At 41.1% G+C, this 461,373-nt stretch carries 435 protein-coding genes, 2 other RNA genes, 6 pseudogenes and 5 riboswitches (2 of these 448 only partly in view); of the genes and pseudogenes, 163 read left to right on the top strand and 280 right to left on the bottom strand.

Annotation, left to right across the window (positions count from 1 at the left end):
* From ACZ45G_RS12380 to ACZ45G_RS12335, 10 genes and pseudogenes are all read right to left on the bottom strand, one after another.
* Window positions 1–2,739, bottom strand: partial view of a C1 family peptidase gene (locus tag ACZ45G_RS12380; protein WP_464178521.1) — the 5' portion only. It extends 3 nt beyond the left edge of the window; 2,739 of the gene's 2,742 nt are visible here — the first part of the coding sequence; its start codon is at window positions 2,737–2,739; the stop codon falls past the left edge of the window.
* A gap of 864 nt (window positions 2,740–3,603) precedes the next feature.
* The gene (locus ACZ45G_RS12375) at window positions 3,604–3,912 is read right to left on the bottom strand and encodes a hypothetical protein (RefSeq protein WP_464178519.1); all 309 of its coding nucleotides are present in this window, start codon (window positions 3,910–3,912) and stop codon (window positions 3,604–3,606) included.
* A 1-nt stretch (window position 3,913) separates the two neighbouring features.
* Window positions 3,914–4,198 (bottom strand): HU family DNA-binding protein, encoded by a 285-nt coding sequence (locus ACZ45G_RS12370; RefSeq protein ID WP_464178517.1) that lies wholly within the window; start codon window positions 4,196–4,198, stop codon window positions 3,914–3,916.
* Window positions 4,199–4,452: 254 nt separating this feature from the next.
* Complete coding sequence (locus ACZ45G_RS12365) at window positions 4,453–5,700, bottom strand: transposase (RefSeq protein ID WP_464178515.1); 1,248 nt, start codon at window positions 5,698–5,700, stop codon at window positions 4,453–4,455.
* 199 nt (window positions 5,701–5,899) lie between these two features.
* On the bottom strand, window positions 5,900–6,199 hold the full coding sequence (locus ACZ45G_RS12360; RefSeq protein ID WP_464178513.1) for a hypothetical protein: 300 nt from the start codon (window positions 6,197–6,199) through the stop codon (window positions 5,900–5,902).
* 772 nt (window positions 6,200–6,971) lie between these two features.
* Window positions 6,972–7,121, bottom strand: coding sequence for a hypothetical protein (locus ACZ45G_RS12355; RefSeq protein ID WP_464178511.1), 150 nt, complete (start codon window positions 7,119–7,121; stop codon window positions 6,972–6,974).
* Window positions 7,122–7,161: 40 nt separating this feature from the next.
* Entirely contained in the window at window positions 7,162–7,371 is a 210-nt protein-coding gene (locus ACZ45G_RS12350) for a hypothetical protein (RefSeq protein ID WP_464178509.1), read from the bottom strand.
* A gap of 61 nt (window positions 7,372–7,432) precedes the next feature.
* A complete protein-coding gene (locus tag ACZ45G_RS12345) occupies window positions 7,433–8,842 on the bottom strand; it encodes a transposase (protein ID WP_464177820.1) in 1,410 nt (469 codons plus the stop codon).
* A 212-nt stretch (window positions 8,843–9,054) separates the two neighbouring features.
* Window positions 9,055–9,504 (bottom strand): DHHA1 domain-containing protein, encoded by a 450-nt coding sequence (locus ACZ45G_RS12340; RefSeq protein ID WP_464178507.1) that lies wholly within the window; start codon window positions 9,502–9,504, stop codon window positions 9,055–9,057.
* 104 nt (window positions 9,505–9,608) lie between these two features.
* A pseudogene (locus ACZ45G_RS12335) lies at window positions 9,609–9,899 on the bottom strand (DHH family phosphoesterase); the annotation flags it as partial.
* Between the two features lie 100 nt (window positions 9,900–9,999).
* On the opposite strand from ACZ45G_RS12335, the gene ACZ45G_RS12330 reads away from it, so the two are divergent.
* The 4 genes from ACZ45G_RS12330 (at window position 10,000) to ACZ45G_RS12315 (ending at window position 13,285) form a co-directional block, all read left to right on the top strand.
* Window positions 10,000–10,152 (top strand): DUF6538 domain-containing protein, encoded by a 153-nt coding sequence (locus ACZ45G_RS12330; protein ID WP_464178505.1) that lies wholly within the window; start codon window positions 10,000–10,002, stop codon window positions 10,150–10,152.
* Between the two features lie 151 nt (window positions 10,153–10,303).
* On the top strand, window positions 10,304–10,801 hold the full coding sequence (locus tag ACZ45G_RS12325; RefSeq protein WP_464178503.1) for a hypothetical protein: 498 nt from the start codon (window positions 10,304–10,306) through the stop codon (window positions 10,799–10,801).
* Between the two features lie 210 nt (window positions 10,802–11,011).
* Window positions 11,012–11,449 carry a tyrosine-type recombinase/integrase gene (locus ACZ45G_RS12320; RefSeq protein ID WP_464178501.1) on the top strand — a complete coding sequence of 146 codons (438 nt, stop codon included), beginning with the start codon at window positions 11,012–11,014 and terminating at the stop codon, window positions 11,447–11,449.
* Between the two features lie 1,392 nt (window positions 11,450–12,841).
* Complete coding sequence (locus ACZ45G_RS12315; protein WP_464179939.1) at window positions 12,842–13,285, top strand: GNAT family N-acetyltransferase; 444 nt, start codon at window positions 12,842–12,844, stop codon at window positions 13,283–13,285.
* 60 nt (window positions 13,286–13,345) lie between these two features.
* On the opposite strand, the gene ACZ45G_RS12310 is transcribed toward ACZ45G_RS12315, so the two are convergent.
* A complete protein-coding gene (locus ACZ45G_RS12310; RefSeq protein ID WP_464178499.1) occupies window positions 13,346–13,672 on the bottom strand; it encodes a hypothetical protein in 327 nt (108 codons plus the stop codon).
* Window positions 13,673–13,720: 48 nt separating this feature from the next.
* Between ACZ45G_RS12310 and ACZ45G_RS12305 the strand changes: the two genes are divergently transcribed.
* The gene (locus tag ACZ45G_RS12305; protein WP_464178497.1) at window positions 13,721–13,945 is read left to right on the top strand and encodes a hypothetical protein; all 225 of its coding nucleotides are present in this window, start codon (window positions 13,721–13,723) and stop codon (window positions 13,943–13,945) included.
* 287 nt (window positions 13,946–14,232) lie between these two features.
* Here ACZ45G_RS12305 and ACZ45G_RS12300 read toward each other — a convergent pair whose 3' ends face one another.
* Together ACZ45G_RS12300 and ACZ45G_RS12295 are read right to left on the bottom strand one after the other, a co-directional pair.
* Window positions 14,233–15,078 carry an EamA family transporter gene (locus ACZ45G_RS12300; protein ID WP_464178495.1) on the bottom strand — a complete coding sequence of 282 codons (846 nt, stop codon included), beginning with the start codon at window positions 15,076–15,078 and terminating at the stop codon, window positions 14,233–14,235.
* 332 nt (window positions 15,079–15,410) lie between these two features.
* A complete protein-coding gene (locus ACZ45G_RS12295) occupies window positions 15,411–16,862 on the bottom strand; it encodes an anion permease (RefSeq protein ID WP_464178493.1) in 1,452 nt (483 codons plus the stop codon).
* Between the two features lie 554 nt (window positions 16,863–17,416).
* On the opposite strand from ACZ45G_RS12295, the gene ACZ45G_RS12290 reads away from it, so the two are divergent.
* From ACZ45G_RS12290 to ACZ45G_RS12280, 3 genes are read left to right on the top strand one after another with little or no spacing between them, the layout of a single operon-like run.
* On the top strand, window positions 17,417–18,373 hold the full coding sequence (locus ACZ45G_RS12290) for a nitrilase-related carbon-nitrogen hydrolase (RefSeq protein WP_464178491.1): 957 nt from the start codon (window positions 17,417–17,419) through the stop codon (window positions 18,371–18,373).
* A gap of 33 nt (window positions 18,374–18,406) precedes the next feature.
* Entirely contained in the window at window positions 18,407–18,679 is a 273-nt protein-coding gene (locus ACZ45G_RS12285) for a hypothetical protein (RefSeq protein ID WP_464178489.1), read from the top strand.
* A gap of 28 nt (window positions 18,680–18,707) precedes the next feature.
* Window positions 18,708–18,914, top strand: a complete 207-nt coding sequence (locus ACZ45G_RS12280; protein WP_464178487.1) for a ketopantoate reductase family protein — start codon at window positions 18,708–18,710, stop codon at window positions 18,912–18,914.
* Window positions 18,915–19,106: 192 nt separating this feature from the next.
* Here ACZ45G_RS12280 and ACZ45G_RS12275 read toward each other — a convergent pair whose 3' ends face one another.
* Both ACZ45G_RS12275 and ACZ45G_RS12270 read right to left on the bottom strand, forming a co-directional pair.
* Window positions 19,107–19,490 carry a cache domain-containing protein gene (locus ACZ45G_RS12275; RefSeq protein WP_464178485.1) on the bottom strand — a complete coding sequence of 128 codons (384 nt, stop codon included), beginning with the start codon at window positions 19,488–19,490 and terminating at the stop codon, window positions 19,107–19,109.
* Between the two features lie 752 nt (window positions 19,491–20,242).
* On the bottom strand, window positions 20,243–20,536 hold the full coding sequence (locus tag ACZ45G_RS12270) for an integration host factor subunit alpha (protein ID WP_464179937.1): 294 nt from the start codon (window positions 20,534–20,536) through the stop codon (window positions 20,243–20,245).
* Between the two features lie 629 nt (window positions 20,537–21,165).
* On the opposite strand from ACZ45G_RS12270, the gene guaB reads away from it, so the two are divergent.
* Together guaB and dnaE are read left to right on the top strand one after the other, a co-directional pair.
* A complete protein-coding gene (gene guaB / locus ACZ45G_RS12265) occupies window positions 21,166–22,635 on the top strand; it encodes an IMP dehydrogenase (RefSeq protein ID WP_464178483.1) in 1,470 nt (489 codons plus the stop codon).
* Window positions 22,636–22,641: 6 nt separating this feature from the next.
* Window positions 22,642–26,175 (top strand): DNA polymerase III subunit alpha, encoded by a 3,534-nt coding sequence (gene dnaE, locus ACZ45G_RS12260; RefSeq protein ID WP_464178481.1) that lies wholly within the window; start codon window positions 22,642–22,644, stop codon window positions 26,173–26,175.
* 69 nt (window positions 26,176–26,244) lie between these two features.
* On the opposite strand, the gene ACZ45G_RS12255 is transcribed toward dnaE, so the two are convergent.
* Both ACZ45G_RS12255 and ACZ45G_RS12250 read right to left on the bottom strand, forming a co-directional pair.
* Window positions 26,245–26,616 (bottom strand): BON domain-containing protein, encoded by a 372-nt coding sequence (locus tag ACZ45G_RS12255; RefSeq protein WP_464178479.1) that lies wholly within the window; start codon window positions 26,614–26,616, stop codon window positions 26,245–26,247.
* A 46-nt stretch (window positions 26,617–26,662) separates the two neighbouring features.
* A complete protein-coding gene (locus tag ACZ45G_RS12250) occupies window positions 26,663–26,923 on the bottom strand; it encodes a hypothetical protein (protein ID WP_464178477.1) in 261 nt (86 codons plus the stop codon).
* Window positions 26,924–27,023: 100 nt separating this feature from the next.
* Here ACZ45G_RS12250 and ACZ45G_RS12245 point away from each other — a divergent pair, with 100 nt between their 5' ends.
* The gene (locus ACZ45G_RS12245; protein WP_464178475.1) at window positions 27,024–27,788 is read left to right on the top strand and encodes a TerB family tellurite resistance protein; all 765 of its coding nucleotides are present in this window, start codon (window positions 27,024–27,026) and stop codon (window positions 27,786–27,788) included.
* A 76-nt stretch (window positions 27,789–27,864) separates the two neighbouring features.
* On the opposite strand, the gene ACZ45G_RS12240 is transcribed toward ACZ45G_RS12245, so the two are convergent.
* Genes ACZ45G_RS12240 through ACZ45G_RS12225 form a run of 4 tightly spaced genes read right to left on the bottom strand, consistent with a single transcriptional unit; the run spans window position 27,865 to window position 31,849 of the window.
* Entirely contained in the window at window positions 27,865–28,926 is a 1,062-nt protein-coding gene (locus tag ACZ45G_RS12240; RefSeq protein WP_464178473.1) for an ATP-binding protein, read from the bottom strand.
* Window positions 28,927–28,953: 27 nt separating this feature from the next.
* Entirely contained in the window at window positions 28,954–30,372 is a 1,419-nt protein-coding gene (mtaB, locus tag ACZ45G_RS12235; RefSeq protein ID WP_464178471.1) for a tRNA (N(6)-L-threonylcarbamoyladenosine(37)-C(2))-methylthiotransferase MtaB, read from the bottom strand.
* Window positions 30,369–31,412: a tRNA 2-thiouridine(34) synthase MnmA gene (mnmA, locus tag ACZ45G_RS12230; RefSeq protein WP_464178469.1), complete on the bottom strand. Its 1,044-nt coding sequence runs from the start codon at window positions 31,410–31,412 to the stop codon at window positions 30,369–30,371. Before mnmA ends, mtaB begins: the two co-directional genes overlap by 4 nt.
* The gene (locus ACZ45G_RS12225; RefSeq protein ID WP_464178467.1) at window positions 31,412–31,849 is read right to left on the bottom strand and encodes an NIL domain-containing protein; all 438 of its coding nucleotides are present in this window, start codon (window positions 31,847–31,849) and stop codon (window positions 31,412–31,414) included. Before ACZ45G_RS12225 ends, mnmA begins: the two co-directional genes overlap by 1 nt.
* A 166-nt stretch (window positions 31,850–32,015) precedes the next feature.
* Here ACZ45G_RS12225 and ACZ45G_RS12220 point away from each other — a divergent pair, with 166 nt between their 5' ends.
* Window positions 32,016–34,178 carry an alpha/beta fold hydrolase gene (locus tag ACZ45G_RS12220; protein ID WP_464178465.1) on the top strand — a complete coding sequence of 721 codons (2,163 nt, stop codon included), beginning with the start codon at window positions 32,016–32,018 and terminating at the stop codon, window positions 34,176–34,178.
* Between the two features lie 110 nt (window positions 34,179–34,288).
* Here ACZ45G_RS12220 and ACZ45G_RS12215 read toward each other — a convergent pair whose 3' ends face one another.
* From ACZ45G_RS12215 to ACZ45G_RS12190, 6 genes are all read right to left on the bottom strand, one after another.
* Window positions 34,289–34,981 carry a hypothetical protein gene (locus ACZ45G_RS12215; RefSeq protein WP_464178463.1) on the bottom strand — a complete coding sequence of 231 codons (693 nt, stop codon included), beginning with the start codon at window positions 34,979–34,981 and terminating at the stop codon, window positions 34,289–34,291.
* Window positions 34,982–35,005: 24 nt separating this feature from the next.
* Window positions 35,006–37,093: an elongation factor G gene (gene fusA, locus ACZ45G_RS12210; RefSeq protein WP_464178461.1), complete on the bottom strand. Its 2,088-nt coding sequence runs from the start codon at window positions 37,091–37,093 to the stop codon at window positions 35,006–35,008.
* A 458-nt stretch (window positions 37,094–37,551) separates the two neighbouring features.
* The gene (locus tag ACZ45G_RS12205) at window positions 37,552–39,162 is read right to left on the bottom strand and encodes an acyl--CoA ligase family protein (protein ID WP_464178459.1); all 1,611 of its coding nucleotides are present in this window, start codon (window positions 39,160–39,162) and stop codon (window positions 37,552–37,554) included.
* 161 nt (window positions 39,163–39,323) lie between these two features.
* Window positions 39,324–39,989 carry a response regulator transcription factor gene (locus tag ACZ45G_RS12200; RefSeq protein WP_464178457.1) on the bottom strand — a complete coding sequence of 222 codons (666 nt, stop codon included), beginning with the start codon at window positions 39,987–39,989 and terminating at the stop codon, window positions 39,324–39,326.
* On the bottom strand, window positions 39,986–42,274 hold the full coding sequence (locus ACZ45G_RS12195) for a cache domain-containing protein (protein WP_464178455.1): 2,289 nt from the start codon (window positions 42,272–42,274) through the stop codon (window positions 39,986–39,988). The genes ACZ45G_RS12200 and ACZ45G_RS12195 overlap by 4 nt, the downstream gene beginning before the upstream one ends.
* A gap of 153 nt (window positions 42,275–42,427) precedes the next feature.
* The gene (locus tag ACZ45G_RS12190) at window positions 42,428–42,562 is read right to left on the bottom strand and encodes a hypothetical protein (protein ID WP_464178453.1); all 135 of its coding nucleotides are present in this window, start codon (window positions 42,560–42,562) and stop codon (window positions 42,428–42,430) included.
* A gap of 54 nt (window positions 42,563–42,616) precedes the next feature.
* Here ACZ45G_RS12190 and ACZ45G_RS12185 point away from each other — a divergent pair, with 54 nt between their 5' ends.
* From ACZ45G_RS12185 to rsmG, 3 genes are read left to right on the top strand one after another with little or no spacing between them, the layout of a single operon-like run.
* Window positions 42,617–43,540 carry an SPOR domain-containing protein gene (locus tag ACZ45G_RS12185; RefSeq protein WP_464178451.1) on the top strand — a complete coding sequence of 308 codons (924 nt, stop codon included), beginning with the start codon at window positions 42,617–42,619 and terminating at the stop codon, window positions 43,538–43,540.
* A gap of 57 nt (window positions 43,541–43,597) precedes the next feature.
* A complete protein-coding gene (locus tag ACZ45G_RS12180; RefSeq protein WP_464178449.1) occupies window positions 43,598–44,905 on the top strand; it encodes a NupC/NupG family nucleoside CNT transporter in 1,308 nt (435 codons plus the stop codon).
* A gap of 9 nt (window positions 44,906–44,914) precedes the next feature.
* Window positions 44,915–45,610, top strand: coding sequence for a 16S rRNA (guanine(527)-N(7))-methyltransferase RsmG (rsmG, locus tag ACZ45G_RS12175; protein ID WP_464178447.1), 696 nt, complete (start codon window positions 44,915–44,917; stop codon window positions 45,608–45,610).
* A gap of 94 nt (window positions 45,611–45,704) precedes the next feature.
* Here the strand turns inward: rsmG and fusA (ACZ45G_RS12170) are convergent, their stop codons facing one another.
* Genes fusA (ACZ45G_RS12170) through xseA form a run of 6 tightly spaced genes read right to left on the bottom strand, consistent with a single transcriptional unit; the run spans window position 45,705 to window position 53,065 of the window.
* Complete coding sequence (fusA, locus tag ACZ45G_RS12170) at window positions 45,705–47,774, bottom strand: elongation factor G (protein ID WP_464178445.1); 2,070 nt, start codon at window positions 47,772–47,774, stop codon at window positions 45,705–45,707.
* A gap of 60 nt (window positions 47,775–47,834) precedes the next feature.
* Window positions 47,835–48,596 (bottom strand): TlyA family RNA methyltransferase, encoded by a 762-nt coding sequence (locus ACZ45G_RS12165; protein WP_464178443.1) that lies wholly within the window; start codon window positions 48,594–48,596, stop codon window positions 47,835–47,837.
* Complete coding sequence (gene dxs / locus ACZ45G_RS12160) at window positions 48,574–50,505, bottom strand: 1-deoxy-D-xylulose-5-phosphate synthase (protein WP_464178441.1); 1,932 nt, start codon at window positions 50,503–50,505, stop codon at window positions 48,574–48,576. Before dxs ends, ACZ45G_RS12165 begins: the two co-directional genes overlap by 23 nt.
* A 30-nt stretch (window positions 50,506–50,535) precedes the next feature.
* Window positions 50,536–51,504 carry a polyprenyl synthetase family protein gene (locus ACZ45G_RS12155; RefSeq protein ID WP_464178439.1) on the bottom strand — a complete coding sequence of 323 codons (969 nt, stop codon included), beginning with the start codon at window positions 51,502–51,504 and terminating at the stop codon, window positions 50,536–50,538.
* Window positions 51,497–51,721 (bottom strand): exodeoxyribonuclease VII small subunit, encoded by a 225-nt coding sequence (gene xseB / locus ACZ45G_RS12150; protein ID WP_464178437.1) that lies wholly within the window; start codon window positions 51,719–51,721, stop codon window positions 51,497–51,499. Before xseB (ACZ45G_RS12150) ends, ACZ45G_RS12155 begins: the two co-directional genes overlap by 8 nt.
* The gene (xseA, locus tag ACZ45G_RS12145; protein WP_464178435.1) at window positions 51,722–53,065 is read right to left on the bottom strand and encodes an exodeoxyribonuclease VII large subunit; all 1,344 of its coding nucleotides are present in this window, start codon (window positions 53,063–53,065) and stop codon (window positions 51,722–51,724) included.
* A 290-nt stretch (window positions 53,066–53,355) separates the two neighbouring features.
* Here xseA and ACZ45G_RS12140 point away from each other — a divergent pair, with 290 nt between their 5' ends.
* Window positions 53,356–54,063, top strand: coding sequence for a Bax inhibitor-1/YccA family protein (locus ACZ45G_RS12140; RefSeq protein ID WP_464178433.1), 708 nt, complete (start codon window positions 53,356–53,358; stop codon window positions 54,061–54,063).
* Window positions 54,064–54,165: 102 nt separating this feature from the next.
* Here ACZ45G_RS12140 and glmM read toward each other — a convergent pair whose 3' ends face one another.
* On the bottom strand, window positions 54,166–55,545 hold the full coding sequence (gene glmM / locus ACZ45G_RS12135; protein WP_464178431.1) for a phosphoglucosamine mutase: 1,380 nt from the start codon (window positions 55,543–55,545) through the stop codon (window positions 54,166–54,168).
* 69 nt (window positions 55,546–55,614) lie between these two features.
* Entirely contained in the window at window positions 55,615–56,850 is a 1,236-nt protein-coding gene (locus ACZ45G_RS12130) for a protein GlmU (RefSeq protein ID WP_464178429.1), read from the bottom strand.
* Between the two features lie 285 nt (window positions 56,851–57,135).
* Between ACZ45G_RS12130 and ACZ45G_RS12125 the strand changes: the two genes are divergently transcribed.
* The gene (locus ACZ45G_RS12125) at window positions 57,136–57,603 is read left to right on the top strand and encodes a PilZ domain-containing protein (RefSeq protein ID WP_464178427.1); all 468 of its coding nucleotides are present in this window, start codon (window positions 57,136–57,138) and stop codon (window positions 57,601–57,603) included.
* A gap of 149 nt (window positions 57,604–57,752) precedes the next feature.
* Window positions 57,753–59,420 carry a glucose-6-phosphate isomerase gene (locus ACZ45G_RS12120; RefSeq protein WP_464178425.1) on the top strand — a complete coding sequence of 556 codons (1,668 nt, stop codon included), beginning with the start codon at window positions 57,753–57,755 and terminating at the stop codon, window positions 59,418–59,420.
* 74 nt (window positions 59,421–59,494) lie between these two features.
* On the opposite strand, the gene ACZ45G_RS12115 is transcribed toward ACZ45G_RS12120, so the two are convergent.
* Window positions 59,495–60,508 (bottom strand): 3-oxoacyl-ACP synthase III family protein, encoded by a 1,014-nt coding sequence (locus tag ACZ45G_RS12115; RefSeq protein ID WP_464178423.1) that lies wholly within the window; start codon window positions 60,506–60,508, stop codon window positions 59,495–59,497.
* A gap of 156 nt (window positions 60,509–60,664) precedes the next feature.
* On the opposite strand from ACZ45G_RS12115, the gene ACZ45G_RS12110 reads away from it, so the two are divergent.
* The 8 genes from ACZ45G_RS12110 (at window position 60,665) to ACZ45G_RS12075 (ending at window position 68,470) form a co-directional block, all read left to right on the top strand.
* Window positions 60,665–61,600 (top strand): calcium/sodium antiporter, encoded by a 936-nt coding sequence (locus tag ACZ45G_RS12110; RefSeq protein WP_464178421.1) that lies wholly within the window; start codon window positions 60,665–60,667, stop codon window positions 61,598–61,600.
* A gap of 104 nt (window positions 61,601–61,704) precedes the next feature.
* Entirely contained in the window at window positions 61,705–62,097 is a 393-nt protein-coding gene (locus ACZ45G_RS12105) for a response regulator (protein WP_464178420.1), read from the top strand.
* 9 nt (window positions 62,098–62,106) lie between these two features.
* Window positions 62,107–63,177, top strand: coding sequence for a sigma-54 interaction domain-containing protein (locus tag ACZ45G_RS12100; RefSeq protein ID WP_464178418.1), 1,071 nt, complete (start codon window positions 62,107–62,109; stop codon window positions 63,175–63,177).
* A 142-nt stretch (window positions 63,178–63,319) separates the two neighbouring features.
* Window positions 63,320–64,495, top strand: a complete 1,176-nt coding sequence (locus tag ACZ45G_RS12095) for an ABC transporter substrate-binding protein (RefSeq protein WP_464178416.1) — start codon at window positions 63,320–63,322, stop codon at window positions 64,493–64,495.
* 108 nt (window positions 64,496–64,603) lie between these two features.
* Window positions 64,604–65,539 (top strand): branched-chain amino acid ABC transporter permease, encoded by a 936-nt coding sequence (locus ACZ45G_RS12090; protein WP_464178414.1) that lies wholly within the window; start codon window positions 64,604–64,606, stop codon window positions 65,537–65,539.
* A 122-nt stretch (window positions 65,540–65,661) separates the two neighbouring features.
* Entirely contained in the window at window positions 65,662–66,981 is a 1,320-nt protein-coding gene (locus tag ACZ45G_RS12085; protein ID WP_464178412.1) for a branched-chain amino acid ABC transporter permease, read from the top strand.
* 2 nt (window positions 66,982–66,983) lie between these two features.
* Complete coding sequence (locus ACZ45G_RS12080) at window positions 66,984–67,757, top strand: ABC transporter ATP-binding protein (protein WP_464178410.1); 774 nt, start codon at window positions 66,984–66,986, stop codon at window positions 67,755–67,757.
* Window positions 67,757–68,470: an ABC transporter ATP-binding protein gene (locus tag ACZ45G_RS12075; protein WP_464178408.1), complete on the top strand. Its 714-nt coding sequence runs from the start codon at window positions 67,757–67,759 to the stop codon at window positions 68,468–68,470. Before ACZ45G_RS12080 ends, ACZ45G_RS12075 begins: the two co-directional genes overlap by 1 nt.
* Window positions 68,471–68,559: 89 nt before the next feature.
* Here the strand turns inward: ACZ45G_RS12075 and ACZ45G_RS12070 are convergent, their stop codons facing one another.
* On the bottom strand, window positions 68,560–69,771 hold the full coding sequence (locus ACZ45G_RS12070) for a MalY/PatB family protein (RefSeq protein WP_464178406.1): 1,212 nt from the start codon (window positions 69,769–69,771) through the stop codon (window positions 68,560–68,562).
* A 103-nt stretch (window positions 69,772–69,874) separates the two neighbouring features.
* Window positions 69,875–71,335 (bottom strand): dihydrolipoyl dehydrogenase, encoded by a 1,461-nt coding sequence (gene lpdA / locus ACZ45G_RS12065; RefSeq protein ID WP_464178404.1) that lies wholly within the window; start codon window positions 71,333–71,335, stop codon window positions 69,875–69,877.
* A 206-nt stretch (window positions 71,336–71,541) separates the two neighbouring features.
* On the opposite strand from lpdA, the gene ACZ45G_RS12060 reads away from it, so the two are divergent.
* The 8 genes from ACZ45G_RS12060 to tnpA (ACZ45G_RS12025) all read left to right on the top strand — a co-directional run bounded on the left by ACZ45G_RS12060 (window position 71,542) and on the right by tnpA (ACZ45G_RS12025) (window position 78,651).
* The gene (locus ACZ45G_RS12060; RefSeq protein ID WP_464178402.1) at window positions 71,542–71,985 is read left to right on the top strand and encodes an Lrp/AsnC family transcriptional regulator; all 444 of its coding nucleotides are present in this window, start codon (window positions 71,542–71,544) and stop codon (window positions 71,983–71,985) included.
* Between the two features lie 25 nt (window positions 71,986–72,010).
* Entirely contained in the window at window positions 72,011–73,258 is a 1,248-nt protein-coding gene (locus ACZ45G_RS12055; protein ID WP_464178400.1) for an aminomethyltransferase family protein, read from the top strand.
* Window positions 73,259–73,288: 30 nt separating this feature from the next.
* The gene (gene gcvH / locus ACZ45G_RS12050) at window positions 73,289–73,687 is read left to right on the top strand and encodes a glycine cleavage system protein GcvH (RefSeq protein ID WP_464178398.1); all 399 of its coding nucleotides are present in this window, start codon (window positions 73,289–73,291) and stop codon (window positions 73,685–73,687) included.
* Window positions 73,688–73,692: 5 nt separating this feature from the next.
* The gene (gene gcvPA, locus ACZ45G_RS12045) at window positions 73,693–75,027 is read left to right on the top strand and encodes an aminomethyl-transferring glycine dehydrogenase subunit GcvPA (RefSeq protein WP_464178396.1); all 1,335 of its coding nucleotides are present in this window, start codon (window positions 73,693–73,695) and stop codon (window positions 75,025–75,027) included.
* On the top strand, window positions 75,027–76,499 hold the full coding sequence (gene gcvPB / locus ACZ45G_RS12040) for an aminomethyl-transferring glycine dehydrogenase subunit GcvPB (RefSeq protein ID WP_464178394.1): 1,473 nt from the start codon (window positions 75,027–75,029) through the stop codon (window positions 76,497–76,499). Before gcvPA ends, gcvPB begins: the two co-directional genes overlap by 1 nt.
* Complete coding sequence (lipB, locus tag ACZ45G_RS12035; RefSeq protein ID WP_464178392.1) at window positions 76,484–77,200, top strand: lipoyl(octanoyl) transferase LipB; 717 nt, start codon at window positions 76,484–76,486, stop codon at window positions 77,198–77,200. The genes gcvPB and lipB overlap by 16 nt, the downstream gene beginning before the upstream one ends.
* A gap of 2 nt (window positions 77,201–77,202) precedes the next feature.
* Window positions 77,203–78,105 carry a lipoyl synthase gene (gene lipA / locus ACZ45G_RS12030; protein ID WP_464178390.1) on the top strand — a complete coding sequence of 301 codons (903 nt, stop codon included), beginning with the start codon at window positions 77,203–77,205 and terminating at the stop codon, window positions 78,103–78,105.
* Between the two features lie 111 nt (window positions 78,106–78,216).
* A complete protein-coding gene (gene tnpA / locus ACZ45G_RS12025; RefSeq protein ID WP_464177064.1) occupies window positions 78,217–78,651 on the top strand; it encodes an IS200/IS605 family transposase in 435 nt (144 codons plus the stop codon).
* A 129-nt stretch (window positions 78,652–78,780) separates the two neighbouring features.
* Here tnpA (ACZ45G_RS12025) and pyk read toward each other — a convergent pair whose 3' ends face one another.
* The 7 genes from pyk to ACZ45G_RS11990 all read right to left on the bottom strand — a co-directional run bounded on the left by pyk (window position 78,781) and on the right by ACZ45G_RS11990 (window position 86,459).
* A complete protein-coding gene (pyk, locus tag ACZ45G_RS12020) occupies window positions 78,781–80,196 on the bottom strand; it encodes a pyruvate kinase (RefSeq protein WP_464178388.1) in 1,416 nt (471 codons plus the stop codon).
* Window positions 80,159–81,457 (bottom strand): DNA polymerase III subunit delta, encoded by a 1,299-nt coding sequence (holA, locus tag ACZ45G_RS12015; protein ID WP_464178386.1) that lies wholly within the window; start codon window positions 81,455–81,457, stop codon window positions 80,159–80,161. Before holA ends, pyk begins: the two co-directional genes overlap by 38 nt.
* Window positions 81,444–82,214: a prolipoprotein diacylglyceryl transferase gene (lgt, locus tag ACZ45G_RS12010; protein WP_464178384.1), complete on the bottom strand. Its 771-nt coding sequence runs from the start codon at window positions 82,212–82,214 to the stop codon at window positions 81,444–81,446. Before lgt ends, holA begins: the two co-directional genes overlap by 14 nt.
* A gap of 27 nt (window positions 82,215–82,241) precedes the next feature.
* Window positions 82,242–82,742: a signal peptidase II gene (lspA, locus tag ACZ45G_RS12005; RefSeq protein ID WP_464178382.1), complete on the bottom strand. Its 501-nt coding sequence runs from the start codon at window positions 82,740–82,742 to the stop codon at window positions 82,242–82,244.
* A gap of 12 nt (window positions 82,743–82,754) precedes the next feature.
* Window positions 82,755–85,553, bottom strand: coding sequence for an isoleucine--tRNA ligase (ileS, locus tag ACZ45G_RS12000; RefSeq protein WP_464178380.1), 2,799 nt, complete (start codon window positions 85,551–85,553; stop codon window positions 82,755–82,757).
* 121 nt (window positions 85,554–85,674) lie between these two features.
* Entirely contained in the window at window positions 85,675–86,301 is a 627-nt protein-coding gene (locus tag ACZ45G_RS11995; protein WP_464178378.1) for a cyclodeaminase/cyclohydrolase family protein, read from the bottom strand.
* A gap of 20 nt (window positions 86,302–86,321) precedes the next feature.
* On the bottom strand, window positions 86,322–86,459 hold the full coding sequence (locus ACZ45G_RS11990; RefSeq protein WP_464178376.1) for a hypothetical protein: 138 nt from the start codon (window positions 86,457–86,459) through the stop codon (window positions 86,322–86,324).
* 101 nt (window positions 86,460–86,560) lie between these two features.
* Between ACZ45G_RS11990 and ACZ45G_RS11985 the strand changes: the two genes are divergently transcribed.
* The 7 genes from ACZ45G_RS11985 (at window position 86,561) to ACZ45G_RS11955 (ending at window position 91,083) form a co-directional block, all read left to right on the top strand.
* On the top strand, window positions 86,561–87,364 hold the full coding sequence (locus ACZ45G_RS11985) for a DUF3786 domain-containing protein (RefSeq protein ID WP_464178374.1): 804 nt from the start codon (window positions 86,561–86,563) through the stop codon (window positions 87,362–87,364).
* Window positions 87,365–87,715: 351 nt separating this feature from the next.
* Window positions 87,716–88,174, top strand: coding sequence for a hypothetical protein (locus ACZ45G_RS11980; protein ID WP_464178371.1), 459 nt, complete (start codon window positions 87,716–87,718; stop codon window positions 88,172–88,174).
* A 26-nt stretch (window positions 88,175–88,200) separates the two neighbouring features.
* Window positions 88,201–89,265: a DUF6765 family protein gene (locus ACZ45G_RS11975; RefSeq protein ID WP_464178369.1), complete on the top strand. Its 1,065-nt coding sequence runs from the start codon at window positions 88,201–88,203 to the stop codon at window positions 89,263–89,265.
* A gap of 86 nt (window positions 89,266–89,351) precedes the next feature.
* Window positions 89,352–90,149, top strand: a complete 798-nt coding sequence (locus tag ACZ45G_RS11970) for a peptidoglycan-binding domain-containing protein (RefSeq protein ID WP_464178367.1) — start codon at window positions 89,352–89,354, stop codon at window positions 90,147–90,149.
* Between the two features lie 138 nt (window positions 90,150–90,287).
* Window positions 90,288–90,491: an SEC-C metal-binding domain-containing protein gene (locus ACZ45G_RS11965; protein WP_464178365.1), complete on the top strand. Its 204-nt coding sequence runs from the start codon at window positions 90,288–90,290 to the stop codon at window positions 90,489–90,491.
* A 102-nt stretch (window positions 90,492–90,593) separates the two neighbouring features.
* A complete protein-coding gene (locus tag ACZ45G_RS11960) occupies window positions 90,594–90,926 on the top strand; it encodes an HU family DNA-binding protein (RefSeq protein WP_464178363.1) in 333 nt (110 codons plus the stop codon).
* A complete protein-coding gene (locus ACZ45G_RS11955; RefSeq protein ID WP_464178361.1) occupies window positions 90,856–91,083 on the top strand; it encodes a DUF3820 family protein in 228 nt (75 codons plus the stop codon). The genes ACZ45G_RS11960 and ACZ45G_RS11955 overlap by 71 nt, the downstream gene beginning before the upstream one ends.
* 154 nt (window positions 91,084–91,237) lie before the next feature.
* On the opposite strand, the gene ACZ45G_RS11950 is transcribed toward ACZ45G_RS11955, so the two are convergent.
* From ACZ45G_RS11950 to ACZ45G_RS11920, 7 genes are all read right to left on the bottom strand, one after another.
* On the bottom strand, window positions 91,238–91,534 hold the full coding sequence (locus ACZ45G_RS11950) for an addiction module antidote protein (RefSeq protein WP_464178359.1): 297 nt from the start codon (window positions 91,532–91,534) through the stop codon (window positions 91,238–91,240).
* Window positions 91,534–91,644, bottom strand: coding sequence for a hypothetical protein (locus ACZ45G_RS11945; RefSeq protein WP_464178357.1), 111 nt, complete (start codon window positions 91,642–91,644; stop codon window positions 91,534–91,536). Before ACZ45G_RS11945 ends, ACZ45G_RS11950 begins: the two co-directional genes overlap by 1 nt.
* A gap of 38 nt (window positions 91,645–91,682) precedes the next feature.
* Window positions 91,683–91,868, bottom strand: a complete 186-nt coding sequence (locus tag ACZ45G_RS11940; protein WP_464178355.1) for a type II toxin-antitoxin system RelE/ParE family toxin — start codon at window positions 91,866–91,868, stop codon at window positions 91,683–91,685.
* Window positions 91,869–92,633: 765 nt separating this feature from the next.
* A complete protein-coding gene (locus ACZ45G_RS11935; protein ID WP_464178353.1) occupies window positions 92,634–92,906 on the bottom strand; it encodes a hypothetical protein in 273 nt (90 codons plus the stop codon).
* Between the two features lie 442 nt (window positions 92,907–93,348).
* Window positions 93,349–93,831, bottom strand: coding sequence for a PEP-CTERM sorting domain-containing protein (locus tag ACZ45G_RS11930; RefSeq protein ID WP_464178351.1), 483 nt, complete (start codon window positions 93,829–93,831; stop codon window positions 93,349–93,351).
* Between the two features lie 833 nt (window positions 93,832–94,664).
* Window positions 94,665–94,844 carry a hypothetical protein gene (locus ACZ45G_RS11925; protein WP_464178349.1) on the bottom strand — a complete coding sequence of 60 codons (180 nt, stop codon included), beginning with the start codon at window positions 94,842–94,844 and terminating at the stop codon, window positions 94,665–94,667.
* 49 nt (window positions 94,845–94,893) lie between these two features.
* A complete protein-coding gene (locus ACZ45G_RS11920) occupies window positions 94,894–95,136 on the bottom strand; it encodes a KH domain-containing protein (RefSeq protein ID WP_464178346.1) in 243 nt (80 codons plus the stop codon).
* A 572-nt stretch (window positions 95,137–95,708) separates the two neighbouring features.
* On the opposite strand from ACZ45G_RS11920, the gene ACZ45G_RS11915 reads away from it, so the two are divergent.
* The gene (locus ACZ45G_RS11915) at window positions 95,709–96,578 is read left to right on the top strand and encodes a DUF72 domain-containing protein (RefSeq protein ID WP_464178343.1); all 870 of its coding nucleotides are present in this window, start codon (window positions 95,709–95,711) and stop codon (window positions 96,576–96,578) included.
* A gap of 551 nt (window positions 96,579–97,129) precedes the next feature.
* Here ACZ45G_RS11915 and ACZ45G_RS11910 read toward each other — a convergent pair.
* From ACZ45G_RS11910 to ACZ45G_RS11830, 17 genes and pseudogenes are all read right to left on the bottom strand, one after another.
* Window positions 97,130–98,434, bottom strand: a complete 1,305-nt coding sequence (locus ACZ45G_RS11910) for an adenylate/guanylate cyclase domain-containing protein (protein WP_464178341.1) — start codon at window positions 98,432–98,434, stop codon at window positions 97,130–97,132.
* Between the two features lie 249 nt (window positions 98,435–98,683).
* Complete coding sequence (locus ACZ45G_RS11905) at window positions 98,684–98,848, bottom strand: hypothetical protein (protein ID WP_464178339.1); 165 nt, start codon at window positions 98,846–98,848, stop codon at window positions 98,684–98,686.
* 167 nt (window positions 98,849–99,015) lie between these two features.
* Window positions 99,016–99,741, bottom strand: a complete 726-nt coding sequence (istB, locus tag ACZ45G_RS11900; RefSeq protein WP_464172781.1) for an IS21-like element helper ATPase IstB — start codon at window positions 99,739–99,741, stop codon at window positions 99,016–99,018.
* A pseudogene (locus ACZ45G_RS11895) lies at window positions 99,738–100,331 on the bottom strand (Mu transposase domain-containing protein); the annotation flags it as partial. The gene istB (ACZ45G_RS11900) and the pseudogene ACZ45G_RS11895, both read right to left, overlap by 4 nt.
* 42 nt (window positions 100,332–100,373) lie before the next feature.
* Complete coding sequence (locus ACZ45G_RS11890; protein ID WP_464179935.1) at window positions 100,374–101,690, bottom strand: ISKra4 family transposase; 1,317 nt, start codon at window positions 101,688–101,690, stop codon at window positions 100,374–100,376.
* Window positions 101,691–101,903: 213 nt separating this feature from the next.
* Window positions 101,904–102,842 (bottom strand): IS21 family transposase, encoded by a 939-nt coding sequence (gene istA / locus ACZ45G_RS11885; RefSeq protein WP_464178337.1) that lies wholly within the window; start codon window positions 102,840–102,842, stop codon window positions 101,904–101,906.
* 9 nt (window positions 102,843–102,851) lie between these two features.
* The gene (locus ACZ45G_RS11880) at window positions 102,852–103,172 is read right to left on the bottom strand and encodes a hypothetical protein (protein ID WP_464171865.1); all 321 of its coding nucleotides are present in this window, start codon (window positions 103,170–103,172) and stop codon (window positions 102,852–102,854) included.
* Window positions 103,173–103,250: 78 nt separating this feature from the next.
* Window positions 103,251–103,697, bottom strand: a complete 447-nt coding sequence (locus tag ACZ45G_RS11875) for a hypothetical protein (protein ID WP_464178335.1) — start codon at window positions 103,695–103,697, stop codon at window positions 103,251–103,253.
* 95 nt (window positions 103,698–103,792) lie between these two features.
* On the bottom strand, window positions 103,793–104,365 hold the full coding sequence (locus ACZ45G_RS11870) for a hypothetical protein (RefSeq protein ID WP_464178333.1): 573 nt from the start codon (window positions 104,363–104,365) through the stop codon (window positions 103,793–103,795).
* 759 nt (window positions 104,366–105,124) lie between these two features.
* Window positions 105,125–107,638, bottom strand: a complete 2,514-nt coding sequence (locus ACZ45G_RS11865; protein ID WP_464178331.1) for a penicillin acylase family protein — start codon at window positions 107,636–107,638, stop codon at window positions 105,125–105,127.
* A gap of 649 nt (window positions 107,639–108,287) precedes the next feature.
* On the bottom strand, window positions 108,288–109,529 hold the full coding sequence (ltrA, locus tag ACZ45G_RS11860) for a group II intron reverse transcriptase/maturase (protein WP_464172888.1): 1,242 nt from the start codon (window positions 109,527–109,529) through the stop codon (window positions 108,288–108,290).
* A 649-nt stretch (window positions 109,530–110,178) separates the two neighbouring features.
* Window positions 110,179–110,802 carry a reverse transcriptase domain-containing protein gene (locus ACZ45G_RS11855; protein WP_464178329.1) on the bottom strand — a complete coding sequence of 208 codons (624 nt, stop codon included), beginning with the start codon at window positions 110,800–110,802 and terminating at the stop codon, window positions 110,179–110,181.
* Window positions 110,780–112,456 carry a recombinase family protein gene (locus ACZ45G_RS11850; protein ID WP_464178327.1) on the bottom strand — a complete coding sequence of 559 codons (1,677 nt, stop codon included), beginning with the start codon at window positions 112,454–112,456 and terminating at the stop codon, window positions 110,780–110,782. The genes ACZ45G_RS11855 and ACZ45G_RS11850 overlap by 23 nt, the downstream gene beginning before the upstream one ends.
* Window positions 112,457–112,587: 131 nt before the next feature.
* A complete protein-coding gene (locus tag ACZ45G_RS11845; RefSeq protein ID WP_464178325.1) occupies window positions 112,588–112,941 on the bottom strand; it encodes a hypothetical protein in 354 nt (117 codons plus the stop codon).
* A 99-nt stretch (window positions 112,942–113,040) separates the two neighbouring features.
* Window positions 113,041–113,817, bottom strand: coding sequence for a reverse transcriptase domain-containing protein (locus tag ACZ45G_RS11840; protein WP_464178322.1), 777 nt, complete (start codon window positions 113,815–113,817; stop codon window positions 113,041–113,043).
* A gap of 899 nt (window positions 113,818–114,716) precedes the next feature.
* Window positions 114,717–114,884 (bottom strand): toll/interleukin-1 receptor domain-containing protein, encoded by a 168-nt coding sequence (locus tag ACZ45G_RS11835; protein WP_464178320.1) that lies wholly within the window; start codon window positions 114,882–114,884, stop codon window positions 114,717–114,719.
* A gap of 123 nt (window positions 114,885–115,007) precedes the next feature.
* On the bottom strand, window positions 115,008–116,831 hold the full coding sequence (locus ACZ45G_RS11830) for a PKD domain-containing protein (protein WP_464178318.1): 1,824 nt from the start codon (window positions 116,829–116,831) through the stop codon (window positions 115,008–115,010).
* Window positions 116,832–118,162: 1,331 nt separating this feature from the next.
* On the opposite strand from ACZ45G_RS11830, the gene ACZ45G_RS11825 reads away from it, so the two are divergent.
* Window positions 118,163–119,689, top strand: coding sequence for a hypothetical protein (locus ACZ45G_RS11825; protein WP_464178315.1), 1,527 nt, complete (start codon window positions 118,163–118,165; stop codon window positions 119,687–119,689).
* A gap of 673 nt (window positions 119,690–120,362) precedes the next feature.
* Here the strand turns inward: ACZ45G_RS11825 and ACZ45G_RS11820 are convergent.
* From ACZ45G_RS11820 to ACZ45G_RS11805, 4 genes are all read right to left on the bottom strand, one after another.
* Complete coding sequence (locus ACZ45G_RS11820; protein ID WP_464178312.1) at window positions 120,363–122,819, bottom strand: choice-of-anchor D domain-containing protein; 2,457 nt, start codon at window positions 122,817–122,819, stop codon at window positions 120,363–120,365.
* A gap of 440 nt (window positions 122,820–123,259) precedes the next feature.
* Window positions 123,260–123,706, bottom strand: coding sequence for a hypothetical protein (locus ACZ45G_RS11815; protein WP_464178309.1), 447 nt, complete (start codon window positions 123,704–123,706; stop codon window positions 123,260–123,262).
* Window positions 123,707–123,982: 276 nt separating this feature from the next.
* A complete protein-coding gene (locus ACZ45G_RS11810; RefSeq protein WP_464178307.1) occupies window positions 123,983–124,873 on the bottom strand; it encodes a tyrosine-type recombinase/integrase in 891 nt (296 codons plus the stop codon).
* Between the two features lie 329 nt (window positions 124,874–125,202).
* Window positions 125,203–125,796 (bottom strand): PEP-CTERM sorting domain-containing protein, encoded by a 594-nt coding sequence (locus tag ACZ45G_RS11805; protein WP_464178304.1) that lies wholly within the window; start codon window positions 125,794–125,796, stop codon window positions 125,203–125,205.
* A gap of 19 nt (window positions 125,797–125,815) precedes the next feature.
* A riboswitch (cyclic di-GMP riboswitch) is annotated at window positions 125,816–125,893 on the bottom strand.
* A 248-nt stretch (window positions 125,894–126,141) separates the two neighbouring features.
* On the opposite strand from ACZ45G_RS11805, the gene ACZ45G_RS11800 reads away from it, so the two are divergent.
* Window positions 126,142–126,615, top strand: coding sequence for a PilZ domain-containing protein (locus tag ACZ45G_RS11800; protein ID WP_464178302.1), 474 nt, complete (start codon window positions 126,142–126,144; stop codon window positions 126,613–126,615).
* 643 nt (window positions 126,616–127,258) lie between these two features.
* On the opposite strand, the gene ACZ45G_RS11795 is transcribed toward ACZ45G_RS11800, so the two are convergent.
* The gene (locus tag ACZ45G_RS11795; RefSeq protein ID WP_464178300.1) at window positions 127,259–127,498 is read right to left on the bottom strand and encodes a tyrosine-type recombinase/integrase; all 240 of its coding nucleotides are present in this window, start codon (window positions 127,496–127,498) and stop codon (window positions 127,259–127,261) included.
* A gap of 43 nt (window positions 127,499–127,541) precedes the next feature.
* Window positions 127,542–127,817, bottom strand: a complete 276-nt coding sequence (locus ACZ45G_RS11790; protein WP_464178298.1) for a tyrosine-type recombinase/integrase — start codon at window positions 127,815–127,817, stop codon at window positions 127,542–127,544.
* A gap of 384 nt (window positions 127,818–128,201) precedes the next feature.
* On the opposite strand from ACZ45G_RS11790, the gene ACZ45G_RS11785 reads away from it, so the two are divergent.
* Both ACZ45G_RS11785 and ltrA (ACZ45G_RS11780) read left to right on the top strand, forming a co-directional pair.
* Window positions 128,202–128,381, top strand: coding sequence for a hypothetical protein (locus ACZ45G_RS11785; protein WP_464178295.1), 180 nt, complete (start codon window positions 128,202–128,204; stop codon window positions 128,379–128,381).
* A 104-nt stretch (window positions 128,382–128,485) separates the two neighbouring features.
* Window positions 128,486–129,718 carry a group II intron reverse transcriptase/maturase gene (ltrA, locus tag ACZ45G_RS11780; protein WP_464178293.1) on the top strand — a complete coding sequence of 411 codons (1,233 nt, stop codon included), beginning with the start codon at window positions 128,486–128,488 and terminating at the stop codon, window positions 129,716–129,718.
* Window positions 129,719–129,797: 79 nt separating this feature from the next.
* On the opposite strand, the gene ACZ45G_RS11775 is transcribed toward ltrA (ACZ45G_RS11780), so the two are convergent.
* From ACZ45G_RS11775 to ACZ45G_RS11725, 11 genes are all read right to left on the bottom strand, one after another.
* A complete protein-coding gene (locus ACZ45G_RS11775; RefSeq protein ID WP_464178290.1) occupies window positions 129,798–130,052 on the bottom strand; it encodes a hypothetical protein in 255 nt (84 codons plus the stop codon).
* Between the two features lie 444 nt (window positions 130,053–130,496).
* Window positions 130,497–131,108 (bottom strand): PEP-CTERM sorting domain-containing protein, encoded by a 612-nt coding sequence (locus ACZ45G_RS11770; protein WP_464178288.1) that lies wholly within the window; start codon window positions 131,106–131,108, stop codon window positions 130,497–130,499.
* Window positions 131,109–131,205: 97 nt separating this feature from the next.
* Window positions 131,206–131,283: riboswitch (cyclic di-GMP riboswitch) on the bottom strand.
* A 798-nt stretch (window positions 131,284–132,081) separates the two neighbouring features.
* Window positions 132,082–133,248 (bottom strand): IS256 family transposase, encoded by a 1,167-nt coding sequence (locus tag ACZ45G_RS11765; RefSeq protein ID WP_464178285.1) that lies wholly within the window; start codon window positions 133,246–133,248, stop codon window positions 132,082–132,084.
* A gap of 670 nt (window positions 133,249–133,918) precedes the next feature.
* Complete coding sequence (locus ACZ45G_RS11760; protein WP_464178283.1) at window positions 133,919–135,001, bottom strand: IS110 family RNA-guided transposase; 1,083 nt, start codon at window positions 134,999–135,001, stop codon at window positions 133,919–133,921.
* Between the two features lie 225 nt (window positions 135,002–135,226).
* A complete protein-coding gene (locus tag ACZ45G_RS11755) occupies window positions 135,227–136,636 on the bottom strand; it encodes a PAS domain S-box protein (protein ID WP_464178280.1) in 1,410 nt (469 codons plus the stop codon).
* Window positions 136,637–136,776: 140 nt separating this feature from the next.
* Window positions 136,777–137,829, bottom strand: a complete 1,053-nt coding sequence (locus ACZ45G_RS11750; RefSeq protein ID WP_464178278.1) for a sigma-54 interaction domain-containing protein — start codon at window positions 137,827–137,829, stop codon at window positions 136,777–136,779.
* Window positions 137,830–138,314: 485 nt separating this feature from the next.
* Window positions 138,315–139,334 carry a tyrosine-type recombinase/integrase gene (locus ACZ45G_RS11745; protein ID WP_464178012.1) on the bottom strand — a complete coding sequence of 340 codons (1,020 nt, stop codon included), beginning with the start codon at window positions 139,332–139,334 and terminating at the stop codon, window positions 138,315–138,317.
* The gene (locus ACZ45G_RS11740; protein ID WP_464178010.1) at window positions 139,331–140,305 is read right to left on the bottom strand and encodes a tyrosine-type recombinase/integrase; all 975 of its coding nucleotides are present in this window, start codon (window positions 140,303–140,305) and stop codon (window positions 139,331–139,333) included. The genes ACZ45G_RS11745 and ACZ45G_RS11740 overlap by 4 nt, the downstream gene beginning before the upstream one ends.
* Window positions 140,292–141,206, bottom strand: coding sequence for a tyrosine-type recombinase/integrase (locus ACZ45G_RS11735; RefSeq protein ID WP_464178008.1), 915 nt, complete (start codon window positions 141,204–141,206; stop codon window positions 140,292–140,294). Before ACZ45G_RS11735 ends, ACZ45G_RS11740 begins: the two co-directional genes overlap by 14 nt.
* Window positions 141,199–141,609 (bottom strand): hypothetical protein, encoded by a 411-nt coding sequence (locus ACZ45G_RS11730; protein WP_464178006.1) that lies wholly within the window; start codon window positions 141,607–141,609, stop codon window positions 141,199–141,201. Before ACZ45G_RS11730 ends, ACZ45G_RS11735 begins: the two co-directional genes overlap by 8 nt.
* Before the next feature lie 133 nt (window positions 141,610–141,742).
* Window positions 141,743–141,946 carry a hypothetical protein gene (locus ACZ45G_RS11725; protein WP_464178004.1) on the bottom strand — a complete coding sequence of 68 codons (204 nt, stop codon included), beginning with the start codon at window positions 141,944–141,946 and terminating at the stop codon, window positions 141,743–141,745.
* Between the two features lie 676 nt (window positions 141,947–142,622).
* Between ACZ45G_RS11725 and ACZ45G_RS11720 the strand changes: the two genes are divergently transcribed.
* The 7 genes from ACZ45G_RS11720 to ACZ45G_RS11690 all read left to right on the top strand — a co-directional run bounded on the left by ACZ45G_RS11720 (window position 142,623) and on the right by ACZ45G_RS11690 (window position 147,415).
* Window positions 142,623–143,270 (top strand): lysoplasmalogenase, encoded by a 648-nt coding sequence (locus tag ACZ45G_RS11720; protein WP_464178275.1) that lies wholly within the window; start codon window positions 142,623–142,625, stop codon window positions 143,268–143,270.
* Between the two features lie 295 nt (window positions 143,271–143,565).
* A complete protein-coding gene (locus ACZ45G_RS11715) occupies window positions 143,566–143,658 on the top strand; it encodes an HU family DNA-binding protein (RefSeq protein WP_464178273.1) in 93 nt (30 codons plus the stop codon).
* Between the two features lie 275 nt (window positions 143,659–143,933).
* Window positions 143,934–144,140, top strand: a complete 207-nt coding sequence (locus ACZ45G_RS11710; RefSeq protein ID WP_464178270.1) for a dodecin family protein — start codon at window positions 143,934–143,936, stop codon at window positions 144,138–144,140.
* A 53-nt stretch (window positions 144,141–144,193) separates the two neighbouring features.
* Window positions 144,194–144,379, top strand: a non-coding RNA gene (gene ssrS / locus ACZ45G_RS11705) — 6S RNA.
* Window positions 144,380–144,540: 161 nt separating this feature from the next.
* Window positions 144,541–144,999, top strand: a complete 459-nt coding sequence (locus ACZ45G_RS11700; RefSeq protein WP_464178268.1) for a YbhB/YbcL family Raf kinase inhibitor-like protein — start codon at window positions 144,541–144,543, stop codon at window positions 144,997–144,999.
* A 516-nt stretch (window positions 145,000–145,515) separates the two neighbouring features.
* On the top strand, window positions 145,516–145,983 hold the full coding sequence (locus ACZ45G_RS11695) for a hypothetical protein (protein ID WP_464178266.1): 468 nt from the start codon (window positions 145,516–145,518) through the stop codon (window positions 145,981–145,983).
* Window positions 145,984–146,443: 460 nt separating this feature from the next.
* Entirely contained in the window at window positions 146,444–147,415 is a 972-nt protein-coding gene (locus ACZ45G_RS11690; protein ID WP_464178264.1) for a hypothetical protein, read from the top strand.
* 196 nt (window positions 147,416–147,611) lie between these two features.
* Here the strand turns inward: ACZ45G_RS11690 and ACZ45G_RS11685 are convergent, their stop codons facing one another.
* Together ACZ45G_RS11685 and ACZ45G_RS11680 are read right to left on the bottom strand one after the other, a co-directional pair.
* A complete protein-coding gene (locus ACZ45G_RS11685) occupies window positions 147,612–148,088 on the bottom strand; it encodes an ankyrin repeat domain-containing protein (protein ID WP_464178262.1) in 477 nt (158 codons plus the stop codon).
* 5 nt (window positions 148,089–148,093) lie between these two features.
* Window positions 148,094–150,436, bottom strand: a complete 2,343-nt coding sequence (locus tag ACZ45G_RS11680) for an HNH/ENDO VII family nuclease (protein ID WP_464178259.1) — start codon at window positions 150,434–150,436, stop codon at window positions 148,094–148,096.
* An 87-nt stretch (window positions 150,437–150,523) separates the two neighbouring features.
* On the opposite strand from ACZ45G_RS11680, the gene ACZ45G_RS11675 reads away from it, so the two are divergent.
* Complete coding sequence (locus ACZ45G_RS11675; RefSeq protein ID WP_464178257.1) at window positions 150,524–150,799, top strand: hypothetical protein; 276 nt, start codon at window positions 150,524–150,526, stop codon at window positions 150,797–150,799.
* Between the two features lie 140 nt (window positions 150,800–150,939).
* On the opposite strand, the gene ACZ45G_RS11670 is transcribed toward ACZ45G_RS11675, so the two are convergent.
* The 3 genes from ACZ45G_RS11670 to ACZ45G_RS11660 all read right to left on the bottom strand — a co-directional run bounded on the left by ACZ45G_RS11670 (window position 150,940) and on the right by ACZ45G_RS11660 (window position 154,661).
* Window positions 150,940–152,361, bottom strand: a complete 1,422-nt coding sequence (locus tag ACZ45G_RS11670; RefSeq protein ID WP_464178255.1) for a DUF697 domain-containing protein — start codon at window positions 152,359–152,361, stop codon at window positions 150,940–150,942.
* A gap of 19 nt (window positions 152,362–152,380) precedes the next feature.
* On the bottom strand, window positions 152,381–153,769 hold the full coding sequence (locus ACZ45G_RS11665) for a YcjX family protein (RefSeq protein ID WP_464178252.1): 1,389 nt from the start codon (window positions 153,767–153,769) through the stop codon (window positions 152,381–152,383).
* Between the two features lie 376 nt (window positions 153,770–154,145).
* Window positions 154,146–154,661, bottom strand: a complete 516-nt coding sequence (locus tag ACZ45G_RS11660; RefSeq protein ID WP_464178250.1) for a PAS domain-containing protein — start codon at window positions 154,659–154,661, stop codon at window positions 154,146–154,148.
* 136 nt (window positions 154,662–154,797) lie between these two features.
* Here ACZ45G_RS11660 and ACZ45G_RS11655 point away from each other — a divergent pair, with 136 nt between their 5' ends.
* Window positions 154,798–155,742, top strand: a complete 945-nt coding sequence (locus tag ACZ45G_RS11655; RefSeq protein ID WP_464178248.1) for a hypothetical protein — start codon at window positions 154,798–154,800, stop codon at window positions 155,740–155,742.
* Between the two features lie 72 nt (window positions 155,743–155,814).
* Here the strand turns inward: ACZ45G_RS11655 and ACZ45G_RS11650 are convergent, their stop codons facing one another.
* On the bottom strand, window positions 155,815–158,667 hold the full coding sequence (locus tag ACZ45G_RS11650) for a hypothetical protein (protein WP_464178245.1): 2,853 nt from the start codon (window positions 158,665–158,667) through the stop codon (window positions 155,815–155,817).
* A 591-nt stretch (window positions 158,668–159,258) separates the two neighbouring features.
* On the opposite strand from ACZ45G_RS11650, the gene ACZ45G_RS11645 reads away from it, so the two are divergent.
* The 5 genes from ACZ45G_RS11645 to ACZ45G_RS11625 all read left to right on the top strand — a co-directional run bounded on the left by ACZ45G_RS11645 (window position 159,259) and on the right by ACZ45G_RS11625 (window position 162,989).
* A complete protein-coding gene (locus ACZ45G_RS11645) occupies window positions 159,259–159,381 on the top strand; it encodes a hypothetical protein (RefSeq protein ID WP_464178244.1) in 123 nt (40 codons plus the stop codon).
* Window positions 159,378–159,608: a hypothetical protein gene (locus ACZ45G_RS11640; protein WP_464178243.1), complete on the top strand. Its 231-nt coding sequence runs from the start codon at window positions 159,378–159,380 to the stop codon at window positions 159,606–159,608. Before ACZ45G_RS11645 ends, ACZ45G_RS11640 begins: the two co-directional genes overlap by 4 nt.
* A gap of 137 nt (window positions 159,609–159,745) precedes the next feature.
* A complete protein-coding gene (locus ACZ45G_RS11635; RefSeq protein ID WP_464178242.1) occupies window positions 159,746–159,949 on the top strand; it encodes a hypothetical protein in 204 nt (67 codons plus the stop codon).
* A 678-nt stretch (window positions 159,950–160,627) separates the two neighbouring features.
* Window positions 160,628–162,445 (top strand): tetratricopeptide repeat protein, encoded by a 1,818-nt coding sequence (locus tag ACZ45G_RS11630; RefSeq protein WP_464178240.1) that lies wholly within the window; start codon window positions 160,628–160,630, stop codon window positions 162,443–162,445.
* The gene (locus tag ACZ45G_RS11625; protein ID WP_464178238.1) at window positions 162,435–162,989 is read left to right on the top strand and encodes a carbohydrate-binding protein; all 555 of its coding nucleotides are present in this window, start codon (window positions 162,435–162,437) and stop codon (window positions 162,987–162,989) included. Before ACZ45G_RS11630 ends, ACZ45G_RS11625 begins: the two co-directional genes overlap by 11 nt.
* 107 nt (window positions 162,990–163,096) lie before the next feature.
* Here the strand turns inward: ACZ45G_RS11625 and ACZ45G_RS11620 are convergent, their stop codons facing one another.
* The 3 genes from ACZ45G_RS11620 to ACZ45G_RS11610 form a co-directional block, all read right to left on the bottom strand.
* Window positions 163,097–163,921, bottom strand: a complete 825-nt coding sequence (locus tag ACZ45G_RS11620; RefSeq protein WP_464178236.1) for a DNA/RNA non-specific endonuclease — start codon at window positions 163,919–163,921, stop codon at window positions 163,097–163,099.
* A 42-nt stretch (window positions 163,922–163,963) separates the two neighbouring features.
* Complete coding sequence (locus tag ACZ45G_RS11615; RefSeq protein WP_464178234.1) at window positions 163,964–164,266, bottom strand: hypothetical protein; 303 nt, start codon at window positions 164,264–164,266, stop codon at window positions 163,964–163,966.
* A 385-nt stretch (window positions 164,267–164,651) separates the two neighbouring features.
* Window positions 164,652–164,930, bottom strand: a complete 279-nt coding sequence (locus tag ACZ45G_RS11610) for a hypothetical protein (RefSeq protein WP_464178232.1) — start codon at window positions 164,928–164,930, stop codon at window positions 164,652–164,654.
* Between the two features lie 162 nt (window positions 164,931–165,092).
* On the opposite strand from ACZ45G_RS11610, the gene ACZ45G_RS11605 reads away from it, so the two are divergent.
* The 4 genes from ACZ45G_RS11605 to ACZ45G_RS11590 are packed head-to-tail and all read left to right on the top strand — an operon-like array spanning window position 165,093 to window position 166,692.
* Entirely contained in the window at window positions 165,093–165,764 is a 672-nt protein-coding gene (locus ACZ45G_RS11605; RefSeq protein ID WP_464178229.1) for a thermonuclease family protein, read from the top strand.
* Window positions 165,765–165,781: 17 nt separating this feature from the next.
* The gene (locus tag ACZ45G_RS11600; RefSeq protein ID WP_464178227.1) at window positions 165,782–166,072 is read left to right on the top strand and encodes a DUF6812 domain-containing protein; all 291 of its coding nucleotides are present in this window, start codon (window positions 165,782–165,784) and stop codon (window positions 166,070–166,072) included.
* A 15-nt stretch (window positions 166,073–166,087) separates the two neighbouring features.
* Window positions 166,088–166,393 carry a hypothetical protein gene (locus ACZ45G_RS11595; protein ID WP_464178225.1) on the top strand — a complete coding sequence of 102 codons (306 nt, stop codon included), beginning with the start codon at window positions 166,088–166,090 and terminating at the stop codon, window positions 166,391–166,393.
* On the top strand, window positions 166,390–166,692 hold the full coding sequence (locus tag ACZ45G_RS11590; protein ID WP_464178222.1) for a hypothetical protein: 303 nt from the start codon (window positions 166,390–166,392) through the stop codon (window positions 166,690–166,692). Before ACZ45G_RS11595 ends, ACZ45G_RS11590 begins: the two co-directional genes overlap by 4 nt.
* Window positions 166,693–166,786: 94 nt before the next feature.
* Here ACZ45G_RS11590 and ACZ45G_RS11585 read toward each other — a convergent pair whose 3' ends face one another.
* The gene (locus ACZ45G_RS11585; protein WP_464178220.1) at window positions 166,787–167,281 is read right to left on the bottom strand and encodes a 3'-5' exonuclease; all 495 of its coding nucleotides are present in this window, start codon (window positions 167,279–167,281) and stop codon (window positions 166,787–166,789) included.
* 100 nt (window positions 167,282–167,381) lie between these two features.
* A complete protein-coding gene (locus ACZ45G_RS11580) occupies window positions 167,382–168,971 on the bottom strand; it encodes a sigma-54-dependent transcriptional regulator (RefSeq protein ID WP_464178218.1) in 1,590 nt (529 codons plus the stop codon).
* A gap of 245 nt (window positions 168,972–169,216) precedes the next feature.
* Here ACZ45G_RS11580 and ACZ45G_RS11575 point away from each other — a divergent pair, with 245 nt between their 5' ends.
* From ACZ45G_RS11575 to ACZ45G_RS11535, 9 genes are all read left to right on the top strand, one after another.
* Window positions 169,217–169,723: a hypothetical protein gene (locus tag ACZ45G_RS11575; RefSeq protein ID WP_464178216.1), complete on the top strand. Its 507-nt coding sequence runs from the start codon at window positions 169,217–169,219 to the stop codon at window positions 169,721–169,723.
* 102 nt (window positions 169,724–169,825) lie between these two features.
* Window positions 169,826–170,437 (top strand): metallophosphoesterase family protein, encoded by a 612-nt coding sequence (locus ACZ45G_RS11570; protein ID WP_464178214.1) that lies wholly within the window; start codon window positions 169,826–169,828, stop codon window positions 170,435–170,437.
* Window positions 170,438–170,472: 35 nt separating this feature from the next.
* Window positions 170,473–170,871 carry an ankyrin repeat domain-containing protein gene (locus ACZ45G_RS11565; RefSeq protein ID WP_464178211.1) on the top strand — a complete coding sequence of 133 codons (399 nt, stop codon included), beginning with the start codon at window positions 170,473–170,475 and terminating at the stop codon, window positions 170,869–170,871.
* Window positions 170,858–171,286 (top strand): phosphatase domain-containing protein, encoded by a 429-nt coding sequence (locus ACZ45G_RS11560; RefSeq protein WP_464178209.1) that lies wholly within the window; start codon window positions 170,858–170,860, stop codon window positions 171,284–171,286. The genes ACZ45G_RS11565 and ACZ45G_RS11560 overlap by 14 nt, the downstream gene beginning before the upstream one ends.
* A gap of 255 nt (window positions 171,287–171,541) precedes the next feature.
* Window positions 171,542–172,312, top strand: a complete 771-nt coding sequence (locus ACZ45G_RS11555) for a hypothetical protein (RefSeq protein WP_464178207.1) — start codon at window positions 171,542–171,544, stop codon at window positions 172,310–172,312.
* Between the two features lie 16 nt (window positions 172,313–172,328).
* The gene (locus ACZ45G_RS11550) at window positions 172,329–173,633 is read left to right on the top strand and encodes an MBL fold metallo-hydrolase (protein WP_464178204.1); all 1,305 of its coding nucleotides are present in this window, start codon (window positions 172,329–172,331) and stop codon (window positions 173,631–173,633) included.
* Between the two features lie 37 nt (window positions 173,634–173,670).
* The gene (locus ACZ45G_RS11545; protein WP_464178202.1) at window positions 173,671–173,871 is read left to right on the top strand and encodes a 3'-5' exonuclease; all 201 of its coding nucleotides are present in this window, start codon (window positions 173,671–173,673) and stop codon (window positions 173,869–173,871) included.
* Between the two features lie 10 nt (window positions 173,872–173,881).
* Complete coding sequence (locus ACZ45G_RS11540; RefSeq protein ID WP_464178200.1) at window positions 173,882–174,355, top strand: putative quorum-sensing-regulated virulence factor; 474 nt, start codon at window positions 173,882–173,884, stop codon at window positions 174,353–174,355.
* 208 nt (window positions 174,356–174,563) lie between these two features.
* Window positions 174,564–175,199, top strand: coding sequence for an HNH endonuclease (locus tag ACZ45G_RS11535; RefSeq protein WP_464178197.1), 636 nt, complete (start codon window positions 174,564–174,566; stop codon window positions 175,197–175,199).
* On the opposite strand, the gene ACZ45G_RS11530 is transcribed toward ACZ45G_RS11535, so the two are convergent.
* Window positions 175,196–175,510 (bottom strand): DUF6794 domain-containing protein, encoded by a 315-nt coding sequence (locus tag ACZ45G_RS11530; RefSeq protein ID WP_464178195.1) that lies wholly within the window; start codon window positions 175,508–175,510, stop codon window positions 175,196–175,198. The two genes, ACZ45G_RS11535 and ACZ45G_RS11530, sit on opposite strands and share 4 nt — an antisense overlap.
* A gap of 57 nt (window positions 175,511–175,567) precedes the next feature.
* On the opposite strand from ACZ45G_RS11530, the gene ACZ45G_RS11525 reads away from it, so the two are divergent.
* On the top strand, window positions 175,568–176,821 hold the full coding sequence (locus ACZ45G_RS11525; RefSeq protein ID WP_464178192.1) for a transposase: 1,254 nt from the start codon (window positions 175,568–175,570) through the stop codon (window positions 176,819–176,821).
* 82 nt (window positions 176,822–176,903) lie between these two features.
* On the opposite strand, the gene ACZ45G_RS11520 is transcribed toward ACZ45G_RS11525, so the two are convergent.
* From ACZ45G_RS11520 to ACZ45G_RS11480, 9 genes are all read right to left on the bottom strand, one after another.
* Complete coding sequence (locus ACZ45G_RS11520) at window positions 176,904–177,506, bottom strand: DUF7686 domain-containing protein (RefSeq protein ID WP_464178190.1); 603 nt, start codon at window positions 177,504–177,506, stop codon at window positions 176,904–176,906.
* Window positions 177,507–177,535: 29 nt separating this feature from the next.
* On the bottom strand, window positions 177,536–177,820 hold the full coding sequence (locus ACZ45G_RS11515; protein WP_464178188.1) for an integration host factor subunit alpha: 285 nt from the start codon (window positions 177,818–177,820) through the stop codon (window positions 177,536–177,538).
* A gap of 48 nt (window positions 177,821–177,868) precedes the next feature.
* Window positions 177,869–178,597, bottom strand: coding sequence for an L-2-amino-thiazoline-4-carboxylic acid hydrolase (locus tag ACZ45G_RS11510; RefSeq protein ID WP_464178186.1), 729 nt, complete (start codon window positions 178,595–178,597; stop codon window positions 177,869–177,871).
* A 399-nt stretch (window positions 178,598–178,996) separates the two neighbouring features.
* The gene (locus ACZ45G_RS11505; protein WP_464179933.1) at window positions 178,997–179,332 is read right to left on the bottom strand and encodes a CHAT domain-containing protein; all 336 of its coding nucleotides are present in this window, start codon (window positions 179,330–179,332) and stop codon (window positions 178,997–178,999) included.
* Window positions 179,277–180,353 carry a hypothetical protein gene (locus ACZ45G_RS11500; protein WP_464178184.1) on the bottom strand — a complete coding sequence of 359 codons (1,077 nt, stop codon included), beginning with the start codon at window positions 180,351–180,353 and terminating at the stop codon, window positions 179,277–179,279. Before ACZ45G_RS11500 ends, ACZ45G_RS11505 begins: the two co-directional genes overlap by 56 nt.
* Window positions 180,354–180,863: 510 nt before the next feature.
* Entirely contained in the window at window positions 180,864–181,937 is a 1,074-nt protein-coding gene (locus tag ACZ45G_RS11495; RefSeq protein WP_464178182.1) for an ADP-ribosylglycohydrolase family protein, read from the bottom strand.
* A 67-nt stretch (window positions 181,938–182,004) separates the two neighbouring features.
* Window positions 182,005–182,223: an exodeoxyribonuclease VII small subunit gene (gene xseB, locus ACZ45G_RS11490; protein ID WP_464178180.1), complete on the bottom strand. Its 219-nt coding sequence runs from the start codon at window positions 182,221–182,223 to the stop codon at window positions 182,005–182,007.
* Complete coding sequence (locus ACZ45G_RS11485; RefSeq protein WP_464179931.1) at window positions 182,210–182,896, bottom strand: exodeoxyribonuclease VII large subunit; 687 nt, start codon at window positions 182,894–182,896, stop codon at window positions 182,210–182,212. The genes xseB (ACZ45G_RS11490) and ACZ45G_RS11485 overlap by 14 nt, the downstream gene beginning before the upstream one ends.
* Entirely contained in the window at window positions 182,779–183,486 is a 708-nt protein-coding gene (locus ACZ45G_RS11480) for a hypothetical protein (RefSeq protein WP_464178178.1), read from the bottom strand. Before ACZ45G_RS11480 ends, ACZ45G_RS11485 begins: the two co-directional genes overlap by 118 nt.
* A gap of 24 nt (window positions 183,487–183,510) precedes the next feature.
* Between ACZ45G_RS11480 and ACZ45G_RS11475 the strand changes: the two genes are divergently transcribed.
* On the top strand, window positions 183,511–184,146 hold the full coding sequence (locus tag ACZ45G_RS11475) for a class II fructose-bisphosphate aldolase (protein ID WP_464178176.1): 636 nt from the start codon (window positions 183,511–183,513) through the stop codon (window positions 184,144–184,146).
* A 1,633-nt stretch (window positions 184,147–185,779) separates the two neighbouring features.
* Here ACZ45G_RS11475 and ACZ45G_RS11470 read toward each other — a convergent pair.
* The 12 genes from ACZ45G_RS11470 to ACZ45G_RS11415 form a co-directional block, all read right to left on the bottom strand.
* Window positions 185,780–186,286, bottom strand: a complete 507-nt coding sequence (locus tag ACZ45G_RS11470; protein ID WP_464178173.1) for a hypothetical protein — start codon at window positions 186,284–186,286, stop codon at window positions 185,780–185,782.
* Between the two features lie 57 nt (window positions 186,287–186,343).
* Window positions 186,344–186,523: a hypothetical protein gene (locus ACZ45G_RS11465; protein ID WP_464178171.1), complete on the bottom strand. Its 180-nt coding sequence runs from the start codon at window positions 186,521–186,523 to the stop codon at window positions 186,344–186,346.
* A gap of 12 nt (window positions 186,524–186,535) precedes the next feature.
* Complete coding sequence (locus tag ACZ45G_RS11460) at window positions 186,536–186,931, bottom strand: hypothetical protein (protein ID WP_464178168.1); 396 nt, start codon at window positions 186,929–186,931, stop codon at window positions 186,536–186,538.
* Window positions 186,928–187,098, bottom strand: a complete 171-nt coding sequence (locus tag ACZ45G_RS11455) for a hypothetical protein (protein WP_464178166.1) — start codon at window positions 187,096–187,098, stop codon at window positions 186,928–186,930. The genes ACZ45G_RS11460 and ACZ45G_RS11455 overlap by 4 nt, the downstream gene beginning before the upstream one ends.
* A 29-nt stretch (window positions 187,099–187,127) precedes the next feature.
* Complete coding sequence (locus ACZ45G_RS11450) at window positions 187,128–187,451, bottom strand: DUF6957 family protein (protein WP_464178164.1); 324 nt, start codon at window positions 187,449–187,451, stop codon at window positions 187,128–187,130.
* Between the two features lie 72 nt (window positions 187,452–187,523).
* Window positions 187,524–187,916: a hypothetical protein gene (locus ACZ45G_RS11445; RefSeq protein ID WP_464178162.1), complete on the bottom strand. Its 393-nt coding sequence runs from the start codon at window positions 187,914–187,916 to the stop codon at window positions 187,524–187,526.
* 18 nt (window positions 187,917–187,934) lie between these two features.
* On the bottom strand, window positions 187,935–188,288 hold the full coding sequence (locus ACZ45G_RS11440) for a hypothetical protein (protein WP_464178160.1): 354 nt from the start codon (window positions 188,286–188,288) through the stop codon (window positions 187,935–187,937).
* Complete coding sequence (locus ACZ45G_RS11435; RefSeq protein ID WP_464178158.1) at window positions 188,285–189,625, bottom strand: NIF family HAD-type phosphatase; 1,341 nt, start codon at window positions 189,623–189,625, stop codon at window positions 188,285–188,287. Before ACZ45G_RS11435 ends, ACZ45G_RS11440 begins: the two co-directional genes overlap by 4 nt.
* A 2-nt stretch (window positions 189,626–189,627) precedes the next feature.
* Window positions 189,628–190,065 (bottom strand): hypothetical protein, encoded by a 438-nt coding sequence (locus ACZ45G_RS11430; protein WP_464178156.1) that lies wholly within the window; start codon window positions 190,063–190,065, stop codon window positions 189,628–189,630.
* Window positions 190,066–190,133: 68 nt separating this feature from the next.
* Complete coding sequence (locus tag ACZ45G_RS11425) at window positions 190,134–190,541, bottom strand: hypothetical protein (RefSeq protein ID WP_464178154.1); 408 nt, start codon at window positions 190,539–190,541, stop codon at window positions 190,134–190,136.
* 312 nt (window positions 190,542–190,853) lie between these two features.
* On the bottom strand, window positions 190,854–191,468 hold the full coding sequence (locus ACZ45G_RS11420; protein WP_464178152.1) for a recombinase family protein: 615 nt from the start codon (window positions 191,466–191,468) through the stop codon (window positions 190,854–190,856).
* A 232-nt stretch (window positions 191,469–191,700) separates the two neighbouring features.
* Complete coding sequence (locus tag ACZ45G_RS11415; protein ID WP_464178149.1) at window positions 191,701–192,456, bottom strand: HNH endonuclease; 756 nt, start codon at window positions 192,454–192,456, stop codon at window positions 191,701–191,703.
* 380 nt (window positions 192,457–192,836) lie between these two features.
* On the opposite strand from ACZ45G_RS11415, the gene ACZ45G_RS11410 reads away from it, so the two are divergent.
* The 7 genes from ACZ45G_RS11410 (at window position 192,837) to ACZ45G_RS11380 (ending at window position 200,423) form a co-directional block, all read left to right on the top strand.
* Window positions 192,837–193,244, top strand: coding sequence for a hypothetical protein (locus ACZ45G_RS11410; RefSeq protein WP_464178147.1), 408 nt, complete (start codon window positions 192,837–192,839; stop codon window positions 193,242–193,244).
* A gap of 480 nt (window positions 193,245–193,724) precedes the next feature.
* Window positions 193,725–194,183, top strand: a complete 459-nt coding sequence (locus ACZ45G_RS11405) for a (deoxy)nucleoside triphosphate pyrophosphohydrolase (RefSeq protein ID WP_464178145.1) — start codon at window positions 193,725–193,727, stop codon at window positions 194,181–194,183.
* An 18-nt stretch (window positions 194,184–194,201) separates the two neighbouring features.
* Window positions 194,202–194,429 (top strand): hypothetical protein, encoded by a 228-nt coding sequence (locus ACZ45G_RS11400; RefSeq protein ID WP_464178143.1) that lies wholly within the window; start codon window positions 194,202–194,204, stop codon window positions 194,427–194,429.
* A 632-nt stretch (window positions 194,430–195,061) separates the two neighbouring features.
* On the top strand, window positions 195,062–198,655 hold the full coding sequence (locus ACZ45G_RS11395; protein WP_464178141.1) for an adenylate/guanylate cyclase domain-containing protein: 3,594 nt from the start codon (window positions 195,062–195,064) through the stop codon (window positions 198,653–198,655).
* Window positions 198,656–198,886: 231 nt separating this feature from the next.
* A complete protein-coding gene (locus ACZ45G_RS11390) occupies window positions 198,887–199,141 on the top strand; it encodes a hypothetical protein (RefSeq protein WP_464178138.1) in 255 nt (84 codons plus the stop codon).
* Window positions 199,142–199,156: 15 nt separating this feature from the next.
* Entirely contained in the window at window positions 199,157–199,357 is a 201-nt protein-coding gene (locus ACZ45G_RS11385) for a DUF6125 family protein (RefSeq protein ID WP_464178136.1), read from the top strand.
* Between the two features lie 94 nt (window positions 199,358–199,451).
* Window positions 199,452–200,423 carry an alpha/beta fold hydrolase gene (locus tag ACZ45G_RS11380; RefSeq protein WP_464178134.1) on the top strand — a complete coding sequence of 324 codons (972 nt, stop codon included), beginning with the start codon at window positions 199,452–199,454 and terminating at the stop codon, window positions 200,421–200,423.
* A 78-nt stretch (window positions 200,424–200,501) separates the two neighbouring features.
* Here ACZ45G_RS11380 and ACZ45G_RS11375 read toward each other — a convergent pair whose 3' ends face one another.
* Complete coding sequence (locus tag ACZ45G_RS11375) at window positions 200,502–200,888, bottom strand: hypothetical protein (RefSeq protein ID WP_464178131.1); 387 nt, start codon at window positions 200,886–200,888, stop codon at window positions 200,502–200,504.
* A gap of 670 nt (window positions 200,889–201,558) precedes the next feature.
* On the opposite strand from ACZ45G_RS11375, the gene ACZ45G_RS11370 reads away from it, so the two are divergent.
* From ACZ45G_RS11370 to ACZ45G_RS11355, 4 genes are all read left to right on the top strand, one after another.
* Complete coding sequence (locus ACZ45G_RS11370) at window positions 201,559–203,904, top strand: tetratricopeptide repeat protein (protein ID WP_464178129.1); 2,346 nt, start codon at window positions 201,559–201,561, stop codon at window positions 203,902–203,904.
* Between the two features lie 643 nt (window positions 203,905–204,547).
* Entirely contained in the window at window positions 204,548–204,874 is a 327-nt protein-coding gene (locus ACZ45G_RS11365; protein WP_464178127.1) for a zinc ribbon domain-containing protein, read from the top strand.
* 368 nt (window positions 204,875–205,242) lie between these two features.
* Window positions 205,243–205,782, top strand: a complete 540-nt coding sequence (locus tag ACZ45G_RS11360) for a LuxR C-terminal-related transcriptional regulator (RefSeq protein WP_464178125.1) — start codon at window positions 205,243–205,245, stop codon at window positions 205,780–205,782.
* A gap of 209 nt (window positions 205,783–205,991) precedes the next feature.
* Entirely contained in the window at window positions 205,992–206,534 is a 543-nt protein-coding gene (locus ACZ45G_RS11355) for a PEP-CTERM sorting domain-containing protein (protein ID WP_464178123.1), read from the top strand.
* Window positions 206,535–207,546: 1,012 nt separating this feature from the next.
* Here ACZ45G_RS11355 and ACZ45G_RS11350 read toward each other — a convergent pair.
* Entirely contained in the window at window positions 207,547–207,831 is a 285-nt protein-coding gene (locus tag ACZ45G_RS11350) for an HU family DNA-binding protein (RefSeq protein ID WP_464178121.1), read from the bottom strand.
* 445 nt (window positions 207,832–208,276) lie between these two features.
* Between ACZ45G_RS11350 and ACZ45G_RS11345 the strand changes: the two genes are divergently transcribed.
* A complete protein-coding gene (locus tag ACZ45G_RS11345) occupies window positions 208,277–208,891 on the top strand; it encodes a LysE family translocator (protein WP_464178119.1) in 615 nt (204 codons plus the stop codon).
* Between the two features lie 295 nt (window positions 208,892–209,186).
* On the opposite strand, the gene ACZ45G_RS11340 is transcribed toward ACZ45G_RS11345, so the two are convergent.
* Together ACZ45G_RS11340 and ACZ45G_RS11335 are read right to left on the bottom strand one after the other, a co-directional pair.
* The gene (locus tag ACZ45G_RS11340) at window positions 209,187–210,341 is read right to left on the bottom strand and encodes an MFS transporter (RefSeq protein WP_464178117.1); all 1,155 of its coding nucleotides are present in this window, start codon (window positions 210,339–210,341) and stop codon (window positions 209,187–209,189) included.
* A gap of 299 nt (window positions 210,342–210,640) precedes the next feature.
* A complete protein-coding gene (locus ACZ45G_RS11335) occupies window positions 210,641–210,949 on the bottom strand; it encodes a hypothetical protein (protein ID WP_464178115.1) in 309 nt (102 codons plus the stop codon).
* 1,470 nt (window positions 210,950–212,419) lie between these two features.
* On the opposite strand from ACZ45G_RS11335, the gene ACZ45G_RS11330 reads away from it, so the two are divergent.
* Both ACZ45G_RS11330 and ACZ45G_RS11325 read left to right on the top strand, forming a co-directional pair.
* Complete coding sequence (locus ACZ45G_RS11330) at window positions 212,420–212,773, top strand: hypothetical protein (RefSeq protein ID WP_464178113.1); 354 nt, start codon at window positions 212,420–212,422, stop codon at window positions 212,771–212,773.
* 411 nt (window positions 212,774–213,184) lie between these two features.
* Window positions 213,185–214,237 carry a PAS domain-containing protein gene (locus ACZ45G_RS11325; protein ID WP_464178111.1) on the top strand — a complete coding sequence of 351 codons (1,053 nt, stop codon included), beginning with the start codon at window positions 213,185–213,187 and terminating at the stop codon, window positions 214,235–214,237.
* Window positions 214,238–214,590: 353 nt separating this feature from the next.
* On the opposite strand, the gene ACZ45G_RS11320 is transcribed toward ACZ45G_RS11325, so the two are convergent.
* The 3 genes from ACZ45G_RS11320 to ACZ45G_RS11310 all read right to left on the bottom strand — a co-directional run bounded on the left by ACZ45G_RS11320 (window position 214,591) and on the right by ACZ45G_RS11310 (window position 215,891).
* Window positions 214,591–215,046 (bottom strand): GNAT family N-acetyltransferase, encoded by a 456-nt coding sequence (locus tag ACZ45G_RS11320; protein WP_464178108.1) that lies wholly within the window; start codon window positions 215,044–215,046, stop codon window positions 214,591–214,593.
* 193 nt (window positions 215,047–215,239) lie between these two features.
* On the bottom strand, window positions 215,240–215,404 hold the full coding sequence (locus ACZ45G_RS11315) for a hypothetical protein (RefSeq protein ID WP_464178105.1): 165 nt from the start codon (window positions 215,402–215,404) through the stop codon (window positions 215,240–215,242).
* A 211-nt stretch (window positions 215,405–215,615) separates the two neighbouring features.
* A complete protein-coding gene (locus tag ACZ45G_RS11310; protein WP_464178103.1) occupies window positions 215,616–215,891 on the bottom strand; it encodes a hypothetical protein in 276 nt (91 codons plus the stop codon).
* Between the two features lie 680 nt (window positions 215,892–216,571).
* Between ACZ45G_RS11310 and ACZ45G_RS11305 the strand changes: the two genes are divergently transcribed.
* Complete coding sequence (locus ACZ45G_RS11305) at window positions 216,572–216,754, top strand: hypothetical protein (RefSeq protein WP_464178101.1); 183 nt, start codon at window positions 216,572–216,574, stop codon at window positions 216,752–216,754.
* Window positions 216,755–217,235: 481 nt separating this feature from the next.
* Window positions 217,236–217,445 carry a rubredoxin gene (locus tag ACZ45G_RS11300; protein ID WP_464178099.1) on the top strand — a complete coding sequence of 70 codons (210 nt, stop codon included), beginning with the start codon at window positions 217,236–217,238 and terminating at the stop codon, window positions 217,443–217,445.
* Between the two features lie 463 nt (window positions 217,446–217,908).
* Here ACZ45G_RS11300 and ACZ45G_RS11295 read toward each other — a convergent pair whose 3' ends face one another.
* The 7 genes from ACZ45G_RS11295 to ACZ45G_RS11265 all read right to left on the bottom strand — a co-directional run bounded on the left by ACZ45G_RS11295 (window position 217,909) and on the right by ACZ45G_RS11265 (window position 220,058).
* Complete coding sequence (locus ACZ45G_RS11295; protein ID WP_464178096.1) at window positions 217,909–218,106, bottom strand: hypothetical protein; 198 nt, start codon at window positions 218,104–218,106, stop codon at window positions 217,909–217,911.
* Between the two features lie 236 nt (window positions 218,107–218,342).
* The gene (locus tag ACZ45G_RS11290) at window positions 218,343–218,675 is read right to left on the bottom strand and encodes an EF-hand domain-containing protein (RefSeq protein ID WP_464178094.1); all 333 of its coding nucleotides are present in this window, start codon (window positions 218,673–218,675) and stop codon (window positions 218,343–218,345) included.
* Between the two features lie 201 nt (window positions 218,676–218,876).
* Window positions 218,877–219,110, bottom strand: a complete 234-nt coding sequence (locus ACZ45G_RS11285; protein ID WP_464178092.1) for a hypothetical protein — start codon at window positions 219,108–219,110, stop codon at window positions 218,877–218,879.
* 145 nt (window positions 219,111–219,255) lie between these two features.
* Entirely contained in the window at window positions 219,256–219,438 is a 183-nt protein-coding gene (locus ACZ45G_RS11280) for a hypothetical protein (protein ID WP_464178090.1), read from the bottom strand.
* A gap of 98 nt (window positions 219,439–219,536) precedes the next feature.
* Window positions 219,537–219,701: a 4a-hydroxytetrahydrobiopterin dehydratase gene (locus ACZ45G_RS11275; RefSeq protein ID WP_464179929.1), complete on the bottom strand. Its 165-nt coding sequence runs from the start codon at window positions 219,699–219,701 to the stop codon at window positions 219,537–219,539.
* 6 nt (window positions 219,702–219,707) lie between these two features.
* Window positions 219,708–219,872: a hypothetical protein gene (locus tag ACZ45G_RS11270; protein WP_464178088.1), complete on the bottom strand. Its 165-nt coding sequence runs from the start codon at window positions 219,870–219,872 to the stop codon at window positions 219,708–219,710.
* Window positions 219,873–219,890: 18 nt separating this feature from the next.
* Window positions 219,891–220,058 (bottom strand): hypothetical protein, encoded by a 168-nt coding sequence (locus ACZ45G_RS11265; RefSeq protein WP_464178086.1) that lies wholly within the window; start codon window positions 220,056–220,058, stop codon window positions 219,891–219,893.
* 612 nt (window positions 220,059–220,670) lie between these two features.
* Between ACZ45G_RS11265 and ACZ45G_RS11260 the strand changes: the two genes are divergently transcribed.
* Complete coding sequence (locus tag ACZ45G_RS11260; RefSeq protein ID WP_464178084.1) at window positions 220,671–221,078, top strand: DUF3024 domain-containing protein; 408 nt, start codon at window positions 220,671–220,673, stop codon at window positions 221,076–221,078.
* 33 nt (window positions 221,079–221,111) lie between these two features.
* The gene (locus ACZ45G_RS11255) at window positions 221,112–221,507 is read left to right on the top strand and encodes a hypothetical protein (protein WP_464178083.1); all 396 of its coding nucleotides are present in this window, start codon (window positions 221,112–221,114) and stop codon (window positions 221,505–221,507) included.
* Window positions 221,508–222,173: 666 nt separating this feature from the next.
* Here ACZ45G_RS11255 and ACZ45G_RS11250 read toward each other — a convergent pair.
* From ACZ45G_RS11250 to ACZ45G_RS11240, 3 genes and pseudogenes are all read right to left on the bottom strand, one after another.
* A protein-coding gene (locus ACZ45G_RS11250) for an IS3 family transposase (RefSeq protein ID WP_464178081.1) occupies window positions 222,174–223,275 on the bottom strand; the annotation gives its coding sequence in 2 pieces (ribosomal slippage) (window positions 222,174–223,004 and window positions 223,006–223,275; 1,101 coding nt in all).
* Between the two features lie 81 nt (window positions 223,276–223,356).
* On the bottom strand, window positions 223,357–223,938 hold the full coding sequence (locus ACZ45G_RS11245) for a tyrosine-type recombinase/integrase (RefSeq protein WP_464179927.1): 582 nt from the start codon (window positions 223,936–223,938) through the stop codon (window positions 223,357–223,359).
* A 21-nt stretch (window positions 223,939–223,959) separates the two neighbouring features.
* Window positions 223,960–224,118: pseudogene (locus tag ACZ45G_RS11240) on the bottom strand (hypothetical protein); the annotation flags it as partial.
* Window positions 224,119–224,489: 371 nt separating this feature from the next.
* Between ACZ45G_RS11240 and dctP the strand changes: the two are divergent.
* The 4 genes from dctP (at window position 224,490) to ACZ45G_RS11220 (ending at window position 228,341) form a co-directional block, all read left to right on the top strand.
* The gene (gene dctP, locus ACZ45G_RS11235; protein ID WP_464178079.1) at window positions 224,490–225,458 is read left to right on the top strand and encodes a TRAP transporter substrate-binding protein DctP; all 969 of its coding nucleotides are present in this window, start codon (window positions 224,490–224,492) and stop codon (window positions 225,456–225,458) included.
* A 34-nt stretch (window positions 225,459–225,492) separates the two neighbouring features.
* Window positions 225,493–225,975, top strand: coding sequence for a TRAP transporter small permease (locus ACZ45G_RS11230; protein WP_464178077.1), 483 nt, complete (start codon window positions 225,493–225,495; stop codon window positions 225,973–225,975).
* 36 nt (window positions 225,976–226,011) lie between these two features.
* Window positions 226,012–227,322 carry a TRAP transporter large permease gene (locus ACZ45G_RS11225; RefSeq protein ID WP_464178075.1) on the top strand — a complete coding sequence of 437 codons (1,311 nt, stop codon included), beginning with the start codon at window positions 226,012–226,014 and terminating at the stop codon, window positions 227,320–227,322.
* A gap of 560 nt (window positions 227,323–227,882) precedes the next feature.
* A complete protein-coding gene (locus ACZ45G_RS11220; protein ID WP_464178073.1) occupies window positions 227,883–228,341 on the top strand; it encodes a GNAT family N-acetyltransferase in 459 nt (152 codons plus the stop codon).
* A 244-nt stretch (window positions 228,342–228,585) separates the two neighbouring features.
* Here the strand turns inward: ACZ45G_RS11220 and ACZ45G_RS11215 are convergent, their stop codons facing one another.
* Window positions 228,586–229,050, bottom strand: a complete 465-nt coding sequence (locus ACZ45G_RS11215) for a hypothetical protein (protein ID WP_464178071.1) — start codon at window positions 229,048–229,050, stop codon at window positions 228,586–228,588.
* Between the two features lie 114 nt (window positions 229,051–229,164).
* Here ACZ45G_RS11215 and ACZ45G_RS11210 point away from each other — a divergent pair, with 114 nt between their 5' ends.
* On the top strand, window positions 229,165–230,661 hold the full coding sequence (locus ACZ45G_RS11210; RefSeq protein ID WP_464178069.1) for a sensor histidine kinase: 1,497 nt from the start codon (window positions 229,165–229,167) through the stop codon (window positions 230,659–230,661).
* A 248-nt stretch (window positions 230,662–230,909) separates the two neighbouring features.
* On the opposite strand, the gene ACZ45G_RS11205 is transcribed toward ACZ45G_RS11210, so the two are convergent.
* Window positions 230,910–231,779 carry a hypothetical protein gene (locus ACZ45G_RS11205; RefSeq protein WP_464178067.1) on the bottom strand — a complete coding sequence of 290 codons (870 nt, stop codon included), beginning with the start codon at window positions 231,777–231,779 and terminating at the stop codon, window positions 230,910–230,912.
* Window positions 231,780–232,607: 828 nt separating this feature from the next.
* On the opposite strand from ACZ45G_RS11205, the gene ACZ45G_RS11200 reads away from it, so the two are divergent.
* The 3 genes from ACZ45G_RS11200 to ACZ45G_RS11190 are packed head-to-tail and all read left to right on the top strand — an operon-like array spanning window position 232,608 to window position 236,453.
* Window positions 232,608–233,114, top strand: a complete 507-nt coding sequence (locus ACZ45G_RS11200; protein ID WP_464178065.1) for a zinc ribbon domain-containing protein — start codon at window positions 232,608–232,610, stop codon at window positions 233,112–233,114.
* The gene (locus tag ACZ45G_RS11195; protein WP_464178063.1) at window positions 233,104–236,016 is read left to right on the top strand and encodes a tetratricopeptide repeat protein; all 2,913 of its coding nucleotides are present in this window, start codon (window positions 233,104–233,106) and stop codon (window positions 236,014–236,016) included. Before ACZ45G_RS11200 ends, ACZ45G_RS11195 begins: the two co-directional genes overlap by 11 nt.
* Window positions 236,017–236,018: 2 nt before the next feature.
* The gene (locus ACZ45G_RS11190; RefSeq protein WP_464178061.1) at window positions 236,019–236,453 is read left to right on the top strand and encodes a hypothetical protein; all 435 of its coding nucleotides are present in this window, start codon (window positions 236,019–236,021) and stop codon (window positions 236,451–236,453) included.
* A 65-nt stretch (window positions 236,454–236,518) separates the two neighbouring features.
* Here ACZ45G_RS11190 and ACZ45G_RS11185 read toward each other — a convergent pair whose 3' ends face one another.
* Window positions 236,519–236,824, bottom strand: a complete 306-nt coding sequence (locus ACZ45G_RS11185) for a PEP-CTERM sorting domain-containing protein (protein WP_464178059.1) — start codon at window positions 236,822–236,824, stop codon at window positions 236,519–236,521.
* A gap of 787 nt (window positions 236,825–237,611) precedes the next feature.
* On the opposite strand from ACZ45G_RS11185, the gene ACZ45G_RS11180 reads away from it, so the two are divergent.
* The 6 genes from ACZ45G_RS11180 to ACZ45G_RS11155 all read left to right on the top strand — a co-directional run bounded on the left by ACZ45G_RS11180 (window position 237,612) and on the right by ACZ45G_RS11155 (window position 247,428).
* Window positions 237,612–240,191: an ATP-binding protein gene (locus ACZ45G_RS11180; protein WP_464178057.1), complete on the top strand. Its 2,580-nt coding sequence runs from the start codon at window positions 237,612–237,614 to the stop codon at window positions 240,189–240,191.
* 570 nt (window positions 240,192–240,761) lie between these two features.
* On the top strand, window positions 240,762–241,505 hold the full coding sequence (locus ACZ45G_RS11175; protein WP_464178055.1) for a substrate-binding periplasmic protein: 744 nt from the start codon (window positions 240,762–240,764) through the stop codon (window positions 241,503–241,505).
* Between the two features lie 656 nt (window positions 241,506–242,161).
* Window positions 242,162–243,235, top strand: coding sequence for a cache domain-containing protein (locus ACZ45G_RS11170; RefSeq protein ID WP_464178052.1), 1,074 nt, complete (start codon window positions 242,162–242,164; stop codon window positions 243,233–243,235).
* A 416-nt stretch (window positions 243,236–243,651) separates the two neighbouring features.
* Complete coding sequence (locus ACZ45G_RS11165) at window positions 243,652–246,186, top strand: PocR ligand-binding domain-containing protein (protein WP_464178050.1); 2,535 nt, start codon at window positions 243,652–243,654, stop codon at window positions 246,184–246,186.
* A gap of 555 nt (window positions 246,187–246,741) precedes the next feature.
* Entirely contained in the window at window positions 246,742–246,945 is a 204-nt protein-coding gene (locus ACZ45G_RS11160) for a cold-shock protein (protein WP_464178047.1), read from the top strand.
* Window positions 246,946–247,071: 126 nt separating this feature from the next.
* The gene (locus tag ACZ45G_RS11155) at window positions 247,072–247,428 is read left to right on the top strand and encodes a YkgJ family cysteine cluster protein (RefSeq protein WP_464178045.1); all 357 of its coding nucleotides are present in this window, start codon (window positions 247,072–247,074) and stop codon (window positions 247,426–247,428) included.
* Window positions 247,429–247,917: 489 nt separating this feature from the next.
* Here the strand turns inward: ACZ45G_RS11155 and ACZ45G_RS11150 are convergent, their stop codons facing one another.
* Complete coding sequence (locus tag ACZ45G_RS11150) at window positions 247,918–248,058, bottom strand: hypothetical protein (RefSeq protein WP_464178043.1); 141 nt, start codon at window positions 248,056–248,058, stop codon at window positions 247,918–247,920.
* A 747-nt stretch (window positions 248,059–248,805) separates the two neighbouring features.
* On the opposite strand from ACZ45G_RS11150, the gene ACZ45G_RS11145 reads away from it, so the two are divergent.
* Window positions 248,806–249,672 carry a uracil-DNA glycosylase family protein gene (locus tag ACZ45G_RS11145; RefSeq protein WP_464178040.1) on the top strand — a complete coding sequence of 289 codons (867 nt, stop codon included), beginning with the start codon at window positions 248,806–248,808 and terminating at the stop codon, window positions 249,670–249,672.
* Window positions 249,673–250,468: 796 nt separating this feature from the next.
* Entirely contained in the window at window positions 250,469–251,800 is a 1,332-nt protein-coding gene (locus ACZ45G_RS11140) for a hypothetical protein (RefSeq protein ID WP_464178038.1), read from the top strand.
* A gap of 113 nt (window positions 251,801–251,913) precedes the next feature.
* Here ACZ45G_RS11140 and ACZ45G_RS11135 read toward each other — a convergent pair whose 3' ends face one another.
* The 4 genes from ACZ45G_RS11135 to ACZ45G_RS11120 all read right to left on the bottom strand — a co-directional run bounded on the left by ACZ45G_RS11135 (window position 251,914) and on the right by ACZ45G_RS11120 (window position 256,256).
* Complete coding sequence (locus ACZ45G_RS11135) at window positions 251,914–254,835, bottom strand: UvrD-helicase domain-containing protein (protein WP_464178036.1); 2,922 nt, start codon at window positions 254,833–254,835, stop codon at window positions 251,914–251,916.
* Window positions 254,836–254,945: 110 nt separating this feature from the next.
* Entirely contained in the window at window positions 254,946–255,245 is a 300-nt protein-coding gene (locus ACZ45G_RS11130; protein WP_464179925.1) for a DUF6794 domain-containing protein, read from the bottom strand.
* A 42-nt stretch (window positions 255,246–255,287) separates the two neighbouring features.
* A complete protein-coding gene (locus ACZ45G_RS11125) occupies window positions 255,288–255,530 on the bottom strand; it encodes a YheU family protein (RefSeq protein ID WP_464178034.1) in 243 nt (80 codons plus the stop codon).
* Window positions 255,531–255,545: 15 nt separating this feature from the next.
* Complete coding sequence (locus ACZ45G_RS11120; RefSeq protein WP_464178032.1) at window positions 255,546–256,256, bottom strand: TY-Chap2 family putative peptide chaperone; 711 nt, start codon at window positions 256,254–256,256, stop codon at window positions 255,546–255,548.
* 328 nt (window positions 256,257–256,584) lie between these two features.
* Between ACZ45G_RS11120 and ACZ45G_RS11115 the strand changes: the two are divergent.
* From ACZ45G_RS11115 to ACZ45G_RS11095, 5 genes and pseudogenes are all read left to right on the top strand, one after another.
* Window positions 256,585–256,857, top strand: a pseudogene (locus ACZ45G_RS11115) (class II fructose-bisphosphate aldolase); the annotation flags it as partial.
* A 679-nt stretch (window positions 256,858–257,536) separates the two neighbouring features.
* Window positions 257,537–258,970, top strand: a complete 1,434-nt coding sequence (gene istA / locus ACZ45G_RS11110) for an IS21 family transposase (protein ID WP_464179869.1) — start codon at window positions 257,537–257,539, stop codon at window positions 258,968–258,970.
* Window positions 258,970–259,713 carry an IS21-like element helper ATPase IstB gene (gene istB / locus ACZ45G_RS11105; protein WP_464175487.1) on the top strand — a complete coding sequence of 248 codons (744 nt, stop codon included), beginning with the start codon at window positions 258,970–258,972 and terminating at the stop codon, window positions 259,711–259,713. Before istA (ACZ45G_RS11110) ends, istB (ACZ45G_RS11105) begins: the two co-directional genes overlap by 1 nt.
* A 12-nt stretch (window positions 259,714–259,725) precedes the next feature.
* The gene (locus tag ACZ45G_RS11100; RefSeq protein WP_464175486.1) at window positions 259,726–259,956 is read left to right on the top strand and encodes a hypothetical protein; all 231 of its coding nucleotides are present in this window, start codon (window positions 259,726–259,728) and stop codon (window positions 259,954–259,956) included.
* 925 nt (window positions 259,957–260,881) lie between these two features.
* Window positions 260,882–261,286 (top strand): hypothetical protein, encoded by a 405-nt coding sequence (locus ACZ45G_RS11095; protein WP_464178030.1) that lies wholly within the window; start codon window positions 260,882–260,884, stop codon window positions 261,284–261,286.
* A 111-nt stretch (window positions 261,287–261,397) separates the two neighbouring features.
* Here ACZ45G_RS11095 and ACZ45G_RS11090 read toward each other — a convergent pair whose 3' ends face one another.
* From ACZ45G_RS11090 to ACZ45G_RS11060, 7 genes are all read right to left on the bottom strand, one after another.
* On the bottom strand, window positions 261,398–261,631 hold the full coding sequence (locus tag ACZ45G_RS11090) for a hypothetical protein (protein ID WP_464178028.1): 234 nt from the start codon (window positions 261,629–261,631) through the stop codon (window positions 261,398–261,400).
* Window positions 261,632–262,045 carry a hypothetical protein gene (locus ACZ45G_RS11085; RefSeq protein WP_464178026.1) on the bottom strand — a complete coding sequence of 138 codons (414 nt, stop codon included), beginning with the start codon at window positions 262,043–262,045 and terminating at the stop codon, window positions 261,632–261,634.
* Window positions 262,046–262,599: 554 nt separating this feature from the next.
* On the bottom strand, window positions 262,600–262,896 hold the full coding sequence (locus ACZ45G_RS11080) for a hypothetical protein (protein WP_464178024.1): 297 nt from the start codon (window positions 262,894–262,896) through the stop codon (window positions 262,600–262,602).
* A 34-nt stretch (window positions 262,897–262,930) separates the two neighbouring features.
* The gene (locus tag ACZ45G_RS11075) at window positions 262,931–264,007 is read right to left on the bottom strand and encodes a metallophosphoesterase family protein (RefSeq protein ID WP_464178022.1); all 1,077 of its coding nucleotides are present in this window, start codon (window positions 264,005–264,007) and stop codon (window positions 262,931–262,933) included.
* 2 nt (window positions 264,008–264,009) lie between these two features.
* Window positions 264,010–264,216 (bottom strand): hypothetical protein, encoded by a 207-nt coding sequence (locus tag ACZ45G_RS11070; protein ID WP_464178020.1) that lies wholly within the window; start codon window positions 264,214–264,216, stop codon window positions 264,010–264,012.
* Window positions 264,203–264,943: a hypothetical protein gene (locus ACZ45G_RS11065; protein WP_464178018.1), complete on the bottom strand. Its 741-nt coding sequence runs from the start codon at window positions 264,941–264,943 to the stop codon at window positions 264,203–264,205. Before ACZ45G_RS11065 ends, ACZ45G_RS11070 begins: the two co-directional genes overlap by 14 nt.
* 363 nt (window positions 264,944–265,306) lie before the next feature.
* A complete protein-coding gene (locus ACZ45G_RS11060; RefSeq protein WP_464178016.1) occupies window positions 265,307–265,576 on the bottom strand; it encodes an antitoxin Xre/MbcA/ParS toxin-binding domain-containing protein in 270 nt (89 codons plus the stop codon).
* Window positions 265,577–266,168: 592 nt separating this feature from the next.
* Between ACZ45G_RS11060 and ACZ45G_RS11055 the strand changes: the two genes are divergently transcribed.
* Complete coding sequence (locus tag ACZ45G_RS11055; protein ID WP_464178014.1) at window positions 266,169–266,450, top strand: PilZ domain-containing protein; 282 nt, start codon at window positions 266,169–266,171, stop codon at window positions 266,448–266,450.
* 504 nt (window positions 266,451–266,954) lie between these two features.
* Here ACZ45G_RS11055 and ACZ45G_RS11050 read toward each other — a convergent pair.
* From ACZ45G_RS11050 to ACZ45G_RS11030, 5 genes are all read right to left on the bottom strand, one after another.
* Window positions 266,955–267,974 (bottom strand): tyrosine-type recombinase/integrase, encoded by a 1,020-nt coding sequence (locus tag ACZ45G_RS11050; protein ID WP_464178012.1) that lies wholly within the window; start codon window positions 267,972–267,974, stop codon window positions 266,955–266,957.
* A complete protein-coding gene (locus tag ACZ45G_RS11045) occupies window positions 267,971–268,945 on the bottom strand; it encodes a tyrosine-type recombinase/integrase (RefSeq protein ID WP_464178010.1) in 975 nt (324 codons plus the stop codon). Before ACZ45G_RS11045 ends, ACZ45G_RS11050 begins: the two co-directional genes overlap by 4 nt.
* Window positions 268,932–269,846 carry a tyrosine-type recombinase/integrase gene (locus tag ACZ45G_RS11040; RefSeq protein WP_464178008.1) on the bottom strand — a complete coding sequence of 305 codons (915 nt, stop codon included), beginning with the start codon at window positions 269,844–269,846 and terminating at the stop codon, window positions 268,932–268,934. The genes ACZ45G_RS11045 and ACZ45G_RS11040 overlap by 14 nt, the downstream gene beginning before the upstream one ends.
* Window positions 269,839–270,249: a hypothetical protein gene (locus tag ACZ45G_RS11035; RefSeq protein WP_464178006.1), complete on the bottom strand. Its 411-nt coding sequence runs from the start codon at window positions 270,247–270,249 to the stop codon at window positions 269,839–269,841. The genes ACZ45G_RS11040 and ACZ45G_RS11035 overlap by 8 nt, the downstream gene beginning before the upstream one ends.
* Window positions 270,250–270,382: 133 nt before the next feature.
* The gene (locus ACZ45G_RS11030) at window positions 270,383–270,586 is read right to left on the bottom strand and encodes a hypothetical protein (RefSeq protein WP_464178004.1); all 204 of its coding nucleotides are present in this window, start codon (window positions 270,584–270,586) and stop codon (window positions 270,383–270,385) included.
* Between the two features lie 923 nt (window positions 270,587–271,509).
* On the opposite strand from ACZ45G_RS11030, the gene ACZ45G_RS11025 reads away from it, so the two are divergent.
* Complete coding sequence (locus ACZ45G_RS11025) at window positions 271,510–272,730, top strand: hypothetical protein (protein ID WP_464178002.1); 1,221 nt, start codon at window positions 271,510–271,512, stop codon at window positions 272,728–272,730.
* Window positions 272,731–272,750: 20 nt separating this feature from the next.
* On the opposite strand, the gene ssrA is transcribed toward ACZ45G_RS11025, so the two are convergent.
* The 4 genes from ssrA to ACZ45G_RS11005 all read right to left on the bottom strand — a co-directional run bounded on the left by ssrA (window position 272,751) and on the right by ACZ45G_RS11005 (window position 275,688).
* Window positions 272,751–273,106, bottom strand: a transfer-messenger RNA (tmRNA) gene (gene ssrA, locus ACZ45G_RS11020).
* A 64-nt stretch (window positions 273,107–273,170) separates the two neighbouring features.
* Complete coding sequence (smpB, locus tag ACZ45G_RS11015) at window positions 273,171–273,635, bottom strand: SsrA-binding protein SmpB (protein ID WP_464178000.1); 465 nt, start codon at window positions 273,633–273,635, stop codon at window positions 273,171–273,173.
* Window positions 273,636–273,638: 3 nt separating this feature from the next.
* Entirely contained in the window at window positions 273,639–275,405 is a 1,767-nt protein-coding gene (gene ptsP, locus ACZ45G_RS11010) for a phosphoenolpyruvate--protein phosphotransferase (RefSeq protein ID WP_464177998.1), read from the bottom strand.
* Window positions 275,398–275,688, bottom strand: coding sequence for an HPr family phosphocarrier protein (locus tag ACZ45G_RS11005; RefSeq protein ID WP_464177996.1), 291 nt, complete (start codon window positions 275,686–275,688; stop codon window positions 275,398–275,400). The genes ptsP and ACZ45G_RS11005 overlap by 8 nt, the downstream gene beginning before the upstream one ends.
* Window positions 275,689–275,895: 207 nt before the next feature.
* On the opposite strand from ACZ45G_RS11005, the gene ACZ45G_RS11000 reads away from it, so the two are divergent.
* The gene (locus ACZ45G_RS11000) at window positions 275,896–276,558 is read left to right on the top strand and encodes an LOG family protein (RefSeq protein WP_464177994.1); all 663 of its coding nucleotides are present in this window, start codon (window positions 275,896–275,898) and stop codon (window positions 276,556–276,558) included.
* A 23-nt stretch (window positions 276,559–276,581) separates the two neighbouring features.
* Here ACZ45G_RS11000 and ACZ45G_RS10995 read toward each other — a convergent pair whose 3' ends face one another.
* Window positions 276,582–280,448, bottom strand: coding sequence for a class I adenylate cyclase (locus ACZ45G_RS10995; protein ID WP_464177992.1), 3,867 nt, complete (start codon window positions 280,446–280,448; stop codon window positions 276,582–276,584).
* A 107-nt stretch (window positions 280,449–280,555) separates the two neighbouring features.
* Here ACZ45G_RS10995 and parE point away from each other — a divergent pair, with 107 nt between their 5' ends.
* The 11 genes from parE (at window position 280,556) to topA (ending at window position 295,973) form a co-directional block, all read left to right on the top strand.
* A complete protein-coding gene (parE, locus tag ACZ45G_RS10990; RefSeq protein WP_464177990.1) occupies window positions 280,556–282,499 on the top strand; it encodes a DNA topoisomerase IV subunit B in 1,944 nt (647 codons plus the stop codon).
* The gene (gene parC / locus ACZ45G_RS10985; RefSeq protein ID WP_464177988.1) at window positions 282,496–284,790 is read left to right on the top strand and encodes a DNA topoisomerase IV subunit A; all 2,295 of its coding nucleotides are present in this window, start codon (window positions 282,496–282,498) and stop codon (window positions 284,788–284,790) included. Before parE ends, parC begins: the two co-directional genes overlap by 4 nt.
* The gene (gene mltF, locus ACZ45G_RS10980; RefSeq protein ID WP_464177986.1) at window positions 284,787–286,196 is read left to right on the top strand and encodes a membrane-bound lytic murein transglycosylase MltF; all 1,410 of its coding nucleotides are present in this window, start codon (window positions 284,787–284,789) and stop codon (window positions 286,194–286,196) included. The genes parC and mltF overlap by 4 nt, the downstream gene beginning before the upstream one ends.
* Window positions 286,197–286,333: 137 nt before the next feature.
* A complete protein-coding gene (locus tag ACZ45G_RS10975) occupies window positions 286,334–287,797 on the top strand; it encodes an Rne/Rng family ribonuclease (protein WP_464177983.1) in 1,464 nt (487 codons plus the stop codon).
* Window positions 287,798–287,879: 82 nt separating this feature from the next.
* Window positions 287,880–288,734: a hypothetical protein gene (locus ACZ45G_RS10970; protein WP_464177981.1), complete on the top strand. Its 855-nt coding sequence runs from the start codon at window positions 287,880–287,882 to the stop codon at window positions 288,732–288,734.
* 32 nt (window positions 288,735–288,766) lie between these two features.
* Window positions 288,767–289,114 (top strand): preprotein translocase subunit YajC, encoded by a 348-nt coding sequence (gene yajC / locus ACZ45G_RS10965; RefSeq protein ID WP_464177978.1) that lies wholly within the window; start codon window positions 288,767–288,769, stop codon window positions 289,112–289,114.
* 20 nt (window positions 289,115–289,134) lie between these two features.
* A complete protein-coding gene (gene secD, locus ACZ45G_RS10960) occupies window positions 289,135–290,706 on the top strand; it encodes a protein translocase subunit SecD (protein WP_464177976.1) in 1,572 nt (523 codons plus the stop codon).
* Window positions 290,707–290,721: 15 nt separating this feature from the next.
* On the top strand, window positions 290,722–291,756 hold the full coding sequence (secF, locus tag ACZ45G_RS10955) for a protein translocase subunit SecF (protein WP_464177974.1): 1,035 nt from the start codon (window positions 290,722–290,724) through the stop codon (window positions 291,754–291,756).
* Window positions 291,757–291,769: 13 nt separating this feature from the next.
* Complete coding sequence (gene ybgF / locus ACZ45G_RS10950; RefSeq protein ID WP_464177971.1) at window positions 291,770–292,450, top strand: tol-pal system protein YbgF; 681 nt, start codon at window positions 291,770–291,772, stop codon at window positions 292,448–292,450.
* A gap of 11 nt (window positions 292,451–292,461) precedes the next feature.
* Entirely contained in the window at window positions 292,462–293,637 is a 1,176-nt protein-coding gene (gene dprA, locus ACZ45G_RS10945) for a DNA-processing protein DprA (protein WP_464177969.1), read from the top strand.
* Window positions 293,638–293,639: 2 nt separating this feature from the next.
* Entirely contained in the window at window positions 293,640–295,973 is a 2,334-nt protein-coding gene (gene topA / locus ACZ45G_RS10940) for a type I DNA topoisomerase (protein ID WP_464177967.1), read from the top strand.
* A 13-nt stretch (window positions 295,974–295,986) separates the two neighbouring features.
* Here the strand turns inward: topA and ACZ45G_RS10935 are convergent, their stop codons facing one another.
* Window positions 295,987–298,125, bottom strand: a complete 2,139-nt coding sequence (locus ACZ45G_RS10935; RefSeq protein WP_464177965.1) for a response regulator — start codon at window positions 298,123–298,125, stop codon at window positions 295,987–295,989.
* Entirely contained in the window at window positions 298,118–298,681 is a 564-nt protein-coding gene (gene efp / locus ACZ45G_RS10930; protein WP_464177963.1) for an elongation factor P, read from the bottom strand. Before efp ends, ACZ45G_RS10935 begins: the two co-directional genes overlap by 8 nt.
* A gap of 183 nt (window positions 298,682–298,864) precedes the next feature.
* On the opposite strand from efp, the gene guaA reads away from it, so the two are divergent.
* From guaA to ACZ45G_RS10915, 3 genes are all read left to right on the top strand, one after another.
* Entirely contained in the window at window positions 298,865–300,391 is a 1,527-nt protein-coding gene (gene guaA / locus ACZ45G_RS10925) for a glutamine-hydrolyzing GMP synthase (RefSeq protein WP_464177961.1), read from the top strand.
* 27 nt (window positions 300,392–300,418) lie between these two features.
* The gene (locus ACZ45G_RS10920) at window positions 300,419–301,351 is read left to right on the top strand and encodes a hypothetical protein (RefSeq protein WP_464177959.1); all 933 of its coding nucleotides are present in this window, start codon (window positions 300,419–300,421) and stop codon (window positions 301,349–301,351) included.
* 155 nt (window positions 301,352–301,506) lie between these two features.
* Window positions 301,507–301,695: a hypothetical protein gene (locus ACZ45G_RS10915; protein ID WP_464177957.1), complete on the top strand. Its 189-nt coding sequence runs from the start codon at window positions 301,507–301,509 to the stop codon at window positions 301,693–301,695.
* Here the strand turns inward: ACZ45G_RS10915 and ACZ45G_RS10910 are convergent.
* From ACZ45G_RS10910 to ACZ45G_RS10900, 3 genes are all read right to left on the bottom strand, one after another.
* Window positions 301,661–302,761 (bottom strand): lytic transglycosylase domain-containing protein, encoded by a 1,101-nt coding sequence (locus ACZ45G_RS10910; RefSeq protein ID WP_464177955.1) that lies wholly within the window; start codon window positions 302,759–302,761, stop codon window positions 301,661–301,663. The genes ACZ45G_RS10915 and ACZ45G_RS10910 overlap by 35 nt on opposite strands.
* Window positions 302,762–302,806: 45 nt before the next feature.
* Entirely contained in the window at window positions 302,807–303,286 is a 480-nt protein-coding gene (locus tag ACZ45G_RS10905) for a cyclic nucleotide-binding domain-containing protein (RefSeq protein ID WP_464177953.1), read from the bottom strand.
* Between the two features lie 86 nt (window positions 303,287–303,372).
* Entirely contained in the window at window positions 303,373–303,534 is a 162-nt protein-coding gene (locus tag ACZ45G_RS10900; protein ID WP_464177951.1) for a hypothetical protein, read from the bottom strand.
* A 197-nt stretch (window positions 303,535–303,731) separates the two neighbouring features.
* Here ACZ45G_RS10900 and ACZ45G_RS10895 point away from each other — a divergent pair, with 197 nt between their 5' ends.
* On the top strand, window positions 303,732–305,624 hold the full coding sequence (locus tag ACZ45G_RS10895) for a peptidylprolyl isomerase (RefSeq protein WP_464177949.1): 1,893 nt from the start codon (window positions 303,732–303,734) through the stop codon (window positions 305,622–305,624).
* Between the two features lie 13 nt (window positions 305,625–305,637).
* The gene (locus ACZ45G_RS10890; RefSeq protein WP_464177947.1) at window positions 305,638–308,487 is read left to right on the top strand and encodes a M16 family metallopeptidase; all 2,850 of its coding nucleotides are present in this window, start codon (window positions 305,638–305,640) and stop codon (window positions 308,485–308,487) included.
* Between the two features lie 78 nt (window positions 308,488–308,565).
* On the opposite strand, the gene ACZ45G_RS10885 is transcribed toward ACZ45G_RS10890, so the two are convergent.
* The 11 genes from ACZ45G_RS10885 to ACZ45G_RS10835 all read right to left on the bottom strand — a co-directional run bounded on the left by ACZ45G_RS10885 (window position 308,566) and on the right by ACZ45G_RS10835 (window position 321,331).
* The gene (locus tag ACZ45G_RS10885) at window positions 308,566–308,970 is read right to left on the bottom strand and encodes a PilZ domain-containing protein (protein WP_464177945.1); all 405 of its coding nucleotides are present in this window, start codon (window positions 308,968–308,970) and stop codon (window positions 308,566–308,568) included.
* Window positions 308,971–309,280: 310 nt separating this feature from the next.
* Window positions 309,281–309,673, bottom strand: a complete 393-nt coding sequence (locus ACZ45G_RS10880) for a regulatory protein RecX (RefSeq protein WP_464177943.1) — start codon at window positions 309,671–309,673, stop codon at window positions 309,281–309,283.
* A 76-nt stretch (window positions 309,674–309,749) separates the two neighbouring features.
* A complete protein-coding gene (locus ACZ45G_RS10875; protein ID WP_464177941.1) occupies window positions 309,750–310,505 on the bottom strand; it encodes an acyl-[acyl-carrier-protein] thioesterase in 756 nt (251 codons plus the stop codon).
* Window positions 310,506–310,512: 7 nt separating this feature from the next.
* Complete coding sequence (locus tag ACZ45G_RS10870; RefSeq protein WP_464177939.1) at window positions 310,513–313,734, bottom strand: hypothetical protein; 3,222 nt, start codon at window positions 313,732–313,734, stop codon at window positions 310,513–310,515.
* A 74-nt stretch (window positions 313,735–313,808) separates the two neighbouring features.
* Window positions 313,809–314,090: a peptidylprolyl isomerase gene (locus ACZ45G_RS10865; protein WP_464177937.1), complete on the bottom strand. Its 282-nt coding sequence runs from the start codon at window positions 314,088–314,090 to the stop codon at window positions 313,809–313,811.
* 93 nt (window positions 314,091–314,183) lie between these two features.
* Window positions 314,184–316,250 carry a carboxy terminal-processing peptidase gene (locus tag ACZ45G_RS10860; RefSeq protein WP_464177935.1) on the bottom strand — a complete coding sequence of 689 codons (2,067 nt, stop codon included), beginning with the start codon at window positions 316,248–316,250 and terminating at the stop codon, window positions 314,184–314,186.
* On the bottom strand, window positions 316,237–317,088 hold the full coding sequence (gene ylqF, locus ACZ45G_RS10855; protein ID WP_464177933.1) for a ribosome biogenesis GTPase YlqF: 852 nt from the start codon (window positions 317,086–317,088) through the stop codon (window positions 316,237–316,239). Before ylqF ends, ACZ45G_RS10860 begins: the two co-directional genes overlap by 14 nt.
* Entirely contained in the window at window positions 317,088–317,333 is a 246-nt protein-coding gene (locus ACZ45G_RS10850) for a hypothetical protein (RefSeq protein WP_464177931.1), read from the bottom strand. The genes ylqF and ACZ45G_RS10850 overlap by 1 nt, the downstream gene beginning before the upstream one ends.
* A gap of 394 nt (window positions 317,334–317,727) precedes the next feature.
* Complete coding sequence (locus tag ACZ45G_RS10845) at window positions 317,728–319,143, bottom strand: Do family serine endopeptidase (protein WP_464177929.1); 1,416 nt, start codon at window positions 319,141–319,143, stop codon at window positions 317,728–317,730.
* Between the two features lie 76 nt (window positions 319,144–319,219).
* Window positions 319,220–320,629: a sensor histidine kinase gene (locus ACZ45G_RS10840; protein WP_464177927.1), complete on the bottom strand. Its 1,410-nt coding sequence runs from the start codon at window positions 320,627–320,629 to the stop codon at window positions 319,220–319,222.
* Window positions 320,630–320,650: 21 nt separating this feature from the next.
* The gene (locus ACZ45G_RS10835; RefSeq protein ID WP_464177925.1) at window positions 320,651–321,331 is read right to left on the bottom strand and encodes a response regulator transcription factor; all 681 of its coding nucleotides are present in this window, start codon (window positions 321,329–321,331) and stop codon (window positions 320,651–320,653) included.
* A 271-nt stretch (window positions 321,332–321,602) separates the two neighbouring features.
* Here ACZ45G_RS10835 and ACZ45G_RS10830 point away from each other — a divergent pair, with 271 nt between their 5' ends.
* The 3 genes from ACZ45G_RS10830 (at window position 321,603) to ACZ45G_RS10820 (ending at window position 324,006) form a co-directional block, all read left to right on the top strand.
* A complete protein-coding gene (locus ACZ45G_RS10830; RefSeq protein ID WP_464177923.1) occupies window positions 321,603–321,830 on the top strand; it encodes a hypothetical protein in 228 nt (75 codons plus the stop codon).
* 38 nt (window positions 321,831–321,868) lie between these two features.
* Window positions 321,869–323,692 (top strand): ABC-F family ATP-binding cassette domain-containing protein, encoded by a 1,824-nt coding sequence (locus ACZ45G_RS10825; RefSeq protein ID WP_464177921.1) that lies wholly within the window; start codon window positions 321,869–321,871, stop codon window positions 323,690–323,692.
* Window positions 323,693–323,778: 86 nt separating this feature from the next.
* Window positions 323,779–324,006 (top strand): ParD-like family protein, encoded by a 228-nt coding sequence (locus tag ACZ45G_RS10820; RefSeq protein WP_464177919.1) that lies wholly within the window; start codon window positions 323,779–323,781, stop codon window positions 324,004–324,006.
* Here the strand turns inward: ACZ45G_RS10820 and ACZ45G_RS10815 are convergent.
* The 13 genes from ACZ45G_RS10815 to ACZ45G_RS10755 form a co-directional block, all read right to left on the bottom strand.
* On the bottom strand, window positions 323,989–324,699 hold the full coding sequence (locus tag ACZ45G_RS10815) for a 16S rRNA (uracil(1498)-N(3))-methyltransferase (protein WP_464177917.1): 711 nt from the start codon (window positions 324,697–324,699) through the stop codon (window positions 323,989–323,991). The two genes, ACZ45G_RS10820 and ACZ45G_RS10815, sit on opposite strands and share 18 nt — an antisense overlap.
* A 2-nt stretch (window positions 324,700–324,701) precedes the next feature.
* Window positions 324,702–328,358: a DUF3683 domain-containing protein gene (locus ACZ45G_RS10810; protein ID WP_464177915.1), complete on the bottom strand. Its 3,657-nt coding sequence runs from the start codon at window positions 328,356–328,358 to the stop codon at window positions 324,702–324,704.
* Between the two features lie 18 nt (window positions 328,359–328,376).
* Window positions 328,377–329,957, bottom strand: a complete 1,581-nt coding sequence (serA, locus tag ACZ45G_RS10805; protein ID WP_464177913.1) for a phosphoglycerate dehydrogenase — start codon at window positions 329,955–329,957, stop codon at window positions 328,377–328,379.
* On the bottom strand, window positions 329,954–331,045 hold the full coding sequence (gene serC, locus ACZ45G_RS10800) for a 3-phosphoserine/phosphohydroxythreonine transaminase (RefSeq protein WP_464177911.1): 1,092 nt from the start codon (window positions 331,043–331,045) through the stop codon (window positions 329,954–329,956). Before serC ends, serA begins: the two co-directional genes overlap by 4 nt.
* A gap of 30 nt (window positions 331,046–331,075) precedes the next feature.
* The gene (locus ACZ45G_RS10795) at window positions 331,076–332,695 is read right to left on the bottom strand and encodes a peptide chain release factor 3 (protein WP_464177909.1); all 1,620 of its coding nucleotides are present in this window, start codon (window positions 332,693–332,695) and stop codon (window positions 331,076–331,078) included.
* A gap of 182 nt (window positions 332,696–332,877) precedes the next feature.
* Complete coding sequence (locus ACZ45G_RS10790; protein WP_464177907.1) at window positions 332,878–333,117, bottom strand: hypothetical protein; 240 nt, start codon at window positions 333,115–333,117, stop codon at window positions 332,878–332,880.
* Window positions 333,118–333,241: 124 nt separating this feature from the next.
* Window positions 333,242–333,373, bottom strand: a complete 132-nt coding sequence (locus tag ACZ45G_RS10785; RefSeq protein WP_464177904.1) for a hypothetical protein — start codon at window positions 333,371–333,373, stop codon at window positions 333,242–333,244.
* A gap of 81 nt (window positions 333,374–333,454) precedes the next feature.
* Window positions 333,455–333,988: a GNAT family N-acetyltransferase gene (locus tag ACZ45G_RS10780; protein ID WP_464177902.1), complete on the bottom strand. Its 534-nt coding sequence runs from the start codon at window positions 333,986–333,988 to the stop codon at window positions 333,455–333,457.
* On the bottom strand, window positions 333,985–334,254 hold the full coding sequence (locus ACZ45G_RS10775) for a type II toxin-antitoxin system TacA family antitoxin (RefSeq protein ID WP_464177900.1): 270 nt from the start codon (window positions 334,252–334,254) through the stop codon (window positions 333,985–333,987). Before ACZ45G_RS10775 ends, ACZ45G_RS10780 begins: the two co-directional genes overlap by 4 nt.
* A gap of 183 nt (window positions 334,255–334,437) precedes the next feature.
* Window positions 334,438–334,776, bottom strand: coding sequence for a type II toxin-antitoxin system HicB family antitoxin (locus tag ACZ45G_RS10770; RefSeq protein ID WP_464177898.1), 339 nt, complete (start codon window positions 334,774–334,776; stop codon window positions 334,438–334,440).
* The gene (locus ACZ45G_RS10765) at window positions 334,773–334,967 is read right to left on the bottom strand and encodes a type II toxin-antitoxin system HicA family toxin (protein ID WP_464177896.1); all 195 of its coding nucleotides are present in this window, start codon (window positions 334,965–334,967) and stop codon (window positions 334,773–334,775) included. Before ACZ45G_RS10765 ends, ACZ45G_RS10770 begins: the two co-directional genes overlap by 4 nt.
* Window positions 334,968–335,211: 244 nt before the next feature.
* Entirely contained in the window at window positions 335,212–336,021 is an 810-nt protein-coding gene (locus tag ACZ45G_RS10760) for an SDR family oxidoreductase (RefSeq protein ID WP_464177894.1), read from the bottom strand.
* Window positions 336,014–336,187 carry an IS66 family transposase gene (locus ACZ45G_RS10755; RefSeq protein ID WP_464179923.1) on the bottom strand — a complete coding sequence of 58 codons (174 nt, stop codon included), beginning with the start codon at window positions 336,185–336,187 and terminating at the stop codon, window positions 336,014–336,016. The genes ACZ45G_RS10760 and ACZ45G_RS10755 overlap by 8 nt, the downstream gene beginning before the upstream one ends.
* Before the next feature lie 279 nt (window positions 336,188–336,466).
* On the opposite strand from ACZ45G_RS10755, the gene ACZ45G_RS10750 reads away from it, so the two are divergent.
* Window positions 336,467–336,610: a hypothetical protein gene (locus tag ACZ45G_RS10750; protein ID WP_464177892.1), complete on the top strand. Its 144-nt coding sequence runs from the start codon at window positions 336,467–336,469 to the stop codon at window positions 336,608–336,610.
* On the top strand, window positions 336,579–336,929 hold the full coding sequence (locus tag ACZ45G_RS10745; protein WP_464177889.1) for a helix-turn-helix domain-containing protein: 351 nt from the start codon (window positions 336,579–336,581) through the stop codon (window positions 336,927–336,929). The genes ACZ45G_RS10750 and ACZ45G_RS10745 overlap by 32 nt, the downstream gene beginning before the upstream one ends.
* 274 nt (window positions 336,930–337,203) lie before the next feature.
* Here the strand turns inward: ACZ45G_RS10745 and ACZ45G_RS10740 are convergent, their stop codons facing one another.
* The 6 genes from ACZ45G_RS10740 to ACZ45G_RS10715 all read right to left on the bottom strand — a co-directional run bounded on the left by ACZ45G_RS10740 (window position 337,204) and on the right by ACZ45G_RS10715 (window position 342,226).
* Entirely contained in the window at window positions 337,204–337,464 is a 261-nt protein-coding gene (locus ACZ45G_RS10740) for a Txe/YoeB family addiction module toxin (protein WP_464177887.1), read from the bottom strand.
* A complete protein-coding gene (locus tag ACZ45G_RS10735) occupies window positions 337,457–337,711 on the bottom strand; it encodes a type II toxin-antitoxin system Phd/YefM family antitoxin (RefSeq protein ID WP_464177885.1) in 255 nt (84 codons plus the stop codon). Before ACZ45G_RS10735 ends, ACZ45G_RS10740 begins: the two co-directional genes overlap by 8 nt.
* A gap of 292 nt (window positions 337,712–338,003) precedes the next feature.
* A complete protein-coding gene (locus tag ACZ45G_RS10730) occupies window positions 338,004–338,813 on the bottom strand; it encodes an SDR family oxidoreductase (protein WP_464177883.1) in 810 nt (269 codons plus the stop codon).
* On the bottom strand, window positions 338,806–339,732 hold the full coding sequence (locus tag ACZ45G_RS10725) for a bile acid:sodium symporter family protein (RefSeq protein WP_464177881.1): 927 nt from the start codon (window positions 339,730–339,732) through the stop codon (window positions 338,806–338,808). The genes ACZ45G_RS10730 and ACZ45G_RS10725 overlap by 8 nt, the downstream gene beginning before the upstream one ends.
* Window positions 339,733–339,778: 46 nt before the next feature.
* The gene (locus ACZ45G_RS10720; protein WP_464177879.1) at window positions 339,779–341,473 is read right to left on the bottom strand and encodes a thiamine pyrophosphate-binding protein; all 1,695 of its coding nucleotides are present in this window, start codon (window positions 341,471–341,473) and stop codon (window positions 339,779–339,781) included.
* Between the two features lie 129 nt (window positions 341,474–341,602).
* A complete protein-coding gene (locus ACZ45G_RS10715) occupies window positions 341,603–342,226 on the bottom strand; it encodes a TetR/AcrR family transcriptional regulator (protein ID WP_464177877.1) in 624 nt (207 codons plus the stop codon).
* 975 nt (window positions 342,227–343,201) lie between these two features.
* On the opposite strand from ACZ45G_RS10715, the gene ACZ45G_RS10710 reads away from it, so the two are divergent.
* The 3 genes from ACZ45G_RS10710 to ACZ45G_RS10700 all read left to right on the top strand — a co-directional run bounded on the left by ACZ45G_RS10710 (window position 343,202) and on the right by ACZ45G_RS10700 (window position 348,450).
* A complete protein-coding gene (locus ACZ45G_RS10710) occupies window positions 343,202–344,356 on the top strand; it encodes a hypothetical protein (protein ID WP_464177875.1) in 1,155 nt (384 codons plus the stop codon).
* 9 nt (window positions 344,357–344,365) lie between these two features.
* Window positions 344,366–346,045, top strand: a complete 1,680-nt coding sequence (locus tag ACZ45G_RS10705; protein WP_464177873.1) for an AAA family ATPase — start codon at window positions 344,366–344,368, stop codon at window positions 346,043–346,045.
* 125 nt (window positions 346,046–346,170) lie between these two features.
* Window positions 346,171–348,450 (top strand): tetratricopeptide repeat protein, encoded by a 2,280-nt coding sequence (locus ACZ45G_RS10700; protein WP_464177871.1) that lies wholly within the window; start codon window positions 346,171–346,173, stop codon window positions 348,448–348,450.
* On the opposite strand, the gene ACZ45G_RS10695 is transcribed toward ACZ45G_RS10700, so the two are convergent.
* The gene (locus tag ACZ45G_RS10695; protein WP_464177869.1) at window positions 348,437–349,927 is read right to left on the bottom strand and encodes a sigma-54 interaction domain-containing protein; all 1,491 of its coding nucleotides are present in this window, start codon (window positions 349,925–349,927) and stop codon (window positions 348,437–348,439) included. The genes ACZ45G_RS10700 and ACZ45G_RS10695 overlap by 14 nt on opposite strands.
* Window positions 349,928–350,221: 294 nt before the next feature.
* A riboswitch (cyclic di-GMP riboswitch) is annotated at window positions 350,222–350,298 on the top strand.
* Between the two features lie 22 nt (window positions 350,299–350,320).
* On the opposite strand from ACZ45G_RS10695, the gene ACZ45G_RS10690 reads away from it, so the two are divergent.
* The gene (locus ACZ45G_RS10690; protein ID WP_464177867.1) at window positions 350,321–350,956 is read left to right on the top strand and encodes a PEP-CTERM sorting domain-containing protein; all 636 of its coding nucleotides are present in this window, start codon (window positions 350,321–350,323) and stop codon (window positions 350,954–350,956) included.
* 252 nt (window positions 350,957–351,208) lie between these two features.
* Here ACZ45G_RS10690 and ACZ45G_RS10685 read toward each other — a convergent pair whose 3' ends face one another.
* The 12 genes from ACZ45G_RS10685 to ACZ45G_RS10630 all read right to left on the bottom strand — a co-directional run bounded on the left by ACZ45G_RS10685 (window position 351,209) and on the right by ACZ45G_RS10630 (window position 361,542).
* On the bottom strand, window positions 351,209–351,574 hold the full coding sequence (locus ACZ45G_RS10685) for a hypothetical protein (RefSeq protein ID WP_464177865.1): 366 nt from the start codon (window positions 351,572–351,574) through the stop codon (window positions 351,209–351,211).
* Complete coding sequence (locus ACZ45G_RS10680; protein ID WP_464177862.1) at window positions 351,571–352,056, bottom strand: type II secretion system protein; 486 nt, start codon at window positions 352,054–352,056, stop codon at window positions 351,571–351,573. Before ACZ45G_RS10680 ends, ACZ45G_RS10685 begins: the two co-directional genes overlap by 4 nt.
* Window positions 352,046–352,435: a type IV pilin protein gene (locus tag ACZ45G_RS10675; protein ID WP_464177860.1), complete on the bottom strand. Its 390-nt coding sequence runs from the start codon at window positions 352,433–352,435 to the stop codon at window positions 352,046–352,048. The genes ACZ45G_RS10680 and ACZ45G_RS10675 overlap by 11 nt, the downstream gene beginning before the upstream one ends.
* Before the next feature lie 2 nt (window positions 352,436–352,437).
* Complete coding sequence (locus ACZ45G_RS10670; protein ID WP_464177858.1) at window positions 352,438–352,896, bottom strand: prepilin-type N-terminal cleavage/methylation domain-containing protein; 459 nt, start codon at window positions 352,894–352,896, stop codon at window positions 352,438–352,440.
* Window positions 352,886–355,027, bottom strand: coding sequence for an SPOR domain-containing protein (locus ACZ45G_RS10665; RefSeq protein WP_464177856.1), 2,142 nt, complete (start codon window positions 355,025–355,027; stop codon window positions 352,886–352,888). Before ACZ45G_RS10665 ends, ACZ45G_RS10670 begins: the two co-directional genes overlap by 11 nt.
* A complete protein-coding gene (locus ACZ45G_RS10660; RefSeq protein WP_464177854.1) occupies window positions 355,017–355,586 on the bottom strand; it encodes a hypothetical protein in 570 nt (189 codons plus the stop codon). Before ACZ45G_RS10660 ends, ACZ45G_RS10665 begins: the two co-directional genes overlap by 11 nt.
* On the bottom strand, window positions 355,583–356,110 hold the full coding sequence (gene pilO / locus ACZ45G_RS10655) for a type 4a pilus biogenesis protein PilO (protein ID WP_464177852.1): 528 nt from the start codon (window positions 356,108–356,110) through the stop codon (window positions 355,583–355,585). The genes ACZ45G_RS10660 and pilO overlap by 4 nt, the downstream gene beginning before the upstream one ends.
* A complete protein-coding gene (locus ACZ45G_RS10650) occupies window positions 356,094–356,654 on the bottom strand; it encodes a PilN domain-containing protein (RefSeq protein WP_464177850.1) in 561 nt (186 codons plus the stop codon). The genes pilO and ACZ45G_RS10650 overlap by 17 nt, the downstream gene beginning before the upstream one ends.
* A 13-nt stretch (window positions 356,655–356,667) precedes the next feature.
* Window positions 356,668–357,600, bottom strand: a complete 933-nt coding sequence (pilM, locus tag ACZ45G_RS10645) for a type IV pilus biogenesis protein PilM (protein ID WP_464177848.1) — start codon at window positions 357,598–357,600, stop codon at window positions 356,668–356,670.
* A complete protein-coding gene (locus ACZ45G_RS10640; protein ID WP_464177846.1) occupies window positions 357,597–359,333 on the bottom strand; it encodes a GspE/PulE family protein in 1,737 nt (578 codons plus the stop codon). Before ACZ45G_RS10640 ends, pilM begins: the two co-directional genes overlap by 4 nt.
* Window positions 359,334–359,336: 3 nt before the next feature.
* A complete protein-coding gene (locus ACZ45G_RS10635; protein WP_464177844.1) occupies window positions 359,337–360,545 on the bottom strand; it encodes a type II secretion system F family protein in 1,209 nt (402 codons plus the stop codon).
* 265 nt (window positions 360,546–360,810) lie between these two features.
* Window positions 360,811–361,542, bottom strand: coding sequence for a PEP-CTERM sorting domain-containing protein (locus tag ACZ45G_RS10630; protein ID WP_464177842.1), 732 nt, complete (start codon window positions 361,540–361,542; stop codon window positions 360,811–360,813).
* Window positions 361,543–361,564: 22 nt separating this feature from the next.
* A riboswitch (cyclic di-GMP riboswitch) is annotated at window positions 361,565–361,642 on the bottom strand.
* 805 nt (window positions 361,643–362,447) lie between these two features.
* Window positions 362,448–362,523: riboswitch (cyclic di-GMP riboswitch) on the top strand.
* A gap of 22 nt (window positions 362,524–362,545) precedes the next feature.
* On the opposite strand from ACZ45G_RS10630, the gene ACZ45G_RS10625 reads away from it, so the two are divergent.
* On the top strand, window positions 362,546–363,124 hold the full coding sequence (locus tag ACZ45G_RS10625; RefSeq protein WP_464177840.1) for a C-type lectin domain-containing protein: 579 nt from the start codon (window positions 362,546–362,548) through the stop codon (window positions 363,122–363,124).
* An 89-nt stretch (window positions 363,125–363,213) separates the two neighbouring features.
* Here ACZ45G_RS10625 and ACZ45G_RS10620 read toward each other — a convergent pair whose 3' ends face one another.
* The 8 genes from ACZ45G_RS10620 to ACZ45G_RS10585 form a co-directional block, all read right to left on the bottom strand.
* A complete protein-coding gene (locus tag ACZ45G_RS10620) occupies window positions 363,214–363,705 on the bottom strand; it encodes a hypothetical protein (protein WP_464177838.1) in 492 nt (163 codons plus the stop codon).
* Window positions 363,706–363,776: 71 nt separating this feature from the next.
* Complete coding sequence (locus ACZ45G_RS10615) at window positions 363,777–364,550, bottom strand: metallophosphoesterase (RefSeq protein ID WP_464177836.1); 774 nt, start codon at window positions 364,548–364,550, stop codon at window positions 363,777–363,779.
* A gap of 139 nt (window positions 364,551–364,689) precedes the next feature.
* The gene (locus ACZ45G_RS10610) at window positions 364,690–371,244 is read right to left on the bottom strand and encodes an Ig-like domain-containing protein (protein WP_464177834.1); all 6,555 of its coding nucleotides are present in this window, start codon (window positions 371,242–371,244) and stop codon (window positions 364,690–364,692) included.
* A gap of 119 nt (window positions 371,245–371,363) precedes the next feature.
* Window positions 371,364–371,792, bottom strand: a complete 429-nt coding sequence (locus tag ACZ45G_RS10605; RefSeq protein ID WP_464177832.1) for a hypothetical protein — start codon at window positions 371,790–371,792, stop codon at window positions 371,364–371,366.
* Between the two features lie 75 nt (window positions 371,793–371,867).
* Window positions 371,868–372,998, bottom strand: a complete 1,131-nt coding sequence (locus ACZ45G_RS10600) for a glycosyltransferase family 2 protein (protein WP_464177830.1) — start codon at window positions 372,996–372,998, stop codon at window positions 371,868–371,870.
* 9 nt (window positions 372,999–373,007) lie between these two features.
* Window positions 373,008–374,906 (bottom strand): asparagine synthase (glutamine-hydrolyzing), encoded by a 1,899-nt coding sequence (gene asnB / locus ACZ45G_RS10595; RefSeq protein ID WP_464177828.1) that lies wholly within the window; start codon window positions 374,904–374,906, stop codon window positions 373,008–373,010.
* A gap of 33 nt (window positions 374,907–374,939) precedes the next feature.
* On the bottom strand, window positions 374,940–375,950 hold the full coding sequence (locus ACZ45G_RS10590; protein ID WP_464177826.1) for an NAD-dependent epimerase/dehydratase family protein: 1,011 nt from the start codon (window positions 375,948–375,950) through the stop codon (window positions 374,940–374,942).
* Window positions 375,940–377,328, bottom strand: a complete 1,389-nt coding sequence (locus ACZ45G_RS10585) for a GMC oxidoreductase (protein WP_464177824.1) — start codon at window positions 377,326–377,328, stop codon at window positions 375,940–375,942. The genes ACZ45G_RS10590 and ACZ45G_RS10585 overlap by 11 nt, the downstream gene beginning before the upstream one ends.
* Before the next feature lie 123 nt (window positions 377,329–377,451).
* Here ACZ45G_RS10585 and ACZ45G_RS10580 point away from each other — a divergent pair, with 123 nt between their 5' ends.
* Window positions 377,452–377,832: a hypothetical protein gene (locus ACZ45G_RS10580; protein ID WP_464177822.1), complete on the top strand. Its 381-nt coding sequence runs from the start codon at window positions 377,452–377,454 to the stop codon at window positions 377,830–377,832.
* Window positions 377,833–377,841: 9 nt separating this feature from the next.
* A complete protein-coding gene (locus ACZ45G_RS10575; protein WP_464179921.1) occupies window positions 377,842–378,249 on the top strand; it encodes a transposase in 408 nt (135 codons plus the stop codon).
* Between the two features lie 271 nt (window positions 378,250–378,520).
* On the opposite strand, the gene ACZ45G_RS10570 is transcribed toward ACZ45G_RS10575, so the two are convergent.
* Entirely contained in the window at window positions 378,521–379,930 is a 1,410-nt protein-coding gene (locus ACZ45G_RS10570; RefSeq protein WP_464177820.1) for a transposase, read from the bottom strand.
* 258 nt (window positions 379,931–380,188) lie between these two features.
* Between ACZ45G_RS10570 and ACZ45G_RS10565 the strand changes: the two genes are divergently transcribed.
* Window positions 380,189–381,241: a hypothetical protein gene (locus ACZ45G_RS10565; RefSeq protein ID WP_464177818.1), complete on the top strand. Its 1,053-nt coding sequence runs from the start codon at window positions 380,189–380,191 to the stop codon at window positions 381,239–381,241.
* Between the two features lie 146 nt (window positions 381,242–381,387).
* Here the strand turns inward: ACZ45G_RS10565 and ACZ45G_RS10560 are convergent, their stop codons facing one another.
* Window positions 381,388–382,317 carry a hypothetical protein gene (locus ACZ45G_RS10560; protein WP_464177816.1) on the bottom strand — a complete coding sequence of 310 codons (930 nt, stop codon included), beginning with the start codon at window positions 382,315–382,317 and terminating at the stop codon, window positions 381,388–381,390.
* A gap of 293 nt (window positions 382,318–382,610) precedes the next feature.
* On the opposite strand from ACZ45G_RS10560, the gene ACZ45G_RS10555 reads away from it, so the two are divergent.
* The gene (locus ACZ45G_RS10555; protein WP_464177814.1) at window positions 382,611–383,174 is read left to right on the top strand and encodes an IS91 family transposase; all 564 of its coding nucleotides are present in this window, start codon (window positions 382,611–382,613) and stop codon (window positions 383,172–383,174) included.
* Window positions 383,161–383,799 (top strand): transposase, encoded by a 639-nt coding sequence (locus tag ACZ45G_RS10550; RefSeq protein ID WP_464177812.1) that lies wholly within the window; start codon window positions 383,161–383,163, stop codon window positions 383,797–383,799. The genes ACZ45G_RS10555 and ACZ45G_RS10550 overlap by 14 nt, the downstream gene beginning before the upstream one ends.
* Window positions 383,800–384,468: 669 nt before the next feature.
* Here the strand turns inward: ACZ45G_RS10550 and ACZ45G_RS10545 are convergent.
* From ACZ45G_RS10545 to ACZ45G_RS10410, 28 genes are all read right to left on the bottom strand, one after another.
* Window positions 384,469–385,140 (bottom strand): FkbM family methyltransferase, encoded by a 672-nt coding sequence (locus ACZ45G_RS10545; RefSeq protein WP_464177810.1) that lies wholly within the window; start codon window positions 385,138–385,140, stop codon window positions 384,469–384,471.
* A gap of 145 nt (window positions 385,141–385,285) precedes the next feature.
* Window positions 385,286–386,512 carry a glycosyltransferase gene (locus tag ACZ45G_RS10540; protein ID WP_464177808.1) on the bottom strand — a complete coding sequence of 409 codons (1,227 nt, stop codon included), beginning with the start codon at window positions 386,510–386,512 and terminating at the stop codon, window positions 385,286–385,288.
* Between the two features lie 123 nt (window positions 386,513–386,635).
* Window positions 386,636–387,802 carry a glycosyltransferase family 4 protein gene (locus ACZ45G_RS10535; RefSeq protein ID WP_464177805.1) on the bottom strand — a complete coding sequence of 389 codons (1,167 nt, stop codon included), beginning with the start codon at window positions 387,800–387,802 and terminating at the stop codon, window positions 386,636–386,638.
* Between the two features lie 21 nt (window positions 387,803–387,823).
* Window positions 387,824–388,972: a glycosyltransferase family 4 protein gene (locus tag ACZ45G_RS10530; RefSeq protein ID WP_464177803.1), complete on the bottom strand. Its 1,149-nt coding sequence runs from the start codon at window positions 388,970–388,972 to the stop codon at window positions 387,824–387,826.
* Between the two features lie 3 nt (window positions 388,973–388,975).
* The gene (locus ACZ45G_RS10525; protein ID WP_464177800.1) at window positions 388,976–389,602 is read right to left on the bottom strand and encodes a GNAT family N-acetyltransferase; all 627 of its coding nucleotides are present in this window, start codon (window positions 389,600–389,602) and stop codon (window positions 388,976–388,978) included.
* A complete protein-coding gene (locus ACZ45G_RS10520; protein WP_464177798.1) occupies window positions 389,589–390,419 on the bottom strand; it encodes a hypothetical protein in 831 nt (276 codons plus the stop codon). Before ACZ45G_RS10520 ends, ACZ45G_RS10525 begins: the two co-directional genes overlap by 14 nt.
* Window positions 390,420–390,484: 65 nt before the next feature.
* The gene (locus ACZ45G_RS10515; protein WP_464177796.1) at window positions 390,485–391,726 is read right to left on the bottom strand and encodes an O-antigen ligase family protein; all 1,242 of its coding nucleotides are present in this window, start codon (window positions 391,724–391,726) and stop codon (window positions 390,485–390,487) included.
* Window positions 391,727–391,938: 212 nt separating this feature from the next.
* A complete protein-coding gene (locus tag ACZ45G_RS10510) occupies window positions 391,939–393,372 on the bottom strand; it encodes a lipopolysaccharide biosynthesis protein (protein WP_464177793.1) in 1,434 nt (477 codons plus the stop codon).
* Between the two features lie 167 nt (window positions 393,373–393,539).
* Window positions 393,540–394,571 carry a lipid II:glycine glycyltransferase FemX gene (locus tag ACZ45G_RS10505; protein WP_464177791.1) on the bottom strand — a complete coding sequence of 344 codons (1,032 nt, stop codon included), beginning with the start codon at window positions 394,569–394,571 and terminating at the stop codon, window positions 393,540–393,542.
* A gap of 9 nt (window positions 394,572–394,580) precedes the next feature.
* On the bottom strand, window positions 394,581–395,759 hold the full coding sequence (locus ACZ45G_RS10500) for a hypothetical protein (protein WP_464177789.1): 1,179 nt from the start codon (window positions 395,757–395,759) through the stop codon (window positions 394,581–394,583).
* 166 nt (window positions 395,760–395,925) lie between these two features.
* Window positions 395,926–396,588, bottom strand: coding sequence for a hypothetical protein (locus tag ACZ45G_RS10495; RefSeq protein WP_464177787.1), 663 nt, complete (start codon window positions 396,586–396,588; stop codon window positions 395,926–395,928).
* Window positions 396,589–396,631: 43 nt separating this feature from the next.
* Window positions 396,632–397,825, bottom strand: coding sequence for a DegT/DnrJ/EryC1/StrS family aminotransferase (locus ACZ45G_RS10490; RefSeq protein WP_464177785.1), 1,194 nt, complete (start codon window positions 397,823–397,825; stop codon window positions 396,632–396,634).
* Between the two features lie 137 nt (window positions 397,826–397,962).
* Complete coding sequence (gene wecB, locus ACZ45G_RS10485; RefSeq protein ID WP_464177783.1) at window positions 397,963–399,066, bottom strand: non-hydrolyzing UDP-N-acetylglucosamine 2-epimerase; 1,104 nt, start codon at window positions 399,064–399,066, stop codon at window positions 397,963–397,965.
* Window positions 399,067–399,128: 62 nt separating this feature from the next.
* On the bottom strand, window positions 399,129–400,397 hold the full coding sequence (locus ACZ45G_RS10480; protein WP_464177781.1) for a glycosyltransferase: 1,269 nt from the start codon (window positions 400,395–400,397) through the stop codon (window positions 399,129–399,131).
* A 97-nt stretch (window positions 400,398–400,494) separates the two neighbouring features.
* Window positions 400,495–401,517, bottom strand: coding sequence for an acyltransferase family protein (locus tag ACZ45G_RS10475; RefSeq protein ID WP_464177779.1), 1,023 nt, complete (start codon window positions 401,515–401,517; stop codon window positions 400,495–400,497).
* Between the two features lie 294 nt (window positions 401,518–401,811).
* Window positions 401,812–402,954, bottom strand: a complete 1,143-nt coding sequence (locus ACZ45G_RS10470; RefSeq protein WP_464177777.1) for a hypothetical protein — start codon at window positions 402,952–402,954, stop codon at window positions 401,812–401,814.
* A 288-nt stretch (window positions 402,955–403,242) separates the two neighbouring features.
* Window positions 403,243–403,836, bottom strand: a complete 594-nt coding sequence (locus ACZ45G_RS10465) for an acyltransferase (protein WP_464177775.1) — start codon at window positions 403,834–403,836, stop codon at window positions 403,243–403,245.
* An 8-nt stretch (window positions 403,837–403,844) separates the two neighbouring features.
* A complete protein-coding gene (locus tag ACZ45G_RS10460) occupies window positions 403,845–404,507 on the bottom strand; it encodes an exosortase C-terminal domain/associated protein EpsI (protein ID WP_464177773.1) in 663 nt (220 codons plus the stop codon).
* A 10-nt stretch (window positions 404,508–404,517) separates the two neighbouring features.
* Window positions 404,518–405,369: an exosortase A gene (gene xrtA, locus ACZ45G_RS10455; RefSeq protein ID WP_464177771.1), complete on the bottom strand. Its 852-nt coding sequence runs from the start codon at window positions 405,367–405,369 to the stop codon at window positions 404,518–404,520.
* Complete coding sequence (locus ACZ45G_RS10450; RefSeq protein WP_464177769.1) at window positions 405,366–406,589, bottom strand: DegT/DnrJ/EryC1/StrS family aminotransferase; 1,224 nt, start codon at window positions 406,587–406,589, stop codon at window positions 405,366–405,368. The genes xrtA and ACZ45G_RS10450 overlap by 4 nt, the downstream gene beginning before the upstream one ends.
* A 4-nt stretch (window positions 406,590–406,593) precedes the next feature.
* Window positions 406,594–407,658 (bottom strand): FemAB family XrtA/PEP-CTERM system-associated protein, encoded by a 1,065-nt coding sequence (locus tag ACZ45G_RS10445; protein ID WP_464177767.1) that lies wholly within the window; start codon window positions 407,656–407,658, stop codon window positions 406,594–406,596.
* Between the two features lie 3 nt (window positions 407,659–407,661).
* Window positions 407,662–408,522: an XrtA system polysaccharide deacetylase gene (locus ACZ45G_RS10440; RefSeq protein WP_464179919.1), complete on the bottom strand. Its 861-nt coding sequence runs from the start codon at window positions 408,520–408,522 to the stop codon at window positions 407,662–407,664.
* Window positions 408,482–409,837 (bottom strand): UDP-glucose dehydrogenase family protein, encoded by a 1,356-nt coding sequence (locus tag ACZ45G_RS10435; RefSeq protein WP_464177765.1) that lies wholly within the window; start codon window positions 409,835–409,837, stop codon window positions 408,482–408,484. Before ACZ45G_RS10435 ends, ACZ45G_RS10440 begins: the two co-directional genes overlap by 41 nt.
* Window positions 409,838–409,869: 32 nt before the next feature.
* Window positions 409,870–411,201 carry an outer membrane beta-barrel protein gene (locus tag ACZ45G_RS10430; RefSeq protein WP_464177763.1) on the bottom strand — a complete coding sequence of 444 codons (1,332 nt, stop codon included), beginning with the start codon at window positions 411,199–411,201 and terminating at the stop codon, window positions 409,870–409,872.
* Window positions 411,202–411,234: 33 nt separating this feature from the next.
* Entirely contained in the window at window positions 411,235–411,828 is a 594-nt protein-coding gene (locus tag ACZ45G_RS10425) for a polysaccharide biosynthesis/export family protein (RefSeq protein ID WP_464177760.1), read from the bottom strand.
* Window positions 411,829–411,913: 85 nt separating this feature from the next.
* A complete protein-coding gene (locus ACZ45G_RS10420; RefSeq protein ID WP_464177758.1) occupies window positions 411,914–413,308 on the bottom strand; it encodes a TIGR03013 family XrtA/PEP-CTERM system glycosyltransferase in 1,395 nt (464 codons plus the stop codon).
* Window positions 413,301–414,158 (bottom strand): polysaccharide biosynthesis tyrosine autokinase, encoded by an 858-nt coding sequence (locus tag ACZ45G_RS10415; protein WP_464177756.1) that lies wholly within the window; start codon window positions 414,156–414,158, stop codon window positions 413,301–413,303. The genes ACZ45G_RS10420 and ACZ45G_RS10415 overlap by 8 nt, the downstream gene beginning before the upstream one ends.
* A gap of 15 nt (window positions 414,159–414,173) precedes the next feature.
* The gene (locus ACZ45G_RS10410) at window positions 414,174–415,820 is read right to left on the bottom strand and encodes a GumC family protein (RefSeq protein WP_464177754.1); all 1,647 of its coding nucleotides are present in this window, start codon (window positions 415,818–415,820) and stop codon (window positions 414,174–414,176) included.
* A 484-nt stretch (window positions 415,821–416,304) separates the two neighbouring features.
* On the opposite strand from ACZ45G_RS10410, the gene ACZ45G_RS10405 reads away from it, so the two are divergent.
* The 3 genes from ACZ45G_RS10405 to ACZ45G_RS10395 all read left to right on the top strand — a co-directional run bounded on the left by ACZ45G_RS10405 (window position 416,305) and on the right by ACZ45G_RS10395 (window position 417,792).
* Window positions 416,305–416,991 carry a PEP-CTERM sorting domain-containing protein gene (locus ACZ45G_RS10405; protein ID WP_464177752.1) on the top strand — a complete coding sequence of 229 codons (687 nt, stop codon included), beginning with the start codon at window positions 416,305–416,307 and terminating at the stop codon, window positions 416,989–416,991.
* 289 nt (window positions 416,992–417,280) lie between these two features.
* Window positions 417,281–417,460, top strand: coding sequence for a type II toxin-antitoxin system HicA family toxin (locus ACZ45G_RS10400; RefSeq protein WP_464177750.1), 180 nt, complete (start codon window positions 417,281–417,283; stop codon window positions 417,458–417,460).
* Complete coding sequence (locus ACZ45G_RS10395) at window positions 417,457–417,792, top strand: type II toxin-antitoxin system HicB family antitoxin (protein ID WP_464177748.1); 336 nt, start codon at window positions 417,457–417,459, stop codon at window positions 417,790–417,792. Before ACZ45G_RS10400 ends, ACZ45G_RS10395 begins: the two co-directional genes overlap by 4 nt.
* Window positions 417,793–417,954: 162 nt before the next feature.
* On the opposite strand, the gene ACZ45G_RS10390 is transcribed toward ACZ45G_RS10395, so the two are convergent.
* Window positions 417,955–418,203, bottom strand: a complete 249-nt coding sequence (locus ACZ45G_RS10390; RefSeq protein WP_464177746.1) for a type II toxin-antitoxin system RelB/DinJ family antitoxin — start codon at window positions 418,201–418,203, stop codon at window positions 417,955–417,957.
* A 189-nt stretch (window positions 418,204–418,392) separates the two neighbouring features.
* Here ACZ45G_RS10390 and pepN point away from each other — a divergent pair, with 189 nt between their 5' ends.
* The gene (pepN, locus tag ACZ45G_RS10385) at window positions 418,393–421,005 is read left to right on the top strand and encodes an aminopeptidase N (RefSeq protein WP_464177744.1); all 2,613 of its coding nucleotides are present in this window, start codon (window positions 418,393–418,395) and stop codon (window positions 421,003–421,005) included.
* On the opposite strand, the gene ACZ45G_RS10380 is transcribed toward pepN, so the two are convergent.
* From ACZ45G_RS10380 to ACZ45G_RS10330, 11 genes are all read right to left on the bottom strand, one after another.
* The gene (locus tag ACZ45G_RS10380; protein ID WP_464177742.1) at window positions 420,988–421,239 is read right to left on the bottom strand and encodes a hypothetical protein; all 252 of its coding nucleotides are present in this window, start codon (window positions 421,237–421,239) and stop codon (window positions 420,988–420,990) included. The two genes, pepN and ACZ45G_RS10380, sit on opposite strands and share 18 nt — an antisense overlap.
* On the bottom strand, window positions 421,229–422,482 hold the full coding sequence (locus tag ACZ45G_RS10375) for an RNA-guided endonuclease TnpB family protein (protein WP_464177739.1): 1,254 nt from the start codon (window positions 422,480–422,482) through the stop codon (window positions 421,229–421,231). The genes ACZ45G_RS10380 and ACZ45G_RS10375 overlap by 11 nt, the downstream gene beginning before the upstream one ends.
* Window positions 422,479–422,892 (bottom strand): IS200/IS605 family transposase, encoded by a 414-nt coding sequence (tnpA, locus tag ACZ45G_RS10370; RefSeq protein ID WP_464177737.1) that lies wholly within the window; start codon window positions 422,890–422,892, stop codon window positions 422,479–422,481. The genes ACZ45G_RS10375 and tnpA (ACZ45G_RS10370) overlap by 4 nt, the downstream gene beginning before the upstream one ends.
* Window positions 422,893–423,732: 840 nt before the next feature.
* Window positions 423,733–424,458, bottom strand: coding sequence for an IS21-like element helper ATPase IstB (istB, locus tag ACZ45G_RS10365; RefSeq protein ID WP_464171863.1), 726 nt, complete (start codon window positions 424,456–424,458; stop codon window positions 423,733–423,735).
* Window positions 424,455–424,691 carry a hypothetical protein gene (locus ACZ45G_RS10360; RefSeq protein WP_464177735.1) on the bottom strand — a complete coding sequence of 79 codons (237 nt, stop codon included), beginning with the start codon at window positions 424,689–424,691 and terminating at the stop codon, window positions 424,455–424,457. The genes istB (ACZ45G_RS10365) and ACZ45G_RS10360 overlap by 4 nt, the downstream gene beginning before the upstream one ends.
* 50 nt (window positions 424,692–424,741) lie before the next feature.
* Window positions 424,742–425,932 (bottom strand): IS21 family transposase, encoded by a 1,191-nt coding sequence (gene istA, locus ACZ45G_RS10355; RefSeq protein WP_464177733.1) that lies wholly within the window; start codon window positions 425,930–425,932, stop codon window positions 424,742–424,744.
* A gap of 9 nt (window positions 425,933–425,941) precedes the next feature.
* Entirely contained in the window at window positions 425,942–426,262 is a 321-nt protein-coding gene (locus ACZ45G_RS10350) for a hypothetical protein (protein WP_464171865.1), read from the bottom strand.
* A 78-nt stretch (window positions 426,263–426,340) separates the two neighbouring features.
* Complete coding sequence (locus ACZ45G_RS10345; RefSeq protein ID WP_464177731.1) at window positions 426,341–426,787, bottom strand: hypothetical protein; 447 nt, start codon at window positions 426,785–426,787, stop codon at window positions 426,341–426,343.
* Window positions 426,788–427,153: 366 nt separating this feature from the next.
* Entirely contained in the window at window positions 427,154–427,477 is a 324-nt protein-coding gene (locus tag ACZ45G_RS10340; RefSeq protein WP_464177729.1) for a type II toxin-antitoxin system RelE/ParE family toxin, read from the bottom strand.
* Window positions 427,477–427,758, bottom strand: a complete 282-nt coding sequence (locus ACZ45G_RS10335) for a ribbon-helix-helix domain-containing protein (protein ID WP_464177727.1) — start codon at window positions 427,756–427,758, stop codon at window positions 427,477–427,479. The genes ACZ45G_RS10340 and ACZ45G_RS10335 overlap by 1 nt, the downstream gene beginning before the upstream one ends.
* 53 nt (window positions 427,759–427,811) lie before the next feature.
* Window positions 427,812–428,204, bottom strand: coding sequence for an ATP-binding domain-containing protein (locus ACZ45G_RS10330; protein WP_464177725.1), 393 nt, complete (start codon window positions 428,202–428,204; stop codon window positions 427,812–427,814).
* 689 nt (window positions 428,205–428,893) lie between these two features.
* On the opposite strand from ACZ45G_RS10330, the pseudogene ACZ45G_RS10325 reads away from it, so the two are divergent.
* Window positions 428,894–429,049: pseudogene (locus ACZ45G_RS10325) on the top strand (ATP-binding protein); the annotation flags it as partial.
* A gap of 614 nt (window positions 429,050–429,663) precedes the next feature.
* Here the strand turns inward: ACZ45G_RS10325 and ACZ45G_RS10320 are convergent.
* Complete coding sequence (locus ACZ45G_RS10320; RefSeq protein ID WP_464177722.1) at window positions 429,664–429,888, bottom strand: hypothetical protein; 225 nt, start codon at window positions 429,886–429,888, stop codon at window positions 429,664–429,666.
* Between the two features lie 98 nt (window positions 429,889–429,986).
* The gene (locus tag ACZ45G_RS10315; RefSeq protein WP_464177720.1) at window positions 429,987–430,208 is read right to left on the bottom strand and encodes a hypothetical protein; all 222 of its coding nucleotides are present in this window, start codon (window positions 430,206–430,208) and stop codon (window positions 429,987–429,989) included.
* A 308-nt stretch (window positions 430,209–430,516) separates the two neighbouring features.
* Between ACZ45G_RS10315 and ACZ45G_RS10310 the strand changes: the two genes are divergently transcribed.
* The 3 genes from ACZ45G_RS10310 (at window position 430,517) to vapC (ending at window position 431,405) form a co-directional block, all read left to right on the top strand.
* On the top strand, window positions 430,517–430,705 hold the full coding sequence (locus ACZ45G_RS10310) for a hypothetical protein (protein WP_464177718.1): 189 nt from the start codon (window positions 430,517–430,519) through the stop codon (window positions 430,703–430,705).
* A 70-nt stretch (window positions 430,706–430,775) separates the two neighbouring features.
* Window positions 430,776–431,009, top strand: a complete 234-nt coding sequence (locus ACZ45G_RS10305) for a hypothetical protein (protein ID WP_464177716.1) — start codon at window positions 430,776–430,778, stop codon at window positions 431,007–431,009.
* Window positions 431,010–431,405, top strand: a complete 396-nt coding sequence (vapC, locus tag ACZ45G_RS10300; protein ID WP_464177714.1) for a type II toxin-antitoxin system tRNA(fMet)-specific endonuclease VapC — start codon at window positions 431,010–431,012, stop codon at window positions 431,403–431,405. It abuts the gene before it with no gap.
* 281 nt (window positions 431,406–431,686) lie between these two features.
* On the opposite strand, the gene ACZ45G_RS10295 is transcribed toward vapC, so the two are convergent.
* On the bottom strand, window positions 431,687–431,899 hold the full coding sequence (locus ACZ45G_RS10295; RefSeq protein ID WP_464177712.1) for an ATP-binding domain-containing protein: 213 nt from the start codon (window positions 431,897–431,899) through the stop codon (window positions 431,687–431,689).
* 178 nt (window positions 431,900–432,077) lie between these two features.
* On the opposite strand from ACZ45G_RS10295, the gene ACZ45G_RS10290 reads away from it, so the two are divergent.
* The 3 genes from ACZ45G_RS10290 to ACZ45G_RS10280 are packed head-to-tail and all read left to right on the top strand — an operon-like array spanning window position 432,078 to window position 433,118.
* A complete protein-coding gene (locus ACZ45G_RS10290; protein WP_464177710.1) occupies window positions 432,078–432,452 on the top strand; it encodes a hypothetical protein in 375 nt (124 codons plus the stop codon).
* Window positions 432,449–432,835 (top strand): hypothetical protein, encoded by a 387-nt coding sequence (locus ACZ45G_RS10285; protein ID WP_464177708.1) that lies wholly within the window; start codon window positions 432,449–432,451, stop codon window positions 432,833–432,835. The genes ACZ45G_RS10290 and ACZ45G_RS10285 overlap by 4 nt, the downstream gene beginning before the upstream one ends.
* A 13-nt stretch (window positions 432,836–432,848) precedes the next feature.
* Window positions 432,849–433,118, top strand: a complete 270-nt coding sequence (locus tag ACZ45G_RS10280) for a hypothetical protein (protein ID WP_464177706.1) — start codon at window positions 432,849–432,851, stop codon at window positions 433,116–433,118.
* A 1,018-nt stretch (window positions 433,119–434,136) separates the two neighbouring features.
* Here the strand turns inward: ACZ45G_RS10280 and ACZ45G_RS10275 are convergent.
* Window positions 434,137–434,658 (bottom strand): cupin domain-containing protein, encoded by a 522-nt coding sequence (locus ACZ45G_RS10275; protein ID WP_464177704.1) that lies wholly within the window; start codon window positions 434,656–434,658, stop codon window positions 434,137–434,139.
* A 249-nt stretch (window positions 434,659–434,907) separates the two neighbouring features.
* Between ACZ45G_RS10275 and ACZ45G_RS10270 the strand changes: the two are divergent.
* Window positions 434,908–435,168 (top strand): annotated as a pseudogene (locus ACZ45G_RS10270) (type II toxin-antitoxin system RelE/ParE family toxin); the annotation flags it as partial.
* A 3-nt stretch (window positions 435,169–435,171) separates the two neighbouring features.
* Here the strand turns inward: ACZ45G_RS10270 and ACZ45G_RS10265 are convergent.
* The 7 genes from ACZ45G_RS10265 to ACZ45G_RS10235 form a co-directional block, all read right to left on the bottom strand.
* Window positions 435,172–435,897 carry a CPBP family glutamic-type intramembrane protease gene (locus ACZ45G_RS10265; protein WP_464177702.1) on the bottom strand — a complete coding sequence of 242 codons (726 nt, stop codon included), beginning with the start codon at window positions 435,895–435,897 and terminating at the stop codon, window positions 435,172–435,174.
* Window positions 435,897–436,901, bottom strand: a complete 1,005-nt coding sequence (locus ACZ45G_RS10260) for an NAD-dependent epimerase (RefSeq protein ID WP_464177700.1) — start codon at window positions 436,899–436,901, stop codon at window positions 435,897–435,899. The genes ACZ45G_RS10265 and ACZ45G_RS10260 overlap by 1 nt, the downstream gene beginning before the upstream one ends.
* Window positions 436,902–437,000: 99 nt before the next feature.
* Window positions 437,001–438,671, bottom strand: coding sequence for an HD domain-containing phosphohydrolase (locus ACZ45G_RS10255; RefSeq protein WP_464177698.1), 1,671 nt, complete (start codon window positions 438,669–438,671; stop codon window positions 437,001–437,003).
* A gap of 15 nt (window positions 438,672–438,686) precedes the next feature.
* Window positions 438,687–440,174 carry a cyclic nucleotide-binding domain-containing protein gene (locus tag ACZ45G_RS10250; protein ID WP_464177696.1) on the bottom strand — a complete coding sequence of 496 codons (1,488 nt, stop codon included), beginning with the start codon at window positions 440,172–440,174 and terminating at the stop codon, window positions 438,687–438,689.
* A gap of 86 nt (window positions 440,175–440,260) precedes the next feature.
* Window positions 440,261–440,518, bottom strand: a complete 258-nt coding sequence (locus tag ACZ45G_RS10245; protein WP_464177694.1) for a hypothetical protein — start codon at window positions 440,516–440,518, stop codon at window positions 440,261–440,263.
* 161 nt (window positions 440,519–440,679) lie between these two features.
* Complete coding sequence (locus ACZ45G_RS10240) at window positions 440,680–441,060, bottom strand: cereblon family protein (protein ID WP_464177692.1); 381 nt, start codon at window positions 441,058–441,060, stop codon at window positions 440,680–440,682.
* A gap of 12 nt (window positions 441,061–441,072) precedes the next feature.
* Window positions 441,073–441,786 carry an EI24 domain-containing protein gene (locus ACZ45G_RS10235; RefSeq protein WP_464177690.1) on the bottom strand — a complete coding sequence of 238 codons (714 nt, stop codon included), beginning with the start codon at window positions 441,784–441,786 and terminating at the stop codon, window positions 441,073–441,075.
* Between the two features lie 146 nt (window positions 441,787–441,932).
* On the opposite strand from ACZ45G_RS10235, the gene ACZ45G_RS10230 reads away from it, so the two are divergent.
* Window positions 441,933–442,799, top strand: a complete 867-nt coding sequence (locus ACZ45G_RS10230) for an aminotransferase class IV (protein ID WP_464177688.1) — start codon at window positions 441,933–441,935, stop codon at window positions 442,797–442,799.
* Between the two features lie 6 nt (window positions 442,800–442,805).
* On the opposite strand, the gene ACZ45G_RS10225 is transcribed toward ACZ45G_RS10230, so the two are convergent.
* The 8 genes from ACZ45G_RS10225 to ACZ45G_RS10190 all read right to left on the bottom strand — a co-directional run bounded on the left by ACZ45G_RS10225 (window position 442,806) and on the right by ACZ45G_RS10190 (window position 458,066).
* Window positions 442,806–444,485, bottom strand: coding sequence for an adenylate/guanylate cyclase domain-containing protein (locus tag ACZ45G_RS10225; protein WP_464177686.1), 1,680 nt, complete (start codon window positions 444,483–444,485; stop codon window positions 442,806–442,808).
* Window positions 444,451–445,782, bottom strand: coding sequence for a class I SAM-dependent methyltransferase (locus ACZ45G_RS10220; protein WP_464177684.1), 1,332 nt, complete (start codon window positions 445,780–445,782; stop codon window positions 444,451–444,453). Before ACZ45G_RS10220 ends, ACZ45G_RS10225 begins: the two co-directional genes overlap by 35 nt.
* Window positions 445,783–445,890: 108 nt before the next feature.
* Window positions 445,891–449,397, bottom strand: coding sequence for a transcription-repair coupling factor (gene mfd, locus ACZ45G_RS10215; RefSeq protein WP_464177682.1), 3,507 nt, complete (start codon window positions 449,395–449,397; stop codon window positions 445,891–445,893).
* Between the two features lie 40 nt (window positions 449,398–449,437).
* Window positions 449,438–450,604 (bottom strand): Fic family protein, encoded by a 1,167-nt coding sequence (locus ACZ45G_RS10210; protein WP_464177680.1) that lies wholly within the window; start codon window positions 450,602–450,604, stop codon window positions 449,438–449,440.
* Between the two features lie 105 nt (window positions 450,605–450,709).
* A complete protein-coding gene (locus ACZ45G_RS10205) occupies window positions 450,710–453,037 on the bottom strand; it encodes a serine protein kinase PrkA (protein ID WP_464177678.1) in 2,328 nt (775 codons plus the stop codon).
* 6 nt (window positions 453,038–453,043) lie between these two features.
* The gene (locus tag ACZ45G_RS10200; protein WP_464177676.1) at window positions 453,044–454,699 is read right to left on the bottom strand and encodes a SpoVR family protein; all 1,656 of its coding nucleotides are present in this window, start codon (window positions 454,697–454,699) and stop codon (window positions 453,044–453,046) included.
* Between the two features lie 119 nt (window positions 454,700–454,818).
* A complete protein-coding gene (locus tag ACZ45G_RS10195) occupies window positions 454,819–455,985 on the bottom strand; it encodes a DUF444 family protein (RefSeq protein ID WP_464177673.1) in 1,167 nt (388 codons plus the stop codon).
* 17 nt (window positions 455,986–456,002) lie between these two features.
* Window positions 456,003–458,066 (bottom strand): serine protein kinase PrkA, encoded by a 2,064-nt coding sequence (locus ACZ45G_RS10190; RefSeq protein WP_464177671.1) that lies wholly within the window; start codon window positions 458,064–458,066, stop codon window positions 456,003–456,005.
* Between the two features lie 403 nt (window positions 458,067–458,469).
* On the opposite strand from ACZ45G_RS10190, the gene ACZ45G_RS10185 reads away from it, so the two are divergent.
* Both ACZ45G_RS10185 and ACZ45G_RS10180 read left to right on the top strand, forming a co-directional pair.
* A complete protein-coding gene (locus ACZ45G_RS10185) occupies window positions 458,470–459,375 on the top strand; it encodes a nitroreductase family protein (protein ID WP_464177669.1) in 906 nt (301 codons plus the stop codon).
* A 7-nt stretch (window positions 459,376–459,382) separates the two neighbouring features.
* Entirely contained in the window at window positions 459,383–460,912 is a 1,530-nt protein-coding gene (locus tag ACZ45G_RS10180; RefSeq protein ID WP_464177667.1) for a hypothetical protein, read from the top strand.
* A gap of 38 nt (window positions 460,913–460,950) precedes the next feature.
* On the opposite strand, the gene ACZ45G_RS10175 is transcribed toward ACZ45G_RS10180, so the two are convergent.
* Together ACZ45G_RS10175 and ACZ45G_RS10170 are read right to left on the bottom strand one after the other, a co-directional pair.
* Window positions 460,951–461,250, bottom strand: coding sequence for a type II toxin-antitoxin system RelE/ParE family toxin (locus ACZ45G_RS10175; RefSeq protein WP_464177665.1), 300 nt, complete (start codon window positions 461,248–461,250; stop codon window positions 460,951–460,953).
* On the bottom strand, window positions 461,247–461,373 hold the 3' end of the coding sequence (locus ACZ45G_RS10170) for a YlcI/YnfO family protein (RefSeq protein ID WP_464177663.1). 137 nt of this gene lie beyond the right edge of the window; the window shows 127 of its 264 coding nt (coding positions 138–264); its start codon lies off the right edge, out of view — the gene reads right to left on this strand; its stop codon occupies window positions 461,247–461,249. Before ACZ45G_RS10170 ends, ACZ45G_RS10175 begins: the two co-directional genes overlap by 4 nt.

The raw sequence follows: 461,373 nt of genomic DNA, 5'->3' as shown, positions 1-461,373 counted from the left end.
CTCCGGACAGTCGGTTCGGCCGAAGTCCTCAGCAAACATGTCCAAATCAGAGTCATTTACAGTACAATCTTTGTTGAGATCTCCTTCACAGTATGCTGCACCGGGATTGCAGCAGTCATCCCTTTCAAAGTCTTGTTTAAGTATATACAGATCCCGTCCGTCCACGTCCAGATCACGATCCAGATCGCCTTCACAGGTGGCTTCATCGTATCTCCAGCCTTGATCCGATGCACTATATTGGCTGTCACCGAAAATATTTGCCGCTCGTACACTGTATTTGTATGTGGCCCAGAGCAGTGCAGTTGTGTCGTCAAATTCGGTGGCAGTGGTTTCAGCGATCAGTTCATAAAATGTAATCCAATTGCTCACCGGTACCCGGTAGACCTTGTAAGTGACTGCACCTGACGCTGCGTTCCAGCTGACATGGACTTTGTCCGGATATGTACCGTCACTGGCTGTTAAACCGGTGGGGGAGGGGGACAGAATTGAAATTGTCAGATAACCGTCGTCTCCCTGGCTGAAGTCACTTTCTCCAAAGAAATTTTTTGCCTTGATTTTGTATGTATAAACTTTTCCGGATTCAGCGGTAGTGTCGTCATATTCTGTATTAGGAGTATCTCCAATGGGCGTATAAAAAACGAACCCATCGGATTTTTCTACCCGATAGACCGTGTAGCTGGTAGCGGAGGCTGCAGACTCCCAACTGACGTGGATTTTATCGGCAAATTCACCATCACTGGCTGACACACCGGTTGGAACCCGTGGGTAAATCGGAATGGTCCGATAGCCCCGATCACTGTTACTGTTCCCGCTTTCACCAATAAAGTTCCGACCGCGTATACGATAATAGTAGGTCCTGCTAAGTTCGGCTGTATAATCGTCGTAAAACGTTGACACGGTTTGATCGATTTGGGTAAAAAATGTTATTCCTCCTGTGTCCAATGCCCGATAAATGTCATAGTATGTGGCCCCGTCTGATTGGTTCCAGTATATTCGTACTTTATCAGCATATGTTCCATTAGTGGCCGTTACATTGGCAGGGATGGCCGGCAGACTGATTACTATTTTAGCAAAGCCGGTATCGGTGTCACTGGAATCACTTGTCCCGAAACTGTTCAGGGCCAATACAAAATATTCATAAGTGGTGTTTTCATCGACTGTCATATCATCCAGGAACAGGTTGCCGGTTGCGCCGATCCGGGCATAGCTCCCACTGGTTTGGATCCTTCCCCAGACTTCATAATAATCTGCACCGTCGGACGGATACCAGGATATACGGACCTGGTCTGAGAAACTGCCATTGGTTGCCGTCACACCTTCAGGGCGGGTGGGGGCTTTACCGGCCTGCTGCACATAGTATGTCTGTCCAGCTACGGTTAATGTGGCGACCCGCATTTCATACGATGGGTTCGGGGCAACATAATAATAAAATATCGTATCCCCGGAACCACTGGTATCCTGGAACGGAAGGGTCACCCATGGTTCTGATGGCGTGATTTCCCAGGCACAGCCCAGAGGGTGTATGGAAGAGTTGTTGACAATCAGGCTTATGTCATGATTACCCCAGGAAGCATCCAGTAAGGAACTATGAAGCGGGTCTGAATCGCCGTCGGTAAGGACATAATCGCATGCAGCCTCAAAGTCCACGTCCAGGGTCATGAAAAGATATCTGGGTTTTGTCGTTCCGTTGGAATCCTGAAAATTACAGTCGTATTGCATATGCATTGGAATACGGAACAGGCCGTTGGGACGCCCATCATGGCTTCCCCAACTGTTCAAAACGAGCCAGTAGTGATTGGCCGGCAGCGGATCATCCTCATTGTATCCCACAATCAAGACGGCATGACCGCCGCCTTGACCGTTGACCCAGGACACAGGGTTGCAATGCGGATCCGGATTCCAAATGTCGGTTTCTGTAAAACCCCACCAATAATTATGAAAATCGTTCCATCGAGTCTGGTTCTCCAGGAACCAGCTGAACCATACCCCCCGTCTCTGATTGAGGACATTTTTGATGTTGTTGATGGCATCGATCTGGGCGATACCACGTGTTGGAATCGTTTCAGCCTGGATGTGCGTGATCGGATAATTAACCGCGGTGTTCATGGAATCGCAAGATACCAGGCTGCGGCCACTGCCGCATATCCGTCCATCCGCTGCATCCTGCCAGAATGCATTCAGGTTCGACCAGGGTATAATGTAATCAATGGATGGTGGAAATGGCCAGCTCGTGGGTGTTGCCCCGTACCACTGTGAAAACTCATCTAACCATCCGCCACAGCATGGATAGGAGTTGTCGTAACTGTCGTAACATGAGTTGAAATGTTGAACTGATAGGCGATTTTTGATACCGTTTTTTACATTTAAAGCAATTTCAAGGATTCCGGTGCCAGTCCATACCCAGCAATTCCCGCAGTCACCTTGACGTCTTTCATCTGCTTCATACCGGATGAAGTTAAGCAAGTTTATGGAGGTCGGCAAACCATCCAGATCTTTGGTCATCAGGCGCCGTTGGATATTTGGGTCAATGGTTACCTGCGGGGCAGTGCGATATGCATCCAGCCATTTAGACAAGGTTGCTTGATCGGGGCGCATGATAGACATATGATATGGCTCCCATTCTGCAGGCAACGGCTCAATCGCCTGTTCCTGAGCTTGGCAAATGGAGATCTCGAAAGCCGCTGTAAGCCAAATTCCAACAAGGAACAAAATCAACCCTATGGTCGTTTTTAGTTTCATTTTTCCTCCTCTCCTCGGTTTTTGGAATGTTATCATTATTATTGGTTTATGCTATGGCACAATCGTTTTGATATGATCAAAATATTGATCAACTTTGTAAATATAGTCTGCATACTTTCTTTCTCCAGTTCTTCATGTGAATAGAAACTAAAAAGATGCAAAGCTCGCATCATATTTAAAAGGGTTTAGAAAAAGGAAAATTGAGGGGGAATCAAAAGGGAAAAATGGAAATAAATTCAACTCAATAAATTTATTGGATTTCACAGTTAAAGTCAATAAAGAAAACCAGCCTGTTTCTTTTAAGCTTGAATGAGTCTAAAATCGAGCATTGTGTCTATATACAGTCGCTGTAAAGCTATATCCAAAGGGCGTTTAATTGGTTTTCCAGTACTTATGGGCACCCGAAATCATGCAGTGACAATTTGTATTCAAAGACTCAGCCCAGACAAAATTTGGGAACCACTATATCTGGTATCTTATGTTTTTCCAGAACAAAACGACCCATTCAAATATATGAGCCACAGGCATCATTTTATGTCATTCTTCCAGAGTGTTTTTTATAATATAAAAAACACAGCGCCATTTAACTTTTTCAAAAGAAAAACTATCCCATCAGCGACATTTAATCTGGATACCTTGTCAGGCCTTTCTGTAATGACCATTCCTGAATCAAGCAAAGATATGAACCAGATCTGAAATCGTTTTTGTATAGGCAGTTTTCTATTGAAGAGGTGGGGATACAGATTTCGTTTGCAATGAATCGGTTCTCGGGAATAGTGGTAATGATATTGGTTGGGGTAGAGATATCACAGTGCTCAGCCATCTACAGATATAAGTTCATCCACTAAATCTGACTGTGTAACATCAGATATTAATAAGGCCACTTGATATCATCCCTTTAAGTTTTTCCATCGTAAATTTAGTTCTGGATTCAGGATTTATTGTTACTTTCCTATGCTGGCACCATTCAATTAATTCTTCGATATCAACATCAATCTTCACTACTTTGAATCCTTTGTTTTCCATTTCCTTAAGTTTTGATTTTGCAGAGACCATCATTTCATCATATGAATTTGAAAAGGTTTCTTTATCAACGGAAATTTCTCGGTATCGATCATATTGATTCTTGCGGTAAGATGCTAAAGCACATATTTTTTTCGGTAATTTATTCATTTCAATTTGCCGGATAATCAACTCTTTCCTTCAATTCCTTCCCACACTTGAAAAAGGGCAGTCTCTTGGCGGGTATCTGGACCTTTTTCCCTGTTTTGGGATTTCTTCCGGTGTAGGGTGCGTAATCTTTGATAAAAAAGGAGCACAGCCCCCGGATTTCAACTCTTTCACCTTTGATAAAGGCTTTTACCATTTCCCCAAAAAATATCTCAACGACCTTGGAGGCTTCATCTCTGGTCAAGTGACCTTTTTCTTTAAGTTCCTGGATCAGTTCAAGTTTGTTCAATTTTTCTTCCCTCAATCACAATATGGTTTGGCAAAGAATTACACTTACCTGCTTGGGCAAGATATTTCAAGGTTAAAGGGATTAATCCAAAGATAGTCTCACAAAAGATGAAGGGTCCGAGTATGAAACGAACCCTTCAAATAAAGGAACTAATCGGTAAGAACAGCGGAGGTGCCCCAAAATGAAGATTAAAGGACTCTGTTTTCACATCATGCTATAGTTCATAGCGAATGAATTGATACCAATTTTTATATCTATGTAGCATCCATTTTTATAGCAGTTGTCCAAAAATCGTCCTCGATTGTTCTTACTTTTTCGATAATTTTTTCACATGTTTTTGCGGTAACTTTATTGAACCCACAATCAAGTTGTTTGATTAAATTTTTCACAGTGAAGTCGCAATTTCTTCCCACGTGGTTTTTTGTTACTCCCCAGCATGTTTCTATCGGCTGTAATTCTGGATGATATGGTGGTGTCCTTAGGACCGTATGCCCGAAAGATGCGGCGATTTCATCAATTGCATAGACCGGTTCAGGAGCCAATTTTCTTAAGATTTCAATCAGTTCCGGCTTTAAACAATCATTCTGGCAATAAATTTTATTTTGCTCCAGCCAGTCCTTTATCTTCTTCTTAGAACTCTGGTGTGTTGGTGGGGAATGTTCTGAAAGAAGATTGTGGTATGAGGCATTATCCATGATTATCAATGATTTTTCTGGGATATTTGGAAGGAGCATTTCTGTAAACCATTTTTTAAACAAATCCCAATTCATTTGGCCGTGATAATCTCCGGTCTTTCTAGTACTTTTGAATACGAGTTTAGCTCCGGGAACCCAACCGTTTTTAGTGATTGCATTCATTATTATGAGGCGCTCTCCTTTACCTGTGGGCTTTTGTACCCAAGGGCCATCCTCGCCATAATACCATATAAAGTCATTACTATGATTTTTATTAACATATGACTCATCCAAATAAACTTCAAGGCGTTTTGTTTCAGAGAAAACTTCAGAAGATCGGTTGTTTCTCATCTTGCGCAAGTAGCGCTGTCTTGCGGCAATTACATGATCCTTTTCTTTTAGGTGCTGAGATCGAGTTCCCTTTCCGAACTCAAACCCCCACCTATTGAGGGTTCTACCCAATGTTGTTTTGTGATATGTTTCGTCGGGGTATTCGTCTCCTAAGAATGATTGGATGTCAGCAAGCGTTATATATTCTCCATTACTATTAGCGGTTCTAATGTACGAGCGGACAAGTGCTTGATGTGATGCATCAAGAACATGAGCAGGCCGACCCCGCATCTTTATAGGGCTATCGAGTAAATTAGGATCTCGATTGTAATCCGCCATAACCCTTTTAACAGTAGCTGTCCCAATGCCCAATGCATCCGCAGTCCGTTTTGTACTCGGTTCTTTTGGTATCAGTTTATTGTTGTCAAAATATTGTTTCGTTGAAACAATAAGTTTCTTTGTTTCTGGAAGTAATGCTTTTCCACGAGATGATATCATACTCTATAATTTCCCCAAGTTGAGTGATTTGATTTAGGAATAGAATATCATTCATTTATGCTTTATTCAAGTATCAATTCATATGCTACGGACTATAATTTGGTACCGCATTCAGCAGCCAATGTAAATCGGGGAAACCCTTAATTTTGATAAAACCGGGAGAGCCAAATGAATGACCCTGCCTGCTATGGTTGAATGGCTATCCCATTCCAATCATTTTCAATGCTTCTTCTATCTCAAATAATGTTTTAATTTCATACTTAAAACCAGGCACACCGAAATATGTCGCCATATAATCTCCAAGGAACTCAGTGCCTTCGGCTACTTTGGATTTATCAAGTTCGTATACAGTCATGCCGGTAATCCCATCTTTTAGAGTTGGGTAAAAATAAGGGCCTCGTTTTGTCATGAAATCTGGAGCTTGAGGAGCCTCTAAAAATCTTTTTGCCATATCTGGTGAATTTTCTGCAGGGTAGCAAATATTTGTTACAATAACCATGAGTCACATCCTTTAATTTATTCATTCAAATTAATTTTATGAAAACGTGTTCAACAAAGTCATGAAATAAGCTCCAAAGGCAATATCAAATCACCTAAGGAGCTATGGCTTGAATAGTTTGAGGGGTGTTTCCATTGGGATAACTCCTAAATAAAAGTTAATACCAAGCGAGACGAAACGCTATTTTTCTGGTGTCTGCAAAGAAACAATAACAATGAGGGAATGTGGATAGGAACTCAGATGCTTTTTCTGGATTTAGATATTCGTATCAATTAAAAGCGGCTGGGTCAATCAGGCAAACCCTTAGTTTTGAATTATTTTCAAACCGTCCGTATGCGGACACTCCAAACTTTCCATATATGGAAACTGCATTTAGCCAGCATCCCCAATGCATACTTTTTTGGGGCGTTCACTGGTATCTTAATACTCAGCCCAGACAAAATTTGCGCCCCCCCCCTACATATGGTATGGAGGGCTTTTCCAGTCTTGAGTTTCTTATTCAATTATATGGGCCAATGGCGTCATGGCCGGGCATTTTTCCAAATTACAGTTGATATATAAAAATTATAGCAAGACCTCCGCTTGAATCATCATCGTCCTTCTGATATTCCTAAAAACAAATTAAACAAAAAGAAAGACATGTGGCTACAGAGTGTTCATATCTCTCGACACGGAAACAACTGGAACAGAAGAAAAAGACAGATTATGCCAACTCGCCGATAAATGAATTATTCAAACTACCATTGGGGAAAATTCCCGAATGTGACCATTGTCAAATCAAGCTTTGGTCAGGACACCCTAATAGAACAGATTTATTCACTTCAATCCGTTTAATCATCAACTGCAATTCCACATTTCCCCGGAATTCATTTGCATCCGTATTGTAAACGACATCTACAGTATCCCCAACCTTGACCGGCATAGGATCTTCTGGATGAGCAATAGCATAGAATTGGATAGCCTTAAAGATGAACAGGGTTCCCCCCAACCATCCGGGCTTCTGTAACTTTCATTGTATCGCTAAAAATGGGTGTGGAGAATCCCATACCAAATGGAGACAAACGACTAATATTATAATGAGTCTCCAAACATAGATTGCCATTCAAAGCACCGTCTGTCCGGATAAAGGGAGTGGTATCCTGATCTTTGAATTGTTGCTCAACAGCTTCCATAAAAATTTCTTTGAAAAGTAATACTCGATCTTCAAGTTTTTTTAGCCATTAACACCTCTACTCAAGCAACATTTTTGTATTTTAACGATTCTGTAGGTTTAAAATTGTTTATATCTTTTGTGATCATATGTTTTTTTGATTCCTCAAAATTAAGCAAATTGTCCTTCAGTATTGAATATTTATGGTCCCTTTCTTTATATGGATCTTCAGAATCAAGAATATCGGTAATAAACAAAAATAAGCTTTCAAGATTAGTTTGGCGTCGTAGGCAACCTACAGTCAGTGCGGGAAGATTGTTTTTAAACCGGGCTTTTTGTTCCGGATGAAAGAAAAGACAATGATCAACCAGAAGGCTCAGGATCAAGCCTCTGCGAGACCCCTTTTCACCTTGCAGCTTGGTCAATGTAGCCCATCCTTCATTGGCTTTCCAGTCCTGAATAAAAACCTCCACTAGCCATCTTTGTGAATATGCTTCCACAATATCAATGGTTCTCCAACTCAGGTCAGAGGCAATAATATAGCGGTATTGGTCTTCACCTTCATATTTAAGCGCAATAACAAAAAGTTTTCTGCCAAAACTACAAACATGTATTCTGGCACTTCCTATGGTAGCTGCTATAATCTTACCTCCACGGATTCGCATTTCTTGAGCAACGCCAGGATGTTTTGAAAAATACTCGTCCACAGTTTGTCTTCGATTCCGGATAAAAACATTCTGCGTTCTGCGTATCTGGCTAATTATTTGAGCATTGTTATACACTTTTGAAACACCTGTGAAAAACTGCCTTGTTCCATACAGAGCATCTGCAATGATGCAGTTTATCACAATGCTTGAAAAGCACTCGTTGAAATGTTTTACCATGTTAATAGCAATTTCAACTTTTGTTGGAAACTCAGCATTTTTTAAAGGCTTTGGAGGGCGTTGTTTTGCTGAAACTCCTCGTTTTTTAAGCTTATCGTTAGTTTTTTTCCATGCAGTATACTCAGGATCTGGCATGTAAAATTCAACGCCAACAGGGATGCTTATCTCTGGAGTGACCAATATCATAAAGACTATTCCTTGGCCCATAATATATCCACCACTGGCTTTATCTTTGAGTTTGTGAACATGCCAAATATTTTTTGTGTTCTTAGATCGGTTGTTATCAGTGTCATCTATAACAAGGGATCCCTGGCTGATGCCATAAAATTTAAAAATGGTTTCTACACTATATTGAAGTAATCTTGACCATGGAATTGGAGAATGGTAAAAAACCCAGGAAAGGGCAGCAGTACTATATCGACCAAAGCTGGCCCGCTCAAATTTTGCCCAGCACACTGACTTTGTAATAAGGATACCCATAAGGCAAAAAGCAAGCCAATATTTTTGTGTGTTCGATAGCCTTTTATCGGATTTTTGTTGCGAAATAACATCATCTAATGCATTTACAAATTCAGTGATAAAAGGGACTATTTTTTTTCCAATAACCATTTGAATCTCCTGACTATAGTATATGGAACCATTGTCAGGGTATTTGATATTGAAGTGATTGTCTACAGTTAATTGAAAATTATTCATGTTGATTATTAAATTATATTTGGTTATAGATTCAGAGGGTGCCAGCCAGCGAGAATGTTAAGGGATTGAGAAGAGTCGAGATTCCGAGTTCTGCTGGTTGACGCCCAATTTGTCTTATTGCTTGTCTATATAAAAACTTGAAGATCGAGTAATAGATTGTCTTTATGGAATTTCAGGCCGGCTGCAGCTTTATGGCCACCAAAAGATTTAAGGAGCCCAGGGCAATGGTCGTCGATAAACTGTAAAGCATCTCTGAGGTGCAAGAATTGCCCAGCTCGACCGGAACCAACAATGTAGTTCGAATCTTTTAAGTTGGATAGCATGATTGCCGGGACCCCGAATTCATCAACTAATTTACTGGCAACAATCCCTTGGATCCCGGGATCAAACGATTCATGATAGGCAATAATATAAGGATTTCCTTCGATATATTGTTGCCTGGCTGTATTTATCATGTCTTTCTCAATGTTTTTTCGCTGATCATTATAAAAGTCCATGGCATAATAGGACTGGCCAATCTCATCCGGATCTTCGCTTACCAAAAATTTGATGGCAGTATCAATCTTTCCGGTCATTCGGGAAGTAGCATTTATCCTGGGCCCAATCTAAAAACCTAACATGCCCACTTTGGCAGGTTTGCCACACAAAGCTAAACGCCAACACTCCCGATCCAACTGATTCATGAATTCCAGGCCTTTTTTGACAAAATATCGGTTAATAGGAGAATTGAGCTTAACCATATCCGCAACCGTGCCACAAAATCAAGAAGTTTGAGAAGCTTAATTCTGGCTTCCTGATCACAAACTAATTCTTGAGAAACAGCAGTCATTAAAAGCCAGGCCACACCGCATCCGGCAATTTCACTATCATACTGGCAATCTTCCCTTTGCGGATTGACAACGGCATAAGCGCCGCCCGGGACCCCTTCGAGCGGCAAAAGGTGATGGTCTGTCACAATTACATCTATGTCGGTCCGGGAAAGTTGGGTTAAGGTACCAGATAGAAAAGGTGGGGGATAAAATGGACATCACTTTTTAACCCACCTATCTTATCAGAAACCCATATTCTTATTGTTTCCCCGGATAACAGTTCCCAAAGACCTTTTAACCACCATATCCAGAAAAGAGTTGAGGTACTCCCTAAAAACTGGCAATCTTTCCAAGGCCAAAGCCATGGCCAGACTGCTTGCTGGACAGATCCAGCTATTATTTAGTCTGATGTAGAAACCTAACCAATGACCAGATTCTTCAAATAATCAAAAATTACAGGGACAAGTTATTCCAAGAGTATGATCAACCTGTAAAATATGACCAGTTTGTTGATGAACGGGATTACCATCAGTATGAAACCGACGAGGATGCCGTCAGGGGAACCTTGACTGTACTTGACTGGAAGAAGGCAGAGTATAATGCAAAGGTCCACTCAGGGGATTATTCGGAGGTTGAACCCGTAGCAGCCCAACTGTTAGCGGAAGAGGGCATTTCTGATGCAGACATTGATAAAGCTTCTCCTGTGTATGGTAAACTTTGCTCCGGTCTTTTAAGGGCAAAAATAAAGGGTCTTGAACACCAACAGGAGAAATTGGCTGGTAAATTTTCTGATGATATTGAAAGTGTCTTTAAGGAAGAGTTGCCAGGTTCTTTTGCTTTACCCCAACAAAATCCCAAAAAGGAACCTGTTAAACCTTCCAAGTCTTTAAGCCAGGTCATGAAGGATTTTTTTGAAAAAGGGGAACGAGAAGATACATGGTCAAAAAAAACTCAGGGGAAAATTGAATCAAATCTGAATCTCCTGATAGAATTTTTTGGGGATGTTACAATTAATACCATTAACCGGGCTATGATGCTGGAATATCAAAAAGCACTCTGGTAGTTGCCTCCGAATATAAACAAGTCAAAAGAATTCAAGGGGAAGAGTATCATGAGATTCTGGCAAAGAAGCATAAGGAAACGATTAAAGCCAACACCTACAACAATTACATGGGGAGAGCCATTACACTCCTTGATTTTGCGGTTAAGAATGAAGACATGGACAAGAACCTTGCCATTGGTCTGAAGATGAAAATTAACAGAAGGAATGCTGATGCCAGGGCAATCTTTGATAAAGCAGATCAAGAACCTTGCCAGTCATAGACTGGTTCCTTTGCACCCATTCCTGGTGGAGGACTTGGGCATCATCCAGAGGGTTAAATATCTTCAAAGCCAGAAGGAGACACGATTCTTCCATGACTTGCCTCTTGGCAGGGATGGCTATGGGAAAAATGTCAGCAGGTGGTTCAATGAACGATACAAACAATCTGTTGGGATTGTCAAAGAATCTGGCAAGGTCTTCCATAGTTTTCGTCATACTTTTGCCACAAACCTGGCACATAATGATATCAATGATCACAGTCTAAAAGCCCTAATGGGACATTCTGAGGGGTCTGTTACCTTTGATACTTATGCAAAAAGGGGTTTCCCCACCAAGCTATACAAGGATCTTGTGGTCACCTGGATTTTGGAATCAACCTGGATCACCTGAAAGGCAGCAAACATGTTATCAAATAATTAAACAGGCAAAATAAAAAAGAAGGCGGTGAAAACAGCCTCCCTTCTGCGTCTAAATACTTTCAGCAGTGAAAGCATCTATCCCCTGATGCAGGAAACCCAAATCTGATCATTTTTCCTGTATGACATGAGTCCAGTCTACCCAAACAACCCTTTCCCATCCGATCCATTATCATTGTTAAATCCTGGATCAAAAATAAGCCGTCTCCTGAAAAACCCAACCGTTTACCCATGATCATTAAAACTTTTCGCTCAGGGAGAGCATTTTGGACTGGGATTCCAATATAGACAACAGCAGGGATCATTACCATTTTCAACTGGTGTCATATGATCCCCAAGAGGATAAGAACTATTAGAAGTATGTTCAGTCCTAAAGATAGACACAACATTATCTTATATATTTTTATTTTTCCCTCTTTTTCCCTTTCGGTCTTCTCAAAGGCTTGAGTGATCGATTAATTCCCATTGCTTACACCTCCTGTCGCAGTTTGCACCCACCAGAGATTACACTTCGGGTTGTAAGACCTTCTACTCTTTCATGATTGACCAGAGATATCGGTTTTTACTCTGTAGATCATACGAACTCCAATCCGAGGATCTCACCCAGCTTTCCCGACGCTCCCCTGAAATCCGTCTTTCAAATTTTCGCCTTTCTGACGTTCCCTGATCAATATTCAGTTTTCTACGATTTATATTGCTTCTGGAGTCAATACCAGACCTTGGTATGCTCATATGGACCTCCGCCTTAATTGCATTTAAAAATAAAAAATATGTGCAATTTTTATTAGGACCGAAAAATAAGTTACAAAACAATAAGCAGTAAGAATGAGGCTGATCTACGATTTTTTTTATAAAGATATCTGCACATCTAAGCATTGTCAATCAGGGAAAACCTTAGTTTTGATAAAAGGCCCCACACGGCTTTCATTTCCCAATTCTGTCAGATAACAGGCATTGCATCAGACTTATCCCTCATGATCAGGGATTTATATCAGGGTAGACCGTTAGCTACAGCTGCCCGAAGGGCAGTGGATATGCCGGGATAGCAGGTGGCAGGTATTTATATTAATTACTTGACTGCCTTCGGTGTTTTTTTTAAACACACTTTATGAATCCAAAACTTGAACGACTAAAAAAGATGTATTCGGCCCTTACAGGTGTGTGCTCCGTTTTTTTTCTTGCGCTCCTTTCCTGTGCGGTCCATCATACGGTTCAATTTATGTATAAATTTGAAGGCAAGAAAACTTTACATGTGGATAAAAATGGTGTTATGACGTTCAAGTTTTTACCTGTTTCTTTTTCGCTAATAAAAAATTTCAGGATATACAAAACCACACATTTCAAGAAGGTAATTTGATTGGAAGCAATGAAAATAATTAGAGCAAACGAATCCTATATCCCTGAGATTTCAAGGCTATTTGATCTTTATCGACAATTCTACAAATGTGAACCTGATAAAAATTTGGCGATGAAGTTTATTACCGATCGTATTAACAACAAAGAATCAGTAATATTTGCCGCACAAGTGGGAAACCAGCTCAAAGGATTTGTTCAGTTATATCCTTCATTCTGTTCAGTTGTTGCAGCAAAAATACTTATTCTACATGATCTTTATGTTGACAAGTGTGATCGTAAAACAGGTATTGGCGAAGCACTGATGAACAAAGCTACAGAATATGCAAAAGAATCTGGTGCTTCACGTATAGATTTGCTAACGGACCTTGATAATAAAGCGGGTCAAAGTTTATACCAAAAACTTGGTTACAAAAATGAATTTGATGATTTTCGTTCATATTCACTTCATGTATAATCGGTTTATCCATAAAAACAGAAGGGCAATCAATACCCCCATATCAAATTGAAATAGCTTTTACCCAGTTGTACTGGACAATATTAATGGGTAGACTGTGGTGGTGACAATGTGCCTGTGCAAATGTGAAAGAAAATCCCAGGTAGTTTTAAGAATGGAATGGGGAGTCCCGGTACAGCCGGGTGGAACTGCCAATGCCAAAGGAAATACCATCCACCAAAGGAAAAGACATATTCCCACTGAAATAGATTTGCAGAAAAACACCACCAGATCAGCCAATACTTCTGTACTGGTGCTGGCATTGATCTCCAGTTCCTGGATTCCCAGATGGCAGAGCAAGTCCTGCTGCACTTTTCCAACATGGGATACCCAATACTTCCCATGCATGACAGCTTTATAATCCATAATGGTTTGGAACAAGAGCTGAAGGATACCATGAATAAAGTTTTTAAAGCTATGTTCGATGTTAATATCAAGGTAGACCTGAAATATAATTCCATCAAGGAAAGACAGAAACAGGATGGATCAGACAAACCCAATATCTGTAAGTTAACATTACCTGAGCTTTTAGATGATATATCAGAAGATGATGAATATGGGATTTATAATAAACTCCTTAACCCGTTTAGAAAGTACAAACAGAACAGGATACAATGCTAAAGCCAGTGATGGGTCAGGCAAGGTCATGGGAGGGATGTGGGGTGGGGTGTCCGATTAACCGCTGCCTCCCTTGTCATTGTAAAAATCCTTCCTGTTTCAGACAATATGGATTTCCATGGATAGCAGTGTACACCTGCTTTTCCCCCGGTGGTGATGTGGGCTTTCTGTTTTGTACACTACAGCCAATCTGATCATGAAAAAGGGAAGGGTTTCCCCGTGCCAAAGGGGGAGGAGCTTTAAATCAGAGCAGGAACAAAGAGCTGGCAGGGCCATACACTGTGAAAAAATTATAACGAAATCAGAATCAGGGCAACAAACGCACCGAAGACCCCTATCCACTGTTGCCGTTGGAGTCTTTCTTTAAGAATAAACCAAGCCAGAATAACGGTCGCGGCAGGATAAAGAGATCCCAAAACAGCTGAAACATCCAGTCGGCCCAATTGAGCTGCCATTGAAAACAAAGCATTTCCAGTAGCATCCAGAATACCCGTAATTCCAATTAGAATCCACTGTCCACTTGCTGGCTTTGATAATTTCCCACCCATTAAAAACATTACAACCATTACAAAAACAGAGGCAAATCTTGCTCCCACCAAAGGCCAAAAAATGGACAGATCATTTGCCTGATCAATAAAAATAAAAAAAAGTCCGAACCCCAAACCAGCAATAACAGAGAGGAAGAATTCATTAAAAGTCATCTTCAACCCAGCACCGGCAGAAGAAAGAAGCCAAACGGCTATCACAAAACAAACAAATCCGAGCAATTGTGTAATCGTAGGAAGCCCCTCATAAAAGGCAGAATATACAATAGGAACTAAAGCTGTCAGCACCGCAGATAATGGGGCAACAATGCCCATACGACCTTGTGCCAATCCTCTATAGAGAGCAATCAGTCCTAAACTGCCAAAAATGCCAGCAAAAGCTCCATAAAGAAGATATATTGATGGAGGAACCTTTTCGGAAAACAACAGGGCCATAGCTACCAGAAGTATCCCACCCAAAATTTGGGAAATAAGAATTACCCCCAAGAGATTACCTTTCCGAGAGGCGCACCCGCCACTAAAATCTCCTGCACCCCATGCTAAAGCACTTCCAAGGCCGAAGGCAATGGCTAATATTTCATTATTAATCACTTGTGTTATCACCTTAACATTATTGAGGCAATAACAGTGGCCTGTTAGCCTTTATTTGCCATTCTGTTTCAAGTTTTACCAATCAGATTGTCGTTGGCATCTTATGAAAGTGGATACCAATATGCAAGGGTGAACTCACATTCAGCTGCCGGTACAGTCCAAGCAATAACCATTACTCAAATAGGAACAGCCAGATTTGGATGTACAATACAAGTGGTGAAATTCAAGCCAGTGCAAGGGGTGAAAATAAGATTAGGCTGAGTATGATCATACCTTGGTTCAGCTGCAGTATCCCCTTCCTTTTATCTCCAATTTAAGGGGCAGGATCACCATTAGTAGAGTCCGATAACTTTCCACCAAATCCCGCCAATACCCATCCAGATGATGATGAACACAATACTCATGATAAATCCCAATATCCACCAGGTTTTAAGTTCAACATATCCTGATCCGAAAAGTATGGGGGCAGGCCCCATGCCATAGTGGGTGATGACGGCATACAGGTTGCTGACAAATCCCAGGGTCAGGGCCAGCAGCATCCCCGGAACACCAACGGCGACACCTACGGCAAGAAAGGCTGCATACATGGCAGACACATGGGCAGTTGAGCTTGCAAAAAGATAGTGGGAATAAAAATAGACACCAATAATAATGGGAAAGGCTATTGTCCAGGAAATGCCTGAAATGGATGCTTCCATTGTGCTTCCAAACCAGGCAATCATGCCCAGTTTATTCAGGTAGGAGGCCATCATGACAAGGGCTGAAAACCAGACAAGGGTGTCCCATGCCCCTTTTTCCTGAATGACATCCTCCCAGGTAAGGACATTGGTAATCAAAAGTATGCTCAATCCCAATATAGCCGCTGCCGTACTATGAACACTTATCTTACTCCCAAATACCCACAACCCAATGAGAAGAACAAAGGTTAGGAATGTAATCCATTCCGCTTTTTTCATTTTTCCCATTTCGGCCAGTTTCTTTTTGGCAAAATCAGGGGCATCGGGAGTGGATTTAATCTCGGGGGGATATAAGAGGTATATAAGGTAGGGGACAATTGCAAGGGATATCAGCCCGGGAACACTAGCGGCAAGGGCCCAGCTTCCCCATGTAATCGGAAACCCTGCATCCGTAGCCAGTTTTGCAGCAAGGGGATTGGCTGCCATGGCCGTCATGAACATGGCTGAGGTAATAATATTACCATGGTATGCCGTCATGGTCAGAAAAGCCCCCATTTTTCGTCGTGTTTCAGGCTTGTCAGGATCTGATCCAAACCCCATGGCCAGAGATCGCATGATGGGATAGATAATTCCACCGGCCCTTGCGGTATTGCTTGGGGTGGCCGGGGCCAGGATCAGGTCGGCGCCTAAAAGCCCATAACTTAGACCTAAAGTTTTCTTGCCTAAAAATTTAACAAATATAAATGCAATGCGGGAACCAAGACCTGTTTTGATAAATCCCCTTGTAATGAAAAAGGCAAGGACAATCAGCCAGATGGTTGTGTTTGCAAATCCACTCAGGGCATAAGCAACTGCATTTCCGGGGTTCGCCGGGTCAAGCACCCCCGTAAGCGCGGTCACGGCAATACCGATTATTGCAACCGCTCCCATGGGTTTTACCTTTAGAATGATGCCGGTGATGGTGGCCACAAATATTGCAAAAAGATGCCAGGCCTGTGGGTTGATGCCCGAGGGCCCAGGCGAAAACCAGATAAAAACACCTGCGAAAATTGTAATGACAAGGGGAACCCATTTAACGCCACTATAATTGGTATTGTTTTTTTTCATGATATGCCTATTTCTGTATAATTGATAGAAAAACGCAAGATAATCAAAAAGCATAATTTCCGAATAAGATTGTTTACAATAAAAATGGGATTATTGATAGAAAAAAAAGCCCAGCTTTGCCGTTAAAATATCATCTTTCTTTCTGATGTGAATAGAATGCACGCAATCTATTTTCAAACCCTTTTTCCCTGCCTTGTTTCAATGTGGACTGGTATTTTAAAGACTCAGCCCAGGCAAAATTTAAGCACCCTTATATATGGTATACAGGGCTTTTCCAGTCTTGATTTTTTTTATTCATTATATGAGCCAATGGCTTCATGGCCGAGCATTTTCCCATATTAAAATCAATAATATATAGATCAAATTTCGGCCGATTCCGACAAAGCTTTTCCCATGAGTTTGTCCTATAAAATTCCTGGAATACCAAAAGTAATCGTCAATGATTATTATTTTAATGATAATTTTTCTGAGGACACACTTATTTGTTTAATAAGTCAAAATATTTCATCACACACTTTACATATTGGTATAATATGCTAGGATGCATTCAGGTAATGGTTGATGGCCTTGACGTATCAATCAATTTAAAAAATATCAACTTTAAGCGTCAAAGATTGGAATTTGGGAATCCGCAGTCTCATAAATCAATTCAGGGATGGGAACCGGTTCAGGCATCGGTGGTGTATGATTGTGTATGCCCCATCCATGGAAGGAATAAAATGCGAATAGGATATTACCAATACTGCCCTGAATTTGGTGCTCCCGCACAAAATTTGGAAAGGGTTCAAGACACACTTGCAGGGGTTAATGCGGACATTATTGTACTTCCTGAACTGGCATTTACAGGATACTTTTTCGAGGATCGAAAAGAGCTTAAAAATTTGGCAGAAGACGTAACTGACTCTCAAACTGTAATCGGGTTGTCGAAATTTTGTCGAGACAATGATTTCCATTTGGTTGTGGGATTTGCCGAACGACAAAAAGACAAACTTTATAACAGTGCTCTTGTGATTGGGCCATTGGGACTTATACATACCTACCGAAAACTCCATCTTTTCAATACTGAAAAAGAGTACTTTGATCCCGGAGACACCCCGCTTGGAATTGTTAAAATTCGGGGGGCCAAAGTTGGCGTAATGATCTGTTTTGACTGGGCATTTCCAGAGGTGGCTCGCGTACTTGCTCTGCAAGGATCAGACTTGATTTGTCATCCCTCCAACTTAGTACTTACACATTGCCAGAAAGCCATGCGGACTCGTTCTCTTGAAAACTCGGTTTATTCAGTAACCGCAAACAGAACTGGAAAAGAGATTCGTCCCCGTGGAGAACTCTCGTTCACAGGCAATAGTCAAATTGTCGGGCCAAAGGGAAATATTATGGCACAGTCAAATTCCCATGAAGATAAAGTTGTTGTGCAGGAAATCGATTTGGCAATGGCCAGAGACAAATCGATCACTGAAAATAATGATTTGTTCGGCGATAGAAGGCCTGAGTTTTATAATTTCTTTTGAGGCAGATGCCTATTTTTTAAGAGAGGGATTAACATGGATGATATAATTCAAAAAAAAATAGATGGGGTTTTGGATCGTATCAAAGATCCTCAGTCCGGCATGACAATTGCGCAATTGGGTTTAGTGGGAAAAATCAGATATGTGGAAAAGTCTCGGAAACTCATCGTGTTTTTAAATCGTCTGGGAAAAGGCAAAACCTGCTGTGCAACTTTGAATATTGTTTTTCTGGCTGATTTTGAAACCGCGATTAAAGAGGGCTTAGAAACGGAATTTCCACAATTTTCAATAGAGTTTACAGATTTTTAAAATATTTGAATCCAAGAAGGAATAATCAATGCAAGAAATCCAAAAAGTAGCAATCCTTGGCGCAGGAGCAATGGGTTCTTATTTCGCCAGCAGATTCTTTAATACTGGTTTTTCAACGATATTGATTACTAAAGGTCCCCGTTTAGACAAGCTCAAAGCCAAGGGTTTATTGTCATCTTTACTCTGGGTAGACTGGGAGAGTGTTATGATTTGGGATCATCCTCCTGCCCAATGACAATAGAGTTTTTTTTTGTTTGGATATTTTATGGGAAGTATATACACCATTACTAAGGCACATAGCTTATTGAGCTGTGGAAGGGGCTAAACTGCTTAATAGCATGATTATTAATTCATGACCGCGCTGCCGCATTTTTTCAGGAACAGACACGGTCATTTTTTTTATATATATTGTCGCCTGAGCTGGTGGCTATTCTGAATATCCACTACCCACGATCAATCCGTTTTTGCTCGTTTTGACATAGGTATGTTTCTGTTTTCCTTTCCAGACATAATCCACCCAAACGCCTTCTGACGTTGATTTAATCAATGCATCATACACTGGAGGTGCTTTCTCTTTCAAACTGGAACCGACAAGAGAAGGGTGAACAAGCAATGCACCATCTTTTTCCATGATAAATGCATAGGGATCATAGTCACCTGCTTTAAACGAAACAGCCGTTTTTCCTTGGTTAATACCGTCCACAATACTATTGACATTTTCTTTGATCAGTCCTTTATCCCCGGCAAATGTATTTGTGGAGAACATCAGAACCATGCACATCGTACAAAGCATTACAGAAAATAATTTCATCGTACTTCCTCCTTTTTCGGATATAAATTTTATATGGCAAATATCATACTTTTTGTATTTTTTAGTATAAATTCACCAACATTTAAGCCGGACAATACCTAAAGTATGGACCCGGCACGAACTCATAATCTATTATCTGTGCGAATTACATGCCATAGCGGTAAAAATTGAAACCAGCTGATATAACACAATATTTTTTATGTACCCCTATATTTAGACCCAATGTCTGAATGGAATTTCCTACACCATTCTCTTTCACTCTGCGCTTCCCCCATGGTTCCAGGTGATATTGGGCATTAAAACAATGACTGGTTTTTCCTACGCTATTCTCTTTCACTCTGGTATCCCCAATGGTTCAGGTGACATTTGACATTAAAACAATGTCTGGTTTTTCCTACGCTGAATTTTTTAGGGAGTCAGATGTATCTAATCAGAACCCAGCATATGAGCCGGATCAAACATATGAAGTGAACTTTTGGCAGAGCTTGATTTTTCTGGGTGAAGCATGTCACCATATTTGCCCTTGCTCTGCTCCTACTTCCAAAATTTACCCAGGATAATCTATGGCTTTTGCCACAGCAGGGGCATAAATATTTTCTATTCCATGGGTTTCTGATGCAGGTGGTAAGAGGGGAAACAAGCATTTGAAATGCCACTGGGATGGGGCTTGATTTCTATGGGCAGGGTAGGGTGGACTGATGCTGTTGATATTTGGGGTGACAGTGGCAAAGGGCCTGGATCTTAATCCTGGTTCACTCTCTATCATCCCCATTAATCTTATCCCGCAACATTTCAGCACATTTAAATGTTACAACCCTTCTTTTCTTCAGCATCATGGGTTCACCCTTTGCAGGATTCCTCCCCTTACGAGGTGCTTTCTCATTGATCTGGAATTTACCAAAGCCTGATATCATAATATCTTCTCCAGATGCCAGGGTTTCTTTGATGATTTCAAGAAAATGTTCGACTGTGTCTTTTGCTTCTGAGGGAGACAGTTCAAGTTCTTCGTATATTTTTTCAATGATGGTTGTTTTGGTACAGGTCAATTTGGGTGACATTCCTATTCTGGTTGAAATTGCACAATTATAAAGGGGGGTATCTATTATTTTAAAGGGGTGTTGTCAAGGCATTGGTTGCAGCATATGAGATTGCCCCATGACTGGGGCTTGATTCTTCTGGGTAAAGCCGTGTATAAAAATCATTGTACGGGTACTGTCCAGCAGATACTTGTCCGTTGGGCTTGTCCACTTTCAAGTGGAACAAAGGCATCAAATATAAATTTCGTAGTTATTCTGGCTGGTTATGCGGAGTTTGAGTCGATCAGTTCGATCCTCCTCAGCTCCACCAACATATATTTAAGTCGCTGTGTTTGCAGCGGCTTTTTTTTATTTTAAGCCTCTCTTAAAATCAAATTACCTTCTGTTGTTCATTTTTATGCATTTAAGCTTTTATCTTTTGGTATCTGTTTCAATACGTTTTTTTAATATTGTCTCAAATTTGATTAAGATTAATCCAAGGGCTGTGGATATTGAACTTGCCAAAAACAAGAAATTTTGGTAGGAGTACGTGTTTATATACTGATTTTTGACTTATATTTGGCTGGCTGTTTAAAAACCTTTAGATAGCTGGCCATAATAGTATTAATAAACACATTTTTCCTTTCTGGAGGCTTTTTATGTCCAATATACTATCCGACGAAGGACTATCCTTTGATGATGTCCTTCTAGTTCCCGATTATTCAGCCATTTTGCCCGATGAAGTCACCACTCGAGCACGGCTTACCAAAAAACTGGAACTCAACGTTCCCATCGTCAGTGCTGCCATGGACACGGTTACAGAATCGCATACCGCCATCAGCATGGCAAGGAGCGGAGGACTTGGATTTATCCACCGGAACCTGAGTATTGAAGAACAGGCCATTGAGGTGGACCGGGTGAAAAAATCAGAAAGCGGTATGATTGTAGACCCGGTTACGATCCATCCGGATGCGTTAATTTCCGAGGTGCTTCACATCATGGCGAAATATCGAATTTCAGGAGTTCCCGTAACTGAAGGGGATAAATTGGTGGGGATTGTCACCAACCGGGATTTAAGATTTGAAACCCAGCTTGAAAAACCGGTCCGGTCTGTTATGACCACTGAAAATCTGGTCACGGTTCCTGAGAAATGCACCCTGGAAGAATCTAAAATAATGCTCCACAAGCACAGAATTGAAAAGCTGCTGGTGGTGGACAAGGAAGGCAAGCTCAAGGGACTGATCACAATCAAGGATATTGAGAAAATTAAAAAATATCCCAATGCCTGCAAGGATTCTTTGGGCAGGCTTCGGGCCGGTGCCGCCATCGGTGTTGGATCAGATATGATGGAGCGGGTTCAGGCCCTGATACGGGCCCATGTCGATGCCCTGGTAATTGACACCTCCCACGGCCATTCCAAAAATGTGATGGATGCCATTCAAAAGGTCAAAGCAGCCTTTCCTGACTGCCAGTTGGTGGCCGGAAACGTGGCCACAGAATCAGGTGCAAAGGCGTTGATTGATGCCGGTGTCGATGCCGTAAAAATCGGGATCGGGCCGGGGTCCATTTGTACTACCCGTATTGTTTCAGGGGTAGGGGTTCCCCAGCTTACGGCCATTCGAAACTGCAAGGAAATTTCAAAGAAAACCGGGGTGCCCATTATTGCAGACGGCGGAATTAAATTTTCCGGGGATATTGCCAAAGCATTGGGTGCAGGGGCTAATTTGGTCATGCTGGGCAGTCTTTTGGCCGGCACCAGGGAAAGTCCCGGGGAGCTTGTGATTTATCAAGGCCGTTCCTACAAGGCATACAGGGGCATGGGGTCTGTGGAAGCTATGAAACAGGGAAGTTCCGACCGGTATTACCAAAAAGACATGAATGCGGATGAGGAATTGGTACCCGAAGGAATTGTCGGCAGGATTCCCTATCGGGGAACGATCCGGGAAAACATTGTTCAGATGATCGGCGGACTCAAAGCCGGCATGGGATATCTGGGGGCCGCCACCATTGAGGAGCTCCATGAAAAAGCCAAATTTATCCGGATCAGTTCTGCCGGGCTAAAAGAGAGCCATGTCCATGATGTTGTGATCACAAAAGAAGCCCCCAACTACAGAGTGGGGAGTATTTAAACACCCATGACAGATACAGCCTCCCCGTTTTATCATCTGCACGTTCACACGGAATATTCCCTGCTGGATGGCGCCATACGTCTGGATTCTCTCTTTAAACGATGCCAGGAATATGGCATGGATGCCGTATCCATAACAGACCACGGTACCATGTTCGGTGTGGCGGAATTCTATGAAAAAGCAAACAAGGCGGGTATTAAACCGATCATCGGTTGTGAAGTGTATGTAGCGCCCAGAACCTTGAACGACAGGACCCAGGAAGATCACAAGGGATTGAACCACCTGGTGCTGCTGGCCAAGGACAGACAAGGATATGCCAACTTGTGCAAGCTGGTCTCCATTGCCCAGCTCAAGGGGTTTTATTATAAACCCAGAATTGACAGGGAACTGCTTGCGGCTCACGCCAAGGGCCTCATCGGTCTGTCTGCCTGCCTGAAGGGGGACATACCCCAGGCCATCTTGCACAATAATATAGAGGCCGCAGATACGGCGGCCCAATATTATCTGAACACCTTTGGGGAAGGAAATTTTTACCTGGAAGTCCAGGAAAACGGCATGGAAATCCAGCACAAGGTCAATGCCGGAATCAACGATTTAAGCCAGCGGATGTCCATTCCCATGGTGGCCACCAATGATTGTCACTATTTGTCCAAAGGGGATGCAAAGGCCCATGAAATTCTCCTGTGCATCCAGACAGGAAGTACAATTAACAGTGAGAAACGGTTTAAATTTGATTCAGACCAGCTGTATTTTAAATCTTCCCAGGAGATGGAAGACTCCCTTGGCAGTTTTCCCGGTGCCATTGAAAATACCCGGGAAGTGATGAAAAAGTGCAATGTGGAGTTTGAAAAAAAGAGTTATCATTTTCCCCGGTATGCCCAGACTGAAGAAGAGTCTGAGGATGACCTTTTCAAGGAAAAGGCCATGGCAGGATTTGAAGATCGGTTCCGTCTGATCAAGGCAAAAAACCCGGATGTGGATGAACCCCTTTACCGGAAGCGGCTCAAGTATGAGATCGATATTATCTTAAACATGGGTTTTCCCGGTTATTTTCTCATTGTGGCCGATTTTATCGAATATGCCAACAAGGTCGGGGTTCCGGTGGGGCCGGGCAGGGGATCTGCTGCAGGGTCCATGGTGGCCTATGCCATGGGAATTACAGCTCTCGACCCAATCGAACATGGACTGATCTTTGAACGATTTCTTAATCCCGCCCGAATTTCCATGCCGGATATTGATGTGGATTTTTGCATTGAAGGCCGGGACAAGGTGTATCAATATACCATTGAGCGGTATGGCGGACCTGAATATGTGTGTCAGATCATCACCTTTGGTCGGCTCAAGGCCAAGGCGGTTATCCGGGATGTGGGACGGGCCCTTGGGGTTCTGCTCTCTGAAGTGGATGAAATTGCCAAAATGATCCCGGACAATGCCAAGAACCTGACCATGGCCCTTGAAGAAGTTCCGGCCATCCGGGAAAAATGTGAAGAATCCGAAGAAAAGACCCAGATGCTCGAAATTGCCATGCTTCTGGAAGGATTGCCCCGGCATGCCTCCACCCATGCCGCAGGCGTTGTGGTGGCAGACAAGCCCCTGAACGAATACCTGCCTCTTTTTCGGGGTAAGGAAGGGGAAACAATTACCCAGTTTGACATGAACTATACGGAAAAACTGGGGTTGGTAAAGTTTGATTTTCTAGGATTGCGAAACCTGACGGTTATCAAAAACTGTATTGCCCTCATTGAAAAACAGGGAAAAATCGCCCCGGATCTTCTCCAGCTGGACTATGAAGATAAAAAGACCTTTGAGTTGCTGCAAAGTGCCGATACCACCGGCGTATTCCAACTTGAAAGCAGCGGCATGAAAGAGCTGATTACCCGACTCAAACCCGCCAGTTTTTCCGATATCGTGGCCCTGGTAGCCCTGTATCGCCCTGGCCCACTGGACAGCGGTATGGCCGATTCCTATGTGGAAAGAAAAAATGGCCGGGAAGAGGTGGTCTACCTCTTTGATGAACTCAAAGAGGTTCTTGGAGAAACCTATGGGGTTATTTTATACCAGGAACAGGTGATGAAAATCGGCGGTGTCCTGGCAAACTACACCATGGCAGATGCCGATGGCCTTAGAAAGGCCATGGGTAAAAAAATAGCCGCCATGATGGAAGAACACCGAGGCATGTTTGTAAAGGGTGCCACTGCTAATGGTCATGACCCGAAAAAGGCGGCAGAACTTTTTGATCTCATGGAAAAATTCGGCGGCTACGGGTTTAACAAATCCCATAGCGCGGCCTATGCCCTGATTGCCTACCAAACTGCCTATTTAAAGGCCAATTTTCCCCTGGAGTTTATTGCGGCGCTCATGACCTCTGAACGGAACAACTCCGATGCGGTCATAAAATACATGGACGAATGCCGGGGCCACAGCATAAAGGTGCTGCCGCCGGACGTCAATGAAAGTGATGCCCATTTTACCGTGTCTGATGGGTGTATCCGCTTTGGTATGGCAGCCGTAAAAGGAATAGGGGAAGCCGCCATTGAATCCATTGTGGTCATCCGGGAGAATGAGGATGGCCCCTATAAAAGCCTCTATGATTTTTGCGAGCGTGTGAACACAAGCAAGGCCAATAAAAAAGTATTGGAGGCATTGATCAAATGCGGCGCCTTCGATGCAAGCGGTGCAAAGCGAAGCCAGATGATGGCAGTTCTGGAAGATGCCCTGGACCATGGCAACCGGATCCAGCGTGAAAAAGCCGATTCCCAGTTGGACCTGTTTGCCGACTCCAACATGGGTGCGGTACTTCCCGTGAGTCTTCCCAAACTTCCGAATATTGAAGAGTGGGAGGACAATTATTTGTTGGAACTGGAAAAGGAAGCCCTTGGATTTTATATTACAGGGCACCCAATGGACAAGTATATGGACATCATTCAAAAATATGCAAATGTTACCACCACAAGTCTCCAGGATATGGCCAATGAGCGAATGATTCGCATGGGGGGCACCATCAGGGTTCTAAAGGTCCATAAGACCAAAAAAGGAGATATGATGGCCTTTTGCGCCATTGAAGACCAATCCGCCAGTGTGGAGGTGGTAATTTTCCCCAATCTTTACGCTAAGATCCACCCGCTTCTGGCAGAGGAACAGATTGTAATTTTGGAAGCTGAAGTTCAAAAAACAGAAAATATTGTCAAGCTTATTGCAGAAAAGATCGTACCCATTGACAGGGCCGGACAAGAATGGACCAGCGGTATTCTCATTGATGTGGATGCCGCAAATTTTGGCACAAAGGATCTGGAACAATTAAAACCCATTATCGAACGGTATCCAGGAGATTGTACTTCTTTTTTAAAAATAAAAATGGAGACTGACACCCCGCCAGTTCTGGTCAAATTGTCCGATGAATTTATGACCTGTTCTGATCCGATTTTTTTCAACCAAGTGGAAACACTTTTGGGGGAGGGGTGTATTGAGACCCGTTGCGCACCCGTAGCTGCAAAGGTAAAAAAGAAAAAACGGTGGCAAAAAAGAACCAATGGCAGTTAAACCCAAAGGTGCCGGTTTCAATTCAACAATTAATTTTTAGGGGTAATTTTCAAGGGTAATTTTTAAGGATCAATCTTTAAAAATTAGGTGATTTTTAACTTTGACAACCCCTTCAACTCCCCGGGCAAGATCAGCGGCCATGCGTTTTTGAGAATCTGTTTGTACCGTTCCCCTGAGATAGACAACTCCATTGTAAACATCCACATCAATGGGAGCGGCCTTGACAAAATCATCTGAAATCATCTTGGTTTTTATCCTGGCACAAATGATGGAATCATCCCAGGTGGTGAAAAAAGAGCGGGAGCCACCTGGATCTGAAGGAGCGACGTATACCGGGGATGCATTATTTTGGGAACCACAACCTGTTAATAGGAAGCCAAAAACCAATCCCAACAAAATGAGGGTTATCAAAAATCTGATTTGAAATAATGGGTTGTTCATATTACCATGCTCCGGCCATGCCCGGCACTGCAGAGCCCGGGGCCTGTTATTCAAAGTCATCAAGATTCAGGTTATCAAGATCCGATAGATCCATATCCTTTAGCAAATCATCTTCATCGGGGATAATACTGTCTTTAAGAACAAAAGGGGGGCTCTTTCCCTTCATGGCAGGGGCGGTTTCGACCTTTGCTTTTTTACTGGAAGAAATTTTTTCCAACACAGCCAGAGTGCCCAGGTAGAGCAAATAGCCAAGGCCAATGATATTAAAAAGAAGAACAAGAATTCCAAAAAAATTTTTTGCGAGCATAAGACCCTAATTTTTTTTAATTTGTTTGACGCTTAAAGCATTAGTGTTTATATATAATCTTTAAAAATGACACAAGGATTTTTATTAGAAAGGATCGACAATGAGCTGGCTTGGAAAAATGATTGGCGGAACCATTGGTTTTGCTCTGGGGGGACCTCTTGGTGCCGTGGCAGGCGCTGCCTTCGGACATACCTTTGTGGACAAGAAAGAAGAAACATACCTTAAGTCCATCCCTGGCGGTCAAGGGTATTTATCTTCCAATGAAGAAGCACAGCTGATATTTTTTACAGCTGCTTTTTCCATGCTGGCCAAGATTTGTAAAGCAGATGGACAAATTACGGAAAAAGAGATTCAGGCGGTTGAAACCTTTATGGCCAGGGATCTTCAGTTAGACCCGGAGGGCCAAGAAACTGCCAAGCGTATATTCAGGCAGGCCATTGACTCTCCCGAAGGATTTGAGGCATTTGCCCGCCAATTCTATATCGTTTTCAGGACCCAACCCAATATCATCGAATTGATGGTGGATGTTTTGTTGCGGGTATCCACGGCAGATGGGCATATCTCTTTAGAAGAAGAGTCCATGATTTTGGCCGCCATCGGTATTTTTAATGTTTCCGACACCGATTATACCCGAATGAAATCAAAGTATGTACGGGTTACCAACAAATACTATGCGGTTCTTAAGTGTGATGAAAGTGCATCCAATGAGGAGATCAAGAAACAGTACAGATCTCTGGTGACGGAATACCATCCCGATAAAATTGAAGCCAAAGGACTACCTGAAGAATTTATCAAATTTGCCAATGATAAATTCAGGGAAATCCAGGAAGCTTATGAACACATTAAAACAGAAAGAGGCCTGTAAGGTTTCTTACAGGCCTCTTTAAGTCGCCCCCCTAAATACACATTAGGGGGGGATCATTATTATTAAATACGCCGTCCTAAAAAAGTCCTTTTTCCTTGGCAATATTCATATAGGTATCAACGATGGTCTGGGGCGGTTCCCACCTTTCGGTCGCTACCTTGTCGTGAAGGGCAATGGCGTCAAATTCGCAGACCGTCACGCATAACCCGCAGCCGATACACCGGTCCATATTTACCGTTGCCACAAGGGTGTCATTCATTTCAATGGCATCCATGGGGCAGATATCCTCACACATCTGACACCCTGTACACTGGTCTTGATCCACCTTGGCCTGGTAATTGGAATTCACTATTTTGGCAGGGGCTTCGGTTTTTTTGATATTGCTTAAGATCTGGCAGCAGCAGTCGCAGCATAAACAAATATTAATCGGTTTTACAGAATTGGAGGGTTGGGGTACCAAGCCTTGCTTAACCCCTTTTCTTACAATCTCCAAGGCCTCGTCCTGGGTAATGGTCCTTCCGATACCCCGGCTTTCATAAATATAGGCCCCACTACCAAATATCAGACAGGCTTCTTCCATTTTGCCACACCCCTTGCCCACCATGGCATGTTCTCGTCTGCAGATACAGGGGGCAACCAGAATTTTGGACTGGGTTTTGATCAATTTTTCAAGGTGCTCATGGTCCATGATATTGAGTTGTGTGGTAATTGATTTTGTAACGGGGACCACCCGCAATTGCTGGGTTTTTGTTCGTTCAAGGGTTTTCATCAAATGGGGGACATATTCGTTGAAATCCTTGATTAATTCCGGGGTCAGGCGGTTGACCTGATATTCCCAGATTCCCACCACAAATTGGGCGAACATGAATACGTCTTGTCCGTTTCGATTGACATGGATGATCAGTCCTTTTTGCCCCATTTCAATGAGCAGGGGCAGGATATCTTCGGGCGCTTTGCTCGCCCTTTGGGCAATCACCTCAACCGATTCGGGCATCATGACCAAAGACAGGGTCAGTTCAGCTTCTTCCGGGGTAAATAATCGTTTTAAAATTCTAAGCTCAACCCCGGATTCTGTTTCAGGAAATCCGCCCGGTGTGTTATCAAGCTGAACAGCAAGTTTTTTGTACACATCTTCCATGTTTTCAACTCTCCGATATGCTAGATGTTAATCAATTACAGTCATAACTTTACCAATAGGGTTCATCTTACTATCACACTGTTCATATATAAGATCAACTAATTTTCCTTTGAGAGAATCATTTTTTTCCAACAAAACGGTTAGATAATTGGAGGTCACGGCCTTGAGGAAACCTGTCTGTCTGTCTTGTGTTTTCTGGACAATGGCCTGGAGCTTTCTGCCTCGATTGGCATGGATAAAAGCGGCCCGTTTTTCTTTGTCTAATGCTCGCATCCTTGCACATCTTTCTTTGATGACTCCTGAAGCAACCTTCCCTTTAAAATGATAGGCAGGGGTGCCTTTTCTCGCAGAAAAAGGAAATACGTGGAGATAGGAAACGGGCAATTTTTCAATAAACCTGAAGGTATTCTCAAATTGCGCGTCTGTCTCGGAAGGAAACCCGATAATGATATCCACACCAATACCGGCAAAAGGCAGTTTCCCATGGATCTTATGGATCAGCGTTTCAAACGAAGAAGTTAAATAGGGCCGTTTCATTTTTTTTAAAATCCCATCATCTCCGGATTGTAAAGGAATGTGGAAATGGTCACATACAATATGATCTGGAGAAGCCAGCTCAATCAAGCCGTCACATAATTCTGTAGGTTCAATGGAAGAGATCCGGACCCTGTCCACAGATTTTTCTTTATCCATGGTTTTAAGCAGGTTTATCAAGGCGGTGGGGGGATTCAAATCAAGACCATACATCCCGGTATGGATACCGGTAAGGATAACTTCCTTGAACCCGGATCGGACAAGCCCATCCAGATGTTTGAAAACCGTAGTTTCCGGCATACTCACAGAAGAGCCCCGGGCATAGGGTATAATGCAATAGGTGCAAAAGGCATTGCACCCATCCTGAATTTTCAGGTATGCCCGGGTCATATCTCCCTCCACCGGTTTATCAAATGAAAGGAAACGATTTCCTTTACTATAGTCTGGTGGCCGGAAGACAAAAGGGGAGGGGGCAACGGCATCGGGCTTACCCGTTATATGATTAGGTATCTGATTCGTTATCTGGCCCGGTATCTCGTTCGTTGCCTGAAGGTTGCCCAGCTCTTTAGACGGATCGACGATCAGGTCAGCTATCAGGGTTTTATCCTTGTGACAGACAATTTGGTCAATTCCTTCAATTTTATTTATAAGTTCATAATCTGTCTGGGCATGGCAGCCTGTGACAATGATTCTGGCGTTTGGGTTTTCACGAATCAGCCTTCTGATGGCCTGCCTGGACTGCATGCTTGCCTTTGATGTTACCGCACAGGTGTTGATGATGCACAGATCCGCAGATGAATGTTTGTCGCCCCGAACCAACCCTTTTTCTTCAAGACAGGAGGCAATACCGTCGGATTCGTATTTGTTGACCTTACATCCCAGTGTTTCAATATAAAATCTTTGTTTTTTCATTGAATAATACCCGCACCCAGCACCCGGTTGTCTCGATAAAAAACAGCTGCCTGTCCCGGGGTGATGGCCAGTTGCGGCGCATCAAAAATTACTTGTCCTGAAGCACCGTTGCGGTTTAGTTGAGAAGTTGCGCCTTTATGGGCGTATCGAATTTTGGTTGTCATGGTTAAAATCTCTTTGTTTTCTAAATAATTCCAGATAATGTCGTCCACCTGCATTTTTGTTGCTGCCAGATCATTTTTAAAACAGACCACCAGGGTATTGGTGGAAAGGTCAATTTGCTTTACATAATAGGGTTCCGATGCCGGGCAGTCAATTCCCCGTCTCTGGCCTATTGTAAAGGCATGAAGCCCTTTGTGGGTTCCGACTATTTTTCCATTGAAATCCTTTATATTCCCGGGTTTCGGCAAGATCCCTTTTTTATCAATGATAAACTGTGAAAAGCTGGTATCCTGTATAAAGCAGATATCCTGGCTTTCGCCGGAAGTTGTGGGGATCAGATTGTTTTTTTTTGCCACTGCCTTTACCTGGGGTTTGCTGTAACCTGCCAGGGGAAGAATAATCCGTTCCAATTGCTCAGAGCTGAGCATGGAAAGAAAATAGGACTGGTCCTTTAGAGGGTCAGCCCCTTTTTCAAGCCAGCTTTGTAAAATTTCTCTTTCTGGCGAGACCAAGGGATTGACAATGGTGGCATAGTGACCTGTTGCCAGTGCATCCGCTCCCAACTTACGGGCCTCGTCCAGCAGGACACCAAACTTGATCTTTTTGTTACAGATCACACAGGGGTTGGGGGTTTTGCCATCAAGGTAGGTGTCCATAAAATACTGAACCACCTCCTGTTCAAAAACCTGGGACAGATCTATTGTATGAACAGGAAAACCCAATTGTTGTTCAAGGGTTTTTACATTGGTAAGGCTTTTTTCATACCCTGTAGTAAAATGGATACCAAACACCTTTTTATAGTCTCGTTTGATGAGGAATCCTGCAACAAGGGAATCAACACCGCCGCTCAGGGCAACGGCCACGACAGGAAGGGTCATTAGAAAACTTCTTCTGTGTTTTTGCTGAAAAGCCCCATGGCCCGGGTCGGGCAAGTTAAAATACAAAGTTCACAGACACTGCATTTATCTTTGTTAAATATTACTTCCATTTCAGGGCGTTTGATATACAAGGCTTCAGTGGGGCAAACCGCTATGCAGGCACCGCAATGGGTACAGATCTCTTCATCCTTGTAAATCTGGTGTTCGGGATTAGACACCTCAACACCCTGGTCTTTTAAAAATGTTATCCCTTTGTTAAATCCGGATCGGGTGTCCGATGAAAGTTCCAAAACCATAAATCCGTCTTTTCTGTTGGAAATTCTGGCGTTTAAAATATTAAACATCAAATCGAACTTTTTTGTTAACTGGCAGACCAATGCCTTCTGGGCAACCTCGGGTGGAAAATGTAAAATAACTATTTTAGAATACAATGGCATTCCTCCGTTCTTAAAATAGCTTAAATTAAAATCCCTTTGACAAAAGGATTACTTTAAGTATTATAATTATCAGGTCAAGCTTATAATCAACAGCATCTTTATAGATACTGGTACCTTTATATAGTATTCCCAATGGATAAACAATCTTGTTTTAAAGGTCAGGCAGATGAATCGTTTTGCATTTGAATTGTCCGGTTATACCCTTAAAACTTTTTCAGGGTTTTCAAAGGCCAGCATAAAAATCAAAGGCCAGGAAAATATTCCCGATGGATCCGTTATTTTTTGCGCCAACCATTTTACAAGAATTGAAACCATTTTTTTGCCATACCATATCCATACCATTACCCAAAAACAGGTCTGGTCCCTTGCTGCCCGAGAGTTGTTTGAATTTCCAGTTCTGGAAGGGTTTTTAAATAAGTTAGGCGCCGTTTCCACCCATGATCCCAACCGGGACGAATTAATTTTACAAACCCTATTATCGGGTGATGTCCAATGGATTATTTTCCCCGAAGGCATGATGGTTAAAAATAAAAAACTGGTTAAAAATGAAACCTTTCTATTAACCGATGATACAGGGGTTTGCCGGCCGCATACCGGGGCTGCAGCCCTTGCCCTGCGGTGCGAATTTTTCCGGGAACGGCTGCGCAGACTCTCCGGTACGAGGAACCTTGAATTTAACAGACTGGTAAAAAGCCTCAAAATAACCGATTTAGATCGGGTACTGGCCCAAACAACTTCCATCATTCCTGTGAACATTACCTATTACCCCGGCAATGCCAGGGATAATATTTTAGGGTCAATCGCAAAAACAATTCTGAAAGAACCCTCAAAAAGAGTGATGGACGAACTTATAACCGAGGGGGGAATGCTTTTTTCAGGGGTGGATATTACCATCCGGTTTGGAGATCCCATCCAAATTAATCCCTACCTGAATGATGCGTATATTGAGAGCATGTTGACGGTCAAACGGCGGGTGCGCTTTGAAGATGACATCAGTTCCAAACAAATTTCCAAACAAATTTCCAATGGGATCATGGAACGGTATATGTCTGCTGTTTATGACATGACCACCCTGAATTATGATCATGTCATGGCCTGCATTCTAAAGCATTTTCCCTATAAGAAAAACGGCATAGATATATATGAATTCTCCTGCAAGGTCTACTATGCCATTACCTGCCTCGTGTTAAACAAAATTTGTTATGTGTCTGATATCTTCCAGAAAAACCAGATCCATCTGCTGATCAATGATCGATACAAGCGAATAGAAAATTTTTTGCTGCTTGCCGAAAAAACCCGGATGATTGAAATTAAAGGGGACCGATTTTTTAAGGATCAGCGCCGGTTTTTTATCCGTTCAGACTTCCATACCATCCGAATGGAAAATCCCATTGTCGTCATGGCCAATGAGGTGGAGCCGGTTATTGCGGCTGAAATTTGTCTCAAGAAAATTGCCCAGAAATCTCGAGGACAGATTCTGGAACTTGTGAAGGGACGTTTAATGGAAAAAATGAATGTGGATTTCAGTAACGCCTATAATACCCATTATATTGAAGGCGAATCAAAGAAAAAACGAATCGGTCGACCCTTATTTTTAAAACACGATAATGAGATTGCCGGTGTTCTGCTGATCCACGGATATCTGGCATCTCCCGAAGAGATGAAATCTTGTGCCCAATATCTCCAGGGAAAAGGATTTACGGTTTTTGTCCCCCGCCTTGCAGGCCATGGTACCGCCCCGGAAGACCTTGCCGGAACCTCCTATGAGCAATGGGTGGAATCCGTTGAGGAGGCGTATGTGGTTCTGCGGCATTCCTGTGATAAAATAATCATCGGAGGATTTTCAATGGGAGCAGGTCTTGCCCTTGAACTCGCCTGCCGGGTGAAAGATTATCAAGCCGTTTTTGCCGTGGCCCCTCCCATGCAGCTCAATGACCTGGGATCATATTTTGTACCGGCCATTGATGCCTGGAACTCCATGATCAAAAGAATTCGCTTGTCTTCCATAGCAAAGGAATTTCTTGAAAATGACCCGGAAAACCCCCATATCAATTATATTAGAAATCCTGTTGCGGGTATTCATCAGCTTGAAATGCTGATGGATCAGCTATCCCCCAAGTTAAAGACAATGGAGAAACCAGTGCTGGTAGTTCAGTCCAGAAAGGATCCGGTGGTCAGCCCCAAGGGAACCCAACGCTTATTCGAAAAGCTCGGATCCAAGGTAAAGGAATATTATCTTTTTGATTATGATCGACATGGTATTTTAACGGGCAGGGGGGTGGAACGGGTTTTTCAGTCCATTGAAAATTTTATCAGGCAGTGGGTATGATAAATTTAAAAAAAATGCCCCGGATCTTTGGATAAAAACCCGGGGCATCAAATAACGATTGGAAATGACGATTGGTTAAAAATAAAACTTATTCAGCCAACATCCTATTGTTATTCAGCCAACATCATGGTGGCAGGATTGATCTTGTGTTTTTGATCTATCCTGTCACCGTCTTTTAAAATTACAGCTTCAATCTTGTCATCAACCGGCTGGAGAAAAACGGCTTTGTCAAAGAGATGTTTTACCGCGTCCAACTGAACCGGAAAACCGTCTTCACTCAAGGCTTCTTCCCTGTGACTCTTCATGGAAAACCAGATAAAAACGCCAAATTCCTGATTCAAACCTTTTAGATCTTCCAGTATGTCACTGACATCTTTATCAAAATTGATGCCGTCAATCACAATGATAGAAGGAAGAGCCAGGTCAGATTTTTTGAAACTTTTCAAATAATCTTTAATCTTATCTGTATTAAAGGTAGATTCTGTATAGCTGATACCCACTTTATTGGGACAGATATCGTCCCACAGGCGAACCGCCTTCTGGGGATCCACATAGCCAATATTGTCCACCAGGTTTGTATAAGCTTCTTCATATCTCAGGTTGATCTTGTCCATGGGATCATCAAGGCTCACATGGAGTATTTTTTGATCGGCCAATAATTGTGTCAACGCAATCTGAACAAGGAAACTGGTTTTGCCAACGCCTGCCCGGGAAAGAACAGCTCCGAATTGGCCTTTTGCTATATTTTCAATGCCAATGGCTCGTTCAACCGGGCTTTTGAGAATGAGATCTTTTTTAAGCATAATTCCTCTCTTTAAGTAAGGGTCTTATTTATTTTTTGCAGCTTTTTCGTCTGCTTTCTTTTTAGATATTTCTTCAGCCACGGACTGGGGAACCTGTTTGTAGGCAGCAAATTCCATTGTAAACTGTGCTTTGCCCTGGGTGGCGGACCGAATGATAGTTGAAAAGCCGAACATTTCTGACAGAGGAACCTGGGATTCTACCACGGACATGACCCCTTCTTCCTGGGAGCCCTGGATAATTCCCCTTCTCTGGTTGATCAGTCCCATGCAAGACCCCTGGAATTCATTGGGGGTTTCAATAACCACCTTCATGATGGGTTCCATGATAACCGGTTTTGCCTTTGCATACCCTTCCAAAAACCCTCCCCTGGCAGCAGCCTGGAAAGCCATTTCAGAGGAGTCAACCGCATGAAATCCACCGTCTTCAAGTGTAATCTTGATACCGGTAACCGGAAATTCAAGGTTGGGACCCTTTGCCATACAGCCGCGAAATCCTTTTTCACACGAAGAAATATATTGGGTTGGAATCCTGCCGCCGGTGACCTTATTGACAAATTCAAACTCTTCTTCACAGGGTTCAAGGAACCCCATCACCTTGCCAAACTGTCCGGAACCACCGGTCTGTTTTTTATGGGTGTAGCTGAAGGGGGCTTTTCGGGTAATGGTCTCTCGATAGGCGACCCTGGGTTTTCCGGTTTCAACTTCTGCCTGGTATTCGCGTTTCATTCTTTCCACATAAACTTCCAGGTGAAGCTCACCCATACCCTGTATAATGGTATCTCCGGTTTCATTGTCCACATAGGTCTTAAATGTGGGGTCTTCTTTGGTGAACCGGTTCAGGGCCTTTGACATATTGATCTGGGCCTTGTTGTCCTTGGGGACAATGGAAAGGGAAATAACCGGTTCCATGATATGCATGGCGATAAGGGTATAATTAACGGATGGGGATACAAAGGTATCACCCGAAGCACAATCGACCCCGAACATGGCACCGATATGACCGGCCGGGATGGCATCCACTTCTTCCATCTGGGAGGAATGCATGCGGATAAGGCGACCGGCTTTGATCTTTCTGCCGTCCCTGGAGTTAACAAGGGTGTCTCCCTTGTTGATGCACCCCTGGTATACCCGGATATAGGTGAGCTGGCCGTATTGACCGTCTTCAAGCTTAAAGGCAAGGGCCACAGTGGGTTTGTCAAAAACGCTTTCCAGGGCAACCGTCTCTTCGTTGTTGTCCATATCAATGGCCACGTTTTCAATGTCCAGGGGAGAGGGAAGGTAGTTGAGAACCGCATTGAGCAGAGGCTGTACCGCCTTGTTCTTATAAGCAGATCCAAGGAAAACAGGGGTCATTTTTCTTGAGATGGTACCGATTCTCACGGCAGCCATGATCATTTCTGTGGTGATTTCACGTTCTTCCAAAAGGGCATCGGTCAGGTCATCAGAGAAGAGAGATGCTTCATCCAGCATCACTTCCCTTGCTGAATTTGCCTCTTCCAGCAAATCTGCAGGAATCTCCTTTTCAACCATGATCTCCCCATTGTCGCCTTCAAAATAATAGGCTTTCATGGTAACCAGGTCGACAATACCTTCATGTTTGTCTTCAAGGCCGATTGGCAGCTGCATCATGACCGAATTATGTCCCAGCTTGTCTCTTAACTGACCGCTAACCTTGATGGGATTGGCACCGGACCTGTCACACTTGTTGACAAAGGCAATGCAGGGGACTTCATAGCGTTTCATCTGCTGGTCCACGGTAATGGACTGAGACTGGACACCGGATACAGAGCAGAGGATAAGGACAACACCATCTAATACTCGCAAAGACCGCTCAACTTCAACTGTAAAATCCACATGGCCGGGTGTGTCGATAATGTTGATGGCATGGTGATCCCATTCACAATGGGTGGCGGCAGAGGCAATGGTGATGCCTCTTTCCCTTTCAAGCTCCATTGAATCCATGACAGCGCCGACACCGTCTTTACCCCTGACTTCATTGATTTGGTGAATCTTGTCCGTATAAAACAAAATTCTTTCAGTAAGTGTGGTTTTGCCGGAATCAATATGGGCACTGATTCCAATGTTTCTTACCCTTGCTAGATCTCTGATCATTTTTTAATCATCCTTATGAATAAAAATAAATTCCTTTAAACAATATAAAAAACGCAGATATTGCCAAAGGCATTGCTATATATTAAATTTACTAATCTTTTTATTATGCGATTTTATTAACTTGAATCCAGATTAAAATTAACGTATGAAAAGCGATTATGTATACTTTTTCCCCTTGTTTGTCAAGACCTTAATAGGCCTTTAAAATGGTTCTCAACGAATCCCTATGGCACTTTTACCTTATCTCTCGAACCAAACACCATCCTGATGACATCGGCTGAAAGATGTTTTAAAAAAAACAGGCCGGCTTCCTTTTCAGGGGCCGGCCTGTTTTACAAAGATTAATCACGTCATTAATTTTCAGCTGGTGGTTCCATATTCTTGGACATCTCTTTTTTCTTAAATTTTAAAGTAATTTGGTGTTAATGCCTGAATGCCTGGATACAACGTACGGCCATCTAATTCACCATGCGGTCATGGCCCTTCCACTCCTTTTCCCGCAGCTTGAACTTCTGGATTTTGCCTGTGGCGGTTTTGGGCAATGGACCGAACTCAATATACTTGGGGGCCTTGAATCGGGCCAGGTTTTCTTTGCAAAAAGCAATGAGATCGGCGGGATCAGGCTGGCTCCCGTTATGGGAAACGATAAAAGCCTTGGGCACCTCCCCCCATTTGGGGTCGGGCACGGGAATGACGGCTACTTCAAGCACATCAGGATGGGTATAGAGCACATTTTCAATTTCCACTGTGGAAATATTTTCCCCGCCGCTGATGATGATATCCTTTTTCCGGTCCATGATCTGGACATAGTTATCCGGATGGATGACGGCAAGATCCCCCGAGTGGAACCATCCACCATTAAAGGCCTCTGCCGTGGTTGCCTCATCCTTGTAATACCCCAGCATGACATTGTTGCCCCGCATCACGATCTCCCCCATGGTAACCCCGTCTCTTTTGACCGGTTCCATGGTCATGGGGTCCACCACGTCCATATGTTCGGCCACAATATAGGGAACCCCCTGGCGGGCCTTGATACCGGCCTTGGCCATGGGTTCCAGATCATTCCATTTATCCTGCCACTGGCAAATGCTATGGGGGCCGAACACCTCTGTCAGGCCGTAGGTCTGGGTGATGGTTGCGCCGATGTTTTCCATATTCTGGATCACGGTCGGAGCCGGCGGTGCACCGGCCGTCATAATTTGAAGACCATGGGAGAGTCGGATCTGATTTTCCTTGGCATAAACAGACATGCCAATAAGGATGGTGGGAGCGGCGCATAGATGGGTAATGCCTTTGTTTTCTACGATGCTGTAAATTTCTTTTGGCTCCACCTTTCTCAGACAGACATGGGTGCCCCCAATGGCTGTGATCCCCCAGGTAAAACACCAGCCGTTGCAGTGAAACATGGGCAAAGTCCAGAGATACCGAGTATCTGCAGAAGTTTTGAACTCCAGCTGCTCGCCGATGGCATTGAGATAGGCGCCGCGATGGTGGTACATGACGCCTTTGGGGCGGCCCGTCGTACCGGAAGTATAATTGATGCTCAAAATATCACGTTCATCCTGAATGGCCAATTGAACAGGATACGTTGGACTGTCCGCCAGAAAGGCCTCGTAGTCTGGCCCGTTCAGAGGGGTTGAATCATCGATATCGCAAATATTCACATAGAATTCAACAGCAGCTAACCCTGAGACAATAGGAGCAATCGCCGGACTGAACTCATTGTCTGCAAACACAGCTTTGGCATCACAGTGGTTAATGATATAGGCCAATTCCCCGGCAGATAACCTGATATTAATGCTGACCAGGGCTGCCCCCAGCAGGGGCACCGCATAATGGGCCTCCAGCATGGGCGGTGTATTGGGACAGATAAAGGCCACCTTGTCTCCGGGACCGATGCCCCTGGCCTTCAGTGCATTGGCCAGACGAAACACCCGTTCCTGGAACTGATGGTAGGTATAGGATGTATCCCCGTAGATCACGGCTGTTTTGTCCGCGAACACCTCCACACTGCGGGCAAGAAAATTGGTGGGACTGAGCAAATCGTAGTTTACAGGCTTGTCTGACATGGCTGGCTCCTCCTTGTGATTAGATTAACAATGAAAAAGTCCTTGTAATTATTAACAAAGAAGAGGCTCCAGGTTCAATCGGTAACAGACCCATAATCATATAGCCGACAGCCTGAGAGCATCTAGGTTCATCACCTAGAAAACCACTGAAATACCATCCTCTATTTCTTCATTTCATGGGCCCAGTGAACCGCCATTTTAACAAGCTCTGTATAATGTTTGAGGTTGAGTTTTCCCTTGATTTTTTCCCGGTGGGTACCGATAGTTTTCATGCTCAGGTTCAACCGTCTTGCGATTTCTTTGGAATCCAATCCGTCACCCATCAGTCTGAATACCTCAAGCTCCCGGTTGGTGAGTTCATCCAGACTGAAGGAAGGTTTGGAAGATTTACGGTTGATCATCCTGTGAATCATTTTTTCCTTGATCTGATCACTGGCATAGACATGACCTGCAAGGACCTCTCGGATAGCCGTGACCACCTGATTGATAGCCCGCTGTTTCATCACATATCCCATCGCACCTGCGCGCAGTGCCCGTTCCGCATACATGGAATCATCGTACATGGACAGCACCAGCACAGGAAGATCTGGATAGGCCCGGCTAATGTCCTCCACCAGATCAAGCCCGTTGCTCTCGGCAAGGGAAATATCCACAATCATCAGGTCGGGCAGATTTTGTTTAACGGCGTCCCAGGCCTTGTCAGCCGTATCTTTGCAATCCGCTACAAGAAGATCCGGTTCATTGTTGATCAGCTCGGTCATGCCCAGGCAGAAGATCGGATGATCATCCACAATCATGATCCGGCAGTTTTTTGGTTTCCCTGTCATGATCCAGCCTCCTTTTTTGTCATGGTTGCGGTCCGGCTGAGGCGGACGTGAATCCTTGTTCCGTTAGATCCGCTGTCAATATAAAACTGGGCGTCGATTATCTTTGCCCTGTATTCCATGATCTGAAGTCCGATCCCTCGGGTTGATCCATCATCGTTGATGCCCTGGCCGTTGTCATGGACGCACAGATGAATCAATTCGGACGGTTCACCTTTGTTTTCAAGGGTCAGGGATATCTCGACCAGACTGGCCTTTGAGTGCTTGACCGCATTGTTTATGGCTTCTCTTACAATGTGGTAAAAATGGGTGGCACGGCTGTTGTCCTGAAAATCAATCTCCTTGTCCCCGTGAAACTCAAACCGAATACCAGGAAGATGGGAAACACTTAAGACGATGTCCTCCAGTGCTGCCTGAAGACCATGGGCCACCAGATGAACCGGGCAGAGTCCCCTGGCAAGCTGCCGGGTCTTTTCCACCGCATCGCCCATGAGATCCCCGATCTTGTCCGCCAGTCTTGTTGACGGATCATTCCGTTCTTTCAAATTTTCTTTCAGCACCGCAGCAAGCCCTGCAATACCGATTAAGTGGGGGCAAAGATCATCATGGAGATCCTGTCCGATTTTCTGGCGTTCCCGGTCCCCTGCATGCATGACCTGCTTTTCCAGACCCTTTGACCGGGTAATATCTCTAAGAATGATGATACTGCCGACAGGATTCCCGTGGCTGCCCTGGATGGTGGCACCGGAAATGCTCACATCCACCAGATGCCCTGACTTTGAATACCGACGGGTTTCCACATCAAAGATCCCGTCACCGCAAATCACCTGTTGGATCATGATCTTTGTTTCCGCCCAATGGTTCTCCGGTACAAAATGATCCATTTTTTTATTGACACACGCCTCAAGGGTCCAGCCAAATACCCGGGTAAATGCCGGATTGATATAGATCACCTGCCCCTGCATATCGTAATTAACAATAGGATCAGGAGCCGCCTCCATGAGCAGAAAATACCTTTCCTGGCTCTCTTTTCTGGCCTCCTCGGCCATAATCCGCACCCGTATTTGGTCCTCAAGGCTATTGTGGGTGGTTTCCAACCGGTCCATAAACCGGTTGAAATGACCGGACAACTGCCCGACCTCATCGGTGGAACGGCTGTACATCCGGGCGGAATAATCTCCTGACGTCACCGTTTTGAATCTTGCCATCAGCTCCCTCAGGGGTGTGGTAATGGTCCGGCTGATCCCGAACGTGATGGCCAGCATGATTGTGAAAAAAAGGACGGATATGCCCAAAACCACATTCCTGATGGTGCCAAGGGGCTTATACAGCTCATCCAAATAGGAGGAACAGGCCACGATCCACTGATATTCCGGGATATAGTTGAACATTACAAGCTTCTGCCGGGCCCGGGATTCCCCAGGATTTTTCCAAAAGTAGACAGACTTTCCTTTTTTCCGCCTCATCATATCTTCCAGATAACGGTTGGGCAGTTCCTCGGTATCAAAGATATTCACCCCCTGGAGTTTGGGATGAATGATGGCATTGGCATCTTTATCAATGACAAATGCATAGCCGCTGTCACCAAAGTTAAGGGAAAGAACGCTGCTTCTAAAATCCTCCACATTGACCAGTTTAATGAACTCCGATCGATAGGCACTGGCGGCGATAATCCAGTCCCAGGGTTCAAAGTAGGACATGTAAAGGGCCTTGGGCCGGGCCACGGATTCCCCGGGGTTTTTCCACTCATATTCCAGATACCCCTGACGGAAGGCTGTCATACGTTCGACAAATTCAAAATCTGCCACATTGGTTCCGACTAAGGCCGGGCTGGGATGCACTAAAACCATACCGGAACTGTCAAGGCAATATAGATAACCTGAGCTGCCGATGGTCTGGCTCATCACCATGTCTGCTACCCGTATTTTTGCTTCACCCTCTGTGATAATACCCTTTTGCGCCTTTACATACAGGCTTTTGACAATCTCAAGATTTTTTTCCGCCACGGCCCGAAGATGATTTTTAATGGAGACATTCACCGACGTATTGACCATGTTGTATATCATCTGGGTGGTATTGGTCAGCTCACTTTCAATTCTGGCCTCGATATTATTGCGCACATAGACATAGATAAAAAGATTACAGAACAGCATGGACAGAAAAAAAATAAGGGCAAAGCTGATGAGAAATTTAAACCGGATCTGAAGAGAGTTAAAGAGAATCCGCAGCTGATTGAACATCGTCGACTGGGCAACGTGGGTCTGATCCTTTGATTCTGGTTTCCTCACGATATGGCTCCGTTGGGTTAAGATCATTCGCAATCGTATCTGACGTTGCAACTTACGGTTAGGACAAGATCCGCTGTCTTGTCAACTTAAAAAGTGCAAAACTGGAGAGTTTTTGGTATTGATCCGCCACAAAAAAATACCATGCGTAAATTTTCAATCAATTGCAAGAGAAACAATTTTAGCATAATCACCTATATTATCAGAGGTGGGCAATATTCCTTGATGCATTTCCGGTCTTATAGCAAAGCTCCAGGTTTTTATCTTTTTTATTGTGTTTACCCACTCCATTTATTAAACTTCCTTTCCTATTATATATGAATATTTAAATCTTGGAGATACTGCTTGAAAAAAATTTTATTTGTAATTGTTCTTGCCATCTGTTGTAGCTCAACTGCTTTTCCCGCTTCCGAAAGAGAATTGTTCGAAAACGGGGTCAATTTTTTAAAACAGGACAAAAACCAGGAAGCTGTTGATTCCTTTACGGCACTGATCAAAATGGCACCCCAGAATCCAAATGCGTATAAAAACCGCGGGGTGGCCCACATGAAATTGAATCAATACGATGCGGCCATAAATGATTTTGAGCAGGTAAAAGAAATTTTACCTGATTTAAAGGGATTGTACAGCAATCTGGGGGTGGCCTGGTATTATAAAAAAGATTATACCCAAGCCATTGAAAATTATGATAAAGAAATTTCCCTATCCCCTGACAATCATTTTGCCTATTTTAACAGGGCTATCTGCAGGGCTGAACTCAAAGCGTATGGGGCAAGTCTCAAAGATATCAATAAAACCCTTGAGCTTGTGCCAAAGTTTTATCTGGCACTTTGTTTAAAGGGGGATTTACACACAGATATGAATCAGCCCCAACGAGCGAAACAAGCTTATAAACAAGCAATCTTAATTGAACCCGATAAGCTCTATGCTAAGGAAAAGCTTGAAGGCCTGATGCAAAAACAGGGTCCAATGACCCAAACCCAAAAAGAATCTTCCCAGGCTTCAACAATTGCAGCGACCCTGTCTGAAGATTATGAACTCCAGACAGGTGCTTTTCAAGTTAAAGACAATGCCCTGCTGATGCGAAAAAAGCTTGAAAAAGATGGATATACGGCAAGAATTCTTGAGTTAAAAAGCCCCAAAAACACCACCTGGTATCTCGTGAGGACAGGTAGATATTCCCAAAAAAAAGCGGCTGAATCCTTTAAAACAAATTTAAAAAGTGATATGGGCATCGAATCCATTATCAGGCCATATGACCGATTTTAGCTGACCAATTTTAGCTTCAAGGACTGGACCGATTTTAGGGATATAGGAAGATACAAAATGGATATTTATAATTTGGTCAGTTTTGCTGGCATCTTCGGGCTGTTGGCCATTGCATGGTTGATATCACGCTTTATCTTTAAAAATACCCAGAAAATTAATTGGCACCTGCTTGGCTGGGCCCTCGGGCTCCAGTTTATTTTTGCCTTGTTCATTTTTGTGCTTCCTGCAGGGGTTACCCTGTTCCAGGCTATAAATGACCTGGCAGTAATAGTACTTGGAACCGCATCTGCGGGAGGGCAATTTGTCTTTGGGCCCCTGGCTTTTCCGCCCGGTGTCCAGGGGTCAATTGGATTCATCCTGGCCTTTCAGGCATTTCCTACGATTATTTTCTTTTCAGCCCTTGTGTCTGTGTTGTATTATTACAACATTTTACCCTTTATTATCCGACTATTTGCCAGGCTTTTTACTAAGGTGATGAGAATTTCCGGTGCCGAAAGCCTCTGCGCAGCCAGCAATATTTTTGTGGGAATCGAATCGGCCTTTACCATCAAACCCTATATAGACAAGATGACCCGGTCTGAACTGTGCACCATCCTCACGGCCGGCATGGCAACGGTGGCATCAAACGTCCTTGCATTTTATGTGTTTACATTACAGGCCCAGTTTCCTTCCATTGCAGGCCACCTGATATCAGCTTCATTTTTATCTGCTCCTGCAGCTCTTGTCATGTCAAAGCTTATCTTCCCTGAATCTGGCACCCCTCAAACCCTTGGCAAGATTGTAGATATTCACTATGAAAGGGAATCTTGTCTTTTTGAAGCCATTATCAATGGTGCCGCATCCGGGCTTAAAGTAGTTTTTAGTATTGTGGCACTCTTGATCGCTGTGATGGGGCTTGTGGCTTTAGCCAATCTTATTCTGGGAAGTGCCGGCAACATGGTCAGCCAGTGGATAGGGACCCCCATGGAGTGGTCGTTGAAATCTTTTCTGGGGGTTCTGTTTTATCCATTTACCCTGATCATCGGTATCCCCCCTGTGGATGCCGGTATAATTTCCCGAATCATCGGTGAGCGAATTATTTTAACCGAAGTGATTTCCTATCAGGATCTTGCACTGGCCCTGGCCCAAAAAAGCCTGATCCACCCCAGGTCTGCGGTTGTGGCAGCCTATGCCTTATGCGGATTCGCCCATTTAGCTTCCATGGCTATCTTTGTGGGGGGAATTACAGCCCTTGCCCCGAAACGGACATCAGACATTGCTGGGGTCGCCATCAAGGCATTAATCGCCGCTACATTTGCCTGTCTTTTGACAGCCTGTGTGGCCGGCACTTTTTACAATAATACCAGCCTGCTGCTGGGAAATTAAGGATACAAAATGGGTTTATCAGCCTCCCCCGATTCAATAAATTCTGGTTCAATACCTCCAGATATGCTTGGGTTTTCTGATCGTCTGAAACAAGGATGTGAGAAAATAGCCGTGGATATTACTCCAGAACAAATATCCCTGATGGCGGCCCATGGGGCACAATTAATCCTATGGAATAAAAAGATCAACCTGACGGCCATTGTTGAGCCAAAGGCCATGGCTGAAAAGCATTTTATCGATGCCCTTGCGGTTCAGCCCTTTCTCGGACAGGAAAAAAAAATTATGGATATGGGAACGGGCGGGGGATTCCCCTCCATACCCTTGAAAATTCTCAATCCCCGGCTTAATTTTGTTCTGGTGGATTCATCCAGAAAAAAAGTTAATTTTTTAAAACATGTGATCCGGACCCTGGGGCTGAAAGATATTAAAGCCGTGCATGCCAGGGTGGAGGATCTTGCCCGTGATGATTTCCATGTTAACGCCTATGATGCGGTTATTTCAAGGGCCTTTACCGGGCTTGAAAAATTTGTTGGTTTTTCCCTTCCATTGCTAAAACCTGGGGGGACAATATATGCACTCAAGGGAAAACACGCCCCGGATGAAATAACGCCTGATCTCAAATCTCAATTTGAAATCAGGACAGACCATTATCAGCTTCCCTTTGAACGCTCCGACCGGTATCTGATTCAGTTAAATAAACGATAGCGAGAACAAAGGGGCAAATCTCTTGCCTTGCTTTGTTTTCGCTATCGTTTGTCTGTACAATTATGCTTGCTTTTTCTTTCCTGTTTTTTATTGTTTAGGCGTCTTTCTCTGCATTTACCCGTTCGATTATTTTCTGGGCGAGATCACCCGGAACTTCGTCATAATGTTCAAATTCCATGGTAAAGGTTCCCCGTCCGCCGGTCATGGAACCCAGGTCAGGTGCATACCTGAGTATTTCCGACATGGGAACAAGGGCGTTGATGATCTGTTTGTCTCCCTCGGAATCCATACCTAGAACACGGCCACGCCTGGAATTCATGTCCCCCATGATGTCCCCAGTTGCATCTTCAGGCACTTTGACAGACACCTTCATGATGGGCTCCAATAATACAGCCCTGGCATCTTTGGCCGCATTTTTAAAGGCAATGGAGCCGGCTGTTTTAAAGGCCATCTCAGAAGAGTCAACCGAATGGTAGGAACCAAAATCCACGGTAACCCTGAAATCCACACAGGGAAACCCAGCCAGAATACCGGTGGCGGAACTTTCTCTTACACCCGCCTCAACCGCTGGAATATAATTTTTGGGGATGACGCCCCCCACAATTTTATCGACAAACTCAAACCCTCGGCCCTTGGGAAGCGGTTCAAGTACGATCCAGCAATCACCGAACTGACCATGGCCGCCCGATTGTTTTTTATGCTTTCCCTGGACCCGAATTTTTTTCTTAAAGGTTTCTCTGTAGGCCACTTTAGGAGTTGCGATCTCCATGCCCACATTGAATTTTCTTAGGATTTTATCCGCCGTGGTTTCAATGTGGACCAATCCCCGACCGGAAAGAATGGTCTGTTTGGTTTCTTTTTCCCGTCGAAGTTGAAGACCTGTATCCTCTTCTAAAATTTTGCGAATTGCTTCGTGGATTTTGTCTTCATCATTTTTGGAACTAGGAGAAATGGCAAAAGAAATAACCGGCGGCATGGCTGCCGGGGCAGGAATCTGGATCTCTTTGCCCCCTGTCAGGGTATCTCCTGTCAAGGTGTCTTTGAGTTTGGCAACCGCCACAATGGAGCCGGGAAGGGCACTGGTAATTGTTTTTTGTTCTTTGCCGGCAATTTCCAATAACTGGGAAAATCGTTCCTTGGAGTCCTTGGTCACATTGAAGATATTGCCTTCCTTGCCCAGGGTTCCGGAAATCACCCTGAAAAGGGAAAGTCGACCTGCATAGGGATCGACGATGGTGGCAAAAACAAATCCACAAAACTCGGCGCTTGGATCCGGTGACACAACGACTTGTTCACCATTGGCGTCTGTTGCTGTCCAGTCACCGCGATCCAGGGGAGAGGGCATGAAATCATTAATAAAGTTAAAAACCGTATCAATACCAATCATTTTTGTGGCTGAGGTGCAGAGGGCCGGATAGAATTGTGCATCCAGAACCCCTTTGCGGAAAGTGACCTTGAGTTCATCTTCGGTAAGTTCTTCGCCTTCCAGATATTTTTCAAGAAGATCATCATCGAGTTCTGCAATGTTCTCAATGAATTCTTCTTTGGCCAAGGCCATATCATCGGCCATGTCAGCAGGGATATCAACCCTTGTGGCTTTGCCATCATCATCATATTCATAGGCCTGACCGGAAATAATATTGACAATTCCTTTAAAATTGTCTTCCTGGCCAATGGGATAACAGATGGGAATTATTTTCTTCTTAAGACTCGTGTTACAGGCGGTAACACAGGTATCAAAATCGGATCTTTCCCGATCCAGTTTATTGACGACTACCAATCCGGGTAAATCGTATTCAAGAGCACAGGCGCTGGCTTCTTCTGTCATGGCCGAAGGACCGCCAACCCCGTCAATGACAAAGACCATGCCGTCGGCAACGGGAAAACAGGTTTTAGCAGCAGAAAAGAAATTTTGATCACCGGGAGTATCCATCAATGTAATGGTATGCTTGTTGTGGGTATATTTAATAAAAGATGTATTGATACTCTGCTGTTTTTTAATTTCTTCAGGTTGGAAATCCATAACCGTATTGCCATCTTCCACTTTTCCAAGGCGGTTGGTAACCCCGGCCTTAAAAAGCATAGCCTCAGCAAGAGTCGTCTTGCCTGCACCTCCATGGCCTGCCAGAGCCACATTTCTCATGGTTTTGATTTCTTCGCTCATTACTGCTCCTTTCAACAATTAAATTAATAATATTCAAATAATGAAATTCAAATAATAGTGTTATATTGCCTTTCCGTGAAACGTGAGGGATATGATATATTCCGCGTTTCCTTTGGGTCCCAGAATAGGGGAGGGCACCACATCATTAATCCCATATCCCCTGTCTCGAAAAAAAGATTGAATTTCATGAACCACCTTTTTTCTGATTTCCGGATCCTTTACAACACCACCCTTGCCGACATTTTCCTTTCCTGCTTCAAATTGGGGTTTGATCAACGCCAAAACCCCGGTTCCCGCCCGCATAAATTTTTCAGCTGCAGGAATAACTGTTTTAAGTGAAATAAAAGAGGTGTCTGCCACCACCATATCCACTTGTTCATTTATTGTTTCAAAGGCCAGATGCCGGATATTACTGCGTTCAATGACAACGACCCTGTCATCTTGCCTTAATTTCCAGGCCAGCTGCCCGTATCCCACATCCACGGCATACACTTTTTTTGCCCCAAACTGCAGGAGGCAGTCTGTAAATCCTCCGGTGGATGCACCGATGTCCAGACAAATAAGATTTTGCACACATATGGGAAAAGTTTTCAAGGCTTTTTCAAGTTTAAGTCCTCCCCGACTGACATAGGGGTTGTTATCTTGCTTAACAATTATACAAGCAAATGCATCCACCAGGGAACCTGGCTTATCAACCACAGTGTCGTTTACCAGGACCTTACCGGCCATGATCATGGCTTTTGCCCGGGGCCTTGAAGGAATCAACTCCTTTTCAACCAATAACAGGTCCAGCCTTTTTTTAAGCGTTTTTTTGGATACCATCTGCACCAGTCCTAGTTAAATCGGATCTTGTTAAATCGGGCCCTGCTAACTCTAAACCTGCTGCAACAATGGCGGAAGAATCCACCCCATACTCTTTTTTCAAAAGGTCCTGGGGACCATGCTCCACAAATTTATTATCAATACCGATTCGTTTGAATTCAAGATTCGTCATGCCGTTATCAGCATACATCTCCAAAATAGCAGATCCAAATCCACCGGCCAACATATGCTCTTCCACGGTAATAATTTTTTTAATTTTAGCGGCTTTTTCCAAAAAAAGTTGTGCATCAAGGGGTTTTACAAACCGGGCATTGATGACCATGGCAAAAATTCCCCTTTGGGCCAATTCTTTGGCTGCGGCAATTGCCTCATAAACAGACTGGCCAATGGCAATGATCATGAGATCATCCCCTTCTGAGACCACCTGGGCCTTGCCGATTTCAACGGGCTTAACATCTTCTAAGATTTCAACGCCCTGGCCCTTGCCCCGGGGATATCTCAAGGCAATGGGGCCGTCATGATTGATGGCGGTCAACAGCATCCTTGCCAATTCGTTTTCATCCATGGGCGACATGATGGTCATATTTGGCATACTTCTTAAATATGAGAAATCAAACAATCCGTGATGTGTGGGACCATCTTCTCCCACAATCCCCCCCCGATCAATGGCAAAAACCACCGGATGGGCATCAATACAGACATCGTGAAGGATCTGGTCATAGGCCCGCTGGAGAAAGGTGGAGTATATTGCCACCACGGGTTTTGCCCCCTTGGAAGCAAGGCCTGCAGAAAAGGTAACCGCATGCTGTTCGGCAATGCCCACATCAATAAACCGGTCTGCATATAATTTTGAAAATTCTGTTAACCCGGTTCCTTCGGGCATGGCAGCCGTCACCGCTACAATTTTCTCATTGGTTTTGGCAAATCGCACCATATGGGATCCAAACACCTGGGTGTAGGAGGGCAGGGGATTAGATTGTTTATTGCTTTTCCCCGTATCAACGGCAAAAGACCCCACGCCATGAAAATAGACGGGGTTTTTTTCCGCAGGCCCATACCCCTTTCCCTTGATGGTGGTCACATGGAGCAGCACCGGGGAATCCGGATTTTTAATATTGGTTAAAATATCAATCAAATGGTCCAGGTTATGGCCGTTAATCGGACCGAAATAATCAAAATTAAAGGCTTCAAACAGCATGCCGGGGGTGACAAAGGTTTTAAAGGATTCTTCCCACCGTTTGGCAATCTGGTACATGTCATCCCCGATTTTAGGGAGAGATTTTAAAAATACACCAAACTGGTTTCGCATGTTCTGGAGATACTTAGCAGATAAAGTCCGGCTCAAATAAGAAGACAGGGCCCCCACATTGGCAGAAATGGACATGTCGTTGTCATTGAGAATTACAATTTGGTTTCGTTTCAGATCGCCTGCCTGGTTCAGTCCCTCATAGGCAAGTCCTGCTGTCAAGGATCCATCCCCAATGACAGAAATCACATCGGACGGGTCATGGTTCAGGTACTTGGCATAACATATCCCAAGTCCTGCGGAAATAGAGGTGGATGAATGGCCCACGGTAAACCCGTCATAGGGGCTCTCCTTCATTTTTGTAAATCCGGATATCCCCTTGTATTGACGCAGGGTATCAAAACTCTTATTTCTTCCGGTAAGAAGTTTATGGGCATAGGCCTGGTGACCCACGTCCCAAATCAGGGTGTCTCGGGGAAGATCAAACACATAATGGATGGCAAGGGTCAGTTCAACAGCCCCCAGGCTCGAAGCCAGGTGGCCGCCGTTTTTGGAAACCACATCAATGATCCTGCTTCGGATCTCGGCTGCCAGCAAAGGCAGTTCATTGCGTGATAACTTTTTAATATCTTCAGACGTGTTTATTTGTTCAAGCAAACTCAATAGTTCTTACCTTAATTTAGTGATCTTGATTTAATGATCTCGGTTAATAATATAATTGGCAATGGCCCGCAAAGGGTCTGCTCGTTTATCAAATTTTGAAATAGCAGTAAGCGAGGTATCAACCAATTGCCTTGCATAGGCCCTGGATTGTTCAAGACCCAGAATACTGGGAAAGGTCATTTTATCATGCAAGGCATCAGACCCTATCGCTTTTCCCATAATGTCGGGATCTCCTTCCACATTTAAAATATCATCCATCACCTGAAAAGCAAGGCCGATATTATCAGCATAGACTCCAAGAGACGCAAGTGCCTGGGAATCGGCTTTTGCACTTAAAGCGCCTGCTTCTACACTGACACGTATCATCTGACCGGTTTTCAGGCCATGGATCTTTTTAAGATGATCTAGGAGATCTTGTTTATTCCCGATATTATTTCCGATATTATTTTGGGCAATGCTTGATTCAATGCTTGATTCAATAACCTGGGCCTGCATATCCAGCATCTGGCCTTCCACCATTCCGTTGACCCCGGCAGCAAGGCAAATCCGAGCCAAAATTTCCAGCAGGATTGATTTTTCCGGATAGAACTCAAACACAGTCGCAGGACGGGTCAACACATAAAAGGCGTGGGTTAAAAGGCCGTCCCCGGCCAGTATGGCCGTGGCCTCTGAAAATTTTTTATGACAGGTTAAAACCCCCCGTCTTAGATCATCATCATCCATGGCCGGCAAGTCATCATGTATAAGCGAATAGGTATGAATCATCTCTATGGCACAGCAGGCGGGCAGGGCAGTAAGGGGATTCCCCCCACAGGCCTGGGCGGCTGCCAACCCCAGCATGGGACGAAGGCGTTTTCCCCCGGCCATGAGCGAATGGGTCATGGCCTGAACCAATTCACGACTGGGGTCCAACTGGCCCAATATCTTTGCAAGGCAGTCCTCAACAAGGGTTTTATTGACCTTTAAATAGGCGGATAAATCAAATAAAAGCTCATTCATTGTCAAAGGGTTCTTCCTTCATGGACCCGTCATTGCCCCGGGTTAATTGGGTTATCTTTTTTTCTGTTTTATCCAGAATATCCAGACAATATTTGGAATGGGTTATGCCGGTTTCATATTTTTTTACGGCTTGTTCAAGGCTTAAATCTCCGGATTCCATTTCCCTAACGATTTCTTCGAGCTGCTTTAGGGCTATCTCAAATGTTTTTTTGGCCATTTAACGTTCCTCCACCCGGGTCACCAGGCGTCCTTTAGATAATACTAATTCAATTTTGTCGTCCAGGTCAACATCAGCGGCATCCATGAGTATTTTTTTCCCGGGTAAAATCCTTGCGATACTATACCCGCGATCCAAAACAGATATAGGGTTAAACGCACAAAGTTTTACCTCCATCTCCCTTACTTTTGTTTTCCAGGCAACGAGACGGCTGTCCATCCCTTGTCCCAGGGCAGCACTTAATCTGTCCACCTGTTTTTTGTGCTCCCTGATGGTTGCCAGAGGCGTTCTTGTCTCCAGGGTCTTTTGCAGCCAGGAGACCCGTTCCTTGTTATGTCGAACCCGGGTTTGAAGCGTTCGTTTCATCCGTTGGTCACATTCTTCAATTCGGTTTTTTAACTCATCTATTATGCGGTCGGGACTTTTGAGCCGGGAATTAAGGTCATCTAATTTTTGCTGAAAGAAATTTAGTCGTTGACCCATGCCATGGCTGAGAGATGCCGCAAGCTGGTTTATTCTTTGAAGCAATAGGTTTTTGTCGGGAAGGGCAAGTTCCGCTGCAGCAGAAGGGGTAGGGGCCCTGCAATCGGCCACAAAATCAGCAATGGTAAAATCGGTTTCATGACCCACCCCTGTAATAATGGGTATTTTTGATTCAAATATAGCCCTGGCAACCAATTCAGAATTAAAAGCGGCCAGATCTTCGATAGATCCGCCACCCCTGGCAAGGATAATAAGATCCGCCTTTTTTGAAGCAAGATTCACGGTTTCAATGGCCTTTGCAATCTCATCTTTTGCCGTGTCACCCTGAACTTTAACCGGCACAATTTGAAGATGACAGGAAGAAAACCGCCTGGAGGCCACATGGATGATATCCCGGACAGCCGCACCGGTCCCGGAAGTGATCACATTGATTTTAGACGGCAAAAAAGGTATCGGCTTTTTATGGGCCTCTTCAAAAAGCCCCTGGGATGCCAGTTTTTTTTTCAATTGTTCAAAGGCCACCTGCAGGGAACCAACCCCTTCAGGTTCCATGTGTTCAAAAATCAATTGATAGGATCCCCGGGGTTCATAGAGAGAAATTCTGGCAAGACCTACAATTTTCATGCCCGATTCCGGGGCAAACTTCAGGCCTCGTTTTTGATTTTTAAACATAACACAGGAGATGACGGCATTGGTATCTTTCAAGGAAAAATAGGAATGGCCCGAGGCAGGCGTGGCATAATTGGAGATTTCCCCAATAACCCATAAAAAAGGGAATCGTTCTTCAAGGAGAAATTTGATTTCCCTTGTCAGGGTCGAAACCGTATACATATGCCCATTATTTTTTGCTGCTGTTTTCATTTTGTTTAAACCCCAAGCAAATAGCAAAGTCATAATTTATAAAACAATGATATGTTTTTAACAATACTAATCTTGGGTTCTTTACAAAATTTAAGCGGTGGACATGGGCTTACAAAAAAAACCATATTTAAATTTTGTCTGATAATATATATTATGTTAACTTTCGTTTTTCTGTTAAGAACAGCAGACAAAATGAATGTTTAACCAAATTGTAATCTTGAATTATCCCCTTCCCGTGTTATATTACCTTTCAGCTAAGTGTTAAATTAAATTTTACCTCGGAGGAACCTATGAATCAAACATTTTCAAGCTCACAACCCAATGCACTGACAAAAGTCAATTCTTTTATCAGAAGCGTTTATAACTGGATGGCTGTCGGCCTTGGATTGACCGCCTTTGTTGCCTACTATGTTTCAAATAGCGAAGCTGCGATCCAGTTTGTTTTCGGCAATACAATGGTATTTTACGGGCTTATCATTGCAGAATTGGGATTTGTCTTTTACCTGAGTGCAAGGATACAAAAGATACAGGCGTCCACGGCAACCGCGCTCTTTGTCATCTATGCCGCATTGAACGGCGTTACCATGTCATTTATCTTCCTTGCATATACAAGCTCATCTATCGTCTCCACCTTTGTGGTATGTTCTATCACCTTTCTTGCCTGCAGTATCTACGGCATGATTACCAAACGGGATCTGACCTCCATGGGCGGATTTTTAACCATGGGACTTATTGGCATCATCATCGCCTCTGTGGTCAACATGTTCGTACAGAGCTCAGGAATGTCCATGCTCATCTCCTATGTGGGTGTCCTTGTTTTTGTCGGCCTGACAGCCTATGATACCCAGAAATTAAAAACAATGGCGGCCACCTTGCCCGACACAGCTTCCGGCGCCATGGTACGCAAAGGCGCTATCATGGGCGCCCTGTCATTATACCTTGATTTTATCAACCTGTTTCTCATGCTGCTGCGCATCATGGGTGGCAGCCGGGATTAAGACTTAAAAAAAATTATAACATTAAAAAAAGGGTGATCCGTTTGGGGTCACCCTTTTTTTGTCTTTGTTTGTCTTTTTTTTATATTTTTAGCGCATAAGCCCTTAAATATTTTCTCTTATCGCCTTGCAGATATCCGCACAAAAGCCTTGGGTCTGCTTCTCATCAGGGCCCTCCACCATCACCCTCAACAAGGGCTGGGTCCCTGAATACCGCACCAGAACTCGGCCCTTACCAAGAAGTTGATCTTCAACGTCTTGTATGGTTTTGGCAATGGGCACAATTTTGGTAAAGTCAGGCCGGGATGCATCCACCTCAACATTCATCAAAACCTGGGGATAAACAACCATAATTGAAGCCAAATCCGACAAACGCTTGCCGGTTTCCACCATAACCTCCAAAAGCTTCAGAGCGGACAACATCCCATCCCCCGTGGTGTGATCCTGCAAAAAGATCATATGCCCTGAATCTTCCCCCCCCATAACAGCGCCGGATCGGCCCATTTCTTCTAAAACCTTTCTATCCCCTACATCTGATTTTAAGTGTTTAATATCAAGTGTTTCAAGCGCTTTTGTCAAACCAATATTGCTCATAGTTGTGCTTACAACTATATTGTTTTTCAATTGATCCTTTTCTTTTGCAAACTTGGCACAGATGGCAAGTATCCCATCTCCTGTAATCTCATTGCCTCGCTCATCAATGGCAATGAGACGATCTGCATCCCCATCAAAGGCAAGGCCGATATTTGCCCCTTCCCTTAACACCCTGTCTTTAAGATCCCGGGTATGCTGGGATCCACAATTATCATTGATATTGATGCCATTGGGCCTGTCATGAATGAATTGCACATCAAACAACGGATCATTGAACACCAGGTGACTGACATTGGAAGCCGCCCCATTGGATGCGTCAATTACAATTTTAATCGGGACAATTTTGATCGAGCTATTTTTGACCCGATTTTTATCCTGGGAATCATGTTTCCTGAATGGAAACTTCTTGAGCAAAAAATCTGCATACGAGTCTAAACTATCTGAAATTATTGATATTTTTCCAACCCTGCCCCGTGGAACATTTTTTTCTTCCAGTATATGGGATTCGATTTGTGCCTCCTGGGCATCACTGAGCTTTACCCCGCCCTGGCCAAAAATTTTAATCCCGTTGTCATGATAGGGATTATGGGAAGCCGAGATGACAATCCCTGCACCCACCCCCTCTATACAGGTACTTAAATACGCCACCCCGGGCGTGGGTATCACACCTGCCAAAAGCACATCAACACCAACACAAGCAATGCCTGCGGCCAGGGCTGATTCGAGCATGTCGCCGCTTTCACGGGTATCTTTTCCAATGACAACCGCTCCCTGCCCAGTCTTTTGTGCCAGCAGGCCCACAGCCTGTCCTGTTTTCAATGCTATTTCACAGGTAATAGGATAAAGGTTTGCCCTGCCCCGGATACCATCTGTCCCAAAAAGTTTTCCCATTTAGAATTTGTTCCTGTTTTTTATAAAATGTGGTTCATATCTATCCCGGGTAATACCGCTACCTGGGATTTAGTCGTTTGACGTAAAGACCAACAAGGGGGTCGTGATTTTTTCTTCAATCTCATAAAGCCATTTGCTTCCTGCCACTGAAACCCTTGGATCAAGATCCTTTATAACAGGAAGATAGTGTTGTCCTTTGGCTGTAATCGCCAGCTCAATTGCCTTTACAAATGACTCCCCCTCCCTTGTCATCTGATCTGAAACCAGATTCTCATTGAAAAGATCCTCTGATTTGTTCAGCATTTCAACGGCAGTATCATGCAAACAAATGGCCTTGGTTTCTTTACCTTTACTGCCGGCCAATAAAATTTGCCTTGAAATCGTCAACTTTTCATTAAGGCCTTTTAATCTCTTTATTCGCTCTTCAATGCAATCGGATAAATTTTGCTGCATCCCCAAAAGGAGCTGTCCTGACAAATAATCATGGACAAAAAGGGGCCTGACATGATGGTACCAGGATTTTAGAGATATCAACCCAGCTATATACGCAATATTATTGTTAACAATATTCTCCACCCCGGAATATACCCCCACCCGGCGGGGAAGGGAAACTTCCTTGAATCCGCCGCCTAAAATCATCCGGTCATTTTTAAGTTCATTTTTCCGAATAATGGACCCGGCAGCGGTTATACAGCCGTATCCCATTCGAAGGGGTCCCACAACCCCCCCCTGCCCGCCCAGGAATATAGGCCTTTGTTTCAGCATAACCCCCTGGTGAACATTTCCCATCATGGAGGCGGTGGCCTTGTCCTGGTTGGGGGTATAATTAAAATGGATAAAGGAAGATCCCACCTCGGAATGATCTCGCCGACTGGTGCCGCCGGCCATGAAGCAATCACAAAAATTAATCAAACTACCCAGGGTAACAAAGGGAAATAAAATGGTCTGCTTTAATCCCACCGTATGGGCGGCACTGGCTTCCTCCTCCAGAATAGTTCCCTTTCTGACATGCCCCCCGGATCCAAATACATTAGCGCCGGCAAAAACAGCATCCTGGAAAAATCCGCCATCCAGCCGGGTGTTCGCCCCCACCTGGGTATTTTCCATGGTAACCGGTGCCTCATATCCAATCCGGGAATTGGGCAGAATCAAAGATCTGGCGCCGATTATTTTAGTGCCGGAATAGAGGGTAACCCCCTGCCCTGATATTTTGTCTATATTAACATCATCACCGATATAAACCGATTCGGGATTGGGAATACGTACCCCTTTTTGACGAAGCAGATCTACTTTTTTATTTTCCATAAATCCAGTATTAGTTATCTTAGGGTTTAGTTGTCAAGGGTTTTTCCATCGTACCGGCAGTTAGCCAGGTAAAGCTATTAATTCATTCCCATAAAACGGGTTGGTTTATTATTAGGAATAAGCAATATGCCTTGACAGCTTTAATATATTATCAGATAATTTTTTGAAAATTGATTAATTTTAATTGGAGAGCTAACTTCGGTCAAAACCCGAATTTTAAGTCTTTACGGAATACAGTTTTAAACCTTGACGGGGATCGTTCAATAACGCATCCGAGGTAAAATAATGGTCCAAAAAGTTTTTATGAATAAAAATAATATGGCCACGTTCTCCTGTCCTGAATGCGGGAAAACGAGGCAAATGGATGTTTCCAAATTTCGTCATATCGAAAAAAAAATAAAATTAAACTACACATGCATTTGTAAACATAAATTTTCTGTGATTCTTGAAAGACGGCAATCCGTCAGACACAAGATATCCCTGAAAGGACATATTATAAAGGGTTTGAAAAAATCTGCCATCCTAGTGGTTGATATTTCCAGATTCGGTTTAAAAATAAAATGTATCGAACAACTTGAACTAAAAGTGGGTGAAAAAATTTTTGTTGAATTTATACTTGATGATTTAAAATTATCGAAAATATACAAGGGTGTAATTGTGAGAACCATATCTTCCGTAGAAGTTAGTGCTCAATTTGAATCTTCGGATCATTACGACAAACTGGGACCGTATCTTCTTTTTCATTTTAGTTAGTGACAGGGGTGTGCAGTTTTTCCACAACCTTAAGTTGATATTTAAAAAAACAAATCGTGAAGCTACATGGGTAGCGGAAAAACAAGTACAAAATACCATTGCCATCAGAAGAAAGATTTTGTAACTTTTATATGAAACAGGAGGGTAAAATGCTGTCAAAGGGCCTGCTCCATCCAGATAGTTCCCATGACCAGGGTATATTTAAGGATTTGACTGAACACGCGATCTGTTTTGAAACCCAATCCTATCATTTAAAGCATCTCGTCGGGCAACCCGAAAGGTTTGCAAAATTTTCTCTTAAAATCAAAGATTTTTTTCTGGATTTTTCCCGCCAGCGACTGGATGAACATGTCTTCAATTCCTTGATTCAACTGGCAAAAGAGACAAAAGCCTGCCAGCACTTTTCAGACATGGCAGTGGGCAAACTTGTAAATACAACTGAACAAAGAGCAGCTCTTCATACCGGGGCACGGGAATTTTCAAAGCACGATCTGAAGGTGGGTAATATAGATGTTAGTTCCGAGATGGACAGGGTCAACCGTGAAATAAAAAACTTTTCTTTGGCTGTCCACCAGGGAACGCTAAAAGGCAGCACAGGCAAGTGTTTTACCCAGGCAGTTGTCATTGGTATCGGCGGATCCTATCTGGGGTGTGAGTTTGCATTTGAAGCCTTGAAACAATCCATTGATCCGAAAATAATCCTTCACTTTTTACCCAATGTGGATATTGATAATTTTAATAGCATTATAAAAAAAATTGACCCGGAAACCTGTTTGTGGATCGTGATCTCAAAATCCTATACCACCACGGAAACCATGGCCAACCTTGCCCAGGCACAATTGTTTTTAAAGACCCATGGCCTTTTCCCTGAAGATCACCTGGTGACGGTGACAGCCAAGGGAAGCCCGGGGGATGATCCTTTAAATCCGGTTCTGGCCGCCTTTCATATGTTTGATTTTATCGGGGGTCGCTTCTCTGTGACCTCGGCTGTGGGAGGGGTGCCCTTAAGCCTTGCCTTTGGGTTTGACAGTTTTGAAAGATTTTTAAAGGGCTGCCATGCCATGGACATCCATGCACTGACAGCACCTGAATCCCAAAATATCCCGCTGGTGGCTGCCCTGATCAGTATCTGGAACACCTTTTTTCTCCATTATCCTGCCCAGGCAATCATCCCCTATTCCAGCGGATTATCAAAATTACCGGCCCATATACAGCAGCTTTACATGGAAAGCATCGGCAAGCACGCGTCCCGGGACGGCCAATTTCTCATCCAACCTGCAGGCTCCATTATCTTCGGGGAACCCGGAACCAATGCCCAGCATTCTTTCTTCCAGCTAGCCCACCAGGGGCCAGCCTTTCCCATTGAATTTATCGGCGTTGTCAAACCTGCCTATACAGGAGCGTGTGCCGAATCAAAAGGCGTGAGCAATCACCAGGAACTGTGGGCCAATATGATTGCCCAGACCCTGGCCCTGGCCATTGGCAAAGAAGACACGGTTCCGGCAAAATCTTTTGACGGCAACAGGCCCTCGTCCCTGATCCTCATCAAAGACCTGTCCCCGGAAAGCCTGGGGAACTTATTGGCTTTTTATGAAGCCAAAACTGTGTTCGAAGGATTTATTCTGGGCCTTAATCCCTTTGACCAGTTTGGAGTGGAGTTGGGCAAAGTTCTGGCAACTGATATCAGGCGAGAAATCCAACTCAAAAACCAATCCCTGAAGAATAAATGGACCAATGAATTAAATTATAATTTTGAGCACTTGGAAGATGCAAAAAAATTTTATTTAGATACCTTATTCAAAGGTTCGCTGGAATAAGTCTTGGAATTTTCTTTCCATCACCAAAGGGCTCACGAAAAAATAACCAGAGCCCTTTGGTAAATTATGACCCGTTACAAAAACCGGTAGACACAAGCACCCCAGGTAAGCCCGGCCCCAAGTGCGGCAAAGAGCACGGTCTCTCCGGATTTGCCGATTCGTCCCTGTTCAATGGCTTCATTGAGGGCAATGGGAATACTGGCAGCAGTGGTATTACCGTATTTTTCAATATTATGAAAGATCTTGTCTTCGGGAAGTTTTAAGAACTGCCCAAAGGCCTGGTTGATTCTCTTGTTTGCCTGGTGGGGAATAACAAGGTCAATCTGGTCAAGGCCGATTCCAGCCTTTGCAAGGGCTTCATGGGATACCTTTGGCAGCAGGCGAACCGCTTTTTTGAAAATACTGGGTCCGTCCATGACGGGAAAATACCGGGGATCGTCAAGGGGAACACCCGGCGGATTACGCTGGGGAAGACGTGATGCCGGCAGTTCAGCCATCAAGGATTCTGCAAAATTTCCATCGGTATGAAGAGCCGAGGCCAAGAGACCTACGCTCTCTTGGGTATCAACCCCTTCGATGCAGACAGCACCGGCTCCGTCCCCGAAAATAACGGTAACATCCCTGCCCCGGGTAGATTTATCCAGCCCGGAAGAATGAACTTCTCCGCCCACCAAAAGCACCTTTTTGGCAAGACCGGTCTTGATGTAAGCATCTGCTGTAGCAAATCCATATAAAAAACCCGTGCACTGCTGACGGATGTCCAGGGTCGGGGTTGAATTCAATCCCAGCTTGGCCGCCAGAAGACATCCGCATCCCGGAAACATGATGTCCGGGCTCAGGGTGGCAAATAGGATAAAATCCAAATCCTCGGCAGTCCATCCGGCTTGGTCAAGTGCCTGTTTGGCTGCTTCAAATCCAAGATCAGATGCTCCGGTAACGCCTTCTTGCTCTATCCAATATCTTTGTTTAATACCGGTACGCTTCTGGATCCACTCATCAGAGGTCTCCATCATTTTTTCAAGATCTTTATTGGTCACCAGGTTTGGGGGAACAAATTTACCCGTACCTCTTATAATGCTTTTTATCATTTATACTCCCTCGTGTGTGCTATGCAAAAGTATCAATTGCTAAATATTAAATACTGCTATATTATTCACGCCTTATAATATTTATTTGTTATTTAGGCAAGAAACTTAACTAAAACCAATTATAATTATAAAAATCAATTATAATTTAAGGAAACCGTGTTTACACAATCATTCATGCTTTTAACCGGCCTTGTCCTGCTCTATTTTGGATCTTCCATTCTGGTAGAGGGTGCGGCATCCACGGCCGTCATGTTTGCGGTTCGCCCTGTCATAATTGGGCTTACCATCGTTTCCCTTGCCACATCGGCCCCGGAACTTCTGGTCAGTCTTGTGGCAGCCTATAAAGGGTCCGGCGGTATTTCAATCGGCAATATTTTGGGAAGCAATGTAATTAATATTGCCCTTGTACTCGGCGTTTCCGCTGTTATACGACCGGTTCCCATCAGCCGGCAGGTGGTTAGAATTGAAATCCCCTATATGATTTTTATCTCGGTAGTTTTTTGGGTGCTGTGTATGGATTCCAATATTAACAGGATTGACGGAATTGTTCTCATCTTTTTTTTGAGTGTTTTTCTGATCTACGGCTTCCTTACAGCCAAAGACAAATCCAATGGGCAAACCCCTCCTATGGACCGACCCCTTAAACAATTGCTCAAAAATCTTTTTTTTATTGTCCTGGGGATTATCATGCTCTCCCTGGGTGCCAATTTTGTTGTAAAAGAAGCCATTGTCATTGCCAGCCAAATGGGTCTTTCCCAAACATTTATTGGTATCTCCGTGGTCGCCCTTGGCACCTCCCTGCCGGAACTTGCCACCTCTGCCGTTGCAGCGGCCAGGGGGGAAAGTGATATTTCAGTGGGTAATGTGGTGGGATCCAACTTGTTTAATATCTGCCTGGTCATGGGAGTGGTCGGCCTTTTCAACCCCATGTCCATTGACCCCTCACTCCACGGATTTGAGTTTCCTTTCATGATCTTTATCTGTTTTGTCCTGGGAATTATGGCCTTTATAAAAAAAGGGGTTAACAAACCCGGCGGCATCCTGTTTATCCTCTTATTTTTTATTTATATCATAGTGTCCTATATAAAATAGTTAACAATTTCGTCGTTTTTTGATTTTTTCCTTGCAAGTCCCAACAAATCTATTATATGGACTGTTAATAATGCAAATATTCTTTCTAACCTAAGGGGTATAGAATGACCAACCCGAAACGACTTTTAATAGTCGACGATAATGAAGATATCCTGTCCACTTTTTACGAATTTTTCAATTCAATGGGATATGAAGTAAAAACTGCGGTGGATGGGTTTGTCGCTTTGAAATTATTAAGGGATGAAGCCCTGTTTTTTGATTGCCTGATCACAGACCTTGTTATGCCCAATATTAGTGGTGTGGGACTTATTACCATTGTAAAAAAAGAATTTACCCACCTGAAAATAATTGCCATAACCGGTTATGGCGATCAACCCGGGGCCCTGGCATCTGAAGCGAAAGCGGATATTGTGCTTTTCAAACCCATAGATTTATTCAAGATTGAAGACACGGTCGCAAGCCTTCTGAGCGATGATAACCACAACCTAAAAAAGTAAAGCAAACCTATGAGTACACCCCTGATCGGCGTCAGCAAATCAATGTTAAAGATTAAGGAACTGATTAACCATGTAGCCAACACCTGCCTTAATGTATTGATTACCGGTGAAACAGGGGTGGGAAAAGAAGTGGTGGCACAAAGCCTGTATACTGAATCCAATCGATCTACACAGCATTTTGTTAAAATAAATTGTGCGGCATTGCCGGAAACCCTTCTGGAAAGCGAACTCTACGGGTATGAAAAAGGCGCCTTTACAGGTGCCCATAAAAAACGCCCCGGCAAATTTCAGACTGCTGACAAGGGGGTGCTTTTTCTGGATGAAATTGGTGACATGCCCCTGGCGCTTCAATCAAAAATGCTCCATGTACTTCAAAGCGGTGAGTTTTCGCCCTTGGGATCTGATCAGGATTTTAAAACCGATGTGTGGGTGATTGCCGCAACAAACCATAACCTGGAAGAAGCCATCAGGGCAAAAACATTCAGGGAGGATCTTTTTTACCGGCTCAATATCATTAAGATTGAGATCCCTCCCCTGCGACAAAGAAAAGAAGATATTCCCTCGCTTATTGAATATTATTTTCGATTATACAAAACAGAATACCCCAATAATATGGGCAGCAAACCCGATGCCGAAACCCTGAATCGTTTGTGTAACTACCCCTGGCCCGGCAATGTAAGGCAGTTGCAAAACTGCATTAAAAAACAGATGGTCGTAAACTCATGGGATAAAATTTTTGAAGAACTGCCCAGTGAACATCCCCAGGACATTCCCCAGGACATTTCCAATCCTTTGGCCCATGAATCCAATCTTTTTCATCACAATAAAGAAACAAATGATCGGATGAGTATCATCTCTGAATTTGTCGATCTGTCCACCAGTTCCGAAAAATTATTTGAAGACATCTCCTTGAAAAAAATCAAAAAACTGGCCTCTGACCGGGTGGAGAAGGAAGTCATCACCTTTGTTCTTGGACGAGTGGGTTGGAACCGATCTAAAGCTGCTAAAATACTCAAGATCAGCTATAAAACGCTCCTGTACAAAATGAGTGAGTTTGAAGTTGACCCCCCCGTAAAATAGTTGTTCTGTTTTTTTTTATTCTTTACTTCATCTTTATTTTTAAATATAGACTAAATGTATGAATTATACAGGTGTTTGTTGCAAAAACTTGTCTGCATTTCATGCGGCATATCATGATTTTACATTCTTTAAAGGAGAAAGCATGCGGAAAATTATTGTATTCACTATTGTGGCCTTTACATTTGCCATGGCGTTTTCACCGCTGGCATTTTCTGCCAGAAAAACCATTATCAAAATCGGGATCAACGCCCCCTTAACCGGGGATATCCCCAAGGTGGGTGAAGGTTCCAAATATGCCGCCATGATGTGGCTTGAAGACATTGAAAAAGCCGGGGGCCTGGAAGTGGGCGGCAAAATGTATGAGGTAGAACTTGTCATTGAAGACAATGAATCCAAGGCAGAATCTGCGGTAAAAGCCAACACCAAAATGATCACCCAGGATGATGTACTGGCCATTATCGGTCCCCAGTCATCCAAACAGGCTATTCCGGCAGGCGAAGTGGCCAATAAATATAAAACCGTCATGATCAGCCCCTGGTCCACCAACCCCGCCACCACCATGGACCGGCCCTTTGTCTTCAGAGGATGTTTCCTGGATCCCTTCCAGGGACCAGTTGTGGCAAATTTCATCTCCGATGAATTTGGATTTACCAAGGCAGCCGTCCTTTACGATGTGGCATCTGATTACCCCAAGGGACTTGCCGAAGTGTTTAAAGCAGCATGGGAGAAAAAGCATGGCGAAGGTTCTGTGGTTGCCTATGAAAGCTTTACCACCAAGGACACTGATTTCTCATCCCAGCTGACCAAAATTGTTAGATCCGGTGCTCAAGTGCTTTTTGCCCCCCAGTATTACAATGAAGTGCCCTTGATTGTAAAACAAGCCAGCCAGCTTGGCTGGGAAGGCCCCATCGTTGGATCTGACTCCTGGGGATCTGCCGAGACAGTAGAGCTTTGCGGAAAGGCCTGCTATGGCCTGTTCTTTTCTACCCATTACGCAGCAGCCGGTGCCAAGGGTGCCACCAAAAACTTCATTGACAGATATGAAGCCGCCTATGGCTATACACCCGATGATGTGGCAGCCCTTACCTGGGATGCCCTGCAGCTTGCCCAGAAGGCCATCCAGGATGCCGGTAAAATCACCGGCAGGATGGAAAAAGACAGGGAAGCCGTCCGCAAGGCCCTGGCCCAGATCAAAGATTTTGCCGGGATCACCGGTAAGATGACTTTCACAGAAGAAGGGGATCCCATCAAGTGTGCTGTTATCGTTAAAATCAATGAACGAGGTGAATACGAATTTTATAAATCCGTTTGCCCCTGATACCATAATCGGAAACGGTAATTGGCACGAATAAATACCTTAAAAAATGACTGCTGTACATTTATGGTGCAGCAGTCATTCATATCTAAATGCAACAGGAGTTGGTGAATGGAATCTTCGATAGAATTATTCCAGTATATTCTTCAAAATGTTATTAACGCGGCACAAAGAGGCAGTTTTTATGCCGTTATATCCATCGGATATTCAATGGTTTATGGCGTTTTAATGCTCTTTAACTTTGCCCATGGCGATATTTTTATGGTGGGAACCTATATCGGTTTTGGTATTGCCACCCTTTTTCTGGCCATTTTTGCAGGCATTTTGCCAGCGCCATTGATTTTTTTGGCCACAGTGGTGACGACCATGTTCCTGGCATCCTGGATCGGTGTGTTCGTTGAAGTTGCCGGATACCGACCCCTTCGAGATGCCCCCCGGGCTTCTGCTGCCATCACGGGACTTATGATCGGTATTATTTTTGAAACCGGTATTTTGATCCTTTTAGGGGCCAAACGCCTCAGCTTTCCGCCCTTGATGGAATCGGTCACCTATCATGTCGGCGGGATCTATGTCACCAATGTTAAGATAATGATCATTATCATATCATTGCTGCTCATGCTGGCCCTGCACTATTTTATCCAGAAAACCAAGTGGGGAATGGCCATGCGGGCCATGTCCTATGATTTTCTGGCCGTCCCCCTCATGGGGGTTTCCATAAATGTCATCGCTCCTTTAACCTTTGCCGTGGGGGCAGGTTTGGCCTCGGTGGCCGGAATCCTTTACGGCCAGGCATATCCCATCCTGGATCCTTATATGGGGGTCATTATTGGCTGGAAGGCCTTTGTTGCTGCCATCCTCGGCGGACGAGGCTCCATAAAAGGCGCCGCCCTTGCAGGCTATCTTTTGGGGTTTATTGAAATTTTTGTGGCAACCATCTTCCCGTCCACCCTGAGGGATCTGATTGCCTATTCGATTATCCTTGTGATCCTCACCTTCAGGCCCAGGGGTTTTTTCGGAATGGAGCATAGTACAAAACTAAGATTATAAAAATCAGGACTATAAAAATCAGGACTATAAAAATCAGGACTATAAAAATCAGGACTATAAAAATCAGGACTATAAAAATTTGAATTATAATTTGGTTAACGAAAATCACACAGGAACATTAAATGGAATTTGCAAGAAAATTTAAACTCATGTTTTCAACCGTGCCCATGCTGGGCTGGCTTTTGGGAACTCTTGTGGCGGTGCTCATCGAGTATTACTGGGGATATGACTATATCTCCTATTACCTGGGACTTCCCAAGATACCGGTGCTGTTCGGGGCGCTTATCATGCTCAAGAAACCCATGATGATACCGGGCGCCATCGGGTATGATATGATCGTATATGTTATCCCCATTCTTTTGGTGGCAAAGGTGAGTTCCCGCTTCACCAATCCTTTGGCGGCTTCCTTTGAACGACTCCCCCTCTGGGTATCTGTCCTCATCCATTTGGTCTTTTTCTATGCCATCCTCCATCTATGGGCCGGCATCAATGATTATCGGGTTTTAATCGTCAAACTGACCCTGATTTCGATTATTCTCACCGTCAGTATAAATGTGATCAATGGATACCAGGGAGAATTTTCCTGTTCCCATCCAGGGTTTATGGCATTGGGGGCCTATACATCCTCCATCATCACCCTGGTCCTGTTTGTGAACGATAAAATTTTTGGAACGGCCCTTTTACCAGCAAGCTTTGGTCCCTGGCTCTTTCCCTTTGCTCTTTTAGCAGGCGGGGCTGCCGCGGCCCTGGGCTCTCTTTTGGTGGCCATTCCCTCCTTTAGAACAAGGGGGGATTATCTGGCCATTATCTCGTTGGCGTTCATGTTTATTGTCAAGTCTGCCGTAGAAAACCTCCATATTATCGGCGGTGCCAGGGGTATGGGTGGTCAGCCAGATTATGCCCCCCTGCCCATTATTTTTATCTGGACCATGCTGTGCATCTGGGTGGTTCACAATTTTGTCTCCTCCATCATGGGCAAGGCCCTGAACACGGTGCGCGACGATGAGGCAGCTTCTGAATCCATGACCATTAAAACCCGGAAAACCAAGATGACCGCCTTTATGTTCGGTGCCTTCTGGGCCGGAGTGGGGGGGGGACTTTTTGCCCATGTCCTGGCCTATATAAATCCGGGCATGTTCAGTATCAACCGTCTGGCAGAAATCCTGGCCATGGTCTATTTTGGGGGCCTCAATTCCATTGTGGGATCGATTGTGGGAGCCGTGAGCATCAATGTGCTGGGCGAAGCCCTTCGTCCCCTTGAGCTTTTCAAGTGGATTATCATTCCTTTGATTTTGATCCTTGTCATGATCTTTAAACCCTACGGACTGATATCCTTTAAGGAGATCAATGCCAAACGGCTTCTGCGGTCCAAAAACAACCCTGAAAATTTAGTTAAAAGCGACCCCATGAATACTATGGCTAAAGACAAATTAGGAGTGTAACTATGTCAGCATTGCTCAGTATAAAAAATATGACCCATTATTTCGGCGGGTTGCGTGCTGTTCACAATTACAACCTGAACATTGCGCCCCAACAGATCGTAGGGCTTATCGGACCCAATGGTGCCGGGAAAACCACTATTTTTAATTTGATCACAGGGGTCTATACCCCCACCGAAGGCACCATCACCCTGGAAAATGAAAATATCAAGGGGCTTGAAACCAATGAAATCGCTGCCAAGGGTCTGGGGAGGACCTTTCAAAACCTGGCGCTCTGGCGGCATATGAATGTGCTGGATCATATCAAGATGGCTCATTATTCACAACTTACCTATGGCTTGTTCGGATCTTTTTTCAATACCCCCACCTGCCGCAGAGAAGAGGCCCAGGTTGAAGAAAATTCCTATCGGCTTCTGGAATTGTTTGACATAAAACAACATGCAAAGCAAAACGTGACCAACCTGCCCTATGGGGCCCAGCGCCGGGTTGAAATGGCAAGGGCCATGGCCACCAACCCCAAGGTGCTGTTTTTAGATGAACCCACGGCCGGCATGACGCCGGATGAACTGGTCCAGATGATAAAAATTATCCGCCAGGTCCATGAAGATTTTAAGATTGCTATCTTTTTGATAGAACATCGGATGAAGTTTGTCATGGATTTATGCCAGTATATCCAAACCCTGGTATTTGGAGAAATAATTGCTGAAGGCCCGCCGGAGGAAATTCAGAATAACCCACAAGTCATTGAGGCCTATCTTGGCAAGGAGGATCTGACCTGATGCAGTTAAAAGTTGAAAATCTAAAGGTATCCTACGGAAACATCAAAGCCCTCCACGGCATCAGTTTTTCCGTTGAAGCAGGTGAGATTTTAACCATCATCGGTGCCAATGGTGCCGGTAAAAGCACCACGCTTCGGGCCATTTCACGGATGGTCCCTTCAAAGCCCGGCTCAATTCTGGAGTTTGAAGGGGAAAATATTTTAAAATACAGTGCGGATCGTGTGGTGTCACGCCTGGGTATCTCCCATGTACCCGAAGGCCGACGAATTTTTGGCAACCTAACGGTTACCGAAAACCTTATTCTTGCCTGCTTTGCCCGGAAAGACAAGGACCAGATTGTGAAGGATAAAAAATGGGTATTTGATCTGTTTAACCGGCTGGAGGAAAGAAAAGACCAACTGGCAGGAACCCTTTCCGGCGGCGAGCAGCAGATGCTGGCCGTGGGCCGGGCCTATATGTCCGGCCGAAAAATCATGCTCCTGGACGAGCCTTCCATGGGCTTAGCCCCCCTGCTCATGCTGGACATGTTCAAGGCGCTCAAAGAAATCAATAAGCATGGGACCACCATCCTTTTGGTGGAACAAAATGCCAGGCTTGCCCTTAAATTTGCCCAGCGGGGCTATGTGATTGAAAACGGATCCCTGGTCCTTGAGGGACCGGCAGATGAACTGCTCGTCAACCCCGAAGTTAAAAAGGCCTATCTGGGCGCATAAACAAAAAACCAGACAAATAAAAAGGCCCTGAAAAAAATTATAATTGGTGAAAATGATTTTTCCAGGGCCTTTTTATGAAAAGCTTGTTTTTATAAAAATTTTTTAAAACCAGCCACCACTGATTCAACAGCCTTTTTCAAAATTCCCCTTGGGCAGGCAATATTAAACCGTTCAAACCCTGCCCCATTCTTTCCAAACCAATTCCCATGATCCAGGGCAACCCCGGCCTCATCCTCGATTATCTGAACAATTTTTGTGGGGGGTAGCCCCAGGGATCTAAAATCTGCCCAGGCCAGATAGGTTCCCTCAAGGTCAAAAACCTTAACGCCTGGTAATTGTTCTTCCAGGCTTGTTTTCAAATAAACAAAATTTTCCTGAAGATATACGATCAGATCATCCAGCCAGGGTTCAGCCCCATTGTAAGCAGCCGTTGTGGCAATGGCGCCAAAAAGAGTACCGCTGCCCCGGCCCCCTACCCCCAGATTTTCAAAAAAATGAGAAACTTCATTTCGCAGTCTCGCATTGGGGATGATGAGGCTGGACTGCTGAAGGCCTGCCAGATTAAAAGTCTTGCTGGCCGAATTTGCGGTAATGGAATGCTGGGCAAATTCATCGCAAATATCCTGGAAACAGATGTGTTTAAATCCCGGCATGATCAGGTCGCAATGGATTTCATCGGCAAAAACCAAAACATTATTCTCGAGACAGATTTTCCCGAATTGTTCAAGCTCCTTTTGGGTCCACACCCTTCCAACCGGATTGTGGGGGCTGCAGAGGATGGCCAGCTTGACCCTGGGATCCGCCGCTTTTGTCGCCAGATCATCAAAATCCATTTGATAACGACCCTTGCTTATTTTCAACGGATTTTCCAAAACCTGGCGGCCATTGCTGACAATTCCCTGGGCAAAAGGATAATAGACCGGGGTCTGGATCAGAACCTTATCACCGGGACTGGTAAATCGCTGAACAAGATAGTTGGTTGCCGGAACGACTCCAGGACTGGTGAGGATCCAGTCCTTTTTTATCTCCCATTGGTGGCGTCTTTGATACCAGGATATCAGCGCCTCATTATATCCCTCATCCATCATGGTATATCCATAAATCTGATGGGCCAGACGTTCTTCCATGGCCTTTCTGACCACGGTCGGGCTTAAAAAGTCCATATCTGCCACCCACAGGGGCAGCAAATTTTCCCTGCCCTCACCAAACTTTACTTTCAATACGCCGGGTTCCCATTTCATTGATCCGGTATTGCTTCTGTCAATTATCTCGTCAAAGTTCCAGTCTCGTTCCAATCCCATTTGAATTTTCCTGTTTTCTATTAATTGTCATCATGATTTTTATGTGGTTTAAGCGGGCAAGTATAGACTATTTCACGAAATTTAGGAAGAGAGGGATTAATCCCTATCCGTGAAGGGGCATCCCCATGGCTTTTGACGCAACCTCTCCCATGATTTCCGCAAGCGTAGGATGGGCATGAATGGTATGGGCAATTTCTTTTGCGGTCAGCCCCTTTTCAATTGCCAGGGTGGCTTCGGCAATGAGGTCTGTGGCATGGGGCCCGATCATATGGACACCCAGCACTTTGCCGCTTTTCTTTTCAATAATCATCTTGGCTTCACCTGCTATTTCATCAATGGCCTGGGCCTTTCCCAGAACCCTGAAGTTGACACTTGCCGTCTCCACCTCAAGGCCCTTGGCAATGGCTTGTTTTTCGCTCAGGCCCACGGTGCCGATCTCAGGGCTGGTAAAAATGGCACCGGGCACTACGTCATAGGCCATGGTCAATTTGGGTGCAGACTCTGGCTTCATGACATTCTCGGCAGCCACAAGCCCTTCATGGGAGGCCACATGGGCCAGCATGATTTTTTCGGGTCCCAGAATATCTCCTATGGCATAAACATTTTCCACTAAAGTTTCCATATGTTCATTAACGCCAATCCACCCCGGGCCCATGGTGGACAGACCAATATTTTCAAGGCCAAGCCCGTCGGACAGAGGAGTTCTGCCAATACAGACCGCCATCACCTGGGATTGGATACCATCTGTTTTTAATTTCTGGGGGTTTGGATTATCGGTAAAGGGGCTGGGCGCAAGGGATATTGCCACCCCATCTCCTGTTGTATCTGCTGTGGTGACAATGGTATCGCACAAGACTTTTATTTTACATTTTTTCATCTCCCGCAACAACAATTTTGAACAGGCCTCGTCTACAGAGGGCAACGGTAAAAGCCGGGACATGGCCTCAACAATAGTCACATTACACCCCAAAGCAGAAAAGATGAATGCAAATTCGCACCCAATTACTCCGCCGCCAACAATGGTCAAGGAGACCGGAATTTCATCTAAAACAAGGATGTCATTGGAAGAGAGAATTTTTTTGTGATCAAAGGGAAAATCAGGCACATCCATGGGTTTGGTGCCCACGGCAATGATCAATTTATCAAAAGCCACCTCTATTTTCTGCCCGTCAGCTTTGGTCACTTCAACCAAATTTTTAGATAAGATTTTTCCAAGGCCTGTTTCAATGGCAACGCCACGGCTTTGCAACAATGAGGCAATTCCTTTTCTCTGGCTAGAAAGAATTTTTTCTTTCCGGTCCATAAGCGCTCGCATATCCGGTGTGATGCTTCCCTCAATTTTGATACCCAACGGACCTGCTTTTAAACATTTTAAAAACAGGTCCGCCGAATTTTTCATGATCTTGGAAGGAATACACCCCCAGTTAAGACAGGTACCGCCCAGATTTTCTTGTTCAATCAAGGTCACTTTTGCGCCAAGGGCAGCCCCACGCAATGCTGCAATATATCCCCCCGGACCTCCACCAATAATAGACAATTTTTCAGACATGGGTTCCTCAGACATGGGTTCCTCCTGTAATTGTTATCCATATTATAACTAAAAATACCCATTTTATTACGAAAATATTTTGTATTATATATGATTTTCATAAATTTTCATAAGTAAAATTTGTTTTTACATGAATTTTTTAAAATTTAATTGACATTATCATTATCGAAAGGTAATTATCAAGATAATTTAATTTAATTTTCAATTAAAAAAGAGGCCTAATGAAAATCGACAAAACTAATATCGATATTATTAGAGAGTTGAAAGAAGGAAAAAAATCCTTTAAAATTATTGCTGACAAATTGTCCATTACCGAGAATACTGTCAGATCAAGGGTCAACAAACTCCAGGAAGAAGGGGTATTGGAAATCTGTGGTTTGGTTGATCCGGCTACCCTGCCCGGACACCAATCGGTTGTTATCGGTATCAAGCTTACTGAAATGAACCTGGTCCAGAAAGGCGAGGAAATCAGTAAGCTCAAGGGGGTTATTTCAACCAGCGTTGTTACGGGTCGGTACGACCTGATTCTCCAGGTTCTATTCAAAGAAGGATTCGGCCTACTGGAATTTTACACCGATGAACTCTCCAAAATTGAAGGTGTCAACTCTGTTGAGGCATTTGTAGTATACAAGTCCTATAATTTGAAAGTTCCCTATATTTTTTAAATCTATATTTTATAAGGGCGTTGTGATGAATACCAGTTTGAAGACCACATCTTTACATCAATGGCACAAGGATGCCGGTGCGAACATGGCTGATTTCGGAGGATTTGACATGCCTTTATGGTATGACACCGGGGTCAAAAATGAACATCTGGCTGTTTTAAAATCAGCGGGTATATTTGACACCAGTCACATGGCCTGCATCAATGTTACCGGCAAGGATTCTTTTACCCTGCTTAACTATTGCTTTACCAGGGATATCAGCTCTCTTTTAACCGGCAGATGTGTATACGGTGCATTTCTGGACACCCGGGGGTATTGTATTGATGATGCCATTGTCTATAAATTTACCGACACCCGGTTCATGGTATGCGTGAATGCAGGCATGGGCGGTGTCATTGCCGAACATCTTGAGAGCCAAAAAAACAAAATGGATGTTCTGATTGAAGATCTGTCCGGCAAAATTGCCAAAATGGATATCCAGGGTAAAAACTCCGCCAAAATTTTGTCAAAATTGATCAAAAACCCTAAAAGTGTATTCGACAAAATGCCCTATTTTTCATTCAAAGGGCATTTTAAAAACGAGGCAGACCAATCCCCTGTCACCCTTTTGGACGGTACCCCCGTATTGCTGTCTCGATCCGGATATACCGGAGAATTTGGATTTGAAATCTTTTTAGATCTGTCTGCCATTGTAACTTTATGGAAAGATATTCTGATCGCGGGTGAAGAATATGGAATTGCCGCCTGCGGTCTGGGTGCCCGGGATTCTTTGAGAGCCGGGGCATGCCTGCCCCTGTCACACCAGGATATCGGTCACTGGAAATTTACCAACCACCCCTGGGACTTTGCCCTGCCCTATACCCGGGAAAAACAAAGATTTACCAAAGATTTTTTGGGTTCAAAAGCACTGGTTCCGGCAAAAAACGACCCATTCATACTCCCCTTTGTGGGTGAGAATCTAAGAAAAGTAAATGCCGGTGAGGCGACACAGGTCCTGGACCAAACTGATGAAAGCATCGGCCACGTCCTGACCTGTGCCACGGATATGGGCATCGACTTTCTTGACGGCAAAATCGTCAGCATTAACACCCCGGATCTTTCCGAAAATCTAAAAATAAAAGGCATTAGCTGCGGCTTTGTCATGGTTTCAAAACAAATTGACCCCGGCGTTAAATTGACCCTTAAAGAAGGCAAGCGCTCCATCAAGGTGACTATTGTAACCGACATACGACCAGACAGAACCGCAAGAAAGAAACTGGATAATTTTATTTAATTTATTTAATTTATTTAAAAGGAGGCTGTTATGAAAGAGATAAGCGATCTTAATTTTTCCGCAGATGTAAAATACACCAAGGACCACGAATGGGCTCAACTCAATGGAGACATTGTTACCATAGGCCTTAGCGACTACGCCCAGGATCAATTGGGTGAAATCGTTTTTGTTGAACTACCCGAAGTGGGGGATACTTTTTCTAAGGGAGACGAATTTGGCAGCGTCGAATCGGTCAAAGCGGTATCAGAAGTATATATTCCCATTTCAGGCGAAATCATTGAAACCAATGGAGCCCTTGAAGATGCACCGGAACTTGTCAATGAAGACTGTTATGAAGGCGGCTGGATCATCCGGATAAAACCCAGTGATCTTTCCCAGTTGGACGATTTAATGGACAAGGCAGCATACCTTGAAATGCTGAAAGGATAAATGCCATGCGTTATCTTCCCCATACCCAAGAGGATATCGACCAGATGCTGGCCAAAATTGGCATAGCCTCTCTGGATGATTTGTTTAAAACCATACCCGACGCCTTAAAGACAAAGGGTCCCTTAAATATTCCGGAAGCCTTAAGCGAATGGGATCTGGATGCCTATATGGAGGCTTTGGCATCTGCCAACATCGCCTGTAAAAATTATAAATGCTTTATCGGGGCAGGTTCCTATGACCATTTTATTCCTGCTATCGTTCCCTATCTGATATCACGGTCTGAATTTGCAACAGCCTATACCCCCTATCAGCCCGAGGTCAGCCAGGGAACCCTCCAGGGAATCTATGAATTCCAGACCATGATAACAGAACTTTTGGGAATGGATATTGCAACGGCCTCCCACTATGACTGCGGTACAGCCCTGGCCGAATGTGCTTTGATTGCCCTGAGAAAAAATAAAAACGCCAATAAGATCGCAGTCTCCTCCCTGGTCCATCCCAGCCATCGTCAGATTATTAACACCTATATCACTCCTTCGGGATATGAAATGGTTGAAATCCCCCGCACCCCTGCGGGACTTACGGATACCGCAGCACTTGCGGCCATGGACGGCATTGCCGGGGTGGCAATCCAATCCCCTAACTTTTTTGGAAATATTGAAGACCTTGCGGCTTTTAAGGCCATTGCCGAAGCCAAAGATATTCTATTTATAACCTCTTTTACGGAAAGCCTTGCCTACGGACTGCTTAAAAATCCAGGATCCTGTGGTGCTGATCTTGTGGCTGGCGAAGGTCAGAGCCTTGGCATTGCCAAGACATTCGGAGGTCCTGGCCTGGGACTTTTAGCCGGCAGCAAAAAATTGATGAGAAACCTGCCCGGCAGGCTCGTCGGCAGGACAAAGGATGCCAATGGAGATGACGGGTATGTATTGACCCTGGCCACCCGGGAACAACATATCAGAAGGGGGAAAGCCTCTTCCAATATCTGTTCCAACAACGGCCTCAATGCCATGATAGCAGCCATGTATCTGGCCACGGTGGGTAAAATCGGTATCCGTGAAATTGCCCAGCAAAACCATGACAATGCCGTCTACCTGAAAGATATTCTTAGAAAGGCCGGGTTTGAATCGGTGTTTGACACTCCCTTTTTCAATGAATTTGTGGTCAAAGTCCCCGAGGGATTCAGCCAAAAAAGAGCAGACCTGATCCGTAGCCAATGCATTTTTGCCGGCATTGATCTTGAACCCTATTATCCTGAATTAAAAGATCACTATCTCTTCTGCGCCACGGAAAAAGCGAGCAAAAATGATATGGATCAACTGGCAAAGGAGGTGCAATAATGAATAAGCAGCCGGGAACTAAAGGCCTTATTTTCAACGAACCCCAGCTTTGGGAAAAAAGCCGGGAAGGCAGATGTGCCGTCTCAATTCCGAAAACACAGGTAAAACGAACCCTGCTGGATCCAAGCCTTACGGCAGATGCGCCGGAACTGCCCCAGCTTTACGAGCTGGATGTGGTGAGACACTATACACGGCTTTCCCAGTGGAATTTTGGGGTGGATTCTGGCATGTATCCTTTGGGATCATGTACCATGAAATACAATCCCAAAACCAATGAAGTCCAGGCAGCCAGAGCGGGCTTTGCCAGCGCCCACCCATTGGCGGGAGAAGAATTCTCCCAGGGAGCCTTAAAGCTCATGTATGACCTGGAACAGGCTTTGGGAGAAATCACGGGATTTCCCGCCGTTACCCTCCAGCCTGCAGCAGGTGCCCACGGAGAACTGGCTGGTATTCTCATGTTCCATGCCTATCACGAGAAAAAAGGAAAACAGCGCTCCAAGATCATCATCCCGGATACGGCCCATGGCACCAACCCCGCTTCGGCCGCCCTTTGCGGGTATGCTTCGGTCAGTGTCAAATCCGGTGAAAAGGGAATTTTGGAACCTGCGGCTGTGGCCGCAATCATGGACGAAGACACCGCAGGGATCATGATCACCAACCCCAACACCCTGGGGCTGTTTGAAGAAAATATTCGAGAGATATGTGAGATTGTCCATGCCAAAGGCGGACTTGTATACGGAGACGGCGCCAACATGAATGCCATCATGGGAATCGTCAAACCCGGGGATCTGGGCATTGATGCCCTCCACCTGAACCTGCATAAAACCTTTTCCACCCCCCACGGAGGCGGAGGCCCCGGCTGCGGAACCGTGTCCGTTGTCAAGGAACTCATTCCCTTTTTACCGGTTCCAAGAATAGAAAAAAATAGAACAGGAAAGGAACTCGACACCTATAAATTCGTAACAGATTGCCCGGATACCATCGGCAGAATGCATACCTTTTACGGTCATTTCGGCGTCATGGTAAGGGCATTGGCCTATATTCTTTCCATGGGTCCCAAGGGATTAAAGGATGCCTCAACCCTGGCCGTTCTCAATGCCAACTATATCAAGGAAAGTCTCAAAGGCACCCTGAACCTGCCCTATGATCTGCCCTGCATGCATGAATGTGTATTTAACGACAAATTTCAGCAAGAAAATCACATCACCACCATGGATATGGCCAAGCGCCTCCTGGACTACGGATTTCATCCACCAACGGTGTATTTCCCCCTGGTGGTGGACGCAGCCTTTATGGTGGAACCCACGGAAACCGAATCTAAGGAAAATATCGACCAGTTCATTGATGCGGTCAAAGCCATTGCAGCAGAAGCCAGGGAAAACCCGGAACTGCTCAAAAAAGCCCCGCTTCTGACCAAGGTGACCCGTCTGGATGAAGTCGCTGCCGCAAGAAAACCATGCCTGAGAGGGTAACCATCAAACCTATAATCCAGCGTTCCTGCGTGTTCTCTCATTTAAACACCCTGGAATACACGAGAGCGCTGGCCCTTCAGATCAATACCCGGAACGCTAAGATAAACAACCCGTTAGAACCGGACCGGCTCTTTTTTGTTGAGCATCCCAGGGTCTTTACCCTGGGGCGCCGGGGGGGCCGGGAAAATCTTACGGTATCAGAGGATTTTTTGACGTCCAGGGGAATTGAAATCCTGGAAACAGACCGGGGGGGAAATATCACCTTTCACGGACCTGGACAAGCCGTTCTCTATCCGATTATCGACCTTGAACGAGCGAAAATCGGAGTGGCTGATTTTGTTTATGGAATGGAAGAGATCATGAAACAAACGGTTGGAGAATTTGGCATCCAGGCAGACAGGGATGTTAAAAATCATGGGCTGTGGGTGGGTCATAGAAAAATCGGAAGCGTGGGTCTTTCCATTAAACGAGGGATCTCCATCCACGGACTGGCCTTGAATGTCTGCCCGGATCTTACCCCCTTTTCCTGGATCAACCCCTGTGGCCTTGAAAATGTGGCCATGACCTCTGTTGTCATGGAAGCTAAATTAGACAACACCAAAAACAAGAATAATAAAAATAAAGAGATGATGGATCGGGTCTGCCAATTGTTTTGTCATCATTTTTCCACCATATTTGATATCACCATCACCAAGGAGTGATCATGTGTAAAACCACCATAAAAAAAGGTAAACCCGCCTGGCTCAAAAAACCCCTGCCCCAGGGAGGCGATTACCAGCGGGTAAGACGACTTCTTTCAGCTGCCAAGCTCACCACGGTCTGCCAGGAAGCCAACTGCCCCAATATGTTTGAATGTTTTTCCAAAAATACCGCCACCTTTATGATCCTGGGATCTGAGTGCACCCGGCATTGCCAATTTTGTAATATCACTGCCAACCCTCCCCTGCCCGTGGATCCAGATGAGCCCCAGCGGGTAGCCAAGGCCGCACAAAAACTTGGCCTGAAATATGTGGTGGTGACCTCGGTGACAAGGGATGATATGCCCGACGGCGGTGCCGCCCATTTTGCTGCTGTTATAAAGGAAATAAAGGGTTGCAAACAGGATCAGCCTACAGGGAAAGACACGGACTCCCAGAGAATGAAAGTGGAGGTGTTGATACCTGATTTCCAGGGTGATATCAAGGCCTTGGGAACGGTTGTATATGCAAAGCCGGATGTGGTCAACCACAATATTGAAACGGTTGCCTCCCTCTACGAAACCGCCAGACCCGAAGCCAGATACCAACGATCCCTTGACCTTTTAAGGAATGTCAAAGCCATGGATCCTTTAATGCCCGTCAAATCGGGTATCATGGTGGGACTTGGAGAGACCAAGGAAGAACTGGCACAAACCATGCGAGATCTTTTTGAGCATGGGTGTGATATTTTGACCATTGGCCAGTATCTTCAACCCTCACGCCAGCACTTGGAAATCAAACGTTACTATTCACCGGAAGAATTCAAAGAACTTGAGCGAACCGCCCGTAAGATTGGATTTAACAGGGTGGCAGCCGGCCCCTTTGTCCGCAGTTCCTATAATGCCAAGGATCTTTTTAGTCTGATGTAGAAACCCTGGCCCTCTGGGCCAGGTCAGAGTGCAGTGGCTTTGCCATCTGTACGACTCAATGTTACTCAATATTCGAAGTTGTCCCCACAACAAACGAGTAAGGAGTAACAAATGAGCCGATTCCAAAAGTTATCACAGACATTATGGTGTTGCCAATACCATATTGTCTGGGTTCCCAAATACCGCTTCAGGATTTTGAACGGTGACGTGGCGAGAGAGGTTGCCAGCTGTATCAGGGCATTTTCAGAGCAAAAAAAGTGCAAAATTGTTGAACTGAATGTTCAAATTGATCATGTCCACTTGCTTGTTAAGGTGCCCCCAAAGATTTCAATCTCAGATTTTATGGGGATTATAAAAGGGCGTACCGCAATCAGAGTGTTCAACAAGTTCAAACATTTAAAATGCAAACCCTATTGGGGTAACAAGTTTTGGGCCCGCGGATACTGTGTTGATACGGTTGGTTTGGACTCTGAGATGATACGAAAGTATGTGAAGTATCAAGAACAAAAAGAAAAACGGGCAGAGCAACGAGACCTGTTCAGCTGAAATTAATTCGGGATAGCTTCCCTTGCCCCCTCAGGGGGCAAGGCATACTAAACCCCTTTTAGGGGTAGCCCAAGGCCTGGCCCTCTGGGCCAGGATATTTACCTCTTGACACTTTTTATTACGGGGAAGTTAACTGCATTTTTCCTTCAAAATAGAAGCCGTGCTGATTTCGATATAAGATGCTCCATGTTTGGCGCCAAAGCTGCCGGCTAAAACAATAATCAGGTCGTCATCCTTAAAGTGTTTTTCATCAATGAGTCGGCAGATGGAGCGTTTAAGGGGTTCTGTGGAGGTGATATCCACGAGGATAAAATCCGCCACGACCCCGAAAGAAAGGGAAAGCATCCGCATCACACGAGGGTCATAGACCTGGGCATAAATGGGATTGTCCCCCCGATAGGCTGCCAATGCGAGAATTGAGGCGCCGGTGAGAGAATCTGCCACAATTCCCTTGGTGTTCAGGCGCAGGGCTGCCTTGACCGCTGATTTGGCAAGATAGGCCGTGACCTTGTTGTCCAGGGAGTAGGGAACATCCACAAAACTGCTTCGCTTGGTCTCCACCTCTTCGGCAATCTTGGCCATGGTTCTTACGGCGACTTCGGGATACTTGCCATTGGCGGTTTCCCCGGACAGCATCAGGGCATCGGAATGATCCAGACAGGCATTGGCCACATCCGAAACTTCCGCTCTGGTGGGTCTTGGGGATTCAATCATGGAATGGAGCATCTGGGTGGCCACAATCACAGGACTTCTTCGTTCAATGCAGGTCTTGACAATCTGTTTCTGGATCAAGGGAATTTGTTCAGTGGGAATTTCCACGGCAAGATCGCCCCGGGCAATCATTATCCCATAGGCATGGTCTAAAATTTCATCCAGGTTTTGAACGCCCTTGGCATTTTCAATCTTAGCAATGATTTTAATGGGAGATTTCTCTTTGTCCAGAATCTCCTGGACTGCAATGACATCTTGTTTATTCCTGACGAAAGAATGGGCAATAAAATCAAGGTCATTGTCTGCGGCAAATTTAATAAACCCCTTGTCCTTTTCGCTTAGGGCAGGCAGGCGTACATGGACCGAAGGAATATTGATACTCTTTCGAGGATGGATAGTTCCATCATTTTCCACAAAGCAAGTGAGATATTCCTCATCTTTTTCCATGACTGCCAGGGCAATAAATCCGTCATCAATGAGAATGGAGCTGCCCACGGGAACATCCTTGACAAAATGTTCATAGGAAACGCAGATCACATCATCGTGGGAAATTTCATTGGGAGCCCCTTTGATGCGGATATAATCCCCATGTTTGACTTTAAGGGGGGTCTTTGCATCACAGGTTCTGATTTCAGGTCCCTTGGTGTCCAGAAGAATGCCTATTTTATCGGACACCTTGCGGGTATTGGAAATCACCTCAAGGGCATCTTCATGACTCATGTGGGCAGTGTTCAGGCGAACCACATTCATCCCGGCTTTGTATAGTCCGCTGATAAACTCAACAGAACAATTTAAGCTAGAGATAGTGGCGACTATTTTGGTTTTCCGCTGCATGGAAATCCCCTCCTTTTCTACAAATACTGATGATGAAATTTTCAATGCCGACATTGGCATCAATGGGTGCTGATTTCAATTGATAATCCAGGTCACCCAAGGCAATTATAGCATCCTTTAGTTCGTTCAGGGAAAAATTTTCAGATTTTTGAAAGGTCAGGAACACAGGATATGGGCTTTTGGGATTCGGGGCAAGCAAGAGATCGGTTGGGATAGCCTTTTTTTTCTCTTTCTTTGATGGGTTTACTGGAGATAAAAACGCATCCCGTTCTGCCATCGTCTTTTTAATCTTTTCATCATAGGCCAGAATTATCGGCATCATGTTTTGTGTAAACCCATTAAAATTCATTCTTTTAAAATTTTGGGACCCTTTGTTTTTTGAAAAGGATAAAATAAAACTTTTTATCATCATCAGCTTTCGGACCTGATTCTCAAGGGATTTTAGAATCTGGAGGGGATGGAAGCCCTCTTTAAACAATGAGGACAAAAAACCCAATGCCTTGGCTGCATCCTTTTCCAGAAGGGCATTGGTCAAACTGAAGATGGGATCTTTTTTATCGCGTATCACCACCGCTCGTATATCGTTAAGGCAGATGGCAGGGTTGGCACCGGTATAAGCAATGAGTTTTTCAATATTTCCGGCAAAAAGATCGGGATTAAAACCGGTTTGGTCCAAAAGGGCATTAAACGCAGCAGCATCCATTCGTTTCTTGGATACTGCCAGCAAATTTTTGGCAATCTCCTGGAGCACGCCACGCTGCTCGTCAAGATCTGATTTTCTGATACCCTTGGACACGGTGCAGTCAATGACGACCCCATGGGTCTGAATGGTTTTGAATACCTTTTTGCGCTTGTCCAGGGAGGAACAGGTCATCACCAGGGTATGCTTTTCAGGGATGCCCTTTTCAATCAAGGTGCTCAAAAGATCCATGTCTCGTGTGGAATAGGAAATGTCAGAGGATGCACCCCCAGAAAACAAGGGGGCATTTTTAACGGCAATCACTCGTTTGGACAATAAAAAAGAAAAGGTGGTGGTCTGTTCAATGATATCCCCCATGGAGGTGGTGCTGCCCTCGACAAGGTCAAGGCCAAACTCACGGTTCACATCCTGGAGCAAAAAGTCAGAGAGCTCGTTAAATGACCGTCGTACGAGAAACGCCTCTCCGCAAATCAAAAAAAATCGAGGAGTTGGGGATGCAACGGGCAATTGCGCAAGGGACCCCAGATATTCATCAAGACAATTATATTTAATGATTGGCATTGGCAGATCTTGATAGTTTTATGAGCATCACCAGGGCGATAAAGGAGACCACCAGGCCAATCCCCTGGGACATGGACAAGCATTCAAAGAAAAAATCCCCCCTAAAATCCCCCCGGAAGAATTCAATCCCGGACCTGAAAGCAGAATAGAGCATAATATAGACTAAAAAAACCATGCCATGAAATTTTTTTCTTTTCTGCAGCCACATTAAAACAAGAAAAAGTAAAAAATTTGAAATGATCATATAAATTTGTGTGGGGTGCAAATAAACATTCAAGGGGGCCAGGCCATCCGGGTTGGTAAATTTTATGGCAAAGGGCAGATCACATTCTCGTCCATAGCAGCAGCCGGCAAACAAACAGCCAAACCGCCCGATGGAATGCCCCAGGGCAATGCCAGGCGCTATGATATCAGCTGTTTTGGCAATGGGAAGTTTTTTAAGTTTCAGCAGGATAAGGCAGGCCCCGACCGCCGCAATAAATCCACCGAAAAAAACCAGTCCGCCATTCCAGATTTTAAATATTTCCAAAGGATTGTTGCGGAAAAAATCAAAATTAATCAGTACGTAGAGAAATCTGGCGCCGACAATGGCGGACAAAAGAATCACAAGGAACAGGTCTGAAATCACCTGGTCAGTTGTATTGTAAAATTTTGCATTCCGCTTGGAAAACCAAACGGCTGCCATAAACCCCAGGGCCAGGAAAAGGCCATAGGTATATAATTTTATACTGCCGAGGTCCAAAAGGATGGGATGCATATAAACCTTCTCTTTAAAATCCGGCTCTTAAAAGTCCGGAATTTTATTAAATACCACATGGTAAATCAGGATGGCCATGCCGATACTGATGGCGCTATCAGCAACATTAAAGGCTGGCCAATGGGCAGTGCCCACATAAAAATCTAAGAAATCCACCACCTTGCCAAATCTGAACCGATCCATCAGATTACCGATGGCGCCGCCAAAAATCAGGGCCAGTCCAAAGGAAAGAAAAACAAGATTCCTGGCCGTTCGCCTGTAAAGCCAAAGAATAAACAGGGCCACCAGGGAGGAAAGAAAGAGAAAAATAAATTTTCTTACCCAGGGGGCTCCATTGGCAAAAAAGCCAAAGGCCCCGCCGGGATTGAGCACATGATTGATATTAAAAAAATTTTCTATCACGACGATGGTGTCGTGGAGTGCCAAATTAAGGGTGATCACATATTTTGTCACCTGGTCAACAAGGACAACTCCCCCGCTGACCAGGATCAATCGTATCAGTTCTTTTGTTCCCATCTTTAGGTCCAAAGAAATTTTCCTTTAAAGGATGGATTCCAAGGCTTTTGCGCATCGCGGGCAGGCCGTGGGATATTTAGCATCTTCTCCAATACCCACATCAAACCGCCAGCAGCGCTCGCATTTTTCTCCAGCCGCACGGGTAACTCGAATGGCAAGGCCCTCAATTTCCTTTCCCTGGTAAACATCACCCTCCAGACTATCCACAAGGGATGCAGCAGACACAATAAAAATATCGCTCAGGTTTTCTGTCAGGTTTTCCAGCTGATCCTTGAGTTCAGAATCAGACACTTTAATTTCAAGGGCTGCATCCAGGGGATGGCCAATGAGTTTTTTTATCCTTGCCTCTTCCAGCGCCTTGGTAACTTCTGCCCTCAGCCCTCGGATATTTTCCCATTTAAGGGCCAGGGCCTCATTTTTCCACCCTGGGTTTAAGACCACCATATTCTCTAAGTGAATACTCTCTCGTTTGTCATCTCCTGTGGGCATATGTTTATAGATTTCATCTGCCGTAAAGGGCAGAATGGGTGCCATGAGCTTCACAAGGGCGTCTAAAATCGTTGCCATGACCGTCTGGGCGTCCCGTCTGATCGGATCAGTCGAAGGAGAGGTATACAATCTGTCCTTGATGATATCCAGGTAAAAATTAGACAGATCCTTTACACAAAAATTGTGCAGGGTATGGTAAATGGTATGGAACTCGTAATTTTCATAGGCCTCCAGGGATTTTTCCACCACCACATGGAGGCGATGGAGAATAAACCGGTCCAGTTCAGACATGGTGGCCACGGGCCGCAAATCGCAGGTGATGTCAAAATCAGAAAAATTGCCCAGCATAAACCGACAGGTATTTCGAATCCTGCGGTAGGCATCGGACAATTGTTTGATAATATTATTGGACATGCTCACATCCCCCCGGTAATCAGCAGAGGCTGCCCACAGGCGCAATACATCGGCACCATATTGTTTGATAACCGTGTCAGGGGCCACCACGTTGCCAACCGACTTGGACATTTTCCGTCCGTTTTCATCCACCACAAATCCGTGGGTCAAAACTGCTTTATAGGGCGCACTTCCAGTCCTGCCGACGCCTGTGAGCAAAGAGGAATGAAACCATCCCCTGTGCTGGTCACTGCCTTCAAGGTATAAGTCAGCGGGACGGCTAAGCCCTTCCCTTTCATCCAGAACCGCCGCATGGCTGATGCCCGAATCAAACCAGACATCCAGAATATTGTGATCCTTGGTAAATTCCTTGGATCCGCAATCTTCACAAACAGATCCTTCGGGCATGAGAAAATCAGCCTCTCGTTCAAACCAGATATCAGAAGAAAACTCTGTAAAAAGGGCATGGATTTTGTCCACGGATTCCCGGGTTACATGAATTTTTTTACAGGCTTTACAATGGAAAACCGGAATGGGGACTCCCCAGGACCGCTGGCGGGACAAACACCAATCCGGACGGTTTTCAATCATGGAATAAATTCTTTCCTTGCCCCAGGAGGGGATCCAATGCACATTATTGATCTCATCAAGGGCTTTTTGCCTAAGATTCATCTTGTCCATGGAAATAAACCATTGGGGGGTGGCCCGGTAGATAACCGGTTTCTTGCACCGCCAGCAATGGGGATAGGAATGGGACAGGCTTTCATTTTTTAACAATGCATTCTTTTGTTCAAGGACCTCATTGATGCTCTTGTTGGCCTTGAAGATAAATTGTCCCCCAAACAGTTCAACATCCTTGGAAAATGTCCCGTTGTCTTCCACGGGGGAATAGCAGTCCAGACCATATCGCTTGCCCGCAATATGATCGTCTGCGCCGTGCCCGGGAGCGGTGTGCACACACCCGGTACCGGCTTCCAGGGTAACATGATCCCCAAGGATGATCAAAGAATCCCGATCATAAATGGGATGGGTGCAGCGTTTGTTCTCAAGGTCTCGGGCGGCAATTTCACCAAGAATGGTATAATTTTCAAACCCAAGGGTCTGCATTACCTGTTCAACCAATTCTTTGGCCATGATAATCACATCGTGACCCTCAACTTTTACGGCGGCATATACAAAATCAGGATGCAGGCAAACCCCGAGGTTTGCCGGGATGGTCCATGGGGTTGTGGTCCAGATAACCATGGAAACCTTCGTGTCACCAAGGCCTGGAATCAGAGATGAAATGTCATCTTTTAAGGGGAATTTCACATAAATAGAGGGCGAGGTGTGGTCATGGTATTCAATCTCAGCTTCGGCCAAAGCCGTCTGACAATTACAGCACCAATAAATGGGTTTCTTGCCCAGGAACATGTCTCCTGACAAGGCAAACTCTCCACACTCCTTGGCAATTCTTGCCTCGTAGGGATAGTTCATTGTCAGATAAGGGGTATCCCATTCGCCTGCCACGCCGAACCGCTTGAATTCATCCCGCTGAATCCCCACAAATTTGGCAGCATAGGCCCGGCATTCTTGTCTCACCTGAACCGCTGTCATCTCCCTTTTCTTTTTGCCCAGTTTTTTGTCCACATTGTGTTCAATGGGCAGCCCGTGGCAGTCCCAACCGGGAACATAGGGGGCATTAAACCCTGACATCTGGCGGGACCGGATAATGATATCTTTTAACACTTTATTGAGGGCATGGCCCATGTGAAGGTGACCATTGGCATAGGGAGGGCCATCATGGAGAATAAAGGTGGGCTTGTCTTTGGATTGTTCCCTTAGTTTTTCATATATTTTATTTTCTTCCCACTCCTTGAGCATTTCAGGCTCGCGCTGGGGAAGGTTCGCCTTCATGGCAAATTTTGTTGAAGGCAAATTCAGTGTTTTTTTATAATCCATTATTCCTCCGATATGCGGATAAATTTATATTTAATATTAAACTCTCCTTTCTAAAGGGAATGTCTGAAAAAGTCAAGGAATATAAGGTTTTTGACGGGGTTGTGCACCTTACAATAAACGATTAACCAATGAGTTTATTTATCTCTTGTAAAACCTGGCCTTGAACATTTTTTGCACTCTTGAGAAACGCCAATGCCTTTGTCTTTTTCTCCTCTGAAAATTGCAGATCCTTGATGGAAGGAAGATTTATCTTCACATTCATTACCGCCCCTTGCACGCCTGCATAGGCCATTTGTGCGGCAACGCCCAGATCAGAGGCGGCATTTTGATTTGCCTTACCTGCAATGGACAGGGCCAGTTCCAGAACACCAAGACAGAGCTCAGCAACCCTGAGGGGCGTCAAAATTGCATTCTGAAATGCCGCTTGTATGGCATCTGAACGTAAACTCTTTTCCGCTTGTGTTTCTTTGGGCATTTTGAATGCCGCCATGACCCGGTTAAACGCCTGGGTATCCTTGTCCACCAGAAGGGTCAGTTCGGCCCGGATTTTTTCTGAAGCTACCAGGGTTTGCTCGATCAAATCCTCGACATCCTCATATCCTTTTTTGCCAATGGTAAGCCGTGCCACCATGGAGACAAGGCCGGCACCCATTGCGCCGGAAAGGGCTGCAACACTGCCGCCGCCGGGCGCCGGAGAATCAGAGGCCAGCTCTTCTATAAAATCATCTACCTGCATTTTTATCAGCATATATTTTTACTCCTTTTTCACTAAAGGTCGGGGACAATTTCCCGGGCCACTTGACAGGACCAGATGGTGGAAAACCCACCGCTGTGTTCTCTTACTATTTTGGCAATGCTTTTGGCAATGGAAAGATCCTGGGTCCCAAGGACAAGGTTCACTGCCACAAGGTAAATACTTTAGAAATGTGCCTGTTGTAATGGTGCTTGAAAATTGTTACTGAACCTTAGGTGATTCAATCTGAAATAAAAAAAAGGAATAGTCTTGAATGTCACATATAAATAACCCCATGGAAATATTTAAGTTATTAAACGGTTCTAATTGTAAAAAATGTAATGAAAAAACCTGTCTGGCATTTGCAGTGGCCGTGTTTAAGGGAAGAAAACAGATACATGCGTGTCCTTATTTGGAAAAAGAAGTGATTGACCAATATGGGGGGACAATTGACAAACCCAATACCATTGATGAATATAAAGCAGAAGCAATTGAGGAACTAAAACAAAAAATCTCCTTAATTAATCTTTCCGAAGCAGCGAAACGGCTGGGAGCCCGATTTTCCGATAATAAACTGGCCATAAAGATTTTTGGTAAAAATTTCAGTGTTGATACCAAGGGCAACCTATCATCTGAAGTTCATATCAATGCATATATGGTCGTGCCGGCATTAACCTATATCTTGAATGGTTCGGGTAAATCTCCCCAGGGAGATTGGATCACATTTCGGGAGTTAACTGGCGGGCCTTCCCGATATGCTCACTTTCAACAACGGTGTGAAAAACCGCTAAAACGGATTGCCGATACCTACACCGATTTGTTTAAAGATATGCTGGAAATTTTCGATGGAAAGCAAATTGTCAGTAATATTGATTCAGATATTTCGATTATTTTGTATCCCTTGCCTCTTTTTCCCATAATGGTTTGCTACTGGAAACCAGAAGAGGGTCTCGAATCTAGCCTTCACATCTATTTTGATTCTACATCCGATGATAATCTTGACATTGAATCCATCTATACGCTTAATGAAGGGGTTGCTTTGATGTTTGAGAAGCTCTCCTTGCGGCATGGTGCTTAAATTCCCTTTGGCTTAAATATGCAGCTTGAACTTTTAAAAAAATCAAGCTGCATATTTTGGGTGACTCGATTATTCTCGGTTACCTAAATAAAAAAAATATGCATTTTCTTGCAAAAATCAGGGTTTCCCTGATTGACACTAAATTTTATATTCTGATATCCTGTAGTGGATAATTGCTATGTTGTGACAAGCCTCAAAAATCTCTAATTCTGATTCTCTATCAATTTTGTATAGTGGATAACTTTTGTATATTGGATAACTGGAAACACCTTCCCTGACAAATTGCTTAAAGCCTTAAGCGTTTTAGTGCTGTTTTCCAAAAATCCATATCACCAAAATAGGAGAGATATAATGACTTTTAAATCTACCCGCGAAATACTTAAATCCATCAAAGGACGGACCAAAGAAGATCTTTGGGAAAGAATTACGGATATCCCCGAGTTCGATCCCAAAAAACACTCAGATGGTTGCAGTGGAGGAATGTCCGTTTTCTATGCCAATTTTCGGAAAAAATATCCCAAACTTCGCCTCAAAGATGAGTTGCCTTGGAGAAAGTGCTGTGAAATCCATGACCGTGCCTATTATTACGGCGGTACCCGTGATGAAAAAAAAGCTGCTGACCATGCCTTGAAACAATGCGTGGCCCAAACACTCGACCAAGACATCACAGGGCTCTTGCTTGGATCAGCGATGGAAATCGCTGTAACGATTGGTGGATTACCCTATTTTAATACGTCCTATCGCTGGGGATACGGTGAAGACTTTCGAAACACAGAAGCTCTTCCAGCCCAAGCCAATGATGAAGGATAATACAAAATAAAAAAAAGGAGCAAATTATGCAAATCGATTTTCATCATGCAGTTACTTATGTGGTTGCAAGGTTGTCAGGGTTTAAACAAGAAAAAGCTGAAATAATCGCCCATGCTGCTCAATATGTTGATGATGCAACTTCGAGTGGTACGGTTCATTTTTCCAATAATGCCATGTATAATAGGATCTCTTCTGCCCACGCCATGACAGATCCCAATAATTTTAAAAAATCAATAAAAAATCACATGGTTTGGTTACCTTTTCATTTTTTACCAGGCAATAACGACCTTGAGGCTGGAGAGAACCCCAATGGAGGATTTATTAATAAAATAGTTTGCAGTAAAAATAGCCCTATTGCAAAAGAGATGGTTCGCCAGGCAATCATTGAGAATGATAAACCATATGGCCTCCATCGTTTGGGTATCACCATGCATGTATACGCTGACACTTGGGCTCACCAGAAATTTGCAGGCGTTTTGCATGACATCAACGAAGTTGAAGATGCTGTAGAAGTCAGTGACACAGGTGTTTTTAAGAGTGGTTTAGGTTTATGGTGGCGGGATTTTTTGGATGATACCATCCCTCCCCTTGGCCATGGCCGCGCAAATGTATTCCCTGATATGCCATTTTTAACCTGGAAATATAAAAATATTGCGGGCAAAACCATAACCCGCATGAATACAGATGACTTTTGCGAGGCTGCAGATCATATGTGTATGGCGATGAAGCGTTATCGTCTGGGGAACCCTGACGACACAGATGTTACTGGGATTAAAAAATCGGATATGAAAAAAATCAGACTTCTCTTTGAGGGAATTAAAGAAAAAGATGGGGGAAAACGTCATGAAGAATGGCTTAATAAAATCAAAAAAGGCCATTTTAGTTTTGGCGCAGAAACAATTTCCTATTCTGGGAAAGGCAGTAATTCTTGGAAAAAAGAAGCAATAGGCACCAATTTTGATGAATCGGTTTGCAAATACTCAGAATCATTTCTGACCAGTAACTGGAAATTATTTCATGATGCGGCCCAAGCGCATCATTTCCATGTGCTCCATGGCCTGTTGCCCAAATATGGCATTTGTGCGGCCTAGAAAAAAATTCCCGGTTCTGCGCTTATGCAAATACCCAAAAAAGTTCATTGAGACCATTATAAAATTTTGTTCAAAAGGAGGGATTTATGGCGACTCTCGCCCCAAGCTCAGAAATTAAGTACAAGTGGCTTCAAAAAGAAATTATTCTCCCCAGAGTAATCTCCAGAGGAAGCAAGCACAAGATCGTTAAGCCTATTCAAGAGTGGCTTTGTTACCATGGATTTAAAACTGGAGTTGACCAGGACTTTGGTCCCGCGACTCAAAAACTGGTAAAAAAATTCCAGGAGGCCATCCAATTGCCTGTTACAGGTAATGTTGATGAAGCTACATTTCAAGCTTTGATAACACCTCTATTAGAAGTTCTCACACCTATTGATGGTGAATTTCAATCATTTGGTGAGGCAGTAGAGGCCTATGCAATGAAACATTTGGATTTGCACCCTGTTGAAATAGGTGGCCAGAATATGGGGCCATGGGTAAGACTTTACATGCAGGGCTATGAAGGGAAAGATTTTCCATGGTGTGCTGGCTTTGTCAGTTTTATGATGAGACAGGTGGCCGATTTCACTGATTTTGCCAAACCCCTGAAAGGTTCTTGGTCCTGTGATAGTCTTGCAGCCCAAGGAAGAGAAGCCGGTATCTTTGTCAGTGGACAGGATATTCTAAATGAAAAAATTTCAAGAAATGATCTTGATCCCGTGAGTATTTTTCTTTGTCGCCGAAGCTCAACGGACTGGACCCATACAGGTTTTGCCATAAATTTTGATCAGGAAGTATTTGATACAATAGAAGGGAATACCAATGATGAGGGACATAGAGAAGGATATGAAGCCTGCCAAAGGGTGCGTGCCTATAAAAAGAAAGATTTTTTAAAACTCGTATAACTTAAACACAAAAAAATCTGGGTGAAAATCCCTAAAAACAATTTTGTAATTTGATCATTAATTCTTTACAAAATCAATGCCCCGCATATAATATAACATATTAAACTTTTGCAAAAATAAAAAACAGGAGCATCTTCTATGGGTTGGTTCAGTCAGCTTTTTAATAATAATGGACAAGTACCCCCTGCAATATTACCGGGAAAGAATGATCCCTGCTGGTGTGGTAGCGGATCAAAATACAAAAAATGTCATCTTTCAAAGGACAAGCTTTACTTCAAGGAACATCCTATCCTTAAAAAAAAGGTGACTGCTAAGAAAACATGTGGTCCGGTTTTCGGTTGAGGGAAATAATGAAAAAACCCTGTGCGGGTTTAAAACTATCATAACAATAGTCGCAAAATAGAAGCATGGCACCCAAATTGGCACTGACCAAACAAACAACCATTGAAAAAATTTCAGAAGAATTTGAGCAGTCACCCCAGAAGCAAAAACACAATAGAACAGCTTCTTGAAATCGTTAAAACCACTTTGGCATCTGGAGAAGATGTCATGATTTCAGGATTTAGAAAATTCCAGGTCAATGAAAAGGCACCACGGAAGGGAAGGAATCCAGCCACTAGGGGTGAGATGATGTTGGACGGGAGGAGAACTGTTACTTTCAAATGTGCTGGGGTGTTGCGGGATCGGATTAATGAGGAAGAATACAATGCCCAAACTAATTCAACCAGACAAAGAAGCATTCATTTCCCTGGCAACCACAAAAATGCCCTTCGGTAAATATAAGGGTTTGCGTTTGGTTGATCTTCCAGAACGCTATTTGGTTTGGTTTTCACAAAAAGGATTCCCAGAAGGAAAACTTGGAGAAATGCTTCAGGCTGTTTATGAAATAAAGCTCAATGGTCTTGAGTATCTTTTTAGGAAATATCGATACTGAGCATGGGTATTCATTATCAATAGTCACATCACATATTAATAACCCCAGGAAATTTTTAAGTTGTTGAATGGTTCCAACTATAAATTTACTTTGCAAACCATTCCCAGACAAGCTTTCCAAAACAATTTTTCAATGGCTTACAAATTTTCCTGTCTTAAGCGACACTTTCTTTCATTTCAATAGTCAAAGTAAGTCCAAGGGTATTTAATAATTTATTCAAACTTGAAAGGTTGGGGTTCCCTTTTTCTGAAAGCATCCGATACATGGTTTCCCTGTTAAGATTCGTTTCTTTAGCGATATGAGAGATCCCTTTTGCCTTTGCCACATCCCTCAGCGCTAACATGAATATTTCCTGGGAACCTTCTTTTAGTGCTTCATTTAAATACTCGGTGGCGTATCCGGGTTCCTGTAATCGTTTTAACAGACCGTCTTGATAATTTGCAATCCCCATTATTTTTCTCCTATAAATTCTTGCCAAAAAATATGTGCTTTTTTGATATCCTTTTTTTGGCTATTCTTATCACCAGCGCAAAGCAAGAGAACAATTTCGTTTCCTTCCAAACCATAATATATCCGGTATCCAGAGCCAAATTTAAGCCTCAGCTCATATAGACGCCCTTCCCTACGCTTTTAGCATCGCCAAAGTTACCAAGCCTTATTCTGCCAATCCTTACATCGATTTTTACTTGGGCTCGAACATCTTTTAAAGAATCAAACCATTCTCTAAAAGGGTTATTGCCTTCTTCTGTGACGTATTCTTGTATGATCCTCTCAGTAGTTTCCATTTGCTATCAACGTAGCTTTTAAGCTACTAAATGTCAAGATTAAAATAGTTCTATCAGGCCTGTGAAGTTATCTCGGGTGGCAATGGAAGCACTAAAATTACAGAAGAAACATACCTTTGGTAAATCCGAGTTTGTCTTCTTGAATAAGTTTGGTCGAAATATACAATCACATCCCAGCCCCAGATGATGGCAAAGGACTTGAAAAAGCATTTGCAGATACAATTGCGGTGGATAATTTAATACCGGAGGCCACAGAATAGTGCTGTGTAATGGATTCTTGGAATTTGAGCCCAAAAAACACAAAAGACCCTTGTCAACATTGGGTCTTAATGTTTTTTCAACAAGTTTTAAACAATTTGGGATTCTACCAGTATTCTACCAGAGCAGTCAGTGTTCTTTTTATAAGTTACTTATTTTATTGATAAAAATTGGTGGAGGCGGCGTCCACAGACTTAAGAGAAATTAGTACATAGAAACAGTGACTTAAAAAAAGCATTTGATAAAGGTACCAACACAAGTACCAACTAATATTTTTACTTAAAATTACAATTCCCCTTCCCTATTTAATCATCCACATCCCCAATAAAAAATACCAACCAAAGATACAATCGGCCCATTTTGCCCCTGAGATTGCACAAAACTATTTTTACAAGGTGGATATGTCGGCAATGGATCTACATTGAACAAAACACAGCCAGTTCCCAGTTAAAAATCAGGATCACCTTCAACCCATCCCCAGAAAAACCGAATCCCCAAAACACTTCTTCAATTTATACCGATTGCCCCAGCATCAAAGGCATCCAAGGCCCCATTGCAGCCGTTTGTGTGATTCCCAGGACAAACCTTCATGCCAGACCCCCATGGAAGGATAAGACCCCAATTCCCCATCATGCCGAATGATTCCAAGCCCTCTGCCATCTGGACCTGGCCACAAACAAGCTCAATGTGTTTTTGTCCCAGATTCAAACACAAAATGTTCATGTCTTCATCTTCCGGCACATCTCCGGTATCAATGTTGCCGATGCTTTTGTGTGACATAGCCAACACTTTGGCCCTTACGGACCTCAATTTATGGTAAATGAATTTTACAGGGGGATGGGTTGCCCTGGTTTGGATCGCTTTTGCCCAGGGGGATACTTAACTTTTAAGGTTTTTTAATGGGGCATGGTGGCAGGAACCGGCCGCAGAGGTACCTTTTTCCGCGTAAACACCTAAACCCCTACCTTATTTGCTCCTGACATCGCACAGTTCTATTTTATCAAGGGTATTGCCCACGACTATTCAAGCAGGGGAGCAGATAAAGGACTGCAGGTATGATGTATATATATTATTTTGTTGAATATGGAAACATGGCCGAGGATGCAACCCTTGGTTCATATAGTGGAATTGAAACTCAGAAAATAATGGGGAGATATAACAGAAAAAGGCAGAGCCCTTTCTGACCCTGCCTTTCTCAAAGATGTACTATTTTGTGAATCGACTATTTCTTTCTTCTGGCTGCTCCTGCGAGACCTAAAAGGCCAATGCCGAAGAGCATCATTGTTGCAGGTTCTGGAACAGGGTTAACATCCAAAGTTATTCCACCGCTATTATCAAGATAATATGAATCCCTTATAGAAAAGCTTACGTTTCCAGCTGATGCCAGGGTAAAAGAGCTACCTAAAGCATTATCGAAAGCCAAAGTGGCTGTATCCCATAGGCCATTTGATACTGTGAAAGAAAACTCATCAGAGCTTATACTATAACTATTAAGCCATAGATGTTGATCGTTCCAAGCACTCCAAGAAGTATAATCAGCAGCAATTGGGGTAACATTATAAGTACCCGCCTCAAAAGCAAATACAACCGGATTATCTGTTGTATTGGTAAAAGAGTCAATATTTATCGTTAAAGCGTTTCCAACTCCTACAGTTCCAATTAAGATCAATCCTGCTGTCAAAACCAATAAAAACTTTTTTCTCATAAAACTTTCCTTTTTTATTACCGATATAAAACCGATTTATCTCCCGATGAGACCCTCTGGTTTTATTGGGTAACACTAATAATTAACGGAAATGGTCATGCGATATCCGTACCTATTCAGAATATTCATCAGCAGAAAAAACTTAAGTCTTTGGAATCAAGATAGATTTAATTAAATAAAAAATAGGAATAATTTTTCATAATAAGTCCAGAAATGAATATAGGAAAAAAATGTAATATAATATGTAAAAAATGTAACTTTTTTGAGTCAATACTTCCCCAATTTTATTTGTGGAGGTTGTCATAATCGGTTTTTGACAGTAAACAGCAACAAAGGAATTCAATTATATTTGGCCAAATTCAATCAATCGTGCCAATATTCCATTCAATTTTATTGGAGATATCGTGGAATTTTGATCAGAGCAGGGTTGGTGTTTTCTCAGAATCAAGAAATTATATATTATGAGAATTTTTTAAAATGAGCGAAGCTAAAAAAACAACAAGTCTACTTCGTGGAATTTTGTTTGGTTGGTGGGCGAGGGCCACAAGGATCACAAACAATTCTTACAGTGCTTCCATCCCTTGGGACGGGTTCTCCGTACCTCCGATAATATTCATCTAAAACCTGATGTATTTGTTTTTGCTCCATTGTAAAATAATTCATAACTTCGAACGTAATGTTTCTAATCGAGTCTTTATAGGTGTTTTTGATGGTTGGATCTTTCACAGCTTAATCCTTTCATTCTATGAAGAATTACATAAATTTCACAAAAAATAAAATAGATATAGAAAAGAGTGATTAAAGCTGTATGGGGATATTGCTTTTGCTATATCTTATGATATGTTATTACGTGCCTTTTGAATCATTTTTTCTGCTTCAAATTTTTCTGTTTCTGGCATTGATCGTAAAGCTGCCTTCATTTCTCCTTGAGCCTTTTTATTTTTATCACAATAGTAATTTTTAGAAAACTTATCATGATTTACTTTGTTGAATTTTTCTATAAACTCTTCCAAACTTTCCTCTCCTAATTATATGGTTCGGGCCCCCGCTCTTTTTTATTCACTATAAAACTATGGGCTCAACTATTTCCAGGATGGCCCTTTTTTTTTCTTTTGCAGATGCACATGATAAAATAGTTCGCATGGCCTGGGCAGTCCTGCCTTTTTTACCAATGACTTTTCCAATATCTTCTTTTGCGACCCTTAATTCCAGCACAAGGGTCTGCTGAGTCGTGATTTCCTCAACAACAACCTGATCTGGATTATCAACCAGAGCTTTAGCAATATACTGAATCAACTCTTTCATAACCTGTTCTCCTTTTTATCTGTACGATGGCAGAAGAAAATACAATATGGAAAATAATTAAAATTCAAAAATTCAATATTCCAAAACATAATTGGAGATCTCGTTGATGCTACTGAGCATAACACTCTTTGGATAAATACTACAACACTATTTATACTACCGTATTTACCCTGTTTATGCCTGATTCAGATTATTCAAATGCTTTGGTCGTGGTAAATTCTATGGCGCTTAAACACGATATTTTGGCCGTTAATCAGCATGTTCATAGCCGCCGGATCTGACTGGATCAAGCTGTGAAAATGGCAAGCACCGGTAGGAAAAGTTCAAGGCTGTGCCCAGGTGCTTTCGCCCCGAGAACCAACTATCCAAGCATTGGTCCAGCAGCATCATCCTGTGTCAGGTTAAAATGTCTTTATAAAACATTTATCATCGTTGCATTGACCATGTTCCTTGTGGCATATATCTTTAGACAGCTTGAATGGACTTTCTGAAATGATATCTACGACCTATGGCAAAAACAAACTCAGGGGAAAAAATAAAGGTCTTTTTACTGGGAGAGAAAAAGAGCGGCCATGAAAAATCTACCGGACAACATAAAGATCGGCACCTGTAGCTGGAAATATGATTCATGGAAAGGTCTTGTCTATTCTGATCATGTTGGCAATGATTACCTCAGAGAATACGCACAGCATTACAAACTCGTTGAAGTAGATCAATGGTTCTGGTCGTTGTTTGGGGATAAAGTTGTCATGCCAAAGCCTGATGTCATTGCTGAGTATGTTGCATCGGTACCCAAAGATTTCCGGTTCAGTATCAAAGTTCCAAATGCAATCACGTTGACCCATTATTATAGCAAGAGATTATTGGAATCTAATCCCCATTTCCTGTCAAATGAGTTGATGGAAGATTTTCTTCACCTGTTGTCGCCAATGTCCAAGCAAATCAACTCACTCATCTTTCAATTTGAGTACCTCAATAAGCAAAAAATGCCAAACCAGATGGTCTTTCAAGAGCAGCTTCAGGAGTTCTGTCAGAAATTACCTCCAAAATTTCACTACTGCATTGAAATCAGAAACCAAAACTATCTGAACAATCGGTACTTTGAGTTCCTTGAGGCCACAAAACTTTCTCATGTCTTCCTACAGGGGTATTGGATGCCTTCAATTTTTCAAGTCTATGGGCATTTCAAAAAATACATTAAGAATCATACTGTGATCAGATTACATGGGCCTGATAGAAAGGGCATTGAGCAGCAGACCCAAAACAAATGGAATGCCATAGTTGATCCGAAAAACGGTGAACTTCATAATCTAAGAAACATGGTCAACGACCTGCTTGCAAGGGAAGTAAAGGTAACGCTGAGTATTAACAACCATTACGAAGGGTCTGCACCGATGACGATTGACCGGTTTTTAAAATTGTTTCTGGGTAATGTATTTTAAAATAGGACATAAGAAAAGTTGACAAAGAAATAAAATTTTGTCGCATTAACTGCTAAATCCGTGTCTGTCTCTCTATCTTCATTAATACTGGAAAAGTGCTTGTTAATGTAGGGCGATCAATACTATTCCCTTTATCTTCTATGATATTACCACTATTCCCGAGAACTGAATCTTTGCAAACAAGTCCTGTGCTGACGAGTTCAATGTTATATTTTTTTTTGATTAATCCTGTTAGATCTACTTCATTGAAACTGTATTGGGTGCTGTGTTGAATGAATACTGGTATAGGACTGATTGGATAAACACTATTATATTCTATTATACTACTGAATTCATTCTATTTTAGGCCGATTCACACTTTTGAAATAGCTTTCGTGTCATCAAATCCCATGGCTCTTAAATGCAAGATTTAGCCTCTTAAATGGCATGCTTTATATGGCGCTCATACGCATGGAATTAAATCTATGAAAGCCTTTAAGTTCTGGTTGGGAAGGGTTAGGTGCGGCTGTGTGTTTTTATATTGGTACTATTCTTTGGGAGGGTTACAACCTTTAATTCGCTTGAGCTGGATCAACTTCATATACCTTTAGGGGGCGGTGATATCCTTTTATTTCAATTTGGCCCTGCGCAGTACATGGAATATCTTCCTTTACTAATGCCCATGTTGAATGGCTAATCAGAATAAGTCCTGGGTTACAAGCACTCTCAAGTCGAGCAGCAATATTCACTTGCATTCCCATGGCTGTATACTCTTTTCTTTCAGAAGATCCATATCCACCTACAGTAGCCATCCCAGTGTTAATACCGCACCTGATTTGCAACTCCTCTTCAATTCCAGCATCAAACCATTTTTTGCTTAATTCTTTCATTTTTGATTGCATATCAATTGCCATTTTTAAACATCTGATAGCGTGGTCCTTGTCATTTGTTTCGCTTGGAGCCCCAAAAAACACATACAACCCATCACCGATTACCTGGGCGAGAGTGCCTTGATATTTATTAATAATTTTATTCATTTCTGTAAGATATTCATTCAACAAAGTTGCCATATCCTCTGGCTCTAAAGCATCTGTTATCATAGTAAAATCTTTTATATCGGAAAAAAATAAGGTCAATTTTTTTCTATTATGTTCCCAAATTGAATCTATCTGTCCATCTAATATTGTTTCTGTTAATTGAGGTGGAACATATATTGAGAGAAGGCTGTAGGCTTTTTGGACCTTAATTTTTTCGTTTTGCATTAACTTTTCGGCTTTTACAACAAAAACTCCAAATGTCAATGCAAGTAAACTGATCCCTGAACTAAACATTATTAGATTAGAGCCCTGAATAAAAGTCATGACTTCGATAGATTGGACATAAACTGGCACAGCTGAATGCAAATAGACCCAGCCTAAAAACAATGATGAGATAGATATTACAGTCCCTGATAATTTGATGAAGATATCGAGGAAATTTCTGTTCAAGGGGTTAAGGAACAAACCTAATAGAACCACAAAAATATAATAACTATATCCAGAATCCCAGCCCACATAATAACTTGCGAAAATTGCATGGGTAACAATTTCAGCCATAGCTAAAGACAAAAATGTATAAAAAAAACCACTTCGCAATAGAAAAATACCAATGAGAAAAATTAACATACTAATTATGTTAAAGTATACCATTTCATGCACATTGATGAAGTAAAAGATTACGAGAAAAATGGCATGGATCCAAAAACTCAATAATGATCCGTAACGCCAAGCAAGACTCACCTTCGCATAGCCATCAGGATTTTCTTTAAAAGCAAAATGAATTTTTTCAGGGCGTTTATTGAAGAGATCCTGAAGTTTGAGAAGAATCTTTGTTTTCATTATCACTCCCCTTTGAATGGTTACCACCAATATGATAGATATTAGCTCATCATATGGCCATATGGACAACAATGAATTATAAATTTTCTTTTGTTTGTCATTAAAACAGAATCGATACAATACTGCTCAACACCTATCAGAAAAATATGTGAGTAGCAAAAATAATTTAAAAAAAATGTGATCCAAAAAAAACCAACCGTCACAGCAACACACATACCGACGAACATCATTTTTAATTATCGCTGGCCATCAACTCGCTATTTTCAACTTTGGGCTAAAATTCATCTCTTCTTCATAAACCTGGACCATAATTTCCTTTAGCAGGCCCGCATGTTGTTCTTCCACAATGGCGCTATCATGTATGCATAAGCCCACAATTCCTTGTTCATGGAGTTTCATCAAAATAGATTCCATGATCCTGCTTGTGATCAGGAATTTGTTTTTGCCCCAAAACCAGGATTCTAAAATGCCCCACACCTGAGTTAGGACGTACCTATCCATTTTGATACTAAAAAAAACGATCAAGAGGTCTTATATGCCGGTTAAAAAATTACCAGTTTTTCAGTTTTTATTTTTTTCGATTAATTCCTCTTTCTATAGCTTGGGCCCTCCAATACAAGGATATCAGAGTTGTACACAAGACGGTCGGCAATCGCTGTGGCAACAGTAGTGCTGTCAAAAATGTTTCCCCATTGAGCAAATGGTAAGTTGGTTGTAATCATAGTAGATTTTTTCTCATGCCTTGCACTGATTACCTGGAAAATCAGATTTGATCCCTGTTGGCCAAGCGGAAGGTACCCAATTTCATCTACGACTAAAGTATCCGGTGATTGATAATATTTAAGTTTTTTGAGCAGATTATGATCCGCTTCCGCTGCTATCAAATGATTGATCATATCCATGGCAGTAGTGAAAAGCGTTTTTATTCCAGCCTGGGTCGCAGCAAAGGCGATACATTTAGCCAAATAACTTTTTCCTGTGCCAGGATTGCCAATCATGATGATATCTTTTTTCTTCTCAATAAACTCAAGATCCATAAGGTTTAAGATTATACTTTTTTGAGCCTGTCGGGACTTGTGATAATTAAAATCAAATTGATCAATGGTGACCTTTGTATCAAGCCCGGACTGCTTGAACCTTAATACCATCCTGGCTTTATCTCGTTCTTCTATTTCAATGTCGATTAACCGTTCAATGGCTTGAAGGGGAGACAGGTTTTTATGGTTCGCCTGTTCAATGATGCTTTCTATGTTTTTGGCACAATTTCTCAGCCTTAATGTTTTGAACTTTTCTATAATGGTATTCATGTCTTTTTCCTTTTTTTGAGTACCAGAGCATCATATTCTGCAAGGTTTGGGGAGCAAAGTCTTATCTCGTTGAGAGTATCACTTTTCAGTTTCACAGGTGGATGACAGGTTTTGGGTGTCATCTCCTGGTAAAGAATATTCTGGATATAACCCGCACCATATAATTTTAGATCCAATGCTTTGTTCAGGGCGATAATTATTGAACTGTCTCCATATTTGTCTTTCAGGGTCATTATCTGGATGATGTCCTTTTTTAATGGAGACCTTGTTTTTTCAAGTTCATTCAAATAATCCAGCGCCGTTTGACCCAAAGACAAAAAGGCAAGAACGTTTTTGTCAGCAAGCCTTCTTTTTCTAAGCTTATGAAGTTGTGATTTATGGGATTCGAGTTCGATCCTTTGTTTTTTTTCCCAGGACCGAGCATGGACGGCAATACATCGGGTTTTGTAATACATCCATACTTTTTCCTGATTTGCTTTCAAAACAACAGTTTTACCAATCGTCCAAACCGGAACACTATACGTATTGGAGTCAAATCTCACGGAAAAATCTTTATGGACATATAAGGAGTGTATTTCCCTGTAATCCGGGGCAGGATACGGAAACTTTTTAAGGGGAGCATTACCTGTTTCTCACGAATTGTCTACAATGAGACGAAGTTTAGGTAGTTGTTTATGAATGCGACCCTGTTCAATCTGTCTTGTTCTGTTTTCCATAATTCGATCGAAGGTTTTATTGTATTTTGCACATCGTAGCTTCAAAATATTATTTGCATTTGTTGGATACCACCAAGCACCTGAACGTTTGAGGCGGACATTGGAGATAAACTTATTTGAACTTTCTATACCACCACTGCCAATGTGGTAACCTCCACGCTTCAATGAGCCATAATTGATCATCTCTATACGCTCGGTGAGGTATCGAACGGTTTTTTTAATTTGATCTTTGGCTGCATCTGATTTTGGTTTCATTCGTTTGATTCCGGAAATAATTCGATCTGCCTTGTTCAGGAAAAGACGAGTAAGCGTGGCCTCTACCCACTCCCGTGCTTTCTGGTTGCTTTTGCCGTATTGAGCATTGGCCAAGTCATTTAAGTATTCGCTGCAATGATAATAATCCAATACTTTTTTAGCATCAGGATAAATTTCCTTTGCTCGATTCCAAATCCAAGGTGCACCGTCTCCAATAAAACATATGCGGACTTTGTCTTCAGGAATCAACCCGGCCTGCTTGATTTCTAAAAGATCGTTCGCAAGTTCTTTATCACTTTTAATTTGATGCCAACTGATTAAATGGACCATATCTTTATTATCAAGCAGATATATGCGAAAACCTTTAACTTCTTTCCATTCGCCCTTACCTCTTTTTCCCTTTCTTGGACTTGGTTCACGACGGGTTGGTGCATGGGCACCGTCTATACCGATCATTAAAACAGGACGACGAAATCTACCTTCTGAAAGTACGTCAATTTTATGCTGAATCTCGACTTTATCAGGGCAAATATCCAGCAAATGTATATCATCGGCAATTTCATTGACAACATCGTGGGCATGGTGGTTACTCACTTTAATACCCGCACATCGTTCAAGGGCTTCAACGGATGTTTCATAAGGCATTTCGGCTGCTAACCACGCCTCTAATTCTTGGATATCTGACTGTATTTTCCTATTAGAAAGCCCCAATACATTATCCAAGGGATAAAATCCAAAGCCGCAGGGCTTACAGTAAAAATAAGGCCGATATAAAGTCACCGGTCCAACAAGCGTATCAATGTCACGTTTGACTTTTTCGGACTTAGCTTTAGTTTGCTGATGGCACTTCGGACATTGACAATATTGTTGCTCAAGCAGATGTCCATATTTTTTCTCGATGATTGCTAAAGCCGCTTGCCCCATTATTTCTGAACGGTTTGTAAAAAGGCTTTTCGATATATCTGTTATGGATTCCATTGAGTCATCCTTTTCGATCTGATCCAAACGATTACTGACGAATGATAAAAAGTTTAATTTCCAGCTTTCTGAATCTATAGGTGTGGCTTGAATTTCTGCTAACATGGGATTTCCTCCCTTTAAAAAATCAAGGTCTATTACCCATGGTACAATATTACAGATCGCAGTTGTTGTCTAATCGATCTACTCTTCGTGAAGAAGCTTTATCAGCAGTTATTGCCAATATTTATAAAATTTCCTCCTATTTTCATAGATTTCTGGGGAGAAACAGGTAATGCTCCCCTTTTTAAGTCGGTATCTCTGAAGTCTTTTTACCGGGATTTCTCCTGTCGTACTATGTGTCCTGGTGTTGGCAATATTGTTTAACCATTCCATAGCCTGGGACTGGAGTTCTGGCAGGTTGTTAATTTCTCTTAATGGCAAAAAATTGTGCCGGATATAATGAATGCTTCTTTCAATTTTTCCTTTTTCATGGGGAGATCTGATATTGCAGGCCACAGGCTTGATACCAAGGGGGAGTAAAAAATGAAGAAAATTGCCATTAAAACGTATCAGAGCGCCCGTCCGTTCAGTCACCGCTGTGATCATGTTATCCACCACAAGTTCTTCCGGAGGGCCGCCAAAATACTTAAAGGCATCAAACAAAGCCTGATGAAGGGCTTCTTGTTTCTGGCTATGGGTAAAAGAAACATAAAGCATCCTGCTGTGGGATTCGATGACGGCAAGCCCATACAGCTTTCTTTTGGTTTTTCCATAGGAGATGGTCCCAAAATGCCCCCAGTCAACCTGCATTTGTTGCCCGGGTTCTGATTCAAATCGGCTATACGCCTGCTTTTTTAAGGACTGTCCCCGGATTTTACGCAGAAAATCCCTCAAAATGCTTATTTCGCCATCAAAACCCTTTTTTTGTATCTGACGTAAAACAACGGGTGCTTTGAGCTTTGGATATCTGTTTATTATTTCCCGGATATAGTCGTGGTATGGTGACAGTTTCAGCGTCCGGGCTTTCCTTTTAGATGGTTTCGACTCTGGGTTGGAGATATACTTTGATACCGTTTTCCTGCTGCAGCCAATTGCTTTTGAGATTTCTCGATTGGACATTCCCATATCTTTTAACCGGTGGATTTCAAAAATCATTCTCATGTCAATCATTGCTCCTCCTTATATTTTATGGGCACTTTTCGGCAGGGAAAGCACCTGGAACAGGGTGCCGTCATAAACGATAAGGTCTTTGTGGATCAAGCAACTGCGGGCAAAAAGATAGTCTTGTTCTTTAAGGCCCAGTTTAGAGCAGATGCTTTTGTCTCCGTAATATGAAAGGCCATGTTTGTCTGAGGCCAACACAAGGAACAGGTATAATGCCAACTCATGCCGGGTCAATGATTGTAAAAATCCGTCTGTAAGGAAACGGTGAGGGATAAAACAAAAACTCTTGCCGGTACGGCGTATCCGGTCTTGAATAAGCACTTTTTTTCTTATCATGATGCCCTCCTGGCCTGATGGGGTTCATGATCTCTGTAACACAAAATTTTTCTCCAGTCCTCGAGTCCATCTTTGCAATTATGGCGAACAGACTGGGGCTGTAGCGATAAAAATTTTTACCGGGTCCATCTTTGCAACGACGGGAACAAGCCAATATTGGCCTAAAAGCCCTTGGTTCCTGGACTTGCTCGAGTCCATCTTTGCAATACCGATAGTTCTTGATGCCTTGGAATGGACCTTGTTTTTTTGAATTTTACAGTTTCTGATTTTCTGTAAAGAGCGGTTCCTGTCGGCTTTTTTCGGATTTATTTGACGATATTTTGTCCAGTAATCGGGGTTATTCTGAAGCCATTTCTGATTAGCCAATTTTTGATCTTTTTTGTATTCCGGGTCACATACCAATTTTTGTTTTTGCCATAGGGCTTTTCTGGTCCTTTGGCAATCCGGATCGGTACAAAAAATCTGTAGTTTATTTCTTGGCACAAAAAACGAATCGCAACCGGGACAAGGTATCGGATCCATCATTCCCTCCATGTAAACATCGTTGGGTACGAAATGGAATTATATGGAAGAAATTAAATTTTGAAAAATTTATTTTTAAGGGAATTAGATGGATTGAATTAAATCGGGCCGGGGAAGTACATTCCCGGATTTTGGGGCGGAATTAAAATCTTGATCACAATCCTGCTATCCTTATTTTGCAGGTCGATGCCAACACCCGAGAACAAGAACTCCTTTATAGGGGCATGGCGGGCCTTAAAATCATCCATCATCTGCCGAATAGGTGTAATTCCCTTTCCTGTGTCATACCCAGTATCTTTGAGGGCATCACGGACGGCAATATGGGAACCTCGTTTAGCGGCATTGATGCTGATCAGAGATACCAGTTTATATTCATCCCTCTGGGAACCATCGCCTATGGCATAAGGGTCCTCGTTGAATTCTAATCCCAGCTCATGATAGAGCATCCGAATGTGCAGACCGGAATAATCCAACTCAACAGTTTTTTTACCATCAATGAGAATGGACTTTCTGAACTTGCTGGGCATCCCCTGGTAATATGGCCCATAGAACCTGCCACCTTTATCAAACTTTTTGGAAGCACGATTGAATACACGGTGCATGTCTTTGATTTTAATTTCAAACTCCAGCTTTTTTATCCCAAAGTCTGCCAAGGGTCTATCCTCTTTCATGAACACATCCTTCTTGGCTCTGGCATTCATAAGACTCAACAATTTCTTTATCCAAAGTAGATGTAAAAAAAGTACCGATTTAGGCTGTACCCCTTGGTACTGAGGGCTGTGTAGGCTATGAGTTATGGTATACAAGAGAGAGGTCTTACTAAGTGTTAAATCTATCAGAGACTTATAGAGTGCTACAGGATAGGAGAACCCTTTATATGAAAGAACTTCTATATCCATCTCATCTATCATGGAACTGTCAGTAGTGCTCACCTCCCTATCATTATCAATACTGGATGTTTCTATTCTGTTATCCTTGGTTGATGTTGGTGTGTTGACACTGGAAGCACTGTTGTTGGTACATGATGATTCAATACTGGTATCCTTATCATTATCAATACCACTATTCCCGAGAACCGATTCATTGCAAACGAAATCTGTATCCCCACCTCTTCAATAGAAAACTGCTTATACAAAAGCGATTTTAGATCTGGTTCATATCTTTGTTTGATTCAGGAATGGTCATTACAGAAAGGCCTGACAAGGTATCCAGATTAAGTGTGCCTGATGGGACTGTCTTTCTTTTTGAAAAAGTTAAATGGCGCTGTGTTTTTTATATATTATACACTTGAATCTGGAAAAATGACTTCTGATGGTACTTCTGACTCATATAATTTAACCTGAATTCAAAAACCAAAGGGGTGGATATAAATAAAAAAAGCAGAGCCATTTCTGACTCTGCTTTAAGATTGAATTCATCAAATTTTGTTTTTAGTCAAACAATGGGAACCCCCTATAAACAAAATTGTCAAAAACCGGAGTCATACTGAATACATGTTCATTAAAATTCAGGCTTCCATCTGAATTAAACAGAATATTTCCAGACTGACCCAGAGGGAACATACTTTCAATCCGAACAGGACCTGCTTCTCCATATTCTACACAATGTGCATAGGTTGATCTGGATGAAAATGGATGGCTGTGAATAGTACCGAACATTGAATGCTTATATTCAATTTCGCCTCTTGTGCCAATACCCCATGGTTGATCGCCTAACCGGGTTAAAACAGTATCAAGAGCTTCGACAATGATCTCTTCTGCCGTTTGTGTGGCGTTCGGATCTGAATTAGTAAACCAGTCATAATTATTGACGATACCTGAGTCAGCTCCTGCCAGACCATGCACAAGAACATTGAAAAGAACCCGTTTGGACTGTGTGAGCTCACCATATTGATCAACACCTATCTCATCTTTAAAGGTCAATATCAAAACTTCATCAATCCATTCATTCATCAGGACCCAGGCATCAGACCTGTCCTCTCCTTCCGCCCACTCAGAGAGTCCGCCTGCCACAAAATGCCCATCCCATTTTGAAAGCAGCTTCAGCGCTTTCTTCCTGGCTTTTACAGATTTTTTATCATTGGTATCTTCAACTGCTGCCACAAAATGCCCATCCCGTTTTGAATGCAGCTTCCTCGCTTTCTTCCTGGCTTTTACAGGTTTTTTTTCATTGGCATCTTCAACTGCTGCCGTAAAATACCCATCAACAAATTTCCATGGATTTCCCCCTCCGCCAAAGGAGTCGGTCGTCGCAATATTCAAGGCAAGATCCCTGACATCCCCAAAAGAAAGACGTCGGCCTTTTTTGAAAGCTTTATCAAAATAATCATAGATTACATGGGATCTGTGAAACGGGCCATATATGTCTGAAACGCTGTTGTAGGCATTGTCATAGTCTGGATGGGTCTTGTTGTTCCATCCGCCAAAATATCCCCTTTTCGGGTTCCTGGCCGTAGACCGTTTGACAAGGACATCGCTGTCCCATTCAAGGGGTAGTATGCCAAATGAACTTAACGCTCCCTGGGGCAGACGCCATTCACCGGCAGGCCTTACCGGGTTTCGCCCCGACATCCAGTATGCAATATTACCGTCCCTGTCAGCATAACAGAAATGTTGACTTACACCTATTTTTTCTATACCCTCTCCAAACTCATCCATACTTTGAGCATCTCCCAGCTCAAGAAAAGCACCGATGGTATCAAACTCATGCCCCCATTGGGAGTATTTCCATGATACGATGGGCCCCTTAGTCGAGTCATATGTATCAGGAATGTAAGGCATCGGAGAAACAACAGGGCCGTTAACAGTTCTATATATCGGGATAGTAACATCGCCAGAACCTGCTACTTTGATGGTTTCAAAACGATTTAACTCAACACTTTCTGGCGTTTCAAAATAATAATCGGTTGTATGGGCATGGCCGACCTGCATCGACCAGGCATGGTGTGGTGTCCTGCCGATAATGATTCCCGGGATGCCCGGAACGGTCATCCCTGAAACTTCCAAATCACCGGCCCTGATTGACCCTTCGGTAACGATTGAAGGAACTGAAAAACCCATTTGAGGGCCTGAATAGATTATGGGATTGCCGGTTTTCGTTTTATCCCCTGACACAACCCATGCATAGCTTCCCATTTTGACAAAGGCATTGATCTCTTTTAATTTATCTTTAACCTTTTTCCGAGTCTTTTTTAATTTGTCTGCCGTATCAGTAATCGTTTCAGCATCATATGGTGGAGCTGAAACGATTCTTTTTGCCTTTGGCGAGGTCGGTTTTGATTTGTTTTTATCCACGATATAAGTCTGGGCTTCCGGGTCGTTTGTCCATCTCAGGTCATTGAACATCCCCGCCCCCTCCTGAAGATCATAAGTTCCGATCAGAAACTGATACAAGGCGGCATTTTCCACCTGGGCCGTATCCAGTGCTTCTGGATCAAAGTTCTTCTGAAGCATTGAAATCCAGGCAAGGACATCTTCACATCGCCAACTTTCAATCGGATACACCTTCAAAGCCAGGAATTCAGCCGGTACCAGGTCCGGATTCCCATTTAACTCAGAGATTCTTCTATTGATACCGGCGACATACCCCTCAACAACTTCTTTCGTTTCACCAAGGTTTTTTACCCCTTCGGTGAGTTCATCTTCAGAATAACCGATGGTGCGAAGATACATATCAGTTCCAAGCTGACTTTCTCCGAAAATTTCAGACAGCCTGCCCAGAGATTGGCGCTTATAAAGCTCCATTTGCCAGAGTCTGTCCTCTGCGACAACATATCCCATTGCTTCAAATATTTCATACCTGCTGGCCTCCTCAGGTCCGGTAATAAACCAGACTCCTTTGTCATCCCTTGTGACTTGAACAGAATTGTCAGCAAAGGCCACTGTGGAGGTGATAAGAAAAATAAGTGTAAATACGATAGACTTTAGTAGCTGTCTTCCAATCATCTTTCGCTCCTTTTCATTTTCAGATCATTTAATGAAACCCTCCCCGCCGCAAGCGGACGGGGTATCAGGCTTAAATACTGCGCCCCAAGGGGCGGGGTATTAACCCAAGCTACGCAATAAATATTCGCAAAACAATTCATTTCACAATAAAAAAGAATGCTTACATTTCTTGCAAAATTTATACCATTTAGATATACCGGGAAAGAGCACTACTATAGCATTTAAGCTTTATTTGGGTAATTTTTTGCTGAGAAATAAATATAATAAAATGAGTAAAAATGTAATAATTGTAGGTAAACTTTTTCTTAATTGGTAAAGTTGATGGAATCTTGCCAAATTTCCAAGCCACCAGATTAATTTTTATACATACTTAAGTAGAATTAAAACCTTGACCTGATATTCAACTTGATTGGAGAGTAACCGGATTTTCATCCAGGCCCCGGAAATTGTTTTCCAAGGATCTGCCAAAATGTTTTTTATATATAAAAAACACTCTGGAAGAATGTCCAGAAATGATACCTGTGGTTCTCCGGGTAGAAGCACCGGTTACCCGGCGCCCCCCCCCCCAGTTGAGTAGCCCAAGGGAACTTCCCCCTCAGGCTCTCTCAGATCCGTACGTGAATCTCTCGACTCATACGGCTCCTATCGCTCAGCCGTTTTTATACAAGACACTCCAATGGACAAAAATATTCGGCTGATGTTCAGCAATTTTCCTCAACCATCTGGTTGCCTTCCGTTGACGCCCCCTGAGTTTCTTATATTTACAGGTTGCCCAACGCACCAAGCGCCAGTTTATATGATCGAGAATCCCAAGCATTGCAGAAGGATTGAATCGCCCGTAGTAATTAATCCAGCCTCGAATTATCGAATTACATTCTCGAGCCAAATCTTCAAGCGTGTCCCCTGGCCGTAACTGCCAGTTCCAACTACGTACTTTCTGCCTGATTGCTTTTGCCGCCTTGTTGCTTATCGCTGGCGTGAAGCTTACAAAGAATTTTCCCCTGCGAGTCCTTGATAATCTGGAACGAAATGTATATCCCAAAAAATCAAATTTCATAACAGGATATTCTCCTTTACGATCCCCATCTTTGCAATAAACTATTTTTGTCTTTTCAGGGTGAAGCTCCAATCCACAATTACCAAACCGTTCCTCCAAATCAGCCTTCAATTGGTTGGCTTGAGATTCAGTTCGGCAGTGACAAACAGCATCATCGGCATAACGCTCAAAGGGAACATGAGAGTACTTCCGCTGCATCCAATTATCGAACACATAATGCAAAAATAAGTTTGCCAACAAAGGACTAGCCACTCCTCCTTGCGGAGTTCCTTTTTCAGGGTAAACAAGTGATCCGTCCAACATTGCAACTGGGGCTTTAAGCCACCGTTCAACATACAGAAGTATCCAGCGACAGTCGGTATGCTTTACTAATGCTCTCATCAGGAGTTCATGACTAATATTGTCGAAAAATCCTTTGACATCGAGATCTAATACCCAATTATATCGCCAGCATCTTTTGCGTGCTTGCCCCACTGCATCCAATGCAGACTTGTTCGGCCTATAACCATACGAGTCTGGGTGAAAGTGAGGTTCCAGTAGCGGTTCAAGATACTGTTTCACAACCATTTGGGCAACACGATCTGCCACAGTCGGTATACCAAGGGGCCTCATTCGACCATCCCCTTTTGGTATCTCTACACGCTTAACTGGTGGAGGAAAATAACTGCCGGAAGACATCCGATTCCATATTTTGAAGAGGTTATTGGAAATATCTTCTTCAAAATTACCTATGGATTGATTATCTATCCCAGCACCTCCACGGTTCGCTTTTACGCATTTGTACGCTTCCCAAACTTGACGTTTTGAGATATTAAACGACTTTACTTTTTCCAACAGAATCCTTCCCTTTTCGGGTTGTTCTTATGTTAAAAGTTGAACGACGCAACCCCTTTGCTCCAGCCCCATTACAGTGCCTTCATCACTACTACGAGTTGCTCCGCCCCTGTGCTCCGCATTGGTACTCTCATCCTTGTGGGGCTTCCACTTGGATTTCTCCCTTAACATCGGAACGACAGGTTCCCACGTTCCATAAGAAAGCCTAAGATAAGTTCATGCCGCCTTTATGCCGGATATCACCCAAGCAGTAACCAGATTCCCCTTGGACTCCTCATGGAACAGATCTGCAACCCCATTTTTGATATCACCATACACGCTTTCGACACGTCTTCAGCGGTTCGCTTGCGCTCATCTCCATATCTCATACCTGACAGGATCTTGTCCTGCCTTTTCCGTGACGCTCACCACCTTGACTCTTTATCAACGCAGCTCACGGCGGTTTGGCGACTACTTCTGGAAGTCGTCGCCGGAGGGCCTACCTCCATCTTTCTTACAGTTGCGAACAAAACCTACTTGCTCTCGTGGCACACCAGTCCCGTACGAGCGGAATTCCCGCATACGGTTCCTCAGTTCCAGTTCTTTTGACCAAACTGAAAGCCAAACAAGTACCCCTGTTTGGTGCATAACTTTGCTGCCCGTCAGACTATTAGATTTTATGTGCTACTTTTGGCCTTAACAAAGGGTACTGTTTCGCTAAAGCTTCAAACTTTACTTTCCCTTTCTGGCTCCTTCTGCACAACCAATATCTCCAAGCTCTTACAGTATGATAATATGCTTTTGCTATGGCTTCGTAATTCCCTATCAAACCGAAGTACTGGTAATGACCTCTCAACTTGCTACAGAGAGTAAAATACTGCTCTTTCAGTAGTTGGTGCCGATTTTTCTTGCACCAATTCCACACCTTTTTATTGAAACGGGCCAGCCGCTTCCTGGCAGTTTTCGTCTTTACCACCCAAAAGCCTCGACGAGAGAGCCCCTTGTAGATAGTGAACCCCAGGTATTCAAAACTCCCGGGTTTGTTGTGTTTGCCGCCTAAGGCTGTTGGCTTTCCAAAAGGTATCAGTTTAGTTTTCTCTGGGTGTAATTCCAGCCCAAAACGGTTGAAACGCTTTCTCTTTGCCTCCATAGCCCTTCTGGCATCCGATTCCAACTCAAAGCCTGCTGCATAATCATCTGCGAATCTGATTAGAAAACTCCTTCCTTTCATTCTTGGCTGAACTTCCTTTACAAACCAGTCATCCAGAACATTATGAAGAAAAATGTTGCTCAACAAAGGGGATATGACTCCTCGAACGTAAAAGGCAACTTGGTATTTCTGTACCTCCACCGGGGTCAATTGGGACTGGTGAGTTAACCCTGGTAGACGGTATAGAATGTCGAACCCTGATCGTGTCATCATCAATAAGAATATCTTTCACAAGAAGGCGAAGTATCTTTTGTCTTTCTGTAACGGTTATCATATCAGATGCCTTGCGCAATTTTAATAAAAAATTTTCTGTGTTTTCAGTTAGTTTGAAGATAGCCTGCTGATCAGTATATAAACTATCAACACTTATAAACTCTGATTTTAATGATTTTTCTCTTTTCCTTAAATCCGGCATTCGGCTACGCAGTTCATCAAGTTGCAAAAGATCTTCCTGGTATGCGTCCAAAAGTTTTTCAATAGTTTGTTCAGTTTTTTTAATTTTTTTGGACAACACTTCTTTCCTCTGTTTGGTGGGGTTAGAGTCTTGAATCGTTTGAATCCTTCGTTTGATTTCGGATCGAATTAAACCAGGATTTTTGAGCAAATCAATAATCTGCTTCCAAATAATTTCATCAAGGTAATCCTGACGAATTGGCTTAGTTTGACAGACTCGACCATTGGTATATCGATAATCATCGGAACCTAAACATCGGTAATAGTATATCTTCCTTTTAGAAGTTGTGGTGGAAGTCCTATAATATGCGTATCCACATTGATTGCAAACTAAAATACCCTGCAGCAAAGACGGTACTATTGTCCTCTTCCTGGCATAACGTTTATTTTCTTCTAATTTTTCTTCTGCTCTAAAAAACACCTGATCTTCTATAATTGCTGGCACTGGTATTTCGATCCAGTCACTTTTAGAGCGTGGTTGGGAGGCACTACAACGAGATGAAAAACCGCCTTTTTGCCTCAAAGGGCGTGTGATTTTCTTTCTTTCGGATTTTTTGGTTTTACCAAAGCATGCCGTGCCTTTATAAGCAGGATTACGCAATATTCCCCAAACTGTTGAACGTTCCCATTGGGAGACCCTTTTTCGGGTAGGAATGCCATGATCGTTTAGCCATCTGGCTATGGCTGCGATACTAAGGCCATCTTCAACATACAGCTTATATGTTTTTTTGACAATTTCTGCCTCTTTTTCGACGATTTCGTAATATGCCGAAGCATACTCACTCTTTTTGATATATCTATATCCATAGGGGGCGCCTGAAAGGACATTGATTGATCCCATTTTAGCTCGATGCCTTTTGCCACGCCTTGTTCGCTCAATGATTTGTGCCCGTTCATATTCAGCGATCATACCCTGGAATTGTAATAGCAGTTGCTCTTCCGGGGTGGTGGCTTTTGGAGATTTAATAAAAATGATATCTGTTCCATATCGTGAAAATTCTTCGGTCAACAAAACCTGGTAAGCATATTTTCGACTTAACCGATCTGGGGAATATATCAATACAGTTTCAATTTGGCCTTCAGAATCCAAATCCCGAAGACGTTCCAGCCCTGGTCGTTCCAATATTGAACCACTATAGCCTTCATCCTGGAAAATCCAATCGTCTGGAACCACATACTTTTCATGCTGAGCATACTCAACCAGTGATGCAACCTGGCTGTCAATAGTGTGTTCTTCTTTTTGTCTATCCGAAGAGACTCTTGCGTATATCCCTGCAACTTGCATATTTTGGAGTTTCTCCTTTTATTTTTGACGTATAATCTTCTGAATTATGACCCCAAAATTTATCAGGAACTAAAAGTTGATAGACTTGAATAACTTTCATGCCCATTAACCTATCATGGCTATATTCAAGCTTAATATCTCGACCTTTTTTGTTTCTTCCGACCTGGCTCCTGTCCATTTTGGAGAAAGTCCTCCAAAGATTGAGTTACTATTGTGCTTAATTTTTTTTCGGTATGTTTTGCATGCTCCCGTAATCTTTGAATTAATTTTTGAGATAGTTTTACAGTAAATGCAATCTTGGGGTCTGGAACAGCGACTTGTTCCCCAATTTTGTTTGCCTGCTCTACATAACGATAGGCCTGGCGTTTTGATATACTGTATTGCTCCACCATCATGTTTGTCGCTTCGGAGGTAGATTTGTATTTTCTTATTAGCGACAGGGCTGCGTTTATTCGCTGAGTCAATTCTGATTTTGTAGATTTCATATTGTGTCATATAATTACAACCCTATATGTCAATTGTCAACTATTTTCTTTTCCTGTAATGTTTTATTGTTCGATCAAACTCGAAGTTACCTTTTGTGTTCATGGCGTCATAACCCCACCTTGTGGAGTCCCGGAATCGGTAGAATAATATTTCCCTTCTTCCATTACTCCTGCATTGAGCCATTTTCCTATCAGACGGATAATTCCCCCATCATTGACTCTTTGTTTGATGAACTTTCGTAAGTGCTCGTGGTCGATATTGTCGAATAGTCCCGTGATGTCTGCACTCAACATCCAATGGGTGTTATTCCTGATGCAATTATCTCTCAGTTCTTTTATTGCCATGTGCTGACTGTGTCCGGAACGAAAGCCATGAGAAAAATCATAGAAGTCTGTTTCAAAGATTTTACTCAGTATCATCTCTACAGCCTTTTGGACTACCTTGTCCTCAAAGGCCGGAATACCGATTGGTCTTTGTTTCCCATTCTCTTTCTCCAGCCAAATTCGCTTTACAGGTATTGCAGTGTATTGACCTCTTCTCAGTCTCTGATATAGCTGATAGAGATTTTGATCAAGGTTCTTTGCATACTTTTCTGCGGTTATCCCATCCACTCCAGATGCTTTACCCTTTCTGATTTTCCTAAATCCTTCCTTCAGTAAAGATAGGTTGATTCGGTGTACCAGTGAGGTAAAGACCATTTCTGGATTCTTCTGCGCTAACATGGCAATATTATTCAAAGAAACTTCTCCCACCAGTAGCGGTGGATTACAATCAAATTTCTGCTCAGTTTTCACACCAATGATTTTGTGAGCCATCTGTTCCACAATTTTACGGTTTTGTGTTGATATAGTTTGTGATCTCTGTGTATCTCCCATAATTCCTTCCGTAAAAACGTTATGCCAAGCATCACCTTCCCTACAGTGGGTCGCTTGGGCGCCACTTCCCCACCTTCCCGATCCAATATTGCTGATCATCGGTACTATGTTCCGCTAAGACTGCCCAGAGTCCGTCACGGGATTGTTCGCTGTTCGCTATCCACTCCCGTTACCTTGTTGTCCATCTTGGTTTGTGTTTCCATCATCTCATATCAAGATGTGAATAGGACTTATCCAGAAAGCGTGAACTTACTTTCTGAACACCGGGAATTTTGGGATCCGGTAATTCCTCTGACCGCCTTTTTTTTTCCAAGGAGACTGTGGGCTCTCTCAAGTTCCCGAGTTACCCCTTTGGATATATGCCCTGGTCTAGGACCACGGTGGTGCCCCCTTTGCTTGTCATAGCGCTCAGAGGACTGCTGCCTTCCGTCTTATATAGGACGTCGGCTTTCCCTCTTCATTTTTGTCTGAAAAATCAGAGTTTATCCATTGACCACATCTACATTCTTTTCGGAGCTCAATACAGGGCCTGTATTCTTGATCCAGTCCGGCTCAGGACTCCCGTTACCGGGCTTACCCTCGGACCTTCCTATTGATCTGCTGACTAAGCTTTAATCAAGTGGGATTCACACCCACTGGGTAACAATAACAAATTTTAAAGAGTTTATTTCCTCCTTTCCCAATGTTCCGGGCTTATCTTGACGCAAATATATTTGAATGGGTAGTTTTATTCTGGAAAAGAACAAAACAACAGATATAGTGGTTCCAAAATATTGTCAGGACTGAGGCCTATGAATACGAAGTCGTGACTGACTGTCTTTAGATACCAGACAACATTGCCAAAAGAAATTATAAATTTTGCAGGTCGAATATCTTTATATTTCCCTTTTCCAAAGTTGTTAGAGCAAATATTTCCAAACTGGAACAGTGACCTGGTAGAAGTTTGTGCCAAGGACAAAAGTCCAGGGTTGATATGTCATAGAGTAGCCTTTATGGTACAGGTGCCAAGCGATCCAATCAGCCCAAGCTTTGTCTGACGAAGTAAAACTTAAAAAAAATTCTGGCATGTGCGAAGTACCCCTGTTTGAAATTCGTCTATCTTGTGAATGGGTTTGTGACAAAGTTTCAAATACCATTTGTGAGTACTACAGGTTAACTTTTTTAAATAATAATAATCGTATACGTCTTTATCACAATCCCCCAAACCCAAAAATTTCTGCAAATTCAGAGAGATCTAAGCCATCCACATCTCCATCTAAATTGAGGTCGCCTTTGATTCCAATTGCCGAAATCGACATCTCGTCTACACTAATTGCATCACCATCATCTGTGACCGACAGAATAACGTTGTAAAAACCCGGAGCCAGATTCGAAATCGTTGGAGAAACTCCTTCCGCAGTTTTATTCTTGTCAGAATTGCTTTCATTTAAAAGTTGCCAACTGTAATCAACAATTATCCCATCTGGATCGTAGGACGAAGATGCATTGAGTGTGATCTCATCAAAAACTCTTCTACTTGGCTCTACGCCAACTTTGGCAATGGGTGGTTGGTTGATATTTTCACATGCAAGAGAACTACAGTCTGTCCCGATACCTTGAAAATATCCCCTTGCACTTATGCAGTCAAATTCAATGGCATGAATACAACTCCCATTTTCACGGCAACAAGCACCTTCAAGTTCTTTCAAACCTTCCCAAAGATAAGCTTTTGGTCCCCCTAAAAAACCCATGTCATTCCGGGATAATCCCAATCCGTGGGGGATAGCGTCCTCGTATTCAATGTCTGGATGTCCTGCATCAATAGCAGGAGACCCGAGTACTACTTTATATTCAAGATCAAGTATTGGGTTAACATCTATGTTGCCGTCACCAGAAAACCATCCTCCTTGAATATCAGAATAAGATACAGACGCTGCCCCCGAAATTTGTGTACCGCTGGCGTTATTAAAATAGACTATAGTATTACGTATCTGTAGGGTTCCTCCATGATTATAGATGGCAGATGTAGTTATATTTTCTGTGACTGTAGAGTTTACTAACGAACAATTCCCTGCATTCACGTAGATTGCACTGCCTTTATACGCTGTCCTTCTTTGCGCTGAGAGGTAGCTCTCAGCGAAGAGACTATTTTCAAATAAAATCGACCCAGAATAAAGAAAAACTGCACCTCCATAAGGGTAACTCCAGTCTGGGGTCTGGGAATGTGCGGTCATTTTACACCTATTTTTCAGAAATCTACAGGCAGTTACAGTGCTTTGACCATCCTGAAGCCACAGAGCCCCACCACGTGTGTAGCGGCCTGAAGATGTATAAATCGTATAGGAATTTGCTTCATTCTTTGAAAAATCACAATTTAGAAATGAACCGTCTCCTTTCAAAAAGACAGCCCCACCCGATGCATTCCGTCTGTCATAGCCTGGGTTCGCCTTATTGGCCCTAAACGAGGATGTGTCTACCATCAGTTTACCATTATCGAGATCAGCCCATATGGCCCCACCTGCAACTTCGGCACCATTATTAAAAAATCGAGATTTCTCGACGATCAAATCTCCATTTTTTATAGTAGCTCGGATGGCTCCTCCATAATCCCCCCGGTTTCCAATAAAACTACAGTTCCGGATTTCAGGAACACTGTTGATTAGATGAAGAGCACTGCTACGGGCTTCTTTAAATTCACACCACTCAAGAATGCTACCCAGAACAGAATTATCAAACTTTAAGCCCTGCCACCCAGATGTATTATTTTTCGCATTTGTAAACACAATACGTTCGGCTTGGCTACCCTCCGCATTGATCAATCCAGCAACCTCAAAACGATAGTCACCCAAAAACTCAATTTGGACACCCGGTTTTACAGTCAAATTTGAAGCTATTATGTTTCCCTCTACATAATAAGGAGATCCGGTCAAAGTCCAAGTTTCATTAACAATTGTCCCCGATACATACGTGTCTGCTAAAAGCTTAGGTGTCCATAAAAAAACAATTAAAATAGACAGAAGTAATCCCTTTCTCATTGATAGGCCTCCTTTTTAAAGTTCCATTTTGCATAAATCTGATATATGATTTCTCACTCGAATTGTAGAATCTGAAAATCAGTAGTTTTAGCGTACGAACTTTTCTTGACCTTTAAAAAGGTTGAAAAGAATTATCTATCGGGACAATTATTCGAGTTCTGAACTGCTACTTTTTATAAGATAGGAGTTGTATATTGTCAATAAAAATGCAAATTGAAACTTTGCAAAAAATATTGGATAAATGCACATGGCATTTCTGCACAACCGGAGCTGCTCCTCAATCCATTGCCACTGACGCTCACAGGCGGATCTTGCATGAAATAGAATGGGCCTGAACCCACTGAAATGGCCCGTGGCCGGGATATAAAAGAGTTTCAAAAGAATATGGAAGCTAAGAAAATTTACGCAACGGAGCGCAAAAAGCACCTTTAAGAATTACATTTTGTAAATGTCTTCTGCCTGAACCCCTTACAGACCAGAAATGTAGAAAAACTGAACTGAGCATAAAGGTATTAGCTGTCAGGAATCAAATTTAACAAATTGTCGAACGCTTCATCCACCAGTCTGGGCTTTTTTAAATATTTCCAGAAGACCATATCTGGTATGGACAAGTTTTTCATTTTTTGATGTGAAATTCATCTATATGGGAAACCTCATGACCATATGAATCAAGATCCCATTACGTTTTAATTGAGGAGTAACCGGATTTTGGTCCAGGCCCCGGAAATTATTTTCCAAGAATCTGCAAAAATGTTTTTGATATATTAGTAAGTGTAATCTGAAAGAATGCTTGGAGATGATTTTCTTGGCTTATATAATGGAATCGAAATTTCGATTCTGAAAAACTTGGCATACAATATATAGGTGTGCTCAAATTTAGTCTGGACTGAGCTCTATGAATACAAATAGGATGAATTTGAGGCTTGGGCTTGCAACAATCGATAAAACGCTCTTCTACAAGTCGTTGCCAGTGAAGTCTTCGAATAATTACTGAAAAAAATAGAAAATTCCACCATTCTGAAAAACAACAAATAGTTCTGGTATTCTAAACAAGGGAAGGTCCAGTGAAAGTTTAGAATAAGATCATTAGCCATGAGTCCAATCAAGTCATTAATTTGATATAACAAATTAAATCTTGGTCGAAAAAAAATCGGCATTGGATTTGGGTATTGACAATAGTTTTTTATTTATTTAATACAAAGTATGTCTGGCAGTTATACTTAATATCCACTTCGATCCATCTAACTTCTGAATCCATACTGAATGGTCTAAACTTATTTTTAAAGGAATTGGATTATCCTTTAATCGAATAAATATTTAAGGAGGATACAATGAAGATTTTATTCTATGCAGTCTTTATTTGCATGATCGTTGTTTTACCTGGCTCGAGTAAGGGGGCAGACATCCTTTATGACGATTTTTCAGGGACCTACCTTGACGGGAACCGATGGTGGCCCAGGGAATATGTCCGGGAAGTTGCAGACGATAAACTGGTGTTCAAGCTGGGCAACTCTATAGGTATGGGGGCGGAAGTCAGGCCGGGCCGCTTCCGCAATCGCCTTCCTATTTTCGATCCGGGTTCCGTCCATACCATTGAGGCCCAAGTCACCATGATTGAGGCCCAGCGTGACAGCGCACCGGATTCTCTTAGTTTTGTCCGGATTATAGGCTATTTTTATAACGCCAGCGAAATCGGGTCCGCAGGGGATATCTATGCCAGTGTCATGATTGGGGACCGGGGCAACGGAGGTCTGGAGGCCTTCTGGGTGGTCAAGGAAGTCGTGGCGAATGATCCCTGGACTACAAAGGTTTTAGATTACGAGACCCTTATCGGGCCGGGGACCCTGGAGTACGACGAGCCCTATGATCTGAAACTTTCCTTTTATCTTACAACCGAAAAGAAGGGCCAATTTTCCTTTGAAGCCCATGGCCATACACAATCCTCTATAGGGCCGGTAAAAAAACGTGATGTTATCTATGACGAGAAGCGGTTGGCCGTTGCCATCAATGCAGAGAATGGGTTCAACAACGGGTTTGTCCATGCACAAGTCGATAATGTCCATATCAACAATGATCCCCTGGTTTATGATGATTTTTCCTCTCCCCTGGATCTTTCAAAATGGAAATGGCAGGAATGGGTCAGAAGGCCTGTGCAAGGGGAATTAAAGGCTGCTATACAAAGAACGGATGCAACTGGGGGGGCCAATACTTATACAAACTGCCCAGACACCAGTTTCATTGAAACCAGAGCACGGATCAGCAGTGACTCCGTCTTGTCGCCAGGGGCCTGGGGTGTTGCGAGGGTGTGGGGATATTATTACAATGCCACCCATGGACCGGGTTCCGGCCTCGATTACAACCGATTCGAAGGTGATATCTTTGCCGAGGCAGATATTCAAGTGGACAGCCAGGGCAATTTGAAATCCCGGGCCTATATCAGCCGGGCAGATGATGAAGACTTTTCGAGCGATACGGTACTCTTAAATGAGGATTTCCCAACCCCCATCCGCTTGGATACCGATTATGTATTGTCCATCCGGTTTGAAGATAACCAACTAATTTTTAAATGTGATAACGACACACTCATCTTTCCTATCACCGGTCCCAGATACCATCCCTACGGCAAATACCGCCGGGCTGTTCAAACAAAGTCCTTCTTGGATTCAGGGGAATATGCCTACATGAAGGCATTTTTCGATGATGTCCGGGTCTCGGATAACGATATTGAGTTCTGCCTTCAGGATTATGACTTTGATAATGATATGGACGGCCATGATATCCTGGCCTTTATCAATGATGCCAAAGGGGTTGTTTTGGATGATTTTTCGTCCCATTACGGCAGAACAGATTGTCCTTAATTTGAGAAATTGACCCGGTGCCGGTATGTACTAACCCTTTTATAAACTTATCCTCAGACAATGCCAGGCAGGAAAAGTGTAGCAGAAAATTCCAGAGTGCTGTTCGATACAGCACCCCGGGGGAGTTAATTACTCATACAGGAATATCAATTCAGGCCAAAAGTGGCAGCCAGGTTTTCCAGGGTTACACCGGTAGTTTCATCTGCAGACTTCCGAATACAGCCTTGGCTTTTCAGAATTCAAAAATTTCCCAGGAATATTCCTGTAAGTCTCACTTTTTATAAACTTCTCCGAATACCGCATATGGTATGGGTTGTTTTTTAGGCACTGGTGGGGAAATTTAAATATATGGGAAAAGCCATCATCAAAACAATCATAATGCCATTACCTTATAATTGGAGAGTAACCGGATTTTGGTCCAGGCCCCGGAAATTATTTTCCAAGGATCTGCCAAAATGTGATCTATATATTATTAACTGGAATATGAAAGGATGGCTTTTGATAACGTTCTTGGTTCATATAGTATAATCTGAATTTATTATTTCAGGGAACCGGCTACCACGATATATAGCATTTTAATAGTAAGGAAATTATTTAGCAGGGTCATTTGAAGACCCTGCTCATACTTTTTATCAAATTATCAGATAATATTTACAATATCTATCCGCTTTTGCTACCCTCCGAATTCCGCAGCAAATGCAGCTATTCCACCTGCATCGAAGTTGGCTGCAAATTCAGCCAGATCAGAACCGTCAACATCTCCATCCCTGTTAAAATCTGTTTTAAAATCCAGAGCATTACTATCTAATATGACAACAAGGATCGGTGTGTCAGGATCATTGGATGGGATTTCAAGATTTGCGGTTTTTTCACCACTTGATGCAGGAGAGAAAATAACATCAACCGTGCATTTCCCTGGCAATCCAATTGTCTGTCCTGAACACAAATCGTTATCAATGGTAAAATCTAAAGCATCTGCGCCTGTTATCCCGAGGGTGCCAATCTCAAGATCAGTGTCTCCTGCATTGGTAATAGTAAAAGAGCGACTTTTTGACGAACCGACTTCTGCAGGTCCAGGCTCATTGCACAATTTACTTATAATATCATCCGTTTTATCCGTACACCATAAATTTGTGCCGTCAAATGTTAAACCATCCGGCCATGGTCCTGGCGAATCAAAGGAATCGAGTATGTTTCCCGAAAAATCTAATTTGTACACCTTGTCATCAGTGTCGTCGACATTCCACAGATATGTACCGTCAAAGGATAGACCGACGGGGCTTGGTCCTGGTGAATCAAAGGAATCGATTATATTCCCTGAAATATCCAATTTATAAATCATGTCCTCTGTGTGATCAGCATGCCACAGGTAGGTACCGTCGAATGTCAGACCCTTTGGGATTGGTCCGGGAGAATTAAAGGAATCGATGATATTCCCTGAGGTATCCAATTTGTATATTTTGCGATTTTGTGGGTCAGAATTCCAAATATATGTGCCGTCAAATGTCAATCCTGAAGGACCCGGTCCAGGGGAATCAAAGGAATAAATTATATTTCCTGCGGCATCTAATCTGTAAATCTTGTCATCTGAGTAATCCGCATTCCATAGGTTGGTTCCGTCAAATGCCAATCCCGAAGGATATGGTCCGGGAGAGTAAAGATAATCGACTGGATGTCCAGCGATATCTAATTTGTAAATTTTGTCATCTAAGGAATCGGCATACCACAGATATGTACCATCAAATGTCAATCCTGAAGGACTCGGCCCAGGGGAATCAAAGGAATCGATTATATTTCCTGAAGTGTCCATTTTATAGATCCTGTCATCTGTATAATCTGTATTCCACAGGTACATCCCGTCAAATGTCAAACCCTTGGGGATTGGTCCAGGAGAGTTAAACGAATGGATTACATTTCCAGATATATCTATTTTATAGATCTTATCTTCGCCGTTATCAGCATTCCACAGATACGTCCCATCAAATGCCAGCCCTATAGGATTTGATCCTGGGGAATCGAAAGAGTCAATTATATTACCTGAAGTATCTATTTTGTAGATCTTATTAAGTAAGTAGTCCGAATGCCACAAATATGTACCATCAAATGTTAAACCTGAGGGACCTGTGCCGGGAGAATCAAACGAATCAATTATATTCCCTAAGGTATCTAATTTGTAAATTTTATCATCTGTGGGATCCGCATTCCACAAATATGTACCGTCAAATGCCAAGCCTAAAGGATTTAACCCAGGAGAATCAAAGGGACCGCTGAAATTAAAGATCTGAAAAGATGATGGTGAAATTAAAATATCAGGAGATGTTGCTGTCACCATCAGAGCCACGGGAATTGCCTGTGGTGAGCTACTCGCTGTGGAGTCACTAATTGTAATAATGGCTGCGTAGTTGCCTGGTAAGAGTGAAGAGGTTGTATACGTCACAGTAATGGTGTCCTGCTCTCCAGTAGATGTGCCGTTGATTGGAGAACAGGAGAGCCATGCGGCATTATCTGAAATGGAATAACCGAGGGTCCCCTCCCCGGAGTTCCATACATTAAAGTTTTGATTCGGGGCGTTGGACCCTTCAAAACAAGTGTTAGACAGGGAAACAGGATCCCGTGATATGCTTGGCTGAGTGCCCCCCCCATTGACTATCAGTCTGGACGATGTAAGGTCAAATTGTGCCGGGAACCCGTACATTCCATATGGCTGGCCGATCAGCGCAACATAGAGGATACCGTTGTCATTGAGCCAACTGCGCTGGGTTGAATCCAGACTGAACTTAAGGGTATAGAATCGACTGGAGTTAGGGCAAGTGCTTCTTGTAATACGACTGATAAAACCGGGTTTGTTTGGAGCTGTTGTCACGCTGCCGTAATCAAAGCTGTTTGTATTGCTGCAGATAAGATCCAGGGTTCCGTAATCATTAAAGGTCCAAACTTTTATGACAAGTTCAATTTCCGCTGAATATGCAGTACACCCTGTCGGCATATTATGCATCCAGGTATAACTGCCAACCGCATAGTAATCTATTGACTTGTAATCATCACAATCATCAGCACCACAGGTCTCGGTAAAAAATAACAGGAAAGCACCTAAAAATATAATCATTACAAGTTTACAATGATGTATCATTAAAATTCACCCCTCATAGTTATTATAAATTACAATAAAATGGGTCCCCCTTAATAGATGCTGTGGCTATCATTATGGCCAGTGGCTTTCCATCCCAGCTTCTCATTAGGTTTGGCTTTATCCTAATGAGAAGATGCAAGAAATATACCCATATTTTCCAGTATCAAGGGTCGTATTTAATAGTATTTACGGTAATTTAGGATCGTTTTTTACTGAGAAAAAAATGTGCTAAAATGGAGAAAAAAAGTAACAATTGTTGGGTAAAATTTTTTTATTGCTGAAGTGCATGAAATTCTGGCTAAAGTTTGAAAAAATCAACTCTATGGAAAATGGAACAATTAAATTTTTCAAAACTCCATTACTGTATATTGGAGATAAAACAATATTTTGATAATTTCAATCATTTTTTTCATCAGAGAACTTAATGTCTTAAGACATCATTACAACCTTCTGCACTTAAACTCATTAATAGCAGCATCTAAGATATTACGCTCAAGCTGCATATCTGGCTTCCACCAAACAGCATGATCACGTTGTCTTTTAGCAAATTCTTGTTGTGCATTTATTATATTACCTTGCACTTTTTCCATAAAAATAGAAGAAATTCCAGCAATAGACACAATAGTTCCATCACTGCTTAATCTGTCTTTATCAAGAATACCTTTTTCATTGAAATGAAAATAATGATAGATAGCACGTATAGCTTCAATGGGTTTTCGATTCTCAAGCTTCACAGTTATTTCTGCAGCACGCACACGTTTTCCAGCAAATTTTTCGATTTTTTCCTCATCAGTGCTTTGTAATAAACGATCAAGCTTATTGAATGACACTTTCAAAATTTCAGAATCATCTGTAATTATAAAAAATCTTACTGATATTGAGCTCATATAGTTACCCCATTCGGTGTTTAATCGCCTCGGATCAGTCGCTTAGCATTTTATTGGCTTCCTGGTAAAAGGATCGATATCCAGCCTCAAATAGAATTATCTTTTACAACCATGATTAGCAATATCCAAAATGGCTGTAAAGAAATAATCAAAAAATTCTGTTCAAATGATCAAACTTGCCAAGAGCATAAACTATTTATTGGAGCAGATTGTGCTCAAATCCTTTATACCGAAAAGTAATCCCCAAGTTAATCCTTGGGGATGTCAAAAATATTTTTACCAACCAGATGCTCTATTAATTAAATTGTGCAACATTTCAGCGGTTGGATGAAGGTATCTGGAACTTATTGTTTTCTGTGTATCTCCTAACAAACGGGCGACATGATCCAGATCCATCCTAAAATTATAACGCAAGTTTGTTGCCACATAATGCCGGAAGGTGTGCGGACCTCTTCCATCACCCTTTGTTTTAAGGCCAAGGTCTTTATGCATACTGTCGATAATTTTGTAAATCATATTTTTTCCTGGGAATATTTTTTTGAATGAATCTTTTTCAAGATCAGGGAAAGATGATTCAAGATGCTTCTCTAAATAAATTGCGGTTTCTGGAGTGAAAAAAACTGGCCTTGGTGTAGTTTTTGACCAAGATAAAAGAATGGCCTTTTCTTTGAGTTTTATATCACAAACACAGATGTTGGCAATTTCATTGATTCTTGCCCCGGTTTCACACATTAATCGAACAAGCAGATGATTCCGGATATGATTTATCTTAAACATGAAAGTTTTACATTTTGCAATATCTTCTCCAGAGAACCATCTTTTTTCATGTTTCAGATCAAAGGCCTGTTTATCCTGCCGAGGGATCTTGTATGTGTGTTTAATATGATGCCCATGGAAAGTGAATAATAGTTTTGTGATGGTCAAATAAGATTGAATCGTGTGCGCTGATACTTTTTTATCCCGGAGGAACTCACCAAAACTGTCCATACGGTCCGTGAATTTTTCATTGAGATTGTCAATTCTCTGTTCTTTGCAAAAAGGTAACAGCTTTTTCCTAATAACAGCATTATACAAAGCTTTTGTGCTGTCTGCTAAAGCCATGGTGTTTTGAGATTTGAAATACTGGTCCATTTGATTTTCAACTTCCGGTAATTGTAAAATAGACATTTCGTGCCTCCTTTAAAGGATCTTGTTGTTTAGCCTCTGCCAGATATGTAAATATCTTTCAGGGTTCGTCTATTTATATTCGTAAAATTAATGGCTTTTGATTAGAAAAAAAGATGAGGGGGGTCTGGTATTTCCAATTTAACTGGTTTGAAATGTATACAGTGATTTCTTAGAATATGATGAATATATTATTGAGTTGAATATGGAGAAATGTTTACTGCTGCTGTGTTTGGCTCATATAGTTTAATCTGGTTTGAGAACAAAAAGTGCATAAAAAAGGCAAGACCAATTCAATGACCCTGCCCTTTGATTCTTATATTTAAGTGAACTTATTTTTTTCTTCTGCTTACTCCTGCAAGGCCGAGCAGGCCGATGCCGAAAAGCATCATTGTAGCAGGTTCGGGTACCGGGGACGTTTCAGCGGAGATAGAATATTCTCTTGAAGTATCGCCCACAAATGTCACAACATTTCCGACACCAATAACTTTGTTGTTATTTGATCCATAGCTGATATCATTTCCACCACTATCATAACCAAAAACTGCGAAGTCATCAAAAGCCCACCCTATATAATCGCCAACTTCGTATTGAATTTTATCAGCGGAATTCACATTGAAAGTTGTTGATGTATTTGATACTGATACAGTAAATAAATTTTCACCGATAATTTCATATGAACTTCCTGTTGTATGCCTGAGCACCTGAAGATATACATCACCTGTATTCTCTTGAGCATAGATACTCCAAGAATTAATGATTCCACTATCCGTAAACTGAAGGGATAAGTCGATTTCAGAAAAACTCCTGTAGCTGTCAACATGATCTCTTGGTTCAAGCGCATTCCCAATCGTCAAAGCGCTGGAGCTACTCACTATCAATAATGACAGGAAAAGGCCCAATAAAAATCCAATAAACTTATTCATTACAATCTCCTTATTTTTTAATGGCAACCAGGCTATCTCCCCATGAGACCCTTTGGCTTTCCGTCCCTGCTTCTCAACAGGTTTGGCTTTTTACTGCTTTCGTTTATATGCATAAATCATTCCCGTTTTACGAAATATAATTCGCCGTATCGTTCATAAAACCAACTGATAAGGGCATTCGAGATATAATTTTTCTGAGTAGTATTTATACAAAAAATATAATGCCCAAGTTTACAAAAAAATGTTATTAATTTAAGAACTTATTTTCATATTTTTAAGAGTTTTTTTCCCTAAGTATTTTTACCTATTTTAAATAAAAAATATGATTAAAACTTACCTACTCACATGCTGGGATCCGGCGATAAAAAAAAAGATATCAAGTTTGCCTTGATTTTTACAATATATTTTGTAATTGAATATATACGGTTTTATGTGATTTGTGTTCAAGCTGCTATTCAATCCCACGAAAAAGGATCTGCAATGGAACCAAATAAAGAGAACAGGTGCTATCAAAGATATGAACTTAAAAGTCCTATGAATCTGCATCGGATGGATTACCAGGACCAATGCTATTATGCAGAGACGAACGATTATTCTCAAGGTGGGTTGTCCATGATGACCAATGAAAATCTTGTAATAGGTCAACTTGTTTATCTTGAGATGCAGAAACATGATGAACGCACAACACCCCCTGACAAAAACAAAAACAACATTGGTATTGTCAAATGGTCAAAACCTTATCCTTCAACCAATGGCGGAACTAATGGCCTCTACAAATACGGAATTGAATATTCAGGGGCTTCCAGCTACCACTGTTAAATTCTATCGCAGAAATCGCTACCCTTCTTTGCAGATTCAAAATTCCATTATATGGGATGCCACACAATCAAATGAACAAATCTTCCATTAAATTTTATTGGAGATACACTTTCCAGCAATGCAAATCTTAAAAAATGAATTTTATGCAATGGCAAGAGCAAATAGGCGCTCTATATCAAATGGGTCTTTCTGAAAGATTCTTTTCTATCTTGCTGAGAAGAATATCGACTACACTATAATCTTAAAAGTGGATTGGGGCCTTTTGGGGAGCCTTTCTCGGGCAGAATTTTTACCATCCCCACCTTCCCGGACTATCGGACCGAGTTTGAAATCGGTATGGAATTCATGCCCACAGCTCGGGCAACGCATGAGCATTCCACCAATATCTGTAGGGATACGAAGCTGCTGATGACATCGTTTGCAATTTTTGATGACGTAATTTTCCATAGGTATTGTATCGGCAGGGAAGTCGTAACTATTAAACAAAGAGTCGCCACCATATAAAGACTTGCATTACTTTACTGAAAATATAATTTCTTAAGAAAGAATTTACCAGAATGTTCTTTATTGGAGATATCATAACCAGTGTTCAAAAAATAATCCCCAAGAGAATCCCCCTTGGGGTGTTTTAAATTGTTATCTTTTACCAACCGGATGCTCTATTAATTAAATTGTGCAACATTTCAGCGGTTGGATGAAGGTATCTGGAACTTATTGTTTTCTGTGTGTCTCCTAACAAACGGGCGACATGATCCAGATCCATCCTAAAGTTATAACGCAAGTTTGTTGCCACATAATGCCGGAAGGTGTGCGGGCCTCTTCCATCTCCCTTTGTTTTAAGGCCAAGATCTTTAAGCATACTGTCGATAATTTTATAAATCATATTTTTCCCTGGGAAAATTTTTTGGAATGAATCTTTTTCAGGATCAGGAAATGATGCATTCCAAATGCTTGTTTAAATAAATTGCAGTTTCTGGAGTGAAAAAAACTGGCCGTGGTGTAGTTTTTGACCAAGACAAAAGGATAGCCTTTTCTTTGAGTTTTATATCACAAACACAGATGTTGGCAATTTCATTGATTCTTGCCCCGGTTTCACACATTAATCGAACAAGCAGATGATTCCGGATATGATTGACCTTAAACATAAAAGTTTTGCATTTTGCAATATCTTCGCCAGAAAACCATCTTTTTTCATGTTTCAAATCAAAGGCTTGTTTGGCCTGTCGAGGGATTTTGTATGTATGCTTGATATGATGCCCGTGGAAAGTGAATAAAAGTTTTGTAATGGTTGTGTGCCGGGTACGGCACACGTTCTTATGGGTGAAAGTCCCAAGTCCAGCCAGATGGAGGCGAAGGACATAGTGTTATCACAACGGGGTATCCGGTGACGGTGCCTCGGAAGACAGTGGCTCTGCTTAGGCAGAGTAGCACAAAAGCACGGGGCGACGTACAGAAATCGAGTTAGGCGTGCATTTGCGGGACCAGCCTGCAACACAAGGTTAAGTCCTCTATCCATTATAGGCAGTGCCCGTATACTCGGCGCTTACGTGCTGAAAGACGTGTGTTTACCCCGGGAGGTCTTCCATGTGCCCCGGGATGCCGCGAGCGGCAGAAAATGGCTGAGGGCAGGGCAACCTGCTCTGACCGCATGGAAGAAGTCAGCAGAGGGCATAGTAGCCGTAGGAGAAACGAGCCGTGGAAACCACGGAGGACTCACCCCGGTAAAGGCCCGAACGGTGCCCGGACTGAATAGTACGGGTAAATGAGAACGATTATTAGGAGCATATCACTTATGGTTATAATGCAGCAGCCGCCTGAAATGACTGTAGCGTATTTGTTTACCGAACATCTGGCAGGAGGTCCCCGGCTCATGGAAATGATCCTCGAACGGGGGAATATGTTTATGGCACTAAAACGAGTTCGTGGTAATAAAGGAGCTCCTGGTATTGACAACATGACTGTTGATCAGTTGCCGGGGTATCTTAGACGTCACTGGACTAAAATCAGGGAAGAGCTGTTAAACGGTACTTACAAACCATTCCCGGTTAAGCGGAAAGAGATCCCAAAACCGGATGGTGGTGTAAGACTGCTCGGAATTCCCACAGTTTTGGATCGTTTGATTCAGCAAGCAATAGCCCAGGTTCTGCAACAGATCTGGGACCTTACCTTTTCTAATTCCAGTTTTGGATTCAGGCCGGAAAGGTCTCAACGTCAGGCTATCCGCAGGGCTAAGAGCTATCTGCTTTCAGGGTACAAGCACATTGTAGATATGGATCTGTCAAAATTTTTCGACAGGGTTAATCACGACCGTCTACTAAGCCGTCTGGCTACAAAGATAGAGGATAAACGAGTTCTCAAGTTAATCCGAAGATATTTGACAGCTGGTATAATGATCGATGGTCTGGTTTCTCCATCCCTTGAGGGCACCCCACAGGGTGGTCCACTTTCCCCATTGCTTTCCAATATAGTCCTCGACGAGTTGGATAAGGAGCTGGAGTTACGAGGGCTTAATTTTGTCAGATACGCTGATGACTTTGTTATTTATCTTAAAAGTAGAAAAGCTGCTGAACGAGTTATGGACAGCATTACCAAGTTCATAACAAATAAGCTTAAGCTCAAGGTTAATGAAGAGAAAAGTGCTGTCAGCCGTCCATGGCTGCGCAAATTTCTCGGGTTTACTTTTATCAGTATGTGTGGTCAGACAAAGATCCGGATTCACAAGAAGACAATTAAGCGCTTCAAGGAAAGAATCCGGGAACTGACGGACCGCAACTGTGGTAAAAGTATGGGACAGATTATTTTCAAGCTCAATCAGTACCTGAGAGGATGGTGGAATTACTACCGCCTTTCAGAAACCCGAAATATCTTTAAATCCTTGAATGGATGGATAATTAGACGATTACGCTGTGTTCTCTGGAAACAGTGGAAGAATCCCAGAACTAAAATCCGTAACCTGCTCAAACGTGGGATATCCCGCAAATATGCGGTGTCCTGCGGGTGCGCCCGCAAGAAGCACTGGCGTATGAGCAGAGTTAAATGGGTGATTGTAGCTTTGCCGAATAAATATTTCCTTGATCTGGGTTTATACCTACCCGGAAATTAACCTGCCTGATCAGCCGAACCGCCGAGGTACCGATCGGTATGCCAGGTGGTGTGGGAGGGCTCCTCAGTGATGGGGAGTCCTATCCCGATAAATACGACTGAGTCGTATGAGCTGACACTTTTTTGTGCTGAAGGAACTCTCCAAAACTGTCCATATGGTCTGTGAATTTTTCATTGAGTTTGGTAATTTCATTTTCCTCGCAAAAAGGTAACAGTTTTTTTCTTAAGACAGCATTATACAAGGCTTTTGTGCTGTCTGCCAAAGCCATAGTGTTTTGAGATTTGAAATACTGGTTTACCTGCGACTCAAGTTCTGACGAACAATAAATAGACATTTCATGCCTCCTTGATAAGGATGTTGTTGTTTGGCCCCTGCCAGATATGTAAATATCCTTCGGGACTGGTCTATTTTTATTCGTACTTTTCATGACTTTTAATTAGAAAAAAATGAAGGGGATGGTATTCCCAATTGAACCGGTTTTAAATGTATGCGGTAATTTTTCAGAATATGATGAATATATTATTAACTGGAATATGAAAGAATGGCTTTTGACTATGTGTTTGGCTCATATAATTGAATGGAAACTTCTAATTTAAAAAGATACATTATATAATAGAACGTATGGCCCAGCTTTATGAGCAAGAGCCGCCTGATGGAAGACATAGACGGCTTGGGCAATCTGCTTTGAGGTGGATTCGCTGGGTATTTTCGGGCCTATGTGGGGTTTTAGACAACAAAGGCAGAACTAAATCAAAGTTCTACCTTTGTTAATATAAGTCTATTTCTTAAGTTTTTTCCTGAACCCTACAAGTCCGATTAAGCCAGAGCCGAGAAGAAGCATTGTGGTAGGTACTGGGACTGGGGCGGTGTTATCGACCATTGTCCATGTGCCCGTTACCGCATGCCCCCAAGGAGCCGTCCCGTCCATCCGATATATATCACCTGTCGCCCCCCCTGACACGAAGGTTGTCGAAGTGGCGGCTCCAGTTAATAACATATCGACATATCCGCCGTTCATTACATCGCCACCTGAAAAATAATAATTTCCGCCGCCTAATGGCCCCATGTATATTCCATTACTGACTCCTGGGAAACTATAGTCTGGGCCGGCTAACCTTGCGAAGTCGACCGACATTCCACCGATTTCCATATTTGACGATGTAAGAACGTCGACGTTATCCCAAGGTGTATAGATGCTTGCGAACAGGTCGTCGAACCATAATGGATAGTACACACCAGATGGATCGCCGGTCACTGTCCCCGTACCGGTCATCCTCACCTCAGTGTCGCTCAACCTATCAAACGTTACCGTAAGTGAGGCATTCGCCCCCATTACTATACCAAACATCAACCACCCAGTTACCAACCCTACTAAAAGTTTCTTTCCCATATTCCTCTCCATTTAATATCGTGATTAAAGGTAGTTACACTATCAAATAAATAATACTTTTTTTCATCATTCCTACCTCTCCTCAAATTATTTAATTTTTAGCAACCAGGCCACCGCCCTATGAGACCCTTTGGCTTTCCATCTCTGCTTCACAACAGGTTTGGCTCTATAAATATATAAAAAAAGAAAGCAATAATCATGCCTATTTTTTAGGCTTTCAAAACACTTAATCTATAGTATTTACAGTATTTTTGGGTGTTTTTTTTCTCAGAATAAAATGTCTTAAATTAAGAAATATTATTCCTACGTATTTATACCTATTTCAATGTATAACAATATGATTTTATAGAGTATTTTGTGAGCGAGATAAAAAAAGGTTTATGAACAAAAATTCACACACATAAATGATTAAAATAAATAATCTAAACCATGCTGTGAAATTGAACTTCAATTATATGGAAAAATTCATAATAAAATTCGTGAAGATCCCATGAAACTTTATTGGAGAGTGATAATGCAAATTTTTTTCTGTAAAATTGCCGGGTCGGATTCCTTTTATGTCAAACAGCTTTTGTTAAAGGGTTTCGGTCCTTTTCAAGGGACTTGTCGTTTAAATCATTTTTAAAATGGACATAAAAATATAGTGTCATCAATCTCCCGCCCTACGGTTGGGTTGCGAGTTCCAGGAAGGATAATTTTTTTTGAATAACGCCTCAAAAAGAATTATCCTTCCTTCCATCGCTTTGGCGGAGTTAAAAGCAGGAATATAAATTCCTTTTTAAAAGCAACAGCGTTTACAAAACGGGTTGTACTCCTTGCACAATGACGTTCCCGGCCTTATTTGATTACGAAGCTGCGTTCTCAATAACATTATCTTTTGAATGCTCAGGGTTAAGGGTTACCTCTTCTATTAAATCACAATTCCTGATCTTAATTTACCAACGTTCCGTGGTTCTCTCTCGGGTTGCTTTGGTTAAATTTCCTTTGCGGGAAGATACCTTTTCCCGGTTTCCCACTCTTCACTTGTTTCTGATAATATGGCACTCACAAGCCTTAATAGAGATGCTTCATTTGGGAAAAGCGTGGCAACCCGGGTTCTGCGTTTAATTTCCCTATTCAGCCTTTCAACCATATTTGTGGAACGTAATTTCTTCCTCTGATTTTCCGGCAAAGAAAATACAGCAAAACCTTCGGGAATATTGGTTTCCATCCATTCTGATAGCTTTGAAGCTGATTTCTTGTATTTCTCGATACTAAAATCCAGCAGCCTCTGAGCTTCTGCCTGATCGGGAGCATTAAAAATATTCCTGATATCACTTGCAACTCCTTTCCGCATATCCATCTTTGGCACATATGGAACCGCATTCCTTTGTAAATGTACCTGACAACGCTGCCAGGGAACACTCGGAAATACTGACCTTAATGCAGCCTTTAACCCGCTATGATCATCACTTGTAATCATTTTTACGCCATGAAGACCTCTTTTTTTTAGGTCCAATAAAAAATTACGCCAGTGGATCTCTGCCTCACTCAATGAAACACTGGTCCCAAGTATAGTTCTCTTACCATCTTCCATCACACCGGTAGCAACCAAAACCGCACAGGATAGGACCATCCCGTCCTGACGAACTTTTTCATATCTGGCATCAATCTGGAGGTATTGAATCCTTCCTATTGGTCGGTTACGCCATTTTTCAAGCTCTTCATCCAAAAGTTTGGAAGCATTGCTGACCTGGGTGCTGCTGATTTCAAGCCCACATAGTTTTTTTAGGACTGAGGTTACTTTACGAGTTGATACTCCCTGGACATACATTTCTGCCATGGCAAGTTTCAGTGCCTTCTCACTACGGATACCTTTCTCCAAGGCCGAGGGATAAAATTCAACATCTCCCCGAACCTGTGGAACGTTCAGAAGAAGCTTACCAAGCTTTGTCATCACTGTTTTATCCTTGAATCCATTGGCATAACCCGTTCTACTATCCGTACGTTCCCAGGGCTGGGCATTTAAAACCGATGATCTCTCTACCTTCATAGCTTCATTGATGAGGATTGAGATAGCTTCTCCTAAATTTTCCATTCCACCGGCATTTATTATTTCAAAAACTGTACGAATTGTTGTATCCTCTTGTTGCTGGGTCATTTCTTTTTCCTTTTTAGTTTAATGTGGTGTTGAGCAAAAAAGGAATACTAAGTTTTGACCCAGCATTTTCAACCCCCAGGATTCAATAATCCTGGGTTCCTATTGAAAAATGAATTTACAGAAAGACTTTTACACTGATATGGTTGACACTTGTCAATAGGAAATAACATCCCCTGGCCTCTTTTTTTTAATGTCAAATTCAAGAAGATCGTACTCCTTTTTAAAATTTTATTGTCGGGGGCGGTGTCATCAATTAACGACGGTTGATCAGTCTGATATACGCGGGTTGGTTACCGCATGAATTGGCTTCGTCGTGGAGCTGCCCTTATCTATTTTCGGGAGTTTTAGTGATAGTTACCTATTCCCATAGTGTAAACTGGGTTTCTCCAACCGTGACAGCCCCCCCGCAATAAAATCTAAAAATTATGTGGTTATTTTTCCGTTAATTTCCTTGGTCCCCATGCGCTTTAATGTTAAGAATAAAGTATCCGATGAAACGGAGGTAGGCTCTGCTGGGGAGCAACCTGCCAAGGGATAATCGGATGCAGGTAGCATTAAATAATGCTTAAGGAAAAGCTGGCATAATTGCTGGCTTTTCCGGTTATTATTTAAGCTTTCCTGCCCATGCCTTTTAAAACCCACTATGGAAGAGCGAAGCAATTCCTTTATTTTATGTGGTTTTAGGGATTGCATGAGCAATAGCCCACATAAAACCTGCCAATTCTCTGGCTACAGCTGTTTTTACAAGATTTGAATTTTTACCCCTAAATACCATCCGTTTATATCGGCCACATAGTCTTACCTGGGCTTGCCATGAAATTTTACAAATTTCATGGGGTAAACCTTCATTGCGTTTTGCAATGGCGCGGCTTTTCCTGGCAGGTAGCCTATATGCTTGAGCTGCCTCAATAAGTGCACGACGTACGTGTCCATTTCCAGTTTTAGTTATTTTCCCCGGTCTTTTTTTGTCTCCACTATTATGCTGGGAGGGTACAAGACCCAGGTATGCCATAAATTTTGAAGGAGAGTCAAAACGGGTAAGGTCTCCTATCTCTGAGACTACAACAGCGGAGACGATTTGTGATACCCCACGCAATGATTGCAGTGACATATTAAGAGTATTTAACCGGCTTTGCCCTGATAAGTTATTGATTTGTTCTGAAATACGTTCCACGCGTTTCTTGCCGTCCTGGACCATATCAATATATTCTTGTAACGTTATTTGTTGCGCTGGGTGTGGCATTGATATGTCAGCAATCCAATTGAAATATGCCTTACTCCATTTCGATTTTCCTGAGTAACAAACATGATGTCTCAATAAGAAAACACCCAATTGCTGTTTGGCTCTTTTGAGTGTATTGACACAATCATCACGAGCACGGACCAGATCCCGGAGTGCTTCATCTTCCATAGAGGGTACATAAACTGCAGTCAGCTCTCCTGCTCTATGCAGTTTTGCGAGACTTTCCGCATCTCTTCGATCAGTTTTGATTCTGTCACCACTTTTCTTTGGTATTAGAGAAGGAGCGATCACAACACAATCGATGCCTTTATCTTTCAGGCTACGGTAGATATTATACCCGCAAGGACCTGCTTCATATACGCACCTTGGCTCTATTCCTTGTGAAATCTGTTTTCGTAAGAATTTGTGTAATTGATCCATATCGTTTTTGATTACACCGTAAAAGTTAACATCCCTTTTTTGCCCATCTTCTGCAATTGCAATAGCTATAGAATTTTTGTGGACATCCAATCCAATATATTTTACAATTTAATCCACGATTACAAAAAAGGCAGGTCATTTTCTATGTGTCAACCATAATATCTATTTGGAGAGTAACAGGATTTTGGTCCAGGCAACGGAAAATAATTGTTCAGAAACGGCAAAATGTTTTTTATATATAAATATTAATGCAGAAAAATGGCTTATGATGCTGTTTCTGGTTCATATCATTTAATACCAAGAGACAATATATTATTATTCTTTCTTTTTCTTCATTTTAATATACCAGTCTTCATCACCGTATAATTCATCGGAACATTCAGGACAAATTCCGTGACTGAATTTTGCATAAGAATGTTTTTGAATATGGGCTTCAAGCTGGTTCCAATACCCCTTATCATCACGGATTTTTTTGCACTGGGAGCAGATCGGAAGTAAGCCGCTTAATGTTTTTACATTATCAAGTGCTTCCTGTAATTTTTTTAGAATTCTTTCTCGTCCTTCTTCGGCTTGTTTGCTATCGGTAATGTCAAACACAATACCGTCTATCCCTAAAAAATCACCTTTTTCAGAGAAAACCGATGTCTTACGGTCTTCAACCCAACGAATATCACCTTCCTTTGTATGAATTCGATATCTTTGAACAAGATTTTTCTGAATACGGGTAAGTTCCGAACCATTTTCAAATACGCTTTCTATATCATCGTGGTGTATAATACTTAACCAATTTTTATTTTTTGTATTAAGTTCCTTTTCAGTGTAACCACAAAGGACCTCGCTGTCACTAATAACCTCTGCAGACCAGTCAGGATATGCTCTGTAAACCATTCCGGGGATATTTTTTACCAGCGCCTTATGTTTTAACTCGCTGTTTCGAAGCTCCTCCTCTATCTGTTTACGGTCGGTAATATTACGATCAATTCCTCGATAACCGAACAACTCACCTTCATTATTGAAGATTGGGACACCACTGGTTTCCATAACAACATGGGAGCCGTTTTTATGAATGTTCACATTTTCGATAGAATCAAATGGTGATTGCGATGAAAGAGCAGTATTAAAAAGATCAAAAACCTGTTTAGCTTCGTCGACCTGCATTAAGTCAAATGGTGTTTTACCTATTAGTTCTTCAGGTTCGTATCCCAAGAACTCTTTAACCTTGGGGCTTGAATAAATATACACACCTTTCAGGTCTACCTCCCATACCCAATCACTTGTACTTTCAGTCAAATCCCGAAAAAGTTGTGCACTTTCATTGAGTTTTCTTGTCATCAACTCATTTTCTTTTTTCAGCTTCCTCAGGTTCAGAGTGTTTTTTACTGATGAGAATAGTTCTTTCGATTCAAATGGTTTTTTTAAATAATCATTAGCTCCCATCCTAAGCGCTTTCACAGCAAATTCTATCGAAGCATTACCGGTGATAATGATAAAAGGGATATCAATTTTTTGGTTCACGATATTTTCAATGACTTGAAAACCATCCATCCCCTCCATGAATATATCCAGGAGAACCAGATCAAACTTATTACTGGCTAAAAATGGTAACGCCTCATTACCGCTGTTACATGTTTTTACGTCATAGTTTTGGGCGCATAACAGTGTTTTTAGACTATCACATAGACGGGGTTCATCATCTACTATGAGAATTTTTGAATTTTTAATCATTGTCAACCCTCGAATAATTTTTGAACAATTTCCTATAATCAAACAGAGGCCAAGTGAGTGCAGGATGTTTTAAAACAGTGCAATATACCCCGTCACATGCAGATCAGCTTTTTCATTCCGAATGGTTCGGCTGTTTATCTTTATGTAAGAGGGTGAACTTCAAATTCTTTTATTTTGTAAAGTAACGCCTTGTAACTAATCTCCAGAATTTTTGCAGCACGGGATTTGTTCCAACCAACTTTCTCCAGAACAAAAGCAATAACTTCTTTTTCCACTCTACCAGAAGCAAGTTTTTTAATCTTTTTTAATGAAATATCTTCAAATAGTTTGTCAGAACTTGTAGAAATATCTATAAATTGCGATATGATTCTTGTAGAATCGTCTGCAACAGGATTTGCGCCTTTGCTTTGCCCTTCTTTTTGGATAGTAAGGTTTGTTTCCGGGCACTCCCTTGGCAGTTCTTCAAGAATTTTTCCCCATGAATTGTAAACCAACTGCATTTTTATACAATTTTTAAGCTGGCGAACATTCCCAGGCCACGGGTAATCGCAAAGCAGGGTAAGGGTCTCTGAATCAGGCATACTGCATTGACTTTGAGGGTAATTCAATTGATTTGATCTGTAGAAATATTCAATTAGAGACGGGATATCCTCTTTCCTCTTCCGCAGAGGAAGAATGTGAATATTGATAATATTCAACCGATAAAAAAGGTCTTCCCGAAAGGTTTTATTTTTGATTTTCTCTTCGAGATTCTGGTTTGTCGCTGCAATCACCCAAACATCTGATTTATGCTCCTGATCCGATCCAAGGGGGGAAAATTCACCGCTTTGAAGCACATGGAGTATTTTTGATTGCAATAGTATTGGCATATCACCGATTTCATCAAGAAAAAGAACCCCTTTGTCGGCCGTTTTAAATCTACCAAGCCGGTTTTTATCCGCTCCAGTGAAAGCGCCTTTCTCATATCCAAATAGTTCGCTTTCAAGCAGGGTTTCAGGCAGTGCAGCACAATTCATGGTTACAAATTTTTTTGCAGCCCTGTTGGAATTTGCATAAAGATTTTGCGCAATGACTTCCTTACCGACACCCGTTTCACCAGTTATTAATACATTCAGACCTGTATTAGCTACATTATTAATCAATTCAGTTATTTTTATTATTGATTTGCTGACTCCGATTAAGGGCGTCGTCATAATCTTATTGCCTTCCAATATCTTGGTGAATGAATGGTTTCACAGCACCTTGTATAGTAAATAGGCTCGTGATTTTCCGATCCTGCATCGTCACAGGTTTGTTTTTTACGTAAATTCTATTTTTTTAGTAAGCCTGAAGTGACTTGTCAATCAGGGAAACCCTTAGTTTTGATAAAAATACAGGATAAAGGTAAATTGATTTTGATTCCATTATATGGGACTGGACAAAATTAAATTTTTCAAAAGTCCATTACGTTTTATTGGAGTAAAGCACCCTGGATGAAACTCAAGGATACTTGCATTATGTTGCGAGTTGCCCTATCTCATTGATAGCAGGACATTTGCAGTGTTTTCGAATGGAGACTGTAAAAGTCTTTAAATTCAGTATGTTGCCAGGTATAACACAAATTTGTAATAAAAGACGTAACATAAGAATCTGCTCCAATCCGCTATTTGGCGATGTCTTTGACGATCCTTACAGGTATTCAAAGACTGTCCAGCCACTCAAGAATATTTTGTTTGTTCTCCCATTGAACCAGTTCATCGATTTTCGGATCTGATGCAAGGTGCTGCCGGGTGAACTTGATAAAATCATCCTGTAATTGCCGTTTTTTATTCAAATCCAATTGCAGGTAAACCATTGTAGATTGAACGTTCGAATGGCCCAGACGATTTTTGATTTCAGATATGGCCTTTTCCTCAGAGACCATCCGGATAGCACAAGAATGTCTAAAGCTATGAACAGGATGTATGAGAGTTAACCGCTTTGAGTTTAACACCCGATCAAGATACTTCTTACAAAGGCGATTGATACCATGCCGTGTAAGTGCTGCTCCCCTTTGATTGATAAACAAATTATCTATATAAAGCAGATTGGGAGAACGACGGTATTTGATAATATATTGGTGGACAAGCTCTGCTGTTTTCGACAAGATCTCAATTTGTCGATATCGATTTCCCTTGCCGAGGATAGCCAGAGTCTTATTTTTATAATCAAAATAATCTAACTGAAGCGTTGCGATTTCTGTTGCCCTGGCACCGGTGTCATATAAAAGGTGTAAAAGAGTATAATCCCGGAAGCCATCTTTTTGAGTAAGATTCACTGCTTTAAAGATCTTGATAATTTCCTGGGGATATAAAAATCCTATCAACTTTTTTTGACTGCGTTTTTGAGGAATGGCAATGATAGTATCCGTTAATTTTTGCTTGTCCGGATACATAAAACGAATCATTTTGGCAAAGGATTTTAACACAGCCAAGCGATGATTACGAGTTTTAGCTATGTTATGACGGTGAGATTCGAGCTGATTAAGAAAATTTAATATCAAGTCTGTTGAAAGATGTTCCAATTTTAGGGAATCAATTTTAACTGAGTGATGCTCGGCAGCAAAAGGTAAAAAAAGGGCAATGGTATCCCGGTAACTTTTTATGGTATTGGGACTGCAACCTTTTATGTGGGGCAGGTATTGATCAAAAAACATAATAACACAACTGGTCAGCCTCATGGATACTCCCTTTGTGTGCCTGCAAAATCAAATAAACTCATTCTGCTTTTGGCATCAACTACTTTCAAGTATTTCATTGTATGACGGTATTCAACATGGCCCAGATAAGTCGCAAGCACGGGCAAGACATTTTGTGGCGATTGTTTTCGGGCAATGGCTAATCTCAAGGTGTTGATGGCAAAAGAATGCCTCAAACAATGTGGCGTAGCTTTTCCAAAGACAGTGTCTCCAATGATTTGCCGGGTTGTGTTAATACCGATATCACTTACTGTCTCATGAAAGATCCTACGAATACGATATTGGGTTAGTCTTTTTTGTTTTCGACCAATAAATAGGAATGGATTGATACTTTTATCATTTATAGTTGCCCTGGCTGATAAATAATTATCAATTGCCTCTGCAACGGATTTAGGTATGGGGATAAGTCTGTCCTTTTTGAATTTTGTTTTTTCAATATAAATGGTTCTTTCATAAGGCCGATAATCCCTCATCTTTAAACGCAGAGGTTCGTTGATCCTCAACCCACAACGTGCCAGAAGCAGGATCACTGTATATTCGCTGAGATCTTTGATAAAAAATTGATGTTTTTGACGGATTCGACGGCATGTGGCATTCAATAACTGCTCAACCTGTTCCGATGAAAATACAAAAGGAATAAATGCACGCTGGGGCAGGCAGGGCAAATCTTTTAAAGGGTTTTTCAAGTGGCTATGGTTTCGTCTCAAGTATTCAAAAAAGCATCGAACAGCATATAGGATGGTGTTTATCGAAGATGGCTCAAGTTTAATCTCATTTCTGAATTTCAAATAAAAATGCGTCTCCCAGACAATTGAAGAATTCGGTTGCCGTCTGATATATCGGTCAAAAGTCCGAAGGGGACTCCTGATTCGCTCACCGCTGTAACCAAGCCCTTGTCGATAAGAAATGAAAGCTTCCAGTTCTTGGCTTAAAAAACTTTTAAACGGTTTCATCAAATAAGACCTTTCGCATTAGAGACGTGTGTATGCTCAGATATTGTCTCGTGGATTCAATACTATCATGACCAAGCATTTCTTTGATTTCAAAGATGCTGGCACCTGATTCCAACATGTTCTGGGCAAAAGTATGCCGTAACCAATAGGCTGTACCAGGAAGCTCTGCATCCCGTAGAGCCTTTGTCAAATATTGAGCGACAAGTCCTGCACTCATGGGAGTGGGGTTGGGCCAAAAAATCAAAAAAAGAGTTCTGCCCAGATTTTTGGGCCTTCCTCCGACAAGATAAGCTGCAATGGCTTTTAGTGTATCTTCCGGGATCGGCAATTGAAGGGGACAATTGTTTTTTCTGTTCTTCACATTCAACAACCCTTTGGAGAAAAAAATATCATCCAGGGTGATTCGACTGATTTCAATGGGTCTCAATCCTAAAAAATAAGCCAGATGGACTTGGGCATAGGTTCGAAGTTCACAGGCAGTAAAATGAGGTAAATGTTTAAATAATTTCTGTACTTCATGGGGGCGCAAGAACTGCGGTGGTTTGGATTTAGCAAACATTGGCGGTCCAATCAAAAGGTCGGCCAGATTTTGTTTAATTAAATTTCTTTCATTATAGAGATAACGCAGGAAACATCTCAAATAGGACCTGTACAGACGCCGGGTCGTTTTTGCATACGATGCATTGAACACCACTAAAAAGCCATCCACATGTTCAATGTTGAGACTGGTCAGTTTTACCTTGGATTCTTGCAAATAAATGCCGAATGCCTTAACGACTCTTGTTATAGCACCAATCTGTGTTGGACCGCTTTGCTGAACTCTTTGAAAATAGTCGAGATATTCACGACAAACCTGATTCATATCATAATAAAGCGGCTGTTTTTGTTGCCGCTTATCCACGGTTTGACTCCATGAATACTTTAGTCAGAATATTACCAACCGATTCGGGTTGACGGGTTTTACAAGGAGAGGGGGCCGCTTTCGATATCTTCACAGAAGTTTTCGGCAGGGAAAGCACCTGGTAAATTGTACCGTCAAAGGCAATCAGATCATTTCCCAACAATCCGTCCCGGGCTTGGATGTACTGATCCAACCGTATTTGAAGCAGAGTGCATATTTTATCATAACTGTAAAAACTCAGCCCGTTACGATCCCCGACCATGACCAGGAAAAAGTACAATAAAAGTTCATACTGGGTCAATAAGCTCCAAAAGCCATCCGTAAGAAAACGATGGGGAATAAAACTAAACCCTCGTTCGACGCAACGTATTCTCCCGGAGTTTAAAATTGTCTTCTTTATCATGAATCACCTCCCGGTTTTGTTGACTATCCATATCCCCGTCTGGGAAATTCCGGTACAAGTTGACCCAAAACGCAACAGAATCTGCAGCATGGTTTAATTTGAAGGCTAAAAATATGATGTTGAGTCCATATGATTATTGTCGTACACCAGACTGGCAGCACTGTGGAAGGTGTATCATCCATGTTTTTTCTTTTTTTGATAGCCTGACGGTATCGACGACGATTTTCTGCTTCCCGATGATTCTTTTTTCCCTTTTCGGTCTGGCGGTATCTTCTCTGTGCCTCTCTTTTGTTTTTAAGGTTCCCAGCCGTACGACAAGCATCACAACAATATACATGGCCTCTCCAGCACACACGGCAGAGGAAAAAAGGAAAATCACACCATCGGCATGTAATCGAAATTAGTAACAAGACAAAGCAGTCCTCCGGTCTTGCAGCCAGCCGGAAGATGATGTAAAATAATATAATTGTTTGGGCTTCCGGCTAAATGCAGTAGCTCGAATTTAAAGCCCGGAGTTGCAGCTTCGGGCTTTTCTCATTCTGTCCCCAGATTATCGACTTGAATTATACGAATAAAAAGAAAGATTAAAAAATCTTTTTTGAATAAAATTGAATAATAAAAGGAATAAAATACTCACAACATAATCAAACTCGCTGCATAACTTGCATGATTGGCATCAATCTTAATCCAGATTTCCGGTGAAGTATTCTTTTGGTATACATGACAAATTTGACCGCTGAATACTCAAGACAGGGATACTAATTGTTGAGAATAAGGCTTTCGCAGCTCATGGGACCATAAAACAGTATATCGTAACCAGGCGGGGGAAGGCATTGCCGGTATTGATGTAATGTTGCTTGTCTGTGTGATAAATGAACTCCCGGGTGGTTTGCCTGTCGTCTTTGTGCGCTATGGAATTTACCGAGGTTGGAAATATTTTCATAAAAATTTCTACGCAGGTCAAGGAACAATATGGTAAAGTCTCTCAAACCAGAGGATAAAAAGGAGGTGCTGTGGAAAAAGAAAAAAATTGGCTCAATCGGTTTCTGATCACCGGGTTCATAGTCTTTTCCACTGTCTTTTTAGCCTTCTCAAATTCCGAGTTTTACACCTTAAGCTGGCTTGTCAAAACCGTTCCCATTGCCTGCCTGGCCCTTTTTGCCTTCCTCAATATGCCGGGTAAACGACTGCTGGGGGCGGGGCTCGTGTTTTCTGGAATCGGGGATATTTTACTTGAGTTGCCGGTGGAGGGGCTGTTTGAGGCCGGGATGGGGGCTTTTATCCTGGCTCATCTCTGCTATATCTTTTTGTTTTTACGAAAGCCTCGCCTTACTCTGATGCGAGCCCTGGTCATGGGGGGCATGGCCCTGTTTACTCTGGAATTTGCCGCTAAGCTTTACCCGGCACTCGGGCCCATGAAAGTCCCGATTTTTGTATATCTCGGCGTCATTCTGGCCATGGGTGTATCCGCCTGCCTGGGGCTCTACACTAACGGTATCATCATCGCAGGGGCCGTGCTGTTTATTGTTTCCGACGCCTTGATCGCCTATCCCATGTTTGTTGCACCCATTGCCCATTCAAGTTTCTGGGTAATGTTTACCTATTATGCTGCCCAGGCCCTGCTGACCTACGGAACCTTGAAAATGAAACCGCAGCGATAGGATCTTAACCTTACCGCCCAATACATTGCCATCCTTTTTTGGTCCGTGATGGTCTCACGCAGATAACCACGGAGGGCATCCGGTTTGGCATGGTTGCCAACAACCGTTGCGTAAATCCTCAGACAGACTGGGCAACACTGACAAAATCGATTTTAAAATCATTGGGTGTCATTACCAGGAAGATCAGAAGGGACTTTTGATGTTGAGGGGAAAATAACCGTCCAAAGAATTCACAATTGGATTGGTATCCTAAACTATTTCAGGTTCCGAATACTCCACCTTTGGATACTTATCCTTGACTGCCGGTTTTATTCTTATCGGGTTTGGTAAATCCCAGGTCAATGAAAAAGCACCACGTAAGGGAAGGAATCCAGCCACTGAGGAATAAATGATGCTGGAAAGAAGGCGGGTTGTTATTTTTAATATGTGCTGGAGTTTTGCGGAATAAGGTTAATGAATAACGAATTAATTTGCATCCAAATAACTTATTGATTTTTTAAGTATTATCCCACCAAAGATATCAAAAATAAAAATATTAAACAAGTATACAAAAAAATTTAATATCTATATCATTAATCATCTGGCTCAATAATTCTCTACTCTCATTTAAAATTGTAGCAAGCTCATCTTTAAGCTCATTTTAACCTTTGAAAGGAGATTACCATGGAATCAAGCGTTTACAAAATTGTTGAAATTGTAGGTTTTTCTGAAATTTCTTGGGAAGATGCTGCTAAATCTGCCGTTGCTGCTGTTGACAAATCTGTTCGGGACATGCGTATAGCTGAAGTTGTCAAGATGGATATGCGTTTGGAGGATAACAGAATTGTTGGTTACCGTATCAAATTAAAAGTCTCCTTTAAGCTGGAATAAACAATCAATTTAGAAGTGCTATTCAAGATAACGATTTCAATTTCGAATTAATTTTGCCCCTGGAATGTGCGTGATTGCCTGATTGTCTTTGTCCTAATGCATAATAAATGGGAGTCCACTCTTTTACCGGTGCGCAGGTTCCAGATGGTATGGAAAAGCCAGAAGGTAATATTGGACACCCGCCTTTTGAACTAAAGGTTCAAAGCCTAAACAAGCAACACGGCATTTTTGGGGGTAATTATATAACATCTGTACGAGAGATGCTGTGAAATAGGAAATTCGCTTAAGAAAAGTGTCCATTTTTACTTGGTCACATTAGGAAGCTGAATTCTGCTATTAAATTTGAGAGATTCACACATCTTTAAATAAGGAGGCAAGTTATGGTTTTGCACCATCTGTAATGCAGTTAAAAAGCGATGCATTTGAGCAAGGCGACTTAATTCCGTCTCAATTCACCGGCGAAGGAACAGACGTTTCACCCTCATTATTATGGACCGATCCACCTCAGGATACAATGACTTTTGCCATTATCTGTCATGATCCGGATGCTCCTCTTGTGACCGGTGACGGCACCTATGGATTTGTGCATTGGGTATTATATAATATCCCGGGTAATGTCACCCATCTGGATGAAGATACTAAACAGTATAACAACGGCCTGAACGATTTTGGCCAAATCGGATACAATGGCCCCATGCCCCCCAATGGACATGGGCTTCACAGCTATTACTTCTGGGTGCTGGCACTTAAAGAGCCGGTTGAGCTGGAAGCAGGGCTAACAATGTGGCAGTTTCTGAAAAAAATCGAACCCCAGTTCATTGGAATGAATCGACTGGTCGGTCGTTATATGAGAGATTAGGAGGAGTTAAGGGATTTTCAGGAAAAAATCCGTTGATGTATATTTTTGGTATCCTTAATAATTTAGGCTTCTGGATACTCCACCTTCGGATACTTATCCTTGACCTCAAAAATATTTCCAAATGATATAAAAAGGCTTAACTGAGTGTCCAAAATATCGGGGGAGGATCAGACATAACGCTCTTTTTTTCATCTCCAAAAAATTATCCAAAAATAGGTTGCCCTTGTTTCGGGTGTCAATCTTATGTCGGGAATATCAGGTAGTTCAATTATTGACAAAAAAGAATAACTACCTTATCTTACATGTTATATCATCTCTATACAGATTGTTTTCCTCATGTCGGTTCATACAACCCCAAGCACATTACTTTATGGTGTCGCTATCGATCTATTTTGATTACCGTCGAATTTCCCAGCGAATCGAAAACCAGAGGGCCTCATTTTATTTGATCAGTTTTTCTTTAATTAATTGAAAAAGGCTTGAACTTTCAACCTTGTAAGAAAAAGGAGCGTAATAATGGATAAAAAAATGCCATGGAGTATTAAAGCGTCATTCACTTGCTACACAATAGCCTTATTGCTTTCTTTCACATTCTCTTTAATTTACTTATCACGGTCGGAATTTATGCCATATCATTCTGTAGCTGTTGAGAAAGATTGGTCTGAAGTGAGCCCTGCGTTTCAAATCTTACTAATAGCTCTAATGAAAGCGGCTGGGGGAGGATGGCTGTCAACCTCCATTGCGGCTACCATTATACTCTTGAAACCTTTTAGACAGGGATTAGTCTGGGCGTATTGGGCACTCCCTGCGATTTGCCTTCCTGCTATGTTTGTAAATCTTTACGTTACTATTTGGGTTACCATGAAAACTGCTGCTGCACCACCTTGGGGACTATCTTTGGCTGGGGTATTCGTTTTGATGGCGGGTTTCGTATTGTCGCTAATCTCTAAAAAAATATCATCTACACACCAGATTCAGGCTTAAGATAGGTAGGGGACCTAATTGTAAATTGGATAAATAAGTATAATAGCGAGCGCCCCCATGAATTGCTATGCAACTTCACGCCTGCCGGTAACAAGGCCGTGCTTGAAAACAGCGTTCAAGAACAAAAGTAATGTCATGGGTTTCCATGATTGTAAAACTCAAAGATCCTTCCATGATTGGCATCAACATTAATCCAGATTTCCGGTGATGTATTCTTTTGGTATTCATGACAATTCAGGTGGCTGGATACTCCAACTTTGGATACTAATACTTAACTGGGGAAATATTTCCATATGATATAAAAAGTGGCTTAACTGGGTGTCCAAATTATATGGGGAGGATCAATGTTTAAATGTGATCCAGAATATATACCATGCGAGCAATTATTTGTGATAACCTGCCCAAAAAAATGGATATGATAATTTCATCATTTACTCTTTAAAAAGGCTTTTAAAAAATTATGGTTCACCTGTTGTTCTGTATCTTGAGTTCGACATCCATCTTAATGATTTTCAGAAGCCTTGAACGATTTAAAATCGAACTATTCCATGTAATCATTTTAAATTATATCACGGCTTCCTTTATAGGCATGTTCCTTTACGACAAGGGATTGGTGGAATATTACATCAAGATGTCAAGGCAGGACTGGTTTTTTCTATCTGCCGTTATCGGAATATTGCTGATTATCATGTTTTTCATGATGGGCATCTCCGCCCAAAAAGCAGGATTGGCTGTAACTACTGTGTCCACAAAAATGTCGGTTGCTATCCCCATGGTGTATTCCATTTTTCACTACCTTGAACCTGTCAGCGTCATGAAATTAACAGGCATTAGCCTGGCTGTGACAGCCCTTGCCCTGACAGCCGTCAAAAAGAAATCTTCCAAAATCCATATGCGGTATGTTTACTTTCCCATCATTTTGTTTATTGGTATGGGATCATTGGATGTCATCTTGAAATATGCCCAGCAGGAACATATTACCCCGGGTCATTCTGCCCTGTTTACTGGGGCATCGTTTACCTGGGCCTTTATTGCAGGATTCATTGCCTGTTTCTTAAAAAAACTGCCCTTGAAACCTTTTATGAGGCCCCGGGTACTTTTTGCCGGAATTCTTCTGGGTCTTTGTAATTTCGGATCCATCTTCTTTATGATCAATGCCCTGAACAGCCAAGTTTTTGAAAGTTCCATCATTTTTGGTATGAACAGCATCGGCATTGTGGGTCTGTCTGTTTTTCTTGCCATTACGGTGTTTAAGGAAAAACTGCTGTGGATCAACTGGATCGGGGTCGGGCTGGCAGGTCTGGCAGGTCTGGCCACCATTGCATGGTTAACCGGACACGTCCTTTCAATGATTGTGTTTTGGAATGTTTTTCAATTATATCATCTGCATGTTTTTTCAGAAGCGTTTTTAGGTATGGATCAGAAGAGGTAATGGGAAACATCATATCTTCTTTTTTCACTATCATCATATTTTCTTCTTTGCCGAAAAAAACCGGACAACGGAATGTTTTTTTATATTCCTCGGGATAACCCATACATGATTTGCTCTGTATATTATTGTAAAGCGGTTTTTTGGAATTCCTCAAAGACAATGTATCAAGCATCAAGTGCCTTCTTTGTAATAATTTTTAATTATAGTTTTCAAGAAGTTCAATCAATTCGGGATCTTTAATTTGTATAGCAAAATCAAAAGGAGAACGGTCGCTATTGTTTTTATGATTAGGATTAGCACCATTTTTTAAATAAAGCTTAACTATATCATATTTCCCCCTTGCATTAAAAACTGCAGTCCATAGAGGTTCATTTCCATAACTATCGGCTATAGATAAATTTCCACCGTATTCGATAATCTTTTCTGCAAGCTCATACGAGTTATGTAAAGCTGCATGATGTAGAGAAGTCTGACCAGAAACATCTTTTTGATCAAGGTTTATTCCTTTTTTAATTAATAATGTCCCTATTCGTATTCTATCATTTGCAACAGATTCATGAAGAAGATTTTGGTTGTATTCATTTACTTGATCAATATCCGCTTTTGCAATTTGATTAATAAATGAATCAATTTCTCCTAACCGTACAATTTGAAATAAATCAATGATATCCATACTCATTATCCCTCATATTTATGACTTCGATTTCCGCTTACGCTTTCTACTTGATATTTGTCAGGATTTTGGTATTCTTTTACAAATTCTTCTTTAGTAATTTTCCCATCCATATAATCTTTATGTAATTTAGAGTATTCGTGTCCCTTTTTATGTCCCATATCCCACTGTCCATTTCTTGGTTTAGACCTGTCCCAAAATATTTCTTCTCCTGTATTGGGGTCATAATGTTTGCCATTTGGTTGTTCGCTGTTCTTCCATACGTTTTCAACTTGCCTCTGAGAATAAGGTGGTCTCGCATTCACATATGGTTTTTCTAAAGAAGAGGACCTTTTACTTTTGACTCTCTTGCGGAATTTTTGTGAATATTTTGCTCCTTTCCTTACGCTCGGCAAAACACCAGTTATTGTCTGAGCATACCGTGCAAGCCTTGAAGCAACAATAACATTAAGAGATTCGTCCACAATGACTCCAGCATTTTTTACAAATTTGAGGTGTCTAAGTTTTTCTACTGTAACATAATATGCAGCAATAAAAGTAATTATTTCAGTTGTAATCTCTCCAGATTTCCTAGCTAAACATTCAGTTTTTAAAATATCTTCTGTAACAACTGGAAACACAATTTTTGAATATTCAAACCCAAACGCTTTTGCCTGTTCCGTCTTATAATTATTCCAGTAGTCATCAATTTTCAATAAAATAGTTTGCTTTATTTCAAAGGCACTGACTTCTCCGGTCGTAATTTTGTAAGATAATTTTACTATACTCTTTCCTGATTCGAATAACTGTTGAAGCATATCAATTGGGTGAAGAATTATATCCATAATTCCTTTTACGATATTTTCAGCACCTGCTACCATACCGCCACCAAATGAAACAAGCCCGAGACTGTTAGCGTACTCCACGTCAAATAAAATTTCCATTATTAGACTATTAAAATCTTCCGGAGACCCTTTTAGTACAATCGGATCATTACCAAATAATTCTGCATTTCCTGGTGTAACTAAAAATTCATATTGGTCTGATGATGGATAATACAATACATTATCATCTACTACATAGTGCATTCTTTGGTATTGGAAAAATTTTTCTGTAATATTAGGTACCTGTCGCATCTCTACCAACTCAAAATTAGTGGAATTAGAATCCGCAAAATAAATACCAGAAAAAAGAACTAAGCCGACAGTAATAAGTATGCGCTTAGTGGCTTTGGTTGATATGAATGAAGGTGTTCTATCTTTTGATGTTACATTGTGGATGACACGAACCAAAGCAATTGCACAATAAAATACTGAAGACATAACAAACAACAAAAGGCCGATTTTCGGGTAAATGAAGAATGAAAATATTGATATACAAAGAGAAATTACTATGACTGGAATAGTTTTTTTTATTTTTTTTTCTAAATTACTTAATGATGGTTCTTTCGTGTTTTGTGTTTCACTATCCTTTGTTTTTATATTGGCTTTAGCGGAAGGTATTCTTTTATTGAATTTGTTTATGAAGAAATAATAGATTTCCGCGGCAATTGCTGCAGTAGAGCTAAAAAGAAGAGCAAAAAGAGAAAATTTAAATAGCAATTTTATTTCCTCCCCTTGGAAAAAAATGGCAAATAAAAAAGCACATAGTAATATTAAAAATATCACGCTGTTTATCTTTCTCATTAAATTTTTATATTTAAATACTTTTATTTCACCCCCACTTATTGTTTTATCTTTTAGAGAACTGTTTTGTTTACCTTTCTGCATGAAATAATTTTTTATTTTTTTTAAAATCATAAAACATATGGACAATAAAGATATTGAAACAAATGATAGAAGGGACCACACAAACAATGTAGAAAAAGTATCTTCATTATCTGGAAACACACACACAAGAAAAAATGAAAAAATCGTTAAGGATGCTGTAAAGACAATTGCTTTCTTAAAAGAGATATTCTTTTTGTTAATTTTAGATACCTTTTCTCTAAATCCGCCTGCAACTTGACCTGCTTTAGCCATTGTTTGCTTAAATACTTTTATTTCACCCCCACTTATTGTTTTATCTTTTAGAGAACTGTTTTGTTTACCTTTCTGCATGAAATAATTTTTTATTTTTTTTAAAATCATAAAACATATGGACAATAAAGATATTGAAACAAATGATAGAAGGGACCACACAAACAATGTAGAAAAAGTATCTTCATTATCTGGAAACACACACACAAGAAAAAATGAAAAAATCGTTAAGGATGCTGTAAAGACAATTGCTTTCTTAAAAGAGATATTCTTTTTGTTAATTTTAGATACCTTTTCTCTAAATCCGCCTGCAACTTGACCTGCTTTAGCCATTGTTTGCTTAACATCCATAATATTCTCTCTAATAGTATCGTAAATATCCGGGCCCAGAGGACCAGTCCTTGTTTATTCCCAAAAAAGGGAAAAGGGGATTGATCAATGCCTAAAGACCCCACTCTATCATTCATATTCTCTGATGACGGAACTTTCCAGAACAACCCGTTGCCACTGCTGCTATTGAAACAAGCTTTCGAAGCAGACCCCAGTGTCAATTCGGCTGTTATCGAAAAAGCCTTTCATAATAACGACTGGGTGAACTCCTGGCGCAATGGCTTGTATTCGTACCATCATTACCACAGCGCGGCTCATGAGGTGCTTGGCATCTACTCCGGTTGGGTTAAAGCCCAACTTGGTGGCCGGATGGCAGGATTGTAACGGCACGGGCTGGTGATGTGGTTGTTATCCCTGCCGGGGTTCCCCAAAAAGCTAAGGAGTTTGAATAAGTGCATAAGAATGAAAAAAACAAAAGCATGACCATGATTAGTTTCGATTTGTTATTTTTCATTTATTGTTCCTTAATTATCCAATTTGTTAATTGGCTGCAAAAAATCTTTTGTTTTATTTCCAATTCTTCTGGAAAAATAATAATTAATAGTCCCTTCTGCTATCTTCGGTCCAAGTTTGCCTAATAGGTCTACTCCAAAGGTAGCAATTGTTGTTTCGTTAATTCCCAAATTAGCTTCCTCCATAATTGTGGCCATTGATTGTTCTGTAAGTTCTTCTGCACTTCCAGCAATGATATAGGTGCTAATAAATATATAGAAAAAAAGAAGTATTGCTGAGGCATTTGACATACGTAATTTATAAATTCTCATTAAATCTTTAGTGGTTTTAATATTCATATAAAAAACAACAAGGCTGTCAAATAATTTTCCTGGAAGAAGCGCAGTTTTTAAAGCGATAAGTAATGAGTTGTTTTTGATGATTTTATCAGCATGTTTGTCAATAACTTTTTGAAATTCTAAATAATAATCATCAAACCAGTCTTCTTCAGTTCTACGATATCTAATGTCAGATAATTTTTGTTTGGCAACAATCAAATTATGTTTGTCGGTATCATTAAAACCTATCTTCAACAAATCTGTTCTTTCAGTGTAGTCTTTCATGTACTGTTTAAGTAGAATTTTAGACTCTTCTTTTTTCTCTTTCTCCCAATCGACTATAGCCTGAATCGAGGGTATATTTATTTGAGGTGATTCTTTTAATTTCAGATAAAGCGAGAAAACCTTGTAAAGGTAATATCCAGAAATCGAAATAATTAATAACATTAGAAAAAGATAGAGTGTTTTTATGGCAAGAGGAAGCTCGATAATATTGAAGTATGTTTCAACGCCCTGGTTAATTATAAAAAGGAAGCCTATTAAAAAAAGAACAACTAATGCCATGAAAAAATGACGAAAAAAACCGATAGTTTGCTGAATCCTTTTTAAGCTTTGATTTGCAAAGGTATTTTCTTCCAATTCCTTTGCTTTTCCACTTTTTTGATTTTGTTTTGCCTCGTCCGTTTGATTTGCTGGGGGAACTTTTTGTTCAATCCATTTTGCATATCTATCTGGTTTAGAAAATGTAGTATCACCTTTTCTAATGCTACTTTTATATTTATCTTCATCATGAGACTCTTCCACTTTTGCTGGAATAACAGGTTCTTTCGGGTCTCTTTGTTGCTGGATATTATATTCGAGTTCCTCATCTTCTTCTGGTTGTTCCTCAATAATAACTGCATATTTATTGGGTTTCCCTAAATCGGTCATCTTTTTTTCTTTTAAAACCTCATCATGAGACTCTTCCACTTTTGCTGGAATAACAGGTTCTTTCGGGTCTCTTTGTTGCTGGATATTATATTCGAGTTCCTCATCTTCTTCTGGTTGTTCCTCAATAATAACTGCATATTTATTGGGTTTCCCTAAATCGGTCATCTTTTTTTCTTTTTGGCTCATCTCAGTGCTCCTATTCTAATTATTTCTCTAAGAAAAGCTCAAAAACCTTATCAATGTTTATATGGTTTAATGGGGCATCCTCTCTTCTGGAAATAAAAGGAAACAATTCTGGATATACATAATTTTCTACTGCCCAGTTGTCTTCAGGCCATTGATTATCTATTTGGGGTACTTCAAACCCTATATTTTTATCATTTTTATCACGAGTGATTGGTTCCCCATCTTTCATCGCCTTTGTGGGGTTCCCCACTAAAATATTTGGGTTATTTTCAACTGGCATCGTTGCAGTGGCTGAACTAACAACGAAATAATGCTGTTTTACATTTTGAATCACAGACATTTTATTTTTAATGCATTTTTTCAATAATTCTTTTAGATTTCCTATATCTCCAATTCTGACGAGATCAGCCTTCACTGCTATGAATGCAATTGTAGAGATTCTACTTGAAATTTTACTTGAAAATATTCTAAGTGCTCTGTACATAGGGCTTTGAGGGTTGAGGCACTTTACAAGATGTTGCACATAGCGTTGGATATCATTATATTTGTGATATCCACTGCTTAAAATATCTGGAATATCAACAAGAACAACTATAGTATCACAATGAGCAATATCTTTGAAAGTTGGTATTACGATTTTGTCTCGATATAATTCATATCTTTTTCTAAATAATTTCAATAATTGGTAATCGGCACATGTTTTCTTTTCTTTTCTCGATTTCTTTTTATGTTTTTCATTTATTTTTGTGATAACGCTTTTAGGGATAGGTGCAAATTGATTTTCTGCATCAATCCCAACATACCTTCGATTCAACAATGAATTTATATCTTTACACCTTTTAATTGGTTTTCCTTCTTGATCTAAATTAAATGTAGATGGTGATATGCTGCTGGTAATATAATTGTCTGCAAAATGATACAACAATTCTTTATAATTCATAATTATGGTGGATTCATTAACTTTACCATTTGAGCAATAATTTATATATTTTGAATAATGTTCTCTAACTTTTCGAGGTATACTAAGATCGCTTAATATGGCATCGGACCAATCATCAAAGTTTGTGTTAGCTAACATTAAATAGTCGGAAATTCGTTCTCCTGGAAGATCAATGAGTTCTAAATTGACATCCTTATATTTCCATTTTTTATATTCAAATGAACACTTGAAACTTGTTTTTTCTTTCGTTTTCTCTGGCCACTCTTGGTGAGAAAAAGCATCACGATATTGTTTATATTCAAATGTGTTATTATCCCAAGGGACATAAGCAGTGATATCTTTAAAAACTCTTCCTTCAGCCTCTATACTATTTTCAATTTGTGAAATTAAGGAAGTTATAAATACTGTTTTCCCAGCTTCTCTAAGACCAAGCACACCAATTTTCTTTTTATGGGTTTTGAATTTCATAACTCTTTTCCTACTATTATTTATATTTTAGCTAAATGTTTTATCTCCAAAACACCTAATATAACTTTTTGAAGAGGAATCTTGTCTAAGAATAGCAAATAATATACCAAACCAAATAAATCAGGGTTTCTATACTTCTGCCACCCTCAAAAAGAATATTTTGACAATAATTGTTAATTTCTTAACAAATTATGACTAAAATTAACTCGATATATAATTGTCAAAATGTATTCAGTTCCGATCTTGTCTGAGGCTCAAAACACCATGCCATAGCTGGAACTGATACCAAAAACTCAATAGAAAACTATTTGATCAAAGAGAATAGATTAATCTGCCTTTTCAATTAATATTAGATTTAGTATTTTTTTAGATAAAATCACAAAAAAAAAGATCGTTTTTGCTTTATGGTCATTGAACAGTATATTAGTACGGATGGATGGGTAACCCGGTATTCATATTCATATCTTTTATCATGCTCCAGGGCATCTAAAGTCGCTTGTTCAGCATACTGTAGATCATCCGGATGAACACGTTCTTTCCAAGCATCAAACGTGCCGCCAAAGGTTCCAGGTTCGATTCCAAAAATACTTTGCATCTGATCGTCCCAAATAACCTCACCAGTCAGAACATCCCATGTCCATGTACCCGCTTTTGCTGCATCCAGAGATAAACGAAGCGCTTTCTCTTTCTCCTGTATTTGCATCTGCATATTTTTCCGAAAGTTAACTTCCTTTTTTAGACGTCTGTTCCGCATTAAAAAAAACAAAACAAAAAGAGCAGCTATTCCTGTAATACTTACAACCCATTTTACTACATCGGCTTTATTTATCCCGTATTCGTATCGGATTGAAAGCCACCTGTTAAGAATAGTTGCATGTTCATCTGGTGTCATTCCAACAAGTGATACTGAATTTGCTCATGTTGTCCGCTGTCTGCTCTCTGACGGGTCTGTCACCTATCAATACACCTCGTATGATGGGGATGGTAATAAATTTACAAAGCAACAGACTGTTTATGGTCCCACACCATTGATCACAACGTCAATATATACATCTCTTGAAAAGCAGCTTGATGACAGGATGTTCAGCATTCAACCGAATATAACTTCAAAACAGACAAGTGACGTTCTTTCCATTGAAGCTCAACAGGCATCAGGGGTTCTTGATACAATAGATGAAAAAGAAATTCAGGTTTGGCGTGTTTTTCATGATTCCCTTGAGGTTATGGATATTGTGATTCCCTTTGCACCTGAAATTCATGCATTCCTTGTCCAGGGCGGTGACCTTCCCATATCAGCAAGACGGGCGTTTAAAAGGGTTTTGATATCGATCAAGACCATTAGCTTAATCCATCAGAAACAACGTCAAAAAGATGACCAGGGACGTCTTATAGCAGAGATCCAGGATTATGCTCTGGCGTATCAATTGGTGGATAGTGCCTTCAGAGAAAGTCTGGGTGGTGGGAAATATACAGATAGAAGAATTCAGGTTGTTGATAGAAAGGGTCCTATTCTTCCAAAAAATCTTGAAAAAGTTGAGGATGTCTCTGGCTCCGCAATTACATCCTGGTCAAAAAACTGGCTGGAAAAAGGCGTTTTGATTTGGTGTGATGACCAGGGTGTGGGGATAAAGAATGAGAAGGATCTGAAAAAGATGAAGCATTCTGGAAAAGCTTATCTGAAAGTTGTCGGCGTTAATCGTTTACCAACACCGTTTGAATTGACTGGAGATCCAAGTTGGGTTGTAGGCGGTGAGTTATATCAATTTTATAATCTGGAGCTGGATTCGGGTGATGAGCTGTTAAGTGCTGGTGCTGAAGATGATGCTGACCTTAACACCTTTGATGACAGTGAAATGGTTGAAAATAGTGAGGATGAGGATGAGCTTGATGGAGGTGTTAAGGTGCTAACTATAAATAACAGGAATAATGGAGAAAAATTTAATCTACCATCTCTATTGAATGTAAATTTTTAGTAGATTATATTTTTTAGATCAAAAGACCGGTTCATGTTTGGAGTCGGTCATTACATTTAAATTAAATTAAAATCAATTAGCTGACTGAGATTTATCGATATTTGTAGAAACGAAATCGTGATAATATAAAACCAAATCTAAAATATCAACTTTTGATTTATTTACACCTTTTAGGATTGATTGGTAAATTGCAAAATCGTTTAAATTTTTAAAATAATAATTATTTTTAATAATCCAGTCATGAGATGTATTAAAGTCTTCTGAAATGGTATTTAGTTCAATATACCTTTTATTTATATTATTAGTTTTAGATACAACACTAAACGTGAATTGAGGTGAAATGATTAATTTATCATTTTCTAATGTGGAATAATAATTATTATCATATACTCGTGATAAGTCTACAGTTCTTTTAGGTTTTTGAGGTGACTTACTATAATTTGAAATTGATTTTTTAAATCTTTTTTCTTCATTAGGAGTAATATTATTGCTTTTAAGTATTCTAAAAATAAACTCGTCTGCATTTTTTAAGTCCTGCATAAACTCTTCATCTGATAGAAAAACCTTGTTAAACGCATATTGTTTATTTTTTTTTGAATCAAAAAATGCTGCAATTAATACAAGATTTTTTTCATGTGCAAAAACAAATTTTAGGGCTGATAAGTATAATTTGGGATTTATATTTTCTATAAAGAGATTTTTTTGGTTTTTTGAAGATATCATTGCATTGAAATTTCCAGGACTATTATAAATGGTTTCTATTTGATCAATATCAAAATTATTTATTTTGAGTTGTTTACCTACAAAAATCCCTCCAGGACTAAACTTATTTTTTAAGAAATGATGGCTATTTAATAGATTCGGGCTGTCCAATACCATATTGGTCAAACGAATTTCTATTAATTCCTTTTCAATTATTTTTTCAATTTTTTCAATTCCTTTTTTAATTTTATCAATATTGCTAAATGCAAACTTTCTTATTCCCTTAAATATCTGAGAAGTGTTATTGCTATGTTCTATGTATTTTCTTTTTTTTAATTCTATCAGTATATTTTGAAGTGATTTAAAAAAATCTCTTTCTGTTGGATCCAAAGTTGAAGAATATTCGCTGAGTATTTTTGAGTTGCTACTTTCGGTTTCAAATATTGCTAAAAGAATGTCTTTTGTAAATATTTTATTAAATTGCTTTAGATATTCAGGGCTGTTTTCAATGTCAAGGAGCTTTTCCGAATAGTCGAGAAGATTTTCAGCAGAGTCGAGTCGCTTTTCCATATCTTTTTTATAATTTCTACATTCATCAATCAATTTCTCATTCTTTGCTATTTTTTGTTTTAAACTTCCTAAGTACCTTGATTTGTGATTTGATTTTGGGATTTGATTTAAAATATTTTCCGATAGATTTGTGTTCAGTTCCTGATAATAATAATTAAATATATCTCTATTCTTTTTAATCAATTTATTAGCCATAGCGTAACTTTCGCTATTATTTTTAATGAAATTTCTTTTGATTGAATATAAATTTTTTCTATTTAAATTGTCATTACCCATCAAGAGCATAAACCCTTTAGCGATTTCTTGCCCAATATTATCTTTTATATATTCAATAGAATATGTGCTAACTATTATGTGAAGTGGTAAATAGTTGCTCAAATCTCCAATCGGAATGTACTGTAGAATCATTCCCTTAATAATATCTTTTAATATTTCAATCTTCTCCCCTTTCTCATTGATAGATGTGGTTCTAATGCTTCTCTCTTCAGTCATTATATTTATAAAATTTTCCCAAAAACTCTTTGGTTGTTTGCTCAATTTCTCAGAAAGAGTGCTGTTTTCACAATTAATAGGAGGACTGTAAGTTTCAATCGATTCTCTATTTTTATCATCAAATTTTTTCTTCGTTTGTGAAAAATACTCATCTTGATCGGAGCTTGATTTTTTACCCTTTTTTGTCCCTTTATAAATTTCTTGAACTTCAAATCCCACTCCAGTAAATTTTTTTCTTGATTCTGAAAAATACTCATTTGTATCGTTGCTAAACCTTACGTTATTTCGTATATCTTCATATACTTGAAGTTCGATCTTTCCAAAATATTCTGGGATACGTTTTAATCGATTTAAAACTCTATTAATTTTATTAAAATCAACAAAGCAATTTGTTATTGCTTTAGTTTCATCCTCTTCTACATGAGTTTTTTCTAAATCATCCAGAATATAATCAACATATAGGTCGATCGCTTTGTTTATTAATATTTTATTTTCTTCTTGGTTAATTAGTGTCGGTTTTATTTTTTGTGCATCCACTTTTAAAATCTTGATAATTTCATTATTGATTTTATAGTATATAGTTTGGTCTCGAATTCCTTGATCAATATGAATAAAAAAAACCATAATCGCTATAATTTTTAAGGGTAAAAAAAAAATATCCAAATATCTTTTTATATTTTTAAATTGTTCGTATTTGATAAAATCATAAATACTTAAAAGGCATACGATCAAAATTGGAAAAAATATAATTAATTTTGTGGCATTATTTTTGTTAATGGTTTGATATGACTCATAAATTAGGTTTGCAAATAAGCCAATGTGTTCGACAGGTAAATGTTTATAAATCAATAGTATAAAAAGAGCAATGGAAACATTCTGGGATAATGGACGAATTATTTTAGAACTTATGTTTACAATCAAATTATCATAACAAAATCGCTTTTCTGAATAATTGTAACCATTATCATAGTATTTTGTGAGTATCTTACCAGATATGTATCGTGAAAAAAGAAAGGAAAAAGAACTTAATAATAAGAGAGATTCTACATAACTGTTTACCGAAAAAAAACTATGTAATTTAATTAAAGACCATAATGAAATAATCATAAACAAAAAATGAATGCTAACAAAAATCAAAACAATTTGTTTGTTATTTTTCATGATTTTTATTCCACTTGAAAATAATTATATTGACACCTTCTATACCTATAGTTCTCTATATGCTTTTTGTTTAGGTCATGTTCGATAGGTTTTATATTTATTTGACATATATATTACAGGATATATCAACAATAGGAGAATTTGGTGATATTTAGCAAAGGAATATTAACCTTTATAATTCAAATATATACCCACAAAAAGAACTATATGAAATGATAGCGGATATCAAGACCTTTTAGAAAATTATATTCTAAAATATCATCCAATAATCCTTGAATTCCTCACCCCCAAGTGCAATATACCCTTAGCAAACTCAGTTCCATATTCGCCATAATCTGAAACGGGGGCACCTCATGTATCTATCTGAAGAGAAACGGGCTGAAATCAGGAAATGTATAGGAAAGGATCAATCTAATCCAAGGCTCGATTCAGATCTCAATCCAGGTGAAAACAAAATAGTCCATACTCAAGGATTTCATGATACAGCTGGGGGACGGAAAGTTTCCCAGATTTTATTTGATGCCAGGGATGGGAGAGAGGTTTTTACACCGTTTTAGTTGAAACTAATGTAATGAGAGGTTAATAAAATAGATGGATGATATTAAATCAAAATATACCTGGGTATCTGAAGGTGGATTGAAAAAATACCATTTCAATGCGGTTGCTGATCAATTCGATTTGATCATTGGATATATGAAAGAGAGGGAATCATGACAGATCTTTCGATATTCAAAAAAAATGACAGACAGGTTCTAAAGGAATTGTCCGGGAACGAAGGTGGACGTCCTGTTAAAAAAGGATCTGAAAAGCTTTCCCAAAAAATAACAATTAATTTTACGATATCGGAAAAGATGGCGTTGGTTAACCGGTCAAAAGCCATGGGCGGTATGCCTATTACAAGAATGATCCGGAACCTGTTGTTCGAAAATGGTTACATCTAAATCTTAGCGGACATTAACTGTTATTAACTGGCTGGAGGTTATTAACTTCTGATGGAGTTTTTAACTTTCAGACCGGTTATTAACCTTTAAAATCTTTCCTGTAACAAACAATAAATCATAAAAAATCTGGAGATAAAATGATGACAGAACCAGAAATCAAACCAACTGTGAAACTCATTGATACCAGCGGTGATGCTTTCGCCATAATTGGTCGTGTAAAAGATGCTTTGCTAAAAGCTGGTGCCGACAAGGATTATATTTTCAAATATCAGGATGAAGCCATGGCTGGAGATTATGATAATTTGCTTTGTGTGACGATGGAGTATGTGCATGTGACCTGATCTTGAACTGTTGGTGCTGGTGGTAATGAAATAACCCCTCTTTGTGGATAGGAGGGGTTGTTTTTTTGGATTTTTTATAGTTTGAACAATTCTAAGATTCATGGATTATTAACGGACGGCTGATTTGTTTGGGTTTGCTTTTTCTCAATTGAATGTTTATTTACCTTTTCCCTATCGTTTCCTATGAACACCAAAAAAAAATATTAAAAATCAGGTTTTCCCTGATTGACAATGAATATTATTTTTGTTACCCAAATTAGTTAGAGAAAATTACTATTCTATTTATCATACATTCTCAATTCTATTCTACCGAAATTCTACAGAACACAGTTCAAAAACGATTTTAAATCCTGTACAGACTCATATCAAACGGAAATAAAGCATCCCGAATATTTCGACATTGAACAGGTGAAGCAAATAATATGCATCATCAAAGAACATGGAGAAAAAATTATGAAGACTCAATCAGTTCGCAAACCATTGTCAAATCCAAAACCAAAGAAACAATTACCGGGTGACCCAACGCCAGGAGCACTTCCTAATCCTATGCCAAATCCCTTATTGCCAGGTGATCCAAAACCAATTCCGAAAAGGCCAGGTGCACTTCCCGATCCAATGCCAAAACCAATGAGGCGGTAATGGTAACAAATTAGATTTCTGTGGTTACGGAAAATATTTATGAGCCGAGATGATTCCAATAAAAATTTATTTAGTATTTCTAACCGCATCATACTCTGGATGACAAACTTTCTGGGGCTCATGGCCCTCATAGGTTCGTCCATCAAATGGTTTCAAGACTCTACGCTTTCCTCTGTGGTCATAATATTTATGGTTTTAGGAAGTATTTTATTATTTTTGGGTTCTGGTTATATTTATTTCAGCAAAGTTATTATTGGCAAAGATATGGGCATCCCCGAAAAATATCCAGCATACTCTCAAAGAGTTCGCCGTCGTGCCCTTGCTGTTTTTATTGTTTTTCCTGTTCTTTTCTTTTTTGGAATCGGCTATTGGATATATGATATAAACCGTCCTCCTGATAAAATTCTTACCCTTATTGCAAAGTTTGGAGGTGAAAATCATGTGGCGGAGAATATTTTAAATGAATTGAATAATACCATAATAGAAAAATATGATGACGTAAAAGTTGAAATTTTAGAAGAGGATATTAAAACACAAGAGAACGCACGCCATATTGTTGATAAGCATAAAGCATCTATTCTCCTATATGGTTGGTGTGATAGTGGGAATATGAGTGCAATAACTGCTTTCTTTGAATTAAAGCGGAAGGAAATAAATAAGTTTGTAGAATCTTCTTTTGAAACTTTAAAAATTTCATTACATCCTTCTGATAATGTAAGGGTTAATTTTATACAACTTAGAGATCAAGCCTCTCGAAATTTAAGTTTTCTTACGGTATTTGCGATTGGCCTAATCCGCTATGAAGCTAAAGACTATGAAGATGCCATTCTTATGTTCACTGATGCATTAAGCAGGTATAGTGTTTTGAAAGAGATGGATAATCCAGAAATGATACACCAATATCGCGGAGCTGCATACTTTCATAATGGAAAGATTGACCAAGCGATTAATGACTGCTCTATTGCTATTGGTTTCAATCCTAATTTTGAGGCTTATAATATTCGAGGTAATTTATACTTAAATAATGGTAATTTTAATGAGGCTATAGCCGATTATACCCAGGCAATCGAACTCAAACCAGACTCAGAGATGGCTTATAATAATCGAGCTGTTTGTTATGAAAGAATCAATAAGATTGACAAAGCAATCAATGACTATAACGAAGCAATCAGTTTAAATGATAAGAGCCCAGTTCCCTATTTGAACCGAGGGAATGCTTACAATGAAAAAAATAAATTTACCCAAGCCATCGTAGATTATACCGAAGCCATCAAACGTAATTCTAAATATTCTAAGGCTTATAATTATAGAGGGCGTTCCTATCTAAAGCTACACGAATTTGATAAAGCTATTGATGACTTCAATAAAGCAATCAAATTAAAAGATGATTACTTTGAGGCTTATTTAAACCGTGGAATAGCCCACAATAGTTTAAGCCAATTTAAGGAAGCTAAAAAGGATTATGAAACTGCTCTTAGATTAGACAAGGATTCCTTTTTTGGTCAAAGTAATTTAGCATGGACGTTATTTGATCTTGGTGATTATGAGGAGGCCTTAAAACACTGGGAAAAGATAAACCTAAAAGAAGTTAACACATTTACAAAAAGACAAAAAAAAATATTAAATACGGACAAGTTAGTGGGTATGGCGATAGCTTTATATAGAACTGACAAACCAGAAGATGCGGAAAAATATATTGAATCAGCACTTAACTTGTATGGTAGTTCTTTAAGCTGCAAAGTATTGCAGAGTGAGTTTTTCTGGAAAGAGTCAAGATGTAATGAATTAGAACCAACACTAAGGAATTTATTAAATAAACAGGATCTAAAAAAGAAGAACACAAATCATGAATATTAAAAATTTTATTCCACTAATCGGGTCATGCTTTAGGGTTATTAGCTTAATAGTTATACTCATTTTATTATCTTCTATAGCTGCATTCGGGGATGATATAAAGATAGATCCTGGCAAGGCAGAAATGTCTCCTTGGCCAGAATCAGAGATTATCAGGGATCTTAAGATTCCAGCAGGAAATGTTTTGGAATTATATAAAGCAAATGACTATATTAAAAGTGGGTCCAAAAAGCGGGCTCGTTTGGGTTGGATAGAAAATGGAGGGTGGGCTAAATATGGCCCTGTCGATTTTGGACAAGGAGGCATAAGAACATTTAAAGCAAGGGTTTCAAGCAATACAAAAGGAGGATATATACGAATCAACACATCAGATGAAGGATTTGTTGGCAAGTGTGTAGTTAGAAGTACAGGCGATTGGGAAAAATGGAAAATTGTATCCTGTAATTTGACACGTAATGTTACCGGGATACAATATGTTACATTAAAATTTTCTGGCAGGGGGTCTGGATGGTTGTTTAATATAGACTGGATAGAATTTAGTCCTTAGCGTTCCTCAAGAGCACTCATGGTATTTATCAATCAGGGGAATGGTTTTGGGAAAAAGCGATTATTTAGTTTTGAAGTCTGTTCCTACATGAAGTAAAATCAAATCATCTATTGCACTTCCTCCAATCCCAGTCCCCGCTTCTTGCTCTCCAAATTTCTCTGCTTCCTAACACTCAACTCCGGAAAAAATTCCAATCCAGTCAGTTTTTCAATTTCATCAATCGTTGTTACATAATCCATAAAATCATTAGTCTCAGGCGCCTGAGGGAAAATAAACGAGACAGCTTTTAAAGTACCTCGATAACCTTTTTTGAAAGCAATAATTTTATAAAATTCATCAGGGATAGCAACACCAGATTCTAATCTGTCAGGTGGATTCTTTCTGAATATGGGACCGGTTATTACATAAACACTATGAACCTGTCTATTCGTTGTATCATCTTGAGAAATTTCATCCCTTATTTTTGTTTCGAGATGTTTCCAAATACCTTGGTTTAATGAAGGTGATTGTGGACAAATATTGGACATTAAATAAGTTTCAACCTGTGCCATTTGTCCATACTGTTCCATCATCGCAAAATTTGGGATCATATGCCCTCGATCATATCCGGAACTGGTATAATCATCATGGGTTACTTTAGAATCCGTCCTGGCATCAACAGAAAAGGTCCAAGGGCGTTCCCATTCCTGGATTGATTCAGTTTTTTTGTTCCCCAATCGATATACCGCCCATAAGGGATTTTTTAGTTCTTCAGAATAACCAACAGCATATCCTGTGTTGACAAGGATTGTGAAATCAGACCTTACATTTTGGGCAACTGGAAGACCGCCATATGTGAATAGTTTGGTGCGGTGGATATTGGGGGTATCGTTAGCGAAGGAAGGTACATATGGTATAAAGAATAAAAGCAAAATGATTGCGTATTTTTTCATTGTTATCCAATTATGAAATTGAGAATTGATTTCTACAGAGAATTATTCATTGAATTTTATAATTCCATTTTCATTCAACACATCAAATTTTTTTTCTTTTAAAAATTGTATATGACTGTAGACCTTATTCGTTTTAGTGCTTGCCAAGTATGCAATTTCCTTTACTGTATATTCCCCACAATCAATTGCTTTTTCTATAGCATCACCAATTGAACCAATTTTTGCAGTCCACTGATTCCTTGGGGCATCAGTTGGTAAGTCGTTTCTATTCTGAACATACTTACCCTGAGCATCATAGTATCCTGGCGTAACCGAGAGCTTATAAGGTTTTAATGACTTGTCCATCGTTCCCCCTAATTCAATGATAATATTTTGAAATGGCAGATATCAGTGGCGTTTCCCAATTTAAGACAGAAACTGATATAATTGAATATATGTTCAGCTATATTCTGTCAATCAATAGAGAATTTTGTTTTAGAAGAAAAGGAATTGGATTGTTATATTTTGGTTTGCGTTGGATTGATTAGATCATTACCATCAGCACTTATCATTTTCTGACAATGATGACACACCATATTCAGCTTTTTGACGTTTCCTTTGAATAGAAATTTCCCGCAATGGGGACACCGGTACGACTTCAGATTTGGATCGCTATGCATCGGCGGGATTATCGGTTCTGTAATATTGGAATTGTCCATATTTTCTCACTTATAACGGTTTTAAGTTGTCGTCAGGTATTTTTTAAAACAACATCAACGCCATTCTCTTCCAAAAATTTAATTGATTTACTGCAAACAGGGGCGTTTGTTTGTAAAACTACCGAAGCGCCTTGAATTTTTTCTTTTATTTTTTCTTTTATTTTTTCAATCTTTTTTATAATGGTAAGGGCATCCTTCATGATAATCCTACTTTTCCGATTCATGACCAAGGTAAACTTTCCTGAATCTCTTTTCATTAAAACGGTTCGTGATGGAAGGCCATAAATTTTTGGATCTACTTGTTCTGTCATTTTTATCCTGATTTTATTTGTTCAATAGGCCAATCCAATACCAGGAATATGGAAGCTATGCAACAGAGGAATCATTCTTATAACCGTATTGACAAGTCCTTCTATGCTTAGTAAACTTTTTAAAATCTAAGTTCACAACCAATTCAACCATGGAATTTCATCATGCTTGATCAACGATTAAAAATATTCCATCACACCCTATTGTATCTTATGGTTTGCTTATTGTTTGCCGGCCTTTCTCATGCACAATCCACCATCCAGGGAAAAGTTGTGGGTATTGCTGATGGAGATACCATAACAGTCCTTCAAAATTTCAAACAATATAAAATCAGACTATACGGCGTTGATACTCCCGAGAAAAAACAGGACTTTGGCCAGAAAGCAAAAAAATTCACTTCAGACATGGCCTTTAATCAGCAGGTTAAGGTCGTTGCTTATGATACAGACAGATATGGAAGGACAGTTGGCGTAGTGTATGTCGACCACAAATGTTTGAATCAAGAGCTGATTAAAAATGGGTTTGCTTGGGTATACAAAAGATATTGCAAAGGACCTTTTTGTAATGATTGGTTACAACTTGAGCACGAAGCCCGGGAAAATAAACTTGGGTTATGGATTGATAAAAATCCTACACCACCCTGGGACTATCGAAAAGGCAAATCAAGTACCACTACTTATAATATTTTAAGTGCTTATCATGGGAATATAAATTCTCATGTATTTCATAGACCAGATTGCAAACATTTCAATTGTAAAAACTGCACAGAAATATTCCCTGACAGAGAATCAGCGATTAAAGCGGAATATAGACCCTGTGGTATTTGTAAACCCTGACAAGAAAGGATCATATTATGACAGAAGACATAGCAACATATGAAATATCACCAAACAAAGAGACTAAAGACCGTATAATCAGGATTCAACTCATTAATGGATCGCAGGTCAACGGACAGATCAATCTCAATAGAGATCCACCATATGACAGATTGAGTGACCTTGTTGCGAGTGGTAGAGAGCCATTTTTGGTTTTATCAAATGCAACCATTCATCAATCTGATTTGGATAATCCTGTTAAACATAAAACTCTTTTTGTGAATACAAGTCATATCATTTGGGCGTCGCCTGAGGAGGACCAGAAATAAATATAAGGGGGGGGTATGAAAAAAATAATCTTAATTTTTCTTTTCATTATTTTAAGCGCACCTATTTTTGCCCAGGATCAGGAGAAAAATTACTGTCACGATAAAGAATCCTGGAAAGAATGGGATGAGCTTGTCCAAAAATATCCTCACGACATGGATATTCAGATGCTTCATGCGGTAAGAATAGGTTTTTGTAAAAAGATTGAAGCTGGCACCATAACCTTTGAAACCGCAAGGGATGTATTTAACCACCTTCATGAATCAGTTTATAAAAAAGCAAAAAACGAACAAACCCAATGGTTAAAAAATAACCAGTTATGAAAAAATTAATTATAATTTCAATGATATTGCTGGTGTCTTCTCTGACTTTATACGCAGATGATGATTCAACTTTCTGCAATAACCCTCAAGCTTGGGACCATATTAATTCAATGGTGGATAAAAATCCGGAAGATATTCCCCTTCAGATCCTTCATGCTTTAAAAATTGGGTTGTGCGTAAAGATTGATCAGAACAGCATAAGTTCGCCGGAAGCAATTCATCTGTTTAATGATATGGTTGATACTATGGCTGAGAAAAGGGACGAAGAAGAGGCGCGGGAAGGGAAAGAGGAGCTGTGATATTGAAACTCTTCTTTCAGGTGCACAATTTTTAATCACAACCACAATGAGATTATCGGTTCTGTAATCTTTGAATTGCCTTATATGCTCTGCTTTAAATATTATGTTTAAGAAAAAGCATTGCACAACCCCTCGCATCTGATAGGGCTTCATGATGATTGAGCTTTATTCCCTGTCTCTTACAACAAACATCTAATGATGCTGGATTATAACCTTTTTCTCTGTATATTTTTAGGGTACATTCCCATTGATTTGATATATTCAATTCTGAATAATCCAAATCATAATATTCCATCGTTTTTTGTAAAACACTTCTATCAAATGCTTCATTGTGGGCTACTATGGTTTTCCCAGCAAGGCGTTTTCTAATTTCAGGGTAAACACCAGGAAAAAATAGAGCATTCGCGGTGTCATCTTCGGTTATTCCATGAACGTTGGTATTATACCAAGAATATTCGTTATTCGGTGGTTGTATGAGAGCATCATACTTATCTATGATTTTGCCGTTTTCTACAGTTATCATTCCTACAGCACATGCACTATGGCGTTTCCCAGTAGCTGTCTCAAAGTCTATGGCAGTGAAATTCATTGAAGTCATCCTATATTTTTATTGTTACAAACCGTTAATTTATTCTTGAATCAGACATATCACTAATTTCAAGGGAATTGTATCCTCAAATTAAAAGCGTTTATTTATTCTGCGTTATTCTTTGAGAATATTGCTTGTACTGTTTTGTTCTGGTTGCCTCTTTTATTTTTAGTTTATCAGCAACCTGTTTTTGGGTTTTTTCAGGAGTAAGTTCTTCAGATACATAATAGGTATAACTCAATTTCACATCCTCAGAAGTGGGCAAACCATCTCTATGTTTTTTTATCAGAGATTCAAAATCTTTCATAAAATTTCGAAGAGTTTTTTTATTTTTTCTATCATTTATTTCTTTTCGAAGTTCATCTTTTTTTAAAAGTTTAAGTTCTTTTTCAATTATGCTTTCTTCGGTTTCTCCAATCTCAAAACGTCTTTTTACAAAAGCAAGAAATTGTCTAATATTTCCTGGCCAACTATATTCTTGGAATAACGATAATTTTCTAATAAAAAAATCTTGAACTTCATACCGCTTTTCCGATGTTGCCATTTTTTTATAAAGGTAATGATCCACAAGAGCCATCAGGTCCTCTTTTATTTTTCTTAAGGGTGGGACATCGATCTTTACCTCTGCAATTCGATACCACAAATCTTCTCTGAGTTTCTCTTTTAACAGTTCAGGTTGACCGGCAGAAATTATTCTGACATCATATTTTTTGTTGTTATAATTATCAGCACCGAACGGTTTGATTTTTCCATCCTGCAAAAACCGCAAAAGCATAGCTTGACCTTGCAATGACATTTCAGGCAATTCATCAAGAAATAATGTCCCTTTATCAAGTCCTTCAATTAAACCAGACCTACCCTTTTGTGAAGCACCAGTAAAAGCTCCTGGGACATGTCCAAATAATTCAGAAACAAGATGGTTTTCAGTGAAAAGTGCGCAGTTGATTACCTCAAATTTATGGTTTTTTCTTTTGCTCAAATCGTGGATAAAAAAAGCTACCCCTTCTTTTCCTGCCCCTGTCTCGCCATCTATTAAAACATTAAGCTCAGTATCGGCAATTGAATGTATCCTTTTTTTTAACTCGTTCATCGGATTAGAAAAACCTTCGATGCCAGGCATATTTTCCTTGAAATACTCAGAAACTTTGATATCCGATTCTTTCTCATCGACGTAAACTTTGATGGCATTTTTTAATTCATCGATATCAAATTTGATTTCAACTTCATTTTTTTCAGATTTTTTAACTTTTCCGAGAAATGCCCTGGTTAGGCAATAGCGAGCCTCTATATCTCTACTATTAACATCTTTGATATCTTTCATTTCTAATTCATAAAAATGCAGTTTTTCAAAACCTTGATGGAAAAGATTTCTCACTTTTTTTGTGTCAGGGTCATCTTTCAAAAGGAACCATGAAACTTTAAGATTATTAAATTTTTCAAACAAATTGATAATTACTGCCCTTATCTGCACATGTTCTTTTTCATAGATATGGGGTACAAATATTCTTAATTTTGTTAATGTCCTTTGTTTTAATCTTTCCTGGAGATTACATAGAAGTCGACTTCTTCCCGATTCAATAATGCGACAATTCTTTTGAATTAATTTTCCAGCTATCGATTTTTTCGTTAGAGGATCTTTTGTTATCGATTTAATAAAGGCAAGTTCGGGCCATATAAGGTTTATTTCCATATCCATTCCCTTTCATTCTGTAGATTGTCAAAAATATTTTTAAAACACATGGCACTATGTTGATTTATGCTATTGAATGTCAATAATTAATATTATTTCAATATTTTCAACTCAAACTCATGAAATCGAATAAGATGATAAAATATATGATTATAGAGAGTTAGAATATTTTTATTGAATTATTTTCAACTTGGCTCCGTTCTTGAAATGGATATCCATAACTCATAAAAATTTTGGAGGTAAAAATGATTATTCAATATCTTCCTGTTAAACCTGAAGAACTTCAATACGCAATGCAAATAAGTAATGTAGAGATGATATATAAAATGGTTCTTGATAGCTTTGAAAATAAAAATCAGACTATACTGGTTGGGGAGTCCGGTAAAAATATAAATTTTAGTTTGAATGATGCTCCCATGAACGAATCCGGCGGAGCTGTTCTAAAAGGAGCTGACAAGGACGAATGTGAATTTAAATTCCATTCTATAATTAATAGAATAAGTGCCCTCGTTCAACTAATAAACTCTGATGATAGGGCTAAACCGTATTTAAAATTAGACCCATCAGGTAATACGCAGATAATGATCGATACAATTTTAATCGAGACGATAGCAACGTTTCCGATTTATGAAAATGTTGGAATAGATAAAGATACCTTTTTTAAGGAGGTTAAAAAATTTATTAACCTCAATGAAATATTTGCAGATGAGTTGAAAGAAACCTCCAGATGGGAAGCCGATGACGAGAAGTGAATGATCCGTTGAAGCGTCTATGAAATTTTTAACCATTTGTTTTAAGAATGGCAATCCATGTTAGCCTATTACTAAACCATTCAAAAATCACAAAGGGGTATAATGAAAGTTCTTGTAGCAGGGGATTTACATTTTATGAAGTCACAATTCCAGTGGATCGAATCTCAGAAACATACATATGACTGTCTTTGTTTAACCGGAGACCTCTTAGATCTTCGTTTAAATGGATTTGAGGAACAAACGAAATGGGTAACCAACTGGATAAAAACGTTTGATAAACAAATATTTATTTGCAGTGGTAATCATGACCTGGACGATTTTGGGGAATGTGAGTGGTTAAATAGCATAAAGAATTCGAAACTATCAACTGACAATCAAATTCGGGTTTTTAAAGGAATTAAATTTGGCTGTATACCTTATCTTGGTGGCAATCTATCTGATTTTTATGATTGTGATATTTTATTAACTCATGTTCCTCCCTATAAAACAGCGACTTCAATAGTTATAGAAGGTAAGGACCATAGAGATCTGGGCGATCAAGAAATTTATGATGCTCTGTCTGAAGGAATTATCAAACCACGTTATATTTTTTGTGGTCATGTTGAAAATCCAGTTGCCAAAAAAGATCACATCTTCGGTGTGGATGTTGTAAATCCGGGTTCGGAACGTAATGATCCAATTCCTAACCACGAGATTATCACCATTCATCCATAACAGAATAATAAAACCAATTGGAGGGTGCTTTCCTAATGTTATGCAACGAAATCGAAAATGAAAATATAGAAGGTGTTAAAAATTTGCTTGATCAAGGAGTCGATATAAATGCAAAGGATGATTTCGGACAAACGCCTTTACATTTGGCGGTTAACCATGAAAATGTTAAAATTATTGAGCTGTTAATCAACCAAGGCGCAGATGTCAATGGAGTAGATGCGAATGGAAATACTCCAATTTTCATGGTTAGCTCCCTTGATAAAAAAATCATTAAATTGCTGCTGGAGTATGGCACTGATCCAAATATTAAAAATAATGATGGAAGGACAATTCTTGATATGGCATACGAAGAGAACTCGACAGATATAGTTGAATTATTGCATTTGTATGGTGCAAAAGACATTATTCGGGCAGGTGATTATGGTCGTATTTGATTTAGATGGAACATTATCAATAGTGGGAGATAGAAAGCAATTTTTAAAACAATTGCCAAAAGATTGGGATTCTTTTTTTGAGGCTTGTGATGAGGATGCTGTCAACAAACCAATAGCGGATATATTCAGATTGTTAAAAAAATCTTCATGTGAAATAAAAATTGTGACTGGGAGGTTTGAAAAAACACGGGGTAAGACAATGAATTGGCTCATCAAAAATGATTTGTCTGTCCACCATCATGATTTGCATATGCGTCCAGATGGCGATACCAGACATGATACTTTGGTAAAGCCAGAACTTATTGCTAATTTTATAAATGATGTCGAAATGGTTTTCGAAGATAGGAACAGTATGGTCAATAAATGGCGTGAAATGGGAATAATCTGTTTGCAAGTTGCGGAGGGTGATTTTTGAGAAAACTGCACCGTCAATCAACCAAACAGATTATTATAATTGACAAAAAGGCATGAGTCCTGTGTGAAAAAATATAGCAGTCAAAAAAGATAATTATGGGTTTCCCGATGGAAAATATTATTGATTAATATTGCTTTGTGTTATGACTGTCTTTGGAATTTAACAATTATATTTTGATCGACGTCATTTAAAATACGTATGGGAAAATACTTGCCGTTGATCATTTTCTGTTACTCTTTAAGAAAAGGAATGAGAATGAATAAAAGTAAATCACGTGATGAAATTATAGTCTACCGTCTTGGATTAATGGCTAAAAAAGCAGAAGAACGTTATAAATTTTTAAAAAAAGAAAAACTTAATGAGAATTGCTATATTCGTATAAGAGGTGAAGATTTGAGAGCAGTTTCTTTAAATGATAAAACACCTTTGATCGGTTTCTCTGATAAAGGTTCTAATGAATTATCAACCATTGCGATCCATTTTAGGAAAATTCCAACTCCATTAAGTGAAGATGTTTGGAAACAAAAAAAGGAACGTAGAATACAAAGCCTGATTATTAAACAAGCTCTTTTGAATAATGGTGATCTAAATTCTATATTAAACCTTAACAATAAATATGATGAACTAATTTTTTCTTTAGATGAAGTCTCTTTAGGTGATAATAATCATAAACCAACATATCGTTGCGATATATTAGCGCTCGGGATAAAAGATGGCGAAGCCACTCCGGTCCTAATTGAACTCAAATCCGATAGATCTCAAGGAAGATTGATAGAGCAACTTGAATTATTTTGTGACGAAATTTTAAAATTCAAAAATGAGTTTGGTAAATTATTAACAAATTGCACTGGTCGAAAAGTAAAAATATCCAACCATATTGAAAAAATGTTGATTTGGCCATCAAATAAAAGGGAAAAAAAAGATACAATTTCGAAATATCATGAAAAGAAAATTGATGTTGTAGAATATGAATGGGATTATAATGATCCGAAGTCTATTAAATTTAGCTTTCGTCCTTATGAATAATTAACAAGGTCAAATTATGCCACAGATAATAATCCATAGGGGTACTCACACCATAGGCGGCAGTTGTGTTGAGATAAAATCCAACTCTCATAGAATCTTAATCGATCTCGGTACCCCTCTTATGGAGAAAGGCGGTGGAGAATTAAATCAAAATGCTTTGGAAAAACCATCAGTAGAAAATGGAATTTTGCCTGATGTTAAAGGTTTATATAAGGATACCAATCCGGATATCTTCGCTGTCTTTATTTCACATTCCCATATAGATCATTGTGGTTTGTTGAATCATATCCATCCAGAAATTCCTGTGTTTGTAAGTAAAGGGACTCATTCGTTGATTGAAATAGGAAGAGTTTTTTATCCACCTCAAAGCAAGATTTTTTTTGAAAACTATAAAATATTCAAACATTGGCGTCCTGTAGAATTAGGTCCTTTCAAAATAACGTCATATCTCATGGATCATTCTGGATACGATGCCTCCTCTTTTTTAGTAGAAGTTGATGACAAGAAGATTTTTTATTCAGGTGACTTCAGAGGACATGGTCGAAAATCAAAACTTTTGGAAAGGATCGTTGAAAAACCCATATCAAATATAGACTGTTTATTAATGGAAGGAACAACGCTCGGTGGACAGCATAAAGTTGGATTTGAAAATGAGGAGGAAGTCGAGCAAGAATTCTTTAATATATTTTCAAAACAGAAAGATGTGTCTTTAATAATGGCTGCTGGTAGCAATGTCGATAGACTTGTATCCTTATATAAAGCTACGAGAAAAAGTAAAAAAACTCTGGTTTTAGATCTTTATACCTATTATTTACTTGATCAATTGAAACAGATAACCCCTGGATTACCACCATTTGATGGTGACAATATTAGGGTTTTTTATATCAGAGGGCATGCACAGAATATTGTAGATCATCTTGATAAGAGCATTTTGTATAAATATAAAACCCGTAAAATCGAAATTGATGAAATTGTAGATCAAAGGGAACAGATGGTTTTAAAGTTACCTGTTAGTGCCCTGAAAAAAATATCAAAAATTCTAATTAAAAAAACTCCCTTTGAAAATGTTAAATATATTTTTTCAATGTGGAAAGGATATTTGGATAAAGATAGTTATCACCAGGATTTCTGCAATGAATATAATGCTGAGCTTGTTCATGTCCATGTGAGCGGGCATGCTTATCTAAATGATTTGAAAAAACTTGCTAAAGCGTTGAAACCAAAAAAATTAGTCCCAATTCATACTCTTTCAGGAGAAAATTTTAGTTCTCATTTTGAAAATGTTGTTATATATGATGACCATGCGCCATTTGAAATTTAAAGCCAAAGCCTGAAACCAATAATTGATCGGAGCCACAGTGTTCATATTTCTCGATACAGAAACAACCGGAACTGAAAAAGAAGACAGATTATGCCAACTCGCCTATAAACTCGACACTGGTGAAATTGTAAACGAATTATTCAAACCACCTTTACCAATTGCCATTGAACCAATGAGTATCCATCATATTACGAATGAAATGGTGGCAGACAAACCAGCGTTTAAGGACTCCCCCTGAATATCAAAAATTGGTCGATTTATTAAATGATGATACCAATATACTTGTCGCCCACAATGCTAAATTTGATGTTGATATGCTCGTCAAGGAAGGTATCCACCCCCAAAAGGTGATCTGCACATTGAAGTTGGCCAGGCACCTGGATCCGAATGGTGTTATTCCCAAATACAAGCTTCAATATCTAAGATACTATCTAGGCATTCAAATTGAAGCAACCGCCCATGATGCCCTGGGGGATATTCTGGTCCTTGAAAAATTGTTTGAGAGATTATTTATAAAGATGAGCAAGGATATCGTTCCCGCTGCTGTTGATAACAAAATGATGGATATTTCAAGTAAACCGGTTTTGTTGAGTCGAATGTATTTTGGGAAACATAAAGGACAGCTATTCAGGGATATTCCCAAAGATTATTTAAAGTGGTTGTCAGGTACAGATGATCTGGACGAGGATATGAGGTTTACGGTTGGGCATTATTTGGGATAAAGGAAAAATGTCTTTTGTGAAATTGCTCAAATGAGCCCTATTTCAGAAGGTTAACCATGTTTCTATTTTTTTGTCGGAAGGTTTAAAAGGATGTTGATAGAGATAAGCATTTTTTGATATCCATTAAGTGTTATTCGATCAGATATCTTTGGGTTAGCAAAACTAAAAAAACAGTAGAACTTAATTGTTAAGGAAAGAAACAAAACAAATGCGTAACAGTTTTTTATATCCAATTCCAGAGATTTACAGAGCGGTAAACTTATTAGATCTTGCTGCAAATGCCTTGTTAAAAAATGATCAAGAATTAGCTGCAAGCTTGCTTGTTAAAGCTGACATGCCAGAGATCAAACAATTTTACAGACTCATCGCTGGTCATACAAACCCAGTGATACATTGGCAGTCTTCACAACCGAAGGACGTTATTCCTAAGGATCAAAGAGTTGAGAAAAGAATGCCGACAAATCGAACAGAACAAAAAATCTTCGATAGAGATGGATGGAGATGCAGATATTGTGGCACCAAAGTTATTTCCAGAGTAGCACGAAAAATTTTCATTGAGCGTTTTCCAATCGAAACTCATTGGGTATCAAGCGAATATGAAAGACATAGCGCACTTCACTCTCAAGCTGCCTCTCTTGATCATGTTCTTCCACATAGTAGAGGAGGCACAAATAATACCACCAATTTGGTGACTGCATGTGGACCATGTCAATTTGGAAGAAATCAATGGACTCTCGAAGAGGTTGGATTCAAAGACCCAAGAGAAAGAAGTCCTATCTTAGATGATTGGGATGGGCTGAGTAGGCTCGAAGGTTTGCAGACTAAAAAAAATTTCGATGGTTAATAAGTTCCATCCCTAACTAATTTTGGCGGTGGAAATTTCTGTAACCTGTCCCAGAGAGCTTTGATTATCATTTCAGAGGCGGTGTCAATATCGAGATTCGGATCGCCTGAAGACTCTTTGCAATTCTCATAAAGTTTGGAATCTTTCTCCCACAGCCCGAATTCATTTCTTATACCCATCCCAAGACCAAAATGAAAATTGATTAATCCGTCTTCACCTGAATTCTTAATTTGATGCTTTGTTTCAATGGAGAGATCAGATAGAAGGGTATTATAGTCCGTAGCAGATGAATTGATACTTGAATAAAGCATAAATGAATGATATTCTATTCCTAAATCAAACCACTCAACTTGGGGAAATTATAGAGAATGATATCATCTCGTGGGAAAGCATTACTTCCAGAAACAAAGAAACTTATTGTTTCAACGAAACAATATTTTGACAACAATAAACTGATACCAAAAAAACCGAGTACAAAACGGACTGCGGATGCATTGGGCATTGGCACAGCTACTGTTAAAAGGGTTATGGCGGATTACAATCGAGATCCTAATCTACTCGATAATCCTATAAAGATGCGGGGTCGGCCTGCTCATGTTTTTGATGTATCACATCAAGCACTTGTCCGCTCGTACATTAGAACCGCTAATAGTAATGGAGAATATATAACGCTTGCTGACATCCAATCATTCTTAGGAGACGAATACCCTGACGAATCATATCACAAAACAACATTGGGTAGAACCCTCAATAGGTGGGGGTTTGAGTTCGGAAAGGGAACTCGATCTCAGCACCTAAAAGAAAAGGATCATGTGATTGCCGCAAGACAGCGCTACTTGCGCAAGATGAGAAACAACCGATCTTCTGAAGTTTCCTCTGAAACAAAACGCCCTGAAGTTTATTTGGATGAGTCGTATGTTAATAAAAATCATAGTAATGACTTTATATGGTATTATGGCGAGGATGGCCCTTGGGTACAAAAGCCCACAGGTAAAGGAGAGCGCCTCATAATAATGAATGCAATCACTAAAAACGGTTGGGTTCCCGGAGCTAAACTCGTATTCAAAAGCACTAGAAAGACCGGAGATTATCACGGCCAAATGAATTGGGATTTGTTTAAAAAATGGTTTACAGAAATGCTCCTTCCAAATATCCCAGAAAAATCATTGATAATCATGGATAATGCCTCATACCACAATCTTCTTTCAGAACATTCCCCACCAACACACCAGAGTTCTAAAAAGAAGATAAAGGACTGGCTGGAGCAAAATAAAATTTATTGCCAGAATGATTGTTTAAAGCCGGAACTGATTGAAATCTTAAGAAAGTTGGCTCCTGAACCGGTCTATGCAATTGATGAAATCGCCGCATTTTTCGGGCATACGGTCCTAAGGACACCACCATATCATCCAGAATTACAGCCGATAGAAACATGCTGGGGAGTAACAAAAAACCACGTGGGAAGAAATTGCGACTTCACTGTGAAAAATTTAATCAAACAACTTGATTGTGGGTTCAATAAAGTTACCGCAAAAACATGTGAAAAAATTATCGAAAAAGTAAGAACAATCGAAGACGATTTTTGGACAACTGCTATAAAAATGGATGCTACATATATATGAAAATTGGTATCAATTCATTCGCTATGAACTATAACTGCATCTGCTATGGTCGTGGATTTATGTTTGTCATTCATTTAGCAGTTCAATCCATTTCATCGCTGCGATCAAATATCTGGAACTTAAAATTAAACCCTTCATAAGTCATGAGCGTCTGACCGAAATCTTTCCAGGAAATTTCTTTTCCATCAATTATTACCATTGGGATTCTGTCAAAATCTGAAGAATCATGCTCACAGGAAATCTGACCGTGAACAATATCTTTATCGGTTATTTGCCATGACCGAGTTCCTTCATCCCGATAGATGTGTTTTTTATTCAAGGCTCTTTTCATTCGTTCATATAATTTTGTAAACAATTCAAACAAATCTTCTTCTGGATCACCAATAACGTTGAATTCATAACCGCCAGGAGAACCTTCAACGAGCTCAAAGGATTCTATTGTTTGTATATGGCCCAACAATCTATGGAGAAAATGGAATTTATGTTCTATCTCATCGGAGTCTTTTATGATTATCGGTTCAAAATCCATGTGTTGATAATCTTCACCTAAGGCGCCTGCAATAGTTTTGTTGTAACATTTCAGACAAATGGTTTGTAAGTTGTCCTCTGAGGATAAACAGACAGTGTTATATGAAGGAGTCGGATTACCACAGTTCTCACATTTTATTTTTTTGTCAGTTGTCATGCTTAAATTGTCCTTGCCCTTTCAATTCGTTATTCATTCAACCTATCCCGCAAAATCCCAGCACATTTAAAAGTAACAACCCGCCTCTTATCCAGTATCATCTCTCGACCAGTTGCCGGGTTCCTTCCCTTCCTCGGTGCCTTTTCATTAACCTGGAATTTTCCAAATCCTGATATCATAACATCTTCTCCAGATGCCAATGTGGATTTCATGATTTCAAGGAGGTGTTCAATTATATCTTTTGCCTGGGGAGGCGACTGGTTGATCTCTTCTGATATTTTTTCAATGATTGTTATTTTGGTGAGTGCTGACAAGGGGTAGTGCTCCTATATGGGCTTGCTTGGTATATGGTTGTTATGACTCTATTGTGGCAATTTATCAAAATCAGTGTCCAAATATCTTTTAATGATTTCAATATGGTCCTTTGAAGAGAATTTAACAAAATCAGTCAGGGCATTTTCCATTATTTCATCTGCCGCAGCCCCCAATTCATGTTTGATGACTTCTCCAACAGTTTTAAACAGATGACTAACATGATATTCCCAAGGCATAATTGCAGAAGCACCTGGCTTAACTTTTTTTTTATAAACCAAATCGAGAAGTTTAAAAAAAGTGATCTCTGCATCCTTGAAAACGAAATCACAAAGGTCTTCCCCATTGGTTTGAGTTGAATTGACTTTTATTTCAAGATCTGGGTTAAAGCCTTTAACAAGAGCAGTATCAACTTCTTTACAAAAATATTTTCCATATTCTAAAAGGTTATTTTCCTTCCAGACAGCGTGCCATGGACATTTGAAAATATTTAAACGGGCGTCAGGTTTTTTTTCGATCAGTTTAAAATCCATCTCACCTTTTGGTACTTCCCATTCCCCATAGGCAAAATAATTAGCAACGGTTAAATCATGGCCATTTTTCTTGGCTCGAAGTGCCATTCTTTTTCCACGTTGTTGACCATATTTTCTAACAGCTTGACGTATTAATTTTTCACCATTTTCTTCACCGATTTTGTTAATGATCTCCTTTGAAATACTTGTAAAAAGTAAAGCATGATGTTGTGCTGTAAATATGTTATCCCCATAAGTTTTTGGCATTTTTCATCCTATTTCAACACTTTATTATGCGCTTGTTATTATTAACGGATCTTTCTGTTATTAAAGATGTTGTTTAAGATTTTTGATGGGGTATTGTCAAGGAATTGGTTCGGGCGTGGAGACTTTGGAAATTGGGGTGGTTAAAATGGAGCGGATCTTAATGGGGAAGTGACTTGATTTGTTTTGGGATGGGGTGCTGGAGAAACCATTTTTGCATTATATACAACAGCAATTCAGGAAAGTATCCATGTCTCAGGCGATTTTTCCAATTTTTGAAAAGGGGCAGTTACTCTTATAAAATCGGTGTCAAAAAAATAAAATTCCAAAATTTTCAAATTGGACCGAAAAAATTGTGTAAGGATATACGATGTTACTTTTTTTTGATATAACGGGAGGGGATCAGGATTCACCTAAAAATAAAAATGCTCCCCAATAGGATGGCTTATCTTTCTTATACCGTTTTATAATTATTTTTTTTTCATGTAAAGCCGCTTGCCTCAGGGCCTGACAGCGGTTCATTCCGGATTTGATATTTTTGTAAAATTGAACCATCAACTCCATGGTCTCAGTATCAGGTACCTTCCACATACTCATGACCAAACTCTTTGCCCCAGCTTGGACAAACGCTCGTCTTAGGCCATAAACCCCCTCCCCTGTTTGGACTTCTCCCAATCCAGTGTCACAAGCAGACAACACTACAAGTTCTGTGTCGGTAAGCCCAGCGATTCCATTCATCATTTTCTGAGTGCCCAAATTGCTGTTTCGAAAACCCTGATAGAACAAAGTCATCAAAAGCTCTATGAAACCAATACGCATGAAGATGTTTAAGTTTTTTTCCATTTTGAACCCATTGGCTTCGTTCCGGTTTTTCATCAGGAAAATTATATCCCTCATTAAAACAGAACCAATCCACAACAGTTAAATTATAATTATTCAGCTTAATATGGGCAGATACGAGTTGTTCGAATGCTTTTAATATAAATTCATCTCGTAACTTCTGAGAAGTGGATGTTTTGTCAGGAAACAGGAATGGGGCCATGTGTTTCTTAAGCGATTCTGCAATTTTTTGTTCTGTCAAATTGAAAGATTCATCGTCACTATTTTTAAGTTTCCATAACAAAATTTGCTCAATCGCTTCTTTGTTCTCCTCCAATTCTTCTGCATCAACACCACCCAACGGCTGAGTCTGCCCTCTTAAAGGAATAATTAAATTTTTAAAAGCATAAAGGCTTGCATACACAAGTATATCAAGGGGAGATAATTGTTCGAGTTTATCCTCAAACATTTTCATGCCACAACGGAATCTATTCTGTTCTTGCTGTATGCTTTCACAGTCTTTAAGCAACAAAGTAAACTCATTGTCGCTGGCCATGTTTAGATTACAAATTTCTTGCCATCGTTTTTGATCTGGGGAAAGAAATACTTGGGAATATTTTACTGCCTGACAAAGTGTGCTGGGAGAACGATCTAAAACAGATTGCAATAGATTGTTTTGTATAACTTCATTCTGCTGAAGGTAGCGTGTCAGGGCAAAACAGAATACTTCTGTTGCAAAAAATTCATCAGAAATATCAGCCCAAAAGGGACTCATCCAAAATGCAGCATTTCGGTCTCTTTTGTTTAGCTTTTTTTTTCCTTTTTTTGCAGGCTGACCATCGAGATACCTGTGAGTAAGTGTAATTAGAGCCTCTGATACAGAGAAACCTGATTTATATAATTTCGAAAATATTTCTTGATAGATTGTTAAATAAGTCATTTACTGTCCATTCATCTTATAATCTTTTCACACCTTTTGACATGCCCTACAAATAGCGCAGTACAAGATGCTGTCATATATGGAAGGATGGCAGGGGGCTTTTAATGGTGAAAAGAACGGTTCCTCGTGCATGGGTAGCAACGCTATGGTGTAGTATGTATCCCATGGCCATCATCAGGCGAACATTTTTTTCGTTGGGTAGTATTTTTTTGCCCCCTGTCCTTCTTCTTCACTTTTAGTGATTAAACCCTTGATTCAATAAATTCTTCAAGGACAAAAAAAAAGGTTCTGGAAACTCATTCCAATTAAACCAATCCCACTTTTCACATTTATCCGGTTCTGATCCTTCTCCGAAAAAGTGGAAGCAAGGTTAAGCCTCTCTATTATTTTCTCGAACTGATTACACAAGTCCCAAGATTACCAAAGCCCATCTTTGACGTTCACACTGACTTGTTTTTCGAAAGTCTTGAAAGTTGGACGCTGATTGACATCTCTTTGTTCAATTTTTCTTTATGTTAAACTTGTCTGTCCGAACTGATCAAACAGATCACCAGCAGTCTCTTCAATTAGCTCTTTTAGTTCAAGGTTTATCACCCAAGAATTAGGGAGAATATCGCCCCCATACAGCGCACCCAAAATATTCCCTGTAATAGAACCAGTCGAATCACTATCGCCTGAATGATTAACTGAAAGCAAAACCCCTTTTTTAAAATCATCGCCGGCAACTAATGCACAATAAATACTGATAGCCAAAGCTTCTTCTGCCACCCATCCTGCCCCAATATCTTCTATGACACCAGGTCCAGGAGTTGTTTTACCCATCATCCCCATTGCTTTATCAATTGTCTCTAATGTCTCTCTATTATTTTTCTCATTTTTCAAAATCCTAATAGATTCATCAATTGCATATACAAGTGAGTCTCCTGAAAGAATCATGGAAATTAGAGCAGCCAAAATTCCGGAGCTCAAATAACCAGTAGGATGACCGTGTGTAATCGCCGCACATTCACAACCAATTTGAAATGCTTTTTCAGCATCATTGTAGGCGAGTCCGACTGGTGCAATCCTCATTACGCCACCGCAACCTTTGCTTTCATTAATGGGGCTCTCAATAGTCCCCATTCTCCCAGAATGCAAAGCTGACAAACAGCTATTCCCTGGCGCTCTTAATGAAAAAAGTTCTTTATAGCCTGTTAATACTCCATCCACAATTGAACAGGTACCATGATTTTGAAGAAAAGTATCTTGACGATTTGTTTCTTGGGTATATAACCATCTTAAAAGAGCATGGTAAACAGCAGTTATTACCCCTTTATCCCCCTGATATTCCTGTCTGACTTTTGATAAAATCAAACCTTCGGCTGAGAATAAAGTCATTTGAGTATCATCGGTAATGGAACCTCTTCGACCATATGCTTCTGAATAATCAGTCAGTCCAGGATGCCCGAAGTTAGATCGGATTTGATCAATCGACATGAATTCAATTGGTGCACCCAACGCATCTCCAATTGCTCCACCAATTATACAACCTTTGAAATGTTCAATTGTTCGTTTATTTTTGGAAGACATAATCCTTATTTCCATTTAAAGGTCCCTATCAAACCGAGTCTGGTAGTCTATATCTTTTGTGTCAGACTTCTATTTATTGCATTCAGGTTTCTTGATCCTCTAATTCTTTAAAAGCATCCCTAACTTCAGTTTCAACGGCCTTCAATTTTTTATCAAGCTCCTTGATTAACCTGGCACCTAATTTTACATCCTCGGCCAGTTCATCAATAGGCGTTTCTGATCTATCAAGCCGGTTTAATATTTCATCCAGTTTTTCAGATTTTTGTTCGTAGGTCATCTTTGAGATATCAATTTCGTTCATTTGTCTTCACCTCTATTGTTTCTATGACACTTGTCAGTCGTCCGTCACCCAATTCAGTTATTATCGTTTCATTCCGGGAAATATCCGAAACAGATTTAAGGAGTTTGCCGGCCTTATTGTAAATAAGAGAGAATCCCCTATCTAAACTTGTCTTTGGGTCGTATGCTTTCAGTGTTGATTTTTTAATTCGGAGGGCAGCTCGTTCATTTTTAAGCTGGACCAGAATTTTATCTTTGTTGAACCGATGCTTGAAATATCCGATATCCCGTTTATATTCTTTGATCCTGTTTTCCGGTAAGGATATTATTCTGCTTTTCGAAACAGATACCATGCCCTTTTCAGTTGCCAGCCGAGTATTTACCTTGACCGCCAATTGATTAGCACTGCTTTTCAAATCACTTTTTAGAATATCAATCAGCTTTCGAGTTCCTTCCCGAATACCTGTCTTTGCTTCAGAGACCCAAGCCCTTTCCCCTTCAAACCGATAATCCCAGGTTGATTTGAGCCTGTTTCTGGATTCATTGAGATGTCGATCCATTTCGATGAACCTGGCCACTAATTCTTCAGAAACAGCGGTTGGTGTTTTGAAAGACCGGTTTCCAACGTAATCCAGTACACTGGTATCAATTTCATGACCAATACCAATCCAGACAGGCAATTTACAATTTGCAATGTTCCGAGCAATCTTTTCATTATCAAGGGAAAACAAATCAGTTTTGCTTCCTCCTCCCCCAAGCCGAACCGTTCTCTAAACGCCGGTACTTCCAAAAGATCCATGAGATCGCTGACAGCCATGCGGGAGTCGGGTAGATGTAAAAGCTTCTCAAGGGCCTTGAGCATGGGCACGCTTTCCCTATTGGGCTTGTCCGCAATAGTAAAGGGAATAAACCTTGGGTCCATGGGCGACAAATTACCGAACACGGCCTCGATGTGGGGGGCATAGGCCTCAATGTCCGGTGTCATCACGATGATATCCCTGGGATTCAGGTCTTCAATCGTTTCAAAGCTATGGAGGAGCTGATCCTGAAGGATCTCCACCTCCCGCTGGCGGCTGTGGGCAATCTGAAAACTGATGGACCGGTCGTTACCCTCAACCCATTGTCTCTTTTCCTTGTCATTGGGAAGGGGCTCAAGGTCGAGGATCGCCTGCTGAACCTGTTGGAGCAATGTCCCTCCTGTTCCTGATGTTATAAAATCATCAAACAGATCGATTTGGGCAAAATCTTTTTCATAGGTTTCCGGCTCGTCATAGCCGTAGAGCAACCCGATGTAGTCCCTGCCCTGCTTATGCCCGACGACCAGACCCCCCTGGCAAACATTGAACTCAATCCATTTGTTCCCGATTGGGCCGGCCTCGAAACAGAGGTAGGTGAAATCAATGGAACCCTCGGGCTTTCCACGGATGAAGAAGCTTTGTTTTTCATCCAGGTGTTCAATGCCCACAATATCTTTCCGGACTGGATTGCACTGAACAACGGCACCACCCACGGAATTGAACAAAGCGGCACCGGAATAGATGTCCAGCTCACCGCCCAGATTCATGAAGCCCTTTCGCCCTACAGGATATCCGGTGGACAGCACGGCACCTCGGGCAACAATTCCGACAAACTGCAGACCATTGCATCAAACACCAGCACCACAAAAGCCAATGTTGCCAAAGCTCTTCAGATGGTTTCCTGGGATATTAAAGTCAATGATTACGGAAATGCCCTCCTGGACGACAACGGGAATTTCATCAAAAAAAAGGAGGATGGGGTTACAGAAGAAATATGGTCTAAAATGGTGGCCTATGCAACCGCAAATGGACTAAAGGGCTGGGGCGTTAAAAAACTAAACCTTCCCTTTGAGAACTATTTGATAGCCTTGCCCGGAGAGAGAAGGCAGAAAATGAAAAAAACTGTGGAGGAATTTAGCCATGAATGAGATAAAAAAATTTCTAACGGGAAAAATTTTTCTGTTCCTTCGGTTCGTGGTAACCATAGCATTGGACTTTGCTTTTCTTATTTTCTGGGGTTACTTGCAACACCAGTACCAATTGTTCCTTCTAAAATATCCGCTTAACAACCTAAATGCAATATTTTCTATTTCGCTTCATATCGTTTTTTTGGTTGGGACATTGATACCGGTATTAATTTATATTATTGCCGACGTCATTTTGATTGGGAAAGAGTTACTATTGAGAATCAATAAACATTAAAATAGTCGAGTGAGATAGATAAACTGATCCTCTCCATAAAAATGGAAGCACAGTTAAGCTTTTCAATAAATTTTTTTGGTAATCCAAAAATTCTCATATTTTCACAAATTCTTATTTGAATAGCAAAAAAATATAATGATGCCCTATAATTTTATTTTTGAAATCCGAATTTTTCTTTGTGTTTTTTGATAAGTTGTTTTTCTAAAAAGTATTTTTTTGATGACCGGAAATTTACAAGTGTACTTGGTTTTAGAGTACGGATGTAAAGGTGTTACTGTAACCCCTGATTTTTTTGATGCTCCCTATGTTACTGTAACCCTTTTTCAATACGGATTTTATTTGTTACTGTAGCCTTTTTGCACCTGTTACTGTAACCCCGTGATCTAAATATTAAAGATATCTTTAAGATAGCTTGGAGATATCATAAAGATAGCTTGAGGATAGCATAAAGATAGCTTGAGGATAGCATAAAGATAGCTTGAGGATAGCATAAAGATAGCTTGAGGATAGCATAAAGATAGCTTGAGGATAGCATAAAGATAGCTTGAGGATAGCATAAAGATAGCTTGAGGATAGCATAAAGATAGCTTGAGGATAGCATAAAGATAGCTTGAGGATAGCATAAAGATAGCTTGAGGATAGCATAAAGATAGCTTGAAGGCAGCAGTGAGATGCCTACTGGCTACCTGAAAATCTAAAAAAACTCTGACCACAGATGCAACAATGTATCAAATATGATTCTTGACATTCGAAAACACTCAACACATAGGGATCTGCAAAAAGAGACCTATCTTCGATACCCGCAAGACAGTTTTGGGGGGCTTATTTTTGTTTTTTTTAAACAGATAACCCACTGAAAAAATAAGATTTATATATGACATATGACACATCTTATGTCATATTAGCTGATGCCCTTTTAACTCTGTCCCCAGTGTCAGGATATTAAATGGTATGCATATCGACCCTGCTGTTGTGAAAGATAAAATAAGCGTGGTAATAGAGGATTAGAATCAAATCTATCAGGGAGACCGGCCTTTATTATCATCAGATCTTAAAGTTGTTGGAAATTTTTGTTGTGCAGCTCATCGTAAGAGAAAACATGATCGACTGAAAAAATAATAATTGTTTACCCATGGGGGATCTTTTCTTGAGATCCCCTTATCTATAAAGGATATGATAATGATTTATATTGAAATCATACAAACCGTTTTATTAATTTGGATCCTTTTTAGTTTGGGCAAGATTGGCCAGCTCGTCCAAATCTGTTTTACCGGACACGAAGAAATTAAGGCTTTGAAAATCGAAAACAAAAAATTGAAGCAAACGCTCTATGAAAATAAAATCAAATTTTGAATTGGTTTATCCGTGATCGACCACGCCCTCTCCGGCGATCTCAACAATCTTTTTTAGTGACCCAAAAACGCCAGTATCACACGGTTGCCAAGAAATATCGGCTTTCATGCAACCTTCCAAGAAATGATATTCACCCAAAATTATTTCTGCATAAGAAGGGCCCTTTTCCCAGGGATAGATTTCAAAGGCCCGGATATTTAGGATATCAATTCCAAATTGTTGACAAGCCTTCAGGATAATCCACCGAGCTGAGTTGCTAATCGATGTTCCAGAATCGCCCCCAGGATCAACAAGGACAATCCAAAACACCTCTGTTGAAAGTTCTTGAGCAATAATTGCCTGGCAAAAAGAGCCATGAACTGTCTTGTCTTTTTGATCCTTTGGGTTTCCATTGCCACGCCATGTAAAAATAGTATTATGTTGGATATCAAACAAATTTAATTCGTTCATCAATCTTGTTTGAGCTTCAATGAGGACTGTTAAACAACGAATTCTTTTAGGTTTTGCTGACATACACGCCCCTTTTTTAATATTACACATTGTGTGTTAATCTGGTTTGCGTAATATATTTTACACATTATGTGTAATTTCTTTATTTTCGGTTTTTTTTGCCAATTCCTGGCAAGCTGGAAGCAATGAGTCGTAAACTTTTAGCCTGTCTTCGTAAGACAATAATGATGGTGGTTGCTGTTTGTCTAATTCCAATTGGTCGATATAATGTGGAAATTTTTTAACGTCAGAACAAACCATAAAATTAATTCCTTATTTTAAAATTTTTCGAATTTCATCTTGCATTGCTTTGGGCATTCCATCAAATTTTTCTTTGGCAAAAAGGATGGAAAAAGGATGGTTTTGGACAACATTTTCCCACCAGGCCATCTCCTCTTTAGGTAACCCAAAGAAATCATCAATGGTGAACACTTCTTTGACCCGATCTGGCTCTTTGCCCGTTAAGATCCGAACCCACACTTCACCACCAATTCGATCTTTCTTTTGACAAGATTTAATGCAAGCCTGTAAATCCTTTTTGTTTTTCAAACATCTCTGCAGGCCTCTCCGGATATTTTGCCAACACCTTTGAGTTAAGCCTTTATGGCCTTTTGGCGTGGGATTTTCGGCTAACCAGTCTTTGATTTTTGGGTCATCATAATTTATCATTTGAGCCCCATATCTTTTTTAATTTCTTCTACTATTTCATCAGCAGAAAGACCTTTGAGATACCATTGTCTCAACTGTTCTTTTTCTCTTTCTGGGGTGATATAGCCTTCGATTGCGCTTGAAGCGACAGCGTCTTCAATGATTATGTCGATCTCATCTAATTTCATTTTTAGTCTGTTTATTACTCATTTGGGCTTTAATAAAAAATTTTTAGAATACCATTCCCTAAGTCCGGATAGATATCACCACCCTCGTTGATAACCTTATAAATCGTATTTTGGGTCTCGATCACCCCTTTGTCCCGGTCAATAGCAACGATATATGATGATCTCATATGATCTCCCGGTTGCCATCTTTGCGCTGCATCGTGGACGATCGTGCCGGTAAAAACTAAAGGCCCAGGATCGTAAAGAATGTCTGGATACATATCCGTCAGCCACTTATAGTCTCTAATCATATCTGGCGGGATCGTTAAATGATGAATTTGCCAATTCCTGACCAAACCGCCGTCTTTTTTCATGATTTCTTATCCGTTAATCAAATCGTTTGTTAAATCGACATCAATTTCTTCCCACGCCCAAGAATCAATCTTTCAACTGTCATCTGACAGATTCACCGGCTTCCAACCATCATCACCAGCAAGATCGATTTCAGGCCTATCTCGGTCGATACAAGACTTCTCCCCAATCATTTTTTGGACATGCCACCACCTTCTGAGAGCCCCGATCCTTCCGGCTTTTCTGTCGATACGAGTGATGTAAGATGACATAAAACTTTCCAATAGGCCAAATCTTCTCTCCACCGACCTGGTCTCAAGTGCAGAAAAATAAAAAACATAAAAACCAACAATCAGAATATCCGGGAACTCTATTTTTAATTCAGCCAAATCACCACCAGGAAGCCTCTCACGGTATAAAGTGATATAATTTATTTTCCCCTGATATTTCTTAGTTCTCCAAAAATTAATCTCGGTATTCTTTCCCATCAAAAATCCTCCAGATATTTAGTTTATCGTGTTGTATAAATTTCCGACAATTTCTTGGCAATCTGGACAGATAAGGTCATCTTTCGGCTTGTGCAGCAGCTCCCTTTTTCCGGGTGGGCCTGATTCATGATCACGTAGATCTGCTAAGCAGTGAGGACAACAGTGTGGCTCACTATAGATGTGCCACCATGCGCCCCAATACTGCACCATATTCTGATGGGTATATCCGTATTTTTCCATGGTGGGCGTGGTTTTGGGATAAATCCCGGCCTCAAGAAGGGCTTCGATTATCTTCAACATCTTTTCTTGATCTGCTTTAGAAAATTTTATCCGTTCTTCCTGTAATTCTTTTAATAAATTTTCAGTCGTCATATGAAAATTCCTTCCTCGATCCGGATTAAAAGTTGCTGGACTTCCACCAGGCCACTTGGAGTTCGTGAAAATTCGATGGGAATTTTGTCGCCAAGTCCAGGGGCTTTTGATATGAGCCACTTCTCAGCGGTTTTTCGATCTTCAAAAACTTTTATTGCGAGTTCCAGAAGTTCTTTTTCATTGTTCTTTTTCCATGGTAGTTGCACCCAAATTTCTTGGATCATCGATTCAGGATGTTGCTTTCTTAAATTTTCTTCTGACAATTGTTCCCTTGGCAAGTCGTTTGCTGTGGCGGTTTTCAGCCATTCCTCTAAAGCCTGCTGGGCAGGCTCATGAGCTTGTAATGTGAAACTTTTAAAGTGATCGGTGCCATCGTCGGGGCAATATCCATGGCATCCAAGGATATCTGGAAATTGAATATCAATACCGTCCGGTTCCCTGGTAAAAACAACATTAAAAGGCTCCCAAGAATTGATAATTTGAATTCCATTATCAATCTCTTCTTTGAGATTAATGTCAGACACAGGATAAGCAATTAACTCCATTTTACCCCAATAATACCGCTCAAACTCACCTTGCGCCCGGTCCATAACACCCCGGCCAAAAGGCTGTTCAGTCCGTTTCTTGTCTACCTTATCATCAATCTCTATGGCAATCTTGATAATGCTTTCTGCATCTGCCTTGCCCTGGGCCACTGACCCGTATAGCCATGCCCGCTTTATCCCGGAACCCGGATTATCAACGTATGGCTCAAGATATTCTAAAACCGATTCTTTGCTAATGGTGTTGTGCTTAATCATTCTCAAAATACCAAGAACCCTGGGCAGCTCACGATCAAAATGAAAATTAATATCTTCATATGCATCGACTTTGATCCACTGAAAAAGTTGCTCATAATGAATATAGCCAGCATAATCATCAACGAGTATCGCTTCATGAGGCTCAATGCCAGAGATGTATTGCAAATCTTTTTTCCCGGTCCTGGGCCACTGAATATATTCAAATTCTGCAAATCCGGCAGGTACCTTCTTCTTTTTTTCCAGGCTTTTCGCTACGATCCTAAAAACATCTTCACGGACAGCCGTGAAAATCACGATCCGCTCGAACAGATCCTTCACAGACTCCAAAAAATTGAAGAGATGGGGCCTGGCCCAAAAATCATAAGTCTCTGGATCAACGCTGGTTGTTATGGTTCTTTCCAAGTCCAATGCTAATACCCTAATGTTACTATGATGTCGCCTTGCTTGCTCTCGGCATAAGATGACCGGCTGGCTCCGGACACAGTACTTATAATACTCTTTTTTTAACAACATTTTGCGCTCAAGAGAAATTTCCATTTTCAACCTTCTTTTGTCTTCAGATCTTTTGATGAGCTTGTCCCATATACATCTTCAAGGATCTCACACAATGAGGGGTGGGTGCGATCCTGCTTGCCCCGGACAAGCTCTGCGGTCGGCCAAAACCATTTTTGAAATGGTCGCCAGCTCCAGTGTTTAGGCACTTCGGTTACTCGGAGGCCAGTGACTTCGGTAAAGTATGCATCAAGGTCTGAAATGATGTGCTGCTCAGCAATCTTTTGGGCTTCCGGACCAAATTTTTTGACGACCTGGCGAACTCCTTGTTCGTGGTAAAAGACAACTCGGTGGCTATGCAAAAACACCGATTCATACTGGTCCAGGTAAGCAATAATTTCTTTTTCCAGTTGGTGTTGGATAAGTATCGTTAGACACCTCACCCGCCCGGGTTTCCGGGGGTTTAAAAGTTCTTCTTTTTTCATATTTTTCCTTCAACCTCTTTAATAGTGGAGTTTGCCAATATCTTTAAGATCTGGGATTAGATGGCTTCTTAAACGCACCAAATCATGGTTTCAATCATCCGACCGCTATCACCTGTATCCACAGCATCCCATCCAGCTCCACCAAGGTCAATTTCCGGCCGATCACGATCTATCCTTTTATCATTCGCTGTTTTTTGAATGTGCCACCACCGCCTGAGAGCCGCAACCCGACCCGCTTTCTGATCAATACGGGTGATATATGAGGACTGAAATCGTTCAAAAAAGCCAAACCGCCGTTCGACGGGCCAGGTTTCATGTCCCGAAAACCAAAAAACACAATTTCCAACAATAAGGATATCCGAAAACTCAGATCTCAGTTTTTCTAAATCGGTGTCAGAAAGCCGTTCTCGATACAGATTGACTCCAAGGATCTTGCCCTGGTATTTCTTGGTTTTAAAAAATTCTTTTGAATCCATTTTTTCCTTCATCCATCAATCAATTCGCCCGTCAAATCGCTTTCAATTTCTTCCCATGCTCGATCATCGAAATCTAAATTTTCTAAAAAGTTCATCAAATCAGACATTTCTTTTCCCATAAACTCCCTGTTTCTTTTAATATAAGTCTACAAATTTGTAGACTATAATTATTTCTCGATCCCCGCCAGGGGAGGCTTTCAGCAGTTTATCAGGTATTAATTGGCAGTTCAAGGATGATCTTAAAAGGCGTACTTTTTTTATGCCCAGGGGAACTCTTTTTTCTATTCGACTCATTATCCGGATAAGTGATCACTAAGCACTCACACTAACGGGGAGAGATAACTGAGTTTCAACGGGTCCAGAGATTTCACCCATCTTAAAGTCTTTGAGAATTTTATAAATAGTAACTCTGCTAACCTTAAATCTTTCTGCAAGGTCCTTCTTGTTCTCACCGGCATCAACCAGGGCAATAACTTCCTTTTGTTGGTTTAAAGATAGTTTAGGTTTGCGTCCCAGGTGCTTACCCTGCTCCTTGGCTTTTTTGATCCCTTCTCTCTGCCTCTCCCTGATCAATGAACGCTCGAACTCACCAAAAGCACCCATGATTTGTAACATGAGCATCGACATGGCGTTATCACCGCCACTGAAGGTCAGATTTTCTTTGTGAAAATGAATTTTAATCCCCTGAGCTGTCAAATCCTCGACAAGCTCCTGGAGGTTTTTTAAGTTCCTGGCCAAACGATCCATAGAATGACAATGGAGTGTATCTGATTTCCGAAGATACCTCAAACATTCCTGAAGTTGAGGCCTATCAATATTTTTCCCGGAGATTTTATCAACAAAAGTTTCTTCCAGGGCTATTCCATCCAATTGTCGATCCGTGTTTTGATCAACAGAGCTTACTCTTATGTATCCGACATCAGCCATTTGTTAATTTTCTCCTATAACCTTTCTTTATTTTCTTTGATCTATGTAAAGGAATAGATTTTCTAAATATTCTTTACACGAAGGACCGGGGCTTTCCGGAGTTTAAAAAAAGTGTACCTTTCTTTACTCAGTCTTGGGGTGTAAAAACACAATTTCTGACACGCCAAGAACCGTTCTATGATTTTATACTTTTTCTAACAATATTTTATTAACGAAAATAGCTATTTACGTTTCACAGTTTAGAAACATTCTCTAACAAGTTCTGAATTTCAGTTTTGACCTTTTTTTTAAATTTTGAAGTGTTCATTTTATTTTCAGTTTTAATTTTCATACTCTCTTTTGATATTCTGTCTTCAATACAGTCATTTGCCAGTTTTATTATTTTATCGATCTCGGGCATAGCAACATGAGACCAACTTTTACGGTTTTTTATATTATAAACTTGTGTACTTGAAATTTCTAAAAACGAATGAATTCTTGAATCTACAAGCTTTAAATTAGCAAGCACATATATCGCTACTGCAAAAAAATCATTAATCTTTGCACTAGATTGATTCTCGCCCTTAAAAACACCTTTTCTGACTGCATCTAGTACGTTTTCTTTATGTGTCCCCCAGCCTAAGTTACTTAAATCATTATTAATTGCATTGCCATCAATATGTCGACAGACTTCACCTTTTTCAGGCTCTCTTACATGCGCAGTTAATCTTACACGATGTAAGAATAAATTTTTGGGAGTCTTTTTCCTTTTTTCATAAAAATAAACACTACGATATTTTAAATGTTTGTGCCTTTGTGAAACGGCAATAATTCTATAACATTGTTTTTTCTCTATAAATTTAACAACATCAATAGTTTTTAAGCCGATTTCAATCGTTTTATCTGATATTAAATAATCTTTGTATTTCATAATGTATTTCCAACTTATTTTTTTTCTTTTTGTTATAGTATCAAATTCTATTTTACTGATATATATTCCCGGTTCCATTTTTTTTACCTTTATTATAATCTGATCATTCCTCTTCTTTGTAACGACAAACTTCATTCACACTGACAAACAAATATTGAAAAATCAAGAAAAAAAATAAATTTAATATTATAACATATTGACATATATTTCAATATGTTATAATATTAAATCAAGGCAGAAGAACTGCTATTTTTCATAAATTCGCCAAACGATAACTCGCTTTGTTGTGTATAATATATATTTTACACCAATTGCCAAAAATAGAACTAATCTCCTCATAAGCTTCCATTGCTACAAGTAATTGATTTTCAGATAGAATTTTGCATTCAGGATATTGGACTAAAATGTCCTAAGCAGTTTCATTTGAGGACTCCCAGAATGTCAAACAGCTTCCAAGTTTGACCCCCTTTAGAGGAACCAAACTGCTATGGAACATTCATGGTGAAATCGACCATCCTAAATCAATTATGTTAGGTCTGGATCACTATTGTGGCTCCATTAGCAAAATTGGTTCTTATGTTAAAGGTAGCTACAAGTATTCTGCCAAAGGTAAGAAGCAAGAAGTTCTCCCAATGATAGATAAGCTAAAAGCAGGGGAATTCTGTCACACTTCATGGATAGATTTATTCTTTTCGAGCAACGTCCACATCATTGGTTTCTCGCTAGATTATAGTGAAACTGACATTTGGTGGCTGCTAAATAAACGTGCTCGTCTTGCAGCGGATGGTTTAGTTAACAATAAAATTATTTTTTACACAGAAAACATTACTGAAGAAATGTATGGGTTACTTAAAGGCCATCAGTGAGTTGATTGACCCGCTTCCACTATATGAATAAAAAACATTGTCAGGAGCTATGCTTTCAAATTCAACTCTTTAATATATTTCGTTGAAAATAAAATTGATCACCATGGCCCCCATGCCCTAATAGCTCCTGCCAGGCCCTGATGGATCCAATGGCAAATACCGTGGTCGAGCTCCCCGGAATTGATTAGCCGCCAGTGCCACAACTTCCTTCGTTCGGGTGCCAATCCTTTCCCGTTTTGCAGGCCTGAAAATATCATCGGCTTATAGGTGTTCACGTAAAGAACCCTTTAAACAAGGGCCTTCACGGCTTGATAGGCGGCGTTTTTATTGCTACGTTATTGATGGTATGAGATTCAGGTTAAAATCAGGGGTATCGGGTCTAAATGGAGGCCATTATCCGGATATTCTGTTTTATACTTCAAAAAGCCCGTATTGATACTGGATCATCCCCCTACAGGGGGGTTAAAGAAAGCTGATCAAATGAATGATAATTCCCGGCTTTACAATCTTCGTGTATGTTGCTACAGATCTGACACAATGAATCCAAAATATACATTACAGGATGTCGTAGGAGGCATAATTTATAGTGGTGGTCTCGTATTGATGGCTCAACGGTCGTGTGAGGCTTTGGATGGCAAATGGGAGTTCCCGGGTGGTAAGGTTGAAAACGGAGAATCCCATCAAGAAGCCCTGAGAAGAGAACTGATGGAGGAGCTTGATGTGGATACTAATGTCCTCGGATTGATCTCTTCCAACAAATTTAAGGTCAAAGGCAAACCATATGAACTGTATTGTTATCAAGTTGAGATTATCAATGGTAAACCATTCGCCAAAGAACATCATCGTGTATTATGGGTGCCGATTAGTAAACTCTTGGAATTGGACTTAGCACCAGTAGATATACCAATAGCAGAGGAGGTCTGTAGGCATGATTGGTGAAATAGAAGGTGAGGGGTTATGACAAGGACCAGACGGTCAGGCGGCTTAGTATATAAGCTTACAGACACATTGACAAAAGACAAGGCCAAGGGCATAAATCTCGCCCAGGTGGTTCAACGGCTATACCAAATCGAGACTGCCAGGATTGTGGGGCCGATTGTATCCGGGGGAACCCACTCGGTTGTAATTACTGGGGACCGAAAGATCGGGACGGTTGCGATCCTGACCCGTGGGGCGGTACAATGAGCTATGAGTTCTACGAACGCATGACCCAGGCGGAGAAACACCAGGAATCACCCAGATAAAAATTGAATAACTTCATAACATCCGATTTTTTATCAAGCTCCCGGCAACCACTGCCCCGTATCCCCTTAATAGATTATGCCAGGGCTCGATAAACCTCATGGTCAGTGTCGGGGTCGGGTTGCGGCCCTATACTACTAACGGTATAGGGTCCGGCTTAACATCAATAATATGGGGCCGCACAGGCTGGGGGGATCAATATTGCCAGGTCTCCCCCTATCGTTTGCCAGAAGGCATCTTGGGTCTCAACTTATTCTCCAATAAAATATAGTGAAGCCTTGATTAATTTGGTTTTGGTTTCACCCATATAGTGTATTCTTATATCTGAGGATGAAAAGATTGCGGACACTACATATTGTATTCTGAGAAATGATAAAAAAAAAGAGCTCTACACGCAGCAGTGCTCAACCTTTTATAAATTCTAACTATGAATTTGAATTTGAATTTGAATTTCATCTTATATTTTGTTAAATAGATTTAAGAGCTTTTTTATTATCCCATTCTATTGCTGAGCACGATTTTAAGCAGCCCCATCTTATTGATTATAAAACTTGTAACTATGGGAGAATCATCCTATGGAATGCCTCGTGTGTAAGCATGAAAACCCTGAAGATGCTAAATTTTGTAACCAATGCGGTCAAAATTTTTCGATAATTCCTTCATCCATAAACAAAAATTCCCCCCATGATAAACACATAGAGATGATCCAGCGATTTCTTCCAAAAGGGCTTATAGAAAAAATCATGTCGCAAAAAGGAAAAATAGAAGGTGAGAAACGAAAAGTTACCGTCATGTTTTGTGATATGGAAGGCTTTACATCAATGGTTGAGACGCTTGGTCCTGAAAAAGCATATGCCATGATGGACGAAATCTATGAGATTCTTATTCATAAAGTTCATGAATTTGAAGGAACTATTAATGAGATGACCGGCGATGGAATTATGGCCCTTTTTGGTGCACCTGTTGCTTTAGAGGATGCCCCCATTCAAGCACTTAGAGCAGCATTATCTATTCATGATAGAATTTCAAATTTCAATAACCTAAAAAATAGTTCTCCTCCAATTAAGATGAGGATCGGAATCCATACGGGGCCGGTGGTTGTCGGTGCGCTGGGGAATGATCTTCGAGTAGAGTTCAAAGCAGTTGGGGATACGGTTAATCTGGCTTCCAGGATGGAAGGATTGGCAGAACCAGAGTCAACATATGTTACCAAGGCAACTTATCAATTGGCCAAGGAACTTTTCCAGTTTGAAAAATTAGGGAAGAAGGAAATTAAAGGAAAAAAAGAACCTGTGCTTGTGTATAAACTCATATCTGGGAAAAAAGATGTTTATCGTCCCCGCATTGGATTAGAGCGGATGATTTATTCAGAAATGGTCGGTAGAGATAAAGAGCTTGATAAAATTGAACTCCAGGTTATGAAAGCCATTAATGGAGAGGGTTCTATTATAAATATTATTGGAGAAGCTGGCATTGGTAAATCAAGGTTGATTGCTGAGCTAAAAAAAAGGGAGGTGATAAAAAGGGGACTTCTCCTTGAAGGCCGAGCCATTTCTATTGGCAAAAATTTGAGCTTTCACCCGATTATCGATTTGCTCAAGCAGTGGGCTAAAATAGTTGAGGATGATTCCCAGGCTAAAGCGTTTCATAAACTGGAAATGGTTATCAGGGATATTCATCCTGAAGAGACAGATGAGATTTTACCCTTTGTCGCCATTCTCATGGGCTTGAAATTGACAAGCCGTTATAAGGACCGTATTAAACAGATAGATGGAGACAAATTAGAAAAACTCATTATCAAAAGCATGAGAGAACTTCTGATTAAAGGAAGTGAAAAAAGACCGATTGTCATCATTATCGAAGATCTTCACTGGGCTGATAAAAGTTCAATTGACCTTTTGGAAATGCTGTATACCTTAGCAAGAAATCATATGCTGGTGTTTATAAATGTTTTCCGACCGGGTTATATTAAGGCTGAGACGAATAAAATAGCAACCCTTGACAAAAAATATCCCGACCATTGCGTGCAGATCACCATCCAACCCCTTATGAACAATGATACCCGGCGTTTAATCATCAATATGCTGATGATTAGAGGCTTACCTTATCGCATCCAGGAACAAATCATTGACAGGGTTGGCGGCAATCCTTTCTTTACAGAAGAAGTTATCCGCTCACTTATTGACAGAGGCGCCATCATTAAACATGGGGATCATTTCAAAGCGACTGACAAAATAGAACATGTGGTCATCCCCACATCTATCAATGATGTCCTCATATCAAGAATAGACCGGCTTGAAGAAGGCACCAGGGAACTTGTCAAAATCGCCTCTGTGATAGGACGACATTTTTTTTATCGATTGATAAAAGATGTATCAACACCGATGCAAGACATTGATACCAAGTTAACCTATCTTAAGGATGTTCAGCTCATCAGAGAAAGAATCCATATGGAAGAGTTAGAATATCTTTTCAAACATGCACTTGTCCAGGAAGCGGCTTATGAATCCATCTTGTTAAAACAGAGAAAAACACTTCATCTTAAAGTCGCTCAGTCCATTGAGAGAATATTTCAGGACAGATTAAACCAGTTTTACGGTATGCTGGCATACCACTTTGGTAAAGCAGATGAGCCAGAAAAGACCGAAGAATATATGATTAAAGCTGGACAGGAAGCGCTTCAATCGTCAGCCTCATGTGAGGCTTTGAACTATTTCCAGGATGCTTTGACTCTGTATATGAAGCGATATGGGGATGATGCCGAACCGGAAAAACTCATCTCTTTTGAAAAAAACCTGGCCCTGGCACATTTCAACCAAGGCAGTTTTTCAGAGGCGATTATTAATTTTGACAGTATTTTGGAGAAAAAGGGCCACAGGCTGCCCCAAAGTAAATTGATTCAATTTATAAAATGCGGTGTTGACCTATTCTATATCACTGTTGTCTTATTCTCCCCGTTCAAATTTAAAGGCAGGGTTCCAACACCACAGGAGCTTGAGATCGGTGAGCTGCAGTCTAAAAAATGCGTAAGCCTGGTAGCCATAGACAGCAAACGGTTTTTTTTTGAAAGTTCATCTTTGCTCAGAATGTATCTTGGCTTGAATCTGAGCGGCCTGCCCCAGGGTAAGGAGTGGGTACCTTTATCTGCATCTGCTTTTTTAGTACAGGGCCTGACGTTTCTGGGATCAAGGCTGCTGGATCATGCAGGTGGGTTCTCAGAGGATCAAAATGGAAAAACCGCCTATGGATTTGCCCTTCCAAGAGTGCTGCTTGCCATTCATACTGGCTTGAACAAGTTTCCCTATGATCTGGATCTCTCCCTGGTAGATAGGGGAATCAGGAACGGCGATCTTTATGTTATGACGCCTTACCTTCTTCACTTGGGCTCTCTTAAACTTGAACTCGGGCTGTTTGATGAGGCCCGGCTTTGTGCGCAAAAACTGTATTTCATCTATGAAAGCTATGGGTATGATTTTGCAAAAGTTCACTGCCATTTTGTTAATGCCAATTTTTTGATTAAAAAACGATCTCTGCACCAGGCATTAAAAGAAGTTGAAAAAGGAGGCCTGGTGGCGGAACAGAAAGGTTTGAATGTGGTAAGCCTAAGATTTATCGGAATTAAAATTCTTGTTCAGATTTTGCTGGGCCAGGTTGATGCGGCAGCAGCTTCCATGAATAAAGGGGATGCTCTGTTTGCAAGCCTGAGGACGGTCGGCCCGTTGTATCTTGCCCCATTTCTACTGGGGAGGCTGTTGACAAACTTTGAACTGTTGAAACAATCTGTTCGAAACAAAAGTCCAGACATCGGGTATCAGAAAAAACAAACCCACCAGAGCCTGAAACAGGCGGTAAAAATTTCAAAAAAGCACGTACTTTACAGGGTATGGATTTATAGAACCGCAGGGGAGTATTTCTGGTTTGCAGGAAAACATAAAATCGCCTTGAAATGGCAGAAAAAGGCGATTAAAGAAGGCGAAAATCTTGGTGCACGACCTGACCTTGCCCGGACATATTTTGAAGTGGGGAAATGCCTCATGGAGCCTCAGAGCAAATGCAGGGAACTAAACGACATGGATTCCCAGAATTATTTGAACAAAGCTGGAGCGATGTTTGAAGAAATGGATCTTCAATATGATCTTGATGAATTGGATAGGCTAATCTACGTTTAATCCCTCTGGAGAGCGAATACTTGCATACCCTTGATTGCCTCAATAAATCAACTCTGGAAGGTACAATAATGCATATTTACAAACTCAAGTATTAGTATCCCAGTCTTGAGTATTCAGTCACCGAGATTGTCATGGATACCAAAAGAATACATCACCGGAAATCTGAATTAAAATTGATGCCAATCATGCAAGAATACTCAACCCTGATAAACCAAAAACGCCTAAGGAATAATGATGTCAGAAAAACCGACCTATGAAGAACTTGAGCGGAAAGTTCAGGAATTAGAGAACACCATTTTCAAGAGCAAGCAGGTGGAAGAGGCGTTGCAGGTTTGCGAGAGGCGATTGAAATTATCCGTTGAATCCGGTGAAATAGGATTGTGGGAATTGGATCTGATTAATCATACAGCGTGGAGGTCTTTCCTCCACGATAGGATATTCGGTTACGAAACGTCGTTGCCGGAGTGGACTTTCATTTATTTTTAGAAAAGAGGGGTAAGAGTGAATTTATCCACTGAACAGCTTTTAGAAATCGCACAGTATTCGTTTGTACGGATGGATGGTGCCTGGTTTATGGCCTTAGCCAAAAAGCTTGGAAAAGAAACTGCATGGGAGATTGATGTTGAGGCGTGGAAACAATTCTCATATGTATTCGGGAAAAAAATCATTAGTTTTGAAGACCATAAAAAACAGGTTATGTAAACAGGTTAAAAATCTCATTTTAACATCTTCTTTAATAATATTCTCAGTCAAAGATAATTTTCCTATTTGACAGCAATACTTGATGTGTGCATGAATGATAAAAAATGGTTATATAGCCATCGCAAAAAGGAGACAAAAAAAGCCCCTTATGAAAAAAACACTAATTGCCCTTAGTATTTTTATTGTTGCATTGGTCATTTTCTATTTATGGCCTGTGCCCCAGAATTCTTTTGATGAATTATATAAAAAAGTTGATTTGCAAAAGAGTCAGCCTCTTTTAGATTTCCGTACGCAATATCCTCCTAAATATGCTCATGTTGGTAAGCATGACTGGGAATATGTGGTGTTTGGGAAGGGGAAAAAAACCATTTTATTTCTGCATGGAATGACAGGAGCGTATGACATCTGGTGGCAGCAGATGAAGACGCTTTCAAATACTTATAAAGTAATCAGTGTAACCTATCCTCCGGTGGATACGCTGGAAAACATGAGCAAAGGAGTTTTGTCTGTCCTTGATGCTGAAAAGATTCAAAGCGTAAATGTTGCAGGGTCATCTTTTGGAGGATACCTTGTACAGTACCTGATGAAAAATCATCCGGAGCGTATTGAGAAAGCTGTTTTAGGAAATACCTTTCCACCCAATGATATTTTGCGTCAAAAGAATGAATCGCTTATCAAAATATTACCTTTTTTACCTGACTGGCTTGTCATGAAAGTATTGAGTAAAAGTTTTAATGAAAACATTTACCCTGCTGCTGGGCATTCTGAGCTTGTACTGGCTTATATGATGGAGCAGATATCCGGGCGTATGGTAAAATCGCAGGTTTTATCACGTGCAAAAGCTGTGATAGAGTCATTCAGCCCTCCTGATCCAAAATTATCAGGTATTCCTGTGATGATTATCGAAGCTGATAATGATCCGCTTGTGGAAGAGAGTCTGCAAAAACAATTAAAAGATCTTTACCCTACAGCACAGGTACATACTTTTCATGCAGCAGGACATTTCCCTTATCTTAATGAATCAGATGTGTATACTGGATTACTGGTGTCTTTTTTTGGACAATAATAGTCCGGGTAGTATTATATTAACACCTCATCTCAAAGGTTTGATCCTTCTGAATATTCCCCGAAAATCCAAAAAAGACTAAAGGGCTACAAACAAACCTTCTTTTGTTTTCTCTACTTTTTTCTCTTTCTTCAAATGAAACATATTATTTGAAATCTGTTTGCCGGTAAAACCAGTTTGTTCCTGCAAGTCTTTGGTTTTAATGCCATCTTTGTTTTTTTTGATAGTCTTGAGAATAGTAGCTTTAACTGATCTCTGAGGTTTAGATTTCTTTTTGGGTTTTTGGGGAGCTGAATTCTTTGCTGGCTCTGGTTTTGGTTCAATATCCGGTGCCTCTTCAACTGTAAAGTCAACCTTTTCAAACATCCCAATCAGATCATTGATTTGTTTTGAAAGTTTCTTGAACGGGACCTGGAACAACTCAGTTGATTTTTCATCTAATTCTATGGTAATCGCAATTTTCATTTCATTTCCTCATATCAGTTGGTAAAAATTGAGAATGCAAATATCAAGCAATAAATTAAGATAAGGCTTTCAGAATAAAAAACAATACCCCGATCACTAACAGGGAGAGTCTGAGGTGCTCGCTATGCTAAAAAATGAGCTTGTATTGGAGGCAGTCCTCTCTATAAAAAATATTTCAGTTTAGCAAATAATTTTTTAAATCCGAAATTTGAAATTTAATATCGTGCCTGATAATTTTAAAATTGAAGCTACCAGATCTTGTAGTTTCATTTTCAGGGGAAAAATCATGATCTCCCGCTATAATTGATGCGGCCACACAACCACAGGGCTATGAGCCTTTCTTTTGAAAGTTGTCGCCATATCAGAAATTTTACTCGTGACAGATTATACCATCATTAAACACCATGGCATTACTGATTTAGCTCAAGGATATCATTCGAATTATAGAATTATTTTGATCATCAACCTTGATGCAGGTCCTGCTGGAGAGTGCAGGACCATTTTATAATGTGAGTATAATGTGTGTTTTTTTTAGAGAAATATTTATATATTGCTTTTAACATTATCGCAATATAAAAATCATCTCATTAATTGTAACTGTTATGAGGAAAAGGTTAAAGTCATATCCAGATATGAATATTACCTTCAAATCTCTGAAAAGGAACGTCCTATGAAAAAGATTTTGTGTGTTTTGATGTTGCTGTGCTCTACGAATTTGTTTGCTAGTGAAAATAAATTCTCTGATGAGGCTTATAAAATGGGGTCTTGGTATGAAAGAAGAGGAATGGAAGGCGATTATGAAGAAGCTTTATCTTATTATAAACTTGGGGTTCAGGGAGGAAGTACAAAAGCCAAGGATGCGTTGATAAGATATAATAGACAGAATGATGACGGTTATGAAAAAGCGTTAAAAGTTTATCAAACAAATGATAACAGCACCGCTTTTCCAATGTTTGTAAACCTGGCTGAAAGAGGACATAAAGGGGCCCAATTTTATCTTGGAGTGATGTATTATCAAGGGAAAGGGGTTAAAAAGGATTATTTTAAAGCTAAAAGTTGGTTTAGAAAAGCGGCTGCTCAGGGAGATGAAAATGCTCGCCTTTATTTTGACTATATCCATTATCTAAGGGTGTCAGCGGATGACAAAGAATTCCTTGATTGGCTCATCAAAGCTGCTAATCAAGGATTTGCACCCGCTCAAAATAAGCTTGGAGAGATATATGACGATGAAGGAGTAAATGAGAATAGAAATGAAGCTGTAAAATGGTTTAGAAAAGCTGCAAGCCAAGGATATTCTGATGCGTATTATAATTTGGGCATCATGTATAAAAGTGGACATGGTGTTGAGAAGAATTATCCGAAAGCATTAGAGCTGTTAAAAAAAGCGATCCGTCAGGGGAATACGGATGCAATGCTGCAGTTAGGATTTATGTATGAGGATGGGAAAGGTGTAAAAGAAGATATTGATGAAGCCATCAGGTGGAAGGAAAAAGCCGCTAACTTGGGAAATTCCTACGCTATGTTTCAACTTGCAAATAAGTACGAAATAATGGCTTCATCATACGCTAAAATGGGTGATAAAAAAAATATTGCGAAGAGTGCAAGGTACACTGCTGAATCTGCAAAATGGTATAGAAAAATCATGACGGACAGCATTGATATGACCGACATAGAACTAACGATGATAATGCTTGGTTGGAATGATTCTGATTCTGCAGAGACACAATACACTGTAGGTCTTTTTAATACTCGATTTCTAAACTATAAGGAGGCCAAGAAATATTATGACAATGCGATAAAGCAAGGACATGCTGGCGCTATGTTTGCACTTGGAGAAATGTACAAGCATGGAAATGGGGTGACAAAAGATAGTAAAGAAGCTTTGAAATTGTATAAGAAGGCTGCAAGCAATGGGAATTCAGATGCTCAGTGTCTTTTAGGGAAGATATATGAGAATGGTGATGGCATAACAAAAAATCATACAGAAGCTGTAAAGTGGTATGACAAAGCTGCAAACAATGGCAACTCTGACGCTCAATATTTTATAGGAAATATGTATATAAACAGCGAGAACGTAAAAAAAGATTATCCAAAAGCGATAAACTGGTATAGCAAAGCTGCAAATCAGGGAAATATAGATGCCCAAGTTGAATTAGCTGACATGTATTCAGAAGGAAATGGTGTGGATATTGATTATCCAAAAGCCATGAAATGGTATAAATTGGCAGCAGAGCAAGGTAATGTATGGGCTCAAATAAGCCTTGGTGAGCTGCACGTGAATGGAGGTGGGATCGAGATTAATTATCAAAAGGCAAAAAAATGGTATAGATTGGCGGCTAAAGAGGATGAAAAATACAAGCAATATATAGAAAATTTAATGGATAAACTTCTGGAAAAGGAAGAGCGTGCCATAGAGCGTGGCATAGAGCGTAAGAGAAAAGAAGCAGAAGAAAAAATACGAATTGATGCGCTTATCAAAGATGCGAATATTAATGCACTTGTGAAAGAGGCAATTAAAGGGAATACAGATGTTCGATATACCCTTGGATGCATGTATAAGAATGGCGACGGCGTCGCTCAAGATGTTCAAGAGGCTTTAAAGTGGCTTACAAAGGCTGCCTATAAAGGCCAAACTGAGGCACAATGGGTACTTGGAAGTATGTTTGCAAATGGTGATGGTGTCGCTCAAAATCCTATCAAAGCAGAAATATGGATAAGAAGAGCAGCCGATCACGGGCATCCTGATGCACAGTTTTATTTAGGGAAGACCTATGGTAACGGTGCAGATAAGAATTATCAAGAAGCTGAAAAATGGCTTATGAAAGCTGCTGGGAGTGATCATACAGAAGCGCAATTTTATTTAGGCATTATGTATGCAAAAGGTAAAGGAGTAAAAAAAGATATTCAAAAAGCATATAAATTCTTTACGATAGCGGCTAAAAAAGGAAATAAAGGTGCTCAATCCTATATAAAGAAATTGTGCAAGAAAGATGCTGACTTATGCCGAAAGCAATAAAATCACAGATCCTACCAGCCTCCAAAGGGGCTCCCAAGCAGATTCACCCAGGTAGGCAGGACGTCCGGCGGGATCAGGTGATACCCTTTGAAGTGAAATTCATCTATATGGGAAACCTCATGACCACATGAATCAAGATCCCGTTACATTTTATTTGGAGTAAAAATTAACAGACATTCACTCTCTGCTGTGGTGTGGACTATGTCGATCTATCTGCTGGATTGATCCATGTTTTCGGGGTGTGGACTATTATTAATAGTTATAACCATCTTGAGCCCTGAAAAAATAAAAACTGGTACTCAACATTAAGTATCCGATTGTGGAGTATTTTAAACCCCGAATTCTTAAGGATACCGATACAATTCAAAACTTTATTTGATCGATATTCTGGTGAATGCTGATGCAAGTATGGTTGAGTTTCCGGCTTGAAAAAAAAATGAAAATACCTGTCAAATGTATCTCCAATTATGTTGATTGGGAAATTTATTTTTCGGATTTTATGTTCGCCCATATAATTTAATATCAAAAATATTATTTGCTAATCAATGGCACTTTTGTTAGCAATCCAGTAGTATTTGATCAGTTGTTTTTTTATAACATAAAATAATAGTAGGATTGGTAGTTCTACCCAAGAGAGTCAATAATGAAAAAGTGCCCTTTCTGCGCTGAAGAAATTCAAGATGAAGCGATAAAATGTAAACACTGTGGTGAATTTCTTGATGTCTCCAACGATCCACGCTTTATTGGGGAAAAAATCCAATGGTATTTCCGAAAATCCTTTATTATCTTCGCAGTCTTTTGTTTAGGACCACTGGCATTGCCATTAATTTGGTGGCATCCACAAATGATGCGGGTATGGAAAATAGGACTAACAATAGGAATTCTTGTTCTCAGTTGGATCTTGTTCCAAACTACAATGGAATCCATTCATATTCTCAAGGAGTATTACAAGCTACTTGAAGGGTTGTGAAATGATAAATAGATATGTGTATGATGTATCAAGCGGGATCTCTTGGGGTAATATGTATCTCCAATATAAGGTAATGGACTCTTGATGAATTTGATTCTTTCCGTTCCCATATAATTGATTTTTAAAGCTGAGAGTGAAAAGTTTGCTTATACCAGATGTGGTGTTCTGATTTGTATAAAAAGCAGCTTAGGAAAAGTGTCCGTTTTTACTTGACCGCATTACCAAGTAAGGGATGGTTTAAAATTATCATTATATATTTTTTGATTATTTGAGAATAATAAAATAGAAACAGGTTTAAAAAATCAAATAAAGACCATATAGTCAAAATACGGGTTAATATAAATGAACCTTTTAAAAATTAATTAACGATGAAAAATATAGCTGATAAAAGACAAAATGAACGGTTCAACCTTGAAGTGCCATTAAATCTGAAGATTAATGACGGTTCTGCAAATAAAAAAAATATCAAACTTAAAACAAAGGATATTTCATCTTCCGGTGCTTTTGTCTCTACAGATCTACCTCTCGATGAGGGTGCAACACTGGAAATTGAAATTGACATTCCCCTTGATATCTTGAAAGATATTAAAGGAAACAGTGCAAAGATTGCCATCAAAGGACAAGTGATACGGATCTCAGAACAGGGAATAGCTCTCTCTTTTAACTTGGGTTGTGAATTCAAATATATGTCTGCTGAAAAAAAACATACGGATGATCCATCTGACCTGACCCAAAGAGAGATTGAAATACTTGACCTGATTAGCAAAGGGGCTTCAAATAAAAAAATCGCTGATGTACTATTTATCAGCCCGCATACGGTTAAAACGCACCTCCACAATATTTTCAAAAAAATTAATGTGACAAGACGTCTTCAAGCTGCTTTATGGGCCGCAAAAAACCTGCAATAAAAAATACTTAGATATCTATAGCCCTTTCTTTTTAATTACTGCTCATTTTGAACAAAAAATCAAAAATTGGTACCTTTGGCGTATGTACTTGTCTTTTATTAATGGGTATATTGTTATTAAATAAGTGTAATGAAAATAAGTAATAAAATATACATTGCACACATTAGCAAGCGAAATTGAATCCACATGATGCAGAAATGGAAAAACATATGATAAAACGATTTATATTTACAACTTTTTTAATGATTTTATGTTCTTTTGGGGTTGCATCGGCGACCACGATCGCCGATGATTACAATGGCTATAATAATTTTTTTTATGGCGACTGGCTTATCACCGGAACTTATAACCAGGCAGGTCACCATAATGAATTTAGAAGTTCCGAATTTACACTGCAAAATAGAGTCCCGCTTGGAGATACTACTTACAATGCATGGAACAGCTCTGTAAATATTACCTCAAATCTTTTGGAATCCAGTTTTTTTGATTTAGATGGAACGTCTGGAGTATCTGAAGCATTTCTGAAAAACAGTACAAATTCAAAAGACCCCACAGGTATAGGAATCTGGTATGAAACGTCAGGTAATGATAATTTTACATTTTATTTTAATGACGTAGTTACGGATCATAATTATAAAGATTTTACAGTAACGGCAACACGACAAAGTCCCGTTCCCGAACCAGCCACAATGATGCTCTTTGGTATTGGCCTTTTAGGTCTTGCAGGAGTCGGCAGAAGAAAACAGAAATAAGTTCATTAAAATAGCACAATCAATAGGCAGGGTCATTTAGTTGGCCCTGCCTTTTTTGTTTATATCGGCCCCTTTCTCTATAAATTCAGATTAATCTATATGAGCCAAAACGGCTTTCACAAAATATTCTTCCGCATTAAATGATATAATATAAAAAATTGAGTTTTCCGATTTTTCCGACTCAACAATTAGTATCCGAAGGTGGAGTATTCAGAATACTGAAATATCAAGGATACCGATACAATCCTTGATTGGCCTTTGAAATAACCGGGCTGAATCCATAACGGATTTGCCCAGCCATTTGATGAAGTATCCATGAAGATTGCCTCTGCGTAACTGATTTTACCCAAAGACCTTTGCGTGGTGGTTTTTAGAAATCTTGTTTAACCCCATATACATATGAAGTTTTTTTAACTTTGGAATTTCACTTCCAGTATATAAGCCGGAGACTTCACTACAGGCCATTTCCACCTGGTCCTACACAAAAAGATATCAATGTATAAAAATGCTTATTGGATATTTTCCAGATAAACGGTTACCTCTGAAAAGGGAAGGATTTCAAAAACAAGCGCTTCGCCTGAAATTGTAGTAACCCCTTTCAAGACGGTTTTTAAAGAAACCAGTTTGCAAAATCCTTTATCATCGTTGTTAATACAGCAAACATTGATTTGCCGAGGAAGGTTTGATGGCCGTGACGATCTCCCAAATATCTGTGATGCCCCATTGGGAACTGGTGAAATTGATCCCATTCTAACACAGCCGGTGTCACGATTTCTGTTCTCGCTCAAGGAGACCTCTTTCAGATATTCATTGGAGTTGTTGCGGATAATAATGATTGTTGGTTCACTCTTTTGGGATATAGGAATGCTTTCACAGCCAAGTGTGCATATAATAAGACAAAAACAAATGATTAAAAATACTGGTAACAAATTTCTGATTCTGGCACCTCATGTTCTGTCATTGGACGAATATAGCTGTTTTTTATTGGTGTTTAGCATTCCCCCCACTAATTTCAATTTGCCGGATAATCAACCCTTTCCTTCAATTCCTTCCCACACTTAAAAAAGGGCAATTTCTTGGCAGTGATCTGAACCTTTTCCCCTGTTTTGGGGTTCCTGCCTGTGTAGGGTGCGTAATCTTTGACAAAAAAGGAACACAGGCCCCTAATTTCAACTCTTTCACCATTAATAAAGGCTTTGGCTATTTCCCCAAAAAATATTTCAACGATCTTGGAGGCTTCATCTCTGGTCAAGCGGCCTTTTTCTTTAAGTTCCTGAATCAGTTCAAGTTTGTTCAATGTTTCTTCCCTCAATCACAATATGGTTTGCTAAAGAATAACATTTATCTGCTTGGGCAAAATATTTCAAGGTTAAAGGGCTTAATCCAAGGATAAACCAGACTCAAGTATTAGTATCCTAAGATGAAGTCTTTGAACGCTGGAATACTCAAGGATACCAAAACAATACTTTACTGATCACCGGGTGAAAATCTGAGGGCTTACATTATAGTTCCCACCCATGGACGGATGCCGGTCAGTCACCAATACTTTCTATTTGCGTGTTATTCTATTAGAAAATAATATTTTTCAAGAAACTTTATTGTAATCCCCACGACTCTCTGATAGCAATTGAGATGTTATCCGATTTTGTTATTTTTGTATGTTCAACAGAAAAAAAACTGATAAAACGCTTTTAGAAATGCCCGAGCATCAAAAATCACATAATGCTTAAGGAGAAAATAAAATGTTTAGTACGGAATTTCTGATAACGTCACTGGTAGTTGTTCTGATACCAGGTACGGGGGTGATTTATACGATTTCGAATGGTCTTTTTCTTGGTTGGCAAGCAAGTATTGCAGCCGCTTTTGGCTGCACAGCAGGAATTATCCCGCACTTATCTGCAAGCATACTTGGATTATCCGCTATTCTCCATATGAGTGCTCTCGCATTTCAAGTTGTCAAATTTACAGGTGCTGCTTATTTGCTGTATTTAGCGTGGGCAATGTGGCGAGAAACAGGGGCATTAAAATTCGACTCACCTTCCTCAAAAATTGGATTATGGCAAATAGTCAGAAGAGGATTCTTGATCAACATTCTCAACCCAAAACTTTCCATATTTTTCTTGGCTTTCTTTCCTCTTTTTGTCAATCCCAATGCTTCATCGCCAACTTTAAATATGGTTCTTCTCAGTTTGATGTTCATGGCCATGACTTTAGTTGTTTTCATACTCTATGGTATTTCGGCAAATGGTGTTCGCAGATACGTAGTTAACTCACCCCGGGTTATTATTTGGTTACAACGTACATTTGCTGTCACCTTTGCAGCACTTGGAGTAAAATTAGCTATGACAGATCAATAAAGACAAATCGAAAAAACCAATGGCATAACCAAAACAATCACCAGACGGCAAGAATTGCTGTCCCTCTCAAAAATCCGTAAAAGAGACCGCTTTCTCTGGGTCATTCTTTCAAATTCCACTTTGTAACATATAAAAATTATACCGCTGTTTGCACTCAAGGATTAGTATCCCTGTTTTGACTATTTGGGTGCCGGAAATATCAAGGATACCAAATCAATACTTTAACCCTACCTAAAATCTCAGGATTACATGTTATAGGGCTCACTGACGATCAGTTCCATACTTCCGAGGAGTATTATTTTTCAATTTTTAAAAAAAACGGTAGCAGAGCTGCTGCTGAAATGGCAATGCCGGCGCCGACAAATCCCATGGCAAAGAATCCATTATCTGCGAGAAATCCTATCAGAGTCGGGGCAGCTCCGCCGCCCATGAGAAATGCCGCCGGGATGGTGAGCGAAACCATAACATTGCGGGTTTCTTTGGCGCCAATATTGGACAGGGCTGAAAATGCTGGAGGGAAAAAGCAGACGGATAAAAGGGGCTGAAAAAAGACAGCGATCTGAAGCCCGGTGTCCGAAAGTAATCCAAGGCCCAAGGTAAAAATCCCAGTTAAGATGAGTACGCCGGTTAGGGTTTTTTTCATGCCATATCGGTCAGACACCCATCCCACGGCAAAGGGCATGGGCAACGTCAGAATCCGAGACAAGGTAATCAGTGTATTGGCTTGAGTCTGTAACATGCCGTGCTCATTTACAAGATACAGGGGAAGCATGGCATAAATTCCCATTGTACCGGTTACCCCTGCCGTGAACAGCAGAATCATGATCCAGAAAGAGCGGGAAGACAGCAGCGGTAAAAGAACATTAAACTTGGGAGACTGCCCCGGGAAATCCTTTACTTTGCTGAATTTTAAAAAAATAATGCCAAGTATCATGGACATAAGGCCGGTCACCATCAAGACGCTTCGCCATGATATCCACAGGAGCATGGCTTCACAGACAATGGGAGCAAGCAAAAAACTTAAATTGGGTGCCAGCTCATGAACCCCGATTGCCTTGCCCCAGTTCTGTTTGCTGATTGAAGCCGTGAGCATGGCAATTCCACTGGGTAGATACAGGCCTGCAGCCATGCCGGTAATAAATATGCCGATCCGCATCATGGCAAGGCTGTTGCAGAAGCCGGTGATGATAAAAAAAATACCGGTCATGACGGCAGACAGACCGATGGTTTTTTTATGCAGCAGTTTTTCTGAGACAAATCCCGAGCATATAAGGGTGATAAAATATCCCAAGGCCGACACCAAAAAAAGGGAACCGGCTTGGTCACCTGTCAGGGACATGTCATGCAAAATCGTCGGCAAAAGGGGGGATATAATAATTCGGATGGTAAAGTTTAAAAGAAAAATAGATGTCAAAAAAAACAGGGGGCGCAATTGCGATTGAAATATCATGATGTTGTTCATACAGGGTCCGATCTGCTGTTCATCCCGTTAGAGACAAAGATTAATCAAGCAATTCTGAAAGCGGTAACCGTTTGATACTTTCGGAGTGATAGGCAAAATTATGCTTTTCGTTTTACACTCATCCCATATATTTTGAATCTGAAACAAAACTGCTGCTATAACCGTTATAATAAAAAAAATTAGATATTTCATCACGAGCCCCGTTAAACGAATAGGTTGGATATTATTAATTTTGAACAGGTTATCTTTAATTGATTATTCCCCATTTTGAATACTTGGCACCGGACCTATCGCTGTCCAATAATTGTGAAATATCTATTTTCGTCAATATAATCTATTTCAAAACTAAGTTTATATTTCATTTGTACATTATTAATATCAAAATAATTTATCTCAATATATTCAAACTCTTTTTTAGTGTATTTGTTGTGGTAATCAAAACAAGAGATATCCTTGATTTTTTCGACACCTTTTAACTGGTTATGAGGCTCTTTTCTATAAATAGTTTCCGTACTGTCATATATAAAATCAGTTCCGTCCATATATTCATCTGGCAGTGCTTTATTATCTATTTTAAAATAGTGAATTTCATCCATTTCTCCCACTCACTGCATGGAATCAAAGTAAGATATTTTATGGCATCTTTTTTTTATATACAAACTCTATCTGACCCCTTAAATTATTAATTTCCAGAATATTACAGCCATTCATATCCTGCAGGATTTTATTGTGTATTTTGTTCTCAATCATTCATCAGTCACATTCAGTTTATTGATTATTTTTGTGCAAATTTATAACAGTTCCGCACTGATCTTACCATGGCAAAAAGACACATTGTTTCCCGGATGTATTATTTGATAAACATTTATATAATCACAAGATGAACCTGATTTTATCGGTTATTTTAAATGTTAAACTATGAACCTGAGATAGCATCAAGAGGCAGTCTACTATATTAAACTCTATAATATATAGATCACATTTTAGGCCGTTCTGAATCTAAGTATGTTGGATGGATAAAAAAGAAGATGGATAGTTAATTTTGAAATTTGATGTGGAAAAATACTTAGAAATGGTGGAAAATTAAAAGATTGGTTGTAGCGTTCTTCTATCAGGTCCTTTGCGCCTGTTGGATCTAAAAGACAGGTTTACTATTACACCATCCCTTACACTTTTTCTCCGATCTCTCTTATGTTTTCTTTTGTTACGTTTAAATTTCCGAAAGAATGTATTTCTTCTTTCTTGAAAATCCATTATTCTTGTTTGTAGCGTTCTTCTATTAGTGTCTTTGCGCCTGTTGACTCTAAAAGACAGGTTTACTATTACACCATCCCTTACACTTTTTCTCCGATCTCTCTTAGGTTTTCTTCTGTCACGTTTGAATTTCCGAAAGAATGTATTTCTTCTCTCTTGAAAATCCATTATTTTACTAAGAGGATCCATCAGATCATTTTTAATAGGTGTTATTTTTTGATCCAATGTCATAATAATAAGCACCTCATAAGGATGTTTTTATAGACTCCACTTTTTTTTCTAATCGTCAAAAGTTGTGATAATCTTTAAATTTTAAATTCCATATGAGCCAATACGATCGACCCCAGGCATTATTCCACATTATTTTTTATATATACACGTTAATGGTCGGTTGATCCAGCTCAAGAATAAGTATCCAATTGTGGAGTATTCAGAAGCCCCCATTGTTTAGTATACCGATACAATCCTTGATTGATTTTGAAAATAACCAGGCAGAATCCATGGCGGATTTGCCCGGCCACTTGGTAAATTATCCATGAAGATTGTCGATCCATCGGATTGCCACCCGGTGCTTCCATAGGCGATGGATTTAGGTTTTTCTTGACAAATTGTAATGATACTAATATGAATTTTTTATAAATTTCGCTTTTTATAGATTACTGTTAATATCTCATGATAAATTTCCTGAAAGCTATGGAATATTGGTGACTCAGGATTTTTGTTTTGGGGAGATTCCTTAGTCCCGAATAAACGAGGCTAAAGCCATCGGTTCCAAATTATGCAAGAATTCTAATAAAAACATAGGACTAAAAATGCCACATATTGTATTGGAAAAAGCAAAGAGCGTAGAGAGTTGTTATGATGTTGTTGAGCGAGATGTGTTTAAAATAGAGGGTGGGATACTCAAAATAACAGATAAATATATCAATGCCACAGGAACCTCGGCACTCTTAGAGAGTGTGGCTGTAGAAGGTGGGAAGGCTCAGACATTTTTTATCCAGCTCTCTATCAAAGGCGAAGCTGTAACAGTGAGACTACTCCCACTCACAGACCCCGAGAAGAGCAAAGGGGTCAAAACACTTATGGGACTGGTAGCCAAAAAGATCAAAGATTCCAGTGCAGATATAAGCTACGGCAAAACAAACTTGGATGATTTTCTCCTCTAAACGATTAGACAAGCCCTCTGGTTGATTCTCCCCCGATATTTTGGACACTCAGTTAAACAACTTTTTTTTATCATATGGAAGTATTTTAAAGGTCAAGGATTAGTATCCTAAGGTGGACTATTCAACCGCCGAAATTGTCATGGATACCAAAATAATACATCACCGGAAATCTGGATTAATGTTGATGCCAATCAAGTGTGAATCTTTGAGTTTTTAAATCGTGAAAACCTACGACCTTACTTTTGTTATTGAACGCTGTTTTCAAGCACGGCCTTGTTATTGATAATACCACTATTGAACGCTTTTAATTTACTGGATATCCTTTCCATTTATTGCTTTTTCACACTAATTTGTGTACGGTCAATAAAATCCAAAGCAAAAAAACAGTAACCGTAGCGACAGGTGTTTCTTATGTCTAAAAAACCATCTTATGAAGCGTTGGAAAAAAAAGTTGCTGAACTCGAGGAATCCCAATTGTTTTTTGAGAACCTTTTAGACATGCTTCCAGAATTGGTTTCATATATCGACAGGAATCATTTATTTAAATTTGGAAATAAATCATATCAGCAATTTTTCAATATTAACCCTGAATCTATTACTGGTTTACATCCCAGAGAGATCTTAGGCGATGAGGCATTTCAAAAAGTCGAGCCTCATCACATTGCTGCACTTTCAGGCCAAGAACAAGAATATGAATCAACCATTAATTTACCTAATGGAATGCCCCTTTATTTCCATGCGCATTACCTCCCGCATAAGGTGAATGGGCAAGTCAACGGTTTTTTAGCGGTAATCATTGACATCACCAGACTCAAGCAAAATGAGGAAAAATTGCGTAATAACGAGAAAAGATTTAATTTGTCTGCTGAATCTGGTGAGATAGGATTGTGGGAATTGGATTTAATAGGTCACACAGCTTGGAGATCTTTAAAACATGATCAGATATTTGGCTACGAAGCCCTCCTCTCTGAGTGGACATATGAAATGTTCCTCGAGCATGTAATAACAGAAGATCGTCCAATGGTTGATCAAAAACTCGGTAAAGCCTTGGGCGAGAGATGCACCTGGGATTTTGAGTGTAGAATTAAAAGAAAAGATGGTGCTATTAGGTGGATATGGGCACGAGGAAATTCTGAAAAGGATGAAAAACAACAACCAATAAAAATGCTCGGTACTATTCAGGATATCACCGAACGTAGGCAAATTGAAATGGAGCGTGAAAATATTCTAAATTCATTACAGAAAGCTTTTGAGGAAATCAAAACACTGAAAGGAATCATTCCAATTTGTGCAGAATGTAAAAAGATTAGGGATGATAAAGGATATTGGAATCAGCTTGAATCCTACATCCAAAAACATTCTGGAGCTTCATTTAGTCATGGAATGTGCCCGGAGTGTTCGGATAAACTATATGGAGACCACGACTGGTATAAAGATATGAAGAAAAAAAAAGGATGTGAGTAAGTATTTTGTCTATTTATGTTGCTACAAGCTTCAACCCAAAGGAGTTGACTCCTTTGGGCAATGTTGCCTGGTATCAATATACAGCCAGTCACGACTTGTATTCATTGTCGTGACCGTCCCAAACCCCAAAAGAATAAAACTGGTACTCAAGGATAAGTATCCGAAGCTTGAGTGTTCAGCGGTCGGAATTGTCATGGATACCAAAAGAATACATCACCGGAAATCTGGATTAATGGTGATGCCAATCATGTGTTTGGAACTTTTGGGTTTGGAAAAATTATGAACTGATTGATCAGCTATGTAGAAAATTGAATACCCGTCTTCGATTTTTCTAAAGAATACAAATTTATAAATTAAATTTTGCGTTCTAAATTAATAATATTTTTTGAGGATTCGAACTGATTGGCATTAAAATAGCGCATCATTTGATCATTATTCTTATCCACTAAAGTATTGATTTTTTTTACTTCAAGTTCCCGCAAATGATCAACAAACTCACTCATCAATTGTTCACCGATGCCTTGTTTTTGACAATCAGGATCAACACCAACAGTATCCAATGATACACCTTCAGATGTGATTCCAAATTCACCAATATAAAGCTTACCCATGATAAATCCAACAACATTGCCATTGTCATCTTCAGCCACAAGCGAAGTGGGTATATACTCCCCGGATTTAAACAACATTTCAAATCGTTGTTCATAGTATTCACGGCGTGATATTCCAAGTACCTTTCTATCAATTTTTAAAACAGAATTGAAATCCTCATTTTCCATTAAGCGAATTTTTATTTGAGGTATGTTCATGTGGGTCTCCTTTCTCTTCACTGGGGGATGTTGTCGATAAGAAGTCCTTGTGCTTATAAAATATAATAAAAATACATACACATGTAAATGAATAATATTGATTTGATCTCTATAAGATTCAGTAATGTCCGATTACCTGCCACTATCTACAAAAAATTGAAGCAGGGGTAACAAAAACATGTTTTCCATTGAGCTACTCAATAATGCTCCGGGCATATTCCGGATCTTTAACCAGGGGAAAATCACCCCCATGGACTGTGGTATCAGTCTCTCCAACAACTTCATTATCTCTGTCAATCATTGCCTGAATCGAGAAACGGCTGATTGATCTTCCATCGTTGGCGGTGGCTTCTGGCACAAAAATTAGCACCAAGGGAAAGAATACGACTGAAAAGCAAGTATGCCGGATATATGTATTCATAGTTCTAACCAATCCAATTCCAAAAAGGTCAAAATCGGCAGTTAAGGATTATTATCCAAAGGTGGAGTATTCAGAATACCAAAATTCTCAAGGATACAGATACAAATCAAAACTGTTTTCCATTAAAATTTTGAGTCCGAAATGTTAATTAGCTCAATTTATCAATACCCGTCTCAGAGTATCTGGCTTTATTCAGTACAAAACCATTAATTTTAGAGGGTTTTAAACCCATATTTTTCTGCTTTAATTCCCCAATCAACAGTTCTTTTTTATCTTCAAGGAAAGAAAGCATTTTTTCGGCATCATCCGCAATATCTGAAAGAATTTTAAACGTTGAATCTTTAAGATAGAGTCTACCTCGATAGAAATTGATTAGCTGATCAATTTTCTTCTCGTGGATATCATCAGGATAAGAAGCAACCATATATTTTCCTTTGTTTGGAAATTTTGCTTTTTCATAGCATCGAATTGAAGTGTAATTGAATTTTAAATGTTTCGAGAGTATTGGTCAACTAAATTAGAATCAAACTGACACTGGTTGCCTGAAGTTATGATTATCCTATCCTTAATAAGTATCCAAAGGTGGAGTATTCAAAGCCTGGAATAGTTTAGGATACCAGTTCAATTGTGAATTCTTTGGATGAAGGGATAAAGAACTGCCCGAATCAAGCCAAGGCTGTAAGGTTGTTTATGTAATAACCGCCCTCTGGACAAATCCCAACCGGGAGTGTTATTCTCCAATTAAAGATGAATGGCATCTTGACTAATTTGCTGATTCTCCTTTTCATATAATTGAATATTTCTTTACACAAATTTGAAACACTGATACCGATTTATGGATCAGATTTTTTAATCGTTACATGTCGGATAACATTCCAAATTACATAATATCCAGATCTACATAATAAATGATTGGCCTTCAGGCAGTTGCTTAAGACAGACCAAAACAGGGAAATTGGCCTGCCTCCAATGGTCTTTTCAGGCATTTTCTAATATCATTACGGCAGTAATCATACCCCTGTCCCAGGTATCCCATGGCATGGTTCTTGAATTATTCTCTGAGTGTCCATTGGCGTAAACCCATTTAAAAGTGAGGAAAAAACCATGAAGATCAACATCGAAAAGAATCTTGTCGAGTTCACCCCGGAGACGGACCAGGAAAAGACAGACCTTGAAGCCCTGTGGCGCACGGTTGTGGATTGCGCCAAGTTTAACAAGAAACTCGTTGCCGTGGGCCAGTATGTCCCGTCCCAGGATGCCCTTGCACGGTTTGCCATCGAGGATTAGAAGGATATTTCGGGACTTGAGGGCTGTCCCAGGGACAAGAAGTGTCTGACACGGTTTTGTCTCAGATTGTTCATTTGAGAGATGACCCTGCCAGAGGAGGAAACATGGTTGATTGGATTTGTGGTCAACAACCCCTGATCTAAAGACTCATGGGCTTGCAAGGTAACTTGTAAGCCGGTTGATTCGCTTAAGCCACAGAAAGATTGGCGGCTACGTTACATTGAAATAGTAACACCCTAAAAAATAGTTGAGATCCTCATGCTTTTAATAGGATACGATCAAATTTGGAAACAGTTCCCTTGACCAGATTTGAGAATCTGTCTATGAATGATTTCATGAATCGCCTCTTTTTTCGTGACGGTTGTGTTTCATTCTCTCAGCTATAGCAAATGGGACGGTTCATCTATGAGGGGGGGGGGATTACATACCCCGCTTTGATCGTTTAACATTGAATTAATTTACTTAGGAAAGGAGAATTAAAATGGCAGATCCAAAAGACATGTATCAATGTCAAGTACACAATTGCGGTTATGTTTATGACCCAGACAAAGGCGAACCAAAGACAAATATCCCTCCAGGGACAGCTTTTAAAGATCTTCCGGATGATTGGGAATGTCCCTTCTGTAAATCATCAAAAAAATCATTTAAACCTTTAGCCGGACCGGGGTCAACATTAGCTGAGGGCACATAACAATTAAAATACGGGGAGATAATTTTGTCAAAAGTCATTTCCCTATTTCTTTATCCAAAGGATAAGGCGTAAAGTATGCTATTAACAGTAGCTGTTAATAGGTCGAATGAAGCAGATATGCCAAGCCGCTTTGGCGGGTTTTTGTAAAATCGAAAAGTTATCATTATATTGAAGTCAGTGGAAGCCCTGGCTTCCACTGACTTCTGCGTTAAACTATATGGAACTGAGATAGCATCAAGCTGCATTCTTTCAAATTCTACTCTATCAATATAAAGAATTGAGTTCTTCCATTTTTTCAACTCAATGATTATTATCCATATCCAGAGAATTCAAGGCCCAAAATCTTAAAAAACACCAACAGTAACCGAAACGGAAATCCTCAAAAAATCGGTTCTGTTCAATTCAAGGAACGACCTCTAAGGGGGCAGAGATGCAGCATCCATGAAACACGATAGAAGACGATTTAAAGGTCCACCCATGCTTCAGCCTCGTTACCGCAGTTGGTGCATGTACCTGTACCCTTGACTTTTTGGGGGGCTTTTGAGGCTTTCTTTTTTTCCTCGGCTTTTTCCACTTCAATCCACTGACAGGTAATTTCCATTTCTGCTTCGTTTCCGCAATTTTTGCAATTACAGACTTGTTGGTATTTTTTTTCGGTCATTTACATTCTCCTTTTAGTATTGTTTTGGCAGCATTATTTTTACATTAATACTGAAATCTTGATTTGACCAGTATAAATATACTTTGCTTGAAAAAGCAATATTGGGCCGATTTCCAGAGTTACGAATCATTAATCTCTGACTTGAGTATTCAGCGGCCAGTATAGATAACAAAGTTCCGGTGCTCACAGTACCGGACCTTTGTTTTTGTGCCCCAAGAATCTGACCCGAAAAAAAATCAGGTAGTTTCAGGGGCTGTTTTATAATTTCCCATACCTTTGTGGGCATCTTTAAACACCTCCCACTCATCCCTGTTCAACTGGCCGTCCTCATCCTTGTCCAGCATGTTAAAACCGGACTGCTGGGTTTTTGGGAAAACAGCCTTGAACTCTTCAAAACTCACGAAACCACTTTTATCCTTGTCCAGATCTTCAAAATTCGTGGTGGATATTTTGCCCATTTTATGAGGATTGGTATTGGAAGTACCATGCTCACTGCCGCAGTCGGCATATGCCAGACTTGTTCCCAACAGAAATATCGCAGTAACCGCCAGATTTTTAAATACGTTCATTGAAATGCTCCATTCTTATTTTTGGTTAATGTGCTACACGCATCATATCAGTATGACTTCTGCAAACCAGATGCCAAATGGATTCGATATATGGTTATATCTATAAAATCAGTCGATTAGATGATTGTGCAGATATATCAGACCTGTATCAATGGCGTGGTGTGAGACAATGGGTATGTATCACACCTGTCTCATAAATGTTCAAGAGGGCCAAAAAAAGCCGGGAAGCAGTTCGTAAAAACACTCCCCCTCTATTTTGACATAATTTTTCACAATAAAAATGGTGGCGACACCAACGATCATACCGGCCAGAGCACCGTATTTGATAATGTCCTTCTGTGGATCATCAAAAACCTTTAGGCCTTTAGCCGGACCGGGGTCAACATTAGCTGAGGGTAAATTATAGTTAATTAATGGCTCTTGAAGAGAAGGCACTGGTCGATCTTTGGAGCAGGAATAGAACCAAGGATCGTCTCACCGTTGCCATTGATAAAGGCATGATTTTAGAAGGGAATTATTCAGGATTAATAAGCATTCCGGGATTCTTTTTATCACAAATTATTCCACTTTATAAATTGGCTCAAGAGTTCTTTTTAAGTGCATCCAGCGTTTCAAGATTACACACATCAAAACTTTGTCCGCACCCACCGCAAACCATCTCGCATTTATCCGGCACTCGTGATTTCCTCGCCTTTAATTGCGCTTGACATTCCGGGCATCTGAGTTCAATGGCATCATTTTTATTATCAGCGTCATTTTTCATAATATCTTCCTTTTATGATCAAAATTGATACTGTTTGGCTCAATTTATTTTGGTAACCTTGTCAAATTCAGCCGGTAATTTTTCAACTGTCAGATACGCTATATAAGCCTGTCCGTCCTGGAGGCAATTATAAAATCATTGATATGAAGCCCCTGTACCGTATGGGTCCACCAAGTCACACAAACCCTGCCCCACTCGGTTAAGATGGATGGATGATGATCCTCTTTCTCTGCAATCTCTCCCAGTCTGTTGGTAAAGGTCAGGGCCTGTTAAAAGTTTTTAAACTTAAATTCCCTGTGTAATTTTTTCACACCACTGACGTCAACGATTTTCCAATATGGAATGTTGATTCTCTGGACCTTAATCTCTTCAGGCGTCATCAAGGGATCCCCCATCCGGCAGGGTTCAAAAGGTTTACGATGGAGATCCTCCATGGGGCTGCTCCTTATTTATTAGAACTTTTGCGGTTTACACACATTTTCGGCCTTTGCTGCGCTGCGTCCACAGCCTTCGCAGTAATGGGTGGCCGGTTTGATAAGTGCAATATAGGCCTTTGGGTCTTTGACCTGCAACTCTTCTTCTATATGGGCACATAATGTTTTCTGTTTATCATCACTCATTTTTGAATACCTCCATTTAGTTATAAAGAATTCATCTGTGTTTGTGCCGTCTGAATAATTGTGGCGGCAGTTTTTAAATTATGCGATAGAACTGATCTGCGGGCAGGTCCCGGTAGCGCTTATTATAGGCTCAAAGAGCTCCGAATAGTCTGGCTTTTTTAATCAGCTCAGCTCTGCACAACAACCATAAGATATACCACGATGTGGCATAGGTCAAGATACAAAGAAAGCAGGAGGGACTGACTTCCAATATCTTTGCGGGGTACTCAAGGATTATTATCCCTGTTTTGACTATTTGGATGCCGGATTTCTTAAGGATACCAAAACAATTGGAAACTTTTTTCAACCGGAAAGTTAGAGCAGGATCATGCAAAGTATTTGTAACTTTTGGCTTGCCAGGAAAACAATAGGCGCCAGTCAAGAAAGTCCAATATAACGTAATTGAAAATTTGTTCATTTCATTTTGTTTGTGTTAATATAATCGAAGATCTCTTTACACAAATTTTAAATATTGATACGGATTTAATGATCAAAATTTTGATTCGTAGCAGGTAAGATATCATTCAAATTCACATAAGATACAGTATTTATTGTTAAGCTTTGGAGTAAAACATGGCACTTAGAAAAAAAACATGGACATATGGCCTATCGAAATCAAAAAAAATAAAACCCAAAGCACCAGAAGAATTGATACAATATTTGCAAAAAAAAGGTAACGAAATTGTCGAAAAAATATTCAAGCCAAAATATCTGTTGAGTGTTTCTGAAGAAGAAACACTCAATCAGATTGTTGACATTTATACAAAGTGGCACAGAAATTATTTTTATTTTTGTGCCAAATATAAATGCCCCCCAGATGCCCATAGGCAATCTTTTGAAAATAAATTCGTCCGGCTTGAATATCTGGGAAATGACGAGTTTCAATACAGCCAGATGAGGCACAATGGAAAATGGAATCCAACATTTAAAATGACCACAGATAAGTGTTTGAAACATGTTACTTCGGAAGTCCCTTTTTGATGGAAAAATTAATGTAGAGATCACAATTAAAAAATGGTAGAATTTGTTTTTAACCGTACCAAAAGAAGAAAGAATATGAGCACAAACTTATATAAAGCCGTGGAAGAAATAATTTTACTGATGTCAAAAGATACCAACTCTTCTTTTACAGATTCCAATGCTTGGGATGAATTAGTGTATAATATTGATCCTAATAGCACGGTACCACATAAGTTCACACTCCCTGTCGAAAAGGCGGTTAAGAAACATTTATCAAATATGACCGATGAAGACAAAAGGTCAATTTGGAAGGAAACAGAAATTGGACAAGGCCCCGGAAGTGACGAAGGGTTCTTCCTAATCTCATCGATAGAGATGGATCTTCAGGAAGAGCTTTTTGAACAAGTTATAGAAATTGCTTTTGAAGGATTAGAGAATCAAAAGCATTAAGTGCACAGAATGAAGCAATCAAATTCTAAATATTCAAGCTACATTATATGAACCAGCCCCGCCATCATAAACCATTCTTCCAAATTAAAGTGTATATCAACTTGATAGCCGGTTGGCCGGGTCAAGTATTAGTATCCGATTGTGGAGTATTCAGAATACTGAATTGTTTAGGATACCGATACAATCCTTGATTGGTTTTTAAAATAACCGGGCAGAATCCATAGCGGATTTACCCGGCCATTTGATAAATTATCCATGAAGATTATAGTGGACCCCATGTCAAGACCGATTTTGTATTTTTTTAAGCTACATTTAAAATTTTATTTACCAGCTACAATATCCCGATTTTATCAAATGTTAATTACTTTGTTCGGCCAATTTAAATCTTTAAAATTACACAATTCCTTTTGTTAAGCTCAGCCTCCTTTGCCCTTTCTGTCAAGAAGCTCTTGAGTTTTTATTTTCCCCTGGTATTATGCCATGCCAGTTCGGAGGATAGGGTAATGCTGGGAAGCAACCTGAGCGCCGCAACTGGAGACTGAAGCATGGGGGCAGTGTGTTACGCATATGCACTGCCCTTTTCATGCTTTGGTTCTTTAAGCGTTAAATCCCGGGGGCTTGGGGGCTGGCCCCCAATATAATCAGTTAAACTTCCTTATTTTTCCTTTAATTGGCCATATGATAGATTGATTCAGGGGTCTTATATTTTAAAGACTGATGAAGCCTCTCCTTGTTATAAAAATTCAAATAGTCTTTTAATGAGCGTTGAGCGTCCTTCATGCTCTGGTAGTCCTTTAAATAGACCTCTTCGTATTTAACTGACCGCCATAAGCGCTCCACAAAGATATTATCGAGTGCCCGTCCCTTTGAATCCATGCTGATTTTGACATTGCTGTCTGTCAAAATCTTTAAAAAATTTGCAGCTGTATACTGGCTGCCTTGATCTGTGTTAAAAATTTCAGGTTTTGAAATGCTTAATGCTTCTTCCAAGACTTCTACACAGAAAGTGTTCTCAAGGCTGTTACTGAGCCGCCATGATAATACATACCTGCTGTACCAGTCTATCACGGCCGTTAAATATACGAACCCATTGCCAATTCTGATATAGGTTATATCGGTGCTCCACACATGGTCGTTTTTTTCAATGTTTACTCCCCGCAACAAGTATGGATAGACTTTATGCTCTGCATTCCTTTTGGTTAGTTTGGGCTTTGGATAGATGGCTTCTATCCTCATCAGTCTCATCAGGCGTTGAACCCGCTTGCGATTTATTTGATGGCTTTGTTGGTTCAACCAGGCCGTCAGCCTTCGACTCCCATAAAAAGGTGTTTTTGTATGCTGGATGTCAATTAAATCCATTAACGACAGCGTGTAGGGATCTATTGGCATTGGTTGGTAATAAAGAGCTCCTTTTGAAACTTGCAACAACTCGCATTGCCTGTTTATGCTGATATCTTGGTGATTTGCGTCTATCAGAAATCTTCTATCAGGAACTAATTGCCTCAACCTTTTTTTTTAGCCAGTCATTCTCAACTTCGAGTTGCCCGATCTTCATGTATAATCCTTCTATTAAATTTTTATCATCATTTTTATTCTTCTTTGTTGACGAAAGAATTTCTGGCAACCCTTCAATTGCCTCCTTTTTCCATTTGGTGAGAAGTGAACGATGAACTTCATATTTGGAAGATAATTCTGCCACGGTTGCTTGTTCACGAATCATATCGATTGCCACTTTTGCCTTAAGCTTGCCACTGTAACTCTTTCTCATGGACCTCCTTTTTGGGTGAATTTGAACCTGGCTTTAACACTTATTATGTCTCTTAACAACTGGTTCAGATTATGGGGTCCATTATAGATTGTCGATCCACCGGATTGCCTCTACATCACTAATTTTTCCTAAATACCTTTGTGTGGTGGACAGGTTGGAATGACGTAAAAGTACCTTGCTAACAATTTCCAATGGTGTGCCGGAACGAGATGCATATGTGGCAGCGTGTCTTCTAAGGTCATGCGGCCTGACCTGAATATCGACCAACTCCCCTGCCTTTTTTACGACCAACCTTGCAGCAGCATAGGTTATTGGAAAAATTCTCACATCAGATTTGATTCCATTGTTGCGAATATATTTCTTCATCCGATCTGCAACTTTTTGAGGTAGGAATACCGCTTCAGATTCTCTGCCACTTTTTGGTTCCCATATAATAACTTTTCGATCTTCAATATCCTTGGGAGTGATTTGCAGGACTTCACCGACTCTCATGCAAGCACGGGCCATAAGTTCGAGCATGATCCGATTCCTTGGGTTTTGAGTTCTGAAAATGATTTCATCCACTACATCCTTTTCTATTATTTTGAATTGGGTGGATTTCCCTGCTCGGAAAAGTTTCCGAAGTGCTGGATTGTCACAAGGGCTCTGGAAATCTGGACTCACAGAGTTTTTGATGAAATTGAAAAAAGCAGTTAGAAGCGTGAATCTTAATTTTTTGGTGGACTGTTTTGTTCCTTCAGATATTTTGGACATGAAATCCAGGATGTCATCGGAGGTCAGGGATGATAGATCTACATCCCCGAAATGGCTTTGGAAACTATTGAGGACGAACTCATAATTCCGTAGGGTATTTTTTTTTAACGTTCATCCTCTGATAATTGAAAAAATGGGTAACGCTTTGAAAAAGTTTCATGGCGGTTCTCCTTTGCTCTTGGAAATAATTAAAGGCTTAACTCCCTGCCTGGCAATCATTGTAATGTTACGAATATCAAAAGTAAACATACCTTAAATCACATCAATGTCCAAAGGCTTGAGTTCATAGATACCTATTGTTCACAAAAAATCAGTTTCATTTTGTCAACTTTATTTGTTGACTAACATGACACATCATGCGTTATATAATAGCCGTAATGTATCGATAAGTTAGCTACATAACTTTTAAACAATAAGGAGATTTTATGTTAAAACCTGTCAGATTGAAAAAACTGGTAGCTTTGTTTGCCGCTATTTTGATTATTTTTATATTTACAGGCGCTGGCGAAGCGGCTTCTAAAACAATTAAACTCAAGGCAGTTACTGCATGGCCCAAAACTGTATTTGAAGTTCAAAATTTTATGAAATTTCTGGATATGGTTAAAGAAAATGTTGCAAAACAATATCCCGGTCAACTTGAAATCAAGTACACTGGCGGACCCGAAGTTATTCCAAACAGAGAACAGGTGGAAGCATTAAGAAACGGTATTATTGATATAGTTTTTACAACTGATGGATATTATACCTCGGCTTTACCTGAAGTAAATGCTTTGAGCCTCACCAAAATTAAACCTTGGGAAGAAAGAGCCACTGGCGTTAACAAATTTCTAAATAAGAGTCATGAAGAAAAATTAAACACCTATTACCTGGGACGGATGGGATCTGGTATCCCTTTTACATTATATTTAAATAAGCCAATTGACAGTGCCGATCTTTCAGGGCTTAAAATCAGATGCTCTCCCACACATATAAATTTTCTTAAAAAACTGGGAGCCCAACCTCTTGTTATTCCGCCTCCTGACGTTTATACAGCCTTGGAACGTGGTCTGGCTGACGGTTTTATCTGGCCTGCCGGCCTGATCCGTGACTGGGGATGGCATGAAGTAACAAAATATATTGTAACTACAAATTTTTACATGGCAGTCAATGTTGTTCTTGTGAATAAAGACAAATGGGAAAAAATCCCAACCCATCTTCAAAAACTTTTGATCCAGACCCAGGAACAGGCTGAACATTATGCTGTTGAAAGAGGTCAGGCCCATGTTGAAAAAGAGTTTGCGGCCTTTAAAAAACAGGGGATCAAGTTTATTGATCTACCTGCAAAGGAAGCTGAGAAACTTAAAACGACTGCCTATGATGAATTGTGGAAAATTGTTATTAAAAAGGCTCCTGAAAACGGACCGAAGTTAAAAAAGATGGTTGCAAAATAATCAGAAGGAATCTTTAAAGAAAAGGAGGAATCTTTTGGATAATTTTTTTGACAAATTGCTGAATTCCATGGCATTCATTGCAGGGTTCCTTCTTCTCTTTGTAACTTTTTCTATCAGCTACACAATCTTTTCAAGAATGGTAGGAATTAACTCTCCTGTGTGGATTGTCCAGTTCAATGAATATTCCCTGCTGTGGATCACTTTTCTTGGCACTGCCTGGTTATTGGCAAGAGGCAAACATGTCTCTATCGACCTTTTAACAAGTCGGTTTTCGCAACAAAAAAAACTATATTTTAAATTATTCCATGGAATATTAGGAACGATTCTATGCCTTATATTTTCCTGGTATGGATACTGGGTGACCCTGGGACAATTCAAAAGGGGGATTATCGATGTACAGGCCGTTGATGTTCCAAAATACCTGATACTCATAATCATACCCATCGGGTTTATCCTTCTTGTTATGCAGTTTGTAAGACAGCTTATCAAAACCTTAAAGGAATTAACCCACAGATAAACATGGTGCGTAAATAGAACAGGGATTTCAATAGATATGGAATGGTATTTTGTTTTAGCTTTTTTTATTTTTGGCCTTATTTTCCTTTTACTCATGGGATTTCCCATTGCTTTCTCATTTTTAGCCATAGATCTTTTAGGTATCCTTGTTTTTATGGGTACAGGAGGACTTAAACAGGTCACACTTCAGATTTTTTCCTCTCTGTCCACATTTACCCTGGCCCCTATACCCATGTTTATTTTAATGGGCGAGATAATGTTCCAGTCAAAACTTGCCAACAATACAATAGATGTAATTGATAAATGGCTGGGTCGCTTACCCGGGCGTTTGAGTCTTCTTGCAGCAGCCGGAGGAACTATCTTTTCAGCTCTGAGCGGATCAAGTATCGCAAACACTGCAATGTTAGGCACTGCACTTCTTCCTGAAATGAAAAAAAGAGGCTATGAGACATCCATGGCCGTGGGCCCCATCATTGGTGTCGGTGGACTTGCCATGCTTATCCCGCCCTCTTCACTGATAGTTGTCATGGCAAGTATTGCACATATTTCTGTGGGAAAACTTCTGGTGGGTGGGGCTATCCCCGGACTTCTAATGGGGGCCCTTTATACCACCTATATTATCGTCCGGTGTTGGTTGAACCCAACCCTGGCACCACGATATGATGTATCCGACGTAAGTTTTAAAAGCAAAATTATCGGTACGATAAAATATGCATGTCCCCTTTTATTTATTATTTTTATGGTTTTAGGTCTGATGCTTTTAGGCCTTGCAACCCCCACCGAGGCTGCGGCCTCCGGAGCGATGGCAACATTATTGGTAACTTTACTCTACGGCCGTTTAAATTGGAAGATGTTAAAAGATTCTTTGACCGGAACTCTGGAAATAACCATCATGGTGTTCATGATCATTGCAGCATCTAAAACTTTCAGCAGTATCCTTGCATATACAGGGGCCACACAGGGACTTCTTGAAGTTATAGAAGGCCTTAAGGTTCATCCGCTTCTAATCCTCATGGGTATGCAGTTGTCTGTTTTTATTCTGGGTATGTTTATGGAAACCATTTCCATCATGATGATCAGCCTTCCCATATTTATGCCCATCGTCCACATGCTTGGATTTGATCCAATTTGGTTTGGTATTATTATGTTGATAAATTTTGAGATGGGAATGACAACCCCACCATTCGGGATGATGCTTTTTGTAATGAAAGGTGTGGCAAGTGATAATATCAGTATAAAAGATATCTGCTATGCAGCCCTGCCATTCATCGGATGCGATATGTTGGCTATGGCCATGATTATCATTTGGCCGGAACTGGCATTATGGTTGCCAGGTTTAATGGGATAATCATAGTACAGGATATGTTTTCAAGTAGCTCCGGCCATGGCATTATTCAGTTGTCTGGCTAATAAGCGAACAACTGATACCACCCCGATATGGTACACCCTCTATACAAGTAGGCTCTATGTCTTATAACAACTCAGGATGACGCCTTTTTTTCGGGCGTTCACTGGCATTCTTAGGGCTCAGACCACATAAAATATTTAACCCTACATATGGTATATGAAGCTTATTCAACATTGAATTTTAATTCAACTTTATGATCCACGACCGCTGTCGCAAGTCATTCTTCCGCATTCAAGTTGATACATAGACGTTAATGGGCCGGTTTATCCGGCTCAAGGATAAGTATCCAAAAGTGGAGTATCCAATCGCCAGAATTGTCATGGATACCAAAAGAATACATCACCGGGAATCTGGATTAATGTTAATGCCAATCATGCGAGTAAGTTTGACTCCAGTATGGTCAATTTCCAGGTATTAACTTATCTTCTTAAATCGGCTTTACTCGATTTGTCAATCCTGATATGCGTTGTTCATAAAACTTATTACGTTAAGGATACAGAATGAAAATTAGACCTGCAAACGAGCAAGATTTGCTGGAACTCTCTGGTTGGTTTTTAACCGAATCTCAGGCAAAAAATTGGGGAGGGCCATCAATTCACTTTCCACTAAGCCTGGAACAGCTAAAAATTGATATCGAATGGAATCTCGCTCTCTCTTATACTCTTGTTGACAAAGGCGGTGATTTGCTTGGTTTTGCTCAAGTTTTTAATAAGTTTGGCTGCAAACATCTTGGGAGGATAGTAGTATCTCCCAAGATGCGTGGTAGAAAACTGGGCTACAAATTGATGGCAGTTCTTTTAGATTCCGCTGGTACAGATGGTGTGAATTTTTCATTATTTGTTTATAAAGACAATATACCTGCTAAAAGTTTGTACGAAAGCATGGGGTTTAAAATTCGAGCTTATCCAGAGGGCCGTCCAGAAATTGAAGGTTGCATATTCATGGTTAAGGAAACATAACAAAGCAAATTAACACGGCTTGCCAAAAGTTGCATCGCTCAACTCTGCAATCTTTGGCATCCGGTTATTTTCGGTTAAATTGAATCAAGACTAAGTATCCGAAGCTTGAGTGTTCAGGGGCCTGAATTGTTATGGATACCAAAAGAATACATCACCGGAAACCTGGATTAAATTTGATGCCAATCATGCAAGAAGCTATAACTTTTGAGTTCGACATGAAATGGATACCATACACAACGTCGTTTTACCTAACCGTTGCGTGCCGTTCTGTAGAAAGATGGCGATGGTATTCCCGGCGTTCCATAAATCCCACCAGCAGATCCCCGTTTTTTTGCATATTCAATAGAGAATGCGCCAGCGTGTTAAACTCTACAACGGAGAATCTTGGTTCATTAACGATCCCGTTTATTTCAGACCCAAGCAGGATCAGTAAATGATTAATGAGCCAGTCCGAAGCCGCCAAATAGGCGAAGGTATCAATATCTACCGGTTTTGTCAGACTCTGGGCAAACTCCCTGCCCCGCTGAGGAGTGAAGGTAAATGTGGGTCGGTCTGAAAATGTCAAATCCGGAACCACCAGGTTGGTTGTAACTCCAAGGTTCGTAACGAACCTGCCACCCAAAGAGACGCTGACAGATGTCTGGGCAGAAATTGAGTTAATGGCCAAACATTCAATGGTATCCAGATACCGTAATCGGCCAATATTCATCCTGTGATATTCTTACCAGGCACCCTATAAATAAAATTCTTGAGTTTCCCATTTACGAGCTATAGGGTGAAACCATAAGAATTGGCTTAACGATAATTAAATTGGTAAAAACTAATGAATCTTAATCGCAAATATGAAGCAATGCCAAAACAAGTTTCTGCAATGAACACAGTTTTTATCGGTCAATATATCAATAAAAAATATCCTGAAATTTCAATGCAAGATATTGTTAATGAAGCTAACAGAATCAATACATATTTTGTGGAAAATTTAAAAACTGGAAAAGTTGAACCTGTATCAACACATCACTTATCAAACGTTCAATATTGGTTCTCCAATTTATTTATGATGGATCTATATGCTGCATTGGAAAAAGCAATACCCGATTCTGAGCTTGCTCTTAAAATTGGTAGAACCTCCTATAAGTCACAACGTTTTTTTAGAACAGCTATTGGTATTCCCTTAATAGGCACATATCGCTTATTAGAAAGGATATCCAAAGAAAATAGAAAATATAATCGTACAAAAGAAATTGAAATTTTAAAATGCACCAAAGAGTTTGTGATTATTAAAATTGTTCATAAAGAAAATATCATCATTAATGATTTTGCCATGAATTGGCATGTCGGTGTTTTTGAATCATATGCGCTGCTTTCAGGAGCAACCAATATTAAGATAAACGTTAAATGTCTTGATAAAGGACCCCAGAAATATGGAGATCCCGGACAAGGCATATGGGAATTTAAAATAAGATTTATCGACCATAGTCTATTAAAAAGGTTTTTCAACTCCTTCCTTTATAGAATTCCAGCGGTTCGAGACATCATCGAGGATGCTAATACAATTCAAGAAGAACATAATGAACAAATCCTTTTTCGAGAAAAGATCATTAAAGAGCGAACTGATGAATTAAAAAAAATTCAAAATAAACTATTTGAACAAGAGCGTAAAAACATAGAGGGAAGGCTAAAAAAGATTTCAAACGAATTGATCGTAACGGAGGAAAGAGAAAGACATCTTCTTGCAGAAGATCTTCATGATACTGCCAGTCAATCACTTGCGATCAGTCTATTAAAAATTAAAACTGTACTGGAGTCAAAAAAATACAAGGATAATCCTTTTGAAGAATTAATTGATATCAAAGAATTAGTTGAACAAGCGATTAGCGATATGAGATCTGTTATCTTTCAAATATGTCCTCCCATTTTATATAATTTGGGACTCGAAGTTGCTTTAAAATGGCTTATAGAGGACATTAATCTGCAGAATGATATGAAGATTAATTTTATCAATAAGATTACCCCCCCTGCAAACATTGTTGAAACCATTAAAATATTTATGTACCGGTCAGTTAGAGAGTTGGTGATAAATATTATTAAACACGCACAAACGAAACATGCAGAAGTTAAACTTATAATTGATAAAAATCAATTAATCGTCAGCGTCCAAGACAATGGTGCTGGTTTTGATATTAATAAGATTGAAATTAATAATTCACTGAGTTTTGGATTGTTCAGTATTTCAGAACGGTTTAAGGCAATAGGAGGGAATATTGAAATAAATTCTAACCCCCAAGAGGGGACCAAAATCATATTAATCGCACCTCTATAAAGATTAATTTTAAGGGATCCTCCCCCGATATTTTGGACACTCAGTTAAGCCACTTTTTTCATCATATCGAAGTGTTTCTGTGGTCAATGATAAGTATCTGAAGGTGAAGTATTTGAATGCCGGAATACTCAAGGATACCAAAACAATACTTTACTGATCATCTTGGAGAAAATCTGAGGGCTACACGTTACTGTGGTGCGCCCCAGATTGCAGACTTTTCGTTGTGCAACCCTTTTGCCCGGAATGCTTCAGGCAAATAACCATGCAATGGTGGCCAGACCTGCCAGCCCGACCCCGATCCAGTTGATCCACAGCAGTTTTTCCTTAAACACCGTAATGGCAAGAAAAACAGACAGACCCACAATGCCGATGCTGTTCATACCAAAAATGATGGAACTTTCAAAAACTTGGCTGTTCAGGGCATTGATCATAAAGAAGATGGATCCGAAATTACAAAGACCCAGAAGAATTCCGGCAAAAAGTACCCGGGGCCTCATAAAAGGTTTCAAGGGCAGTTTTTTTAAGAAACAGGCAATGAATCCTGCAATAAAGGCCCAGGTAAACGATGCCCCAGTAAACAGGGCAGAATGACCCGGGGTAATATGTTCCTGCTGGGCATATTTCAAGATGACATCCAATGATCCCATACCAATAAACAAAATGATGGGAAAGTAAACATACCGCATATGGATTTTGGAAGATTTCTTTTTGACGGCTGTCAGGGCAAGGGCTGTCACAGCCAGGCTAATGCCTGTTAATTTCATGACGCTGACAGGTTCAAGGTAGTGAAAAATGGAATACACCATGGGGATAGCAACCGACATTTTTGTGGACACAGTAGTTACAGCCAATCCTGCTTTTTGGGCGGAGATGCCCATCATGAAAAACATGATAATCAGCAATATTCCGATAACGGCAGATAGAAAAAACCAGTCCTGCCTTGACATCTTGATGTAATATTCCACCAATCCCTTGTCGTAAAGGAACATGCCTATAAAGGAAGCCGTGATATAATTTAAAATGATTACATGGAATAGTTCGATTTTAAATCGTTCAAGGCTTCTGAAAATCATTAAGATGGATGTCGAACTCAAGATACAGAACAACAGGTGAACCATAATTTTTTAAAAGCCTTTTTAAAGAGTAAATGATGAAATTATCATATCCATTTTTTTGGGCAGGTTATCACAAATAATTGTTCGCATGGTATATATTCTGGATCACATTTAAACATTGATCCTCCCCATATAATTTGGACACCCAGTTAAGCCACTTTTTATATCATATGGAAATATTTCCCCAGTTAAGTATTAGTATCCAAAGGTGGACTATTCAGCCGCCGAAATTGTTATGGATACCAAAATAATACATCACCGGAAACCTGGATTAAAGTTGGTGCCAATCATGCAAGTAAGTATAACTGTTAGACTTGCCTAAAAGCGGTTATTAAAAAAAAAATCATGTGGGCTGAAATCGACCATCCAACCCTGCATTACCTGGTAGGGTAATTCTGAATACTTTCCTTTTAGAGAGATGTGTAAACCAAAGAGTTTGAAACATCGTTGATTCTTTGCCCGGCTATTTTTAACGCAGCCGTAATGGCATATCTTGACACAGGGGGATAGATAGTTTTTAGGATAAGGCTTTCCCATTCTCCGATTAGCTTTCATTATTTGCACAGGAGGGCCAGATTGTGACCTTCCCTTGGAATAATCATGCCATTAATGGTTCCGGAGCATGGCCCAAAGTTGGGCTGTGCCGTGTGGCTCTGGTCAATTGTTAATCTTTGTTTACCTGTTTCATTTTTAATTCATTTGAATTTCAGTTCTCCTTTTGATAAGTTGGGTTAGAAAACTGATCTACCTTCTCTATTCTTCTACTGAACAGAAATTACTCAGAACCTTGTCGTAACTGATTTATTACCTTTGAACCACGGGAGTAATAAAATGGAATGCGCAAAGTGTGAGTTTATAAATCCGGACGAAACAAAATTCTGCGTAGAATGCGTTGGCATACTGGAGAAAAAATGTCCCGGATGTGGCCATCTAAACCAGCTCCAGTTTAAATTCTGCGGAGAATGTGGACATTCCTTTGAAGGAAACGATCCTCCTATAGACCTTTCTGAGCCCCAGTCCTATTCTACTGATGAAGCAGAGATCGCATTGTCTATGAGACCTTTCCCGGAGGCTGTTTCAACTATAGCAGAAAGAATGAACCGGGATGAAAATGATCTTGGAGATACCCTGTATCAGATGTCAAAAAAGGGACTGATCCTTCGTTTTAAAGAATCGGAAGAGATTGCTTATTATTTTTTAGCCCCCTGGATGGTTGGTATCTGGGAGTTTCAAGTCAACCGGTTAACGCCAGATAATATAAAATTGTATGAAAAGTATTATCAAGAAGGCATGGTGCCGATGAACAAAAAAGCACGAGAGGTTCTTTATGAAAACTGACACCATTAAAATAGACGTGGATAAAAACATTGTGGTGCAAAAGGCCAACCAGGAAGGTTTTGTCATAAATACCGCCAAGGCCGATGATATCCATCAAAAGCTGCAGCAACTGGACGACCGGCATATTGCCGTATTGCTCCAGGTGATTAATGAACAGGGCGACAATCTGTCCGATATTTTCAAAACATTGCTCAATGGTGTGGCATCCCAGAAAAACGTGGTCCATGGAAATATTGAGGCAAAAAGTGTGAAAATGGGCGATGAAATTCACTATCATTTTTACCCGAAAGAAAAAACGCATCTCCCCAAAAAACTCACCTTAAGTATTCCAACGCTTTCACCGGGGGTAATGGTTGGTAGAACAAAAGACATGGATGAACTGCGGGACCTTCTGGTCAACAACCGGCAGGCCCTGGTCCTCAACGGTTTGGGCGGGATAGGAAAAACCACTCTTGCCCAGGGTTATGCTGATAAGTATTGGGAAGAATATAACCATATTGCCTGGGTTACCCAGATTCCGGACAACTCTTTTCTACTGAACTTTATCAATGTCGATGGTTTGCGGAAAAATCTTGGTATTCGTCACGAATTCACTGACCCTTTGGATATATTCAATGAGATGGTGCGAAAATTAAATGCCCTAGAGCGCTTTCCCAACCTGTTGATACTGGACAATGTAAACGATAGCATTGAAAAATATAGAGATAGGTTACCCAGCGCACCGGAATGGCACCTCTTGCTGACCTCAAGGCTTGAACTCTCAGGCTTTTCCCTGAAACGGCTGGATTTTTTAAACCCGGATGATGCCTTTCTGCTGTTTAAAAAACATTACCCCCTTACCGAACTGAACGATACACAGATACAATCCCTGGTAAAAAGTCTTGACTACCATACCTTGTGTATTGAAATACTGGCCAAAATGGCTGTACATCAACGGTATGATTTTGAAATACTGGAAAACGCCCTTAATGCCAATGCGGCGGCAAACGTAAAAATCAATCGCCCTGGAAGCGCTAAAATCGAAAGGATCACCTCTTTTTTAACCACTGTTTTTTCATTGAGCCAACTCAATAAAGATGAAATATGGCTGATGCAGCAGATCGCCTGCCTGCCTTCCGAATATCATTCTTATAACCTGCTGCTCCAGCTTATCGAACCTGAGACAGGCAATAGAAAGGAAATTTTTGCCCAAACCCTGAATGAATTGTGCCAAAAAGGCTGGCTCCTTAAAAATGAAGCCATTGACAGCGTCAAAATGCACCTTGTGATTGTAGAGGTTATAAAGGAGGAACAACCGCCAAACCTTTCCCTAATTAAAACTCTCATGGAAAACATCATCACACGGTTGGATATTGACCAGACCAAGGATAATCCAATAGATAAGTTTCCTTGGATACCCTTTGGAAGATCCGTTTTATCGGCTATAGAAAAACAAACATCCCTTTCCCGGGAAGAAGAAAATAAGGCCGCTGAACTTCAAAATAATCTGGCACTGGTGCTTCAAAACCTTGGGGAGTATGAAGAGGCCAAAACCCTCCTGGAAAAGGCCGTGAAGTCTTCTGAGAAGAACTTTGGCAAAGACCACCCTTCAACGGCAATCAGCTATTCAAATCTGGCACTGGTGCTTCAAGACCTTGGGGAGTATGAAGAGGCCAAACCCCTCCTGGAAAAGGCCGTGGAATCTGATGAGAAGAACTTTGGCAAAGATCACCCTTCAACGGCAAATAGCTATTCAAATCTGGCAACCGTGCTTCAAGACCTTGGGGAGTATGAAGAGGCCAAAACCCTCCTGGAAAAGGCCGTGGAATCTGATGAGAAGAACTTTGGCAAAGACCACCCTTCAACGGCAAGGAGCTATTCAAATCTGGCAACCGTGCTTCAAAACCTTGGGGAGTATGAAGAGGCCAAAACCCTCCTGGAAAAGGCCATGAAATCTGATGAGAAGAACTTTGGCAAAGACCACCCTTCAACGGCAATCAGCTATTCAAACCTGGCACTGGTGCTTCAAGACCTTGGGGAGTATGAAGAGGCCAAAACCCTCCTGGAAAAGGCCGTGAAGTCTTCTGAGAAGAACTTTGGCAAAGACCACCCTTCAACGGCAAGGAGCTATTCAAATCTGGCACTGGTGCTTCAAGGCCTTGGGGAGTATGAAGAGGCCAAAACCCTCCTGGAAAAGGCCGTAAAGTCTTCTGAGAAGAACTTTGGCAAAGACCACCCTTCAACGGCAATCAGCTATTCAAATCTGGCACTGGTGCTTCAAGACCTTGGGGAGTATGAAGAGGCCAAAACCCTCCTGGAAAAGGCCGTGAAATCTGATAAGAAAAACTTTGGCAAAGACCACCCTTCAACGGCAAGGAGCTATTCAAATCTGGCACTGGTGCTTAAAGACCTTGGGGAGTATGAAGAGGCCAAAACCCTCCTGGAAAAGGCCGTGGAATCTGATGAGAAGAACTTTGGCAAAGACCACCCTTCAACGGCAAGGAGCTATTCAAATCTGGCACTGGTGCTTCAAGGCCTTGGGGAGTATGAAGAGGCCAAAACCCTCCTGGAAAAGGCCATGAAATCTGATGAGAAGAACTTTGGCAAAGACCACCCTTCAACGGCAATCAGCTATTCAAATCTGGCACTGGTGCTTCAAGACCTTGGGGAGTATGAAGGGGCCAAAACCCTCCTGGAAAAGGCCGTGGAATCTGATGAGAAGAACTTTGGCAAAGATCACCCTTCAACGGCAAATAGCTATTCAAATCTGGCAACCGTGCTTCAAGACCTTGGGGAGTATGAAGAGGCATTGAAACTCTCCGGTAAGGCCGTGGCTGTTTTTGAAAACATCCTGCCACCCGGTCATCCAAATATTTCAAAGGTTAAAAATAATTATAATTATATCAAACAACAAATGGGGTAATCATGGAACCGATCAGTACATTTTTAACAGTAGCCTTGGGTTATATAATAAAGGGAGCCGCCCAGAGCAGCGCTGCAAAATCTGCAAAAGAGGAACTGTTAGGCAGTTTCTGGCAATGGATTCGCCCCCGCTTTATAAAGGATGTCCCCGATATTGAAACAAATCCTGATACTGCAGGGACTCAAGGTGGTATCGAAGAAAAACTGATGGGTTTAATTCAGGATGAAAACTTTTTCAATGAACTTGTGAACCGGGTAAATGAACTGCAGCAGGAGGGTATCCGGGAGAAAAATATTGTCTTTAAAGACATTAAACGGGTCAGGAAAATTAGAATCGGAGACAGGGAATATCATCCAAATAAGCCCTTTGACCGTATGAACATTGTTGAGGGAAACATCGAGGATGCAGATGAATTTATCCTTGGCGACGGGCATTAGAACAGACTGCAAAAAAAACAGGGCCATTTTTGACCCTGTTTCAAACCTGATGATAGACTGAGATGTCAGGCTGATCTGTTGCTATTTTTTCTGCTGATACCTGCAACCCCCTGGATACCAAGGCCAAGGAGGAGCACAGTCGCCGGTTCTGGAACAGGCTCACCAATTGCTGCCGCAGCTTCTCTAAAAATGATGTCGTGCCCAACTGCCGACGGGTGAAAAAAATCCTCTTCCCAAAACAGATCGATCCACTCTTGTGTTTCCACTTGATATAGATTAATAAGTGAAAAAACATCCATCTCAAAGAGGTTGATATCATCGTGGTTTTCACCAAACGCTGCAAGGATAGCAGCAAGTTCATCATTAAACACATTTGTCCATGCAGAAGCTGACGTTGAATCCAGCAGTGGGTTGAAAAAAAACGGGAGCCAGTCCAATATTCGGCAAATTTGGAACAAGAAAGTCCCGGGCACTGACTGAGAACAAAGACTCTAGGGCGATACCGATATTTGCCGCTGCGGTAGTTGTGCCATGTGATTGTTCTCATAATTAAGATTATAATATTTTATATCAAATAATCAAATAAAAAAGTTATAATACTGCATGAAAAATGGATCTATATAATTATATATCATATTGAAAAACAATTGGAGTGGAGTTAAGATTAAGTATCCAAAAGTGGAGTATCCAATCGCCAAAATTGTCATGGATACCAAAAGAATACATGACCGGTTCTCTGAATCAAAATTGATGCCTATCATGCAATCAACTTCATCTCCAATAAAATTTACAGCAAGCTTTTTTAATTTGACTTCAGGCTATCCCATATAATTTAATTTTAAATCTGAGGATGAAAGATTTGCCCATACCAGATATGGTATTCTGGAAATATCTAAAAAGCCCGGACTGGTGAAAGAAACGCTCGGTAAATAGGGGGATTTGACTCCTGACAGCTAATACCATATATACTCGGTAATATTTTTTTTGCCATGGATAGCTTTTTCCTGTATTCTAAATTGAATCTTGCTACCCCTCTTTTTTTAAATTATCTTCAAGTACCATTAAAATCTTCAATATTGAGAAAGAGATAATGAGGTTATGTATTTTTAATATGGAAGATTAATAAATACGAAAAGGAGAAGTAATCCGGAAAAACATATGAAATTAAAAAAAGAAATTCAGACATGTTCTCGATTGATATTGCTTATGTTTTGCTTTCTCTTTTCTCTGGGTATGTTTGCAGGATTGCCAAGTGTGTCTGGGAAGGAAGCGACACATCAAATTAATTTGACCGATAATGAGAAAGCATGGCTTAAAGAACACCCAATCATAAAACTCGCACCAGATCCCGAGTTCAAACCTATTGAGTTCTTTGATCAGAAAGGTTTTTACACAGGTATTGCGGCTGATTTTGCTCAACTCCTTGAACAAAAACTCGGCATAAAGTTTGAGGTCATCCGATGCGCAAACTGGGATGATGTCACCCAACGAATTAAAAACCGTGAGGTCGATGTTTTAAATGCAGTGGTCAAAACACCTCAACGTGAAGTATATCTAATATTTCCTACACCGTACTTGAAAATCCCTTCTGTTATCATTACAAGAAACAATGTAAATGCCCACCTCTCATTAGATATGCTCGAAGGTATGAAAGTTGTCATGGTCTCAGGTTATGGCTATGTTGACCTAATCCGTATCAAATATCCCAAATTGAATATAGAGTTAGTACCGGAGCTAAAAACGGCTTTACGAAAAGTCTCTTTTGGTATGGTTGATGCCTTTGTTGGCGATCTGGCAACAACGAGCTTCTATATTGAATCAGAAGGGATCACAAATTTAAAACTTGCCGGAGAAACAGATCCACCCAATATCTCTGGATTTGCTGTTCGTTCTGACTGGCCTGAATTAAGCAATATTTTGGAAAAGGGAATGGCCCTAATTACCGAGGATGAGAAAAAATCCATTTTTAAAAAATGGATTCATCTGACGGTAGAACCCGGAATGGCCATGCAAGAGATTAAAAGATATTCACTCATAATTGCATGTATAATTTTAATTCTAATTATATGCTTTTTGCTTTGGAATCGACAATTGAAGCGTGTGGTAAATCTTAGAACTGAAGATCTCAGAAAAGAGATTGAAGAACGTAGGCGTACAGAAAAAGCTCTGGGGCAAAGTGAATCCTACCTTCGGACATTGATCCATACGATCCCGGAACTGGTCTGGTTAAAAGATAAGGATGGAATTTATCTTTTTTGTAATTCCAGATTCGAAAGGTTCTTTGGCGCCAAAGAAGAAAAAATAATCGGAAAGACAGATTATGATTTTGTTGACAAATCGTTGGCTGATTTGTTCCGGGAGAATGATAAACTGGCAATGTTCAAAGACGGCTCCAGCATTAATGAAGAGGAAGTCACTTATGCCGATGATGGACATCATGAAATTCTTGAAACTATAAAGACACCAATGTATGACAGCGATGGCCAGCTTTTTGGCGTGTTGGGCATTGCTCGAGATATTACGGAGCGTATGCAAGCAGAGAAAGAAAGAAAAAAATTAGAAGGGCAGCTCCGCCAATCTCACAAGATGGAAGCAATTGGTACGCTTGCTGGGGGTATTGCCCATGATTTTAACAATATTTTATCCTCTGTGTTGGGATTTACAGAACTCGCAAAATTGGGTGTCAGCGGCAACAAAGATGTAATAAAGCATCTCGACCATGTACTGACTGCTGGTATAAGAGCCAGGGATTTGGTCAAGCATATATTAACATTCAGCCGCAGGGCAGACGTGCAAAAAGGCCTGGTAGAGATCACACCCTTGATTAAAGAGTGTTTAAAATTTTTAAAGGCTTCGGTTCCGAGTAATGTAGAAATCAAACAATCGTTTGATGCGGAAGACAGCGTTATACTGGCAGATCCGACTCAGATTCATCAGGTTCTCATGAATTTCTTTACTAATTCAGCTTATGCAATGAAAAATAAAGGTGGTGTGCTTGATATTCGACTAAAATCGATTGAGATCCAGGTTAGTGAAATCTTTCAAATAAACGAATTAAAACCGGGCCGGTATATTCAATTGACGATCACAGACACCGGCTGCGGTATCCCAAAAATGGCTATTAAAAGAATTTTTGAACCCTTTTTCACTACCAAAGAACGTGGTGAGGGAACTGGCATGGGCTTGTCGATAGCTTATGGAATTATCAAGGATATGAATGGCGCTATTACAGTTCATAGTGAACCCGGTCTGGGAACAACCTTTCAGGTGATAATTCCAGAACATATGGGTGAGCCTGTCACAGGTAAAGTTACTGTTGACAAACCTCTCGCAACAGGAGAAGGCAGAATCCTTTTAGTAGATGATGAAGCATCAATTGTTGACTGGATATCCCAGATACTTTTAAAACTCGGATATAAAGTCACTGGATTGAGAAGTAGTCTGGAGACATTTAAATTATTTAAACAAAATCCTAATGATTTTGATCTGGTGTTAACAGATATGACAATGCCCCACATGAACGGTATTGAATTATCAAGGCAGATTATAGCACTAAGGCCGGATATCCCGATCATTCTCTGTACGGGTTTCAGTGAAGGGTTAACATCCCAAATTCTTAAAAATAATGGTATTGTTGATATGATCATGAAACCTATGATCGCCAGCGAGCTCGCCCAGACCGTTAGCAGGGCTTTAGACAAGGGACTGAAACACGACTATGCAAGAAAGCAATCTTAGATGATAGATTATCAGGCCCTGACTAAAGGGTATATTGTAAGCTGAAACCTTCGTGTGATTCTCCCCCTCCCCCAAAAAAAATACAAGGTTAAGCCGTTTTTGAGTGAGTTTTTGTGATAGTAGAAAAGTGATAATAGTGTATAATGGCTCAGGATGAATCCCTATTTATGGGCGTTCAGTGGTATTTTAAAGACTCAGTCCAGACAAAATTTGGGAACCCCAATATGTGGTATATGACACTTTTTCAATTTTGAATTTTTGATTCAATTATATAAGCCACGAGAATCATCGCCGGGCATTTTCTCATATTACACTTACTAATATATAGATCACATTTTGGCAGATTCTTGGAAAATAATTTCCGGGGCCTGAACCAAAATCCGCTTACTCTCCAATTAAGTTTACAGAAGAGTTTGTCTCTTTGAGTCTGCTTCTTTCCCATATAATTGAATAGCGCTTTACACAAAGTTGAAACGCTGATACTGATTTATAGATTACAAGTCTTTAATCGTCGCATGTTGGATACCCGTCAACGTCAGGAGATGATTTAAACAAGGAGGACATCGTATAATGAAACATGCAAGAATGGTGATTGTTGTGGTGCTGTTTCTGTGGTGCGGCATGTCTGATGCTCAGGAGATTATAGTGGTGACAGAGATTTGGGAACCCTATAATTTTGTCAAAGATGGCAATGTAATCGGTATTTCGACGGAAATTGTCGAGCATACCCTTCAACAGGCGGGAATGACTATCAAGGATGGAAAAATAGGGGTTTATCCATGGGCGAGAGCGTATGCGATGGCATTAGAAGATGAGAATGTGTTAATCTATACGATCTTGCGCACCGAGGATCGGGAGAAACTGTTCAAATGGGTTGGCATGTTACTTCCGTCAGAGAAATTTTATTTCTATAAACATCGCACCCGGTCGGATGTCGTCGTCAAGACGCTTGATGATGCCAAACAGTATCAAATAGGGGTCTTGAGAGACAGCATTCATGGACAATTTCTCACCGCTAACGGCTTTCCCAAGGAATCGTTGGATGGTGTCTCCGATCAGGTGCTTAACTTGAGGAAACTGCTTTATGATCGCATTGATCTGATTCTTGATGTTGAGGCCACGCTCAAAATTCGGACACAGGAACAAAATTTGCCATTGCCAGAATTCGAACAAGTGCTGTTTTTGTTCGAGCATGGCTATTACATGGCCTTTAGTCAGAAGACTTCCGATACCATTGTTGAACGAGCGCAGTCAGCATTTCAGGAAGTTCAGACGAGTGGCATCATCCAGGAGATTCTGGAAAAATACAAATAACAGATGGGTGTGAAGAGAGAAAAAGCGGCTAACAATGAAGGGCTCAAGTGGATGTGATCTTGGCAAAACCTTCGTTAATCAACTACTGGTGCATCGGCTGGCAAAACTGATGTTACTCTATATAAACCGAAACCAAGAGCTTATGATATCGCACATTCCAATTAATATATCAACTTCATTTCAAGAGATTTTGAAAAAATATTTCTCGGGTTTTGAGCACTGTCTACTGTATCCGCAATAAAATTTAATGCGGGTTTTGGTTTTTTTGACTTTGCTTCCGGCTATATATTGTAATTTGTAATTTCTAATCTGAAACTGAAAAATCTATTCATACCATATCTTGTATCATGACAACTCTTAAAAACCCCGAACTGGTGGATGAAGCGCTCGGTAATTTATTGGATTTGATTCCTGACAGATAATACCATTAAACACCACAGAAAATTCAATTTATTAGGAATTATAAACGGTCCGCCACACGTTATAAAACTCACCCACCCCTTGACGCAAAACACCCATCACTATTTCTTCTTATCGCTGCCTGTTTTGAAATTACAACCGGTAACCAAACTACCATAAGCCCTCTCTTTAATTTTTTGCAATAATAGAGATTTCCATGTATTATGATTCATTTTTGAGCTTAAAGGGAGAACCTCTTGAAAATCGGAAATATATCTATAGAAAAAAACAAAATTCGTTTTTACTATTACATTGGTTCTATTTCATCAATACTTATTCTTGTGATACTGCTTTCTATGATCTATTCACGAAGCCTAAATAATGAATATCTTAAGAAGATAGATCAGCTTTCTTCAGGCATTATTAGAGAGAAAAAACAATTTTTACGAAATGCTGTTGAACGGACCATTTTTTCAATCAAAACCGAACGTGAACTCGTTCAAAAGATATCTGTTCCTAAAAATCTTACCCCAAAACTGATAGAGGAACTTAGTATTAAAAGAGTTAGCTCACGCATTCGCAATCTAAGATTAATTGATGATGGCTATGTGTGGGTAAACCGTATTGTTGATTATAAAGGGGGGGATAAATATGCAATCAGGCAGATTCACCCTAACCTGCCAAATACGGAAGGGGATTGGCTTTCTACAGAAACAACAGATATAATGGGTTACAAACCATATGAAATCGAACTGAACGGTATCAAAAAAGATGGTGAAATTTTTTTTGAATATTATTTTAAAAAGTTAGGCTCTGAAAAAATTGCACACAAGATGTCATTTGCCAAGCTTTATGAGCCCTGGAATTGGATTGTTGCTACTGGTGTTTATTTGGATGATGTAGATCAATTAATCCAATCAGAAACCGTAGATATGAAAAAGACGTTAAAGATTCAAAGAATGTATTCATTTTTTATTGCTGCTGTTATCATGCTCTTTTCCTCCTTAATCTTAATTCGATTTGAAAAACAGATTAGTCATCTAATTTCTTCTTACGAAAAAGATATCGACAAATACACAAGCAACCTTCTAAGAGAAAAAGAAAAAACAGAGATCGCCCTGGCAGAAATTAAGCAACTTAAAGGATTGCTTCCCATCTGCTCTTATTGCAAGAAAATACGAGATGATAAAGGATACTGGAATCAGATCGAGGGTTATATCCAGGAACATTCGGATGCAAAATTCAGCCACGGCATTTGTACTGAATGTTCAGATAAGCTTTATGGCAATGAAGACTGGTATATTGAAATGAAAAAAAAGAAGAACAAATGACAATTCTCGGACAGTCTAAAAGCGAGTCTTTTGTATATATTTAAACCGTTTTGACCGTTTTTTTAGGGCGACTATTTGAAAAAAGATATATCCAGTGAATTTGTCAACGACATAGAATACTTTTATATCATCATAATTCAGAAGGAAAGCGGATGAATAATTTTAAATTTTTGCAATTCCCAATTGTCTAATATAATATATTCTCTAAAATTGCCTACAGATATGATTTAAAAGATTGATTACAGAGACAATAAATTTTTCTGACAGAATGTGAAACTTGGGAGTTTCCATTGGTGCGTTAGGAAATTATGTCTTAAAAGATTCTGATGGAAAACTTAAATACTGATTTTTAAAACGAAAAAAAATTAGGCAAGCGTAAGAATGCTGAATAAATGTCTTTGGGGAAGAGGGGAACAGTGGATACTTGGAAAAAAGAATGCGGTCTTTCTGATGACCCGTACGCATTTAAAGATTTGGTTGATATCGAACGATTGAGGGAAACTTTCGAGCATTTTTCTCAACTGACAGGGTTTACGACTGGCCTTGTTTCCTATCCGGAACAGGAACTGCTAATAGGAACAGGATGGCGTGATATCTGTATGAAATTCCACCGTGCCTGCCCGAGTTCGGAAGTGCATTGCAAACAGAGTAATCTGGACCTGACGTCGAAATTAGAGCGGTTGGAAGAATTGAGCATCAGGCCCTGCAAAAACGGTCTTGTGGATGGTGCCACACCAATCATCGTTGAAGGTATGCATTTGGCAAATCTGTTTACCGGACAGATTCTCTTGAAAAAACCAAATATCGACCGGTTCAGAAAACAGGCAGAAGATTACGGTTACGACTTAAAATCCTACCTTAAAGCACTCAACGAAGTGCCTGTCGTTAACGAAGATAAGTTCCGAAATGTGATGTTATTCCTTTGCGATATGGCTGTTATGTTGGCCGAAACCGGATTGCGTGAGCTACGATTGCAACAAATGGAACGTAAGCGTAAACAGGCTGAAAAAGCCTTAAAGGAAAGTGAACTCAAGTATCGATTGATGGCTGACAACGTGACTGATGTTATCTGGGTATTGGATAAGGACTTAAAGTATACCTATATTAGTCCATCGGTTCGAAAGTTGCGTGGATACGAGCCTGATGAGGCTATCCAAATTCCGTTCGATCAGGTATTCACCCCTACATCGTATCAAAAAGCAATCAAAATTTTTTCTGAGGTGATAGGCTGGGATAGCAAGCAGGAAGTTGTCTCGGATAAGTCAATGGTTTTGGAACTCGATGTAATCCGGAAAGACGGTGTCGTCATCCCGGTTGAGGTTAACACGTCTTTGCTGAGGGATGAAAATGGATTGTCTGCTGGTATCATCGGTATAACCCGTGATATCACCGATCGGAAGCGGACGGAGAAAGAACTACAAAAAAGTGAAGAAAAATTCAGAAGTATATTTGAGAATAAAGGGACAGCAACAGTTCTTTATGGTGAAGATAGAATCATTCGAGAGTGTAATGCAATGTTTGAAGAGTTGACTGGATATTCTAAATTCGAAATAATTGAGAAAAAGAAATGGTCAGATTTTGTTGTTAATGAAGATATGGAAAGAATGAAGACTTATCATAATCAACGTTTAACCAAGGGAGAAAGCCCTCCCTCTCAATATGAGTGCGGGATTATTAATAGGAATGGCGATGTTAGAACTGTTATTATTAATCTTAACTTAATTGGCGATAATCGGATAGTTACACTCACTGACATCTCACCTCGCAAGAAGGCCGAGAAAGAGCAGAAAAAACTGCAAGAACAACTAATACAGGCCCAAAAAATGGAAGCGGTTGGTACGCTGGCCGGGGGGATTGCCCATGATTTTAATAATATTCTTTCTGGTATTTTCGGTTATTCGCAATTAGCAGAAATGCATATTGATAATCGTGAAAAAGCAAAGATAGATATTAGAAATATAGTGAAAATTGCTTCACGGGCGACCCAGTTAGTTCAACAGATACTGACTTTCAGCAGGAAAACGGATTATGAAAAACAATATTTCAATTTATTTGTCGTTGTTAAGGAAGTTCTTACGCTGATTAGATCAACCATTCCGACAACAATAGAAATAAAAGAGAAAATTAATTCCAAAGCTTCAATTTTTGCTGATCCGATTCAAATGCATCAGATTTTAATGAATTTGTGTACAAATGCCTATCATGCCATGAGTGACTCCGGCGGAGAGTTGACAGTTAAATTAGATGAAACATATATACCTGATCCAAACAAAGTATCTATTTTAAATAAGGGTCAAAAATATATTGAACTTGAAATCAGTGATACCGGGCACGGCATGGATAAACATACTGTTGAGAAAATATTTGATCCTTACTTTACAACAAAAACCAGGGAGAAAGGAACAGGATTAGGGTTGGCAATGGTCCGTGCAATAGTTATGGATCATGGAGGAAGCATCAGCGTCAACAGTACCGTTGGCAGGGGTTCTACTTTTTTAATTTATTTGCCGATTATCGAACAAAAAAGTAACACAAGCATTAAAAGGATTCTTGATAAAAAAACTCCAACAGGTACAGAATCCATACTTTTTGTTGAGGATGAAGAGAATATCCGCTTTTCCATTCAGGAGTTTTTAGAAGGTCATGGCTATAAGTTGACGGTATCTGAAAATGGTAAAAAGGCTTACGAAGAATTTAAACGAGCACCCCAAGACTTTGATATTGTCATAACTGATATGGCAATGCCAAAAATGAATGGTGATGAACTTGCATTAAAAATTTTAAAGATACGGAATGATATTCCTGTTATCCTTTGTACCGGCTACAGTGAAAAACTCAATGAAGAACAATCAAAAGAGATAGGGATCGCCAGATATATCCATAAACCTATTGCTGGGAAAGAGTTATGCTTTTTGATCCGAGAGGTGCTGGATGAAAAAAAAAGTAATTGAAAAAATGCGTGATTCTAAGTATCAGTGTTAACCCTCAGACTATCTATCATCAAATGCTGGAATCTATTGTTCAAAAGGCGGTTATATTTTTTAGCAGTAGTGGGGGAAATCAGATTCCAGTGAAACCTATTTGTATTCATAGGGCTCAGTAGTGGGGGAAATCAGATTCCAGTGAAACCTATTTGTATTCATAGGGCTCAGTCCAGCCAGGTTTTGTGAAACCCAATATATGGTATATGGTCTTTTTCCAGATTTGAAATTTCAGTTAAACTATATGAGCCGCAGGCATCATCCCCGGCAATTTTCTCAGAATGTTTTTTATAATATATATAAAACACAGCAGCATTAACATTCCCAATGGATGACAATTTGATTATCAAAAAAATATTTAATGCTTGACTTCTAATCGGCATTCGTTTATTTTGTATGGATTGTGCCATATTGTATTGGCACATAGGTTTCCCTCCCAAGGTGTATATTCCCGACAATAAAAGCGGTGTTTCCCCCAAAGTTAGAAACTTGTATTTTTTTATTTTTTTTTAGGAGATTGCCAACATGGCGAACGGTATCGTAAAATGGTTTAACGACTCAAAAGGTTTTGGATTTATTGAACAACAAGACGGTGGAAAAGATGTGTTTGTACATCATTCAGGCATTAATACCACCGGTTTCAAATCCCTCAATGAAGGTGACAGTGTTACATTCGACATTGAAGAAGGCCAGAAAGGTCCTGCAGCAACAAATGTAACCGTGGTTTAGTAAACCGTTTTATTTGTTTTAAAATAAAGTCATCTTGATGACTTGAAAAATAAAAGACCCTGAACAGGATATCGTTCGGGGTCTTTTTATTTCTACGAAAGGCACTCATCATTTTCGCAGAGATCGATGTGGATAAAAAACACTAAAAGCCAAATAGAGAATTTTATATCTATGAAAATGTGTAAAGAATGCGCTGAATGTTGTAAAAATTATCCTTTAATAAGATTATCTAAAAATGAAATCAATTCATTAGAACTATTTACAGGATTGCATTTTGGTATACCCATAAACTCAAAAGGTATAGCATATGAAGGATATCTTTTGCAGTTTAAAGAAAATGGAGATTGTTTTTTCTTAAATGAGAATAATGGCAATTATTCTTGTGATGTGTATGAAGTGCGGCCAGAAATTTGTAAAAAGTATCCATCAAACCTCAGACAACAAGAAGCCTGCGTCTTAAATAGGGAAAAATTATTTTCCTGAATTTAAACAAAAATTATTAATAGATATTAAGGGTCTGTTCAATAGTATTTGCAGTTAACCGTTAGGTTAAAGGTCAAAATCGGCAGTTAAAGATTATTATCCAATCCTATATTTTCCCGGGTCTGAAATTGTACAAGATACCATTTGCTTTCTTAACGATTTTAAATAGAAAATATCATTGTTGGGAATGGCATTTCAAAGACTCAGTCAATACAAATCGAAGGCACCCCCACATATAGTATATGCCGGTTTTTCAACTTTGAAATTTCAATTCCATTATATGGGCCGTGGGCTTCAACCCAGGCTATGTTTCCATATTAAATTCAATAATATAAAAAATTGAGTTTTCCGATTTTTCCGACTCAACAATTAGTATCCTAAGGTGGAGTATTCAATAGCTGAAATAATTAAGGATACCGATACAAATCAAAACAATTTCACATTAAAAGCTTAAGCCATAACGCAAGAATGTTTGAGTCTTCATACTTTTTATATGATAGCATTTTTTAGAAATTTACGCATACGATAGTTCACATATTTTTGCCGATTTTCTCCAGTATTTAAAAGGCCTTTATCCTTTAACCAGTTTTCAAGCTCCTCCATTTCAATGGTCACTTTGAAAATAATCATTCTTTCTCCTTCGTATGTATGGATAAATTTATTCGCTCTTGTTTTCCACAAATCATATGTTGGCACGATTTCATCTAATGGATCATTCGAAGATTGTATAATCTTAGGGTATTCTTTCTTTGAGTACCAAGCATACCCTACTATATTCGGCCTCGAAGTGCCGTAAATAATGTTGTTGAGAATTTTAACTGGATAAAATACAACCTGTAGCATGAGAAGGATAAAGCGGATGCATATTTTTAGAAAGTTTTTCATGCCTTTTATAGCTAACAGGATAATCCTTCATTTTCAAATCAAAAATTTAATAACATTTTTTTAGAAACTGTCAATATGTCTTTTAAATAATCAGTACAGGAAATATAGCTCGCCCAAAATTTGATCTAAAAACGTTTTTCTGTATGCATCCAAGGCCATTTGATTTCACTCAATGATTAGTATCCGATTGAAGAGTATTCAATAGCTGGAATAATTAAGGATACTGATACAATTCAAAACAATTTTACATTAAAAGGTTGAGCCATAATCATGTATAGTTGATTATTGGCCTTTCCACAGTAATATCTATATTAACTGAATGGAATTTTCTTTACAATTGCTCATAAATGTTGCTATGGCATCATTTATTAAACGCAATCTTAAATTTGGATCCTATATCATGCAGATTCTCATGATATACATTTTATATCAAAACCTTGAAAGATATGCGGACAACCGGATAATTACCTGTTAAGCATCAAGGATGTGAGCGTGAATTCAACAAATTTCTGCAATATGGCTTGTATCAATGGAGATAATGTTCAAATTCCTGAATCTGGGAAGGCAAAAGAGTCAGACTTTAAGTTTTTAGAAGATGGTGACAGAGCTCTGTACATTGCCATGATTGGTAATACACAGGGAAAATGCCAAACCACCAAACATCATAAAGTAGCTATTGTTGGGCTATCTCCAGCGGATACCCAACTCAGGCAATTTACTAAAAAATATAACTATTCAGGATCATATGAAGAAGCGGCATTAGAAGCTGCATTTGAAGGACTGGAAAAAGACTTGGCGAGAATGATGAATGGTTTAGGAGTTACCAAAAAGCTTGGATTAGATGCTTTGCCAGATAATATAGACCTGAATAAGTGCGGTCACTTTTTAACAACCTCATTAATAAAATGTGCAAGTCTGACACTCAACGGGAGTTCGTCAGATTTTGACCCATGGAAATATGAATCAAATATCTCATGCATTACAAACAGATTTGTACCCGATATTTTATCAAATGACAGCATTTCATATCTGTTAGTGCTTGGAAATAAAGCCAAGAAAGCCCTGACCAAAAAGGTGTATATTCATGGAGTTACTGTACACAGATATCTTGAAGAACGAGGTAAGGAAATTGCGTACTTACCACACCCAAGTGGCGCTAATAGAGAATCAGTGGGCCTTGCTTCTTTAGATTTAAAGGAGTTTCCAAGCATGGAAGACCATCAGGAAAAAATGTGGGCCAAATACAAGGAAAAGCAACTCGCCAAAGGAAAGAAAGTTGCAGATGAAACATCATATAAACAGACTCGTGGTTCCCGATGGAAAGCCATAAATGAAATTCGTCAGATATTCGATGCTTAATAAAGCATTCCATCGGACAAACCACTGAATGCGGCGTTTCTATTAAGCATAGTGTCAGTCGAAGATTTATTACGCTCGACTCAAGGATAAGTATCCCTGTCTTGAGTGTTCAGCAGTCGGAATTGTCACGGATACCAAAACAATACATCACCGAAAATCTGTATTAATGTTGATGCCAATCATGCGAGAATCTTTGAGTTTTACAATCATGGAAACCCACGACATTACTTTTGTTATTGAACGCTGTTTTCAAGCACGGCCTTGTGACCGATAATACCATGATTGAACTCTTTTCACTCTTTGATTTTTCACCTCATTTTTATTCAAAGATTATCCTACTTTGCTCCTTGGGGCGTTTTCTTTAGCGCCGCAGACCATAGTTTTGCCAGGCTTTTTTTTAAGCGGTTGTGAATACCCCGTCTGCTTGCGGGGGGAGGCCTTATTCCAAATTGCCCGTGACGGATTCACCCTAAATGTCTAATGAAACCTAAGGTTGTACAGATCCAAGTCCTATTTCCTCGGCATGGATTTCAGATCCAATTTTTTTTTGGTGAACAAAACCGCTTCATTTTTTGGTATCTCTTTTCCCATGATTTACATATGGTAAATCGAAGATATTAATCTAATTTAAGGAGATCAAAATGGGTGGAGTTCCAAATGGACCAAGTACAACAGGCAACCCTTCTGGTGGAGGACGGGGGAACAATCCCCCTAGAGGCAAATAACGAAGTTTTAATTTAATTCATAGGCCTATGGTTTTCCATAGGCCTAACCTTGCAGAAAGGCATAGTCAATAATGAAATTTCAAACAGCATATCCGACTTTAGGCGAAGTCCTGCGTGTAATCGCTGCAGTTCTTGATTCAAAACCTAATGAAACAAATGATAGCTCTCACCCTCTCTATAGAATGGCAAAGAACTTAGATCGACTATCTAATGAAGGTGATTTTGATTATACGATAATAGACCCTCTGAGAGAGATTGTTTTTACGGCTCCCTTTAAGCCACATCCGGCATTTGAAGAATACCTTAAGTGGTTTGGCAAGACAGTACAAAACCGCTACATAGAATTGATCAAAAATGTGTCTCTGGCTGGTTTTAGCCGTAAGCAGAGTCTACCTTGGCTTATTGACTATTATTCTACGCTCTTTGTTTTTCAGTTTGTTGTTCAAAGACAAGAAACTTATCTTTCAGAACTTGATGCTTATAATATCTTTGTAGGTGATAAGCCTGTCGCCTCGACATTAAAATGGATGGAGCAAAAATATCCCGATTATAATAAATTCATAAAAGACTTTGGTATTCCAAAAACGAAATTAAACAAAATCAAAACTGCAAAAGATAATTATCGAGATTGGACCTCGGGCAAGGTAACCCCAAATTCTTCAAGTGTTTGGGGAAAAGACGGTTTGCTGACAAAGTTCTTTTCAGACTATTCGGTTGATGATGGTGATCAGGATATTATTAATGAGTCCCTCTATTTTTCGAAAGCTCTTCAAAATTTTTATGAAATGACTGTGAATTACGAATCAAGAGTGAATCTTATACTTATTTGTATGCAAAAGTTTCAACCTCTACAGGATTATGAGTATCTGAGGCAATTTCTTCCTTTTCCAGTAGAGAAAGTAACAGCAGAGATGCAGCCTTTACTTGAGTGTTCTCTGGGCCTCCTTGATTCACTTGTAAATAGAGAAAGCGCTATGACCGATCCGCAGGAGATGTTGAAATTAATAAAAAAAGCGGAGTCTGAGATTGAAAAAAAGAAAGAGTATAATCCAAACTGGTGGGAATTTTCACGTTTTCGAGGAATGTGGTATGTTTGCAACAGGCAAAACGAAAAGGCGATCCCCTATTACATAGATGCTGTCAATGGGGCATTATACTCTGGGTCCGAAAACGCCAGAAGAACACTTCGAGAGGCAGTTGCTCTTTGTTGCTATGCATATGAAGAAGGGTTAAGAAAAGTAAAGTCTAAAAATTTAAAATCTTTGATCAAGCGCCTTAAGAGTCAAGGTAATGCCCTGGGATTGCATCACCCTTGGCAATTGGATGCTAAAGGGGTTCCTGAAAAGGAGATTCAAATAGGAGTTTCATATTTTGGGCAATATTTTTCAAATAAAATGTTCTAACTAATTTTATCTAAAAGTTAGCAAAATTTTGAAGTGCTATAGTGCGACACATGTGTCTATAATTGAAGGGAGGCCCCTTTTATTCATAGAGTGTTCGATATTTTTGGTAAAGCTCAGTATAACTTTTCCGTATATTGGCATTCTGTCTTGCCATAATTGGAACACCCAAGGAATCGTCCATATTTACCGTGGCGCTCAACCATTATTCCATCGGAACAAGCTTTACATGCTTTGGCCGTATGATCACATTTCGGATTTCTACAATGATAATATGAACCATCTTTGATCATGGGAGCTTTGTTACAGACGGTACAGGTTCGGGTAGTATAAGTGCAAAAAGGATAATTCCCGCAGCCAAAAAAGAACTGGCCATCAGGCATAACCCGCATGTTGATTTTACCCGCTTTACAGACAGGACATTTTCCATAGTCTGGTGGAGCCGACTCCACCCCTTGTGTTAAAAGTTCATCAAAGTGATATCTGGTCTTATTTTCGGCAATTTCTTTTATGAAAGCCGATTGTTCTTCGACATCATAAAGAACGAAAGTATGATTTTTGGTCCTGGTAAGTGCCACATAGAAAAGCCTCCGCTCTTCAGCATATTTAAAGGGCTCTTCAGGTGGAAGGACGAGGTCAAGCAAGGGATCATCATTTAGCTTTGCCGGGAACCCATATTTAGCGTCATTAACATCCAAAATAATGACAAAATCGGCTTCCTTGCCCTTACTCCCATGGACCGTATCAAATTCGATTGTATATTCTATATACTGAGTTTTAAGGGTTTCAAGATGATCTGGTTTTGTAAATCCATACCGGCCAAGGATATACACGGTTGCCGGATTGGGATGCATCCTCCGTATCTGCTCCAGGCATTGTTGTACGGCTTTGCTTTTATCCTGGTAATACCCCACCAGCGTAATTCCATTTCCGGAAATATTTTTATGGGCAGTTATGGCTTTTTTGAGCTGTACCGGGTTTTCTGTGATAAACGTTTTTGAAAAGGCATTGATTTTATCATTGAACCGGAACGTTTTATCCAACAGAACCTTTTCCGTATGGCCAAAATACTTTTCGAACTTTCCGGTGTAATTGAGATCAGATCCGCTGAACCTGTATATACTCTGCCAGTCATCACCTACACATGTCAAAACCTTATCATTTCCATGATCGACAAGGGATTTTACCAAATCTGCTCGGATGGCGGATATATCCTGAAACTCATCTACAAGGATGTATTTAAAGCGTGGCTTATATTGCCCGGATCGAACAGAATCTGTTGCTTTCCGGATCATGTCACTGAAATCCACACTATTTGTGCGATTAAGTTCCGTAGTATATTCAAGCAGGATAGGTTCAAAGATATCTAAGAAAGCGTGACAACGGATTTTATCTTGGTGTTGGTTGGCTTTTTCTCTTACCATTTCAAGTGTGTACCCGGACTGCTTGTAAAGATCCAAGAAATTGACAATGAGCTTGGTGAGCTGAGTAGCTTTCTTCTCTTCTCCTATCTTATGCAATAATGCCAGAAGATCTTCAAATGACATAGGGGAGAACTGAACCCCTTTATTCTCAAGTTTTGTGTGTAGCAGGTCCGTGAGCGTACCTTCCTGCATTTCATAGCTGTAGGTTTCAACAAGAGAGGTCCCTTTTTCTTGGTGAAGGTTCCTTTTCCAGTCCATGCTCTGTTGATAAACCAATTCATCAACAAATGGGGCTGTTTTTCCGTTTCTGTTAATCCCAAAATGTTCAATATAAATGTCATATTCCAGCAGATAGAAATCAGGCTGGTATTGGGTCTTATCGGCAGAAGCAGTATCGTATTGATATTGTGTTTCGTATTGGTATTCGATACCGTTAACAAACAAAAAATCAGCGATAACAACTTCTTCAAAGCTTTTAAGCTGTTCCTGCTTTAAGGAGATCCTTCCAGTTCTCTTTTCTTCCCATTGGAATCTTGATTTAAGGGATCGGACATCCCCCTCCTTTAGAGCTGCGAAATATTCCCCCTGTTCCGTGTAATCAAATTCACTTTTATGGGGAATCAAGTGGGTTACAAAATAATCTATAACCCGCTGGTTGTATGCTGGATCTTTCTGGGTCAGTTCAGTGATTATACGGTTAATCAGCGCATCGAATTCAGAGGCATCTTCCTGAAGTTTGCTGACCCGAGGTTTTTTACCGGTTGCATTACCGATGATGTCCAGCCCTAATTTATGAAATGTACTGGTTTTAACGCCTTCAATGTTTGGCAGCTTTGCCTTGATCCTCTCATTGGTTTCCTTGCTTGCCTTTCTACCATATGCCAGGATCAGGATTTCATGGGGTTGGGCCAGGCCAGATTGAATAAGATAGCCTGTCTTTGCGATTATTACTGAAGTCTTCCCAGAACCGGCTCCTGCCAATACAAGGTTGTTATCCTCATTGACAACACATGCCATCCGCTGGTTTTCTGTCAGCGGGTTGTTTTCTACTGTATCAAAATAGTTTCTATACTTTTGGAGTTCTTGAGTAATGAACTTCTGATTTTGACCCTCCCGAAGGGAGTGGGCTTCGGAGACCAGATAAAGGTATTTTTTAACTTTTTTGCTCTCGTCATCTGGGAGACTCTGCAACGCAAATTCATTATTAAGCTTTTGATAGATCTCTGCACTTTTTCGTTTCCAGCATTCAATTGTGCTGTGTTTGACGTATTTCCCATTAAAACTGGTCTTAAAGGCATGATAGCTTTCAGGGATTAGTCTGCAATATGGTAAAAGTTCCTGTCGATGGAAATCTTGAATGCCGTTAATGATTGAATCAAAGGTCGTTTGGGCATCTCTATTCTTGATACCCGAAATTTTGAATTTATCATTTGTAGAAGAGGAAAAAACAATGTCAGTCCAGAAAAAGCTTTTATTCAGCTTTGGCCTGGCCGTAACACTAGCGTAATCAACGGTATCTGATCCAGATTGAACCGAGTATTCAGCAATTTTAGCTTTATGATCCCATCGGAATGTAAAGAGACGGTAGAACCAGCTAATAGGGATATCAATCATATTTTACCTTAGAATCTGAGAATATAATAAAAATGAAAGAACGAATGAAAAAGGAAGTGTATCCCGCTATCATGGATATTGCCAGCACAATCTTGAGTTTCAGGTTCGAATCAATATCCGTATTGATCTTTATCCCTGACCAATTTTGGTGGAGGAAATTTCTGTAACCTGTCCCAGAGAGCTTTGATTATAATTTCAGAAGCAGTGTCAATATCGAGATTCGGATTGCCTGAAGACTCTTTGCAATTCTCAAGCAATTTGGAATCCTTTTCCCACAGCCCGAATTCATTTCTTATACCCATACCAAGACCAAAATGAAAATTGATGAGACCCTCTTCTCTGGAGTTTTTTATCCGATTCTTGTCCTCAATGCCGAGATCAGAAAGGAGTTTGTTTACAGCTTCAGCTATGGTTGTGGGTTAATTTTTATTGTCATTCATATAGCGCCTCAATCAATTTTCAATACCCATCAGAGCAGGGTTATCGCTCTTCAAAATAGTACAGGTTTCAGATTTTTGGTCAAAAACAATAACAGCTTTTCCGGATTTAAGCTGATTAAGCACCTGGGCAATTTTTGTTTCCAGGGGTATTTCAACTTCTCCATAGTCAGTGCCATCACGGGTTACAAATTCTTCGATAACACCCTGAAGTGCTTCTGGACTTAATTGATCATGTGGGACTTTAATAGCGGTCATTTTCAATCAAATGCGTTAAGGTAATAAATTATTAGTGATTTTATATACAACTTCCGATATTTTTCTATTTTTTTTGTACAATTGAGACAGATCATATTCCTGTCCATTTTTATCCCATACGGTACCATTGGTCTCAAGACATAGTTTGGGATCATCATTTTGTTTGATAAACCAGAATCTATATGCTGGATTGTTTAAGATATCACTTTTTTCATTTATTCGAGCTCTTTCCTTTGCTTTTGGAAATTTATCAAAATCAATTAATATTCCATGGCTATATCCAGAAGAATCAAGATATCCATTTCTACATTCCCATTTATCTAAACTAAAAATTGTTTGATTCAAGATAGTGGATATAAATCTATACGTTAAAATTTCTGGTGAACTTGATGGAAGATGAACATTACAATCCAATCCAGCCATTCTACAAACTTTATCAAGAACTTTTTTAGGGTTGCTCTTTGAAATGAAATCTTCCCATATTTCAGGATATGAATCAATTGGACCGGAGTTTGATTTTTTCTTGTCATTTGCTTTGGACCATATGTGTAAGCTTCCACCCCGGTTGAAATCCATTATATGTCTTTCAGAATAATCGTATACAGACAAACAGTCATATTGACCGCTACAAGGATGGGTTTCAATTATTTTGAAATTTCCTGAGTATCTACGCATAAATTCAGAAACAATTTTCCAAGAAGCAATCTCAATGGTATGCCTATTCATTTTTCCCCGATCAAAAAAATTATTTGTCACCAATTTTTATAAGAAGTGAGTTGATTTCTGTCCAGGCATCTGTTTTTTTGGCAACTGGAGAGATTTCTTGCTTTAAAGCGAGTAACGCATCCCTAAGAATTTTTTCTTCATCAGTGAGAAGGGTGCTATATTTTTTGTCAAGAATATGTGAAGTATTACTTGATGTGTTAAATGCTAAATGATCAAGGAAAATTTCCTGAAGTCTTGCTGTTTCTGCTAAGGTGGAACCTTTGGAATTTCTACCCTCAAAACAAACCCAATCTAAATCATCTGACCAGAGTTCTTCAAACAGGGGGTTATGCCCGACGACCAGACCCCCCTGGCAAACATTGAACTCAATCCATTTGTTCCCGATTGGGCCGGCCTTGAAACAGAGGTAGGTGAAATCAATGGAACCCTCGGGCTTTCCACGGATGAAGAAGCTTTGTTTTTCATCCAGGTGTTCAATGCCCACAATATCTTTCCGGACTGGATTGCACTGAACAACGGCACCACCCACGGAATTGAACAAAGCGGCACCGGAATAGATGTCCAGCTCACCGCCCAGATTCATGAAGCCCTGTCGCCCTACTTGCAACACCAGTACCAATTGTTCCTTCTAAAATATCCGCTTAACAACCTAAATGCAATATTTTCTATTTCGCTTCATATCGTTTTTTTGGTTGGGACATTGATACCGGTATTAATTTATATTATTGCCGACGTCATTTTGATTGGGAAAGAGTTACTATTGAGAATCAATAAACATTAAAATAGTCGAGTGAGATAGATAAACTGATCCTCTCCATAAAAATGGAAGCACAGTTAAGCTTTTCAATAAATTTTTTTGGTAATCCAAAAATACTCATATTTTCACAAATTCTTATTTGAATAGCAAAAAAATATAATGATGCCCTATGATTTAGTTTTTGAAATCCAAATTTTTCTTTATGTTTTTTGAAAGAGTGTTATTCAAGAATGTGCTTTGATACCAGAAGATTTACAAATGAACTTGGCTTTGGAATACAAAATGGGAAGTGTTACTGTAACCTTTGATTTTTTTGATGCTCCCTATGTTACTGTAACCCTTTTTCATTACACTTTTCTTGAATTACTGTAACCTGATCAGCGTCAGTTATAATTCCCGCCTAACGACAATTAAAATTCCCGAAAGGTAAAACCTTAAAAAAATGGTACGACTATCCAAATCACACTCAAAAGGAGAAATTTGGATGGTAACGGACCAACAAGTGAGGAGGTTATTCAAATTGATTCAAACAGAAAAGAATTTCGGGATGGCGGCAATGAAGGCGGGGGTGGATGAAAAAACCGCTCGCAAGTATCGTAATCAAGGCAAATTACCCAGTGAACTCACGGGGGAGCACACATGGAGAACACGCAAAGATTCATTTGAAGAAGTCTGGGATGGCATTAAATCAATGATAGAGATTAATCCGGGACTGGAAGCTAAGACCCTGTTTGAAGATCTTCAGAGAAGGCTTCCAGGTATGTTTGCCGATGGCCAACTGAGGACCCTACAACGCCGCATAAAACACTGGAAAGCCGTAGAAGGCCCACCTAAAGAAATATTCTTCAGTCAAATACATAAACCCGGAGAGTTATGCCAGTCGGACTTTACCCATATGGACAAACTGGGGGTAACCATAAACGGGATTCCCTTTAACCATATGATTTATCATTTTGTTTTGACCTATTCCAATTGGGAAACCGGGACTGTTTGTTTTTCAGAAAGCTTTGAGAGTTTGAGTCAGGGAGTTCAAAATGCTTTATGGGAGCTGGGAGGTGTGCCCGGAAACCATCGCACAGATCGTTTAACTACAGCAGTAAATAAGGCGGATAACCCTGAAGAATTTACCCGAAGATACCAAGATCTTGTCGATCACTATGGAATAATCCCCTGCAAAACAAACCCGAATAGCCCACATGAAAATGGAGATGTGGAACAACGCAATTATCGTTTTAAAAAGGCGGTTGATCAAACCCTGCTTTTAAGGGGTAGCCGGGACTTTGAAGATCGAGGCGCATATGAATGTCTTTTACACAAATTGTTTGCACAGTTAAATGCCGGTCGCATAAAACGTTTTATAGATGATCAGGCTGTTTTGCGCAGATTACCCAAACGCCGGATTGACTCATGTAAAAAAAAGGATATGAAAGTCGGTCCCAGCAGCACTATCCGGGTAAACAATAATGTGTATTCTGTAAACAGCAGACTTATTGGTGAGGGTGTGCAGGCTCGTCTGTACATGGAACGGTTAGAAATATGGTACGGCCAAAAAAAAGTTGATACCTTGCCAAGGCAACGTGGTGAAGGAAAACACATCATCAATTATCGACATATCATTGACAGCCTGATCCGAAAGCCGGGGGCATTCGAGAATTATCGTTATCGGGATGAACTGTTTCCCACCAGCAGATTCAGAATTGCGTATGACAATCTGGAAAAGCGTTATACAGCCAGGAGTGCTTCTAAACGATATCTGGCTATTTTATACCTGGCTGCTAAAGAAAGCGAAACTGCGGTAGACAATGCACTGAGAATTTTAATTGATACAAATGCGGATATTAGCAAGGCGCAGGTTCAAGCCCTTATGCTGTCCAACGTACCAGTTTTTAAGACTGATATCCACATCCAGGAAGTTGATTTAACATGCTATGACCAACTGCTTGAGGGGGTGATCTGATGCTAAGTGATCAGGATCAGATCGTTGAAAACCTCAAACAACTTCATATGCCAACCATACGCCGGAGTTATGAGGAGGTTGCAGGGCAGGCACGGGCAGAAACATGGAGCTACGAACAGTATCTTTTAGAACTGTTGAACCTCGAATGTGAAACAAGGCGGCAGAACCGGATATCCCGCAATCTCCATCTGTCCAAACTTCCACCATCAAAAACTTTTGAAAACTTTGATAAAAAACGCCTTCCCCCAAAGGTGGCCAACCATTTGAATGTTCTGATCAACGGCTCTTTTTTAAATCGATCCGAGAACATATTGGCCTTTGGTAATCCGGGCAGCGGCAAGACACACCTGTTATGTGCCATTGGCCATGCTCTTATTGAAAGAGGGAAACAGGTTCTTTTCATTTCATGCAGTCAGCTTGTTCAGGATTTATTGATCGCCAAAAAAGAGCTTGAAATGACCAAAAAACTAAAAAAACTGTCCAGATTTGATGCGGTCATCATTGATGATATCGGATATGTCCAACAAAGCCGGGAAGAGATGGAAGTGTTGTTTACCTTCCTGGCAGATCGTTATGAAAACAGCAGTCTGATGATTACCAGCAATCTGCCATTCTCCAAATGGGAAAAAATATTTAAAGATCCCATGACTACGGCAGCCGCTATTGACAGGCTTGTTCATCACAGTGTCATTCTGGAATTGAACATAGACAGTTATCGAATGGAACAAGCAAAAAATAAATAAAAGGAATGTCTAATGATATCAAATGAACAGAATTTGATTGCAGAATATACAAAATGTGAAATTGAAGAGATTATCAAAATGGTACGTTTAGAATTATATAATCAGGGGATTGGATGTGGTTCCAGGGCAATCAAAAAAAGACTGGAAAAATTTTACCAGATTGAGCCGTTGCCATCTGAAAGCACCATTGGGCGTGTCTTATCAAATCATGGTTTAACACATGGCAGAACCGGTTTTTATTAACGAAAGGACTTTTTACCAATTTTAAAGGGGGCCAGCCCCCAAACCCCCGGAGTTTATCGCATTGAGGACCAAAGTATGAGAGAAGACAAAAACCAAGAGATTAAAAAAGATGAGGCCGCACAATATCGTGCGGCCCTCATACTTCGGTCACCTTCTCGGCGCTCGGGTTGCTCTCCAGCATTACCCTATCCTCCGGAAGGATAAACATAAAAAACATAATCAGAGGGTGTTTGCAAGTATTTTTTAGTTAAATTAGTTGGTTATATAGAGGAGAAAACGGGAATTCTAATTGTCGTCGCAGGGAAAAAATAATTGTCGTTGATCAGTAACCTTTTTGCCCCCTGTTACTGTAACCCCCTCGGGCTCTTTTTTAAAGACACCCTTCTGGTAGCAGTTAGGCAGCTTTAAGATGCCTTTAAGATATCTTTAAGCTGCCTTTAAGACATCTTTAAGCTGCCTTTAAGATATCTTTAAGCTGCCTTTAAGATATCTTTAAACTGCCTTTAAGACATCTTTAAGCTACCTTTAAGACATCTTTAAGCTACCTTTAAGACATCTTTAAGCTGCTAAATTGACATCAGAAAGTTCCTTGTGTTATATTTTCTTTAAGGTAGCAGATAGGCATCTTTAAGCTGCCTTTAAGATACCTTAAAGCTGCCTAACGGTCACGAAAAAACACTGTGAAAACTCAAAGAAAAATATCCATAACATATTGTTATTTATTAATTTTCGATTGATATATGTCACATCTTATGCCATAATTATCCCTATGAAAAATCGGTATACACAAAAACAAATTACAGATGTTCTTAAAATTAAAAGAACTCGTCTTCGGCAATGGATAGAACATGGATACGTTGCACCCAGTGTGACAAAATCGACTATCCAGGGAGAACGAAATATTTGGTCTTTCTCGGATATGGTTATGCTTGCTTCTTTTAACCAAGTTTTAAAGAATGGCCTCTCTCGAACTTCGGCGGCAAAAATGCTGAAAGCTGAACATATTTACATGACAGTTGGTGGTGTTCAAAAGAAGCGCACCAGTCCCTGGGCGTTTCTCGGCTCAAAAGATTGCCCTCTGAACTCTCACCCGACGTTCATAACTCTACAGAACGGTAATAATGCAAGATATTTCTGTGCTTACTTTGAAGAAAGAGGGCCTAAAGACCACCTCCAAACAATGCTGGAATCTCTTGGGTTCCAATGGGAATGGATGGTATTTTTTGATATTGGTGAGATCCGGGATCGCCTGGCGGTCGAATTAGAATGGGTTCATCGGAAAACTGATGAAGCAGGTTCGGAAAGCCGTGCGCCCTACCCGGCTCCATAGTCAAACAATTAAGATTTTATTTCTTGATCAGCCTGGGTTTATATTTTTTTTGATAGACATGATATTTCTCTCCTGTTGAACCGGAATATATAAGAAGGTGAACTTCCCTAGTTAAGAAAACCGATGAGTGCCGGTCAAGCTGCCGTCCAAGATTGCTACCCAAATTTTTCTATCTGCTTTTTTTGCCCAGGCAATGCAAATTTCAAGATCCTTTTTATTCTTTTGGCATCGTTCAAGGCCTCTCGTGATATTCTCCCAACATCGCTGAGTTAAGGCTATATGCCCCTTGGGAACGGGATTCTCCGCTAACCATTTCAACATTTCTGGATCTTCAAAATCAATCATTTAGAAAAAACCTTCGTTTTGATCAGTTCCCCGGGCAAAATCCCTGTAATCGTTCGGCCAGGCGGTATTCCCAGCGATTTCAGCAGGGGGCAATGGTGCATTCCGGCCTCTTAAAAATTTTCTTAAATCCCCTTGATCATCAGGATGGAGATCAGAGATCCGGACAAACTTGTAAATCCCTTTTTTATGGATCACAATTTCATGAGTCACTCTATAAATGCTATTCGTCGTCTCAATTATACCTTTCACCCTGTCAATCGAAACAATATATGATGATCGCATCCGATCCCCTGGTTCAAACCGGCCAGCAGGGTCTTCAACCACTGTACCAGTAAGCACCGATGATGATCCTGAATCTTGGGCTTGCCAATTTTTGATTAGCCCACCATTTTTTTTATGATCAACGTTTTTCATTCTTTTATTTCCATGGCAATCGCACCGATGTTTCGTGCAAACGAGATTCGGGGTACCGCCTCTTTAGCTCTTCCTTTGACAATCTTTTTTTAGGCACATCTTTTTGATCTGCATTCTTCATCCATGAGTCCAAAATGTCGAATGCAGGCCCAATTGCTTGAATAGTGGTTCTGCCAAAATGCTCGCTGCCATCGTCCAAACAAGTCCCTTGGCATCCGGGTAAATCAGGAAAGTGGATGTCAATACCAGTGGCAATACGGGTAAGGGTAACTGTGCGGGTTATCCATAGGCCTTATTCTACATCGGTCCCACAAAGATTCCCTTGTTTTGATCAATGCCACCATCACCGGCAAGCCTTAGAATCTTCTCAAGCGAAGCCAGGACCCTTTCGTTGCAAGGCTTCCAATCAGCATTAATCTTTGGGATTTCGTCATGAAAAAAATACCTTTTACATCGATTTCGGAGTATGAGGGGCTTTCTTTATGAAGATATATTTCAAAAACCCGGAGATTGAAGATGTCCAGGGTAAATTTTTTGCAAACCCTTGATACAAGCTACTGTAAGCTGTTTGTGATGGAAGTTCCTGTGTCCTGGCCCTGGTCAACAAAGATGATCCAGGGCCAGCCGGTAGCAAGCTCGTTTGCAATAATGACCTGGCAAAAGGAAGTCCAGATATTCGGGTTTCGGGAGTCTTTAGGGCTTCCGTTGCCTTTCCATCGAAAAAGGCCATTATACTCAATGTCAAAAAGATTAAGCTCGCTCATCATGCGCTCCTGGGTTTCTTGTGCAATCAATGATGGGGTCAGGCTCCGGTACTGGCCAGGCTTATAGGCATCATACTTTTTTGTCATCTCTTTTATCTTTTTTATTTATTTGACTCAAACATTAATCTACGCTCGCTTTGATCAGCTTAATTTTGATTCCTTTTGATAAACAAAAATTATCGAAATCACAGGCAGAGGGGGTATCGAAGGATTTCTCCCCTGGATAATCCCTCATCCCCTGGCCCATCATGGATTCCAAGAAAGGCCCCTGTAAGTACCCTGGTAACTCAGAAATTCGGATATAGGGATTACTTCCGTCAGTCGGGATGTATGCTTTGACCATCATCGTCGTTGTGTCATGACCGTATCTTTTCATTTTCATAGTATCTGTATCAATCACAACAAAAACAGGGTTCATACCGCCTTGTCCGGGTTGTACTGCAATCGTTTTGCCGATGCGAGCTTGCCAAATCCCGCTCATTATATATGATTCGTGGATATGCCCTGAAAAGCAGAGTAAGGGCTGCATTCCTTTTAAGAAGCTATAAGTGGCAAGGGATTCTGGCCTATCCCCATTTGCACATACATCAAGCCCAAGACCTGCGGGGGGCATATGAATAACATAGATGGCTTTCCGTGGGTCCCGGGGTTTCGGCAGCGCTGCCAGTTCATCTTCAAGGGTGGGCAGGGTCCGGGCATGGGCAAGCCATTTTTCTTTTGTCATTTCTTCCCAGCCGTAACCGTTCCCTTTCTTAACAGAAAAGCAAGGGGTTCCCCGCTGTTCCGGAAATTTAAAACCTTCTTTGTCCCGGGCACAGCGATCCTTGAGTCCGTATGGATAATCGCAAATTTTTTGCATCCCGATAAACTCGAACCCGTTGATAGAAAGCTTTCGTTGGGCAATGTTATGAACAAATTCAAACTGGTCGCAGACCCGATCAAATTCATCATCATAGATCTTTAGATCATCATTGCCAAAAGCGCATAAATAAAAAGTTTTCGATCTTTCAAACCTTGGAAAATAATGCTCTTCCAGGTTTTTAATAAACTTAGCTTGGCGTTTAAAGACCGGTTCATTTTTCGGTAACATGTCACCGCCGTTGATTACCATATCCACCTTGTGTAGTAATGCTTTTTTGGCAATTTGGTTATAATAGTGTTGGCTTCCGTGGAGGTCTGTCGTGTAAAGTATTTTCATAGCTATAAAAACCCTTCCCCTGGATCAGCGTTTCGAGCAAAATCCTGGTAATCATGAGGCCAAGCGGTGTTTCCAGGAGTTTCCCCTGGTTGAAACCGACCGGCAGTGTCTTCAACCAGGGTGCCGATAAGAACCGATGATCCAGGGGGCTCTGATTCTTGGGCTTGCCAGTTTTTGATCAATCCACCATCTTTTTTATGATCGTCCATTTTTTATTCTCACATCATTAAATCGAAAATCAAAATTCGGATCAATATCTTTACACGATTGCAGGTCGTAATCGTCCATAGATAAGATGTTAAACTCGCACAAAACATGTTCTTTCAAAAATGCTTTAAACCTTCCCAAGTCAACATCAACGCCTCTTTTGAAACGCACATACAAATCCAGGATTTTATAGTCGTCAATATCAAAATGTTTAATTCCAACCTTTTCCCAAGTTTTATTTAGGAAGAGAGCATCGGCAACTTTTCCCCGGAGTTGATTGCGTGCATCAATAATCCTTTGATCATCTTCATAATCCCGTTCTGGAGGCTCAGACATCAATTCGTGATATCTGATCACCATTTGTTCTTTTACAAAATTCAAAAAATCGTCTCTGTAAATGCACTTTTCCCCAGGTTCAGGATCAATTTTAGTGATCCCATATCTCCATTCCCATATCTTAAACTTCTCCTGGTTTTCTTTGTTTAGCAACCGAAAAAGGATATATTTTAAATAAGCGGTCCTGTCGCCCTCGGGGATCTCTAAAACTCCCCGGAAAGCAAAATACCAACTCTGCCAATCCCGGGCCTCATTCAAAAACTTCAGTTGATTATCATAGGGTTCATAGACTCTGATCTTCCAATCATCCCATCTTAGATAAGCAGGCGGGATCAGGTGTAGGCCCCACCAAAAGCTTTGCCCCCATCCATTTTTTTCACTTCCCATTTCCATATCCACAGCTCCCGTATTAATAATTACAAATCATCAATGTCCACACTGATCTCCAGACTTTTTATCTTATTCGTCCCCTATCTTATTTATTGTGACCTTTATTTGCGGATAAAAACAAATAGTCATTACCCATGTCCCCGTAATGATCGCTACCTTCGGCGATTACCTTGTATCATGAGAAAATCCCTTCATCGATCCGAATAAGAAGATTTTTAACTTCCTGGAGGCCTTCGGGTGTCTCCGCAATATATTCAACGGGAATCGCTTCACCAAGACCCGGGGCCGCTGAAGTAGGTCATTTCTCTGCCACAACTGGATCTTCAAAAGTTTTAATGGCGAGATCTAATAATTCTTTTTCATCCATCATGAATAGACTCCATATTCAATACGCCCAAGGAGATTTCGAACATCTTCAAGGCCTTTAGGTGTTGTGGCATGTTCAATGGGGATTGCCCCGCCAAGGCTTTTGGCAGGCGATGCAAGCCACTTCTCGGCCCGTTTTTTGTCCTTTAAAACAGCGATAGCAAGTTCCATCAGCTCGTTTTTTTGATGTTCAATGAGTGCGGTCATACATCTTACTCTTCGTGGCTTCTTTAGAAAATTTTTGGGATCCGGGATTTCTTTTTTTGACATACCTTTCCTTTTTTAAGGGATAATATTCGCTTTAGTTATCCTTTAAAAAAGGATAATCACCTTCGGCAATCAGATCTTTTGTATGATAACTGCTTTTTTAAGTACAACGGATTAAAGCCGATAGCAAATCATTTTTTATTTATAACTATTTGTAATTATAGAGCAATTTGTATTACGTTACAAACTTTTATGCTTATTGTTTGTATTGCATTACTAAACCCTTAGGCACTGTCTTAAATTCAAATCGTCCAAAGTGGAATTGAGTCACAATAGCAGCAGTTAACAAGAGCAAGAGTCATGAAATCTGGTTGGGCGTGGCTTTAAGGCCACTATTGATAAAGGATTTACTCTGTACACTGCCTATATTGTACAGGGTTTGCACAGGTGTACTGTAGATTGTTAAACAGCGTGCAATAATGACCCCTTTTTTAGGAAAAATAGCATCGAAGATTGACCCCACTTGATAAAAAATAATTTCTTCTGAAAAGCCAAAAGCAATATCAATAAGTGTTCTCGATGGAAATGATTTCTAATTGTTTGATTTGTAAAGAGGAGCAATTCCACGCTGAACAGGGTCAAAGCTCGACGCTGTTTGACACTCTATGAGCCCAGGGAATACGCCAGATCCGCACAAAGGCTTGAGATCGACTCAGTAATCGGGGATAGGGTTATTCAGTCGGATACCCGGGATATCAGTGCCGGTGGAGTGTTTGTTAATACCAAAGCCGCTCTTGCACCCGGCAGTGAAGCCATGGTTGTTTTTTCCATCCCTGGGCACGACAGACCGTTCAAACTACATTGTAAGGTTGTCCGGACCGAGAAGGAAGGAGTGGCAATTAAGTTTGATAAGATGACGGTCTATTCTTGCCGCTAAGAAGTGGAATAATTGCTTTTTACCATAAACAAAAAAGCCTAACCCGATTGATCCAAATATCACTCCCCACATTAAAGTCACTGCATTCATTTTTTGATTTCTTATTTGAGTAAGTGTACCTATTTGGACATCACAATAAAACAACATGGTATCCGACCCGAAACTATTAACGATTTTGATATATGAATCAGTATCAATGATTAGAATTTCTGTAAAGAAACATTCCAATATATGAGGGAAAGTAACAACGAACATACCGATTCCCCGTTACTTTTTAATTGGAGACAAAGCTCCTCAGATGAAACTCAAGAATACTTGCATTATGTTGCGAGTTGCCCTATCTCATTGATAGCAGGACATTTGCAGTGTTTTCGAATGGAGACTGTAAAAGTCTTTAAATTCAGTATGTTGCCAGGTATAACACAAATTTGTAATAAAAGACGTAACATAAGAATCTGCTCCAATCCGCTATTTGGCGATGTCTTTGACGATCCTTACAGGTATTCAAAGACTGTCCAGCCACTCAAGAATATTTTGTTTGTTCTCCCATTGAACCAGTTCATCGATTTTCGGATCTGATGCAAGGTGCTGCCGGGTGAACTTGATAAAATCATCCTGTAATTGCCGTTTTTTATTCAAATCCAATTGCAGGTAAACCATTGTAGATTGAACGTTCGAATGGCCCAGACGATTTTTGATTTCAGATATGGCCTTTTCCTCAGAGACCATCCGGATAGCACAAGAATGTCTAAAGCTATGAACAGGATGTATGAGAGTTAACCGCTTTGAGTTTAACACCCGATCAAGATACTTCTTACAAAGGCGATTGATACCATGCCGTGTAAGTGCTGCTCCCCTTTGATTGATAAACAAATTATCTATATAAAGCAGATTGGGAGAACGACGGTATTTGATAATATATTGGTGGACAAGCTCTGCTGTTTTCGACAAGATCTCAATTTGTCGATATCGATTTCCCTTGCCGAGGATAGCCAGAGTCTTATTTTTATAATCAAAATAATCTAACTGAAGCGTTGCGATTTCTGTTGCCCTGGCACCGGTGTCATATAAAAGGTGTAAAAGAGTATAATCCCGGAAGCCATCTTTTTGAGTAAGATTCACTGCTTTAAAGATCTTGATAATTTCCTGGGGATATAAAAATCCTATCAACTTTTTTTGACTGCGTTTTTGAGGAATGGCAATGATAGTATCCGTTAATTTTTGCTTGTCCGGATACATAAAACGAATCATTTTGGCAAAGGATTTTAACACAGCCAAGCGATGATTACGAGTTTTAGCTATGTTATGACGGTGAGATTCGAGCTGATTAAGAAAATTTAATATCAAGTCTGTTGAAAGATGTTCCAATTTTAGGGAATCAATTTTAACTGAGTGATGCTCGGCAGCAAAAGGTAAAAAAAGGGCAATGGTATCCCGGTAACTTTTTATGGTATTGGGACTGCAACCTTTTATGTGGGGCAGGTATTGATCAAAAAACATAATAACACAACTGGTCAGCCTCATGGATACTCCCTTTGTGTGCCTGCAAAATCAAATAAACTCATTCTGCTTTTGGCATCAACTACTTTCAAGTATTTCATTGTATGACGGTATTCAACATGGCCCAGATAAGTCGCAAGCACGGGCAAGACATTTTGTGGCGATTGTTTTCGGGCAATGGCTAATCTCAAGGTGTTGATGGCAAAAGAATGCCTCAAACAATGTGGCGTAGCTTTTCCAAAGACAGTGTCTCCAATGATTTGCCGGGTTGTGTTAATACCGATATCACTTACTGTCTCATGAAAGATCCTACGAATACGATATTGGGTTAGTCTTTTTTGTTTTCGACCAATAAATAGGAATGGATTGATACTTTTATCATTTATAGTTGCCCTGGCTGATAAATAATTATCAATTGCCTCTGCAACGGATTTAGGTATGGGGATAAGTCTGTCCTTTTTGAATTTTGTTTTTTCAATATAAATGGTTCTTTCATAAGGCCGATAATCCCTCATCTTTAAACGCAGAGGTTCGTTGATCCTCAACCCACAACGTGCCAGAAGCAGGATCACTGTATATTCGCTGAGATCTTTGATAAAAAATTGATGTTTTTGACGGATTCGACGGCATGTGGCATTCAATAACTGCTCAACCTGTTCCGATGAAAATACAAAAGGAATAAATGCACGCTGGGGCAGGCAGGGCAAATCTTTTAAAGGGTTTTTCAAGTGGCTATGGTTTCGTCTCAAGTATTCAAAAAAGCATCGAACAGCATATAGGATGGTGTTTATCGAAGATGGCTCAAGTTTAATCTCATTTCTGAATTTCAAATAAAAATGCGTCTCCCAGACAATTGAAGAATTCGGTTGCCGTCTGATATATCGGTCAAAAGTCCGAAGGGGACTCCTGATTCGCTCACCGCTGTAACCAAGCCCTTGTCGATAAGAAATGAAAGCTTCCAGTTCTTGGCTTAAAAAACTTTTAAACGGTTTCATCAAATAAGACCTTTCGCATTAGAGACGTGTGTATGCTCAGATATTGTCTCGTGGATTCAATACTATCATGACCAAGCATTTCTTTGATTTCAAAGATGCTGGCACCTGATTCCAACATGTTCTGGGCAAAAGTATGCCGTAACCAATAGGCTGTACCAGGAAGCTCTGCATCCCGTAGAGCCTTTGTCAAATATTGAGCGACAAGTCCTGCACTCATGGGAGTGGGGTTGGGCCAAAAAATCAAAAAAAGAGTTCTGCCCAGATTTTTGGGCCTTCCTCCGACAAGATAAGCTGCAATGGCTTTTAGTGTATCTTCCGGGATCGGCAATTGAAGGGGACAATTGTTTTTTCTGTTCTTCACATTCAACAACCCTTTGGAGAAAAAAATATCATCCAGGGTGATTCGACTGATTTCAATGGGTCTCAATCCTAAAAAATAAGCCAGATGGACTTGGGCATAGGTTCGAAGTTCACAGGCAGTAAAATGAGGTAAATGTTTAAATAATTTCTGTACTTCATGGGGGCGCAAGAACTGCGGTGGTTTGGATTTAGCAAACATTGGCGGTCCAATCAAAAGGTCGGCCAGATTTTGTTTAATTAAATTTCTTTCATTATAGAGATAACGCAGGAAACATCTCAAATAGGACCTGTACAGACGCCGGGTCGTTTTTGCATACGATGCATTGAACACCACTAAAAAGCCATCCACATGTTCAATGTTGAGACTGGTCAGTTTTACCTTGGATTCTTGCAAATAAATGCCGAATGCCTTAACGACTCTTGTTATAGCACCAATCTGTGTTGGACCGCTTTGCTGAACTCTTTGAAAATAGTCGAGATATTCACGACAAACCTGATTCATATCATAATAAAGCGGCTGTTTTTGTTGCCGCTTATCCACGGTTTGACTCCATGAATACTTTAGTCAGAATATTACCAACCGATTCGGGTTGACGGGTTTTACAAGGAGAGGGGGCCGCTTTCGATATCTTCACAGAAGTTTTCGGCAGGGAAAGCACCTGGTAAATTGTACCGTCAAAGGCAATCAGATCATTTCCCAACAATCCGTCCCGGGCTTGGATGTACTGATCCAACCGTATTTGAAGCAGAGTGCATATTTTATCATAACTGTAAAAACTCAGCCCGTTACGATCCCCGACCATGACCAGGAAAAAGTACAATAAAAGTTCATACTGGGTCAATAAGCTCCAAAAGCCATCCGTAAGAAAACGATGGGGAATAAAACTAAACCCTCGTTCGACGCAACGTATTCTCCCGGAGTTTAAAATTGTCTTCTTTATCATGAATCACCTCCCGGTTTTGTTGACTATCCATATCCCCGTCTGGGAAATTCCGGTACAAGTTGACCCAAAACGCAACAGAATCTGCAGCATGGTTTAATTTGAAGGCTAAAAATATGATGTTGAGTCCATATGATTATTGTCGTACACCAGACTGGCAGCACTGTGGAAGGTGTATCATCCATGTTTTTTCTTTTTTTGATAGCCTGACGGTATCGACGACGATTTTCTGCTTCCCGATGATTCTTTTTTCCCTTTTCGGTCTGGCGGTATCTTCTCTGTGCCTCTCTTTTGTTTTTAAGGTTCCCAGCCGTACGACAAGCATCACAACAATATACATGGCCTCTCCAGCACACACGGCAGAGGAAAAAAGGAAAATCACACCATCGGCATGTAATCGAAATTAGTAACAAGACAAAGCAGTCCTCCGGTCTTGCAGCCAGCCGGAAGATGATGTAAAATAATATAATTGTTTGGGCTTCCGGCTAAATGCAGTAGCTCGAATTTAAAGCCCGGAGTTGCAGCTTCGGGCTTTTCTCATTCTGTCCCCAGATTATCGACTTGAATTATACGAATAAAAAGAAAGATTAAAAAATCTTTTTTGAATAAAATTGAATAATAAAAGGAATAAAATACTCACAACATAATCAAACTCGCTGCATAACTTGCATGAATCTTGATTCTACCAATGTTCAACAATCCAAATGGTATCTTTAAGATTTGGGAAGAATATTTTTGAACTCAATCTATATTAACAATAGAATGTGAAATCTTCGCTTTCTGAAAAAACTCCCGGTATCAAACAGAATATTAGAAACTGACCTGTTTTAAAAAACTTTCCCACATGTTTGACACCCCCCCGGGGGAAGGTATATAATGTGTATAAGAAATTGAGAAATACGAAATTATTACTCAACGAGATACAGCCCGCCCGGGGCTTAACTGGGACAAATAATCCATAGGTTAGACTGTACAAATGTGCTGAGAAATATTCTCAGCGGCAGAAAGGTTCTCATTGTGCTTATGCACTATGTGAATCGACTAACTAACGTTGAAAAGGATTATTTGGTATGAAGACAATTACAACTATTACAATTCCATCCGCTGTCCCCCGACCGAAAACCACAAAAATCAAAAAAGACAAATTGTATTATTTTTTTTCTTCTGAGCTAATTGAGTTCAAAAAGAAATAAGAACAATCAATTGACACTCTTGGGGCAAAATAATACATTCCTCCCAGAATTAACAAATGGGGGATTATGTATGCAAGGACGCATATACACAAAGCAAAAGTGTTTTGAGTGTCAAAAGTCTTTAGAGCCTGGAATCTTGAAGTACATCGAAAACAAAGGCTTTCTACAATGCCCAGAACACCCCGATATAACATGGGCTGGACCTTGTGAGGTCCGGTTCGGTCGGAAGCATCATAAACGTTTCAAGTCCGTAAAGGAAGCCGAAAGACACTTAAATCATATCCGGTATCAAGCCGACAACAATAAAGGTGGCTTTGATCAAAGAGAATGGGCTAAGAATCAACCTCTTTCCTTTTTGTCTTTACGTGAAAAATTTGTAACTCTAAAAGAAACACAATCGATTTCATCTAAACAGGTCCAGCACATAAAAAGGGTTCTTGACGAAGCTGGCAAGTCTTGGGATTACATGCAAATCAAAGAGATAACCGAAGGAGAAATTGATGATTTTTTTCTAATTGACCATGGAGTCGGCAATAAAACCCTGGCCAACTGGAAAACCGTACTACACGACTTCTGGACCTGGATTGTAAGGAGAGAGAAACGCCGTTCAAAGATTGAAATGCCTGAATTCCCAGAAATTAAATATGAACTGGAAATGAAAAAAATAGTCAACATGGAAGATCAACAGTATATAATTGAAGAAGTAAAACGAATTTCTTGGGAAGATAATCCTCGCATCTGGCTGGGTATTCGGCTAATGGCTTGGTATCCAAAGGTACGGCCCGGGGAAATGCTCGACCTCAGGGAAGGACATGTTAATTACAAAGATAACTGGATTGTTTTCCCTGATCCAAAAGAAAAGAATAAGCCCAAATTTATTCATCTTTTACCAGAGCACTCAGAACTTATTCAAAAAATTCAAAGCATGGTACCATCGGCATTGCCAGAAATGTACTTCTTTAGACACCTTAAAACAAAGTCAGGGGTAAAGGCTGGCGTAAAATTTGGCCCGAAGGTATTTAATAAATGGTGGAAAAAAGCTTGTAAAAATATGGGGATTGATGGCGTGTCCGTTTATCCTGGAGTAAAACATTCGACTGTTACAGCATTGGGAAAAATTATGTCCCCGGAAGAAATTCAACACGATGTAACAGGTCATGTGTCTGATGCTTTTAAACGATATTTCTTGCCAGATGTCAAAAGAGCTATTATCGCAAGCCGCAAATTAACTGAGATGCAGGCTGGTCAACATCTGGTCAACATATCTGACCACATAAAATCAGCTAAGTAGTTGATTTTACTATACAATGTTGGTGGAGGCGGCGGGAGTTGAACCCGCGTCCGAAAACAATCTATCTAGGCTTCTACATACTTATCCTGAGTTTTAAATTGGTCGGCGGGTCTCCTTCAGGATGGATACCTACCGGTATAGCCTGAAAAGTTTAACCGTTAAGGATCAGGCACCCTTAAAAGCTGTCTTGCATAAATGACGCCCTGACCTGAATCTGCAAGAAGGATTTCAGGAGGGCGGAAGCGGCCTTTATGCCGCTACAGCGTAGTTATAATCGTCTGCGATTATTTTAATATTCTGCCAATTTTACGAGCTGACAAAAGACTCGGTATGCTACCTTAGACTTCAAAATCTCCGTCGAAGCCATTTCGCCCCCAAATTGTAAAAGAACATTTTATACTTTCTAATATAAGGATTTAAGGTAAAAAAGTCAATACAGATTACTTACAAGAATATTTTTTTCTATCCCTGTCCATGTCCCGATCTGCATCTTTTTGCTTTAGGGTTTCTCTTTTGTCATATAGCTTTTTGCCTTTACCAAGCCCGAGCAATACCTTGATCTTATCATTTTTAAAATAAATTTTCAAAGGGACCAGGGAATATCCTTTTTCCTTCATCCGGGAAAATAATTTTTTAATTTCAGATCGATGGAGCAGAAGCTTGCGGGTTCTCAACTCTTCATGGTTGGCATTAACGGCATATTTGTATGGGGTAATATGCAATTGCCGCAAAAAAAGTTCACCGTTTCTAATGTCTGCATAGGAATCTTGAAAACTGACCCGGCCCTCCCTCATGGATTTGACTTCCGACCCCACAAGGACAATACCGGCCTCATATTCAGCATCAATCTTATAATTAAATCTTGCTTTTTTATTGGTGGCGATTAGCTTGATATATTCTGTCATGCCTTAATCTTCCATTTCTCTATAGGGAAGAATATCTTTATATTCTTCCTGGATAAAAGTGGATATCTCTTCTGTTGTCTGGAGCTCGAACAGTTTTTTTACATTTTTACCGGCCAGGCCAAACTCCATATTTCTAACCATTTTTTTGATAACAGGGATGGAGGCCGAGTTCATGGACAGATTGGTCAGACCCAAACCGAGCAAAACGGGTATATTGATAGGATCTCCGGCCATTTCTCCACACATAACCACCTCAATGCCCTTTTTTTGGGCAGCATCATAGGTCATTTTAATCATTTTCAAGACCGCCGGGTTCAGGGCCTGGTATAAATGGGCCACCCGCCGGTTACTCCGGTCAATGGCCAGGGAATACTGAATCAGGTCATTGGTGCCGATACTGAAAAAATCCACATGACCCGCCAGTTCTTCCGCCATGATCACAGCGGAGGGGACCTCTATCATGACCCCAAGGGGAATATCTTTGTTAAAGATTTTATCCTCGTTCTCAAGTTCAAGGATGGCTTTGTTCAGTACCACTTTTACCTGAATAATTTCCTCAACGCAGGAGATCATGGGAATCAACAACTTGATATTCCCAAAGGCCGCAACCCTTAAAATTGCCTTGAGCTGGGTAATAAAGATGTCTTCATTTCTAAGGCAGAACCGGACCCCTCGAAGCCCCAACGCCGGATTGGCTTCCTCGACCGGATCAATATAGGGATTAACCTTATCCCCGTTAATATCCAGCGTCCTGATGGTCACAGGTTCAGGATTCATAAGTTCCACCAACTCCTTGTAGCGTTGGAGCAACTCATCTTCCGTGGGAAATCGCTTCAAATCAAGGTATAAAAATTCTGTCCTGAAAAGTCCAACACCAGTTGCCCCATTGTCCTTGGCAGAAACCACCTCTTCTACCAACTCAATATTGGCCATAAGGTTTAAAGGAACCCCATCCCGGGTGACAGCAGGCAGGTGGCTCTCCCGCTCAATATCTGCCCGGTATGCTTCAAACCGGGTCAGGCGCTCTTCATATTTGAACAGGGTGTCTTCTTCCGGGTTAACAATAATGATCCCCAAAGATCCGTCAACAATGAGGATATCATCATTGTTGACACTGACCATTGCCCTGCCCAGCCCAAGAACCGAGGGTATCTTCAAGGATTTGGCCACAATACTGGTATGGGAGTTTTTCCCACCCCTGTCCGTTACAAAGCCTTTTATCCTTTCCAGTTGAATCTGGCTGGCATCAGCAGGTGACAGGTCGTGGGCAACAAGGATCACCCGTTTATTAATGTCCTTGATTTTAATATCCTGGGCACCGACAAGATGGGACATGATCTTGTCAGATACCTGGACAATATCGTTTACCCGGTCTTTCAGGTATTGATCATCTATCTGCTGGAACATGGATTTAACCTTCCTGGAAACCTTGCGCAATGCCCACTCTGCATTAATCTTGTCCCGGGAAATAGTCTCAATGGTCTTGCCGTATAGCATCTTGTCCTTGAACAGGACCATGTGGGTTTCTAAAATATTTAAATTTTCACCCAAATCATGATCAAGGGACTCAATGACCTTTGCATGATCATTTTTTGCTCGTGTGACGGCATTTTTAAACCGATCGATTTCCGACGGCACCATGGTCTCATTGACAGGATACCGTTTGATAAGATTGACCCCTTCCCTATCAACAATATAGGCCTTGCCAATACAGATTCCTGGAGATCCGCTGATTCCTCTTATGGTCATCTGGGGCCGGGTCTTATTCATTCTCTAATTCTCCAAAACCGATGTCAAAAAATGCCTTGATTTCGCCCACAATTCCCCTGTCTTCATAAGATTCCGCCTGAATCAAGATTTTAGATCCTTGTTCAGCACCCAGGGTTAAGATATCAATGATACTTGAGGCATCTACCCCTGAAGATCCAGTTGAAAGCCAGATATTGCCCAATCCTTCCATGGCCAGTTGCGCTATCTTTGCAGCGGGCCTTGCATGCATTCCCAGTTCATTTATCACAATTGTCTGTTGGGAAAATAATATTTTTTTATTCAATCGTATTTCTTTCTATGAAAATTTTTCTTTTTTTATATCTTTCAGTTTGAAAAGTCAATCTGCTGCACCGGTGTTAATCCACGCACCAGCAAATTGACGCACCAAGCTAGTTGAAAGGCTAATTTAATTGTACCTTTTAGCATATTTTTGTTATTTCTACCAGATTGATTTCTTTAAACCATTAACCGAACTGGAACCATAACCACCATGGAAAACCATACCACTATCTCAAAATATCCCATCAATGATTTTAAAAGCGGTGAATCCTGGCGATTGTTCAAAATCATGGGAGAATTTGTCGAAGGCATTGATTCTCTGCATTCACTAGGGCCAGCCGTCTCCATATTCGGATCCGCCAGAACAGATCGCCAATCGCCAGACTATCAAAAAGCCCAGGAAGTGGCAACCTTGTTCGCAAAATCAGGATATGCCATTATTACGGGAGGCGGCCCCGGGATGATGGAGGCTGCAAACAAAGGTGCCATTGGTGAAGGGGTTGAGTCTGTGGGCCTGAATATTAAGTTGCCCTTTGAGGAAAAAATAAATCCCTATACCACCCAGCAGATACAATTTAATTATTTTTTTGTACGCAAGGTTATGTTTATCAAATATGCCCAGGCCTATATTATAATGCCCGGCGGTTTTGGTACCCTGGATGAATTGTTTGAAACCATGACCCTGATACAGACAAAAAGAATTCTGCAGATGCCGATCATTCTGATGGGATCTAAGTTCTGGGGCGGCCTGGTTGAATGGATAAAAAACAAAATGGTCGGTGATGGAATGATTTCACCAAAAGATCTTGATCTCTTCCATGTCCTGGATGATCCCCAACGAGCAGTAAAAATTGTACAAGACTTTCACCGATAAAACAAAGGGGGCAATTTTATATCTTATTGCCTGGCCATTCCCTTTGAAAAATAAAAAACTGTTTTCAAGGGGAATCTTTTGATGGCAAGGGTATTTAAGATATGTTTTTTAGCCATCTCCATGGAGGAGAATGTCCTGTTCGAGGAGAATCTCAAATACATTTCCCCCCATGAATTGATATAAATGGCACTATAGTCTGTTATACTTGCCTGCAGCTTGCCGGCATAAAAATTTATGGAGATAAAAAGGCAAGCCATCTTTGGTTTTTCCCTGCGCAATTCATTAAACTGGACCGGTTCTTGTACATAGGGATTAAAGAACTCGTACATGGCTTTAAAAAGTTTTTCAATGTCTTCATGGGTAACCTGTGTGGGATTTGGTATCAGGTTGACAATGCAATGATGGCCATAAAGGCTGTTATTGATCAGCCATGCCCCGATCTGCTCAATGGAATTTGCTTTGACCAGGGATTCTTCATGATCTTGCCGGATCTTTGTATTTTTATGGTATAGTTCCCATGTCCCCGGGGTTTCGGGCAGGGGAACGTATTTTAAATGGAATCGTTCAAAATGTCTATTGTCCTTGGAAACCAAAAGGATTCTCTTGATTTTATGGGGTTTTTCCGACAAAACAATGTCAACTTTTCGTTCCAGCACCCGCCGGTCTTCCTTTGAAATCATCAATCCGCCCCTGGATTGATTTTCAAACTGTGTTTTGACCTGGATAAATTTTGTTTGCATATAATTTTCAATGGTGGTGGAAAGCCTCTGAATATTTGCATAGGGCCAGCGTCTGAACTTGCCGATTTCAAAAAGCCGGTTTTTGTCCCATCCCCAGTTTTCAAGACATTTTTCCAACAAAATTTTTCTCAAACCAAAAATAGTATCGTCTATTTCCCTCTGTTTTGAAATCTCAAGTTTTAGGAAAAAACAAGTCAACACCAGGTTAACCGATGGGATGTCGTCGGTTTGCCGGTAATAATCAATCAGATGTTTTAAAAGACTGATATAAGAATCATTCTGGGCCAGTTTTAGATGGGAACTTGAATTCATCCATTCGTTTTTGTATTGATTGCACAGCAGGGGTTCTTTTCCATAGGCATGGATATATTTTTCAAGCAAGGCCATTTTGATGACGGATTTAAAAGGGCTTTTCAACCATTTAAACATTTGCCATATGGAGGCGCCAAAGTATTCATTCACAGGAATGGCGTGGATATCCCCCAGGTCCAGATACCGATGATATTTTGAAAAACCGGCAACCCGTTCCAAAATTATATTGTAGTAATTGAGACTTATGGGGGTGGGCAGAACAGCCCACAAGGGCAGTTTGCCCGCCACATGGATCATGGTCCGGTAAAATTCTTCTTTAAGAAGCCTGGACTGAGCAGATCCTGAGCTTTCCTGAGTGGACCCGCCAAAATCATTGTGCTTGGCCTTTAAAATATCCACAATAAAAAAGGTAACCCGGGTCTTAAATTTATCCCAGGCCATGGCTTCAAGGAGATCAAGTTTTATTCTTAAACGCTCAAGACCGATGCTGTCAAAGAGATCCTCATTGATGCAGACCCAGTAATCAATATCAGATTCAAATGTCTGGGCAAGAGATCCTACGCTTCCCATGGTAAAGAGCCCTTCAATAAGAGGTGTCAGGCTTCTTTTAACCTTGAATTTATTTTTATCCAAGCGTTCAAAAATTTGCACTGCCTGTTTTGCGGGCAGATAATCGGCAATGCCGCAGGGGGTTTTGCTGTGGACGTTAATCTCAAGAAATTGATAATTTTCATGAATGAGCAGGGGAACAATCTGAAAAAGATCCGCCTGGGAGGGCTTGAAAATATCAAAGGCCGTTAAAAGACTCAGTTTGTTCTGATCTAAAAATTTTGTTTCCCCGTAATGAATAAATTCACAAAAAATCAACATGTTGATTTCCGATACAATGGCAGGGTCAATGTGGGGAAGGTCATTAAAACCCAGTTGATAGTGCCGGTCATTGTAATCTATGTCCTGGGCCCGGATGATGGATTGGGAATAGGGAGGAAATCGGCAGAATCGTGCCCTTACCCATGAAAAATCCGTAAAATTAATGTCGGCCGTGGCAAAGGAAACGCCGGACATTCTTGAATGGGCAAAGGTTGCACCGGCCAATTGGGTATTCCCAAAGGAAACTTTGGAAAGCGTGGCATTGATAAAGATCGCATCTGTGAATTGGGCCAGGTTAAAATTACAATTAAAGAAAAAAGCGCCCTGGAAGCTACAACTTTTAAAGACGGTTTTTTCCGCGCTTACATTCATAAACACGGCATTGTCAAAATTAATATTGTCAAAGATACACCCAGCCATATTGACCGCAGAAAACAAAGTATTTTTAAAAAATGCCTTTGTAAAATATGCGTTTGAAAGATCTGTATTTTCAAAACAGGCATGGTGAAAAAACAGAGTTGAAGCGGAAAATCTTAGCCCAGACAAGTTTTGATCTTTAAAATTATGGTCTTTAAAATCAATGGATTTTGAAGAGATATTTTTTATAAAGGCTTCCATCTTTTTTTTGATCGGATCCTTTAAGATCGAAACGAAGGGCCGTTTTAGTTTTTCAGATTTTCTTTTAAATTGCGCCACAAGAGTTTCAAAGGGCGCTTGAATATGTTCTTTCTCTCGTTTCAGCAATTCTTTTGTTTTTTTTACAAAATCGATAACATCAAGCGTTATTCCTTTTTCCGAGTGTGCAGCATAACGATTGAGTATTCTTACAACCCGTTCGGGTCTTTTTTGGATCATACCCAGAATGCAGGCAAGGTTTATATCAAAGTTTTCTTGCTGATAGCGTGTCTTGTTTAAGGCAATATCCTGGATAACAAAAAAAGAAATTCTGGACAATGAAGCGATTTCGATATGGATCAATGGCATGATTTCAGGATAGGTTTTTCTCACCAAACTGAAAAGATCATGAACCGGAATTTTTCCTGTAACAATAAGGGCTCTAAATGCATGGATGGCTTCATTTTGCCCCTGTTGATAAAAATGTTTAAGAATGGGATCAAACAGCTCGGGATAAAGCCCCATGGAAGATTCTTCAATAATAGTGTAGACAACCTGTCTCACCTTTTTCACTTGTTCATCCTCAATGGTTTCCACGAGCAAATGAACAGGAATTTTGGTCTCGATCAGGGACAGGGCTTTTAACCCCATTATTTTTACAGCAGGTGACAAGGATGCAATTTCTTTTTGGATAATGGTTTCAGGATTTCTTAAATCAAAGCTGATATTATTTAAGAATGGGTCTGCATCCCGCTTACGGTCGAACAAACCGGCATAAAATTCGATAACCGGTTCTCTGTCGGTGATGGTATTTAATATTTTTTTAAACAGCTTACCGAATCTTAACCGGTCTGCAGAAGGTGTCTGGATATATTGGTCAACGAACAAAAGGCGTTCTGTCTGGCCAAGTGTCTGAAGCACTTTATTGAGGGAATCTAAGCTTATATGCTCCTGATAAACAGCCTTGAACGCAAAATAAGCCCCATTATCCCCAAGGCCAAGCAAAATGTTTAAAAAAAAGTTCATGTCATTGAAGGGTATATCCGGCGTGATCTGCTGATAAACTTTAGCCGCTACCATTGCAGAGGCCTGCAGGCCGGCGAGATATTCTTTTGAATCGTCTGCGTTTTTTAATTGTTGTTGGATTGTTTTTCCAAAATTTTCAAGGTTTTTTTTTGCTTTAGAGCGGATATTAAAATGAGCGGACCTGATTCCCTCAAGAATTGGAAGGATTCCAAGCAAGGGGGATAGCCCCCCCGCTTCCTCTACTAATTGGGCTTTGGATGCTTTATCAAGCGTATCCCAATGGGCTTCAAAATCGTTATAACCAAAACTTTGGGTTGAAGATGTCATAATGATATGTTTTTTTCCCGTTTGTACATTTACAAATAAAAGTGCTATAGGGTGTTGTTTAAAATCGAATATAAAGTTTTAACCTGTATAGCGCAATAGAATTATTTATGAAGTTATTTGATCCAGACATAGACAAAGAGGGGCATGCCAATACGTATAAGGCCGATTCCATTGAGATACTCAAGGGATTGGATCCGGTTAAGCGCAGACCCGGTATGTATACGGACACCACAAGTCCTGACCACCTGGTCTTTGAAGTAATCGACAACAGCGTGGATGAGGCCATTGCCGGTTTTGCAGACCTAATAGAGGTGGTGCTGACACGAGACAATGCCATTATTGTGACGGACAATGGCAGGGGCATGCCCGTTGATATCCATCCGGGAGAAGGTATTTCCGGTGTTGAACTCATCATGACAAAACTCCATGCCGGGGCCAAGTTTTCCAACAAGGACTATGCTTTTTCAGGGGGGCTCCACGGTGTCGGGGTCTCGGTTGTGAACGCCTTGTCCGCCCATTTGGAGATCATTATTAGACGGGATGGCCAAACTTTTGAGATCCACTTTGAAGATGGGTTTAAAACAAAAGAGCTTGAAATCACGGGCAGTGTTGGGAAAAACAATACGGGAACCGCCTTGAAATTTTATCCCAATGTATCTTTCTTTGATACCCCAACATTTTCAAAAACAGCTATTCAAAAGGCGCTCAAATCCAAGGCTGTTTTGTGTAAAGGGTTGAAAACAAGTTTTTTTGATGAGGCCAGCAATGAACGAATGAACTGGCACTATGACCGCGGACTGGATGATTATCTTGCCGAACACCTCAAGGATAGACCCTGTATCTTTCCCGCCCCCTTTTCCGGACAAACTGCCAATGAAGACTTTGAAGCGGTCTGGACCATCAATTGGGGGAAGGAATCGGGCGCTGCCATTGAAGAAAGCTATGTTAACCTGATTCCCACAAGTCTTGGGGGGACCCATGTGAATGGGTTTAGATCCGGATTGCTGGAATCTGTGAGGGAATTTTGCAAATTCAGGAATCTTTTGCCCAAGGGGTTGTTCCTGGCGCCTGAAGATATCTGGCACAATGTGGGGTATGTGTTGTCTGTAAAGCTTTCCGAAGCACAGTTTTCAAGCCAGACAAAAGAGAGGCTGTCTTCCCGTCATGCCGCAAGCCTGGTAAACCTGCAGGTCAGGGATGCCTTCAGCCTCTGGCTGAACCAGAACGTCACCTTTGGAGAAGCCCTGGCAGAAATGGCCATTGAGCATGCAAAAACCCGGGTGAAAAAAGCCAAAAAGGTGACCAAGAAACGGGCATCCAACGGGACCACCCTTCCGGCCAAGCTGTCCGACTGCAGTAGTGACGACCAGGAACGACGAGAGCTGTTTTTTGTGGAAGGGGATTCTGCAGGTGGCTCTGCTAAACAGGCGAGGGACAGACGGTTTCAGGCCATTATGCCATTGCGGGGTAAAATACTCAACACCTGGGATATTGCGCCTTCCATCATCCTTGAGTCAAGGGAAATCCGGGATATTACCCAGGTCCTGGGCGTCAAGCCCGGGGAGAATGATATATCCAAACTTCGATACAATAAAATTTGTATCCTTGCCGATGCGGATTCAGACGGCCTTCACATTGCCACCCTGATCTGTGCCTTGTTTTTAAGACATTTTCCCCAACTTGTGAAACAAGGCCATGTATACATTGCCATGCCGCCTCTGTACCGAATTGATGTGGGCAAAGAGGTCTTTTATGCCCTGGATGATTCGGAACGAAACACGATTGTAAAAAAGGTGGAGCGAAGGAAAAGACATGGAAAAATTAATATCCAGCGGTTCAAGGGCTTAGGAGAAATGAATCCGGCCCAGCTCAAAGAGACCACCATTGCCCCGGATTCAAGAAGGCTGGTTCAATTGTCCATCAATGACGGATCAGTGGAAACCGAAGAAGAAGTCTATGAAGTCATGGATATGCTCCTGGGAAAAAAAAGGGCCAAGGACAGAAAAAAGTGGATTGAAACCGAAGGAAATATCAAAGAGATAGAACTATGAAGCAAACCCATCCTTCCGCCATAGAAGATTATGAAAAAATTCCTTTCCAGGAGTTTACCCGGAAAGCCTATTTAAACTATTCCATGTATGTCATACTGGACCGTGCCCTTCCCCACATCGGAGACGGATTAAAGCCGGTACAGCGCCGAATAGTTTATTCCATGAGTCAGCTGGGTCTGTCTTCAACCGCCAAATTCACAAAATCAGCCAGAACTGTGGGGGATGTTCTGGGCAAATTTCATCCCCATGGAGACTCTGCCTGCTACGAGGCCATGGTATTGATGGCCCAGCCCTTTTCTTTGCGGTACCCCCTGGTGCACGGCCAGGGAAACTGGGGGGATCCCAATGATCCCAAATCCTTTGCTGCCATGCGGTATACCGAATCAAAACTTTCAAAGTATGCGGACACTCTCCTGGATGAGCTCAACCAGGGAACCGTTGACTGGCGGCCCAATTTTGACGGTACATTAAATGAACCCACCCTGTTGCCGGCCCGTTTACCCAACCTGCTGCTCAACGGCACCACGGGTATTGCCGTGGGCATGGCCACCAGCATGCTCCCCCACAACTTAAGGGAAGTGGCCAAGGCATTGGTTCATCTTATTGAGAACGAAGATGCCGATGTCAGCGCTGTTTGTAAATATATCAAAGGACCGGATTTTCCAACCGATGCGGAGATCATCACCCCTGTCACTGAAATCCATCAAATGTATGAAACCGGCATGGGACGGATAAAGATGCGGGCAACCTATCAGGTTGAAGATGGGGAAATTGTATTTTGCGCCCTGCCCTTCCACGCATCAACAGAAAAGATCTATGAACAGATTGCCGCCCAGATGGAAGCCAAAAAACTGCCTATGGTCAGTGATATACGGGATGAATCCGACCATGAAGAACCCACCCGGCTGGTGATAATCCCCAGATCAAACAGAATTGATGTTCAGGCACTTGTGGACCATCTTTTTGCCTCCACAGATCTTGAACGCTCCTATTCCGTCAATATGAACATGATCGGTATCAACGGCCGTCCCGAGGTGAAAAATTTATTGACCTTCCTTCGGGAATGGCTTTCCTTCAGGGCCGATACCGTTGAAAGAAAACTGCGGTTCCGGCTGGATAAAATTTTGACCCGCCTCCATCTCCTTGAAGGATTCCAGATTGCCTATCTGAACATTGACGAGGTCATCCGGATCATCAGAAATTGTGACCACCCAAAAAAAGAGTTGATAAAAGCCTTTGATTTATCTGAGTTACAGGCCACTGCCATCCTTGAAATCCGTTTGCGTCAATTGGCCAGGCTTGAGGAAATCAAAATCCTTTCTGAAATCAAGGAACTGGAAGAACAGAGAACGACACTTGAACGACGGTTGAACAGTAAAAAGGCATTTAAAGCCTATATGATTGATCAAATCAATTCAGATGCCAAACGCTATGGAGACAAGCGCAGGTCTCCCATCAAGGAAAGGCAGGAGGCAGAAGCATTTTCAGCAACCGACATCCTGGACATAGAACCTGTGACCATTATCTTGTCCCAGAACGGCTGGATCCGTTCTGCCAAGGGACATGATATCGATCCCGCCAAGGTCAAGTTCAAATCCGGTGATGATCTCATGAGCTCTCTTCGGACCAAGAACGATAAACCCGTTGTGTTTCTGGATAATGCCGGTCGAAGCTATATGATGCTCGCCCATACCCTGCCATCGGCCAGGGGAAATGGGGAGCCTTTAACCGGTCATTTGTCCCTGCAGCCAAACACCACAATAGACTTCATGCTGTCCCAGGACGCTGAGGATCTCTTTCTTGTAGCTTCTGATAACGGTTGCGGGTTCATCATTAAATACCTTGATTTTCTGACCACCTATAAAAACGGCAAAGCTGTTATCTCCGTAAAACAAGGGTTTAATCTTTTGGCCCCACAACAGGTATCTGACCTCAAAACAGATCTTATTGTTGCCATTACCAGCCAGGGGCGGCTGTTGATTTTTCCGGTTAACCAGCTGCCACAGTTAAAAAAAGGTCAAGGCAATAAAATTATCACCATCCCTAAAAAACAATTAAATTCAAAGGACCCTGAAAAACTTAAGCACTTAAAAATTTTACCCTTAAATTCAAATCTTGTGATATATTCAGGTAAACATTTTCTTAGATTAAACCCAGGCAATCAAACCGATTATATGGGAATGCGCGGATACAGAGGAAAAAAACTTCCCCGGGGATATCAAAGTGTGGACAAAATAGAAGTGACCCCCATAAAATTTCAGGCTGAAACAACAGATGATACAATTGTATGATACAATATTTTAAAAAATATTTTATTCTGCTGCTTCTATTAATGTTAACCGTTTTCTTTGTTTCTATTTTAATACATAATCAAAATTTGGGGACCGCCACGGGTACGCTTGATCGGATACGATCGACAGGAAAGCTTCGTCTGATAACTGCCAATGCACTCAACACCTATTCCTATTATGAAGGAAAACCAACAGGATTTGAATATGATCTGGCCTTGGAATTTGCCAAGTATCTGAATGTTGAATTAGATATTGTGACCCCGGGTTGGAACAATCTGTTTACCTATCTTAACCAGGACAAGGGCGATTTCATTGCAGCGGGGATTTCCATTACCGCCCAGCGGCTTGAAGATGCCGCCTTTTCAATTCCCTATATGACCATTCAGCAACGTGTCGTTCATCATAATTTGATATTTGGTCCCAAAAATATTGAGGACTTAAGGTTTAGGACCTTTCACGTCAGGAGAGACACCTCCTATCATTACCGCCTGGAACAAATAGAAGCTTCGGGAATTGCGTTAAATTATATTCTCCATGATAATATTCCCACAGAAGAACTTATTGCCATGGTCAACCGGCGGGAAATCCGCTTTACCATTGCAGATTCCAACATCGCCCTGCTCACTCAACGATACTACCCTGATATCAAAATTGGGATCCCTATCCAGGAACGAGAGTCTCTGGCTTGGGCTGTTCGCAAGAATGATACGGACATGATCGTTGAGATAAACCGATTTTTCCTCCATGCCAATGAAACCGGAATTTTAAGAAAAATTACCAATAAATATTATGAAAACACCCAGGATTTTGACGTTTATGAAATAAAAAAATTTCACAAACGAATTAAAACCCGGTTGCCCAAATACAAACAAGTGATCATGGAAGAATCGAAAAAATATGGATTTGACTGGCGGCTGGTTGCGGCGGTTGTCTACCAGGAGTCTCATTTTAATCCCGAGGCTAAAAGTGTTACCAATGTCAGGGGATTGATGCAGGTGACCCACGCGACTGCCCGGGAAATGGGAATAACAAATCGACGGAACCCTTCCCAAAGCATCCGGGCAGGTATAAAATACCTGGGTAAGATGTACCAGCGATTCAGTCATATTGAAGATAAGTATCAGCGGATGCTGTTTTCCCTTGCCAGCTATAATATCGGGTATGGACATGTACAGGATGCCCAAAAAATTGCCAAGGGAAAAGGGCTTGACCCAAATACCTGGCAAGCCCTTAAAACATGTCTGCCCCTGTTGTCAAAAACCCAATATGTAAAAACAACCAAACACGGATATGCAAGGGGGTGGGAACCGGTTCAATATGTTGAACGGATTCTGACCTATTTTGATATCCTCAAGCAAAAGACAAAGTCCTTGGAATTAACCGATTCCCAGGGCAACGGAAAATAAAAAAAAATTGACTTGCCCGTTTCAATTTATTAGTTATCCTATTATTTAGTTATGCTAATTATTAGCTATCATGGGAATAACACGGTTTGAAATGGTCCATGTATCAACCCAACTTTAGAAAAATAAAGAGTAAATTTATGAACAGAAAAATTTTAATCAACGCACTTGACCCTGATGAAAACAGAATTGCGACCATTGTTGACAACAAATTGGATCAATTTCACATTGAGACTGCAGCAAGGCAGGTGACCCAAGGTAACATTTACAAAGGGATTGTTACCCGGGTTGAACCGAGCCTCCAGGCTGTTTTTGTGGACTATGGTGCCCAAAAAAATGGATTCCTTCAAAAAAACGAAATCCATAGCGATTATTTTCAGGATGTGGAAACAAAGGACAAGGCCCTTTTTAATCTCATTAAAAAAGGCCAGGAAATGATTGTCCAGGTGACCAAGAATCCCATCAACCAAAAAGGGGCCATGCTGACCACCTTTATTTCCCTTCCCGGTCGGTTTGGTGTTCTCATGCCCGGCAACACCACCAAAGGGGTCTCAAGAAAAATCGATGAGGAAGATGAGAGAAAACGGTTGGTTGGCATTCTAAAAAGTATAAAAATCCCCGAAGGATTTGGGATGATTGTCCGGACAGCAGGAAAAAATGCCACCAAAACCATGATGACCTCTGATTTGAAATATTTAATGCGGGTGTGGAAAAATATTGATAAACTGGCCATGGAAGATAAGGCCCCTTCCCTTCTTTACAGGGAACAGACCCTGGCCGTTCGATCTTTGCGAGATTACTTTACAACTGATATTACCGAGATTCTCATTGACTGTCCCGAAACCTTCAAGGAGGTTCAGGATTTTATCGGCCTGATTGCCCCCAAGCAAAAAAAGATTGTAAAGCTGTTTAAAGGTGAAAAACCCATCTTCAGCAAATATCAGCTGGAAGAACAAATTTCCTCCATATACAAAAGAGAAGTGCAGCTCAAATCCGGTGGATGTATCGTTATTGAACAGACCGAGGCCATGGTCACCATTGATGTGAACTCAGGCAAATCCACCAAAAAGAAAAATATAGAGGAAACCGCTTTTTACACCAACCTGGAAGCAGGCGAAGAAGTTGCAAGACAACTGCGGCTGCGGGATATGGGCGGACTGATCGTGGTGGATTTCATTGATATGAAAGAACGAAAACACAAGGCTGAGATTACCAAAACCTTAAAAAAATATTTAAAAGATGACAAGGCCAAGACAAAGGTGGGTGGTATCACTACCTTTGGTCTGCTTGAAATGTCCCGGCAAAGGATTCGGCATTCCATAACCTATGGCAGCTATGAACCCTGTATACACTGTAATGGTCGTGGGATGACTCCGTCTGTGGAAACCCAGGGTATGGCATTTTTAAGACAATTGAATCTCAAGACGATAAAACCCGAAGTCGATCAGGTGAACTGCCTGGTTCCCAGAGAAGTTGCCTACTATCTCTTAAATAAAAAGCGTGAAGAACTCATTGAAATTGAAAACAAACGAGAGGTTTCCATCACCATTGAAATCGATCCTGAAATGGTCTCTGGACAAAGCCGGATTGTTTGCAACATATAGGTCTATTTTACAGCTTCCTTGACATATGCAGCTCTTTTGTGTATCTGAAACAATTTCAACCAAACTGGCATGAGGAGAAGAAATGTTCCTAAGGGTAAAAGATAAACGAAAGACAATCGCTATACTATCAACACTCATTATAGCGATTATTTTGGTCTGGTTAATGTTTATGCCCAAAGACATGGTGGTCGACGGTTCAGGAGAAAAAAACAAGGAGGGGGTGCCTGGGTCGGGCATTGCTTCGAATACAACAGATACAACGTCAAAGGCGCTTACCGGTACTGATAAACGCATTGTCAAAGGAACGATAAATGTTACACCGACCATTGATTATAAAGAGTTGGAAAAGGATGAATCCCTTAAAACCTTGATGGAAAACAGAAAAAAAGACCTGGGTATCCAAAAGAGCCTTGACATGATAGTCAAATCAGACGAATCCTTTATTGTCGGCGCTTCAAAGGTATCCATGCGGGAAATTCTTGAAAAAGCGTTTACGCGAAGTGGCGAGGTATACCAGGAAGAGATTTCTTCCTCGGGAGAATCTGTGCCGAAAAAAATCAAGGAATATGGTATCCATGTGGTAAAATCCGGTGACAATATCTGGAATATCCATTTCAATATTTTAAAGGAATACTATTCCCATAAAAATATTCTGGTTTCTTCAAAGGCAGACGAACCCATGGATATGGGAATGAGCTCGGGTGTGGGGAAAATTTTAAAATTCTCAGAAACCATGGTGATTATCTATAACCTGATTGACCGGCAGGTGACCGAAGATATCAACCTGTTAGAGCCTTTGAGCAAAATAGTGGTGTATAATATGGACGAGGTATTTTCCCTGCTTGAAGAAATTAATTATGACACGGTTGACAAAATTCAGTTTGATGGAAAAAACATCTGGATTCCGGCAAAAAAACTAAATAATACTAAAAACTAAATAATATTTATTAACATGAAGGAGGCGTAACTTTGATTAGCACAGCATATGCAATGGGAGCAACGGGCGGAGCGGGCGGACAGGCAGGTGGAATTGCCGGGTTTTTACCCATCATTATTTTGTTTGCCATTTTTTATTTTCTCTTGATAAGGCCCCAGCAAAAAAAGGCAAAAGAGCATAAAGGAATGATTGCTAACCTTAAAAAGGGAACCCGGATCGTCACCTCCGGTGGTATCTACGGCACCATTGTGTCCATTGATGACACGACCATCGGTCTTGAAATTGCCGAAAAGGTAAAAATAAAAATTTCCCGTGGAAATGTTGCAGCTCAGATTACGGACAATGATTCTGCCCAGAAATCAGATACAAAGAAAAAATAAATCCATTAGGAGTCATTAGATTGAAACATTTTACCTTTAGACGGTTGTTTATCCTGGGAATTATTGTTGCGGCAATTATTTGTCTTATCCCAACCTTTTTCAACACCTGGCCCCATAAAAAGATCAATTTGGGTCTTGACCTCCAGGGAGGCATGCATCTGGTGTTGGAAGTCCAAAATGAGAAAGCAGTTGAAGCGGAGATTGAAAGGACCGTCCATGAACTAAAAAAAGAACTGAGGACCGAAGGCATTAAACACCTTGGCATCTCCCGGCAGAAAGATAATACCATTGAAGCCAAACTCCAGGGAGAGGAATCAAAAAAGGGATTTGAAAAAATCATTTCCGAACAATTTGCAAATCTTATAATCCCTTCACCCAAAACCGTTTCCGATGGGTTCAGTTTCATCTTAAGCCTGCCCGATGAAGAGAAGGACAGGATCAAGAAGATGGCAACCGAACAAGCCCTTGAAACCATTCGGAACAGAATTGATGAATTTGGTGTCAGTGAACCTGATATCCGGATGCAGGGCGACAATAGAATCCTTCTTCAATTGCCGGGTATCACTGACCCGAAAAGAGCCAAGGACCTTATTGGTAAAACCGCTCAGTTGACCTTCCAGATCGTTAATGACGACGCCGACGTGGCCAATGCCCTGAAGGGCAACCCTCCGGTTGGAAGCGAAGTCCTTTTTCAGAACAAACGGGACCCTTCCACAGGCGCTGTGACAAAGATACCGTTTTTAATCAAACAGCAGGTCCTTTTAGATGGCAGCCTTTTAATTGACGCCAGGATTGAGTTTGATCAATTCCAGCAACCCCAGATCGGTATCGAATTCAACCGGAAAGGGGCCAGAATATTTGATAGAATCACCGGAGAAAATGTTCAGAAACGATTGGCCATCGTTCTGGATAAAACCGTTTATTCAGCGCCCGTGATCCAGGATCGGATTGCAGGGGGCAAGGCCAGAATCACCGGCAGGTTTACCACAGAAGAAGCCAAGGACCTTGCCATTGCATTAAGGGCAGGTTCCCTTCCGGCTCCTGTTAAAATCATCGAAGAGAGGACCGTTGGACCAACGTTAGGGGCTGATTCCGTTCGAATGGGACTTTTGTCCATGGTGGCAGGTGGAGCGCTGATCATCTTGTTCATGATGGTTTACTACAAAGGCGCCGGCCTTATTGCCGATCTTGCCCTGGTTGTGAATATTGTTCTCATTGGGGGGGGGCTTGCAGCTTTCGGTGCCACCCTCACCCTTCCGGGAATCGCTGGTATTATTCTCACCATTGGCATGGCTGTTGATGCAAATGTCATTATTTATGAACGGATCAGAGAGGAACTTCGCTCCGGAAAAACTGCCCTTGCGGCCGTACATGCCGGATTTGAAAGGGCCACCTTGACCATCTTAGATGCCAATGTGACCACATTGATTGCCGCCATTGTTCTGTTTCAATTTGGTACCGGCCCCATCAGAGGGTTTGCCTTAACATTGGGCTTTGGTATTGTTGCCAGTCTCTTCACAGCCCTGATGCTGTCTAAAAGCATTTTTGATTTGCTATTGCGCAATAAAAAGACATCAACACTCAGTATATAAAGGAATTTAAAAATAATGCAGCTTATCAAGTCTGATATAAACATAGACTTTCTGGGGAAACAAAAGATCGCATATGCGTTCTCCTTGATACTCATCATTGTCTGTATCGGGTCTCTTATTATTCATAAGGGACCCAATTACGGAATTGATTTTGTGGGGGGAACCCTTGTCCAGATCAAATTTTCACAAAAGGTGGCCGTTTCCGATATCCGGAACGGATTGTCCGGTATAGGCCTCAAGGATACCTCTGTCCAGGGATTCGGTCAAATTGAGGATAATGAATACCTTATCCGAACCAGCAGCTCTGAAGCAATGGCCGATAACCTTTCAGAAATTATTGCCAAGGGTATTGAAGCTACCACCGGTACTTTACCGGAAATACGCCGGGTAGAGATGGTGGGCCCCCAGGTGGGCAAGGATCTTAAGAATAAAGCCCTTCTGGCAATTTTTTATTCTTTGCTTTTTATCACCATCTATATTTCCGGTCGGTTTGAACTTAAATGGATGCTTTCCGGTGTTACAGCTGGTGCATTGATGGCAGCGGTTTATTTTTTGTCCATCTTTAATGTGAGCATGCCCTTTTTAATTGGTGCGGCTTTGGTGGTAACCCTGGGAGTATTCTGGACCCTAAAGCTTAAATATGCCATGGGTGCCATTGTGGCCCTGATCCATGATGTTTTAATAACCGTGGGAATTTTTTCCATTTTAAATCTGGATTTTTCCCTTCCGATTATTGCCGCTCTTTTGACCATTATCGGTTATTCCCTGAATGATACGATCATTGTATTTGACAGAATCAGGGAAAATGTAAAGGGAGCTGAAGCCAAAGAAGCCTTGCCCCAATTGTTTAACAAAAGTATCAATGAAACCTTGTCACGGACAATTTTGACCTCGCTTACAACCCTTATTGTTCTTTTGGCACTCTTTTTCCTTGGAGGAGAGATTATCCATAACTTTGCATTTGCCATGATTATCGGTGTGGTTATCGGTACCTATTCATCTGTTTTCGTTGCAAGTCCCGTTGTTCTTGCAGCCCATACAAAAGGATAAGACAAGAGGTTGCATGATGGTGTCCATAAAAAATTTTATCTTTAAAAGTTGTCTTTTTTTCTTGTGCTGTTTTACCTTGTTCGCCTGCAGCTCCTTTGATTTTTTTAAAAAAGGGCCGGATCTCGGGGAACAGGGGGAATCGCTTCACGTGAATACAGAGGAAAAGAAAGACACGCCTGACGCGTTGAAACAAGAAGTAGAACATACGGATCAGAGGGTTTCAGCCCTTGAAGATGAAATTTTAGTGTTGGGAAAAAAAGTGGCCGGCCTTGAACATCAGCTGTCCGCTCAAAAACCGGTTGTTTACCAGGTCGCCTATACCGCGCCTGCACAATTATACCAAAAGGCCCGAAATCTTCTGCTGGAAGGTGATTCGGCCCATGCAGCACAATTATTTGAAACCTTTGTGGCCCAGCATCCAGACCACAGTCTGGCCGATAACGCCATGTATTGGCTGGGAGAGTGCCACTATTCTTCCGGCCAGTACACCAAGGCTGTAACCGTATTTAAAAAACTGGTTAAAGCCTATCCAAAGGCAGAAAAGGTACCGGATGCCCTGTTGAAAACAGGGTATTCCTATCTGTCCATGGATGATACAAACAGGGCCCATCGCTATCTAAAATTGGTTCTGACCCAATACCCTTTTTCACCCGCTGCTGAAAAGGCCCAGGAAAAATTAAAAGAATTTGAGTGATTTAATCAAAAATGGATCTTTTTTCAGACAAAAATCTGCCATGGTTTATTTTAAAGGAGATTCCCGATCTTGGGAACCGAATTTATAAACGCCTGATCCATCGGTTTTTAGCGCCTGAAAATGTTTTGACGGCACCCAAATGTGAATTAGAAAAGGTCAGTGGTATATCTATTCGGGCGATCAAAGGAATCCAGGGATATCAAAAGTATCTGTCCTTGGCCCAGGCAGAACTGGATCAGATTTATTCCAACAAAATCAAGATTGTAACCCTGACGGATCCTTCCTACCCACCCCTGCTCAAGAAAATTATCGATCCGCCTCCCTATTTAACCTATGTGGGGTCCCTGGATACAAGTGCTCCCTGTATTTCGATTGTCGGGTCAAGGAATGCCACCGCTTACGGATTGAACACGGCAGAACACCTGGCCGCTTGCCTGGCGTCCACTGGTTTTCAGGTGGTGAGCGGATTGGCCCTGGGGATCGATACGGCTGCCCATCGTGGCGCCCTGAAGGTAAAGGGTAAAACCGTTGCGATTCTGGGTTCCGGTCTGAATCGAATCTACCCCAAAGAAAACAGGTCACTTTTCTCCATCATCAAAGACTCTGGCACCATCATGTCTGAATTTAAAATTAATACACGTCCATTTCCCTATAATTTCCCCATCAGAAACCGCGTCATAGCAGGTCTTTCCACAGGCACCCTTGTGGTTGAAGCGGAACAAAGAAGTGGTTCTCTTATCACTGCCCGGCTGGCAGGAGAATATAACAGGGAAGTTTTTGCCGTCCCGGGAAGTATTCGCTCAACCAAAAGCCGTGGTACCCATTCTTTGTTGAAACAAGGCGCTAAGCTTGTTGAAAACGAAATGGATATGATAGATGAGCTTTACCAGTTTATCCATGTACATCCTAAGTCCCAGTACCGTCCTCAATCACACCCTCGGCACCGGGTGCCGCCCGGGACAAAGACAGCGGCACCTGAAAAAAACACAGAAAAAAAATCTCCTTTCATGGACAAAGAACAGGGATTGGTATATAAACATCTCGATCCATATCCCAAACATATTGATAAGATTATCGAATCAGCCCGGATGGACAGCGGTCTTGTCACCGCCAACCTGCTTGATCTTGAACTTAAGGGTCTGGTACAGCGACATCCTGGTAATTATTATTCACTTTCGGAGGAATAAAATTGGCAAAACCGCTCATTATTGTTGAGTCCCCAACCAAAATTAAAACCCTTACAAAATATATCGGTAAAGACTATAATGTAGCTGCCAGTGCCGGCCATATCCGAGATCTTCCCGTTAAAAATCTTGGCATCGATGTTGAGGATAATTTTAAAGCAGAATATGTTAATATCACCAACAAAGCCAAGGTGATTGCCACCCTTAAGAAAATTGCCAAGGGAGCTGATGAAGTTTATCTTGCACCTGACCCTGACCGTGAAGGAGAAGCTATTGCCTTTCATATCATGGACATCCTCAAGAAAAAGGGCCGGGTCTTTCATCGGGTACTCATCCATGAGCTGACCAAAAAAGGAATCACCGAAGCCCTTGAAAACCAATTGATTCCCGATGCAGATAAATATGATGCCCAGCAGGCAAGAAGAAAACTGGACCGACTGGTGGGGTATCAGATTTCTCCGCTTTTGTGGCAAAAAGTACAACGGGGCTTAAGTGCCGGGCGGGTTCAATCGGTTACGGTTAAAATTATCTGTGACCGGGAACGGGAAATTAGAATATTTGACCCCGAAGAATATTGGACCATTACAGCAGATCTTCTGGCCCAGGACCCGCCGGCCTTTAATGCAGCCCTGGTTAAAATTAACGACAAAAAAGCCAAGGTAACCAATGAAAAACAGGCCAAAGATATCCTGGCAGATCTCGAGAACGCCAGTTTTGTTGTTGACCAGATAAAAAAGAAAACCATTAAGCGCAATCCCCAGCCCCCATTTATTACCAGTAAACTTCAGCAGGATGCCATTAACCGGCTAAGGTTTTCGGCTAAAAAAACCATGGTGGTGGCCCAGCAACTCTATGAAGGGGTAAACATCGGTACGGACGGACCTGAAGGATTGATTACCTATATGCGTACCGACTCCATCCGTATTGCACCAGAGGCTGCAAATGAAGCCCTGGAACTCATTGCCAGGGATTATGGCAAAGAGTATGCACTTGACCAGCCCCGGGTTTTCAAAAACAAGAACAAGGTCCAGGATGCCCATGAGGCAATCCGGCCCACCTCGGTATTCAATACGCCTCAAAAGATAGCCTCTTTTTTAAACGAGGACCAGTTTAAGCTCTACGATCTTATATGGAAACGATTTGTTGCCTCCCAGATGACCCAGTCCCAAATTGATCAAAAATCCATTATGATCAAAGCCGCTGATGCCTATATTTTTTCTGTGAGCGGTTCCACGGTTCGATTTCCCGGATTCATGGCATTGTATACCACCGATGAAAAAACAACGGACAAAGATATCCAGGCACTGCCCATGGTCGAAGAAGGGACACAGCTTGAAACAAAAAAAATAACCCCCCTGCAGCATTTTACAAAACCCCCTCCAAGGTTTTCAGAAGCATCCCTTGTCAAGGAGCTTGAAAAAAATGGTATCGGAAGGCCCAGTACCTATGCCTCCATTTTAAGTGTCATCCGAGACAAAGGGTACGTGGACCTGGAAAAACGGTATTTTATTCCCAGTGAATTGGGATTTATTGTAAATGATCTTTTGGTGGCCTCTTTTCCCACCCTTCTGGATATATCATTCACCGCCCAGATGGAAAACAATCTGGACGATGTGGAGAGCGGAAAGCTCAATGAGGTTGAACTTTTAACCGCATTTTATGATGGGTTTAAAAAAACCCTGGATGATGCCAGTGAAAATATGATCAGCGTCAAAGGGGTTGGGGTTCCGACGGGTATCCAATGCCCTTTGTGCGGCAAAGACGTCAATATTAAAATTGGCAAAAATGGCCATTTTCTCGCCTGCACCGGATATCCGGAGTGTTCTTTCACCAGCAATTATACCCGGGATGAACGAGGCGTTATTTCCATCGTTGAAAAATTTGAAGACGATACCCCGGTGAAGGATTGCCCGAAATGCAAAAAACCCATGATTCAAAAGGAAGGGCGTTTTGGATTGTTTCTTGCCTGTACCGGCTACCCGGAATGCAAGCACACAGAGTCGGTGGGCGGAGAAAATTCCGGCAAGGATACCGGGGTCAAGTGCTTTGAACCCGGGTGTGAAGGAACCATAGTTGAGAAAAAATCCAAAAGAGGAAAAGTTTTTTACGGTTGCTCCAAATACCCTGACTGTGGCTTTGCCTCCTGGGACAAACCCGTGGATAAACGCTGTCCTGAGTGTGGTTCTGTTTTCCTGGTTGAAAAAGAAAATAAACGAGAGGGCAAATTTTTAAAATGTCCCAACAAAGAATGCAAACATAAAGAAAAAATGATCCAGGATACTAAACCTGAGGATACCAAATCTGAGGATACCAAATCTGAGGATACTACGTCTGAATAGGGGCTAAAAAAACTTATTCCTTCGGACGGGACCAGGTTTGCAGCGCTTCAAATACCAGGTCCCGTTTAATGGGTTTGGTCAGAAAATCGTCCATTCCGGCCCCAAGGCATTTTTGTTTAAAGTCATCGAATACATTTGCGGTGAGCGCCAGGATAGGCACCCTTGTTCCGGGCGCAGACTGCATCTCGTGGGACCGTATTTGCCGGGTGGCTTCAATTCCATCCATTACCGGCATGTTGATGTCCATGAGTATGAGATCAATCCCTTCCCGGGTGTTCTTGAACACTTCAAGGGCCTCTTTACCATTCCCCGCAATTATAACCGTATATCCCGCCTTTGACAGCATGAGTTGTGTCATTTTCTGGTTGACCGGATTATCTTCAACCAGGAGGATGGACACGGCATGTTTTTGATTTTCAGCCAGGGAATGAATGGTGAGTAATTCACTTGATTCCTGGTTATTTTTTTTGCCGGGAAGACAGATCATTCCCATGACATAGGCTGCCATTTCCAATAGGGTTTGTTTTCGGAACGGTTTTGATAAAAAACCTTTAAATCCTGCTGATTTGAACCCCTTTACAATCCCTGGAAAGGGAACGGAGCAGGCAATCCATCCAAAAGGAAAATCTTGGGGCGATAGGGTTCCCATGATGGCCCCAAAATCTGGAGAGTTTGGTTTTATTGACTTTCCAAAATCGATAATTCCTAGATCAAAACGTTGACCGGCCGGAGTGGCTAAAAACAAGGGAAGCCTGTCCCAGGATTCTTGATGCACCGACATGCCCGCTCGCAACAACTCATGGTTCAAAAGGTCAAAGGTTTCCTGGGTGGTAGTGGTGACAAGCACCTTTTTTCCTTTCAATCCTACCGGCCTAACCCGATCCCGTTTTCTGATTTTCCCCTTGGCCAGGCTGGCCGTAAAATAAAAAGTCGACCCCTTGGATTTTTGGGATTCCACCCATAAATCACCCCCCATGCGGCGGGCTATATTTTTACTGATGGCAAGTCCGAGACCTGTTCCCCCATACCGGTTGGTAATATCCTCTTCCGACTGGATAAAAGGTTTAAAAATAACGTCCAATTCATCTGAAGAGATACCGATGCCTGTATCGGTAACACTGGTTAAAAGCATAACCGTTTTTGAATCTGTTTTTGAATCTGTTTTTGAATCTGTTTGTGCGACTGTTTCTTTTGCGACTATTTCTTTTGCATCTAGGGCCAGGGTAATCGCTCCTTTGTGGGTAAATTTGACGGCATTTCCCAAAAGGTTCAACAATACCTGGCGAAACCTGTGGGGATCTCCTTTGACCATTGCCGGAACCCGATGGGAAATGGAACAGCCCAACTCAACCATTGATTCATCCACCTGGGGTCTGACCACATCAATGGTTTCAAAACACAGGACTTCGGGATCAAATTCAATGGTTTCCAGGGAAAGATTGCCCGATTCCACCTTGGAAAAATCCAGGATATCATTGACAACCGACAGGAGGGTATCGCAGGAAAGCCTGGCATTTTTTAAAAAGGAGGTTTGTTCCGCATTTAAAGGGGTATCTTGCAGCATATCCGTATACCCCACGATCCCGTTCAAGGGGGTTCTGATCTCATGGCTCATGGCGGCTAAAAAAAATGTTTTGGCCCGGGAGGCTTCTTTAGCCTCCCCGGCCAGATGATTTGCCCTTTCAATGGCAGTGCACAATTGCTGGTTGGTCTGTTTCAGATTGAACAGGGTGGTTTTTTCCCTGGCAATCCGAGAAATTTTTGCAAGGGTGGAACTGATATTAAAGGGTTTGGTCATATAATCAGAGGCCCCGGCATCCATAATATCCGCATAGGAATAATCCGCTGCATACCCGGTCATGATAATAAAATCAATATCAGGAAATAAGGATGTAACCGTTTTGAGCAAAGCGATTCCATCCATCCCCGGCATGGAAATATCAGAGATAACCAGATCATAAAACGACGTTTCCCGGGCCGTGATCATCTCCAAAGCCGTGGTTGCATCCAGGGCTTGATCACAGATATACCCGGCCCGGGTAAGGGCCTTGGTCAAAAGTAATCTGAGACTGCTTTCATCATCAACCACCAGAATTCTTTGTATGGAAGAATCGGGTTGTATGGAAGAAACGGGTTCTATCGGCTTATTCATTCACCCTTTCAACATATTCCCGGGTTCTTGTATCAATTTTCACCATCTGTCCCTGGTCAACAAAAGGGGGAACCTGAACTTCAAATCCTGTTTCAAGGGTGGCGGGTTTTGTACTTCCAGTTGCCGTATCTCCTTTTGCCCAGGGCTCTGCAATGGTCACCACAAGATTGACAAAGATGGGAAGGGTTACCCCAATGGGCTGACTATTATGCAGCAGAACCGTACAAACGGTGTTGTCTTTTAATAGATCAACGGCATCCCCGAGCTGCTCTTTGCTTAAAAAAATCTGTTCATAATTGGAGGTGTGCATAAAACAATAGGCATCCTTGTCTGAATACAGGTATTCCATTTCCTGTTCTTCAAGGTCTGCTTTCTCAAACTTGTCACCGGACCTGTAGGTACGTTCAAAAAGGTTGCCCGTGATCATATTTTTGAGTTTACACTTATATAGGGATTGACCCTTACCTGGTTTTTTGAACTCAAACCCGACAACGACGTAGGGATCTCCGTCAATTTCAAATTTCAGGCCTTTTCTTAAATCACTGGCTAGATACATCAATCACTCCTGGTTTAATATAAATTATTCAAACATACTCAGGTTACAATTTTCTTTACGAATTCTCCCTAATAGATCACAATAACGGTTTCTTGGCAAGATCCAGATAAAAACAACTTGCTTTTTTATCCATATTATAGGAAATATTAGGATTTAAATATAAAAGCCATTTAGGATATACTTATGATAATCGTTATTGATTTTGGGTCACAATTCAATCAGCTGATTGCCCGGCGCGTCAGGGAAAACGGGGTTTATTGCCAGGTTGAGCCTGCCGGTATTTCCATTGAAAGAATAAAGGAAATGAATCCTGTGGGAATTATCCTTTCAGGGGGACCCTCTTCCATCTATGAAGCGGACAGCCCCTCCATTGACGCTGCTATTTTTGCCTTAGGCGTCCCTGTATTGGGTATCTGTTACGGAATGCACTTAATGGTCCATGCCCTGGGCGGTACCATTAAGCGGGCTGAAAAAAGAGAATACGGATTTGCGGAGTTAATTGTGCGAGAGGAAAAACCGCTTTTCTCAGACATGGAACCAAGATTCCAATGCTGGATGAGCCATGGGGATTCCGCCAAGGAACTGCCCGAAGGATTTGTGGTAACAGCCTCCACAGAAAATACCGATATTGCGGCCATTGCAAACCATGACAAAAAGTTTTACGGACTTCAACTTCATCCGGAAGTTGAGCATTCGGTCAATGGATCTTTGATGATCCGCCACTTTTTATTTGATGTCTGCGGGTGTGAAAAAAATTGGACAATGAAATCATTTTCCGATGGGGCCATTGCCCAGATAAAGAGTGCTGTTGGAGATAAAAAGGTAATCATGGGTCTTTCCGGCGGTGTGGATTCATCGGTTGCCGCGACCCTGATTCACAAGGCAATTGGGAAAAACCTTTATTGCATATTTGTGGATAACGGGCTGTTGCGGCACAATGAACGAGAAACGCTTGAACAAAGCCTGACCGTCCTGGATATGAACATCAAATTTGTGGATGCAAGACAGATGTTTTTGACCGCCTTAAAAGATGTTACCGACCCTGAAACAAAACGTAAAATCATTGGGAATCTCTTTATTGAGGTCTTTGATGCAGAGTCTAAAAAAATTGACGGGGCCGAATTTCTCGGCCAGGGAACCTTGTATCCGGATATCATTGAGTCCAAATCCGCTTTTGGGGGTCCCACTTCCATTATTAAATCCCACCATAATGTGGGGGGGCTTCCCGAAAAAATGAAACTAAAACTCATTGAGCCCTTGCAGCTTCTCTTTAAGGATGAGGTAAGAAAACTTGGGTTGGAACTGGGTATCAATGAGGAGTTGATCTGGCGGCAACCCTTTCCCGGGCCCGGACTTGCCATTCGGATCATGGGCGCTATTACAGAAGAGCGGCTGGATATCCTTAGAAAAGCCGATACAATCCTTTTGGAAGAAATCCGGGCAGCCGGTTTCTACAGAAAACTCTGGCAGTCCTTTGCCGTGCTGTTGCCCATTAAAAGCGTTGGGGTCATGGGAGATAAAAGAACCTTTGGCAATTGTATTGCCATTCGTGCGGTCACCAGCAACGATGCCATGACAGCGGACTGGGCAAAGTTACCCCATGATCTATTGGGGAAGATATCCAATAGAATCAGCAATGAGGTTGATAATATTAACCGGGTTGTCCTTGATATTACGTCCAAACCACCGGGTACCATTGAATGGGAATAGAAAGCTATAAACAGGATAAAATTTGCAATGGATAACCTTAAAGACTTTAAAATTGACCCTTTAAATATTTCCGACACAGATGATGAAAAAAGCTTACAATCTTCAGAATACCACCAGGAAATCAATACCCTGAAGATTGAAAAATTATCCAACAGGGTCACCATCATTTCGATAATTATTCCCTGTCTGATCTGCGCCATTCTCGCATTTATTTACCTGGATATGAAAGAGCGGGTTGTGGATGTGGATGAAACCAAAAAGATCCAGGTTGAAAAGCTGGCCCGGCAGATAGAAGAAAAATTAAATTCCTTTGATCTACGGATTGCTAAAAACAAGTTTGATTTTGATCAGCAATTGCCCCTGCTGGCCAAAAAGGAAGAGGCCCTGGAAAATCAGGTGGCCAAAATGTCTGTTTCAAAAGCAAATGCTAAAACCATAAAAGCTGATATGGCTGCCCTGGATAAAAAAATTAAAAAAAATGCCGGGCAAAACAAGAAAACCCTTGCTGTCACGGAAGCCATCAATCTGAAGATGCTGGCTGCCATTAAGGACAACAATACCCGATTTGAAGAGAAAACCAGCCAAATCAAGCAAGACATCACCCTTTTTACGGAAGAATTTGATGCAAGACTATTGGAACTTTCCGCCTATGAAGAACAAATCGGGCAGCTAAGAAAAACCACCAGCCTTATTGATAAACGCCTAAAAGGGATGGAACTGGACGGGCTTTCAAAAAACGAGCTGGATAAACGGTTCAGCAAGGTTCAACAGGAATTTAAAACGCTGATTCAGGATTTGGATAAAAAACTGGAACAAAATAGATCCGCTGCCCCGCCGACTGTTAAACGAGTGAAAAATCCTCTGGAAAAAAAGAAGGTTTCGGATAGTAAACCGGTTCCCCAGCTTGATACAGGCAACCTCAATTCAGGGACTATATCAGAAGAAACCTTAACCGAATAGGAGATGATTAACGGGGTCAGGCTTGCGTTGTTGCGCTTTTAACAAAAGCGCAACAACGCAAGCCTGACCCCGTCCCATGGAAAACGCCTTGAAAACCCAAGGGAATTAAGATATATTGTTTTTTCCCATGGGTAGCCAATTAAAAAGGAATAAACATGTCCAAACAACATCCTGAATGCCCGCTATATAATCACGCCACCTGCAAAGAACTGCACAATCCCAAATTATGTGCCATTATCCGGGAAGACAAAATCTGCTTAAAAAAGCAACAAAAGACAAAAAAAGAGATAGACGAACCCAGTCAGGTGATCAGCGAATCAACAGTCTGTCACCCGGATGAATAACCTTTTTAAATGAAAAATTATTTAACCGCAACAGGGAAGCCAGGGTCATCTCGTATTGTTGCGCAATACGGATAAGGCTTTCACCAGGTTGGACCACATGAAATTTTCTTGTATATTTTTGGGAACTTTCTGATAAGAGTTTAACAAACCTTTCCTTAAACCCCTTCTCTTTACCCTCTGGAATCAAGAGGGTAATTTTTCCGGAATCAAGATGGTATCCTCTGATTTCAGGATTCATGTCTTTGATGGTTTTAAAGGGGATACGGGCTGCCTGGGCAATCATTATAATGGGAATTTCAGTGTTTAAATTAAAATTTATCTTTGAAAAACGAAACTCTGGATACAGATCAGATGCTTTCAAGAAGAATCCATATTTTTCAGGCTGTTCCAAGATCATTTTAACAGCAATAATTTTAAATACATACTGCTGGGTTTCCAAGGGAAGGTAAAGGGAAAAAAAATCCCTGGTTTCCTGAATATCAATTTGGGTATTTAATCCAAATTCTCCCATATTATAGGCAGCCAGGGCCAGCAGATATGAGCCGAATTCTGTCTTCAATTTTTTAAGGTAAAAACTTGCAGCCTGGGTTGATTTAAAAATATTCCTTCGTTCATCAATGGTGTCATCAATTTTTAATCCATATCGTTTGCCCGTATCTTTTAAAAACTGCCAATACCCAATGGCCCCTTTTGAAGATCCGCTGTGGGGCCTCAGGGCACTTTCGACAACAGGAACATATTTTAAATCCAGGGGCAAATTTTCCTGTTTCAAAATTTTTTCAATTATGGGGAAATACCGGGCAGAGCGCTTCATCCACAGGATTACCTGGGGGCGGTTATGAACGGCTAAAAGGATTTCTTTTTCAAGGCGCTGCCGGATTCCCAAAATTTCATGGGGAATATTGATTTCGCAAAACTTTATCTCTTGGGTAAATTGAATGCTGTCCATCAAAGAGGGCATCGTATTTGATAGGCGCTCACCCTGCCTCCCCTCTTGGCAACTTCCGGGAAGAGCTTCGGCAACACATAAAAGTACAATAACAATTATTAAACCGGGCCGTATCATACAGACTCCTGATTTCTCAAATAACCAACGGAGCATTGTGTTTGCCTATCCCATATAATCCATCAGCTGACCCGTTGTCCGGCGAAGTCTCTGGCTCATAAGCTTGGAAATTTTCCACAACAATTGAACACCGAGCTTAGGGTCCTCTTCGGTCAATTTGATCAAGGCTTTTTCTTCAATGAAAAAAATAATGGTCTCTTCTGCGGCAATACCGGTTGCAGATCTTGGCTCACCATCAATGAGGGCCATTTCTCCAAAGGTCTGGGAACTTTTCATCGTACCGATCCTGCTGTTTCCCTTGATAATCTCTATGGAACCTTTGACAATGATACCAAGGCTTCGTTCATTCGCCCCTTCTTTAAAAACAATTGCACCTTGCTTGGCCCTGATCGGTTCAATATACTGACAAATTTTACATATATGTTTCCAGGAAAATTCACTGGCCCATCTGGTCTTTTCAAGCACCTGGGCATATTTTGCATACCGTTCAAGATCAAGTTTTCGATTTGTTTTTTCCGGCATCATTTTCCTTTGAATCAAGGTGTATGCCTGTAATTTTAAGGATTTCGCCCAGGATTGTCAATGATGATGTCAGATAAAAAAGATCTATTTTATTCTCTGATGATGAATTCATCTAATTTTTGAAAAAGTTCATCCGGCCATTGGTCAGCGGTTAAAAAAAGTTGTTTTTCTTCCGGAGAAAGGCAGTCCCGAATTGCGGGAGGCAAGCTGTCAAACGCCTTTTGTCTTTCCTTTTGTGCTTTTTTGTCCATAATTGTTTTTTATCCTATTTGTGTAAACGAACCCGTTTTATAAAGCAATATATATAGGAAAAATCAAAGAAGGTAAACTGATTTGGATTATGCGTTAATAAAAAAGAAATAATAATACATTGACACACCTATTTATGAAACCATATTATGAAATATTTTTTTATAGATTTTATTATCGGAGAACTAAGGAGAAAGCAATGCTGGGTTACCTGCGTGAGAATACCGGAAATTGGATTATTAAGATTTTTCTTTTTATCATTGTCATTGTGTTTGTTTTTCTAGGGGTGGGATCAATGAGTTCCAAGAGAGACAACAGCGTTGCCACTGTCGATGACGAGCCTATCACCATCAATGAATTTCAGGATGCCTATAAATTAATGGTTGATCGGATGAGAGAAAGATTCGGAGAGAGCCTGAATGATGATCTTTTAAAAGCATTGAATGTCAAGCAACAGGCACTCAACACCCTCATCGAACAAAAACTTGTGGCAAATGAGGCCGAGCGACTCAAGATTATTGTTTCCGATAAAGAGCTGACCCAAGCGCTGATGACCATAAAAGCATTTCAAAAAGATGGCGCCTTTAACCTTGAACAATACAAAAAGGTATTGGGTTTTAATTCCTTAAATCCAGAAATCTTTGAAGTTCGCCAACGTGCTGCCATGAAAGAACGCAAGGTCAGGGACATGATTTTGAGCGGAATTACCGTTTCAGATGCGGAAGCGAAAAGCTGGTATATTTTCCAAAATACAGCCATGGCGATTAATTATATTAAAGTTGATCCAGCATCATTTACAGATGTCACCCCCACCGAGACACAAATAAAACAACAATATGAAGCGAACCCAGACCTGTATAAATCAAACCCCAAAAAAAAGGCCGCCTATTTAAAATTTTCTCCCGAAGATCACACGGCCGAAGTGGCGGTATCCGAGGATCAGGTCAAAGAGTTTTATGAAAAAAACATTGATCGGTTCAAGGTTCCCCAAAAAGTTGAAGCCAGCCACATTCTGATCAAAGTGGATGAGGATGCAGATGAGGCTGCCGTGGAAACTGCCAGAAAAGAGGCGGATAAAATTTATGAACTGGCTGTCAAAGATAAAGATTTTGCAGGATTAGCCAAAAAGTTTTCCCAGGGTCCTTCAAAAAGCAGTGGTGGATATCTTGGCGTATTTGAAAAACAGAATATGGTAAAACCATTTGGGGATAAGGCTTTTTCCATGAAGACAGGAGAAGTCAGTGAACCTGTTCGCACCATATTTGGGTGGCATATCATAAAATTGATGGCAAAATTTGATGCTTCCGTCAAACCCATTGACCAGGTCAAGGATACAATAAGTTCTGAATTAATGGCCCAGGAACTGCAAAATTTGGCCTATTATCAGGCCGGGGAAGCCCTTGATTCCATTATTGATGGAGACGACTTTGAACAGGTTGCCATGATTACCAAAAGAAAAGTGATGACCACACCCTTTTTTACACAAAATGGTGACGGCCTTAACTTTGAAGATAGTGCCGGGTTTGCCCAGGCCGCGTTTAGTCAGACCAATGATGACATCAGCGAGGTCAAACAACTGGGCGCCAGTTATTATCTCATTAAAGTCGTTGAAACAATTGAACCTGAAGTCCAGCCCCTGGAAATAGTAAAAAAAAGCATCGTTCTGACCCTGACTTCAAAACTCCAGAAAGAAGCCGCTAAAAAAGCAGCCCAGGCCCTGGCCGAAAAAGCCAAAGCCGCAGGTTCCATTGAGCAACTGGCAAAGGAAAACAAACTGACCGCTTTATCCACAGACCTGTTCACGCGCAACCAGCCGGTAGAAGGGATTGGAAGTGCACCGGAATTGGTTAAAACAGCCTTTGCCCTGGATAGTAAAAATCCCATTCACCCAGGGGTATTGGAGGTGGATCAAAACTTTTATATTATCGGGTTTAAGGAAAAACAGGTACCCGAAGATGCCAAGATTATGGAAACCCTGGACAAAACAAAAGAACAGGTCGCCTATATGAAACAGGGACAAAACTTTTTGTCCTGGATTGAAGAACTTAAAACCAAGACCGACATCCATATTAATTCTAAATATTTAAATTAAGGACAGCTCTCGTATGAAACGCAATGCCATTGGTAGCCATATGGGTATCATCACTGTTATGTTAATTGGGACGCTCATGTTTTCATGCGCACCCAAACACCCGGAATTTTTTGCCACCAATGGCGTTGAAAAGGATCCTGCCCTGGTACATGGGGTTTTGCCCAATGGATTCCAGTATGTACTCATGAAAAACACTAGTCCAAAAGACCGGGTCAGTGTTCACTTAAATGTATTTGCCGGATCCGTCAATGAAACCGATGAAGAACAGGGAGTTGCCCACTTTCTTGAGCACATGCTCTTTAACGGTTCAGACCATTTCAAACCAGGAGAGCTCATAGAATATTTCCAATCCATTGGCATGGACTTTGGGGCAGACGCCAATGCCAGTACCTCTTTTTTTCACACCACCTACGATTTGACCCTTCCAAAGGGAGACACGAAAACCCTTGAAGATGCCTTTTTGGTTATACGAGACTATGCCAGTGGAGCCCTGCTGTTGGAAGAGGAAATCGACAGGGAGCGAGGGATCATACTGGCCGAAAAAAGAGAACGGGACTCTGTCTCCTATCGGACCTTTAAACGAGAATTGGCATTTGAACTGCCTGGATCCCTTGTAAATCAACGATTACCCATTGGACTGACCTCTGTCATCAAGGCAGCCGACAAAAAGCTTTTAAAAGGGTTTTATGACCATTGGTACCGGCCGGATAACATGGCCCTGGTCATTGTCGGAGATATGGACATTAACGAGACAGAAGAGCTGATTAACGAGAGGTTTTCAAGCTTACGGCCCCGGGGAAAAAGTGCGGGTGAACCCGGGGATATCTCCTGGCAAGCCCAAAAAGGAGTTTTGGCTTTTCACCATTATGAATCAGAAGCCGGAAATACAGAAGTTACCATTGAAAGGATTTGCCATACCCCCTTTGAATCTGAAACCCTGGAAGAATTAAAGGAAAAGGTTCTGGAAAAATTGGGCAACGCCATTTTGCAAAATCGTTTATCAAGCATGATCAGAAAAGAATCTGCGAGCTTTTCATCTGCTTCAATCTATTCAGCTACCTTTTTACAAAACATTTCCATGGCTGCCCTTAAGGCCTCGTGTGAGCCTGACAAATGGGAACGCTGCCTTGGCCAGCTTGAACGATCCCTCAGACAAGCTTTAGAAAACGGTTTTCTTCCCCTGGAGCTTGCCAGGGTCAAGTCAGATTTTATTGCAAGCCTTGACACCGATGTTCTCCAGGCGGATACCCGAAAAAGTTCCCAACTGGCCCGCTCTGTTTTAGGGGCCATGAACCAGAAACGCTTATTTTTGTCCCCCCTGCAAAAACAGGCGTTTCTAAAACCCTATATCCAGAGATTGACCCTTATACAAGTGAATCAGGCATTCAAAAAATTATGGGTCAACGACCAGAGACTGATCCTGGTCTCGGGCAATGCAAAGATCACTGAAAACAAGGATTTATCCGCAACGGATCAGATCCTGAATCTCTACGAAAAATCGGCTGCCCAGCCCATCGACTCATTTAAACGGTTTGAGACAAAATCCTTTCCATACCTTGACTTCCCCGCACCCACGGCAACACTCCTGAAAAAACGAGAGGATGTAAAGGGATCGGGTATCACCCAGATTGACTTATCAAACAATATCCGTTTAAATCTCAAACGAACTGAATTCAAAAGTGGGGAATTTTTATTCAAGGTAATTTTCGGCAAGGGCGCTTCATCAGAACCTGCTGACATGCCTGGATTATCCTCCCTTGCAGAATCCACCGTTCGGCTGAGCGGATTTGAGTCCATGGATCCGGACCAACTCGAAGATGCCCTGGCAGGAAAAGATGTGAACATTGGGTTCAGCATCAAGGACCCTTATTTTGCAGTGGCCGGGTCGGCAGATCCCAAACAAGCAGAACTTATTTTCCAGCTCATTTATACCTACCTGAAAGATCCGGGATTCAGGCCCCAGGCGCTTGCCCTTTCTAAAACCCGATACAAGCAAATGTATGATGCGTTGAAAAGCACCCCGGACGGTATCATGCAGATACAGGGCAACCGTTTTCTGGCCAAAGGGGATCCAAGATTCGGGCTTTTGCCCCCGGAAAGAATCGACCAAATCACCTTGGAAGATATTCAAACCTGGCTCAAACCCAGTTTTGAAAAATCTCCCATTGAAGTCTCTATTATCGGAGATTTTGACCCGGCGATAATGACCCAATATGCAACCACCTATCTGGGTGCCTTAGAGACACGGATAAGCCCCACAGAATCCAACAAGACACCCCAGACTATTTCATTTCCAAAGGGTGAGACCCTTACCCTTAACCTTGATACAAAAATCAACAAGGGCATGGTCCAAATCGCTTTTTTAACCGATGACTTTTGGGATATCACAAAAACACGAAAATTATCCCTGCTGGCAAAAGTTTTTAGTGAACGCCTCAGAAAAACAATCCGAGAAGAACTCGGGGCATCCTATTCCCCTTACGTATATAACAACCCATCCCTTGTTTACGATGGCTATGGGGTTATGCATGTGGTGGTCAATGTACTGCCAGACACCGCTGATATTATTTCTAAGAAAGTGGATAAAATTGCCAGGGAATTGGGCGTGGGAATTACAAAAAAAGAAGTCGCGTTGGTTAAAAAACCGCTTTTAAACCAGCTTGCCGTACTCAGGCAGACCAACGGTTATTGGCTGAATTCGGTATTGACCAATTCATGGAATCACCCGGAAAGACTGGACTGGGCCAACACAATAATATCGGGATATTCAGCCATCACCCATGAAGATTTGACAACTTTGGCCCAACAATACTTAAACGTCAATGAAGATGCGCTGATTATTATTGCACCAGGAATGGAATAAATGGGATAGGCAAATAAGGCCCAAAACAAAAGGAATAATCCTTTTTCACACAGGAAGTGTGAGGGTCTCTATATTTTATTATTTCGTTAGTTTTTCTACCTGTTCAGACACATTATTTCTCAGGTAATAGTCCAGGTCAAACAGCTGTTTAAAACTTAAATCCGTAAATTGAACATGTCGCTTTCTAACCTTCATGGAACTAAAAGAGGGGGTATTTGTAATCTCGTAATCTGAAACAGTCTTAAAGGGCAGATCTCCTACATAGTAGCCCATACTGCTCAGGAAGACCGCCTCCTCCGGGGTACCCTCGGATTCTTTACCATCATCGGTTGTATCAATATATTTAAATGAAAGACCGCCCATACTGATATCAATGATTTGACCAAGTTTGTGGGAATTAGGACTGATTGCCGCATAGGCTCCATCAACGGCCTTATATCGTTTGTTTCTTCGTCTTTCAATTGTGCGTTTTCTGCCAACCATAAGAACAATTCCTTTGAATCCTGGTTATATCAATAATATCACAAAATAGCCTTGCATGTTTTATGCCATTTTCTGCTTTCCTAAAAGAGCGGGGCAATTTTTGCTCATTTAAAGAGCCCGAAGAGACAATGCATCCGTATTTTTATGCAACGGAATGGAATATGTCAATTGAAAAACTTGGCTTTATAACTCTGGACGCGGAACTGCCTTAAAAACCTTGACTTTATGGAAAAAAATATCATATTTTAAGAAAGTTTCTTCCCAAAGATAGAACATTTTTTTCTTAGGCATTTTTTATCTTATACGCCTGTCAGTCTTTTGACGGACCAGAATTGGCTATCTCAAAAATTTGTTCCCAGGCAGATTGGATTATAGAAAAACCAAATCCCCTGTATCGCAAGTAGCCAAACACTTTTTTTTTCAAAGGAGCTTGATCAAGATGACGCCACAATCTAACCTTTTGCTTAAGGGCAAGAAGGGCTAATTCAAGGTCGTCATAGCGGGTGAGTGCTTGATCTATAATGGCGGGATCAATCCCTTTCTTTTCAAGCTCATATCGGAAGGCAAACAGGGACTTTGGTTTATTCCTCCTCCGGTTTTCAAGATAATTTTCAGCAAATATCTTGTCATCAAGGTAATTCTCACGGCAAAGTTGTTGGATAACCTTAGAAATAAGTAAGGGGGGTAAAATCTTTTTTGACAAATAATTCTTCATTTCCAGGATACTTCTAGACCGTATGGAAAGATACCCCAAGGCCATACCCGTGGCTTTTTTCAGATCACTGTCCATTAATTTTTTTCCAGGTCATGGTTAAATTGGCCAATTTTACCCTGTTCTTCTTGAGAAAAATTGAGTGCCGGCTAAGAACCGTGTCTCTTTGATGATCAATTTTTACACTGGAGATAATTTTACCCGGGTAAAAAGATTCTTTTATAAAGGAAACATTACAATCGATGGGCATAAATTCAATAAGAATATTTGCAGGCAAGGCTTCCATGGCCCATTGGGTATAAACGGTATTGTTAACATGCTGGTTCAAGTCCAGGTCATGGGCCCGGATTTTAAATTCAGATTCATGGTCAAATTCATCAAGGTCATGGTCATTTTTTACTAGTTCAGGGCAGCTTGTTGCCGGTGTCATGAGCGCTTCTGGCAAATGGGGGCTGAGTCGAACCGGTTTGGAATTATTGGCTTTGACCAATATCCAGATTCCCAGAGCAGAAATCAGTTCTTCCCCTGCCGGGTTTACAATTGAAAAATGTCTGAGTTCATATAAATTTTTCCAGGGGGATCTCCAGGTATTAAGCTCAAGGGGCGCAAGCCATTCAGGGTTTTTATGTGTCTGGACCTGATATCGGGAAACCACCCATTTGAGTTGTTGTTTGGCCATATCAAATCCGGAGATACCAAACTTGTCGCACTGCATGGCAGCTGCGTCCTGGAACATATTGAGCAGCCGGTCCATACGAACCTGTCCGTTTGCACCGATGGCTGAATAGGGAAGATTTAATTTCTGAGTAAATATTTTGTCCATGGCTATTCTATTCTATTTTCTCCAATAATCTAACAGGGGTTTTTATAATGTCTTGGAGCATATTCATCAATCCCTTTCCCACATCAGATGGATGAAGAGCTGTGACCACAGGATCGGTTATACTGCCGGTAGCCTTGGCTGGAAAGGCAGCCAGTCGACCGCTGAGCATGGTATTGACAACCGGAATATATTTAATAATGGTATCAATGGTTTTAAAGGGCGCCACCAGGCAGGTTAAATCCATGTTGTCATTTAAGGGATCTATCCAGCCGCTGAAAATCAGGGCCATGTTGTCCGCATCAATAATTGCCTTTTTCAAATGAACAATACTATCCTTGATGTCTGCTTCAATCGCTATGGTCCGGTAACCGATTCCTCGTTTAGAGATATCTACAACTTGTAAAATGTTCAAGGCAGAAATCAGGCGGGATAAAAAGGTCCATTTATAGATTCTGCCATTGCTGGCATTCAGTGTCAGACTTCCGTTCTGCTTACGGGCAATCATATCAGCATTCGCCTGGCCAGAAAAATTGCAAGCAAAGGAATATGCCCCATCGATAATATTCTTATTTTTAAACAGGCAGGACATTACATCTGAAAGGTCTTGATTCCCCAGGGGCAGAATCTCAAAATCAGTGGTTACCTGTTTATCCTTGTATACGTCAGCACTACCGGTGATTTTGAGATTACACAGGGTGGCATTGCGAATCAGAACTTGCGTTTTATCTTTGTCAAAATTAATCTGGCTGTCTATGTTTAAAAAATCATTTTTTTTATAGGTCAGCTGTCGGGTGGTAAAGTATAAAGTTTTGCGATCAAAGAGGGGTTGGTTTTTTGATTCACTCGTCTGGTTTTCAGTTGCCAGAAAAGAATCCAGATCAAATGTTTCCATATCTATATGAATTTTGGAATCAACGTCCGTAAATATTTTTATGGGATTCCCTGCTGTAAATGAGGTAACAAAGTTATATAAAAATGAATCTTTGATAACTATTTTTTCCAGGGTTTTGGAATTTAGATTCCCTTCAAACCGCAACAAGGGGTGGGAAGGATCCTTGTCGAGCATAAACATGGCATCTGATGTCTCTTGGTCCTTGAGGATTAATAGCCTGGGAAACAAGGATTCAATATTCTCCCCCGTCAGGTCAAAGGAAAGCCTGGGCCCCGATGGAAAAGATAATTGGCCTTGTAATTGGGCCTTGTCTCGTTCCATTTTAAAACCTGCTTCCAAAATTTCCAGGGGGAGTTCTATGCTGGTTAAATTTGGCTTGTCCATGGCATAGGATAGCCAGGATAAATCCTCTACCAGCGCCTTAACTCCCTGGATATCGACCATCTTGTGGGTAAGATGAAAACTGCCTGAAACCGATTTGATCTCTTGTTTGACTGCTTGTTTGTTTTGGGAAAATCCAATATTGATACCCTTGCCCGAGCCATTCATATCAAACTGCCATTTGCCTGGCTCAAAAAGGGGGCCGTCTAATTTTATTTTGTCAATAACAAGTTCACCCCTGACATTTTTAACGGGTGACATCAACGCCATTACCGGATCATAGGATTTGAGCCAGCCCATGATTTGTGCCAGATCAATCCTGGCTGGACCCGAGCGGATATCAAAAAAAGGAGTTTGGCCCAAATCCACCACTGCATTCAGATTTTGAACAAAACTCCCTTTAAGGGAGCCGGACAAATCTTTTAGAACCACCTTTTCTGGCGTATAGAAAAAAGACCCATTGGTGATGGTAATTGGCAGGGGTATAAGGTCATAGTTCCCTTTCAATGATAAATTTGGGGCACTAACCTCAACAAAAAGATCTTTTTGCATACTTTCCATACCCAGTTTAAGAAAGGCATCGGTCTGGCCGACAACCCCTCCAACCCGGGCAAGTTCTTTGGCCAGAACGGTTTCCGGCAGCAGGGAAATCAATAGTTGGGGCAGTGTGGAAAGATCGGAATGAAGGTTAAATTCTCCCTTAAAGGGGATATCTTCATAATTCAATAAATCGATATCAAGCCAACCCTCCTTGATGAGGGTATTACTGACCTGCCCTTTGCGGGCCTTGATATGAAGCACCCCTTTTTCAAGGATGGCATCCCCATGGACGCGTTGGGCAATCAAAGGCGTTTGAGGTATTTTCACCAGACCGTTTTCGGCAGACCCTGTTAAAAAAAGATTTTCTCCGTCAAAAAGAGTGGCCAGTGTTTTACTCGTAAATCCCACCGTGACATCCCTTGCAGTCCCACCCCTTAAAATATCAAACAAATGATACACCACCTCATTTGAACCCATAAGATTCAAACAAACTTTTCTGGCCTGGGCAATATTAATATCGTCCCCGGTAAAGGTAATGGTAGCTTTACCCCCTCGTTTGTTTGTAAAATTGACGCCCACCCTCCCCTGGGGATAGGAAAATACAACCGGTTCTAGCGCAACCGATAAGGTTTCTTTTGAAAATAAAAAATCAAAATCCAGAACATCACCGACCAAGGGACTTTCCGGGAGCTGACTTACCAAAATTTTAGGGGAAATTACCTGTATATTCCCGGTCAAGGTCCCTGCCCCATCCAGCTTCACGGCCAGGTCGATTTCATCAGATTCAATGGCGTCAATCTCCATTTGTGTCAAAAAAGAATTTTCGGAAAATTGCTTTTTCCCAAGATTCAACCCACGAATAGCAACAGTACCCGTTAAGGTTTGATTTGAGTTGGACACGAAAAAAGAGCCGTCCATGGTGTCAAAATAATCTGATTTGATGTCACTAACTTTTAATTCAAGGGTGTCCTGGCTGTCTGGAAAGAGTGCAAACAATTGCGCGATATCTTCTTTTGGAAGCCTGAGATCAAAGGGTTGGGAAGACACCTGAATAGTTTTAGAAGGCGTATACTGGATGTGAGGGGTTTGAATTAAAATTTTTGAAACGGCAAACTGCCCCTTGATAAGCTTTAAGACATTGATATCAACATGAATAGCCCCAACTTCCAGTTGAACCATCTGACCAAAGGAAAGATCTATTTTCTTAAGCCGAACGCCTGGTTGAGGAAAGAATATAAAATCAATTTTATCCTGATCAATTTCAACTCCTGTTTTTTGCTCAATAAAGGAAGAAATTTTATGTTTAACACGGGGTAAATTAACGATCTGTTCAAGAATATAGGGAGACAGCAGCAATAAAAAAACAATCAATGCCGTTGAATAGAACGCGGCTCTTTTAATTGTTTGTCTGGACACAGGTAAACTCTTTTTATCAACCGAGTGGGACCCGCCGGTAAAAAACATCGTTTACCGGCGGAGAAAGGAGTGAATTATTCAGTACGACTGGTGATTTCAACAATATGAAACCCAAAGTTGGTTTTCACGGGGCCATGGGGAATGCCAACCGCTTCATTAAAAACAACCGTATCAAACTCGGGAACCATCTGTCCCGGCCCAAACTCCCCCAGATCGCCTCCCCGACTTCCTGAAGGACATTTGGAATGTTGTTTTGCAAGTTCCGAAAAATCTTCACCATTGGTGATTTTCTCAATCAATTCCTTACATAGGTCTTCATTCTCCACAAGTATATGTCGCGCGCTGGCTTTTGTCATAATAAGTTTCCTCTTTATTTTATCGTTTTATTTTATCGTTTTGTTTTGTCGTTTTGTTTTCTTGTGATCCTTAGTATAATAATCCGATCTTTTTTACCAGACATATCCTAATTTTACCGCAGCCGTAATAAAATCGGCCATGACAGACTGGGTTTGTTCCATCATAATTTCCTTAGACGCCTTGAGTTCAATCCCCTCATCATCCAGGGATTCAAGCGGTTTTTCCCCAAGCGCCACCCGATATTCATTTTCGTTTTCAAGTTCCTGGCGGTTATATAAATCAATTTTTCCCCTGCGCTGGATCAAATTTAATGACAAGGTTTTCTGGGCATTCACCTGCTCGGTCAGTTCAATTCGTTTCTTCAAATAAATCATACCCGGATCCTTTTGGATTCTTTTTTGATATTCCTCCCCAAGGATTTTATAAACGGGTGCCAGGGAGCGATAGGCGTTATACCGTGTTTTTCGTATGGTATCCCAGGGCAAGGCACCCTCCAGGGAATTTTCTCCGGTATCCTCTACTTTATAAATCTGGGGATATTTTAAATCAGGCACAACCCCCATATGCTGAGTACTTTCCCCGGAAACCCGATAAAACTTGGCAGTGGTCAGCTTTAATTTACCATCCCCCAGGGGCTTAAGCTCCTGTACAGTTCCCTTGCCAAAACTATTTGTCCCCACAATAATTCCCCGATGATAATCCTTGATGGCGCCTGCAAAGATCTCGGATGCCGAAGCACTCATCCGATTAATCAAAACAACCAGGGGGCCTGTATATTCAATGGACGGGTCTTCATCGTAGAGGCGGGTAATTCGGTGTTTTGTCTTAATTTGAACAGTGGGGCCGGATTTAAGGAACAAACCGGTCAGATCATTGGATTCCTTCAGTGATCCGCCACCATTGTCCCTTAAATCTACAATTACACCGTCAATATTTTCTTGCTCAAGTTCAAACAAAAGTTTTTGAACATCTTTTGTGGTGCTCTTATACGTTTTATCTCCCCTGTGATAGGCAGCAAAATCTATATAGAAATTGGGAATTTCAATAATACCTATTTTAAACTCCCGGTTGCCCTGGGTAAGGGTGACGATCTTTTTCTTAGCAGATTGTTCTTCCAGCTTAACCTTGTCACGTTTAATACGGATGGTGGTGGTGGAATCAGCCTGTTTTGCCGGAATAATTTTTAACCTGACATAGGTATTTTTAGGACCCCTGATGAGCTTAACCACATCATCGATGCGTTCACCAATGGTATCCTTTAGCTCCCCCTCTTCTCCCTGTCCTACCCCGATGATTTTATCGCCAGGCATGAGCAGATTTGATTTATCAGCCGGCCCCTTTGGAATCAGTCTGACAACCTTGGTATATTCATATTCAGTTTGAAGCACGGCACCAATGCCTTCCAAGGAAAGGCTCATGTGAATGTCAAAATCTTCAGACACCCGGGGGGCAAAATATTGGGTATGGGGGTCAAAACTGGTTGTGACACTGTTCATAAATATTTGAAATACATCATTGGTATTGGTCTGGGCCAGTCGTTTTAAACGGTTGGCATAAATTTTTTCCAGGGACTCGGATATTTTATCATTCTCCTGATGATCCAGCTTCAAGGTGATGATGTGATTTTTTAATTCATTCTTCCACAAGGGATACAGATCTGCCACTGTTTTTTGAATGGGTCGTGTTTCATTGTCAATAAGGATGACATCATCCGTGGTAAAATCCATTTTTGTCGCCCAGGATTTGCTCAGATCCAGAATGTATTCCAGTCGCAGAACCGATCTTGACAGGTAAAGATTAAATATCTCATAGGCCGGGTCCAGATTTCCCTGTTTAAGATCTCTGTCAAATCGATATTTATAGCGCCCCATCTCGTCCATATCTTTCTGGGTGAACAATTGTTTTGTCGGGTCCAGACTTTTGAGATAATGGTCAAAAATCTGGGCGGATATAACCTTGTCCAATTTTTTCCCAAGGTAGTGGTATTGTTCAAGAGCCGCGACAATTTTAACACATTGTTCCGAATTGCTATCCAAGGGCATTATCCGGCTTATTTGTGCAAAGACAGCTCCACTGCTGCAAAGGCTGCCCATTAAAAAGATAAAAACAGACAGGAAAATAGAAAAAATAATTTTGCGGGTTTGTCTAGATGATTTCATTGGTTGGCTCAATGTCCTTTGGGGTTTCAAAGCTGATATTACCAATTTTTCCGGAACGCAGATCCCGGATCAGTATTTCAGCGGCTTTTTGATAATTAATATTCCCCCCTTTTTTTAAACACCCCCTGGCCGACCCAATCTTTTCGATGAGATCTGACGCATCTTTTGGGAGTTCATTGAGAAAGGAATACCTTGCCAAAAGCAGATTCGGATATTTTTTAAGCACAAGACCTGCTGCAAACAAACCGATCTCGTGGTAATCCAAGGCTGTATCTGAAATAGCGCCGGAAGCAGCAAGGACAAATGCCCTCTCCTTTGGTTCAATCACCGGCCAGAGGATACCCGGGGTGTCATAGATATCTATATTGTTTTTAAGACTGGTACGCTGTTTGTGCCGGGTGATGGCGGGTACATTTCCTGTTTTTGCAATTTTTTTCCCGGCAAGGGTATTTAAAATGGTTGATTTACCGGTGTTGGGAATGCCCACCACCATAATTTTGACTTTTCTGGCGCGATTCCTTGTTATGCGGGAGATACAATAACTCAATGTCTTTTCAACCTGATTTTTTTCACTCCCACACACCGCAAAGGCAGGCAACTTTCGCTGGTGTTCAAAATAGGACAGCCACATATCTGTTACGCGAGGATCAGCCAAGTCACTCTTGTTTAATATTTTAATTCTTGCTGTATCCTTGCACAAATCGTCCACCAGTGGATTTTCACTGGCATTGGGAAGCCTTGCATCCAAAATTTCCAATACCGCATCCACCTTTGAGATGGAGTCTTTCAATAATTTTTTTGTTTCCAGCATGTGGCCGGGATACCATTGAATATTCATTATTCTATTCTTTTTATCTCTTTTATTTGGTTGATTTCCTGCACAAGCCGCTTGATTTTATCTGTGTCTGTTTCCTTTTGAAAAAAATACAGGTAAGAAAAAATCAAGGCAATGAGACTGCTGCCGAGAAACCCGGCAACGCCGACACAGACAAAAGTGTCAAACAAGGGCATCTGGTTGATGTACCCAACGGCCCAACCGGCAGCAAGACTGAGAATAAAGATAACACCAAAAATTATAGCCATATGTTTTTTACCGTTTGTTTACCTTTATTGGGTGGGTGATTTCACAGTCTAAGCGGTGTCTTTTGTCAGCAGTTTAATCAGCACCTGATGTCCCGAAGCTGCGGGACTATTTTACAGATATCACATGCCTGGGTGATCATTTTTTTTAAAAAGGATATCAAGTCAGCACCAAACTCATTGTTATTTGTTTTACTTTTATTAAATTTGTTTATTAAATTTATTCAGAAGATTATGGCATATCAGAAGCCATTTGGAAAGCCAAAGCTTTTTAAGGGCCGGCTGATATTAAGGACCGGGGTCAGGCTTGCGTTATTGTGCTTTTAACAAAAACACAATAACGCAAGCCTGACCCCATTATGACCCCACGCAAGCCTGACCCCATTATCGTTATTTATTAATCTTTTCCAAACTGAACCACAAACACATGGCTGTTGCCCCTGCGAAACAGAAGCTGAACAATCTCTCGTTTCTTGAATTTTCTGACATAGGCCTGGTATTGACCGACCGTCTCCACTGGTTGATGATTGACTTCAAGGAGCAGATCTCCGGCACGGACACCAGATTTTGCGCCGGGGCTATCCGGCTTTATCTGGGTCACGATGAGCCCCTTAATTCCTTCCGGATACCCCAATTTTTGGGCAATGGCAGTGTCCATCTTCTTGAGTTGAAACCCAAAGGTATCAAATCCATCAATGGTGGCGGCTATTTCAGGATTTTCATCCGGTCGTTTCCCCAATTTTACCGCAACAATTTTTTCTTTCCCCTGCCGGATCAACCGAACCTTTACGGTTTCATCCACCTTCAGGTTGGCAATGGTAACCGTCAGGTCCCTTGAAGTGTCAATTTTTCTGCCGTTAATCATGGTAATGACATCACCTGGCTTTATGCCGGCTTTAGCAGCGGGATTTTCTTCATAAACCTTGGCAACGTAAACCCCGGTTTTTTCGTTGATGTCATAGTATTCTGCCAGTTCCTTGGTCACATCCTGAATGGCGACCCCCATCCACCCTCGGGAAACCTGTTTGGACACGGTTAGCTGATCAATGATACCCGTGGCAAGATCCGAGGGGATGGCAAATCCAATTCCCTGTCCTGATCTTACAATGGCGGTATTGATGCCGATGACATCTCCTGCAAGGTTCAGCAAAGGCCCGCCGCTGTTCCCCGGATTAATGGAGGCGTCTGTCTGGATAAAATCATCATAGGGTCCGGATCCTATAATTCGTCCCTTTGCACTGATGATCCCTGCGGTCACGGTTTGTTCAAGGCCAAAGGGACTGCCGATGGCAACCACCCAGGTTCCCACCTTGGCACTTGAGGAATTGCCAAATTTTAAGGGAGACAGGTTTTTGGCGTCAATTTTTAACAGGGCCAGGTCCGTCATGGGGTCGGTTCCAATAATCTGGGCATCATATTCCTTGTCATCATGGAGTATCACCTTGATCTGGTCTGCATCCTCAATCACATGGTTGTTGGTGACAATATACCCATCAGCGCTGATGATAAATCCCGACCCCAGACTTCTTTCCTTCCGGGACTGGGGTTGCTGGTTTTGAAAAGGGGCAAAAAACTTTTCCAGTCCCTCCTGGTTTCCGCCATAGGGGGATCCAAAAAAGTGCTGAAAAACCCGTCCCCCTCCCTGAATCGTTTTCTCAGTCTGGATATTGACCACCCCTGTCTTTGCATGCTCTGCCAGCTGGGAAAAACTAGCCGGCACCATTTGTGTTGAATCGTTTTGGACTGCCATGGCTGGCAGGGCCATCAAACCTGTGATGGCAATTGCCAGTATGATGTGTCGTATATATCTCATGATATATCTCCTTTATGTTATATGAATTGATATGGATATTTACACCTGGAACTATAATAATACACAAAGATGATTTTTAAATGATCTGAGTATTACGATATGGTAATCTCATGGTAAAGACAGTCCCGCGACCCAATTGACTTGCGACCAGAAGATCTCCCTTGTGCTGCCTGGCAACGGTACGGGCAAAGCTCAGGCCAAGTCCTGTTCCGGGACTGGTTCTGGAGGACTCTGCCCGGTAAAATCGTTCAAATATTTTTTCAAAATATTTTGGGTCTATACCCGGCCCCGTATCGGTCACCAAAATTTGTGCAGTTTCGTTGGATTCCCTTTCAAGACGCACATGAACCCTTCCCTTTTCCTGGGTATATTTCAATGCATTGTCCAACAGATTGGAAAAAGCCCTTTGCAGCATTTTCGCATCGGCCTCAATTTCAATCGGGTCGGCCACCTCACAGGTAAATTGAATCTGTTTGTCTTCTGCCACCGGCACAAACAGGTCACAGGCCTCCTGAACCATGGCGGACAGATCTACTGGTGTATACTCAAACTGCCCCTCCCCTGATTCTGCCCGGGAAATCACCAACATGGTATTGATCATGTCCAGAAGGCGATCGGATTCTTCAATGGTATTGGCTGCCATCCCCCTATAAGTGTCAATCTCATCCATATTTACCAAGGCTATTTCTGCAAACCCTCTTATCCTTGTAAGCGGGCTTTTAAGATCATGGGCAATATTGTCGCTCATTTCCCGGATACTTTTTATCAACGCTTCTATCCTGTCCAGCATCCGGTTAAAGGTGACGGCCAGAAGATCCAGCTCATCTTGATTTCCCGTCTGCGGGACCCGCTCCTCAAGGTTGGCACCGGTAATACTATTGGCCGTCCTGGTAATGGCCTTTACACCGGACAAGGCCTTTTTTGACAAAAAGAGCCCGGAAACAGCGGAAAAGATGATAATAAATCCCATGGACACGATAAAAACCGTTTTAAAGGCCGAGATAAATTTTGACTGGAAGTCCATGGCAACCCCGGTCTGTAAAATCACATTATCCGCCACAAAACTGTATAGAACCCTGGCTTTCTGGTCATTGGGCGCTATTAACCAGGTCATGAACAAATGCCCTTTTGTCCGGACCAGGGTGTTGATAACCCCCTGGTCGATGCGGATATCTTTCCAATAGGACATGTGGGAAGAGGCAAAGACTTCACCGTTTGGGTAGAGAAGCCGAAAAAAAATCCGTTTCTCCCCAGCTGCCTGGGCTTCAATTACGGCAAGCTTACTGGCCCCCATAATTCCGTTGCGCTGGATAACTGTGGAAAAATACCTTGCTTTTTCAAGCAGATCCCGGTCTGTTTGCTCCTGGAGGGTCTGGGTGGCCAGAAAATAAAATAGGGCAAAGGCCACGCAGGAAGATACAGAAAAGATTCCCGCATACCAGAGGGTCAGCCGGAAGGCAATGGTCTTAAACAGATCAGGCATCATATCTTTTCAGGCATCATTTTTTCAAGCACCATTTGTTTTAAGAACATATCCAGCTCCTCGTACCGTGTGAATCAATTTGGTTCCATGGTCCTTGTCTATTTTATCCCTGAGTCTGCAAATCCTGGCTTCCACCACATTGGTCATGGGATCAAAATTATAGTTCCAGACATGCTCCATGATCATGGTTTTTGAAACCACCCGTTCCTTGTTCCGCAATAAATATTCCAGCAGGGAAAACTCAAGGGGTTGAAGGTCTATTGTTTTTTCCCCCCTTTTTACCTGCCGCTTGACAAGGTCCACGGATAAATCCCCATGGGACAGGGAAATGGGCTCGGTTAGATTACCGGCCCTTCGGATCAGTGCCTGGATCCTTGCCAGAAGTTCTGAAAAGGAAAAGGGTTTGGTCAGATAATCATCTGCCCCGGCCTCAAGTCCTTTAATCCGGTCATCCACCCTCCCCCGGGCACTCAATACAATGATGGGGGTATTGATTTTGTGGGCCCGTAATTTTTGAATCAGGGAAAATCCATCCAGTTCCGGCAACATGATATCGATAATCAGGGTATCGTAGGGGGCATCACAGGCCATGTCAAAACCCTTAGTTCCCGTATTGGCTATATCCACGGCAAACCCAGAGGATTTTAAGCCGGTTTCAACAAACCTTGCAATTTTTTCGTCATCTTCAACCAGCAAAAGTCTCATAATCGTTTTTATTCTCCAAAAATTGTACCAGCACCTAAATTGTACCAGCATATAGGGTTAACTTCTGCCCGATTAAACCCATGCTTCCATGATCCATGATTCCAGAATCCATCATTTCCGTGGTCGATTCTATCCGTGGGCAACCCTATTAGTATAGGAATTAACGGCCATTAATCAATATAGATTTGATTTGATTTGATTTTTTTTACCGAACCCTATAGACTTACCGGGATTATAACCCCAATATTCATGGCAGGAAACCTATACATAAATGAAATATACCTGGTGGATCTTTCAGATCCTGATGATGCTGACCTCATTTTTTTTTCTGGTCTTTGGCGTTGACCTTATGAGGGCGGCCTATACCCTTGAGAACCCCTATCATTTTATCATGACCTTTTTTTCTGCCAGTTTCATCATACTCATCAGCCTCGCCCTGGCCATTAGTTTTTTAATAAAAATGATACGGGTGTTCAAAAAAATCCGAAACACTCCCTAACCCTATAAACCTAATCTTATAAAAGAGATAATTATTTTATGTCAGTTTTGTTTAGTTTAAATCAAGTGTCAAAGTCCTATGGGGATGACACCCTTTTTACCGATCTCACCCTTGACTTTAAGGCAAAAGAACAATTGGGCCTCATCGGCATGAACGGCAGCGGTAAATCAACCCTGTTAAAGCTCATCAAAGGTCAAATAGCACCCGACGAAGGGGAATTAATCGTCCAGCAAAAGAATCATTTTGTTTATCTTGCCCAGCAAGACACCTTTGATCCTGAAAAATCAATTGAGACCATTTTATACGATAGCCTGGAAGCTGAACCCATTGACGACAAGGAACGACACAAACGGATAAACCAGGCTCTGGGCAAGGGTAAATTTGAAGATCCAACTCTCCTGGCAAAAAATCTGTCCGGTGGTTGGACAAAAAGACTGGCCATAACAAGAGCCCTTTGCATGAAGCCGGATTTACTCCTGCTGGATGAACCCACAAATCACCTGGACATTACCGGAATCCTCTGGCTGGAAAAAATACTCCAAACCGCTTCATTTTCCTTTATTGTGATCAGTCATGACAGGACCTTCCTTGAAAATGTCTGTGCCAATATCATGGAAATTGGCCCCTATTACGCCCAGGGATATTTTAAAATCCAGGGCCAATATATTAAATTTGAGCGAGAACGGGAAAAGTTCCTGGCGGCCCAGCAAAAAAAACAAGCCTCCATGGCCAGCAAAATGAGAAGAGAAGATGAATGGCTTCACCAGGGTGCCAAAGCCAGAAGTACCAAGGCAAAATACCGAATCGAACAAGCGGAAAAACTTCGCATGGAGCTCTACTCACTCAAAAACAGGAATCGACAGACCGCCAAGGTGGGTATTGATTTTTCTGCAACCGGCAGACAAACCCGAAAATTGCTCCAGGTCCACAACCTGAAAAAAAGCTTTCCCGGCCAGGATACCCCCTTATTTTCAAATCTCACCTTTGAGTTAGGACCTGGTTTTTGCCTTGGCGTGGTTGGTGAAAACGGCAGCGGCAAATCAACCCTGCTGTCCATCCTCAAAAAAAATATGGAGCCGGATGAGGGAACCGTTAAATGGGCTGAAAACCTGAGAATTTCCATTTTTGACCAGAACAGGACCCAATTAAATCCTGAAATCCCTTTGCGTGAAGCATTGAATCCTGCCGGTGGAGACTCGGTAAACTATAAAGGCAGGACCATCCATGTGGTCTCCTGGGCAAAACGGTTTTTATTTATGCCCGACCAATTGGACATGCCCATAAAAAGACTTTCCGGCGGGGAAAAAGCCAGGATTATCCTTGCCAATCTTATGCTGGAACCCTGTGATATCCTCCTTTTAGATGAACCCACCAACGATTTGGATATCCTTTCCCTTGAAGTGTTGGAACAGAGCATCCAGGAGTTTCCCGGTGCCGTTATCATTGTCTCCCATGACCGGTATCTCATGGACAGGGTCTGCCATAAAATCCTTTACCTGGACCCCGCTGCCGGCGCCCAGTTTTACAAGGATTTTAACCAGATCCTGACCAGCCGTGAGGCACTTCAGAAACCCACTAAAAAATCCCTGCAAAAAAATATTCCTAAAAAAAACCTTCCAAAGGGAAAATCCAGCTTTTCATATAAAGACAAATACGAGCTTGAACATATTGAAGAAAAAATCCTTGAAGGAGAAGCCCGGGTCGAAACGCTCACCGAAAAAATTCAGGCACCCGAGGTAATACGCGACACAGCGCTGATGACAGATATCTGTTCCCAACTGGAACGATCGGAATCAAAGGTTCAAAAACTCTATGCAAGGTGGGAAAGGTTAGAGGACAAAAAGGCCGATGCGGAAAAATAACACCCCAATAGATCAACCCGCGAAAACACTTGCATAAAACAACCCCAGTCGCTAAATTAAAACCATGATTCAGGAAAGGAGGAGTTATGGCAACAGAAATTAAAATTTCTGATGACCTTTTCAAAAAAGCAAAAATCCAATCAAAGGTATTTAAAAGATCAATTGCCGGGCAAATTGAATACTGGGCAAAAATAGGGCAAATGATTGAAGAAAATCCAGACCTTCCACTGCCGCTTATTCAAGATATCCTGGTGGGAAGAGAACAGATAAAAGACGGTCAGGGAACTCCATATGTTTCAGGTAAACAACCGTGAAATCAAATAGGTGGTTACGGTTTCTACTTTTAGAATTCGGTCGCCAATGCTCACGGTTTCAAATCCGGCCTCTTCCAGCGTCTTCACTTCAAGATCAATAAACCCGCCCTCGGGTCCGATCACAAGGGTTGTCCGTTTATTGACACCGGCCGGACACATATTAGATGTCTTTGGATGGGCAGTGAGACAAAGACTGTCTTGCCCAATGACGGGCAGTTCTTCCTTTACAAACCTGGAAAAAAATCGTTTCTGATAAAAAGTCGGCATCATGGTGTCTTTTGCCTGTTCCAACCCCAAACGAAAATAACGATCAAGACTCTCTTTTTCCAAAACCGGGCTTTTCCAAAAACTTTTTTCAACCCGCCATGAATTAACCAGATAGATTTCTTTTACGCCCAGACTGGTGACACTTTCCATGATTCGTTTGAACATCTTGGGCCGGGGCATTGCCAATACAAGGGTCAAGGGAAGCGGCATTGGCGGCGCCGCATCCAGAGTTACTTCCATCTCAATGCGATCCGCTTTAAAACAAGTAATACAGGCGGTTCCCATCTTGCCGTTGACCACTCCGCAGGACAGGCATGTGCCTGTTTTCGCCTTGAGTACTCGTTTAATATGATCAAACCTGCGCCCGGATACAACGGCCTTGTCAGGCCCGATAAAATCTTTTTCTTCTAACAGTAAAAGGTTCATGTTTAAAAGGGTATCACTTCGCAGGATTTTACCATCTCTTTAAAGGCCTCGGGCCAGTTTTCCCCTCCCGTCAGAAGGGCAAGCTCTTCTGCCAGGTGAACCGGAACCAGTTTGGGCTGCCTGCCAAGCCCCTGGATACATGACGGGCAGTTGGTCAGGATTTTTCTCGTTCCTTCCAGTACTGTGGTATCGATATTTTTTTGTTTCCTCAGGAACATGGAATGACTGATATCCGGCCGGGAGAGGGACAGGGTTCCTGCCTCGGAGCAACACCCCGGAACGCTTTGAACCCTTAGTCCCTGACGGGCAAGCAAGGATACAGCCGACTCTTTTAAAGAATCATGGCAGGGGACATGGTAAAGATAGGCCTCGTCGGATGAAACAGCGAGTCCATTTTCCAGAAGAAACCCTGAGATATCTCGTATATCACAGTCAAATACTGATGGTAACCCAAGCTCCTCCAATGATTCCATGCAGGTACCGCAAGAAACAATGCAGGCATCAAAGTCAAGGTCATGGAACATATCCCGGATCTGGGTAAAAATAATGATATTTTCAAGAAATATTCTGTCAAATCCCTTTTTTTCGGCATTGACCTTCATGGGATACCCACAGCATAAATAGGGAGGTGGCAAAACAACCCGATGGTTGTTTGACAGCAGCAAAAAAACAGAGGCCATGGATATCTTTGAAAACATACGTTCACTTCCGCATCCGGGAAAATAAAAGACCGTTGATACTGCCTGGCCCTCAGGTTCCAGGAGAATCGCCTGATTTTTAAGGGCCTTGGGCAAAAAAGACCGCAGGGTATGGGACCCGGTTTTGGACACAGGTGTCTGCAGCAATTGGAAAGGCCTTGTTTCCCCCAGGGGCTTGATAAGTGAAAAAGGCGCTGCCAACTTCACCCCGGTCCTTTGTAAAAAACCGCCGGCCCCTAAAAGGGTTGTTCTTAACACCTTGTTCACGGGCTCATTTTTACTGGCCAGGTATTTGAGGGTTATGCGTGTGGACAGGGGGGTATGTTTGAATTTCATATGTTTCAGTATTGCCCGCGCTTCAATGGCAATCTTTCCTGAATCAATATTCACAGGACATTTTGTCATACAGCGGTGACAGATGGTGCAATGGTCGGCTATTTCCTCCAGATTTTTTAGGATCTGAAATCCTGTGGACTGGGTGCGCTGGGTAATATAGAGCAACGCTTCGATAAGCGCCCCTATGGCCAGATTTTTATTTCTCGGGTGGAAAAACATATTTTGTGCTGGATAAAACACAGGACAGGTTGATTTACACTTGCCGCACCGGACACAATTGGCAATGTTCAAGGCAAGAGCGGACAAGGATCCATGTTTTAAAATCCGGGCTTCAAGTTCCAGCAGGTTAAAAGAAGGGGTAAATACCTTGTTGATAATATCCGGTTCAACGAGCTTCCCCGGATTCATGAGGCCCGTGGGGTCGATGGACCTTCGATACTCATTAAACTCATCAATAATCCGCTGGTCCAGGTACTTGAACTTGGTAACGCCGATGCCGTGTTCTCCTGAAACAACTCCCTCCAGGACAACCGCCCTTTCCATAACCTTATCCGCTGCCTGGTTAGCCCGTTTCATCATTTCCCGATCATTGGATAAAACAGGGATATTCACATGGACATTGCCATCCCCGGCATGCATGTGGGTGGCAATCACAATCAGCCGGGAACCGCTTGTCTTGTGTATTGTTTCGATATTTTCCAATAAAAGGGAATACCCCCGGAGCTCTTCAACCACCTGGCTGTAAAAATTTTTAGAATGGATGGCCGCTTCCAGAGCATCCCGGGAAGCAATTTCAAGTTTTTTTCGGGTTCGATAGGCCAGATCCTTTAGCCGACCCACTTTTTGACCGAGCCATTCTGGGTCTGACAAGGGAATGGCCGTGTCCAGATAGGCGACAATATCCTGGATGATACAGGCCTGGTTGTATTTTTTTTCTTCCAGGTTGGCCTCGTCAATGAACCGCACAAACGCGGCCAGGGAATCAATGGGCAGGACAATGTCTTCGTTGAGTTTAAAAGCATTGGTATGGGCAGCAATGGCCCCAAGCCGCTTCCGATCTTCCCAGAAACGATTTGCTTCTGTTTTATCCTTGGCAATGGTCAGACCTGTTTTGTCATAAGGGGCTAAAATTTTTTCCAGGGTTTCCATGCCCCTGTCAAGGGCACCTAGGTCATTTGCAACCATATCGATGAGCAATACCGCCTTGAGCCGATCCCCCACCGATTGTTTGGTTTTGTAGCCAATGGCCTTGATATATTCCTCATCAAAATGTTCCAGTGCCATAAGAGAAGGGGCAATAAGAGAAGGGGCCGTGGGGGATAACGATTCAGGGATTGAGGATTCATGGGTTGAGGTTCCGTTGGTAATGTTCCCCTTGGTAAAGGTATTGGAGATAGCGGCAATCACCTGCCCGGCCTCGGTCATGTCATTGCCGAAAAACTCAATACATCCGGTTTTCTTAAACTTAAATTCCGGATAAAGAATAAAGGTGGCCGATGTGATGATCCCGTCACACCCTTCTTTTTGGATCCCCGGCAACCCGTTCAGGGTCTTGTTGGTAACATCCTTACCCAGCCCTTTTTTTCGAATTTGATCCCCGGTAAGGTGAATGGACTCTATTTGCTGGCCCGTCTCATCTAAAATATTGAAAACAAGGGTATCAGTGGGAAGAATTTTTCTTAAGGGGTGATCCTGACGTTCAACAATATGACAAATCCCGCTGGGCATGGTAATTTTATAGGCGAGCACATTGTCAATGGCCGTACCAAACAGCACAGCGGTTTTACCTCCGGCATTTTCAGCCAGGTTCCCCCCAATGGTACTGGCCCAGGAAGAGGTGGGATCAGTGGCAAAGATAAGGCCCTTGGCTTTTGCGGCATCCATTGCATCCTGGGTGATGACCCCGGCTTGAACTTCCATGCTGGCATAGGGCTGTCCCAGGGAATTTGTTGTATGTACAATTTTTGATATCCGGTTAAGCTTTTCCGTGTTAATCATCACACAGGTGGGGGTCAGGGGAGTGGCCCCTCCGGTCAATCCGGTGCCGGCTCCCCTGGGGATGATGTGAACCCCCAGATCTTTGACCTTTTTGAGCAATCCGGGCACCTGGTCTTCTTCATCGGGTCTCAGGATGGCAAGGGGCGAAAAACGTCGCCAGTCAGTGGCATCTGTGGTATGGGCTGTGATGGTAAAGGGGTCAAAAAAAATATTTTTTTGACCGATCACAGGGGCTAAGAATTGCTGAATCCTTTGCTGATCAGAAACAACCGATTTGATTTGTTTGCAAAGATCTTTAAGGGCGGTTTTACAGGTTTTAAGAACCGAAAAAACAGCTTCGTGGTCGGCATTCTCTTCAATGGTGTTAAAATCGTTTTCAAATTCTGCGAACAACCGTTTCCGCTGGAAAGGATGCGCCACCAATTCCTGGAATAAAAACGGATTTCTCTGGATAATAAACAGATCTCCCATGAATCTGTGGAGCAGCCGGGAGGATCTCCCTGTTCCTTTCTGGGTTTCCAGGGAACGTATCTCTTCCAGGAAGGTAGATCCAAAAAGATGATCTATGATCTGGTCGTCGTCTGCTGAGGTGTAGTTATAAGGGATCTTTCTTTTTGGATCTATCATACCGATATTTATAAAATCCTACAATTCAAAGGTTGTCATATGAATAACAAGGCCAAGGTCTATAATTTCCTTTACCACAGCCGGCGGTACAGGGGTGTCTGTCATCAAAAAAATGATATTTCTCTGGCCGTCTTCCTCCCGACCCACCATCATCCGGGAGATGTTGATATTGTGTTTGCCAAGGCAGACGCCAATGGAACCAATGGAACCGGGTTTGTCCACATTGTGGATCAGTCCCAGATGCCCTTCCGGAATAACTTCCAGCCGGAATTTATTGATCCGGACAATTCTGGCGTCATCCTTTCCGAAAATGGTCCCTTCCACAATATTGGTATCTTCATCGGTCACCACCGTCATCCGGATCAGGTGCAAAAAATTACCAGCTTCTATGGAGGTGGATTCCGTGATTTTTATTCCCATTTCATTGGCAAAGGAGATGGCATTGACCGAATTGACTTCATAGCGGGCAAATTCAGACAAAATGCCCCGGATGGCATTGATGGTGACGGGTTTTAAATCCAGGTCTGGAAATTTTCCGATATATTCAATGTCCACCTGCTTGATACCCCCCTTGGTGATCTGGGCCTGGAGCTTGCCCATTTTATCCGCCAGATAGAGAAAGGGGCGCAATTGTTTGAGAATTTCACCGGTAACAGAGGGCACGTTCACGGCATTGATCACGGTATCTTCCAGAAGATAGGCAATAATCTGGTTAGCAGCGGCAACGGCCACATTGCTCTGGGCCTCCTGGGTAGAGGCACCCAGATGGGGCGTGGCAATCACCTCATCAAGTGTCAGCAATGGATTCTCTCCCGGAGGTTCCGTGGAAAAAACATCCAGGGCAGCGCCGGCAACCTTTCCTGCCTTAATGGCATCATAGAGAGCGGCTTCATTGAGAATACCCCCCCGGGCACAATTGATCACCATCACCCCGTCCTTCATTTTCTCAAAGGCTTCGGCATCCAGCAAATCAATGGTGGCGTCTACTTTCGGCACATGGATGGTGATATAGTCGGCACGGGCGTATAACGCATCCAAGGTGACATATTCAAAGCCTGCCTTTTCAATATGGTCAGAAGAGATATTGGGATCATAGACAATCACCTTCATTTTAAGCCCCTTGCCAAGGGTTGCGACAATGGAACCGACATTGCCGAATCCGATCACCCCAAGGGTCTTATTGGAAATTTCACGTCCCTGGAGCATCTTTTTATCCCAGCGGCCCGCCTTTAGGGAGGCTGTTCCCCGGGGAATATTCCGGGTTAAGGCCATCATCATGGCAATGGCATGCTCGGCTGTGGTGACGGTGTTGCCCCCGGGGGTATTCATGACGGCCACCCCTTGCCTGGTGGCTTCGTCAATATCCACATTGTCCAGGCCGATACCCGCCCTTGCAATCACCTTCAGATTAACACCGGCTTCAAGGAGTTCCTTTGTCACTTTTGTAGAACTTCGGACGGCCAGGGCATCATAGTTACCGATGATGGCCAGCAGTTCTTCAGGGGACAATCCCGTGTTAACATCCACCTCAATCTGTTCATTAGCCCTGAAAATATCAATGCCGGCCTCGTCCATTTTGTCGCTGACAAGCACCTTCATGATTTATTTTCCTTTTCAAAGGACTCCATGAATTCAACCAGGGCATACATACTTTCCATGGTGGCGGCATTGTAGATGGAAGCCCGGCAGCCGCCAACCGACCGGTGGCCCTTAAGTCCCCCAAGTCCGTGCTGGGTAGCCCTTTCAACAAAGGTTTTTTCCAGGTCTTCGCTGGGCAGGCGAAAGGTGACATTCATCAGGGATCTTGAATATTTTTCAGCCGTGGTTTGATAAAAATCGCTGGCATCAATAAAGTCATAGAGGACATCGGCCTTTTTAATATTGTGTTCTTCCATTTTTTCAATCCCGCCTATTTCCTCTTCAATCCATTTGAGGACAAGGTCTATGGTGTAAATACCAAAACAGGGAGGGGTATTGTACATGGAATTTTTACTAGAATAGGTTGAGTACTTGAGCATGGTCGGCAAATCCGCCTGGGCAGACTCCACAAGATCCTTGCGGATGATGACCATACAGGTCCCCGACGGCCCCATATTTTTCTGGGCACCGGCATAGATCATCCCAAATTTTTCCATGGGAAGCGGTCTTGAAAAAATATCTGATGACATGTCCGCAATAATGGGAATTTCCTTTGTATCGGGAAATTCATAGAACTGGGTGCCCTTGATGGTATTGTTGGAGGTCAGGTGAACAAATTTGGATCCCGGATTAAAGGTGATGTCCTTTGGAATATAGGAAAAACTCTTGTCCTCGGAAGAGGCCACCACATGGACATTTTTCCCCAGGTTCCGGGCTTCGGCAATGGCCTTTGTGGACCAGGTGCCGGTATTGATATAATCAGCAGACTCATCACGGGCCAACAAATTCATGGGAATCATGGCAAACTGCAGAGACGCCCCTCCCTGGACAAACAAAACATGATAGCGATCGTCCAGCTTTAAGAGTCTTTTTGCCCGCGCAACTGCATTATTTATAACCTCATCAAAATAGGCGGATCTGTGACTGATTTCGGTAATTGACATGCCGGATTTTTTAAAATTCAAGAAAGATGCCTGGATCTCTTCGAGAACAGAAAGCGGCAAGGCAGCAGGACCGGCATTGAAATTGTAAATTCTTTGATCTGTCATTGGTTATTTCCCCTTTTTAATAATTAAAGGTTATAAATTGTGCTCTCTGGTTTTATGAAACTCAATTTTGGGCCATTCTTCCATGGCAAACCCAAGCTGGTACTCGCTTGTGGTTAAAAAGGTAAGACGGCCTTCTGCATCCCTTGCAAGGCTTGACTCATTTCTTCGTGTAAACTCTTTTAAAATTTGTTCATCGCAGCTTGTCACCCACCTGGCAACAGATAGATCAATACTTTCACAGCCGGCATTGACACTGTACTCAGCCTTGAGTCTGGCCATGGTGACGTCAAACTGAAGTACCCCCACAGCGCCTATGACATGCATGTTCCCCATCAAGGGCCGAAATACCTGAATGGTGCCCTCTTCGGCCAATTGAGTCAAGCCCTTGGTCAGGGCCTTGGCCTTCAAGGGATCCTTTAACAGGACCCGCCTGAAATGTTCCGGTGCAAAATTGGGAATTCCCAAAAACTTCAAGGGTTCTTTGGTGGTAAAGGTATCCCCTATTTTAATGGTGCCGTGGTTGTGAATGCCGATAATGTCTCCTGGATAGGCTTCTTCAACATTGCTTCTCTCCTGGGCCAGAAAAATGGTGGCATTGGATATTTTGATATCTTTACCGATTCTATGGTGCCTCACCTTCATGCCCTTGGTAAATTTGCCGGAACAGATCCTGAAAAAAGCGATCCTGTCCCTGTGATCGGGATCCATGTTGGCCTGGATTTTAAAGGTAAAGCCGGAAAAATCTCGTTCTTCCGGATGCACATCCCTTGTGGCAGAAGGCCGCACCCCGGGTGGCGGTGCTATTTTCACAAAGGCGTCCAGCATTTCTCTGACCCCGAAGTTGTTGATGGCAGATCCGAAAAAAACAGGGGTCTGGGTGCCGTTCAGGTAAAGATCCAGATCAAAGGGCTCTGAAGCTCCTGCTATCAGATCCACGTCTTCCCTGAGTGCGTCTGCCTGGGACTGGGAAATCAATTCATCCAACCGAACATCTTCCAGGTCATTTATGCGGATACCGTCATCGTCCCTGGGGCTGTATCCCGGGGAAAATATTCCCAATTCCTTTTTTTCCAGGTTGTATACCCCTTTAAACCGTTTTCCCATGCCAATGGGCCAGGTCAAAGGGACACATTCAATCTGGAGTTTATTTTCAATATCTTCAAAAATATCCAGGGGTTCCATCCCCTCCCGGTCCAATTTGTTGATAAAGGTGATAATGGGAGTATTGCGCATGCGGCAGACTTCCATGAGTTTTTGGGTCTGGGGCTCAACTCCTTTTGCATTGTCAATGATCATGATGGCACAATCCACCGCCGTAAGCACCCGGTAGGTATCTTCGGAAAAGTCCTTATGCCCGGGGGTATCCAGCAGGTTGATTTCATAATTTTTGTAGTTGAACTTCATCACCGAGGAGCTGACCGAGATGCCCCTTTCCTGTTCAATGGACAAAAAATCAGAGGTAGCTGCCCGGGCAATTTTTCTGGATTTTACGGCGCCGGCCTGTTGAATGGCCCCGCCAAAGAGCAGCAGTTTTTCCGTCAATGTGGTCTTGCCTGCATCCGGATGGCTGATGATGGCAAAGGTTCTGCGTTTATTGATTTCTTTTAGCAGGCTTTTATCAAGGGTCTTGTCTATTGTTTCTGATCCCATTTAAATGAAATCCTTGTATTTTAAAATTAAGGGTGGAAATTTAGCAGTATTTGCAAATAGAATCAAATAAAAAATATTAAATAATAACAATATTAAATAAATTCAAGTTGATATATGGAGTTTTATTATTTAGGTTTTCCGCAATATTTATGACAGAAGAAACTGGATTCAAGGGAACATGATTATTTTTCCTTGTTTTTCCCAGTTTTATAGCGTTTTTTGACTTTGAAAAAATCCCAAATAGCCCAGAGAATCAATATACCGCTCAACACCTGATTAAACAGCGCATGGTCTGCCATGTCCGGATCACTTGTCAGCCATCCGTCCCAAAAACACCAGAGACCAAATCCCATTAAAAGAAAGGTAAACACATAGGGGCTCATCTGGGGGGGCTTGGGCAGGGACGCTTTCTTTTCTTCCATGACAGATCCTTATTTGCAGATAGTATTAATCATAAGCTTTATTTCTTACCATATTCGTTTTGATTTTAGAAGGCCTGAAGAAATTTGAAAACCGTATGAAAGCGGAATTTAAAATTATTCTAATCTATTGGGTCCAGTTTAAAGATAGTTTTCTGTTGGATTGAACACAGTCTCGTAAATAAAGATTGATCAAATTTTTAGCATAAGGATTTTTACGGCCTTTCATATTTTCAAAATCATATTCTTTTCTCATCATGGCCTCCTGATATATACTTTTTGTTCTTTCGTGGTTGCTCTCCTTGCAGAAATAAATCGAATGTCTGGTATGATATGAATGTTATTGTTGAAATAATTGCCCTACAATTTTCATTGGCATGAACATTCGTACCCTGTTCTTATGGCAGCACAATACTTCAAAACCGTATTTTGAATAAAAATTCTCAGCAGTTTCATTTAAGCAATCGACAATAATGGCAAAGGCCCTCATGTGAGAATTTATTTCCCATAAGTATTCAAGCGCTTTTATTAGGGTGATTTTCCCCAAACCTTGATCATGATATTCTGAATGAACAGCTAACTGAGCAAGTAAAAATACTGGCACAGGATAACGTGGTAATTTTTTTATAAGTTTTTTTGGCAAAGTTTCTCTGCTAATAGAGCTAGGTGCAATTGAATAAAAAGCACAAATGGGGTATTTGCCGTCAGGAAGTGGAACGGAAGCGGGTAATAGCATTGTTCTGCTTATGCCGGCAGCCATATGCCTTGCAGCCTTAGTTCGAATGAATTCATTTAATTCAGCTTCACCGCAATCAAATGAAGCCCGGTCATGGATAACCTTGTTAAGCTCTATGAATTCTTTAGCCCAACTCATTTTATACCTTGTTCTTTGGCAAAAGCTTTCGCATCCAGCAGCGCTTTATTGGGTTTTTGAGTTTTCTCACAAGCGCTAATGAAAAGATCAAAGATATCATTCTCAACGATGATACTTTCATGTTGAGCAATCACCTGGGTTGCGTTGTCATCAATTAGTTTGACAATATACTCAGTGAGACTTTTTAATCCAAGCAAGGCCGACGCTTTTTCAGCTTTTGCTTTAATTTCTTGATCTAATCTCATATCAAAGCGAGTGGTAGGCATTGTTGTTCTCCTCTTTTCTTTTTGTACGGAGCAGTTCCGTACTTAATCAAGAGTATAGTGTTTACGAAACGCCTTGTCAATAAATACGGAATGATTCCGTACAAATATTTCATTTTAACCAAACATCTAAAACCGTTTAGTTGAGCAGCTACCGCACAACTCAAAAAATGCCATTACCGGGCATCAACCATGGGCTTCAACAACTTGTGTCAAGGTATCTGCCACCCATTTATTAAGACTTTTCCCTGCGTGGGCTGCGGCTGCAGCAACCTGACCGTGAAGCGCTGAGTCAACCCGAACTACAAAATTCCCTGAAAATGGTTTATTCGGTTCGCGCCCGGCCTTTTTGCAGCTTTCAAGGTAAAATTCAACAGCTTCATGAAAGGCGTTCTTTACTTCAGACACAGATTCACCGTGGAACCCCACAGTATCCTGTATGCCAATAATGTTACCGAATAAAATATTATCATCTGGATCAAATTCAATTTTGGCGGTATAGCCTTTGTAATTAAGTGTATTCATGGTTTAACTCCTGCTTTGTCTAAAAAATCTTTGGCGTTTCTCACCTGGTACTGTTTTGCCTCTTTGCCCGGATGCGGCCGGTGAAAATCGGCTTTTTCATCGTTTAGAATGAAAGAAACTCTTGAGCCGCTTCCTTCAATTATGTCCGCACCTAAAGCTATAAAAAGAGATTCAATTTTACGCCATTCCAAGACTCCTGGAATCGGTTTTGAAAAGATGACGGACAATGTTCTTTTGTGTTTACTGTTCACGGATAATTGATACTACTTATTGATATCATAGTCAAGGGTAATATAAATATCTATCCCCAAACTTTTTTGAAAAGTTAATTTTGTACAGCCATCATTACACCTAACTTTTCTACGGGTATTTAATTGAACTGACGAAATGAGAGTTTGCTGGACCGAGAACACCATTGATCATCTTACCAACATCTTATTCCAATTCTTGCCTGAACTGTTGTGTCATCAACCGTTCGTACAGGGAGGGGGCAAGCCTGGAGACAAGGTAACCTATTTTCCCCATGAGGGTAAAAACCATCATGGATTTTTCTTTCTGGGCACCCAGAAGAATTTTTCCGGCGACAAATTCAGGGGTCTGCTGTTGGCCCACCCGGGTCTGTTCCCGGGTGGCAATCTCACCGTCACAGCCAAGGGCTCTTGCCTGTAAATTGGTTTTTATAAATCCGGGGCAAATAATCATCACATGGACGCCCTTGTGCTTCATTTCACATCTCAAGGAGGTGAACAACCCGTGGAGGGCATGTTTGCTGGCACAATAACCACATCTTCCCAAAAGCGGTGCAACCCCTGCCACAGACTCATTGACAATGATCATCCCTCGTTGCGCAATCAGGCTGGGAAGAGTTGCCTTTGTCATATACAAGGACCCGTAAAAATTAACGGCCATAACCCGTTCAATGGCCGCAACCTTTGTTCTTTCAAACAATCCCCTTTGGGTAATACCGGCATTGTTAAACAACAAATCAATGGCACCATAGTGGCTGATTACCTTTTCAACGGCATTTTCACAGGCCAAGGCGTCTGTCACATCACAAACCAAGGTCAGAATCTCAACCCCCAACTCTTTAAACTCCGTTTTTCGGAGATCCAGCATGGGCTCATCCATGTCGAGCATGGCAATTTTTGCGCCAATCTTGGCAAATTCCCGGCAGGTGGCAAGCCCGATTCCAGAAGCACCACCTGTCACCAGGACCACTTTGTTTTCAAAGGATCTTTTAGTCATGGACCACCTCTGTTTCAGGTGGGCGGGAAAGATTTTGTTTACGCACTGTCACAGGGTTTCGGATGAATTTTTCTCCTGGGTTATTATCCATAGGCACTTCCGGGTGTTCGACAAATACGCTCAGGCCCTTCCAATGAGTCTTAAGACTTTGAGATCCTTGGTGTATCCCCTGGAACAGTTCATCGCTGGCTTTTAGATGGTTTTATTGCTGGAGAACAAATCCACTGTATGATCAAAAAAGTTGCCCACACGTATACGTGGGGAGGGGGGAAAGTTGACTTTATACTAAAAAATAGTATATTAAGAACCATGAACTGGACAGTAGATATAACAAAAAAGGTTTCTAAAGCGATACCTAAATTACCGAAGTCAGTGCGACGATCTTTATTCGTATTACTTAGAGAAATTGAACTGTCCGGCCCTGCTCGTGGTAATTGGAGAAACTATGGCAAGCTTAGCAATAACCTTTATCACTGCCATATTAAAAATAGGTAATCCAACTTATGTCGTTGTATGGGAAATAAGCGACAAAAAAATTAAAATAGTGGAGGTGACTTATGTTGGAACACACGAAAAATCCCCATACTAAGGTCAGCCTTCTTTTTGAAGGTCCGGCAGAGAAAAGAGAGGAGGCTATCGCAGCCTTAGAAAAACTGGGTTTTAGAACGTCGAAAAACGATTCGATCCCCTGGCGGGAAGCTTTCGTAGAATTTGAAGGAAACGAAGCCGGAACCAGCTTGGCAGGTGGTCGTCACAAGGAGGGAATGACGCAAGTCGAGCTTTCTAAATTAACCGGGATACCTCAAAGGCATATTTCAGAAATGGAAAGAGGCAACCGTCCTATTGGGAAAAAGAATGCCAAATTATTTGCAGCCGTATTAAAGGTCGATTACAGAACCTTTCTTTAATTAACCATTCAACCTGGTCATGTCTCAACCGGGTTGAATATGGTACTTTGGTGTTTTCTGCCGGGTGCCTGCCTGCCCCTTCTCTTTTTCCGCCTTTGGTCATTTGCGGGCGTGGTATGACAGAAATCGCCCGAGCCAGCGGTATTAAGGGTCGATCTTGATACGGAGCGAGAAACGGGTGGCGGTAGAAAACCGACTAAAAAAAATCCCAGAAGTAATAGATATTTGCGTAAGCAAGACTACTGTTGAAAAGTACAATTTATTTCTTTATAGTTTAGTAATGGTATCTACATGAAATGATGGTAATAAAATCATCATCAACAGCATAAACCAATCGATTAGTGTCATCAATTCTTCGTGACCAAAAACCAGATAGATTTTCTCTCAAAGGTTCAGGCTTTCCTATGCCCTCAAATGGTTGCCTCATTGTATCATTAATGAGCCTGTTGATTCGTTTGAGTGTCTTCTTGTCTTGTGCCTTCCAATATATGTAATCCTTCCATGCTTCATCAGTCCAAGCTAATTTCCTACTCATCTATTAGCTCTCTTTCTTGGACTTTTTCATTTTTAAATTGTTCAATTGATTTTGTTAAATGGGCAGCATTGGCAGGTGACCTGAGAAGATAAAATGTTTCCATAAGACTATTAAAGGTTTCTAATGACATAACAACAGCATTTTCAGAGTCACGACGGGTAATTACTGTGTAATCAGCATCATCAATAACTTGATCCAATACTGACTTTAGATTGTTTCTTGCTTCGCTGAAATTTATAATTCTCATAATATTTTCCTGATTTGTCTAATTTATTGTACTTGTTCATTATTTTGTACAAGTATAATAGATAGTTTTATACCTGTCCAGTATTTTGTACAAGTAAGAGGGATTTTTTTCCCGGCACAATCATGTACTTTAATTTATGAATGAGAAAAAGAAAAAAGAAAAAGTGTCGTCATTGCAGATGTTTATTTGTACCCAATCGTCGGAATCGGAAAAAACAAAATTATTGTCATAAAGGTCCTTGCCAATAATTAAGTAAGGTGTCCCCACAATACAATAGGTCCCCACAATAGGATTATTCCAATTCTTCCCGGAACTGTTGTGTCATCAGCCGTTCATACAGGGAGGGTGCCAATCTGGAAATAAGATAACCAATTTTCCCTATCATGGTAAAGACCATCATGGACTTTTCTTTTTGGGCACCCAGATGAATTTTTTGAGCCACAAATTCAGGCGTCTGCTGTTTGCCCACCCGGGTCTGTTCACGGGTGGCAATCTCACCGTCACAGCCAAGGGCTCTTGCCTGTAAGTTGGTTTTTATAAATCCGGGACAAATAATCATCACATGGACGCCCTTGTGCTTCATTTCACATCTCAAGGAGGTAAACAACCCGTGGAGGGCATGTTTACTGGCACAATAACCGCATCTCCCCAGAAGCGGTGCAACCCCTGCCACAGACTCATTGACAATGATCATCCCTCGTTGCGCAATCAGGCTGGGAAGCGCTGCCTTGGTCATATACAAGGACCCGTAAAAATTAACGGCCATAACCCGTTCAATGGCCGCAACCTTTGTTCGTTCAAACAATCCCCTCTGGGTAATACCGGCATTGTTAAACAACAAATCAATGGCACCATAATGGCTGATTACCTTTTCAACGGCATTTTCACAGGCCAAAACGTCTGTCACATCACAAACCAGGGTCAGGATCTCAACCCCCAACTCTTTAAACTCTGTTTTTCGGAGATCCAGCATGGGCTCATCCATGTCGAGCATGGCAATTTTTGCGCCAATCTTGGCAAATTCCCGGCAGGTGGCAAGTCCAATTCCAGAAGCACCACCTGTCACCAGGACTACTTTATTTTCAAAGGATCTTTTAATCATGGACCACCTCTGTTTTAGGTAATTTCTTTCGGGTAAAAATAAAGGCCGTCACAAGCCCTGCAATAATATGCCAGATTCCCCACCAGGCAACCAAAATAGCCATTCCCCCAAGACCATCGAAAAAATTAAACACCAGCACCAACCCCAGGGCGGAATTTTGGATTCCCACCTCAACACAGACCGCCCGGCAATCCCTTTCCGGAAGCCCGACAATTCTGGCGGACCAATAGCCGATATTCAATGCCAGGGCATTGTGGATCAGAACGGCAAAGACCACAAGCCCGATATAGGTAAGAAAATTTTGCCAATTGGCAGCCAGGGCACCACAAATAATGATAATAAAAAAAACCAGGGAAAATATCTTAAAGGGTTTTTTAACCTTGTCTGCAAGCCCAGGGAAATAATGGCCCAGACTCATTCCCACAATCAAGGGAATCCCAAGGATCAGAAAAACCGTGACAAACACATCGGCAGGGTTGAGACTGACCTGTTTCATAATAGCAGCAGTGGCAGGATTCATACTCCCCCAAAAAGAAATATTCAAGGGGGTCATCACAATGGCGGCAACTGTTGAAATAGCCGTCATGCTGATGGAAACAGCCGTGTTTCCCTGGGACAGATAGGTGACAATGTTGGATAGATTCCCCCCGGGACAGGCAGCCACCAGCATCATACCAAGGGCGATGGAGGGATAGGGTTTGATAACGAGGACTAGAAGAAAGGTAAAGGCCGGCAGCAGCAAAAATTGGGCAACAAGCCCTATGGCAGGCGCCTTAGGGCTTCTTATTATTCGCTTAAAATCTTCTATTCTCAATTCCAGGGCAACACCCAGCATCATGAGTCCAATGGCCGCATTAATGATGGCAATACCAGTCGGGTTGAAATTCAATCGCACCTGATCAAGTGTAACAGGATCCATACGCGTGTCCCCCTCATCTTTGGAAAATATTTAAGAAAATTTTAGTCTATGCTTTGTATGCTCCTACATTGGCCAATGCCATACTGGCGGGGCTTACGGTGGTCGGATCCGTCATCACATTGATGCAGCAGACTTTGCCCGAGGCAAAGGCATCTTCAAGGGCCGGCCTGATATCCTTGGGATCTTCCACAAAATACCCTTTCCCCCCGATGGCCTCGACCATTTTATGATAGTCAACCTTACCAATAAAGGTACCCCCCTCTATGGCATGGCCGATTCTGATTTCCTGGCTGTGCCGGATCATCCCCCACCCCAGATCATTGGAAATCACCACGACGATGGGCCGATTCTTTCTAATGGCTGTTTCAAACTCCATGAAATTAAACCCCACGGACCCGTCTCCGGTCATGAGGATCACCCGGCTGTCCGGGTACAACAATTTGGCGGCATTGGTATAGGGCAGCCCAACCGCAAGGGACCCGAAAATTCCGTAATCCAGATAGGTGCCGGGAACTTTTAAGGTCCGTGTCATGCCAAGCCAGGTGGTGGTATCCCCGCCGTCTGCCACCACAACGTCATCTTCTCTGTCCATGAATTCATTAATTTCCCTTGCAAGACGCATGGGGTGAATGGGAATATTATCCGAAACCCAGTCATTTTGGGCAAAGGATTTTCCCTGCTCATGGGCCGTGTTCAGTGTGTCTATCCAGGGAGAAAATTTCTCTGTCAACACTGAGCTTGCATTATCCTTTTCAATCAAGGCATTGCAGTGGGTTAAAAACCCTTTTATATCACTGGCAATGGCCAGATCAACACTCCTGTTCCTGCCGATCTCTTCGGGCACAATGTCCACCTGGACAATTTTTGCGGCCGGGTTAAAGACATCCCCAAACATATAATAAAGGGATATTCTAGTCCCTAAAATAATGACAAGATCGGTTTCGATATAGGCTGCAAATCCGCCGCCGGGACGGATGGCAAGTGCACCTTCAAAGCATAGGGGATGGGTATCCGATAAAACACCCCGGCCGGAAAGTGAGGTAAAAAGTGGAATTCCCGTGGCTTCAATAAAAGTTTTAAGCTCTGCTTCTGCATGGGACTGCCAGGCACCGGTTCCGGCAATCACCAAAGGTTTCTCAGCCGCCTGAATCATCTCCATCAAATCCTTGGCCTTGGCAGGATCTGACGGATGGGAGGAGACACAGGTATTGGTGCGGCGCACAGCCGCTTTATCCACCGGGGCATTAAGCACATCGATGGGAAATTCCAGATAAACGGGCCCAGGTCTTCCGCTTTCTGCAATTCTAAAGGCCATGTCCACATATTCGATGACCCGTTCCGCCTTCATACAGACAAGGGCTTTTTTGACCATGGGTTTGATGACCGCCTCCTGGGGCATGTCCTGGAGATCTAATTTTTCCTTATTGTCCAGTCCCACGCACCCTGCGATCAACACCAAGGGCGTATTGGAAAAATGAGCGCTGGCAACCCCGGTCAATGCATTGGTAAATCCAGGACCTGCTGTCACCATTGCCACCCCTGCCCTTCTGGTCATTTTTCCCCAGGCTTCGGCCATAAAAACCGCAGACTGCTCATGGCGGGTATCATAAATTTTTACATCTGATCCCTCAAGGTGTTGGTAAATAGGGGTAATATGCCCGCCGCTCAATGAAAATATATGTTTTATTTTTTTGTCAATTAATGCCTGTGCTACCAGTTCTGCACCTGTAATTGTTTCCATGTTTACTCCTTTTGGGCCATGGCAAACCCGATACCGGATTTCTTACCAGCTCCTGTTATCAATGCAGTTTTGTTTTTTAATTCCTGCACATTGTCCCCCTCTTGCCTAAATGGATTAAATTTACATGTATTATGGCACTATTATACTTTGAATCAGCTTATTCACACTGTACTGGAAAACAAGCAGGTGATTTTCGTTTTGAAGGGTGGTATGTTCCAATTTTTTAAAATGAATCAACCCGTGAATCATCCCCCAGAACAGAATTGAAAATTTCCTGGGATCTTCTTCAAGAAAAAAACCATCTTCAACCCCTTTCAGTATAATCGTCTCAATCACCATCAAAATTTTATTGCCCGACATATCGATCATTTTTTTTTGTTCTTCCTGGAAAAAAATCCGGGGAGATGACAAAAAATAATTGATGATATTAAAATACTCCTGTTGATTCTGACTGAAGTTATAGTAGGCAGCTGCAACCTCTTTAAGTTTTTCCCTGGGATTCAGCTGTTTCCCCTGGATCTGCTGGATAGCCGAGAATAGAAATCCCAGTCCCTCTTCCTGGAGGGCGATGAAAATTTCTTCTTTATTTTTATAATAAAAATAGATGGTGCCAACCCCCAGCTGGGCTTCCTTGGAAATTTTACTGATGGAAATATTCTCAAGCCCCTGGGAGATTAATAATTTTCGTGCCGCATCCAGAATCTGATTGCGTCTCATCTGCTTTTCAAGCGCTCGTCTTTCTTTTACACCCATGGTTTTCCTCTTCCAGTTTCCAAGCAATTTAAATAAAATAGAGAGTTGATCATTTATCGAACGTCGTTCTATAAATGATATATCTTCACAATAACTATAATGTCAATTGAATTCTTAAAAAATTCCCGCTCTTTTGAGGGGATTGAGCTGGAAAACCCGATTCCGCCGCTGACAAAAGAAAAATTCGTCAGGTTTAAATATAATACCAATAACTTTACGGAAGCTGGTTTTGAAACGCTGAAAACCTTTGCAGAAATTTTGGCAAGGATTTCATTGATTTCACGATGTCTTGGAATGGGTTGGTATTAATCATCCAGATTTTAATAATATAAGAATTGGTAAACCACTGCCGTTACAGTTCGATACGAAATTCAAAAAATAATTTTTTATTTTTTGAAAGGAGGCCCCCGGAATAATTTTACCTGTCGGTCAACAAAATTGTTCCAGGGCTGGTGACGTTAAGACCAATCCCGATTTTTTTATATTTAGTAATGATATCTACATGAAATGATGGTAATAAAATCATCATCAATAACTTGATCCAATACTGACTTTAGATTGTTTCTTGCTTCGCTGAAATTTATAATTCTCATAATATCTTCCTGATTTATCTAATTTATTATACTTGTTCAATATTTTGTACAAGTATAATAGATATACTTATACCTGTCCAGTCTTTTGTACAAGTAAGAGGGATTTTTTCCCCGGCACAATCATGTACTTTAATTATTGATCCTATCTGGAGACATGTTGTGAATGAGAAAAATAAAAAAAAGTGTCGTCATTGCAGATGTTTATTTGTACCGGATCGTCGGAATCGGAAAAAACAAAATTATTGTCATAAAGGTCCTTGTCAATAATTAAGTAAGGTGTCCCCATAATAAACCACAATACTTAAATTCTTGAAAATTAGTATTTTCTGATATATGGTCAGGCATCGTCTCTTTGATTGACCATATGAAGCTTGGTGAGTTTATGAAGTTTTTTCCATTAAAAATTGCCGTTGTATGCCTCATACTAACCCCGCTTCTATATATTGTTACCATAAGCGTTTCCCAAAAATACCTGGACAGATATTATCTGCAAGCAGTTCAAAATATAATGGTGGGAGATTCCAGGCCCTTGTTAAACGGAACGATTCAACTGGAAGAGCAAATCGCCAAAAATATTGAGGCCTATCAGAAACGTGACTTCCTGATACACTATACCGGCCTTGAAATCACCATCCAGGTTACCACCGCACAGGGGAAAATCATCTACCCCCTCTATCGCAATACAGATTCTTTGACCAATAACATACACCAGGACTATAATTCACAAATCATTGCCAATAAAAATTTTGAACTGCTGAACAATGACCTGACAGTGACAACGCACATTAATCTGAATCACGGATCAAAAATAGCCAACATTATTCTGTTTTTGTATTCGGTCCTCTCTTTAACAATTTTTTTCATCTTCTATAAAATCGGCAGTTCCAAAGCTGCCCGGGATCGTCAGTCCAAACATGACCTCATCCAGAATCTCAAGGAAAAGGACCAGTTTCATCAACAAATTCTCGAAGGGTTAACGGAAGAACGGCAAGGATTGTTTGAAAATATTAAGGTACTCAATACAAAATACCAGACAGATAAAGAAAAAACAAAAATCAACGAAGAAGAGATGTTTGAGGAAATACTATCCCTTGAAGAACAGCTTAACACATTTATCGAACTGAAAAAAAGCAGGGAAAACGAAATTGATGAACTTAAATCCACCCTTCAAAAATATGAGAGAAGGAAAGGATCGAAAATAAGGCGAAATGAATTTGATTTTCTGGCAAAGCTGTTTTCAGTGCTGTATAAAAATATTGAAATCAACAGAAAAGCCCTGACCGGATTACTCGGTCTGAACGAAGACCAGCAGATCAAGGCGGAAGAAATGATCCACCAATTGGACCAGAACCCTGAAAATGTCATTATTAAACGCAAGGTTTTTTCAGGTAAAAAGCATAAAACAACTTGTCTTGAAGTATTATTCGCATATAATGGACGTCTTTATTTTAGAAAATTAGAAAACAGGATTGAAGTGGTTGTCATCGGCACTAAAAACACCCAACTAAAAGATATGGAGTTTCTTCACAGCTTATAGGCTAAATTCATGTATACCTCTTTTTACAATCTGCATTCAAAACCCTTCCAGATTAGTTCCGATCCCGCATTTATGTGGTTTGGCGAGAAACACAAGGAGGCCTTGGCCACCCTGAAATACGGCATCCTGGATAATAAAGGGTTTCTTCTCTTAACCGGAGACGTGGGAACCGGAAAAACCTCTTTGATCAATTCATTAATTGAAAGTTTGAGTGAGGACATAATCTTTGCTTCGGTTCCGGACCCAAGCCTTGAGAAAATGGATTTTCTCAATTTTATTGCCCTGTCATTCGGCATGGACAGGGAGTTTACCGCCAAAGGAACTTTTCTGGTCCATTTTAAACGTTTTTTAATGGACGCCCATGCGAACAAAAAAAAAGTATTGCTCATCATCGATGAATCCCAACTCTTAACCCAGGAAATGCTGGAAGAGATCCGGCTTTTATCCAATATCGAGAAAACCAATGCAAAGCTGATAAATATTTTTTTTGTCGGGCAAAATGAGTTCAATGAATTCCTTAATCAACAGCAGAACAGGGCGGTAAGGCAGCGATTGACATTAAATTACAACATTGACCCCCTGACCCCGGACGAAACTTCTGAATATATAAAACACCGGCTAAAGGTGGCAGGAACCACCCAAACCATTTTTGATAGCGCTGCTGTACAGGAAATATTCATGTACTCAGGCGGATTTCCCCGCCGGATCAATATTATCTGTGATCACTCCCTTTTGTCAGGCTATGTAAAAGAAAAAAAAGAAATTGATCGTCATATTGTCAGAGAATGTGCAAAGGAATTGAAAATCCCTGCCCACGTCAGAAACCGGGATATAAACGGTTTCACCCCAGAATATTCCAGGCCGGTTCCGGTGATAAAACCCCGGGCAGATATACCGATTCCCAAAGAACCGGCAAATTTACAAAAAAAAGGCAGATCCTCCATGGTCTGGGGAATAGCCTTTGTATTAATTGTTATCGGTTCATGGTATTTTATTTTTCCTGATCATTTTAAACATTCGCTATCAGCGACAAATGGCCGCCTCATTGTTTTAAAAAATCAAATGATGCCGCTGATACCCGATTCCTTAAAAATCTATTTTGAGCCCTCATCAAAACAAAACCAGGCAATAAAAAAGCCCACGCCCATTGAAAAAGAGAATAGGGACGAAACCGTTAATTTCCAAAAACAGGAAATCAAAAAAATTATTTCAAAACCAGTCCCCACTGAAATAATAGAACCCGCTAAAACAGCGAAATCAGCTGAAACGTTATCGGTACAACCCATCCAGGTGGTTGGAAATGACCCAATTAAGTTTGAAATAGACAAAATAATTCCACCCCTGCCAAAAGAAAAAGTAATCGTCAGGTTCAAATATAATACCAATGATTTTACCGAATCTGGTTTTGACAGTCTGGAAACCTTTGCAGATATTCTGGCAATGAGTCCTGAAGCAAAGGTATTGATTACCGGCTATACAGATTCCGAGGGGTATAAGAAATATAATCAAAAATTATCTGAATTCAGGGCAAATATTGTGAAGAGCTTTCTTCTTGGCAAAGGTGCAATGACGGATCAGATGGAAATCAAAGGATTGGGCAGCGAAAATCCCATCGAAAGTAATAATACAGCCTGGGGCAGAATGATGAACCGGCGGGTTGAGATTGAAGTGCTGAATCCCAGTCTTTAAATTTTTTTTATTATAGGTTTTAATTGACAAATATCAATCTCCCGTAATATGAGTAAACGCATTGAATGGTATTCTCAAAAAAATAACGATCTGCCCACTATTTTAAATATATCCGGAGGCAATTCATGAAAATTCGTATAAGACTCATTTCAGTTACCTTAGCCCTGTTAATTTTTGCCATGGGGTGTGCAAGTGACCAGGAAAAAAAGATAGGTCACTTTAACAAAGGAAACGAATATTTTGAGGCAAAGGAGTATAAGAAAGCTGAAATAGAATTTAAAAATGCCATCCAGATAGACAACCGGTATGTGGACGCCCTGATGAAACTTGGGGACACCTCAATGATGCTCGGCCAGGGAAGGCAGGCATTCAGTGCCTATTCAAAAGTGGAAGAGATCGCTCCTGACAATATCCCGGCCCTGGTTAACCTCTCAAAATTTTATTTCCTAAACAAAAAGATAGATGAAGCAAAATCCCGGATAGAAAAAATTCTGGAACAGGATAAAAACAATATCGAGGCCTTGTATTTACAGGCCAATATCCTATCCGTTCAAAAAGAGCTGGACGCATCGGTAAAGGTCTATGAAAAAATCCTCGGTATTCAAGGAGATCATATCCCCTCCCTCCAGGGACTGGCCAGACTCAAAAGTTTTCAGAAAAAATTTGACCAGGCAGAGTCTCTCCTGCAAAAAGCTGCGGCTGCAGCTCCAAATGCAGTCCAGCCAAGACAGATGCTGTTCAGCTTTTACATCAGCCAGAAAGATCTCTTAAAAGCCGAAGAACAGCTGAAACTGATTGCCCTGGAAAATCCCGACACTGCCGACCACCAGATGGTTTTGGGAAATTTTTATTTAAAGGTGCAGAAAAAAAACCAGGCAGAAACAGCTTACAAAAAAGCCGTTGACCTCTCCCCGGATACGGTCATGCCCTATCTGACCCTTGCAAAATTTTACGCTGCCACCGGCCAGGATGAAAAAGCCCTGACCCTGTACGAAGAAGCCATCACCATTGATCCCGAAGACATCACCCCCAAACTGGCCCTGGCACGATTCCAGTATCAAAAGAAAAATATGGAACCCGCAGAAAAACGAGTGGCTGAAATCCTGGAGCAAAGACCCAATTTCACCCCTGCACGCATGCTTCACTGCGAGATCCTTGTTTTTAAAAAAGAATTTAAAGAAGCCAACCGGATCCTGGAAGAACTTGAAAAGGAAGAACCCGATTCCTTTGGAGTTCATTATTTTAAAGGGCTGAGCTATATGGGGCTTGGCAATATCAACAAGGCAGCCGCCTCGGTATCAAAGGCCGTTAAACTCAAACCCGATGACATCAGGGCCCGGATACTCCTTGCAGAGGTCTATTTTCGCCAGCGCTCCTTTGACCTTGCCGTGAAAGCCACCTCTGACGTATTGAAAAAGAACGACTCAATTTACCAGGCCCGGATGATCCGGGCCAATTCCCAATTGAACATGAAAAAGTTTAAGGAAGCCGAGCAGGACTACAAAAAACTGATGGAACAAAATCCTGAAAACCCTTCGGCATACTACCGCCTGGCCACTTTATATTCCATCCAGAAACAATATGACAAATCGGAAGTCTTGCTTGCAAAAGCCCATGACATCGACAATAACCTCATCGACGTCTTCAGTTTAAGAGTAAGAAACCATGGCCTCCAAAAAAACTTTAAAAAGGCCCATGCTCTCTGCGAGCAGCAGCTGATCATCGCCAAAGACAATAAAAGAGTCATGGCATTTGTTTACAATATCCAGGCCTCGATTTACATGGCACAAAAAGATCTCGACAATGCCAGCGCCTCCTATGAAAAAGCCATTGAAATCGATCCTGATTATCTGAAATCCTATGGTTCCCTTGCACAGATTTTAATCTCTCAAAAAGACCTGAAACGAGCAAAACACCAATACACGGAGATCCTGAATAAAAATCCGGACATAGCCGCCCCCCACATGATGCTGGGAACCATATACGAGATGGAGGAAGACTTTAGCAAGGCGGAAACCCATTACAGGCGAGCCCTGGAGATAAACCCTGATTTTGCCCCTGCGGCAAACAATCTGGCCTATCTGCTGGCTGACCGCACGGAAAACTACGACGATGCCCTGAAATATGCAAAGATTGCCAAGGAAAAGTTTCCCAATGACCCTTCTGTAATGGATACCCTTGGGCTGGCATACTATAAAAAAGAACTCTACGGCAATGCCGTGGGTGAATTTATTGACAGTTTAAAAAAACTTCCGGACAACCCAATCGTCCATTACCACCTGGGCCTTGCCTACCACAAAAAAGGGGATATCCTTTTAGCCAAGAAAGAACTTGAAAAATCCCTGGCATTGAGCCAGGAATTTCCCGGGGCCAAAGACGCAAATGAGATTCTTAAATCCCTTTGATCTCAAGTTCTAAAATCAGACGGGAAAGATAGGTTCTCTGAATATTAAGAATTTTTGCCGCCTTTGTCCTATTGCCCTGGACTGATTCTAGGGTGTGGATGATAAAATTTTTTTTAAATTTTTTGATGGCCGGTTTTAATTGTTGTTTATCAAAAGAAACCTGTTCTTTTTGGGCAACGATAAAGGGCAGGTCTTCGGGTGATATCAAAGGACCTTCGCACATAATCACGGCCCGTTCAACCGCATTTTTAAGCTCCCGTATGTTGCCCGGCCAGGAATGGGTTCTGATGACTTCCAGGGTTCGGGCAGAAAATTCAAGGTCCAACCGCGCCTGCTTCTTTTTAAAGTAGTCAAGAAAATAATGGGCCAGCAACAGGATATCTGATTTACGCTCCCTTAAGGGCGGATTTTTTATCTGGACCACATTCAATCGATAATACAGATCTTCTCTGAATCTTTTTTTTTGAACCTCTTGTTCAATATCCCTGTTGGTCGCTGAAATCACCCTTACGTCTACACAAATAGGTTTGCTGCCCCCCACCCGGTAATAAATCCCCTCCTGGAGCACCCTCAACAGCCTTGTCTGCATGTTCAGACTCATTTCCCCTATTTCGTCCAGAAAAATAGTACCCTTGTCTGCCAGTTCAAACTTTCCCATCTTCAAGACCGAGGCACCGGTGAAAGCACCTTTTTCATGGCCAAACAGTTCATCTTCCAGCAGGGATTCTGTGAGGGCACCGCAATTTAAAATCACGAGGGGAAACTCCTTTCTGGCACTTTCCAGGTGTATCAGCCGGGCCATCAGCTCTTTTCCGGTACCGCTTTCCCCCAGGACCATCACACTGGCCTTTGTATTGGCCACTTTAAGACCGTCTGCAATAGCCTTTTTAACTTCCCGGCTGTTACCAATGATCTGATTTTGCTCTGCCACCTGTTCCGTCAGTTCAATATTTTTACGATTGACGATTTCCACCTGACGGCAATTGTAAATAGCCTTGGCACAAACATTGGCAAACACATTCAAGGTATCCAGATCGTCCCCATCGAAAAACCGGCCGTCCCTCCGGTCCACAATCTGAAGAACCCCAATGATGTCTGGACCAATCTTCAAAGGAGAGCAGGCAATGGAGGTTGTTTTAAAATCAATGTTTTTGCTTATGAGGCTGTTCCACCTTGGATCTTTGGAAACATCTTCCACAAGCAAAGGAATGCCTGTCTCGGCCACATAACCGGCAATCCCCTGCCCCAGTTTGACCTGGAATTTTTTAATTTCTTTTTTCCTGGAACCGGTGGTGATTTCAAACCGGAGGGTCTGCCCGTCTTCATCCAGAAGCATAAGGGAGCTTGCCTTTGCCTGCATCATTCTGGCCGCCGTATTCACAATCAGCCGGGGCAGCTGCTCCTGCTCCTGGACACACGAGACCCATGCAGAGATATCGTTTAAATATTGTATGGGTGATTTTACATTTGAGTGCATAGATCATATTACCCCAAAAACCCACTAAAAATCAATGGGAAGAAAACCGAATCCAAGAATTATCGTCTTGTACACTTTGTTTTTAAAATGATTGCAGCCGTTGGTAAAAATTTTTCACAACTATGAAAATAAAGTAACACTATGATGAAAAAAAGTACCAACACGACGGAATCCTCCTCCCTCCCAAAAAAAATCATTGTTTTAAAACCCGCTGTACTAAAGAGGGGAGAGGTATTCCTATAAAAAATTTTACTTTGGTACAAACATTGCTGTTATAAAGTCCACATTAAACCATAAAGAAAAAGCCAAACCGGCTGGAGGCCGGGGAGGAAAGCCTAAGGGTCTCAAAAAGAGATAGCCAGGTTGCCTTTATAAAATGAGGAGAAAAGTATTATGATGTTTTTAAAAAAGTTAGCATTTGTGGTAATTGCTATGACTCTAACGCTGGGCGTAGCTCAAGCAACGACACTCACAGGCACTTTCAATATCGATGTGTATTATGGCCAAGGTGGTGGCAATAGTGGAGCAGCCGGGGTTCAGGCAAACTTGGCTAACCCATTGCTCACTACTACCGCACTTTATAGTGGAGGATACACTGGAGATATCGATTTTGCTGACGGTGGCATTAACGAGATTCTGTTTTTTTTAGAATCAGCGGGTGGCACTCTATTGGCAGATACAACCGGGATCGCCGGACACCTCATGTCTTCCGGTAGCTTTACTGATACCACGGTTCTGGATATCACTTGGAGTGGTCCAGCCTCGTTCGGAGAAATTACACATGACGATGGTGTGAGTCTGTATTTAAACGGGTCGACGACGCTCGTCAATTCTGCTGCCCCGACCTCAGTTGACACATCAAGCTTTTATACAGCTGTTGGTGGTGATTATCAGTTAATCTACGTCGCATGCAACGGTCTTCCTGAGGTACTGAAGGTTGACAGTAATCCTGTTCCCGAGCCTGCCACAATGATGCTCCTTGGTCTCGGCCTTCTTGGTCTTGCAGGAGTCTCCAGAAAAAAAAGCTAACAATAACAGCTTATAATTCAAAAACGAGCAGGGTCAGCGTTAAGTTGATCCTGTTTTTTTTATTTAGCAGTGTCCAAAAGTTTCAACCACAAACTTCTGCAGGGGTATGACACGTGTTGCCGATTCAATCCCCCCATGCCCGACCTTTCGGCTCTATTCTCAGGTTAATTATCTCATTCATGTGGTTGATTAGCCCCAATCAATTTGCATCTGTTGGCCCTGACCTAAACCCAAACCGGATAAAGGCTTTTTTCATGGGTCATTCCCCTGGCGTTTTTGTTTTTCCAGCAGCTCAATTATTTTCTGATTCTGATCGATTAGAATGTCAAACTTTTCAATTATTTCATCCACCTTATCGTCCAGGGAAAGATTTTGTTCATTCATCTGATCCAGCAATCTTACTGTATACTCGCTGCCAAGGGCAATCTGTTCAAAGAGATAGTCGGAATTTACAGAACTGTTTTTAGAGGGATATAAAGAATTATATTTTTCCGAGAAGGTATCTGAAATACTGGATGCATGGGCAGCATGCGTATAAAAGCCAGTGGCTACAAAACCGGGTACAGTAAAAATCGAGGTACAACAGATGATACCCGCAACTAGTATTTTCTTTTTCATGAAGTCGTCTCCTTTACCGGGTCATGGACAAATTTCCATTGTTTGTATTTTTTTTTCTTTTCAAAAGATTTGAAACGTTCGGGGAACCCGCCTTGTTTTAAAGGTTTATCGGAACTTGTGCTGTAAACCCCTTTTATTCTGCCCTTGCCGTCATATATGATTCCCCAACGACCATCCGATGTCATGGGATCTGTATAGTGTTTTCTTAAATGCCGCTTTAAATTGGGGAACCGATTGTCTTTTAACAGGACCTTAAAACTTTGGGGATAGCTCTTAGATCCGCCGGGAGAATTCTGGTAAAAAGATTCAATGGCCGCTAAAATTTGTTCTCCCCGGTAAAGAAGTTCTATCTCATGCTCCCGCTGCATAATGGTGCTCCATTGTTTTTGGGCGACCATCAGGGAAACTGAAGTCACACAAATGAGTACCAGGGCAAAAATATAGGTAAACCCTCGCTCACCATTCCCCTTGTCACCATTCATTGTAGGGACCGCTGTATAAACTGATTTTATCACTCCCGCTGTGGACATCATAAATCCCTGTGACCTCTTCTCCTTCCGGGGCAATGAGGATCCAGGTATCAACAGACCCTGTAATGGGGTCCATGGGAACTTCCCTGATATATCTTTTTTCAACCAGGATTTCCAATGATTCCGGATATTCACCAAAATCCCCATAATATTGATCAATCACATCCCTTAGGACAAACAGGGAGTTTCGCAGGGAGGCTTCCCTGGACCGGACAATGGACCTTTGAAAACTGGGAACGGCGATGGACGCCAGAATTCCCATGATGGCAATAACGGTGAGCATTTCAATGAGGGTATAGCCTTTGTTATTGTTCATGTTATTATTGTCCATGGCTACCACTCCCTGTAATAGGAACCGTCTATGGCCTGTTTGTCACTCAAAGAATAAACATCATACACATCCTGCCCGCCCCAGATGCTGCTTTGCGAATCATCGGCATAGGATCTAAGCCCCCATTCCCCGTCTTCAACCATGGGATCCTTTGGAACCCTTCTTAAAAATTTGCGTCGTTCCCCGGTGGCTGTTTTTAAATCAACGCCTTCCACCAGAATCTCAAGGGTTTCCGGATACCCGGAAGCCCCAGGGCCGACTGGGATTACCTTCTCATCCACAAGGGTCTTGTGGGCATCCAGAGCCCGTCGAATAATTCTGAGATTATTTTTCAATTCCATCTCTTTGGTTCTTTTGTACACCACCTGGGAAAGGGGTAAAATGCCCGTGGCAAGAATGGAAATAATGGCAAGGGTGGCCATCATCTCAATAAATGTCACACCGGTCTGATTATTCACCATATACATATGCCCTGTCCACTATATGGATGTCTCGGGGAAAACTTCCCTGGTTTAACATCTCAGCGCGGGCGGTCTCCGCCGTTTGATAAGAAGGATATTGGTCAACAAAAACCCTGAAGTAAGTCCCCTTATCTTTAATTTCAGCAGGCCTGACCCAGGTTTTATATCCCATGCCCTCAAGTTCAGAGGATCGGTTTTCCGCATCTGTCTGGTCCTTGCTGGAGTATACCTGGACACTGAAATAGGCGTCGCTGGGAAGAAACGCCTCATCCCCAACCACCAGGATAAAATTTTCATCCGGGACTTTTTTTAAGCTGGTTGCTCGTTCAATTGTTTGCTCAACCGACTCCTCAAGTGCCACCTCATTTTCATTTCCTGACCAGAATTCGCTGATGTTTGAATCCGGGATATCCTGGTTTCGAATAACAAAGGGGGTGATGGACATGAGGACATCGGTCTTTTCAATGTCACTGGCCACAGACGAGAAAAGCCTGCCCAGTCTCGGTATATCTCCGAGAAAGGGTATCTTTGTGATGGTTTCTCTTTCGGTATCAGATATCAATCCGCCGATTATCACAGAATCCCCATCATTGATGGTCAAGACCGTTTCCGTTGTCCTAGTAGTGATGGAATATTGGGGATCTGTCACCGTCCCCACATTGCTGCCCAGGGCAGATATTTCAATATACATTTTAAGGGTTATTTGATCATACATATTGATGACAGGTTCCACGGTAAGCTTTACACCGACATCCTGGTATAAATAATCATAGGTGGTTGATCCGTCTGTCTGGGTACTCCGGTTGGACCGCAGGGGCACTTTTTCGCCGATGAGAATGGTCGCTTTTTCCGAACTGCTGACCCGCACCTGGGGTTTGGCAAGAATCCGTGTGTCTCCATCCTTTTTCAGCAGTTTTAAGGTGGCCGTGGGCAGGGACATGTACAATTCCTTGCTGGTGATCTTGCTGATATCGCTAAAGGATGCCATGCCGGCAAAACCAAAATCACTGTCATATGTAATCCCGGCACTTTCTTCACTCACCCCAAAGGTAATGGTATCAGAAATAGACAGGCCCAACTCTTGTTCATTACTTTTCGTAACTTCCATGATTTCAACATTTAAAACCACTTCAGAAGGAATTCGGTCATTTGCCTCAATGAGCCTGGCAGCCATTTCAACACTGCCTTTCTCGCCCCTGATGGTAATGGCATTGAGTTTTTCATTGGCAATAATATTTTTGCTTTTCAAAATTTTTGTTAAAATCGCTATGGCGTTTTTGGCTTTTAAATGGGACAGATAAAAGGTTTTAACATAGAGTTCATCATATTCCTTTGCCTTGGCCGGGGTATCCGGATAAATCAGCAGGGTCTTCTGGTTGATCATCTTTGCTCGAAGTGAATTTGTTTTGAGCAGCACATCCAGAAACCTGTCAAAAGTGACATCCGTTGTAAACAGGGTCACTTTGGTTTCTTTTACATCCTTGTCAAAAATAAAATTAATGCCCTCAAGTTTGGATAAAATCTCAAAGACATTTGTGACAGGGGTTTTTTTAAATTTCAGGGACAAGAGGGCATTTGTTTTTAAGTCAAGGCGGTACTCGGGTAAATCCTTTGGCATTTTTTTAAATTTGGCAAAGGCAGATTTAGCGTCCTCATTTCCCGCGTCCAGCTCAATGGCCTTTTGAAATGACTTTTTGGCGTTGTCAAAGCTACCCGTTTTTATCTGCTGACTTCCCTTTTGGGTATAATAAAAAGATTCTTTCATCTTTTTAACTTTATCCACCAGCTCAATGGCCCTGTGATTGGAGGAATAAAAGGCAATACTGATTTGAAGCTCTTCAATGGCTTCCCTGTAGTACTTCTTTGATATTAGTTCCTCACCTTTGCGCATATGCGCCATGGAGGCCTTTTGTTTTGCTGCCGTGAGCTTGAGTTTCAATTCAAGATCATTGGGGGATTCTTCATGGGCTTTGGTATAATACTGAACCACTCCATCAAAATCCTTTTCCAATGCCAATTTCTGGGGATTGATGTTTTCTGCAGTGTTGGCAACACATCCCTGAAACAAAACCAACCCTGCAAAAAAGGCAATTAAAACCATCATTGGAAACAAGGCCTTCCTAATCATCATTAAACTCCCCTATGTGAATATCTATTGTTTCGTTTAATTCCAATGCTTTAATCCTGATAAAATCATCCTGGATGTCATCGATCAAATATTTTCCATCCAGGCGATCCCCTGTTCTGGCAACAAGTACCAATTTATTTTTGGATAGAAAAACGGCCTTTTTACCCCCACTATGATAACTTCCGTAATATCTGTAGGAGGCAATATAGTCTTTAACCTGGCCCATGGAATCCTTTTCAACGGCAGCTGCAGGTTCTGCCGGGGTTACAACCGCCTTTTCTTTTTGGAGCGTTTCGGGTGATTTATACAAAGCGAACAAATCCCGATACACCCTTGGGGAGGTTTTTACTCGTTTTAAAATTCCAAGCTGCCCCTTCGCACCATTTGATTTAGACTTCTTTGCAGGGGAATCTTTCATTACTGCCGAAGATTGAACACTGCCCGTATAGGTCAGCCTGGTCACCCGGGGCTGCACATAGGGATTGAGCAGCCTGTATACAATGGACAGAATCAAGAGTCCGGCAGCCAGAAAAAAAATCATATTTTTTCTGCTGGTCGTCATGAATTGCCTCGCTTAAAAAATAGGGTTATCCCCAGGCTGAGCTTGAGCCCTGCCTCATTTTCCTCTGACCTGGCTATTTTGACCGAATCCAGATATAAAAGGCCCGGCACATTCTGGAGGTCCGATATAAATCCTTTAATTTTTTTATAACTCCCATTCACTGAAAATTGAGTATGATACTTTACCAGGGCAGCCATTTCTGCTTTTTCAGGTCTGAAGACCAGAGAATCCTTCACGGAAAGCTGGTGCCTGTCAATAAGAAATCTCACTCTTGCGGCCAATTCGGTAAAGGAAAGCGCCCGGGGAATTTGCCGGATAATTTTTTCCATATCTGATGTCATTTTTTCAGCCGGGGTTAATTTTTTTTCCATATTGACCCGGTTTTGGCTTCTGGAAGAAGACATTACCGTTTGAAATACGGCTATTTTATAAGTCTGTTCGTCAAGGACAGCAAATTTTGCATAAATGTTGCCAAGGATGACGACTATACAGACAGCTATGATGATTTTATATTTTTTTTCCATCCGGCCCGTCCAACCATTCCAACATTAATTCAAAAGCGATCTGCCCCTGCCCGTGAATCTCTTCCTTTGATAATTCAACCCGAAATCGAGGGGATTTGTCCAGGGCATTTAAAAAAGAGGAAACTGCCGTTACAAAATCTGACCGCCCCTTAAGGGTAACCACCTTTGGATTCTCACCAAATCCCACTTCATTGATATTCACCCGTTCAGGCTTGAGCTTTTCAAGCTCACTCAAAAACCGTGGCAAAGAATACATATTTTTATTTATAATACCCTTTATATAAGAAAAATCCTTTTTGAGATTTTCAAACTCCTTTGTATCGGGACTCGCTTTTTCGGCAAAAAGTTTATTTTGGGCCTGCTTCTTGTTATTTTCTTTAATCCAATTTTCAGACACCCTCAAAACAGTATTATTGGCCTTATATTCTTGTAGGGTGACCGTTGTCAGGGTTGCAGTGGCAAAAATTAATACAGCCATAAAGCCAAAAAGCATTTCCCTTGGAAATTTTTTGACTGCCGCAAGATTTATGTTTAAAGGGGTCATTTTTTGTTATCCTTTAGGAACTCATTGCGGCGCCAAAAGCCCCTGAATAAAACGGCAGCGGCATTGGACCTGCATTTGCAGTTGAGCTTGTTTCAAAATCAATGAACTGCTCTTCATCCATCAGGGTAAATTCAGCCTGCCCCATGTCCTGCAGGATTAGCTGAACCTGGACCACGGATTTCATATGGGATGCGATGTAGAACCGTTCAATTTCAAAGTCTGGATTTTCCGTAAAAAAATACTGAATCAATAAATCAATATCCTCAATGGCACTGGAATGTTTTTTGTTCAAAAAACCTTTTTTAATCAATTTGTAAAATATCGGTATACCCCCATCAAACACAAAGATATTCAAGAAGTCATTAAAGAGGCCTAAATAGGCAATTCTTCCCTTTTGGGGAAGAATTGCCGAATAAAAATCAAATTGATTCAAACCGGCAGGTGCCAGCACCTCAGCTGTGATGCCGGCTCTTTTGAATGCTTTTTCATATTGGGCCAAAACATCATCCATCCCCAGGGCAATGAGAAAGACATGTTTGTTTTCCAGGTTTCTGCCCATGCTTTTCCAGGAAACCCGTATTTGGTCAACATCCAGGTGTAAAGAGCTTGAAACGGTCCATAAAATTAGCTCATTGATTTCCCGGGCTCCTTTGGGCAGGTCATTAAACTCTTTGATGAGAACTTTAATGGAAGCATCGGGCAGTGCAACACCGGCTTTTTTAAATTCAATCTCTTTACGGCATTTTTTCAGGCAGGAATGAAATGCCTTTTCATCAATAATATTTTCCATCTTAAAAGAGGGTTTAAGGGTCTCCTCCGGGATATTGACAAGGGATAAGGTTCTAATAAAAATCCCCTCCTTTTTTTTTAGGAGCAGGGCAGATTTAATATTTCCCTGGGAAATTTCAATGCCTGTTTTTAAACTGTTACTGGGAAAAAATTTCATCTTGTATCTTTCTGATGAATAAAGGTCACCCTGTTGGCTTCTTCCAGGGAGGTAACCCCTTTCATCACTTCATTAATGGCAGCATCCCTTAAAAATACAACACCTTTGCCCCGGGCATATTTTGTCAGAACAGAGCTTGAAACCTGTTTGATAAGCATTTCTCTAAGGTCTCCGTCCAGCTCAACATGCTCAATAATTGCCTTCCGGCCCTTATACCCTGTCCCTTTGCAATTTTCACACCCATAAGCATCGAAAAGCGTAATATTTTTAAATTTTTCCGGATCAAGCCCGGATTCAACAAGGGTTTCCAATGAAATTTTTTGCTTAATCTTACAGTCGCAAAGCACCCGGACCAATCGCTGGGCAACGATGCAATTGAGCGCTGAGACAAGGTTATAGGGTTCTATCCCCATGTGGATAAACCGGTTGATCACCTCAAAAGAAGAGTTGGCATGAACGGTGGAAAAAACCAGGTGACCGGTTAAAGCAGATTGAAGCGCAATTTGTGCCGTTTCCCGATCCCTGATCTCCCCGACCAAAATTTTGTCAGGATCATGACGCAAAACGGAGCGCAATCCACTGGAAAATGTCAGTCCTTTTTTTTCATTCACCGGTATCTGGGTAATTCCTTCCAATTGATACTCAACCGGGTCTTCAATGGTGATAATTTTTGTGTCTTTGGTTTTTACTTCGGATAATGCCCGGTACAGGGTAGTGGTTTTTCCGCTGCCCGTTGGCCCGGTCATTAAAAACATGCCGTAGGGGGCTTTAATCTGCCGGCGTAATCTGTATAATTCATTTTTAGCAAGACCCATCCCGGTAAGATTCAGCTCACCCTTTGCCGGTGCCATCCGTTTTTGGTCCAAAATCCGCACCACGGCATCTTCACCATAAATGGTCGGTAAAACAGAGATTCGAAAATCAATAAACCTGTCCTTGATCTTTAACTTGAACCTGCCGTCCTGGGGCACCCTCTTTTCCGAAATATCCAGCTCCGACATCACCTTTAACCGGGATATCACAGGATTCATCTTCCCCATATCCATGGGATCGGTAATCTGGTGGAGCATGCCGTCAATCCGATATCGGATAACAAGTCCCTGCACCGTGCCCTCAAAGTGAATATCACTGGCCGCTTTGTTAATGGCATCCAAAATGGTTGAATCCACCAGCTTCACCACAGGACTCTCTTCTGAATCCACTTTTTCAAAGGAGATTTCATAATCGCCATTGTCAGCTTTTTTTACCACAGACAGCCGCATCTCTTCGGAGACACTGCTAAGATCCCTGGAGGTGTCAAGTTTCCTAAGAAATTTATTTAATTTTTTTTGACTGACAATCACAAAAGAAAAATCATACTCCAATAAAATTTCAACTTCTTCAATCACCCTGAAATAGTCAATGGGGTCTGCCACGGCAAAAACAAGATGATTTTCAGCAAAGCTGAAGGGAACGACCCGGTTCTTTACAATAAAATCAAGGTTCAAAAGTTTTAACAGCTCAGGTTCATTCATGCTGTCTATCCTGGCATATTTGCAGGAAAACTGTTCTGCGATCAATTGGGCAAGCTGCTCATCATTGATCAGTCCTTCTTCAATAAAAAGCTGTCCCAGCATCCGCCCGGAAATATTTTTCCGGGCAAGAAGCGTTGTCTTTTGCTCCTCGGTCATAAACCCGTGCTCCACCGCCAATTGACCAATTTTCTTTTTTTTCTTTAAATTAAAATATTTCATTTTTTACCCAAGGGCTCCTGCCATCTGGAAAATAGGCATATACATGGCCAGCATGATAAACCCGATGATAAACCCCATTAAAACCATGAGAACAGGCTCAATGGTGGAGGTCAATATTGAAAGCTTACCCTCCACCTCTCTATCGAAGAACCGGGCAATATCCTTTAATACTTTTTCAAGTCCCCCGCCCTCTTCTCCTGCCGCCATCATTCTCAATGCCATGTCCGGAAAAGTACTATACTCACCAAATGCCTGGGCAAAGCCCCTGCCCTGTTCAATGGAGCGTATGGCCTTTTCTATGCCCGCCAGCATAAACCTGTTTTTAATGACGCCCTTTGAAATATGCAATGCCTGGTTCAGGGGAAGCCCCCCCATGAGAACCGTTGAAAGAGAAGAGGTAAAAAGAGAGGTGGAATAGAGAACGGACAGATTACCAAGAAACGGCAGTTTCAGATAAAGGGTATCAAAATTCAATCTGCCCTGGTCCGATCTTAGATAATAGGAAATCCCCAAAATCAGTAAAATAATGCCGCCACCCCCCAGCAGAAAATAGTTCCGGATCAAATCACTGAAATCGAGTAATATCCGGGTAAAAAGCGGCAATTTTGACCCGGATGAGACAAAGGTGCCGGTGATGGTGGGCACCACAAAAATCATTAAAAACATTACCACAAAAATAGAACAGCAAACCAGGATAATAGGATATACGGAAGCCGTTTTTATTTTTTGCTTGATCTGAATGGATCGTTCAAAGTAGACAAGGAATTCCTCCACGGCATCGGGTATGTTCCCGCTTGCCTCCCCGGACCTCAGAGTGGCGATATAAAGAGGTGAAAAAATAGTTTCATGTTTTTCAAAGGCAGTGGAAATCGATTCTCCGCCGGAAATATCATCCCGGATAGTTTTTAAAGTCCTGGAAAAAAACTTTTCCGTCTGTTTTTCAATAATGCCGTCCAGGGCGATAACAACCGGAAGCCCTGCCCGCAGCAAAGTCAAAAACTCCTGATTAAATGAGTAAAAATCCTTGGGATTTATCGTTTGCCTGGTGAAAAATGAAATCAGCAAGGGGCCTTGATCGGCCTTTTCAGCCTTCACAAGAAATCCCCCGTCTAAAGCCACCTGTTTTTTTAAGGAGGAGACAGAACCGGATTGTATTATCTTTTCAACCATTTCCCCATTCAGAGAAGCGATCTTGCATTTGTAGGTCGGCATAAACGAGTCACCTTGCTTTGTGGTCTTAAGACCAATAAACCATATGATTTGACCATATCATTATCATTAATTAGAAAAAGATTCCAGCAATACCGGCATAGATCAATTCATGCAATCTCAAACTTATTATCGAAATTTTTCTCAAAATGGTGCTGCCATGCGCTATGCGCCATACCAGGGTTTCCCCCCAAAAAAGCAAAACCGGACTTTTTTATAAAAAGTCCGGTTTTGTTCTATTTTAACTAATCTTTGACTATTTCAAATATTAGCTAACTTTTCTGCGGGTAATACCAGCAAGGCCTAAAAGGCCAAAGCCTAAAAGTACCAGCGTGGCAGGTTCTGGAACGGCAGGTCTTAAGTCATCGCCAGTGATAGTCATATCAGTAAAGTCACGATCAGGACTAGGGTCTCTTGTAGATCCTTGGTCATCTAAATACACTGTCACATGACTGTCGTTAACCCACGTGGTACCTATATGTTCAATATCAGTATCATAAGACGTACCATCTGCTAATTTGTTAAACAGTGTATCTGTATAAAAGAAAAAGTCAATTGTACCGGATTCAACATCAGTCTCATCATTGGCATAATGGCTATCAGTACCGGTGTCTACACCATAGTAAAAACCAAAAACATTTGTAAATTCATACCAGTCTTTTTCTACTGAATTTGTTGTATAATTGAAAAGTTGCACGCTCCACAAACCTGAAGTCAGTTTAAAGTTGAGGCCTTTTGATGTCCCTACCTCGTTACCTAGGGAAAAAACCTCATACTCGTCAAGAATCGTATCGCCTGCTTCATTTACTGAATAAAGTCCAAATGTAGACTCATAGCCAGCTTGTTCTACAGTTATGTTAAACGTTGCCTCACCATTAGCACCAGTAGTCGAATCTGTATTCGTCCAATAATCTTGTGTAAAACTCATTGCCATTGCGCTTCCAGCCAGTAAAAAACATCCTACGATTGAGATCAAAAAAACCTTTATCAATTTCAACATGTGATCACCTCTTGTTTTTGCCTCTTGCAACCCGGCCATCTTCCCATAAGATCCGTTGGCTTTCCGCCCCTGACTCACATCAGGTTTGGCCTCTAAGGTATTTAATTTTTTCTTAATTAGACATACTGCAACACATGTGCCATAGTGCAGAACGGTCATATTGTTATGTTGCGTTTTGGCCCTAAAATTCAGCAAATAAATAATTAACAGACTGATATAATAGAAATTAAAAAATCTAAAAATTTTAAATAAGAGTTATTTTTTTCCTGTTTTATCAATCAATTAAATTCTACTTAAGAAATAACTATGAAAATAAGTTCCTAATTTTAAGAGGTTAATACCATAAATTATTATGCAATTAACTTCTTATTTATTCAGTTCATTAAAAACTATCGTTTCTGATACCTTCGAACCGGACAAAAAAAATCGCTCCTTTTATTAATCAGAATCACACTGATTAGTCGATTCTGAAGAACCTATTTCCTGGGTTTGGGTAGCCCCGCCTGCACCCAACACATGTGAAGCATAGCTACTACCTATAATAAAAGCCCAAAAAACACCCAGAGTAAAAAGACTTCATCAGAGCCTGACAATTTCTGTAAAGCTTCCTATATTTACGGCCATCATTTTGGAGTCTTGGACATTCTTTTTGGCTGGGTAAAAAAAGATTTTTTGCATCCCTCTCATCAACGACAATTATTTTTTCCCTGCGGTAATTATAACTGACGCTGATCATTTAAGTAAAACTCGCTAACACCATGCCAACCCACTGTAATCAAACTAGAAATTTTATTACTTCCCTTATCATCAACTTTAATATAAATATTGCTTTAAATTTGATTACAAGCACATAAATGGAAACTTAGGAATTATAATGTCTATAGTTCCGGGACAACTACTAAACGCCAAGACAAAGCCAAACCAGTCGGAAGGCTGGCACGGAAAGCCAAAGGGTTCTAAAAAGAACAGCCGGTTACCTTGATGCACCAAAAAAGGATATCTTATGAAGATGAAGAAACGCTCAGGATTTTTATTGGTCTTAACAGTATTTTTAATGTTTGCAGGAACTGCCAGTGCAATCACATGGGATTGGAATGGCCACACCTATATTACAATCGAAAATAGCGCTGACTGGAGCCCTTACACATGGGATGATGCCCGACAGGACATATTGAACAATGACTCCACTGGTCTGTTTCACCTGGCTACCATTACCAGCGTAGAAGAACAAACCGCTATGTCCACTGCCATGGCCAGTTTGTCTGGTGAATGGTGGCTTGGCGGTATTCAAGCGACAGGTGCTAAGAATGCATCGGACGGGTGGAGTTGGGTTACCGGAGAGGAGTGGGATTACGTTGCTTGGGAAACCGAGATCAGTGATGAACCCAACGACTGGAATTCCAGAAATGAATATCACCTGGGTGCCTGGTCGAGATATGGATGGAATTGGAATGACGAACACGGCAGTTCCAACATCGCCGGCTATATCATGGAAATGTCTCCTGTGCCGGAACCTGCCACAATGGTTCTTCTGGGCCTTGGCCTTATAGGACTTGCAGGTGTCAGTAGAAAGAAAATGTAAAAACAAAGTTTCATAAACTTTAAGCTAAAAAGGGCGGAATTTATCAAAAAAATTCCGCCCTTGCTTATTTTCACTTCTTTAAAAAAAACTTAATTTGACCGGATGGGTATCAACCGGAAATAATCCAGGAACAACACATGATTCTCATCCGGATGTGACATGAAGATCAGAAATTTGTAAATATTTTTAAGCTCCAGGGGCCTGTTGGTTCCAGATGTAATCAAACTGTCCAAAGGTATTTTCAAAGAATTGGCTCCTGGCAGTATCACAAAGCTCTTATTATATCTGTCCTTGTATTCTAAGGATTCTTTTTTATCGTCAATTCTCAAAATCAGTTTGATCTTTTCAGGCGCCGGATTATACACTTCAAAACCAAAGAACTGATAATTTCTCCAGTCATTATGCTTCAAGGCAGGAGAAAGACCCGGATAGGATGAGGGAAACAGTTCAAGCCTCAATGATTTTTCACCATGAACCGCATACTTGTCTGAAAAGGAAAAAAGGGTGTGACATTGCCAATGAAACTCATCAAGAGCAGATTCTGATTCAAAATCATGGAGCACAAGTGTTTTATGTTCCATCTTTTCACAGGCACCAAGAAAAGATAAACAAAAAAACAGAATAAAAATGAGTCTAAACATTCGTTTCATGGCTACAACCGGATCACCGCAATTTCCGGCGGGCAAAAAAGCCGGAACTTAAAATGACTTGTACCGATTCCCCTTGTTACATACATGGTTTTATTTCCTTGATTGTATAACCCGTAATTGTATTTTACATTTTTCTCATATCCCAAAAGCTTAAACAGCCACAGGGGGAGCTTAACCTGCCCGCCATGGGTATCACCGGAAAGCATGATGACCTTATCTTTGGGAGAAAATTTGTCAAAATTCAGAGGACTGTGGCTTAATACCACCAGAAGAGAATCCTTAGCGGCAGAACTGTCAATTTCCTTAAAAGCATCATACCCGTTGTCCATGCCGGCAATTCTGATCTTTTTACCGCCGATATCGAGTTCATATAAAGAATCCCTCAGCATAATGACATTATGCTCCCTTGTGGGCTTGCCGCTTCCTTTTTCATGGCAGAAAAGACAACTGTTTTTTGAGTCGGAATAGTCATAGTCTCCCATCACGGCAAAAACCCCGTGTTTAGCCTTTAACCGGGACAGAAACTTTAGGGCGGACCTATTGCTGCCTTTCCACTTTATATAATCGCCAGTCAGAAATATCAAATCAGGATTAATATGATCAATCCTGTCCAATAATTTAATTTCTGTCTTTCCAAACCCGGACAGATGCAGGTCTGAAAGAAGAATAATTTTTTTGCCTTTGAGGGCATCATTTACATACTCCCTGTCTATCCTTACCTGCCTGATCTTAATCCAATTGGGCTCAATGCAGCTGCCATATACAAATAACCCCACAAAAAAACTCATAATTATGTATCGCAGTTTAAACACTCAGAAATATTCACCCAGATCAAATCTTTCGGTTTAATAAAATAAAGAAAGCCGGAACTCCCTTGGAAGCTCCGGCTTTCTGACAAATTATTTTATTTTAATGTTATCGCCATGAGAAAATTCTGAAGGTGTAATCAGTTTTATTTCCGGCTTCATCTTCAGCAGTTATGGTTACATTATTCCAATACCTCGCCAATGGAACACTTGCAGCTTCCCAGTTAGAGGTTCCACTTGCTACACCATTTCCAGCCTGTCTAATAGCCCATTTAACCGATTTTACTCTTATATTATCCGAAGCGGTTCCGGCAAATTTAACAGTGGCTTGCCTTGTAAAAAAGAACCCTCCTGTTGTCGGTTCATTCACTTGTAATGCAGGCGCTTGAATATCCGTAAACACAGGTATTGTAAACTCTACGGCCAGGATATCGGTGGAAGTGTTACCCGCCTCATCACTAACCGTAACGGTGATAACATTCTCACCCTCGGCCAGGGTTATACCGGCAACGCTCCAGGAAGTTGTGCCTGTTGCTATGCCAGACCCGCCCCTTGAGTTGGTCCAGGCCACCTGGGTAACGCCTATGGCATCCGATGCAGTTCCGCCTAAGTTCAGGCTGTTGGATCCTGTTGCATAGGTGGTCCCGGTGGTCGGGGACGTGATCGTAACAGCAGGTGCGGTCGTGTCTGGCATTGTGTACACCACTGTCAGGGTCTCGGCGGACGTGTTACCCGCCTCGTCCCTTACGTTCACGGTGATCACGTTCTCACCCTCACCCAAAGCTACCTCGGCAACGCTCCAGGAGGTTGTTCCTGTGGCCGTGCCGGACCCGCCCCTTGAGTTGGACCAAGCTACCTGGGTGACACCGAATGCATCCGACGCTGTTCCGCCGATGTTCAGGGTGTTGGACCCGGTTGCATAGGTGGTCCCGGTGGTCGGGGACGTGATCGAAACAGCTGGTGCGGTCGTGTCTGGTATTGTGTACGTCACTGTCAGGGTCTCAACGGAAGTATTACCCACCTCGTCCCTAACGTTCACAGTAATGATGTTCTCACCCTCGGCCAAAGCTATACCAGCTACGCTCCAGCTGGTTGTTCCAGTAGCTGTACCTGATCCGCCCCTTGAGTTGGTCCAGGCCACCTGGGTGACGCCAAATGCATCCGACGCGGTTCCGCCTAAGTTCAGGCTATTTGACCCGGTTGCATAGGTGGTCCCGGTGGTCGGGGACGTGATCGTAACAGCAGGTGCGGTCGTGTCTGGCATTGTGTACGTCACTGTCAGGGTCTCAACGGAAGTATTACCCACCTCGTCCCTAACGTTCACAGTAATGATGTTCTCACCCTCGGCCAAAGCTATACCAGCTACGCTCCAGCTGGTTGTTCCAGTAGCTGTACCTGATCCGCCCCTTGAGTTGGTCCAGGCCACCTGGGTGACGCCAAATGCATCCGACGCGGTTCCGCCTAAGTTCAGGCTATTTGACCCGGTTGCATAGGTGGTCCCGGTAGTCGGGGATGTGATCGTAACAGCTGGTGCGGTCCTGTCTGGTATTGTGTACGTCACTGTCAGGGTCTCAACGGAAGTATTACCCACCTCGTCCCTAACGTTCACAGTAATGATGTTCTCACCCTCGGCCAAAGCTATACCAGCTACGCTCCAGCTGGTTGTTCCAGTAGCTGTACCTGATCCGCCCCTTGAGTTGGTCCAGGCCACCTGGGTGACGCCAAATGCATCCGACGCGGTTCCGCCTAAGTTCAGGCTATTTGACCCGGTCGCATAGGTGGTCCCGGTAGTCGGGGATGTGATCGTAACAGCTGGTGCGGTCCTGTCTGGTATTGTGTACGTCACTGTCAGGGTCTCAACGGAAGTATTACCCACCTCGTCCCTAACGTTCACAGTAATGATGTTCTCACCCTCGGCCAAAGCTATACCAGCTACGCTCCAGCTGGTTGTTCCAGTAGCTGTACCTGATCCGCCCCTTGAGTTGGTCCAGGCCACCTGGGTAACACCAATGGCATCCGACGCTGTTCCGCCTAAGTTCAGGCTGTTGGATCCTGTTGCATAGGTGGTCCCGGTGGTCGGGGACGTGATCGTAACTGCCGGTGCTGTCGTGTCAGGTATTGTATACACCACTGTCAGCGTACCGGTGGAAGCATTACCAGCCTCGTCCCTGACGTTCACGGTAATCACGTTCTCACCCACAGCCAGGGCTATACCGGCAACGCTCCAGGAAGTTGTGCCTGTTGCAGTGCCGGATCCGCCCCTTGAGTTGGACCAAGCCACCTGGGTGACGCCCAGAGCATCCGACGCGGTACCGCCGATATTCAGGGTGTTCGAGCCGGTTGTAAAGGTGGTCCCGGTGGTCGGGGACGTGATCGTAACAGCAGGTGCGGTCGTGTCTGGCATTGTGTACACCACTGTCAGGGTCTCGACGGACGTGTTACCCGCCTCGTCCCTGACGTTCACGGTGATGACATTCTCACCCACGGCCAGGGCTATACCGGTAGCACTCCAGCTGGTTGTTCCTGTAGCATTTCCGGATCCGCCCCTTGAGTTGGACCAGGCTACCTGGGTGACACCAATGGCATCCGACGCTGTACCGCCTATGTTCAGGGTGTTGGACCCGGTTGCAAAGGTGGCGTCGGTAGTCGGGGATGTGATCGTAACCGCAGGTGCGGTCGTGTCAGGTATTGTATACACCACGGTCAGGATACCGGTGGAAGTGTTACCCGCCTCGTCACTGACGTTCACGGTGATCACGTTCTCACCCTCACCCAAAGCTATCTCGGCAACGCTCCAGGAGGTTGTTCCTGTGGCCGTGCCAGATCCGCCCCTTGAGTTGGACCAGGCCACCTGGGTAACGCCTATGGCATCCGAGGCTGTGCCGCCGATGTTCAGGGTGTTGCTCTCTGTCCCATATGATGCGCCGGAAGTTGGTAACGTAATAGTTACATCAGGAGCTATTATATCAATTGGTTCATACCACACGGTTAAGGTTCCGGTCGATGTATTGCCTGTTGAATCACTGGCTGTAACAGTAACTAAATTAGCACCTCTAACAAGAGATATGCCTGCTATACTCCAGCTCTCTGTACCATTCGCTATTCCGGATCCACCCGTGGCATTTGACCAAATAATTTTATTTAACCCCACGTCATCTGATGCCACGCCACCTATATTTATTTTATCTGAATCTATGCCATAATTAGCTCCCCAGGTTGGTGAAGTAATCCTTACTATAGGTGCTGTCGTGTCAGGTATTGTGTACATTACTGTCAGGGTCTCGACGGAAGTATTGCCCGCCTCGTCACTGACGGTCACGGTGATGACATTCTCACCTTCGGCCAAAGTTATACCAGCTACGCTCCAGCTGGTTGTTCCAGTAGCATTTCCTGATCCGCCCCTTGAGTTGGACCAGGCCACCCGGGTAACACCAATGGCATCCGATGCGGTTCCGCCGAGGTTCAGGCTATTGGACCCGGTTGCATAGGTGGTCCCGGTGGTCGGGGACGTGATCGTAACTGCCGGTGCTGTCGTGTCAGGTATTGTATACACCACTGTAAGCGTACCGGTGGAAGCATTACCCACCTCGTCCCTAACGTTCACGGTGATGACATTCTCACCCTCGGCCAGGGCTATACCGGTAGCACTCCAGCTGGTTGTTCCAGTAGCATTTCCTGATCCGCCCCTTGAGTTGGTCCAGGCCACCTGGGTAACACCAATGGCATCCGACGCTGTTCCGCCTAAGTTCAGGCTGTTGGATCCTGTTGCATAGGTGGTCCCGGTGGTCGGGGACGTGATCGTAACTGCCGGTGCTGTCGTGTCAGGTATTGTATACTCCACTGTCAGCGTACCGGTGGAAGCATTACCAGCCTCGTCCCTGACGTTCACGGTGATGACGTTCTCGCCCTCTCCCAAAGCTATACCGGCTGCGCTCCAGGAAGTTGTGCCTGTTGCTATACCTGATCCGCCCCTTGAGTTGGTCCAGGCCACCTGGGTGACGCCGATGGCATCTGACGCTGTTCCGCCTAAGTTCAGGCTGTTGGATCCGGTTGCATAGGTGATCCCGGTGGTCGGGGACATGATCGTAACAGCCGGTGCGGTCGTGTCAGGTATTGTGTACGTCACTGTCAGGGTCTCGGCGGACGTGTTACCCGCCTCGTCCCTGACGTTCACGGTAATGACATTCTCACCCACGGCCAGGGCTATACCAGCTACGCTCCAGCTGGTTGTGCCTGTGGCTGTACCTGATCCACCCCTTGAGTTGGACCAGGCCACCTGGGTGACACCAAATGCATCCAATGCGGTTCCGCCTATGTTCAGGCTGTTGGATCCGGTTGCATAGGTGATCCCGGTGGTCGGGGACATGATCGTAACAGCCGGTGCGGTCGTGTCAGGTATTGTGTACGTCACTGTCAGGGTCTCGGCGGACGTGTTACCCGCCTCATCACTAACGTTCACGGTGATGACGTTCTCACCCACGGCCAGGGCTATACCAGCTACGCTCCAGCTGGTTGTACCAGTTGCCGTGCCGGATCCGCCCCTTGAGTTGGTCCAGGCCACCTGGGTAACACTAATGGCATCCGATGCAGCTCCGCCGATGTTCAGGGTGTTGGACCCGGTCGCATAGGTGGTCCCGGTGGTCGGGGATGTGATCGTAACAGCCGGTGCTGTCGTGTCTGGTATTGTGTACGTCACTGTCAGGGTCTCGACGGAGGTGTTTCCCGCCTCGTCCCTAACGTTCACGGTGATGATGTTCTCACCCACGGCCAAAGCTATACCAGCTACGCTCCAGCTGGTTGTTCCTGTAGCATTTCCCGATCCGCCCCTTGAGTTGGTCCAGGCTACCTGGGAAACACCTATGGCATCCGACGCAGTTCCGCCGATGTTCAGGGTGTTGCTCTCTGTCCCATATGATGCACCGGAAGTTGGTAACGTAATAGTTACATCAGGAGCTATTATATCAATTGATTCATACCACACTGTTAAGGTTCCGGTCGATGTATTGCCTGCTAAATCACTGGCTGTAACAGTAACTAAATTAGCACCTCTAACAAGAGATATACCTTCTATACTCCAGCTCTCTGTACCATTCGCTATTCCGGATCCACCCGTGGCATTTGACCAAATAATTTTATTTAACCCCACGTCATCTGATGCCACGCCACCTATATTTATTTTATCTGAATCTATGCCATAATTAGCTCCCCAGGTTGGTGAAGTAATCCTTACTACAGGTGCTGTCGTGTCTGGTATTGTATACACCACGGTAAGCGTATCTATTGATTCATTCCCTGCCTCATCTCTGGCGGTAATGGTTATCACATTTTCGCCTTCAATGAGATAGATCGTATCAACAATCCAATTCACAGTACCTGCGGCAACCCCTCCAGCACCAGCAGAACTCCACCAATCAACCTGTGTTACACCAACATTATCTGATGCAGTTCCTGAAATTTCAATTGTTGGTTGGTTGGTCGTAAAAGTTGTTTCTGTTGTCGGTAAAGTAATGCTCACCGCCGGGGCTGTCGTGTCTGGTATTGTAGACACCACTGTCAGGATATCTGTTGACGTGTTTCCCGCCTCATCACTGACGGTTACGGTAATCACGTTCTCACCCTCTGCCAGGGTTATACCAGCCGTACTCCAGCTGGTTGTTCCGGTGGCAATGCCTGACCCACCCATTGAGTTGGTCCAAGCCACCTGGGTGACCCCTACAGCATCCGAGGCTGTACCGCTTATATTAAGACTGTCTGATTTTGTTCCATAGGTTGGATCTGTAGTTGGGGATTCAATAGAAACCGATGGTGCTACTAAATCTTCCAATTCTCCAATTGTATATGTTGCAGCATTGGAATTTCCACTTTCCCCGTAGGCATTATATGCTTTAATAGTAAAATAATAAGGTGTACCAGGAGTTAATTGGAAATTAACCAATGAATACTGGGTAACATCTCCAACATCGATGTTTTCAGTATAATTTCCTGCTGTGGTACCATAATAAATTTTATACCCCGACACATCCCCTGTTACAGCATCCCATTCTAGCAGGGGCCTCGGGAGACTTTCGCCAGCCACAGTTATTGCTTTTATAATTTCAGGCGAAGAATAACCACTCGCATTTCCGGAACTGTCAACAGCGGTTATAGCAAGGTAATATGTTGTATCTGTATTCAATCCGGAGAGTGAATACTCCGTCCCCACCACCGGTATTGGAAGCCCGTAATTTCTGCTTGAAGTACCATAATACACTCTGTATAAAGAAATATCCGGTTCACTGTTGGGTGTCCACGTCAATAAAATATTTCCATTTTCAATTACACCCGAAGCACCGACAGGGGATAATGGAGGCGTTGTATCGCCATCACCTGATACGGTATAGGTTGTCACATTTGAGTTGCCGCTCTCTCCCGCAGCATTATATGCCCGTACCACAAAATAATAGAGTGTACCCTCGCTTAGGGAAAAATTATTCAAAGAATATTGTGTCACATTCCCAACATCCTCACTGAAAGAGTAACTTCCCTGGGAAATACCATAATAAATTTTATACCCTGTAACCTCTCCTGTTGAAGCATTCCACTTTAAGTCAGAGGCATGCAGATAATTACTGCATATTGCAATTATAAAAAATGTAATTAAGAAACATTTAAGATTTTTCTTCATACCAAGCCTCCTCGGCTCCTAAAACAAAATGCATGATTTAAACTATGTAGTAACCATATTCGATATTTCATAGTCATAGCTAATTTCTCCCATTCAGCCATTTCTGAAGATAGAATATGTTACTCAATAACAATCAAATTAGTAGGAGATCCAGGGACCTCTCCAGCAATAGGAGATCCGGAGACTACTTCAGTAGGGGTTACAGCAACCTCAATTGAATAGCCGCTTTCAACATCATCATTGTTATAAGATACGCCTGCGAAATAGTATTGCTGGCCGCAGGTAAGCCCTGTAACGATAACCCTGATACGCCCGTCTGTGTCAGGTTCAGGTTTGCCTGCATCAAAAGACCCAGTATAGGTTCCAGCGGTCTGACCATAATAAAGTTTATACCCTTTAACAGTAGAACTATTGCTGTCAAGCCAGGAAAAGGTTGCAGTGCAGTCGTCTGCTGCAATACTCTGCTGCAAAGGGAAAAAACAAAAAACGACTACGATCAAAACGAACCCCAACTTTCTGATATTCCAACCTGTAAAAAAACGATTCATACTATTCTCCTAAATTGCATACTGCTAATTTTTGTTAATAACCCAATAAGCAAAATTGATGCCATTCAAGACGATTCATCTTTTCGGGGTCCAAACAATATCTTCAAGGCCAATGGTCATTCGAAGGCAGCCAACAAATTGGGCGGCAAAGGTAACGAGAAAATATTTACAGATCGAAACTAAACTGCCGCTGCCAAAGCCCAAAAGCGCCAGCAGTCCTGTAAGCCCAAAAAGGAACTGCCCTGCCAGGGTGACAACATAAAAAGGAGACTTTAGCAGTATAAACATATTCAGAACAAACGCACTCAGCAAAAAAAACGGAGTTAACAGTCGAAGAACCTTATGGGAAAGCAGAAGGAACGAAAAGCTCCCATATTTAAAAACATTTAACAAATCAATATTGCGTCGGATGGCCCAGGCAGTTCGTGTGGTAATACGAACTTGTCTGCTGTAAATATTTTTTATTCCCCTGGTGGTCTCCTCAATACAGAAAATATTCTCATCAAGGATCACTCGTTTCCTTTGTTTTACGACATTCAGCGGAATGATAAAGTCATTAATATCATTGGGCCCCAGCGGGATATAGAGTTCTTTTCGAATGGCAAAAATTGCGCCGTCAGCGCCCACACAAGACGAGACCATACTCTCGTCCAGCTTTGTTTTCTTCTCTAATTTTGCATAGAGGCCGGTGGTCTCTTCTCCGGAATCTGGATTACAATATTTCGTCCACCCGCTGACAGCCCCGATATCTGGATCATAAAAATTTCTCACCAAATGCGTGAGCATATCAGGGGCAAACATGGAATTTGCATCCGTAAAAACAACGATTTCGCCTTTAGCATCGGGAATCACCTTGTTTAAACAGGCGGTCTTGCCAAGTCTGCCAGTAAATTCCCTGAGAATTAACCGTTGGTCCTTGATACGGGTAACGATTTCATTTGTCCTATCATCAGACCCGTCGGAACTGACAATAATCTCTAATTTGTCTTGAGGATAATCCAGCAGAAAAGAATTCTTCACTTTTTCTTCAATATCCTTTTCTTCATTATAGGCAGAAATGATAATCGTCACCGCTGGAGAGCAATCGCCTTTGTTCCATTGACGACGAAACAATTTTGCAAGAACACCCAAAAATAAGGGATAAACAACATAGGAATAAACAGACAAGAAAAGCACAGCAATGAAAATGAACTCAATAGCGGTCATAAAAATATTTCACTCCCCATCTTCCATATAAATATCAAACCATTTTTGAAAAATCAGCAAAGACCAGATCAGCGTATCATGAATCTCCTTACCGGAAAAATGCTCTTCAATAATCTTATTTACGGTATTAAAATTGAGCAGGCCATGTTTCCCCAAGTTTTTCTCTGTTAAGGTGTCTAAAACATAGGGCTTAAGATCATGCTTCAGCCACTGGGTCATTGGGCCGATAAAGCCCTGTTTTCTATGATCAAGCACCTCTTTGGGCAAAAGTGGGCGGCTCGCTTTTTTCAACAAATATTTTTTTTGAAACCCTTTCATTCTCATCTCAATTGGAATCGTGGCACAAAATTCCAAAAACTTATGATCGATAAACGGCACCCTTACTTCCAGGCTGTTCTGCATACTCATGCGATCGGTAACGGCCAGGATATCTTCCGGCAGATACGTTTTCAAATCGCAGTAAAGCGCACGATCCACTGAATTTTTATCCCCTTCAACATTGTCACTGTTAAAATGCTGCAAAAAAATATCATCACAGGACTTGTGATACTTGATGAACCGCTTTCGATCAGCAAACAAATCCCGACGCAGGTCATCTTTAAGGATCGACAGATAACTTAAGTAGCATCGGTCAGAACTCAGTTCACTGGATCTGACAAACCGTTTCATGTGATTAATAGTATAATGACCATCCGCCCGTTCAGGAAGTCTTGCGACGATCCGGGCAATGATCTTGCTTCTTATAAACGACGGCACCTTATTATATACGCCGCGAAGCTTAAACCCCAGATACCGCTCATAACCAGCAAAGATTTCATCTCCTCCCAGTCCAGAAAGAGCAACTGTAACATTTTCCCTGGCAACCTTGCAAACAAAATAGGATGGGATCGTAGAATCATCGGCAAAGGGCTCATCAAAGGCCCGGACAATTTTTTCAATCAAACCGTCCGGGTTCATCATCACTTCATAGTCTTTATGGTTGGTGTTATATCTTTCTGCCACCTGCCTTGCGTAACCCCGTTCATCCAGATATCCGCCGGTGTTACCACCAAAGCCGATACAAAACGTATTAACAGGACTCGTGCTTGCCTTGCTCATCAGCGCCACAATCGCACTGGAGTCGATGCCGCCGCTCAAGAATGCCCCCAAAGGCACGTCACTGATCATCCGCAGATCAACAGCTTCCTGAAGCAGCCCCATGAAGGTATCCGTATAATACGTCTCGCTTCTTTTCCGCTCCGGGGCAAACTGCAGATCCCAAAATTTTTCCATTTTAAAATTGCCTCTCGCCCAGGTGATCGTGTGACCTGGCTCCAATTTTCGGATATCGGCAAAAATGGTTAACGGAGCTGGGATATAGGAATAGGAAAAATAGGAGGTAAGGGCCAGTTCATCTATCTTTCTCGGAAAGGACGGATCGGCAAGGATCGCCTTCATCTCCGAGGCAAAATAGAATCTGCCCTGGTGATGGGCATAGAAAAGAGGTTTGATCCCCAACCGGTCACGGGCAATGAAAAGCTTTTTTTTATTCAAATCCCAGATGGCAAAAGCAAACATTCCCCGCAGGCGGTCAACACATTTGCTGCCCCATTGTTCGTAGGCATGCAAAATGGTTTCCGTATCCCCGTTTGTGGTAAATTGATGTCCCTTTGCGATTAAAGTTTTCCGCAATTCCTGAAAATTATAGATTTCTCCGTTGAAAATAATGCATTTTGTCCGGTCTTCATTGTAGATGGGCTGTTTACTGCCTTCAAGGTCTATAATACTGAGACGCCTGTGCCCCAGCCCTGCATACTCATCCCTGTGAATCCCGAAATCATCCGGTCCCCGATGGGATAATTTATGAGTATGCTTTTCTATATCAATTTCCAAAGGTTTTGTGGAAACAACTCCAAAAATCCCACACACGTTAAGCACCCCCCATATCAGATATTTGCTTCATTAATTTTTCCTTTCCAGCTCATATTCAACCATTCGGCTCAGCGCACCTTCAAGAGATACCGGTGGAATCCAGTCCAATTCGGTACAAATTTTTTCCCCGCTGTAAACAATTTCCTTTTGTGAAGACTCTAAACGATATCTTGTTAAAAAAGGGGGTGTATGAATAATATTAAACAAGACTTCCTGTGCGTATACAAAAAGATACAAAATTCGATACGGCAGGGTTAAAAAAAGTGCCCCGGGATAAATCTTTTTCAGCAAAAGACGAATGTATTGTTTTTTTGTCAACTGATACGGATCTATTAAATTAAAAACCTTCCCATGACTCGCTGTATTTTCCATGGCAGCTCTGACAGCATCAGCCACATTATCCACATAAACAAGCGGCAGAATAAACTTACCCTTGCCAATGGTTAGAAATAGTTTATTCTTAAAGGAAAAGCCCATCATCGGGGTATAAATCTCACCCCCCGGTCCATATATCGTACCAGGTCTCAGACAGATGATCGGACACTCCTTTTGGCGCATTGCTTCCAGAACAATCTGTTCAGCCTGAAACTTGGCACTGGAATAGGCGCCGCGCTTTTCCGGAAACCGTTCAAGAGGAGATTCCTCGTTAACCCGATCCCCGTTTTTATACGCTGCCACCCCATATACACTGGCAGAGCTTATGTATACCAGTTTTTTAATCCCGAACGTTTTACACAAGTCTATTATCGTTTGGGTTCCTTTAATGGTAATTGTTTTGCCGCCTTCCACAGTACCAGATGTATCTGCCGCAGCATGAACAACACAATCAACCCCATCAAAAGCATGCCGCAACGACTCAAGATCACCCATGTCGCCCACGGCAATATCAACATTATATTTTTCAAATATTTCAAGCCGTGACGTTTTGCGGACAAGAACCCTAATCCTGAAACCACTTGCAGACAGAGCCGCAACTATCCTGCGGCCAAGAAAACCGGTTGCCCCGGTCACCAGAACAAAAATTTTTTCATTATTTTTCATTATTAATTTTATCCGCCAGACCCATGGCCAATGCCCCTATCGTTAACCCGGTATTGGCATATGAGTGTTCCTGTACAATTGAGCCATCACATACAAATACATTATCCGAAGCTTTTAATTTCAGTTCCATGTCAACCAGTTCCCCGCTGCCCTGCCCCATTGAAATAGTTCCTGAATGATGCGCTGCAGACCATAGCCAGTCATCTGTAATATCTTTTTCTATGTTTATATCATCGGCAATACCGTACAACATCACCTCTAATTTATCGACCATACCTTTGTATATCTCAAGTTCCTTCGGGGTAATACTCCAATCAATTTCAAACCCTGAATCATTCTGATTCACATGACTGTCTCCTCTTTTTTGTTCAAAAAGAAAAAGGATATTATAAAGCCGTCCGGGAATTGTTATCCCAAACAGATGCGACACAATCTCAGCCAGAATATCAGGATGAAACAATTTCCAGGAAAATATATTTTTCAATCGTTCAACACCGCTGCTTGCCCCGAGCAATGATTTATATTTATAAATCGAAAGCGTGTTTTCCATTGTCAAGGCAGGTCTCAAAAAGGCGCAGCCTGTATACTTTCCACAATTGCTCTTCACCCGAATACCGGTCCGGCATTCAAAATTACCAAAATCCTTAACCGACAATTGCTTCATCTCTTTATTGAAAGTTTTTTTCACCTTTACTTTTCCAACAAACCCCAAAGGGTGATCTGCCAGTCCAACCCCGGCAGATTTCGAAGGTTGACCCATACCAGCCAATATTTTTTTAATAATCAAGGGGGTGCCGAAACTTCCGGCGCATACAATAACGCAGTCGGTTTCAATAAAATATGTTTTCTTGCCAACATGATAATCAATGCCGACAACCTTGTTCCCTTCCATCTTAAATTCAATGCCGCTCACCGAATAAATACCATTAACTTCCGGCACAACCTTCAGAGGACTGTATTTTTTCGGGTATAAAAGACAATCAACACCATCCGAAAAACACCCTATTTTCTGAACAAATGAAGAGATTTCCGAAAACACCTTCCGATAAGTGCTCATATATGGATTATCCAGCCAGAATAAATTTTTTGCAGCCTTGTCACGGTATTGTTCTGTTTGTTCAAGCACTGACCTGAAATCCTTGGACGTAACATCCTGTTGTTGAATGGGGATCAATCCATTATGCCATAGATTTGTGGTGCCTCCCCCTCCGAAACAAAAGGTTTTTACCCCTGCAAGCTGCTTTTTTAAAAAAGAAAGTTTGGGATATTCTACACCCTCTTTTGGCCCTGTTTCAAGCAAAGTTACCGAATGCTTTTTCACCAGTTCATTACAGACTAATGTTCCAGCCAACCCGGACCCGATTACTATAACGTTCATTGTCTACCCTCTCATTGCACAAATAAAGTAGGAAATTAGTAAAGAAAAGACTTGGAGAAGCCTATGAATAAAAGTCATAATAAGTTTACGAGACAAAAAACCATATTCAGGAGGCCACCTCAAGTGAAGTCCAGTAAAGCACAAATTTATGCTAAATACCACAAAATCTCTACGATTAGATTTGAAGATCAACAGCTCACTTCTTTTTCAGGTCTCTTGATTTTTCAGTTGTTGTTTAAGCAGATTGATTTAAAAAATAAACTTAAAAATTGCTTTTCCCATGTAACAAAATTCCCAAGTTTCAAACATCATTTGATCGTGATGCTGCTTATTATTCATTTGATTCTGGGTTTTCGGAGATTGAGAGAAGTAAATTATTACCGTGATGATTCTCTTGTACTCCGTTTAATGGGATTGAAAAAGCTTCCAGATGTTTCAACTATTTCAAGAAGCCTGGCCCAGATGGATGTTCAGAGTATTGATAATCTTCGTAGGTTGTCATGATCATTTGTTATCCATGGGCTTCAACTGGAAAATTTTGTACGCCTTACCCTTGATTTTTATGGTTCGGTTTTATCCACAAAAGGACATGCAGAAGGATCTGCAGTTGGTTTCAGCAAAGTTAAAAAAGGAGCCAAAAGTTATTACCCGCTTTTTTGTAGTGTAGCCCAGACAGGCCAGTTTTTTGATATCCACCACCGTCCCGGTAATGTCCATGATTCAAATGGTGCAGGAGATTTCATGCTTCGGTGTTTTAATAATATCAAATCCGAATTACCCGGGGCTATCATTGAGTCTCGTATGGATAGCGCATTTTTTAATGAAGAGATTATTTCCATAATGGCGCAAAACAATATGAAATTTACTGATTATAACGGATTTGGGGGAACGATTTTTGTAGACAAACAAAGAGATTCATGAGAATGTTAAATCGGATATTAACATAATAACTCTGGTTGCTACTCATATGAATCATCTGAATGCTCGAATTCGACAAAACCGTTCAATCTGTGTTCCCTTCATCGACTGTACTCATTACTGTGACATAGTGGGGTCTCCAAATGGATTCCGAACTTCTATTGATTCCATTGTGGAGCAATGGCCGGAGTTGTTTCCTCCAGACATCGTTCTTGGATACTTAATGAAAGATATCACTCGATCTTCAAGTTTTTTTAGCCATTAACACCTCTACTCAAGCAACATTTTTGTATTTTAACGATTCTGTAGGTTTAAAATTGTTTATATCTTTTGTGATCATATGTTTTTTTGATTCCTCAAAATTAAGCAAATTGTCCTTCAGTATTGAATATTTATGGTCCCTTTCTTTATATGGATCTTCAGAATCAAGAATATCGGTAATAAACAAAAATAAGCTTTCAAGATTAGTTTGGCGTCGTAGGCAACCTACAGTCAGTGCGGGAAGATTGTTTTTAAACCGGGCTTTTTGTTCCGGATGAAAGAAAAGACAATGATCAACCAGAAGGCTCAGGATCAAGCCTCTGCGAGACCCCTTTTCACCTTGCAGCTTGGTCAATGTAGCCCATCCTTCATTGGCTTTCCAGTCCTGAATAAAAACCTCCACTAGCCATCTTTGTGAATATGCTTCCACAATATCAATGGTTCTCCAACTCAGGTCAGAGGCAATAATATAGCGGTATTGGTCTTCACCTTCATATTTAAGCGCAATAACAAAAAGTTTTCTGCCAAAACTACAAACATGTATTCTGGCACTTCCTATGGTAGCTGCTATAATCTTACCTCCACGGATTCGCATTTCTTGAGCAACGCCAGGATGTTTTGAAAAATACTCGTCCACAGTTTGTCTTCGATTCCGGATAAAAACATTCTGCGTTCTGCGTATCTGGCTAATTATTTGAGCATTGTTATACACTTTTGAAACACCTGTGAAAAACTGCCTTGTTCCATACAGAGCATCTGCAATGATGCAGTTTATCACAATGCTTGAAAAGCACTCGTTGAAATGTTTTACCATGTTAATAGCAATTTCAACTTTTGTTGGAAACTCAGCATTTTTTAAAGGCTTTGGAGGGCGTTGTTTTGCTGAAACTCCTCGTTTTTTAAGCTTATCGTTAGTTTTTTTCCATGCAGTATACTCAGGATCTGGCATGTAAAATTCAACGCCAACAGGGATGCTTATCTCTGGAGTGACCAATATCATAAAGACTATTCCTTGGCCCATAATATATCCACCACTGGCTTTATCTTTGAGTTTGTGAACATGCCAAATATTTTTTGTGTTCTTAGATCGGTTGTTATCAGTGTCATCTATAACAAGGGATCCCTGGCTGATGCCATAAAATTTAAAAATGGTTTCTACACTATATTGAAGTAATCTTGACCATGGAATTGGAGAATGGTAAAAAACCCAGGAAAGGGCAGCAGTACTATATCGACCAAAGCTGGCCCGCTCAAATTTTGCCCAGCACACTGACTTTGTAATAAGGATACCCATAAGGCAAAAAGCAAGCCAATATTTTTGTGTGTTCGATAGCCTTTTATCGGATTTTTGTTGCGAAATAACATCATCTAATGCATTTACAAATTCAGTGATAAAAGGGACTATTTTTTTTCCAATAACCATTTGAATCTCCTGACTATAGTATATGGAACCATTGTCAGGGTATTTGATATTGAAGTGATTGTCTACAGTTAATTGAAAATTATTCATGTTGATTATTAAATTATATTTGGTTATAGATTCAGAGGGTGCCAGCCAGCGAGAATGTTAAGGGATTGAGAAGAGTCGAGATTCCGAGTTCTGCTGGTTGACGCCCAATTTGTCTTATTGCTTGTCTATATAAAAACTTGAAGATCGAGTATCAGGCTATCTAAAAAGCTTTTGATTCCTGTACGACGTATTGAAATTTTAGGAATCAGTTATACTATCCGTCCCTCTTTTGTCATGCCATATATGACAGGCTTTGTGGATGATGTGGAAAAAGGGTTGTTTTTACGTAAATTCGATGTCCCTTTTTGGGCATTGCCACATGTTTGTGGCAAAAATCCCATGTATTGGTTTCGTATGGAACAATCCCTTGGCAGAAACAGTATCGTTGGTACAACCGTCAAAAAACCCGAATCTTTACCGAAACATGTGGCAGCTGATGAAAAACATTCACGAATTTTGGGAAATAAAGTATACGTGGCAACCACTGCGGGAAGCGGATGTATTCTTGGTGCATCTATCGCCGAACATGCTGATGAGGCAGACTTAACGAAGGCCTACGGCACTTTCAAGGAAGAAGCCCAATGCGTTCATCCAGAGTATAAACCCGAGACTGTTAATACCGATGGTTGGAAGGCTACCCAAAATGCCTGGAAAACGATCTTTTCCAGCATCATTATCATTAATTGCTTTCTTCATATATTCATCAAAATTCGAGATCGAGCAAAAAATAAGTACAAAAATCAATTTTTGCAAGCGGCTAATAAATTATGGAATTGTTACCAGTCTCAAACCAAAACATCTTTCGCTCAACGTGTAAGGAGACTTCACGAGTGGGCAATCAAAGAAACGGGTATTCCCGAAGTTATAATTGGTCCTATCTCGAAACTACGTCAAAACCTTTCAGCCTTTTCAACTGCATATGATTTTCCAGGAGCCCACAGAACAAGCAACTTGATAGACCGCCTGATGCAGAGAATGCACCGACACCTTTTCTCAACACAATATTTTCACGGCTCTTTATCGGCAGCAGAACTTAGTATTCGAGGTTGGGTATTAATCAATAATTTTGCCCCGTCAAATCCGTGGACTATCAAAAAACATGATGGGTTGCAATGTCCTGCTGAGCGTATCAACGAATTTCGTTATCATGATGACTGGCTTCAGAATCTATTGATTAGCGCCTCATTGCAAGGGGCACAAAGGCTTCCCCCAAATCCGTTATAATCAGATTTTACCAATGATATCATATAAAAAGTCCGATTCTCGAAAACACACAAGAATCGGACTTTTAAATTTATAATTGCTTTAATCTATAAATTAATTTTTTAAACAAAATAACCTACCAAAGAAAAACAGGTAATACACACAGTTTACTTATCCTCTTGAAAACCTGGTAGAATAATAGGTCCGATATACGGATTCCCCTGAGAATCCTTGTTTGGCGGGGTTGTGTTGTATATTACTATATCATCAAAATCTACATATTTAACACCATCCCCAGGGAACAAAGGCAACCCATGCCAGTTACTATGTATTTGCATATATTTAATCGGTACGTTGTCTGAAAACATATGTGAATTATAATTAGTATCATTAAAAATAATGTCACCATCACACCACATTTGCACGACACCGTCCCAGGGAGTTCCAGCTGTATTCTCTGCATTAGTAATGGTTTCGGCTTTAATATGAAACTCTATCCAATGCCAAGAACCGTTTGACGTACTTCCAAAATAATCGTCCCAACTTATATCACCAGAATCGTTCCCCCCCGTTCTGAACCCGTATACGAATTGATGCCTAGAAAATGCTCCAGTAATAAAAGTATTATTTGTCAATCCCGATGCGTCTTTGAAATATATTAACTTTTCCCCTCCTTTATCCGTAGAAAGAAAAGAAAAACCAGCGTCATATCTTAAATAAAACCTCACCCATAGTTCTGTTTGAGTATTGGCAAATTTTATATACGAAACACCTGTTTTTTCAGGAGGTAAGACGGCATCACCAGTTCCTAATACATACTGACGTATACCATTTCCATCCCCAAGTGGGTTGTTTGAATCTACTGTTGATTCCATAGAATATGTGGTGCCAGTTGTACCATCAAATTCCTCAACACCGGCAACAAACACATCACCACAAATCGTATCACCATTCGATCCTGGCCCTGTCCACTCGGCACAATCAAATGTAGTTTCCCATTTACCATCTACAAATGTGATATCTGCATGACAAATATTAAAACTTTGAAAAACAATAAAAAAACAAAACAAAATTCTTTTTGTTAATGTTCGCATCATCAAAACCTCCTATTAATATTTCACTTTAAACCCTTGCTTTCTTTCATACAACAGTACCAGAACAAGCTTAGAACCGAACGAATTTATTGCAATTTTTATACCACCTGAATTTATAATTTCTATTCTTTTGTACGTTGTTTTCCGTTTCCAATAATACGGAACTCTGCGAAAAACTTCAACAAGACCATAATGCCCTTCGGGCAAAAAGCAAAACCCAAAGCTATGTTCAACTCTTGATATGATCTAAATATTCTTTTCTTATCCCATATATTTGATTATAGTCAATTCTCACTATGGAAGCGATTCAATCAAAACAATTTACCTTAAAACAGGTATTAAAAGACAACTGGTGCTCGTTCCTTGACGCCCATCATTCATTAGTTCCGCGGTATGCAGCATATAATGTTTGGAAAGTTATAAACTGTCGGGAACCTGATGGCCTCGGTTACGCTACCTTTGCCTGCCCAATTCATCCTTCTGAATTCCAACGTGTCCCACATTCCTGTAAAAGTCGTTTCTGCTCGATTTGTGCTAAGGTACAAATCGATAAGTGGGTGACAAACAGGAATCAACTTTTTCCGAACTGTTCCTATTTCCATATCACCTTTACAGTACCATCACAATTCCGAACACTGCTTTTTGAAAAACGTGCTTTGCTGAATGCTGTCTTTACTGCCTGTACGGAAACACTCATTTCATTTTGCAAAGAACGAGGGTTTCTCCCTGCAATTACTGCAGTTTTGCATACTTTTGGCAACGATTTAAAACGTCACGTCCATATCCACTGTATTGTCAGCGCTGGTGGGTTAAAACTTACAGGAAAAAAAAGAACGATTCACCCGGATGACCAAACGTAAAAAGAAAAAAGTCTCCGTAATTAAAGATCACCCTGTTTGGGTGAAATGTCATTTTTTCCCTTATAAAATGCTTCAGAAGCGTTATCAGACTCTTCTGATCCAACATCTAAAAAGGGCAGTTGAAAACAATCTCAAATCCTCTGCCCCTGATCGGGATTTACTGGCCTTTTCTATTCCATCGTTTAAGAAATCATTTTTTGATGACCTCAAACAAGAGTACAAAAATGGTTTTTTTGTACATGTTACTGAAGAACGACAGGATCTTCAAATGACTGCCGGCTATATTGGCAGATATGCAAGGAGTCCTCCTTTGTCAGAACTCCAGATAAAAAACTACACAGGTGAATGGATCTCATTTGAATTTAAGGATTACAGGAATAATGGAAGTAAAGACCTGTACACTCTAAAATCAATTGAGTTCATCCGAAAACTAATCCGGCACATTCCACCGCATTATTTCAATGTCATCCGGCACTACGGCATTTTGGCAAGTCGAGTAAAAACCAAATTTAAAAAAATTACAGATAGGCTACTTTCGACACCCCCCATCGTGGAAAAAGCTAAAAATTGGAGAGAAAGGCAAACTAAGTTTCAAAAAGAGGATCCTCTACTTTGTAAGATCTAAAAAACGGTTATGGTATTTGTCTCAGTTTATCGTCCGAATCCCCTACGTTCAATTAGGGAATCTTACCAAATACTTTTCGCCTGACCTATGTGCGATCATCTATCACGGCATAGGTGCGTCTTCTATAGAAAAACAGGAGATTTTTGTCATTTTTTGTTCAAATGTTGACTGAAATTTGAAAAATTGAAAGCATAAATTGCTGCTTTATCATTGTGACTGCGACTTATTGGGAACTGTTGCCATGTATCGCGGATTTTAAAAAATTTTGTTTTTCCGATACATTAAAATATTATGCTCCTGGCAAATCTAAAGATGGTGAAAAAGTTTATCAGCCACTTCTGTTGTTTAATTGTTTTTACAAAAATGGTTTCAAATAAAATCTGACCGAGAACTGAAATGACCGATTAACGATAGAATTTTTCCAAAGTTTTCCTTAAAATACTCATAGATACGATACACTCACCAGCTCACTCAACCTTTTCATATTTCAAAAGCCGATTATCAAAGTAGGCAATAATTGAGATAAATCTTACATTCGATAAAATTTCGTATTGATTGATAAAATTATGCATCCAGCAACTACTCTTCCGTAATAATCCCGAAGAAAGTTTATTTCACCTTGTCAGCACTATCTTTCATTATTATACCAGAATAGCTGGTGGTTTGTTACTATGTATTAGGTAAAAAAAGAACATTGGGTGAATTTTCCAGTTTTTTGGCAATATACTCCATAGATATCAGAGAGTCGATTAACTCCTTAGACCCAGTTTCTACAATAAGCACAGGATGAAACTTTTCTATAGTTTTTATCATACCAGATATAACTGATGCTTCATGGCCTTCGGCATCAATTTTAACAAGTGCTACACGTTGCTCTATGCAAAATGAATCAAGAGGTATGGTAAGTACCGATAATTCAGCATCAGATGTGGTCGAAATATGGGCCTCGTAATAATTGGTTAATCCTGTCTCGAACTCTGACATTGACATCCCTACAATATCCAACTTATCGGAAACAGCAGCATTTATTAATGAAACATTTTTGTTCAAATATAATTGAACATTTGCCGAGAGAATGGAAAAAGTTGTCGGGACTGGTTCAAAAGCTATAACTCGACCATGAGCTCCAACTAATTCAGAGAATCGATGTGTATAATGTCCAACATTTGCACCAATATCAACAACCCAATCTCCAGGAGTAATAAACTCGTGGAGTTTCTTGTACTCGGGCTCGTATGATAGAAAACAACCCTTTTTGATTTGCCGTCCGAAGTGAATACGTTTTAGTTCAGTCTGCCAACGATTCGGGAATCGTGCAACAATGTATTTCAGCAGTTGCATTTTTGTAATCTCCATTATTAGTATTTAAATTTAAAGAAGTCGATTAAATCCTTGCCATACAAGCAACTGTTTTTTTATGGCTAAGTTGAACGTAAGGGGTCTAAGTATCAAAACTTTTGATGCAGAATAAAACAATTGCTACTTTTCACTGAAGATTGCAATTGGCATAAACAGAATTTATTTTGTTAATAATTTCTCCCCACCCGTATTTTTGTAAAATTAATTCCCTGGCAGTGCAACCTATCTGATGCCTCAATTTTTCATCATTAATAACATCAACGACCTTATGCGCAAACTTTTTCGGTGAGTCTGCGATCAAAAAATGTTCTTTATCTATACCCTCTATTCCTTCACAGCCAACACTGGTTGTTACAATCGCCTTACCTGCGGCCATCGCCTCTAACAATTTGAGCTTTGTCCCGCTGCCGCTTAAAATCGGCGCAATAAAAACTGTTGCTTTTTGAAGATAAGGCAAAGGGTCATCCACATAACCAAGAAGCTCAATAGATGGATCAACAGATGCATAATGCCTTAACTTGTCTGTGACTCTACCACCAACGAGTTGAAATTTAATTTCTTTTTTTTCCTCTTTTATTATTGGATAAATTTTTTCTAAAAACCAATAAACACCCTGTTTGTTAGAATAATGAGCAAATCCACCAAGCCAAAGAAGCGTATTCGGTTCAATATTTTTATGATCAGAATTAAATTTATCAGCATCGACACCGTTTTCAATCACTTCAAATTTTCCATCTGGGCAAATTTTTTGTAACTCTAATTTATCCACTTCAGATACAACAATACCGAGATCGACCTTATCAAAAATTATGCTTTCAAATTTCTTCAATTTATATGCTTCAAAATAACAAAACATCTTTAATAATGAATTTGAAGTATCTCTTGCCATTCTTAAACATTTTAAATAACTGACATCATGATTAGTTAGACTCCTAAAAACACTTGTCGCTTTGGATATTGTGTACGCCATTGGTAAAATATCACAATGTATTATATCAAAGGACTCTTTCTGTATAAGTTCTTCCACCCTACTTAAAAACTGTTTTGAATAATGCCGCCAGATAGTATACGGCTGAGTGGAAAAAAAACTTCCTAAAAGCCTTATTATCATTGAAGTACTGATTTTTTTTGAGGGAGACGGATAAAACTCCACTGTTTGACAAAGTTTTTTTAGCTCATTTACATTATTATTTTCCATCTCCATAGGGGTTTCAACAAGAGAAAGAAAATAAACCTGATTTTTTTCAGATAATCCTTTTAAAACATTAAAGGAACGTCGGGTATGACCGTCAACAATCGGTAATAGACTTCGGTTTGATATAAATAATATCTTCAAAGGTGCATGTGCTATCATTCAAAACCTGTAATTTTTTGTTAATTTATTATATGGCAAAAGCTAACTTTCCATTATTAAAACAGAGTATCATCATTTTTTTTATTATTGTTCACCTGTCGGATAAAGTTCACAAACCCTAATTTAATTGGTATTTTCTTTGTTCACGAGAGTTTGAAATAATGAAAAATATTGATCCATTTTATCTTCAAGACAATAGTTTTCTTTCACATATTCCAGAGATTTGGCAATAATTGTTTCACTTACTTCATGTTCAGAAAGCAAAAGATTTATTTTTTCACAAAGTGCTGTTTCATCATCATATGGGAACAAAAGCCCAGTCATATTATCTGTCACCACCTCGTTAATTCCCATAACATTTGATCCTACAACAGGTACACCACAGGCCATCGCTTCTAATATTGACAATGGCAATCCTTCGTTTTTGGAAGGAAGACAAAAAACATCAAGAATATTTAAAATATCCGGAACATCATCTCTTGAACCTAAAAAAAGGACTCGGTCAGATACACCAAATTGCTCTGAGTATTCATGTAATTCACCATCCATATAATCTATGCCTGCAAAAACAAGATGAATTGATTTATCATTTTTTACGATTCTTGATAATGATCGAATCAAAACTTTATGATTTTTTTCCGGCCGCAGATTTGCCACTAAACCGATTAGTTTGTCCTCAGGTTTAAAGCCAAGCGATTCTTTAAAAGATGAGTTATTTAATTTGTGAAATCGGTTAAGATCAATCCCATTGATGATTAGATGGTTTTTTTTTGCGGACACGAAATAGTTGTCAGCATAATAATCAAACAGCTGCTTAGATATCGCAACAACAGCGTCTACATTAGACAACAACATATTTGAAAGTAACTTTTTACCCCACCCCAGTTCCAAATACTGCCAGACAGAGTGTTCAGTATAGACAATTTTAATACCAGTATTAATACATGCGAAAGAGGTATACAACAACGGTGAAAAATGATGTGGATTAACAATTTCGATTTTTTCAGACAATAATATATGTCTAAATCTTTTGATAAAATTAAAATCAAACTTCTTTTTTTTTGAGACGACCTCAACTTTTACACCGATTTCTTCATAGATATTTCGCACAGGTCCTTCATCTAATCCAACAACAAGGATATGAAACTTTGTATGATCCAGTTTTCTAACAATATCAAACACCACATGTTCTGAGCCTCCCATGCTTTTAAGAGTCCATAAAACAAATGCTATCCTGATTTTTGAAGAGGTCGGGCTAATTACCTGAGTATCTGATCCTTTTTCTTCCACTTCCCTCTCCTTCTAATGAAGCTACAGCAATGCACAATATAACTCTTCAACTTTTTTTACCTGAAGATCAAGATTATAGTGATCTTTTATTAAAGTCTTTGCACCATGCGAAAGAGACGTTCTATAATTCTGGTCATTATACAATTCAGTGACTGAAGAGGCGATTTCAGAAGTATTTGAAGGAGAAATCAAAAAACCGTTTTCTCCATGTGTTATGACTTTTGGAATTCCGCCTACCTTTGTAGCTATAACAGGCGAACCAAATGACATAGCTTCCAGAAGAGCCATAGGCGTCCCCTCGGTTAACGACGGCAAAACAAAAACATCAAACGCCGGAAAAAATTTTGTCACATCTTTTTGAAAACCAGCAAAAAAAATATTATTCTCTACGCCAAGATCTTTTGCCATTGTTTCAAGAAAGGAACGCTGCGGGCCATCACCTACGAACAAAACTTTTATGGGGACACCTATTTCTAATATTTGTCTGACCGAGTCAACAAGAAATTTCAATCCTTTTTCCTCGCTTAATCTTCCGGTATAACCAATAAGAAATTCTGACTCCGAGATGTCATATTTTTTCCGTGTTAATTCACGAATATTTAAAATCTCATCATTGGAATAATCTGGTAATAAAACAGCATTTCTAAGCGTTGAAATATTTTTTCCAAAAACTCCATAATAAATCAATTTCTCTTTTATTTCATCGGCAACAGAAATAACCCGATTACTGAATCTTAGAAAAAAAATATCTAATCTATTATACAATTTTAAACTTGTATCATTGTCAATAAAACCATGGCAGGTTGCTAAATGAGGGATCCTCAATAATTTTGATATAGGCACACCTAAAATATCGGCGAAGTAGCCATTGGTATGAATAATATCAAATTTTTTACTTCTTAAAATGGAAAAAAGTATCCTGTAGCACCTTAAAATTCTAAAATAATCTTTCCCGTCTTCCAAAGGTTTTTTGGCAACCGGTATCGTTAAATATTCAATGCCTAACTTGTCAAGCTCTTTTGCAAAAAATGGTTTAGGCTCCCACGGTCGAACTAAAATAACAGGAACGATATTAAATTTCGCCTTATCATAAGCTTTTATAAAATTCAAACTGACTCTCTCTGATCCGCCAAAATCGATGGGCGTCAATACATATGCAATATTTATCATTTCTTAAATTTTATATTTCCTGTTAAACGGGCCAAATGTTTTTATTCTTCTGGCCTCTTCAAATCCAACGTTAAAAGAGCCTTTCAAAGCTGGGGCATTCTCTGCGTTTATTACACCAACAGCTTTTTTAAAGCCCTGATCTTTAAGATCCTTTAAGATGTAAACAAGCATCTTTCCCATCAAACCCCTTCGTCTAAATTTCCGAAGAGTTGTATTATAATTCAATTCACCAACATTATTACTTAAGTTTAAAAACCTGTTATAATCCCCTTTTAAATAAATCCAGTGAATGTACGCCAACTCACCATCACAAAAAGCCAAATAACATGTTTTAATTCCATGAATTTTATCATAATAAAACTCTCGGGGTAATTCTAAATTCTTTCTATAATTTTCCAATTCCACTAACGTTGGTTTAAGAACAACAAAATCTGAATCAAGTGGATATTCGGGAATTTGTTTATCCAAATAAAATGCTACAACCACAAATGTATTAATTTTGAAAAGAGAATAATAAATAAATTTAAAAATGCTACTGAATCTATTTCCATAGTGATGGTAAGCTGTCTTCTTGAACTCTTTTAAAGTTAAAAAAAACTTATTTAAAAAAAAATGTTTAGATGTTTTCATTAAAAATGGCCTCCCTTTTTTTTAAATTTTTATACAATTCATAAAATGCAATTAGAGTTAATGATAGAAGTAAAATCCTGACTAAGAATAAAATTGTTTTAAAAAAATATATTTGAAAAACAAATGAGGATATAAGTTCTTCATCGACATAAATTGTATAATATTGGCCTAATAAGATTGCCAGTCCATCATATAACATTTTTTCAATCTTACTATTATCAAGCGGTATATAAACCTTTTCGATAAAATCGAAATACCTGATTACATCAGCACTTTTTGTAAAGCCTATTTGAACTTTATTTAAATATTCTTTCTTGTAATAATTTTCATAATATTTTGATGCGTTTTTATTTATCCTATCAAAATAAATATCTCCAATTTTATCTTTATTTCCCAAATCAAAATAATCAACAATAGTGTTATTGAATTTTGGGACACCTCCTCCAGCTAAATCGATAATTCCTATTCCCTTCTTACCTCTCAATGTATAAGGTGCTCTTAAAGCAACATGCCCCCCAAAAGTAAAAAAAGTTTCCGGTATAAAAAAATGAATTACTTCAAACTCAATATTTTTTTTTAACAGATAATAAGCACCGCCAAAAGAAAAGTTTGAGCAATCTCCATTTCCTTCAATGATTGCATTTTTGTACTTGTCTTTAGGATAAACCAAATATGTAAAATTTGAGTTTGCTTGATAGGGTATATTAGTTACAAAATATTGGATATCTATATAATTCTTTTTAAGCTCTCGATTCCCCTGATATTTACCAATAGATTTAATTGAATTCCATTTTTGAAATCGGTGCGGTTGGGACATAATGATTAATCCACAAACAAACAAAATACATATAAAAAATAAATAACTAAAATATCGTATATTCTTCAAACTACACCCTCGACTTGATGATTTAAATTTTCTTCTATTAAGTTACTTACAACTGCAGAAAAAGCGAAATAGAAAACAAAAAATATGGAATATCCGAAAGTTACAAACATCGAAGAAACAAACATACCGATAAATCCAACCTTACCTAACGATACTATTTCTAAAAGTTTCTGATCAGTTGTTTCTTTTAAAACTTTATTAAAAATCTTAAGAACATTCATGTTCATCATTATAAACAAAAACAAACCAATAAAACCAGTCTCCGTACCTATTTGAATCACAGAATTGTGTGCTGCCTTCCATTTCAAATTTGAAGAGCCCTTAGCAGCTTGACTGTATCCAAAAGCTCGATTGAAACTATTAACCCCGACACCAGTCAAAGGATTTTTCATCATCAACTCTACACCTGTTTCCCATATTGCCAATCGCCCTGTCTCAGAAGTAACATTATAGTCGCCTTCAAGGTTAAGCATCGTTGAAAAACGATCATATTTAATTGGCGAAAATGCTAATACAATAAGAATAAAAATAATCATCAACATTTTATGAGAAAATTTTATGGTTTTAGTTTTTATAACAAAGAAAAAACCTATAACCAATAACGCTAACAATCCACCCCTTGATCCAGATAGAAAAACAACTAAAACTCCTGATATAAAAATACTTAGAAATATTAAACGAATTAATATGGAATTATCCTTACTTGTGAATAGTAAATTCAGCGGTAAAAAACTGACAACAAAGAAGCAGATATCGTTCGGGTCGAACATGCTTCCCATAGCCAGTCTGTTACCGTTGTACATAGACAATGCAAAAAAACAGAAAACACCACACCCTAAGCAACATACAAAAAACAACGTTCTTAATTTATGGACAGTATCAATAACTTTATAAAAAATCATAAAATAAATAACACACATTACATATATAAAAAAAACCATATTAAATGATTCTCTAGCATGCATCGAAAATGGAATACCAATAATCATTACTAATACAAATCGCATAAAATATCGTATTTGCTTGCTGTCTGTTAATAATGCGGTATTAATTTTTTCATAGTTAGAAATAAATATAATTAACATAATTATTGTAGACACTAATCCAGGATGCAACGCCTTTAATGCAAGGATATAATCTTGAGGTCGGCATAAAAGGGCAAATGACCATACACAGAAGGTTACGAAGACGATGTCATGTCTTAGATATTCTTGTTCTTTTTCATGATTAAGTTTCAATTAAAACCCTCTTTAATATTTCTTCACCTACTTATTCCACACGAATTCGAGAGCTTTGCACGGTGTGAATATTTTTCCTATTATGATGTCTAACTCAAAAAAAAATCAAATTACAGAAATTGCTCGGCACAACTTTGCGGAAATTTAGTAATTTTCTTGCAAAAAAGGGCAATAATTTACCAATCAATGTAGTTATAAATAAAGAACCAAATTTATTTACGAACGAGCATCCTGATTTCTATTAATCCATCTCTATTGATTAGCCACGTTAATCCACCATATATTACTGCTCCACACACAATGAAAAACAACATTCTCAAAATATCGTATGGGCCACCAAAATTGCTCATCTTCAAAAGTTGTAGGAAACCGAACATAAATAATGCTAAGAGAAATGGTTTGGACATTGCCTGTGCAACATCGATCAAATTGATGTTCAATTTATTAACCAAACGATACATATTTCCTAAAAACACAATTGGGAAGGCAAAAACCCATGCCAGACAGACCCCTAACAAGCCCCAGAATGTTCCAATATAAATAGCAATTGGCATAACTACAAAAGCTACAAGTGAGTTGCGAAAAATAATTTCTGGATACCCAAGACCTAAAGCCGTAGGAGATATCAAATTGCTAATCATACGGATAGGTACAATAAAAGCAATGATTAAAAGTGGCTGAGATGCGTTGCTCCATTTTGCGCCCAGGAAAATATTAACAATCTCCGGTGCAATACTGGCAATGCCCCACAGAATGGGAAAGGCAATAAAACTCATAGTCCTTACAGCCTTAAGAAAGTGACGTTCAGCAGCATCAGGATTTGAGCTAATACTTGAAAACGCTGGAAATGCAACTTGATTAATCATGCCCGAAACCTTCTGCATTGGAAGATTAGCCAGCATAACTCCCACAGAATAGAAACCGAGTAAATCCTTGCTTAAAATCTTACCTACAATTAGAATATCAGCCGTCGTATAAAAATACCATAAAACCCTGGATAATGTAACATATCCACCCAAAGATAAGAATTCGCCCATACCTTTTATAATAAATTGCGGTTTATGGAAAAAAGGGTTCACAATATTAAGGCCGATCATTGATATAATCGTCATTATCATAGTACCCCAGACCAATGCCCATACACCATATCCCTTGAAAGCCATTATCAGGGTGACTAATGAGCTGGTAATGGCAGAAATAAACTCGACATATGCTAATTTCTTAAAAGCCATTTCACGTAGCAGAAGGGATCGAGGTATTATCGTAAAACCCATGAAAACAAATTGCAAAGCCAACACATTGATCATTTTAACCAGCCGGGGCTCATTATAAAAATTTGAAATTATGGGGGCCGTCAGAACAAGGACCAAACAAAAAGAAAAGTTCACCAAAAGAAGGATGCCAAACAGCGATTTTAAAGAATTTTCAGAAAGGTCTTTTTTCTGAATAATGGCTGCACCTAAACCCAATTCATTCAGAATTGCTAAAATACCAACAAGCACTGTGGCTAAGGACATTAAACCGTAATCAGTTGGGTCAAGTAACCGAATCACAATTATAGTAATCACCCAGGTAATCGTCTGGGAAATTAATTTACCTCCGGCGGTCCAGTAGAGACCAGACATAACTTTTTGTTTCAAACTCATTTTGTATAGCCTTTATATAACTACTCGATAAATGATGTTTTTTTTTGGAGGGGAGGGGTAGCTCAAAACTTATAAGTACTCGACCCTATCCAAAACAACAATAAAAAACCTTAAGTAATTATAAGAACATTATTATTCGTCATTCTTTGTTTTGCAGAAGAAAATCATTAAATGAGTGGAGGTCTTCCCATTACTTTTCTAATTAAATTGGTAACAGCTAATGCATGAGGCCTTATAACATTTACTCCCCCAATGCATTCAACACATTCAGCTCCAAACATTCGTTTGAATTTGTACACGCCATGCTCGGGAGAACCCACCAGGCTTGCATCTGCAGAACACCCTCCAAGATTGAACTCGCTTGCTCCCTCAGAAAGAAAGGTCTTTGTTGCATGCCATAATGCAAGAACCCCAGATTGGAGCTTGAATCCTTCTTGACTATGACCAGCTAGAACCTGATACGCCTTTCCGGAAAAATATGAGCATGCAATTGCACTAACAGGAACATTTTCTTTTCTAGCTACAAACAATCTCATCGCTCCGTTGTTAATCACCGGGTAGGCTGAATGATCTTTAATAGAACCTTCATACGCAATATCTGGCCCTCCACGCTTCATGATCCGCTGAGCAGAATCTTGTTGAACACAGAGCAGTGCCGAAAGACCTTCTAAATCAGATTCTTCACGCACAATAACACCTTTTTTCCCGGCCGATCGCACAGCATTCCTTTTGGTTGGGTTAAGGTTACTGAAGATATCATCCTCTTGCCGATCTTTAAGCCTTACAATAAACTCAAGCCGCTTACTGAGTATATATTCCTCATCCTGTAAGCTCTCGGGTAGACAGCTATGGCCGAATGATCCAATTTTTATGACATGAATCCCATATTTCATTGAAAATTTTCTAAGATATTTTAGGAATTGGCGAATAGTATTTTCTGAACCGCCCTTGACAAGTGGAACTGCTTCAGTCCAAAGTAGGTTACCTATGCCAAATTTACTGCTGGATATAAAAGCAAGTGCAGCCCCAAGCGGTTTTCCATCATCATTTGATAAAAGAAGCCGAAAAAACCTTACACCTCCATATGCATCAATCACGAAAGGCGCCCAACGGTCTGAGTGAAACACACTCCCACCTAAATCAGCAATGATTTGATCCCACTCTTCGCCCTTATCCGACGAAAAAACTGTAAATTTCATAATCACTTCCTAAGAATATAGTTCTTTAAAATTCGAATCGATGAAAAACTTAGCTGCCCAGTTCAAATATTGGTATGAACCGTACTCCCCGTAGCGAGGATATGAACCTGAAACTCCCCCCCTACGATTTTTTTGCCTTGTAGTAATATCTACAGTTTTTCTGACATACGAGTTTGCAAGTTTCGCAGCTGTAATGAATGATTCATTCTTGGTTATCCGACCGAGATCGAACCAACATGCTGCTATTTGAACAGTACCAGTGAGACATACCGAGTTTACGCCTGCCGACCAATCCTCGCGAAGGCGACCTGGTAATAGGCCATCCGACCTTAGAGTCAATTTTAGGCCATTAGCTGTTTTTAAAGCTGCTTCCAAAAAAATGTCTTCCTTTGTATAGTTATATGCTTCTAAAATACCTCTAAGTACATACCCTAAAGTATGTGTAAGAGGTTGATGCGGTTGCAATAAACAGCAGTCTTTAAACCAACCATTTTTTTTTTGCTTACTGATTGCCCATAAACAGTTCTTACGAGCAGCCTTTGCATACCGCTCAATCCCAGTGACTCGTGCAGCTTCGAAAAGCCCCCAGGAAACATGTGATTCGTAAGCCTTTTCACCTTGTGCAGCAAAGGGCGTTGGATGCTTTCGCCAACATCCATCATCGTCTATTGTATTGACCAACCATTCCGCTGCTCTGCATGTTGGCTCTTTAAATTTCTCACCGAATGCAAGATATCCAGCACTAAGCCCTATCAATATCTGCCCAGTGTTAAATGTCACGGGAACACATGGCGTCTCTCCGATAACTCCCCCCTGAAATCCACCATCTGGAAATTGAATCGAGCATAACCACTCTACCATCTTTCTAGCTCGTTCCTTGATTTCTGATGACCCCATGTATTCTGCACAAGCCAACATTGTAGGAACTATATAACCTGTAGTCTCTGGATAGGAATTAGCCCAGCCATCTATCAGACTAAAATGTCTAGCAACTCCACCATCGCCTGAACGACTTAAATCTTGCGCCTGACAAAGCCATGAACACGCAGCCCGAATTGCAGTATCAACACCAGGATCCTGTAACTTTGCATAATTACTCCTAATAAGATGTTCTTTTTTTGCAACTATTGGAAGTGTTAAAAAGTCCAGCGATTGTCGCACTCTTGTTTTCAATTTATTAACTTTCATACCGATAATTCCTGCTCAATTTGAATATGAAAAATTCAACCTCTAAATTTTTAATTGGCAAAATACAACTATTCTATACATTGAATAACTTCACCATTTTTTTATAAAATTATGCAAAATAGTTGCTAACATGTTAAGGCGATTGGATTTCGTAACAAAGATAAAATTAATTCTTTATACTTCGATGGATATAAAAACCTTGATACTTTTTTTGATTGAAAAACTGAATAAAATAAAGCCTAAAAATAGGTTTAAATTGAGTACGAATAGCCATTCTTATCGATGCATAATTAGCCATTCCACGTCTTGAATAAATAAATTTAATGTCTTTATTTTTAACCTCTTTAATCATCCAGTCTGTTCCAATGATAGATAAACCTTGTCTTCTAAATTTTTCAAATGTATAAGACCAATCAAAATTGACACTATCCTTTTTTTTTAGATTTTTAACCACTAATGGGGGATAAATATATTTTGATAATTCCAGATCTTCTTGAGTTACTAAAAACCGAAAGTAGGCAAGAGATCCTCCTTTAAATAGAAGGCAACATTTTTTGAAACCAAAATCATAAACGACTTCTTTATGTCTTTGATATTCTTCTTCTGAATCTGGCCAGTTGTTAAACATATCTTCTAAATCACTTTTTGTGGCCCACCTGCAATAGATATTATCTGGGAGAGGAATAATTATTTCTTGATAGGTGCTTACATCCACCACATCTATTTGTGAAGGTGTAATCCTTACAAATTTTCTAAGTATCGTTAAAAAAATTTCGGAGAAATTTCCCTTTTTAATTAAAGAATAAAATGTTTTAATTTTTTTTATCATACAGAATCTCATTGGTTTAAAAATTTTCTAAATATCATTGCAGTCATTTTTGTACTCTTTTTATTAAGCGTTTCATGTTCGGATTAAATACCGGCACCCATACAATTCGATTCCAAAGACGATCGGTCTCAACCAAGTTTACCGCTGCTTCATGCAACTGCAAATGACAAGGAGTATAACCCCGAGAAGCCTCAATACCCATATTGTGCAGAAGAGTTATCAAGTTTTGTGCTCCAATCTCAGATGCTGTGATACAGGTTATTTTTATTGGAATATCATCTTGTTGTAGAGGGCGCAAGACAGACACATTCCCCCCAATCTTTTTTATAATACTTGAGACATATTTATAGCAACTCCAATACTTATTGCAAATATCATCGTGATGAAGCACCTGTTGAAGTGTGATTCCTGCATCAATATTTGATATTTGTCCAAATAAAGGGCTTTCTTTTTCAGCTGCCTTAAAAACTCGGTTAAGTAAAATCTGGAAGGGCAAGGAAACCCAACGAAATCTTCTCCAAACCCAAAAAGAGAGCAAACGCTTACATACATCAACTGCCGATTCTGTTCTTGATAAAAGAGATACAGTACACGCCTTTTCAAAAAGCTTCTTGTCATTTGTGACAAGTACAGCGCCACCACACCCTGACAAAACCTTGCCGGGACCGCAACTATATATACCACATTGCCCAAAGGTTCCCACGAATCTACCTTTACGTCGGACACCAAAGCTTTGGGCAGCATCATCAATCAACGGGATCCCTCTATTTTTTGCTATCGCTTCAATTTTTTCTATCGGTGCTGCAGAGCCAGAAAGATGCGGTATTATGATAGCTTTGGTCGATGAAGTTATTGATGCGTTTATAGTGGTTTCAGTTACCATAAGATCAGAACCGATATCTGCGAATACAGGCTTACATCCAGCGCTAAGGATACCCTGAACAACACTCCAACACACGTACGAAGAAGTGAGAACTTCATCGTCTTTTGATAATCCCAGAGAGACAAGTGCGAGATAAATTGCCGTAGTTCCTCGATTGACAGATAAAACATAGGAAACGCCAATTTTCTTCCGAACCGCATCTACAAGTTGCTGTTCAAAGTTTCCGTGTATAATAGAACCAGATAAGACACAACGAACTGTCACTAAAGCTTCTGCTATCCCCCATGTAGGTACACACCAAGGAAGTGCATAGAATATCTCCCAGAAATTTTGTATTTTTTTTATCAGATTCAATGAATATCCTTGGGGCTGATTTTTTTATTGCTAAGCGTTAAGTCTAATACCCCGCCGATTGAGACGATAAAATTGACTTCATCCATTGCTAATACCCCATCCGCTTACAGCAGTAAGATTCCTTTTACACAAGCTAATTATGTATTTGTGTCACTTTTCAGTAAAATATCAACTATTCTTTCAGAGGCATTCCCGTCCCAGAATTCCGGCACCTGCCCCCCCTTCCGTTCACCTGATTTAAGTTTGTCAAACGCATGAATAAGAGTTTGCCCGGACGTACCGACCAAAGTATTAGTTCCTTGGTTTACTGTTACCGGCCTTTCTGTGTTCTCCCTTATCGTAAAACACGGAACACCAAGAGCTGTTGTTTCTTCCTGAAGCCCACCACTGTCGGTGTATACACAAAATGCATCTTTCCACAAATAAAGGGAGTCCTTAAACCCCAGCGGTTCAAGTAATTTTATATTATCAGACAAAGATATCTTAAAAGTTTTAAGCATTTTTTTTGTACGGGGGTGAACAGGAAATACAACAGGCATATCCTTAGCAATAGTATTCAACGCATCGAATATTTCAGTAAGTTTATCTTTCTGATCAACATTTGAAGGTCTGTGAAGAGTTAAGAAAATATACTTTCCTAACTCTTTTTTTAAATTAAAAATATCAAATGAGGTTTCATCCATTTCACAGATTCTTGCATGCTGATAAAGGAGATTATCAATCATAACATGCCCAACAAAATGGATACTCGCTTGTAATTTTCCTTCTTTAATTAAATTTTGGTTTGCTTCCTTTTCTGTCGTGAAAAAATAATCTGTTATAGAATCTGTTACCAGTCTATTGATTTCTTCGGGCATTCGTAAATCAAAACTTCGCAACCCCGCCTCAACATGAGCCACTTTAACATTCAGTTTCTTTGCAACGATGCTACAGGCCAGTGTTGAGTTTACATCGCCCACAACAAGAACAATATCAGGTTTTTCGTTTATACAAATCTTTTCAAAACCAACCATTATTTTTGCCGTCTGTTCTGAATGAGAGCCACCCCCGGCATTTAAGAAATAATCCGGTTTTGGAATTTCGAGATCTTCAAAGAACGTTTCCGACATATTAAAATCGTAATGTTGTCCGGTATGAACCAGTAAATGTTCGGGATTTTTATTATTGTTGTTTAGCGCCCGTATAATTGGCGCTATCTTCATAAAATTTGGCCGTGCACCAGCCACCAAAATAATTTTCATCTACCCTCTCACATATGCATTGTTAAATATGTTATTAAATGCTCTATCAAGCATCTTATGGTCTACAAATTATTAAACAATTCCAACATTGTCATAGATATTTTTTCTCTTGAAAACCGCTCAATAAAAAAATCAACCTTGCTATTTATAAATTCTTTTTTTGTTCCCATTGCTTTTTTTATATTCAAAGCAATGGAATTCGCAGAATTATCAGTTATTACGTAGGAATCCGGATTATATTTATTCACAATCTCTTCTACTTCTCCGCTTGGTATTGTCGCCAGGAACGGTACATTAAGAGATATGCCCTCAAATAGTTTTGTGCTTATCATTGGCTGCATAATTCTTAACAACTGCAGATGGGAGCGTTTAATCTCTTTTAAAACTTCGACATAAGGTATCCTTGATTTGATTACAACCAAATCAAGAACATCATGTTTCTCTATACTTTCTTTTATTGGATCAAAATTTCCGCCGTAAAAAAGGAATTGAAAATTATCAACATTAATTTCCCCTTCTCTTTTTAAAATTCCTAACCCCTCAAAAAAATAGTCGAATTCTATGTCAAAATAGAAGTTACCTGTATAAATAATTGTAAATTTAGAAAACTTCTCCTGTTCTTGAAGACCATCAAGCAATTTATGATCAAAGCCATTATATATAGTTGAAATTTTGTTTTTGACACTTGGAAATTGCTCTATATATAATTGCTCTGTTTCCTTAGTGGTTACCGTAAACAAATCACTGGCTTCAATAATAATTTCAGCAATCCTTCGATCAATCGGCTCACGAAACCTTTTTTTCTCCGATACCTTCTGGTACTTTCCATAATCAAGGCCAAATGGATCGCGATAATCGATTACCAAAGGTTTGCCTGTTATTTTTTTTAGCAACAAACCAATTAATCCCGCACTAAATGGGGAACAGCTTACATAAATAATATCAATTTTCTTTCGTTTAATAATTTTAAGCCCTGATATGACAGCCGGGATCACCCAACCAATAAACCAATCAGGAATACAAAACAGGTCATAAAAATAATAATTCTTCAGTCGGACTCCAAACAGCCCAAAAAACCTGCTCAATAAACCATTTGCAATACCAAAAAATTTATAAATATTGAATAGAGAATATGTATATGTCACATCAATCCCTTCAGGAGGTATATCCTTACCAAGTGAACAATATGTCCTATCTGGATTTTTTACACTAAGCACATGAGGTCGCCAGCCAGCCCTTTTCCAATATTTTGAAAAAGCAACGCTACGCTTACAGCCCACATCAGTTAATGGTGGGTAATAATAGCATATCATAAGGATATTTTTTCCCATAGTACACAACATTCCTTCTCAACAATCTATTTTTGAATACAAAAGCTTTTTTTCATTTTTATATTAAGGACCATTTCAAACCATCAAGCGTTACGTGCTAATTTGATTTTTTCATGAGCCTTCTTAATTTCTTGTCCATTTTTTTTTCAACAAAAACATAGCACAGATATCCGGAAACAATCGCAGATACAAGCATTAAACAAATAATTAAATACGCCCATTTTTCATTTAAAAAACCAGATAAATCAAAAACAAGAATAAAACCGGATAAAACAAACGGATGGAAAAGATACATTGAATAGGATGAATCACCCAGCATTTGCAATGGTAAAAATTTGTGTTTTGAAATCGGCTCTTCCAGCAATGTCAGTCCCAGACAAATTAAAAAAGAGGGTATTCCGTAATCAAAGATGCGCTTCCCACAAAACACACCTCCCTGCTGGTTTAATAAAAAAAATAGGATTACTGAAGAAAGCACTAAGATGACTGGCACGTATAATGAAATATTTTTATAATTCTTATAAATATTATAAATAATTATACCAAACAAAAACTCAATAAGTACTGCATTGGTTAGAAATCTTGTATATAAACCTTTGTTTTCCAGTAAAAATCCGGTTACAACTAATGCCAGTAAAATAATCGATACCAGTCTTCGGCCGATTTGTTCTCTGAATATCATTCCAAAAGAAAAAATAAAGTAGAAATAAAACTCATAGCTTAGGGTCCATCCATTTTTGAGCAAGAACGCTTGCTCAGTTGGTAATGGAATTAAAAAAAAGGAGAGAAAAACATTAGTCTCTCCTCCGCTGGTATTAATTCTTTCAGGCATGATTATATAGAGAACCAGTGCACATAGAGATAATAACCAGTATAATGGTATTATTCTTATTAATCGTTTTTTAATAAATAAGGTGACATTGCCTGATAAATTATATTTTCCAGCAGTCGCATGACACATAATAAAACCGGAAATAATAAAAAATATATCAACGCCTCCACCTCCAATATGAAACCAAGCAAGAGGTGCGCCAAGGTATTGAACGCCTTTCCATGAGATATGTTCCAATACCACCATTAAAGAGGCGAGTCCCCTTAGATACTGTAAAGATATAATCATTTTTATTTAGTCGTCTTGTTCAAAGGGTTTAAAGGATGTTGTTTAAAAGATAGAGCCGGTTTTTCAACCACCTTCCACGAAACAATTGCGATGAAAACAGTAATGATAATTACAAGTATATTGTATTTTAAAGATACAACTAAACCAAAATATGTGAAAAAATTTACAATCGGCATATGGTACAGATAAACACCATAAGAAATATCCAATTATGTTTTAGAGTCAATGGACTTAAACTTCTCCACGAAAATGCAAGAGAAAACATTAGTACCGCTAACATAAAAAATAAGCTGATTATATCGGATTTTGGGGAGGGCTTCTAAATCCTCCCAAAGATCCTGAAATTAGAAGATTCTGCAACCAGTTACCATGATAGCGAAATCCGTTCAATCTTTCAGCAGGACTCTGAAGACCATTATATTTCTGAACGGTCTTTGGATTTGATGGTGCAAAATTTTGAATCAGAGCCCATGCACGTATTCCTAGCTCTGCCGACTCAATGTTGCCATGAAAAGATTGTGTATTAAACAGATATCGATCCATTCTTTGCATGAGTCTATCAATCATATTGCTCGTTCTGTGAGAACCGGGCAAATCATATGCTTTGGAAAATTTCGTAAGATTATTTCGGATTTTTTCAATATTATCCATCATGAATTTAGGGATTTCAGATGCTTTTCCCCATTCATATAGACGTCTTACTCTTTGTGAAAAGGAGCGCTTACTATCGGCTTCATAACATTCCCAAAGCTTAGATGAAACCTGCTCAAAGAAGTCTTTGTATTTCTTGCGCGATCGATCTCTGATACCGATATAAATATGGAGAAAGCATGCAATTAAGACAGTTGCCGGGTAAAGGCTCTTCCAAGAATTAATAGTGGCCAGCCAACCATCTGTGTTAACGGAATCAGGACAATAATCTGGTTTCAAATTTTGTGCTTCATTTTTAAAAACTCCATACCCTTCTTCTAATTCGGCTTGGCCAGCACTTTTTTTAAGACCAACGCCTAAAATGCAATCATTGCCAACTGTACAAGGGATGTAAGCTTTCTCCCCTTTAATTTTTGTGTGCTTTTCGTCTGCAGCCAGATGCAAGGGCAGCTTTTCAGCAAACCGAACAGTAGTGCCTACTATACTATACCGACCCAGAGAGGCTTCCATACGATACCAATACATAGGATCTCTTCCGAAGCAGTAGCTCAGAGCCCAAAATGGAACAGCAAATTTACGCAGCATCAGCGGTTTTTCAACATCAACAGCCATACCTGTTAAGTATGGCATAATGAATGATGGGCGGATGGTAAAACAGACGACCCTATCTTGAATTGTGACCTTGATACGCCTGATATTAATGGACAGTTTTTTTGACAAATAAAGATCTTTCATCTGATAACCATAACGAATTTCAAATGGGAAAAGTTCTGGATGAAATTCCATATAGGAATCCAATACGGATCAAAAATAGGATGCATCATATATGTTAAGTTCATATTCGGCTTGAATAAAATCCACTACAATTGTACGATTCTTCCGGGGAGTTGGCTTTGAGTCTGACTGTTGCATGGCACCTTCTTTTTATAGCTTAAATCTTCCAATTCAACCATACATGGAAGGCGTTCAATTGTCTACAAGATAAGCCACTCCCCTAAATCCGTTACAATCAAAATTTGCCCCCTATCAATATTTTTTTAATCAGAATGACTACCAGGAAATTTGAATAGGATACTAAATTTGTTTGATCACTGTTGCCGGGTTCCCTGCAGCTACACAGTTGGAAGGAATCGTTTTGGAAAGAACCGCGCCAAAGCCGACAACTGAATTATCCCCGATGTGAACGCCCTTTAAAACAGCACCTCCTCCCGTGATCCATACATTTTTTCCAATCATAATCGGAGAAGATTCGATAACGGCATCAGGTGACCACCTATCAGGGTAAATTGAATGGAAATCAGTATCCATTATTCTGGACTCTCCCACAAGAGCATATTCACCTATTGTAATTGCTGTTTGACATCCAAAACGGGTGCCACTAACAACTGAATTGGATCCAATTTTTATTACGGCATCTTTATGTTGGGTAAAAGGTGTTACGGGATGGCCAAGACCATTAATTAGGACTTTATCCCCAATAATAACTTTCCCAGGTCCAGATATTTTAAGAGCCCCTTGAACACGAAATTTTTTTCCGAAAACAGCTTTGTTTAATATAATAGAATATTTAAATTTATAATAATAACCGCGTAAAATAGAGAGTACGTAATCACAAAGATATAATGGTGATTTTAACCCTTTATATACTTTATTTAAAAACTGAGACATTTGATCTCCTATTTTTTATCTTGTTCAACCGGCCAGTAGTCCGGCAGTAGTTGAAGAATTTTTCCGCTGAATTTTTTCACCAAAGTATCCGTTTGATTGATCTTATCTTCGGAAGTGAGCGCAGAGACTCTCACAAATGCACCGTCGTTCCTGTTATACAAAACTTTCCCAATTAATCTTTGAATATTTTGTTCAAATCCTGTCGAAAGGACTTTGTCTCCTGCTGACTGATACCAGTGATACACGATATCGTAAAGGTTCCCTTTGCGGGAGGTAATATAATTCACATTTTCATATTTTTCAGTGCCGTCTTTCCTTAATTTTATATTCTTATCCTTTACAATTCCCCATCCTGAGCTCGGCAGGCAAGCGTAGGGATTATGGGGAGTTCTCCCCCCCTTTGCCGTGCCGTAGTAACCTATATACAAATCAACCTGCTTCCCGTCTTCAGAACGGTAGTGCCTGTATACATGTTTGTCTGCATTCAACTCCTCATATATTGAATCAGCAAAATAATCCTCAACGCCTGTAAAACCCATAATTTCCATGGGCAGGTTTTCAAGATTTGTTTCTGCAACAAAGGGAACCCCCCTTTGGTCAATGATCATTGTCGAGACAATAGAGAACAGCAAAATAATGATAGTGATAATAAATGATTTATTGATATTCATAAATGGATTCCTATTGTTGTTGCTCTTTTTTTTTACCGATGGATTTCAATATCTGGGCCTCTAAAAAAAGAACTGCCAGGCCAAAGGCAAAAACGGCTATCCCTGAGAAATCATGTAAAAAGCCTCTGGCAACCTGGCCGCCGAAAAAATGGGCCAGAATGCCGGTACCGGTTACCCGGGTTATGTTGGCAATAATGGCAATTGGAATTGCTGACATCAGAATAATAATTTTTTTCCATACCTCACATTCCATCAAATAAACAAAAAGCACACTCAACATGGTTAATGCGGTAATGGATCTGAGTCCGCTGCACGCTTCGGCAACTTCAAGTTGTGTTTGGGCAAAATAAAGCATGTTGCCCTCTTGGTATACTGGAATTGAAACAGCCTTAATTACAAAAGCAGATATGTTAGTTGCAAACAATTGAAGGGGAAGTGCAACCAGACTGATAATTGAATAAGGAGCGGGAATCATGAAAAAGGCAAACAATAATGGAAATGCAATAATTTTAAAAATATTTGTTCCATAAACGTAAAGCACAATCCCAATCAGAGAACTAACAATCATGAGTCTTGCTACAAAAGTAACCCCTCCGGTGTAGCTCAACAGGTACACCCCCATGCTAACAGCAAGAATCCAGAATCCCAATTGGGAGCTATCTGCCTGCTCTCTTTTCAACAGTTCTTTTTTCTGCCATACAAAATATGCACACAAAATAGGCACCAGCATACCATGGGAATCATTGGAGTTGCCAGACCATGTATCAATAAGTTGAGGCAGTATCGGATAGAAGGCCCCAAACCAAAGGACTAAAATTAACATCAACTTTGTGATTGATCTCTGGGATTCAGTAAAATTCATCTGCTTTCCTTTTCAACATTAAAAAGCCTTATAACTTTTAATTGATCCGCTGCCGATACAAAGGGGTGTACCGGCAGCGTGACAAGTTTTTGAGCAAGGCTCTCTGCCACCGGGTAGTTTTGGCCTGCAAAACAATCTTTGAGTGCCTTTATTGTATTGATTGAACCGGGGTATGTCCCCATGATACCGGCGCCAATCTGGTTGCTTTTTTTTAGAACTTTTTTAAATGTGAGTGAGTTATCAATATAAACGGGAAATCGGATCAATATTTTTTTTTTTGCACCGAACCGAAATAATGGGTTTTTGCCACCTATTTTTTGCCGTCGTTCAAAAAAACCAAACCAATGTTCGCAATTATCCTGTCTAATAGTTGAAAACCAGTGTAATTTGTTTTTCCAGTTTTTTGCCAGACCTGCCTGGAATGGGGTCAAGCGCTTGATGGAAAAACCGGTGTCAAAAATTGTCTCGCCTAATTTCAGGAACGGAAGTGATTTTGGAAACCAGAAGAATGAGGGCAGCATGAAAACAGACAGAACAATTGAAAACAATATTAGTTTCAGTGTTTCAAATCTGCTGTAATCTGGAAGGGAATCTACAATTCCTTTGATCTGCCGGGCAATTTTATCATGGTTTGTAATAATTATTCCCCCCTCAACCGTGGAAAATCCTTTTCCCCGCCCAAGACTAAAAAATCCTATGTCACCTATTGTTCCAAGCTTTTTATTACCATCAGTTCCGCCCATGGCCTGGGCAGCATCCTCAATGAGGAAAACATCATTTTTGGTACAAACCGTTTTTAATTTAGGGATGTTGGCCGGGAGGCCAAATAAATGGGTAGGGATAATGGCAAGGATTGAAGGGTCGGTGAGTTTTAATTTCAGCTCTTTAAAATTGAAATCAAGTGTTTCGGAATCCATATCACACAGCTTTATTTTCAGCCCTGCCCTGATAATGGCAGACGGGACAGAAAAGCATGTAAAAGCCGGGATCAGAACGGTATCTTTTTCCGGGGAATGCCTGTGAAGTGCCTTTAATATAACAGTAAGTGCGGCTTTACCGGACGACAGCAGGAAACAATGTTTAACCTTGTAATAGACTTTAATTTCTGATTCAAACCGGTCCAGTTCTTTTTGTCCCCGCATTATACCTTTTAAACCGGATACAATATCTTTGAAAAAGATGGGGGCGGCTGCAGGAGGAAGGGTTCGTCTAATACGCATTTATTTACAAGCCTATGTGTTTCCGTATCATCGGCCCCAGGATGCCGGTAACCGGAACCGGCAGTTTCTGCCAGTATTCAACCGCCTTTGAGAACTTTGTTGTTTCAGGCGTTGAATCTTTCGATGGTTGTCCATTGGCTGTAATATAGTACCAATGAAGGGGCTCGGGCTGGGCGCCCCATTGTCGTTTAAATTTAAAGGTTCCCTCGTCAGGGGTAGATCTGCCAAAGTCAAAGTACTGAAATCCATTATCACAGGCATATTCAAGCATGGTCCAGTAAAGAAGCATGTTGGGGCTCAGACGGCTAAATTCCCGTAACGCCGAAGCCCAGGGATTTGCAAGGGTGTCTTTAAACCCGCAGATGACGCTGGCAGCAATGGTTTTATCCTGTTTTTTGACAATGACTATTTTTGCATCGGGGTTAAACTGTTTTATCACATTCTTGATCAGTTTCTTTGAATGAACAGGGGAACCAAGATCTCTCATATTCACCAGAAAAATATCATAAAAATCATCAAGGAATTCCAAACCGCCGACAAAAGCATTCAATCCCTCTTTTATCGGCTTTTTGATCTGACTTCGAAGTTTTGATTTAAACGATTTCATTAATATTTCAGATGATTCCGGCAGTTCAAGAAGCATACGGGCTTTATGTGTTTTTGACGTACAGGAAACTGAATTTAAAAGAGTGGCCTCCAGGCACGGGTGGGCATGGGGCTGGCGAAACTCAATGGTATCTGCCTTTAAAGAACTGCCCAATTTTATGGCTTCGGCAAGAAGCGCTTTTTCTGTCTCTTCATTGTCAGCCAGAATGCCCCCCATGTCAAAAAAAGGGATGGAGATAAGGCTGTTGCCAAAAATAAAGTGTTTCAAATGGGTCAGGGGAAGAATGCCTGTTAAAGCATTTTTATGGAATGCGGCCAGATAATATGTTTTATGGCCGTAGGTTTTTTCAATAACGGTTTTCCATGCGAACAAATGGTATAATACTGCATTGGGATGGTTATACACATATTCATCCCATAATTCGCTAAGATTTGAATCAATATATTTTATTTCAATCGACATGGGTTATGGTCTCAGATAATCGATGCAGGTTGTAAATTTCAGTGTTTTAAAATTTTTTATCATTGATTCAAGTTTTTTTTGGGTTCTATTGAGGTTGATATAATGCCGGAATTTAAAACCGGTTGACGCTTGTGTCACCCTTGGCTGTCCAGGGTCAAATTCCCAGGGGTGGGAATAAAAAAGGAAAGCGTTTTTTTTGTTTAAAACAGAATTCATACCAAGTTTAAACAGGGGAAAAGGGATTAATCTGAAATACCCGCCTCCCCCCAGGGGGAAAACTTTTTGCCGGATGCTCAGATTGCTGACAGGGAGTTCAAAAAAATCATCAGAAATCCTGCAGGCCGCACTTTTTGCAGTATTTTCCGGCAGGTCAATGGTTCCGTATCTTCCGTGCATGGCAAAAGAGTTAAAGCTTGAATCATAAACATGACCTGTTTCTTTGATGATTTTCAGGATATCGTTGTTTACAGCAAAACTTGGCGCACGGTAGCCATAAACCTGCTGTCCCGTAATATCCTCAAGAATCGCTTTACCGGTTTTCAGATCTTCAATCATTTCTTTGGAAGACTGCTGGGTGCAAAGGTGATGGTGATTCCCGTGGTTTGCGACCTCATGGCCCCTTGCATTAATTTCGTTTACAAGATCGGGCAATCGTTGGGCGATCCAACCCAGGACAAAAAAGGTTGCCTTTGGCTTGAAATCAAAGGAATCCAGGAGGTCTAAAATGGTGTGGGTATTTTTTTCAACCCTTAAATCACGGGAATCCCATGAATCAAAGGAAATATACTCTTTAAAGTTTTCTACCTGGAACCAGTCTTCAACATCAAATGTCAGGAGTATTGTTTTTTTCTCTTCCAATGCCATGGTATTCAAACCCAACCTCTGTTATTTCTTCGGGATCATACTGATTCCTGCCGTCAAATATAATTTTTTGATTCATTTTATGTGACATCTGCTTGAAATCCGGCTGCCTGAAGGTCTTCCATTCGGTTACAAGAATGAGGGCATCGGCATTTTCAAGGGCTGTGTATTGATTGTCAGAAAACTCGAGCCGGTTGTCTTTAAACCAATCATCGGGAAACTCTTTTTTTGCCTGGTCCATTGCAACGGGATCATAGGCGTTTATGCGGGCACCCGCTTTTAAGAGCTCATCAATGAGGACAATGGATGAGGCTTCCCGCATGTCATCTGTTCCCGGTTTAAACGAGAGCCCCCAGACACAGAACCTTTTATTTGAAAGATCTTCGCCAAAACGACGTTTAATTTTAAGGGGGAGGACTAATTTCTGAATAGCGTTTCTTTTTTCAACGGAGTTTAAAAGTTCCGGTTCGATCCCAGAGTCGCGACTGGTACGAATTAAGGCTTTTACATCCTTTGGAAAGCAGGATCCTCCATATCCACAGCCGGGATAGATAAAGGAATATCCTATTCTGGAGTCCGAACCAATGCCCTTCCTAACGTTTTCAACATCCACTCCGAGGTGTTCACAAATCGTTGAGATTTCATTCATAAAAGATATTTTTGTGGCCAGCATGGAGTTGGCAGCATATTTTGTCATTTCTGCATCCCGAACATTCATCAGGAGCAGTTTGTCCCTGTTTCTGGAAAAGGGCGCATACAACCGCTTCATTATTTTGGCTGCCCGGTCTGAATCCACTCCCACAACGATCCTGTCAGGTTTGAGGAAATCATTTACCGCCGCCCCTTCTTTCAGGAACTCAGGGTTTGAGACCACATCAAATTCAATGGAAACTCCCCTTTCATCCAATTGGGCTTGAACTTCTTTTGTTACCTTGTCGGCTGTGCCCACGGGAACAGTTGATTTATTGACAATAACAGAATATTCGGTGAGATGCTGCCCTATTTCCCTGGCCACCTGCAAGACATATTGCAAATCGGCAGATCCGTCTTCACCCGGGGGGGTGCCCACTGCAATAAAGAAGATATTGGATTCCTTTGCTGCGGTTCCAAGATCTGTGGTAAAGTTTAGATGATTTTCCTTGTAATTCTGGATGACCAGATTCTCCAAACCGGGTTCGTAAATGGGAAGAATGCCTCGTTTAAGGTTATTTATTTTTGTTTCATCCACATCCACGCATGTTACGACACTTCCCATTTCTGAAAAGCAGGCACCTGTGACCAGACCTACATATCCTGTGCCGATAATTGTAATATTCATTTAAAAGTCTACCATTTCTTTAGCGTTATTCGTTAGCGAGGGGTAAACACCTGGTTCTCAAGTGATTTTCTGGGATTTGTGTCATCAAACCTTACCGGCTGGGACGGGGTGAATCGAAAGGTCAGCATTCCTATATTTTCCTGATAATCTTGGCTTCCCTGGCCATCGGTATCAAAATCCCTGAATGAGTATGACAGGTCTATACTCAACCATTTTAAGGGTGACCAGACAAGTCCTGCTCCGAGATCCAGGGTGTTATCTGTTCTGTCAACTACACCGAGTTCGTAATATTCATTAAGACGATAGGCACCCCTTATGTTTGAGGAGAGTTTTTTGAGGAGCTGGTAGGTATACAGAAAGCCTGCTTCACCATAGATATTAAACCCAAGGCTTGCGGCCTCGGGGTCGATATCGCTGTAGCCGCTTTTCCCGGTGATGGACAATCTGCTTTTTCGGGTGAAATCAAAGGTTTTATACATGTCCAGATCTAAAAAAAACCGTTCTTTATCATAGTCACTGGAAATATCCCTATCCTGGAAGAGAACACCAATGCCAAGAAGTATACCCGAATCATCGGTGGGGCTCCAATCAAAACCAATGGATGGATGGTAGACATCGTAATCCCCTGATGCCTGCTTGGTCGATGAATGGGCATATTTTGCGTACACATCAAGATGTTTGCTGATCGTATGCAATAACCGCAGATCCCCGGACCATGTCTCGGGATCATTACTTGGAATCTCATACTTTGTGCTTGAATAGGACAGGTTTGTGTCAACTCCCCATTTGGGTGAAAACCAATAGCCAAAAAATGCACTTGGTTTATGTCTTTTATATTCATCCAGATTGGCTTCATCATACATATCAAAAGAATAGGTATAGTTGATTCCAAATGAATCGCGTTGACCAAACTGATGGACGACTCCCAAAAAAGTACTATTTGTATCATGTTTGTTAAAACTGTTGTTTCTTACCGATTGATTGAGATCTCTTACATAACTTTCTGAAAAGGTTAAGCTTGTATTCTTGCCGGCCTGGTAAAGGCCGTCAATACCAAAATCATGGCGCCAGAAATCGTATTGGTTCAGCTCATTATGGTCCTTATATTCAGGAGAATAATTAAAAAACAAATTTCCTTTTTTGTCCAGGATTCCAAAGGAAAAGTCAGCCCCGTATAGGGTGTAATACTCATCATCCTTATTATTTTCAGTCTTGAGATAATTATCTGTATACTCGCCTGAAATGGAGAGAGAAGGGACAAACTGTGTTTTAATTTTAGAAGAAGCCGTGGGGACCAAAACCAATAATAAAAAAAAGATGCTCAGATTTATATTCAAAAGCTTAATCCGGTTTAAACTTTTCATGGCACACCGTCCTTTGGTTTTATGGTACACGTTTTAGGGTACTATGATGGTATCATCGGCTTTAAGGGAAATATCTTTGCTGAAATCGCCTTTCAGAATATCATTGTATTTAATGATAATGGTTTCCTCTTTTCCCTGGCTTCTCCGGATCAAGATGATTTTATTTTTGGAGGCCCATTCGGTAAAGCCGCCTGAAAGGGCAAATGCCTGCATAACCGTTATTTTTTTAAGAATGGGATATTCGCCGGTTCTCATCACTTCGCCTAGAATATAAAATTTCTGACTGACGGGGTTTGCAAGGGTTATGGTAACATTGGGTGCTTCCACATACTCTGCCAGCTTTTTTTCTATTACGGCCTTGAGCGCCATGGTGGTCAACCCCTTGGCCTGAATATCATCCAGCAACGGAAATGTAATCTTGCCGTCACTTCTCACCATTTCCCCTTCCAGGGAAAGATCCGGTTCCTTCCAGGTATTGATGCGCAGAATATCACCCACCCCGATTTCATAGTCGGGTACACTTTCGTCGGCCTGACACATTGGCGTCTGGGAAATAAAAGAGATGCAAAGGGTGCCTACCACTAAACCGATGATACCCCATTTTTGTAAATTTTTAAAAAAGATCATAGCTCCGCCCCTTCGATTACATCGACTTTCTGTGTATAAAATTTTTTAGTACCGCAAAATGCTTACAATATTACCTGACGCCTTATTACCTGGCACCTTTACCAAACAATACTGTTTTTACCGTCCTGAGAATGATCACAAGGTCCATGGTAATGGACAAATTTTTTATATAAAAAAGATCGTAATTTAATTTTTCAATGGCATCCTCAATGGTTGCGCCATAGCTGTAGGAGACCTGCGCCCAACCAGTTAAACCGGGTTTTACTTTGAACCTTTCGGCATAATAGGGAATCTTTTCTTCAAGTTCATCGGTAAAGTGTTTGCGTTCCGGCCGGGGACCGACCATGCTCATCCTGCCCATTAAAACATCCCACAACTGGGGCAGTTCATCGATCCGAAATTTTCGAATAATCCTGCCCATCCGGGTAATCCGGCCATCATTGGTTTGTGCCCAGACAGGTCCTGTTAATTTTTCAGCGTCTTCTACCATTGACCTGAATTTGTGCATCATGTATTCATTTTTGTTCTGGCCCACCCGATCCTGGGAAAAAAGAACCGGCCCTTTTGATTCAAGCTTGATCAAAATAGCCGTCAGCAAAAACAGGGGGGACAACAAAATCAGCATACTACAGGCGATTAGAATATCTGAGATGCGTTTGACAATTGTCAGACGTCTGGATTTTTTAAACCCGTCTGAAAATATCAGCCAGGAAGGGTTTATTTTGGTCACCAGCAGTTTTCCTGTCAGCATTTCATAGAAACTGCTGCCCTCCAGAACTTCAAGTCCTGCTGTCCTGCAATTGAGCAATTCTTTTCCAGGAAAAGATCCCCTTCTCTCTTTTAAGGCAACCACGACTTTTTTTACCCCAAGCCCCAAAGCGATTTCACAAAAGTTTTCTTTGGTACATTCAATGAGGACCTTATCAGAAATCTTTTTATCAATTTTTTCTTTATCCGAATCCGGAATCAGGAGCCCTATGGTATAGCCACAGTCGATGGTGGAGTTGATTGTTTCTATAATATCATATGCAAGGGGTGTAGACCCCAATATAATTATGGCTTCGTTGAAAAAACCCTTGTTTAAGATCCAGATATAAACAATCCGCCAGCCGACAATCAAAAAAAACAAAAGTGAAATGCTTAAAACAAAGGTTTTCTGATCCACAATGGCAACAGGGAATATAAAATAAACAGCGGCCAGGGAAATTGAGGTTATCCCAAGTGCCTGAAGAAGTCTTATGCTGATCTCCGGAATGGTGGAGGCAACTTCAAAATCGTAGAGGTCATTATAATAAAGGCACGCCTGGCAGGTAATAGAAACCAGGATGATTTTCAAAACCAGAAAAAGATCAACCAGGTAAGAACTAGGCGTGGTAACAAGAAATGACGACAGGAAAATAACGCTGAAAATAACGACACCCTCGAATAAAAAGAAAAGAATATTTCGTATGGGGAAATACTGTTTTAAAAGCCTAAGCATTTTTTAGCCCATACCCATATTTGCCGTAGCCGTATTTACCGTAGCCATATCCAATTTTTTTCCTGGCAAAATTATACACAACACCGATAATTTTTTCTTTTCCGTAGATGTCAATAAGATCCAGAACATCTTTTTTTCGTGTTTCCCCCTGTTGAATTACAATCACAATTCCATCAACCAGTCTGGATATTGCAGCTGTTTCAGAAGTCAGATACGGCGGCGGTGTATCTATGATGATATATCTGTCACTATACCTTGATTTTACCTCATGGAGAAGCCTTCTCATCTGCTCAGAGGATAAGAGTTCCGAAGGATTAAAGGGAATCGTTCCTGCCGGAAGAAGGGTCAGCTTCTCCAGAAATGTTTTGACCAGTAAATCGGATAAAGGCTTTGCCTCGGCGAGGTATTCGCTTAACCCCTGGATTTCATCAAATCCGAACAATGAATGGATGGAGGGAGATCTCAGGTCACAGTCCATTAAAAAAACATGTTCATCTATATTCTGGGCAATACTGATGGCAAGGTTTGCCGCCACAAAAGATTTCCCGGCACCCGGGGCGGTGCTGGTTATCATGATTGATTTTGGCGGGTTGCCCTTTTCCGGAAAAAGTATATTGTTTTTTAAAATCCGGAATTGTTCAGCCTCAACTGACTGCGGCTGAAGACCGCTGACAAGCTTGGGATCAATGGCGAACGGAATATTTTCTACACCAGGGGTGTCAATTTTTGGGTCATGAAAATCCGGGCCATGGAGATCAGATACAGTTTCCGTTTTAACCGCACCTGCTGCCGCCTGTATTTTTTCAAGAGGTTGTTGTGATTTTTCCAGTGCTTTGAAAATTTTTCCCAACTCATCACTCCAATTTTAAAGATTGCTATAGGTTCTAATTAAATTAAGCGTTCTGTCAATACCATTAAAATTTAAAACCATGAAAAACGACAATATTACACCTGAGTAAAGGGCCACAGCAGTAAATAGAACGTGATTAGCCCATTTTTTCCTCTTATCTCCCGGCTGACCTATGGGCGGGATAGATGCCAGTATGGGCAGCCCGATCTCTACTTCTATCTGTTCTTCATTTCTTATGACCGGGTTCAAAAATTCAAGCAGAAAAACAATTCCCCCGCCAATGCCGAAACCGACGCCGATGGACAGCATAAAGAGCATCCTTACATCGGGAGATGTCGGTTTTTCAGGAAGACGCGCATGGTCAAGAATACGGAATTGCTCCCCTTTTTGCTTCTTTTCCATGTTAACCGCAAGCTCCGCTTCAAGACGTCGGGACAGAAGGGAGTTATAGCTGTCTCTTATGTTGTTGTAGTCCCTTTGGATGGATCGAAGTTCCTGCTCTCTTTTGGGCGTATCCTCAACTCTTTTCTGATAAACCAGCATTTTTGCGTTAACCTTTTGGAGTGTCTCCTGCAGATTGAAAATTTCATTGTTCATCCGCTTAAGGGCCAGCCCATACTGGAATAAAATATTATCATTGGGAGATGCGGCACGGGTTTTATCAGAATTGGTTTTTTGACCAGGAGTCGCATTGGGTTTTCCCGTTTTTTCTTGTTCAAGTTTTTTTTCAAGCCGGGCAACACTTTTGGTTAATTTAATAACTTCCGGGTGCCTGACTGTATATTTTGAAAGCAACTCATCCAATTGCCTTTTTTCCAGCTCATACTGCTGTTCAGTTATGGATAAGGATGGGGTGCTTACAAACGTACCATCGGACTGCAAGGTTGACGCCGTTCCGCTGTTGATGTTTTCCTTTAGCCGTGAAATTTGATTTTTTAAAAGAGAGACAGAATTTTGCATCTCTCTGAGCGCATTTGCAGCCTCGGTACTCTGCAATTGAAGCCGGTCAAGGGTCCTCAGATTTGTTTCCAACTCGTCGGGCAGTCCGCCCATGTGGGCTGCCCTGTATTCAGCAAGTACATTTTCCCGGTTCTCAAGTTTCTTTTTTATTTTATCAAGTTCTGATTCAAGAAATTCACTGGTTCCAATGGCCTGCATTTCTCTGGCTTTGAGATTTTCGTCCATGAAAAAACCGGCCAGGGTATTGGCAACTTTCATTACCATTGCAGGATTGCTGCCAGTAAAAGAGACGGAAAATGCTTCAGTGCCTTGGTGCCTGGTGCTCTGCTGTTTGACGTGAACCCGTTGTCGCATACTTGTAACTTTATCTTCCTGATACATATCAGGCCTGTCCTGGAAGAGCCCAAACTGGTTGATTATTTTTTCAATATTTGTTCTGCTTAATATCTGCTGGGAAATCGTATTGATTCTTTGACCTATGTCTGTGGTAACAATTGATTGAACATAATCTGTCGGCACCTTCTGGGGCTGGATAAGAATTGTTGTAGCGGCTATGTAGGTTTTAGGCGTTGTAAGGGTATAAAAAAGGCCCAGGGTTAAGGAAAGGCAAAGGGGAATCATAATCAACCATCTGCGCCTGATTATTATTTCAACTATCTGATCTGGTTTTAGTGCTGCTGACTGTTGCTGAAAATCCGCCATCCTGTATCTGAAATCCTTTCTAATTTATATCAAGATCACAAAAATGCAAACACCCTACATCAGCACTGTCTTGACGTCAATGAAATTTCTATTTTGCTTTAAGCATTGATTGACTTTTTCAAGGCAATCTTAAAAACAATTATCAGCTGTGTCAATGCGAATTACATGCCAAAGCCAAAACAGAGTGTTTTTCAATCAAAAACTTATCAATATGTGTATTATTTTACCCAATAAGTAAATTTTTAACCTTTTATTGGGTAAAATACTACCTAAGTTTTTATTTGTATTTTTTAAATAATTAAAAACCAAAATCATGAAAACTTTTACATAATTTTGTTTCTTTTTTTACACACTTTCATGGTCTGAATAGGCCAACCTTCCCAAACTACGTGGCTTTCGAAGCATGGCACGTATACTGCTTAATAATCTTGTTAATATAGTTTATACAAAAAAATAACATGAATATTTTAAAAAGGGAAAAAGTATGAAGAAATTGTTAAAAGCGGGTTTTATATTAAGCACTCTGTTCTTATTGACGGCCAATGCCTGGGCATTTCCCATACAAGTGGGTGATTTTGTTACAATGACCGAGGCTGGTGAATACTACGGAATGAAAGTTACGACTCCTATTGATGGAGATACCGATACCGATAGAATGAAGACCATTCACGATACCTTTTGCCTTGAAAAAGACGAAATCTTTTATGATGATTCTGAATATAGAGTTCAGACCGTTGAGGATTACGCAACAGGTGGTGGTGCTGATTATGATGATGCTGTTGATGCTGATGGGGATTCTATTTCTGATGGGAAAGATTATGTTTCTGATGAAAGTAAATGGCTGGCCTGGTCATTTTGGACAGGTCGATTTGCTAACACAATTTCTTCAGAAGATGTACAAAATGTCATTTGGCTTTTAGAAGACGAACTACTTTACGACCATATGACTACCAGTGCCAAAAGCTTTTTCGACGACCTGGGATGGTCCGATTTAACCACATCTGGAATGGAATTTAAAGTTGTTAATATTGTTTATGATACCAAGGATAGTACCCTTGATCGACAAAGCCAGTTGGTTGGTGCTCCCGTTCCAGAACCTGCCACCATGCTTCTTTTTGGAATAGGATTGATCGGACTTGCCGGCATCGGAAGGAAAACAAGGCAAAATTAATACCAACCATTTTTTGTTTAAATTCAAAGCAGGGTTCCAAAAGGGGCCCTGCTTTTTTTTTGTATATTATTGCGGGTATTATTGCGGGGACACCTTACTTATCTTTCTTTTTAGGACCCTGTTTTTGAGGTTTCAGTCTGTGCTCCAAAAGATAATTACAAAAAAAATTTCCCATAAGCTTGATTTTGATATCACAAATTGATATCATACAAATATAAACAGTAAACAGCGAAGAATATTAAAAGCTATTTTCAAAAATCAAGTCCCGTCCAACCTTGATTTTAAGAAAATGGAATCGCTGTTTCTGGCTTTGGGTGCAAAATTGATCGAAGGGGATGGTTCTCGAGTCAGATTCATTTTAAACGAAGTAGTGATGAGTTTCCATAGACCACATCCCCTCAAAGAAACAAAACCGTATCAGGTACGGGACGCTCGTTCTTTTCTAAAACAAGCAGGGGTGAAGCCATGAAACCAATGAAACACAAGGGGTATAGTGCCCGCATTGAATACAGTGATGAAGATAGTTGCTTTGTTGGCCATATTGCAGGCATTCGCGATGTTGTAGGCTTTCATGGTGAAGCAGTTAGCGAACTCAGAGCAGCATTTGAAGAGGCACTTAATGACTATTTGGAAACATGCCAAAAAATAGGAAAGCAACCTCAAAAACCATATTCCGGTAAGTTGATGCTCCGTGTTCCGCCAAAGGTTCATGCTGCAGTTGCACAGGCTGCCGAAGTGAGCGGGAAAAGTATTAACCAATGGGCAGCCGATATGCTGGATCAGGCAGCACACTCTCACTAAATGGCATAGCCAATTATTAGTCATACCGGTTTGTATTCCGGTGTATTCCGGTGTATTCCGGGGACATGTATTCCGGTATTCCGGATGTATGTATTCCGGGGACATCTTTTATTTCGGGGACATCTAACTATTTCGGGCTATTTCGGCTATTTCGGGGACAGCTTACTTAGCTATTCCGGGGACATCACTATATTCCTCAAGGTCCTTTTCTTCCATCGCATTAATTGAAACATCATTGAGTTTTTTCTTAGGAATCTTAATGGAAAAAGGAAGGCCATTTTGAAAGGTTATCTGTTTGTAGAAAACATTAATAGCTTGAGAAGGGGTCAGCCCCAAAAGAGTTAATATGTTTTCAGCATCATTTTTAAGTTCAGCATCCATTCTTACTGATATTGTTGTAGTCTTTGCCATAAAACACCTCATTCTTTATTATTAGCAACTTGTCATACCATGAGAATACATTGAATGGACAAAAAAATAAAGAATTAATAGCGACCATTTTAATTTACCATCAAAGCAGGGTTCCACCAGGGATCCTGCTTTTTTTCCTTAATTCAAAAGTATTGACAATATTCAATGCTCGTCTTAGTGTACTTGATCATGGAAAATCCAAAGACTATTTATTTAAAAGATTACAAGCCGCCGGAGTTTTTTGTTGATCACGTGGATCTGATTTTTGATATTGCAGATGATCTGACCAAAGTCACTTCCAAACTGAAAATAAGAAAAAACAAAGACCTAGCAAACGAGCAGACACCCCTTGTTTTTGATAAGGGACGGTTTGAGATTTGTTCCGTGGTTGCAGATGGAATGCTTTTACTGCCGGAAGAATACCAGGCGGGAGATGATTTTTTCAAGCTGATTAAAACGCCGGACAGGTTCACCTTGGAAATTGTATCCATCTTAGCCCCTGAAGAGAATACCAGCCTGGAAGGATTATACATGTCCGGGGACACCCTGTGCACCCAGTGCGAGGCCCAGGGATTTCGGAGGATCACCCCTTTTCCCGACAGGCCGGACGTCATGGCTGTCTATTCATGTACCATAATTGCCGATCGAGACCGCTATCCGGTCCTGCTTTCCAATGGAAATCTGGTTAAATCCGGAAACCTTGATAACAATCGGCATTATGTCCGGTGGGAAGATCCCTTTAAAAAACCCAGTTACCTGTTTGCCCTTGTGGCGGGGAATTTGTCCTGTCTGGAGGACAAGTTCACTACTTGCTCCGGAAAAACGGTTGATTTAAAAATCTATTCAGAGATAGAGAATATAGATAAATGTCACCATGCAATGAGATCCCTTCAACAGGCCATGCGCTGGGACGAGGATCGGTTCAGCCTTGAATATGACCTTGATTTATACCAGATTGTGGCCATTAATGACTTTAATGCCGGGGCCATGGAAAACAAAGGATTGAATATTTTCAATTCAAAATATGTCCTGGCCAATCCGACAACTGCCACGGACGATGATTTTATGAATATCCAGGCGGTTATCGGTCATGAGTATTTCCACAATTGGACAGGAAACCGGGTCACCCTTAAAAACTGGTTTCAGCTCAGTCTTAAGGAAGGGCTCACTGTTTTCAGGGATCAGGAATTTTCATCTGATCTAAACTCCCGGGCGGTGGAACGGATTACCAATGTGAAAAATCTAAGGGCCTCTCAGTTTCCCGAAGATGCAGGCCCCATGACCCACCCTGTCCGGCCTGAGTCCTATATTAAAATGGACAATTTTTATACCATGACCGTGTATGAGAAAGGATCGGAATTGATCCGGATGATTCATCAACTCATTGGAGAATCTGATTTCAGGCGGGGCATGGATCTGTATTTTGAGCGATTTGACGGGATGGCGGTCACCACCGAAGATTTTGTTTCGGTGATGGAAACGGCATCCCGCCTTGATCTTACCCAGTTTAAATTATGGTATTCCCAGTCCGGCACGCCGATAGTTACTTTGACACGATCCTATGATCCTAAATTACAGAGACTGACCCTGATCTTTGAGCAGACAACACCTCCGGACAGAAATCAAAGGGAGAAAAAGCAGCTTCATATTCCCGTTCAATTTGGACTTATGGATGGCAAAGGAAATGATATCACTCCTGAGGGTATGACTTTACTTGAGCTGAAAACAAAGGAAACCACCTTTGTGTTTGAAAATATAGGGCCGGACACCTACCCTTCTGTTTTTAGAGAATTTTCTGCGCCGGTCAAACTGGTAACGGATTTTTCCGATGCAGATCTTGCCTTTCTCATGGCCCATGAGCGAGATGAATTTAACCGGTTTGATGCCGCCCAGACCCTTTTCATAAAAGAAATCCAGACGCTTGTTTCCATGATTCAAAAAGATGAGCCCCTTGATGTTTCCCCTATCCTGGTCCAGGCATTTAAAACAGCCTTGCTTGATTCAAAGACCGACAAAGCATTTCTTGCCAAAGCCCTGGCCCTACCCCAGGAAAATGAAATCAAGGACTATTATGAGTGCATTGATGTGGCTTCCATCCACAAGGCCAGAGCCTATCTGAAAAAAGAATTGGCCCTGGAATTAAGAGATCAGTTCATGGAAAAAATTGAGCAATGCTCCTCTTTAGATCCCTTGAGTATTTCCCCTGGGGCAATAGCGGATCGGAGTCTAAAAAACCTTTGTTTGTCCTATATCGGCAGCATTGAGGAGAAACAAACGACTGATTATGTTCGTCAAAAGTTTGAAACTGCCCAGAACATGACCGATGAATATGCGGCACTCAAGATTTTGAGTCAGATTGATTCGGGTGTAAAACAAACGGGAATGGATATTTTTTATAAAAAATGGCAGCAGGATAAACTGGTTCTGGACAAATGGTTTGCCGTCCAGGCAGCTTCCAGTCTTCCAGATACCCTGGAACAGGTTCAAGCTCTTTTGACCCATCCGGATTTCACCATGGCCAATCCCAACAAGGTAAGATCCCTTGTTTACATGTTTGCTCTGCAAAATCCGATAAATTTTCACCGGGCGGATGGAAACGGGTATCGATTTGTCGCTGACCAGATTATTGCACTGGACACCATTAACCAACAGGTGGCGGCCAGACTGTCCTCTTGTTTCAACCACTGGAAAAAATATGATTCTTCGAGAAAGGTTTTGATGAAAAAAGAACTTGAAAGGATTTTAGCGGTTCAGACACTTTCTAAAAATGTCTATGAGATTGTTTCAAGGGCGTTGGAGTAGAGAGTAGTGATACCAATTCGTTTGTACAAGGCTCTCATGGGTATTCCGGGGACATCTATACTTATCTTTCTTTTTAGGACCCGGTTTTTGAGGTTTCAGTCTGCGATCCAAAAGAGATTCCATTTTTCCGATAAAGGGATCCACCCCCAGCGGCCGACCTGTTCGTTCATGTTTCGTGACATCCTCCCGGGGTTGAAACCCCGGGTATCCCACTGAAATAAATTCATGTTTCAATAAGAACAGGTTCCTGGTTCAATGAGCCCGCTTGATCAGGTTCTTGTGAACCAGAACATTGGCTGTACTCTCCGCAGGCGTTAATTCGGGCATAATCCTGCCCTATTTGCAAAATATTTAAAGCAGCGTTAATATCCCGATCATGGACGGTGCCGCACTCCAGGCAAACCCATACCCTATCTGACAATTTAAGGTCAGAATTAATATAGGTACACCCTTTGGTTGAGCACATCTTTGATGACGGATCGAACCGGCCTATCTGGTGAACCTGTCGATTCCTCCACCCAGCTTTGTATTTAATCTGCCTGGAGAGTTCACCCATGCCAGCTCCGGCAATATGCCTGGCCAGTCTCTTATTTTTCATCATACCTTTAACATTCAAATCTTCCAGATAGATCACTTGGTTTTCGTTCACCAGGTGGAAGCTTTCTTTATGTAAAAAGTCTTTACGTTGATTCGAGATCTTTTCATGTAACCGGGCAATGATCAATCGCTGTTTTTTTCTATTCTTAGAACCTTTTTTTTTCCTGGACAACCGTCTTGACTGGCGTTTTAATTGCCTTAAAGATCGTTCCAGGTGCCGTTTATTTGATACCTTTACACCATCACTGGTAACAATCGTATCCTTCACGCCCAGGTCAATACCGATCTCTTTGAACGGGATATTCTTTTTCCCGGGCAATTCGGTTTTATCGATTAGGCATTTAAAACTGACAAAGTATTTGCTGGAAGGCGCTTTTGATATAACCAAGCTTTCAATCTTCCCTGGGATCTCCCTGTGGGCATTAACCTTAATATCAGATTTAATCTTTGGAATATTCAGAAGGAAGTTACCGCTCTTGGAGATCCGGGTCTTAAAGTGCTGCGGTACTGTAAAAGACTGCCGGTTATGTTTTCTCTTGAACTGAGGATACTTATTCGGCAGTTTTTTATCAAAAAACTTCTGATAAGCCTCTTCCAGCTCCAGAACCGATTGCTGCAGACTTTGGCTGTTACATTCCTTTAACCAATCAAAGTCTTTCTTGAGCCCAGGGATCATTCGTTTACAGGCAAACCCGGAAACAGACTCCTTGCTTTCTTTCCAGGCCGTTGATCTAAGATCCAAAAAGTGATTATACAAAGAACGAGTACACCCAAAGTGTTTTGCAAAAAACACCTCTTGCTCAGGCGTTGGATAGATCCGGAACCGGTATCCTGCCGAGACAATATTGGGGTCTGTACTTTTGTTTTTCTTTATGATCATTTGATTTTTTGATCCTGGATATATTTTTTAACTGTTTCCTCAGAAATATGGCCAATGGTCTCAATATAGGTCGAGCTATTCCACAAATGCCCCTTCCACAACTTCTTGGTTATATCCGGGAAAATAACAAACAGTCTTCTGGCCGAGATTCCTTTTAGCATCTTATAAATATACCCTGCCGGTACCTTGGGGTGAGCAGATGCAAAAACATGAACATGATCTGGCATAATCTCAACCTCTTTGATTAAGAAGTCTTTGTCCTTGGCTATATCAAAAAGAATTTGTTTTAAAGTATCAGCCACATCTCCGGTTAAAACCGAACGTCTATATTTAACAGACCAGACAAGGTGGTATCCGGTATTGTAAACAACCGTTCTTGCATGGACCAAATTATTTCTTGATTCAATCATACATATAGTATATCATTTATTATGTATTTAGTCAAGAAAATAATAAATTAGGACATACATATACTTCTGAATTCATCCTGGGGTTGAAACCCCCGGGGCTTCTGCGGTAAAGTCCTAAACAAATGAAAATGGTGCAGGTGTGGGTAGATACCTTGATGGTATGGATGAAGAGTAAAACAATGCATCAAATATAATGATGACCGGCTCGGAAGGAGTCTGGACAAACTTTTCAACACAGATCGGAATAGCATGATGACTGAATCACCGACCTCCTGCAGAGCAGGAGGTATGATTTTATAATCTTCTGTTAATCATTACGGAGCTTCACAGCAACATACTTCATTTGCTCGGTGTTCCTTCGATAACATTCCCCACAACAGGCTTATGAATAAAATAGCCCGGCGTATTAGCGACACTATTAGCTGACCCTGCTACGCAAGTTTCTACGGGCACCGATTGCGGAAACAGACAGTACCGGAAAAATCTGTATTATATCCTAAACAGGTCTTTTTCAAGTTGGATTGGCTTTTTCAAGTTGAATTGGCTTATAGTCGGCAGATTTTATTGATGGGCCAAAAGGCTCAGTCAGCTAAACAGCAAGTGTTTGACACCAAACACGTGGAAAAGATTCAAAAAGAATGGACTTGAGTTTTTCGTTGCTACGGGGGCTGTCCCCGTGAAGTGTGATCAGGGATTTGTTTTTGCCCCAAAACCAGGATTCCAAAATGCCCCACACCTGAGTTAGGACGTACCTATCCATTTTGATACTAAAAAAAACGATCAAGAGGTCTTATATGCCGGTTAAAAAATTACCAGTTTTTCAGTTTTTATTTTTTTCGATTAATTCCTCTTTCTATAGCTTGGGCCCTCCAATACAAGGATATCAGAGTTGTACACAAGACGGTCAGCAATCGCTGTGGCAACAGTAGTGCTGTCAAAAATGTTTCCCCATTGGGCAAATGGCAAGTTGGTTGTAATCATGGTAGATTTTTTCTCATGCCTTGCACTGATTACCTGGAAAATCAGATTTGATCCCTGTTGGCCAAGCGGAAGGTACCCAATTTCATCTACGACTAAAGTATCCGGTGATTGATAATATTTAAGTTTTTTGAGCAGATTATGATCCGCTTCCGCTGCTATCAAATGATTGATCATATCCATGGCAGTAGTGAAAAGCGTTTTTATTCCAGCCTGGGTCGCAGCAAAGGCGATACATTTAGCCAAATAACTTTTTCCTGTGCCAGGATTACCAATCATGATGATATCTTTTTTCTTCTCAATAAACTCAAGATCCATAAGGTTTAAGATTATACTTTTTTGAGCCTGTCGGGACTTGTGATAATTAAAATCAAATTGATCAATGGTGACCTTTGTATCAAGCCCGGACTGCTTGAACCTTAATACCATCCTGGCTTTATCCCGTTCTTCGATTTCAATGTCGATTAACCGTTCAATGGCTTGAAGGGGAGACAGGTTTTTTTGGTTCGCCTGTTCAATGATGCTTTCTATGTTTTGGGCACAATTTCTTAGCCTTAATGTTTTGAACTTTTCTATAACGGTATTCATGTCTTTTTCCTTTTTTTGAGGACCAGAGCATCATATTCTGCAAGGTTTGGGGAGCAAAGTCTTATCTCGTTGAGAGTATCACTTTTCAGTTTCACAGGTGGATGACAGGTTTTGGGTGTCATCTCCTGGTAAAGAATATTCTGGATATAACCCGCACCATATAATTTTAGATCCAATGCTTTGTTCAGGGCGATAATTATTGAACTGTCTCCATATTTGTCTTTCAGGGTCATTATCTGGATGATGTCCTTTTTTAATGGAGACCTTGTTTTTTCAAGTTCATTCAAATAATCCAGCGCCGTTTGACCCAAAGACAAAAAGGCAAGAACGTTTTTGTCAGCAAGCCTTCTTTTTCTAAGCTTATGAAGTTGTGATTTATGGGATTCGAGTTCGATCCTTTGTTTTTTTCCCAGGACCGAGCATGGACGGCAATACATCGGGTTTTGTAATACATCCATACTTTTTCCTGATTTGCTTTCAAAACAACAGTTTTACCAATCGTCCAAACCGGAACACTATACGTATTGGAGTCAAATCTCACGGAAAAATCTTTATGGACATATAAGGAGTGTATTTCCCTGTAATCCGGGGCAGGATACGGAAACTTTTTAAGTCGGTATCTCTGAAGTCTTTTTACCGGGATTTCTCCTGTCGTACTATGTGTCCTGGTGTTGGCAATATTGTTTAACCATTCCATAGCCTGGGACTGGAGTTCTGGCAGGTTGTTAAATTCTCTTAATGGCAAAAAATTGTGCCGGATATAATGAATGCTTCTTTCAATTTTTCCTTTTTCATGGGGAGATCTGATGTTGCAGGCCACAGGCTTGATACCAAGGGGGAGTAAAAAATGAAGAAAACTGTCATTAAAACGTATCAGAGCGCCTGTCCGTTCAGTCACCGCTGTGATCATGTTATCCACCACAAGTTCTTCCGGGGGGCCGCCAAAATACTTAAAGGCATCAAACAAAGCCTGATGAAGGGCTTCTTGTTTCTGGCTATGGGTAAAAGAAACATAAAGCATCCTGCTGTGGGATTCAATGACGGCAAGCCCATACAGCTTTCTTTTGGTTTTTCCATATGAGATGGTCCCAAAATGCCCCCAGTCAACCTGCATTTGTTGCCCGGGTTCTGATTCAAATCGGCTATACGCCTGCTTTTTTAAGGACTGTCCCCGGATTTTACGCAGAAAATCCCTCAAAATGCTTATTTCGCCATCAAAACCCTTTTTTTGTATCTGACGTAAAACAACGGGTGCTTTGAGCTTTGGATATCTGTTTATTATTTCCCGGATATAGTCGTGGTATGGTGACAGTTTCAGCGTCCGGGCTTTCCTTTTAGATGGTTTCGACTCTGGGTTGGAGATATACTTTGATACCGTTTTCCTGCTGCAGCCAATTGCTTTTGAGATTTCTCGATTGGACATTCCCATATCTTTTAACCGGTGGATTTCAAAAATCATTCTCATGTCAATCATTGCTCCTCCTTATATTTTATGGGCACTTTTCGGCAGGGAAAGCACCTGGAACAGGGTGCCGTCATAAACGATAAGGTCTTTGTGGATCAAGCAACTGCGGGCAAAAAGATAGTCTTGTTCTTTAAGGCCCAGTTTAGAGCAGATGCTTTTGTCTCCGTAATATGAAAGGCCATGTTTGTCTGAGGCCAACACAAGGAACAGGTATAATGCCAACTCATGCCGGGTCAATGATTGTAAAAATCCGTCTGTAAGGAAGCGGTGAGGGATAAAACAAAAACTCTTGCCGGTACGGCGTATCCGGTCTTGAATAAGCACTTTTTTTCTTATCATGATGCCCTCCTGGCCTGATGGGGTTCATGATCTCTGTAACACAAAATTTTTCTCCAGTCCTCGAGTCCATCTTTGCAATTATGGCGAACAGACTGGGGCTGTAGCGATAAAAATTTTTACCGGGTCCATCTTTGCAACGACGGGAACAAGCCAATATTGGCCTAAAAGCCCTTGGTTCCTGGACTTGCTCGAGTCCATCTTTGCAATACCGATAGTTCTTGATGCCTTGGAATGGACCTTGTTTTTTTGAATTTTACAGTTTCTGATTTTCTGTAAAGAGCGGTTCCTGTCGGCTTTTTTCGGATTTCTTTGACGATATTTCGTCCAGTAATCGGGGTTATTCTGAAGCCATTTTTGATTAGCCAATTTTTGATCTTTTTTGTATTCAGGGTCACATACCAATTTTTGTTTTTGCCATAGGGCTTTTCTGGTTCTTTGGCAATCCGGATCGGTACAAAAAATCTGTAGTTTATTTCTTGGCACAAAAAACGAATCGCAACCGGGACAAGGTATCGGATCCATCATTCCCTCCATGTAAACATCGTTGGGTACGAAATGGAATTATATGGAAGAAATTAAATTTTGAAAAATTTATTTTTAAGGGAATTAGATGGATTGAATTAAATCGGGCCGGGGAAGTACATTCCCGGATTTTGGGGCGGAATTAAAATCTTGATCACACCCGTGAAGGGTGCATTGTGAAAAAACAAAACAGAACCGAATGAAGGAAAACCTCATGTCGGGAATCGAAAAGTGCATTTTTTTGTTAGGATGAGGGGACAGACCGGAAAGAACTATTGTTGCCTTTTTTTACGATAGGCGATTTTTAATATTTTCAGACCACCGATGATATGTAATGAAGTTTTTTGTATGATATATCATTGCCTAATGTTATACTCTTGAGGCTAACATAATAGCTTCCAAATCTCTTCCCCCATAGAATATATTCAGAATTCTAACCGCCTGTTGGTCTTCATCAACGACAAAAGCTGCAACGGTTTTTTTATTGAGGGGATATATTCTCAAATTTTTCATTAAATCGTTGCGTTGCTGACCTCTTAGCGGTGCCGTTTCTAACTTCTGACATTTGAGTCTAAGTCCTTCGATGTAGGCCCAAGCTCTTTCAGGAAATCCACTTTGCGCTGAAATATATTCATAGATATGTTCAAGGTCTTTGATTGCATCCGGCATCAAATAAACTTCATATATTTTCATTATACTTCTTTCTTTGCCCTTTGTTGGTGTAGCTCCTCAATGGTTTTAAAGGCTGTGTTAAGCGGGACGGGTTCACCGCTTTGCTCTGAACGTGCCAAACGTTCACGGATTAATGAGATTCTTGCTTTGTACTCTTCTTCTCTTCTCTGCCACATTCTCATGGCTTCCCTTATTAGTTCACTCGTTGAACCATAGGACCCTGAACTGACCTCTTTTTTGATAGAGGCCAGCATATCGGGCGGTAAAGAAATTGTAATTCTTTCGGCTTTTTCTTGTTGCATATATAACCCTCCGATAAAGTATGATTTAATCATACCTTTTTAAAAAGCGAGGGTCAACATGAACATGACAGGGTAGGCGTACAACCGCCGGAAAAACCGTAAAGGTGCTTTCTGGGAAGATCGTTTTTATAACACTGCCATTGAAAGTGGGGTACCCTTTTAATATGCATGGTGTATATTGAGTTGAATATGGTTGCCAGGGTAAACCAGGAGCGGGCACAAGTGATCCCTGTGTAGACCAGTTCACTGGTCAGCACCGGACTCATGGTGTCCGACAACACCAGAGCCGTGTGATCGAACTCTGACCCCTGGGATTTATGCACGGTCATGACATAGACGGCTTCCACCTCCCTAAAGCGGGAGGGCAGCTCCCTTTTCAAGGAACCGTCGGTCATGGGAAAGACCACCCTCAGCCCATGGGTGCCAGGATCCCGTCCATCCGTCACATCAAGGACGATGCCGACAGGGGTTACCCTCGGACCTTCCTATTGATCTGCTGACTAAGTTTTAATCAAGTGGGATTCACACCCACTGGGTAACAATAACAAATTCCAAAGAGTTTATTTCCTCCTTTCCCAATGTTCCGGGCTTATCTTGACGCAAATATAAAATCATTGATGCCCTTTTCGATATTTTTTTTGACAATTTAAAAAAAATTTATTTGAGTAACAAAAAAAGAAACCGATGCCCAATGATTTTATTTTTGAAATCCGAATTTTTCTTTATTTATTTTAAGTTTGATATTCAAAAATATCCTATTTGATGCCCGGGTAATTACAAATGGATTTGGTTTTCGAGTACAAAAGTGGGGGTGTTACTGTAACCCCTGACTTTTTTGATGCTCCCTACGTTACTGTAACCCTTTTTCAATACAGATTTATGTTTGTTACTGTAGCCTTTTTTCCCCTGTTACTGTAACCCCTCGGTCTAAAAATTTAAGGCAGCTTGAAGCTGCCTTAAAGCTGCCTTAAAGACGTCTAACTGCTATCTTGAAAGCAGCTTAAAAGCAGCAGATAGGCATCTTTAAGGTAGCAGTTAGACGTCTACAAGATGCCTAATGGCTACCTGAAAATCTAAATCGAGTAGGGTGAGACCGGGTAATTAACCCGGTCTCACCCCTCTCACAGAACCGTATGTACAGGCCTCGTATATCATAACGACAAATCTGCCGTTTGCTAAATGGGGAAACATCTTTGACGGAACCACTGTTGCTACAGCGATTGCCGACCGCCTCGTTTACAACTCTGATATCCTTATAATGGAGGGAGATAGTTATCGAAAGAAATTATAAAAAATGACTGAAAACAAATAGGGTCCTTCTATTCGGACCTGAATAGGGGGACTTTTGACTTTGGTTTATTGCCAGTGCCGCACAGGTGCGTTCATCAACTTGGGTGGCTGGTTTTTAAACGGTGTTTTTGGCTGGATTTTAAGCCGCTGTTTACAATCCATATGAGTCGTCGCTTTTTGAACTGTTTTTAATAAACCATTGGCATTAGGAAACAATAAATATGGATGACTGTGTTTTTTCCATAATGCTCGTAATCCCTGCAACGCAAGATCTGGTAAAGGCACCAGTCGATCTTTGTGGCCTTTCCCTCGACGAACATGTAATTTCCGATCCTCATTATAAGATGGGTTGTTGAACGCCTTAAAATTAGCTACGTAAAATTCATCGTATAATGCTGTTATTGTAAGATATTGTATTGACATAAGATACAACTTATGGCTTGTTCTTTTTTATGAAAGATACTCATCCTTCACAATTTATTTGAAATCCTTTTGATGCTCCAACAACACCGTCATACATCGAACTCTTCGGGGTTTTTCTATAAGATTCTCCGGGGAGGGCATGTTTATAAGCTTCTCTGGCTGTTTTTTTTGCATATATTCCTTTTGCATCCTTTATGTAAAGGGTTTCCTTTTCCAGGGCTCCAAATCATAAGAGACTCTTCCTGTTGCCAGGCAGACAAGATAAAAGAGATAGGATATCAAGATCCCGGCCCACCAAAGGCCTGTTAATGGCCATCCAATGCGGTTTTCGACCCAGAATATGGACATAGCCATGGATCTGTCATAGCCAACGCTTAATCGAACCCGGGAATAAAATTTCTTAAGCCATCTTGACATCTAACTCCTGTTTCTTTATCATGATTTAATAGCTGGGAACACCGCTTATCTCGGGCAATTAGAGCCCTCTGATCAAGTGCTTCCGGCTTTTTTATTTTCTACCGCTCCCCCAATTTTTCCGCGTATTTTTCAGATACCCGGAGACCAGCGTAAGGATCAGCACCCCGGGCAAAAGCTTCGTAATCGGTTCTCCAGGAACAATCACCTTCGCCATCAATAATCGGGAAGCTCCTGGCAGTTTTTCCCAGGAATACCTTAAATTTTTCTTGCTCTTCCACGGACAAATCTGAGAACCGAATGTAATCATTTTGTTTTGCCATTTTTCTATTAGTCTTTTTTTTGATCTACTTTTATATGCAATTAGTCTTTATTATAGTCTAATCTTTCCATATGGCTTCCATGGCCGTGTTTCTCCATTTCCATAGTCCCCAGATCGATAATTACATGACTTAGTCTTACGCCAAATTGTCCCGGCTGCACAACCCACGTATCTTTAATCCGGTCCCTCCATTTAAGGATTGTTTTTCTTGAGATTCGGGAGCTGGCATCCAACCCTTTGGCCAAGGATTCAACATCAAGTAATTGTAACAAGTCGTGGGTAACCGACAATCACAGGAAAACATTAAAATTGGTTTTGCTTAACAATGGGAAAAACTTGTTTTCAGGAAAAGCTTTAGATTCTGTGGCTATCAGAACTGGTTCAATCGTGACACGATTTTTAAGTGGCTTGGCTCAAAAAGAAATTATTGTGAAAAATGGGAAATATACCATCCAGGACGTTCTTTTGGAAAAATGGATGAGTCGAAAAATTTTTTAACTTTACTTATATTTAAAAACAAATTATAATTATAATTATAATTTGTTTTTAAATATAGGGGGATATTGATATGAGCCAAGTAACTATTTATCTCGATAAGGATGTTGAAGTGAAATTAAAGGCGGCTGCGAAGTCAAATAATTTATCTGTCAGCAAATGGATTGCCGGAATCATAAAAGAAAAAATTGCCACCGAATGGCCGAAAGATTTCGTTGGTCTGGCGGGAAGTTGGGGGGATGAGTTCCCAACGATTGAAGAAATCAGGTCGAATTCTGGGCAGGATTGCCCCCGGGAGTCTTTTTAAATGTATGTCCTTGATACCAATATAGTCATATATTTTTTTAAAGGGATGGGGGGTGTTGCTGAAGAAATTTTTTCGAAATCTCCCGAAGAAATTTTTATATCAGCGATCACATTGCATGAACTGGAGGTGGGGGTAGCAAAATCTGACAACTCATCCAAAACAAAGACGGAATTAAATACTTTTGTATCGAGCATTATTGTTTTACCCTTTACATCAAAAGAGGCAAGGTTCTCTGCTGAGATCAGGGCAAGTCTTGAAGCCCAGGGTCTGCCGATAGGCCCCCTGGATAATCTTATTGCGGGAGCTGCATTGAGTCTGAATGCCACTTTGGTTACGCATAATACCAAAGAGTTTAACCGGGTTAAAGGCCTAAGGATTGAAGACTGGGTAAGTTAAAGGCACAAAGAAAATACTTCATGAAAAATCTGGGCATTTAATTCTGGCCAGAATTCAGAGAGGGGGCTTCTTGCTTGATACTGCTTTAACTTCCAGGTTGGTAAAATCTTTCCAGCTCATCACTCTAATATCATTCCGGGTATAATTATGGGCACTGGTTTTTTTTAATTTAACGGCCAACAGCTCTGATAAACTCATTCTGTGGCCGATATCACACCTACTGGGGTCAAAGTTGGACGTTAATTGACACGATAGAACAAAAAACTAAGCCTGGCCCTAAATTAGAGAAGGTCCCCGAGGCCAAAGGCCCTGTGGATAAGCTGCTCAACCGCTGCTCCCAAGAGATTGCCAGCGGGGCTTGCCTGGGTAAACCAGGAGCGGGCACGGGTGATCCCGGTGTAGACCAGTTCACGGGTCAGCACCGGACTCATGGTGTCCGGCAACACCAGAGCCGTGTGATCGAACTCTGCCCCCTGGGATTTATGCACGGTCATGGCATAGACGGTCTCCACCTCCCTAAGACGAGAGGGCAACACCCGTTGACATCATTAGTTTCGATAACTTGGAAGCTGGCCAATATTTGGATTTCGAAGTGAAGTGGCAAAATCCTGAAAAAACTATTCTTTTCTAAAAAAAATCTTAACCGCAACCATTATTTATAGGAAAACAAAAATGCCAGAATCCAGGCTGGAAATGTTTCCACATTATATCCAAAAATTGAAATTAGACAAACTCAGACCATCCCCCTCGCCGGAAGAGCAGTTGAGGGTCTTTCAGAGTTTGCCTCCGGCAGCTCAAAGATTAGTGCGTCTGCCAATAAAAGGATCAGCTATGAAAAAGATAATTATTGAAATTCCGGAAGATAAAATTGAAAGAACCGATATTCTGGCTGGCTTTGATGAAGATGAAATCACTCTTTCTGTAAGCACTCGAGACGAAATAGAAAAACGGGTAAAACTGGCGATTGACGGCGTCCCCCAAGGGCAGATAGTGAGTTTCGAAAACAAAAAAGACTTGATGGGTTTTGTAAAAGGATTACTGGAATGAAATTAGCGTATCATGAACAGAGAAGCTTGGAAATGTATGGTGACAAATACACAGAAGCAAATATGAGAATCGATTTTTGGTTTCGGCAATTTGGCGAATTTCATCGCCACATGCTCCATCATCGAAAAGGCATTTTATTGTTAAACACCGAGATCCCAGGACCAGTAAAACCTGCTTTGGAACTTCATGTCATTGATGATATTGGCCGGATTCCGGAAGATTGGGCCGTAAGTGACGGGATGGAACTGGATTTTAGCGATTACTGGCTGAGCAAGAAAACAAAGTTTAAAAGGGGAGCACTAATCCAAGCTATCAGAGACCTTTATCCGGACGATGCTCATTTAATCCCTGGACCAAAAGATATCCGTAAACTTCATTATTAAAGAGGTGATAAAATTGTGGTGGTTTACAAGCGATGAACATTATGGACACTCCGAAATGCTACAATACCGGCGGCATTCGTCTATTGAAGAAATGGATCGGGCATTAATTGAAAACCATAATTCCGTTGTAAAAAGTGAAAATGACACCGTTGTCCATGTAGGAGATTTTACATTGTCCAAAGATTTGGATTATGTTGATCATATCATTCAGCAGCTCAATGGAAATCATGTTTGGATTATGGGATTTATACATAAAATTAATTGGTTTTGGGCAAAAGGTTGAAAAATGGGAATCCCGACAGAGCAGGAGAAACAATTATTAAACGAATATTACGATCATAGCATTCCCGGTCAGCCTGCCATTTTGTGCCAGGAGTTGGTAAAAAGAAATAGAGGCAAAATTAAAGTTTGCTCACTTGACCTGGAATTGTTGAAGTCATAATCAACTAAACAGGCCACCTTTTTATAAGTGTGTTGGCTTACCATTTGGTTCATAGCATCCGGTATCGGCTAAAAGAAACCGATATCACAAGTAGTTGGTCTGAATTGAGAAAACAACTGATAGGTCAAAATAGAACCACAATTTCAATGCAGTGCAAAAATGATGATGTTGTGCATGTCAGAAAAAGCACCCGTCCTGAACCAAGACAACAGATAATATATTCCGCTTTGGGGATATCTTCTTACCCTGGAAGAACGATTAAGAAAACAATAAACAAAAGTAGTGCCATAACAGATGCTTTAAAAAAGTAACGAATTGTAATTATAGATAATTTTTTATGGTGCCCGAAAAGATAGGCTAATATTACTAAGATGGTTTTTGAAAAATCCACGTCCAGTCTTACCCTTCCCTGGTGGTTCCCCTTGTTTCTCTATGGATCAAGTATGGATTGGTGTGGATCTGTCTGTGGCTGTTTTTTGAGAGAGTGGGCTTAGTAAAGAGATTGTATTCTCCAAATGATTCCAAATGACTCCATAACTATTTGTATTTATAGAAAATTATTGACAAATAACAAAATCGCCTTTATGAGATTATTTCAATAAAGACCTTGCAGGAGAAAAAGAACAATACAGTACTATTGGTCATGAGATTTGGGAATTGTGGCAAGAACAAGTTGAATGATTTTCCTGGTGGTCATGTCAAACTATTAAGAATCCAGGATACAAAAGCGGATACAAAACGCTATGTATTTAATGTATTCTCATGTATCTCTTGCAACGAAAAACCAGGTGTTTCAGCGTTTAAGGGGTGGTATTGAAGTTCTCTCACGCCGGAAACGGATTCCGGTTGTTAATAACGTTTACAGACTATCCCACTCTTTAATCAAAGGCCCTTTTCCCCCATAAATAGGATCACATTCAGGCAATGCCACTGCTTTAATATTTTCATCAGCCCCCGGCCTTTCCCCCTGTTTGCCGTACTTCATATCGGGTATCTGTCCTTTGGGGTATGCACCGACAACTTTAAAATCAGGCGATTGATCAATATTTTTATGGGCCACCCCGGCAGGAATAACAATTACATCACCAGCCTTGACCGTTACAATCTTTCCATTTGGTCCACCGAGTTGAGCTTTGACCCAACCGGAATAGAGGCCAAGCACCTCATGAGCCGTGCTGTGGTAATGGTGGTAGGAGTAAAGACCATTTCGCCAGGAGTTGATCCATTTGTTTGAGTGAAATAATTTTTCTATATCAGCAGGATTGACGGGGGCTGCATTCAAAACTTGTTCATATAGCAGTAATGGCAAAGGACTGTTTGGGAATGTACCGTCATCCTGAAAGATGTGTGATACAGCGGAGTCTGTTGAATCGTTTGGCATATTTGAATCCATTAAAGATTTTCAAATATTATAATACCAGATTTAAAAAAAGGAAAGAGATATCCCGATTGCAGTTTCACAACCGGGATACCTGACTGGTTATATTATTCTTGCAAGAGTACAATACTTTTTATATTTTGTTTCAAGGTATGAGCGTGGGAGCTTCCCCGTCTATTATAATAGAATGCGAAACCTCTCACTTGTGGCATTGTAGGAGTCTCCGGCGCTCCCTAACCCTTTAGCAATAAAAATATGGAAAAACTTTTTAATGACTTGGATGCCAAAAAATTCAGGAGTATATCCAGAGTGGCCAGGATAAAACTTGAAGTTTTGAATGCATCCGTTTCTTTGAACAGCTTGAGGATACCACCAGGGAATAGACTTGAACAATTAAAAGGCAACAGAAAAAATCAACACAGCATCAGAATTAACGACCAGTGGCGCATTTTTTTCATATGGAAGGAAGAAAATGCCCATGATGTAGAAATTGTTGATTATCATAAGAGGTAAAAACTACCAGAGTTCCCAATGGCCGGTGAAATATACATACAGGGCCAGGGTCAGGTTGGTGGTGGCGTGGGCAATGATGCAGGAGAACAAGTCTTTTCTGATGATCCATAAAATGGAGATTAAAAGTCCGTAGGCAATTGCTGCCGGCCATTCCGGGACAGTGTGGCCCGCAGCAAAAACAATACTGGAGATCACAACGGCAAGGACACTCCACTCCCCCGGCCTGACGGTTGAGATATTGGCGTCATCAAGGGTTTTTAAAAAGGAGCCTTGGATTTTATTTCTTCTGGACCTGTTTCTTCTGATTTGGTCCCATTGCAGGGCAAATCTGAACACATAGCCGCGCATGACCATCTCTTCAAAGACCGGCACAACCAGGGAGGCGGATACAAGTCTCAGATAAAACCCGGAAGTTGACCAGGCCATGGTGTCGGGTTCGGTAAAGGGTGCATAGAGGACACACCACAGCACAAGTCCCAGGAGTCCAAACCCCACTCCAAAAACAAAAGAGCCGGCCAGAGATTTGGGGCCCGTTACCGGCACATACCATCTCCAGGCCCAAAAAAGCAATGCGGGAACCGCAATGAGCCGGAGAACATAGTTGATTTCTATGGGAATCAGGTTTTGAAAAACAGAGGCAATGCCCACATAGGCAAAGTAAGGGGCAAAATAAGGGATCATCAAATCCCGGTTTGACAATGTGGAGAGGTCAGCTTTTTTCAAGGTCATCAAGCGTAATAAACCCTGTACCAGTCAACAAAACTCTGAATCCCTTGTTTAATGGATGTGGATGGTTTGAAACCTATGTCTGCTGTAAGATCACTCACATCGGCATAGGTGGCAGCAACATCTCCGGGCTGCATGGGCAGATAATCTATAACTGCTTTTTTCCCAAGGGCATCTTCAATGGCATGGACAAACTTCATGAGCGCTATGGGCTGATTATTCCCGATATTATATAATTTATAGGGCACACAGCTTGAAGAAGGATTAGGCGCGTCCGAAGACCATTTGGGGTCTGCCTCGGGGATATTTTTCATTACCCGGATTACCCCTTCCACAATATCGTCGATATAGGTAAAGTCCCGCTGCATATTCCCGTTGTTAAACACCTTGATGGGTTTGTCATTTAAAATAGCATTGGTAAAGAGAAACAATGCCATATCCGGCCTGCCCCAGGGGCCGTAAACCGTAAAGAATCGAAGGCCGGTTGTGGGCAGATTATACAGATAGCTATAGGTATGGGCCATGAGCTCATTGGCCTTTTTGGAAGCAGCATAGAGGCTGACCGGGTGATCCACGTTGTGACGCACGGAAAACGGCATCAGGGTGTTAAGCCCGTAAACCGAACTGCTGGAAGCATAAACAAAATGCTTAACCTTTGAATGACGGCAGCCTTCCAGAATATTGCCAAATCCCACAAGATTTGAATCCACATAGGAAGCGGGATTTTCGATACTGTAGCGCACCCCGGCCTGGGCAGCCAGATTCACCACACAATCAAAGGAATTGGCTTTAAACAGCGCTTCAATCTTACCCCTGTCTGCCAAATCAAGCTGCTGGAAATCAAACCCGGGATATTCTATAATTGGTGCCAACCGGGCTTTCTTCAAATTGACATCATAGTAATCATTTAAATTATCTAAGCCGCATACAGTGTGCCCTTCTTTGAGGAGACGTAAACTAAGATTGGCCCCGATAAAACCGGCAGCGCCCGTTACAAGAACATTCATAAACAGATCCTTTATAAAATCACTTAATCCAATGGGATATCATTTTCTGACAATTTCCTACCACGAACCTGATGGCAAAACAAGAACAAAACTGCTGTTTTATAGTTGTTTTCGCGTCAGGTCAAACCTGGCAGCCGTTGCAAGAAAGGCGTCAATCAACTGGGGATCGAAATGTTTATTTTGTTCGCTCACCATAATCTTGACGGCAGTTTCATGGGAATACGCCTCTTTATAAATGCGCTTTGAGGTCAATGCGTCATAGACATCCGCCACGGCAACAATTCTGGCGGACAACGGGATTTTATTGTTTATAAGGGCCGTGGGATAACCGGTTCCATCCCATTTTTCGTGGTGAAAATAGGCTATTTCCCGGCCAAGGGTCAGGAAAGATTCCCCTTTTATTTTTGACTCCACTGCTTTGAGGGCGTCCCCGCCATATTGGGAATGGCGTTTGATAATATTAAACTCCATGGTGTCAAGCCGTCCGGGTTTTAAGAGAATAGCGTCGGGGATACCGACTTTCCCGATATCATGGAGAATGGAGGATAAATGGATGTCCTCCACATATTCAGGGGTTAAATAATCTATAAAATCAGGAAAGTTGGCCAGTTCCTCGGTCAGCATTTTCACATATTCCTGAATTCTTTCAAGGTGTGAGCCGGTATCATGATCCCGGTACTCGGTCAGCTTGGCAAGGCCCATTATTGTGGCGGCCCGGGTGTTTTTCAATTGGGCGAATGAGGTTACAAGGGTATTTTCCAATTGTTTTCTAAATGAAATATCTCTTAAAACAAGTTGATATCCAATGGTCTCTCCAGCCTTTTGCAATCCCCTTGCACTGCATTCCATGTGATGGGTTCTGGTCTCATTGTCCAGCAGTCTTAATTGGAAATCCCTGATCTCGGTCTGGTTGAACAGTTTTTCCAGCATTTGATCCTGCACATGGTAAAGGTCATCAGGATGCACAAATTCCAAAAAAGAGGGATGCTTTCCATGGGCTGTATTCTCGCCGATTAATTTGTAAAAATTGGGGTTTGCAATGAGAATATTGCCATTTGAATCCATAACGACCAGGCTGTCAAGAATATTGTCATAAAGTTCTTTATACCTGAGTTCAGAATCTTCGTGCTTTTGGATGCGGTGTTTCACTTCTTTTTCAAGGTTGGCTGCATAATAATCAAGATCTTTTCGCAATTTGAATTCCAGGCGCCTGGATTTGTAGTCTTCATGGCTTTTCACAACACAGACGATGAAAAAGAAAAGAAAGAAAAAGTTATTATTAAAAAATACCAATCGGCCAGTAGAATTTGCCTGACTGAACACGAGTACCGGGATTAGATAGATCAGATACATTATAATTCCGGCAACAAGGGATTGATAAAGATTTAAGGGGAGGATTGAGGTAAATGCGACCAGAATGCAGATCATGCCCACATAATAAAAAGAAGTGTATCCCCCGGTTTGAAGGACCATCAATGAAATGGCTGCCCCGCAACTGATCAGTCCGATCAGGGAAATGGCAAAAAGATGATTTTTGCTGATGGGCTTTGATTGGACAAAAAGCAGGATCAGCAGGGTAATGGAAACAAGAATTCTATAGGTGAAAAAACTTTCAAAATAGTCCTGGGCAACAAAATAATCCAGAACAAGAAACAGGGGAAACAGAATAAAACCGACCCAAAAAAGCAGGTGCAACCGTTTGCGGAAAAATGTTGTTAATTCATTTTCAAAGTTTAAATGCGTGTTTGCCAGTGTGCCAGGTTTCTTCATGGAATACCAGAAAAACTATTCTTTTACGGCAATGGCAAACAATTGTATGCCTGCATCTTGTTCAGCCAGTATTTCAACTTGTTTTCCAAACAGACTCTTTTCAAAAAGTTCGGTCAATTGTGCTGCCTCTCTGTAAATAAGACGCCATTCCAGCAGGTGATCCATAAAAATTTTATCTGGATTGGGCCTGAAATTTCCGATCATCAAAACACCGCCAGGGTTCAAATATTCATGGCAGCGGTTTGCCAGCATCAAAAAAAGGTCATCGTCAAGATAGTCAAAGAGTCCCCCGGAATATATGATATCCTGATTGTCAATGTGTTGACTCGAGGTTCCCAAGGCCCATTTAATAAGGTTGTCTTTCAAAAAACTAATTTTTGCATTGTGTTCAAATGTCTTGGACATCTTGTCTGTATATTGAAGGGCCTGGGGATCAATATCAAGGCAAAGGGCATGAACTTTGTGATTGTCGGAAAATCCTCGTATAAAATCAAAAAGCTCCCTGCTGGGTCCACAGGCAAGGTTCATGATGTTTACCTGTTCTCTTCCCTTAAGCACCTGGGCGCTGAGGGTATCCAGTTGTTGAGCCAAAAATTTCCTTCGACCCCTGACAGCGTTGCAAGGCGGTCGGTTCAACAGCCAGCTGTCCACCAGCTTTCCAATTTTCCCATCTCCGGACGGTTGATTTTGATACATCATTTCAATCATTTCAAAATCCCCGGCATACCCGTTGGGTTTAAAATAAGCTCTTTCGGTAAGACTGCTTCGCATAAAATAGGGGAATGTTTCCTTGAAAAGATATCCCCAGACTTCATCTTTATAATCAGAATTTTCAAGTGTTTTGTTGAACACTTCAAGGTCACCAAAAAATGCATCCATGGCACTGGTAAAGTTTGATTCAATTTCCGGGGGGATGTCATTGGAGGCATCCTGCTGCAGCTGAAGGGAAATATCGAATAATTTTGCTTTCAGTTCTTCCACAATCTTGTTGCAATGTCTTCCTTCTTGAATTTTGAAAAAATTCAAAGGCAATTCCCGTGAGGCAACAAAATTATGGGCACCGGTGGAAAGGGAGGCCGCATAGGCTTTCAAAGGTTCTGTTTCTTCCAGGACCCTTCGAAATTTTTTGCAGATGGAGCGGGTAATGAAGGTGATGAATCTTCCATAAAGCTCAGGATCCTCTGTTTGCATTTTTGCGACAAGGTCCTGGGGGAACATTTTTACCTGTGTGGCTTCAATGGCACTGATATCTCTAATACGGGAGACACCATCAAAAAAACCTATTTCTCCAAAAAAATCATTGGGCCCCAGTACAGCAACGATTACCTTTGTTCCATCCAGGGTGTAAAATATATCCATGGCCCCGGAATCGATATAATAAAGAGACCTTGAATATTCTTTCCGAAGTTTCAGCTCCTCTCCCTTTTTTAAGTTCAGGTTCGTTGAATAGGGCATAATCTCTTTAATAATCATTTGTTCCTTTGATGCGAGAACCGGGTCCATACGATTTTTCTCCTATTTGAGGTCGAGAATTATGACGGCCATGGAAAAAGGTGGGGGAATGAAATTATTTCAATAGTAACCGGTGTTCATGCCAGGTCAGGATATACCGGAGAACTGCTCCATCGGCTGATTCTCTCCCAGCCGTACCGGTCTTCCCAGCCCCTTCGTCTGTCCTTGACAGTTAGCCGATCTTCGGCCCCAGGATATCCAGGGCCCATATCAAGGATACGGCGATCCACCGGGGATCTGCGGTCAGCCAGGGTTCGTTTTACATAGACATTTTCTATGGGGGTTTTTTCTATGGGGGTTATGGGTTCTTTTTTGTTTTGCATTTGTTCTTTCATAATACATTGTCCTTGCCTGATACCGGTTATGGGTTAATTTTTTCAGGGCAGTCGAATTGGGTACAAGTATCTTACGAATTTCAAATCAAATGAGATGTAAATATCTTGATTATATAAAAAACACAGAAAATGTCAAAATATTTCTCCTTATTTTGACCTTATTACTGCCGGGGAAACTTCAATTTATCCAGAATGAGCCCCCAAAAGCGTTCCTGGCCTGAACGAAAGACCCACCCCAAATGGGTGGTGCAATCACGGCAGATACCAATGCGCCAGTCATACCCCGCAAACCAGGAAAATTCAGAAAATGAAGGGGGAACAGCAGCGCATCCTACGGCAGCGGAGAAACAGCCGATTTCAAATACCTGGCCCGAAGGATTTGCAAAGGTATGGCAAAAAGCGCCGTCCATTTGTATCTGACAGGCGGGCTCGGTAATATGTCCATGGCAATTTCGGCAGACAATAACAGGGTCTTCACGGCAGGCGGTCTGGCTGATCGCACTGGATTGGACCTGGGACGCCTGTTTGGCGATAAGATACACAGGAAAAACCCTTTATCTTTCCTGATCAAGAAAATACAAGGTTGCTCCCACCGGGGCAAAGGACAAAAACAGGATATTCAACCAGGGAATGAGAAACAAAAGTCCAAACCCCAGATGAAATAATAAATTTTTCTTTAAAAAACCGATCCGGTCCCCAAAGGATATCATCCGCCGGGCCGGGACCAGATCGGTATTATCCCAGGCCAAAAACAAACCGGCGGCAAGGGAAGACAACACAAGGATAAAAGGACCCAGGGGGGTAAAAAGACCGACCAGCATTATAACAAGGGTAATCAGCACGGGCAGGATGGCCCTGGGTATTTCCTGGCGAATCAGATAGAAGAAAACCGCCCCCCAGGATCCCTGACCAGATGAGACTTCTTCGCCCAAAACAATCCTTTCCGTGATGCGAGACATATAATCCATGATAAACACCCCAAAAAACAATTGGGCAACTAAATAGGATATCACCATGGCAATGCCGGCAAGGAAGACAGACAAAAGCCAGGCAGCCAGGTTCCACACATAAATCAGCCAGCCGCCCTCGGGGGCTTTCCAAATCATGGCCAGAATTTCATCATGCCAGTAAAGGATCAACCCGGATAAAAACAGGGTTAAAAAAAAGACCACAAAAAATCGAAGTAACCCGAGCATTAATAAAGAAGGGGTTTTGATTGCCAGGGAAACGCCTTTAATATTGTAGCTGATACCAGAAAAAAAACCCATTTATTTTATCCTTCTCCATTGAAGTTTTCTGTGAAACACTTACGTTTGTTCTAAAAAGGTTACTATAAAAAATGCTGTTTTTCAACTGATTCAAATAATTCAACGAATGCGACCGATTCGAATATGGGGGGGGAGGGAGTGGCACCATGACAATATATTATGTGGATGGAAAATTTGTTCCATCGAACAAGGCGGTTATACCGGTGGATGATCTTTCCATTCTACGCGGATACGGGGTCTGTGATATTATGCGGACCTATAACGGCAGCCCCTATTTTCTGGATGAACATATTCTGCGCCTTGAAAATTCGGCCCAAAAAGTCGGATTGTCCCTGCCCTGGAACCGGGCAGAGATCAAAGAAATCGTTCTTCAAACCCTGATTCGCAACCCCGGTATGGATGAAGCCAATATCAGAATTGTATTAACCGGTGGTTCCAGTTCTGATTTTTTTACCCCCCAGGAAAATCCCAGACTCATCGTCATGGTCACCCCCATACCCCCATTACCCGACGACTGGTATTCAAAGGGAATAAAAGCCATTACCCTTCACCAGGAAAGGGATGTGCCGGAAGCCAAGGTGACATCTTATATCCAGGCGGCCCTGGCCTTGAAAGCGGCCAAAGAACAAAATGCAGTGGAGGTGATCTATGTCAACCGGAAAAATGAGGCCCTGGAAGGCACCACGAGCAATTTGTTTGCTTTTTTCAAAGACAGGCTGGTTACTGCGGACCAGGGCGTTTTAAAAGGGATCACCCGAAAACTTATTTTAGCACTGGGACATCAATTGTTTGCAGTAGAGGAAAGGCCCCTTAAACTGGAAGAATTGTTCCGGGCTGATGAGGTGTTTGTCACGGGCACCAACAAGGGAGTGGTTCCGGTCATTCAAATCGATGACCAGATCATCGGCCAGGGGAAGCCCGGGAAAAATACAGGCCGCATGATCCAGGCCCTGGAGCAGCATTCCCATGATTTTAGGAAAACCATCCATGATATAAAAATACAAGAAAAATAGATCTTGTTAAATCCCCGGACAAACGCTGGGCATGGAAACATCGGGGATGCATTGAATCACATAGGTGGTCTTGTTGGAAAACTCTTTATAGGCGACAGGACCCAGCTGTTGGATCACATCATCCCCCAGGTCAAACAAATTTTTGTAAAAATCAAAAAACGGCATGTATCGCCTTGCCCCTATCCAATCTGAATTTTTTTCTCCCGATCCAATCTTGCGTAAGACAGCGGTGTCCTTTGTCACCATGAGATTCTCAAGCAGCGTTAAAAATGTCTGGGTGATATGGATTTGATCTTTGATGCCGCAGCTCTCAAGCCTGGATGCCGTATCAACTGCTTTTCCAATGGCGGTGACAATTTTTCTCTTACGACTCCCCAGGGGGCCTATCAATGCGGCCCCCTGCTCCATACCCGCCCTGAACTGAAGGTCAATCCCCTTATTTTTTATCAGGGCGGCCACCCTTCGCTCCCTGTCCAGTGGATGACGCCCCTGTTTTAATAGCCGAATCCCATTGAAAAAAGAGGCCAGCATACAGGTCATCAGCATAATCCGTTCCCCTGCCCCCGGGTGACACCTTAGCTTTGGATCATCAAAAATAGAAACATTCTGAAAAAAGACAGCATCCCCCATAAAATTATCCACACGGCAGACAAACCGGCCGGCGGTCTTTGCTGCTATTTCATGGCATAGATTTAAAACCAGGAAAAAATCCCTGGGCGGCAAGTTTTCTCTGATGGTGGCAGACCCCACCATATCAATGAAGGCATATACTCCGTCTGGAATGCTCAGGGGGACCATGTTCAATTGTTCTGATGTTACCCCACCTGCCGCCCTGAGATATTTTTTCTGTTCATCCAGTTGCCCTTCCTTTTCCTTCAGGTGATCAAAGGTTTTTCTAAGCTCTCTTTCCTTTCGCCAGATAACCTGGACCGCCAGCTTTCCCTTTACAAATCCCAGGTAAGCCAGAGAAGCCGATTCAATTGCCGAGATCAGTATGTTCAATCTTTGTCTGAGATCTGCTTCTCTGGAAAAACAATTGTTTTTTTTGGATATGAGCTCCGGTTCAAGCGTATTAAAAACAATGGCACCGTAATCGGGAATATAGGCCGCCATAAAATTTTGGGATTTAAACTGTCTTACAATATCGGTGTTGACCTTAATGTTTGAAAGAAAATTAAAAAAAAGACCGTCATAGGAGACAACCGGAAAATGGAAAAAACCTGGCTCATGATAAGGATCAAGACCAGAATCCTGCCCGGCACAATTTTTATTGTCCATCCTATTGCCGATCAGGTTTTCAATCATCAGGATTTTGATTCCCTTTTTATAGAAATCCTGATGATGTCGAAGGACATAGGAAATAACGCCTTGGGTTTCAATCTTCTCCCCAAAGGGATTGGTTTGATATAAAAGAACCGGAGAGATTTTTTTCAGGGTGACAAAGGTCTTGCCAAATATTTTCAAGAAAATACCCTCCACTCCCCTGCCCTGGAACTTGTGCATTACGCCCCTGTCCCATTTTTCAGGGGGTAAAAAAGGCAAGCCAGTAGCGTCTGTGCCAAAGATCAGGCCCGCTTGTCTTGCTTCCATCAATTTCAATGAAAATGCAAGCAACTGCCCCAGAACATTCTTTTTTTGAAAAATCTTGTCTTTAAAGTTTTGGAGGTTCGAAAAATTCTGATTCATCCTTTGACCCCTTCATCGGCCCGATTTCAGGCCCGATTTTAGAAAAGGGTGTTAAAAAATAATTCCATGTTGCGCCACTGGGGTTTGAGGGGGAGTTTGATTTATAAAAAAGATTTTGGAATAAGGATATTTCCTTTTGTCGAAAGGAGATAAGTGATCCGATAAAAAACACATGATAGACCCGGTATATGTTTTCCGAAACAATTTTGAGCAGTTGCGCCTTGTTTTTTTCGATTCGGCCGATCCAGTCCCCCAGGGTTTTGATGTAGTGAACCCTGAAATTCTCTGCCGTTAACAGTTCAAACCCGGATCCTGCTGCCAGGTCGATCAATTCCTGTTGGAGCATCAACTCCCCCCCCGGAAACATAAAGGTATCCAAAAATGAATTTTTATATCCTCGTTTGCGTCTGGTATTGGTGGTGATGGTATGCTGGAGGAAAAGCCCCTCCTCTTGAAGACAATTAAAAACCGCTTTATAGAAACGCTTCATATTAACACGGCCCACATGCTCAGACATTCCCACGCAAGAAATTTTATCAAATTTTTCTTTGCCCAGGTCCCGGTAATTTATAATGTCTATACGAATTTGATCCCCAAGCCCTTCCCTCTCGATCCATTGATCTGCATATTTTTTTTGCTCAGCGCTCAAGGTTATCCCCACCACCTGGACATGGTAATTTTTGGCTGCATAAATTGCAAAATTTCCCCAGCCGCATCCAATATCCAATAGGCGTTCCCCTTCGTTCAACCGCAGTTTTTTGCAAATAATTTCCATTTTTTCATTCTGGGCATCGGACATGGTGACATCCTTGCTGCCATAGTAGCCGCAGGTATAGCCCATGGTCTGCCCTAAAAAGGATCGATAGAATTCGCTGGGAACATCATAGTGGTACTCAATATTTTGTTTTTCTCGGTCCCTGACCTTCACAAAACGCTGTGATAGCTTGGTTAGAAGATGTTTGGGCAGAAAATTCTGGGGCTGATCTGTATTGAGCAGTTTGCTGCAAACCATTTCATACAATTCCCGAATACTGCCGGATACATCAAAATAGCCTCGCACATATGCTTCTCCCAGGGAAAATGCATCCGGCGATATCAATGCATTAAAAAATTTGGGATCTTTAATCATCAGTTTGTGCCGGATATTGCCCGGGACGGTTGCATAGATTTTCCCGTTGGAATCAACGATTTCAAGGGGAATCATCTCTCGTTTGAGGGTTTGGATGAATTTTTTAAGAAAGACCGTTTCTGTCCCGGGAATAAGTTTTGTTACCCTGGCAAGGCTTGATTTCATCATCCCTCCTTTGCAGTGTTGGAAAAATGTGCAAATGATAGCTATGAAATTATTGATTTTCTCTATTATATAAAATCCCCTAAAAAGATAAAGGATTAAATTTAAAAATCATTAACGGCTGCCGATGGCCTTTAGAATCTGTTTGGCCTCTAGAAGGGCCTTGGAAATATTGTTTCTTTTGTCTCCCAATTGAATCTGGATGGTTTCCTTTTTGACATATTTATAGGACACCAGTTTCTTTAATCTGCTGTCTATTGATTCCAAAGACATCTTCAGGTGGACAGGAGAAAAAGTCAGAGTCAGGGAAGTGGGGGTGATATCCAGGCGTTTTACCCCGGCCTTGACGGCAAATATCCTCAGCATTATTTTCAAGAGCATATTTTCCGCTTCCCTGGGCAGTTTGCCGTATCGATCCAGCAATTCTTTTTTCATATCTGAAATATCTGAAATCTGTGTGAGTCGGGACAATCGCCGGTACAGGGTCAGCCGCTGTTCAACCGATTCGATATACTGGTCTGGAAATCCCGAGGACATACTGGCGTTAATTTCAGGATCAAGGGGGTCTATGCTGTCTTCTCCTTTGAGATCATGGACGGCCTGGTCCAGCAGCTTTAAAAACATATCATACCCCACGGCGGCAATATGTCCGGACTGGGATGCCCCAAGGGCAGTTCCTGCCCCCCGGATCTGCAGGTCCTTCATGGCAATCTGAAATCCTGACCCCAGGTCCTTATATTCCATTAAGGCAGACAGCCGTTTCTGGGCATCCTTTGAAAGCTTTGCTTCATCTGAAATAAACAGATGGGCATAGGCTTGATTGTCTCCCCGGCCAATCCTTCCCCTGAGCTGATAAATCTGGGCAAGACCGAACCGTTCCGCACGATTGATGATCATGGTATTGGCGGAGGGGATATCAAGGCCGGATTCCACGATGGTGGTACAGACCAGCACATTGATCTCTAAATTGACAAACTGGAACATTACCTTTTCCAGCTCGCTTTCAGACAAACGGCCATGGGCAACCCCCACCTTTGCATGGGGAACAAGGGTTTGAATATCATCGGCAATTTTAAAAATACTTTTGATATTGTTATGGATAAAAAAAGTCTGACCCTTCCTGGCCAACTCTTTTTCCACGGCGTCCTTAATAATCGTATCTTCATATTTTGAAATATAAGAAATAATGGGCTGCCGATCGGCAGGCGGGGTGGTGATCACAGAGATATCCCGCATGCCGGTCAAAGACAGGTGCAATGTTCTGGGGATGGGGGTGGCTGTCAAGGCCAGCACATCCACTGTACTTCTCTTTTTTTTCAAAATTTCCTTGTGTTTAACACCAAACCGCTGCTCTTCATCTAAAACCAGCAACCCCAGGGACTTAAATCCCACATCCTTTTGCAGCAGCCGATGGGTACCAATGACAATATCCACAAGGCCTGCCTCCATCCGTTTTAGAATCTGCAGCTGCTCTTTGCGGCTGCGAAAGCGGGACAGGCATTCAATGTGGACAGGATAATTTGCAAACCTTTCTTTAAATGTCAGCAGATGCTGCTCAGCTAAAATGGTGGTAGGAACCACAATTGCCACCTGCTTTCCGTCATTTACCGCCTTAAAAGCCGCCCGGATGGCAACTTCTGTCTTCCCGTATCCCACATCCCCGCAGACAAGCCGGTCCATGGGCGTCTTGGATTCCATATCCAGGTGGACATCATCAATGGCCTTGAGCTGGTCTCTTGTCTCTTCATAGGGAAAAGAGGCTTCAAAATCATTGTAATAATTGTCCGGCAGGCTAAAGGCAAACCCATTGTTTACCTTGCGTCTTGCATACAAATCCAGGAGATCCCCTGCCATTTTTTCCACTTCCGCCTTGGCCTTGGCCTTTGAATTTAGCCAGGCCTTGGAGCCGATCTTATCAAGAACCGGGTTGTAGCCGTCCACCCCGATGTATTTACCAATCATTTCGATTCGATCCACGGGCAGATACAATTTATCATCATCCAGGTATTCAATGAGAATAAAATCCTGGGAAATCCCGGCAATATTCAGGTTGCACAGTCCTTCATACCGGCCCACCCCGTGTTCCATGTGAACAACGATATCACCATTTTTCAATTCTTCGGGGGTAATAAATTCTGTCTTTAAATCGCGGTGCCGGTTTTTTTGCCGGCGGATTCTTTTTTTACCGAAAATCTCGTTTTCCGTTACAAGGGCCAGATTCTCCCCCGGCAGTACAAACCCTGTGGACAGACCACCAACGCTGTAATAGACCCCGGAAGTAAGCCCTTTTAACCTGGAAAAGGACTCACAAAGGGCTGGCGCAATCCCATAGGGAGCCAGAAGAGAACTTAAGCGTTTGGCCTGGGCATCCTGGCTGACAATGCAAAGGACAACCCTTCGCTGGCTTAACTGCTCCTCAAACCAGTTTATTAAAGGTTTCAAGGGGTTTTCTTCAGCAACACCATGGCGGGTCAGCTTGGCAGACAATTCTTGATTGTCCTGGTAGTCAAAGGGAAGAATGTAAGCGCTCTCTCGATCGGCTTCAAGGAGAACCTGCTTAAAGGCAATCTGCCTGTGTGAATCTATGGCATTGCTGACCTGGTCCCAGTTCAGATAGATGGAATCAGGCTTAACACAGAGTCTGTTTTCTTCTGTCACGGTTTTAAAATTGTGAAGGGCTTTATTTTCAAACTCCATGGCTCGGTTGGCCAAAGTTTCAGGAGAATCCATCAGGAAAACAGCAGCGTCGGGAAGATAATCAAACAGGGAATCAAGGCGGTCATACACAATGGACAGCATGCTTTCAATCCCGGGAAAGCGGCCGAACTCCCGGGTTTCGTTCACATATTCCCGGGTATGATTGGCAGAAATACCGGCCAGGGTGCCGGCATGTCGCAGCCGGGCCAGGATATGGGGCAATTGCTCTTTGGAAATAATGGCTTCGGTGGCAGGCAGTATTATGGTTTCGCTTAATTCCTTGATCCCCCTCTGGGTAAAGGGGGAGAACGTTCGGATGGATTCAACCAGGTCCCCAAAAAATTCGATGCGAATGGGTTTTTTTTCACCCGGGGAAAACAGGTCCAGGATTCCCCCTCTTAAGGCGTATTCACCGGGGTCTTCCACAAGGGAAACCCTTGAATATCCGCCGGCCTCTAACTTTAAAACCAATTGATCCCTGTCAATCTCCTCATTGGCAAGGACCAGTTCTAAAAACCCATTGATGCTTTCTTTTGGGATGAGCTGCTGCAACAGGGTATCAATGTAGGTGACCAATACATAGCGTTTTGACCCGGATTCAAGAATTCTCGACAGGGCCGACAGTCGCTGGCTGGAAGTTTCCCTGTGATAGGCCAGAGATTTAAAGGGAAGGATATTGTATCCGGGGAAATAGAGAATTTTCTCTCGTTCTCCGGGCATGAAAAAATGCAAATCCTCGATAAAACTTAAGGCGTGTTTTTGATCCGGAAGGATCACCACAAGTGGTGCTTGTTGTGAATGGAACAACCGGGCCGTCAGATACGCTTTATGGGAGCCTCCCCCCAAAGGGATAATGCTGCGGTTGCTCTTGTGTATATCCTGGAGCAGTGGATCTGTCATTTTTACAGGGTGGTTATTAATCATGGCCCTGGTTTAATAGAAGTTTCCAAAAGAATCAAGTATTTTAAATGAAAATTCCCCCCCCCTCTACTCCAAGTGATATCGTTGGATAAAAAGGATCAAAATTAAGCACATAGCGGGTACTTTTTAGTTTGCCTGTTTTTGTAAAAATTCCTTTATCAACCAAATTCCTTAAATCCCTTGTCGCTGTTGCCGACGGAATTTTGACAATTGACATATAATTTTTAGCACTAAAGCCCCCGGAAAATCCCCTGGGGCCTTCTTTAAAAATCCGCAATATGGCCTTTTTTTGTCTTGGATTCAGAAGCGTTTCATACGCATTAAAAAACTTTGCTTTGGCTATTACGAAATCAACCAATTTTATGGTCTGTTTCTGTGCTTCAATAATAGTTTTGCCAAAATAATAAAGCCAAGGCGTGATCTGATTGTTTTTGTTTTGGTGTTCTAAAATCATATAATAATCTTTTTTCTTATCACTGATCGTTGAAGATAAAGAGATAAGTGTCGGTTTCCCCAAGCTCTGGGACAGGGCCTTTTCAGTTAAAGCTCTGCCAATACGCCCGTTACCATCTTCAAAAGGATGAATGGTGACAAAATATAAATGTGTTATACCAGCCCTGATTAATGGCGACAACGGCACTTTTCCCCTTGGGGCTGTTTTATTAAACCAACTTATAAACCGATCCATTTCTCTTGTAATTTTAGAGGCGGGCGGGGCAATGAAATGGATTTTGGGTTTGTCAATTCGTCCAGACACCACTCGCATATCATCGTCACTTGTTCGGTATTTTCCCCTTTCTAAATCTGTTCTTCCGTTCAATAATTTGTCATGCCAGGCCCAAAGGATTTCATGGGATAAAGGAGAATTAAAATCCGTGTACAAATCTTTCATCATCATTGCGATACCAGCTTCTTCTGGTTTTATATTCCCATGTAAATATTTTTTTCCTAGACCAAACTCTTTAAAGATGGATGATTGAAGGCTATCCCTATCTAAAAATTCACCTTCTATTTCAGAAGTTTTCAATGCTTCGTTGCAGATAATTTCAATTCTGAATTCATCCAGATCTTCTTTAGAAAGGTGCCGCATAACACCAATAGAGATACCTGATTCTCGGGTATATTCATCTTCCAGGGAATCTAATTTTTTTTTGTTATAAGAAAAGTTGGGCCAATCGTCCTGTTGCCAATTCCAATTTTTAAAATCCATGATGTATAACCCTTTATTTTATAAATCAAAATATACTATTATTTGATCTATAAAACAACATTTTATACCTCAGCCTTTAATCTTTTGTTTTTACACCTTTTCCCATTATTTAAATTTATTGGCCAGGTCATTGTCAATCACGTAAATACAGGTTTCATTTGCACCTTGTTGTGTGTATCCGAATTTTGCGGCCAAATTGTCCATCAAAAATGTGACATCTCGTTTGATTCTCTTGTCATGGGTTTTAAATTTATCCGTGTCAAAATCCTTGATGGCATTTCTAAAATTTTCATTTTCAATAAAGGGTTCCAGCACCCGTTTTTTAAGGTTATGGACATATCGTTCGTACAAGGATTGAAAAAGCCTGGTTTCCAGAATATCTTTGCCTTCAATCATAATTTCCTGGGAAAGGGTTCTGGTGGTATATTCTTTTAATACATCCAGTCTGATTTCTTCTCTGCGCTTGAGTTCCATATTTTCAGCGATCAGTCTGTTTTCAATACTTTCAAGAAAGGCCTGGGTCACATGGATCTCTTCCTTTGTAAAGATACAGTTCACCACTGAATCCAATTCGTTTGTGACAGCGGAAATATAATTTTTAATATCCTTGGCAATCTGATCCTCATTGTAATAGTAGAGGGCTTCTTTCACCTGCTGTAGAATCGAATAATCATACATGCGCAGAAGGGAGGATAAAAAACCCGGGGGAATTAATTTTTTGGGTTGATCATCCAGTTTTTTGAAAAAAGTGCAAAGATCCGGCATACTGATCAACCGGTCTTCCTTGACATATTTTGAATAAAACTGATCAAATATTTTAATGGAATCTCTTCCTGACAAGCCTTCTTTTCCGTAAATTTCCGATTCGGAGATGATTTTTTTGAGCATACGTTTATCAAGGGCTTTGACATCCTCATCATCCAGCCAGCGGGGAATAGCGCCTGAAAAGATCTCCATTTTCAACAGCATGAGTTGTTCATCACAATAATTTTTATATTTGGCCGGGGTTTTGATCCATTCTTCCAGGGCCAGAGATTTTTTACCGATCCTGGTACAGATAATGATTCTGGCAAAATTTTCCAATACCATGGGCAAAAAACCGGTTTCAATATGCCGGCCGAATATGTTCAAATATATTTTGACCTCTGTCTTCACATCCAGCACATAGGGAATATCAATATATTGAATCCGATCGTCAAAGGAGGGGAAATCCCTAATATTTCGCTTATCTTCCGGATTCATCAAGGCAAAAAACAATGAATTTACCTGTTCTTCATGATTCTCAACCTTGTGAACCCCTTCTGAAATAATATTATGAAGTTCAACCATTCGGTCTACATTATGGGCCTTTATATCCATGAGGGCATAAATGCCATTGTTGATCCTGGCAAAATTTGACCCGATATAATTGATAACATTGCTGTCCTGGAACAAGGCATTAATCCTGTTTTGCAACATCGGATTTGAAATAATATTCTGTTTTAAGGGCTGATCCCCCGGGTTGAATACCGAGATACCATTTCCGATGCGCCGATTAAAATGATAGGGACGGGCATACAGCATTTTAAACACATCGGTAGGGTTCCCCAAGCGCTCCATCAACGAATGATAAATGGAGGCACAAACGGTACAAACCTCTTCTTTAAACACCCATTCATATTCTTTCTCCGTAAACAGCCGCCACTTGAATTCATCATTTTTTATGAGCTCATCGAGCACACTCCTTCTTTGTTCCTTGGGAATCACAAGAAAGGGGTTATCATGGGAAAGACAGGGAATCTCTATGTAATCCCTTTGGCCGTCCACAAAGTCGAGCGCTTCGGGCTTTATTCCTGCTGCGGCACTTTTTTCCGCTTCAACATATTGAATTAAGCGTTCAAAGGTAGACTGGGTCATGACAGACTTGTCTTTGTCCTGTAACTTTTTAATATCCAACCGCCATACAATCTCGTACCTGAGCCCCTCTTGGGTATTTGCATATTTTTCAAATTTTTTTAACAAATTATTTAAAAACGTGCTTTTTCCACACCCATGGGGACCATAGAAAATATAGATACGATTTTGCTGGGCACCGTGGCGCAAATATTCCATCTGTTTCATGAGCCGGTTGGCAAAAAGCATATCCGGGAAATAAGCATTGGTTGAATCCTCAACAAAGAGTCTTGTGCAGTCGTAGTTTGTAAACTTAAGTTTTTCCAGATCACCGGTAATGGATTCTTCGGGTTCGTCCACATAACTTTTAATCATATCATGAAAGGACTGAAAAATATTTCTCAGAATTTGAGAGGGATTGGCCTTTAAAACACTTAAAAATTCATGAAACCCAATGGGTTTGAGCCGATGATAATCTGTTATATTCTTATTAATCAGCTCAAGGGCCTGGTCCACAGATTCTGTGTCCACGGATTCTGTCGGGGATGGACTTTTTTCCATAATAACCTATAACTCCCGCTTATGCAGTTTACGATTTTCCATCAAATAGCGCACTCTCTTCCATTGAATTTCCCGGGGTTCCGGGATCTTGGGTACCGGGGATGACGGATCCCAGAAAGCGGTGTAATTTGCAGAAGGCTTACCTTCAGCAACGGGTTCACTGGTTTCTAAATGAACCGGACCGCCCCAAAGGTATTCCATACCCATCATGGCATTTTCAATAAAATCAAGTTTCAGGGGCTTTTCTTCGAACAAATGGTTTAAATACAGCACACCGTTGACACAATGGTCTGCATCCACCCGAACCTCCGGCGGATGATAAAGGGTGTCTATGATCATCTTTTTGTAGTCTTGGGCCCGTTTGGATTTAATATAATATTCCCAGGTCATCCGGGTTTGATTCAATCTCTTACCCGATACAAATAAATGATGTTTTGTTAAAAACTCCTGGTCAATATACCGGTTGATAAAGGTAAAATCATTTAGATTTTCCCTGACGGTAAAAATATAGTGACGGCCTGAGCGTTTTGACGCATCATATTTTTGCTTTTGTATTTCATCTCGCTGGCAATAGTAATCAAAGGAATAGCACCCCTTGTCCTCCATTTGTTCAATGTGCTGGAAAAGTCTCATACCAAGGGCGTAGGGGTTTAAACCCACCTTGGGCATGGATGTTACGCTGGCATTGACCTTTGCAAAATCTGATTCATGTCCGCATATTCTGTCATCTTGCATGAATAGATATTCGTGCCAATAACTTGCCCATCCTTCGTTCATTATTTTGGTTCTTATCTGGGGCTGAAAATACAAAGCGGTATTCCTGACAATCTGGATAATGGTCTTCATCCACTTGTTTTCATCCAGCTTTAAAAGCGGGGAATGCTGGATAATATATTCCATGACATCCGGCTCAGGGCGCTTGTTTAACACCTTTTCCTGTCTGTAGAGTTCCTCAAATTCAGGGTATTTTCCAATGACGGGATCAAAAAAATCTGTCCCTGTTCTTTGACAAGAATTGTACCGTGCCACCTCTTTTAAATAGGTATTATGGGAAACCTGCTTGCGCTGCTGTAAAAAAATATCAAAATAATAATCAATTTTATCGATCTGATATTGATTCTTATTGTCTGGATTCTCCCTTGTGATAATATGATTGAGTTCCCGGTAATACCCCACCAGGTTGTCCATCCCCCGGGAAAATTCTATCACATAATCCACCTGTCTTCCCTTTTCGGATCTTAGCTTTGCAATCAGCCGTTTGTCTGCAAGGGCCTGTCCTGTCAGATCAACATCCCAGGTGTTTTTATAAAAAAGATTGTTCTGAAAAAAATCAATATGTCCCAAAACATGGTAAAAAATCATGACATTGAGCCAGTCCGGATTGTTATCATTATAATAGGAAATGGCAGGCCGGGTATTGATAACGGTTTCGTAAGGATTCGAAGGATAGGCCTCATACATGCCTTTGCCCGACAATACTCTTACATCATGAACCCAGTAGTCATAGAGGGTGGGGATCATAATCTTGGGGCTCAGTTCGATCATATCCCGGTTGGTGACAATATACTCAAGGGTCTCGTCATCAAAACACAAGCCTGCATCCCGGGCCCGAACCTTGCATTCTTCCATTATGCCTTTGACATGTTGACTTACAAGTTCCATGGATCTTCGCCTCCCTGGCTAGTCAACTCAGGTTAATTAAATCTGGTCAATCAACTTTGGCTAATCAATTCGGGTGAATCAACCCAACCCTTAAAAAACAAACCCCCTTGGGACAAGGGTCAGGAGATAAGCCGTTTTATGCCCTGGATAATTCTTGCATCATCCGCATTTTCATCCATCACATCCAGTTTGATCAACTCTTTGTGCTTGCTCAATATAGAGGACGCTTTTAAATATTTTTCAACTTCCGTCTGCTTGCCGCCCACATAGGTATGTTCCACAATGGAAATACCTATTCTGGCCGCATAGGACATCATTCGCTCAATTTCGGCAATGGTCTGGGTGCCTTGTTTATCCCAATCATCCCCGTCTGTTCCGTGGAAGACATAAATATTATAGTCCCTGGCCAGACTCTCTCTTTCCACAATATCATTTACCAGTTTAAAGGCCGTAAACACCTTGGTGCCCCCGGCCACCTTGTAGGAATAATATTTATAAAAATCAGCCACTTCCTTGGCCTCTGTATCATGGAGAATAAACCGTGTTTCCACCTGTTTATCGTATTGATACATGAGCCAGGAATAGAGCATTACGTGCTGGGAAACAACGGCCTGGGTGACCTTGCCTCCCATGGAACCGGAATAATCCCTCAAAAAAAACACCAATGCCTGGGATTCAAACTCCTTTTCCCGGGATAAAATCCGATAGATCATATCCTGGGGAGATATAAGAAACTGGGTGGTATCGATATCGGAAATGTCCGGGATGCGGCCCAGCATGATATTGGTCTCGACAATTTTTTTCAGGGTGGCTTTTTTATCTAAGAACTGACCCACCCCTTTATTTTTATCCGTCAGATCGTAAACATATTTGGCCAGGGTTCTTTTTTTACCCTTGTCCTTTAAATTGGGCAGTTGAAAATCCTGGGACAACACCTTGCCCAGTTCATAGGCATTGGCCTCAAATTCATGTTCCCCCCCTTCTCCTTCTCCCGGGCCTTCACCAGACCCTTCCCCCTCCCCCTCTTCGGGTCGGACCGGCTGTTCTCCAATGATATCGCCTTCTTCTCCTTCTCCTGTTCCCCCGGAGGGTTCCCCCTCTCCTTGTTCCTGATCCATATTGATTTCGTCATGGATTAGTTTTTCTTCCACGGTTGTCGGCACCACGATAATCTTTTCCTTGCCGCCGGAACCGGGTTTTACAATTTGTCCGATGCGAATCTTTCGCTTGAAGCCATCTTCTTCTCTTTGTCTGTCTCGTTCAAGGAGTTCATCAAGGGTTATCATGACAGGGTCTCCCTTATTTAATTATCATCTTCCTGACTGCAAAAATATTCAATGGTCTTCTGGGCGCAGGTCTGACAATAGCCAAGTTTTTCGTTCATGGTATAAATCATTCGATCATAGAGCTTTTGATTTTCTTCATTTGTCCTGTTTGCAAGCGCGCCGATCAAGGAACCTGCCCCTGCAATATCGGATTTTAAGCGCACATCGGTAATGGCCTTGACCAAATCCAGATTGTCCATGAAATCGTAATTGGCATCCACACTCAATTTTTGTCCATAGATTTTTCGGATGGAATTTCTAAAAGACGCCCGCTGCTCTTCTGTTTTTAAACCCAGTCGTTCCTCAACATTCTTGATGTAGCGTTCATCAATTTTAAGTGCCCGCAGTTCTCCGGTCTGGGGATCCTTGTATTTCCACATCATGTCAGGCCCCAGGTGTTCAGCGTCCACCCCTATGATCATGTTTACATAATTTAACACATCCTTTTTAATGGCCAGGGGTTCATCCATATAGGCATTGAACATTTCCGTCATTATCCGCTCGCGATATAGCCCCCGGGCAATCTTCAGGTCTTCTTTAAATTTTGCACGGTCAGAGGGCTCCTGGACATAATCTAGCACTGTCCTTTCAAGGGCTTTAAAGATATCCAGGGCAAACATGCACTTGCCTTCATTGGTTTCCGAACTTTCCAGCAGCAGCTGAACTGCCCTTCCCAGGTTCCGCTGGCCCATTCCCTTTTGTCCGAACCGCTTGGTGATCTCGGTATCCTGGTTCAGGGAATCAATGAGTTCGGCCAGGGTTTTCAAACTCTTTTCACCGGCCACCTCCCCTGCCGCAAGCTTCATGATTTCAACGGGGGTTAATTTGTCGGAACGGGGCAGCCGGGTCAACACCACGCCAACGGAAGCCGCATAATTTAAGTTGGGATCCTGGTGAAGCACCTCGTGGGCCAAGGAGCGTTTGGTGTCGGTACCAATGGCATACTCGGTTAAATAGCGTTGAATCTTATAATCTGTGTTGTGGGCCACATAACAAATCCTGCATCTATCGATGATGGGGGCTTCTTCCCGTTCGGATAAAAAGGTGTCAAACTCGGAATTGTTGCTCGTGGCAATAATCAGGGTATCAATGGGCCATTTAAAACCGTCCAGTTCAATGGTCCGGTTCTGGATCACCCCCAGGTAAACCTGAACCAGATCCTTTTTATTCTTATAGATTTCATCACTGAAATGAATCCCCCCGCCGGCAACCCTTGCAAGGGCCCCCCGTCGCAGATCAAACCGATACGGGTTGTTGGAATCAGATATATGAAGCAACCGCTGGATGGATTCCTCCCCCATAAGATCCACAGCAGATGAGGTTATTTTGTCCTTGGCGGGATATTTACCGGTAATGGTGCCAAGACTCTCAATCAACGGCACCTGGGTAATTTCTATAAACGACAGCATCTTGGTAATATCGTTATCGCAGGTTTCCCTGATCTGATTCCAGATATAGGCGGAACAAGCCCCCAGGGGCCTATATTTATCATAGAGAACGTCTATTTTCCGGGGTGTAAATTTAAACTTTTTGGATAAATATTCCATGGAAAGTGATTTTGTTTCGTCAAGACTCATGGCAAGAATCATGGGGTCTTCATAGGTCTGGGATTCGATAAACTGGATTTTGCCGTATCCCCCCAGTTTATCTAAATTAACAAACCTGAAGGTGTATTTTCTGTTTTCAGGGATGGTTAAAAACTCCCGGTACCGTGCGCAGAGGTATTCCACCAAAAAGGTCTTGCCGTTGCCGGGTTCTCCCACCAGTACAAAGGCCATTTCCCTTGAGGACCCCCCTTCAGAAGCATCCTTTACAAAAGAAACAAGGCTGTTAATTTCATCATACATACCAATGAGATGTTTTTTCCCCTGGCTGAACAGATCAAATTGATAGGTGGTCTTTCCTTTAACGGTGATTTTTTGAATACCGGCATCCAGAATCATCCGGGAAACACCTTGAAAGGCATCTTCAAAAACTTTTTTCCCTTTTTTAACCGCATCAACATGGTGTACCAAGGATTTTGGATTTGCTTTGTTGGCCATTTTACCCTCCCTAAGCAGCAAAGAGACAGCTGCCAGTCAATATTGATTGGAATTTTTCTATTGCAGGTACAACAGGCACACATTTGCTGCTTTGCCAGTTGAGAGTTACAAAATTGAGATTTCAAAAAGAAGCGTCAGGCGATGCGCATTTATCAGAACGAGACCTAGGATTAGATGAAGACGAGATACCTATTTACTAACAATATAACAAGTTAAAAAAACAGTGTCAAACGATTTGCTCGATTTTCAAAACCGTGGTCGGTCATTTGGTTCAGCAGTTCTAATCGCTATCATTACAAAGGTCTTGGTTTATTGATTTTCCTAAACTTCCCATAGATATTTCTTTCTGTGTGAACAAATTTATGATACCAGTATACTATTTAATTAATTTGTCAGGACCTTAATGAATCCCAGAACCGTAACCACTATTGTCGACCCTGATCGTTGCACCGGATGCGGCCTTTGTCTTGAGGTTTGCCCGTCTGACACCCTTTCTCTTATCGATGGTATTGCCGTTGTTACGGGAGAGTTTTCTCTTTCATGCGGTCATTGTATGGCCGTTTGTCCTGTAGACGCCGTTAAAGTGACAGCACTTGACGATGAAATGACCTCATTTGAAACCTTTTCTCTGGATAAAAAATGGATGAAATTTGGGGAGTTCCCCACCACAGATCTGGCCAGACTGATGGCCTCCAGAAGATCGTGTCGAAACTTTAAAACCCGGCCCGTGGAACCTGAAATTTTACGGGATCTCATTAAATTGGCAATTTTATCCCCCTCGGGAACCAACAGCCAGGAATGGAGATTTACCTGCCTTTCCTCTCGGCAATCGGTCATGAATTTGGGTACATCCATAAAACATTTTTTCCAAAATTTGAATAAAAAGGCTGCGAATCCATTTTTAAGAAAAGGGCTGCGTCTCGTGGGCGTCAAAGCCCTTGATGCCTATTATAAAGAATATTATGCATCTGTAAAGGATGCCATGGATGAAATGGAAAACCAGAATATTGATCGGCTGTTCCATGGTGCAACTGCCTGTATTCTGATCGGCAGCGGCCGGGAAGCCAGCTGCCCCAAGGAAGATGCCATGCTGGCCGCAGGAAATATTTTACTGACGGCCCACACAATGGGACTTGGATCCTGCCTTATCGGGTTTGCCGTTGAAGCCATGAAAACAGACAAAACCATCCAGACCAAAATAGATATTCCAAAGGGCGAGAGGATACATGCCGTAGTTGCTTTGGGATATCCAGATGAAACATATCAGCGAATTACGGGTAGAAGAAAACCCATAATCCGGTTTAAATGAGGCAAAAATGAACCAGGAAAAATCATTATCAATTGCAGACATCGCACGAGAACTCAATTTTGGAATTGTCACCCTGAAATTTGTTTTAAAGCGGTTCCGCCCATGGCTTTCCTTTGAGCATATTGACGGACACCCTTACTATTCGCGCAATACCATCCCTATTTTAATTAAAATCCAAGAATCTCTGGAGGCAGGATTACTGCCATCGGAAATAGATCAGGAACTTAAAACCGGGTCACAGGGATTTTCCAATTCAATAAAATCAGGTTCAATGAAATCGGACCCCATAAAATCAGGTCCCATAAAATCTGACCAAAGCATGGACCACAATTTTCTCGAACAGCCCAATGAAGATATTCGGGTAAGCAAGGATGGGCTCACGCTTATCAAATCTTTATTTAATGATATTGCAATTCAGCAGAACCGGGTGGCCACAGCCCATGAAAAAAGGGCAACCGCAGAGGAAAGAAAAGCCGTTGCCATTGAAAAACGAGCCGAAGCTGAAGAAAAAAAAGCCATCGCCATGAACAATATTGCCAATGCGCTCCAGGAGATGAACCACCACCGACGCCTTGATTCCCCCGCAAGGGAAATGGTGCACACGGCAGCACAGGTAATGACCCTTGAAACAAACCAGGATATGGACCTGGCAGATACCGGGAATACCGGTAATACCGGGGATACCGAACAACAAGATTACCCGGAAATATTTAATTCTCCAGATCCCTCCATCGATCTATTGGAAGCCAGTGAAATTCAAATGGATGATCTGTCTGATTTAATCGGGGAGGATATTCTCCTTGAAGACCCCCTTGTGGATGTCCAAAATATCCCGGAGATTATTTCTCAACAACCAGAAGATCCCACCCACACAACACAGATAGAACCCCAATTAGATGATTTGGCCGCTCTCATTGAGCCGGAACCCCAGCCAGTCAACCCGGCAAAAAAAGAGGAAATATCTGAAATTGATGACCTGTCGAGGCTTATAGATGAGCCGATACCGGATCCAGCTATGGACGATTTATCGGCCTTGATCGATGCGGTTTCAACCCAGGCCTCACCGAAAACAAATCTTTTAGATGACCCATCCCGACCAGATGACCTGTCCTTATTGGATGACCTGTCCCTGTTAATTGAGGACAGCGCTTCTTTGGAAACTATGGAGCTGGACGATCTATCGTTGCTGATAGAGACCCCAGTGGAACTGGACGATCTGTCGTTATTGATCACAGATTCCACCGTTCCCGATTCCCTGCCCCCCACGGATAAGACCATAGCGTCGTCCATGGACGATCTCAGCACCCTTATTAACGACACGCCGTCTTTAAAACCGGATATCACCCCGGAAAAAAATCTTAAGGAATACAAGGCGGCTGTGATGAAAATAATTTTAGGGCTCAAAACTCAAGATTTGAGTGCAGAAGAAACCACACGACGCCTTAACCAGGATGGGGTTCAGACGATTTCAGGAAAATCACAATGGAGTGAACAGGCGATTTCCCAAATATACAAATTTATTGATTCTGCCAGATAATTTGAAGGCCAGTCTATAATAGCAGGAATGTGTATTTTCTAATAGTAATCTTGTTCTCGTTGATGCCGAATCGCCAAAATTGTAACAACTTCAGCATTCTCAATCTCAAATAAAACGACATAACCACTTGCACCAAAGGATATTAGAATCTCCCGCAAAAAGGGATTGTCAATAACCGCTTTTCGGCAGGTAAACGGGGAATTTCTTAAAAATTCAATGCTCTTTTCTATCTCTTTAAGTGCTTGCCGGGCAACCTCAATATCATATTCCAATAGAAAGCGATAAAGCCGTTTAATATCATTTTTTGCGCTCCTGGTATAACGGACTCGATAACTCATTCAGCCTTTGCGTTTGAAAGCATGTCATCCAGGTCATTTAATACATCTTCTGCATCAAAATACTCACCGGTTTGTCTTGCTTCTTCCCGTGATGCAAAACCACGTGCAATGAACTCATTTTTC

Source organism: Desulfoconvexum algidum (assembly GCF_055382125.1).
The sequence above is the reverse complement of the archived record's forward strand: the minus strand, read 5'-3'. Positions and strand labels throughout refer to the sequence as shown.

Excerpts from the sequence above, each read along its gene's own strand:
- ACZ45G_RS10315 (WP_464177720.1), bottom strand. The coding sequence starts at position 430,208 with ATGGCAAAACAAAATGATTACATTCGGTTCTCAGATTTGTCCGTGGAA.
- smpB (WP_464178000.1), bottom strand. The coding sequence starts at position 273,635 with ATGACAGAATATATCAAGCTAATCGCCACCAATAAAAAAGCAAGATTT.
- lipA (WP_464178390.1), top strand. The coding sequence starts at position 77,203 with ATGTGTAAAACCACCATAAAAAAAGGTAAACCCGCCTGGCTCAAAAAA.
- ACZ45G_RS11445 (WP_464178162.1), bottom strand. The coding sequence starts at position 187,916 with ATGGGAAAGAATACCGAGATTAATTTTTGGAGAACTAAGAAATATCAG.
- ACZ45G_RS11630 (WP_464178240.1), top strand. The coding sequence starts at position 160,628 with ATGAGCCGAGATGATTCCAATAAAAATTTATTTAGTATTTCTAACCGC.
- ACZ45G_RS11400 (WP_464178143.1), top strand. The coding sequence starts at position 194,202 with ATGACAAGGACCAGACGGTCAGGCGGCTTAGTATATAAGCTTACAGAC.
- ACZ45G_RS10410 (WP_464177754.1), bottom strand. The coding sequence starts at position 415,820 with ATGGCGGATTTTCAGCAACAGTCAGCAGCACTAAAACCAGATCAGATA.
- ACZ45G_RS10585 (WP_464177824.1), bottom strand. The coding sequence starts at position 377,328 with ATGAACGTTATAGTAATCGGGTCCGGGTTGGCTGGAACATTAGTCTGT.
- ACZ45G_RS11775 (WP_464178290.1), bottom strand. The coding sequence starts at position 130,052 with ATGTCTATTTATTGTTCGTCAGAACTTGAGTCGCAGGTAAACCAGTAT.
- gcvH (WP_464178398.1), top strand. The coding sequence starts at position 73,289 with ATGAAAGAGATAAGCGATCTTAATTTTTCCGCAGATGTAAAATACACC.
- ACZ45G_RS10190 (WP_464177671.1), bottom strand. The coding sequence starts at position 458,066 with ATGGCCAACAAAGCAAATCCAAAATCCTTGGTACACCATGTTGATGCG.
- ACZ45G_RS11470 (WP_464178173.1), bottom strand. The coding sequence starts at position 186,286 with ATGTCAGCAAAACCTAAAAGAATTCGTTGTTTAACAGTCCTCATTGAA.
- ACZ45G_RS12340 (WP_464178507.1), bottom strand. The coding sequence starts at position 9,504 with ATGACCGGAAAGATTGATACTGCCATCAAATTTTTGGTAAGCGAAGAT.
- ACZ45G_RS10275 (WP_464177704.1), bottom strand. The coding sequence starts at position 434,658 with ATGCCAAACGATTCAACAGACTCCGCTGTATCACACATCTTTCAGGAT.
- ACZ45G_RS10500 (WP_464177789.1), bottom strand. The coding sequence starts at position 395,759 with ATGAAAGTTAATAAATTGAAAACAAGAGTGCGACAATCGCTGGACTTT.
- ACZ45G_RS11560 (WP_464178209.1), top strand. The coding sequence starts at position 170,858 with ATGGTCGTATTTGATTTAGATGGAACATTATCAATAGTGGGAGATAGA.
- ACZ45G_RS11565 (WP_464178211.1), top strand. The coding sequence starts at position 170,473 with ATGTTATGCAACGAAATCGAAAATGAAAATATAGAAGGTGTTAAAAAT.
- xseB (WP_464178180.1), bottom strand. The coding sequence starts at position 182,223 with ATGAACGAAATTGATATCTCAAAGATGACCTACGAACAAAAATCTGAA.
- ACZ45G_RS11310 (WP_464178103.1), bottom strand. The coding sequence starts at position 215,891 with ATGGTTGCTTCTTATCCTGATGATATCCACGAGAAGAAAATTGATCAG.
- ACZ45G_RS12105 (WP_464178420.1), top strand. The coding sequence starts at position 61,705 with ATGACCAACCCGAAACGACTTTTAATAGTCGACGATAATGAAGATATC.
- ACZ45G_RS11370 (WP_464178129.1), top strand. The coding sequence starts at position 201,559 with ATGAAAAAGATTTTGTGTGTTTTGATGTTGCTGTGCTCTACGAATTTG.
- ACZ45G_RS12245 (WP_464178475.1), top strand. The coding sequence starts at position 27,024 with ATGAGCTGGCTTGGAAAAATGATTGGCGGAACCATTGGTTTTGCTCTG.
- ACZ45G_RS11600 (WP_464178227.1), top strand. The coding sequence starts at position 165,782 with ATGACAGAAGACATAGCAACATATGAAATATCACCAAACAAAGAGACT.
- ACZ45G_RS11670 (WP_464178255.1), bottom strand. The coding sequence starts at position 152,361 with ATGAGCCAAAAAGAAAAAAAGATGACCGATTTAGGGAAACCCAATAAA.
- ACZ45G_RS10440 (WP_464179919.1), bottom strand. The coding sequence starts at position 408,522 with ATGGCATTGGAAGAGAAAAAAACAATACTCCTGACATTTGATGTTGAA.
- ACZ45G_RS11090 (WP_464178028.1), bottom strand. The coding sequence starts at position 261,631 with ATGATTGATTTTGAAGATCCAGAAATGTTGAAATGGTTAGCGGAGAAT.
- ACZ45G_RS10210 (WP_464177680.1), bottom strand. The coding sequence starts at position 450,604 with ATGGATTTTAAAAATTGGAATTGGCAACAGGACGATTGGCCCAACTTT.
- ACZ45G_RS11430 (WP_464178156.1), bottom strand. The coding sequence starts at position 190,065 with ATGAAAAAAGAAGAACTTTTAAACCCCCGGAAACCCGGGCGGGTGAGG.
- ACZ45G_RS11455 (WP_464178166.1), bottom strand. The coding sequence starts at position 187,098 with ATGAAATTAGATGAGATCGACATAATCATTGAAGACGCTGTCGCTTCA.
- ACZ45G_RS10285 (WP_464177708.1), top strand. The coding sequence starts at position 432,449 with ATGAAATTAGCGTATCATGAACAGAGAAGCTTGGAAATGTATGGTGAC.
- ACZ45G_RS10850 (WP_464177931.1), bottom strand. The coding sequence starts at position 317,333 with ATGGCTATAATTTTTGGTGTTATCTTTATTCTCAGTCTTGCTGCCGGT.
- ACZ45G_RS10220 (WP_464177684.1), bottom strand. The coding sequence starts at position 445,782 with ATGATGAAATCAAGCCTTGCCAGGGTAACAAAACTTATTCCCGGGACA.
- ACZ45G_RS11595 (WP_464178225.1), top strand. The coding sequence starts at position 166,088 with ATGAAAAAAATAATCTTAATTTTTCTTTTCATTATTTTAAGCGCACCT.
- ACZ45G_RS10820 (WP_464177919.1), top strand. The coding sequence starts at position 323,779 with ATGGCAACAGAAATTAAAATTTCTGATGACCTTTTCAAAAAAGCAAAA.
- ACZ45G_RS11415 (WP_464178149.1), bottom strand. The coding sequence starts at position 192,456 with ATGGAACCGGGAATATATATCAGTAAAATAGAATTTGATACTATAACA.
- ACZ45G_RS11225 (WP_464178075.1), top strand. The coding sequence starts at position 226,012 with ATGGAATGGTATTTTGTTTTAGCTTTTTTTATTTTTGGCCTTATTTTC.
- mnmA (WP_464178469.1), bottom strand. The coding sequence starts at position 31,412 with ATGACCCTTCCTGTCGTGGCCGTTGCCCTGAGCGGCGGTGTTGATTCC.
- ACZ45G_RS12365 (WP_464178515.1), bottom strand. The coding sequence starts at position 5,700 with ATGATATCATCTCGTGGAAAAGCATTACTTCCAGAAACAAAGAAACTT.
- ACZ45G_RS11800 (WP_464178302.1), top strand. The coding sequence starts at position 126,142 with ATGCTGGGATCCGGCGATAAAAAAAAAGATATCAAGTTTGCCTTGATT.
- ACZ45G_RS12225 (WP_464178467.1), bottom strand. The coding sequence starts at position 31,849 with ATGCCATTGTATTCTAAAATAGTTATTTTACATTTTCCACCCGAGGTT.
- ACZ45G_RS12285 (WP_464178489.1), top strand. The coding sequence starts at position 18,407 with ATGGATGATATAATTCAAAAAAAAATAGATGGGGTTTTGGATCGTATC.
- ACZ45G_RS11325 (WP_464178111.1), top strand. The coding sequence starts at position 213,185 with ATGTCTAAAAAACCATCTTATGAAGCGTTGGAAAAAAAAGTTGCTGAA.
- ACZ45G_RS11000 (WP_464177994.1), top strand. The coding sequence starts at position 275,896 with ATGGAAAACCATACCACTATCTCAAAATATCCCATCAATGATTTTAAA.
- ACZ45G_RS11750 (WP_464178278.1), bottom strand. The coding sequence starts at position 137,829 with ATGACGACGCCCTTAATCGGAGTCAGCAAATCAATAATAAAAATAACT.
- ACZ45G_RS10680 (WP_464177862.1), bottom strand. The coding sequence starts at position 352,056 with ATGAATGGTGACAAGGGGAATGGTGAGCGAGGGTTTACCTATATTTTT.
- ACZ45G_RS10400 (WP_464177750.1), top strand. The coding sequence starts at position 417,281 with ATGGAATCGCTGTTTCTGGCTTTGGGTGCAAAATTGATCGAAGGGGAT.
- ACZ45G_RS11580 (WP_464178218.1), bottom strand. The coding sequence starts at position 168,971 with ATGGAAATAAACCTTATATGGCCCGAACTTGCCTTTATTAAATCGATA.
- ACZ45G_RS11710 (WP_464178270.1), top strand. The coding sequence starts at position 143,934 with ATGGAATCAAGCGTTTACAAAATTGTTGAAATTGTAGGTTTTTCTGAA.
- ACZ45G_RS11075 (WP_464178022.1), bottom strand. The coding sequence starts at position 264,007 with ATGAAAATACTTTACACGACAGACCTCCACGGAAGCCAACACTATTAT.
- ACZ45G_RS11440 (WP_464178160.1), bottom strand. The coding sequence starts at position 188,288 with ATGACGACTGAAAATTTATTAAAAGAATTACAGGAAGAACGGATAAAA.
- istA (WP_464177733.1), bottom strand. The coding sequence starts at position 425,932 with ATGATTGACATGAGAATGATTTTTGAAATCCACCGGTTAAAAGATATG.
- ylqF (WP_464177933.1), bottom strand. The coding sequence starts at position 317,088 with ATGAATATTCAATGGTATCCCGGCCACATGCTGGAAACAAAAAAATTA.
- ACZ45G_RS11355 (WP_464178123.1), top strand. The coding sequence starts at position 205,992 with ATGATAAAACGATTTATATTTACAACTTTTTTAATGATTTTATGTTCT.
- ACZ45G_RS10180 (WP_464177667.1), top strand. The coding sequence starts at position 459,383 with ATGAACCAGGAAAAATCATTATCAATTGCAGACATCGCACGAGAACTC.
- efp (WP_464177963.1), bottom strand. The coding sequence starts at position 298,681 with ATGTATCTAGCCAGTGATTTAAGAAAAGGCCTGAAATTTGAAATTGAC.
- gcvPA (WP_464178396.1), top strand. The coding sequence starts at position 73,693 with ATGCGTTATCTTCCCCATACCCAAGAGGATATCGACCAGATGCTGGCC.
- ACZ45G_RS11950 (WP_464178359.1), bottom strand. The coding sequence starts at position 91,534 with ATGGGGATTGCAAATTATCAAGACGGTCTGTTAAAACGATTACAGGAA.
- ACZ45G_RS11570 (WP_464178214.1), top strand. The coding sequence starts at position 169,826 with ATGAAAGTTCTTGTAGCAGGGGATTTACATTTTATGAAGTCACAATTC.
- ACZ45G_RS10475 (WP_464177779.1), bottom strand. The coding sequence starts at position 401,517 with ATGATTATATCTTTACAGTATCTAAGGGGACTCGCCTCTTTAATGGTG.
- ACZ45G_RS11740 (WP_464178010.1), bottom strand. The coding sequence starts at position 140,305 with ATGAAACCGTTTAAAAGTTTTTTAAGCCAAGAACTGGAAGCTTTCATT.
- ACZ45G_RS11665 (WP_464178252.1), bottom strand. The coding sequence starts at position 153,769 with ATGAAATTCAAAACCCATAAAAAGAAAATTGGTGTGCTTGGTCTTAGA.
- ACZ45G_RS12060 (WP_464178402.1), top strand. The coding sequence starts at position 71,542 with ATGAAAATCGACAAAACTAATATCGATATTATTAGAGAGTTGAAAGAA.
- ACZ45G_RS11330 (WP_464178113.1), top strand. The coding sequence starts at position 212,420 with ATGCCACATATTGTATTGGAAAAAGCAAAGAGCGTAGAGAGTTGTTAT.
- ACZ45G_RS11635 (WP_464178242.1), top strand. The coding sequence starts at position 159,746 with ATGATGACAGAACCAGAAATCAAACCAACTGTGAAACTCATTGATACC.
- ACZ45G_RS10790 (WP_464177907.1), bottom strand. The coding sequence starts at position 333,117 with ATGGAAGAAAAGAAAGCGTCCCTGCCCAAGCCCCCCCAGATGAGCCCC.
- ACZ45G_RS10725 (WP_464177881.1), bottom strand. The coding sequence starts at position 339,732 with ATGGATCCTGTTACACTTGATCAGGTGCGATTGAATTTCAACCCGACT.
- ACZ45G_RS11940 (WP_464178355.1), bottom strand. The coding sequence starts at position 91,868 with ATGGAAACTACTGAGAGGATCATACAAGAATACGTCACAGAAGAAGGC.
- ACZ45G_RS12100 (WP_464178418.1), top strand. The coding sequence starts at position 62,107 with ATGAGTACACCCCTGATCGGCGTCAGCAAATCAATGTTAAAGATTAAG.
- ACZ45G_RS12240 (WP_464178473.1), bottom strand. The coding sequence starts at position 28,926 with ATGGAAGATGTGTACAAAAAACTTGCTGTTCAGCTTGATAACACACCG.
- ACZ45G_RS11915 (WP_464178343.1), top strand. The coding sequence starts at position 95,709 with ATGAAAAATCTACCGGACAACATAAAGATCGGCACCTGTAGCTGGAAA.
- ACZ45G_RS11520 (WP_464178190.1), bottom strand. The coding sequence starts at position 177,506 with ATGACAACTGACAAAAAAATAAAATGTGAGAACTGTGGTAATCCGACT.
- ACZ45G_RS10635 (WP_464177844.1), bottom strand. The coding sequence starts at position 360,545 with ATGCCGACCTACAAATGCAAGATCGCTTCTCTGAATGGGGAAATGGTT.
- ACZ45G_RS10250 (WP_464177696.1), bottom strand. The coding sequence starts at position 440,174 with ATGGACCCGGTTCTCGCATCAAAGGAACAAATGATTATTAAAGAGATT.
- ACZ45G_RS10260 (WP_464177700.1), bottom strand. The coding sequence starts at position 436,901 with ATGAATGTTCTTGTAACGGGCGCTGCCGGTTTTATCGGGGCCAATCTT.
- ACZ45G_RS10605 (WP_464177832.1), bottom strand. The coding sequence starts at position 371,792 with ATGAATCGTTTTTTTACAGGTTGGAATATCAGAAAGTTGGGGTTCGTT.
- ACZ45G_RS11030 (WP_464178004.1), bottom strand. The coding sequence starts at position 270,586 with ATGTATATTGTTGTGATGCTTGTCGTACGGCTGGGAACCTTAAAAACA.
- ACZ45G_RS11265 (WP_464178086.1), bottom strand. The coding sequence starts at position 220,058 with ATGAGTGATGATAAACAGAAAACATTATGTGCCCATATAGAAGAAGAG.
- ACZ45G_RS10590 (WP_464177826.1), bottom strand. The coding sequence starts at position 375,950 with ATGAAAAATAATGAAAAAATTTTTGTTCTGGTGACCGGGGCAACCGGT.
- ACZ45G_RS10845 (WP_464177929.1), bottom strand. The coding sequence starts at position 319,143 with ATGAGATATATACGACACATCATACTGGCAATTGCCATCACAGGTTTG.
- ACZ45G_RS10185 (WP_464177669.1), top strand. The coding sequence starts at position 458,470 with ATGAATCCCAGAACCGTAACCACTATTGTCGACCCTGATCGTTGCACC.
- ACZ45G_RS10770 (WP_464177898.1), bottom strand. The coding sequence starts at position 334,776 with ATGAATACACTTAATTACAAAGGCTATACCGCCAAAATTGAATTTGAT.
- ACZ45G_RS10730 (WP_464177883.1), bottom strand. The coding sequence starts at position 338,813 with ATGATTAAAAGATCCTTTGAAAATAAAGTAGTCCTGGTGACAGGTGGT.
- lgt (WP_464178384.1), bottom strand. The coding sequence starts at position 82,214 with ATGCATCCCATCCTTTTGGACCTCGGCAGTATAAAATTATATACCTAT.
- ACZ45G_RS11195 (WP_464178063.1), top strand. The coding sequence starts at position 233,104 with ATGAAAACTGACACCATTAAAATAGACGTGGATAAAAACATTGTGGTG.
- ACZ45G_RS11425 (WP_464178154.1), bottom strand. The coding sequence starts at position 190,541 with ATGGATTCAAAAGAATTTTTTAAAACCAAGAAATACCAGGGCAAGATC.
- xseA (WP_464178435.1), bottom strand. The coding sequence starts at position 53,065 with ATGAAAACAGCAGCAAAAAATAATGGGCATATGTATACGGTTTCGACC.
- ACZ45G_RS10750 (WP_464177892.1), top strand. The coding sequence starts at position 336,467 with ATGGCAAGCTTAGCAATAACCTTTATCACTGCCATATTAAAAATAGGT.
- ACZ45G_RS11770 (WP_464178288.1), bottom strand. The coding sequence starts at position 131,108 with ATGGGAAAGAAACTTTTAGTAGGGTTGGTAACTGGGTGGTTGATGTTT.
- ACZ45G_RS11725 (WP_464178004.1), bottom strand. The coding sequence starts at position 141,946 with ATGTATATTGTTGTGATGCTTGTCGTACGGCTGGGAACCTTAAAAACA.
- xseB (WP_464178437.1), bottom strand. The coding sequence starts at position 51,721 with ATGGCCAAAAAAACATTTGAGATAGCCCTAAAGCAGCTCGAAGAAATC.
- ACZ45G_RS11320 (WP_464178108.1), bottom strand. The coding sequence starts at position 215,046 with ATGAACATACCTCAAATAAAAATTCGCTTAATGGAAAATGAGGATTTC.
- ACZ45G_RS10620 (WP_464177838.1), bottom strand. The coding sequence starts at position 363,705 with ATGGAACATAAAACACTTGTGCTCCATGATTTTGAATCAGAATCTGCT.
- ACZ45G_RS10630 (WP_464177842.1), bottom strand. The coding sequence starts at position 361,542 with ATGTTGAAATTGATAAAGGTTTTTTTGATCTCAATCGTAGGATGTTTT.
- ACZ45G_RS10675 (WP_464177860.1), bottom strand. The coding sequence starts at position 352,435 with ATGGACAATAATAACATGAACAATAACAAAGGCTATACCCTCATTGAA.
- ACZ45G_RS10810 (WP_464177915.1), bottom strand. The coding sequence starts at position 328,358 with ATGATAGATCCAAAAAGAAAGATCCCTTATAACTACACCTCAGCAGAC.
- ACZ45G_RS11985 (WP_464178374.1), top strand. The coding sequence starts at position 86,561 with ATGTCACATATAAATAACCCCATGGAAATATTTAAGTTATTAAACGGT.
- ACZ45G_RS12205 (WP_464178459.1), bottom strand. The coding sequence starts at position 39,162 with ATGTCAGACAAGCCTGTAAACTACGATTTGCTCAGTCCCACCAATTTT.
- ACZ45G_RS11340 (WP_464178117.1), bottom strand. The coding sequence starts at position 210,341 with ATGATATTTCAATCGCAATTGCGCCCCCTGTTTTTTTTGACATCTATT.
- ACZ45G_RS11190 (WP_464178061.1), top strand. The coding sequence starts at position 236,019 with ATGGAACCGATCAGTACATTTTTAACAGTAGCCTTGGGTTATATAATA.
- ACZ45G_RS10895 (WP_464177949.1), top strand. The coding sequence starts at position 303,732 with ATGCTGGGTTACCTGCGTGAGAATACCGGAAATTGGATTATTAAGATT.
- ACZ45G_RS12085 (WP_464178412.1), top strand. The coding sequence starts at position 65,662 with ATGGAATTTGCAAGAAAATTTAAACTCATGTTTTCAACCGTGCCCATG.
- ACZ45G_RS10650 (WP_464177850.1), bottom strand. The coding sequence starts at position 356,654 with ATGACCCCTTTAAACATAAATCTTGCGGCAGTCAAAAAATTTCCAAGG.
- ACZ45G_RS10685 (WP_464177865.1), bottom strand. The coding sequence starts at position 351,574 with ATGAAAAAGAAAATACTAGTTGCGGGTATCATCTGTTGTACCTCGATT.
- ACZ45G_RS10175 (WP_464177665.1), bottom strand. The coding sequence starts at position 461,250 with ATGAGTTATCGAGTCCGTTATACCAGGAGCGCAAAAAATGATATTAAA.
- ACZ45G_RS12200 (WP_464178457.1), bottom strand. The coding sequence starts at position 39,989 with ATGACAGGGAAACCAAAAAACTGCCGGATCATGATTGTGGATGATCAT.
- ACZ45G_RS10905 (WP_464177953.1), bottom strand. The coding sequence starts at position 303,286 with ATGATGCCGGAAAAAACAAATCGAAAACTTGATCTTGAACGGTATGCA.
- ACZ45G_RS11535 (WP_464178197.1), top strand. The coding sequence starts at position 174,564 with ATGCGTAACAGTTTTTTATATCCAATTCCAGAGATTTACAGAGCGGTA.
- ACZ45G_RS11530 (WP_464178195.1), bottom strand. The coding sequence starts at position 175,510 with ATGCTTTATTCAAGTATCAATTCATCTGCTACGGACTATAATACCCTT.
- ACZ45G_RS12155 (WP_464178439.1), bottom strand. The coding sequence starts at position 51,504 with ATGAATGAGCTTTTATTTGATTTATCCGCCTATTTAAAGGTCAATAAA.
- lpdA (WP_464178404.1), bottom strand. The coding sequence starts at position 71,335 with ATGTCTGAGGAACCCATGTCTGAAAAATTGTCTATTATTGGTGGAGGT.
- ACZ45G_RS10345 (WP_464177731.1), bottom strand. The coding sequence starts at position 426,787 with ATGATGGATCCGATACCTTGTCCCGGTTGCGATTCGTTTTTTGTGCCA.
- ACZ45G_RS11155 (WP_464178045.1), top strand. The coding sequence starts at position 247,072 with ATGTGGATAAAAAACACTAAAAGCCAAATAGAGAATTTTATATCTATG.
- ACZ45G_RS10975 (WP_464177983.1), top strand. The coding sequence starts at position 286,334 with ATGAACAGAAAAATTTTAATCAACGCACTTGACCCTGATGAAAACAGA.
- ACZ45G_RS12095 (WP_464178416.1), top strand. The coding sequence starts at position 63,320 with ATGCGGAAAATTATTGTATTCACTATTGTGGCCTTTACATTTGCCATG.
- ACZ45G_RS11850 (WP_464178327.1), bottom strand. The coding sequence starts at position 112,456 with ATGCAAGTTGCAGGGATATACGCAAGAGTCTCTTCGGATAGACAAAAA.
- ACZ45G_RS12355 (WP_464178511.1), bottom strand. The coding sequence starts at position 7,121 with ATGCCGGTCAAGGTTGGGGATACTGTAGATGTCGTTTACAATACGGAT.
- ACZ45G_RS10705 (WP_464177873.1), top strand. The coding sequence starts at position 344,366 with ATGTATACCTCTTTTTACAATCTGCATTCAAAACCCTTCCAGATTAGT.
- ACZ45G_RS10495 (WP_464177787.1), bottom strand. The coding sequence starts at position 396,588 with ATGATAAAAAAAATTAAAACATTTTATTCTTTAATTAAAAAGGGAAAT.
- ACZ45G_RS11615 (WP_464178234.1), bottom strand. The coding sequence starts at position 164,266 with ATGGACAAGTCATTAAAACCTTATAAGCTCTCGGTTACGCCAGGATAC.
- ACZ45G_RS11505 (WP_464179933.1), bottom strand. The coding sequence starts at position 179,332 with ATGAATGGAATCGCTGGGCTTACCGACACAGAACTTGTAGTGTTGTCT.
- ACZ45G_RS10560 (WP_464177816.1), bottom strand. The coding sequence starts at position 382,317 with ATGATGCGAACATTAACAAAAAGAATTTTGTTTTGTTTTTTTATTGTT.
- ACZ45G_RS11095 (WP_464178030.1), top strand. The coding sequence starts at position 260,882 with ATGCTTGCTTCTTTTAACCAAGTTTTAAAGAATGGCCTCTCTCGAACT.
- ACZ45G_RS12275 (WP_464178485.1), bottom strand. The coding sequence starts at position 19,490 with ATGAAATTATTTTCTGTAATGCTTTGTACGATGTGCATGGTTCTGATG.
- ACZ45G_RS10350 (WP_464171865.1), bottom strand. The coding sequence starts at position 426,262 with ATGATAAGAAAAAAAGTGCTTATTCAAGACCGGATACGCCGTACCGGC.
- parE (WP_464177990.1), top strand. The coding sequence starts at position 280,556 with ATGAAGTTATTTGATCCAGACATAGACAAAGAGGGGCATGCCAATACG.
- ACZ45G_RS10505 (WP_464177791.1), bottom strand. The coding sequence starts at position 394,571 with ATGAAATTTACAGTTTTTTCGTCGGATAAGGGCGAAGAGTGGGATCAA.
- ACZ45G_RS10470 (WP_464177777.1), bottom strand. The coding sequence starts at position 402,954 with ATGGAATTTCATCCAGAACTTTTCCCATTTGAAATTCGTTATGGTTAT.
- istA (WP_464178337.1), bottom strand. The coding sequence starts at position 102,842 with ATGATTGACATGAGAATGATTTTTGAAATCCACCGGTTAAAAGATATG.
- ACZ45G_RS11835 (WP_464178320.1), bottom strand. The coding sequence starts at position 114,884 with ATGCCAGAATTTTTTTTAAGTTTTACTTCGTCAGACAAAGCTTGGGCT.
- ACZ45G_RS11870 (WP_464178333.1), bottom strand. The coding sequence starts at position 104,365 with ATGAAAGAGGATAGACCCTTGGCAGACTTTGGGATAAAAAAGCTGGAG.
- ACZ45G_RS11605 (WP_464178229.1), top strand. The coding sequence starts at position 165,093 with ATGCTTGATCAACGATTAAAAATATTCCATCACACCCTATTGTATCTT.
- ACZ45G_RS12115 (WP_464178423.1), bottom strand. The coding sequence starts at position 60,508 with ATGATAAAAAGCATTATAAGAGGTACGGGTAAATTTGTTCCCCCAAAC.
- ACZ45G_RS11995 (WP_464178378.1), bottom strand. The coding sequence starts at position 86,301 with ATGCTGATAAAAATGCAGGTAGATGATTTTATAGAAGAGCTGGCCTCT.
- ACZ45G_RS12130 (WP_464178429.1), bottom strand. The coding sequence starts at position 56,850 with ATGGAAAATAAAAAAGTAGATCTGCTTCGTCAAAAAGGGGTACGTATT.
- ACZ45G_RS10860 (WP_464177935.1), bottom strand. The coding sequence starts at position 316,250 with ATGAAATCATCTAGACAAACCCGCAAAATTATTTTTTCTATTTTCCTG.
- ACZ45G_RS11060 (WP_464178016.1), bottom strand. The coding sequence starts at position 265,576 with ATGTCAAAAAAAGAAATCCCGGATCCCAAAAATTTTCTAAAGAAGCCA.
- ACZ45G_RS10760 (WP_464177894.1), bottom strand. The coding sequence starts at position 336,021 with ATGACTAAAAGATCCTTTGAAAACAAAGTGGTCCTGGTGACAGGTGGT.
- ACZ45G_RS11815 (WP_464178309.1), bottom strand. The coding sequence starts at position 123,706 with ATGAGCTCAATATCAGTAAGATTTTTTATAATTACAGATGATTCTGAA.
- ACZ45G_RS11280 (WP_464178090.1), bottom strand. The coding sequence starts at position 219,438 with ATGAAAAATGACGCTGATAATAAAAATGATGCCATTGAACTCAGATGC.
- ACZ45G_RS10785 (WP_464177904.1), bottom strand. The coding sequence starts at position 333,373 with ATGATGAGAAAAGAATATGATTTTGAAAATATGAAAGGCCGTAAAAAT.
- ACZ45G_RS10825 (WP_464177921.1), top strand. The coding sequence starts at position 321,869 with ATGTCAGTTTTGTTTAGTTTAAATCAAGTGTCAAAGTCCTATGGGGAT.
- ACZ45G_RS11125 (WP_464178034.1), bottom strand. The coding sequence starts at position 255,530 with ATGACCGCTATTAAAGTCCCACATGATCAATTAAGTCCAGAAGCACTT.
- ACZ45G_RS11610 (WP_464178232.1), bottom strand. The coding sequence starts at position 164,930 with ATGACAGAACAAGTAGATCCAAAAATTTATGGCCTTCCATCACGAACC.
- ACZ45G_RS12080 (WP_464178410.1), top strand. The coding sequence starts at position 66,984 with ATGTCAGCATTGCTCAGTATAAAAAATATGACCCATTATTTCGGCGGG.
- ACZ45G_RS10340 (WP_464177729.1), bottom strand. The coding sequence starts at position 427,477 with ATGAAAATATATGAAGTTTATTTGATGCCGGATGCAATCAAAGACCTT.
- ACZ45G_RS12250 (WP_464178477.1), bottom strand. The coding sequence starts at position 26,923 with ATGCTCGCAAAAAATTTTTTTGGAATTCTTGTTCTTCTTTTTAATATC.
- lipB (WP_464178392.1), top strand. The coding sequence starts at position 76,484 with ATGCCTGAGAGGGTAACCATCAAACCTATAATCCAGCGTTCCTGCGTG.
- ACZ45G_RS10670 (WP_464177858.1), bottom strand. The coding sequence starts at position 352,896 with ATGGTGAATAATCAGACCGGTGTGACATTTATTGAGATGATGGCCACC.
- ACZ45G_RS11080 (WP_464178024.1), bottom strand. The coding sequence starts at position 262,896 with ATGACAAAAAAGTATGATGCCTATAAGCCTGGCCAGTACCGGAGCCTG.
- ACZ45G_RS10460 (WP_464177773.1), bottom strand. The coding sequence starts at position 404,507 with ATGAATATCAATAAATCATTTATTATCACTATCATTATTTTGCTGTTC.
- ACZ45G_RS10335 (WP_464177727.1), bottom strand. The coding sequence starts at position 427,758 with ATGCAACAAGAAAAAGCCGAAAGAATTACAATTTCTTTACCGCCCGAT.
- ACZ45G_RS11305 (WP_464178101.1), top strand. The coding sequence starts at position 216,572 with ATGAAGATCAACATCGAAAAGAATCTTGTCGAGTTCACCCCGGAGACG.
- ACZ45G_RS10195 (WP_464177673.1), bottom strand. The coding sequence starts at position 455,985 with ATGATAACCCTTGATGAACTCCTTGAACGAGACAGACAAAGAGAAGAA.
- ACZ45G_RS11160 (WP_464178047.1), top strand. The coding sequence starts at position 246,742 with ATGGCGAACGGTATCGTAAAATGGTTTAACGACTCAAAAGGTTTTGGA.
- ACZ45G_RS10710 (WP_464177875.1), top strand. The coding sequence starts at position 343,202 with ATGAAGTTTTTTCCATTAAAAATTGCCGTTGTATGCCTCATACTAACC.
- ACZ45G_RS11685 (WP_464178262.1), bottom strand. The coding sequence starts at position 148,088 with ATGGATATCATTGATTTATTTCAAATTGTACGGTTAGGAGAAATTGAT.
- ACZ45G_RS12375 (WP_464178519.1), bottom strand. The coding sequence starts at position 3,912 with ATGAATAAATTACCGAAAAAAATATGTGCTTTAGCATCTTACCGCAAG.
- ACZ45G_RS10225 (WP_464177686.1), bottom strand. The coding sequence starts at position 444,485 with ATGAATCAGAATTTTTCGAACCTCCAAAACTTTAAAGACAAGATTTTT.
- ACZ45G_RS10600 (WP_464177830.1), bottom strand. The coding sequence starts at position 372,998 with ATGACCGCTATTGAGTTCATTTTCATTGCTGTGCTTTTCTTGTCTGTT.
- ACZ45G_RS10695 (WP_464177869.1), bottom strand. The coding sequence starts at position 349,927 with ATGCACTCAAATGTAAAATCACCCATACAATATTTAAACGATATCTCT.
- ACZ45G_RS10295 (WP_464177712.1), bottom strand. The coding sequence starts at position 431,899 with ATGACCGTGCATAAATCCCAGGGGGCAGAGTTCGATCACACGGCTCTG.
- ACZ45G_RS11590 (WP_464178222.1), top strand. The coding sequence starts at position 166,390 with ATGAAAAAATTAATTATAATTTCAATGATATTGCTGGTGTCTTCTCTG.
- ACZ45G_RS11965 (WP_464178365.1), top strand. The coding sequence starts at position 90,288 with ATGGGTTGGTTCAGTCAGCTTTTTAATAATAATGGACAAGTACCCCCT.
- ACZ45G_RS11175 (WP_464178055.1), top strand. The coding sequence starts at position 240,762 with ATGAAACATGCAAGAATGGTGATTGTTGTGGTGCTGTTTCTGTGGTGC.
- pepN (WP_464177744.1), top strand. The coding sequence starts at position 418,393 with ATGGAAAATCCAAAGACTATTTATTTAAAAGATTACAAGCCGCCGGAG.
- ACZ45G_RS10830 (WP_464177923.1), top strand. The coding sequence starts at position 321,603 with ATGAAATATACCTGGTGGATCTTTCAGATCCTGATGATGCTGACCTCA.
- ACZ45G_RS11955 (WP_464178361.1), top strand. The coding sequence starts at position 90,856 with ATGCCCAAACTAATTCAACCAGACAAAGAAGCATTCATTTCCCTGGCA.
- ACZ45G_RS11525 (WP_464178192.1), top strand. The coding sequence starts at position 175,568 with ATGATATCATCTCGTGGGAAAGCATTACTTCCAGAAACAAAGAAACTT.
- ACZ45G_RS11550 (WP_464178204.1), top strand. The coding sequence starts at position 172,329 with ATGCCACAGATAATAATCCATAGGGGTACTCACACCATAGGCGGCAGT.
- ACZ45G_RS10660 (WP_464177854.1), bottom strand. The coding sequence starts at position 355,586 with ATGACGACCAGCAGAAAAAATATGATTTTTTTTCTGGCTGCCGGACTC.
- pilO (WP_464177852.1), bottom strand. The coding sequence starts at position 356,110 with ATGGAAAAAAAATATAAAATCATCATAGCTGTCTGTATAGTCGTCATC.
- ptsP (WP_464177998.1), bottom strand. The coding sequence starts at position 275,405 with ATGAATAAGACCCGGCCCCAGATGACCATAAGAGGAATCAGCGGATCT.
- ACZ45G_RS10320 (WP_464177722.1), bottom strand. The coding sequence starts at position 429,888 with ATGTCAAGATGGCTTAAGAAATTTTATTCCCGGGTTCGATTAAGCGTT.
- ACZ45G_RS10835 (WP_464177925.1), bottom strand. The coding sequence starts at position 321,331 with ATGAGACTTTTGCTGGTTGAAGATGACGAAAAAATTGCAAGGTTTGTT.
- ACZ45G_RS11640 (WP_464178243.1), top strand. The coding sequence starts at position 159,378 with ATGACAGATCTTTCGATATTCAAAAAAAATGACAGACAGGTTCTAAAG.
- dnaE (WP_464178481.1), top strand. The coding sequence starts at position 22,642 with ATGACAGATACAGCCTCCCCGTTTTATCATCTGCACGTTCACACGGAA.
- ACZ45G_RS11395 (WP_464178141.1), top strand. The coding sequence starts at position 195,062 with ATGGAATGCCTCGTGTGTAAGCATGAAAACCCTGAAGATGCTAAATTT.
- ACZ45G_RS10815 (WP_464177917.1), bottom strand. The coding sequence starts at position 324,699 with ATGAACCTTTTACTGTTAGAAGAAAAAGATTTTATCGGGCCTGACAAG.
- ACZ45G_RS11270 (WP_464178088.1), bottom strand. The coding sequence starts at position 219,872 with ATGGAGGATCTCCATCGTAAACCTTTTGAACCCTGCCGGATGGGGGAT.
- vapC (WP_464177714.1), top strand. The coding sequence starts at position 431,010 with ATGTATGTCCTTGATACCAATATAGTCATATATTTTTTTAAAGGGATG.
- ACZ45G_RS11680 (WP_464178259.1), bottom strand. The coding sequence starts at position 150,436 with ATGGATGTTAAGCAAACAATGGCTAAAGCAGGTCAAGTTGCAGGCGGA.
- ACZ45G_RS10230 (WP_464177688.1), top strand. The coding sequence starts at position 441,933 with ATGACAATATATTATGTGGATGGAAAATTTGTTCCATCGAACAAGGCG.
- ACZ45G_RS11220 (WP_464178073.1), top strand. The coding sequence starts at position 227,883 with ATGAAAATTAGACCTGCAAACGAGCAAGATTTGCTGGAACTCTCTGGT.
- xrtA (WP_464177771.1), bottom strand. The coding sequence starts at position 405,369 with ATGAATTTTACTGAATCCCAGAGATCAATCACAAAGTTGATGTTAATT.
- ACZ45G_RS10780 (WP_464177902.1), bottom strand. The coding sequence starts at position 333,988 with ATGAGTTGGGCTAAAGAATTCATAGAGCTTAACAAGGTTATCCATGAC.
- mfd (WP_464177682.1), bottom strand. The coding sequence starts at position 449,397 with ATGATTAATAACCACCCTGTAAAAATGACAGATCCACTGCTCCAGGAT.
- ACZ45G_RS11465 (WP_464178171.1), bottom strand. The coding sequence starts at position 186,523 with ATGGTTTGTTCTGACGTTAAAAAATTTCCACATTATATCGACCAATTG.
- ACZ45G_RS12310 (WP_464178499.1), bottom strand. The coding sequence starts at position 13,672 with ATGCATGGGAAGTATTGGGTATCCCATGTTGGAAAAGTGCAGCAGGAC.
- ACZ45G_RS11200 (WP_464178065.1), top strand. The coding sequence starts at position 232,608 with ATGGAATGCGCAAAGTGTGAGTTTATAAATCCGGACGAAACAAAATTC.
- ACZ45G_RS10545 (WP_464177810.1), bottom strand. The coding sequence starts at position 385,140 with ATGCAACTGCTGAAATACATTGTTGCACGATTCCCGAATCGTTGGCAG.
- istB (WP_464171863.1), bottom strand. The coding sequence starts at position 424,458 with ATGAATACCGTTATAGAAAAGTTCAAAACATTAAGGCTAAGAAATTGT.
- ACZ45G_RS10445 (WP_464177767.1), bottom strand. The coding sequence starts at position 407,658 with ATGTCGATTGAAATAAAATATATTGATTCAAATCTTAGCGAATTATGG.
- ACZ45G_RS11495 (WP_464178182.1), bottom strand. The coding sequence starts at position 181,937 with ATGGAAATAAGGATTATGTCTTCCAAAAATAAACGAACAATTGAACAT.
- ACZ45G_RS12090 (WP_464178414.1), top strand. The coding sequence starts at position 64,604 with ATGGAATCTTCGATAGAATTATTCCAGTATATTCTTCAAAATGTTATT.
- ACZ45G_RS10970 (WP_464177981.1), top strand. The coding sequence starts at position 287,880 with ATGTTCCTAAGGGTAAAAGATAAACGAAAGACAATCGCTATACTATCA.
- ACZ45G_RS12055 (WP_464178400.1), top strand. The coding sequence starts at position 72,011 with ATGAATACCAGTTTGAAGACCACATCTTTACATCAATGGCACAAGGAT.
- ACZ45G_RS10920 (WP_464177959.1), top strand. The coding sequence starts at position 300,419 with ATGGATAACCTTAAAGACTTTAAAATTGACCCTTTAAATATTTCCGAC.
- ACZ45G_RS11420 (WP_464178152.1), bottom strand. The coding sequence starts at position 191,468 with ATGGCTGATGTCGGATACATAAGAGTAAGCTCTGTTGATCAAAACACG.
- ACZ45G_RS10690 (WP_464177867.1), top strand. The coding sequence starts at position 350,321 with ATGATGTTTTTAAAAAAGTTAGCATTTGTGGTAATTGCTATGACTCTA.
- ACZ45G_RS10875 (WP_464177941.1), bottom strand. The coding sequence starts at position 310,505 with ATGGACAAAATATTTACTCAGAAATTAAATCTTCCCTATTCAGCCATC.
- pyk (WP_464178388.1), bottom strand. The coding sequence starts at position 80,196 with ATGCAGCGGAAAACCAAAATAGTCGCCACTATCTCTAGCTTAAATTGT.
- ACZ45G_RS11025 (WP_464178002.1), top strand. The coding sequence starts at position 271,510 with ATGCAAGGACGCATATACACAAAGCAAAAGTGTTTTGAGTGTCAAAAG.
- ACZ45G_RS11380 (WP_464178134.1), top strand. The coding sequence starts at position 199,452 with ATGATAAAAAATGGTTATATAGCCATCGCAAAAAGGAGACAAAAAAAG.
- ACZ45G_RS11675 (WP_464178257.1), top strand. The coding sequence starts at position 150,524 with ATGCCTAAAGACCCCACTCTATCATTCATATTCTCTGATGACGGAACT.
- ACZ45G_RS11555 (WP_464178207.1), top strand. The coding sequence starts at position 171,542 with ATGAATAAAAGTAAATCACGTGATGAAATTATAGTCTACCGTCTTGGA.
- ACZ45G_RS11625 (WP_464178238.1), top strand. The coding sequence starts at position 162,435 with ATGAATATTAAAAATTTTATTCCACTAATCGGGTCATGCTTTAGGGTT.
- ACZ45G_RS11500 (WP_464178184.1), bottom strand. The coding sequence starts at position 180,353 with ATGACTTATTTAACAATCTATCAAGAAATATTTTCGAAATTATATAAA.
- ACZ45G_RS12215 (WP_464178463.1), bottom strand. The coding sequence starts at position 34,981 with ATGCTTAAAAAAGATCTCATTCTCAAAAGCCCGGTTGAACGAGCCATT.
- ACZ45G_RS11620 (WP_464178236.1), bottom strand. The coding sequence starts at position 163,921 with ATGAAAAAATACGCAATCATTTTGCTTTTATTCTTTATACCATATGTA.
- guaA (WP_464177961.1), top strand. The coding sequence starts at position 298,865 with ATGATAATCGTTATTGATTTTGGGTCACAATTCAATCAGCTGATTGCC.
- ACZ45G_RS11880 (WP_464171865.1), bottom strand. The coding sequence starts at position 103,172 with ATGATAAGAAAAAAAGTGCTTATTCAAGACCGGATACGCCGTACCGGC.
- ACZ45G_RS11290 (WP_464178094.1), bottom strand. The coding sequence starts at position 218,675 with ATGAACGTATTTAAAAATCTGGCGGTTACTGCGATATTTCTGTTGGGA.
- ACZ45G_RS11140 (WP_464178038.1), top strand. The coding sequence starts at position 250,469 with ATGAAATTTCAAACAGCATATCCGACTTTAGGCGAAGTCCTGCGTGTA.
- ACZ45G_RS11450 (WP_464178164.1), bottom strand. The coding sequence starts at position 187,451 with ATGAAAAAAGACGGCGGTTTGGTCAGGAATTGGCAAATTCATCATTTA.
- ACZ45G_RS12295 (WP_464178493.1), bottom strand. The coding sequence starts at position 16,862 with ATGAAAAAAAACAATACCAATTATAGTGGCGTTAAATGGGTTCCCCTT.
- ACZ45G_RS12180 (WP_464178449.1), top strand. The coding sequence starts at position 43,598 with ATGGATATTTATAATTTGGTCAGTTTTGCTGGCATCTTCGGGCTGTTG.
- ACZ45G_RS11905 (WP_464178339.1), bottom strand. The coding sequence starts at position 98,848 with ATGGAATCTATTTTGATGAAACTCCATGAACAAGGAATTGTGGGCTTA.
- guaB (WP_464178483.1), top strand. The coding sequence starts at position 21,166 with ATGTCCAATATACTATCCGACGAAGGACTATCCTTTGATGATGTCCTT.
- ACZ45G_RS11300 (WP_464178099.1), top strand. The coding sequence starts at position 217,236 with ATGGCAGATCCAAAAGACATGTATCAATGTCAAGTACACAATTGCGGT.
- ACZ45G_RS10395 (WP_464177748.1), top strand. The coding sequence starts at position 417,457 with ATGAAACCAATGAAACACAAGGGGTATAGTGCCCGCATTGAATACAGT.
- ACZ45G_RS10510 (WP_464177793.1), bottom strand. The coding sequence starts at position 393,372 with ATGAGTTTGAAACAAAAAGTTATGTCTGGTCTCTACTGGACCGCCGGA.
- ACZ45G_RS12255 (WP_464178479.1), bottom strand. The coding sequence starts at position 26,616 with ATGAACAACCCATTATTTCAAATCAGATTTTTGATAACCCTCATTTTG.
- ACZ45G_RS10290 (WP_464177710.1), top strand. The coding sequence starts at position 432,078 with ATGCCAGAATCCAGGCTGGAAATGTTTCCACATTATATCCAAAAATTG.
- ybgF (WP_464177971.1), top strand. The coding sequence starts at position 291,770 with ATGATGGTGTCCATAAAAAATTTTATCTTTAAAAGTTGTCTTTTTTTC.
- ACZ45G_RS10840 (WP_464177927.1), bottom strand. The coding sequence starts at position 320,629 with ATGATGCCTGATCTGTTTAAGACCATTGCCTTCCGGCTGACCCTCTGG.
- mltF (WP_464177986.1), top strand. The coding sequence starts at position 284,787 with ATGATACAATATTTTAAAAAATATTTTATTCTGCTGCTTCTATTAATG.
- ACZ45G_RS10715 (WP_464177877.1), bottom strand. The coding sequence starts at position 342,226 with ATGGGTGTAAAAGAAAGACGAGCGCTTGAAAAGCAGATGAGACGCAAT.
- ACZ45G_RS10910 (WP_464177955.1), bottom strand. The coding sequence starts at position 302,761 with ATGATACGGCCCGGTTTAATAATTGTTATTGTACTTTTATGTGTTGCC.
- ACZ45G_RS11210 (WP_464178069.1), top strand. The coding sequence starts at position 229,165 with ATGAATCTTAATCGCAAATATGAAGCAATGCCAAAACAAGTTTCTGCA.
- ACZ45G_RS12075 (WP_464178408.1), top strand. The coding sequence starts at position 67,757 with ATGCAGTTAAAAGTTGAAAATCTAAAGGTATCCTACGGAAACATCAAA.
- ACZ45G_RS11335 (WP_464178115.1), bottom strand. The coding sequence starts at position 210,949 with ATGGATGAAATTCACTATTTTAAAATAGATAATAAAGCACTGCCAGAT.
- wecB (WP_464177783.1), bottom strand. The coding sequence starts at position 399,066 with ATGAAAATTATTTTGGTGGCTGGTGCACGGCCAAATTTTATGAAGATA.
- ACZ45G_RS10360 (WP_464177735.1), bottom strand. The coding sequence starts at position 424,691 with ATGACCCTGAAAGACAAATATGGAGACAGTTCAATAATTATCGCCCTG.
- ACZ45G_RS10570 (WP_464177820.1), bottom strand. The coding sequence starts at position 379,930 with ATGGTTATTGGAAAAAAAATAGTCCCTTTTATCACTGAATTTGTAAAT.
- ACZ45G_RS11645 (WP_464178244.1), top strand. The coding sequence starts at position 159,259 with ATGGATGATATTAAATCAAAATATACCTGGGTATCTGAAGGTGGATTG.
- ACZ45G_RS12305 (WP_464178497.1), top strand. The coding sequence starts at position 13,721 with ATGAATAAAGTTTTTAAAGCTATGTTCGATGTTAATATCAAGGTAGAC.
- ACZ45G_RS11215 (WP_464178071.1), bottom strand. The coding sequence starts at position 229,050 with ATGAATATTGGCCGATTACGGTATCTGGATACCATTGAATGTTTGGCC.
- ACZ45G_RS11460 (WP_464178168.1), bottom strand. The coding sequence starts at position 186,931 with ATGATAAATTATGATGACCCAAAAATCAAAGACTGGTTAGCCGAAAAT.
- ACZ45G_RS10540 (WP_464177808.1), bottom strand. The coding sequence starts at position 386,512 with ATGATAGCACATGCACCTTTGAAGATATTATTTATATCAAACCGAAGT.
- ACZ45G_RS11070 (WP_464178020.1), bottom strand. The coding sequence starts at position 264,216 with ATGGACGATCATAAAAAAGATGGTGGATTGATCAAAAACTGGCAAGCC.
- serA (WP_464177913.1), bottom strand. The coding sequence starts at position 329,957 with ATGAAGGTGCTTGTCAGCGACAAAATGGACGAGGCCGGCATTGATATT.
- ACZ45G_RS10900 (WP_464177951.1), bottom strand. The coding sequence starts at position 303,534 with ATGGACAAAAAAGCACAAAAGGAAAGACAAAAGGCGTTTGACAGCTTG.
- ACZ45G_RS10530 (WP_464177803.1), bottom strand. The coding sequence starts at position 388,972 with ATGATAAATATTGCATATGTATTGACGCCCATCGATTTTGGCGGATCA.
- ACZ45G_RS10420 (WP_464177758.1), bottom strand. The coding sequence starts at position 413,308 with ATGCTTAGGCTTTTAAAACAGTATTTCCCCATACGAAATATTCTTTTC.
- ACZ45G_RS11840 (WP_464178322.1), bottom strand. The coding sequence starts at position 113,817 with ATGGGAGATACACAGAGATCACAAACTATATCAACACAAAACCGTAAA.
- ACZ45G_RS11865 (WP_464178331.1), bottom strand. The coding sequence starts at position 107,638 with ATGATTGGAAGACAGCTACTAAAGTCTATCGTATTTACACTTATTTTT.
- ACZ45G_RS11730 (WP_464178006.1), bottom strand. The coding sequence starts at position 141,609 with ATGATAAAGAAGACAATTTTAAACTCCGGGAGAATACGTTGCGTCGAA.
- ACZ45G_RS10480 (WP_464177781.1), bottom strand. The coding sequence starts at position 400,397 with ATGGGAAAAAATATCCTTATGATATGCTATTATTACCCACCATTAACT.
- ACZ45G_RS11085 (WP_464178026.1), bottom strand. The coding sequence starts at position 262,045 with ATGAAAAACGTTGATCATAAAAAAAATGGTGGGCTAATCAAAAATTGG.
- holA (WP_464178386.1), bottom strand. The coding sequence starts at position 81,457 with ATGCCAATCATTAAATATAATTGTCTTGATGAATATCTGGGGTCCCTT.
- mtaB (WP_464178471.1), bottom strand. The coding sequence starts at position 30,372 with ATGAAAAAACAAAGATTTTATATTGAAACACTGGGATGTAAGGTCAAC.
- ACZ45G_RS12345 (WP_464177820.1), bottom strand. The coding sequence starts at position 8,842 with ATGGTTATTGGAAAAAAAATAGTCCCTTTTATCACTGAATTTGTAAAT.
- ACZ45G_RS10465 (WP_464177775.1), bottom strand. The coding sequence starts at position 403,836 with ATGTCTCAGTTTTTAAATAAAGTATATAAAGGGTTAAAATCACCATTA.
- ACZ45G_RS10235 (WP_464177690.1), bottom strand. The coding sequence starts at position 441,786 with ATGGGTTTTTTTTCTGGTATCAGCTACAATATTAAAGGCGTTTCCCTG.
- ACZ45G_RS11805 (WP_464178304.1), bottom strand. The coding sequence starts at position 125,796 with ATGAATAAGTTTATTGGATTTTTATTGGGCCTTTTCCTGTCATTATTG.
- ACZ45G_RS11890 (WP_464179935.1), bottom strand. The coding sequence starts at position 101,690 with ATGGAATCCATAACAGATATATCGAAAAGCCTTTTTACAAACCGTTCA.
- ACZ45G_RS11510 (WP_464178186.1), bottom strand. The coding sequence starts at position 178,597 with ATGCCAAAAACTTATGGGGATAACATATTTACAGCACAACATCATGCT.
- ACZ45G_RS10435 (WP_464177765.1), bottom strand. The coding sequence starts at position 409,837 with ATGAATATTACAATTATCGGCACAGGATATGTAGGTCTGGTCACAGGT.
- ACZ45G_RS11365 (WP_464178127.1), top strand. The coding sequence starts at position 204,548 with ATGAAAAAGTGCCCTTTCTGCGCTGAAGAAATTCAAGATGAAGCGATA.
- ACZ45G_RS11700 (WP_464178268.1), top strand. The coding sequence starts at position 144,541 with ATGCAGTTAAAAAGCGATGCATTTGAGCAAGGCGACTTAATTCCGTCT.
- ACZ45G_RS10775 (WP_464177900.1), bottom strand. The coding sequence starts at position 334,254 with ATGCCTACCACTCGCTTTGATATGAGATTAGATCAAGAAATTAAAGCA.
- ACZ45G_RS10735 (WP_464177885.1), bottom strand. The coding sequence starts at position 337,711 with ATGAGAATTATAAATTTCAGCGAAGCAAGAAACAATCTAAAGTCAGTA.
- ACZ45G_RS11980 (WP_464178371.1), top strand. The coding sequence starts at position 87,716 with ATGACTTTTAAATCTACCCGCGAAATACTTAAATCCATCAAAGGACGG.
- ACZ45G_RS10740 (WP_464177887.1), bottom strand. The coding sequence starts at position 337,464 with ATGAGTAGGAAATTAGCTTGGACTGATGAAGCATGGAAGGATTACATA.
- ACZ45G_RS11970 (WP_464178367.1), top strand. The coding sequence starts at position 89,352 with ATGGCGACTCTCGCCCCAAGCTCAGAAATTAAGTACAAGTGGCTTCAA.
- ACZ45G_RS11795 (WP_464178300.1), bottom strand. The coding sequence starts at position 127,498 with ATGATTTATAAAATTATCGACAGTATGCTTAAAGATCTTGGCCTTAAA.
- ACZ45G_RS12320 (WP_464178501.1), top strand. The coding sequence starts at position 11,012 with ATGCCAGGGCAATCTTTGATAAAGCAGATCAAGAACCTTGCCAGTCAT.
- ACZ45G_RS10520 (WP_464177798.1), bottom strand. The coding sequence starts at position 390,419 with ATGTCCCAACCGCACCGATTTCAAAAATGGAATTCAATTAAATCTATT.
- ACZ45G_RS11910 (WP_464178341.1), bottom strand. The coding sequence starts at position 98,434 with ATGAAAACAAAGATTCTTCTCAAACTTCAGGATCTCTTCAATAAACGC.
- ACZ45G_RS12120 (WP_464178425.1), top strand. The coding sequence starts at position 57,753 with ATGCTGTCAAAGGGCCTGCTCCATCCAGATAGTTCCCATGACCAGGGT.
- ACZ45G_RS11295 (WP_464178096.1), bottom strand. The coding sequence starts at position 218,106 with ATGACCGAAAAAAAATACCAACAAGTCTGTAATTGCAAAAATTGCGGA.
- ACZ45G_RS11390 (WP_464178138.1), top strand. The coding sequence starts at position 198,887 with ATGATGTCAGAAAAACCGACCTATGAAGAACTTGAGCGGAAAGTTCAG.
- ACZ45G_RS11345 (WP_464178119.1), top strand. The coding sequence starts at position 208,277 with ATGTTTAGTACGGAATTTCTGATAACGTCACTGGTAGTTGTTCTGATA.
- ACZ45G_RS11150 (WP_464178043.1), bottom strand. The coding sequence starts at position 248,058 with ATGATTATTTTCAAAGTGACCATTGAAATGGAGGAGCTTGAAAACTGG.
- ACZ45G_RS11930 (WP_464178351.1), bottom strand. The coding sequence starts at position 93,831 with ATGAGAAAAAAGTTTTTATTGGTTTTGACAGCAGGATTGATCTTAATT.
- ACZ45G_RS11875 (WP_464178335.1), bottom strand. The coding sequence starts at position 103,697 with ATGATGGATCCGATACCTTGTCCCGGTTGCGATTCGTTTTTTGTGCCA.
- ACZ45G_RS11845 (WP_464178325.1), bottom strand. The coding sequence starts at position 112,941 with ATGAAATCTACAAAATCAGAATTGACTCAGCGAATAAACGCAGCCCTG.
- ACZ45G_RS10700 (WP_464177871.1), top strand. The coding sequence starts at position 346,171 with ATGAAAATTCGTATAAGACTCATTTCAGTTACCTTAGCCCTGTTAATT.
- ACZ45G_RS11830 (WP_464178318.1), bottom strand. The coding sequence starts at position 116,831 with ATGAGAAAGGGATTACTTCTGTCTATTTTAATTGTTTTTTTATGGACA.
- ACZ45G_RS11205 (WP_464178067.1), bottom strand. The coding sequence starts at position 231,779 with ATGGTTCACCTGTTGTTCTGTATCTTGAGTTCGACATCCATCTTAATG.
- ACZ45G_RS10915 (WP_464177957.1), top strand. The coding sequence starts at position 301,507 with ATGTCCAAACAACATCCTGAATGCCCGCTATATAATCACGCCACCTGC.
- ltrA (WP_464178293.1), top strand. The coding sequence starts at position 128,486 with ATGGAAATGATCCTCGAACGGGGGAATATGTTTATGGCACTAAAACGA.
- ACZ45G_RS11650 (WP_464178245.1), bottom strand. The coding sequence starts at position 158,667 with ATGAAAAATAACAAACAAATTGTTTTGATTTTTGTTAGCATTCATTTT.
- dprA (WP_464177969.1), top strand. The coding sequence starts at position 292,462 with ATGGATCTTTTTTCAGACAAAAATCTGCCATGGTTTATTTTAAAGGAG.
- ACZ45G_RS12360 (WP_464178513.1), bottom strand. The coding sequence starts at position 6,199 with ATGGTTATTGTAACAAATATTTGCTACCCTGCAGAAAATTCACCAGAT.
- ACZ45G_RS11475 (WP_464178176.1), top strand. The coding sequence starts at position 183,511 with ATGCCCGACGACCAGACCCCCCTGGCAAACATTGAACTCAATCCATTT.
- ACZ45G_RS11820 (WP_464178312.1), bottom strand. The coding sequence starts at position 122,819 with ATGATACATCATTGTAAACTTGTAATGATTATATTTTTAGGTGCTTTC.
- ACZ45G_RS10450 (WP_464177769.1), bottom strand. The coding sequence starts at position 406,589 with ATGCGTATTAGACGAACCCTTCCTCCTGCAGCCGCCCCCATCTTTTTC.
- ACZ45G_RS11405 (WP_464178145.1), top strand. The coding sequence starts at position 193,725 with ATGAATGATAATTCCCGGCTTTACAATCTTCGTGTATGTTGCTACAGA.
- ACZ45G_RS12190 (WP_464178453.1), bottom strand. The coding sequence starts at position 42,562 with ATGGAGTGGGTAAACACAATAAAAAAGATAAAAACCTGGAGCTTTGCT.
- ACZ45G_RS11255 (WP_464178083.1), top strand. The coding sequence starts at position 221,112 with ATGGTAGAATTTGTTTTTAACCGTACCAAAAGAAGAAAGAATATGAGC.
- rsmG (WP_464178447.1), top strand. The coding sequence starts at position 44,915 with ATGGGTTTATCAGCCTCCCCCGATTCAATAAATTCTGGTTCAATACCT.
- ACZ45G_RS10205 (WP_464177678.1), bottom strand. The coding sequence starts at position 453,037 with ATGGAAAAAAGTCCATCCCCGACAGAATCCGTGGACACAGAATCTGTG.
- ACZ45G_RS10610 (WP_464177834.1), bottom strand. The coding sequence starts at position 371,244 with ATGAAGAAAAATCTTAAATGTTTCTTAATTACATTTTTTATAATTGCA.
- ACZ45G_RS10745 (WP_464177889.1), top strand. The coding sequence starts at position 336,579 with ATGTTGGAACACACGAAAAATCCCCATACTAAGGTCAGCCTTCTTTTT.
- ACZ45G_RS11575 (WP_464178216.1), top strand. The coding sequence starts at position 169,217 with ATGATTATTCAATATCTTCCTGTTAAACCTGAAGAACTTCAATACGCA.
- ACZ45G_RS11695 (WP_464178266.1), top strand. The coding sequence starts at position 145,516 with ATGGATAAAAAAATGCCATGGAGTATTAAAGCGTCATTCACTTGCTAC.
- serC (WP_464177911.1), bottom strand. The coding sequence starts at position 331,045 with ATGACAGATCAAAGAATTTACAATTTCAATGCCGGTCCTGCTGCCTTG.
- fusA (WP_464178461.1), bottom strand. The coding sequence starts at position 37,093 with ATGATCAGAGATCTAGCAAGGGTAAGAAACATTGGAATCAGTGCCCAT.
- ACZ45G_RS10665 (WP_464177856.1), bottom strand. The coding sequence starts at position 355,027 with ATGATGATTAGGAAGGCCTTGTTTCCAATGATGGTTTTAATTGCCTTT.
- ACZ45G_RS10555 (WP_464177814.1), top strand. The coding sequence starts at position 382,611 with ATGGAAGCGATTCAATCAAAACAATTTACCTTAAAACAGGTATTAAAA.
- ACZ45G_RS12220 (WP_464178465.1), top strand. The coding sequence starts at position 32,016 with ATGAATCGTTTTGCATTTGAATTGTCCGGTTATACCCTTAAAACTTTT.
- ACZ45G_RS10640 (WP_464177846.1), bottom strand. The coding sequence starts at position 359,333 with ATGAAATATTTTAATTTAAAGAAAAAAAAGAAAATTGGTCAATTGGCG.
- ACZ45G_RS11585 (WP_464178220.1), bottom strand. The coding sequence starts at position 167,281 with ATGAATTTCACTGCCATAGACTTTGAGACAGCTACTGGGAAACGCCAT.
- ACZ45G_RS11065 (WP_464178018.1), bottom strand. The coding sequence starts at position 264,943 with ATGGAAATGGGAAGTGAAAAAAATGGATGGGGGCAAAGCTTTTGGTGG.
- ACZ45G_RS12070 (WP_464178406.1), bottom strand. The coding sequence starts at position 69,771 with ATGGGATTGGAACGAGACTGGAACTTTGACGAGATAATTGACAGAAGC.
- ACZ45G_RS11120 (WP_464178032.1), bottom strand. The coding sequence starts at position 256,256 with ATGAATAGGCATACCATTGAGATTGCTTCTTGGAAAATTGTTTCTGAA.
- ACZ45G_RS11035 (WP_464178006.1), bottom strand. The coding sequence starts at position 270,249 with ATGATAAAGAAGACAATTTTAAACTCCGGGAGAATACGTTGCGTCGAA.
- ACZ45G_RS11045 (WP_464178010.1), bottom strand. The coding sequence starts at position 268,945 with ATGAAACCGTTTAAAAGTTTTTTAAGCCAAGAACTGGAAGCTTTCATT.
- ACZ45G_RS11765 (WP_464178285.1), bottom strand. The coding sequence starts at position 133,248 with ATGACCCAGCAACAAGAGGATACAACAATTCGTACAGTTTTTGAAATA.
- ACZ45G_RS12280 (WP_464178487.1), top strand. The coding sequence starts at position 18,708 with ATGCAAGAAATCCAAAAAGTAGCAATCCTTGGCGCAGGAGCAATGGGT.
- ACZ45G_RS11810 (WP_464178307.1), bottom strand. The coding sequence starts at position 124,873 with ATGTCTATTTTACAATTACCGGAAGTTGAAAATCAAATGGACCAGTAT.
- pilM (WP_464177848.1), bottom strand. The coding sequence starts at position 357,600 with ATGAAATTTTTTCCCAGTAACAGTTTAAAAACAGGCATTGAAATTTCC.
- tnpA (WP_464177064.1), top strand. The coding sequence starts at position 78,217 with ATGAGCCGATTCCAAAAGTTATCACAGACATTATGGTGTTGCCAATAC.
- ACZ45G_RS11690 (WP_464178264.1), top strand. The coding sequence starts at position 146,444 with ATGGTTCACCTGTTGTTCTGTATCTTGAGTTCGACATCCATCTTAATG.
- ACZ45G_RS12290 (WP_464178491.1), top strand. The coding sequence starts at position 17,417 with ATGGTTGATGGCCTTGACGTATCAATCAATTTAAAAAATATCAACTTT.
- ACZ45G_RS10265 (WP_464177702.1), bottom strand. The coding sequence starts at position 435,897 with ATGACCTTGAAAAAAGCTGACCTCTCCACATTGTCAAACCGGGATTTG.
- ACZ45G_RS11935 (WP_464178353.1), bottom strand. The coding sequence starts at position 92,906 with ATGTCACACAAAAGCATCGGCAACATTGATACCGGAGATGTGCCGGAA.
- ACZ45G_RS10885 (WP_464177945.1), bottom strand. The coding sequence starts at position 308,970 with ATGGTTGGCAGAAAACGCACAATTGAAAGACGAAGAAACAAACGATAT.
- istB (WP_464172781.1), bottom strand. The coding sequence starts at position 99,741 with ATGAATACCATTATAGAAAAGTTCAAAACATTAAGGCTGAGAAATTGT.
- ACZ45G_RS10245 (WP_464177694.1), bottom strand. The coding sequence starts at position 440,518 with ATGAAAGAACAAATGCAAAACAAAAAAGAACCCATAACCCCCATAGAA.
- ACZ45G_RS10550 (WP_464177812.1), top strand. The coding sequence starts at position 383,161 with ATGACCAAACGTAAAAAGAAAAAAGTCTCCGTAATTAAAGATCACCCT.
- ACZ45G_RS10525 (WP_464177800.1), bottom strand. The coding sequence starts at position 389,602 with ATGAAAACATCTAAACATTTTTTTTTAAATAAGTTTTTTTTAACTTTA.
- ACZ45G_RS12140 (WP_464178433.1), top strand. The coding sequence starts at position 53,356 with ATGAATCAAACATTTTCAAGCTCACAACCCAATGCACTGACAAAAGTC.
- ACZ45G_RS11375 (WP_464178131.1), bottom strand. The coding sequence starts at position 200,888 with ATGAAAATTGCGATTACCATAGAATTAGATGAAAAATCAACTGAGTTG.
- ACZ45G_RS11920 (WP_464178346.1), bottom strand. The coding sequence starts at position 95,136 with ATGAAAGAGTTGATTCAGTATATTGCTAAAGCTCTGGTTGATAATCCA.
- ACZ45G_RS11975 (WP_464178369.1), top strand. The coding sequence starts at position 88,201 with ATGCAAATCGATTTTCATCATGCAGTTACTTATGTGGTTGCAAGGTTG.
- gcvPB (WP_464178394.1), top strand. The coding sequence starts at position 75,027 with ATGAATAAGCAGCCGGGAACTAAAGGCCTTATTTTCAACGAACCCCAG.
- ACZ45G_RS11050 (WP_464178012.1), bottom strand. The coding sequence starts at position 267,974 with ATGAGGCTGACCAGTTGTGTTATTATGTTTTTTGATCAATACCTGCCC.
- ACZ45G_RS11360 (WP_464178125.1), top strand. The coding sequence starts at position 205,243 with ATGAAAAATATAGCTGATAAAAGACAAAATGAACGGTTCAACCTTGAA.
- ACZ45G_RS10720 (WP_464177879.1), bottom strand. The coding sequence starts at position 341,473 with ATGGAAACAATTACAGGTGCAGAACTGGTAGCACAGGCATTAATTGAC.
- ACZ45G_RS10935 (WP_464177965.1), bottom strand. The coding sequence starts at position 298,125 with ATGAATAAGCCGATAGAACCCGTTTCTTCCATACAACCCGATTCTTCC.
- ACZ45G_RS12125 (WP_464178427.1), top strand. The coding sequence starts at position 57,136 with ATGGTCCAAAAAGTTTTTATGAATAAAAATAATATGGCCACGTTCTCC.
- ACZ45G_RS11745 (WP_464178012.1), bottom strand. The coding sequence starts at position 139,334 with ATGAGGCTGACCAGTTGTGTTATTATGTTTTTTGATCAATACCTGCCC.
- ACZ45G_RS11825 (WP_464178315.1), top strand. The coding sequence starts at position 118,163 with ATGAAGATTTTATTCTATGCAGTCTTTATTTGCATGATCGTTGTTTTA.
- istB (WP_464175487.1), top strand. The coding sequence starts at position 258,970 with ATGCTAAGTGATCAGGATCAGATCGTTGAAAACCTCAAACAACTTCAT.
- ACZ45G_RS10305 (WP_464177716.1), top strand. The coding sequence starts at position 430,776 with ATGAGCCAAGTAACTATTTATCTCGATAAGGATGTTGAAGTGAAATTA.
- ACZ45G_RS11100 (WP_464175486.1), top strand. The coding sequence starts at position 259,726 with ATGATATCAAATGAACAGAATTTGATTGCAGAATATACAAAATGTGAA.
- secF (WP_464177974.1), top strand. The coding sequence starts at position 290,722 with ATGCAGCTTATCAAGTCTGATATAAACATAGACTTTCTGGGGAAACAA.
- ACZ45G_RS10375 (WP_464177739.1), bottom strand. The coding sequence starts at position 422,482 with ATGATCATAAAGAAAAACAAAAGTACAGACCCCAATATTGTCTCGGCA.
- ACZ45G_RS10795 (WP_464177909.1), bottom strand. The coding sequence starts at position 332,695 with ATGGGATCAGAAACAATAGACAAGACCCTTGATAAAAGCCTGCTAAAA.
- fusA (WP_464178445.1), bottom strand. The coding sequence starts at position 47,774 with ATGAGCGAAGAAATCAAAACCATGAGAAATGTGGCTCTGGCAGGCCAT.
- ACZ45G_RS11135 (WP_464178036.1), bottom strand. The coding sequence starts at position 254,835 with ATGATTGATATCCCTATTAGCTGGTTCTACCGTCTCTTTACATTCCGA.
- ACZ45G_RS10255 (WP_464177698.1), bottom strand. The coding sequence starts at position 438,671 with ATGAAGAAACCTGGCACACTGGCAAACACGCATTTAAACTTTGAAAAT.
- ACZ45G_RS10890 (WP_464177947.1), top strand. The coding sequence starts at position 305,638 with ATGAAACGCAATGCCATTGGTAGCCATATGGGTATCATCACTGTTATG.
- glmM (WP_464178431.1), bottom strand. The coding sequence starts at position 55,545 with ATGGGAAAACTTTTTGGGACAGATGGTATCCGGGGCAGGGCAAACCTT.
- ACZ45G_RS10390 (WP_464177746.1), bottom strand. The coding sequence starts at position 418,203 with ATGGCAAAGACTACAACAATATCAGTAAGAATGGATGCTGAACTTAAA.
- ACZ45G_RS10200 (WP_464177676.1), bottom strand. The coding sequence starts at position 454,699 with ATGGAACTTGTAAGTCAACATGTCAAAGGCATAATGGAAGAATGCAAG.
- tnpA (WP_464177737.1), bottom strand. The coding sequence starts at position 422,892 with ATGATTGAATCAAGAAATAATTTGGTCCATGCAAGAACGGTTGTTTAC.
- ACZ45G_RS10865 (WP_464177937.1), bottom strand. The coding sequence starts at position 314,090 with ATGACAAAAGCCAGCGCGCGACATATACTTGTGGAGAATGAAGACCTA.
- ACZ45G_RS11260 (WP_464178084.1), top strand. The coding sequence starts at position 220,671 with ATGGCACTTAGAAAAAAAACATGGACATATGGCCTATCGAAATCAAAA.
- parC (WP_464177988.1), top strand. The coding sequence starts at position 282,496 with ATGAAGCAAACCCATCCTTCCGCCATAGAAGATTATGAAAAAATTCCT.
- ACZ45G_RS11660 (WP_464178250.1), bottom strand. The coding sequence starts at position 154,661 with ATGACACCAGATGAACATGCAACTATTCTTAACAGGTGGCTTTCAATC.
- ACZ45G_RS10405 (WP_464177752.1), top strand. The coding sequence starts at position 416,305 with ATGAAGAAATTGTTAAAAGCGGGTTTTATATTAAGCACTCTGTTCTTA.
- ACZ45G_RS11180 (WP_464178057.1), top strand. The coding sequence starts at position 237,612 with ATGAAATTAAAAAAAGAAATTCAGACATGTTCTCGATTGATATTGCTT.
- ACZ45G_RS12315 (WP_464179939.1), top strand. The coding sequence starts at position 12,842 with ATGAAAATAATTAGAGCAAACGAATCCTATATCCCTGAGATTTCAAGG.
- ileS (WP_464178380.1), bottom strand. The coding sequence starts at position 85,553 with ATGGATTATAAAAAAACACTGAATTTGCCTTCAACAAAATTTGCCATG.
- ACZ45G_RS11435 (WP_464178158.1), bottom strand. The coding sequence starts at position 189,625 with ATGGAAATTTCTCTTGAGCGCAAAATGTTGTTAAAAAAAGAGTATTAT.
- ACZ45G_RS10425 (WP_464177760.1), bottom strand. The coding sequence starts at position 411,828 with ATGATCTTTTTTAAAAATTTACAAAAATGGGGTATCATCGGTTTAGTG.
- ACZ45G_RS10430 (WP_464177763.1), bottom strand. The coding sequence starts at position 411,201 with ATGAAAAGTTTAAACCGGATTAAGCTTTTGAATATAAATCTGAGCATC.
- ACZ45G_RS11755 (WP_464178280.1), bottom strand. The coding sequence starts at position 136,636 with ATGATTAAAAATTCAAAAATTCTCATAGTAGATGATGAACCCCGTCTA.
- ACZ45G_RS12165 (WP_464178443.1), bottom strand. The coding sequence starts at position 48,596 with ATGGTATCCAAAAAAACGCTTAAAAAAAGGCTGGACCTGTTATTGGTT.
- ACZ45G_RS10995 (WP_464177992.1), bottom strand. The coding sequence starts at position 280,448 with ATGACATCTTCAACCCAAAGTTTTGGTTATAACGATTTTGAAGCCCAT.
- ACZ45G_RS12350 (WP_464178509.1), bottom strand. The coding sequence starts at position 7,371 with ATGGAAGCTGTTGAGCAACAATTCAAAGATCAGGATACCACTCCCTTT.
- ACZ45G_RS10625 (WP_464177840.1), top strand. The coding sequence starts at position 362,546 with ATGAAGATGAAGAAACGCTCAGGATTTTTATTGGTCTTAACAGTATTT.